425 protein-coding genes, 12 tRNA genes and 1 pseudogene (2 of these 438 only partly in view) are annotated in these 461,373 nt (G+C 57.8%); 277 read left to right on the top strand and 161 right to left on the bottom strand.

Annotated features, from left to right (window positions below; translation table 11 throughout):
- The 3 genes in view from holA to leuS are tightly spaced (at most 1 nt apart) and all read right to left on the bottom strand, a layout consistent with a single transcriptional unit that may run on beyond the window.
- A protein-coding gene (holA, locus tag MSNKSG1_RS09185; protein WP_008938977.1) for a DNA polymerase III subunit delta crosses the window boundary here: on the bottom strand, positions 1-237 show its 5' end (the start). 771 nt of this gene lie to the left of the window's left edge; the window shows 237 of its 1,008 coding nt (coding positions 1-237); its start codon is at positions 235-237; its stop codon lies off the left edge, out of view.
- On the bottom strand, positions 234-824 hold the full coding sequence (locus MSNKSG1_RS09180; protein ID WP_008938976.1) for an LPS-assembly lipoprotein LptE: 591 nt from the start codon (positions 822-824) through the stop codon (positions 234-236). The genes holA and MSNKSG1_RS09180 overlap by 4 nt, the downstream gene beginning before the upstream one ends.
- Position 825: 1 nt before the next feature.
- Complete coding sequence (leuS, locus tag MSNKSG1_RS09175) at positions 826-3,411, bottom strand: leucine--tRNA ligase (protein ID WP_008938975.1); 2,586 nt, start codon at positions 3,409-3,411, stop codon at positions 826-828.
- A gap of 152 nt (positions 3,412-3,563) precedes the next feature.
- On the opposite strand from leuS, the gene MSNKSG1_RS09170 reads away from it, so the two are divergent.
- Complete coding sequence (locus tag MSNKSG1_RS09170; protein ID WP_008938974.1) at positions 3,564-4,112, top strand: zinc ribbon-containing protein; 549 nt, start codon at positions 3,564-3,566, stop codon at positions 4,110-4,112.
- Here MSNKSG1_RS09170 and lnt read toward each other — a convergent pair.
- From lnt to miaB, 5 genes are all read right to left on the bottom strand, one after another.
- Positions 4,109-5,656 carry an apolipoprotein N-acyltransferase gene (gene lnt, locus MSNKSG1_RS09165; RefSeq protein WP_008938973.1) on the bottom strand — a complete coding sequence of 516 codons (1,548 nt, stop codon included), beginning with the start codon at positions 5,654-5,656 and terminating at the stop codon, positions 4,109-4,111. The two genes, MSNKSG1_RS09170 and lnt, sit on opposite strands and share 4 nt — an antisense overlap.
- Entirely contained in the window at positions 5,646-6,491 is an 846-nt protein-coding gene (locus tag MSNKSG1_RS09160) for an HlyC/CorC family transporter (protein WP_008938972.1), read from the bottom strand. Before MSNKSG1_RS09160 ends, lnt begins: the two co-directional genes overlap by 11 nt.
- Complete coding sequence (gene ybeY / locus MSNKSG1_RS09155; protein ID WP_008938971.1) at positions 6,488-6,961, bottom strand: rRNA maturation RNase YbeY; 474 nt, start codon at positions 6,959-6,961, stop codon at positions 6,488-6,490. Before ybeY ends, MSNKSG1_RS09160 begins: the two co-directional genes overlap by 4 nt.
- Complete coding sequence (locus tag MSNKSG1_RS09150) at positions 6,958-7,944, bottom strand: PhoH family protein (RefSeq protein ID WP_008938970.1); 987 nt, start codon at positions 7,942-7,944, stop codon at positions 6,958-6,960. The genes ybeY and MSNKSG1_RS09150 overlap by 4 nt, the downstream gene beginning before the upstream one ends.
- A 415-nt stretch (positions 7,945-8,359) precedes the next feature.
- Positions 8,360-9,706: a tRNA (N6-isopentenyl adenosine(37)-C2)-methylthiotransferase MiaB gene (gene miaB, locus MSNKSG1_RS09145; RefSeq protein WP_008938969.1), complete on the bottom strand. Its 1,347-nt coding sequence runs from the start codon at positions 9,704-9,706 to the stop codon at positions 8,360-8,362.
- 367 nt (positions 9,707-10,073) lie between these two features.
- Between miaB and trmH the strand changes: the two genes are divergently transcribed.
- Positions 10,074-10,811: a tRNA (guanosine(18)-2'-O)-methyltransferase TrmH gene (gene trmH, locus MSNKSG1_RS09140; RefSeq protein WP_008938968.1), complete on the top strand. Its 738-nt coding sequence runs from the start codon at positions 10,074-10,076 to the stop codon at positions 10,809-10,811.
- A gap of 41 nt (positions 10,812-10,852) precedes the next feature.
- Here the strand turns inward: trmH and MSNKSG1_RS09135 are convergent, their stop codons facing one another.
- From MSNKSG1_RS09135 to MSNKSG1_RS09120, 4 genes are all read right to left on the bottom strand, one after another.
- Positions 10,853-11,869 carry a nucleoid-associated protein gene (locus MSNKSG1_RS09135; RefSeq protein ID WP_008938967.1) on the bottom strand — a complete coding sequence of 339 codons (1,017 nt, stop codon included), beginning with the start codon at positions 11,867-11,869 and terminating at the stop codon, positions 10,853-10,855.
- A 163-nt stretch (positions 11,870-12,032) separates the two neighbouring features.
- The gene (gene cysN / locus MSNKSG1_RS09130) at positions 12,033-13,691 is read right to left on the bottom strand and encodes a sulfate adenylyltransferase subunit CysN (RefSeq protein WP_008938966.1); all 1,659 of its coding nucleotides are present in this window, start codon (positions 13,689-13,691) and stop codon (positions 12,033-12,035) included.
- Position 13,692: 1 nt separating this feature from the next.
- Positions 13,693-14,607, bottom strand: coding sequence for a sulfate adenylyltransferase subunit CysD (cysD, locus tag MSNKSG1_RS09125; protein WP_201764944.1), 915 nt, complete (start codon positions 14,605-14,607; stop codon positions 13,693-13,695).
- A gap of 154 nt (positions 14,608-14,761) precedes the next feature.
- Positions 14,762-15,172: a PilZ domain-containing protein gene (locus tag MSNKSG1_RS09120; RefSeq protein ID WP_008938964.1), complete on the bottom strand. Its 411-nt coding sequence runs from the start codon at positions 15,170-15,172 to the stop codon at positions 14,762-14,764.
- 298 nt (positions 15,173-15,470) lie between these two features.
- On the opposite strand from MSNKSG1_RS09120, the gene rimO reads away from it, so the two are divergent.
- Positions 15,471-16,817: a 30S ribosomal protein S12 methylthiotransferase RimO gene (rimO, locus tag MSNKSG1_RS09115; RefSeq protein ID WP_008938963.1), complete on the top strand. Its 1,347-nt coding sequence runs from the start codon at positions 15,471-15,473 to the stop codon at positions 16,815-16,817.
- A 422-nt stretch (positions 16,818-17,239) separates the two neighbouring features.
- Here the strand turns inward: rimO and gatB are convergent, their stop codons facing one another.
- From gatB to gatC, 3 genes are read right to left on the bottom strand one after another with little or no spacing between them, the layout of a single operon-like run.
- Complete coding sequence (gene gatB, locus MSNKSG1_RS09110; RefSeq protein WP_008938962.1) at positions 17,240-18,691, bottom strand: Asp-tRNA(Asn)/Glu-tRNA(Gln) amidotransferase subunit GatB; 1,452 nt, start codon at positions 18,689-18,691, stop codon at positions 17,240-17,242.
- 22 nt (positions 18,692-18,713) lie between these two features.
- Complete coding sequence (gene gatA / locus MSNKSG1_RS09105) at positions 18,714-20,171, bottom strand: Asp-tRNA(Asn)/Glu-tRNA(Gln) amidotransferase subunit GatA (RefSeq protein ID WP_008938961.1); 1,458 nt, start codon at positions 20,169-20,171, stop codon at positions 18,714-18,716.
- 56 nt (positions 20,172-20,227) lie between these two features.
- Positions 20,228-20,515: an Asp-tRNA(Asn)/Glu-tRNA(Gln) amidotransferase subunit GatC gene (gatC, locus tag MSNKSG1_RS09100; RefSeq protein ID WP_008938960.1), complete on the bottom strand. Its 288-nt coding sequence runs from the start codon at positions 20,513-20,515 to the stop codon at positions 20,228-20,230.
- A gap of 370 nt (positions 20,516-20,885) precedes the next feature.
- Here gatC and MSNKSG1_RS09095 point away from each other — a divergent pair, with 370 nt between their 5' ends.
- The 7 genes from MSNKSG1_RS09095 to MSNKSG1_RS09065 are packed head-to-tail and all read left to right on the top strand — an operon-like array spanning position 20,886 to position 30,020.
- Positions 20,886-21,929, top strand: coding sequence for a rod shape-determining protein (locus MSNKSG1_RS09095; RefSeq protein WP_008938959.1), 1,044 nt, complete (start codon positions 20,886-20,888; stop codon positions 21,927-21,929).
- A 30-nt stretch (positions 21,930-21,959) separates the two neighbouring features.
- Positions 21,960-22,826, top strand: coding sequence for a rod shape-determining protein MreC (gene mreC, locus MSNKSG1_RS09090; RefSeq protein ID WP_083871013.1), 867 nt, complete (start codon positions 21,960-21,962; stop codon positions 22,824-22,826).
- Positions 22,826-23,302, top strand: coding sequence for a rod shape-determining protein MreD (gene mreD / locus MSNKSG1_RS09085; protein WP_008938957.1), 477 nt, complete (start codon positions 22,826-22,828; stop codon positions 23,300-23,302). Before mreC ends, mreD begins: the two co-directional genes overlap by 1 nt.
- 2 nt (positions 23,303-23,304) lie before the next feature.
- Complete coding sequence (locus MSNKSG1_RS09080) at positions 23,305-23,907, top strand: Maf family protein (RefSeq protein ID WP_040886829.1); 603 nt, start codon at positions 23,305-23,307, stop codon at positions 23,905-23,907.
- Positions 23,904-25,385 (top strand): ribonuclease G, encoded by a 1,482-nt coding sequence (gene rng / locus MSNKSG1_RS09075; RefSeq protein WP_008938955.1) that lies wholly within the window; start codon positions 23,904-23,906, stop codon positions 25,383-25,385. Before MSNKSG1_RS09080 ends, rng begins: the two co-directional genes overlap by 4 nt.
- A gap of 38 nt (positions 25,386-25,423) precedes the next feature.
- Positions 25,424-29,158 (top strand): YhdP family phospholipid transporter, encoded by a 3,735-nt coding sequence (locus tag MSNKSG1_RS09070; protein WP_008938954.1) that lies wholly within the window; start codon positions 25,424-25,426, stop codon positions 29,156-29,158.
- Between the two features lie 19 nt (positions 29,159-29,177).
- Positions 29,178-30,020, top strand: a complete 843-nt coding sequence (locus MSNKSG1_RS09065) for a carbon-nitrogen hydrolase family protein (protein WP_008938953.1) — start codon at positions 29,178-29,180, stop codon at positions 30,018-30,020.
- A gap of 19 nt (positions 30,021-30,039) precedes the next feature.
- Here MSNKSG1_RS09065 and yjgA read toward each other — a convergent pair whose 3' ends face one another.
- The 12 genes from yjgA to MSNKSG1_RS09005 all read right to left on the bottom strand — a co-directional run bounded on the left by yjgA (position 30,040) and on the right by MSNKSG1_RS09005 (position 39,060).
- On the bottom strand, positions 30,040-30,561 hold the full coding sequence (yjgA, locus tag MSNKSG1_RS09060; protein WP_008938952.1) for a ribosome biogenesis factor YjgA: 522 nt from the start codon (positions 30,559-30,561) through the stop codon (positions 30,040-30,042).
- A gap of 15 nt (positions 30,562-30,576) precedes the next feature.
- Positions 30,577-31,938, bottom strand: coding sequence for a magnesium transporter (mgtE, locus tag MSNKSG1_RS09055; protein ID WP_008938951.1), 1,362 nt, complete (start codon positions 31,936-31,938; stop codon positions 30,577-30,579).
- Positions 31,935-32,204, bottom strand: a complete 270-nt coding sequence (locus MSNKSG1_RS09050; RefSeq protein ID WP_008938950.1) for an HPr family phosphocarrier protein — start codon at positions 32,202-32,204, stop codon at positions 31,935-31,937. Before MSNKSG1_RS09050 ends, mgtE begins: the two co-directional genes overlap by 4 nt.
- Positions 32,205-32,210: 6 nt before the next feature.
- Positions 32,211-33,095, bottom strand: coding sequence for an RNase adapter RapZ (rapZ, locus tag MSNKSG1_RS09045; protein ID WP_008938949.1), 885 nt, complete (start codon positions 33,093-33,095; stop codon positions 32,211-32,213).
- Between the two features lie 27 nt (positions 33,096-33,122).
- Positions 33,123-33,593 (bottom strand): PTS IIA-like nitrogen regulatory protein PtsN, encoded by a 471-nt coding sequence (gene ptsN, locus MSNKSG1_RS09040; RefSeq protein ID WP_008938948.1) that lies wholly within the window; start codon positions 33,591-33,593, stop codon positions 33,123-33,125.
- Positions 33,594-33,677: 84 nt separating this feature from the next.
- Positions 33,678-33,986 (bottom strand): ribosome hibernation promoting factor, encoded by a 309-nt coding sequence (hpf, locus tag MSNKSG1_RS09035; protein WP_008938947.1) that lies wholly within the window; start codon positions 33,984-33,986, stop codon positions 33,678-33,680.
- Between the two features lie 17 nt (positions 33,987-34,003).
- Positions 34,004-35,524 (bottom strand): RNA polymerase factor sigma-54, encoded by a 1,521-nt coding sequence (locus MSNKSG1_RS09030; protein ID WP_008938946.1) that lies wholly within the window; start codon positions 35,522-35,524, stop codon positions 34,004-34,006.
- Positions 35,525-35,673: 149 nt separating this feature from the next.
- Positions 35,674-36,399, bottom strand: a complete 726-nt coding sequence (gene lptB, locus MSNKSG1_RS09025) for an LPS export ABC transporter ATP-binding protein (protein ID WP_008938945.1) — start codon at positions 36,397-36,399, stop codon at positions 35,674-35,676.
- Complete coding sequence (gene lptA, locus MSNKSG1_RS09020; RefSeq protein WP_008938944.1) at positions 36,377-36,928, bottom strand: lipopolysaccharide transport periplasmic protein LptA; 552 nt, start codon at positions 36,926-36,928, stop codon at positions 36,377-36,379. Before lptA ends, lptB begins: the two co-directional genes overlap by 23 nt.
- On the bottom strand, positions 36,912-37,517 hold the full coding sequence (gene lptC / locus MSNKSG1_RS09015; protein WP_008938943.1) for an LPS export ABC transporter periplasmic protein LptC: 606 nt from the start codon (positions 37,515-37,517) through the stop codon (positions 36,912-36,914). The genes lptA and lptC overlap by 17 nt, the downstream gene beginning before the upstream one ends.
- Complete coding sequence (locus MSNKSG1_RS09010) at positions 37,514-38,080, bottom strand: KdsC family phosphatase (RefSeq protein ID WP_008938942.1); 567 nt, start codon at positions 38,078-38,080, stop codon at positions 37,514-37,516. The genes lptC and MSNKSG1_RS09010 overlap by 4 nt, the downstream gene beginning before the upstream one ends.
- Positions 38,080-39,060, bottom strand: coding sequence for a KpsF/GutQ family sugar-phosphate isomerase (locus tag MSNKSG1_RS09005; RefSeq protein WP_008938941.1), 981 nt, complete (start codon positions 39,058-39,060; stop codon positions 38,080-38,082). Before MSNKSG1_RS09005 ends, MSNKSG1_RS09010 begins: the two co-directional genes overlap by 1 nt.
- A gap of 201 nt (positions 39,061-39,261) precedes the next feature.
- On the opposite strand from MSNKSG1_RS09005, the gene MSNKSG1_RS09000 reads away from it, so the two are divergent.
- From MSNKSG1_RS09000 to MSNKSG1_RS08950, 11 genes are all read left to right on the top strand, one after another.
- The gene (locus MSNKSG1_RS09000; RefSeq protein WP_008938940.1) at positions 39,262-40,071 is read left to right on the top strand and encodes an ABC transporter ATP-binding protein; all 810 of its coding nucleotides are present in this window, start codon (positions 39,262-39,264) and stop codon (positions 40,069-40,071) included.
- A complete protein-coding gene (gene mlaE, locus MSNKSG1_RS08995) occupies positions 40,071-40,853 on the top strand; it encodes a lipid asymmetry maintenance ABC transporter permease subunit MlaE (protein ID WP_008938939.1) in 783 nt (260 codons plus the stop codon). Before MSNKSG1_RS09000 ends, mlaE begins: the two co-directional genes overlap by 1 nt.
- Positions 40,854-40,875: 22 nt before the next feature.
- Positions 40,876-41,325, top strand: coding sequence for an outer membrane lipid asymmetry maintenance protein MlaD (mlaD, locus tag MSNKSG1_RS08990; RefSeq protein WP_008938938.1), 450 nt, complete (start codon positions 40,876-40,878; stop codon positions 41,323-41,325).
- A 38-nt stretch (positions 41,326-41,363) separates the two neighbouring features.
- Complete coding sequence (locus tag MSNKSG1_RS08985) at positions 41,364-42,020, top strand: MlaC/ttg2D family ABC transporter substrate-binding protein (protein WP_008938937.1); 657 nt, start codon at positions 41,364-41,366, stop codon at positions 42,018-42,020.
- Positions 42,017-42,325 carry an STAS domain-containing protein gene (locus MSNKSG1_RS08980; protein WP_008938936.1) on the top strand — a complete coding sequence of 103 codons (309 nt, stop codon included), beginning with the start codon at positions 42,017-42,019 and terminating at the stop codon, positions 42,323-42,325. Before MSNKSG1_RS08985 ends, MSNKSG1_RS08980 begins: the two co-directional genes overlap by 4 nt.
- Before the next feature lie 48 nt (positions 42,326-42,373).
- On the top strand, positions 42,374-42,616 hold the full coding sequence (locus tag MSNKSG1_RS08975) for a BolA/IbaG family iron-sulfur metabolism protein (RefSeq protein WP_008938935.1): 243 nt from the start codon (positions 42,374-42,376) through the stop codon (positions 42,614-42,616).
- 28 nt (positions 42,617-42,644) lie between these two features.
- Positions 42,645-43,907: a UDP-N-acetylglucosamine 1-carboxyvinyltransferase gene (gene murA, locus MSNKSG1_RS08970; RefSeq protein ID WP_008938934.1), complete on the top strand. Its 1,263-nt coding sequence runs from the start codon at positions 42,645-42,647 to the stop codon at positions 43,905-43,907.
- Between the two features lie 29 nt (positions 43,908-43,936).
- Positions 43,937-44,584: an ATP phosphoribosyltransferase gene (gene hisG / locus MSNKSG1_RS08965; RefSeq protein WP_008938933.1), complete on the top strand. Its 648-nt coding sequence runs from the start codon at positions 43,937-43,939 to the stop codon at positions 44,582-44,584.
- A gap of 203 nt (positions 44,585-44,787) precedes the next feature.
- Positions 44,788-46,104: a histidinol dehydrogenase gene (hisD, locus tag MSNKSG1_RS08960; protein WP_008938932.1), complete on the top strand. Its 1,317-nt coding sequence runs from the start codon at positions 44,788-44,790 to the stop codon at positions 46,102-46,104.
- Positions 46,101-47,153 (top strand): histidinol-phosphate transaminase, encoded by a 1,053-nt coding sequence (hisC, locus tag MSNKSG1_RS08955; protein WP_008938931.1) that lies wholly within the window; start codon positions 46,101-46,103, stop codon positions 47,151-47,153. The genes hisD and hisC overlap by 4 nt, the downstream gene beginning before the upstream one ends.
- 165 nt (positions 47,154-47,318) lie before the next feature.
- Positions 47,319-48,062 (top strand): Nif3-like dinuclear metal center hexameric protein, encoded by a 744-nt coding sequence (locus MSNKSG1_RS08950; RefSeq protein ID WP_008938930.1) that lies wholly within the window; start codon positions 47,319-47,321, stop codon positions 48,060-48,062.
- Between the two features lie 181 nt (positions 48,063-48,243).
- On the opposite strand, the gene MSNKSG1_RS08945 is transcribed toward MSNKSG1_RS08950, so the two are convergent.
- Positions 48,244-48,687, bottom strand: a complete 444-nt coding sequence (locus MSNKSG1_RS08945) for a YhcB family protein (RefSeq protein ID WP_008938929.1) — start codon at positions 48,685-48,687, stop codon at positions 48,244-48,246.
- Between the two features lie 231 nt (positions 48,688-48,918).
- Between MSNKSG1_RS08945 and zapE the strand changes: the two genes are divergently transcribed.
- The 5 genes from zapE (at position 48,919) to MSNKSG1_RS08920 (ending at position 57,776) form a co-directional block, all read left to right on the top strand.
- The gene (gene zapE, locus MSNKSG1_RS08940; RefSeq protein ID WP_227498004.1) at positions 48,919-50,016 is read left to right on the top strand and encodes a cell division protein ZapE; all 1,098 of its coding nucleotides are present in this window, start codon (positions 48,919-48,921) and stop codon (positions 50,014-50,016) included.
- Between the two features lie 68 nt (positions 50,017-50,084).
- Positions 50,085-51,269, top strand: a complete 1,185-nt coding sequence (locus MSNKSG1_RS08935; RefSeq protein WP_008938927.1) for a thiolase family protein — start codon at positions 50,085-50,087, stop codon at positions 51,267-51,269.
- Positions 51,270-51,576: 307 nt separating this feature from the next.
- Positions 51,577-53,430 carry a DUF1302 domain-containing protein gene (locus tag MSNKSG1_RS08930; RefSeq protein WP_008938926.1) on the top strand — a complete coding sequence of 618 codons (1,854 nt, stop codon included), beginning with the start codon at positions 51,577-51,579 and terminating at the stop codon, positions 53,428-53,430.
- Between the two features lie 33 nt (positions 53,431-53,463).
- On the top strand, positions 53,464-54,825 hold the full coding sequence (locus MSNKSG1_RS08925) for a DUF1329 domain-containing protein (RefSeq protein WP_008938925.1): 1,362 nt from the start codon (positions 53,464-53,466) through the stop codon (positions 54,823-54,825).
- A gap of 248 nt (positions 54,826-55,073) precedes the next feature.
- A complete protein-coding gene (locus MSNKSG1_RS08920; RefSeq protein ID WP_040886736.1) occupies positions 55,074-57,776 on the top strand; it encodes a LuxR C-terminal-related transcriptional regulator in 2,703 nt (900 codons plus the stop codon).
- Here the strand turns inward: MSNKSG1_RS08920 and MSNKSG1_RS08915 are convergent.
- From MSNKSG1_RS08915 to pilB, 12 genes are all read right to left on the bottom strand, one after another.
- A complete protein-coding gene (locus MSNKSG1_RS08915; RefSeq protein WP_008938923.1) occupies positions 57,742-58,662 on the bottom strand; it encodes an acyltransferase in 921 nt (306 codons plus the stop codon). The genes MSNKSG1_RS08920 and MSNKSG1_RS08915 overlap by 35 nt on opposite strands.
- A gap of 39 nt (positions 58,663-58,701) precedes the next feature.
- A complete protein-coding gene (locus tag MSNKSG1_RS08910; protein WP_008938922.1) occupies positions 58,702-59,628 on the bottom strand; it encodes a glucosaminidase domain-containing protein in 927 nt (308 codons plus the stop codon).
- A gap of 87 nt (positions 59,629-59,715) precedes the next feature.
- Complete coding sequence (locus tag MSNKSG1_RS08905; protein WP_008938921.1) at positions 59,716-61,911, bottom strand: hypothetical protein; 2,196 nt, start codon at positions 61,909-61,911, stop codon at positions 59,716-59,718.
- 115 nt (positions 61,912-62,026) lie between these two features.
- On the bottom strand, positions 62,027-62,590 hold the full coding sequence (locus tag MSNKSG1_RS08900; protein ID WP_008938920.1) for a YfaZ family outer membrane protein: 564 nt from the start codon (positions 62,588-62,590) through the stop codon (positions 62,027-62,029).
- Positions 62,587-62,784: a DNA gyrase inhibitor YacG gene (yacG, locus tag MSNKSG1_RS08895; RefSeq protein ID WP_008938919.1), complete on the bottom strand. Its 198-nt coding sequence runs from the start codon at positions 62,782-62,784 to the stop codon at positions 62,587-62,589. The genes MSNKSG1_RS08900 and yacG overlap by 4 nt, the downstream gene beginning before the upstream one ends.
- Positions 62,785-62,833: 49 nt before the next feature.
- Positions 62,834-65,185 carry a response regulator gene (locus MSNKSG1_RS08890; protein WP_040886735.1) on the bottom strand — a complete coding sequence of 784 codons (2,352 nt, stop codon included), beginning with the start codon at positions 65,183-65,185 and terminating at the stop codon, positions 62,834-62,836.
- Between the two features lie 42 nt (positions 65,186-65,227).
- Complete coding sequence (gene tsaA, locus MSNKSG1_RS08885; RefSeq protein ID WP_040886734.1) at positions 65,228-65,971, bottom strand: tRNA (N6-threonylcarbamoyladenosine(37)-N6)-methyltransferase TrmO; 744 nt, start codon at positions 65,969-65,971, stop codon at positions 65,228-65,230.
- 2 nt (positions 65,972-65,973) lie between these two features.
- A complete protein-coding gene (locus MSNKSG1_RS08880) occupies positions 65,974-67,059 on the bottom strand; it encodes a hypothetical protein (protein ID WP_008938916.1) in 1,086 nt (361 codons plus the stop codon).
- Entirely contained in the window at positions 67,052-67,651 is a 600-nt protein-coding gene (gene coaE, locus MSNKSG1_RS08875; protein WP_008938915.1) for a dephospho-CoA kinase, read from the bottom strand. The genes MSNKSG1_RS08880 and coaE overlap by 8 nt, the downstream gene beginning before the upstream one ends.
- A 3-nt stretch (positions 67,652-67,654) precedes the next feature.
- Positions 67,655-68,530, bottom strand: a complete 876-nt coding sequence (locus MSNKSG1_RS08870) for a prepilin peptidase (RefSeq protein ID WP_008938914.1) — start codon at positions 68,528-68,530, stop codon at positions 67,655-67,657.
- Positions 68,530-69,750 (bottom strand): type II secretion system F family protein, encoded by a 1,221-nt coding sequence (locus tag MSNKSG1_RS08865; RefSeq protein ID WP_008938913.1) that lies wholly within the window; start codon positions 69,748-69,750, stop codon positions 68,530-68,532. The genes MSNKSG1_RS08870 and MSNKSG1_RS08865 overlap by 1 nt, the downstream gene beginning before the upstream one ends.
- 2 nt (positions 69,751-69,752) lie before the next feature.
- Positions 69,753-71,468 (bottom strand): type IV-A pilus assembly ATPase PilB, encoded by a 1,716-nt coding sequence (gene pilB / locus MSNKSG1_RS08860; RefSeq protein ID WP_008938912.1) that lies wholly within the window; start codon positions 71,466-71,468, stop codon positions 69,753-69,755.
- Between the two features lie 383 nt (positions 71,469-71,851).
- On the opposite strand from pilB, the gene MSNKSG1_RS08855 reads away from it, so the two are divergent.
- From MSNKSG1_RS08855 to MSNKSG1_RS08685, 36 genes are all read left to right on the top strand, one after another.
- Positions 71,852-72,301, top strand: a complete 450-nt coding sequence (locus MSNKSG1_RS08855) for a pilin (RefSeq protein WP_008938911.1) — start codon at positions 71,852-71,854, stop codon at positions 72,299-72,301.
- An 85-nt stretch (positions 72,302-72,386) separates the two neighbouring features.
- Positions 72,387-74,180: a PglL family O-oligosaccharyltransferase gene (locus MSNKSG1_RS08850; protein WP_008938910.1), complete on the top strand. Its 1,794-nt coding sequence runs from the start codon at positions 72,387-72,389 to the stop codon at positions 74,178-74,180.
- A gap of 90 nt (positions 74,181-74,270) precedes the next feature.
- The gene (locus tag MSNKSG1_RS18915; protein ID WP_040886733.1) at positions 74,271-74,714 is read left to right on the top strand and encodes a pilin; all 444 of its coding nucleotides are present in this window, start codon (positions 74,271-74,273) and stop codon (positions 74,712-74,714) included.
- 94 nt (positions 74,715-74,808) lie between these two features.
- Positions 74,809-76,170, top strand: a complete 1,362-nt coding sequence (locus MSNKSG1_RS08840) for an MBL fold metallo-hydrolase RNA specificity domain-containing protein (RefSeq protein ID WP_008938908.1) — start codon at positions 74,809-74,811, stop codon at positions 76,168-76,170.
- An 86-nt stretch (positions 76,171-76,256) separates the two neighbouring features.
- Positions 76,257-77,024 (top strand): 3'(2'),5'-bisphosphate nucleotidase CysQ, encoded by a 768-nt coding sequence (gene cysQ / locus MSNKSG1_RS08835; protein ID WP_008938907.1) that lies wholly within the window; start codon positions 76,257-76,259, stop codon positions 77,022-77,024.
- A gap of 5 nt (positions 77,025-77,029) precedes the next feature.
- A complete protein-coding gene (rfaH, locus tag MSNKSG1_RS08830; protein WP_008938906.1) occupies positions 77,030-77,512 on the top strand; it encodes a transcription/translation regulatory transformer protein RfaH in 483 nt (160 codons plus the stop codon).
- Positions 77,513-77,606: 94 nt separating this feature from the next.
- The gene (cysC, locus tag MSNKSG1_RS08825; RefSeq protein WP_008938905.1) at positions 77,607-78,206 is read left to right on the top strand and encodes an adenylyl-sulfate kinase; all 600 of its coding nucleotides are present in this window, start codon (positions 77,607-77,609) and stop codon (positions 78,204-78,206) included.
- On the top strand, positions 78,206-79,972 hold the full coding sequence (locus MSNKSG1_RS08820) for an SLC13 family permease (RefSeq protein ID WP_008938904.1): 1,767 nt from the start codon (positions 78,206-78,208) through the stop codon (positions 79,970-79,972). Before cysC ends, MSNKSG1_RS08820 begins: the two co-directional genes overlap by 1 nt.
- A 194-nt stretch (positions 79,973-80,166) precedes the next feature.
- Positions 80,167-81,645, top strand: coding sequence for a capsule assembly Wzi family protein (locus MSNKSG1_RS08815; RefSeq protein ID WP_040886732.1), 1,479 nt, complete (start codon positions 80,167-80,169; stop codon positions 81,643-81,645).
- A 23-nt stretch (positions 81,646-81,668) separates the two neighbouring features.
- Positions 81,669-84,215 (top strand): SLBB domain-containing protein, encoded by a 2,547-nt coding sequence (locus MSNKSG1_RS08810; RefSeq protein ID WP_008938902.1) that lies wholly within the window; start codon positions 81,669-81,671, stop codon positions 84,213-84,215.
- Positions 84,216-84,233: 18 nt separating this feature from the next.
- On the top strand, positions 84,234-85,196 hold the full coding sequence (locus MSNKSG1_RS08805; protein ID WP_008938901.1) for a Wzz/FepE/Etk N-terminal domain-containing protein: 963 nt from the start codon (positions 84,234-84,236) through the stop codon (positions 85,194-85,196).
- Between the two features lie 129 nt (positions 85,197-85,325).
- On the top strand, positions 85,326-86,084 hold the full coding sequence (locus MSNKSG1_RS08800) for a Wzz/FepE/Etk N-terminal domain-containing protein (protein ID WP_008938900.1): 759 nt from the start codon (positions 85,326-85,328) through the stop codon (positions 86,082-86,084).
- A gap of 73 nt (positions 86,085-86,157) precedes the next feature.
- Entirely contained in the window at positions 86,158-87,210 is a 1,053-nt protein-coding gene (gene rfbB / locus MSNKSG1_RS08795; RefSeq protein WP_008938899.1) for a dTDP-glucose 4,6-dehydratase, read from the top strand.
- Positions 87,211-87,298: 88 nt separating this feature from the next.
- Positions 87,299-88,330, top strand: a complete 1,032-nt coding sequence (locus MSNKSG1_RS08790) for a TDP-N-acetylfucosamine:lipid II N-acetylfucosaminyltransferase (RefSeq protein ID WP_160164270.1) — start codon at positions 87,299-87,301, stop codon at positions 88,328-88,330.
- Between the two features lies 1 nt (position 88,331).
- Entirely contained in the window at positions 88,332-88,895 is a 564-nt protein-coding gene (locus MSNKSG1_RS08785; RefSeq protein ID WP_008938897.1) for an acyltransferase, read from the top strand.
- Positions 88,892-90,022 carry a dTDP-4-amino-4,6-dideoxygalactose transaminase gene (gene rffA / locus MSNKSG1_RS08780; protein WP_008938896.1) on the top strand — a complete coding sequence of 377 codons (1,131 nt, stop codon included), beginning with the start codon at positions 88,892-88,894 and terminating at the stop codon, positions 90,020-90,022. Before MSNKSG1_RS08785 ends, rffA begins: the two co-directional genes overlap by 4 nt.
- Positions 90,023-90,079: 57 nt before the next feature.
- Positions 90,080-90,952 (top strand): glucose-1-phosphate thymidylyltransferase RfbA, encoded by an 873-nt coding sequence (rfbA, locus tag MSNKSG1_RS08775; protein ID WP_008938895.1) that lies wholly within the window; start codon positions 90,080-90,082, stop codon positions 90,950-90,952.
- A complete protein-coding gene (locus MSNKSG1_RS08770; protein WP_008938894.1) occupies positions 90,949-92,049 on the top strand; it encodes a DegT/DnrJ/EryC1/StrS family aminotransferase in 1,101 nt (366 codons plus the stop codon). Before rfbA ends, MSNKSG1_RS08770 begins: the two co-directional genes overlap by 4 nt.
- Positions 92,046-92,735 carry a WbqC family protein gene (locus MSNKSG1_RS08765; protein ID WP_008938893.1) on the top strand — a complete coding sequence of 230 codons (690 nt, stop codon included), beginning with the start codon at positions 92,046-92,048 and terminating at the stop codon, positions 92,733-92,735. The genes MSNKSG1_RS08770 and MSNKSG1_RS08765 overlap by 4 nt, the downstream gene beginning before the upstream one ends.
- Positions 92,736-92,826: 91 nt before the next feature.
- Positions 92,827-93,795 (top strand): sulfotransferase, encoded by a 969-nt coding sequence (locus MSNKSG1_RS08760; protein WP_008938892.1) that lies wholly within the window; start codon positions 92,827-92,829, stop codon positions 93,793-93,795.
- A 32-nt stretch (positions 93,796-93,827) separates the two neighbouring features.
- Entirely contained in the window at positions 93,828-94,802 is a 975-nt protein-coding gene (locus MSNKSG1_RS08755) for a sulfotransferase family protein (protein ID WP_083871011.1), read from the top strand.
- Positions 94,803-94,919: 117 nt separating this feature from the next.
- Positions 94,920-96,338, top strand: coding sequence for a lipopolysaccharide biosynthesis protein (locus MSNKSG1_RS08750; protein WP_160164269.1), 1,419 nt, complete (start codon positions 94,920-94,922; stop codon positions 96,336-96,338).
- 198 nt (positions 96,339-96,536) lie between these two features.
- Positions 96,537-97,421: a glycosyltransferase family 2 protein gene (locus tag MSNKSG1_RS18705; RefSeq protein ID WP_008938889.1), complete on the top strand. Its 885-nt coding sequence runs from the start codon at positions 96,537-96,539 to the stop codon at positions 97,419-97,421.
- On the top strand, positions 97,418-98,668 hold the full coding sequence (locus MSNKSG1_RS08740; RefSeq protein ID WP_008938888.1) for a hypothetical protein: 1,251 nt from the start codon (positions 97,418-97,420) through the stop codon (positions 98,666-98,668). The genes MSNKSG1_RS18705 and MSNKSG1_RS08740 overlap by 4 nt, the downstream gene beginning before the upstream one ends.
- A gap of 54 nt (positions 98,669-98,722) precedes the next feature.
- Positions 98,723-99,757, top strand: coding sequence for a polysaccharide biosynthesis protein (locus MSNKSG1_RS08735; protein WP_008938887.1), 1,035 nt, complete (start codon positions 98,723-98,725; stop codon positions 99,755-99,757).
- A 3-nt stretch (positions 99,758-99,760) separates the two neighbouring features.
- A complete protein-coding gene (gene wbjC, locus MSNKSG1_RS08730; RefSeq protein WP_008938886.1) occupies positions 99,761-100,879 on the top strand; it encodes a UDP-2-acetamido-2,6-beta-L-arabino-hexul-4-ose reductase in 1,119 nt (372 codons plus the stop codon).
- A gap of 17 nt (positions 100,880-100,896) precedes the next feature.
- The gene (gene wecB, locus MSNKSG1_RS08725) at positions 100,897-102,030 is read left to right on the top strand and encodes a non-hydrolyzing UDP-N-acetylglucosamine 2-epimerase (protein ID WP_008938885.1); all 1,134 of its coding nucleotides are present in this window, start codon (positions 100,897-100,899) and stop codon (positions 102,028-102,030) included.
- Positions 102,023-103,186, top strand: a complete 1,164-nt coding sequence (locus MSNKSG1_RS18910; protein WP_008938884.1) for a glycosyltransferase — start codon at positions 102,023-102,025, stop codon at positions 103,184-103,186. Before wecB ends, MSNKSG1_RS18910 begins: the two co-directional genes overlap by 8 nt.
- Before the next feature lie 5 nt (positions 103,187-103,191).
- The gene (locus MSNKSG1_RS08720) at positions 103,192-104,208 is read left to right on the top strand and encodes an NAD-dependent epimerase/dehydratase family protein (protein WP_008938883.1); all 1,017 of its coding nucleotides are present in this window, start codon (positions 103,192-103,194) and stop codon (positions 104,206-104,208) included.
- A gap of 11 nt (positions 104,209-104,219) precedes the next feature.
- Entirely contained in the window at positions 104,220-105,482 is a 1,263-nt protein-coding gene (tviB, locus tag MSNKSG1_RS08715; RefSeq protein WP_040886823.1) for a Vi polysaccharide biosynthesis UDP-N-acetylglucosamine C-6 dehydrogenase TviB, read from the top strand.
- Positions 105,479-106,603, top strand: coding sequence for a glycosyltransferase family 4 protein (locus MSNKSG1_RS08710; RefSeq protein WP_008938881.1), 1,125 nt, complete (start codon positions 105,479-105,481; stop codon positions 106,601-106,603). The genes tviB and MSNKSG1_RS08710 overlap by 4 nt, the downstream gene beginning before the upstream one ends.
- Positions 106,600-107,199 carry a sugar transferase gene (locus tag MSNKSG1_RS08705; RefSeq protein ID WP_008938880.1) on the top strand — a complete coding sequence of 200 codons (600 nt, stop codon included), beginning with the start codon at positions 106,600-106,602 and terminating at the stop codon, positions 107,197-107,199. The genes MSNKSG1_RS08710 and MSNKSG1_RS08705 overlap by 4 nt, the downstream gene beginning before the upstream one ends.
- Entirely contained in the window at positions 107,196-107,816 is a 621-nt protein-coding gene (locus tag MSNKSG1_RS08700) for an acetyltransferase (RefSeq protein ID WP_008938879.1), read from the top strand. The genes MSNKSG1_RS08705 and MSNKSG1_RS08700 overlap by 4 nt, the downstream gene beginning before the upstream one ends.
- Positions 107,817-107,841: 25 nt before the next feature.
- Positions 107,842-109,026: a DegT/DnrJ/EryC1/StrS family aminotransferase gene (locus tag MSNKSG1_RS08695; RefSeq protein ID WP_008938878.1), complete on the top strand. Its 1,185-nt coding sequence runs from the start codon at positions 107,842-107,844 to the stop codon at positions 109,024-109,026.
- Between the two features lie 10 nt (positions 109,027-109,036).
- Positions 109,037-110,971, top strand: a complete 1,935-nt coding sequence (locus tag MSNKSG1_RS08690; RefSeq protein ID WP_008938877.1) for a polysaccharide biosynthesis protein — start codon at positions 109,037-109,039, stop codon at positions 110,969-110,971.
- Positions 110,972-111,088: 117 nt separating this feature from the next.
- Positions 111,089-111,457: a histone-like nucleoid-structuring protein, MvaT/MvaU family gene (locus MSNKSG1_RS08685; RefSeq protein WP_008938876.1), complete on the top strand. Its 369-nt coding sequence runs from the start codon at positions 111,089-111,091 to the stop codon at positions 111,455-111,457.
- 66 nt (positions 111,458-111,523) lie between these two features.
- Here the strand turns inward: MSNKSG1_RS08685 and MSNKSG1_RS08680 are convergent, their stop codons facing one another.
- Both MSNKSG1_RS08680 and MSNKSG1_RS08675 read right to left on the bottom strand, forming a co-directional pair.
- Positions 111,524-112,477: a GGDEF domain-containing protein gene (locus MSNKSG1_RS08680; RefSeq protein WP_040886729.1), complete on the bottom strand. Its 954-nt coding sequence runs from the start codon at positions 112,475-112,477 to the stop codon at positions 111,524-111,526.
- 3 nt (positions 112,478-112,480) lie between these two features.
- Positions 112,481-113,509 carry a response regulator gene (locus MSNKSG1_RS08675; protein WP_008938874.1) on the bottom strand — a complete coding sequence of 343 codons (1,029 nt, stop codon included), beginning with the start codon at positions 113,507-113,509 and terminating at the stop codon, positions 112,481-112,483.
- A gap of 345 nt (positions 113,510-113,854) precedes the next feature.
- Here MSNKSG1_RS08675 and MSNKSG1_RS08670 point away from each other — a divergent pair, with 345 nt between their 5' ends.
- Positions 113,855-114,739: a hypothetical protein gene (locus MSNKSG1_RS08670; protein WP_008938873.1), complete on the top strand. Its 885-nt coding sequence runs from the start codon at positions 113,855-113,857 to the stop codon at positions 114,737-114,739.
- Between the two features lie 49 nt (positions 114,740-114,788).
- The gene (gene sbcB / locus MSNKSG1_RS08665) at positions 114,789-116,237 is read left to right on the top strand and encodes an exodeoxyribonuclease I (RefSeq protein ID WP_008938872.1); all 1,449 of its coding nucleotides are present in this window, start codon (positions 114,789-114,791) and stop codon (positions 116,235-116,237) included.
- An 18-nt stretch (positions 116,238-116,255) separates the two neighbouring features.
- Here sbcB and MSNKSG1_RS08660 read toward each other — a convergent pair whose 3' ends face one another.
- The 3 genes from MSNKSG1_RS08660 to MSNKSG1_RS19120 are packed head-to-tail and all read right to left on the bottom strand — an operon-like array spanning position 116,256 to position 120,156.
- Complete coding sequence (locus MSNKSG1_RS08660) at positions 116,256-118,256, bottom strand: tetratricopeptide repeat protein (RefSeq protein WP_008938871.1); 2,001 nt, start codon at positions 118,254-118,256, stop codon at positions 116,256-116,258.
- Positions 118,257-118,286: 30 nt separating this feature from the next.
- Positions 118,287-119,813 carry a flagellin N-terminal helical domain-containing protein gene (locus MSNKSG1_RS08655; protein ID WP_008938870.1) on the bottom strand — a complete coding sequence of 509 codons (1,527 nt, stop codon included), beginning with the start codon at positions 119,811-119,813 and terminating at the stop codon, positions 118,287-118,289.
- 46 nt (positions 119,814-119,859) lie between these two features.
- Positions 119,860-120,156: a hypothetical protein gene (locus tag MSNKSG1_RS19120; protein ID WP_152638746.1), complete on the bottom strand. Its 297-nt coding sequence runs from the start codon at positions 120,154-120,156 to the stop codon at positions 119,860-119,862.
- Between the two features lie 32 nt (positions 120,157-120,188).
- Here MSNKSG1_RS19120 and MSNKSG1_RS08650 point away from each other — a divergent pair, with 32 nt between their 5' ends.
- From MSNKSG1_RS08650 to MSNKSG1_RS08630, 5 genes are all read left to right on the top strand, one after another.
- Positions 120,189-121,673: a flagellin N-terminal helical domain-containing protein gene (locus MSNKSG1_RS08650; protein ID WP_008938869.1), complete on the top strand. Its 1,485-nt coding sequence runs from the start codon at positions 120,189-120,191 to the stop codon at positions 121,671-121,673.
- Between the two features lie 71 nt (positions 121,674-121,744).
- On the top strand, positions 121,745-122,182 hold the full coding sequence (locus MSNKSG1_RS08645; RefSeq protein ID WP_008938868.1) for a flagellar protein FlaG: 438 nt from the start codon (positions 121,745-121,747) through the stop codon (positions 122,180-122,182).
- Positions 122,183-122,440: 258 nt separating this feature from the next.
- A complete protein-coding gene (gene fliD / locus MSNKSG1_RS08640; RefSeq protein ID WP_008938867.1) occupies positions 122,441-124,414 on the top strand; it encodes a flagellar filament capping protein FliD in 1,974 nt (657 codons plus the stop codon).
- Between the two features lie 41 nt (positions 124,415-124,455).
- Complete coding sequence (fliS, locus tag MSNKSG1_RS08635) at positions 124,456-124,857, top strand: flagellar export chaperone FliS (protein WP_008938866.1); 402 nt, start codon at positions 124,456-124,458, stop codon at positions 124,855-124,857.
- A 138-nt stretch (positions 124,858-124,995) separates the two neighbouring features.
- Positions 124,996-126,207 carry an argininosuccinate synthase gene (locus MSNKSG1_RS08630; protein WP_008938865.1) on the top strand — a complete coding sequence of 404 codons (1,212 nt, stop codon included), beginning with the start codon at positions 124,996-124,998 and terminating at the stop codon, positions 126,205-126,207.
- Between the two features lie 200 nt (positions 126,208-126,407).
- Here MSNKSG1_RS08630 and MSNKSG1_RS08625 read toward each other — a convergent pair whose 3' ends face one another.
- Entirely contained in the window at positions 126,408-127,433 is a 1,026-nt protein-coding gene (locus tag MSNKSG1_RS08625) for an AraC family transcriptional regulator (RefSeq protein WP_040886728.1), read from the bottom strand.
- A 276-nt stretch (positions 127,434-127,709) separates the two neighbouring features.
- A complete protein-coding gene (locus MSNKSG1_RS08620; RefSeq protein WP_008938863.1) occupies positions 127,710-128,681 on the bottom strand; it encodes a response regulator in 972 nt (323 codons plus the stop codon).
- Positions 128,682-128,808: 127 nt separating this feature from the next.
- Between MSNKSG1_RS08620 and MSNKSG1_RS08615 the strand changes: the two genes are divergently transcribed.
- From MSNKSG1_RS08615 to MSNKSG1_RS08605, 3 genes are read left to right on the top strand one after another with little or no spacing between them, the layout of a single operon-like run.
- On the top strand, positions 128,809-129,291 hold the full coding sequence (locus MSNKSG1_RS08615; protein ID WP_008938862.1) for a YajQ family cyclic di-GMP-binding protein: 483 nt from the start codon (positions 128,809-128,811) through the stop codon (positions 129,289-129,291).
- The gene (locus tag MSNKSG1_RS08610; RefSeq protein WP_406564595.1) at positions 129,288-130,694 is read left to right on the top strand and encodes an AmpG family muropeptide MFS transporter; all 1,407 of its coding nucleotides are present in this window, start codon (positions 129,288-129,290) and stop codon (positions 130,692-130,694) included. The genes MSNKSG1_RS08615 and MSNKSG1_RS08610 overlap by 4 nt, the downstream gene beginning before the upstream one ends.
- Complete coding sequence (locus MSNKSG1_RS08605) at positions 130,691-131,002, top strand: MGMT family protein (protein ID WP_008938860.1); 312 nt, start codon at positions 130,691-130,693, stop codon at positions 131,000-131,002. The genes MSNKSG1_RS08610 and MSNKSG1_RS08605 overlap by 4 nt, the downstream gene beginning before the upstream one ends.
- 155 nt (positions 131,003-131,157) lie before the next feature.
- Here the strand turns inward: MSNKSG1_RS08605 and MSNKSG1_RS08600 are convergent, their stop codons facing one another.
- A complete protein-coding gene (locus MSNKSG1_RS08600; RefSeq protein WP_008938859.1) occupies positions 131,158-131,919 on the bottom strand; it encodes an SDR family oxidoreductase in 762 nt (253 codons plus the stop codon).
- A 91-nt stretch (positions 131,920-132,010) separates the two neighbouring features.
- Between MSNKSG1_RS08600 and MSNKSG1_RS08595 the strand changes: the two genes are divergently transcribed.
- From MSNKSG1_RS08595 to gspD, 6 genes are all read left to right on the top strand, one after another.
- On the top strand, positions 132,011-132,529 hold the full coding sequence (locus tag MSNKSG1_RS08595) for an FxsA family protein (RefSeq protein WP_008938858.1): 519 nt from the start codon (positions 132,011-132,013) through the stop codon (positions 132,527-132,529).
- A gap of 200 nt (positions 132,530-132,729) precedes the next feature.
- Positions 132,730-133,017: a co-chaperone GroES gene (gene groES, locus MSNKSG1_RS08590; RefSeq protein ID WP_008938857.1), complete on the top strand. Its 288-nt coding sequence runs from the start codon at positions 132,730-132,732 to the stop codon at positions 133,015-133,017.
- A gap of 74 nt (positions 133,018-133,091) precedes the next feature.
- Entirely contained in the window at positions 133,092-134,744 is a 1,653-nt protein-coding gene (groL, locus tag MSNKSG1_RS08585; protein WP_008938856.1) for a chaperonin GroEL, read from the top strand.
- Positions 134,745-134,912: 168 nt separating this feature from the next.
- Positions 134,913-135,704 (top strand): type II secretion system protein N, encoded by a 792-nt coding sequence (gene gspN, locus MSNKSG1_RS08580; RefSeq protein ID WP_008938855.1) that lies wholly within the window; start codon positions 134,913-134,915, stop codon positions 135,702-135,704.
- A gap of 1 nt (position 135,705) precedes the next feature.
- Entirely contained in the window at positions 135,706-136,548 is an 843-nt protein-coding gene (locus MSNKSG1_RS08575; RefSeq protein ID WP_008938854.1) for a type II secretion system protein N, read from the top strand.
- Between the two features lie 31 nt (positions 136,549-136,579).
- Complete coding sequence (gene gspD / locus MSNKSG1_RS08570; protein WP_008938853.1) at positions 136,580-138,541, top strand: type II secretion system secretin GspD; 1,962 nt, start codon at positions 136,580-136,582, stop codon at positions 138,539-138,541.
- 30 nt (positions 138,542-138,571) lie between these two features.
- On the opposite strand, the gene MSNKSG1_RS08565 is transcribed toward gspD, so the two are convergent.
- From MSNKSG1_RS08565 to purE, 6 genes are all read right to left on the bottom strand, one after another.
- A complete protein-coding gene (locus MSNKSG1_RS08565; protein WP_008938852.1) occupies positions 138,572-140,551 on the bottom strand; it encodes a M48 family metallopeptidase in 1,980 nt (659 codons plus the stop codon).
- A 10-nt stretch (positions 140,552-140,561) separates the two neighbouring features.
- Positions 140,562-141,149: a LemA family protein gene (locus MSNKSG1_RS08560; RefSeq protein ID WP_008938851.1), complete on the bottom strand. Its 588-nt coding sequence runs from the start codon at positions 141,147-141,149 to the stop codon at positions 140,562-140,564.
- Positions 141,150-141,171: 22 nt separating this feature from the next.
- A complete protein-coding gene (locus MSNKSG1_RS08555) occupies positions 141,172-143,232 on the bottom strand; it encodes a putative bifunctional diguanylate cyclase/phosphodiesterase (RefSeq protein ID WP_008938850.1) in 2,061 nt (686 codons plus the stop codon).
- A 257-nt stretch (positions 143,233-143,489) separates the two neighbouring features.
- Complete coding sequence (gene sodB / locus MSNKSG1_RS08550) at positions 143,490-144,068, bottom strand: superoxide dismutase [Fe] (protein ID WP_008938849.1); 579 nt, start codon at positions 144,066-144,068, stop codon at positions 143,490-143,492.
- A 71-nt stretch (positions 144,069-144,139) separates the two neighbouring features.
- Positions 144,140-145,258: a 5-(carboxyamino)imidazole ribonucleotide synthase gene (locus MSNKSG1_RS08545; protein WP_008938848.1), complete on the bottom strand. Its 1,119-nt coding sequence runs from the start codon at positions 145,256-145,258 to the stop codon at positions 144,140-144,142.
- 246 nt (positions 145,259-145,504) lie between these two features.
- Positions 145,505-145,996, bottom strand: a complete 492-nt coding sequence (gene purE, locus MSNKSG1_RS08540) for a 5-(carboxyamino)imidazole ribonucleotide mutase (RefSeq protein ID WP_008938847.1) — start codon at positions 145,994-145,996, stop codon at positions 145,505-145,507.
- A gap of 146 nt (positions 145,997-146,142) precedes the next feature.
- On the opposite strand from purE, the gene MSNKSG1_RS08535 reads away from it, so the two are divergent.
- The 6 genes from MSNKSG1_RS08535 (at position 146,143) to MSNKSG1_RS08510 (ending at position 148,937) form a co-directional block, all read left to right on the top strand.
- Positions 146,143-147,096, top strand: a complete 954-nt coding sequence (locus MSNKSG1_RS08535; protein ID WP_008938846.1) for a coiled-coil domain-containing protein — start codon at positions 146,143-146,145, stop codon at positions 147,094-147,096.
- A gap of 132 nt (positions 147,097-147,228) precedes the next feature.
- Positions 147,229-148,110, top strand: coding sequence for a DUF2846 domain-containing protein (locus tag MSNKSG1_RS08530; protein WP_008938845.1), 882 nt, complete (start codon positions 147,229-147,231; stop codon positions 148,108-148,110).
- Between the two features lie 102 nt (positions 148,111-148,212).
- Positions 148,213-148,464, top strand: a complete 252-nt coding sequence (locus tag MSNKSG1_RS08525) for a hypothetical protein (RefSeq protein ID WP_008938844.1) — start codon at positions 148,213-148,215, stop codon at positions 148,462-148,464.
- A 162-nt stretch (positions 148,465-148,626) separates the two neighbouring features.
- Positions 148,627-148,702, top strand: a tRNA-Val gene (locus MSNKSG1_RS08520).
- A 75-nt stretch (positions 148,703-148,777) separates the two neighbouring features.
- Positions 148,778-148,854 (top strand) — tRNA-Asp (locus MSNKSG1_RS08515).
- 7 nt (positions 148,855-148,861) lie between these two features.
- A tRNA-Val gene (locus MSNKSG1_RS08510) sits at positions 148,862-148,937 on the top strand.
- 82 nt (positions 148,938-149,019) lie between these two features.
- On the opposite strand, the gene MSNKSG1_RS08505 is transcribed toward MSNKSG1_RS08510, so the two are convergent.
- On the bottom strand, positions 149,020-150,426 hold the full coding sequence (locus tag MSNKSG1_RS08505; RefSeq protein WP_008938843.1) for a 3-oxoacyl-ACP reductase: 1,407 nt from the start codon (positions 150,424-150,426) through the stop codon (positions 149,020-149,022).
- A gap of 320 nt (positions 150,427-150,746) precedes the next feature.
- Here MSNKSG1_RS08505 and MSNKSG1_RS08500 point away from each other — a divergent pair, with 320 nt between their 5' ends.
- Positions 150,747-152,072 (top strand): acetyl-CoA C-acetyltransferase, encoded by a 1,326-nt coding sequence (locus MSNKSG1_RS08500; protein ID WP_008938842.1) that lies wholly within the window; start codon positions 150,747-150,749, stop codon positions 152,070-152,072.
- Positions 152,073-152,356: 284 nt separating this feature from the next.
- Here MSNKSG1_RS08500 and MSNKSG1_RS08490 read toward each other — a convergent pair whose 3' ends face one another.
- From MSNKSG1_RS08490 to MSNKSG1_RS08480, 3 genes are all read right to left on the bottom strand, one after another.
- Entirely contained in the window at positions 152,357-153,646 is a 1,290-nt protein-coding gene (locus MSNKSG1_RS08490) for a peptidoglycan DD-metalloendopeptidase family protein (RefSeq protein WP_227497984.1), read from the bottom strand.
- A gap of 130 nt (positions 153,647-153,776) precedes the next feature.
- Positions 153,777-155,246 (bottom strand): amidase, encoded by a 1,470-nt coding sequence (locus tag MSNKSG1_RS08485; RefSeq protein WP_008938840.1) that lies wholly within the window; start codon positions 155,244-155,246, stop codon positions 153,777-153,779.
- Positions 155,247-155,283: 37 nt separating this feature from the next.
- Complete coding sequence (locus tag MSNKSG1_RS08480) at positions 155,284-156,291, bottom strand: hypothetical protein (protein ID WP_008938839.1); 1,008 nt, start codon at positions 156,289-156,291, stop codon at positions 155,284-155,286.
- Between the two features lie 233 nt (positions 156,292-156,524).
- Between MSNKSG1_RS08480 and MSNKSG1_RS08475 the strand changes: the two genes are divergently transcribed.
- The gene (locus MSNKSG1_RS08475; RefSeq protein WP_008938838.1) at positions 156,525-158,216 is read left to right on the top strand and encodes an autotransporter assembly complex protein TamA; all 1,692 of its coding nucleotides are present in this window, start codon (positions 156,525-156,527) and stop codon (positions 158,214-158,216) included.
- Positions 158,213-161,956, top strand: a complete 3,744-nt coding sequence (locus tag MSNKSG1_RS08470; protein ID WP_008938837.1) for a translocation/assembly module TamB domain-containing protein — start codon at positions 158,213-158,215, stop codon at positions 161,954-161,956. The genes MSNKSG1_RS08475 and MSNKSG1_RS08470 overlap by 4 nt, the downstream gene beginning before the upstream one ends.
- Before the next feature lie 6 nt (positions 161,957-161,962).
- Here the strand turns inward: MSNKSG1_RS08470 and MSNKSG1_RS08465 are convergent, their stop codons facing one another.
- The 3 genes from MSNKSG1_RS08465 to MSNKSG1_RS08455 are packed head-to-tail and all read right to left on the bottom strand — an operon-like array spanning position 161,963 to position 164,397.
- Positions 161,963-162,655, bottom strand: a complete 693-nt coding sequence (locus tag MSNKSG1_RS08465; RefSeq protein ID WP_008938836.1) for an SIMPL domain-containing protein — start codon at positions 162,653-162,655, stop codon at positions 161,963-161,965.
- 13 nt (positions 162,656-162,668) lie between these two features.
- A complete protein-coding gene (locus tag MSNKSG1_RS08460; RefSeq protein ID WP_008938835.1) occupies positions 162,669-163,403 on the bottom strand; it encodes a gamma-glutamyl-gamma-aminobutyrate hydrolase family protein in 735 nt (244 codons plus the stop codon).
- Positions 163,396-164,397, bottom strand: a complete 1,002-nt coding sequence (locus tag MSNKSG1_RS08455) for an amidoligase family protein (RefSeq protein WP_008938834.1) — start codon at positions 164,395-164,397, stop codon at positions 163,396-163,398. The genes MSNKSG1_RS08460 and MSNKSG1_RS08455 overlap by 8 nt, the downstream gene beginning before the upstream one ends.
- 199 nt (positions 164,398-164,596) lie before the next feature.
- Here MSNKSG1_RS08455 and lexA point away from each other — a divergent pair, with 199 nt between their 5' ends.
- A complete protein-coding gene (gene lexA, locus MSNKSG1_RS08450; RefSeq protein ID WP_008938833.1) occupies positions 164,597-165,205 on the top strand; it encodes a transcriptional repressor LexA in 609 nt (202 codons plus the stop codon).
- A gap of 33 nt (positions 165,206-165,238) precedes the next feature.
- Complete coding sequence (locus MSNKSG1_RS08445) at positions 165,239-165,730, top strand: cell division inhibitor SulA (RefSeq protein WP_008938832.1); 492 nt, start codon at positions 165,239-165,241, stop codon at positions 165,728-165,730.
- A gap of 82 nt (positions 165,731-165,812) precedes the next feature.
- Here the strand turns inward: MSNKSG1_RS08445 and MSNKSG1_RS08440 are convergent, their stop codons facing one another.
- The gene (locus MSNKSG1_RS08440; protein WP_008938831.1) at positions 165,813-166,073 is read right to left on the bottom strand and encodes a hypothetical protein; all 261 of its coding nucleotides are present in this window, start codon (positions 166,071-166,073) and stop codon (positions 165,813-165,815) included.
- A gap of 49 nt (positions 166,074-166,122) precedes the next feature.
- A complete protein-coding gene (locus MSNKSG1_RS08435; protein ID WP_040886725.1) occupies positions 166,123-166,635 on the bottom strand; it encodes a DUF6586 family protein in 513 nt (170 codons plus the stop codon).
- 203 nt (positions 166,636-166,838) lie between these two features.
- Between MSNKSG1_RS08435 and MSNKSG1_RS08430 the strand changes: the two genes are divergently transcribed.
- The 23 genes from MSNKSG1_RS08430 to flhB all read left to right on the top strand — a co-directional run bounded on the left by MSNKSG1_RS08430 (position 166,839) and on the right by flhB (position 188,703).
- A complete protein-coding gene (locus tag MSNKSG1_RS08430) occupies positions 166,839-168,197 on the top strand; it encodes a DUF1329 domain-containing protein (RefSeq protein WP_008938830.1) in 1,359 nt (452 codons plus the stop codon).
- Positions 168,198-168,273: 76 nt separating this feature from the next.
- On the top strand, positions 168,274-168,603 hold the full coding sequence (locus tag MSNKSG1_RS08425; protein WP_008938829.1) for a hypothetical protein: 330 nt from the start codon (positions 168,274-168,276) through the stop codon (positions 168,601-168,603).
- A gap of 70 nt (positions 168,604-168,673) precedes the next feature.
- Positions 168,674-170,122, top strand: a complete 1,449-nt coding sequence (locus MSNKSG1_RS08420; RefSeq protein WP_008938828.1) for a sigma-54 dependent transcriptional regulator — start codon at positions 168,674-168,676, stop codon at positions 170,120-170,122.
- 222 nt (positions 170,123-170,344) lie between these two features.
- Positions 170,345-171,577: a sensor histidine kinase gene (locus tag MSNKSG1_RS08415; protein ID WP_008938827.1), complete on the top strand. Its 1,233-nt coding sequence runs from the start codon at positions 170,345-170,347 to the stop codon at positions 171,575-171,577.
- 18 nt (positions 171,578-171,595) lie between these two features.
- Positions 171,596-173,047, top strand: a complete 1,452-nt coding sequence (locus MSNKSG1_RS08410) for a sigma-54-dependent transcriptional regulator (protein ID WP_008938826.1) — start codon at positions 171,596-171,598, stop codon at positions 173,045-173,047.
- A gap of 250 nt (positions 173,048-173,297) precedes the next feature.
- Positions 173,298-173,666 carry a flagellar hook-basal body complex protein FliE gene (fliE, locus tag MSNKSG1_RS08405; protein WP_008938825.1) on the top strand — a complete coding sequence of 123 codons (369 nt, stop codon included), beginning with the start codon at positions 173,298-173,300 and terminating at the stop codon, positions 173,664-173,666.
- Between the two features lie 15 nt (positions 173,667-173,681).
- A complete protein-coding gene (gene fliF / locus MSNKSG1_RS08400; RefSeq protein WP_008938824.1) occupies positions 173,682-175,415 on the top strand; it encodes a flagellar basal-body MS-ring/collar protein FliF in 1,734 nt (577 codons plus the stop codon).
- Complete coding sequence (fliG, locus tag MSNKSG1_RS08395) at positions 175,408-176,448, top strand: flagellar motor switch protein FliG (protein ID WP_008938823.1); 1,041 nt, start codon at positions 175,408-175,410, stop codon at positions 176,446-176,448. The genes fliF and fliG overlap by 8 nt, the downstream gene beginning before the upstream one ends.
- On the top strand, positions 176,448-177,341 hold the full coding sequence (locus MSNKSG1_RS08390) for a flagellar assembly protein FliH (RefSeq protein ID WP_008938822.1): 894 nt from the start codon (positions 176,448-176,450) through the stop codon (positions 177,339-177,341). Before fliG ends, MSNKSG1_RS08390 begins: the two co-directional genes overlap by 1 nt.
- Positions 177,322-178,713, top strand: coding sequence for a flagellar protein export ATPase FliI (gene fliI, locus MSNKSG1_RS08385; protein WP_008938821.1), 1,392 nt, complete (start codon positions 177,322-177,324; stop codon positions 178,711-178,713). Before MSNKSG1_RS08390 ends, fliI begins: the two co-directional genes overlap by 20 nt.
- Entirely contained in the window at positions 178,713-179,156 is a 444-nt protein-coding gene (fliJ, locus tag MSNKSG1_RS08380; RefSeq protein WP_008938820.1) for a flagellar export protein FliJ, read from the top strand. Before fliI ends, fliJ begins: the two co-directional genes overlap by 1 nt.
- 132 nt (positions 179,157-179,288) lie before the next feature.
- Positions 179,289-179,594, top strand: coding sequence for an STAS domain-containing protein (locus tag MSNKSG1_RS08375; protein ID WP_008938819.1), 306 nt, complete (start codon positions 179,289-179,291; stop codon positions 179,592-179,594).
- Positions 179,591-181,357: an ATP-binding SpoIIE family protein phosphatase gene (locus MSNKSG1_RS08370; protein WP_008938818.1), complete on the top strand. Its 1,767-nt coding sequence runs from the start codon at positions 179,591-179,593 to the stop codon at positions 181,355-181,357. The genes MSNKSG1_RS08375 and MSNKSG1_RS08370 overlap by 4 nt, the downstream gene beginning before the upstream one ends.
- A gap of 16 nt (positions 181,358-181,373) precedes the next feature.
- Positions 181,374-181,721 carry an Hpt domain-containing protein gene (locus MSNKSG1_RS08365; protein ID WP_008938817.1) on the top strand — a complete coding sequence of 116 codons (348 nt, stop codon included), beginning with the start codon at positions 181,374-181,376 and terminating at the stop codon, positions 181,719-181,721.
- Between the two features lie 96 nt (positions 181,722-181,817).
- Positions 181,818-183,038, top strand: coding sequence for a flagellar hook-length control protein FliK (locus MSNKSG1_RS08360; RefSeq protein ID WP_040886724.1), 1,221 nt, complete (start codon positions 181,818-181,820; stop codon positions 183,036-183,038).
- Positions 183,039-183,223: 185 nt separating this feature from the next.
- Positions 183,224-183,724, top strand: coding sequence for a flagellar basal body-associated FliL family protein (locus MSNKSG1_RS08355; RefSeq protein ID WP_008938815.1), 501 nt, complete (start codon positions 183,224-183,226; stop codon positions 183,722-183,724).
- Positions 183,725-183,765: 41 nt separating this feature from the next.
- The gene (gene fliM / locus MSNKSG1_RS08350) at positions 183,766-184,764 is read left to right on the top strand and encodes a flagellar motor switch protein FliM (RefSeq protein ID WP_008938814.1); all 999 of its coding nucleotides are present in this window, start codon (positions 183,766-183,768) and stop codon (positions 184,762-184,764) included.
- Positions 184,757-185,263: a flagellar motor switch protein FliN gene (fliN, locus tag MSNKSG1_RS08345; RefSeq protein ID WP_008938813.1), complete on the top strand. Its 507-nt coding sequence runs from the start codon at positions 184,757-184,759 to the stop codon at positions 185,261-185,263. The genes fliM and fliN overlap by 8 nt, the downstream gene beginning before the upstream one ends.
- A gap of 1 nt (position 185,264) precedes the next feature.
- A complete protein-coding gene (fliO, locus tag MSNKSG1_RS08340; protein ID WP_008938812.1) occupies positions 185,265-185,705 on the top strand; it encodes a flagellar biosynthetic protein FliO in 441 nt (146 codons plus the stop codon).
- Between the two features lie 8 nt (positions 185,706-185,713).
- The gene (fliP, locus tag MSNKSG1_RS08335; protein WP_008938811.1) at positions 185,714-186,481 is read left to right on the top strand and encodes a flagellar type III secretion system pore protein FliP; all 768 of its coding nucleotides are present in this window, start codon (positions 185,714-185,716) and stop codon (positions 186,479-186,481) included.
- Positions 186,482-186,491: 10 nt separating this feature from the next.
- Positions 186,492-186,761 (top strand): flagellar biosynthesis protein FliQ, encoded by a 270-nt coding sequence (gene fliQ / locus MSNKSG1_RS08330; RefSeq protein ID WP_008938810.1) that lies wholly within the window; start codon positions 186,492-186,494, stop codon positions 186,759-186,761.
- Between the two features lie 3 nt (positions 186,762-186,764).
- The gene (gene fliR, locus MSNKSG1_RS08325; RefSeq protein WP_008938809.1) at positions 186,765-187,550 is read left to right on the top strand and encodes a flagellar biosynthetic protein FliR; all 786 of its coding nucleotides are present in this window, start codon (positions 186,765-186,767) and stop codon (positions 187,548-187,550) included.
- Positions 187,551-187,566: 16 nt separating this feature from the next.
- Positions 187,567-188,703, top strand: coding sequence for a flagellar biosynthesis protein FlhB (flhB, locus tag MSNKSG1_RS08320; protein ID WP_008938808.1), 1,137 nt, complete (start codon positions 187,567-187,569; stop codon positions 188,701-188,703).
- Here the strand turns inward: flhB and MSNKSG1_RS08315 are convergent.
- From MSNKSG1_RS08315 to upp, 3 genes are read right to left on the bottom strand one after another with little or no spacing between them, the layout of a single operon-like run.
- Positions 188,700-189,560, bottom strand: coding sequence for a class I SAM-dependent methyltransferase (locus tag MSNKSG1_RS08315; protein WP_008938807.1), 861 nt, complete (start codon positions 189,558-189,560; stop codon positions 188,700-188,702). The genes flhB and MSNKSG1_RS08315 overlap by 4 nt on opposite strands.
- Positions 189,541-190,797 carry a uracil-xanthine permease family protein gene (locus MSNKSG1_RS08310; protein ID WP_008938806.1) on the bottom strand — a complete coding sequence of 419 codons (1,257 nt, stop codon included), beginning with the start codon at positions 190,795-190,797 and terminating at the stop codon, positions 189,541-189,543. Before MSNKSG1_RS08310 ends, MSNKSG1_RS08315 begins: the two co-directional genes overlap by 20 nt.
- Before the next feature lie 3 nt (positions 190,798-190,800).
- Positions 190,801-191,439, bottom strand: a complete 639-nt coding sequence (gene upp / locus MSNKSG1_RS08305) for a uracil phosphoribosyltransferase (RefSeq protein ID WP_008938805.1) — start codon at positions 191,437-191,439, stop codon at positions 190,801-190,803.
- A gap of 230 nt (positions 191,440-191,669) precedes the next feature.
- Between upp and flhA the strand changes: the two genes are divergently transcribed.
- The 16 genes from flhA (at position 191,670) to MSNKSG1_RS08220 (ending at position 209,395) form a co-directional block, all read left to right on the top strand.
- Positions 191,670-193,850, top strand: coding sequence for a flagellar biosynthesis protein FlhA (gene flhA / locus MSNKSG1_RS08300; RefSeq protein ID WP_008938804.1), 2,181 nt, complete (start codon positions 191,670-191,672; stop codon positions 193,848-193,850).
- 57 nt (positions 193,851-193,907) lie between these two features.
- Entirely contained in the window at positions 193,908-195,197 is a 1,290-nt protein-coding gene (gene flhF / locus MSNKSG1_RS08295; protein WP_008938803.1) for a flagellar biosynthesis protein FlhF, read from the top strand.
- Between the two features lie 103 nt (positions 195,198-195,300).
- Positions 195,301-196,113, top strand: coding sequence for a MinD/ParA family protein (locus tag MSNKSG1_RS08285; RefSeq protein WP_008938802.1), 813 nt, complete (start codon positions 195,301-195,303; stop codon positions 196,111-196,113).
- Between the two features lie 34 nt (positions 196,114-196,147).
- Positions 196,148-196,891, top strand: a complete 744-nt coding sequence (locus MSNKSG1_RS08280) for an RNA polymerase sigma factor FliA (RefSeq protein WP_008938801.1) — start codon at positions 196,148-196,150, stop codon at positions 196,889-196,891.
- Between the two features lie 162 nt (positions 196,892-197,053).
- Positions 197,054-197,437, top strand: a complete 384-nt coding sequence (cheY, locus tag MSNKSG1_RS08275; protein WP_008938800.1) for a chemotaxis response regulator CheY — start codon at positions 197,054-197,056, stop codon at positions 197,435-197,437.
- A gap of 20 nt (positions 197,438-197,457) precedes the next feature.
- Positions 197,458-198,243 carry a protein phosphatase CheZ gene (locus MSNKSG1_RS08270; RefSeq protein ID WP_040886816.1) on the top strand — a complete coding sequence of 262 codons (786 nt, stop codon included), beginning with the start codon at positions 197,458-197,460 and terminating at the stop codon, positions 198,241-198,243.
- Positions 198,244-198,259: 16 nt separating this feature from the next.
- Positions 198,260-200,374 (top strand): chemotaxis protein CheA, encoded by a 2,115-nt coding sequence (locus MSNKSG1_RS08265; RefSeq protein ID WP_008938798.1) that lies wholly within the window; start codon positions 198,260-198,262, stop codon positions 200,372-200,374.
- A gap of 50 nt (positions 200,375-200,424) precedes the next feature.
- Positions 200,425-201,561, top strand: a complete 1,137-nt coding sequence (locus tag MSNKSG1_RS08260; RefSeq protein ID WP_008938797.1) for a protein-glutamate methylesterase/protein-glutamine glutaminase — start codon at positions 200,425-200,427, stop codon at positions 201,559-201,561.
- Positions 201,561-202,301: a flagellar motor protein gene (locus MSNKSG1_RS08255; RefSeq protein WP_008938796.1), complete on the top strand. Its 741-nt coding sequence runs from the start codon at positions 201,561-201,563 to the stop codon at positions 202,299-202,301. The genes MSNKSG1_RS08260 and MSNKSG1_RS08255 overlap by 1 nt, the downstream gene beginning before the upstream one ends.
- A 15-nt stretch (positions 202,302-202,316) precedes the next feature.
- Positions 202,317-203,099 (top strand): flagellar motor protein MotD, encoded by a 783-nt coding sequence (gene motD, locus MSNKSG1_RS08250; RefSeq protein ID WP_008938795.1) that lies wholly within the window; start codon positions 202,317-202,319, stop codon positions 203,097-203,099.
- Between the two features lie 187 nt (positions 203,100-203,286).
- Positions 203,287-204,084, top strand: a complete 798-nt coding sequence (locus tag MSNKSG1_RS08245; protein ID WP_008938794.1) for a ParA family protein — start codon at positions 203,287-203,289, stop codon at positions 204,082-204,084.
- Positions 204,077-204,898 (top strand): chemotaxis protein CheW, encoded by an 822-nt coding sequence (locus MSNKSG1_RS08240; RefSeq protein ID WP_008938793.1) that lies wholly within the window; start codon positions 204,077-204,079, stop codon positions 204,896-204,898. The genes MSNKSG1_RS08245 and MSNKSG1_RS08240 overlap by 8 nt, the downstream gene beginning before the upstream one ends.
- 135 nt (positions 204,899-205,033) lie before the next feature.
- Positions 205,034-205,522: a chemotaxis protein CheW gene (locus MSNKSG1_RS08235; RefSeq protein WP_008938792.1), complete on the top strand. Its 489-nt coding sequence runs from the start codon at positions 205,034-205,036 to the stop codon at positions 205,520-205,522.
- A gap of 65 nt (positions 205,523-205,587) precedes the next feature.
- Positions 205,588-205,980, top strand: coding sequence for a DUF2802 domain-containing protein (locus MSNKSG1_RS08230; RefSeq protein ID WP_008938791.1), 393 nt, complete (start codon positions 205,588-205,590; stop codon positions 205,978-205,980).
- Positions 205,981-206,006: 26 nt separating this feature from the next.
- The gene (locus tag MSNKSG1_RS08225; RefSeq protein ID WP_008938790.1) at positions 206,007-208,289 is read left to right on the top strand and encodes an ATPase, T2SS/T4P/T4SS family; all 2,283 of its coding nucleotides are present in this window, start codon (positions 206,007-206,009) and stop codon (positions 208,287-208,289) included.
- Positions 208,286-209,395 (top strand): ATP-binding protein, encoded by a 1,110-nt coding sequence (locus tag MSNKSG1_RS08220; protein WP_008938789.1) that lies wholly within the window; start codon positions 208,286-208,288, stop codon positions 209,393-209,395. The genes MSNKSG1_RS08225 and MSNKSG1_RS08220 overlap by 4 nt, the downstream gene beginning before the upstream one ends.
- Here the strand turns inward: MSNKSG1_RS08220 and MSNKSG1_RS08215 are convergent.
- Together MSNKSG1_RS08215 and fliK are read right to left on the bottom strand one after the other, a co-directional pair.
- Complete coding sequence (locus MSNKSG1_RS08215; RefSeq protein WP_008938788.1) at positions 209,381-209,707, bottom strand: EscU/YscU/HrcU family type III secretion system export apparatus switch protein; 327 nt, start codon at positions 209,705-209,707, stop codon at positions 209,381-209,383. The two genes, MSNKSG1_RS08220 and MSNKSG1_RS08215, sit on opposite strands and share 15 nt — an antisense overlap.
- Positions 209,704-211,035, bottom strand: coding sequence for a flagellar hook-length control protein FliK (fliK, locus tag MSNKSG1_RS08210; RefSeq protein ID WP_040886722.1), 1,332 nt, complete (start codon positions 211,033-211,035; stop codon positions 209,704-209,706). The genes MSNKSG1_RS08215 and fliK overlap by 4 nt, the downstream gene beginning before the upstream one ends.
- Before the next feature lie 160 nt (positions 211,036-211,195).
- Here fliK and ccmA point away from each other — a divergent pair, with 160 nt between their 5' ends.
- From ccmA to ccmI, 9 genes are read left to right on the top strand one after another with little or no spacing between them, the layout of a single operon-like run.
- Positions 211,196-211,834 (top strand): cytochrome c biogenesis heme-transporting ATPase CcmA, encoded by a 639-nt coding sequence (gene ccmA, locus MSNKSG1_RS08205; protein WP_008938786.1) that lies wholly within the window; start codon positions 211,196-211,198, stop codon positions 211,832-211,834.
- Complete coding sequence (gene ccmB, locus MSNKSG1_RS08200; RefSeq protein WP_008938785.1) at positions 211,824-212,546, top strand: heme exporter protein CcmB; 723 nt, start codon at positions 211,824-211,826, stop codon at positions 212,544-212,546. Before ccmA ends, ccmB begins: the two co-directional genes overlap by 11 nt.
- Positions 212,547-212,577: 31 nt before the next feature.
- Positions 212,578-213,321 (top strand): heme ABC transporter permease, encoded by a 744-nt coding sequence (locus MSNKSG1_RS08195; RefSeq protein ID WP_008938784.1) that lies wholly within the window; start codon positions 212,578-212,580, stop codon positions 213,319-213,321.
- A 3-nt stretch (positions 213,322-213,324) separates the two neighbouring features.
- On the top strand, positions 213,325-213,558 hold the full coding sequence (ccmD, locus tag MSNKSG1_RS08190) for a heme exporter protein CcmD (protein WP_008938783.1): 234 nt from the start codon (positions 213,325-213,327) through the stop codon (positions 213,556-213,558).
- A 14-nt stretch (positions 213,559-213,572) separates the two neighbouring features.
- Positions 213,573-214,043: a cytochrome c maturation protein CcmE gene (ccmE, locus tag MSNKSG1_RS08185; RefSeq protein WP_008938782.1), complete on the top strand. Its 471-nt coding sequence runs from the start codon at positions 213,573-213,575 to the stop codon at positions 214,041-214,043.
- Between the two features lie 32 nt (positions 214,044-214,075).
- Positions 214,076-216,079 carry a heme lyase CcmF/NrfE family subunit gene (locus tag MSNKSG1_RS08180; RefSeq protein WP_008938781.1) on the top strand — a complete coding sequence of 668 codons (2,004 nt, stop codon included), beginning with the start codon at positions 214,076-214,078 and terminating at the stop codon, positions 216,077-216,079.
- Positions 216,076-216,615: a DsbE family thiol:disulfide interchange protein gene (locus MSNKSG1_RS08175; RefSeq protein WP_008938780.1), complete on the top strand. Its 540-nt coding sequence runs from the start codon at positions 216,076-216,078 to the stop codon at positions 216,613-216,615. Before MSNKSG1_RS08180 ends, MSNKSG1_RS08175 begins: the two co-directional genes overlap by 4 nt.
- The gene (locus MSNKSG1_RS08170) at positions 216,612-217,100 is read left to right on the top strand and encodes a cytochrome c-type biogenesis protein (RefSeq protein ID WP_008938779.1); all 489 of its coding nucleotides are present in this window, start codon (positions 216,612-216,614) and stop codon (positions 217,098-217,100) included. Before MSNKSG1_RS08175 ends, MSNKSG1_RS08170 begins: the two co-directional genes overlap by 4 nt.
- A gap of 35 nt (positions 217,101-217,135) precedes the next feature.
- Positions 217,136-218,401 (top strand): c-type cytochrome biogenesis protein CcmI, encoded by a 1,266-nt coding sequence (ccmI, locus tag MSNKSG1_RS08165; protein WP_008938778.1) that lies wholly within the window; start codon positions 217,136-217,138, stop codon positions 218,399-218,401.
- A 12-nt stretch (positions 218,402-218,413) separates the two neighbouring features.
- On the opposite strand, the gene MSNKSG1_RS08160 is transcribed toward ccmI, so the two are convergent.
- The 6 genes from MSNKSG1_RS08160 to MSNKSG1_RS08135 are packed head-to-tail and all read right to left on the bottom strand — an operon-like array spanning position 218,414 to position 225,431.
- Positions 218,414-220,183, bottom strand: a complete 1,770-nt coding sequence (locus tag MSNKSG1_RS08160; RefSeq protein ID WP_008938777.1) for a BatD family protein — start codon at positions 220,181-220,183, stop codon at positions 218,414-218,416.
- The gene (locus MSNKSG1_RS08155; protein WP_008938776.1) at positions 220,177-222,012 is read right to left on the bottom strand and encodes a VWA domain-containing protein; all 1,836 of its coding nucleotides are present in this window, start codon (positions 222,010-222,012) and stop codon (positions 220,177-220,179) included. Before MSNKSG1_RS08155 ends, MSNKSG1_RS08160 begins: the two co-directional genes overlap by 7 nt.
- A complete protein-coding gene (locus MSNKSG1_RS08150) occupies positions 222,005-223,030 on the bottom strand; it encodes a vWA domain-containing protein (RefSeq protein WP_008938775.1) in 1,026 nt (341 codons plus the stop codon). The genes MSNKSG1_RS08155 and MSNKSG1_RS08150 overlap by 8 nt, the downstream gene beginning before the upstream one ends.
- Positions 223,024-223,494: a DUF4381 domain-containing protein gene (locus MSNKSG1_RS08145; protein WP_008938774.1), complete on the bottom strand. Its 471-nt coding sequence runs from the start codon at positions 223,492-223,494 to the stop codon at positions 223,024-223,026. Before MSNKSG1_RS08145 ends, MSNKSG1_RS08150 begins: the two co-directional genes overlap by 7 nt.
- Positions 223,491-224,438: a DUF58 domain-containing protein gene (locus MSNKSG1_RS08140; RefSeq protein WP_008938773.1), complete on the bottom strand. Its 948-nt coding sequence runs from the start codon at positions 224,436-224,438 to the stop codon at positions 223,491-223,493. Before MSNKSG1_RS08140 ends, MSNKSG1_RS08145 begins: the two co-directional genes overlap by 4 nt.
- A 30-nt stretch (positions 224,439-224,468) precedes the next feature.
- Positions 224,469-225,431, bottom strand: a complete 963-nt coding sequence (locus MSNKSG1_RS08135; RefSeq protein ID WP_008938772.1) for an AAA family ATPase — start codon at positions 225,429-225,431, stop codon at positions 224,469-224,471.
- Between the two features lie 161 nt (positions 225,432-225,592).
- On the opposite strand from MSNKSG1_RS08135, the gene MSNKSG1_RS08130 reads away from it, so the two are divergent.
- The 5 genes from MSNKSG1_RS08130 (at position 225,593) to MSNKSG1_RS08115 (ending at position 233,909) form a co-directional block, all read left to right on the top strand.
- Positions 225,593-230,461: an NAD-glutamate dehydrogenase gene (locus tag MSNKSG1_RS08130; RefSeq protein ID WP_008938771.1), complete on the top strand. Its 4,869-nt coding sequence runs from the start codon at positions 225,593-225,595 to the stop codon at positions 230,459-230,461.
- An 83-nt stretch (positions 230,462-230,544) separates the two neighbouring features.
- Entirely contained in the window at positions 230,545-231,225 is a 681-nt protein-coding gene (gene can / locus MSNKSG1_RS08125; protein ID WP_008938770.1) for a carbonate dehydratase, read from the top strand.
- 121 nt (positions 231,226-231,346) lie between these two features.
- Positions 231,347-231,520 (top strand): hypothetical protein, encoded by a 174-nt coding sequence (locus MSNKSG1_RS19270; RefSeq protein ID WP_008938769.1) that lies wholly within the window; start codon positions 231,347-231,349, stop codon positions 231,518-231,520.
- Between the two features lie 71 nt (positions 231,521-231,591).
- A complete protein-coding gene (locus MSNKSG1_RS08120) occupies positions 231,592-232,638 on the top strand; it encodes a class I SAM-dependent methyltransferase (protein ID WP_008938768.1) in 1,047 nt (348 codons plus the stop codon).
- Between the two features lie 137 nt (positions 232,639-232,775).
- Positions 232,776-233,909, top strand: a complete 1,134-nt coding sequence (locus MSNKSG1_RS08115; protein WP_040886815.1) for a class I SAM-dependent methyltransferase — start codon at positions 232,776-232,778, stop codon at positions 233,907-233,909.
- On the opposite strand, the gene MSNKSG1_RS08110 is transcribed toward MSNKSG1_RS08115, so the two are convergent.
- Positions 233,858-234,502: a riboflavin synthase gene (locus tag MSNKSG1_RS08110; RefSeq protein WP_008938766.1), complete on the bottom strand. Its 645-nt coding sequence runs from the start codon at positions 234,500-234,502 to the stop codon at positions 233,858-233,860. The two genes, MSNKSG1_RS08115 and MSNKSG1_RS08110, sit on opposite strands and share 52 nt — an antisense overlap.
- Before the next feature lie 176 nt (positions 234,503-234,678).
- Between MSNKSG1_RS08110 and MSNKSG1_RS08105 the strand changes: the two genes are divergently transcribed.
- From MSNKSG1_RS08105 to MSNKSG1_RS08085, 5 genes are read left to right on the top strand one after another with little or no spacing between them, the layout of a single operon-like run.
- Positions 234,679-235,548, top strand: coding sequence for a hypothetical protein (locus MSNKSG1_RS08105; RefSeq protein ID WP_040886814.1), 870 nt, complete (start codon positions 234,679-234,681; stop codon positions 235,546-235,548).
- 60 nt (positions 235,549-235,608) lie between these two features.
- Positions 235,609-236,286 carry a TetR/AcrR family transcriptional regulator gene (locus MSNKSG1_RS08100; RefSeq protein WP_008938764.1) on the top strand — a complete coding sequence of 226 codons (678 nt, stop codon included), beginning with the start codon at positions 235,609-235,611 and terminating at the stop codon, positions 236,284-236,286.
- A gap of 60 nt (positions 236,287-236,346) precedes the next feature.
- Entirely contained in the window at positions 236,347-236,847 is a 501-nt protein-coding gene (locus tag MSNKSG1_RS08095; protein WP_008938763.1) for a L,D-transpeptidase, read from the top strand.
- Positions 236,848-236,870: 23 nt separating this feature from the next.
- Entirely contained in the window at positions 236,871-238,064 is a 1,194-nt protein-coding gene (locus MSNKSG1_RS08090) for a mechanosensitive ion channel family protein (protein WP_008938762.1), read from the top strand.
- Positions 238,061-238,846 carry an S-methyl-5'-thioinosine phosphorylase gene (locus MSNKSG1_RS08085; RefSeq protein WP_008938761.1) on the top strand — a complete coding sequence of 262 codons (786 nt, stop codon included), beginning with the start codon at positions 238,061-238,063 and terminating at the stop codon, positions 238,844-238,846. The genes MSNKSG1_RS08090 and MSNKSG1_RS08085 overlap by 4 nt, the downstream gene beginning before the upstream one ends.
- Here MSNKSG1_RS08085 and MSNKSG1_RS08080 read toward each other — a convergent pair.
- Both MSNKSG1_RS08080 and mfd read right to left on the bottom strand, forming a co-directional pair.
- Complete coding sequence (locus tag MSNKSG1_RS08080) at positions 238,821-239,627, bottom strand: CsiV family protein (RefSeq protein ID WP_152638744.1); 807 nt, start codon at positions 239,625-239,627, stop codon at positions 238,821-238,823. The two genes, MSNKSG1_RS08085 and MSNKSG1_RS08080, sit on opposite strands and share 26 nt — an antisense overlap.
- A gap of 26 nt (positions 239,628-239,653) precedes the next feature.
- A complete protein-coding gene (mfd, locus tag MSNKSG1_RS08075; RefSeq protein WP_008938759.1) occupies positions 239,654-243,178 on the bottom strand; it encodes a transcription-repair coupling factor in 3,525 nt (1,174 codons plus the stop codon).
- 279 nt (positions 243,179-243,457) lie between these two features.
- Here mfd and MSNKSG1_RS08070 point away from each other — a divergent pair, with 279 nt between their 5' ends.
- From MSNKSG1_RS08070 to sthA, 10 genes are all read left to right on the top strand, one after another.
- Complete coding sequence (locus MSNKSG1_RS08070; protein WP_008938758.1) at positions 243,458-244,861, top strand: glyceraldehyde-3-phosphate dehydrogenase; 1,404 nt, start codon at positions 243,458-243,460, stop codon at positions 244,859-244,861.
- 349 nt (positions 244,862-245,210) lie between these two features.
- On the top strand, positions 245,211-246,557 hold the full coding sequence (locus MSNKSG1_RS08065) for a Na(+)-translocating NADH-quinone reductase subunit A (RefSeq protein ID WP_008938757.1): 1,347 nt from the start codon (positions 245,211-245,213) through the stop codon (positions 246,555-246,557).
- Between the two features lie 4 nt (positions 246,558-246,561).
- Positions 246,562-247,770, top strand: coding sequence for an NADH:ubiquinone reductase (Na(+)-transporting) subunit B (locus MSNKSG1_RS08060; RefSeq protein ID WP_008938756.1), 1,209 nt, complete (start codon positions 246,562-246,564; stop codon positions 247,768-247,770).
- Entirely contained in the window at positions 247,763-248,569 is an 807-nt protein-coding gene (locus MSNKSG1_RS08055; protein ID WP_008938755.1) for a Na(+)-translocating NADH-quinone reductase subunit C, read from the top strand. The genes MSNKSG1_RS08060 and MSNKSG1_RS08055 overlap by 8 nt, the downstream gene beginning before the upstream one ends.
- 2 nt (positions 248,570-248,571) lie before the next feature.
- Positions 248,572-249,237, top strand: coding sequence for an NADH:ubiquinone reductase (Na(+)-transporting) subunit D (locus MSNKSG1_RS08050; RefSeq protein ID WP_008938754.1), 666 nt, complete (start codon positions 248,572-248,574; stop codon positions 249,235-249,237).
- Positions 249,237-249,845 carry an NADH:ubiquinone reductase (Na(+)-transporting) subunit E gene (gene nqrE / locus MSNKSG1_RS08045; RefSeq protein WP_008938753.1) on the top strand — a complete coding sequence of 203 codons (609 nt, stop codon included), beginning with the start codon at positions 249,237-249,239 and terminating at the stop codon, positions 249,843-249,845. The genes MSNKSG1_RS08050 and nqrE overlap by 1 nt, the downstream gene beginning before the upstream one ends.
- Positions 249,846-249,882: 37 nt before the next feature.
- Entirely contained in the window at positions 249,883-251,109 is a 1,227-nt protein-coding gene (gene nqrF / locus MSNKSG1_RS08040; RefSeq protein ID WP_008938752.1) for an NADH:ubiquinone reductase (Na(+)-transporting) subunit F, read from the top strand.
- A 21-nt stretch (positions 251,110-251,130) separates the two neighbouring features.
- Positions 251,131-252,168: an FAD:protein FMN transferase gene (locus MSNKSG1_RS08035; protein WP_227497979.1), complete on the top strand. Its 1,038-nt coding sequence runs from the start codon at positions 251,131-251,133 to the stop codon at positions 252,166-252,168.
- 12 nt (positions 252,169-252,180) lie between these two features.
- Positions 252,181-252,429 carry a (Na+)-NQR maturation NqrM gene (nqrM, locus tag MSNKSG1_RS08030; protein WP_008938750.1) on the top strand — a complete coding sequence of 83 codons (249 nt, stop codon included), beginning with the start codon at positions 252,181-252,183 and terminating at the stop codon, positions 252,427-252,429.
- 59 nt (positions 252,430-252,488) lie between these two features.
- Positions 252,489-253,880: a Si-specific NAD(P)(+) transhydrogenase gene (gene sthA / locus MSNKSG1_RS08025; protein WP_008938749.1), complete on the top strand. Its 1,392-nt coding sequence runs from the start codon at positions 252,489-252,491 to the stop codon at positions 253,878-253,880.
- Positions 253,881-253,894: 14 nt separating this feature from the next.
- Here sthA and MSNKSG1_RS08020 read toward each other — a convergent pair whose 3' ends face one another.
- From MSNKSG1_RS08020 to dusA, 5 genes are all read right to left on the bottom strand, one after another.
- Positions 253,895-254,710, bottom strand: a complete 816-nt coding sequence (locus MSNKSG1_RS08020; RefSeq protein ID WP_008938748.1) for a glycerophosphodiester phosphodiesterase — start codon at positions 254,708-254,710, stop codon at positions 253,895-253,897.
- Positions 254,707-255,834: a phospho-2-dehydro-3-deoxyheptonate aldolase gene (locus MSNKSG1_RS08015; protein WP_008938747.1), complete on the bottom strand. Its 1,128-nt coding sequence runs from the start codon at positions 255,832-255,834 to the stop codon at positions 254,707-254,709. The genes MSNKSG1_RS08020 and MSNKSG1_RS08015 overlap by 4 nt, the downstream gene beginning before the upstream one ends.
- Positions 255,835-255,848: 14 nt before the next feature.
- Positions 255,849-256,295 carry a tellurite resistance TerB family protein gene (locus tag MSNKSG1_RS08010; protein WP_008938746.1) on the bottom strand — a complete coding sequence of 149 codons (447 nt, stop codon included), beginning with the start codon at positions 256,293-256,295 and terminating at the stop codon, positions 255,849-255,851.
- Between the two features lie 30 nt (positions 256,296-256,325).
- The gene (tal, locus tag MSNKSG1_RS08005) at positions 256,326-257,291 is read right to left on the bottom strand and encodes a transaldolase (RefSeq protein WP_008938745.1); all 966 of its coding nucleotides are present in this window, start codon (positions 257,289-257,291) and stop codon (positions 256,326-256,328) included.
- 117 nt (positions 257,292-257,408) lie between these two features.
- Entirely contained in the window at positions 257,409-258,443 is a 1,035-nt protein-coding gene (gene dusA, locus MSNKSG1_RS08000) for a tRNA dihydrouridine(20/20a) synthase DusA (protein ID WP_008938744.1), read from the bottom strand.
- A gap of 176 nt (positions 258,444-258,619) precedes the next feature.
- Between dusA and MSNKSG1_RS07995 the strand changes: the two genes are divergently transcribed.
- Entirely contained in the window at positions 258,620-259,528 is a 909-nt protein-coding gene (locus MSNKSG1_RS07995) for an ROK family protein (protein WP_008938743.1), read from the top strand.
- Between the two features lie 112 nt (positions 259,529-259,640).
- Complete coding sequence (locus MSNKSG1_RS07990) at positions 259,641-260,426, top strand: SDR family NAD(P)-dependent oxidoreductase (protein ID WP_008938742.1); 786 nt, start codon at positions 259,641-259,643, stop codon at positions 260,424-260,426.
- Here the strand turns inward: MSNKSG1_RS07990 and MSNKSG1_RS07985 are convergent.
- Entirely contained in the window at positions 260,389-263,532 is a 3,144-nt protein-coding gene (locus MSNKSG1_RS07985) for an EAL domain-containing protein (RefSeq protein WP_008938741.1), read from the bottom strand. The two genes, MSNKSG1_RS07990 and MSNKSG1_RS07985, sit on opposite strands and share 38 nt — an antisense overlap.
- A gap of 268 nt (positions 263,533-263,800) precedes the next feature.
- Between MSNKSG1_RS07985 and MSNKSG1_RS07980 the strand changes: the two genes are divergently transcribed.
- Complete coding sequence (locus MSNKSG1_RS07980; protein ID WP_008938740.1) at positions 263,801-264,715, top strand: AEC family transporter; 915 nt, start codon at positions 263,801-263,803, stop codon at positions 264,713-264,715.
- On the opposite strand, the gene MSNKSG1_RS07975 is transcribed toward MSNKSG1_RS07980, so the two are convergent.
- The gene (locus MSNKSG1_RS07975; RefSeq protein ID WP_008938739.1) at positions 264,692-265,636 is read right to left on the bottom strand and encodes a zinc ABC transporter substrate-binding protein; all 945 of its coding nucleotides are present in this window, start codon (positions 265,634-265,636) and stop codon (positions 264,692-264,694) included. The genes MSNKSG1_RS07980 and MSNKSG1_RS07975 overlap by 24 nt on opposite strands.
- Before the next feature lie 143 nt (positions 265,637-265,779).
- Between MSNKSG1_RS07975 and gltX the strand changes: the two genes are divergently transcribed.
- From gltX to MSNKSG1_RS07960, 3 genes are all read left to right on the top strand, one after another.
- The gene (gene gltX, locus MSNKSG1_RS07970; RefSeq protein ID WP_008938738.1) at positions 265,780-267,264 is read left to right on the top strand and encodes a glutamate--tRNA ligase; all 1,485 of its coding nucleotides are present in this window, start codon (positions 265,780-265,782) and stop codon (positions 267,262-267,264) included.
- Positions 267,265-267,377: 113 nt separating this feature from the next.
- A tRNA-Ala gene (locus tag MSNKSG1_RS07965) sits at positions 267,378-267,453 on the top strand.
- A gap of 7 nt (positions 267,454-267,460) precedes the next feature.
- Positions 267,461-267,536 (top strand) — tRNA-Glu (locus MSNKSG1_RS07960).
- 122 nt (positions 267,537-267,658) lie between these two features.
- On the opposite strand, the gene MSNKSG1_RS07955 is transcribed toward MSNKSG1_RS07960, so the two are convergent.
- The gene (locus MSNKSG1_RS07955; protein ID WP_008938737.1) at positions 267,659-268,510 is read right to left on the bottom strand and encodes a 6-carboxytetrahydropterin synthase; all 852 of its coding nucleotides are present in this window, start codon (positions 268,508-268,510) and stop codon (positions 267,659-267,661) included.
- A gap of 64 nt (positions 268,511-268,574) precedes the next feature.
- Here MSNKSG1_RS07955 and MSNKSG1_RS07950 point away from each other — a divergent pair, with 64 nt between their 5' ends.
- Positions 268,575-269,261 (top strand): nucleotidyltransferase family protein, encoded by a 687-nt coding sequence (locus MSNKSG1_RS07950; RefSeq protein ID WP_227497978.1) that lies wholly within the window; start codon positions 268,575-268,577, stop codon positions 269,259-269,261.
- On the opposite strand, the gene MSNKSG1_RS07945 is transcribed toward MSNKSG1_RS07950, so the two are convergent.
- The 3 genes from MSNKSG1_RS07945 to MSNKSG1_RS07935 all read right to left on the bottom strand — a co-directional run bounded on the left by MSNKSG1_RS07945 (position 269,221) and on the right by MSNKSG1_RS07935 (position 272,279).
- Complete coding sequence (locus MSNKSG1_RS07945; RefSeq protein WP_008938735.1) at positions 269,221-270,312, bottom strand: response regulator; 1,092 nt, start codon at positions 270,310-270,312, stop codon at positions 269,221-269,223. The genes MSNKSG1_RS07950 and MSNKSG1_RS07945 overlap by 41 nt on opposite strands.
- 50 nt (positions 270,313-270,362) lie before the next feature.
- Entirely contained in the window at positions 270,363-271,703 is a 1,341-nt protein-coding gene (locus MSNKSG1_RS07940; protein WP_008938734.1) for a PEGA domain-containing protein, read from the bottom strand.
- A 114-nt stretch (positions 271,704-271,817) separates the two neighbouring features.
- Entirely contained in the window at positions 271,818-272,279 is a 462-nt protein-coding gene (locus MSNKSG1_RS07935; RefSeq protein ID WP_008938733.1) for a hypothetical protein, read from the bottom strand.
- Between the two features lie 99 nt (positions 272,280-272,378).
- Between MSNKSG1_RS07935 and MSNKSG1_RS07930 the strand changes: the two genes are divergently transcribed.
- Complete coding sequence (locus MSNKSG1_RS07930; RefSeq protein ID WP_008938732.1) at positions 272,379-275,303, top strand: insulinase family protein; 2,925 nt, start codon at positions 272,379-272,381, stop codon at positions 275,301-275,303.
- Positions 275,304-275,369: 66 nt separating this feature from the next.
- Here MSNKSG1_RS07930 and ppsR read toward each other — a convergent pair whose 3' ends face one another.
- Positions 275,370-276,185, bottom strand: coding sequence for a posphoenolpyruvate synthetase regulatory kinase/phosphorylase PpsR (gene ppsR / locus MSNKSG1_RS07925; RefSeq protein WP_008938731.1), 816 nt, complete (start codon positions 276,183-276,185; stop codon positions 275,370-275,372).
- A gap of 179 nt (positions 276,186-276,364) precedes the next feature.
- On the opposite strand from ppsR, the gene ppsA reads away from it, so the two are divergent.
- Both ppsA and rraA read left to right on the top strand, forming a co-directional pair.
- Entirely contained in the window at positions 276,365-278,737 is a 2,373-nt protein-coding gene (gene ppsA, locus MSNKSG1_RS07920) for a phosphoenolpyruvate synthase (RefSeq protein WP_008938730.1), read from the top strand.
- Between the two features lie 15 nt (positions 278,738-278,752).
- Complete coding sequence (gene rraA / locus MSNKSG1_RS07915) at positions 278,753-279,247, top strand: ribonuclease E activity regulator RraA (RefSeq protein ID WP_008938729.1); 495 nt, start codon at positions 278,753-278,755, stop codon at positions 279,245-279,247.
- Positions 279,248-279,302: 55 nt separating this feature from the next.
- Here rraA and MSNKSG1_RS07910 read toward each other — a convergent pair whose 3' ends face one another.
- The 3 genes from MSNKSG1_RS07910 to MSNKSG1_RS07900 all read right to left on the bottom strand — a co-directional run bounded on the left by MSNKSG1_RS07910 (position 279,303) and on the right by MSNKSG1_RS07900 (position 280,683).
- Positions 279,303-279,593 (bottom strand): PilZ domain-containing protein, encoded by a 291-nt coding sequence (locus MSNKSG1_RS07910; protein ID WP_008938728.1) that lies wholly within the window; start codon positions 279,591-279,593, stop codon positions 279,303-279,305.
- 3 nt (positions 279,594-279,596) lie between these two features.
- Complete coding sequence (locus MSNKSG1_RS07905) at positions 279,597-280,265, bottom strand: TIGR04211 family SH3 domain-containing protein (RefSeq protein ID WP_008938727.1); 669 nt, start codon at positions 280,263-280,265, stop codon at positions 279,597-279,599.
- 118 nt (positions 280,266-280,383) lie between these two features.
- A complete protein-coding gene (locus tag MSNKSG1_RS07900; RefSeq protein ID WP_008938726.1) occupies positions 280,384-280,683 on the bottom strand; it encodes a YciI family protein in 300 nt (99 codons plus the stop codon).
- Between the two features lie 120 nt (positions 280,684-280,803).
- Here MSNKSG1_RS07900 and MSNKSG1_RS07895 point away from each other — a divergent pair, with 120 nt between their 5' ends.
- The gene (locus tag MSNKSG1_RS07895; protein ID WP_051067770.1) at positions 280,804-281,697 is read left to right on the top strand and encodes a PHP domain-containing protein; all 894 of its coding nucleotides are present in this window, start codon (positions 280,804-280,806) and stop codon (positions 281,695-281,697) included.
- Here the strand turns inward: MSNKSG1_RS07895 and MSNKSG1_RS07890 are convergent.
- Both MSNKSG1_RS07890 and rne read right to left on the bottom strand, forming a co-directional pair.
- Positions 281,682-282,224 carry a YecA/YgfB family protein gene (locus MSNKSG1_RS07890; RefSeq protein ID WP_008938724.1) on the bottom strand — a complete coding sequence of 181 codons (543 nt, stop codon included), beginning with the start codon at positions 282,222-282,224 and terminating at the stop codon, positions 281,682-281,684. The two genes, MSNKSG1_RS07895 and MSNKSG1_RS07890, sit on opposite strands and share 16 nt — an antisense overlap.
- A gap of 3 nt (positions 282,225-282,227) precedes the next feature.
- Complete coding sequence (gene rne / locus MSNKSG1_RS07885) at positions 282,228-285,389, bottom strand: ribonuclease E (RefSeq protein WP_040886717.1); 3,162 nt, start codon at positions 285,387-285,389, stop codon at positions 282,228-282,230.
- Positions 285,390-285,985: 596 nt separating this feature from the next.
- Between rne and rluC the strand changes: the two genes are divergently transcribed.
- From rluC to MSNKSG1_RS07870, 3 genes are read left to right on the top strand one after another with little or no spacing between them, the layout of a single operon-like run.
- Positions 285,986-287,050 (top strand): 23S rRNA pseudouridine(955/2504/2580) synthase RluC, encoded by a 1,065-nt coding sequence (rluC, locus tag MSNKSG1_RS07880; RefSeq protein WP_083871005.1) that lies wholly within the window; start codon positions 285,986-285,988, stop codon positions 287,048-287,050.
- On the top strand, positions 287,047-287,694 hold the full coding sequence (locus tag MSNKSG1_RS07875) for an HAD family hydrolase (protein WP_008938721.1): 648 nt from the start codon (positions 287,047-287,049) through the stop codon (positions 287,692-287,694). The genes rluC and MSNKSG1_RS07875 overlap by 4 nt, the downstream gene beginning before the upstream one ends.
- A 12-nt stretch (positions 287,695-287,706) precedes the next feature.
- Entirely contained in the window at positions 287,707-288,747 is a 1,041-nt protein-coding gene (locus tag MSNKSG1_RS07870) for a S49 family peptidase (protein WP_008938720.1), read from the top strand.
- A 10-nt stretch (positions 288,748-288,757) separates the two neighbouring features.
- On the opposite strand, the gene MSNKSG1_RS07865 is transcribed toward MSNKSG1_RS07870, so the two are convergent.
- On the bottom strand, positions 288,758-289,351 hold the full coding sequence (locus MSNKSG1_RS07865; RefSeq protein ID WP_008938719.1) for a Maf family protein: 594 nt from the start codon (positions 289,349-289,351) through the stop codon (positions 288,758-288,760).
- Positions 289,352-289,459: 108 nt separating this feature from the next.
- Between MSNKSG1_RS07865 and MSNKSG1_RS07860 the strand changes: the two genes are divergently transcribed.
- The 12 genes from MSNKSG1_RS07860 (at position 289,460) to putP (ending at position 300,081) form a co-directional block, all read left to right on the top strand.
- Positions 289,460-290,014, top strand: a complete 555-nt coding sequence (locus MSNKSG1_RS07860) for a YceD family protein (protein WP_008938718.1) — start codon at positions 289,460-289,462, stop codon at positions 290,012-290,014.
- Between the two features lie 82 nt (positions 290,015-290,096).
- Positions 290,097-290,276: a 50S ribosomal protein L32 gene (gene rpmF, locus MSNKSG1_RS07855; protein ID WP_008938717.1), complete on the top strand. Its 180-nt coding sequence runs from the start codon at positions 290,097-290,099 to the stop codon at positions 290,274-290,276.
- Between the two features lie 43 nt (positions 290,277-290,319).
- Positions 290,320-291,321 carry a phosphate acyltransferase PlsX gene (plsX, locus tag MSNKSG1_RS07850; protein WP_040886808.1) on the top strand — a complete coding sequence of 334 codons (1,002 nt, stop codon included), beginning with the start codon at positions 290,320-290,322 and terminating at the stop codon, positions 291,319-291,321.
- A 110-nt stretch (positions 291,322-291,431) separates the two neighbouring features.
- Positions 291,432-292,370, top strand: coding sequence for an ACP S-malonyltransferase (gene fabD / locus MSNKSG1_RS07845; RefSeq protein WP_040886716.1), 939 nt, complete (start codon positions 291,432-291,434; stop codon positions 292,368-292,370).
- A gap of 20 nt (positions 292,371-292,390) precedes the next feature.
- Positions 292,391-293,134, top strand: a complete 744-nt coding sequence (gene fabG / locus MSNKSG1_RS07840) for a 3-oxoacyl-ACP reductase FabG (RefSeq protein WP_008938714.1) — start codon at positions 292,391-292,393, stop codon at positions 293,132-293,134.
- A gap of 133 nt (positions 293,135-293,267) precedes the next feature.
- Positions 293,268-293,501 (top strand): acyl carrier protein, encoded by a 234-nt coding sequence (acpP, locus tag MSNKSG1_RS07835; RefSeq protein ID WP_008938713.1) that lies wholly within the window; start codon positions 293,268-293,270, stop codon positions 293,499-293,501.
- A 130-nt stretch (positions 293,502-293,631) separates the two neighbouring features.
- A complete protein-coding gene (fabF, locus tag MSNKSG1_RS07830; protein WP_008938712.1) occupies positions 293,632-294,879 on the top strand; it encodes a beta-ketoacyl-ACP synthase II in 1,248 nt (415 codons plus the stop codon).
- 7 nt (positions 294,880-294,886) lie between these two features.
- The gene (locus MSNKSG1_RS07825) at positions 294,887-295,705 is read left to right on the top strand and encodes an aminotransferase class IV (RefSeq protein WP_008938711.1); all 819 of its coding nucleotides are present in this window, start codon (positions 294,887-294,889) and stop codon (positions 295,703-295,705) included.
- Between the two features lie 5 nt (positions 295,706-295,710).
- Positions 295,711-296,781 carry an endolytic transglycosylase MltG gene (mltG, locus tag MSNKSG1_RS07820; protein WP_008938710.1) on the top strand — a complete coding sequence of 357 codons (1,071 nt, stop codon included), beginning with the start codon at positions 295,711-295,713 and terminating at the stop codon, positions 296,779-296,781.
- Positions 296,778-297,410, top strand: a complete 633-nt coding sequence (tmk, locus tag MSNKSG1_RS07815; protein ID WP_008938709.1) for a dTMP kinase — start codon at positions 296,778-296,780, stop codon at positions 297,408-297,410. The genes mltG and tmk overlap by 4 nt, the downstream gene beginning before the upstream one ends.
- A gap of 103 nt (positions 297,411-297,513) precedes the next feature.
- Complete coding sequence (locus MSNKSG1_RS07810; RefSeq protein WP_008938708.1) at positions 297,514-298,293, top strand: helix-turn-helix domain-containing protein; 780 nt, start codon at positions 297,514-297,516, stop codon at positions 298,291-298,293.
- Positions 298,294-298,590: 297 nt separating this feature from the next.
- Positions 298,591-300,081: a sodium/proline symporter PutP gene (putP, locus tag MSNKSG1_RS07805; protein ID WP_008938707.1), complete on the top strand. Its 1,491-nt coding sequence runs from the start codon at positions 298,591-298,593 to the stop codon at positions 300,079-300,081.
- 204 nt (positions 300,082-300,285) lie between these two features.
- Here putP and acnB read toward each other — a convergent pair whose 3' ends face one another.
- The gene (gene acnB / locus MSNKSG1_RS07800) at positions 300,286-302,880 is read right to left on the bottom strand and encodes a bifunctional aconitate hydratase 2/2-methylisocitrate dehydratase (protein WP_008938706.1); all 2,595 of its coding nucleotides are present in this window, start codon (positions 302,878-302,880) and stop codon (positions 300,286-300,288) included.
- Positions 302,881-303,138: 258 nt separating this feature from the next.
- On the opposite strand from acnB, the gene miaE reads away from it, so the two are divergent.
- Positions 303,139-303,753: a tRNA-(ms[2]io[6]A)-hydroxylase gene (gene miaE / locus MSNKSG1_RS07795; protein ID WP_008938705.1), complete on the top strand. Its 615-nt coding sequence runs from the start codon at positions 303,139-303,141 to the stop codon at positions 303,751-303,753.
- A gap of 12 nt (positions 303,754-303,765) precedes the next feature.
- On the opposite strand, the gene MSNKSG1_RS07790 is transcribed toward miaE, so the two are convergent.
- Positions 303,766-304,647, bottom strand: a complete 882-nt coding sequence (locus MSNKSG1_RS07790; protein WP_008938704.1) for a LysR substrate-binding domain-containing protein — start codon at positions 304,645-304,647, stop codon at positions 303,766-303,768.
- 139 nt (positions 304,648-304,786) lie between these two features.
- Here MSNKSG1_RS07790 and MSNKSG1_RS07785 point away from each other — a divergent pair, with 139 nt between their 5' ends.
- Together MSNKSG1_RS07785 and MSNKSG1_RS07780 are read left to right on the top strand one after the other, a co-directional pair.
- Positions 304,787-305,557, top strand: a complete 771-nt coding sequence (locus MSNKSG1_RS07785; protein ID WP_008938703.1) for a ferredoxin--NADP reductase — start codon at positions 304,787-304,789, stop codon at positions 305,555-305,557.
- A 162-nt stretch (positions 305,558-305,719) separates the two neighbouring features.
- Positions 305,720-306,988, top strand: coding sequence for an MFS transporter (locus MSNKSG1_RS07780; protein ID WP_008938702.1), 1,269 nt, complete (start codon positions 305,720-305,722; stop codon positions 306,986-306,988).
- Positions 306,989-307,003: 15 nt separating this feature from the next.
- On the opposite strand, the gene MSNKSG1_RS07775 is transcribed toward MSNKSG1_RS07780, so the two are convergent.
- On the bottom strand, positions 307,004-307,861 hold the full coding sequence (locus tag MSNKSG1_RS07775) for an ion transporter (protein WP_008938701.1): 858 nt from the start codon (positions 307,859-307,861) through the stop codon (positions 307,004-307,006).
- 141 nt (positions 307,862-308,002) lie between these two features.
- Here MSNKSG1_RS07775 and MSNKSG1_RS07770 point away from each other — a divergent pair, with 141 nt between their 5' ends.
- From MSNKSG1_RS07770 to MSNKSG1_RS07750, 5 genes are read left to right on the top strand one after another with little or no spacing between them, the layout of a single operon-like run.
- Positions 308,003-309,253 carry an efflux RND transporter periplasmic adaptor subunit gene (locus tag MSNKSG1_RS07770; protein WP_008938700.1) on the top strand — a complete coding sequence of 417 codons (1,251 nt, stop codon included), beginning with the start codon at positions 308,003-308,005 and terminating at the stop codon, positions 309,251-309,253.
- The gene (locus MSNKSG1_RS07765) at positions 309,250-309,990 is read left to right on the top strand and encodes an ABC transporter ATP-binding protein (RefSeq protein ID WP_008938699.1); all 741 of its coding nucleotides are present in this window, start codon (positions 309,250-309,252) and stop codon (positions 309,988-309,990) included. Before MSNKSG1_RS07770 ends, MSNKSG1_RS07765 begins: the two co-directional genes overlap by 4 nt.
- Positions 309,987-311,195 carry an ABC transporter permease gene (locus MSNKSG1_RS07760; RefSeq protein WP_008938698.1) on the top strand — a complete coding sequence of 403 codons (1,209 nt, stop codon included), beginning with the start codon at positions 309,987-309,989 and terminating at the stop codon, positions 311,193-311,195. Before MSNKSG1_RS07765 ends, MSNKSG1_RS07760 begins: the two co-directional genes overlap by 4 nt.
- Positions 311,196-311,250: 55 nt before the next feature.
- Positions 311,251-311,646 carry an acyl-CoA thioesterase gene (locus MSNKSG1_RS07755; RefSeq protein WP_008938697.1) on the top strand — a complete coding sequence of 132 codons (396 nt, stop codon included), beginning with the start codon at positions 311,251-311,253 and terminating at the stop codon, positions 311,644-311,646.
- A gap of 43 nt (positions 311,647-311,689) precedes the next feature.
- On the top strand, positions 311,690-312,535 hold the full coding sequence (locus MSNKSG1_RS07750; protein WP_008938696.1) for a hypothetical protein: 846 nt from the start codon (positions 311,690-311,692) through the stop codon (positions 312,533-312,535).
- Here MSNKSG1_RS07750 and MSNKSG1_RS07745 read toward each other — a convergent pair.
- Both MSNKSG1_RS07745 and MSNKSG1_RS07740 read right to left on the bottom strand, forming a co-directional pair.
- The gene (locus MSNKSG1_RS07745) at positions 312,527-313,255 is read right to left on the bottom strand and encodes a UDP-2,3-diacylglucosamine diphosphatase (protein WP_008938695.1); all 729 of its coding nucleotides are present in this window, start codon (positions 313,253-313,255) and stop codon (positions 312,527-312,529) included. The two genes, MSNKSG1_RS07750 and MSNKSG1_RS07745, sit on opposite strands and share 9 nt — an antisense overlap.
- Entirely contained in the window at positions 313,252-313,752 is a 501-nt protein-coding gene (locus tag MSNKSG1_RS07740) for a peptidylprolyl isomerase (RefSeq protein ID WP_008938694.1), read from the bottom strand. Before MSNKSG1_RS07740 ends, MSNKSG1_RS07745 begins: the two co-directional genes overlap by 4 nt.
- 136 nt (positions 313,753-313,888) lie before the next feature.
- Here MSNKSG1_RS07740 and MSNKSG1_RS07735 point away from each other — a divergent pair, with 136 nt between their 5' ends.
- The 3 genes from MSNKSG1_RS07735 to MSNKSG1_RS07725 all read left to right on the top strand — a co-directional run bounded on the left by MSNKSG1_RS07735 (position 313,889) and on the right by MSNKSG1_RS07725 (position 319,284).
- Positions 313,889-315,568, top strand: coding sequence for a glutamine--tRNA ligase/YqeY domain fusion protein (locus MSNKSG1_RS07735; RefSeq protein WP_008938693.1), 1,680 nt, complete (start codon positions 313,889-313,891; stop codon positions 315,566-315,568).
- The gene (cysS, locus tag MSNKSG1_RS07730) at positions 315,565-316,953 is read left to right on the top strand and encodes a cysteine--tRNA ligase (protein ID WP_008938692.1); all 1,389 of its coding nucleotides are present in this window, start codon (positions 315,565-315,567) and stop codon (positions 316,951-316,953) included. Before MSNKSG1_RS07735 ends, cysS begins: the two co-directional genes overlap by 4 nt.
- Positions 316,954-317,103: 150 nt before the next feature.
- Entirely contained in the window at positions 317,104-319,284 is a 2,181-nt protein-coding gene (locus MSNKSG1_RS07725) for a malate synthase G (protein WP_008938691.1), read from the top strand.
- Between the two features lie 94 nt (positions 319,285-319,378).
- On the opposite strand, the gene folD is transcribed toward MSNKSG1_RS07725, so the two are convergent.
- Positions 319,379-320,236 (bottom strand): bifunctional methylenetetrahydrofolate dehydrogenase/methenyltetrahydrofolate cyclohydrolase FolD, encoded by an 858-nt coding sequence (gene folD / locus MSNKSG1_RS07720; RefSeq protein ID WP_008938690.1) that lies wholly within the window; start codon positions 320,234-320,236, stop codon positions 319,379-319,381.
- 226 nt (positions 320,237-320,462) lie between these two features.
- Between folD and MSNKSG1_RS07715 the strand changes: the two genes are divergently transcribed.
- The 10 genes from MSNKSG1_RS07715 (at position 320,463) to MSNKSG1_RS07670 (ending at position 329,776) form a co-directional block, all read left to right on the top strand.
- Positions 320,463-320,539, top strand: a tRNA-Pro gene (locus MSNKSG1_RS07715).
- 32 nt (positions 320,540-320,571) lie between these two features.
- A tRNA-Arg gene (locus MSNKSG1_RS07710) sits at positions 320,572-320,648 on the top strand.
- 84 nt (positions 320,649-320,732) lie between these two features.
- A tRNA-His gene (locus MSNKSG1_RS07705) sits at positions 320,733-320,808 on the top strand.
- Between the two features lie 79 nt (positions 320,809-320,887).
- Positions 320,888-320,972 (top strand) — tRNA-Leu (locus tag MSNKSG1_RS07700).
- A gap of 217 nt (positions 320,973-321,189) precedes the next feature.
- The gene (tig, locus tag MSNKSG1_RS07695; RefSeq protein ID WP_008938689.1) at positions 321,190-322,494 is read left to right on the top strand and encodes a trigger factor; all 1,305 of its coding nucleotides are present in this window, start codon (positions 321,190-321,192) and stop codon (positions 322,492-322,494) included.
- A gap of 169 nt (positions 322,495-322,663) precedes the next feature.
- Complete coding sequence (gene clpP / locus MSNKSG1_RS07690; RefSeq protein ID WP_008938688.1) at positions 322,664-323,299, top strand: ATP-dependent Clp endopeptidase proteolytic subunit ClpP; 636 nt, start codon at positions 322,664-322,666, stop codon at positions 323,297-323,299.
- A gap of 76 nt (positions 323,300-323,375) precedes the next feature.
- Positions 323,376-324,659, top strand: coding sequence for an ATP-dependent Clp protease ATP-binding subunit ClpX (clpX, locus tag MSNKSG1_RS07685; RefSeq protein WP_008938687.1), 1,284 nt, complete (start codon positions 323,376-323,378; stop codon positions 324,657-324,659).
- 184 nt (positions 324,660-324,843) lie between these two features.
- Positions 324,844-327,261 carry an endopeptidase La gene (lon, locus tag MSNKSG1_RS07680; RefSeq protein ID WP_008938686.1) on the top strand — a complete coding sequence of 806 codons (2,418 nt, stop codon included), beginning with the start codon at positions 324,844-324,846 and terminating at the stop codon, positions 327,259-327,261.
- 238 nt (positions 327,262-327,499) lie between these two features.
- On the top strand, positions 327,500-327,772 hold the full coding sequence (locus MSNKSG1_RS07675) for an HU family DNA-binding protein (RefSeq protein ID WP_008174603.1): 273 nt from the start codon (positions 327,500-327,502) through the stop codon (positions 327,770-327,772).
- Between the two features lie 150 nt (positions 327,773-327,922).
- The gene (locus tag MSNKSG1_RS07670) at positions 327,923-329,776 is read left to right on the top strand and encodes a SurA N-terminal domain-containing protein (protein WP_008938685.1); all 1,854 of its coding nucleotides are present in this window, start codon (positions 327,923-327,925) and stop codon (positions 329,774-329,776) included.
- 106 nt (positions 329,777-329,882) lie between these two features.
- Here MSNKSG1_RS07670 and MSNKSG1_RS07665 read toward each other — a convergent pair whose 3' ends face one another.
- Positions 329,883-330,755 carry a MurR/RpiR family transcriptional regulator gene (locus tag MSNKSG1_RS07665; protein ID WP_008938684.1) on the bottom strand — a complete coding sequence of 291 codons (873 nt, stop codon included), beginning with the start codon at positions 330,753-330,755 and terminating at the stop codon, positions 329,883-329,885.
- A 210-nt stretch (positions 330,756-330,965) separates the two neighbouring features.
- On the opposite strand from MSNKSG1_RS07665, the gene zwf reads away from it, so the two are divergent.
- Genes zwf through MSNKSG1_RS07650 form a run of 3 tightly spaced genes read left to right on the top strand, consistent with a single transcriptional unit; the run spans position 330,966 to position 333,794 of the window.
- Positions 330,966-332,441: a glucose-6-phosphate dehydrogenase gene (zwf, locus tag MSNKSG1_RS07660; protein WP_008938683.1), complete on the top strand. Its 1,476-nt coding sequence runs from the start codon at positions 330,966-330,968 to the stop codon at positions 332,439-332,441.
- Positions 332,428-333,150 (top strand): 6-phosphogluconolactonase, encoded by a 723-nt coding sequence (pgl, locus tag MSNKSG1_RS07655; protein ID WP_008938682.1) that lies wholly within the window; start codon positions 332,428-332,430, stop codon positions 333,148-333,150. Before zwf ends, pgl begins: the two co-directional genes overlap by 14 nt.
- A complete protein-coding gene (locus MSNKSG1_RS07650; protein WP_008938681.1) occupies positions 333,147-333,794 on the top strand; it encodes a bifunctional 4-hydroxy-2-oxoglutarate aldolase/2-dehydro-3-deoxy-phosphogluconate aldolase in 648 nt (215 codons plus the stop codon). Before pgl ends, MSNKSG1_RS07650 begins: the two co-directional genes overlap by 4 nt.
- Positions 333,795-333,854: 60 nt before the next feature.
- On the opposite strand, the gene pyk is transcribed toward MSNKSG1_RS07650, so the two are convergent.
- Positions 333,855-335,303: a pyruvate kinase gene (gene pyk / locus MSNKSG1_RS07645; protein WP_008938680.1), complete on the bottom strand. Its 1,449-nt coding sequence runs from the start codon at positions 335,301-335,303 to the stop codon at positions 333,855-333,857.
- 246 nt (positions 335,304-335,549) lie between these two features.
- Between pyk and edd the strand changes: the two genes are divergently transcribed.
- Both edd and glk read left to right on the top strand, forming a co-directional pair.
- Positions 335,550-337,370, top strand: coding sequence for a phosphogluconate dehydratase (gene edd / locus MSNKSG1_RS07640; RefSeq protein WP_008938679.1), 1,821 nt, complete (start codon positions 335,550-335,552; stop codon positions 337,368-337,370).
- A complete protein-coding gene (gene glk / locus MSNKSG1_RS07635) occupies positions 337,367-338,326 on the top strand; it encodes a glucokinase (RefSeq protein ID WP_008938678.1) in 960 nt (319 codons plus the stop codon). The genes edd and glk overlap by 4 nt, the downstream gene beginning before the upstream one ends.
- Before the next feature lie 28 nt (positions 338,327-338,354).
- Here glk and MSNKSG1_RS07630 read toward each other — a convergent pair whose 3' ends face one another.
- Positions 338,355-339,089, bottom strand: coding sequence for a nitroreductase family protein (locus MSNKSG1_RS07630; RefSeq protein ID WP_008938677.1), 735 nt, complete (start codon positions 339,087-339,089; stop codon positions 338,355-338,357).
- 83 nt (positions 339,090-339,172) lie between these two features.
- Here MSNKSG1_RS07630 and MSNKSG1_RS07625 point away from each other — a divergent pair, with 83 nt between their 5' ends.
- The gene (locus MSNKSG1_RS07625) at positions 339,173-339,802 is read left to right on the top strand and encodes a uracil-DNA glycosylase family protein (RefSeq protein ID WP_008938676.1); all 630 of its coding nucleotides are present in this window, start codon (positions 339,173-339,175) and stop codon (positions 339,800-339,802) included.
- Here the strand turns inward: MSNKSG1_RS07625 and glpD are convergent.
- The 4 genes from glpD to MSNKSG1_RS07605 form a co-directional block, all read right to left on the bottom strand.
- The gene (glpD, locus tag MSNKSG1_RS07620) at positions 339,778-341,325 is read right to left on the bottom strand and encodes a glycerol-3-phosphate dehydrogenase (protein WP_008938675.1); all 1,548 of its coding nucleotides are present in this window, start codon (positions 341,323-341,325) and stop codon (positions 339,778-339,780) included. The two genes, MSNKSG1_RS07625 and glpD, sit on opposite strands and share 25 nt — an antisense overlap.
- Before the next feature lie 168 nt (positions 341,326-341,493).
- Positions 341,494-342,252, bottom strand: coding sequence for a DeoR/GlpR family transcriptional regulator (locus MSNKSG1_RS07615; RefSeq protein WP_008938674.1), 759 nt, complete (start codon positions 342,250-342,252; stop codon positions 341,494-341,496).
- Positions 342,253-342,412: 160 nt separating this feature from the next.
- Positions 342,413-343,663, bottom strand: a complete 1,251-nt coding sequence (locus tag MSNKSG1_RS07610; RefSeq protein WP_008938673.1) for an ABC transporter substrate-binding protein — start codon at positions 343,661-343,663, stop codon at positions 342,413-342,415.
- 185 nt (positions 343,664-343,848) lie between these two features.
- A complete protein-coding gene (locus MSNKSG1_RS07605; protein ID WP_008938672.1) occupies positions 343,849-344,889 on the bottom strand; it encodes a hypothetical protein in 1,041 nt (346 codons plus the stop codon).
- Between the two features lie 256 nt (positions 344,890-345,145).
- Between MSNKSG1_RS07605 and MSNKSG1_RS07600 the strand changes: the two genes are divergently transcribed.
- Complete coding sequence (locus tag MSNKSG1_RS07600) at positions 345,146-346,270, top strand: esterase/lipase family protein (protein ID WP_008938671.1); 1,125 nt, start codon at positions 345,146-345,148, stop codon at positions 346,268-346,270.
- 64 nt (positions 346,271-346,334) lie between these two features.
- Here MSNKSG1_RS07600 and MSNKSG1_RS07595 read toward each other — a convergent pair whose 3' ends face one another.
- Positions 346,335-348,083, bottom strand: a complete 1,749-nt coding sequence (locus MSNKSG1_RS07595) for a diguanylate cyclase domain-containing protein (RefSeq protein WP_227497977.1) — start codon at positions 348,081-348,083, stop codon at positions 346,335-346,337.
- A gap of 169 nt (positions 348,084-348,252) precedes the next feature.
- Here MSNKSG1_RS07595 and MSNKSG1_RS07590 point away from each other — a divergent pair, with 169 nt between their 5' ends.
- The 10 genes from MSNKSG1_RS07590 (at position 348,253) to MSNKSG1_RS07545 (ending at position 359,933) form a co-directional block, all read left to right on the top strand.
- Entirely contained in the window at positions 348,253-348,573 is a 321-nt protein-coding gene (locus MSNKSG1_RS07590; protein ID WP_008938669.1) for a TraR/DksA family transcriptional regulator, read from the top strand.
- A gap of 23 nt (positions 348,574-348,596) precedes the next feature.
- Positions 348,597-349,307, top strand: coding sequence for an ABC transporter ATP-binding protein (locus tag MSNKSG1_RS07585; protein WP_008938668.1), 711 nt, complete (start codon positions 348,597-348,599; stop codon positions 349,305-349,307).
- Positions 349,270-351,687: an ABC transporter permease gene (locus MSNKSG1_RS07580; protein ID WP_008938667.1), complete on the top strand. Its 2,418-nt coding sequence runs from the start codon at positions 349,270-349,272 to the stop codon at positions 351,685-351,687. The genes MSNKSG1_RS07585 and MSNKSG1_RS07580 overlap by 38 nt, the downstream gene beginning before the upstream one ends.
- A gap of 42 nt (positions 351,688-351,729) precedes the next feature.
- A complete protein-coding gene (locus MSNKSG1_RS07575) occupies positions 351,730-352,947 on the top strand; it encodes an efflux RND transporter periplasmic adaptor subunit (protein ID WP_008938666.1) in 1,218 nt (405 codons plus the stop codon).
- Between the two features lie 3 nt (positions 352,948-352,950).
- Entirely contained in the window at positions 352,951-353,571 is a 621-nt protein-coding gene (locus MSNKSG1_RS07570) for a DUF2238 domain-containing protein (RefSeq protein WP_008938665.1), read from the top strand.
- Between the two features lie 33 nt (positions 353,572-353,604).
- On the top strand, positions 353,605-355,077 hold the full coding sequence (locus MSNKSG1_RS07565; protein ID WP_008938664.1) for an SLC13 family permease: 1,473 nt from the start codon (positions 353,605-353,607) through the stop codon (positions 355,075-355,077).
- A 231-nt stretch (positions 355,078-355,308) separates the two neighbouring features.
- Positions 355,309-356,109 carry a C39 family peptidase gene (locus tag MSNKSG1_RS07560; RefSeq protein ID WP_008938663.1) on the top strand — a complete coding sequence of 267 codons (801 nt, stop codon included), beginning with the start codon at positions 355,309-355,311 and terminating at the stop codon, positions 356,107-356,109.
- Positions 356,110-356,170: 61 nt separating this feature from the next.
- Positions 356,171-357,181 carry a hypothetical protein gene (locus tag MSNKSG1_RS07555; protein ID WP_008938662.1) on the top strand — a complete coding sequence of 337 codons (1,011 nt, stop codon included), beginning with the start codon at positions 356,171-356,173 and terminating at the stop codon, positions 357,179-357,181.
- Positions 357,182-357,219: 38 nt separating this feature from the next.
- Positions 357,220-358,845, top strand: a complete 1,626-nt coding sequence (locus MSNKSG1_RS07550) for an OmpP1/FadL family transporter (RefSeq protein ID WP_008938661.1) — start codon at positions 357,220-357,222, stop codon at positions 358,843-358,845.
- 32 nt (positions 358,846-358,877) lie between these two features.
- Complete coding sequence (locus MSNKSG1_RS07545; RefSeq protein WP_008938660.1) at positions 358,878-359,933, top strand: MalM family protein; 1,056 nt, start codon at positions 358,878-358,880, stop codon at positions 359,931-359,933.
- A 7-nt stretch (positions 359,934-359,940) separates the two neighbouring features.
- Here the strand turns inward: MSNKSG1_RS07545 and MSNKSG1_RS07540 are convergent, their stop codons facing one another.
- From MSNKSG1_RS07540 to MSNKSG1_RS07530, 3 genes are read right to left on the bottom strand one after another with little or no spacing between them, the layout of a single operon-like run.
- A complete protein-coding gene (locus MSNKSG1_RS07540) occupies positions 359,941-360,957 on the bottom strand; it encodes a polysaccharide deacetylase family protein (RefSeq protein ID WP_008938659.1) in 1,017 nt (338 codons plus the stop codon).
- Positions 360,958-360,983: 26 nt separating this feature from the next.
- Positions 360,984-361,640, bottom strand: coding sequence for a DNA-J related domain-containing protein (locus MSNKSG1_RS07535; protein WP_008938658.1), 657 nt, complete (start codon positions 361,638-361,640; stop codon positions 360,984-360,986).
- Positions 361,641-361,667: 27 nt separating this feature from the next.
- The gene (locus MSNKSG1_RS07530) at positions 361,668-362,312 is read right to left on the bottom strand and encodes a TetR/AcrR family transcriptional regulator (protein ID WP_040886803.1); all 645 of its coding nucleotides are present in this window, start codon (positions 362,310-362,312) and stop codon (positions 361,668-361,670) included.
- A gap of 84 nt (positions 362,313-362,396) precedes the next feature.
- Here MSNKSG1_RS07530 and ttcA point away from each other — a divergent pair, with 84 nt between their 5' ends.
- Complete coding sequence (ttcA, locus tag MSNKSG1_RS07525; protein ID WP_008938656.1) at positions 362,397-363,302, top strand: tRNA 2-thiocytidine(32) synthetase TtcA; 906 nt, start codon at positions 362,397-362,399, stop codon at positions 363,300-363,302.
- Here the strand turns inward: ttcA and MSNKSG1_RS07520 are convergent.
- The 9 genes from MSNKSG1_RS07520 to ccoN all read right to left on the bottom strand — a co-directional run bounded on the left by MSNKSG1_RS07520 (position 363,299) and on the right by ccoN (position 371,955).
- Positions 363,299-363,973 (bottom strand): sulfite exporter TauE/SafE family protein, encoded by a 675-nt coding sequence (locus tag MSNKSG1_RS07520; RefSeq protein WP_008938655.1) that lies wholly within the window; start codon positions 363,971-363,973, stop codon positions 363,299-363,301. The genes ttcA and MSNKSG1_RS07520 overlap by 4 nt on opposite strands.
- A complete protein-coding gene (gene ccoS, locus MSNKSG1_RS07515) occupies positions 363,973-364,215 on the bottom strand; it encodes a cbb3-type cytochrome oxidase assembly protein CcoS (RefSeq protein WP_008938654.1) in 243 nt (80 codons plus the stop codon). Before ccoS ends, MSNKSG1_RS07520 begins: the two co-directional genes overlap by 1 nt.
- Positions 364,216-364,250: 35 nt before the next feature.
- A complete protein-coding gene (locus tag MSNKSG1_RS07510) occupies positions 364,251-366,698 on the bottom strand; it encodes a heavy metal translocating P-type ATPase (protein WP_008938653.1) in 2,448 nt (815 codons plus the stop codon).
- Positions 366,695-367,213 carry a FixH family protein gene (locus MSNKSG1_RS07505; RefSeq protein WP_008938652.1) on the bottom strand — a complete coding sequence of 173 codons (519 nt, stop codon included), beginning with the start codon at positions 367,211-367,213 and terminating at the stop codon, positions 366,695-366,697. Before MSNKSG1_RS07505 ends, MSNKSG1_RS07510 begins: the two co-directional genes overlap by 4 nt.
- A 44-nt stretch (positions 367,214-367,257) precedes the next feature.
- Positions 367,258-368,691, bottom strand: coding sequence for a cytochrome c oxidase accessory protein CcoG (gene ccoG / locus MSNKSG1_RS07500; RefSeq protein WP_008938651.1), 1,434 nt, complete (start codon positions 368,689-368,691; stop codon positions 367,258-367,260).
- Between the two features lie 132 nt (positions 368,692-368,823).
- Positions 368,824-369,714: a cytochrome-c oxidase, cbb3-type subunit III gene (gene ccoP / locus MSNKSG1_RS07495; protein ID WP_008938650.1), complete on the bottom strand. Its 891-nt coding sequence runs from the start codon at positions 369,712-369,714 to the stop codon at positions 368,824-368,826.
- Entirely contained in the window at positions 369,711-369,896 is a 186-nt protein-coding gene (locus MSNKSG1_RS07490) for a CcoQ/FixQ family Cbb3-type cytochrome c oxidase assembly chaperone (RefSeq protein WP_008938649.1), read from the bottom strand. Before MSNKSG1_RS07490 ends, ccoP begins: the two co-directional genes overlap by 4 nt.
- Positions 369,897-369,901: 5 nt before the next feature.
- Positions 369,902-370,510: a cytochrome-c oxidase, cbb3-type subunit II gene (gene ccoO / locus MSNKSG1_RS07485; RefSeq protein ID WP_008938648.1), complete on the bottom strand. Its 609-nt coding sequence runs from the start codon at positions 370,508-370,510 to the stop codon at positions 369,902-369,904.
- 14 nt (positions 370,511-370,524) lie between these two features.
- Positions 370,525-371,955: a cytochrome-c oxidase, cbb3-type subunit I gene (ccoN, locus tag MSNKSG1_RS07480; RefSeq protein WP_008938647.1), complete on the bottom strand. Its 1,431-nt coding sequence runs from the start codon at positions 371,953-371,955 to the stop codon at positions 370,525-370,527.
- Between the two features lie 205 nt (positions 371,956-372,160).
- On the opposite strand from ccoN, the gene MSNKSG1_RS07475 reads away from it, so the two are divergent.
- Positions 372,161-372,835 carry an alpha/beta family hydrolase gene (locus tag MSNKSG1_RS07475; protein ID WP_051067769.1) on the top strand — a complete coding sequence of 225 codons (675 nt, stop codon included), beginning with the start codon at positions 372,161-372,163 and terminating at the stop codon, positions 372,833-372,835.
- On the opposite strand, the gene MSNKSG1_RS07470 is transcribed toward MSNKSG1_RS07475, so the two are convergent.
- Positions 372,804-374,669: a sensor domain-containing diguanylate cyclase gene (locus MSNKSG1_RS07470; protein WP_008938645.1), complete on the bottom strand. Its 1,866-nt coding sequence runs from the start codon at positions 374,667-374,669 to the stop codon at positions 372,804-372,806. The two genes, MSNKSG1_RS07475 and MSNKSG1_RS07470, sit on opposite strands and share 32 nt — an antisense overlap.
- Before the next feature lie 109 nt (positions 374,670-374,778).
- Here MSNKSG1_RS07470 and rlmM point away from each other — a divergent pair, with 109 nt between their 5' ends.
- Positions 374,779-375,852, top strand: a complete 1,074-nt coding sequence (rlmM, locus tag MSNKSG1_RS07465; protein WP_008938644.1) for a 23S rRNA (cytidine(2498)-2'-O)-methyltransferase RlmM — start codon at positions 374,779-374,781, stop codon at positions 375,850-375,852.
- Here the strand turns inward: rlmM and MSNKSG1_RS07460 are convergent.
- A complete protein-coding gene (locus tag MSNKSG1_RS07460) occupies positions 375,849-376,139 on the bottom strand; it encodes an antibiotic biosynthesis monooxygenase family protein (RefSeq protein ID WP_008938643.1) in 291 nt (96 codons plus the stop codon). The two genes, rlmM and MSNKSG1_RS07460, sit on opposite strands and share 4 nt — an antisense overlap.
- An 87-nt stretch (positions 376,140-376,226) precedes the next feature.
- Here MSNKSG1_RS07460 and tusA point away from each other — a divergent pair, with 87 nt between their 5' ends.
- Complete coding sequence (tusA, locus tag MSNKSG1_RS07455) at positions 376,227-376,466, top strand: sulfurtransferase TusA (protein WP_008938642.1); 240 nt, start codon at positions 376,227-376,229, stop codon at positions 376,464-376,466.
- 2 nt (positions 376,467-376,468) lie between these two features.
- Here tusA and dsbD read toward each other — a convergent pair whose 3' ends face one another.
- Entirely contained in the window at positions 376,469-378,358 is a 1,890-nt protein-coding gene (gene dsbD, locus MSNKSG1_RS07450) for a protein-disulfide reductase DsbD (RefSeq protein WP_008938641.1), read from the bottom strand.
- A gap of 127 nt (positions 378,359-378,485) precedes the next feature.
- On the opposite strand from dsbD, the gene MSNKSG1_RS07445 reads away from it, so the two are divergent.
- The 3 genes from MSNKSG1_RS07445 to pdxB are packed head-to-tail and all read left to right on the top strand — an operon-like array spanning position 378,486 to position 381,533.
- Positions 378,486-379,076 carry an elongation factor P hydroxylase gene (locus MSNKSG1_RS07445; protein WP_008938640.1) on the top strand — a complete coding sequence of 197 codons (591 nt, stop codon included), beginning with the start codon at positions 378,486-378,488 and terminating at the stop codon, positions 379,074-379,076.
- The gene (locus MSNKSG1_RS07440) at positions 379,073-380,356 is read left to right on the top strand and encodes a DEAD/DEAH box helicase (protein ID WP_008938639.1); all 1,284 of its coding nucleotides are present in this window, start codon (positions 379,073-379,075) and stop codon (positions 380,354-380,356) included. The genes MSNKSG1_RS07445 and MSNKSG1_RS07440 overlap by 4 nt, the downstream gene beginning before the upstream one ends.
- 22 nt (positions 380,357-380,378) lie before the next feature.
- Positions 380,379-381,533 carry a 4-phosphoerythronate dehydrogenase PdxB gene (pdxB, locus tag MSNKSG1_RS07435; RefSeq protein ID WP_008938638.1) on the top strand — a complete coding sequence of 385 codons (1,155 nt, stop codon included), beginning with the start codon at positions 380,379-380,381 and terminating at the stop codon, positions 381,531-381,533.
- A gap of 64 nt (positions 381,534-381,597) precedes the next feature.
- Here the strand turns inward: pdxB and htpX are convergent, their stop codons facing one another.
- From htpX to MSNKSG1_RS07420, 3 genes are all read right to left on the bottom strand, one after another.
- Positions 381,598-382,479 carry a protease HtpX gene (gene htpX / locus MSNKSG1_RS07430; RefSeq protein ID WP_008938637.1) on the bottom strand — a complete coding sequence of 294 codons (882 nt, stop codon included), beginning with the start codon at positions 382,477-382,479 and terminating at the stop codon, positions 381,598-381,600.
- Between the two features lie 101 nt (positions 382,480-382,580).
- Entirely contained in the window at positions 382,581-383,039 is a 459-nt protein-coding gene (locus MSNKSG1_RS07425; protein WP_008938636.1) for a hypothetical protein, read from the bottom strand.
- An 11-nt stretch (positions 383,040-383,050) separates the two neighbouring features.
- A complete protein-coding gene (locus tag MSNKSG1_RS07420; RefSeq protein ID WP_008938635.1) occupies positions 383,051-384,265 on the bottom strand; it encodes a pyridoxal phosphate-dependent aminotransferase in 1,215 nt (404 codons plus the stop codon).
- Between the two features lie 253 nt (positions 384,266-384,518).
- Here MSNKSG1_RS07420 and MSNKSG1_RS07415 point away from each other — a divergent pair, with 253 nt between their 5' ends.
- Together MSNKSG1_RS07415 and MSNKSG1_RS18905 are read left to right on the top strand one after the other, a co-directional pair.
- A complete protein-coding gene (locus tag MSNKSG1_RS07415; RefSeq protein WP_008938634.1) occupies positions 384,519-385,004 on the top strand; it encodes a glutathione peroxidase in 486 nt (161 codons plus the stop codon).
- A complete protein-coding gene (locus MSNKSG1_RS18905) occupies positions 385,001-385,486 on the top strand; it encodes a MarR family winged helix-turn-helix transcriptional regulator (protein WP_008938633.1) in 486 nt (161 codons plus the stop codon). Before MSNKSG1_RS07415 ends, MSNKSG1_RS18905 begins: the two co-directional genes overlap by 4 nt.
- Here MSNKSG1_RS18905 and MSNKSG1_RS07410 read toward each other — a convergent pair.
- A complete protein-coding gene (locus MSNKSG1_RS07410; protein WP_008938632.1) occupies positions 385,425-387,773 on the bottom strand; it encodes a hybrid sensor histidine kinase/response regulator in 2,349 nt (782 codons plus the stop codon). The two genes, MSNKSG1_RS18905 and MSNKSG1_RS07410, sit on opposite strands and share 62 nt — an antisense overlap.
- A 54-nt stretch (positions 387,774-387,827) precedes the next feature.
- Positions 387,828-388,598, bottom strand: coding sequence for a hypothetical protein (locus MSNKSG1_RS07405; protein WP_008938631.1), 771 nt, complete (start codon positions 388,596-388,598; stop codon positions 387,828-387,830).
- 230 nt (positions 388,599-388,828) lie between these two features.
- Here MSNKSG1_RS07405 and MSNKSG1_RS07400 point away from each other — a divergent pair, with 230 nt between their 5' ends.
- Positions 388,829-389,839 carry a LysR family transcriptional regulator gene (locus MSNKSG1_RS07400; protein ID WP_008938630.1) on the top strand — a complete coding sequence of 337 codons (1,011 nt, stop codon included), beginning with the start codon at positions 388,829-388,831 and terminating at the stop codon, positions 389,837-389,839.
- Here the strand turns inward: MSNKSG1_RS07400 and MSNKSG1_RS19605 are convergent.
- The 8 genes from MSNKSG1_RS19605 to MSNKSG1_RS19640 form a co-directional block, all read right to left on the bottom strand.
- A complete protein-coding gene (locus MSNKSG1_RS19605) occupies positions 389,828-390,793 on the bottom strand; it encodes a GNAT family N-acetyltransferase (protein WP_008938629.1) in 966 nt (321 codons plus the stop codon). The genes MSNKSG1_RS07400 and MSNKSG1_RS19605 overlap by 12 nt on opposite strands.
- 7 nt (positions 390,794-390,800) lie before the next feature.
- Positions 390,801-391,952: a cupin domain-containing protein gene (locus tag MSNKSG1_RS07390; RefSeq protein ID WP_008938628.1), complete on the bottom strand. Its 1,152-nt coding sequence runs from the start codon at positions 391,950-391,952 to the stop codon at positions 390,801-390,803.
- 15 nt (positions 391,953-391,967) lie between these two features.
- A complete protein-coding gene (gene purB / locus MSNKSG1_RS07385; protein ID WP_008938627.1) occupies positions 391,968-393,335 on the bottom strand; it encodes an adenylosuccinate lyase in 1,368 nt (455 codons plus the stop codon).
- Between the two features lie 99 nt (positions 393,336-393,434).
- Positions 393,435-394,073: a high frequency lysogenization protein HflD gene (gene hflD / locus MSNKSG1_RS07380; protein ID WP_008938626.1), complete on the bottom strand. Its 639-nt coding sequence runs from the start codon at positions 394,071-394,073 to the stop codon at positions 393,435-393,437.
- Positions 394,070-395,251 (bottom strand): tRNA 2-thiouridine(34) synthase MnmA, encoded by a 1,182-nt coding sequence (gene mnmA / locus MSNKSG1_RS07375; RefSeq protein WP_008938625.1) that lies wholly within the window; start codon positions 395,249-395,251, stop codon positions 394,070-394,072. The genes hflD and mnmA overlap by 4 nt, the downstream gene beginning before the upstream one ends.
- A 48-nt stretch (positions 395,252-395,299) precedes the next feature.
- A complete protein-coding gene (locus MSNKSG1_RS07370) occupies positions 395,300-395,749 on the bottom strand; it encodes an NUDIX hydrolase (RefSeq protein WP_008938624.1) in 450 nt (149 codons plus the stop codon).
- Positions 395,746-396,372, bottom strand: coding sequence for a pseudouridine synthase (locus MSNKSG1_RS07365; RefSeq protein ID WP_008938623.1), 627 nt, complete (start codon positions 396,370-396,372; stop codon positions 395,746-395,748). The genes MSNKSG1_RS07370 and MSNKSG1_RS07365 overlap by 4 nt, the downstream gene beginning before the upstream one ends.
- A 230-nt stretch (positions 396,373-396,602) precedes the next feature.
- On the bottom strand, positions 396,603-396,911 hold the full coding sequence (locus MSNKSG1_RS19640; RefSeq protein ID WP_008938622.1) for a cold shock domain-containing protein: 309 nt from the start codon (positions 396,909-396,911) through the stop codon (positions 396,603-396,605).
- Between the two features lie 311 nt (positions 396,912-397,222).
- Between MSNKSG1_RS19640 and clpS the strand changes: the two genes are divergently transcribed.
- Both clpS and clpA read left to right on the top strand, forming a co-directional pair.
- Positions 397,223-397,582 (top strand): ATP-dependent Clp protease adapter ClpS, encoded by a 360-nt coding sequence (clpS, locus tag MSNKSG1_RS07355; RefSeq protein ID WP_008938621.1) that lies wholly within the window; start codon positions 397,223-397,225, stop codon positions 397,580-397,582.
- 18 nt (positions 397,583-397,600) lie between these two features.
- Complete coding sequence (clpA, locus tag MSNKSG1_RS07350) at positions 397,601-399,871, top strand: ATP-dependent Clp protease ATP-binding subunit ClpA (protein ID WP_008938620.1); 2,271 nt, start codon at positions 397,601-397,603, stop codon at positions 399,869-399,871.
- Positions 399,872-399,950: 79 nt separating this feature from the next.
- Here the strand turns inward: clpA and infA are convergent, their stop codons facing one another.
- The 9 genes from infA to MSNKSG1_RS07305 all read right to left on the bottom strand — a co-directional run bounded on the left by infA (position 399,951) and on the right by MSNKSG1_RS07305 (position 406,792).
- Positions 399,951-400,169: a translation initiation factor IF-1 gene (gene infA, locus MSNKSG1_RS07345; protein ID WP_008938619.1), complete on the bottom strand. Its 219-nt coding sequence runs from the start codon at positions 400,167-400,169 to the stop codon at positions 399,951-399,953.
- A gap of 81 nt (positions 400,170-400,250) precedes the next feature.
- A complete protein-coding gene (locus tag MSNKSG1_RS07340; protein WP_008938618.1) occupies positions 400,251-400,964 on the bottom strand; it encodes an arginyltransferase in 714 nt (237 codons plus the stop codon).
- Complete coding sequence (aat, locus tag MSNKSG1_RS07335) at positions 400,965-401,678, bottom strand: leucyl/phenylalanyl-tRNA--protein transferase (protein WP_008938617.1); 714 nt, start codon at positions 401,676-401,678, stop codon at positions 400,965-400,967.
- Positions 401,679-401,701: 23 nt separating this feature from the next.
- Complete coding sequence (gene trxB / locus MSNKSG1_RS07330; protein ID WP_008938616.1) at positions 401,702-402,655, bottom strand: thioredoxin-disulfide reductase; 954 nt, start codon at positions 402,653-402,655, stop codon at positions 401,702-401,704.
- Positions 402,656-402,806: 151 nt separating this feature from the next.
- Positions 402,807-403,718, bottom strand: coding sequence for an AAA family ATPase (locus tag MSNKSG1_RS07325; protein ID WP_008938615.1), 912 nt, complete (start codon positions 403,716-403,718; stop codon positions 402,807-402,809).
- 7 nt (positions 403,719-403,725) lie between these two features.
- Positions 403,726-404,640 carry a carbon-nitrogen hydrolase gene (locus MSNKSG1_RS07320; protein WP_008938614.1) on the bottom strand — a complete coding sequence of 305 codons (915 nt, stop codon included), beginning with the start codon at positions 404,638-404,640 and terminating at the stop codon, positions 403,726-403,728.
- A complete protein-coding gene (locus MSNKSG1_RS07315) occupies positions 404,637-405,689 on the bottom strand; it encodes an agmatine deiminase family protein (RefSeq protein ID WP_083871018.1) in 1,053 nt (350 codons plus the stop codon). Before MSNKSG1_RS07315 ends, MSNKSG1_RS07320 begins: the two co-directional genes overlap by 4 nt.
- Positions 405,690-405,794: 105 nt before the next feature.
- Positions 405,795-406,097, bottom strand: a complete 303-nt coding sequence (locus tag MSNKSG1_RS07310; RefSeq protein WP_008938612.1) for a hypothetical protein — start codon at positions 406,095-406,097, stop codon at positions 405,795-405,797.
- A gap of 107 nt (positions 406,098-406,204) precedes the next feature.
- Positions 406,205-406,792, bottom strand: coding sequence for a PilZ domain-containing protein (locus MSNKSG1_RS07305; RefSeq protein WP_008938611.1), 588 nt, complete (start codon positions 406,790-406,792; stop codon positions 406,205-406,207).
- A 121-nt stretch (positions 406,793-406,913) separates the two neighbouring features.
- Here MSNKSG1_RS07305 and MSNKSG1_RS07300 point away from each other — a divergent pair, with 121 nt between their 5' ends.
- Positions 406,914-408,155: a lipoprotein-releasing ABC transporter permease subunit gene (locus MSNKSG1_RS07300; protein WP_008938610.1), complete on the top strand. Its 1,242-nt coding sequence runs from the start codon at positions 406,914-406,916 to the stop codon at positions 408,153-408,155.
- Positions 408,156-408,168: 13 nt separating this feature from the next.
- Positions 408,169-408,858 carry an ABC transporter ATP-binding protein gene (locus MSNKSG1_RS07295; RefSeq protein ID WP_040886801.1) on the top strand — a complete coding sequence of 230 codons (690 nt, stop codon included), beginning with the start codon at positions 408,169-408,171 and terminating at the stop codon, positions 408,856-408,858.
- On the opposite strand, the gene MSNKSG1_RS07290 is transcribed toward MSNKSG1_RS07295, so the two are convergent.
- On the bottom strand, positions 408,846-409,391 hold the full coding sequence (locus MSNKSG1_RS07290) for a DUF2062 domain-containing protein (RefSeq protein ID WP_008938608.1): 546 nt from the start codon (positions 409,389-409,391) through the stop codon (positions 408,846-408,848). The two genes, MSNKSG1_RS07295 and MSNKSG1_RS07290, sit on opposite strands and share 13 nt — an antisense overlap.
- 58 nt (positions 409,392-409,449) lie before the next feature.
- Here MSNKSG1_RS07290 and MSNKSG1_RS07285 point away from each other — a divergent pair, with 58 nt between their 5' ends.
- The 9 genes from MSNKSG1_RS07285 to murB all read left to right on the top strand — a co-directional run bounded on the left by MSNKSG1_RS07285 (position 409,450) and on the right by murB (position 418,382).
- Positions 409,450-411,906, top strand: coding sequence for a DNA internalization-related competence protein ComEC/Rec2 (locus MSNKSG1_RS07285; protein ID WP_083871002.1), 2,457 nt, complete (start codon positions 409,450-409,452; stop codon positions 411,904-411,906).
- A 72-nt stretch (positions 411,907-411,978) separates the two neighbouring features.
- On the top strand, positions 411,979-412,605 hold the full coding sequence (locus MSNKSG1_RS07280) for a MotA/TolQ/ExbB proton channel family protein (protein WP_008938606.1): 627 nt from the start codon (positions 411,979-411,981) through the stop codon (positions 412,603-412,605).
- A 5-nt stretch (positions 412,606-412,610) separates the two neighbouring features.
- Positions 412,611-413,039 carry an ExbD/TolR family protein gene (locus tag MSNKSG1_RS07275; RefSeq protein WP_008938605.1) on the top strand — a complete coding sequence of 143 codons (429 nt, stop codon included), beginning with the start codon at positions 412,611-412,613 and terminating at the stop codon, positions 413,037-413,039.
- Positions 413,032-414,804 carry a lipid A export permease/ATP-binding protein MsbA gene (gene msbA, locus MSNKSG1_RS07270; protein ID WP_008938604.1) on the top strand — a complete coding sequence of 591 codons (1,773 nt, stop codon included), beginning with the start codon at positions 413,032-413,034 and terminating at the stop codon, positions 414,802-414,804. Before MSNKSG1_RS07275 ends, msbA begins: the two co-directional genes overlap by 8 nt.
- Complete coding sequence (lpxK, locus tag MSNKSG1_RS07265) at positions 414,801-415,859, top strand: tetraacyldisaccharide 4'-kinase (protein WP_008938603.1); 1,059 nt, start codon at positions 414,801-414,803, stop codon at positions 415,857-415,859. Before msbA ends, lpxK begins: the two co-directional genes overlap by 4 nt.
- A complete protein-coding gene (locus MSNKSG1_RS07260; protein WP_008938602.1) occupies positions 415,852-416,040 on the top strand; it encodes a Trm112 family protein in 189 nt (62 codons plus the stop codon). Before lpxK ends, MSNKSG1_RS07260 begins: the two co-directional genes overlap by 8 nt.
- A 24-nt stretch (positions 416,041-416,064) precedes the next feature.
- Positions 416,065-416,853: a 3-deoxy-manno-octulosonate cytidylyltransferase gene (gene kdsB, locus MSNKSG1_RS07255; protein ID WP_008938601.1), complete on the top strand. Its 789-nt coding sequence runs from the start codon at positions 416,065-416,067 to the stop codon at positions 416,851-416,853.
- A complete protein-coding gene (locus MSNKSG1_RS07250) occupies positions 416,854-417,333 on the top strand; it encodes a low molecular weight protein-tyrosine-phosphatase (RefSeq protein WP_008938600.1) in 480 nt (159 codons plus the stop codon). It begins immediately after the preceding gene.
- Positions 417,330-418,382, top strand: a complete 1,053-nt coding sequence (gene murB, locus MSNKSG1_RS07245; protein ID WP_008938599.1) for a UDP-N-acetylmuramate dehydrogenase — start codon at positions 417,330-417,332, stop codon at positions 418,380-418,382. Before MSNKSG1_RS07250 ends, murB begins: the two co-directional genes overlap by 4 nt.
- On the opposite strand, the gene MSNKSG1_RS07240 is transcribed toward murB, so the two are convergent.
- Complete coding sequence (locus tag MSNKSG1_RS07240) at positions 418,383-420,116, bottom strand: proline--tRNA ligase (protein WP_008938598.1); 1,734 nt, start codon at positions 420,114-420,116, stop codon at positions 418,383-418,385.
- A 127-nt stretch (positions 420,117-420,243) separates the two neighbouring features.
- Between MSNKSG1_RS07240 and MSNKSG1_RS07235 the strand changes: the two genes are divergently transcribed.
- Positions 420,244-420,858: a TetR/AcrR family transcriptional regulator gene (locus MSNKSG1_RS07235; protein WP_040886798.1), complete on the top strand. Its 615-nt coding sequence runs from the start codon at positions 420,244-420,246 to the stop codon at positions 420,856-420,858.
- A 1-nt stretch (position 420,859) separates the two neighbouring features.
- On the opposite strand, the gene MSNKSG1_RS07230 is transcribed toward MSNKSG1_RS07235, so the two are convergent.
- Positions 420,860-421,357, bottom strand: coding sequence for an Lrp/AsnC family transcriptional regulator (locus MSNKSG1_RS07230; protein WP_008938596.1), 498 nt, complete (start codon positions 421,355-421,357; stop codon positions 420,860-420,862).
- Positions 421,358-421,503: 146 nt separating this feature from the next.
- Here MSNKSG1_RS07230 and leuA point away from each other — a divergent pair, with 146 nt between their 5' ends.
- The gene (gene leuA, locus MSNKSG1_RS07225) at positions 421,504-423,198 is read left to right on the top strand and encodes a 2-isopropylmalate synthase (RefSeq protein ID WP_008938595.1); all 1,695 of its coding nucleotides are present in this window, start codon (positions 421,504-421,506) and stop codon (positions 423,196-423,198) included.
- A 90-nt stretch (positions 423,199-423,288) separates the two neighbouring features.
- On the opposite strand, the gene MSNKSG1_RS07220 is transcribed toward leuA, so the two are convergent.
- The 3 genes from MSNKSG1_RS07220 to xseA form a co-directional block, all read right to left on the bottom strand.
- On the bottom strand, positions 423,289-423,498 hold the full coding sequence (locus MSNKSG1_RS07220) for a cold-shock protein (RefSeq protein WP_008169155.1): 210 nt from the start codon (positions 423,496-423,498) through the stop codon (positions 423,289-423,291).
- 317 nt (positions 423,499-423,815) lie between these two features.
- Entirely contained in the window at positions 423,816-425,732 is a 1,917-nt protein-coding gene (locus tag MSNKSG1_RS07215; protein ID WP_227497996.1) for a propionyl-CoA synthetase, read from the bottom strand.
- A 54-nt stretch (positions 425,733-425,786) separates the two neighbouring features.
- On the bottom strand, positions 425,787-427,121 hold the full coding sequence (xseA, locus tag MSNKSG1_RS07210; RefSeq protein ID WP_040886797.1) for an exodeoxyribonuclease VII large subunit: 1,335 nt from the start codon (positions 427,119-427,121) through the stop codon (positions 425,787-425,789).
- 286 nt (positions 427,122-427,407) lie between these two features.
- Between xseA and guaB the strand changes: the two genes are divergently transcribed.
- The 7 genes from guaB to MSNKSG1_RS07175 all read left to right on the top strand — a co-directional run bounded on the left by guaB (position 427,408) and on the right by MSNKSG1_RS07175 (position 434,520).
- On the top strand, positions 427,408-428,871 hold the full coding sequence (gene guaB / locus MSNKSG1_RS07205) for an IMP dehydrogenase (protein ID WP_008938592.1): 1,464 nt from the start codon (positions 427,408-427,410) through the stop codon (positions 428,869-428,871).
- A 65-nt stretch (positions 428,872-428,936) separates the two neighbouring features.
- Positions 428,937-430,514 (top strand): glutamine-hydrolyzing GMP synthase, encoded by a 1,578-nt coding sequence (guaA, locus tag MSNKSG1_RS07200; protein WP_008938591.1) that lies wholly within the window; start codon positions 428,937-428,939, stop codon positions 430,512-430,514.
- 19 nt (positions 430,515-430,533) lie between these two features.
- Entirely contained in the window at positions 430,534-431,037 is a 504-nt protein-coding gene (tadA, locus tag MSNKSG1_RS07195) for a tRNA adenosine(34) deaminase TadA (protein ID WP_008938590.1), read from the top strand.
- Between the two features lie 8 nt (positions 431,038-431,045).
- Positions 431,046-432,041 carry a UDP-glucose 4-epimerase GalE gene (gene galE, locus MSNKSG1_RS07190; RefSeq protein WP_008938589.1) on the top strand — a complete coding sequence of 332 codons (996 nt, stop codon included), beginning with the start codon at positions 431,046-431,048 and terminating at the stop codon, positions 432,039-432,041.
- Between the two features lie 43 nt (positions 432,042-432,084).
- Positions 432,085-433,431: a UDP-glucose dehydrogenase family protein gene (locus MSNKSG1_RS07185; RefSeq protein WP_008938588.1), complete on the top strand. Its 1,347-nt coding sequence runs from the start codon at positions 432,085-432,087 to the stop codon at positions 433,429-433,431.
- Positions 433,432-433,854: an HIT domain-containing protein gene (locus tag MSNKSG1_RS07180; RefSeq protein ID WP_008938587.1), complete on the top strand. Its 423-nt coding sequence runs from the start codon at positions 433,432-433,434 to the stop codon at positions 433,852-433,854.
- Between the two features lie 144 nt (positions 433,855-433,998).
- Positions 433,999-434,520, top strand: a complete 522-nt coding sequence (locus MSNKSG1_RS07175) for a PilZ domain-containing protein (protein ID WP_008938586.1) — start codon at positions 433,999-434,001, stop codon at positions 434,518-434,520.
- 22 nt (positions 434,521-434,542) lie between these two features.
- Here the strand turns inward: MSNKSG1_RS07175 and fabR are convergent, their stop codons facing one another.
- Positions 434,543-435,157, bottom strand: a complete 615-nt coding sequence (gene fabR / locus MSNKSG1_RS07170; RefSeq protein WP_040886713.1) for an HTH-type transcriptional repressor FabR — start codon at positions 435,155-435,157, stop codon at positions 434,543-434,545.
- A 174-nt stretch (positions 435,158-435,331) separates the two neighbouring features.
- Between fabR and aspS the strand changes: the two genes are divergently transcribed.
- The 15 genes and pseudogenes from aspS (at position 435,332) to nadA (ending at position 447,327) form a co-directional block, all read left to right on the top strand.
- On the top strand, positions 435,332-437,131 hold the full coding sequence (gene aspS, locus MSNKSG1_RS07165; protein WP_008938584.1) for an aspartate--tRNA ligase: 1,800 nt from the start codon (positions 435,332-435,334) through the stop codon (positions 437,129-437,131).
- A 61-nt stretch (positions 437,132-437,192) separates the two neighbouring features.
- Entirely contained in the window at positions 437,193-437,936 is a 744-nt protein-coding gene (locus MSNKSG1_RS07160; protein ID WP_008938583.1) for a YebC/PmpR family DNA-binding transcriptional regulator, read from the top strand.
- Positions 437,937-437,954: 18 nt separating this feature from the next.
- The gene (ruvC, locus tag MSNKSG1_RS07155) at positions 437,955-438,482 is read left to right on the top strand and encodes a crossover junction endodeoxyribonuclease RuvC (RefSeq protein WP_008938582.1); all 528 of its coding nucleotides are present in this window, start codon (positions 437,955-437,957) and stop codon (positions 438,480-438,482) included.
- A gap of 30 nt (positions 438,483-438,512) precedes the next feature.
- A complete protein-coding gene (gene ruvA / locus MSNKSG1_RS07150) occupies positions 438,513-439,145 on the top strand; it encodes a Holliday junction branch migration protein RuvA (protein ID WP_008938581.1) in 633 nt (210 codons plus the stop codon).
- Positions 439,146-439,286: 141 nt separating this feature from the next.
- Positions 439,287-440,319: pseudogene (gene ruvB / locus MSNKSG1_RS07145) on the top strand (Holliday junction branch migration DNA helicase RuvB).
- The gene (gene ybgC, locus MSNKSG1_RS07140) at positions 440,312-440,773 is read left to right on the top strand and encodes a tol-pal system-associated acyl-CoA thioesterase (protein WP_008938579.1); all 462 of its coding nucleotides are present in this window, start codon (positions 440,312-440,314) and stop codon (positions 440,771-440,773) included. The pseudogene ruvB and the gene ybgC overlap by 8 nt, the downstream one beginning before the upstream one ends.
- A 3-nt stretch (positions 440,774-440,776) precedes the next feature.
- Positions 440,777-441,466: a protein TolQ gene (gene tolQ / locus MSNKSG1_RS07135; RefSeq protein ID WP_008938578.1), complete on the top strand. Its 690-nt coding sequence runs from the start codon at positions 440,777-440,779 to the stop codon at positions 441,464-441,466.
- Between the two features lie 31 nt (positions 441,467-441,497).
- Positions 441,498-441,944 carry a protein TolR gene (gene tolR / locus MSNKSG1_RS07130; protein ID WP_008938577.1) on the top strand — a complete coding sequence of 149 codons (447 nt, stop codon included), beginning with the start codon at positions 441,498-441,500 and terminating at the stop codon, positions 441,942-441,944.
- Between the two features lie 85 nt (positions 441,945-442,029).
- A complete protein-coding gene (tolA, locus tag MSNKSG1_RS07125; protein ID WP_008938576.1) occupies positions 442,030-442,989 on the top strand; it encodes a cell envelope integrity protein TolA in 960 nt (319 codons plus the stop codon).
- A gap of 73 nt (positions 442,990-443,062) precedes the next feature.
- Positions 443,063-444,319, top strand: coding sequence for a Tol-Pal system beta propeller repeat protein TolB (tolB, locus tag MSNKSG1_RS07120; protein WP_264622964.1), 1,257 nt, complete (start codon positions 443,063-443,065; stop codon positions 444,317-444,319).
- A 50-nt stretch (positions 444,320-444,369) separates the two neighbouring features.
- Positions 444,370-444,945, top strand: coding sequence for a peptidoglycan-associated lipoprotein Pal (gene pal, locus MSNKSG1_RS07115; RefSeq protein ID WP_008938574.1), 576 nt, complete (start codon positions 444,370-444,372; stop codon positions 444,943-444,945).
- 29 nt (positions 444,946-444,974) lie between these two features.
- Positions 444,975-445,748: a tol-pal system protein YbgF gene (gene ybgF, locus MSNKSG1_RS07110; protein WP_040886712.1), complete on the top strand. Its 774-nt coding sequence runs from the start codon at positions 444,975-444,977 to the stop codon at positions 445,746-445,748.
- 83 nt (positions 445,749-445,831) lie between these two features.
- Positions 445,832-445,907 (top strand) — tRNA-Lys (locus MSNKSG1_RS07105).
- Positions 445,908-445,996: 89 nt separating this feature from the next.
- A tRNA-Lys gene (locus MSNKSG1_RS07100) sits at positions 445,997-446,072 on the top strand.
- Between the two features lie 193 nt (positions 446,073-446,265).
- On the top strand, positions 446,266-447,327 hold the full coding sequence (gene nadA / locus MSNKSG1_RS07095; RefSeq protein WP_008938572.1) for a quinolinate synthase NadA: 1,062 nt from the start codon (positions 446,266-446,268) through the stop codon (positions 447,325-447,327).
- 23 nt (positions 447,328-447,350) lie between these two features.
- Here the strand turns inward: nadA and MSNKSG1_RS07090 are convergent, their stop codons facing one another.
- Complete coding sequence (locus tag MSNKSG1_RS07090) at positions 447,351-448,754, bottom strand: M48 family metalloprotease (RefSeq protein ID WP_152638742.1); 1,404 nt, start codon at positions 448,752-448,754, stop codon at positions 447,351-447,353.
- Positions 448,755-448,987: 233 nt separating this feature from the next.
- Here MSNKSG1_RS07090 and MSNKSG1_RS07085 point away from each other — a divergent pair, with 233 nt between their 5' ends.
- Entirely contained in the window at positions 448,988-449,215 is a 228-nt protein-coding gene (locus MSNKSG1_RS07085; protein WP_040886711.1) for a sulfurtransferase TusA family protein, read from the top strand.
- 16 nt (positions 449,216-449,231) lie between these two features.
- A complete protein-coding gene (locus MSNKSG1_RS07080) occupies positions 449,232-450,311 on the top strand; it encodes an AI-2E family transporter (RefSeq protein ID WP_008938569.1) in 1,080 nt (359 codons plus the stop codon).
- A gap of 7 nt (positions 450,312-450,318) precedes the next feature.
- On the opposite strand, the gene MSNKSG1_RS07075 is transcribed toward MSNKSG1_RS07080, so the two are convergent.
- Complete coding sequence (locus tag MSNKSG1_RS07075) at positions 450,319-450,786, bottom strand: peroxiredoxin (protein WP_008938568.1); 468 nt, start codon at positions 450,784-450,786, stop codon at positions 450,319-450,321.
- A gap of 74 nt (positions 450,787-450,860) precedes the next feature.
- On the opposite strand from MSNKSG1_RS07075, the gene dapA reads away from it, so the two are divergent.
- From dapA to MSNKSG1_RS07050, 5 genes are read left to right on the top strand one after another with little or no spacing between them, the layout of a single operon-like run.
- Complete coding sequence (gene dapA, locus MSNKSG1_RS07070) at positions 450,861-451,739, top strand: 4-hydroxy-tetrahydrodipicolinate synthase (RefSeq protein ID WP_008938567.1); 879 nt, start codon at positions 450,861-450,863, stop codon at positions 451,737-451,739.
- 35 nt (positions 451,740-451,774) lie between these two features.
- Entirely contained in the window at positions 451,775-452,872 is a 1,098-nt protein-coding gene (bamC, locus tag MSNKSG1_RS07065; RefSeq protein ID WP_008938566.1) for an outer membrane protein assembly factor BamC, read from the top strand.
- A gap of 38 nt (positions 452,873-452,910) precedes the next feature.
- On the top strand, positions 452,911-453,624 hold the full coding sequence (purC, locus tag MSNKSG1_RS07060; protein ID WP_008938565.1) for a phosphoribosylaminoimidazolesuccinocarboxamide synthase: 714 nt from the start codon (positions 452,911-452,913) through the stop codon (positions 453,622-453,624).
- Positions 453,625-453,663: 39 nt separating this feature from the next.
- Positions 453,664-454,401: a TIGR04219 family outer membrane beta-barrel protein gene (locus tag MSNKSG1_RS07055; RefSeq protein ID WP_040886710.1), complete on the top strand. Its 738-nt coding sequence runs from the start codon at positions 453,664-453,666 to the stop codon at positions 454,399-454,401.
- 12 nt (positions 454,402-454,413) lie between these two features.
- Positions 454,414-455,421: an NAD-dependent epimerase gene (locus tag MSNKSG1_RS07050; RefSeq protein ID WP_008938563.1), complete on the top strand. Its 1,008-nt coding sequence runs from the start codon at positions 454,414-454,416 to the stop codon at positions 455,419-455,421.
- Between the two features lie 68 nt (positions 455,422-455,489).
- Here the strand turns inward: MSNKSG1_RS07050 and MSNKSG1_RS07045 are convergent, their stop codons facing one another.
- Positions 455,490-456,320: an RluA family pseudouridine synthase gene (locus MSNKSG1_RS07045; RefSeq protein ID WP_008938562.1), complete on the bottom strand. Its 831-nt coding sequence runs from the start codon at positions 456,318-456,320 to the stop codon at positions 455,490-455,492.
- A 122-nt stretch (positions 456,321-456,442) separates the two neighbouring features.
- Between MSNKSG1_RS07045 and MSNKSG1_RS07040 the strand changes: the two genes are divergently transcribed.
- Positions 456,443-456,976, top strand: a complete 534-nt coding sequence (locus MSNKSG1_RS07040; RefSeq protein ID WP_264622960.1) for a lipocalin family protein — start codon at positions 456,443-456,445, stop codon at positions 456,974-456,976.
- On the opposite strand, the gene MSNKSG1_RS07035 is transcribed toward MSNKSG1_RS07040, so the two are convergent.
- From MSNKSG1_RS07035 to MSNKSG1_RS07015, 5 genes are all read right to left on the bottom strand, one after another.
- Complete coding sequence (locus MSNKSG1_RS07035; RefSeq protein ID WP_008938560.1) at positions 456,955-457,365, bottom strand: enoyl-CoA hydratase-related protein; 411 nt, start codon at positions 457,363-457,365, stop codon at positions 456,955-456,957. The two genes, MSNKSG1_RS07040 and MSNKSG1_RS07035, sit on opposite strands and share 22 nt — an antisense overlap.
- An 87-nt stretch (positions 457,366-457,452) precedes the next feature.
- Positions 457,453-457,529: transfer RNA gene (locus MSNKSG1_RS07030), tRNA-Val, on the bottom strand.
- 42 nt (positions 457,530-457,571) lie between these two features.
- The gene (locus MSNKSG1_RS07025; protein ID WP_008938559.1) at positions 457,572-458,531 is read right to left on the bottom strand and encodes a DMT family transporter; all 960 of its coding nucleotides are present in this window, start codon (positions 458,529-458,531) and stop codon (positions 457,572-457,574) included.
- A gap of 137 nt (positions 458,532-458,668) precedes the next feature.
- Positions 458,669-459,757 carry a hypothetical protein gene (locus MSNKSG1_RS07020; RefSeq protein ID WP_008938558.1) on the bottom strand — a complete coding sequence of 363 codons (1,089 nt, stop codon included), beginning with the start codon at positions 459,755-459,757 and terminating at the stop codon, positions 458,669-458,671.
- A gap of 123 nt (positions 459,758-459,880) precedes the next feature.
- On the bottom strand, positions 459,881-460,945 hold the full coding sequence (locus MSNKSG1_RS07015; protein ID WP_008938557.1) for a hypothetical protein: 1,065 nt from the start codon (positions 460,943-460,945) through the stop codon (positions 459,881-459,883).
- Positions 460,946-461,190: 245 nt separating this feature from the next.
- Between MSNKSG1_RS07015 and MSNKSG1_RS07010 the strand changes: the two genes are divergently transcribed.
- Positions 461,191-461,373, top strand: the start of a protein-coding gene (locus tag MSNKSG1_RS07010) for a helix-turn-helix transcriptional regulator (protein ID WP_008938556.1). The gene runs 234 nt beyond the window's last position; the window shows 183 of its 417 coding nt (coding positions 1-183); its start codon is at positions 461,191-461,193; its stop codon lies beyond the right edge, outside the window.

The following is a 461,373-nucleotide window of genomic DNA, read 5'->3' as shown; positions in this document are numbered from 1 at the left end:
AATCCGCCGTTTTTCAGCGAACAGGGACATCGCGTTGCATTCGTCGGAGACTTTGCTCCAGTCGAGATGCTGATCGGCATGAAAGGTCAGCCGATCTTCAAAGCCGGCCTGCCGGGCGGCCTGGCGAATCTGGTCGCAGCATTCCTGAACCAGTAGAGGCTCGTCTCCCGAAACCAGGTAGACCGGTGCCAGGCCTTTCTGGAGCAACTGGGGAAGCTGGGCGGGCTGAGTCTTCATTGTTCGCTGGCGTTTTGTGTTTCCGGTGTTTGAGCAGACTGGTATTCCTCCCGGAGTGAGTCAATCCGGGACGGCGTCAGCGGTGCCAGGCGGAACAGTATCTGCTGGGCGAGGCGGTCATACAGACGTTGCTCCAGCTCATCCTGCTCACGCTGTTTTGCCAGTACGTTGGTTTCATCGTACCGGTAGCTTTCGCGAACGCTCAGTGCCGTATCGGCGATCAGAGGGAGATGGTCCGGGCTGATCAGATCGATGTTCACCGTTTGCGTAAGCATGTACTCGGCGGCTCCCGCTCTTATGGTGATCGCAGAGGCTCTTCGATCCTGGCCGAAATCACTCAGGTTGAGCGTGTAGGCATCGTCGCCTTTAGCCGCGGTTTGTACGCCGCCCAGTTCCAGTTGTCGCTTCAGCGACAGGCACAGGCTGTCGGGAATCCGTGAGCTGCATTTCACCATGAGAGGCTGGACCGCCTCGGGCACCGGAGATGTCCCCCGCAGCTGAAAGCCGCAGCCACCGACGACGCTGGCGAGCGCCAGGGCGAATATCAGCCGACCGATGCGGACCTTCAAGGCAGGGGGGTGTGACATGTCAGTTGGCCACCACGTTCACAAGTTTCCCGGGAACCACGATAACCTTGCGGACGGTTTTCCCTTCGGTAAAGCGCATCACGTTTTCATTCTCCAGCGCCAGCTTTTCGAGATCATCTTTGGCAATGTCAGCCGGAACGTCCTCTTTTGCGCGGACCTTGCCGTTGACCTGGAGCACCACCTGGATCTGACTGCGGACCATGGCTTTGGCATCCGCCTCGGGCCAGGAGGCTTCGACAACCGGTGTCTCATGTCCCAGGCTTTGCCAAAGCTGGTGGCAGATGTGGGGAGCAATCGGTGAGAGCACCAGAACCGCAATATTAAGGGCTTCCTGGCGCACCGCGCGGCTCTGAGGCTCATCTCCTGTAAGCTTTCCGACGTCGTTGAGCAGCTCCATCACCGCTGCAATCGCGGTGTTGAAGGTCAATCGCCGGCTGATGTCGTCGCTGACCTTGGCTATGGTTTCGTGGGTCTTGCGCCGAAGATCCTTCTGCGGATCCGTCAGTGCGGATACGTCGAGGGTCGGTGCCGGACCGCTGGCAGCATGCTCATGAACCATGCGCCACAAGCGCTTGAGGAACCGGTGAGCCCCCTCCACACCGCTGTCAGACCACTCCAGGGACTGCTCCGGTGGAGCCGCGAACATCATGAACAGGCGAACGGTATCGGCGCCGTATTCATCAATGATCGCCTGAGGGTCGATGCCGTTGTTCTTGGACTTGGACATTTTCGTGACGCCGCCAATCTCCACCGGCTCTCCGTCGGATTTCAATACGGCGCGGATCACCTGACCCTTGCTGTCCTTCTCAGTGGTTACATCGGCGGGGTTGAACCAGGTTTTACCGCCGTTGGCATCGTTGCGGTAGTAGGTTTCAGCCAGCACCATGCCCTGACAGAGCAGGCGGTTGAACGGCTCGGAGCTGGTTACCAGCCCCACATCCCTGAGCAGTTTGTGGAAGAAACGGGCATAGAGCAGGTGCAGGATGGCGTGCTCAATGCCGCCGATGTACTGATCCACCGGGAGCCAGTAATTGGCCGCGGCCGGATCCAGCATGCCTTTGTCATAGTTGGGGCTGCAGAAGCGCGCGTAGTACCAGGAAGACTCCATGAAGGTGTCGAAGGTATCGGTCTCCAGGGTTGCCGATTGACCGTTGTATTCGGTCTTGCACCAGTCCGGATCGGCTTTGATCGGAGACTGGACGCCATCCATTTCCACGTCTTCCGGCAGGCGCACAGGCAGTCTGTCATCCGGTACCGGCATCTCGGTGCCGTCTTCCAGCGTCATCATCGGAATCGGGGCGCCCCAGTATCGTTGACGGGAGACCCCCCAGTCCCGCAACCGGTAGTTGACGGTGCGCTTGCCGATGTCGTTCGCTTCCAGATAGGCCGCGATTTCGTCGAAGGCCTCCTCGCTGGTCATTCCGTTGTACTTGCCGGAGGAGACCAGGGTGCCCTTCTCGGTGAAGGCCTTTTCCTGGACATCGATCTCACGGCCATCGCGTGCCGCGATCACCTGCTTGATGGGCAGGCGGTATTTCAGGGCAAATTCGTGGTCCCGTTCGTCATGCCCGGGCACTGCCATCAGTGCGCCGGTGCCATAGTCGGTCAGGACGAAGTTGGCGATCCAGACCGGAATTTCTTCCTGGGTAAGGGGATGGATTGCCTTGAATCCCGTATCGATACCCCGCTTCTCCATGGTGGCCAGTTCGGCCTCGGCAACCTTGCTGTTGCCGCACTCCTCGACGAACTCGGCAACGTCGCGGTGGCGTTCCGCCGCTTCCTTTGCCAGGGGATGCTCAGCCGCCACGGCCATGTAACTCACGCCCATGAGCGTATCGGGGCGGGTTGTGTAAACGGTCAGGCCGCTGTCCCGATCTTTCAGGGGGAACGTCAGTTCGGTGCCAACGGACTTGCCGATCCAGTTCCGCTGCATGGTCTTGACCTGCTCGGGCCAGTCTTCCAGCTCGTCGAGATCGTTCAGCAGCTCTTCGGCATAGTCGGTGATGCGAATGAACCACTGGGGAATCTTTTTCTGCTCCACCAGGGCGCCAGAGCGCCAGCCGCGGCCGTCCACGACCTGCTCATTGGCCAGAACGGTCTGGTCCACCGGATCCCAGTTCACGGTGGACATCTTCTTGTACACCAGGCCTTTCTCGTAGAGACGCGCAAAGAACCACTGTTCCCAGCGGTAATAATCCGGATCGCAGGTGGCCAGTTCCCGGCTCCAGTCGTAACCGAACCCGAGCTGCTTGAGCTGGCTTTTCATGTAGTCGATGTTCGAACGGGTCCACTTGGCGGGCGCGGTCTTGTTGGCAATGGCGGCGTTTTCAGCGGGCAGGCCGAAGGCATCCCAGCCCATGGGTTGCATGACGTTCTTGCCCTGCATGCGCTGGTAGCGGGAGATTACGTCGCCAATGGTGTAGTTGCGGACGTGCCCCATATGCAGTTTGCCGCTGGGGTAGGGGAACATGGACAGGCAGTAGTATTTGGGCTTGCCGGGCTCTTCCTTCACTTTGAAGGTGTCGTTCTTTTCCCAGAATTCTCGGGCGTTCCGTTCTACGTCACGGGGATTGTATTGCTCGTCCATTCCTGCCATTGCCTAAGTTACCCTGTGTTCAGAAAGATGTTCGAAAGGGCCGAACATTCTAACGCACACTGGACCTTACAGGTAGTCTGCCATTCCGGGAATACTGTGCCATGATAGTGATCAGAGCGGTGTTTTTTTCATGAGGAGCAGTTATGACCGAAAGCGAGCGCAATCACCTTTCCGGAAAGGCACTGGAAGCCTACGACAGGATGCTCGAACGGGTGCAGTCCGGGTTGCGGCAGGTGCAGCAGACCTCCCTGAAAACCCTGGATCAGGAAATTCAGGATGCGGTGGAATTCGAGTATGAACTCGAAGAGATGACCCGCGAGGAAGCTGACCTGCTTGGAGCCTACCTGAAGCGGGATCTGGAGCACCTTCTGCATTTTGTTGATGAGACCGGCGAGGGGTTAAAGGAGTGGCTGCAGCTGGACATGTCGCTGCTGGAGCATCAGCTGACCGACAGTCTGCTGTCTGTCGCGGACCAGACGCTGATTGACAACCTGGAGCTTCGACAAAAGCTCGAAAACGAAGATGCTGGCCACTACATTTCCGGCGAAGTGGCCACGGCTGGCATGTTCCGTTGTCTCAACTGCGGTCATATGCGTTGCCTGACCGCAACCAGTCACCTGGAGACCTGCGAGGCCTGTGGATCCCATTACTACGAACGGGTGACCAGCCGCTGGCCGAGGAAAGAGAGTTAACGGGCGGGCGGAATGTCCCGCTCCCGGACAAATACGACCAGAATGGCCGCCAGAATCAGAACCGGCCACGATCCGGTTTCCATGTAGGGCGTGCTGCCGCTGGCCGCATAGACCTTGCCGGTCAGTGTGGCGCGTTCGAAATGCGGGAGCCGGCCGGTGATCTGTCCCTTGTTATCGATCACCGCAGTCACCCCGTTGTTGGTTCCCCTCAACATGTAGCGCCCGGTTTCAAGGGCGCTCATCCGGGCGATCTGAAGGTGCTGTAGCGGGCCGATCGAATCGCCGAACCAGCCGTCGTTACTGATCGTCAGTAGTAAATCGCTGCCCCGGCTGTTGGAGGCCACGAAATCGGGATAGGCCACTTCGTAACAGATGAACGGGCGAACTTTGAGCCCATTGGCCTCAAGCGGCTTCTGGTAGGCTGGCCCCGGACTGAAGCTGCTCATCGGCAGATCGAAGAAACCGATCAGGCCGCGGAGCAGGCTCTCCAGCGGCACGTATTCGCCGAAAGGAACGAGCTTCTGCTTGTAGTACATACCTTCGCCGTTGCCGATGGCCATGATACTGTTTCGATAGGTGAAGCCTTCCCGTTGCTCGCTGAAGCCATACCAGGGAATACCCGTAATCAGGGTGCTGTTCTTGCCAAGTTTCTTGTTGATGTGTTCGATGATCGCGCCGGCCTGGTCCTGCGGCAGCGGGATGGCGGTTTCCGGCCAGAGAATCAGATCGGTATCCCAGTAGTCCTCGGTCATTGTCAGGTAGGTGACAATCTGCTGCTTGAGAAACTCCGGATCCCATTTGATCAGTTGCGGGATATTGCCCTGCATTGCCGCAAACTGAATGGGTTCGTCGCTCAGCTTCGTCCAGTGAATACGGTTGAGTGCGGGTGTGGCGAGCCAGGGGAGGATCGCAACCACGGCCGTGACTGCCGCCAGGGTTTTCCGCCCATGAAACAGCAGCCAGGCGACGCCGTAAGCAGCGGCGCCGGTCAATGTGATCCAGAAGGTGATGCCATGGACGCCGGTGAGCGGGGCCAGCCCGGCAAGCGGGCCATCGGTGTGCGCAGTACCCAGATAGAGCCACGGGAAACCGGTCAGTAACCAGCTTCGCAACCAGTCACCCAGTACCCAGATTGCCGGAAACAGAATCAGCCGCCGGACCGCGCTGGATTTGGCCAGCTTGCCCCAGAACCAGAAGGCAAGCCCATGGAACAATGCCAGCCCCATGACAAACAGAACGGTCAGGAGTACGGCAACCGGAATGGGAGTATTGCCGTATTTGCTGATGCTGATATAGACCCAGCTTGCACCGGTCGCAAAGAGCCCCAGTCCTGTGAGCCAGCCGGCCCTGAAAAGTTTCCGGGAGGGCAGTGGCACAGTGACCAGCAGAATGAGTGCGATGGAGACTGGCCCGAGCCACCACCAGTTGAAGGGGGAGAACGTCAGGGTTTGCAGGGCGCCGGCCACGACCAGCGTGATGGCGCCCAGCCAACGGTTCCTGCTCAGATGCGTATTCAGAGCGGAAGGTGTGGAATCATGACTCACTACGATTTACCTGCAACAGACGGATGACACGGTTATCGGCGTTGGCAATAGTAAAGCGCAAACCACCGAATTCAACCGTTTCCCCGCGTCTGGGCAGGTGACCGAATTCTTTGAGGACGACGCCACCGATGGTGTCGAATTCCTCCTCGTCGAGATCGGTCTGGAAAAATTCATTGAAGTCTTCAATCGATGTGGCCGCCTTGACCGCAAAAGTGCCGTCTCCACGAGCCTTGATATTGGTTTCCTCGTCGAAGTCGTGCTCATCCTCGATTTCACCAACAATCTGCTCAAGCACGTCTTCGATTGTAATCAGGCCGGCCGTGCCGCCGTATTCATCCACCACAATGGCCATGTGGTTGCGGTTTTCCTTGAATTCTTTCAGCAACTGGTTGAGGCGTTTGCTTTCCGGGACGAACGTGGGCGGACGCAGGATTTCCCGGATGCGGTTCCAGTTGACTTCATTGTTCAGAGCCAGGGGCAGGAGGTCTTTGGCCAGCAGGATGCCGATGACGTCGTCCTGGCTGTCGCCGATGACCGGAAACCGGCTGTGGGCAGAAGAGATGATTTCCCCGAGAAACTCCTTCGGCTCCTGAGAGGCTTTCACGGTGACCATCTGGGAGCGGGGGATCATGATTTCATCGACTCGCATGTCGATGACCTGCATGGCTCCCTCGATGATGCTCATGGCATCCGCATCGATGATGCTCTGGGACTCGGCGTCCCGCAGGATTTCCAGCACGTCCTCTACGGACTCAGGCCCGCTGGAAAAGGCCTGTGATATACGTTCCAGCCAGGACTTGTTGCCCTGGCTGCGACTCGACTGATCGTCGCTCATGAGTCTGGTTCCGTTTCCTCTGCTTCGTAAGGATTGCTGTATCCGAGCCGGTGCATCAGCTGGATCTCGAGGGCTTCCATGACCTCGGCATCCTGATCCTCAATGTGATCGTAGCTCTGGAGATGCAGCATCCCGTGCACGACCATATGTGCCCAGTGTGCCTCTTGCGTCTTGTGCTGCTCAATCGCTTCACTTTCGACAACAGGCGCACAAATAACGAGATCTCCAGCCAATGGGATCGTTATACCCGCTGGCGCTTCAAATGGGAAGGACAATACATTGGTCGGTTTGTCCTTCCCGCGATACTCGTGATTCAGTCCCTGGCTTTCCAGCGCGCCGACGATCCGGATCGTCACCTCGGCGGGGTTCTGGCCCAGCCAGGCAGACTCGGCCCATTTCTGAAAAAGGGACTCGTCAGGGACGCTTTCGCCGTCATAGACATTCTGGAAGTCAACGGTAAGGTCGCTCACTGTCCTGTCGCACTCCCGTCATCGAAGGAATCGTAGGCTTCAACAATACGCTGGACCAGCGGATGACGGACCACATCCTTCGCTTCAAACCGTGTAAATCCGATGCCGGAGACTTTGCTCAGTACGTTGGCTGCGTGAATCAGGCCGGAGTTCTGACCGCGTGGTAAATCCACCTGGGTGGTGTCGCCGGTGATTACCGCAGTAGAGCCGAAACCGATCCGCGTCAGGAACATTTTCATCTGCTCCCGGGTCGTGTTCTGGCTTTCGTCCAGGATGATGAATGAATTGTTCAGGGTCCGCCCGCGCATGAAGGCCAGCGGTGCGATCTCGATCACGCTCTTCTCAATCAGTCGGGTGACCTGATCGAAGCCCAGCATTTCATACAGGGCGTCGTAAAGCGGGCGAAGGTAGGGATCCACCTTCTGGGCCAGATCGCCGGGGAGGAAGCCCAGCTTTTCGCCTGCCTCAACCGCAGGCCTGACCAGGAGGATGCGTTTGACCTGTTCGTCTTTCAGCGCTTCGACAGCGCAGGCGACCGCGAGCCACGTTTTCCCGGTGCCGGCAGGGCCGATGCCGAAGTTGATGTCGTGGGTGCGGATGTTGTGCACATACTTCTGCTGGTTTCGCCCCCGGGGCTTGGCGGTGAGCTTCGGCGTCTTGATGACAGTCACAGCCCCTTCGTCGTAGGGGACGTCATCGGGCAGTCGCTCCAGGCCGGTTTCCCGGATGAACAGGTGCACCGTATCCGGCGGAATGTCGTCGGTGGCTTCGGTTTCGCGGTACAGATGTCGAACCACCTCAACCGCCGCCGCGACGTTCTCGGTCGATCCTTCAACACGGAAGTGGTGTCCCCGGCGCCCGATTTTCACCTCGAGACGCTTTTCGATCATCTTGAGGTTTTCATCGAACTGGCCGCAAAGGGTGGCGAGCCGGCGCTGGTCTACCGGGTGCAGGTCGAATTGTCTTGTATCGTGTGTGTTCAATCTTGCTCCGTGTCGTTTACTCCCCTGGTTTCCTGGGAGTCAGCTTTTCTGGATTTTGGAGTCAGGCCAGGGTGTGGGGCCCCTTCCACAGACACGCTACGAGCACATCCATGTGCGCTTGTTTCGGGCCGTCCCTGGCCCTCAACAGTCTGTGGAAGGGGCCCCACACCCTGGCCGATCATACTATTTGCAGGCCGGTGAGTAGAAAAACAAGTAGCTTGGGACTGTCGGCTTAAATTACCCCGGACTATATCTGTGCTGCCCGAAGGGGGCTGGCTGGAAGGGCTTCCCAAAAATGTGCGGAGCCATGGATGGCGGAGCCCAAGCGTCACAAGGACGTGCCGAAGGAGCGCTTTTTGGGAAGCCCTTCCGGCCAGCCCCCAACGCCAGACCTTGAACGGATACGTGCTCAGCCTTAATGCAGCTCCGAGTCTACAGGAACACCCCTCAGCGAATTGGGATAAGCCTCCACAATCTCCACGTCAATAAAGTTCCCGACCACCTCAGGATTCTCGTGCCGGAAGTTCACGATCCGGTTGTTCTCGGTTCGGCCGGCGTATTCGCCCGGGTCTTTCTTGGAGAGGCCTGTCACCAGAATCCGCTGGGTGGTGCCGACCATTTTCCGGCTAATGTCCATGGCCTGCTGGTTGATCCGCTGCTGCAGAATCGCCAGGCGCTCTTTCTTGACCTCCATCGGGGTATCATCCGGCAGGTCGGAGGCGGGCGTTCCAGGGCGCGCGCTGTAGACGAAGCTGAAGGAGACGTCGAAGCCGATGTCGTTGATCAGCTTCATGGTGTCCTCGAAATCCTTGTCGGTCTCACCCGGGAAACCCACGATGAAGTCGGATGAGAAGCTGATATCCGGCCGGATCTTACGCAGGCGGCGGAGTTTGGATTTGTATTCCAGGGCGGTGTGCCCGCGCTTCATCGCTGCCAGGATCCGATCGGAGCCGCTCTGGACCGGGAGGTGCAGGTGGCTGACCAGTTCCGGAACCCGCTCGTAGACGTCGATTAGGGCATCGGAGAATTCCACCGGGTGAGACGTGGTGTAACGGATCCGGTCGATCCCGTCGATGGTGGCAATCAGCTCGATCAGTTCGGCCAGGTCCATGGTGTCGCCATCGTGGGTTTCACCCCGATAGGCATTGACGTTCTGACCCAGCAGGTTGACTTCGCGCACGTTTTGACTGGCCAGGTGGGCGACTTCGGCAATGACATCGTCCACCGGCCGGCTGACTTCCTCGCCGCGGGTGTAAGGCACCACGCAGAAGGTGCAGTACTTGCTGCAGCCCTCCATAATGGAAACGAAGGCAGAGGGCCCGTCTGCGCCAGGTTCCGGCAGGTTGTCGAATTTCTCGATTTCCGGAAAGCTTACGTCGACAACTCCAACACCGTTACCCTTCGTGCGGATTTCCGTGATCATATCGGGGAGGCGGTGCAGCGTTTGCGGACCAAACACCATATCCACATAGGGGGCCCGATCAATGATCGCCTGTCCTTCCTGGCTGGCGACACAGCCGCCCACCCCGATGATGAGATCCGGCTTGCTGTTCTTGAGGGATTTCCAGCGACCAAGTTGATGAAAGACCTTTTCCTGCGCCTTCTCCCGAATCGAGCAGGTGTTCAGCAGCAGGATATCGGCTTCTTCCGGGCTGTTCGCCATTTCGACGGTTTCGCCGGTCTTGAGCAGGTCTGCCATGCGGGCAGAATCGTACTCGTTCATCTGACAGCCGTGGGTTTTGATGTACAGCTTCTTGGCCATGGGTCTCACGTAATCTGATGGATGGTGCGCCGGGATTGGCAAAGATGCCGCGGGGCGCTGGCAAAAAGGAACTGCGTATTATAACGGGGTGATTATTCTGCAACCACCTTTGTCTCGGCTTGTTGCTAGTCGGCATGTGATATTATGCCCCGTTCATTACGCTCGTCGGTGCGTGAAGCACTTGGCGGGTGGCTGTCCAAAACGCGCTCCTTCGGCACGTCCATGTGACGCTTGAGCTCCGCCATCCATGGCTCCGCACAGTTTTGGACAGCCACCCGCCAAGCGCTTCCAGGCCCCTGAGTATTCGCTGATAAAAATTGATTGGATTGAGGGGCGTTTCATAATCGCCCTTAACTCACAGAAAAATATGACCCCTGAACGCCTTGCCCGAATAAAACAAACCCTGGATACCCGACAACCGGATTTGCGTGTCCTGACCGACCAGGTTCATAAACCGCGAAACCTCTCGGCGATCATCCGCTCCTGCGACGCCTTCGGACTGGCCAACATGCATGTTGTCTGGCCAAAGGAAGGGTTCCGGGCCTTCCGGAAGACCGCCGGCGGTAGTTATAACTGGGTAACGACGCATACCCACCCGACCATGAATGAGGCCGTTGCCGATCTCAAGGCTCAGGGCCACAAGCTCTACGCGGCTCAGCTTTCTGATCGCGCCGTGGATTTCCGGGAAGTGGACTATACCGTCCCCTGCACGGTCATCATGGGCAACGAAGTGGACGGCGTCAGTTCGGGGGCCGCAGAACAGGCGGATGAACACATTGTGATACCGATGATGGGCATGGTGGAATCTCTCAACGTGTCCTCCGCCTGCGCCATCATCCTCTCGGAAGCCCAACGCCAGCGTAAGCTGGCCGGCATGTTCGACCAGCGCCGGTTACCCGATGACGAATACAACCGCCTGCTGTTCTGCTGGTGCCAGCCGACGGTCAAGCGCTACTGCGATGACCGCAATCTGCCATACCCGCCTATCGATCCGGAAACCGGTGAGCTGGTCGATGGTGTTGGCTGGATGCAGGAAGTCCGGAAACAGAGGGCCAATCGCCCAAGGTGGGATGGCGAGTTAAAGGTTCCGGCAACCGACGGCTGATTCGATAGATCCTATCTCTTAGGCCCGCCCCCAAAGCCTTATCACTCCTCGCGAGTCTCCAGATACCGCTGTAACTGCTCCCGCAACGCCTTGGGCAACCGGGTAATGGTCAACGCATCTTTGTCGCGGTCGTAGTAAACCGCCTGATTCACCAGATCGGACGAAAACGACACACTCATACCGCCGCCAGAACCGGCAATACGAACCAGCTTCTTGACCTTTCGGTGATCCGGATGCAAAACACCAGTTTCCGGTAGCTCGGCGTTCTGGCTGGCGAATTCCTTGAAACGCTGAGGCTCGTTTTCGTCCAGGTACCCTGACAGCGCCTCGATCTCCACCGGCTCACCCAGCGAATGCTGCTCCTTGCAGAATTCATAGGCACGGGAGCGAACCTCACCGGCCTTCTCCGGCTCGGAATTCTTGGCAAAGGCTTCCACTGCATCGAGAAAGGTCATGGTTTCCTTCTCGACATCCACATTGTTGGTAAAGCCGGCCAGCCGGATAAACAGATCGCCCGCCTCACCGGTGCCTCGACCATGAACCAGGGTGAGGTAGTTTTCGCTGCCGTTATCGCTCAGCCAATCATCCAGCTCGATCCTCACGGCCAGATTCAGTCGGGAAAGACTGAGCACATCCGTGGCATCCAGAACCTGATTGCCATCGAAACGCATTGCGCTGTCGGTTTCCACAATCAACAGGTACACCACATCGGCATCCGCCAGCGCCTCGTGGACAATCATCAGGTGGCCATCGAATTCCTCCTGGCAGCCCGTCAATAGCTCTTGCCATTGGTTGAAGAGGCGGTCAGTCATGGCGCCAAAGCTCTGTTTGTCTTCCAGATAATCCTTGAGCCAGCTACTGAACGGGCATTCGCCAAGGTCTTCAGAGAACCGGCCGTACTTTTTGCCCGGCTTGCTGTTGAACAGGCGTTTCATCTGTTTGTGCAGGGCTTCGTAATCGCCACCGGGTTCCTGCAGCGCTTCGCCACTGTTCAGACGGGCGGGCTGGCCCGGCTGGTACTGGCTGGCAAAGGCGGTGCGGAGGTGTTTGATGGCCATGGGTAACGTCTCCTGTTGGCAAACGCTTGGAGGTGATGATCAGGGGGAGAGATTCTGCCACAGAAGCGGCATGAGCGTCTGCCGGCATTCATCGGCAAAAAAAATTGCCCCCGCGATTGCTCGCCGGGGGCAATGATGGCCGGGTGAACTGGAATACCGGCTGTCAGATGCGCTTGCTGCGTTTCAGTTCCTGCACCAGTCCACTGACAGCGCCTGGAATGTCCTGATCGCTGTCGGCGCTCGCAGCAGCGTTGGCCACATCGGTTCCAAGATTGACCACGATAGCAATCAGGCCGTGCGCGGTCAGCACCTGTGCGGCACGACGGCGTTCGTCAGCGTCGCCGGCGCTTTCCTCGCTCAGGACGACTGCGGTCTTGCCCTGATCAAACAGTGCGCGTTCGACAGCCAGGGCCAGGGCAGGTGCCTGCTTGCCATTGCAGCCAATAATGGCAGGCTTCTGGGCCAGGCGGCGTTCCCGTTCCTCAGGCGTTACCGGGTCCAGCGACTCGCTGCCGTCGGCCAGTCCTGCGACCATGCCGGCGCCGATCGTCACATTGGTGAGCCGGTCGATCACGATGAAGCTGCCGGTCGCATGGTTGCGGGGATAGGCATCGAACGCAATCGGCTGGTTCAGGGTCAGTTCGCACAGGCCGATTTCGTTGAGCTGCAGGGAAGACGGATTGGCCTGCTGCTCCAGGGTGTTTACGTCGGTCTGGTGATGAATGCTCTTCACGGTGCCGGAGGTGAATGTCGGCCCGAGCTTGATGTCGTAGAGTCGACCTGTTTCCAGCGGGGCGTCGGTCATCCAAACGATGTTGGCGTTGAAGCGATTGCCCACTTCCGGTTCGTCTTCCGGCTTCACCAGCATGTCGCCGCGACTGATATCGATTTCATCTTCAAGCGTCAGGGTGACCGCCTGATCGATATACGCCTCGTCGATGGCGCCTTCAAAAGTGATGACTTCCTTGACCCGGCTGGTGCGCTTTGAGGGGAGGGCCATGACGGCATCGCCTGGGCGAATGACACCGGAGGCGATCGTGCCGCAGAACCCGCGGAAATCGAGGTTCGGGCGGTTGACGTATTGTACCGGGAAACGGAAATGCTCCAGGTTCTTGTCCCGGGAGACTTCGACGGTCTCCAGTATCTCCATGAGTGGCTGACCGGTGAACCAGGGCGTATTCGTGCTCTTGTTCACGACGTTGTCACCCTCAAGCGCCGAGATCGGTACAAACCGGATGTCCTTGAGACCCAGTTTGGCGGCAAAGGCCAGGTACTCGTCCTTGATTTCGTTGAATCGCTCTTCGCTGAAATCAACCAGGTCCATTTTGTTCACGGCGACCACGATGTGGCGGATGCCGAGAAGGGACGCAATGTAGGAATGCCGGCGGGTCTGGGTCAGCACACCATGGCGCGCATCGATCATCAGGATGGCCAGTTGTGCGGTGGAAGCCCCGGTAGCCATGTTGCGGGTGTACTGCTCGTGGCCGGGTGTATCTGCAATGATGAACTTGCGCTTGTCGGTGGAAAAGTAACGGTAGGCAACGTCGATAGTAATGCCCTGTTCCCTTTCCGCCTGAAGGCCATCTACCAGCAGGGCCAAGTCCAGCTTTTCGCCCGTGGTACCCATCTTGGCGCTGTCGCTCTTCAGGCTGGCCAGGTGATCTTCGTAGATCATTTTGGTGTCGTGAAGCAGGCGACCAATCAGGGTGCTTTTGCCGTCGTCTACGCTGCCGCAGGTGAGCAGGCGCAGCAGTTCCTTGTTTTCATGCTGTTTCAGGTAAGCCTGAATATCTTCTGCAATCAGATCGGACTGGTGTGACATCTTAGAAATACCCTTCCCGCTTCTTCTGTTCCATGGATCCGGCCGAGTCATGATCAATCACGCGTCCCTGGCGTTCGGAACTGGTGGCCAGCAACATTTCCTGGATGATTTCCGGCAGGGTATCCGCTTCGGATTCAATGGCGCCGGTCAGCGGATAACAGCCGAGGGTCCGGAAGCGGACGGATTTCATCATCGGCTTTTCGCCTTCTTTCAGGGGCATCCGGTCGTCGTCCACCATGATCAGGGTGCCGTCGCGCTCAACGACCGGTCGTTTCGCTGCGTAGTAAAGCGGAACGATCTCGATATTCTCGAGGTAGATGTACTGCCAGATATCGAGTTCGGTCCAGTTGGATAGCGGAAAGACGCGAATGCTTTCGCCCTTGTTGATCTTGCCGTTGTAGATGTTCCAGAGTTCAGGACGCTGGTTCTTGGGGTCCCAACGATGGTGTTCGTCCCGGAAGGAGTAGACCCGTTCTTTGGCGCGGGACTTTTCCTCGTCCCGGCGGGCGCCACCGAAGGCGGCATCGAATTTGTACTTGTTGAGCGCCTGTTTGAGGGATTGGGTCTTCATGATGTCGGTGTGCTTCGCGCTCCCGTGCGTGAAGGGGCCAACACCCTGCTTTACGCCTTCCTCATTGATGTGGACGATCAGGTCCAGACCGTATTCCTTCGCCTTGCGATCACGGAACTCAATCATCTCCCGGAACTTCCAGGTTGTGTCCACGTGCAGCAGTGGGAAAGGGATCTTGCCGGGGTAAAAGGCCTTGCGTGCCAGGTGCAGCATCACAGCGGAGTCTTTGCCGATGGAGTAGAGCATGACCGGGTTGTCAAACTCGGCTGCCACTTCACGGATAATGTGAATACTTTCCGCTTCCAGCTGTTTCAGGTGCGTGAGGTTGTATGTGGTCATGGTCATCCGTTGCCGATGATTGGGCCTTGATGGCTGGATAAATTGCGACGACAACTATACCAGATTGTCAGAGGGCATAAGAAGGTGCGGGGTTAGAGCGATGTGCTATAAAACTATAGCCCCGTGGGCGTCAGGGAATCTATGCAGCGGGCCTGTGGGCTCAGGTGAGGCTCCTGGAATCGGCGAGCAGCTGGGAGACATAGCGGTCCACGTAGTCAAAGCCGTTGTCTTCGAACTCTGCAAACTGAATGCCCAGGTGGAATTCATCCCTCGCCACACGGCGGAGGTGAACAATGTTGCCATCGGCAATAACGGAGACGGGCTGGGTTGGCAGAACCGGAACCGAGAAGCGGGTTTTTACCGAAATCCAGTGCCCCGGAGCGGGCGCCTTTTTTCCGGGAATGAGCTGTTTGACCGCTTCCATGTTGCAGGACACCATGACACCGGTTCGGGAAAGGTTCGAGACCGTACACGTCAGGCAGGCACCATCCGGTTTTTCGATGGTGATGTCGGTGGAGACGTCGACGCGCTGTTGATTGCGCAGATTGGGTTTCGCTGCGACGGTTTTCATTCGGACTCTTTTGGCTTGGTTGGTCTGAAAAGAGGCTACTTTTCCCATAAAACCCTTCCAGAAAAAACACTTACAACCTGTAAAGTGTATGTGTTTAAAATGTGATCAGCAAGAAAACTGACGTCTATTGTTGCAGTTGCGTGATTTTTTTCTGAACAAAGCGTCACAAATTATGACGTAGATCAGTTTTGTCTGTGAAGAGAGCAGGCTGCAGTTGGCTGTCCACCTGCGGTAAACTAGGCACTTCCATTCATTACGGCGGCGAAGAGCCTGCCGCTCCGGGATTCCCTCGAATACTATGACCGAAAAAACTCAGAATACAGCGCCCAGTGGCGGTAAAGTCGGCTTTATCAGCCTTGGCTGTCCCAAGGCTCTGGTGGACTCCGAAAGGATTCTCACCCAGCTTCGACTGGATGGCTATGATGTCGTCCCGACCTATGACGATGCCGATGTCGTGGTGGTGAACACCTGTGGTTTTATCGACGCGGCCAAGCAGGAATCCCTGGATGCGATCGGTGAGGCGATTGCCGAGAACGGAAAGGTCATCGTGACCGGGTGTATGGGCGTGGAGGCGGATCGCATCCGTGAAACGCACCCGGGCGTGTTGGCGGTTTCCGGTCCTCACGCCTATGAAGAGGTGGTGGGAGCGGTGCATCAGTATGTGCCGCCGAAAGAGAAACAGCACGACCCGTTCCTGGATCTGGTCCCGCCCCAGGGTATCAAACTGACGCCTCGGCACTATGCCTACCTGAAGATTTCCGAAGGCTGCAATCACCGCTGTACTTTCTGCATCATCCCTTCCATGCGGGGCGATCTGGTCAGTCGGCCGATTGGCGATGTGATGGATGAAGCCCAGCGACTGGTGGACGCCGGCGTGAAAGAGTTGCTGGTTATTTCCCAGGACACCTCCGCTTACGGTGTTGACGTCAAATACCGCACCGGCTTCTGGCAGGGGCGGCCCCTGAAGACCCGGATGCAGGCCCTGTGTGAAGCGCTGGGCGAGCTCGGTGTCTGGGTACGTTTGCACTACGTCTATCCATACCCGCACGTGGACGACATCATCCCGTTGATGGCCGAAGGCAAGATCCTGCCGTACCTGGACATCCCGTTCCAGCACGCCAGCCCGAAAGTCCTCAAGGCCATGAAGCGCCCCGCCCACGACAGCAAGACGCTGGAGCGCATCCGGAAGTGGCGGGAAATCTGCCCGGAACTCACCATTCGATCCACCTTCATTGTCGGCTTCCCGGGCGAGACTGAGGAGGACTTCCAGTACCTGCTGGACTGGCTGGACGAGGCCCAGCTCGACCGTGTTGGTGCGTTCAAGTACAGCGCCGTTGAGGGCGCCAGGGCCAACGAGCTTGAGGGGGCTGTCCCGGAAGAGGTGAAAGAGGAGCGTCTGGCCCGTTTCATGGAGAAACAGGCGCAGATCTCAGCGGCCCGTCTGCAGGCCAGGATCGGCAAGACCATCGACATTCTCATCGACGAAGTCGACGACGAGGGCGCCATCGGCCGTTCCAAGGCGGATGCCCCGGAGATTGACGGCATGGTTTACCTCAACGGCGAGACCGACCTGGCTCCTGGTCAGATCGTCCAGGCGGTTGTGGAGCATGCTGATGAGCACGATCTCTGGGGTCGGCTTGTTTGATTGGTTTTGAGTTTGGCTCCTAGCCTTTGAGCTTTGCGGGAGGGCCTTGGCAGGAAGTGCCTCCCAAAAACCGCTACGAGCACGTCCATGTGCGCTTGTTTCAGGCCATCTTTGGCCTTCAACATTTTTGGGAGGCGCTTCTTGCCAAGGCCTCGCAACTTTCAGTGATAGTCAGCACCCAAAAATGCCGTAGCGAAATTGAGCCGTTGTAGCAGGTACGATTTGCCGGACTATCACTCTGAATTTGGTAAGCGCGGGTGGGTCAGGCCTTCCAAAACTGTGCGGAGCCATGGATGGCGGAGCTCAAGCGTCACAGGGACGTGCCGAAGGAGCAGGTTTTGGAAGGCCTGACCCGCCCGTGCAATACCCCAAACCAAACAGGCTAGGGCCGCAGTAAGAAACCACGACCCAGAGCCAACGGGTTACCCCCCAAGCTTCTTGACAAGAATCTCGTTAAAGAGCTTCGGGTTCCCCTGACCTTTGGAGGCCTTCATAAGCGGCCCCATGAAGCCACCAAGCATCTTCTTGCGCTTCTTGGGATCTTCCTCGTTCTGGTACTGGGCCACCTGGTCCGGCATCCCGGCCAGAACCTCGTCCACCATAGCTTCCAGAGCCCCGGTGTCAGAGACCTGCTTCAGGCCCTTGGCATCGATGATGGCATCCACATTGTCGTTCTCGCCAGTCCACAGAGCCTCGAACACCTTCTTTGCGCCCGCGGAAGACACTGTGTTGTCGGCAATGCGCACCACCAGATCACCCAGCTGGGCGCCGGTGATCGGTGATTCGGCCACGGATTTTTCTTCGGCCTTCAGGCGGGCAGAAAACTCGCCCTGAATCCAGTTGGCTGCCAGTTTTGCGTCCTTTCCGTGTTCGGCGGCTTCCTCGAAAAACGCGGCCAATTTCGCGTCGCCGGACAGCAGACCGGCGTCGTAGTCGTTCAGGCCATACTGCTCCTTGAAGCGAGCCTTGCGGGCGTCCGGCAGTTCCGGCAGGCGGCTGCGGGCGTCTTCGATGAAGTCGTCATCGATCACGACGGGCAGCAGGTCCGGACAGGGGAAGTAGCGGTAATCGTTGGCTTCCTCCTTGGTCCGCATGGAGCGTGACTCGTCCCGGTCGCCGTTGTACAGGCGTGTTTCCTGGACGATGCGTCCGCCGTCTTCCAGGATATCCATCTGTCGCTCGACCTCGTGTGCGATGGCCTGTTCCATGAACCGGAAGGAGTTCAGGTTCTTGGTTTCCGTGCGCGTGCCGAGTTGGTCGGAACCCTTGGGTTTCAGCGATATGTTGACGTCAAAACGCATGGAGCCCTGGGACATGTCGCCATCGCAGATGCCCAGCGAGGTGACGAGGCTGTGGAGCTTCCGTGCGAAGGCGACGGCTTCTTCGGCGCTGTTCATGTCCGGCTCTGTAACCACTTCAATCAGCGGGGTGCCTGCGCGGTTCAGGTCGATGCCGGACATGCCATGGTAGTCCTCGTGAAGGGACTTGCCGGCGTCCTCCTCCAGGTGGGCGTGATGAATGCGAATTCGCTTGGTCTCGCCGTTTGCCAGGTCGACATCGACATAGCCGGGGCCCACAATCGGCTGCTCGAGCTGGGTGGTCTGGTACCCCTTGGGCAGATCCGGGTAGAAGTAGTTCTTCCGCTCGAACATGGAGCGGCGGCCGATCTCGGCGTTTACCGCCAGACCGAACATCACCGCGTAGCGGAACGCATTCTCGTTCGGTACCGGCAGGGTGCCCGGCATGGCCAGGTCAACGGCATTGGCCTGGGTGTTGGGTTCGGCGCCATAGGCGGTGCTGGAGCCGGAGAAAATCTTGGTTCTGGTGGCGAGCTGAACGTGAATTTCCAGCCCGATCACGATATCCCACTGCATATGTTCGTCTCCTCTCTCGGGCTTATTCAGGTTCACGCTGGTGCCAGTCGGTCACCTGCTGGAATTGATGAGCAGCGTTCAGGAGACGGGCCTCGGCAAAGTGATCGCCGATGATTTGCAGGCCGACCGGCAGGCCGTCCACAAAACCCGCCGGTACCGACATGGCCGGCAGCCCCGCGAGGTTGATCGCGATGGTGAAAATGTCCTCCAGGTACATGGTCACCGGGTCGTTGGTTTTCTCGCCCTGAACAAATGCCGGAGAGGGAGAGGTGGGGCTCATCAGAACATCCACTTCCTTGAAGGCATTGGCGAAATCCTGCTGGATCAGTCGGCGAACCTTTTGCGCCTTCAGGTAATAGGCGTCGTAGTAACCGTGGGAGAGGGCATAGGTACCCACCAGGATCCGGCGTTTCACCTCGGCCCCGAAGCCTTCGGCCCGGGTTCGGGTGTACATATCCATCAGGTCCTTCGGATCCTCGCAACGATAGCCATAGCGAACCCCGTCAAAGCGCGACAGGTTTGCGGACGCTTCAGCCGGAGCAATCACGTAATAGGCGGCAATGGCCAGTTTCGCATTGGGCAGGGACACTTCCTTCACCGTCGCACCCAGCTTCTCGTACTCCTTCACCGCATTGAGGACCTGCTCCTCCATTGCCGGAGACAGCTGATCGCTGAAGTACTCTTTCGGCAGGCCGATCTTCAGGCCCTTCAAAGGCTCGTTCAGGGTCGCGGTGTAATCCGGGACTGCGCGATCGATGGAGGTGGAATCTTTCGGATCGAAGCCGGCCATCACGTTCAGCATCAGCGCATTATCCTCGGCAGTGCGTGCCATGGTGCCGCCCTGGTCCAGGGATGAGGCAAAGGCGATCATGCCGTAGCGGGAAACGCGGCCGTAGGTGGGCTTCAGTCCGGTCACGCCGCAGAGCGCCGCCGGCTGGCGGATCGAACCGCCCGTATCGGTTGCGGTCGCAGCCGGTACCAGGCGAGCGGCCACGGCCGCGGCAGAGCCGCCGGAGGAGCCGCCCGGCACCCGCTTCTGGCCGGTGGACAGGCCCCAGGGATTGGTCACGGCACCAAAGTAGCTGGACTCGTTGGAAGATCCCATGGCGAACTCGTCCATGTTGGTCTTGCCGAGACACACCGCGCCGGCCTGCCGGAATTTCTCCGTCACCGTTGCATCGTAGGGTGGCACAAAGTTTTCCAGCATCTTCGAGCCACAAGTGGTACGAACGCCGTTGGTACAGAAAATGTCCTTGTGTGCAAAAGGCACCCCGGTCCAGGCGCTGGCCTTGCCGGCGGCGCGCTTCTCGTCAGCGGCTTTGGCATCCGCCAGCGCCTGCTCTTCGGTGATGGTAATAAAGCTGTTGTACTTGCCGTCTTCCTGCTTCAGACGGTCCAGGAACTGCTGGGTCAGCTCCACACTGGAAATCTTGCCGCTCTCCAGTTCCCGGGAAAGCTCTGCTACAGATTTGTTATGCATGATGAATCCTGAAATCGCTGGTATTCAGATCGTCCGGTGTTAGGTTTCCGCGGGAATCACTCAATGACCTTTGGCACGAGATAAAGCCCGTCCTCGGTCGCTGGCGCGATGGCCTGGAACGCGTCCCGCTGATTGGTCTCGGTAACCTCGTCCGGCCGCAGTCGCTGAACCGCATCCAGCGGGTGTGCCATGGGCTCGACCGAATCCGTGTCGGCGGCACTCAGCTGGTCCACCAGGTCCAGGATGTTGCCCAGATCTTTTTCCAGCGCCGAAACCTGCTCGTCGTCCACCTTGATGCGGGCGAGCACGGCAACTTTTTCAATGTCCTCGCGGGAAATGCTCACATTGCCTCCCAGATAAATGAAATCTCTTTAATAAATGCGGATTGGATAGCGAGGGCTATCCGTAGGTTTGGGGGTGCTTGGGAGTCCGCTTTCCAAAACTGTGCGGAGCCAAGGATGGCGGAGCTCAAGCGCCACAGGGACGTGCTTGAGCGTGTTTTGGAAAGCGGACTTCCAAGCGCCCCTTCACCGAAGTCAGAATCAATCGGCTATGGTAACAGATTCGAACAATCACGGGAGGGCCTGAAAGAATTCGGGAAATGTGAGAATGGTAAGCCCCGGGCCCGTATGGCGCCTTGCCTGAGTAGGTGCTCACTGCTAAAGTTGCCGCATTCTTTTCTGCAACCGCAACTCTCAGGTTGAAACGACACGAATGTTAATCAAAAGACTCCGAGGCATTTTCTCCAGCGACCTGTCCATCGACCTGGGCACCGCGAACACTCTGATCTACGTCCGCGAACGCGGCATTGTTCTCAACGAACCGTCCGTGGTCGCCATTCGCACCAATAATTCGCAGAAGATGGTTGCTGCCGTCGGTGCCGAGGCCAAGCGTATGCTGGGCCGGACACCGGGCAACATCACGGCGATCCGTCCGATGAAAGACGGCGTCATCGCGGATTTTGTGGTCACCGAAAAGATGCTTCAGCACTTTATTCACAAAGTGCACGAGAACAGCTTTATCACGCCGAGCCCTCGCGTTCTGGTCTGTGTTCCGAGTAAATCGACGCAGGTGGAGCGCAAGGCTATCCGCGAATCCGCGCTCGGTGCCGGTGCTCGTGAAGTGTTCCTGATCGAAGAACCCATGGCGGCTGCCATTGGTGCCGGTCTGCCGGTCGAGGAAGCAAGCGGCTCCATGATCGTCGACATCGGCGGCGGTACCACCGAAATCGCCATCATCTCCCTCAATGGCATTGTGTACGCCGAGTCGGTGCGCGTTGGCGGCGACAAGTTCGACGAAGCCATCGTGACCTACGTTCGCCGAAATTACGGTAGCCTGATCGGTGATTCCACGGCAGAGAGAATCAAACACGAGATCGGTTGCGCGTATGAGGGCCTTGAAGTTCGTGAGATTGACGTTCGCGGTCGGAACCTGGCCGAGGGCGTTCCCCGCGCATTCACGCTGAACAGCGAAGAAATTCTCGATGCCCTCCAGGAATCCCTTGCCCAGATCGTCCAGACCGTCAAGAGTGCTCTGGAGCAATCTCCGCCGGAGCTGGCGTCGGACATCGCGGAACGCGGTATCGTGCTGACCGGCGGTGGTGCACTGCTGCGCGGCCTGGACAAGTTGATCAGCGAAGAAACCGGCCTGCCGGTCATCATTGCCGAGGATCCTCTGACCTGTGTGGCCCGGGGAGGCGGCAAAGCGCTGGAAGTCATTGATCGCGGTGGCATCGGAATGTTCTCCCAGGAGGGGTAAGCCCCATGGGGAGGGAGAGCCATTAAAACGATCTTTGTTCAGGGGCCGGTTCCAGGCTTCCGACTGTTTCTGGTCATACTTGTATCGGCAGCGTTGATCGTTGCTGATGCTCGTTTCGACCGGGTTGCTGAAGTGCGCAGTACACTCGCGACCGGGCTCGCGCCGGTGTACTGGCTCGGCAATGCGCCCTCCCAATTCCACAACTGGTTCTCTGGCCTGTTCGTTTCCAAGGACGATCTTCAACAGGAGAACGAGGACCTGAAGGCCCGGCTACTGATTCTGGAGCGCCGGGCGCTCAAATACGCGGCGCTGGCGTCTGAAAACAACGAGCTTCGTCGCCTGATGAATTCCTCGGATGTTCTGGATGATCGGGTCATCGTCGGTGAGGTCGTGGGCGTGTCGCCCGATCCCTTCTCCCATGAGATTGTTATCAACAAAGGATCCAGCGACGGCGTCAAGCCGGGACAGGCCATACTGGATGCCCATGGTCTGATGGGGCAGGTTATCCAGACCAGCCAGGTCACGTCCCGGGTCTTGCTGGTATCGGATAGCAGTCACGCCGTTCCCGTCGAGGTTGTGCGCAACGGCCTGAGGGCGATTCTGCTGGGGACCGGAGATCCGAATACTCTCGACCTGGTGCATGTTCCGGACACCGCGGATATCCGTGAAGGTGATCTGCTGGTCAGTTCCGGGCTGGGGGGACGATTCCCCAGAGGGTACCCGGTGGCTGAGGTGGCCAGTATCTCCCAGGAACCGGGCGAGCCCTTTGTGTCGATCAAGGCTACGCCGAAGGCAGAATTGAATCAGAGCAGGCTTGTGTTGGTGGTGTTCCCTCCGGAATCGGATAATCACACGGAGCCTGCAAGCGATGGTGCTGCGACAGGGGAGGCTGGTTGATGTTATCGGTGATCAGTTATCCGGTGTTTGCGTTGTCGGTGCTCCTGGCGCTGGTTCTGAGTATTTCGCTCTTTCCGGTTGAGTGGTTCCAGTTTCGCCCGGAGTGGCTCGGCCTGATCGTGTTCTACTGGACATTCCGCGCTCCGGCCCAGTTCGGTATCCTGCTGGCCTGGTGTCTGGGGCTGCTTCTGGACGTGCTCGAATCGACGCCACTGGGTGTCAACGGAATGGCGATGGGTGTCATCGCCTTCCTCGTACTCACCATGCACCAGCGATTGAGGATGTATCCGCTGGCCCAGCAATGCCTCATGGTGTTCCTGGTGCTGGGCATCAATCAGATGCTTGTGCATTTCATCAAGCAGCTTCTCGGGGCTGAAAATTCGGGTTTCAGTTACCTTTGGCCTGCGGCCACCAGTGCCGTGATCTGGCCCATCGTCTCGGTGATTTTGGACAACCTCAATCGGAAGCTGGGGTGATCGTGGAGCGATTCATCCTGGCGTCACGTTCTCCCCGCCGCGCCGAGTTGCTCACGCAAATCGGCGTCAGTTTTGAGACCCGGCCCGCCGATGTCGACGAGACGCCGAGAGTCAATGAAGCGGCCTGCCATTACGTGGAGCGTCTCGCACAGGAGAAGGCGCTGGTTGTGGCCCGTCACAGTCCCGGGGCATGGGTCATCGGCTCGGACACGTCGGTGGTCCTGGATGGACACATACTCGGCAAGCCACGTGACAGAGCGGATGCCTGCGAAACCCTCAAGCGTCTTTCCGGACAGGTCCACCAGGTAATGACGGGTGTGGCACTGGCCAATGGATCCGACTGCCATTCCCGTCTGGTGACCACCGATGTACGTTTCCGGCGCCTCGCCGATGAGGAAATTGCAGCTTACGTAGACAGTGGAGAACCCATGGACAAGGCAGGAAGTTATGGAATTCAGGGCCTTGGTGGTATTTTTGTAGAGGAACTCCGGGGGAGTTACAGTGCGGTAGTGGGCTTGCCATTGCAGGAAACTGCGGCACTTCTGGCCGATGCCGGTTTCCCGGTCTGGAAGAACTGGCCACGCAGTCTGGAGAGCCTGAAATGAGTGAAGAAATCCTGATCAACGTGACGCCCGTGGAAACCCGGGTCGCCCTGGTCGAGAACGGCATGTTGCAGGAAGCCTACATCGAGCGGACCAGCCGTAAGGGTATCGTCGGCAATATCTACAAAGGCAAGGTCGTCAGGGTTCTGCCGGGCATGGAGGCCGCTTTCGTCGATATCGGCCTGGAGCGGGCGGCGTTCATCCACGCCTCTGACGTTGTCGTTAGCCAGCCTGGTTCAGAGGAACTGTCCGAGGGGCCCAAAACGGTCCCCGACATCCGAACGCTGCTGAGGGAAGGCCAGTCGCTGGTGGTGCAGGTCACCAAGGACCCCATTGGAACGAAAGGCGCCCGTCTTACAACACAGCTTTCCATCCCGTCGCGATACCTGGTGTTCATGCCTGGCGTCAGCCATATCGGTATCTCCCAGCGCATTGAAGACGATAATGAGCGTGAACGTCTGAAGAGTCTTCTTGAGCAGGCGTCGTCGGAACAGACCGAGGTGCAGGGCGGCTACATCATCCGGACAGCGGCAGAGGCTGCGCCGGCGGACGACCTGATCGGCGACATGAAGTACCTGCATCGCCTGAGTCAGTCCATTCAGGAAAGGATTGCCCGGGTTCAGGCGCCTGCCGTGGTTTACCAGGATCTGCCCCTGTTCATTCGCACGATCCGGGATCTGGTGCGCCCCCAGACCGAAAAGGTCAGGATCGACAGTCGCGAGAGTTATCAGCGCGTCATGGAGTTCGTTCAGGAGTTTGTGACCGAGTTTTCCGACAAGGTGGAATATTACCCGGGCGAGCGGCCGATATTCGATCTCTACTCGGTCGAGGACGAGATCCAGAAAGCGCTCAGTCGAAAGGTCCAGCTCAAGTCCGGTGGCTATGTGATCATTGACCAGACCGAAGCCATGACCACCATTGATATCAACACCGGTGCGTTTGTTGGCCATCGGAACCTTGAAGAAACCATCTTTAAGACAAACCTGGAGGCGGCGCGTGCCATCAGCCGCCAGCTGCGCCTGCGTAACCTTGGTGGCATTATCATTATCGATTTCATCGACATGGAAGACTCCGAGCATCAGCGTCAGGTGCATCGGATGCTGGAAAAAATGCTCGAACGGGATCACGCCAAAACCAAGATCACCGGCGTTTCGGAGCTGGGTCTGGTGGAAATGACACGGAAACGGACCACCGAAAGTCTCGGGCAGGTGCTGTGCGAGCCCTGTCCGATCTGTGATGGGCGCGGCTTCCTGAAGACCTCGGAGACGGTCTGCTACGAAATATTCCGGGAAATTCTCCGGGTCAATCGGGCCTACGAGGCAGAAAATTATCTCGTCATGGCATCCCAGAGCGTTGTAGACCGACTTCTGGATGAGGAGTCAGACAACGTCGCAGATCTGGAAACCTTTATCAGCAAGACGATTCGCTTCCAGGTCGAACCCTTCTACAGTCAGGAACAATACGATGTGGTTCTGCTCTGAAGCCCGCCCCGGTTTGAGGTTGGGAGCCTAGCAATCCCATGTCTTCTGACGATCACGGGCCGTCACTGCCGGATATCCCCGTCGAGTCCGGGCCGGTCAGGTGGGCCGCCCGGCTTGCCAGCCTGGTCTGGTGGCTACTTCTTGGCATACTTCTGCTGTTTGCCCTCTACGCCGGTATCGGGCGCCAGCTCACCAGCAATATCGACAGCTTTCGCGACGACCTGGCCCATCAGCTGTCCATCCGGACCGGCAAGCAGGTGACAATCGGGGCCCTGTCGGCCCGCTGGAACTGGCTGGATCCGACGTTCCTGGCGCAGGACATTTCGGTGGCCGAGCCCGATACCGGTGAGACCGTTGCACGTTTACAGCACCTCAGGATCCGGCCATCGTTTCTGGCCTCGCTGCTGCGCGCCCGTCTGGTGTTTGAGGAGTTTGAGGCTGATGGCCTGGATCTGACCCTGAACCAGGCTCCGAATGGCCGTGTCAGTGTGGAAGGTATTCGGCTGCCTGCGCCAGCCCAGACCCGCCTGCAGGATCTGCTGGGACTGGCAGGTGAATGGCTCTCCGATCCCTACGTGAAGCTGACCCGGCTGCATCTGCGCATACGTGACAATTCGGACAACGTCCGGTATCTGGATATTCCCCAGCTCGATCTGGTCTATAGCCGTGGCCTGTTCCGGGCGTCCGGTAGGGCCATGCGCGCCGGAACCACCGAACAGTTGGCGAGCTTTTCCCTGGTGGGGCGCCAGTTCTTCCGGGGCGACTTCACCGGACAGCTCTACCTTGATGTCACCTCCGGCCGGGTCTTCGATAGTTTTGCGGAGGCTTATGAATGGCGTGGAATCAGGATCGAGGGCTTTGACCTCGGCGGCAGGGCCTGGCTGACCTTTCGCGACGGTGTTCTGGAACAAGTCAGTGGATCGGTACAGACGCCTTACCTGCAGCTGGGCACCGGTCACCAGTCTTTGGCGCCCATTGAAAATATCCGGGCGCATTTCGGCTGGCGTCGGACCTCCGGCGGTCAGGGGAATCAGCCGCCCAATGCGGGAGAGTGGCACATCAGGGACCTGCAATGGCGTTGGGATAAGACCTCTGTTCCCCCCTTCAGTGTTCGGGGGATGCCGAAAAAAGGAACGGATCTGGAGCTGGTTGCAGATTCTCTGCCCCTGGAACCCCTGCGACGGCTGTTTACGGCGTTGCCCTTGCTGCCGGGTGCGGCGGACCGTGCCCTCAATCACTACAAGCCCAGCGGGGCATTGGATAAGGTACACCTCAGTCTCCCCGGAAGCGGCGGATTTGCCATGGCCGGACACCTGAAGGATGTCGCAGTCGAGGCCTATGGGGGCGCGCCCGGCGCGACCGGCCTGTACGGAAAAATTGCGCTGGATGCCTCATCCGGTTTCGTGCAGCTCGACCCGGGCCAGGGACCGGTCACCCTCGGATTTCCGATGCTTTTTGGTGATAGCTGGTCCCTTTCCGATCTGCAGGGGACGGTGGCCTGGCAGCTGTCTGATGAGACCACCCGGGTATTCTCCCACAACATCCGTATGCGTTACGGCGATCGGACCCGGCTAACGGGGGCATTCGATCTCAGGCTGGAGAAAGACGGCGAGGACAATCTGGGGCTGCGTGTCGGAGTGGAGCACGGACAGGCGTCCATGCTTGAGGACTTCGTGCCGGTCAAAGCGGTCGATCCTGGCCTGTATGAATGGCTGACCACGTCCATTACCAAAGCGGATATCACCTCCGGGGTTTACTATGGCCATGGTCCTGTCGGACGGAATGCGCCCCGAGGCGCCTTCGTCTCGTCCATGTGGTACGAATTCGACGATGCTTCGGTCCGGTATGACGAGCGTTGGCCGGCAGTGACCGGCGCCCGTGGGCGCGTCGAGGTGCATAACGGCAAGACCGACGTTCGGCTGACCGCGGGGGAAACCGGAGGACTGTCGTTATCACCAAGCCATGTCCAGGTGATTCCAGGCGAAGGCGGTTCAACGATTCAGGTGGATGCCTCGGCAGAGGTGCCGGGAGAGGCCATTGGCTTCTGGCTTGACCAGACCCCCCTGGGCCAAATGGCCGGCAGCGCTGCAAACGGTCTGGTTTATGGGGGTAGGTACGGCCTGGATCTTGGTTTGACGATCCCGCTGGCCCCTGATCGCCCCACGGAGGTTACGGCAAGGGTCCGAACGGACAACGGCTCAGTGTCCTACCCCGATGCCAACCTGAGTTGGAAGGACATCCAGGGAGACGTGACCTACCGGACCAACGGCGGTTTTTCCGGCTCCCCCATCAAGGCACAGTTTTTTGGCGAACCCGTAACCGTCAGTCTGGGATTGGCGGGCAGCAATAACCGGCTTCGCATCAGCCAGAGCGGTCGCCTGGAGGTACCGCGGGTATTCCGGCAATCCGGACTGGAAGCGCTGGACGGATTGGGTGTGACCGGCAAGCTGAACTATGTGGCAGATCTTTCAGTGGATGCCGAAACCACCTCCGGAATCCGGGTGAAGTCGTCACTGGAAGGATTGCAGGTGGATTGGCCCGAGCCCCTTGCGAAAGCGGCGTCAGAAAAAACACCGCTGACAGTGAACATTGACCCGACCGCCAAAGACGGCGTCAGGGTTCGCGGAACCTGGCAGGATCGTGCCGATTTTGACTTGCTATGGAAAAAAACGGGATTCGACCTCACCCTGGGTACTCTGCACCTAGGCCAGAGTGTCCTGAAAAATGTTGATATCAGTGCCCTGGCACTGTCCGATCGATGGGTGGTGACAACCAAGTCCGATCAAGCCACCGGTCGAGTGGTAATTCCCGGGAACGACGATCCGGTCAAGGCGGACTTTGAAGAGGTCCGTCTCGTCAGGGACGACAGTTCATCGGATAGTGAACCGGTATCCCTGACTCCGGACGAACAGATAAAGGCATTCCGGTCACTTAATATGGGTAGCTGGCCGGATGTCGATGTGACCATTGCCAAACTCCGGGTGAACGACAACACACTCGGAAGCTGGTCTTTCCATCTGCGACCGGAGCCTTATCGTCTCAAGGTCAACAGCATCCAGGGGCGGCTGGACTCCCTGACCCTGCTCGGAGACCTGACCTGGAGCATTGTCAGCGACCGACAAGTGAGCCGTTTTGACGGCTCGGTCACCGGAGGTGCGCTGGCGGATCTCCAGAAGCTGTTTGGCGCCGACATTCCGCTGACCAACAAGAAGACCGACATTGAGTTGGATGTGGATTGGCCGGGCCGGCCCGACGCGTTCTCGCTCCGAAAGCTGAGCGGATCCGTGCGGCTGCGCCTGGATGACGGCATCATTCTGCAGAAAAACAACACAGCCCAGGTTTTCCGCATTTTCAATCTGCTCAACGCTGACACGCTCTGGCGCCGACTAAAACTGGATTTTTCGGATCTATACGAACGAGGCGTGGCCTTTGACGCCATTTCCGGCAAGGCCCAGATCATCAATGGTCTCGTGACCCTCGACCCGGAACTCCAGATCGTTGGTCCTTCCGGCGCATTCAAGCTGAGCGGCACCACCGACCTAGACGCGGAAACCCTGGACATGGGGCTGGTGGTTGTTCTGCCGCTGACACAGAACCTGCCGCTGGCAGCCCTCTTGATGGGGGCCGCGGCGCCCGTGGGCGGAGCGCTTTTTGTCCTCGACAAGGTTCTGGGCGATCCTTTGAGCAAGCTGACCAGCGCTTCCTACAGTGTCACCGGATCCTGGAGTGACCCTAAGGTGGAACTGCGCAGGGTGTTCGATAATGGCAAGTAAAACCGTGCAGGAGGTATCCATGGTCGATCCTTCACAAAGCGGCGTCGCTGCGATTCAGATGGTCAGTGGTGCTTCGCTGGAATCAAATCTCTCGATGGCGGCTCAGTTGCTGAATCAGGCTGCCCGGCAGGGCGCACGGGTGGCGGTGTTGCCGGAAAATTTTGCGTTGATGTCGACCTCCGACATGGTGTCCTGTGGCGGGGTCGAGTCCGGGGAGCATCCGGTTATCCGGGATTTCCTTCGCCAGCGGGCAAAAGAACTGGGGTTATGGATCGTCGGGGGCTCGTTGCCCATGGCACGACGACCGGACGGCAGCCGGATTGAAGGGCGGGTTCGGGCGTCAGGCCTGGTGGTCGATGATAGCGGCCGGGAGGTGGCACGCTACGACAAAATCCACCTGTTCGATGCCAGCGTGGAGGATGCCCATGGCCAATACCGGGAGTCGGATACCTTCGAGGCCGGTAACCAGGTAGTGACGGTGGATACCCCGGTTGGTCGTCTGGGCATGGCGATTTGCTACGATCTGAGGTTTCCGGAGCTGTTTCGTGAGCTTCGTGAACGAGGCGCCGAGTGGATCTCCCTGCCAAGTGCCTTTACCTGGTACACCGGCAATGCCCATTGGCATGCGCTGATCCGGGCCCGGGCGATCGAGAACCAGGTCTGGGTGGTTGCGCCAGGGCAGGGTGGGTACAACAGCGATCAGCGCCGCACCTATGGCCACAGCCTGATCTGCGACCCCTGGGGTGAGGTGCGGGCGGAACTGACCGAAGATGGCGCGGGGCTTGTAATCGCCGAACTCGACCGTGAGCGACTGAAATCCGTGCGCGAGAAGATGCCCGTGTGGGCACATCGACGGCTATAGCGGTTCCCGACCCCGTCGATCATTCAATGTCGTCAATGCATTCCCGAAGGTAGCGGAACAGCTTTTTGGCCTGGCCGGTGTTCTTCTGTTTTTCGGCGTCCTTCCGGGCGTTTCTGGCCAGGTTGCGCAGATGCTGTACGTCTGCCGAGGGACAATAATCAATAAACTGGCCTACGGCTGCATCACCCTCCGTTATCATCCGGTCGCGCCAGCGCTCGGCGAGGTGGTGGCGGCGGGTATGCTCGGCGCTGCCGGCATCGAACGCGGAGAGGCCCCGTTCGATGGCCTCCGGATCGTCTTCCTGTCTGAGAACCTTGCCAATGTAGTGAAGGTGGCGGCGCCGGGCTTCGTGCTGGCGAATTCGGCGTGATTCCACGATAGCCGCCCGCAAGGTATCGCTGATCGGGAGATTGGCCATCTGCTCGTCACTCAGGTCGAGCATTCGCTTGCCCAGTGCCTGAAGCGCCTGCATCTCGCGCTTGATCTGTGATTTGCTGGGTCCCAGGTCCTCGGGATGTTCGTCTTCGTGTTGCTCGATCATGGTGTTGTCTGCTTGTCAGGAATAGAAAAATGTTGCCAGGCCCAGAAAGGCCATAAAGCCCACGACGTCGGTCACCGTTGTCAGAATAACGCTGCCCGCCAGGGCCGGGTCAATGTTTCGTGATTTGAGAAACAGGGGCAGGACGGTGCCGACAAAGGCCGCCGCAATCAGGTTGATAACCAGGGCGGCTGCGATAATCCCGCCAATCAGGAGATCCTGGAACCAGGCTGCCGCGGCGGTTGCCACCACGACCGCCCAGAAAAGTCCATTGAGGGCGCCCACCATGAATTCGCGGTTCAAAAGCCAGCTCACGTTTGCGCCGCTGATCTGCCCGACGGCCATGCCGCGGATAACCAGAGTCAGTGTCTGGCTCCCGGCGATCCCGCCCATGCTGGCGACAATCGGCATCAGCACGGCGAGTGCGACAACCTTGCTGATGGTGGCCTCGAACAGGCCGATGACCGCAGAGGCAATGAAGGCGGTCACCAGGTTGATGCCGAGCCACACCGCCCGGCGTCGGGTGGTCTTCCAGACCGGGGCAAAGGTATCCTCGTCTTCATCAAGACCCGCCATGCTCATCAACGAGTGATCGGCATCCTCCCGGATAACGTCTACCACGTCATCAATCGTGATCCGGCCGAGCAGCCGCCCCTGATCGTTGACCACCGGTGCAGAAATCAGGTCGTAGCGTTCGAACAGCGTGGCGACCTTGGTATCGGAAAGGGTCACCGGAACGGGTTCTATATCAGTGTCCATCACCTCGCGAACGGTGGCCGTCGGGCTGGATACCAGAATCCGGGTGATCGGAAGGATGCCGATGAATTCATCCCGGCGACTGACAACAATCAGGCTGTCGGTCATGGGCGGCAGACTACGATGCAGTCGCAGGTAACGGAGCACGACGTCAATGCTGATGTCCGGACGGACCGTGATGGTGTCCGTATTCATCAGGCCGCCGGCAGTATCCTCCGGGTAGGAGAGGACCTCTTCCACCCGCTGGCGGTCCTGCTCGTCCATGGTATCCAGCACTTCCTGGATAACCGTGTCCGGAAGTTGCTGCAAAAGGTCGGCGAGATCGTCGGACTCGAAGTCCTCGATGATATCCGCCAGTTCCTGGGCGTTGAGCTGACTCAGGAAATAGCCCCGGATATCGTCGCTCAGGTACTGGAGAACCTCACCTTCGAGATCTTTCTCGACCAGATTCCAGAGCAGGGCGCGCTGTCGGGGCGGCGAAGATTCCAGAAGGTGGGCAATGTCACTCGGGCTCAGACCGCCATTCAGTATTCGGGCGACCTGTTTGAGGGCGCCGCTGTCCAGCGCCTCACTGAGCGAACGAAGGCGTTGTCTGGCCTGACCCTTTTCCAGGATATCGGTCATTCACCCTCGCCAAAATAATCGTCGATCAGTTCGACCAGCGCCGCGACAGCCTCTTCTTCATCGGGGCCCTCGGCGATGAGTTCCACCTCGGTTCCCTGGCTGGCCGCCAGCATCATGACCTGCATGATGTTTTTGGCGTCTACTTCCCGATCATTGCGGGCAATCCGGAGTGATGAGTCAAAATTCGAAGCAGTGGCCACCAGCTTGGCGGTTGCGCGGGCGTGCAGACCCAGTTTGTTGATAATGGTGACTGGACGGCGGATCATATGGGCTCAGATCTCTTCTCGAGCTTGCAGGTGGGGTAATTCGGAGTGCCGAACCTGCACATTGCTGTAATGTTCCCGAAAGTACCGACCCAGTTGCTCACACACGTAGACCGACCGGTGTTGTCCGCCCGTGCACCCGATGGAGATGGTCATGTAACTGCGATTGCTGTCGGCGAATGACGGCAGCCACGTTGCCAGGAATCCGGTCAGGTCATCGACCATGGCGCGGGTGGCCGATTCTCGCTCAAGAAACTCGATGACGGGCTGGTCGGTTCCGACATATTTCCTGAGGCTGGTATCCCAGTAGGGATTCGGCAGGCAGCGGACATCAAAGACGTAATCCGAATCCAGTGGCACGCCATGCTTGTAACCAAAGGACTGGAACAACAGGGCCAGTTCCTGCCCTTTTCGGCCGACGACCCTTTGCTTGATCTGGTCACGAAGTTCGTAGATCGACATACCGGCGGTGTTGACGTAAAGATCCGCCAGTTTGGACAGGGGCTCCAGCAAATTTTTCTCGTTGCTGATGGCCTCTCTCAGAGAGGTCCGATCATCACTCAGGGGGTGTTTGCGACGGGTGGCATGAAATCGCTGGAGCAGAGATTGTTCATCGGCATCCAGGAAGATGATCTCAATCTCGACGCCGGTTTCCTGTAACTGGCTGTAGATGTCCTCGAAGTTGGCAATCTCACCCGACAGGTTGCGGGCATCGATACTGACGGCCATTCGGCCCAGCCGATCGGTCGTTGCCTTTGTGGCGGCTTCCTGGGTCAGCGGAAACAACAGACCGATGGGCAGGTTATCAATGCAGTAGAAACCCAGGTCTTCAAGCACATGCAGCGCGGTACTCTTGCCCGAGCCTGAACGACCACTGACGATGATCAGCTTCATGTCCCGTTGTCTCCTGTCCGGTGGATGTCAGCCGCTTGCGGCTGTCATGCGCTCATACAGTGTCCTGGCGTCTTCGCATTCGCGAAGCGCATTGCAAAATGAACGTTCGTTGAATTTCTCAGCCAGCTGGCTCAGCAGTTCGAGGTGTTCGCTGGTCGCTTCCTTGGGAACGATCAGGGCGAAGACCAGGTCGACTGGCTGGTTGTCAATGGCATCGAACTCGACGCTTTCTTCCAGCGTCAGCAAGACCCCGATGACCCGATCCAGACCCTCAAGTCTGCAGTGAGGGATTGCGATGCCCTGGCCTATGCCGGTACTTCCCAGCCGTTCTCTGGCAATCAGATTGTTGAATATCTGGACATCGTTCAGGGATTCGTCCTGCTCGTGGATCTGTTCAGCGATGAACTCCAGAACCCGCTTCTTGCTGGAGGCCGGCACCCGGCAAAGGGTCAGCTCAGGCGCAAGGATGGTGTCTATGGTCAGGGATGTGTCGCTCATGGATCGACTGCGTTTCCGTAAAAAAAAGGCTGCGGCACCTCAAGTGCCGCAGCGCTGTGGCATGACAGGCATGGGAACCGCCAGTTAGCGTTGGCCGTTTCCGTGCATCCGGTCTACGTTCTTCTCTTTGTGCTTGAGTATCTGGCGATCGAGCTTGTCTATCAGGCCATCAATAGCAGCGTACATATCGCTGTCTTCCGCCTTTGCGTGAATATCACCGCCAACTACGTGCAACGTTCCCTCGGCAATCTGACGCACCTTGTCGACCTCGAGGGTCACCTGACAGTTGGAAATGTGGTCAAAGTGACGCTCGAGCTTGTTGAATTTCTCGGTGACATAGTCCTTGAGGGAAGGGGTCAATTCTACGTGATGGCCTGAAATATTGAGTTGCATAGGCGTCTCTCCTGTTTTTACACCAGTCGTTTTCTTTCGTTGGAAGGCGGTATATGCATTGCCTCCCGATACTTGGCCACGGTGCGTCTTGCCACCTTGATGCCCTGTTCTCCTAGCATGGCTGCAATTTTACTGTCACTCAATGGCTTTTTGGGAGTTTCCGCCGCAATCAGTTTCTTGATCATCGCGCGGATCGCCGTTGAGGAGCATTCTCCGCCTTCGTCGGTACTGACGTGGCTGGAGAAGAAATACTTCAATTCGAAGATGCCCCTGGGGGTGTGCATGTATTTCTGGGTCGTTACCCGGGAGATGGTGGACTCGTGCATCTCTACGGCCTGGGCAATATCCGACAGAATGAGCGGTTTCATGGCCTCTTCGCCGTGGTCCAGGAATCCCTGCTGATGTTCAACGATGCGGGTCGCCACTTTCAGGAGGGTTTCGTTCCGGCTCTGGAGGCTCTTGATGAACCACTTTGCTTCCTGCAACTGATCCCTGAGGTAGGTATTGTCGGCGCTGCTGTCGGCCCGGCGGATCAGCGACGCATAGCTGGCATTGACCCGAATGCGCGGGGCAATCTCGGGGTTCAGCTCAACCCGCCAGCGTCCATGGTGTTTGCGGACGATGACGTCGGGAATGACATAATCTGGCTCACCCTGATCGAGCACGTCCCCGGGACGCGGATTGAGGCCCGTAATTAGCGCCAGTACTTCCCGAAGCTGGTCCTCCTTGAGGCGGCTGCGACGCAGCAACTGGGCGTAGTCGCGATTGCCAAGCAGGTTGATGTAGTGGGTAATGACCAGGCGCGCCTGGGGCAGCCAGGGGGTATCGGGGGGAAGCTGGTTCAACTGGATCAGCAGGCATTCCTGCAAGTCCCGGGCGAACACGCCGGGGGGATCGAAATGCTGGAGGCGGTGCAGTACCGCCTCCACTTCGTCGAGCTCCAGCGGATCCTCATCGGTTTCATCCGACAGCCCGGCGTGAATCTCCTCGAGGGAACTGGTCAGATAGCCACGGTCATCCACGGCATCCAGCAGCGCGTGGGCAACAGCCTGGTCACGTTCACTCAGCGGTGTCAGATTGAGTTGCCATTCCAGGTGATCGTGCAGTGTTTCCGCCGCGGAGTTGCGGCTCTCGAAGTCCTGTTCACCGTCCTCATCGGAACGGGAAGCCGGGGCCGGCGCTGATTGGTAGATGTCGTCCCACGCCGTATCTACGGGTAAATCGTCCGGGATATTGTCAGGCGTATCGTTTTCGGTGGACCAGTCCGGCCCGGATTCGCTGACGTCCCAGTCATCCTGTCCTTCCGAAGGCTCTTCGGCAGATGTGTCGCTGGCCGTGGGCTCGGAATCCTGGTTGTCTTCCGAAGATTCAGAATGCTCGTCCTCTTCGGACGTCTCCAGCATGGGGTTGGACTCGAGGGCCTGCTGGATTTCCTGCTGCAGATCCAGGGTGGAAAGTTGTAGAAGCCGGATAGCCTGCTGAAGCTGGGGCGTCATCGTCAGGCTTTGGCCCAGCTTTAGCTGTAAGGATGCTTTCATCACCATGATTCAGGATCCGTCACGCATTGGCGCTCTACATCATTGGAATTTATAAAAAAATGCTATGTTTGCCCGCTACTTGGGCGGGTAAGCAAGTTCTTTGCCGAGTTTACTTGTTACGTGCCGGCAAGACAATCAGCCAATGGTTGTCAGAGCCGGAATTCGTTACCGAGATACACTTCTTTTACCTGCCGGTTGGCGAGGATGTCTTCAGCGCTGCCCGACGCGATGATATGACCGCCGGAGACAATGTAGGCATTTTCGCAGATGTCCAGGGTTTCCCGCACGTTGTGATCTGTGATCAGGACGCCGATGCCTTTGTCCCGCAGGTGCCGGATAATATGTTTGATGTCGCTTACAGAAATCGGGTCAACCCCGGCGAAAGGCTCATCCAGCAGGATAAAGGCGGGTTCCATGGCCAGTGCCCGGGCAATCTCCACCCGCCGCCGTTCGCCGCCGGACAGCGCCATGCCCAAACTGTCACGGATATGGGTAATGTGGAATTCCGTGAGTAGTTCCTCAAGGCGCGCCTCGCGGTCGGCGCGGTTCAGGCCCTTCCGGGTTTCCAGGATGGCCATGATGTTGTCCCGCACGCTCAGTTTGCGGAACACCGAGGCTTCCTGGGGCAGGTATCCGATGCCTTTGCGGGCCCGCCCGTGCATCGGAAGCGGCGTGATGTCCTTGCTGTCGATGGTAATGCGGCCGTTGTCGGCGGGTACCAGTCCGACGATCATGTAAAAGCAGGTGGTTTTCCCGGCACCATTGGGCCCGAGGAGACCAACGATTTCTCCGCTCTGTATTTCGAGGGAGACGTCGATCACCACTTTTTTCTGCTTGTAGCTTTTTGCCAGGTTACTGGCTCTGAGAACTGCCATCGGATCCCTTTCTGGTAGTGCGGGGCTGAATGACCATTTCGACTCGGCCACTGCCGGATCCTGTATCCGGAGAGCCCTGGGCGGTAACCAGCCGTTGAACGGTATCGTAATGAATCAGGTCACCCCGGAAAACGTTGCCGTTCTGCTTGATGACGGCATTTTTTTCAAAGGTGAGTTGTTTGTCCTGTGCCGACCAGGTGATGTTGGTCGCCCGCGCATCGGTTTCACCGTTGCCGTCACGGGTTGGCTGGCGGTAGTGGGCCGGGTTACCGGTCGCTTCAATGCGGTTGAGGCCATCGCCATTGCGGAACAACACGACACGATCGGCATCGAGGCGGGTTTCGCCCTGGGTCAGGATGACATCGCCGGTGTAGGTTGCAACGCCTTGATTGTCGTCCAATCGGGCGTGATCGGCGTTCACTTTAATGGGAACGTCCGAATCCAGGTCAAATGCCCTTGCAGGGAGTGGCAGAAGCGATGACAAGATTGCGATCGCCACCAGGGGAATCGGATTATCGAGCAGTTTCATAGCGTCCTTCCACTTGGGAGTTGAGCTCCAGGATGCGGTCGTTGATCCAGGCTTTCATACCCTTGGAACGGGTCACGCCGACATTGTCAGTGATGGTCACTGGCGCGTCGGTATAGATGATGTTCTGGTCATTGTCGAGCGTCAGTTTGGTGGTTTCCAGCGTTGCCGTCCGCTGACCGATCTGGCGGTTAACCTTGACGTTCCCGGTCAGATACAGCAGGTTTGAATCCTGCAACAGACTGCCATGCTCCGCTTTTACCTTCCAGGGCAGGGTGTCCGGGTCTCCAAAAAGCTCCGCTTCCGGTGCTTCGATGGTGGTCAGGTTGCCCTCTTCGAACTGCTCGATCCGCGGGCTGGAAAAGCGGACATCGAGGTTTCCATCCTGGTCGTATTCGGTGTATCGGCCGTCGACAACAAAGCCGTCCGGTTCTGCCGGGCCTCTCAGTTCGGCGTTGGTCGTGTCCGTCACCGGCTGATCGCCGCTGCGCCAGAGTAACAAGGCCGTGGCGGCCAGGATAACGGCCAGGGCAAAAGTTCGGATCACCGGGCGCTCCGAGAACTGGAGCAGTGATGCCAGTGGCCGGATCATTCGCCGGCCTCCAGGTAGCGTGCGAGGGCCGCTTCAAGTTTGTTCTGTGCGGCCAGGATCAGATCGCAGGCTTCCCTGACGGCCCCACTGCCTCCGGCGGCTCTGGTGCAATAATCGGCATGCTGTTGAACGAGCCAGTAACCATTGGGGACTGTAATGCCGAGCCCGGCGAAACGAAGTGCGGGCAGGTCGGGCAGGTCATCGCCCATGTAGGCGATCTCGTCGGGCTGGATGTTCATGTCCCGAACCAGTTCGTCCAGTGCCTGCTTTTTATCTTCCCGGCCCTGCATCAAATGGGGGATGCCGAGGTCGGTCATGCGCTTCTCGGTCAGGGGAGAGCGGCGTCCGGTAATCACCGCAACCGTTATGCCCGCGGCCATAAGCTGTTTCAGGCCCAGCCCGTCCAGGATGTTGAAGCCCTTTGTTTCATCGCCGGTGGCGCTGAAGTAGAGCTTGCCATCACTCATGATACCGTCGACGTCCAGCGCAATCAGCCGGATTCGGGCGGCCTTGTCGATCAGCTCTTCTGGCCAGTCGGAGCTGAGGGGCGGTTGGACATTCATCAGATCACTCCAGCGCGAAGCAGGTCGTGCATGTTGATGGCTCCGACCAGTTCGCCGTTGTCACCGGTGACCGGTAACGCATTGATTTTCATGTCTTCCATGATGTTAAGCGCCTCGGCCGCCAGCTGATCTGCAGCGATGGTCTTGCCGTTCCGCGTCATCACCTGTTCGATGGCTGTGTTGTGGATGTCAACGGACTTGTCTAGGGTCCGGCGCAGGTCGCCGTCAGTGAACACGCCGGTGAGTCGACCCTTGGCGTCCACCACGGTGGTCATGCCCAGGCCTTTTCTGGAAATCTCAAGCAGGGCACCACTCAGGGTGGTTCCTTCGCTCACCATCGGAATCCGGTCGCCCGTGTGCATGATGTCTGAAACCCGCAACAGCAGACGTCGGCCCAGGGTGCCGCCGGGGTGGGAAAAGGCAAAATCCTCGGCGCTGAAGCCCCGGGCTTCAAGCAATGCAACGGCGAGAGCATCCCCCATCACCAGGGTGGCCGTGGTGCTGGAGGTGGGGGCCAGTCCGAGGGGGCAGGCTTCTGCTTCGACGCTCACATCCAGGTTGGCGACGGCTTCCCGTGACAATACGGAATCACGATTGCCGGTCATACTGATCAGGGGGGCGCCCATGCGCTTGATCAACGGCAGGATAGTGACGACTTCGCTGGTGTTGCCGCTGTTCGATATGGCGATGACCACATCCTGGCCGGTTATCATGCCAAGGTCCCCGTGACTGGCTTCGCCGGGGTGCACAAAGAAGGCCGGCGTACCGGTACTGGCAAGGGTTGCCGCTATCTTGTTGCCGATGTGGCCCGACTTGCCCATGCCGGTTACCACCACTCGCCCCTTGCACTGCATGATAACCTCGCAGGCTCGGATGAACGATTCGTCGATCCGGGATTCCAGGGCTTCGATCGCTTTCGTTTCAATGCGGATGGCTCGAAGGGCGGACGTTCGAAAATCCTGGTCTGTGTGTGCTGTCATCGGGCGCTGGCCTGCCTTCTGGTTGGGTGTTCCGTCGGGTCCTTGAAAACTCGGCGGAGTATAACATTTTACGCATCCAGCGCGGCCCTGTTACGTAAAGTTCAGTGAAACCACGTGCGACTATCGGTACATTTTGGGGCCAAGACGTTGAGGTTCCCGCCGCCTTCGAATAATGTACCCGCTCTTTTGTAAGGACTGACTATGGGTTCGAGCGCATATATTTCTCTGGAAAACGTCGTGTTCTCACGGTCCGGCCGACGTATTTTCGATGGTATCTCGCTGGACATTCCTCGCGGCAAGGTTACTGCCATCATGGGGCCGAGCGGCACCGGTAAAACAACGCTTCTCAAGCTGATCGGTGGCCAGCTTCGCCCGGATAGCGGCAGCATCCGCGTGGATGGCCACGAGGTGCCCAGGCTCAAGCGGACTGCCCTGTATGCCCTCCGGCAGAAAATGGGCATGCTGTTTCAGAGCGGAGCACTCTTTACCGATCTGAGCGTGTTCGAGAATGTGGCCTTTCCGATCCGCGTACACACCAATCTGCCCGAAGACATGATCCGGGACATTGTCCTGATGAAACTCGAGGCGGTCGGGCTGCGCGGTGCCCGGGATCTGATGCCTTCTGAGCTGTCAGGTGGTATGACACGTCGCGTGGCCCTGGCGCGGAGCATCGCGCTGGATCCCGAGTTGATTATGTACGATGAGCCGTTTACCGGCCAGGACCCGATCGCCATGGGGGTGCTTGTAAAGCTGATCCGGGATCTGAACAGCTCAATGGGCCTGACCAGCGTTCTGGTGTCTCACGATGTCACGGAATCCCTCAGTATCTGCCATTTCGCCTGCATCATTGCGGATGGCAAGGTGATCGGGCAGGGCACGCCGGAAGAGTTGCGCGCCCATGAGTCCGAGCGGGTCCAGCAATTCCTGCAGGGGCAGCCAGACGGTCCGGTGCCGTTCCACTACCCCGCCGAAGATGCGACAACAGACTTTGGTCTGGGGAGGAAAGCCTGATGCTGGATCGTGTAAGAGCTCTCGGTCAGACGGGCATCAATGTGATCGTCTCCTTTGGGCGCTCGGGGCAGTTCCTGTTCGGGGTCCTTCGTGGGGTTCCGAAGCCGGCCGTCGGATTTCCGCTTCTGGTGCGCCAGATCTACTCGGTGGGCGTACTGTCCCTGGCGATTGTTGTGGTGTCCGGTCTGTTCATCGGCATGGTGCTGGGACTCCAGGGCTATACCATTCTGAGCGACTACGGCTCCGAGTCGGCCATCGGCCAGATGATTGCGCTGACGCTGGTCCGGGAGCTCGGACCGGTGGTGACCGCGTTGTTGTTTGCGGGGCGTGCCGGTTCTGCCCTGACCGCCGAGATTGGATTGATGAAAGCCACCGAGCAGCTCTCGAGCATGGAAATGATGGGTGTTGATCCCCTCCGGCGAGTCATTTCACCACGGCTGTGGGCCGGCTTCTACACCATGCCGGTGCTGGCGCTGATCTTCTCCGTCGTTGGCATCTGGGGCGGTATGCTGGTGGGCGTGGAATGGCTCGGGGTATACGACGGCTCGTTCTGGGGCAACATGCAGTCTTCCGTGGAGTTTGTGGATGATGTGCTCAATGGTGTCATCAAGAGTGTCGTCTTTGGCTTTGTCTGCGCCTGGATTGCGGTTTACCAGGGGTATGACTGTGTCCCTACCTCCGCAGGCATCAGCTCGGCCACCACCAAAACGGTGGTGTATTCATCGCTTGCGGTGCTGGGCCTGGATTTTGTATTGACCGCCGTAATGTTCGGCAACTTCTGATCTGGAATAACGGGAGCCGGAAATGGCACAAAGAACCGTAGAAATCATTGTTGGCCTGTTTATGATTGCGGGCCTGGCGGCCTTGCTGTTCATGGCCTTGCAGGTCAGCGGCCTGTCTCCCAAGGCCGCGGAGAGCACCTACACGCTGTATGCGAATTTCAACGACACCGGAGGCCTTACCCCTCGGGGACGGATTTCGATGGCGGGGGTCACCATAGGAACCATCGACTCCATCACCCTGGACAAAAAGACCTTCCAGGCGCGAGTGAAGATGGCCATCCATTCGGATGTCGACAACATACCTGCCGACAGCGCAGCAGTTATACGTACATCCGGGCTGCTCGGTGAGCAGTACATTGATGTATCAGTGGGCGGCGATATGGACTCCCTGAAGCCGGGAGACACCTTCTATTCCACCCAGTCGGCGATGAATCTCGAGCGGTTGATCAGCAACTTCGCCTCGGGGCGCTGAGCCACCGGTACGATACAGGATACTTGCAGGAGAACCTGATGCTTACCCTGACAAAACGCATGGTACTGTTCATCGCTATGATGGCCTTCTTTGTTGGCCAGGTTCAGGCGGATGAGGCCGAAGACCTCCGGAATTACGTTGACTCCAATACCCAGCGCCTCGTCAAGAAGCTGAACGAGGAGAGAGGGTTGTATGAAAAGGATCCGGAAGCTTTCTACAAGAGCATGGATGAGGCCCTGAGTGATTTTGTCGATTTCCGCCGTATTGCGGCCCGGGTAATGGGGCGTTATGCGCGGCAGACTACACCGGAACAGCGGAACGAGTTTGTTGAAAAATTCAAGCGAAGCCTGTTCGACAGTTACGCCCAGGCACTGGTCAGTGCCGAAAATTTTGAGATTGTCGTGCAGGAGGCCACCATTCTTCCACAGAACGATAATCGTGCGTCAGTCCAGATGGAGGTTATCAGCGCCTCCGGCAATCGTTACCCGGTCACCTATTCCATGTATCGGAAGGAGGCCGGTGGTCAGTGGATGATGGAAAACGTAATTGTCGAGGGCGTGAACATCGGTCTTGCGTTCCGTGATCGTTTCAGCCAGGAAATGGAGCAGAACCATGGCCAGGTGCAGGCGGTTATTGACAGCTGGAGCGATGCGGTCGACTCCCTGAATCTCGATAAGGAAGTGAACAAGTCATGACAGCGACCGGGGCAAAGGCGGAGCTTACAGACGGTGTTCTTGAAATTACCGGAACCGTAGACCTGTCCTCGGTCGTAGAGCTCCGGTACCGGGGCGAGCGGCGGATCCGGGAGTCAGGCAAAGACCTGATTGTCGACCTGTCCGGGCTCGGAACCGCTCACAGTGCGGTACTTTCCATGCTTCTGTGCTGGCAGCGCCTGGCAGCCAACCTGGGGGTGGCTCTTTCTTTCCGGGGCATGAACGATCGACTGGCCTCGCTCGCGGCGCTCAGTAATCTGGACAGTCAGCTGACCCGCGCCCACTAATTGGTTACAATCTCGCCCCTCAATTTTTAAAACACCCGAGGATGCTTTATGGACGCCGCCGAAGTCACTGAACTGGTCAAAGAGGCCTTGCCCGGTTGCGAGGTTCAGGTGCAGGTTGACGGAACCCATTATCTGGTTGTCGTCGTCGGTGAGGTATTCGAAGGCTTGCCGACCATTAAGCGGCAGCAAATGATCAACAAGGCGCTGTTCCAGCACATAATGGATGGCACCATTCACGCTCTGCATCCGCGAGCCTATACTCCGGCAGAATGGGCCGAGCGCCAGGGCTGACGCGCCCGCAAGACACAGGACTTCTATTGTGGACAAACTCCTGATTCGGGGGCGCAAACCCCTCGATGGTGAAATTCGTATCTCCGGTGCCAAAAACGCCGCCCTGCCGATCCTCGCCGCCACCCTGCTGGCGGACGAGCCGGTGACCGTGGGCAATCTGCCGCACCTGCATGACATCACAACCATGATCGAGCTGCTTGGTCGTATGGGTGTGGAGTTGATGATTGATGAAAAGATGAGCGTGGAGATTCACGCCAACACCATCAAGCATTTCCATGCGCCCTACGAGCTGGTGAAGACCATGCGGGCATCCATCCTGGTTCTGGGGCCACTGGTCGCCCACTTCGGTGAAGCCGAGGTTTCGTTGCCAGGCGGTTGTGCCATTGGTAGCCGGCCGGTCAATCTCCATATCCACGGATTGGAGATGATGGGGGCGGATGTGCGGGTCGAGAATGGTTACATCAAGGCCAAAACCAACGGTCGACTGAAAGGGGCCCATATCTTCCTCGATACCGTCACCGTGACCGGCACCGAGAACCTGATGATGGCCGCGGCGCTGGCGGATGGAAAAACCATCCTCGAAAATGCCGCCCGCGAGCCGGAAGTCGTGGACCTGGCAGAGTGCCTGATTGCCATGGGCGCTGATATCAAAGGTCACGGTACGGCAACCATCGAAATCAACGGCGTAGAACGCTTGCATGGGTGTCATTACGACGTACTGCCTGACCGCATCGAGACCGGAACCTACCTTGTGGCCGCAGCAGCGACCGGGGGGCGGGTCAAGCTCAAGGATACCCGGGAGGATCTGCTCGAGGCAGTCCTGCTGAAGCTCGAAGAGGCAGGAGCACACATTACGACCGGCGACACCTGGATCGAGCTGGACATGAAAGGCAATCGACCGAAAGCGGTCAGCTTGCGGACAGCGCCTTATCCGGCGTTTCCAACCGATATGCAAGCCCAGTTCGCTGCCATGAATGCGGTGGCGGAAGGTTCTGGCACGATCGTTGAGACGGTATTCGAAAACCGGTTCATGCATCTCCAGGAGCTGGGGCGCATGGGGGCCGATATCACCCTCGAAGGCAATGCCGCCATCATCAAGGGTGTGGATCACCTGACCGGTGCACCGGTAATGGCCACAGATCTGCGCGCCTCGGCTAGCCTTGTGATCGCCGGTCTCGTCGCCGACGGAGATACGATTGTTGACCGCATCTATCACATCGACCGCGGTTACGAGTGCATTGAAGAGAAATTGCAGTTGCTGGGCGCCAGTATCCGGCGATTGCCAGCGTGACAGACACAGACGGGAAACCGGAAGGACGCATGACAGATTCCATCACCATCGCCTTGTCGAAGGGACGAATCCTCGATGAAACCCTGCCGTTGCTGGCCGAAGCTGGCATCGAGCTGGTCGACGATGTGAAAAAATCCCGCAAGCTGGTGTTTCCGACCACCGATCCGGATGTGCGCGTGCTGATCATCCGGGCCACCGATGTTCCTACCTACGTGCAGTACGGCGGGGCAGATCTGGGCGTGACCGGCAAGGATGTCCTGATGGAGCATGGGGCCGAGGGGTTGTATGAGCCTCTGGATCTGAATATCTCCCGTTGCCGCCTGATGACTGCCGGCCCCAAGGGGCAAACCCCGCCCAATGGGCGAATCAAGGTGGCCACCAAGTTCGTCAATCTGGCTCGAAGGTACTATTCCTCGCAGGGGCGTCAGGCCGATATCATCAAGCTCTACGGGGCGATGGAGCTGGCGCCGATCCTTGGGCTGGCCGACGAGATCGTGGACATTGTGGACACTGGCAATACGCTCAAGGCGAACGGGCTTGAGGCACGGGATCTGATTGAGCATATCAGCAGCCGGCTTGTGGTGAATCGCGCGTCCATGAAGATGAAACATGGGCGGATTAACCCCATAATCGAGAAGATGTCTGCGGCGGTCGAAAAACGTCGCGTTGCCGAATAAAACTCCGGGGCCAACTGGCCTCGGGGGTGGAGCCGTTCGGGGCGAACTTTCCAAAACCCGCTCGGGCACGTCCATGTGACGCTTGAGCTCCGCCATCCATGGCTCCGCACAGTTTTGGAAAGCCCGCCCCAAACGGCTCTGCAAACCCTTTAAGGCCATCATTAAAGACCGAAGTAATGTTCTCCTGAAGCAGGAAATGCGAAATGACCGACCTGACCATCAAACGATTGAACGCCTCCCAGAGTGACTTTGACGCTGCACTGGCCAAGCTGCTGGCCTGGGACGACAGCGTGGATCATCAGGTGAATGAGTCGGTTCGTCACATCCTGCACGAGGTGAAAACCCGGGGTGACCAGGCCGTCCTGGAGTTTACCGAGAAGTTTGATCGGTTGTCGGTCGGTTCTGTGGCTGAGCTGGAGATGGATAACGCGCGGCTGCAGCAGTCCCTCAAGGCCATTCCCGAGGATCAGCGCGTGGCGCTGGAGCAGGCGGCCGAGAGGGTTCGGGATTACCACGAACGTCAGAACCAGAAGTCCTGGCAGTACGAGGATGCCGACGGAACAGTGCTCGGCCAGAAGGTGACGCCGTTGGATCGGGCAGGGTTGTATGTGCCCGGTGGCAAGGCAGCGTATCCCTCGTCTGTTTTGATGAATGCCATACCGGCGAAAGTGGCAGGCGTTGGTGAAGTCATCATGGTGGTTCCCACTCCGGACGGGGTGGTGAACGATATGGTGCTGGCGGCGGCGGCGATTGCCGGTGTGGATCGAGTGTTCACCATCGGTGGAGCCCAGGCGGTCGGGGCATTGGCTTACGGCACCGACACCATTCCGTCCGTCGATAAGATCGTTGGGCCAGGCAATATTTTTGTGGCCACCGCCAAGCGGGAAGTGTTTGGTGTGGTCGGTATCGACATGATTGCCGGTCCGTCCGAGATCCTCGTGATTTCCGATGGCAAGACCGATCCCGACTGGATTGCCATGGATCTGTTTTCCCAGGCAGAGCACGATGAGCAGGCCCAGAGCATTCTGATCAGTCCGGATGGTGCCTTTCTGGATGCGGTGGAAGCGAGCATCAACAAATTGCTGCCGACCATGGAGCGGGCGGACATCATTCGCACCTCCATGGCCGATCGAGCTGCGCTTATCCAGGTTGCGGATCTGAAAGAAGCGGCTGAAGTCTCGAATCGCGTCGCCCCCGAGCACCTGGAACTGTCAGTGGAAGACCCTGAGGCGATGTTGGAAGACATACGGCACGCCGGTGCCATCTTCATGGGTCGTTACACGGCCGAAGCCCTTGGCGATTACTGCGCTGGTCCCAACCACGTGCTGCCGACCAGTGGCACGGCCCGGTTCTCTTCACCGTTGGGGGTCTACGACTTCCAGAAGCGGTCGTCGATCATCGGTTTCAGCGCTTCGGGCGCTGACCGGATGGGCCGGGTAGCCTCGGTTCTGGCGCGCGGGGAGGGTTTGACTGCGCACGCCCGTTCCGCCGAATACCGGATCAAGGGTGGTGCGTCATGAGCAGATTCTGGAGTCCGCTGGTCAACGATCTGGTTCCCTATGTTCCGGGCGAGCAGCCCAAAATGGCGAACCTGGTCAAGCTTAATACCAATGAAAACCCGTTTGGTCCCTCACCAAAAGTGATCGAAGCGATCAAAGCCGAGCTGAACGATGGGCTTCGCCTGTACCCGGATCCCGAGGGCGAGGCTCTCCGCGAGACCATCGCCAGGTATCACGGCGTTGTCCCGGAGCAGGTGTTTCTGGGAAATGGCTCGGACGAAGTGCTGGCCCACATTTTCTATGGCCTGTTCCAGCATGGTGAGCCCATCCTGTTTCCGGACGTGACCTACAGTTTCTATCCGGTTTACTGTGGCCTCTACAAGATCGAGGGCAAGCCGGTCCCGCTCACGGACAGCTTTGAAATCGATCCGGAGGACTACCGTCAGCCCAATGGTGGGGTAATTTTCCCGAACCCGAATGCACCGACCGGTCGTTATCTGCCGTTGGAGCAGGTCGAATCCATCCTACAGGCCAACCCCGACCGCGTGGTCGTGGTTGACGAAGCCTACGTGGATTTCGGTGGGGAGAGTGCGATCACGCTGGTGGATCAATACCCGAACCTGCTGGTCAGCCAGACGTTGTCCAAGGCCCGCTCATTGGCTGGTCTGCGGGTTGGTTTTGCGGTCGGCCATAGAGATCTGATTGAAGCCCTGAATCGCGTGAAAAACAGCTTCAACAGTTATCCGCTGGACCGACTGGCCCTGGCTGGTGCGAAGGCCGCGTACGAGGACGAAGCCTGGTTCCGTAAATCCTGTGACGGTGTCATTACTGAGCGTGAGCGTGTCACCAAAGCATTGGAGAACATGGGGTTTGAAGTGCTCCCGTCCAAGGCCAACTTTGTCTTTGCCCGACACAAAGAGCAATCTGGCGAGGCGCTGGCAAAAAGTCTGAGGGAACAGGGCATCATTGTCCGGCACTTCAACAAGCCCCGAATCAGCGAGTTCCTGCGAATCACAATCGGAACCGCTGAACAGAACGATGCGTTGATTCGAGGCCTGGCGTCTCTCTAGCCTTATAACCTTGTGGAGATCGCGGGCCGGGCAGACCCTTCCGGGAACCGCTACGAGCACATCCCTGTGCGCTTGTTTCGGGCCATCCTTGGCCCTCTACATTCCCGGAAGGGTCTACCCGTCCCGCTAGTCGAACTCGTGGGGCATAGTCTTTAGGAGTGAATCATGGCGAGCAGAACGACAATTCTTGAGAGAATCAACGAATGGTTGCAGCCTGAGAATTTCCAGGATTACTGCCCGAATGGCCTTCAGGTGGAAGGGAAGGAAGAGGTCAGCACCATCGTCTCCGGTGTAACCGCCTCAAAAGCCCTGATCGAAGCCGCCATCGACGTCAATGCCGATATGATCCTGGTTCACCACGGGTATTTCTGGAAGGGTGAAGACCAGCGAATCCGGGGCATGAAACGTGAGCGCCTGAAACAGCTCCTCGACAACGACATCAATCTCGTCGCCTATCATCTCCCGCTGGACGACCACCCGGATTATGGCAACAACCGGCAGCTGGCGGATGTTCTCGACATCAGAAACCCTCGTCCACTCGGCGGCCTGGTGTGGGAGGGCGAACTGCCCGAGGCCATGAGCCCCCAAAGTTTCGCACTACACCTTGCTCGAAAACTCCATCGCGAGCCCCTCTGGGTTGGCGAAGGTCCGGAGAAAATCCGCAAGATTGGCTGGTGCACCGGTGCGGCTCAAGGTTTTATTGAAACGGCACTCAACGCCGGATTGGATGCGTACATCAGCGGTGAGATTTCCGAGCCGACAACGCACACCGCGCGCGAATGTGGCATTCACTATTTTGCCGCAGGCCATCACGCGACTGAGCGCTATGGCGTGCAGGCGTTGGGGAAGGCGTTGGAAAAAGAGTTCGGAGTGAAGCACCAGTTTATCGATTGCGACAATCCGGTGTAAGGCGACTACGCCCGGAAGTCTGGATAAGCGGGTGGGGCTTTGGCTCCCAAAACTGTGCGGAGCCAGGGATGGCGGAGCTCAAGCGTCACAAGGATGTGCCGCAAGGAGCGGGTTTTGGGAGCCAAAGCCCCACGCGCGCAAACACCAAAACTATCAATCTTACAACAGAAGTAAGTCCAGCTCAGGCCTGAGAAGCCTTTTTCTCCTTATCCAACCCGAAATCCTCGGCAAGTGTGCCCTTGGCCTCTGGATCGGTTTTCGGAGCGTAATCCCGAGGCGGTTCCGCCGGTGCATCTTCCCGGACTTCCTCCAGCCGCTTCTTCGACGTCTCCTGCTGAAGCTCCTCCATCCAGTCCTCGTCGTTACACAGACGATTGGCGCCCCGCGCCATATGCTGGTTGACGTCCCTGTATGCGTCGTTGAACCGACGCAGCAGATGGGCCGACTCCATGAAGTGCTCATTCACCTGCGCCTGATAACGCGTGAATTCACTCCGCAGTTCTTCGATCTGCTGCTCTGCGCGGCGCTGTCGCAGTGTCTGGCCCTGGCCGGACCGGCCCACCAGAATCCCGATAACAATGCCAACAACCAACGCGGCAAGCGCTGCCAGAATCAGGTTCGTCATATGCTGTGTCGTCCTTTTTGCTGGAAATGAGCCAAGCTCCTAGTCGGAGTATAACGCGACGGAGCATCGGGCGCCCACGTTCCGGGGGTGCAACAATCGTCGTATTGCTCTTGTGGCGGTTCCGAATGGCCAAAAAAAGCGAAATGAGCGACAATACCGCGCCCAAATTCACGTTCAACCTCCGGGATCACCTTAATGACAGCATCGATGTCCTCTGAAACCAGCGCGAACCTGACTCCTTGGCAACGGTACCAAAAGGATCTTGAACGCCCGGATTTTCACAGGGACGCGGCGCAGGAAGATGCCGTCAAACGTCTTCAGTCACTGTACGACAAACTCGTGGACGCTGAAAGTGAACGTAACAAGGCGATGGCCAAACTTCGCCGCAAACTGAAGAAGGGCAAGGAAACACCGGTCAAGGGGCTGTATTTCTGGGGCGGCGTCGGCCGGGGAAAAACCTATCTCATGGATACGTTCTATGAGTCGCTGCCATTCGACCGAAAAATGCGGGTGCATTTTCACCGCTTCATGCAGCGGGTTCACAATGAACTGAAATCGCTGAAAGGCGAGAAGAATCCGCTGGACATCGTCTCCAGGAAGTTTGCGGACGAAGCCCGCGTGATCTGTTTCGACGAATTCTTTGTTTCCGATATCGGGGATGCCATGATCCTGGCCACGCTGATGGGCGGGCTGTTCAGTCGCGGCGTCACGCTGGTTTGCACATCGAACATTGTCCCGGATGGTCTCTACAAGGATGGCTTGCAGCGCCAGCGTTTCCTGCCCGCGATTGCCCTCGTGAAGAAGCACACCGATGTCGTCAACGTCGATGGCGGAGTCGATTACCGCCTCCGGACCCTCGAACAGGCGGAGCTTTACCATTTCCCGTTGGACGAGGAAGCGAGTCGGAGTCTCCGACAGAGCTTTGATAATCTGGCGGTTGAAGCCGCCAAACACAGCAAAACCATGGAAATCAACGGCCGGAAGATTCCGGCCCAGGCCCACGCCGACGACGTGGTCTGGTTTGATTTCAAGGATGTCTGTGACGGGCCGAGGAGTCAGAACGACTACATCGAAATCGCCCGCCAGTTCCACGCCATCATTGTCAATAACGTGCCCGTCCTCGGCGGGGACAAGGACGATCAGGCCCGTCGTTTCATCAACATGATCGATGAATTTTACGATCGGAACGTGAAAGTCATCATGTCCGCGGCCGCACCCATCACGGAGCTGTATGCCGGTGGTCGCCTGGGATTCGAGTTCGAGCGCACCGAGTCCCGGCTGCTGGAAATGCAATCCCGGGAATACCTCGAAGCGCCGCACAAACCCTGAAACCAGCGCGCCCGCCTTCCCGGCGTGCGTGGTTGGATGAGAAGAACGAAACAGTCTGGAGAGATTCTATGAGCAACGACAACGTAGTGATTGTCAGTGGCGTCCGTACGCCGATGGGCGGCTTCCAGGGCAGCCTGGCAGGCGTATCCGCGCCAGAGCTGGGCGCGATTTCCATTCAGGAAGCAGTCCGTCGCGCGGGTCTGCAGCCGACGGACATCCAGGAAGTCATCATGGGTAACGTTTTGCCGGCGGGGCTGAAACAGGGCCCGGCCAGGCAGGCCATGCGAAAGGCCGGGCTTCCGGACCATACCGGTGCGACCACCATCAACAAACTCTGTGGCTCCGGCATGAAGGCCGCCATGTTTGCCCATGACCTGATCAAGGCCGGCAGCAACGACATCATGGTCGCCGGTGGCATGGAGAGCATGTCCAACGCGCCCTACCTGTTGCTCAATGCGCGCAAGGGGTATCGGATGGGGCCCGGAGATGCCGCACAGGATCACATGTTCCTGGACGGCCTTGAGGACGCTGAAACCGGACGCTTGATGGGTGCCTTTGCCCAGGATATGGCAGACAAGAAAGGGTACACCCGCGAAGAGATGGACAACTACGCCATCAACTCACTGAAGCGCGCGCAACGGGCGATCAAGGAAGGGCTGTTGAAGGACGAAATCATCCCGGTGACCGTGAAGACCCGGAAAGGCGAAGTCGTTGTTGAGGAAGATGAGCAGCCGCTGACGGCCAATCTGGACAAGATTCCGACACTGCGCCCGGCCTTCAAGAAGGATGGCACGGTTACGGCAGCCAACGCGTCGTCCATTTCCGATGGCGCGTCCGCGCTGGTATTGATGCGTGAGTCCGAAGCCGAGAAGCGGGGCTTGACGCCGCTGGCGCGAATTGTTGGCCACAGCACGCAATCCCAGCATCCGTCTGAGTTCACGTGTGCGCCCGTGGGCGCGATGGAAACGCTGTTCGCGAAGACCGGCTGGTCGAAAGATGATGTAGACCTGTTCGAGATCAATGAAGCCTTCGCCATGGTCGCCATGATGCCGATCAAGGAGCTGGGACTGGATCCGGACAAGGTGAATGTCCATGGCGGGGCTTGCGCCCAGGGCCATCCGGTCGGGTCTACAGGGTCCCGTCTGCTGGTGACCTTGATGTATGCCCTGAAGCACTATGGCAAGAAAAAAGGCGTTGCTGCCCTCTGCATCGGTGGAGGCGAGGCAACCGCAATGGCGATCGAGATGCTCTGATCGCCCCATTATTGGGTGCCAGGCATTTCAAAGAGGGCGGCCGGATGGATCCATCCGGTCGCCCTCTTGCGTTCGGAAGCTACCGAATCTGGTTGCCGATCCATTTGTTGTCTATAGTGATTTTCAGTGCGAGAAAACCGGGCGGCTGTCGGGGATGAAAAGCAAAATCATACTTTTGACTGATCAAAGCCTCCGATTCCGTTAGCTATAGTGCCACCATCACGAGCACTGTGCATGAAGCCTCCAATACATCGTGAACACCAATAATCAGAGCAGCGACTCAGAACAACAATGGAGTAGCCTTCCAATGACAAGAAAAACTCAGCAATGGCAGCGTTGGACCAAATTGCCGCTGGCGGCGGCGATCGCGGCCACCGTATCCGGTCAGGCCTCTGCCTACTCTTTCTACATGGGAGATGTGGAAGCCCAGTTCAATACGACGCTGTCTGCGGGTGTGGGTTGGCGCGTTGAGGACAGGGACCGGCGTCTGATTGCCCAAGGTAACCTCGGTCCGGAGTATGCCAATACCACGGTTGGTGCTTCGACGAACAACTATGACGACGGCAACCTTAACTTCGATAAGTGGGATACCTATTCCAAGATTGTGAAGGGTAACAGCGAGCTGTTCCTGGATTATTCCGTGGACAGTGACATGCTCACCCGCGTTGGTGGTCTGTTGCGCGGTCGGTACTGGTATGACTTCGAACTCAAGGATGAAAGCCGGGCCGTGGACTACGTCGGTCAGCAGCGGGAATTGAATGACCAGGCCAAGGACAACGCCTCTGGCGGCGAAATCCTGGATGCCTACGTGTTTTCTGACTGGTACTTCGGAAATGTTCCTGTGAGCCTGCGTTACGGTAAGCAGGTGGTGAGCTGGGGCGAGAGTACCTTCATCCAGGGCGGTATCAACACCATCAACCCCATCGACGTTCCTGCGTTCCGCGCTCCGGGCTCCCAGCTGAAAGACGCGCTTCTGCCGGTCGAGATGTTCTACGGCTCCGCGGGGATTACCCAGAACGTTACGGTCGAGACCTTTGTGCAGACCGACTGGGAGCCGGTGCGTCCGGATGACTGCGGTACCTTCTTCTCCACCAACGACTTTGCTGCCGACGGTTGTGGACCGGTTCTTCTGGCTGGTCAACTCTCTGATTCTCAGGCATATGCTCAAGGATTTATTGCACCCCGATTAGGGGATAAAGAGGCAGATGCGAAGGATCAGTTTGGTGTTGCTTTGCGTTGGTATGTACCAGAGTTAAATGATTCGGAACTTGGCTTCTATTACATCAAATATAATAGCCGCTTGCCCTATGTCAGCGGTACCGTGCGAGACGATAGGGTCGGGGAAACGTTCCCCAGCTATTACATTGAGTATCCGGAGAACATCAATCTCTACGGTATCAGTATCAACACGACAACTCCTGGTGGCTGGTCACTCGGGGCAGAATATAGTTTCCGGGACAATCTGCCGCTTCAGTGGAATGCTTTCGAGCTGATTTACGGTGGTCTGCAGCAGGAAAATGAGGAAACCGGAGAACCCGCGAGCCTGCTTCAGCAACAGCGTGAAGCAGAGAATCCCGGTGTGGATCTGCGTGGAACGGCGGTTGACGGCTACGACCGATTCAAGGTTTCTCAGGCGCAATTCACCCTGATCAAGTTCTTCGATCAAGTGATGGGGGCCAGTCGCTTGTCGTTTATCACGGAATTTGGCGCTACGTACGTCCATGACCTGCCCGGCAAGGACGAGGCGAGATATGGCCGGTCTGGCACCTTTGGTATTGGGGAGCTTCCCGGCGGTGCATGCGACGGATCTGGCGCAAATGGTCAAAAGTTGAACCTGAACGCTTCGTATTGCACCAACGATGGCTTTACCACAGCCTTCTCCTGGGGCTACCGCGCCCGGTTTGTCTGGGATTATCCGAATGCCATCGCGGGTATCAATCTGTCTCCGCAGCTGGCCTGGAGTCACGATGTCCAGGGTTACAGCCCGCAGCCGGGTGGTGCTTTCAACGAAGGCAGCAAGGCGATTGGTCTGTCACTGCAAGCGGTCTACCAGAACAGGATTACCGGCAACATCGGGTACACGAACTTTTTCGGCGGCAAACCGTATAACGAGTTGACCGACCGCGATTTTGTAACTGCGAGCGTGTCCTACTCCTTCTGAACCGGCAAGAATTCGTTCAACGAGGTAACCTAAATGAAATTGAACAAGAAACTACTGACCACGGGTGTTCTGGCTGCCAGTCTGTGTGCCGGCCAGGCCTGGGGTGCGGTTTCTGCGGCAGAAGCGGCGAAACTGGGGGGCACCCTGACGCCGATGGGCGCCGAGAAAGCCGGTAACGGCGGTGCTATCCCGGCCTGGACGGGTGGTCTGACAACACCGCCTGCGGGTTACAAAGGCGATGGCATCTACGTCAACCCGTTCCCGGATGAGAAGCCCAAGTTCGTGATTGATCAGAGCAACGTCGACCAGTACAAAGACAAGCTGTCTCCCGGTCAGGTTGCGATGATCAAGAAGTACGACGATTACTTCATGCCGGTGTATGAGACGCACCGTACGGCTGCCTATCCTGACGACGTCATGAAGCAGACCGTAGAGAACGCCACCAAGACCGAATTGATCAAGGACGGCAATGGTCTGGGCAACTACGAGAGTGCCACGCCGTTCCCCATTCCCAAGAATGGTCTGGAAGTGATCTGGAACCACATCACCCGCTACCGGGGTGGGTCGGTTCAGCGGAATGTGGGACAGGTGACGCCGACGGTTGATGGGGATTACTCCGTTGTCCGGTTCCAGGACGAGCTGACCTGGCGGACCTACCTGACGGATTACAAGCCGGGTGACGATCCCAACGTCCTGTTCTACTTCAAGCAGGCAATCACAGCGCCGGCGCGCCTCGCCGGTAACGTACTGCTGGTCCACGAGACCATTGACCAGGTGGCTGAGCCCCGTCGTGCGTGGATCTACAACGCGGGTCAGCGTCGGGTACGTCGTGCCCCGCAGGTTGCCTATGACGGACCGGGTACCGCTGCCGACGGCATGCGTACCTCGGACAACTTCGACATGTACAACGGCGCGCCCGACAAGTACAACTGGGAACTGGTTGGCAAGCAGGAGATGTACATTCCCTACAACTCCTACAAGCTGATGGATCGCAATCTCAGCTACGACCAGATCATCAAGGCTGGCCATATCAATCAGGAATATACCCGTTACGAGTTGCATCGGGTATGGCATGTGCGTGCGACCCTGAAGAAAGGTGAGCGCCACGTGTACGCCCAGCGTGACTTCTACATCGACGAAGATTCCTGGCAGGCGTCTGTCATCGACCACTATGATGGCCGGGGCGAGCTGTGGCGTGTTGCAGAAGCTCACGCAGTGCAGTTCTACGATCAGGTGGTGCCCTGGTACGCGATCGAAGTCCTCTATGATCGTCTGTCCGGTCGTTATCTGGCGCTGGGTCTGACTAACGAAGAAGCCGATCCCTACGAGTTCGGTATCAAGCGCAGTTCGCGTGATTACACGCCAGCGGCGCTGCGCAGGGCTGGAACGCGGTAAGCGTCACCAGGCCGGCAATAGCGAAGGCGGACCATCTGGTCCGCCTTTTTTTATGCTGAGAGCTCATAATGTTAAAAAAACGGCGCTCAAACAATTTGTTACACGTCAAAGTTTTGCAGGCGTGCCCCCACTTGGTTTAACCTTCCTCTAATACTAAAGGCGTACCCGAAGCAGGACGTCAATCAAAAGTCATTGGGCATATCCAATACCGGTTGCGGTGCTTCCTGCTATCGCGGGTCGGTTTGAACATGGGGCAGTGCGTGAAACCATTCAGTGACGGTCGAGCCGCCAACGACGAATTCCAGTCTGCGAACAAGGGGCTCCAGAGAGGAGAGCTGGTCCGGGACCTTTTGCGTCAGCGGGTGAAGGTACCTGATCTTCCCTCGGATTTTATGGCCAGGCCGCATCTGAATGCTCAGCTTGCAGAGGCGATCCGGGCCGCCACCACTGTCTTCATTGAAGCGCCGAGCGGATTCGGAAAGTCCTGCTCCATCCTCAGTGCAATGAAGTCGCGCGAGAGTGGCAGTGATGTACTGCGCTGGATTTCTCTGACCAATCAGGAGAACGCGCCGGTCCGATTTCTCACGCTGCTGTCCATGGCACTCGAATTGCCGGAGGAGCTGGAGAGTGCCTTGCAGGGCGGCGCCAGTTTTTCTGACGCACTGGCTATGTTGCTGGTGGCCTGGTCGCGTCAGGCAAGGCCGGATCTCCAGGTACTCGTTCTGGATTCGTTCCAGGCGCTGACCAATCCGGCGGCAACGGCGCTGGTTCACCAGTTATGCCGGGATCTGCCGAAAAGCCTCTGCCTGTTCGTCGCTTCCCGGTGTCATCTTCCCTTTGAGACCCACCAGCTTGAGTTGGAGAATCGGTTCGTCCGGATCGGTTCGGAATCCCTGGAGTTCAGTCGCTCCGAGACTTTCGAATTTTTCAGGCAGTCACCCGACGGAGGTGGGCTGACAAGTGTCGCGATCGACCGCCTGTATGACCTGACCGAGGGTTGGCCGACGCCTCTTGCCCTGTATCGGCGGGAATTACAGCGTGGCCCTGATCGCAAACCCCTGCAGGAGTGCGCGAGTGTCGAGCGCTTCCTCAAGGACACGGTTCTGGGCCAGCTGACACCGGCGCAGAATCGTTCCATTCGGGCGGTGGCCGAACTGGAGCTGTGTTCCGACGATCTCTTTTTCATACTGCAGGAACGGTTGGCCGAGGCAACCATGCTGCCTTCCGAGATGTGCGAACGAGGGATCCCTGTTCGGCCAATGCCGGGCAGGGGCCGCTGGTATCGTCTGAATCCTTTGCTGCAGGAATGGTTGCAGACACAGGCCATGGCGGGCTACAGCGAGCGTATGGTGCTTGCCAGTCGCTGGTTCAGCCGGCAGCAGCAGTTTCCCGAGGCGCTGCGCTATGCACTGCTCGCCGGCGATGGTGACGAGGTCATCCGGATTGCGTCAGAAAGTTCCGAAGCCCTGTTGCTGGGGCAGGATACGGCATCGTTGCTGCGGCTCAGGAAGAGCCTGCCTCCCAGGCTTCTGGAGCACAGCGGCCGGCTGCGCATTGTTTACAGTTGGGTCCACGCCATCGGCGGTCAGTTCCGACAGGCCCGTGCTCTGATTGATGGCCTTGCTGGTGAGGAGCGATCCCAACACGCTGCGCGTCTCGCCGCCTTGCAGGCATTTATCCTTCGAGGTGAGGGAAAGGTTCTGCCGGCACTGGACTTCGCGGACCAGGCACTGGCGGACGAAACCCTGTCACCGCAAGGGCAGTTGGTGACCCAGATGGTCCGCTCCAGTGCCCTGTGTGCGGCAGGTCGATTCCAGGAAGCAAGGGATGCCAATCGCGCGGCCTCCCGGTTGGCCCGGGAGGCGGGCGATTCGGGTTCGGAGGCATTGGCCGTGTATTCCCATGCCCGGATCGAGTTGGGCAAGGGGGCGTTGCGGCATGCGGAGCAACTGCTGCGGACCGGCCTGGATACCGCGATTCAGGAGCTTGCACGGCCTGCAAGGATTGGTGAAACCCGTCTGCAACTGAACCTTGTGCTGGTCTTGTGGCATCAGGGGCGGTTTGACGAGGCGGATCGTCTGTTGGTGCTGTGCGGGCGTCACGCCGAGCAGACACGGGACCTGGGTTTGTTGCTGGCCATGGCCATTCGGGTTCTGATTTGCCGTGCCCAGCAGCGCCTTGACGATGCCTTCGTCTGGATTGGTCGGGCCGAACGGACGATGCATTCCTGGCAGGTGGACGAATCCCTCTTTGTGCCTGTACTCGAGGCACTCAAGGCCAGTTGCTGGCTGGCTCAGGGCCAGCCGGATAGCGCCTTTCACGCCTTACAGCGTTTGCAGCCATACCGCGATGCCGGGTGTGTGCCGGAGTTATTTCCGATGATGCCCGGCTTGCTGGACTGTCTTGAGGTTCGGATACACCTTTCCCGGGGCGATCTTGTCCGGGCGCGGGAAACCCTGCTAAAGACAGCGCGGCAATATCAGGAAAGGATTCCCTGGGGCGTGGAGCTTCATGTGAAGTTGCTGGATGCCGTGCTGCTCCACGACGAAAAGGGCCTGGCCGCTGCCCGAAAAGCGCTGGTTGCGGCGGTCGAGGAAGCGACGCCAGAGCATTTCATCAGTCCATTTGCCGAATTGCGTGGCGAGCTCCAGGGATTGATGGAAAAGTGCAGCGATCAGTTGCCAGACTCCCGGTTCAAGCAGTCACTGGCCGAGCTGTTCGGCCTGCGTTCCGAAGACGGGAACGCGGATACCCTGCAGGAACCGATCAGTGAGCGGGAGCAGGGGGTCCTTGAACTGATCGCCCAGGGACTTTCGAATCAGGAAATTGCCGACAAGCTCCACATTTCCCTGCACACGGTGAAAACCCATGCCCGGCGGATCAACGCCAAGCTGGAGGTTCGGTCCCGGACCCAGGCTATTGTCCGGGCTCGGGAGTTAGGACTGCTGTAGCTTTCAGTTCGCCGATCCGCTGGTCTTTCTCGGCCCATATTTCGCCGATCCATCGCTGGAAGTCGGTACGGATGTCCCGGTTATTCTCATAGTCCATCCCCAGAAAGCGGGCGGGAATCTCCCGCACCTGCACATCCACAATGATGTGCCGGACCCTGCCACACAGATAATCCCAGAAGCCCGTGTGATGCCCCGGATAAACGATCGTGATGTCCAGCATGGTATGGATCATGTCGCCCATCGCTCCGAGTACGAACGCGGTTCCGCCTGCACGAGGCTTCAGCAGGTGAGTGTAGGGCGATTTCTGGCGCCGGTGTTTTTCATCGGTAAAACGGGTGCCTTCCATGAAATTGAAAATGGTGACGGGCGTGTACCGGAATTTCTCACAAGCTGCCTTGGTCGCTTCGATATCCTTGCCCTTCAGCTCCGGCCGTTTCGCGATTTGTTCCTTGGTATGGCGATGCATGAAGGGAAAATCCAGTGCCCACCATGCAACCCCCAGCAACGGGACCCAGATGAGTTCCTTCTTGAGGAAAAATTTCAACAGGGGGATCCGGCTGTTCATGACGTACTGGATGGCCGGAATATCGGCCCAGCTCTGGTGATTGCAGGTGACGAAATACCAGTGCTCACGACTCAGGTTGTCAACGCCGCGCACGTCCCAGCGTACCTTGTGGAGAAGGTCCATCAGCAGATTGTTGAACCCGATCCAGATCCTGGCAATCCAGTTAAGAATCCGGGTGCAGACTCTCCGGAGTGGGTCTGCGGGGATCGCCAGTTTTACCAGGGCAACAATCAGGAGTACGGGGAGCAGGACAAGTGTGTTAAGCAGAATCAACAAGGCCGCCAAAGTTCCCTTCAGCGGCGCAGGCAGGCTATCAAGCATTCGGTTGTATCTCTGTCTGAAACTTGTTTAGGAGAGGGGTCAGCCTTCGGCGTTATCCGATAACGCGGTATTGCGGGGCAGCAGCCGGTCCTCAGAGCGGGTCGATGCCAGCTGCTGGAGGGTGGTGAGATTCCGATCCTTGACCGTTGCCCGAAAGTCATCGTCGTAGAACTCCAGGTTGTTGTAGTGGATCATACCCCGGATTTCTTTTACATATTCCTTCCCGCGTTCGGAATAGCCAAGGAGGCCTTGGGCCATTTCGATGCCTGACAAAGGACGCTTCTGCTCTCGATCCTGGACCCGGATTTCGCGAAGCGATTGATAAGTGGCGTGCCGATTCAGGTTCTGAATGTAAGCCCTGATGGAGCCGTAGGGGGATGAAAAGCTCGCCACTTCGTGGTTGGCGCCTTCAACCCGATGTCGGGGCACCAGACCGCAGCCCTTGCTGAAGCACCACTGGCCGAACAGGTTGTTGCCTTTTCTCGCGAAGCGGGACGTTCCCCAGGCGGATTCATTGGCGGCCTGGGCCATGATCAGGGACGGGGGAATCACATCCAGCCGTTTCTCAAGCAGACGCCACTGTTCCTGGCTGCCCGGCGCCGCATCGATTTTCAGGCGGTCTGCCTGGCCCTGCAGCCACTTTTTCTCCCGAGCCGTCAGGGAGGGCTTTTGCTTCAACCGCATCAGGTAATTTCGCTCAAGCAGCACCCGGGAATTGGCCAGAACGATACGTGGGTACAGGAAGGAGAAGAAGGCGGCCTTTTTCTCGGTGGTATCCCTGATCTGGCTGAAGTCCGGCAGGGGTTCCCGGGCCCAGTCGGGCAATTGGGGAAGATCTTTCAATGCCAGCGCACTGTGGGTGTTGGTGTCGAAGCCAGAATTCGGTACCGGCACATAGAAACCACCACCGATCGCAAAGGCGATAAGCGGCAGTATCAGAACCAGAGCCCGTTTCCCTGCAGACATAAAACCTCTCGTCAGAACCGATATGACAATGATTATAACAGGTTATACGGGCGAATCTCCGATTGGATCCGATCCTGCGCCAGAGACTCAGGGCAATCGCGTTGCCATCACCAGTCCGACGGCCTGTTCACCGCTGTTGGTGTCACGCAATCTCAGGAACAGTTGGGAGTGATCGTCGGAATAAAAGCCATCCAGAGTGAGGTTGCCACTGGTGAATGACACCTGGCCATTGATGGCGCCGCTCTGGGTGTAGGCAAGCGTCTGGTCGATTGACGAAGAGGCCGGCGGGACCACCTGATTGCCGGAGATGGTATTGACCACCGACAGTACATCGCCCTGCAGGGACGCGACGGTATTCGATTGTATCGTCAACACAGTGTTATCGAAGTGTCGCAGGTGGTTGGTACTGGAGGACAGGCCAAGAGCCACGCCTTGCAGGCGATAGCGTCCTGATGTTGGGGCGGCTGTGGAGGGTTGTGGCGCGGCAATAAGCAGGCCATCCCCCACCGGACTGTCATCGAGGTTGAAGGCGAGCAGCGATCCGTCAGGTGTGCTGGCGCCAACCCCCGCTTCTGGTTGATCGAAATCGCCGGAACGGCTGTTAACATCAAGATTCAGGCGCCCGATGTCTTTATCGCCTGTGCTGAGCCGGGAAGTACGGCTGCTCACCAGCCAGGGGCTGGCCAGGGTTCCACTGGCGTCCCGGGTAACCGTACCACTGTTGTCCTGGCGAACGGTCGAGAGTTGCAGGTCCTGGGTGATATTGCCGGATCCGTCAATGGACCAGGTGCCCAGACCACTCTCGAAGGCCAGCGGGGTGGATGTGCTGTTCGGGTCGTTGAAGCGGGTGGACAGGTACAGGGCGTTATAGTCCTTGTTCTGGATGACCGTTGGATCGAACGTGTCACTTCCGGTCGGGCGTAACAGGTGCAGCTCGAATATCGACTGATAGTTCTTTTCAAGCGTCTGCTTGCGGCGCAGTTGATCACCATTCACCTCCAGTTCGATCGCCTTGCCCGCGTCGAAGTAACCCGCGAGCACCCGATCGGGCCCGACGGTGCTGTCGACTGGCGTACTGGTGAAGGCATCCAGATAGTAGGGGTTTCTTGTCCAGCCGGTGATCCGGGAGCTGCCGCGCCCGGTGATGCTCTGATAGAGTGAGCGCCCCGCCAGAAGCCGGGTGTCGTCTTTCAGTGTGGCCGCGCCGGGCGAGGAAGAGTGGGTGTTTCGCTCCCAGTACTCCGAGCCCCTGAGAAAGAATTGATTCGCGTCGGCGTGGAGCAATAGTTCCCGGTCATAGGGGATGTCCGTGGCCAGGGAGGTGACCCGGATGTTAAAGGCGTCGAAACTGGTCAGGGTCAGCGCTGGATAGACGTAGCCCACCCCCGCAGTGTCCTCTAGTCTTTCCTCCTGGGCAGTTTGCACCGTCCATTGTCCGGCGCCACTGATGCTGGGTTCCGCAAAGGACTGCCCCAGCCCTACACCGAGGAAAACGGAATTGTAATCGGCGGAACTGGCACTGATCTTTCCGGAAGACGCCTCGTCGAGCAGGGCGTAGTCCGCCATCGCTGATACGTAATGGGCGAAGTCGCCCCTTTGGTGGAGAAGATCGAGGGCGGATTGCACCGTGGCTGTTTCGGGGATGTCGATTTCAAAATCCTGGATCTGGTCAGCCAGTGTGGACCATACGTATTTGTTAAGACAGAGTTGGCCGGACGCATCGTCGACACAATCCAGAATACTCGCCAGTTCCCCCGGGGTATAGCTGGCCAGGCCATAGCGCACGAGGTATTCCGAGAAAGGGTTCACCTTTATGTCGCGGTCGGAATCGGCGGCGAGGGCACGCATCCGGACATTGCCGTAAGTCGCGTCGATGACCACATTGGGCGCCAATGGCTGCCCATTCTCAAAGGCAATGATGGTGTAGCCGGCTGGATCCAGGCGCGTCGTGGTCTTGACGCTGCTTACCTTCTGAAGGGCCGTGTTGGTGAGGTAGACGCTGACGGTATCTGGCTGGACGATCCGAAGCTGACGGCGTGTCAGCTCTCCGTCGGGCGCGACACTGCCAGGAACTTCCATGGTGATACGGACCTCGTTGGACGCCAGGTCGCTATTGTTGGTGGAGTCGCCGGTGCTGCTGTTGCTGAAATCGTCGACAGGGTTCTTGACCCCGGCAAAGTCATTCGGCTCGCTTCGCGCGCCACTTATCGCCTGTTCGCCACTGCCGCAGCCTGCCAGGAGGGCAGTCGAAAGAGACAGGCAAAGTCCCAGCTTCCAATACATGTGAGGCCTTCCGTGCTAGAAATTCGGAGGTCTCAGTCTAACAGTGCAAGGGGGGAGAAATCGTGAAGAAAGGCACGAAACCGGGGCCCATGGATCCGGGCCCCGGTTTTATGGGTCAGAAATAGACTTTGATACCGGCCAGAACGCCTTCGTCCAGATTGATATCGCCACGGTAGGGGGCATCCAGATCGGTGTTGAGGTACCGATAGCCCGCGAATACCTCGGCGTTGCGAATGACCCGGTAGCTGCCGCGCAGTTCCAGGTTGGTCATGTCATCGGAATCGCCGAAGGACAGAATGCTTGGCGCATAATGCAGAGAACCGGTGAAGGACAGGCCCGGCACCCGAGGCAGGTTCACGGTTGCGTAGCCGCCGATGCCGAGGGCGCCACCATCCAGTTTGTGGTCATCCCAGGCAATGCCCTTTACGCCAATGCCGGCTGTTGTCGGCAGGTTGCCGAGGGCAGTGCGGCCCTGAGCGTGGAAGTCCAGGTTGGCAATATGGCGGCTGCCCTCGTGATAGGTGTACCCGGCGCCCAGCTGGGTATCGTTGTTGGAGCCGAAGAAATCCACTTGTCCCTTGACGGAGTTGTTGGTCAGGCTCAGGTCGACATCACCCGCATACGCGAACGGTGCCGAGGCCAGGGTAATCAGGATTACTGAAACACGGGAGACTTTCATTCTTCTACCTTCCTGTTTTCGGATTGTTGATACGCGTCGGACAGCGCGTCCTCGTCTTCGGACGGTACCCGGTATTCCTCATTTGCCCAGGCACCGAGATCGATCAGCTTGCAGCGCTCAGAGCAGAAGGGCCGGTACCGGTTATCTTCGGACCATTCTACGGATTGCTTACAGGTGGGGCATTGCACAAACATGGCGATTTTTTCAGGTTGATGACTCGAAGCCGGCAGACCGCGACTGGATTCACGATGCTGCCGATGCGGGGCAGTATTGTTCCAGTACTGCCCGCAACATTTCAATATTGACAGGCTTTGCAACGAAGGAATCCATGCCCGCACGACGGCATCGTTCTTCGTCCTCTTCCATGGCGCTGGCGGTCAGGGCCACCACTGGAACATGGCGGGTGTGGTGGCTGGCCTCCCACTCACGGAGTCTTCGGGTTGCCTCAAAACCGTCGACTTTCGGCATCACGCAATCCATGAAGATCAGATCAAAAGGATGCCATTGCCAGAGTGCGGCGGCGGCTTCGCCATCGTTGGCGGTCATGACATCGCATCCGAGCTTTTCCAGAAGCCGGCGGGTCAGTGTCCGGTTGACTGGGTTGTCTTCCACCAGAAGCACCTTCATGCGGCCGCAGGGCAGTTCACGCCGTTCGGTGGTGTCGGTGACCGCCTGCAGAGAAAAGCGGGTCAGGAACCGGCGTTCGTTGTTATGGCCGTCCGAGAACAGCTGGTTCAGAATCGGCATCAGGCAGGATTCGCGCAGCGACTTGCTGAGAAACGCATCGGCCCCCGCCTGGCGAAAGTGCTCGGCATCGCCCCGCTGTGGGTTGGACGAGAGGATCAGAAGACGCATGTTGCTCCACAGGGGATTGCCCCGGATCTGCCGACAGAGCAGATCGCTGTCCATGTCCGGCACAAAACCATCAAGGATGATCGCATCGAACGGTTCCCTGCTGTCGAACGCCTGCCGGATGGAGGTCAGGGCTTCGCCGGCGGATTTGACCGCTTCAATATGAACGTCATAGCGGGACAGCATTTCCAGTGTGATTTTCCGCGACAGTTCGTAGGAATCCACCACCAGAATCCGGCGGTCACGGACCATGCGGGTATCCGGTCGAACCCGTGCCGAGCTCTCCGGCGCAATTGGCAGGGTCAGCTCCACCCAGAAGGTGGACCCCTCGCCCGGGCGGCTTTCCAGGTCCAGCGAGCCGTCCATCAGCTGTACGAGCTGGCGACAGATGGTCAAACCCAGTCCCGCGCCCGGCAGCTGCCGCTGGAACTGTTGGCCAAGCTGTACATAGGGTTCATAGACCAGCGGAATGTCCTCCGGGTTGATGCCGACTCCGGTGTCTTCCACCGAAAGCCGGAGCCGGGCCTTGTCGTCCCGACGCCCGAGCACCTCGATGCTGATCAGCACGTGACCTGAGTCTGTGAATTTGATGGCGTTGGAGACGAGGTTCAGCAGAATCTGCCGAATGCGAACCGGATCGCCCTGCAGCGCCCAGGGGAGGTTTTCGTCGATTCGCAACTCCAGTGCCAGACCCTTCTCACGGGCGCGGCTGCCAAGCATGTGCACCAGATCGTTCAGGGTTTCCCGCAGGTCAAACGGAATCTGGTCCAGAACCAGTTTGCCCGCCTCCATGCTGGAAATGTCCAACAGGTCGTTGATGATGGCGGAGAGCGATTCCGATGCATTGAGCAGCGTGTTCACATAGTCCCTCTGTTCCTGGTCAAGCGGGGTGTCGGTGAGCAGGTTGGCGTAGCCCAGTACCGATTGCAGAGGAATACGCAGTTCGTGGCTGACGTTCGCCAGAAACTGGTTCTTGGCGTGATTGGCGCGTACGGCCTCGTCCCGCTCTCCCTGGGATTGCAGAGTGGTCTGACGCAGGGAGCGGGTGTCCTCAAGAATCTGCAGACGCATCTTGTTCAGCGCCTGTTCCAGTTCCGACAGTTCGTCCGGCCTGCGAGGCGCTTTACGCCTCAGGCGAAGGGGCTCGACCAGGGCGTCCAGATTCAGCTTCGCCGCATAGTCCGCCATGGCCTCGAGGTGACGCGACAGGGTAAACCGGACGATGAGCAGTAGCCCGAGGGTGCCGAGCATCACCACCAGGGACACGAGCAACAGTGTCAGAAGCGCAGTGCCACGGAGGTCTTTGTGGATCTGTTCGACCGAAGACACCAGCGTAAGCGTGCCGACCCGTTGTGGCTCCTGGAAGCTGGAGCGGTCGAAAATCAGGGGAAAGGTCTGGGATATGACCCGGCCACTTGGATAGGTGCCGGTGGAAAATTCCTCTCCGGTCGTTGTAGCCACCTGGGCGTACTGGATGGCAGGGACGGCCTTCATGTCATCAAGGCTGTTGGCGACCTCGCTGAAATTCATCAACCAGAGGTTGTTGCTCATGCCGCCTGACACCAGTTCAGCTGCCTTGGTCTGGGTGTTCATCAGATCGTTCTTGCGCCGGTCAAACTCGCCGATCATCTGAACGCCCGTTGCTGCCAGGGACAGGACGAGGCTGAAAAGCAGCACGTAGACGAGCAACCTGGCGGCCAGCGGTCGGACGCCCCATCGCTTTAGAAACCGGTTTGAAGGCAAGACGCAACTTCCCTGTGTCGACTACAAAATCACCAACCGATTTTAACAGACTGTCAGGACTTCGACACGTTTATCGCTCTCCTCCGTCACGAAGCGAAATCGGACGTTGAGGTCGTAGAGGTGAGCGCCATAAACACGCTCCTCGTCCCGGCCCCGGCGAAAGGAGGGCCTGGGATCGTATCCCACCACATCTTCGATCAGGGCTCTGAGATCCGGATAGGCATCTGCGGGGAGTCCGGCAAGCTGGGCCTCTGCTTCTTCCAGAAACCGCACTGGCCATCGCTCGGTAGGAGGGGCGTCGGCCCAGCCAAGACTGGCTTCGGGCAGGGCGTCGGCGAACGGAAGATAGGGTTTGATATCGAGAATCGGTGTGCCTTCGATCAGATCGTGGTCGCTGATCTTGAGGGCCAGTTTGCCCTCTTTTCTAATCAGCCCCTCATTCCGTACGACCGACAGGCCAAGGCTGTTTGGCCGGAAGGGTGAGCGACTGGCAAACACGCCCATCTTTCGGTTTCCACCCAGGCGAGGCGGACGCACAACCGGTCGCCACTCCGCGCGCACCGCCTCGTGAAACTGGAAAATCAGCCAGAGATGGCTAGCGGTTTCCAGCCCTCGAAACGCGTCTTCCCGATCAAAGGGCGCCTGGATGACCAGTTCTGCATGCGCGTGCTTCGTCAGACCCGGCTGGCGGGGCACACCGAATTTGTCCTTGAAGCACGAGTGGGTAATGGCCACTGGCGTTAATGTGAGGGCTTCGTCTGAGGGTCTGGAAGGGTGTCTGGGCATGATCAGCGTTGTTCGATGGTGCCGGAGAAATACATTTCGATTCTGAAAAGAAGCGATGCCTGGTCGGTAAAGTTTTCATCCCGCGGAAATTCCAGTCCGGGAATCAGCTCGGCATACAGCCAGTCGCTGTAAACCCGATAGCGCCAGGTCAAATCTGCGAAAACGGACGTTGTCCGCCAGGAAGGCTGGCTTTCACCCAACACCCCGATCCGGGGAATCAACCGGGAGCGGCTGTTCAACTGTTTACGGACCGCGAGGATCTGGGCTGCCTTGAATTTCCGGTCACTATGCACCCATTCCAGTTCTGACGACGAGGAGAAGTCCCAGCCATCGGCCAGGTACCGGCTTGCGCCGAACCAGGTCCGGGCACCCCATCCGCTTTGATGGTAATAGTAGACCCGTTGGCGGGTGCCAAAGGTCCAGATCGGGCCGGGTTGCCAGGATTTGCGGGCGGTCATGCGCCAGAAAGCATCCGGGGGCAACCGTAAACGACCGCCAATGTCCGTGGAAAAGTTGATGGCGTCGCCGATGAGCGTCAGATACCGCAAGGCGCCTGTGGCCTGGGTTTTGGTCCGGTCCGGCTCGGTGAGCAGACGATCCCGCTGGCGTTCCTCCAGGGGGATCTGTTCCTCGCTCTCGCTTTCAATCACCAGCCGGAGTTTGCGGCGCGTGGTTGGGATGTCGAGGCGAAAACGGGCTTCCGGTTCAAACTGCGCAGGATTGCTGTACTCGGACTTGGTGGCAAAGCCCAGACGAAGGTAGCTTTCGTTGTTCGGCAGGGACTGTGTCGAACCCGACAATGTCCGATCCGCCCAGGCGCCAAGCCTCTGTATGCGAGGTCCCTGAATACGTTCCTGGCGAATCACCCAGTCGGTAAAGCTGGTCCAGTAAGTATCCCGAGGTTCGGCCCAGTATTCATCCGGAGTGAAGGTGTAGTCGATAACCGGTGCGTTCTCAGGCGAGAGGCGTTCAGAGATTGGCTGTTCACGGATGTCGAACACCGGTTCGGCAGCAAACGCAGGCATGGCCGACAGTGACAGTAAACACGCAAAGCCGGCAGGGGCCAGCGGCCGAAATCGTTCAGTCAAAATCCACCAGGAAACGGTTGTGCAGATCAAGAACCTGGCGCTCCACGTCGTTCATCGGACGATCATTGTCGATGACATCGTCGGCCCGCTCAAGACGTTTTTCCCTGGGAATCTGGGCACCAATGATCCGTTCTACCTGATCCCGCGGATTATCATCGCGAGCCATGGTGCGCTCGATCTGAACGGAGACTGGCACATCGACAACAACAATGCGGTCAACCAGATTATGCTGGTCGGTCTCCAGCAACAACGGTGAGACGAGGAGCGTATAGGGCAGGTCATAGTCAGCAGGACGAAGTTGGCGAATCAACTCATCCCGGATGATGGGATGCAGCAACGACTCAAGCCAGGCACGTTCTGACGGATCATTGAACACGATCTGCCGGAGCCCGGCGCGATCCAGACCGCCCTCAGGCAGGAGAATCCCGGTACCGAAATGCTCGGCGATGCGCGCCAGTGCCGGGGTTCCCGGCTCCACCACCTCTCGGGCCACATCATCCGCATCCACCCAGTGGACCCCGAGGTTGCCAAACAGCCTGGCCACCGTGGATTTTCCGGATCCGATGCCTCCCGTCAGACCAACGACAACCATCAATCAGACTCCGAGGAAGGCAAACCAGAAGGTCTTGATCTGGGGGCCGAACCACAGGCACAGCAGCCCCGCAGAGGCTAGGTAAGGCCCGAACGGAATCGGAACCTCGCGACCATGCTTGCGGAAAACCATCAGGGCAATGCCAACTACGGCGCCGACGACTGACGACATCAGGATAACCGCGGGCAGCAATTGCCACCCGAGCCAGGCGCCGAGCGCGGCCAGCAATTTGAAGTCTCCGTGGCCCATGCCTTCCTTACCGGTGACCAGCTTGAACAGCCAGTACACGGACCAGAGCGACAGGTAACCGGCAACCGCACCCCAGAAGGCGTTGGTAAACTCGGTCAGACCGCCGAAATAGTTCAGGATCAAACCCAGCCACAGCAGGGGCAGGGTAATGTTGTCCGGCAGCAGCTGAGTGTCGAAATCAATCACTGTCAGAGCAATCAGGCACCAGACCAGTACCAGGGCCCAGAGAGCGGTGGTGTTCGGCCCGAGAACCGCAACCGTAACCACGGAGAAAATGGCGGTCAGCGCCTCGATGATCGGATAACGTGGAGAGATTCCGGTTTTACATGAGGCACATTTGCCACGAAGCAGCAGATAGCTCACAACGGGAATGTTTTCCCAGGCCCGAATCCGGTGACCACAGGAAGGGCAGGTTGAGGCCGGTTTCGACAGTGTTACCGGCTCATCCCGATTGCGGGCCTTTTCCGGAACCTCCAGGAACTCCTCACACTGGCACCGCCATTCCTGATGCATCATCTTCGGCAGTCTCAGAATGACAACATTCAGGAAACTGCCGATGCAGAGTGAAACCAGAGTGATTGTCAGGTACAGCAGCCAGGGTGTGGCGAAAAATACATCCAATAGCGCCATCAACCCACAACCTTACCCATCTGGAAGATCGGCAGATACATGGCGATGATCAGGCCACCTACGAGGACACCCAGTACAGCCATGATCATGGGTTCCATGAGGGCCGTGAGGTTGTCGACCATGTCGTCGACTACGCCTTCGTAATGTTCGGCGACTTTAGCAAGCATGTCGTCCAGATTGCCAGATTCTTCACCGATGGCGGTCAACTGAACGGCCATAATCGGGAAAACGTCCTGTTGGCGCATAGATGCCTGAAGTTGCGTACCACTGGATACATCGCTTTTGATTCGAGTGATTGCGTCACGGTATACCGCATTACCGGTGGCGCCCGCCACCGAATCGAGAGCATCAACCAAAGGAACGCCAGCGGCGAATGTCGTAGACAAAACGCGGCCGAACTTTGCAACAGCAGATTTGTCGAGGATCTCGCCAACGACCGGGAGCTTCAAAACGTATTTGTCTACAAGATCGGAAAATTTTTGTGATCGACGCCTTGATTCGCGAAAGACGAACAAAGTGCCGGCAATCGCGATCAAAACCACGAACCACCAGCTCTGCAGCCACTCAGAAAGATTAACAACCATTTGGGTGAATACCGGTAGCTCGGCACCAAAACCCTCAAAGAGATTTTGAAATTGTGGAACAACCTTCACCAACAATATCGCAGTCACAATAATGGCAACGACGACGACAGCGACAGGATAGGTCATTGCCTTTTTTACCTTTTTCTTCAAGAGCTCCGTCTTTTCAAGGTATGTTGCAATCCGATCCAGCATTTGCTCCAGAGCACCGGCTTTTTCACCGGAGTCCACCAAGTTGCAGTACAAATCATCGAAGTGTTTCGGGTGTTTTCTCAGAGCGCCGGCGAAGCTGGTACCAGAGGAGATATCATTGCGAATCTCTATCACCAGTTCCTGTAGCCCCTTATTTTCCAGGCCATCAGCCACAATGTCGAAGCTTTGAACCAGTGGTACCCCGGCTTTCATCATGGTGGCCAGTTGACGGGTCAGCATCGCAATGTCAAACGGGGTGATTTTTTTGCTTCCACCAAACAAGGGCTTGGGCTTTTTCTTTACCTTATCCGGAATTATGCCCTGTTTTCGGAGCTGGGCCTTGACGAGTGCCAGATTTGAGCCCGTCAGCTCCCCCTTGGTTTTGTTGCCTTTGCGATCTTTGCCTTCCCATATATAGGAATCCAGCTTCTGCGCTTTTTCTGCCATGCTTAATCCTTCGTCACGCGATTGGCTTCCTCAAGGCTGGTCACACCCTGAATCACTTTCAGGAGGGCGGACTGGCGCAAGTTCTGGAAGCCTTCTGCCTGAGCCTGCTTTGCAATTTGGATGGAGCTGGCTTCTTCCATAATCATGTTCGCCAGCTCATCGGTTATCTTGACCACCTCATAAATACCGACGCGGCCTTTGTATCCTCCATTGCATTTATCACAGCCCTTGGGGCGGTACAACGTGAAGCCTGTATCAATTTGTTCTTGTGTGAACCCCTCCTTCAAAAGCACATCGTGAGGAATGTCCGCCGCTTCCTTGCAGCTGTTGCACAGTCGGCGACCGAGCCGCTGCGCGATGATCAGGCTGACAGAGGTTGCTATGTTGAAGGCCGGGACGCCCATGTTCATCATTCGGGTCAGGGTTTCGGCGGCGCTGTTGGTGTGCAGGGTTGAGAGTACAAGGTGCCCCGTCTGGGCCGCCTTGATGGCAATATTGGCCGTCTCGAGGTCCCGGATCTCGCCCACCATGATGACATCCGGGTCCTGACGCAGGAATGCCCGTAGTGCCTCGGCGAACCCGAGCCCGACTTTGGTATTCACGTTGACCTGGTTGATGCCCTCCAGGTTGATCTCCGCCGGGTCTTCCGCCGTGGAAATGTTGCGTTCGTTGGTGTTCAGAATATTAAGGCCGGTGTAAAGGGAAACAGTCTTTCCCGAGCCGGTGGGGCCGGTTACGAGAATCATGCCCTGCGGCTGTTCCAGGGCTGCAAGATACATTTCCTTTTGCTCAGGCTCGTACCCCAGCACATCAATCCCCAGCTTGGCCTGGCTCGGGTCGAGAATCCGCAGAACGATTTTCTCCCCCCAGAGAGTGGGGAGGGTGTTCACCCGGAAATCGATGGCCTTGGTCTTGGACAGCTTCATCTTGATCCGGCCATCCTGGGGAACCCGACGCTCGGAAATATCCAACTGCGCCATAATCTTGACCCGCGCGGAAATCTTGGGAGCCAGTTTGATAGAGGGCCGGGAGACCTCCTTCAGAATGCCGTCGGTACGGTAACGAACACGGTAGATCTTTTCATAGGGTTCAAAGTGAATGTCCGATGCGCCACCCCGAATCGCATCGAGCAGCATTTTGTTGACGTATTTGACGATAGGAGCGTCATCAACCTCGCTCGCGGTAACAGCACCTTCGTCTTCCTGTTCGCCACCTTCGGTCTCGACGCCTTCAAGATCTGCGTCTTCCAGATCACCCATGGAGGTATCCTGAGACTCAAGATATCGATCAATAGCTGCCCGGAGTTTCGATTCGTCGACGAGAATTGCATCGGTACTCAGGCCCGTATTGAACTTGATCTCATCCAGCGCCTGGATATTGGTGGGGTCGGAGACGGCAATAAAGAGCCGATTCCCTCGCTTATAGAGAGGCAATGCGTTGTGTTTTCGGATCAGCTTTTCATCGACCGCCTTCTCCGGGAGCATCTCGGGTAGGAAGGCGTCGAGGTCCAGGACCGACATCCCGAACTCCATGGCTGCTGAGAAAGCCAGCTTTCCGCTGTCGGCCAGATTGTTCTGGGTGAGATAGGTGATCAGCGGAATGCGGTTCTGGGATGCCTGGATGAACGCGTCTTTCGCTGTGTCCTCATCAAGGATGCCGTCGTCTACAAAACGGCGGGCCAGGCCTGTGAGCGTAACGTTGGTTTTGTTTGTCGCCATAAATGAGATCAGAAATGCGTTGTAAGTGTCTGAAACCGGACCGGGTGAATTGATCAGAGTTTAGATGGACTGGATTGCTTTGGAAAGGCAATGAGGCTTTTTGTTGATCTGCTTCAATGGACGAGGTCAATATTTGGCGACATGACGCTAAAACAAGGGTGACCAAAAATGTCAGAGGGTGACCCTGCTTGGCGGTGTTCGCCTTAGGTGTGATGGTGTGATGGATGTCACGAAAGTCGCCAGGCTACTGAATTTGCAAGCGGATTTTTATTTTCTCGCAATTGGCACGGAGAGTGCTTTGTAATTCTCAGGCTCAAAGCCGGTCGGGGTGGAATCTTCGACCCGGGCCACGATGAATTGATCAACGACAAACGAGGTCGATAATGAAAAAGATGCAAATCAATCACGCCCAGAAGGGTTTTACCCTGATCGAATTGATGATCGTTGTTGCGATCATCGGTATTTTGGCCGCCATCGCTATTCCGCAGTACCAAGACTACATCGCTCGTACTCAAGTCAACCGTGCTTTCGGTGAGATTGCGTCTCTGAAGACCGCTGTAGAAGAGCGTCTCTCCCGTGGTATCACTACTGCGACGTTGGGTGATCTCGGCTACACAGGCTCTAACCTGACGACCGAAACCACTACCAGTAACGCAAACTTCCCTGGCGGTGTGGGTAGTCTGGTTGCAACCATGGGGCAAAACGCTGCTACTGGTATAACTGGTGCTACCATTACGCTTTCTCGCACGGCTGATGGTGTTTGGTCTTGTACTGTAGCTGCCAACGGCGCGACTGCTTGGGATTCAAGCTTCGTGCCTGCTGGATGTAACTAAGTCTTAAATCGACTTAGTTACTACAGATTAAAATGAGGGGCCTCCGTGCCCCTCATTTTTATTCTAGAAAGGAAATGGAAAGGCTATGGTAAAAAAAGTGATACACCCTCTTGTTTGGTTGTTTGTGGCTCCGGCCTTCCTGTCCTATGTTTTTCCTGTCGGCCTTTACCCCTACCAGGATATGTTCAGGGATGTCCTGATGTTCTCCTCTGGGATGTTGTTGCTATGTCATGTGCTTTGGTCGAAAAAAATAAAGTTGTCTTGGCCCAATATAGCGATTTTTTTTCCTATCTTTATCTGTTCTCTAGCTATAAATAATTTTGTATCAGATTCTTCGGCTAGTTTTTCATTTAACTGGTACCTTCTTTCCTTTCTATTTATGGCGCTGATCGCATTTTCTGTGTCGTCTTATGCAGAAACGCACTCCAGAGAAAGCGTGGTCAAATTTATGGCTGTCTTTCTGGTGGTTACGTTCACCGTAGCAGCTGTATTTGGGCTTGCGCGTTTCTATGGAATTCTGGGATACCTTGTGCCACTCGTGACTGAGGATGGTTCAAGATTAATCGGTCCAATGGGGCAGCCCAATCTGATGGCGATCCTTGGAGCGATTGCCTTGAGTGGGATGCTATTTCTCTACCGAATCGACCAATTCAGGTCGAACTACATGTTTTTTTCTCTGATTGTCCTGATTTTCTATGTCGGTTGTCTCACAGGAAGTCGTTCGTGGTATATTGCCGCCACAATTGCGCTCTGGCCGGTTCTAGGGCGGGCGTTGTCCGGTGCTATGGTGTTCTTCAGGAGAAATGCTGCCGCCCCATCCAGTAAAATGTCCATGCAAATGTCAGTGGGCATTCTTTTTTTGTTCATTAGCGTTTCTATCCTTGCGCCAAAGCTTGATGATTTGATCGCTGACCCATTGATTGATTCTGGGTTTCTCGAACGGTCAAACGCCTCTGAAATGTATGAAAGGCGACATCTCATAGCCACCAATGGGCGATTGGATGAATGGGCTGGAATCTTGTCCAATCTGGATATTATGGATCACCCATGGCTCGGTTACGGGGTTGGTCGATATGGTGTTTTCAGCAATAAAGTAGCCTTGGCGACGAATAAGGAAACAAATGGTCAAATTTGGAATAATGCTCATAACATAATTCTGAACATTTTCGTGGAGTGGGGTCTTTTCGGCTTACTGATCTTTCTAAGCTTTTCTTTCTATCTTCTTTTCCTATTATTCAGGAATACCTCCACCAATGACGGCGGGTTTCTAAAATCGCTTGTAATAATATTTATTTTTCATAATCTCGTTGAATTCTCTCTTTGGTACCTCCCATTCCTGGGTATATTCATTGCCTCAGTCGTCTTGCTTGATAATTTTCGTCCTTTTTACTTCTCAAGTTCTTGGCTGCCTCGTGCGATAGCTATTGGGTTGCTTGCCGTTTTTTTGCCGCTTGGGGGATATGTCGGAAAGGATATGGTTAAAGTAACCCAGATAATGTACAAGCAAACTCCCGATTTTCTGGATCAGTTGGCCCTTCGGGATGCAGGTCGCAGTTCTATCGTTGGTGATGGGGCCTTATCGGTTTTGATATTAAGGTTTGGGCCTCCGGTTCACAATGTTCAGGCTGAATTATCGTGGGTTGAATCCGTTGCAGAGTGGCGGCCAGAACCTCTATATCTTCTTCGGAAGGCAACCTTGCTGGCTGCGGCTGGCGAGCAAGACAAGGCGTGCCAGTCTATACAGAAATCTATCTTTCTCTATCCGGACACTGTGCAATCCATTCAGGATGAGTTGTCCTACTTGTCAACGAAAGGTGATGTTCGACCAGAACGCTACTTCAAGTGCATTGCGAGTGGTGTCGGTCATTGGGTGAATTAGCAGATATCGCGAAAAAATTGGTTGCGCAAAGAGGTATCTGGCATCTTGATTGCTCTTTCTTGAGGGGATTGGTTAATAAAGGCATTGCAAATGACTGGTCAAAATAGAGGTTTCACTCTGATCGAACTCATGATTGTCGTTGCCATCATGGGAATCCTTGCTACAGTTTCGATTCCAATGTATCAGGGTTATGTCGCAAAAAGTCAGGTAAATCGGGCCGTTGGTGAGCTTGGAGCCTATCGGTCTGCTTTTGAGGCGAATCTCCTCGCTTCCAAAGTGATTTCGAATCAATCTCTCGGCTACTCCCCCTCAGATATCACAGTAGGGAATGCCGGACTACAAATCGGAAGCCTTAATCCGGACGGGTCTGGTCACCTTCAAGTGACGCTTGGCGGCAGGGCTCATCCCAATGTGACAGGTGCAATCATCCGTTTTGAGCGCACTGTAACGGGGCGTTGGTCTTGCGTCATCGATAGATCTGCAGCGCCGCGGTGGGATACCAGTTATAACCCTGGCAATTGCTCTGTGCTTTAATTTCCGTACTTGATTGTTATATTGATTCGAATCGAACTCTTAGCTCTGATTCTGCGTTAAGCTTGCCGAAACACCTTTCACAGAAGGATTCGGTATGAAGCTTCGCTTTCTTGGCGGCACAGGCACGGTTACCGGTTCACGCTACTTGTTGTCTGATGACAAACGCCGCTTGTTAGTGGACTGTGGCATGTACCAGGGCGTGAAAACCCTTCGACGGAGGAACTGGGCAAAGTTTCCGGTCGACCCGTCTACCATTGATGCCGTGGTGCTGACCCATGCCCACATCGATCACTCGGGTTATTTGCCGGCTCTGGTAAAGAATGGCTTCAAGGGCAAAATCTATTGCACCAAGGCTACCCACGAGTTGTGCAAAGTCCTTCTGCCCGATGCCGGCTTTCTGCAGGAGGAAGATGCCAAGTACGCGTTCCGGAAAAAATTCTCTAAACATGAAAAACCGGAGCCATTGTTTACAGAGAAGGACGCCTGGGAAGCTCTGAAGCATTTTGAATCACTCCACTATCATGAGGCGTTCCAGCCGGTTAAAGGCTTTGAAGCGAGTTTTACGCCGGCCGGCCATATTCTCGGCTCCTCCTGTGTCCATGTCACTCATCGTGAGTCATCCCGTACGGTTGTCTTCAGTGGTGATGTAGGACGTCAGCATGACCTGATAATGCGTCCGCCGGAGCCTCTCCAGAAAGCCGATGTGCTGGTTTGCGAATCCACCTACGGCGATAGGGAGCACCGGGACTCGGATCCGGAAAAGGAACTGGAAGATATTGTTACCCGAACGGCGGGTCGTGGCGGTATTGTGCTGATGCCGGCATTTGCGGTTGGTCGAGCCCAGATGCTTTTGTACGTGGTGCATAAGCTGATGGGGGAGGGGCGCATTCCCAAACTACCTGTGTTCCTGAACAGTCCGATGGCTATCAAAGCCACAGAAATTTTCTGCAAGCACCATAAAGAGCATAAGCTCAATACCCGCCAGTGCGAATTGATTGACGACAAAACCGAATTCGTCAGGACCGTCGACCAGTCCATTGAGCTGGATGGGGTTCGTTATCCCTGCATTATTATTTCGGCCAGTGGTATGGCGTCCGGTGGGCGTGTGCTGCACCACCTGAAAACGCTGCTGCCCAATCCCAGGAACAGCGTCGTATTCGCCGGCTTCCAGGCGCCCGGAACGCGGGGCGACGCTCTGGTGAATGGCGCAGACACGGTGAAAATTCACGGTGAGTACTGGCCTGTAAAGGCAGAGATTCACAACCTGGACTCGCTCTCCGCGCACGGAGACTATCGGGAAATATTGGCGTGGTTGGAGCAAGGCAGCCTGAAGCCTGAAAAAGTGTATGTGACTCATGGTGAGGTGGTCGCCAGCGACACGATGCGCAAACGCATCCACGAGGCTTTCGGGTGGCAGGCCGAGGTACCGGAGCTCTACGAAGAGGTGGATATCTGAGGTTAAATTTTCGTGTCAGATGACTGCGGGAGATGGGGTGAATTTTGATACCATAGGCGCAAACCCAGAAGCAGGAAGCACCACTGATGCACTACAGCTCCATCCTCCCGGATGTCATCAAGGTGGCGGATGCCGCCAGCGAAAAAGTTCTTCATATTTACGAGTCCAATTTCAAGGTCGAGTACAAGGAAGATCAGTCTCCTATCACGGCGGCCGATATCGCCAGTCACGAAGTGATTGTCCAGGGGCTGAGAAGTATCAGTCGGGATATCCCGATCCTGTCCGAAGAGGGGAAAAGCATTCCCTGGGAAGAGCGTCGGCATTGGCATCGCTTCTGGCTTATTGATCCGATTGATGGCACCAAGGATTTCACTCAACGCACCGGTGAATTTACCGTCAATATCGCCCTGATCGAAAATGGTGAACCGGTTATGGGCGTTGTCACAGCCCCGGCCCTCAAGGAGGCCTATTGGGGTGTTGTGGGTGAGGGTGCCTACAAGCGGGATCGCACGGGAAAAGTGCACCGCGTCCGCGTTGCCGAGCCAAAGGAGGCAAAACGGGTCGTCGCCAGCAAGAACCACCTGAACGAGGAGACTCGACAGTTCATAGATACACTGGGTGATCATGAGCTGGTTCAGGCCGGAAGTTCGCTTAAGTTCTGTCGGATTGCCGAGGGGCACGCAGATATCTACCCCCGCCTGGGGCCCACCTGTGAGTGGGATACGGCAGCTGCCCATGCGGTTCTTTTGGCGGCCGGAGGACGAATCGAGACACTGGAAGGCGAACCGCTGAAATATGGCAAGGAAAATGTCCTGAATCCGTTTTTTGTGGCTGCTGGAAGCTGGTACTTCTGAATTGTATGACTTGGTACGCCTTGCAGCATAGGCCCGGTCAGGGCGATCGGGCTGTTCAGCACCTCCAGAACCAGAACGTTGCGTGCTTTTACCCAAAGGTTGAAGTGGAGCGAATTCGGGGGGGCAGGCGCAAGGTGTGTCTGGAGCCGCTGTTTCCCGGATATCTGTTTGTCAATCTGGAACAGTCGGATCCTGTATGGTCCCGGCTCCGATCTACACGTGGTGTTCTTAGAGTGGTCGGTTTCTCAAACAAGCCTGCTCCCGTCGATGATCAAGTCATTTCTCAGATCAAGGCGGGTCTTGAAGAGATAAAAGGTCTGGGTGGGATCAAGGCCGGGCAGGAAGTGGAGCTAGAGGCAGGGCCGTTCAGGGGGCTTCCGGCTGTGTTTCAGTCTTATGACGGCGAAGAGAGGGCGCTCGTTCTGATTACCTTTATGCAGAAGCAGCAACAGGTGTCTGTGCCTGCAGCATCGCTCAGAGCCCCTTAGGTGCATGTTCTCTGATCTGGCGATGCCTGGACGTACTAATTTATGCTAAATTTCCGCGATTGATAACGTTATAACTGCATGGAAGGAAAAAATTTTGGCGGAAAATATTGTCTGGCATCACCACAAGATCGGTCGCGCAGAACGGTCCCTTAACAAGCAGCAAAGGCCCTGCCTGCTCTGGTTTACGGGCTTGAGTGGTTCCGGAAAATCGACCATAGCGAATGCCCTGGATGTGGCATTGCACCAACGGGGGTATCACACGTTCCTGTTGGATGGGGATAATGTTCGACACGGGCTCTGCAGAGACCTCGGATTTTCGGACGCCGACCGGGTCGAGAACATCCGGCGTATTGGAGAAGTCAGCAAGTTGTTTGCCGATGCTGGGCTTATTGTTCTTAGCGCTTTCATTTCGCCCTTCCGAAGTGACCGACGAATGGTCCGAAACCTCTTTCCGGCTGGCGAATTTATAGAAGTATTCATGGACACGCCCCTGACGGTATGCGAAGCCCGTGACCCCAAGGGGCTTTATGAAAAGGCTCGTTCAGGTGAAATCAAGGATTTTACCGGCATTGACTCCCCGTATGAGGCCCCCGAACGCCCGGAAGTGCGCCTGGATACGTCCGAATGCTCGGTCGACGATTGTGTTGATCAATTGGTCGATTATTTGCTTCAGCAAGGTCTGATCTCGAAGTAATGGGCTGGCAGGCGGTTTTCACGCTACTAACTCTGGTTGCCGTTCTCTCGGCGCTTGCGGTCACCCGAATTTCAGCCGACCTCATCCTGATGGCGGCACTCGCATTGCTGACCATTTTCGGCATTCTGCAGCCTGCACAGGCCCTCGCCGGTTTTGGAAACCCGGGCGTCATCACCATTGCAACGTTGTATATTGTCGCCGCCGGGCTCAAGGAAACCGGAGCAGTCCAATGGATCGCCCGTCGCTTACTGGGTCACCCCCGGAACGAGAAGGGCGCTCAGTTTCGGATGATAGCGCCAACTGGGCTTCTGAGCGCTTTCATGAACAATACCGCGGTTGTGGCCATGTTTATTCCGGCTATCCAGGAGTGGGCGCAAAGGCTTGGTATCTCCGCGTCGAAGCTACTGCTACCTTTGAGTTACGCCGCCATTCTCGGGGGCACCTGTACCCTTATTGGTACCAGTACCAATCTCGTTGTGGATGGTTTGCTTCAGACTCGACTCGGGATTCATCTCGGCTTATTTGATCTGGCCTGGGTCGGCGTGCCTTTGCTGATCGTTGGTGGTTTTTATCTCGTGTTCTGGGGCTCCCGTCTGCTGCCCGATCGCGGTGGTTTCTCGGAAGAGCTGGATCAGGTGCGGGAATACGGCGTTGAGGTCGAAGTGGCCAGCCCCGGACCTTTGGTCGGGAAAACCATCGTTGAGGCGGGTCTGCGTGCACTGAAGTACGGTTATCTGGCCGAAATCGATCGGGCGGGCCGGCTGATTACAGCCGTCGAGCCTGATCGGACGCTTCAACCCGGTGACAAGCTGTATTTCGTGGGTGCTCCGGAATGTGCCAGCGAACTCCGCCGGATTCAGGGGCTCAAACCGGCCAATGGGAGTGTGCATAAGCTTGAGGTGGCCAACCATCAACGTTGCCTGGTTGAGGTGGTGCTCGGGCCGGAATTCCCGGCGCTTGGGAAAACCATTCGTGATAGCCGGTTCCGGACCCGTTTCAATGCCGTCATCCTCTCGGTCTCCCGTGAGGGTAAACGTGTTCCGGGTAAGCTGGGCGACATCACCTTTCGAATGGGGGATACGCTTCTGCTTGAGGCCAGTCATCAGTTCGTAGAGCAGTACCGTTTCCGTCGGGACTTTTTGCTGGTTAGTGCGCTTAACGATTCGACGCCGCCGGATTTCCGCAAGGCTCCGCTTGCCCTGGGTATCCTTGGCGTGATGGTATTCTTGAGCGCAACCGGTCTCTTGCAAATACTGGAAGCCGCCTTTCTCGCTGCCGGAGCAATGATCCTTTTCGGCTGTATCACGGCTAGCAGAGCGCGGCGAAGTATCGACTTACCGGTTCTGGTGATTATCGGGGCCTCGTTCGCTCTGGGAAATGCCATGACAGAAACCGGAGCCGCCCAGTGGCTGGCGGGCCTGCTATTGGGTTTCGGCCCCCTCACGCCATGGTTTTCACTGTTTGTTGTTTACTTGCTGACGGCACTCTTTACCGAAGTGATCACCAATAACGCGGCCGCTGTACTGATGTTTCCGATTGCATTGGCAATTTCCGACCAGCTTGGCGTGAGTCCCCTTCCTTTTGCCGTTGCGGTCATGTTCGCTGCTTCTGCCTCGTTCGTCACACCGTTGGGCTACCAGACCAATCTGATGGTGTATGGGCCAGGGCGTTATCAGTTTGCGGATTATGTGAAGATCGGGCTTCCACTGAGTTTTCTGGTCGGTGCGGTCGCTATTGCTCTGATTCCGTTCATCTGGTCGTTTTGATAAGTGCCTGAGCGTTTTGACAACCTTTGACTGAAAACTCTCCCTAAAGCGTTCGTAAGGCCCCTTCGTAACTTGTATGTCCATCTTGTTGACGTAAAATTGCGGCCTCACTCGAATATCTCTGATCGCCTGACAAGGATCGAGTTGGCGGTAGCTTGCCAAAGTCTCGACCTTGCCTTAACAGTTTGGAATTTATGACCTCAAAACACTGGGCCCTGGTCGGTGGGGCGGTAGCGTGTCTAGCCAGCCTCCAATCGTTTGCTTCTCCATGGCTGGGCACGAGCGATAGCCGAGCGAGGTTTGCCATTCAGAAACTGGCGGATCGTGGCCACCTGAATCGGCCGGTTACGACATGGCCGTTGATGTGGAGCGCTATAGAAAATGGTGCCCGGCGGGACATTGCGACGGACGCCTCGTCGGTTGGTGAGGCAGCGGCCTATTTGCGGTTTGAACAGTCCCAACAGGCCCAGTCCGGGTTTCGGGGCGAATTTCGCATGGGGGTAACGTCGAATGTTCCTGCGTTCCGGGGTTTTGGCGATAGTCGTTCAGAGACAGCCGTTTCTGCAGATCTGCAATGGCAGGGGGATTCCTGGACCATAGGTATCAAGCCGGCCTACGCCGCTGATCCAGACGATGATGAAAACCTGCGACTGGACGGTTCTTATGCAGCTTGGACTACAGGGAACTGGGTTCTAGGCGCCGGAGCGATCGATCGCTGGTGGGGACCTGGCTGGCAGTCCAGCCTCATCCTGTCTGATAACGCCCGCCCCATGCCGTCTGTGTGGTTGAATCGGCGGAACACGTCTGAGTCTGAAACACCCTGGTTGAGTTGGATTGGCCCCTGGCAACTGACACTTATCGCTGGTGAGTATGAGCATGCCCGAGCCGTTCCGAACGCCAAGTTGTTGGGCATGCGGTTGGCGTTAAGGCCCATCGATGGGTTGGATGTCGGCTTTTCCCGCGCCATTATGTTTGGTGGGGAGGGACGACCGGAGGGCGCCTCTACCATCTGGAATGCCCTGATTGGTCGTGATAACGGCCAGCTGGAGGAAAGCGACCCGGGCAATCAGCTTGGCAGCATAGACATACGATATGGCTTTGCGGTTGGCGAGCAATCCATGGGGTTGTATGCACAAATGATGGGGGAGGATGAGGCAGGGGCCTTCCCGGCCCGCAAGTCCTGGCTGTTTGGCGCCGATTGGACCACCCAATGGTTGAATGGCGATCAGCAGTGGTTCCTCGAATATACCAATACCCTGGCAGATGACCTGACAGGCGGCGCCATTCCGAACATAACCTATGACCACGGCCGTTATCGGACGGGCTATCGCTACTATGGCCGAAATATGGCAACGAGCTTCGACGGCGATGCGGAAGCCATAACCTTTGGCGGCTATCACTTTTTCACGGAGGGGAGTCGGTTTAACGCCAAAGTAACCTACGCAAGGCTCAATGAGGATGGTGTCAGCCGGACCGTTGTAGGAGATCAGGATGTGTTCTATACCGTTCCCTCTCGCGACCAGAACTTGGCCATCCTTGATCTTGGATATGGTACTGAGGTTCTTCAGGGATGGCTTAACCTGAGCCTCCAGGCAACGGACAAATCCATCGATTATTTGAGCGGAAAAAAGGAACAGTGGGCCCTTGGGGCTGACTGGACTTACCGTTTCTGACATTCGCACTCAGGAAATACCCAGTGACTCTGAAACATTTATTGCTTCCATTGGCGTTACTTCTGCCCGTTGTGGCATCGGCCCAATCGATAAGCCAGGCACAGATCGAACAATTCAGGCAGCTTCCGGAAGCCCAACAGAAAGCTCTGGCCCGGCAATACGGAATCGATCTCAGTAGCCTTAAATCGGATAACTCGGTTGGGAAGCGCCCGGAGACGGTGAATGTGGTTGACCCGGTCGACCAGAATGAGGACAGTAAAAACACCCGTTCGTCCGACCAGTCCGCGGAAAAGGGAGATCAATCCCGCAATAGCGACGAGCTGAAGCCATACGGCTACGATCTGTTTGCCGGAAGCCCCACAACCTTTGCACCCGTTACCGAAATCCCCGTGCCAGCACGCTATACTCTGGGACCGGGCGATGTCCTCAATATTCAACTGTGGGGTAAGGAAAACCAGTCTCTCCAGTTGCCTGTGAGCCGTGACGGCACCATCAGTTTTCCGCAATCCGGTCCGATGAGTGTGGCAGGGCTGACTTTCGATCAGGCAAGACAGAAAATCCGAAAGCAAGTGTCCGAACAATACATTGGCGTTGAAGTCAGTGTGTCCCTGGGTGAACTGCGAAGTATGCGAGTGTTCGTGCTGGGTGAAGCCCGCAATCCCGGGTCTTATACCGTCAGCTCCCTTGCCACCATGACCAATACGCTTTATGTGGCTGGGGGAATCAAGAAATCGGGCTCGTTACGGCGTGTCCAGCACAAGCGAGACGGCAAGGTAGTAGGAACGCTGGACCTTTATCAGCTGTTGTTGCATGGAGACAACTCTGGAGACGACCGCCTGCAGCCCGGCGACGTCATCTTTATCCCTCCGGTGGGGAAGCGCGTTGGCATTGAGGGTGAAGTCAACCGCCCTGCTTTGTACGAATTGAAAGGAAAGACTTCGATTGCGGACCTGATCGCGCTGGCGGGCGGACTGACTTCCCAGGCTTATCCCGGCCGAATCAATATTGAGCGCACGAACAAAGACTTCCTGAGGATTATTGCAGAAGCGGATTTTACCCGCCCGGAAGGCCGCACGGCACCCGTTCAGGCGGGTGACTTGATCCACGTACCGTCGATTGCGGACGTAACCGGCCAGTATGTGGAAGTCAAAGGTGCGGCAACGCACACGGGCAAGTTTGCGTGGGTGCCCGGGATGCGCGTTAGCTCCTTGATCCGTAATCTTGACAGCGATCTGTTGCCGATAGCCGATAAAAACTATGCGGCGATCGTGCGCACGGATCCTACCAATGACACCATCTCTGTATTGAACCTTCGTCTTCGGAAAGCCTTGGCTAATCCGGGTGGGCCCAAAGATTTGACGTTGTCGGAAAAGGATCGGCTACTCTTCTTCTCGGATGGGGGTAAGGTAGACGTTGCTTCAGAGGGCACTGACCAGGCGACTGTTACCCCCGGACGCTCCGATGAGCCGCAGGAAAATACCCTGCCGGCATATACCCGGTCTGTGCTTTTTGAACCTGTTTTACAGCGCTTGAAAGCTCAGGCAAGCCCGGGGCAACCGCAACAGATTATCAGCATCAGTGGCCCGGTTCGCTATCCTGGCGATTACCCCATGCCTGCGACCCACCGATTGGCAGATGCACTGTTCATTGCCGGTGGATTAAAGGACTCGGCTTCTCTTATGAGGGCAGAAGTTGCTCGCCATACCACGGATGAAAGCGGTGTTGAAAAAACTACCATCTTCACTGTGGACTTGGCAGATGCCATGACGGGTGACTCCGACTTGGCGTTGAGAAGCCGGGATCGCATCCTGATCAAGTCCATCCCGGACTTTGCAAAAACCCGGACGGTGGAACTGAAAGGTGAAGTCCGCTATCCCGGGGTGTATACCTTCCGGGATGGCGAAACTCTCAAAGGTGTGCTCGCGAGAGCAGGAGGGCTTACAGAGAATGCGTTTCCCAAAGGGGCTGTGTTTACCCGGGAAAAGCTCCGCCAGCGGGAAGCTCAACGTCTGCGTGAGGCAGAGCAGCGTTTGAAGGGTGATCTCCTGGGTGTGCAGCTGCGTGGAAAGGATTTCGGAAACCAGGGCCAGAATGCCCAGCAGGCACAAGATCTGCTGGAGGAGGTGCAGAGCAGTCGTCCGGTCGGTCGAATGGTGATCAACCTGCCTGCTATCGTGAATGGCAAAGCAGAGATGCCTATCCGACTCCAGGATGGCGATACGCTAACGGTTCCCAGTATTCCGCAATCCGTTTCGGTCTTTGGGGAAGTCCAGTTTCCGACCAGTCACCTCTATCAACCGGGCCTCACCGTCGACGACTACCTTGAGCGTTCTGGCGGCCCCACCCGACAGGCTGACCCCAGCCGTGTCTATGTGGTCAAAGCCGATGGTTCCGTACTCTTGCCAGAGCGTAGCCACTGGTTCGGCGGCAGCAGTCAGAGACTGGCGCCGGGTGACACCATTATCATGCCGATAGACGTCGATCGCTTGAATCAGCTGGAGCTCTGGACGAACGTGAGCCAGATTGTGTACCAGATGGCTCTTGGTGCTGCAGCCGTTGGCAACCTGTAACAATATAGGCACTTTGTTATGAATCAGGCTGTGCAGAAATTTTCTTGCGCCGAGGACGAAATTGATCTCCGGGCCCTGTTTGCCACCTTGTGGCAGGGCAAATGGCTGATTATTGTAATTACGTTTTTGTGTGCAGCTGCTGGCGTCGGGTACGCGTTGTACAAACCAAATGTTTACACCGCCTCAGCCGTGGTGGCGCCCGCGCAGGATAGCAGCGGTGGAATGCAGATCAGCGGCCAGTTAAGTGGGTTGGCCAGCTTGGCTGGTGTGAATCTCGGGAGTAGCGACACCAACAAAACGGCGATCGCAAAAGAGGTATTGCAGTCCAGGGCATTTTTGACGGACTTTATTCACCGTCATCAGTTGGCCGTGCCTATCATGGCCACTACCGGCTGGAGCGAAAAAACCAAAACCTGGCGCTATAACACAGAGGTATACAACCCCCATGCCGATAAGTGGCTCACGAATGATGAAGGCGAGAGCTTTGAGCCTACCGATTGGGATCTGGTAAAAACATTCCGCCGGCAGCTCAATGTCAGTCAGAACAGTGAAAACGGCATGCTTATTCTGAGCATCACCAGTTATTCACCGATGGCCGCCAGTAACTGGGTTAGCTGGCTGATTCAGGACATCAACGAACACATGCGAGCTCAGGATGTACAGGAATCCCAGGCGCGAATGGATTATCTCGAGAAGAAGCTTCGCGAAACAAGCAACGCTGACATGCAGCGGGTGTTCTATCAACTGATCGAAAAGGAGACCCGCATTATCATGCTCGCCAACGCACAGCCGGAATATATTTTCAGGACGATAGATCCGGCTGTTCCGCCGCAAGATAAAAGTGGTCCCAAACGGGCTCTCATGGCCGTGCTCGCGACCCTGCTTGGAGGCATGTTGGGCGTGTTCGTCGTCTTTGTTCGCGCGTTTATCAAGCGGGAAAATGGCTCTGCGAGCGACGTGGCCCTAACGCAAAGTAACTGAAACCGGCACGGTCTTTCCGTACAATCGTTCAGCTTGGCCTCAGGACATCAGATAAGGTGGATGGGGCGGTAGCGTGGTCGAATGCAAAAAAATACTTATGAAAGACTATAAAAGCAGCAGATAGAACCGATGAATAACCGTCCAATGGATTTATGCCACAACGGCAATGATGAGATCAGCCTGGTCGATCTGACCGTAACCTTCGTCCGACGGAGGCGCATTTTTTACCTTGTCATGCTTGTGTGTACCGTGGCAGGTGTGGGGTACGCCCTGATGGCCGACAACACCTATCGTTACACGAGCCTGATACAGGGTGCCATGGTGGCATCGGATCAGCCTCTCACGGCACCGCCTGCCCTTATGGCCACTCTGGAAACTCGTTGGTTGCCGGAGACGAAAGCCCGCTACGAGTCGGAAAACGGTCGGCTGCCATTCAATGTTGCATTCGAGAACCCGAAAGACACATACCTGGTCAAGATTATTACGGAAGCTGGCGAAAACCATGCTGACCTGGTAAAGCGCATTCATACAACATTGATGGATCAAGTGGCGGAAGATCAGACCAAGGATCTGGACCAGCGACGGAACCGATTGAAAAAGCAGATTGAGTCCACCAGTGACCTGGTCGCATCCCTGAAAAAAGACGGTGTCACCGGTGAGGCACTGGCATCGGCCGTGGATAGAAAATTAAACCTGCAGCTCGAATTGTCGAGCTTTCTGCCGGCGAAATCCTTGGTGATTGCCCGACAGAGTGTTGACCCGACAGGGCCGAGGCGGACGTTGATTGTTGCGTTGTCAGTCATTTTAGGAGGAATGCTTGGCGTGTTTGCTGCGTTTTTTACAGAGTTCCTCGTTGCCGTTCGAACCCAGATGGCTCAAAAAAGCTGAGTGCTCGTGGAGCGCTGCTTCCGTGGTTTTAGTAGGCCGCATCAGTTAACTCTATATTGAAACGGATTGCGTTATGAAGCTGTTAGTAACAGGAGGGGCAGGATTCATCGGTTCTGCAGTTATACGTCATATCATCAGGCACACCCATGATGAAGTGGTGAACCTGGATAAACTGACTTATGCCGGTAACCTTGAAAGCCTCGCCGAGGTTAGTAACAGCGATCGATACTGCTTTGAAAAAGTCGATATCTGCAACCGCACCGAGGTTGATCGTGTTTTAGAACAACATCGGCCAGACGCCATCATGCACCTGGCAGCGGAAAGCCACGTGGATCGGTCAATTGATGGGCCGGCAGCGTTTATCGAAACCAACATTGTGGGTACTTACACGTTGCTTGAAGCAGCCCGCCAATATTGGCAAGGGCTTAGCGAAAGCCGTCGAGCAAATTTCCGCTTTCACCATATCAGTACCGACGAGGTGTATGGGGATCTAGAGGGGCCAGAGGGGCTCTTCACAGAAGAAACCTCCTATGCTCCAAGTAGCCCCTACAGTGCCAGCAAGGCGAGTTCAGATCATCTGGTCCGGGCGTGGCAGCGTACCTATGGCCTGCCTACGCTGGTTACCAACTGCAGCAACAACTACGGTCCGTATCATTTCCCGGAAAAGCTCATTCCCCTGGTAATATTGAATGCCCTTGATGGAAAGCCGTTGCCAATCTATGGGAAGGGCGACCAGATCCGCGACTGGTTGTACGTGGAGGACCACGCAAGAGCTCTGCACAAAGTGGTCACGAATGGCGTGCCCGGTGAGACATATAATATTGGCGGGCACAACGAAAAGCAGAATATCGATGTTGTACTGATCATCTGCGATATCCTCCAGGAATTGCGACCCAGTACCATGATCTACCGGGACCTGATTACCCACGTTGAAGACCGCCCCGGCCACGATCACCGATACGCCATTGATGCCAAGAAAATCAAGGAAGAGCTTGGCTGGACACCAGAGGAAACCTTCGAGACGGGTATTCGCAAAACCATTGAGTGGTATCTTGCTAATCTTGAGTGGTGCAAGCGGGTTCAGGATGGAAGTTACCAACGAGAGCGCTTGGGAATCTCTCTATGAAAAGCTTCGACTCGCATAAAGTAGACATGAAAGCGGTTTGCTCTTCTTTCTCGCCAGGTCGTATCAATTGATTTTTCACGTCGCTAATGTGGATAAGTTTATCCCGCCCTACATTGATTTCATTTGTCGGAACTTTGACCAGTCTGAACATAAGTTCTGGTTGAGTGGTAGCGCCAGGAAAAATTACTCGATAGTACCGAACAGGAATATATATGTAGCAAATCGAAAAGGTCTTGGTTCCTTAAAGGCATATTGGCGTCTTTTGGTTGGAATGCATAAGGCCGATAAGATCATACTTCATGCGCTTTTTATGTCGCGTGTCATATTTTTCCTGTTTTGCTGCCCTTGGTTACTTCCGAAATGCTATTGGTTAATTTGGGGGAGCGATCTCTACCAATACAATAAGCGTGAAAGAGGCCTGAGCAGCCGTCGAAAAGAGTTCTATCGGCGGTTTGTAATAAATCGAATCGGCCATCTTGTGACCTACATAAACGGTGATATTGAACTTGCGAGAAAATGGTACGGTGCCAAAGGCCAGTATCATGAATGCTTGATGTACCTCAGCAACATCGTTGACCCGGAGATGATTTCTGGTAGTGGCTCCCGGAACAATGGCGGCACGCTAAAGATTCTTGTGGGCAATTCGTCAGACCCTAGCAACAATCATGAAGAGGTTTTCGAAAAGCTACTCCCATACAAAAACGATGATATCGCTATTTATGTGCCGCTTTCCTATGGAAATAAGGTGAATGCGAACAAGATTGCGGACCTCGGAAAGCGTTGGTTCGGCGATAAGTTTATCCCTATGGTTGAGTTCATGCCCTATCAGGATTATTTGGACTTTCTCCGCGATATCGATATTGCAGTTTTCAATCACAAACGGCAGCAAGCGATGGGGAATACCATTTCGCTGTTGGGGCTTGGTAAAACCGTGTTTATAAGAAGTGACGTCAGCCAGTGGCAATTCCTGACCGGCATGGGCCTTAAAGTCGGTAAGTTTGAAAATTTAAACCTTGAGCGTATGTCGGAAGCGGATTTGAGTAGAAACGCTCACATCGTCCGTTCCAATTTTTCGGAAAGCATTTTAGTCAGACAATGGTCTGCCATTTTCGGAGACTGATATGGCGTACCTTTCAAACGATATTGTAAAGTCCATGGGCTTTCGGTCTCTTGGGGAAAACGTCAGGATCAGCGACAAAGCCTGCATCTATAACGCTGACCAGATTGAAATCGGCGATAACTCCCGCATCGATGACTTTTGTGTGATCTCCGGAAGGGTGAAGATCGGTCGGTTTTGTCATATTACCCCCATGTGCCTGATTGCAGGCGGTGAGCCCGGCGTCTTCCTGTCTGATTTCTGTACCCTGGCCTACGGAGTGAAAGTCTTTTCCCAATCGGATGATTACAGTGGAGAGACGTTGACTAACTCCCTTATTCCAAAGAAGTTCAAGAACGAATATTTCGCCGAAGTCCGGCTTGGGAAACACGTTATCGTTGGCGCCGGTTCAACCGTTTTCCCGGGCGTTTCGGTTGAAGAAGGGTGTTCAGTAGGGGCGATGAGCTTAGTAACCGCAAGCACCGAGCCGTGGGGGATCTACGTTGGAGTGCCTGTCCGGAGGATAGGAGACCGAAAAAAGAATCTTCTGAAGCTGGAAAAAACTTTCCTCAGGGAACAGAGCGAATGATACCTTTTAATAAGCCTCCTCACACGGGTTTAGAGGATGCCTATGTTCGGGAAGTGCTGGCCGGCGAGAAAATGTCTGGCGATGGTCCATTTGGCCAAAAATGTCAGGAGTGGTTCGAGCAATCTCTTCCCGCCAAGAAGGCCCTTTTGACGCCATCCTGTACAGCGGCCCTCGAGATGGCCGCGTTCCTGATCGATATTCGTCCGGGCGACGAAGTGATCATGCCTAGCTATACGTTCGTCAGCACGGCTAATGCGTTTGTGGTGCGCGGCGCGAGGATTGTGTTCGTTGATATCAGGCCTGACACGCTGAATATCGACGAACAATTGATCGAAACGGCGATCACGGATAAAACCCGGGCTATCGTACCGGTCCACTATGCTGGCGTAAGTTGCGAAATGAGTTCCATCATGGACATCGCTCGGCGGCATGATCTGTTTGTAGTTGAAGATGCTGCTCAGGGGATGATGAGTTCCTACAAGGGCCAGGCACTCGGAACCATTGGTCACCTCGGTGCATTCAGCTTCCACGAGACCAAGAACTATACCAGTGGTGGAGAAGGTGGCCTGCTGATCATCAACGATGCTCGGTTCGCGGAACGCGCAGAGATCATTCGTGAAAAAGGCACTAACCGTAGTCAGTTTTTCCGGGGAATGGTCGACAAGTATCAATGGGTGGATGTAGGCAGCAGCTATTTGCCCTGTGAGCTTCAGGCAGCTTATTTGTGGGGGCAATTGGAGGCGGCTGATGATATTAATCACTCTCGCCTTGCAGCCTGGAGTTGGTACTACGAAAATCTTCTCCCCCTGGAAAAGGCGGGCAAAATTGAACTACCGTCTATCCCCGATGGGTGTGAACACAATGCGCATATGTTTTACATCAAAACGGCGGGGCTGGAAGAGCGGACTGCGCTTTTGGACCATTTGAAAGCTGACGATATTCTCGCAGTGTTTCACTATGTGCCGTTGCACACTGCGAGTGCAGGGCAGCGTTTTGCGCGTTTCGAAGGCCAGGACCTCTATACGACCCAAGAGAGTGAACGGCTTGTAAGGGTGCCGCTTTGGTACGGAATCACCCCGTCGGAGCAGTCTCGTGTCCTTGAATCGATTACCGACTTCTACAGATAGACAGACACGACAAGTCCGAATAGCAGTGAAAGATATGATCATTAAAGGATTGGCAGCATGAAAGGCATCATTCTGGCGGGTGGCTCTGGTACCCGTCTATATCCCATTACGTTGGGCACGTCTAAACAACTGCTACCCGTTTACGATAAACCGATGATCTATTACCCGCTGTCGGTATTGATGCTGGCGGGCATTCGCGAAATCCTCATCATCACTACGCCGGAAGACCAGGCGGGGTTTAAGCGTGCATTGGGAAACGGTGAACAATTTGGTGTCAATCTCAGTTATGAAGTTCAGCCAAGCCCGGACGGTTTGGCCCAAGCCTTCATCATTGGGGAAACGTTTATTGGCAATAGCAGTGTCTGTCTGGTACTGGGCGATAACATCTTCTATGGGCAGGGGTTTACGCCAAAGCTGAAGCAGGCAGCACGGCGTGCGGAAGGTGCCACAGTGTTTGGTTATCAGGTAAAGGATCCTGAACGCTTTGGAGTCGTGGAGTTCGACGAGAACAAACGAGCCGTCTCCATTGAAGAAAAACCGGAGCGGCCTAAATCGCATTATGCAGTGACGGGACTCTATTTTTACGACAACTCCGTGGTGGATATAGCAAAACGAGTCAGGCCCAGTCACCGGGGTGAACTCGAAATCACCGATGTGAACCGGGCCTATCTGGAGCAGGGGAATTTATGCGTGGAGTTGCTGGGCCGTGGTTTTGCATGGCTCGACACCGGCACACACGAAAGCCTGCTTGAGGCGGCGCAGTTCGTTGAAACGATCGAAAAGCGCCAAGGCTATAAAATCGCATGCCTCGAAGAAATCGCCTTCAACCAGGGGTGGCTTGGTAAAGACCAGCTTGCAGCACAGGCCAACAGGTTGAAAAAAAACGGCTATGGAGACTATCTTCTCGACATATTGGCAGATACCGAATGATTCCCGTCACCAAACCCTATCTCCCAAGCCGGGAAAATCTTGAAAAATATATCGATGGCATCTATGAACGCCAGTGGCTAACCAACAACGGCCAGCTGGTACAAGAGCTTACCCAGCGGTTGGAAGATTACCTGGGCGTTGAAAACCTCTTGCTCGTCGCGAACGGTACCCTTGCTCTGCAAGTTGCCTACCGAGCCCTCGGCGTGAGCGATGCAAATCCAGCCAAACGGCCGGAGGCCATCACCACTCCGTTTACCTTCATCGCCACCGCCAGCGCCCTCAAATGGGACGGAGTGCAGCCGGTATTCGCGGACATCGACCCGAACACATGGTGCCTCAACCCGGCCAATATCGAGGCGGCTATCACCCCGAATACCCGTGCCATAGTCCCGGTACACGTGTTCGGTAATGCCTGCGACGTGGAAGCCATTGATGCTGTTGCCCAGCAGCACAACCTCAAAGTCATATACGATGCCTCACACGCGTTTGGTGTGAACTATCAAGGAGAAAGCCTGCTCAAACACGGTGACGCCGCCACTCTTAGCTTTCACGCGACCAAGCTGTTCCACACTGGGGAGGGTGGGGCGATTGTGTTTAAACGCAAGCAAGATCTGCTGAGAGCTCAAAAAATGATCAGTTTCGGTATTGCGGGGCCGGAAACTATCGAAGAAGTTGGAATCAACGCAAAGATGAGTGAATTACAGGCAGCGATGGGACTGTGTGTGCTTGATGAAATGGAAGACAATCTCAAAGCACGGGCACAGGTCTGGCGCAGGTATGAACATGGACTAAATCCAAGTCTCCTTCAGCAAGCAAAGCGAGAAACACTTGTTTACAACTATGCGTATTTCCCCGTTGTGTTTCAAGCCCAAGAACAGACAGTGCGTGTGGCTGCCAGGCTCAAGGAAAATGGCATAATGGCCCGAAGGTATTTTTATCCTTCGCTGGAATCTGTGGAGTGCCTCAATGCTCCGGCGAACCAACCTGTTTCGAGCGATATCGCCAGTAGGATTTTATGCCTTCCTATCTTTGATCAGCTGGCCGAGTCAGATCAGAACAAAATCATTGATTTGATTGAGGTGGAGACCGAACAATGAAACTTGCGGTTATGCAGCCTTATCTGTTTCCATATATCGGCTACTTTCAGCTCATTCATGCCTCAGATTTATTCCTCATATATGATGACGTTGCTTATATCACACGTGGCTACATTAATAGAAACAGTATGTTATCCCGAAATGGAAAAGTACGATTCACGGTTCCTGTACCGGGTGCGTCTCAAAATAAACTCATTTGTGATTTAGAGTTTTCAGAAAATATAGTGAAGGTGCTGAAGACTGTCGAACATAGTTACGCAAAGGCGCCCTATTTTGAGGTCGTCTTCCCACTAATACGTCAAATCCTTGAGCATGACGATCGGTCTATTGCATCGATCTGCATGAAAAGCTATGAGGCAATTTTTTCTTACCTCGGACTTGAAAAACAGTTTGAGAGGACCAGCAAACTTGATTATGACAGATCTGCAGTAGCAAAAGATCGATTGATCGCCTTATGTCATAAATTTGAGGCCGACTGTTACATAAACTCTCCCGGGGGCAGAGAGCTCTATTCCAGACCTGAGTTTTCTGACAGTGGAATTGAGCTTAGATTTATTCAATCATTGCCCGTCGAATATCGCCAACAGACTGCAGGATTCGTTCCTAATCTTTCGATTATCGATATATTAATGAATTGCTCGCCGGAAAAAGTGATCCAATTATTGGATCAATATGAGTTGGACTAGGGGGGGGAGCCTATGCCTTGCTTTCAATTTTGCATCTTTGAATTTTCAATTTATGGATAATCAAGAAAATCGATCCAAGCAGTTTAGTCGAGTGTCTGACCTGGAAGTGTTACTCAAAGAGTTAAACGCTAATCTTTCCAGTGCGAATGAAAAATATCTTGAAGATTCATCGGAAAAATACTCGAAGATATTTGTAGTCGGCCCTTTACGTTCGGGCACCACGCTATTTACTCAATGGCTCGCATCAACAGGTTTGGTCGCTTACCCCACCAATCTCCTGTCTCGTTTTTTTGGGGCACCTCTGGTTGGCGCCAAAATCCAACAGTTGTTGACCGATCCACGTTACAACTTTCGTGACGAAATTCTCGACTTCAATTCCGACATTACATTCAGCTCGGATAATGGAAAAACGAAAGGCGCCGTGGCACCAAACGAATTTTGGTACTTTTGGCGCCGCTTTCTACCCTTCACGGACCTAGACTATTTGCCTGGTCCGGAGCTCCGGCAAGCAGCAAATCTCCCGAAACTTCGGGATGAACTAAACGGCTTGGCTAACATTTTTGAAAAGCCATTTGCCTTGAAGGCCATGATTATGAATCAGAATATCCCCGAACTGGCGGAACATTTTGAAAAGGCCTTATTCGTGTGGATCAGGAGGGACCCGATTTTTAATATCCAGTCAGCATTGGAGGCTCGAAAACGCCAGTATGGTGATATCCACACTTGGTATTCCTTCAAAATAAGGGAATACGAAGAGCTGAAAAAACTTGATCCGCTTGATTCGGTTGCGGGCCAGATTGCTGCGATAAACCGTTCCCTGGAGCAGAGCTTCGCTGAATTACCGGCCAGCCGGAAGCTGGTAGTTCAGTATGAAGACTTTTGTCAGCGCCCGAACCATTATTATGATGGCCTTGTCTCTCGCCTGGTTGAGCAGGATGGAATTAGCGGTTCGGGTGTGCCTGATTATCCAGGTGAAGGCAGTTTCTCCAATACGAATACTTGGAGATTGGAGGAGTATAGCTTTGATCAAGCAGTCTTAGCCTACAAACGTTTCACGTAAGTGTCTAATGCAGATCTAATAAAGGGCGGTATATGTCGTTGTTCTTTTTGATGTGTTCAGAACGATCTGGAAGTAATTTCATCGCTAAATTATTAAATGGCCACCGAAATATTTGTGGTCCTTCCACTAAACACATTATTAATCCAGTTGCTCGCAACCTTTTTAGATATGGTGATCTTTCAGATAGAGGTAATTGGGAGGAATTGTTACGGGATATTCATCGCCTGATTTCTGTTGAATTTTCTATTTGGAAGAAAGATTTCTCTTATGAAGAACTGAAGAATCTTGCGGTCCCTGGAGATATCAAGTCGCTAATCCAGAATATCTTCCTAGAAGAAGCTTTTGAAAATGGAAAACAGCATGTCTTCATCAAGGAAAATCATGTCTACGAATTTCTTCCATTTTTGATGAGCTACTTTCCGGAGTCTAAGTTTGTTTATCAAACTCGTGATCCAAGGGACATGGCTCTTTCATGGAAACGAAACTCAGGTCATCCCGGTGGTGTCGTGAGAGCCGCTCGTCAATGGAAGTTAGATCAACAACAAAGCTTGAAAAATTACCATCTGTTAGAACATCAAGGTAAGGCCCATTTTGTCCGATATGAGGACCTTACTCAAAATAGTGAAGTCGAGATTAGAAAAATTCTGGATTTCCTTGGAGTTCCCTTTGATTCTGAAATTTTTGAATTTCATAATGATGAAATGACCAAGAAAAATGCAGGTATGCAGAACGCATGGAGTAATATTTCTAAGGGAATTATTTCGAATAATAGTAAAAAGTACCTTAAAGACCTTACTGAAAGTGAAATTAAGGTGGTTGAGAAGATCTGTTGGTATGAGATGAAACATTTGGGCTATCAAACAGAGTTTTCCTATGATGCTCTTACCTCGATTTCGGAAGATTGGATGGATGAGATGGATCAGAAAGAGTATTCGGAGTTGGAGTTGGACCGCTCTGAGGGAGTCAGGGCGAATATGGCGGCAAAGTCGAGGTTTTATCAACGTTAGCTTGTCCCATACATGTCAACCTTTTCGGTTAGCCAACTGAAAATCGGTGTTTTTCATTTTAAAAAATTCATGGCTTTCTAATTAGTGCATAGAATAAACCAAAAAATCCGTAGTGGTGTGCTTTGGAACCTAGGTGGCATTTTTTTAACAAGAGGTGCCACCACCCTATTCACACTGTTTCTCGCTCGTTTATTGGCTCCGGAAGCATTCGGCCTGATCGCGATGGCAACAGTGGTGTTCGAATTTGCGAATGTATTTATAAACTCTGGGCTCGGCCAGGCGTTGATTCGCAGTAAGCGGGTCTCAGATGCGGATCTCAACACCGTTTTCTATACTAACCTCCTTCTGAGTATTGTCGCTTATACAGTTATATTTATCTGCGCGCCTTATATTGCTGATTTCTATAACCATGAACAGCTCACGGGTTTGGTTCGGGTGATGGCGCTGATTGTATTAATAAACGCAACGAAAGTGGTTCAGACGGCTGTGTTAAGCCGAAGAATGGACTTTAAATCCCAGATGCAGGCCAACAGCATCGCTGCACTGGGATCTGGTATGTTGGCAGTAGTTGCAGCACATTTGGGTTGGGCCGAATGGAGCCTCGTTGTTATGATGCTGGGCCAAGCTTTTATAGCATCATTTGTTATGTGGTTTTTAAGCAGTTGGAGGCCCGGGATAGCTTTCAGTACTGAATCATTTAATCGGCTATTTAAGTTTGGTCGAAATCTTCTTGCGGAGGGTATAATTGAAGTAGCCTTTCAAAATTCCTACGTTTTGGTCATTGGTCGGCTTTTTAGTGCGGAAATTACGGGCCTTTATTTCTTCGCAAGAAAAATCAGTTACCTGATTTCTCAGCAGCTTACCGGGGCGGTGCAGCAAGCTACTTTTCCTGCCATGGCAACGCTCCAAGATAAAAACCAAGTATTACTCCTTAAATATCGGCAAATAATGCAGCTGATGATGTTTTTGATTGCGCCAATTATGGCGCTGCTCGCTGGATTAGCATCTCCGTTATTCATATTGTTATTTGATGATCGTTGGATAGCTGCGGTACCATATTTGCAGGTGCTTTGTATAGTCGGAGCATTAATACCGTTGCATGCTTTAAATGTAAATCTGCTGAATGTAAAAGGGCGATCAGATCTGGTTTTAAAAGTCGGGATAATCAAAAAAACAGTCAATTTGAGCCTGTTATTTTTGGCAGTACCTTTTGGTGTGATTGGGATTGCTTTTAGCCAAGTCATAGGCTCGATACTAGCGCTTGTTCCCAACACCTATTTTTCAGCCCGACTGGTTGGTTACCCTTTGGGTGCACAGCTAAAAGATGTTTTAAAGCCTTTTTTGGCCGCCGGCTTGGCAGCTGGTGTAGCTTGGTTGATTGCGGGGAATTCAGTGAATGTGACTGTTGGTCGTTTTTTGGTTGCAGGGGGCGCTGGCGTTATAGTCTATCTTTCGGTAAGCATCTTTATTCGGGCTGAGGGAGCACTTTTGTGCTTACGCAAGGGGCGCAGCAAGCTCATCAAAATCCTAAACTAAAAATAATTTAAGACTATTGGTTGTCTCATTCGTGCTCTCGCTCAATCCATCAGAGGATTGAGCCTAAATATGTGATCAGCATAATGATTATCTTGAGATTATCCCCTTTAAAAACCTGTCAAAAGATCTGCCAAGGTCTTACTAAATGGCATAGGATTTCAGTGTGGAAAAGTCTGCCTAAAAATGAGATCGGGCCTTATGAGTACGTTTAAATTATCTGAGTTTCGGTCAATGATTGTTCCAGACGAGAGCGAGATAATGCGAAACTGGGATAATGAATCGGAGAGCCCTTTAGTTAGTGTGGTATGTACTACCTACAACCATGAACGCTATATCGATGATGCCATTAAGGGATTCCTGCTGCAGAAGACGACATTTCCTTTTGAGATTATCATACATGATGATTGCTCTTCTGATGGTACACTTGCGATATTATTGAGATATAAAGAAAAATTTCCAAATATTATAAAGTTAGTTGTCCAGTCTGAAAATCAGCGTTCTAAAGGCATTCGTCCTATTCCAAATGCATGCGCTACCGCGACTGGTGAGTTTATTGCCATCTGCGAAGGTGATGATTTTTGGATTGATTCAGATAAGCTGCAGCGGCAGGCTAATATTTTGATAAAGAATTCTGATGTCTCGTTGTGTGTTCATAATTGTTATAGAATGAACTCAAAAACCGGGGAGATCGAGCTATTTAATAAAGTAGATCTGCCCGAATTTATTACCTCCAGAGACATTATATTGAAGAGCTGGTTCTCCCCAACAGGGAGTTTCTTTCTCAGGCGATCTGTGATGATAAATGTCCCTCTAGATTATGCAGACGGCGCAAATGGTGATATGTTAATTTTATTTGAGGCTTCTTTGGCAGGGGCTGTTTTTTATGACTCTGCTGCAAGGTCTGTTTATCGGTATCTTTCAGTGAGTAGCCATTCATCGGTCAGTTCCTATTCGGGTTTGATTAATAAGAAAATGAATTTTTATAGATATGCAGTAAATCGTGACGGATCTCTAATTGTATGGGTTTTTCTTAAAATAATTTATTATAAAGTAATGTTGATGATTAAAGGCGGGCGTCGATGACGGCTGATCGAAACCCTTCAAATAGTTTAGGTTTCCTGTTTTGGGTAGTTTTGTTTTATGTTTTTCTGTTTCAACCTCCCGTCTTTTCAAAGATTAGTTATTTATTGGTTCAGTGTCTTTTTGTAGTGGGTTTAGTGCCTCTTTGCTCACGGAGGTATTTTAGATTTCTAGTTGCATTTAGATGGGAGTTGGCGCTTGTATTGATCGTTGTTTTTTATGCAATATTCCGGGATCTTATGACCGGCAATATTGTTTATTCAGACAGATTCCTAGGCTGGTTTTTTCAAGCGTTTGTCGTGTCGGGTTTATTGCTTGTTTTTTACGCATCGCGTTTCCAGAACGGTCGAAGCATAGAATATTTCGCAGACGAAATCTATGTTTCGGTACTTTTGGCAGCGGTACTAACGTTAATTTTATACTTTGTCCCGGAATTCGACTCTTTTTATAAATCAATTCAGCTAGATGGTTATTATGATATATATTCTGATTTTGAGAAAAGGTACAGAGCCTTTGGGGTGGCTGAAAATCTAACGTTTACATATTCCGTGGTTTTAGGTATTTGCGCAGGCTACAGTTTATTTTTAGCTAAGCGGTCTTGGTTTTATGTGATTTTGGTTCCAGTTTTTTTGTTCGGCGTTCTTGTGAACGCTAGGATTGGATTCTTAGGTTTGGTGTTTTTTGTTTTATACACTCTGGCTTTCGGAAGTAGTAAGATTAAGCTTTTTTTGTTTACATCTATATCGATATCTATGGCGTGGCTCTTAGTTTTTTCTGGCAACTTTGTTGAGGAAAACGCATGGCGGTTCGGCTTTTTTCTGGATCTCGCCGACTTTCTAGTTAACGGATTGGCTGGAAATAATATAATTGCTGCTCTTATTAATGATCACGTCATTATACCTAATAACGGCTTCGAGGTGATGTTCGGGTCAGGGACCTCTGTTTATACCGGTGGAGTCGGCCCGCATAGCGATATTGGCTATATCATTCAGCTTAACTATGGAGGCATTTGTCTCATATTCCTGCTAGGGTTGATGGTTGCATTTATGACATTGAGACTTTTTAGTGTGCTCGGTTATAGGCACTGGTACTCCTGGTTTTTTCCATTTTCGATTTTTGCATTGAATTTTAAGGGGTTTATTTTTGCGATGACTCCTGGTGGTCGGTTTCTTGTGCTCCTCTATGTTTTCTTTATATTTAGAACGTTGTTCAAAGAAAGGCAGAAAAGAATATATCGAACATATGAATGATAATTCGTTATTGGACTTATGCCTGCGAATCAATCAGCTATGCTAAGGTGAATAATGTTTAAAGGTAGAACGCTGCTATTAACTGGTGGTACTGGCTCCTTTGGCGGGGCGGTACTAAAGCGTTTTTTGAATACTGATATTGAAGAAATTCGAATTTTTAGCCGGGATGAAAAAAAGCAGGATGACATGCGAAAGAGGTATGCTAATCCAAAGCTTAAGTTCTACATTGGTGATGTCCGGGATTATAACAGCATTCTGACTGCCACCCGAGGTGTGGATTTTGTTTTTCACGCCGCTGCTTTAAAACAGGTCCCATCATGCGAATTCCACCCTTTGGAGGCGGTCAAGACCAATATTCTCGGAACAGAGAACGTGTTGGAGGCAGCCATCCAGAATGAAGTGAAACGGGTTGTTTGTCTGAGTACTGACAAAGCAGTATATCCCATCAATGCGATGGGTATTTCCAAGGCGATGATGGAAAAGGTGATGGTGGCGAAATCGCGTAATGTGGACCCGGAGAAAACCGTTATTTGCGGTACTCGGTACGGGAACGTAATGGCTTCCCGAGGGTCGGTGATTCCTTTGTTTGTGGATCAGATCCGGGCGGGGAAACCTATAACGATCACTGATCCCAACATGACCCGCTTTATGATGACGCTGGAAGATGCGGTCGATTTGGTGCTTTACGCCTTCCAGAATGGTACCAATGGGGATCTATTTGTAGAGAAAGCACCGGCAGCGACGATTGAAACTCTGGCCCGTTCATTGACAGAGTTGATGGGCCAACCCGATCACCCAATCAATGTCATTGGCACCCGCCACGGTGAAAAGCTCTTTGAAGCGCTGCTTAGCCGTGAGGAAATGGCCTGTGCGGAAGACCTTGGTGGGTATTACCGTGTGCCACCCGATCTAAGGGACCTCAACTACGGCAAATTTGTAGAGCAGGGTGAGGAGAAGATCTCCCATACTGAAGATTACAACTCCCACAATACCGAACGTCTGGACGTTGAGGGAATGCAAACGTTGTTGCGGAAACTGGACTTCATTCGTGCCCTGGAACGCGGTGAATACCTCAACCCGGAGGACTGATTCATGAAAGTACTGGTGACCGGCGCTAATGGTTTTATTGGCAAAAATCTGTTGATGCACCTGGGAGAGCGGGGTGGTTTTGACTTGGTGCCCTACACCCGCGAACACAGTGAGCAGGACCTGCCCGGTTTGCTTGACGGAGTGGATTGGGTTATCCATCTGGCCGGGATTAACCGTCCTGAGGATCCATCGGAGTTTGTTAGCGGCAATCAAGGTCTGACCGAGGCTTTGTGCGATGCTGTTGAAAACAGTGGCCGTCATATTCCGGTGATTTATACCTCTTCCACCCAGGCCGAGCGGGACAATGAATACGGCAACAGCAAACGGGCTGCCGAAGATGCATTGCTGGAATTAAACCGGAAAACCGGAAACCCGGTCCATATCTACCGGTTGCCCAATGTGTTCGGTAAGTGGGCTCGACCTAATTATAACTCCGCAGTGGCGACTTTCTGTCACAAGATTGCGCGGGATATGCCGATTCAGATCAATGATCCGAGTGCCGTCATTAATCTGGTGTACGTGGATGATGTCATCGCCAGCTTCCTTTCGTTGCTTGAGGGCCAAGGTGAGAGGGGCGCTTTTGTAGAAGTCGAACCAACCTATCAAATTACGGTGGGTGGGCTTGCCGATCAGCTCAACCGCTTTAAATCAACCAGGGATAACCTGATTACTGAGCGGGTCGGTGAAGGACTGGTTCGAGCCCTGTATTCCACCTATGTCAGCTATCTGCCACCTGACCGGTTCACCTATAAGGTGCCGCAGCACGGTGACGAACGAGGTGTGTTTGTAGAAATGCTGAAAACTCCCGATGCCGGGCAGTTCTCATTTTTTACCGCGCACCCCGGCGTCACCCGTGGGGGGCATTATCACCACTCTAAAACTGAAAAGTTTCTGGTCATAAAGGGCGAAGCCTGCTTCCGGTTCCGGCACATGCTTACTGGAGAGTTCTATGAGTTGTTCACTGCGGGCGAGACTCCGGAAATCGTGGAGACCGTACCCGGGTGGACCCACGACATCACCAATGTGGGAACCGAAGAGCTAGTGTGTATGCTCTGGGCCAATGAGATTTTTGACCGGGAAAATCCGGATACTTTCGCGTGCCCGGTGGGTACGGAAGCTTGAACAACCCTGGAAATACCATGAAAAAATTGAAAGTGATGACCGTGGTCGGCACCCGTCCGGAGATCATTCGACTGTCTCGCGTAATGGCCAAACTGGACGATTACTGCGAACACATTCTCGTTCACACGGGGCAGAACTACGACTTTGAGTTGAATGAAATCTTTTTCCAGGACCTGAAGATACGTAAACCCGACCATTTCCTGAGTGCGGCCGGTGCCAGCGGTGCGGAAACCATTGGTAACGTGATTATCGCAGTTGATAAAGTGCTGGCTGAAGTCCAGCCAGATGCCTTGCTGGTGTTGGGCGACACCAACAGTTGCATGGCCGTTATTCCTGCCAAACGTCGGAAAATCCCGACCTTTCATATGGAGGCTGGAAACCGCTGTTTCGATATGAGGGTGCCGGAGGAGATTAATCGCCGCATCGTTGACCATACCGCCGATATCAATCTGACCTACAGCACAATTGCCCGGGATTATCTGTTAAGGGAGGGCTTGCTTCCTGACCGTGTGATCAAAACTGGCAGCCCCATGTACGAAGTACTGAACCACTTCCGCGACGGAATAGACGCCTCGGATGTTCTGGAACGTTTAGGGCTAAAAGAACACGGGTTCTTTGTAGTGAGTGCTCATCGCGAGGAAAATGTGGATTCTGAGAGGAATTTCCGTGGTCTGGTGGAGACTCTCAACTCCGTTGCAGAGCAGTACGGATATCCCGTGATTGTGTCCACTCACCCACGCACTCAAAAGCGGGTGGATGCCCTGGGTGTGAAATTCCATAGCAATGTACGCCTGCTCAAGCCGCTCGGGTTCAAGGACTACAACAAGCTTCAGTTAAGTGCCAAGGCCGTGTTATCTGATAGCGGCACGATCAATGAGGAAGCGTCGATTCTCAATTTCCCGGCACTGAATATTCGGGAAGCTCATGAGAGGCCTGAGGGGATGGAAGAAACTGCTGCGATGATGGTAGGCCTGAGTAAAGAACGGGTCTTGCAAGGGTTGGCCATTCTTGAACATCAGGGCAGGGGAGAAGAGCGTTCCATGCGGCTTGTGGAGGACTACAGCATGCCGAATGTTGCCGAGAAGGTGGTCCGCATTATCCACAGTTATCGGGATTATGTAATGCAAACCGTGTGGAAGCAGTATGACTAAGCGAAGGAAGATCGTGGCCTATGTTGGGCCCTATAATTTTCCCGATGGAGGGGCGGCAGCAAGACGGATTTATGGTAATTGTCTTTCTCTGCAGCGGGCGGGTTATGATGTTATTGTTAGTTCAGGACAGCTCGCCGATTCTCAAAAACGAGAGTACAACGGCATTCCGGTAGTCTCGCTCAATGAGCGACGCTACGAACATTTGCCGACACTATTAAAGCATTTTATGTATTTTTCGGCCGGTTCGAGTACGATCCAATGGCTAGAATCCCTTCAGGAGAAACCTGACGCTGTTATTCTTTATAGTGGATACTCTCCGTATTTGCTTCGTTTGTTGCCTTGGGCACGCAAAAATAATGTTAAGCTAATTTTTGATGTAGTGGAGTGGTACGATCCCCCAAGTCTCATATCTAGAATTATGTCGCCATACTTCCTTAATATTGAACTGGCGATGAGATTTCTTATAAAAAAATGTGATGGGCTGATTGTTATAAGTGATTATTTAAAAAAATACTATATGCCGCATGTGAAGAATATAATTAAAGTTCCTCCAACAGCGAGTCTGGGATTAGAAGGTCAAGATACGTCGATTGAGGTTCGTGAATCTACAAGGTTCGTTTATGCAGGTACACCGGGTAAGAAAGATTCTCTATCATCCATTATATCGGCTGTATTGCGTGTGCGTTCCGAAGGTCAAAATATCGAGTTGCATATAGCTGGCGTTCCAAAGAGTAAAATCGTCGACTACATTACTGTGAGTGGTTACAGTCAGGCGACTATCGATAAAGCGATTATGTGTCATGGGATATTGAGCCATAAACAGACGGTTGACCTTGTAAGAGCTTCAGACTATTCGATTCTTATTCGACCAAATATTAGAAGTGTTCAAGCAGGCTTTCCCACTAAGTTCGTGGAAAGTATGGCTGTGGGAACGCCTGTGATTGCAAATATATCAAGCGATTTGCAATACTATTTGCGTGATGGAGTAAATGGATTGATCTGTCCAGATTCAAACGTTGAAAGTCTTGTTAAGGTCATTAATAGAAGCGTTGATTTATCTCACAATAGAATTATGAGGCAGAAAGCCATAGAAACGGCTGCCACTTATTTTTCTCCAAATAATTATATCCAAGAATTTTCCAATCTTATTGGTTAGGTGAAATGACTGTCTATAAGAATCTACAGGAAAACCTTAAGAACAATCCGAAAATTTTTCTTATTACCGGTGTCGCTGGGTTCATAGGCTCGAACCTTCTTGAGCAACTGTTGACACTGAATCAAAGAGTGATTGGTCTTGATAACTTCATCACAGGCTATCAACGCAATTTGGACGAAGTCCAATCTTTAGTATCTTCCGAGCAATGGGATAATTTCACCTTTATCGAAGGTGATATCCGGAATTCGGAAGATTGTGCCAAAGCTTGTGACGGAGTGGACTACGTGTTGCACCAGGCTGCACTAGGGTCGGTGCCACGCTCTATAAAAGACCCGGTCAGTACCAACGCTGCTAACATTACTGGATTCCTCAACATGTTGGTTGCTGCTAGGGATGCTGGTGTAAAGAGCTTCACTTATGCCGCTAGCAGCTCTACCTATGGGGATCATCCGGCGTTACCAAAGGTCGAAGAAAATATCGGCAAGCCTCTATCGCCCTATGCAGTTACCAAATATGTAAACGAGCTTTACGCGGACGTGTTTGCTAAAACTTACAACTTCAAGGCAATTGGGTTGAGATATTTTAATGTCTTTGGCAAGCGTCAGGACCCGAACGGTGCTTATGCGGCTGTTATCCCGAAATGGACGGCTGCGATGGTGCGCGGAGAGGACGTGTTTATTAATGGTGATGGCGAGACCAGTCGGGATTTCTGTTTTGTAGAGAACGCTGTGCAGGCTAATCTGCTTGCAGCCACGGCGGAGGATTCTGCCAAAAACGAGGTTTACAATGTGGCGGTGGGTGACCGAACGACGCTAAATGATCTTTTTAGCGCTCTAACAAGAGCACTGGCAGATAACGGCGTAACGTATGAAAAACCTCCGGTCTACCGTGATTTTCGACCGGGGGATGTTCGGCACTCTCAGGCGGATATTGGGAAGGCTGCCAGCAAACTTGGGTATCGGCCAGAGTATTGGATTCAAAAAGGGATCTCTAAGGCGATGCCATGGTATTTGGAGAATTGATGGGCTCAAGTATGAAGAAAATTGCTGTAATCGGACTTGGATATGTTGGTCTCCCGCTGGCCGTCGCTTTTGGTGAAAAACGTCCGGTTGTCGGCTTCGACATCAGTGCCAAGCGAATAGCGGAGCTGATGCAGGGGGTTGACCTGACTCGAGAGGTGCCGAGCGAGGAACTGAACGGTGCCGCTTATCTGAAATTTACTGATTCCCTTGACGATATTGCAGACTGTTCAGTATTCATCGTGACCGTTCCAACGCCGATTGATCAGTTCAAAACTCCGGATCTAAACCCCTTGATCAAGGCCAGTGAAAGCGTGGGTAAAGTGTTGAAGGCTGGCGATATCGTAATTTACGAGTCTACTGTTTACCCCGGAGCGACTGAAGAAGTTTGTGTCCCCGTATTGGAAGACGTTTCTGGTCTCACGTTTAATCAGGATTTCTATGCCGGTTACAGTCCAGAACGAATCAATCCCGGAGACAAGGATCACCGGATAACGTCTATTAAAAAGGTAACGTCTGGTTCTACATCCGACATTGCTGAACAAATAGATGCATTGTATGCGGATGTCATTACCGCCGGCACTCACAAAGCAAGCTCCATCAAAGTTGCGGAAGCTGCCAAGGTGATTGAGAACACGCAGCGGGATCTGAATATTGCTTTGATAAACGAATTGGCAATGATTTTTTCACGCCTAGGTATTGATACGAACGAGGTCTTAGCGGCCGCTGGCACCAAGTGGAACTTTTTGCCGTTCAAGCCCGGACTGGTGGGCGGTCACTGCATTGGAGTAGATCCTTATTATCTCACCCACAAGGCTCAGGCTATTGGATACCACCCAGAAATTATTTTGGCAGGACGTCGGGTTAACGACCAGATGGGCTCGTACGTAGCTTCGGAACTGGTGAAGGCCATGATAAAAGCTGGCCATACTATTGCCAAGGCCCGGGTTTTGGTGATGGGTTTTACCTTCAAGGAAAACTGTCCAGATTTGCGAAATACCAGGGTGATCGATTTGATCAAAGAGTTGCGAGAGTTCGGCTGTACGGTGGACGTAACCGATTGCTGGGCAAACAGCGGCGAGGCCGAGCAAGAATATGGAATAAGTCTTGTGGATAGGCCTGAAATGGCTGCATATAAAGGCTTGATTATGGCGGTTCCTCACCGAGAGTACGCGGCGATGGCGGTGAGTGATCTCAGAAGCTACCTCGACGACGGCGGGGTGATTTACGATTTGAAGGGCGTTTTGCCTCTTGGTGACGCGGATTTGCGGCTTTGAACACGTTTCTTCTGATTGCAAGTTTTCCAGATTCCCTGATTAGGTTTCGGGGCGCATTGCTCAGAGCATTGGTGGCGCGGAATTTAAATGTTCACGTTGCAGCGCCAGGTCTATCGGGCGCTCAGGATGTGTGTGAGGAGCTAGAGGCGATAGGTGTAGTCCCTCACGAGATCCGTCTGAATCGCACAGGCATGAACCCGATTTCGGACATCGGTGCAGTATTTGACTTATGGAGATTAGTGCGGGCGATACGACCGGATTATGTATTGGGATACACCATCAAACCGGTAATTTATGGATCAATGGCCGCGTGGCTCGCGGGTGTGCCGAACCGGTTTGCACTGATTACAGGGCTAGGCTATGCCTTTACCGGTGAGGCATCCGGAAGGCGTCGGCTGGTGCGTAAGCTTGTTCAAGGATTGTATCGGTTCGGTCTGTCTAAAGCGTGCAAAGTTTTTTTCCAGAACCCGGACGATGAAGCCTTATTCATGGAAATGGATTTGATGCCGGCGAATATTTCCTCCTGTGTAGTAAATGGCTCCGGCGTGAATATCGCAGAATATTCATTAGCGCCTTTGCCAGATAAGCCTTCGTTCCTACTGATTGCTCGTCTGTTGGGCGATAAGGGCGTTCGTGAATATGCTCAAGCAGCTAGTCTCGTAAAAGTGAAATACCCTGAAGTGAGTTTCCGATTGGTGGGCTGGATAGACGGAAATCCCGATGCCATAGGCCAAAGCGAGCTAGATGAATGGGTGAGTTCGGGCGTCATTGAATTTTTGGGAAAGCTGTCAGATGTTCGCCCAGCCATTGCTGACAGTACCGTATATGTGTTGCCGTCCTATCGTGAGGGAACTCCTCGAACTGTATTGGAAGCGATGGCCATGGGACGTCCGATTATTACCACTGACGCGCCGGGATGCCGGGAGACAGTGCAAAATGGCTACAATGGTTTTCTTGTGCCAGTGCAGGGGGTGGATGCCCTTGCAGATGCTATGGTGCAATTCTTGGACTCGCCTGATTTGGTCACAATTATGGGACGACGTTCTCGCAAGGTTGCTGAGTGGAAGTATGATGTCCAACTAGTGAACGAACTGATGTTAGTCGAGATGGGTATTTCGTGATCAAACGTGTTTTTGATGTGGTGCTCTCGTCTCTGGCGCTGCTGTTGCTTGCCCCAGTGTTGCTTGTTGTAGCCTTTTTGATTCGCTGGAACCTCGGTTCTCCGGTGTTTTTCCGGCAGGTGCGCCCAGGATTGGGAGGGGAGCCTTTTGATATGGTGAAGTTTCGTACTATGCGGGATGCCACCGACAGTAAAGGAAGCCCGCTACCAGATGAAGAACGCATGACCCAGTTTGGCAGTTTTCTGCGCACCACCAGTCTTGATGAGCTGCCGGAATTGTGGAACGTGCTCAAGGGCGATATGAGTTTGGTTGGGCCTCGGCCGCTTTTGTTAGAGTATCTGCCGCTGTATTCAAAAGAGCAGTTCAGACGGCATGAAGTACGTCCTGGTGTCAGCGGTTGGGCACAGGTAAATGGGCGGAATGCCATTTCCTGGGAAGACAAATTTAAACTCGATGTTTGGTACGTGGATAATCAGTCTTTTGCGTTGGACCTCAAGATTCTGTATCTCACTTTGAAGAAAGTTTTGGCCCGAGATGGAATTAGCGGTGAGGGGGAGGCAACAATGTCGAAATTTACCGGGAATAAAGACCGATGAGGCTGGCCATTCTTGGTGCTAGTGGTCACGGTAAAGTAGTGGCGGATGTGGCGGAGGCTTCTGGTTGGCAAGAAGTTGTATTCTTTGACGATGCTTGGCCCAATTTACTATCGAATGGGCCATGGAAAGTGCTTGGAGATACAAGAGAATTAATGACTAATCTAGCCGAGTTTGATGGGCTGGTGGTTGGTATCGGTAATAATGCCATTCGGGCAAACAAACAAGCTCTATTTGCCAACATGAATATCAACATCGTGAGTATTGTTCATCCATCTGCGACGGTTAGTGTTCACGCTGTGATCGGTGCCGGTACGGTCATTTTTGCTAATGCTGCTGTCAACACCTGTGCTGTCATTGGTGAAGGGGTAATAGTTAACACGGGGGCTGTTATTGAACACGATTGTTGGGTTGGCAATTTTTCTCACATTAGCCCCAATGCCGTCTTAGCTGGCGGTGCCAAGCTGCAAAAGAAAGCTTGGTTAGGTGCCTGTGCGTCTGTTCGGCAATTGCTTGAAATTGGAGAAGGCGCAGTAGTGGGTATGGGGGCTGTGGTTACCAAAGACGTGGCAGCAGGGACTATCGTTGCCGGCTGTCCAGCTAAGTCTTTAAGGCCCTGAAACTAGAGAATAAATAGGGTATTCAATGCTGAACGGTCCTTTTTCTCCCTGGCCCTCCTATACTGAGGAAGAGGCCGACGCAGTGCGCGATGTGCTGCTGTCCAACAAAGTCAATTACTGGACAGGTCAGGAGACCCGGGAGTTCGAGCGGGAGTTTGCTGACTTCGCGGACTCTGACTATGCGATTGCCCTGGCCAATGGAACGGTCGCACTGGATCTGGCGTTTAAGGGTTTAGGTATTGGGGAAGGTGATGAGGTGATCGTTACACCACGCACCTTCCTGGCGTCGGTATCGAGCATCGTGACCGCCGGTGCAACACCCGTATTCGCAGATGTTGATCCGGATTCCCAGAACATCACGCCGGAAACCGTCCGTCGGGTCCTGACGCCCCGCACAAAGGCGATTGTGTGTGTTCATCTGGCGGGCTGGCCTTGTGATATGGATGGCTTTCGAGCTTTGGCGGACGAGCATGGGCTTTATCTGGTCGAAGATTGCGCACAGGCTCACGGTGCCCGGTACAATGGGCGGTCGGTTGGATCAATCGGCGACGTCGGTTGCTGGTCGTTTTGCCAGGACAAGATCATGACCACGGGTGGCGAAGGCGGCATGGTGACCACCAATGACCGCGCGCTATGGTCGAAAATGTGGTCCTATAAGGATCATGGGAAAAGCTGGGAAGCCGTTTACGAACGGGAGCACCCTCCGGGATTTCGCTGGTTGCATGAAAGCTTTGGGACCAACTGGCGGATGACAGAGATGCAGGGAGTGATCGGTCGGCTCCAGCTTCGCAAAATGCCGGAATGGCGTGCGGCGCGGGCCGCTAACGCTGCGCGCATCTGGGAGACAGCCGGGGCCTTACCAGGCCTGAGAGTGCCGGTGCTTCCCAATGGCATCGAGCATGGAGCGTACAAGTGCTATGTTTTTGTCGAGCCCGACAAGCTTGCTGACGGTTGGGACAGGGACCGGATTCTCGTGGAGATCGTCGAGCAAGGCGTTCCTTGTTTCTCTGGCTCCTGCTCCGAAGTTTATCTGGAAAAGGCATTCGATGGGACTGGATGGCGGCCGGAGGTTCCTCTGCCTGTGGCGAAGGAGCTGGGAGATCGTAGCCTTATGTTTCTGGTTCACCCGACGCTAACGCAGGCAGAGGTCGACAAAACCTGCCGGGTCCTGAAGGACGTCATGACTCGGGCGTGCTCATCACACCAGTAAAGGGTTTGGAATGTTTGAGAAATTCCTGAATTTGCCAAGGATGTACAAGCGACTGATTTCCGTTTCTTCGGATATGGTCGTCTTGTTTGTGGCTATCTGGGCAGCCTTTTCGCTTCGTCTGGAGCAGGATCTGTGGATTCCGACGCGGGACCATCTTCTCGTGGCGGCCATCACGGTCGTCTTCACCATTGCGGTGTTTATCCGCCTCGGGCTTTACCGGGCAGTGATCCGGTTCCTGGGTGACAAAGCCCTTCTGACGATCATTTATGGCGTTTTTGCCTCCTCTCTCGCGCTCATTGTATTGGGATACATGCTGCAGGTGCCCGTCCCGCGGTCTGTTCCAATTATTTATGGAGCCTTGGCGTTTCTGTTTGTCAGTGGTACGCGCCTTGGCATTCGCATGCTTGTGAATCACCCCCACCAGCGGAACAAGGAGCCGGTCGCGATTGTAGGGGCAGGCGAGACCGGCATGGCCTTGGCATCGGCGTTGCGCCAGGGAACCGAGTATCGGCCAGCCGTGTTTATCACCATGGATAGGGCCAATCACAAAACCATGATCGATGACTTGCCGGTAGTGAGTATCGATCTGATGGCCAAACACATGGCCAAGCACGGTGTTCGTCGGATTCTCCTGGCCCTGGATCCGTATTCCGGCGTGGATCGCAAGCAACTATTGTCTCGCCTTGAGGCCTTGGAAATTCCGGTTCAGACCGTGCCATCTGTTACGGAACTGGTGGCGGGACAGGCTCGGATCAACGATATACGGGATCTCGAAATCGAGGATCTGCTGGGGCGGGATCCCGTTCGCCCGGATGCTGCCGTGGTCGCATCAAGCCTGTTTGGCAAATCCGTCATGGTCTCTGGTGCGGGTGGCTCCATCGGTTCGGAGTTGTGTCGACAGATTCTCCGCCACAAACCGAAATCTCTCGTTCTGTTTGAGCGAAGTGAATACTCCCTTTACAAGATTGAAAGGGAGCTTCAAAGGATCAACGAGGTTGAGAGTCTGAGTGTGGAACTGCACCCGTTGCTGGGGAGTGTGGTGCATCGGCGCCGCTGTGAGTCCGTCATGCGAACTTTTGGCGTGCAAACGGTCTACCATGCTGCGGCCTATAAACACGTGCCACTGGTAGAGCACAACGTGATTGAGGGCGTACAGAATAATGTGTTCGGCACCTACCATTTGGCAGAAGCTGCGATTGATGTGGGCGTGGAGCGGTTTGTTCTCATCTCGACGGACAAGGCTGTGCGCCCGACCAACGTGATGGGTGCCAGCAAGCGGATGGCGGAGCTGGTGCTGCAGGGTTTGGCAGAACGCCAGAGTTCGACGGTGTTCTCCATGGTGCGGTTCGGCAATGTCCTTGGATCCTCTGGATCTGTTGTGCCCCTGTTCCGTGACCAGATTCGGGATGGCGGCCCCATAACCGTGACTCATCCGGATATCATCCGTTATTTCATGACCATCCCCGAGGCCAGCCAACTGGTGCTCCAGGCAGGAAGCATGGGCGCCGGTGGCGAAGTCTTCGTTCTGGACATGGGAGAGCCGGTCAAGATTGCGGATCTGGCCAGGAAGATGATTCACCTCATGGGCTTGTCGGAGAAAACCGAAGACCGGCCCGATGGCGATATTGAAATCACTTACACGGGGCTTCGTCCCGGTGAAAAGCTCTATGAAGAGTTGTTGATTGGTGATGATCCGCAGGGCACATCTCACCCGAGAATTATGAAAGCCCGGGAAGTCTATTTGCCCTGGGAAAAATTGGAGGAGCTGTTGAGCCGACTGACCCGGGCAAGTCAGACTTTTGATTGTCGTGATGTCGTGGAAATATTGAAGGAATCCCAAACCGGCTATGCTCCAAGCAGCGATATGGCAGATCTCGTTTGGTGCAACGGTGATGGAGATTATCGGGCGAAACCCGGTTCAAATAATGTATTACGCCTCAACTGAAATATTAAAGAGCTGTATATGTTTTGATTTAGTTCGAAATGTTCATTATTATTGTTTCGGGTTTTGCTTTACTGTTTTTTATTTAATTCCTTCTTTTGAAATTAAGGTTTTAATTCCATGGCAAAGATCAACGACTACTACCAGAAAAAACAGCTTATGGAAAAGCTTGCGGCCGAGTTGGAGCAACTCGAAAAAGACCAGTCTCTGAAAAAGGAACTGGACTTTGAAAACAAGGTTCGCGACCTGATGAAGGAATACGACAAATCTCCAAAAGATGTACTGCAGATTTTGTCGGCCATTGATCCTTCAATCGCCGGTTCAAAAGCCGAAGCCGGTTCTGGTAGCCGTCCCAAGCGTCCGATGAAAACCTACAAGAACCCGCACACCGGTGAAGTTGTAAAAACCCGTGGCGGTAATCATAAAACGCTGAATGAATGGCGTGACAAATACGGAAAAGAAGCTGTCCAGAGCTGGCAGCAGGACTGATTATTGGTCTGCCGTATTTGTATTTCAATCCGATCCTCGGAGATCGGATTGAATCCTTCCCGGTCGTTAACCGATAACGACCCGATTTTTCCCCGTCTCCTTCGCACGATACAAAGCTTCATCGGCTTTTTGTAGCCACTGCATATAGTTCTCCGGATCCGAATTCAATTGGGATACGCCCATACTGACTGTATATCGGATGTCACCAGTATTTGTATTTACGATGCTCTGTTCGATCGTTTCCCGAATGCGCTCGCAAATAATCCGGGCCCCTTCCTGGTCGGTTTCAGGAAGGATGATTCCAAACTCCTCGCCCCCGTAACGCCCAGCCTTGTCCGATTGACGGATGGCGTCTTTGGTCACGTTGGCTGCGTGTCGGATAACATCATCGCCCGACAGGTGGCCGTGAGTGTCGTTAACGAGTTTGAAATTGTCGAGATCGAACATCACCAGGCTCGTGGCATGACCATATCGGCGAAAACGTTCGTATTCTGCGTCGACCAGATTTTCCCAGGTGCCGCGATTGAGAAGACCAGTCAGCCGGTCGGTCATGCTGAGTTTCTCCAGCTGCTCGTTGGCGCGTTCCAGTGCCCGCTTACTGGTGGCAATGTCGGTCACGTCGTACACCATCAAACACACCTTCTCGACCTCGCCGGTGGGGCCATTAAGCGGATTGATGGTAAGGCTCTGGAACATGTACTCCTCAATGCCGGTGATCGGACGAGTGTTCCGGAATTTGAACAGGTAAGGGCGTTGCTCCCAGGAAATAAAGGCTCGCGTGTTCAGCATGGCCACGGCGTCAACTTTGCGGGCCAGCCACGCCTGGGGGATGTCGGGGAAGACGTCAAAGAGAACCTTGTTGTGGATCTGGCTGGCGGTGATGCCGCTGTGATTTTCCATAAATCCGTTCCAGGTCTGCACCCGGAACTCCAGATCCAGGACCACCAGGCCAACTTCAATGGACTCGAGCATGTCCACGAGCCAATGGAAAGAGGTTGCTTCGAGGTCGTTCATGGGCATGTTTCAGTCCACCAGGTATTGCAGGCGTTGTTCCAGGAAGGGCAGCGACGCCTCTGTCAGAAGGACCAGCATGTCGCACTGGATGTCCCGCTTTTCCAGGGCGTAGCTGATCTCAATGCACAGGAGTTTTTCGTCCCGATCCCGATGGTGTTCCAGAAGGTCGGCAATCTGGCGGTGTTGGCCGAGCACTCTGGGATGCGACAGGCCGAGTTTGATGTCGAGCTGATCGCCGATACCTTTAAGGAAAGCGCCGAACAGGATGCTGGACATGTCCATTAGCACCTCCACGTTCACCGCATCGTCATCCGGGTTGTCGTAGTCGAGCATCTCGGCCATGTTCCGGAAACTGGCGTCGGCAAACAGAAGCAGCGCTTCGCCGGCAATACCGGCACCCGTGAAACCCTGGCACACGGCGGAATAGGTATCGCTGTCTCGCGCAGCGGAAATGGCCATGTGCAGTTCTGAGTTGGCGATGAATGCTACCCGGGGAATGGGTTGCTTTACGAACACACCCAGTAGCCTCGCCAGTAGGTCCGACGAACGCCCCATGGCGACATTCGAAATTTCCTGAAGGTAGTCATTGAGCGAGACCGAGATATCGGGAACGCGGATGTCCTGGGTGGTGAGCGATGAATCACTGAGCGCTGTGTCTTCCAGTTCGCCGGGACGGTAGAGCCCGTACTGGGTCAGCAGTTCGATCACCTGCGCCGGATCCGTCGGCTTTTTGATGAAGTCGATGGCACCGAGTTTTTGCACCCGGCTTCGTGCTTCGGGCTGGATGTCGCCGGAAACCACAATCGTCAGGACTGGCAGATCTTCTGACCTGGCGTGCTCAAGAACCTGGTAGCCATCCAGTTCCGGCATGTTCAGATCAAGGAACATCAGGTCCGCCACGCCGTCTCTGAGCTTGTCGAGGGCCTCACGACCGTTGGTCGCGAACTCCACGCTATTATGGAGCCCCTGAGGCAGTGCCCGGGCCATCTGCTTTCGGGCCAGCGAGGAATCGTCGCAGATCAGTATGCGGGTGGTCATTGATGCAGCCGTTGGAGGGTGATCAGCAGCCGACAAGTATAACATCTTCCGGTTTTATGTATATGCGCTATACAGGTTTGTAATGTGGAGAGCGCGGGCTCCAGTCGCGTCAGTATTCCATGGGTGAGAAATCGTTAACAAATGTTACAGGATGGCGGTTTGTTCATGTCTGAATGTGAACGAACGCACTCTATTGGCCGGAGTGACTCGGATATAGTGGTTCCGTGGCAAATAACCAAGAAAAGACAAGCCACCTGTGGCCACCGGAACAACAAGAAAAACCGGGGCGGCAGTAGAGCCGGGCGTCGAAACAGGCTCTAACACCAACAATCAGAGACACAGATTATGAGACAGTACGCGTACGGATGCGCTGCCCTCGCTGTAATTTGCCTGGGCGGTGCGCCCTTTGCACAGGCAGAACTCAAACCCATCTCCGACAAGGCCATGGGCGAAGTGACGGGGCAGGGATTCATGCAGGTGGAGAATATCCCTGGCGTGGATCACCAGTTTACCCGGATGACCCTGGGGATGGATGTAGAAACCCGGGTCAACATTGACGATATACAGGTTGGCCAGATCAACGGTGGCGCCGATTTTTCAGCGACGGACGTGGCTCTGGGCCATATTTCGCGGGATGGCACCGCCGTTCAATACGATGGCAACACCTACGCCGTCGGGGACACAGTGCCTTTTGAAGCCGTCCAGCCGTATATAGAGCTCGCGGAAAATCCGGTGGACGGCAAGCTGTCCGGCTTCCGGATGGGATTCAAGCAGGCCCGCGGTTCCGTCTCTTCCGTTACTTCCAGTTTCAGCGGCAACATCGGTGTGACCCTGGTTGACGGGCAGGGCGGCGAGCATGCAGCGACCCTGTTCGATTCAGCCACCACAGCCACAAATTACCGCGCCACCCACATTGGCATCGACGACGGCACGGCGGACTGTTCGACCAGCACCAACTGTGCGCCGCTGAGTCATCTTCAGTCGCTGATCGTCGGGTCTGATAACGGTGATGGCACCACCGGCTTCACCAACGACTTCTTCATTGGCTTTCAGCGGGAAGGGGTGAACTGGCAGAGTCCGGGCGGTTCCGGCACCACCATCAATGCCGGGCAGGGTGTTTTCATCAACCTGCCGAGCAGCACGAAGATCGACATGAGCCAGCTGGCCGGCCCGAACGGTGTTCCCCGCCTGCAGACGCACCAGGTCGATATGGGGACTAAACTGTTTTAAGTGGTAAACTCCTGCCAGTGTTGAAAGTCACCGGCAGGAGTCCTTCCTTTTGATCCGCTCGTTCTACTGGCACGATTACGAAACCTTCGGCGTGGACCCGATTCACGATCGACCCTCTCAATTCGCCGGCGTCCGTACCGATGCGGATCTGAACATCATTGAAGATCCGCTGGTGATCTACTGCAAACCCACCGATGATTATCTGCCCTCTCCGGAAGCCTGCCTGATAACGGGAATCACCCCGCAAAAGGCGCTTGAAGATGGCTACCCCGAGGCGGAGTTTATTGCGCAGATCAACGAGGCATTCAGCCAGCCCGGTACCTGCGTGGTGGGATACAACAGCCTGAGATTCGATGACGAAGTCACCCGCCATACCCTTTACCGTAACCTTCGTGATCCCTATGCGCGCGAATGGCAGAACGGGAATTCCCGGTGGGATATCATCGACATGGTGCGGCTGACCTATGCGCTTCGACCGGAGGGCATCAACTGGCCGAAGAAGGAAGATGGTTCCCCCAGCTTCCGGCTGGAAGAGCTGACCGTGGCCAATGGCATCGCCCATGAGAGCGCCCACGATGCAATGTCGGATGTGACGGCGACCATTGCCGTCGCCAAGCTGATCAAGGATACGCACCCGAAACTCTTCAACTTTGTGCTGGAGCACAAGCACAAGCATTCCGCCCGACAGATGCTCAATACCGGCACCATGAAACCGGTCTTCCACGTGTCGGCAAAATACCCGGCCAGTCGCGGCTGCTGTGCCCTGGTGGCGCCGGTTGCCGAACACCCGACCAACAAGAACATGGTCATCGTGTACGATCTGCGGGAAGACCCTTCCGAGCTGATCAGTGCTACGCCGGAACAGATTCGTGAGCGGGTGTTTACGTCCCAGGCGGAGTTAGGGGAAGGTGTCAGCCGTTTCCCGCTCAAGGGCGTCCAGCTGAATAAGTGCCCGGTCCTCGCGCCAGCCAATATGCTGTCCACGCTTTCAAAGGAGCGTCTGGCAGAGCTGGAGCTGGACGGCGATACCTTGCGGAACAATCTTGCCAGGCTGCGCCAGGCACCGGAGGTGGCCTCCAGGATTGCTGAGGCCTTTGACCAGTCTTTTGAAGGCTCGGACCTGACGGATCCCGACGAACAGCTTTACGCCGGCGGGTTTATCAGCAAGGGAGACCGGGAGAAACTGAACTGGGTGATCTCGCAGCCTCCGGAAACTCTGGGAGAGCTGGACGTTCGCTTTGAAGACGAACGTTTGCAGGAGCTGCTGTTCCGGTATCGGGCCAGGAATTACCCGAACACCCTGATCGGCGAAGAGATGGAGCGCTGGGAAGCCTTTCGCACGGAGCGACTGATGCACCCGAAATCCGGATGGCGATCGCTTGAGAGCTACGCCCTTGAACTTCAGAGACTGGCCGCTGATCCGGCGTTGACGCCGGAAAAGCGACACGTTCTCGAAGATCTTCACCTGTACGGTGAGTCGCTCATTCCTTACATGTAAAGAGCAGTGCCTGCCGCCTTAGCGGCGGCGCTGGAAGTACACGCTCAGGTTCTGTCCCATCAGGCTCTGGACTTCACTGCCGAGGGCCTCGGCCTGAATCTGCCGCTGCACTGGCAATGTGGCCAGGGTGTGGCCATCGGTATCCCGGGCCTTGACCAGTTTCCAGTCTACCTCGTTGCTGAGCAGTGCCAGCATTTCCTGTAGCTGGCGGGTATCCTGTGGCCGGAACCAGCGATCCCGGCAGCCGTCGAGACTGTAGAAGTCGAAGTCTGCAAGCAGTTCGGGCATGCCCTCGTCGTTGGCATGGTTCAGAACCACCCGGCGCAGTTGCCGCAACGCGGGGCGGGTTGGAGTCAGTTGATGTTGTTCGATCAGCTGCCGAATCTGCTTGTCTGCGCTGGTCTGATCGCTCACTCCGGTGTGCAGGTGAACGATCGCGCCGGAGGCGGCGGCGTCGTTGATCAGGGCCGCCAGAGATAATTCGGTCATGCTCTCCGAGGGAAGGCGGCCTACCTCCACCCAATGCACCTGGTGACCGTCGGCCACAAAGCGCTGGGCGATCGACCATGGCCAGAAGACGATGTTATCGAGACCGAGTCGTTCGGCAAGCCGGGTGGCCCGGGCGATATTGGCCAGGGACTCGTCGACGGCCACAATTTCGACATCGCTCAGGTAACGGGCCAGTTCCATTGCCCGTTGTCCGGACTGTGCGCCGCAGACGAGGATGCGTACGGTATCTGGTAAATGGCTGGTGTCCAGTCTCAGATCCTGGGTAATGATATCCCTGAGGCTGGTTTCGGTCTGATGGGCCAGTTGTGGCCAGGACGGCCAGGCTTGGGGAACATCGCTCTTTGCCAGGCACAGTTCGTCCGCTTTTTCGGCAAAGTTCTGTTTGATGGCTTCGTCGTCCGCCAGGTCGTAGTAGGCAGAAGCCAGCATGGGCTGAAGCGCCAGGGGCCAATCCCGAATGCCCCACTGGCCAAGGTTTGCCGCAAAACTCTGGTGGAATAGGGCACCGTACATGGCGCTGATCATCAGCGAGCCGATCATCGCATCCTGTTCCTCACGCACGGCGAACTGGGCTGAAATGCTCTCATTGATCGTGCTGACCAGACGTTCTTCGTCATCTTGAGACGTGAGGGCGTAGCCCGTGCGGTTGTTGTAGATGGCAATCCCGATGCACAGCGACTGCAGCTCGTCGCGAAGGGCAACCGTCTGGGCCACTTCTGAAATGATAGAGCGGCGCAGCATGGTAACCAGTTCTTCTACTGCGGGATCCGGCATCACCAGTTTCTGCAGCGCCAGAAGCAACAATTCGTCGCTGGCAGCAGCATCCAGTAATACCTCCGCGTTGGCGTTATCCAGGTCGTACTGCTGATGAATAATCGCGGCAACGAACCGGGCAATGTCCTGGTGGGGTAGACCGTCGCGCCGGAGCAGATTAATGGCATCCTGCGCCAATGAAGGATCGGAGCGATCGACGTTAAGATGCGCAGCGCAATGAAGCATCCCGGCATAGACTGAATCCCAGGCCATGCCCATCTCCAGGAGTTTCCTGTAATGCAGATAGGCGACATCGAACTGGCCTTGAAGGCGTTTGGCATGTGCCACGCCGGAGAACGCCGTTGCTGATCCACGGTCCAGCTCGAGTGCCTGGAGGAAATACTGCTCTGCCAGCGCCGGGCGTTCGGTTTTCAGGGCCCAGTAGCCCAGGTTGCTGTACTGTTGTGCCTGCTCGGGCTCAGCCTCGAGGCTGGCAAGAAAGAGGTCCCTGGCCTGATCCGGTCGGCCGTCGTCCAGCTCAATACGGCCCAGCAGTCCAAGGCCGCCTGCATGCGCCGGCTCCAGAGACAGAGCCGCTTTGAGCAGTCCCCGGCATTCCTGGCGTGCCTTGAGCCGTTGCACGTAGCTCAGCTCCGCGCTATTGGACTCTCCGTAGGCGAGGTTCGCCTCAAGAAGCAGTCGCGCGACTTCTGCCTGTGCTTCCCGAGTACTCTGGAGTTCGTATTGTGCTTGCATCGTACACCTCAACCGGAATTAATGACGCGATTAGCCTTGCAGCAGCTGAAGAACCTGCTGGGGACGGGCGTTCGCCTGGGCCAGAACAGAGAGGCCTGCCTGTTGGAGGACCTGGGTTCGAGCCAGGTTGGCCGATTCTGCAGCAAAGTCCGCATCCTGGATGCGAGAGCGCGCGGCGGTCAGGTTTTCCGAGGTGGTGCTCAGGTTGGCAATAGTGGATTCCAGCCGGTTCTGGGCTGCACCGAGGTCGGCACGGATGCCGCTGATTCTTTCGAGAGCCGCATCGACAACCGCCAGTGCATTGTTAGCCCCATCCACGGTGCTGATATCAATGCTGGCAACGTTTTCTGGTGTGCTCCCGTCCGCGGTATTGGCACCTACGTCCAGGATGCTTCCAGTGTCAGCGCCGCTCGGGACGGCTTGAGTGGCGGTTGACTCCAGTGCAAAACTGACAGAAGAGTCGAAGGTCAGTTCACCGGAGACGCGGGCACTGTCGTTGGCCGCGGCGCCACTAGTGAGTGGCTCACCTGCTGCGTCCGCGCTTCCCTGGATATCAATGGTGTCGCCGGCAGTGGCGGTGAAGTCTTCAACAACAATATCTTTCCCATCGGGGTGGGTGAGTGTGATTGTGCCGTCGTTGTTGACTTGCGCCGTGATACCGGTTTTGCCGGAAGCAGAATTGATTTCTTTGGCGAGTGGTGTGAGGTCAGAGGCATCACTCACTTGCGCTGCAATGGTTGCGGACGTCTCACCGTTCGAAACGGTCATTGTCAGAGTTTGCGGCACACTGCCAGTAAAGTTGCTCAGTGTCGCCTCTGTTCGGGCAGTTGCCTGGACGCCAGTTGTTGCGGCAACCTTGTTCACGGATTCAGCGATTGCTTCAGCTGTATCGCCTGCTGCAACAGGCACTGTCTTGGTGTCCAGGGAGCTGGAGACAGTGAGGGTTTGCTCGCCAATAGTATTCTGAGCCGGTGCAGTGGCTGCAGCTTGGCTTGATGATCCTGTCCCGGAGTATTGAGTCGAGTTGCCGGCAGTTAGTGTGTTGTTCGCAAGATCGTTGATTCGAGCGCTATCTACCGATACGGCAATCGTTTGATTCTCGTTGGCACCAGCTTGGAATTTTTGAGCCTGGAAGGTGCCATCCAAAAGATTGAGGCCGTTGAATTCGGTTGTCGTCGCGATCCGCTCAAGTTCCTCTTTAAGCTGGTTTACCTCAGACTGAAGTGCTTGCCGGTCTGATGCCGAGTTGGTCGCGTTGGCTGACTGCACGGACAATTCGCGAATACGTTGCAGAATATTGCCGGACTCGCCGAGTGCACCTTCTGCCACCTGAGCCAGAGAGATTCCGTCGTTGGCGTTCCGCATCGCTTGATTCAGCCCCTTGATCTGGGAAGTAAAGCGCTCGGAAATGGCCAGGCCGGCTGCGTCATCCTTAGCGGAGTTGATGCGAAGACCGGAAGAGAGGCGCTGGAGAGTCGTATCCGCATCTCTCTGGGACGTGTTCAGGTTCCGCTGTGCATTCAGTGAAGCAATGTTCGTATTGATAATCTGTGGCATGGTTTTTCTCCCTGCTCAGCTGAGCGGTACTCGGGCGGAAAAAGCATCAGGCACAAGCACCGGCAAAAAGTTGTTCGTTTGCCAGTGCTAACGCGAAGCCTGTGCCACAAAAATAAAAAAACAATGAAAACAGTGTGGTAAGTGGTTTTTTAGCCGGTGTCGTTCTGGTTGGCACGATCCCGCGTGCCGGTATTCCGGCAGGAATAGGGCAGCAAATTGCCGCTTTTACAATCGTTAACAAATTATTGGTAATTTTTTCTAAAGGTTGTTTGGGGAGCGCCGTTAAGCGGTGTAACAGGGCGGCGCTCCTAACCCAAAAAAACGGGCGCCAGACCTTTTCCATGAAATGACGACATCAGTCGAAGGAGAAGCATAATGGCTCTCGGTATTAACACCAACGTCGCGTCTCTGTCTGCGCAGAACCAGCTCCAGAAATCCCAGAATCTTTCGAATCAGGCGCTGGAGCGGCTCTCTTCCGGCCTGCGCATCAACTCTGCGAAAGACGATGCAGCCGGTTTGGCGATTTCCAGTCGGTTTGACTCGCAGATTCGCGGCCTGAATCAGGCAACTCGAAACGCTAACGACGGCATTTCTTTGGCTCAAACTGCAGAGGGCGCGCTTGGCTCAGCCGGCGACATTCTTCAGCGGGTGCGTGAGCTGTCGGTCCAGTCTGCTAATGCTTCAAACTCATCGTCAGACCGCCAGGCTCTGCAAGATGAAGTCAACCAGCTGGTATCTGAGCTGGACAGGATTGCGACCACAACCAACTTTAACGGTCAAAAGATCTTGGATGGCTCTTTCGGGACAGCCCAGTTCCAGGTAGGGGCGAATGCGAACGAGACTATCACAACCTCCACAGCGAATTTCCGTACGACCAACTACGGTAACAGTCAGGTGATTGCCGATGGGGTAGCCGCTGCGCAGGCCGCTGCCGGATCAAACGGCGTGACTGGTGGAACTCTGACCGTCAATGGAGCGCTTGGCTCGGCAGACATCACTGTTGCAGGTAATGAAAAAGCGAGCGATCTGGCCTCTAAGGTTAATAACGAGACTGCGAACACTGGAGTGTCGGCGACAGCGCGAAGCGAAGCGAAGGTTGCTTTTGGAGCGACTGCAGGTAGCTACACTCTCGAATTAACATCAGACAATGATACTGCTGCCAGTGTATCCTTTACTCTAGAGGGGAATACGGGCGCTTCCAACCTCTCTGCAGCGGTTGCAGCAATTAATGATCAGTCTGCGAAAACCGGCGTAACTGCACAGGTTTCGGACGACGAGAGCTATATCATCTTGTCCAACGAGAGTGGAAATGACATTCAGATTTCTGATACCACTACCGCTAACGCAGACGATGTCACGGTTACAAAGTTGTCTCGGGACGCGAACGGTGACGTTTCGCCTGTGACCGGCGATATTACTTTGACTGCTGACACAACTGCAGAAGATTCGGTCGTTAGCGGGTATCTCCAATTTGACTCTGACAAGTCCTTCTCTGTAGTGAGCGACGGAACAGAGGATGCGGTTGGAAGTGATAGCTCCAGCTTGAACTCTGTAGCAGATCTCGATATCACTTCGTTTGAATCCGCCACCCAGGCACTCAAGACTGTAGATGCTGCTCTGAGCGCGGTTAACTCCCAACGTGCAAAATTTGGTGCACTTCAGAGTCGATTTGAGACCACAATTTCAAATCTTGATTCGACTTCCACCAACCTCAGTGCTGCTCAGAGCCGAATCCTGGATGCAGATTTCGCTTCGGAGACAGCGAAGCTGGCCAAATCTCAGGTTCTTCAGCAGGCTGGTATTTCCGTCCTGGCTCAGGCAAACGCCCGTCCGCAGCAGGTTCTGTCCCTCCTGCAGTAATGGGGCATCGCGGTAACAGCCGGAACCTTCGGGTTCCGGCTTAACGCCGTTTGAGGATAGCGAGGTGAGCTATGAATGACGTTAACCTGAGCAGCCCGGATCTGAAGCTGGTTCGTACCAGTGAGCAAGCACCGGCAAGGGCTATGTCGTCATCTCAGGCCGAAGGCAGGAATGCCTCTGACCTGGCCGCTTCGTCTGCACAAAAAGCACCGTCGATGGCGGGTGTTTCTGGCGATAAGCCGGTTTCCGAGGCGCAGAAGCTTCAGAAGCAGGCGGATGCTGAAAAGGAACAGTTGGACCAGGCGGTGTCGCAACTGAACGATTATGTTCAGAATGTGCAGCGGGATCTGCAGTTTGAGGTGGACAATGAGCGCGGGCAGACCATCGTAAGGGTGGTGGACCAGCAGACTCAGGAAGTCATCCGGCAGATTCCCGACGAAGTGGCATTGAGGTTGGCAGAAAACTTGCAGCAGGAAGAACCGCTGACGTTGTTCAATATTAAGGTGTAGGTGGATAGGCGCCGACATCTAGAGTTGAACGACGGTTGTTCAGCACCGCCGCATCCGAGAGGGTCCGGCGGTGTTCTGCGTTTTGAACATGGGTTAGATGTGAAGGTGGGGTCAGAAGAAGGCGTTCTTCTGACCCCGTGTTCGGCGAGAGATAGTTACAGGTTGTTACAAATTGGCGGGAGAAAGGGGCAAAGTTTTGCCGCCTTTTGCCGATAAACTGAACAGGTATGAATTTGCTCCCTTTGAGGAGGCAGGATTATGGCAGGCATTTCATCGTTGGGTATTGGCTCCGGGGTTCTTACATCAGACCTTGTTGACCAATTGGTTGCTGCTGAGCGCAAACCAGCACAAAATCGCCTTGATGCCAGAAGTCAGAAAAATGAAGCTCTGATTTCTGCCTACGGTACTTTACGTAGTGCCATGACTGAACTCAGGCTTCCTTTACGCCAACTAAGTGCTCCCGATAACCTAAAGGCCTTCTCGGCGAGTTCTTCCAATGACTCGGTTCAGGTTTCCGTCGATAGCACCAAAGCAAGTCGCGGCAGCTATACCGTGAATGTGCTGGACCTCGCCCAGGCTCAGTCTCTGGCTTCATCTACATTTTCGGATAAAAATGCGACAGCGATTGGGACGGGTTCGATTACTATCCAGTCCGGTGATGAATCCAAGACGCTCACCATTGATGGTTCCAACAACACGCTGCAAGGTCTTGCAGACGAAATCAACGACGCTGGCATTGGGGTGACTGCCGGGGTGGTGGACACCGGTAGCGGTTATCGTCTGGTTATGTCAGCGGAAAACACAGGCACGGCCAATGCTATTACGGTAACAGTGCAGGACGATGACGGCACCAACACAAATGCCAGTGGTCTTTCGCAATTCGCGTTTGATGGTACCACTCAGAATCTCGAAGAAACGGTTGCTGCCAAAGATGCGGCGGTAGAGGTTAATGGCATTTCGATTACCCGCTCTACCAACACGATCGATAATGTTATTGCTGGGCTGAGTTTCGATGTGACGGAAGCGGGCGTGACATCGCTGGTCAAAGTTGATCAGGACTTTGGCGCAGTTGCTGATCGAGTTGGTTCTTTCGTTGACAAGTTCAACGCTCTTCAATCGACGATAAAGGGTTTGGCCGGCTATAACTCGGAATCGGGACAGGGTGGAATCCTCTCCGGCGACTCTGCCGTGCGGTCTATTCAGTCACAGTTGCGAGGAGTTCTGACTCGCGTGGTTCCGGGGCTTGAGAATTCAAGTATTCGGACTTTAGCGGATGTAGGTATTTCAACAGATTATCGAACTGGCGGGCTCTCATTTGATCGTGCCAAGTTTGAGGAAGCGCTTAAGAGTAATCCGGATGATGTAACGGCTCTCTTTGCTGAACAGGGTCGATCCACGGGTACCGACATTGAATTTTTGAGGGGGGGCAACGATACCCGCGCTGGCGAGTTCGCAGTCAATATCACGCAAGCGGCCACCCAAGGTGGTGTTATGGGTGATACTGCTTTAGCGGATGGCATTACTATTGACTCATCCAATGACGAGCTAGAGTTGGCGGTTGATGGCAGCACCAGAGTAACGATTTCCCTGACTCAGCAGACCTACCCTACGGCCCAGGACCTCGCTGACGAAATTCAAAGCCAGCTCAACGCGTCTACTGCTCTGAATGCGGCTGATCAATCTGTGAAAGTTAGCCTGGACTCAAACGGAATTCTGAATTTTGCATCGGGTTCCTATGGCAATCGCTCAAATGTAAGCGTGATGTCTGTTGAAGACGGTGCAACGCTCGGGTTGTCAGTAAAAACAGGCACCGTTGGCAAAGATGTGGCCGGTACAATCAATGGGCAGGCCGCCGAAGGTGAGGGGCAGACATTAACCGTTACAGGTGCTGGTGATGCCAAAGGCATCAGTATTAAAGTTGGTGGAACAGCTACAGGTGATCGCGGTGATATCAATTTTATTGAAGGGATAGGCGATCAGGCGGTCAACCTGGTAACCAGCATCGTCGGGCCGGATGGCGCAATTCAGGCTAAGACCGACCGGATCAGTCGCGACTCTGAGCGAATTCAGGATGAGCAGTCGAGGCTGGACGATCGCATAAAAGCCTACCGAGATCGGTTAGTGTCGCAATTTACAGCCGCGGATTCACTGATTTCCCAATTGAACAGCACCCAGGATTACGTCAGCCAGCAGCTCGCATCCCTGGCTCCACAGAACAACCAGAAGAACTGATCCGGTGAACGGACAGTTCGAGTGTCGAAAAGAGGTTTGATATGAACGGTTTGCAGGCATACCAGCGCGTAAACACCCAAACCAGCATCACCGATGCGGATCCCCACAAGTTGATCCAACTCCTGTACAACGGGGCGATCGAGCGGATCAACATGGCCAAGGCTCGCATGCAGGCGAAGGATTACGCGGGTAAGGCCCAGCTTCTGAACAAGGCCATCGAGATTATCGGGGGCCTGCGCTCTTTCCTCGATTTCGAGAAGGGCGGAGACCTGGCGGCGCGTCTTGAAGGTTTGTACGACTACATGGAACGCACGCTTCTGGAAGGCAGCGCCAAGAACGATGTCGCCAAGCTGGATGAAGTTCTGGAACTGCTTCGGTCCATCAAAGAGGGCTGGGACGGCATCCGCGAAGAAGTGGTCTCGCAGCAACAAGCTGTCGGCTGAGTTCAGGCATAAAAATGGGGTCAGATGAAAGCGTTCATCTGACCCCATACTCCCTCCCAATAGCCATTCCTGACGCTCTCCCGTACAATAGCGCCCTTATTTTCAACACATCCATTCTGTTCAGTCTGGAGCAAGGGCATGTCTGATATCAAAAAGGTGGTGCTGGCCTATTCCGGTGGCCTGGATACTTCCGTAATCGTTCGGTGGTTGCAGGATACCTATAACTGCGAGGTGGTGACCTTCACCGCTGACATCGGCCAGGGCGAGGAAGTCGAGCCGGCGCGCGCAAAGGCCGAGGCGCTGGGCGTCAAGGAAATCTACATCGAGGATCTGCGTGAGGAGTTCGTTCGCGATTACGTCTTCCCGATGTTCCGTGCAAACACCATCTACGAAGGTGAGTACCTGCTGGGTACCTCCATTGCCCGCCCGCTGATTGCCAAGCGACTGGTGGAGATTGCCAACGAAACCGGCGCGGATGCCATTTCTCACGGCGCCACCGGTAAGGGTAATGATCAGGTTCGTTTCGAGCTGGGTGCTTATGCGCTCAAGCCTGGTGTGAAGGTGATTGCGCCGTGGCGTGAATGGGATCTGAACTCCCGGGAAAAGCTGCTGGCCTACTGCGACGAGCGTGACATCCCGGTCGAGAAAAAGAAGGGCAAGTCTCCGTACTCCATGGACGCCAACCTGCTGCACATTTCCTATGAGGGCATTAACCTCGAGGATCCCTGGGCGGAAGCCGAGGAAGATATGTGGCGTTGGAGTGTCTCTCCCGAAGCGGCCCCGGATAAACCGACCTACGTTGAGCTGACTTATAAAAAGGGCGATATCGTGGCCATCGATGGCCAGGAAATGAAGCCGCACGTGGTTCTGGAAACCCTGAACAAGCTGGCGGGCGAGAACGGTATTGGTCGTCTGGACATCGTCGAGAACCGTTATGTGGGCATGAAGTCCCGTGGTTGCTACGAAACCCCGGGCGGAACCATCATGCTGCGTGCGCATCGTGCCATAGAGTCCATCACCCTGGACCGTGAGGTCGCGCACCTGAAAGACAGCATCATGCCGCGCTATGCCGAGGTGATCTACAACGGCTACTGGTGGTCACCGGAGCGGGAAGCCCTGCAGGCGCTGATCGATCAGACCCAGGAATACGTGAATGGTACGGTTCGTCTGAAGCTCTACAAGGGCAACGTAGACGTGGCGGGTCGTAAGTCTGACGATTCCCTGTTCGACGAGAAAATCGCAACCTTTGAGGAAGATCAGGGTGCCTATGACCAGAAGGATGCGGAAGGCTTCATCAAGCTGAACGCTCTGCGTCTGCGGATTGCCGCTGGTAAGGGTCGCAAGCTTTAACGAAAAGCATGGCCTGATGATCTGAGTAGACGCCAGGCAGGTACCGTTTTTCAGGACACGCTACGAGCACATCCATGTGCGCTTGACGTTGGCCATCCTTGGCCAACGACAGTCCTGAAAAACGGTACCTGCCTGGCTTTCTGATCTCTCTCGTTACGCTCCACGTTTCTGGTAGCCTCCACCGGCCTTTGTCGTTCTGGCTAGTCGTTATTTTCTGACTGCCGAAACTCCCCCGGCGTTATCCCCGTCACTGCCTTGAACTTCCGGTGAAACGACGTCGTTTCGCTGTATCCCAGTCTCAACGCAATATCCGGAATGGCCAGTTCGCTGTTTCGCAGATAATCCTCTGCCATGGTCTGCCGTACTTCGTCGAGAAGCTGCTGGTACGACACGCCCTCCTGGCTCAGTTTTCGTTGCAGGGTGCGACGTGTCATGCCCAGATCTTCTGCCACCATGTCCTGTCGGGTAATGCCCTGCATCAGTTGCTGTTGAATGCTGTGTCGTACTTTCGAAGGGAGGTCGTTGCCGGTTTCCAGGGAGGCCAGTTGACTGAGCGCATGGGCTTCCAGAGTTTTACGAAGCAGGGGGTCCGGCTGTCGGAGGCGGGTTTCAAGGAGATCCTTTTTGAGGGTGACGCTGTCCTGATCGGAGGAAAACTGTACCGGGCAGTGCCATCGTTCCTCATAGGCCCGTTCAAGATCCGGGCCCGGGGAAGGGCGCCGCAGTTTTACCAGGCTCGGTGACGCCTCCTCATTGTCGGCCAGCCACCGTGCGTAATTCACCCAGGATGCAATGACGTTGTCTACCAATTGGGGGCGCACAACGGGATCGGTGTAGTTGCAGTTCCAGGTCAGTGTCAGCTCGTCACCGTGGACGGCAAGACGGGTGCTGCCCATATCGCCCACCAGCCGTTCAAACGGCGCGATCCTCGCGACCGCTTCGCCGAGGGTAGAACAACTCATGGTGATGTATCCCAGAACGCTGTAGGAGCCCGGCTGTACGAAGTCACCGGTTTTCAGGCCGAGAATGGGGTCTTCCGTTTCCAGGCACAGCTGGTGAATGAAGGCCTGGAACTGCTCGCCTTCTATGCGGCCGTCATCCGTGTTCAGGATGTCCGGATTCAATCCGGCGCCGGTAAATAAAGCTTCTGTATCAATGCCGGCGGCTTGCGCTGCACGAACATATTGGCGCAAAGCAGCGACAGAAGTGGTTCCAAGGGGGTTCATGGTTACAGCGCTGTTGTTGGAGTCGTTATCTGCTGAGTATAACGAAACTCCTGCCCCAGAAAACAAAAAGGCCAGCTAAAAAGCTGGCCTAAAAAATTCGGAAAGAACGAAAGTGCCTGAAAAATTCGTTGATCCTGTGGAAGTCCCAGTTGGCGGCGGAGGTACTACACGGCTCCTCCGCCCTGGGGGATACTGCTTGAATCCACAATCTCAGAATAGGCGTTTCGCTCTGCCGTGTCTGTGTGTGATGTGTGTCTCAGTGTTACTGAATGTTTTTTAGACACTCTCGGTGATATTGGGCGAGGTTTCTGTGAACCGCCGTGTCTCATAGGCGTCCACCAGCCCCTGCACGGCAGCACGTTCCATGTCCGGAACGGAGGGCGTACCGTTCTGGGCATCGGCCTTGCAAAGCACCATGCCGGCCTCAACCGAGACATACCCCGCCGTGGTTTTCAGCGCCTTGTGATTGATGCCGTCAAACACCCGTCGGAAGGCTGCGGTGGTGCACAGATCGCTGTTGGGGAAATAGGCAACCATGGCGAACTGGTTGTCGCCCACCCGACACAGGGTATCGATCGGGCGAATCAGGGCACTCAGGCGGCGGGCAATACCGATGGCCAGTTCGCTCATGATGGAGGGGGGATGTTTGCGCTTGAGTTCCTGCCAGTTACGGATCCCGCAAAGAACATAGGCCGAAGCGCCGCCCCGGGCCTCCGAATGACGCAGGATTTTCTGCAGTCGTTCCCGGGCGTATTTGTTGTTACAGAGGCCGGTTTCCAGGTCGATGATGTTGGTCGATTCCAGCTCCCGATTGTTCTCGATCAGCAGCGCGTTGGCCCGGAGCAGGGTGTTCTGACGGTCGGCCATCCGGTCGGCCGCGAAAATCCGGGGGATAAGCTGTTTGGTCATGTCCGACTTGTAGATGAAGTCGTCCACGCCCCGATCGAACGCTTCCGACAGCGCCTCGACACTTTCCCTGGCGGTCAGCAGGATCACGTAGGTGTAGTGATTGTTCTGCTCATCTTGCTGCCGTACCCGGTCGGTCAGCTGGAGGCCGTCCATTTCCGGCATCAGCCAGTCGGCAATCAGTACGCTGACGGCGCGCTGTTCAATCAGTTCAAGCGCCATGGGCGCGTTATGGGCAATGCGTACGTCGCGATAACCGGCATTTTTCAGGGTGCGGCTAACCACCATACTACTGAATTTGGCGTCATCTACTACGAGAATGGGGAGGTCAAGGTTTGGCATTATTCTCTACTTCTTACCAGTCCATTGTCAGATGCGGTGAATGCCCGCACTTGGTATGATCGGCGGCACTTCCCAACACAATATGTCACGCAAGTATACCCTTGCGCATGCCCGGAGAATAACGACCATGCCATCTTTTGACATTGTTTCTGAAATCGATATGCACGAAGTCACAAACGCGGTGGACCAGGCCCGGCGTGACCTGGGTAATCGATGGGATTTCAAGAACGTGGAAGCCGACATCGAGCTGGAAGACAAACGCATCACCCTGGGTGCCGAGCAGGAGTTCCAGCTGGAACAGCTCAAGGATCTGCTTCGCATGGCCTTTGCCAAGCGGAACATCGATTCGCGGGCGCTGGCCGAAGAAGGTGATAGCAAGGCGGGAAAACTGGTCAAGCAGCATTTTGCCCTGAAGCAGGGCATCGAAACCGACATGGCGAAGAAGATCGTCAAGATGATCAAGGATCAGAAAATGAAGGTGCAGGCCAGCATCCAGGGCGACAAGGTGCGGGTGACCGGCAAGAAACGGGATGACCTCCAGGACGCGATTGCCATGCTGAAAGAGGCAGAGCTGGACATTCCGCTGCAGTTCAACAATTTCCGCGACTGACCGGGAGCAGACCTATCCAAGCCCCTAGCCGCCTTACCCTGATCCGGGAAACGCTGTACACCTACACTCGCTGGCAGGTCATCGCGCTGCTGTTTCTCGGATTCTCCGCAGGGCTTCCGTTTCTGCTGGTGTTCTCCACCCTGAACGCCCGTCTGGCGGACGTGGGTGTGGACACCGCGACCATCGGCTTTTTCAGCTGGCTAGGGATTACCTATTCCATCAAGGTGTTCTGGGCCCCGGTGGTCGACCGCCTGAAACTGCCGTTTCTCGACCGGCTCCTGGGTAAGCGGAGAAGCTGGATCCTGCTGGCACAGGCGGGTATCGCGACGGGACTTTACCTGATGGCGAACATCGACGCCGTCGCCCATCCGGAGCTGATTGCCCTGAGTGGCCTGCTGGTGGCGTTTTCCTCCGCGACACAGGACATCGGTATCGATGCCTACCGGATCGAGATCGCCGAAGAGCGACTCCAGGCCGCCCTGGCGGCAACCTATATTTTTGGCTATCGCCTCGCGTTGCTGGTGGCGGGAGCCGGCGCGCTGTATCTGGCGGAATTCTGGTCCTGGCAGGTGTCCTACCAGACCATGGCCGCGCTGGTTGGCGTCGGAGCCCTGACTGTTCTGATTGTCAAAGAGCCGGCCGTCAATCACTTTGCGGCCGCGGCCGACATCGCCCATCGCGTGCAAGAAGAAACCACCAAACGCAATCACCTGACACCTCGTATTGCGAGACTGGCAGGCTGGTTTTATGCCGCCGTGGCCGGTCCATTTGTGGACTTCTTCCAGCGCTATCGGGAGCTGGCCATCGCCATCCTGGCGCTCGTCGCGTTGTACCGGGTGGCGGATATCGCCATGGGTGTGATGGCCAACCCCTTCTATCTGGATTTCATGGGATTCTCCAAGACCCAGGTCGCTGACGTGACCAAGCTCTTCGGCTTCTTCATGACCATCGCCGGCTCCCTGGCCGGTGGCGTGCTTGTGGTCCGTTACGGTGTAAGACGCGTCCTGCTCGCCGGCGCGATACTCACGGCTGCCACCAACCTGCTGTTCGTCTGGCTGGCCCAGTACCCGCCGAACATCTACACCCTCGCGGTGGTCGTCAGCGCCGACAACCTCAGCGGCGGCATCGCCAACGTCGCCCTGATCGCGTGGCTCTCGGGCATGACCAGCGCCTCTTTCACCGCAACCCAGTACGCCCTGTTCAGCTCACTGATGACCTTGCCTGGCAAATTCCTGGGTGGATTCTCCGGCATCGTGGTCGCCGACTTCGGCTACGCCCAGTTCTTCACCGTCTCCGCTGTCATGGGCGTCCCCGCGATCCTGCTCGTCCTGTTCCTTATGCGCCACGGACGACGGCTGGACGAACTCGCGCCCGCCAAATCCGCTGAGCCCGCCCAGCCATGAACGAACCGACCAGAGAACAGAAAATCTGGCAGGTCGTTACCGCCATTCCACGAGGAAAGGTGGCCAGCTACGGCCAGGTCGCCGACATGGCCGGCCTGGGCCGGCAGGCACGGTTTGTCGGCCGAGCGTTAGGTAAGTTGCCAGCCGGACACTCCGTCCCCTGGTACCGGGTTATCCGCACCAACGGCCAGATTGCTTTTCCGGAAGGTTCACCGGCCTACATCCGCCAAACGTCATTGTTGAAAGAAGAAGGTGTAGAGGTGATCGACGGCAGGGTCCGAATGTCCCAATACCGCTGGACTCCCTAAAGAAAAATAACTCAGGTGTCCAGGAGCCGGAGGTGGGGGAGTCTTTTCTCTGCCAGAAAAGATGTCCGAGCGCAGCGAGTTCTTTTCAAAGAGAAAAGACTCCCCCGCCTTCGGCTCCTCCCCAAGCTTAGAAATCCACTAAAGCGGAAGCGAAGTCAGAGCCGCAAAGCCCCATCCACCTCAATCATCCGTCCAGACAGATAATCATTCTCGAAAATAAACGCCGCCGCATGAGCAATCTCCTCCGGCCGCCCCATGCGCCGCAACGGAATACCCGCCGTCATCTTCTCCCGCGCCTCCGGCTTCATCGACGCCGTCATCTCCGTCTCGACAAACCCCGGTGCAATCCCCGCACACCGGATCCCGTAACGGGCCAATTCTTTCGCCCACACCGGTACCAGCGCCGACACACCCGCCTTGGCTGCGGAATAATTGCTCTGCCCCATGTTGCCCGCCCGGGAAATCGAGGCGATGTTGATGATGACGCCCCGGTCGCCATTCTCGATCATGCGGGTGGCAGCCTCCCGGCCACACAGAAACACCCCGGTGAGGTTCACATCAATCACCGACTGCCACTGCGAGAGCTCCATGCGCTTCTCGACCTTGCCGTCCTTCACTTTCACCATCAGGCCATCGCGTAAAATGCCCGCGTTGTTGATCAGCCCGTTCAGATGGCCAAAGTCTTTCAGTATGGCCCCGAAAGTGCTCTCCACATCCGCCTCTTTGGCGACGTTGCAGACGTAGGTGCGTGCCTCGCCGCCGGCTTCGCGGCAGGCAACTGCGGCTTCATCCAGCTTTTCCGGCACCAGGTCAATCAGCGCCAGCTTCGCGCCCCTGGCTGCCAGAAACTCTGCCATGGCCCGGCCGAGACCCTGGCCGCCGCCGGTAATTGCAATCACGGAATCTTGAACTTTCATGGTTTGCCCTAATCAAGTTGTCAGGTGGTGTTACGTTTTCTGTGCGCCTGAAACGAACGTTTTTATTGTGCGGAAGCAATCAGGAGGCATTTTGCCCATTTTCCTATTTCTTTTCATCATCCTGCCGATTGCCGAGATGGCGGTGCTCATCCAGGTGGGCGGAATGATTGGCGTGCTCAATACCGTGGGGCTGGTTCTTCTGACCGCCGTCATCGGGGCCGCGCTACTCCGGCAGCAGGGGCTGGCGACGCTTCTCAAAGCCAACCAGCGACTCAACAGCGGCGAGCTGCCGGCCAGGGAAGTGGCGGAAGGCCTGATTCTCGCCGTTGGTGGCGCGCTTCTTCTCACGCCGGGGTTCATCACCGACACCATCGGATTCCTCTGTCTGATTCCGGTTACCCGTCATTGGCTGTCGGCTCAGGCTCTGAAACGACTGGTGGTTTCCGGGCAGAGCAGTGCCTTCGTTTTCCGTTCCGGCGGGCGCGGCCCCTTCGATCAGGGCCCCTTTGGTCGGGAGGATCCATTCGATCGGGATGCCAACGGTGACATCATCGAAGGTGACTATCAGGACCAGACCGAGCGCGACCGCGATCGCCTCGGGAAAAAGTGAAAAAAATTTTTATCGGGGGTGTTGAAAACATGCCTGATAACCCCATTAAGGTCTCACAAGTTCGCTGCGGGCTGATATCCGGTTGTCAATCAACCGGGTTCCCAGCCGGGCAATTGTGTCCGGAGCAGGGCAACCTCCCGGGCCACCTTAAACATGAACTGTCATTGCCACATTAATCTGACTATTGGAGAAGCCGAGCAATGAAAATTCGTCCGCTACACGATCGTGTTGTCGTGCGCCGTAAGGAAGAAGAAGAGAAAACTGCGGGTGGCATCGTGCTGCCGGGTAACGCCAAAGAGAAGCCTTCGCAGGGTGAAGTGATTGCCGTCGGTAACGGCCGCATCATGGACAATGGCGAAACCCGCGCCCTGGCGGTCAAGGTGGGTGACACCGTGGTCTTCGGCCAGTACGCCGGTAACACCGTCAAGGTTGACGGTGAAGAGCTGCTCATCATGAGCGAAAACGACATCTACGGCGTGCTCGAGTAATCGCTTCGCGATTGGCACGAAATTTCATTAATCCGATTGGTTGAATTTCGGTTTAACGAACAGGAATAGAAGACATGGCAGCTAAAGAAGTTAAGTTTGGTGATAGCGCTCGCAAGCGCATGGTCGCAGGTGTCAACATCCTGGCGGACGCCGTCAAGGTAACCCTGGGTCCCAAGGGCCGTAACGTGGTTCTGGAGAAGTCTTTCGGCGCTCCGAACGTGACCAAGGACGGTGTGTCCGTGGCCAAGGAAATCGAACTGAAAGACAAGTTCGAGAACATGGGCGCCCAGATGGTCAAGGAAGTTGCTTCCCAGGCCAACGAGAACGCCGGTGACGGTACCACTACCGCAACCGTTCTGGCTCAGTCCATCGTCAACGAAGGTATCAAGGCCGTGACTGCCGGCATGAACCCGATGGATCTGAAGCGCGGCATCGACAAAGCCACTACCGAAGCCGTCAAGGCGATCCGTGAAATGGCGACGCCTTGTAATGACAGCCGCAACATCGCCCAGGTTGGCACCATCTCCGCCAACGGCGACGAGACCATCGGCAAGCTGATCGCGGATGCGATGGAGCGCGTTGGTCAGGAAGGCGTCATCACCGTTGAGGAAGGCCGCAGCCTGGAAGACGAACTGGACGTGGTTGAAGGCATGCAGTTCGACCGCGGCTTCCTGAGCCCGTACTTCATCAATAACCAGGACAACATGTCTGCCGAGCTGGATGACCCGTACATCCTGCTGGTTGACAAGAAGATCTCCAACATCCGCGAGCTGCTGCCGGTGCTGGAAGCTGTAGCCAAGGCTGGCAAGCCGCTGCAGATCATTGCCGAGGACATCGAAGGCGAAGCCCTGGCCACCCTGGTTGTGAATAACATGCGTGGCATCGTGAAGGTCAACGCCGTGAAGGCGCCTGGCTTTGGTGATCGTCGCAAGGAAATGCTGCAGGATATCGCCATTCTGACCGGTGGGACTGTGATTTCCGAGGAAGTCGGTCTGACCCTGGAAAACACCACCCTGGATGACCTGGGCACCGCCAAGCGTGTCAACGTCACCAAGGAAAACACCACGATCATCGGTGGTGCCGGTGCACAGGCAGACATCGAAGCTCGCGTTGAGCAGATCCGCAAGCAGATCGAAGACAGCACCTCCGATTATGACAAGGAGAAGCTGCAGGAGCGCGTAGCCAAGCTGGCTGGCGGCGTTGCCGTCATCAAGGTAGGCGCAGGCTCCGAAGTGGAAATGAAAGAGAAGAAGGCCCGTGTTGAAGACGCACTGCACTCCACCCGCGCTGCGGTGGAAGAGGGCATTGTGGCCGGTGGTGGTGTCACCCTGATCCGCGCCATTGCGGCTCTGGACAAGGTTGACGCGATCAACGAAGAGCAGAAGGCCGGTGTCAATATCCTGCGCCGTGCCATGGAAGCTCCGCTGCGTCAGATCGTGTTCAACGCCGGTGGCGAGTCTTCCGTTGTGGTTGCCAAGGTTCGTGATGGCGAAGGTGCCTTCGGTTACAACGCCGCTACCGAGACCTACGGCGATATGCTGGAAATGGGTATCCTGGATCCTGCCAAGGTGACCCGTTCCGCGCTGCAGGCTGCTGCCTCCGTGGCATCCCTGATCATCACCACCGAGGCGATGGTTGCGGATGAGCCGCAGGAAGAAGGTGCCGGCGGCGGTATGCCGGACATGGGTGGCATGGGCGGAATGGGAGGCATGGGCGGCATGATGTAATGCACGCCCGCTCCCGGCAGGGGCTCACGCGTTGAGTCCCGGCCCGAGCAATCCTCAAAAACCCCGCGCTGGTTCACGCCAGCGCGGGGTTTTTGTTTTTTTGTCATGAACTTGCGATACGCCTTTGCTAGACTCGGTCTCCGGTCTGTTTTTGTGTGTAGTCAATTGATGAGCGACGCCGTACCAAAATCCTTTTTTCGCCCGGGCAAGCTTGTATTGCTGATTCTGCTGGGCGCTTTCGTTTATACGGCGGCGTTGGTGGTGTTTGTGCCAGCAGGCTGGGTCTGGCAAAAGGCGTCACCCCATGTTCGCCTTCCAGACCAGGTGCAGGTGCGTCAGGTCTCCGGGAAACTCTGGGATGGCGCTGCCGGTGTCGTGCTGGCGGGATACCCGGTGCGGATCGACTGGCAACTCGGCTGGCCGTCGTCCGGGCAATGGGATCTGCCTGTCAATTTTCATCTGGATACCTCCCAATCGTCGCTCCGCGGGTCGGTAAACCTTGGGTGGTCTGGTCAGGTCGACGTTGAAGCCTCTGGTCGGATCGGTGTAGCGGAATTCCGGGATCTGATTCGCCGCAGTGGCGGCGCCATGATCGAGGGTGACGTCGTGATCGACCGGTTGCGGGCAACCTGGGCGGATAATCGAGTAACGGAAGCAGACGGCCATGCCCGTTGGGCGGGTGGCCGGGTGACCTGGCCGATGGGTAATCAGACCGGCTCGGCGGATTTTCCCCCGATGGACGCCGATCTTTCCACGACCGATGGCGGCGTTGCCCTGACGGTTGCCCAGCAGGGTGGAGCGGGTCCCGCAGCAGACGCAAGCCTCCTCTGGAACGGTATGATGGAAATTCGCGTTTATAAACGAATGGTGGATCTCGCTGGTCAGCCGTGGTCGGAATCCGCCAGGCCCGGGGATGTGGTGTTCCGGGTTCGGCAACCGCTTGTGCCGGGGGGGCTATAGCATGGTGTCCTTTGCGGCCAGTGAACGCCTGTCAAGAATACTGGCAAACCTGCTCCTGGTAGCCCTGGTCCTTTATCTGGGGGTTTCACTGGCCCGGGTGACCTGGTTGCTTGCATGGAATGACAGGCCGGTTCCGGTCGCGCCCTCGCAGGCGAGTACCGGCGGCGCCGGGCCCTCCCTCGATTATCCGATGGCGAGCTACGATTTTTTTGGGCGCCCCGCCGTTAATTCGGGCGTGGCCGACGTCGTCAAGCAGTCTGCGCCGGAAACGGGCCTTCGCCTGCGGCTCGAGGGTGTCCTGGTGGGCCAACGTTCTGAGGAGTCCGGTGCTATAGTTGCAGGAAGCAACGGGGAAACGGCTTACTATCGCGTGGGAGAGGTGCTTCCGGGCAATGCAGAGTTGGTCGAAGTGGAGGCCAGTCGCATTCTGTTGCGGCGCAATGGTCGCTACGAATCGCTTACGTTTGAGGATGCCGCCGATACGGGAATGGTTGCAGAGGCAAGCCCCCAGCCGGCAGAATCGGATGCGGCATCGTTCCTTGCCGACGCCAGAGCCCAGCTCGACACTCGGGGAGCGGCAGCACTGGGCCGTTACGGGCTCAAACCTGTCGATGGGAGTGGTACCTCGGGGTATGTTTACGACGGCTCCAATGCGATGCTCAACGCCGTCAATCTCCAGGCGGGCGACGTGATTACCGCGATCAATGGTCAGCGCCTGGGAGATATCGAGCAGGACAAGTCACTGCTCGAGGATTGGAAAAACCAGTCCCAGCTGGACATCGAAATCGAACGTGACGGAAGTATTCTTACTATCAGTTATGCCATACCCGAGCAGTGGCGCTGAACGGGTTCAACGAAACAGGACAAATCGCCAGATGTATAACCACAAGACCAACTTTCTGCGAGCCATTGCTCTGCTTGTTTTGCTTCCACTGATGTCCATGGCTCACGGGCAGGAGGAAACCTGGCGGCTCAACCTGAAGGATGCCGATATCCGGGCGTTCGTGACCCAGGTGGCGGACATCACCGGGTACAGTTTTGTGGTGGATCCCCGGGTGAAGGGCAAGGTTACGGTCCTGTCCAGTGCGCCCATGACGAAGGATGAGATTTACGACCTGTTCCTTGCGGTTCTGAACGTCCATGGGTTTACCGCCATTCCCGGGGAAGAGGTGATCAAGATTGTTCAGCAGGTGGATGCCAAGCAGTCCGCCGAATCCCTGAAGCGATTCAAGAAAACGCCCTCGGAGCAGCTCATCACCCGCGTCATTCAGGTTGACAATGCCAACGCGCTTGAGCTGGTGCCGATCCTGCGTCCCCTGGTGGCCAAGTACGGGCACCTGGCAGGTGTTGCCGCCGCCAACGCGCTGATCATCAGTGACCACCGGTCCAATATCGAACGCATCGAGCAGATCGTTCGTGAACTGGACAGCCCTTCTAAGTACGAAGTGGAGGTGATTCAGCTCAAGGAGGCCTGGGTCGGCGACATGGTGACCCTCCTGAAAGAGCTGGCACCGGATGAACTGGGTAAGGCTGGTGGTGATAACGCAGCCCGAAAATACAGTGTGACAGCGGACGAGCGCAGCAATCGCCTGATCCTGCGTGGCGACGAATCGTTCCGGGAAAAAATGCGTGGGTTGATTGCCAAGCTGGATCAACCCTCTGCGACCGGCGGCACGACCAAAGTGCTCCGGCTGAAGCACGCGGATGCCAAGAATCTGACTGATATTCTGAAAGGCGTCATGGGTGAGGTTGTCAAGGAAGGCGGCGCCGGAGGTTCTTCCGGCGGCACCGCAGGCAATCCCAATAACAACTTCTCCGTGTTCGCCGACGAGGGATTGAATGCCCTGGTGGTGCGCGGTGATCCCTCGCTGATGCAGGAAGCGGAACAGATCGTTAACGAACTGGACGTTCGTCGTGCGCAAGTCATGATCGAGGCGGCCATTGTCGAGATCAGTGACGAACTGGGTCGCGACCTGGGCGTGCAAGTGGCCGTCGGTGACGAGTCCGGCGGCTCCACGCCGGTGGCCGGAACCAATTTTGGCAACGTTGGCCGCAGCCTGGGGGATGTGCTTTCGGCCATTCTGTCACAGTCTGTCATCACGCCGGCTGTGGGCGGTCTCACTGTGGGTGCGGGAGAGCGTAACGAAAACGGAGTAAGCTGGGGTGTATTGCTTCAGGCGCTGGCCACCTCCAGTGCGGCAAACCTGCTCTCCACGCCCAGCATCATTACCCTGGACAACCAGGAGTCGGAGATTACGGTCGGTCAGAACGTACCGTTCCGTACCGGGCAGTACACATCCACCGGCGACAGCGCCACCAACCCGTTCACCACCATCGAACGTCGTGATGTGGGCTTGACCCTGAAAGTGACGCCTACCATCAGCGCCGACGGGCTTGTGCGCCTGGTTGTGGAACAGACCACGGAAAGCGTGGCAGACAGCATCGAGAACGCCTCGGACATTGTTACCAACAAGCGTGAAATCAAGACCACGGTGCTGGCGGACGATGGCGAAACCATCGTGCTGGGTGGCCTGACCCGTGACGATCTTCAGGTCACCAAGAGTAAAGTGCCACTGCTGGGCGATATTCCTGTGCTGGGACGGCTGTTTTCCTCCGAGTCCCGCAACCGGGTGAAGCGCAACCTGCTGGTTTTCCTGCGTCCGACGATCATGCTTGGTAAGGGCGAGGCCCACGCAGCAACCAACCGGAAGTACAAGGCGCTCTGGGATGTGGACCTGGGCACCCGGGAGAAGCTCGGTCTTCCGAAGAGCGACAAGCAACCGGCCATCGATCGCCTGTTTGACCACTCGTCCGAAGAGCGGGCCCAGGCTCAATAGGGGTTGGGGTGGCGCCGGCCGCCCCGGGCCTCACATGGGAGGCATGGGGCAGTCGAGCTGGTCGGCCACCAGCCTCATCAACTCGTACTCGTTGATTTCGACTTTTCCATCGTGGCTGACGCAGTGGGCGCAGGCGTCAATAATCGCTGGTTTGAGCAGCGGGGAGAGGCTGTTCAGGGCGATAAGCGCCTGCTGAAGCTGCTTCATGGTGACTTTCTCCAGGCCAGGTGCCGCGTCCGCTTTCCCTATATCAACAAACCCCGCGATGGCTTGCCGATAGAGCGCCTCGGCTTCGGTCTGATCCTGAGTGCCGGCCCGGGCCATCAGGCTCAGAAGGCGCTGAATCTCCGGCAGCACCGGTTTGTACCGCTTGTAGCGGGTGGGTACGACGCGACCGGCATTCTTGCCCAGATGGCGTGACAGGAAGCTGGTCAGGGTGAGTTCGAACAGGCTGATTCGCTGATCCGCTGCCGCCAGTTTGCGCACATTGCTAATCAAACCGGCCCGCTCCTCCGGGTCCAGTTTGCGAAGGGCCGGCATCGCCAATTCCAGGGCGGGGAAGCGCACCCCGTCACCAATGATCTTCAGCGCCGGTATCAGCTTGTCGAGCAGATCCGGCTCGCAACCCAGAATGGGGTGGGCGGGAATCAGCGCCAGATGGTCTTTCTGCTGTTCCCGGGGCAAATTGGCAACCAGCAAGGCATAGCACAGCTGAACCGCCCCCGCGCGGGTGTAAAGCAGGCTCTTGAACGTGGCAGGCAATCGCTCCAGAAAACGAATCGCAAAATCCTCGCCTTCGGCGCTTACCGTACCGACCTGGTTTGACAGGTTGGCGGCGTTCACCGGCGCAGCTGCAGAGATTGAGGCCGTACGATGGCCACGCACCGGCTGAAACACTTCCTCGGCCACCTGAGCCAGACCGGCACTGTTTGCGCTGGATGCCGCCGCCCCACGGTGTATTTCTCCGCTCGGGTGGGTATCTCTCAGGCGGCTCCGTAACCGTGCAATCAGTCCTGGCTGGATCGTGTTTATACGCTCTTCGATGGGAGGGTGGGAGGCCAGCAAAGCGCTGAATTTCATGCGGGTGGCCTCACCAAAACACATGTGATTCATGTCACTGGCGTGGCCGGTCGTATCCAGATACCCGCCCTTGAGGCCGATCTTGAACAGCGCGCCGCCGATCCCCTCCGGGTTGCGGGTAAATTGCACTGAGGAAGCGTCGGCCAGGGTTTCTCTTTGTCGTGAGACCGCCGACTGGATCAGCCGGCCGAAAAATACGCCTACATAACCGATGACCAGAAGCGCCAGGCCGACCAGCCCAAGCGCTGCCTGGCCCCGGCTGTCCCGGCTGGAGCGCGAGACATAGTGGCGTCGATGAAAGGACGACTGCAGCAGGAATCCGCCGATCTGGCCAATCATCAGGATGCCGGCGAGCAGCGCAATCAGGCGGACGTTGAGCCTCATGTCCCCATTGAGGATGTGGCTGAATTCATGGCCGACCACTCCCTGGAGTTCGTCCCGTGTCAGCTGGGTAATGGCGCCATGGGTAACGACCATCACAGCTTCCCCGGGCGTGTAGCCGGCGACGAAGGCGTTGATGCCGGTTTCATTGTCCATCACGTAAAGGTCGGGGACCGGAACGCCGCTGGCTATAGCCATCTCTTCGACAATGTTCCGGAGCTTGCGTTCGTCGCGATCGGTGGTGTCCGGCGTCACGGCCCGCGCTCCCACCATTTTTGCAACCCGATCACCGCCACCCGCCAGGTCTACCCAGCGAACAAGGGTGCCTACTCCAATGAGAGTGACCACCGCGCCCGCGGTGATCAGGCCGTGAGTGGAGAGCAGCCAGTGAAGGAAGGGCTGATTGGAGGTCTCACTCCGGGTCACCAGGTACCCGACTACGCAGACCGCCAGGGTGATAAGGATCACCGCGGTACTGAACAACAGTACCAGAAGCCCTGTGTTGCGCCGGGCATGGGCCTGGCGCTGGAAAAAACCGGGGTGGGCCATGATTCAGCCCTTAGAAGGAAACTTTCGGTGCCTGGCGGGCTTCCGGAGACTCCAGTTGGAGCTGGGCGGTTTCCTTGAACGCGAACATTCCGGCAATAATGTTGTTCGGGAATTTTTCCCGGAAGATGTTGTAGTTCATCACGCCATCGTTATAAGCCTGCCGCGAGAAAGCCACCCGGTTCTCGGTACTGGACAATTCTTCCATCAGTTGCTGGATGGTCTCGTTGGCTTTCAGGTCCGGGTAGTTCTCAGCCACCGCGTAAAAATTGGCGAGTGCTTTGGTAAGAAGATTCTCGGCGCTGCCCAGGCGCTGGATGCGAGTCCCGTCTCCGGGGTCCTTGGCCGCGTCCTTTTGAGCACTGACGGCGTTGTTGCGCGCTTCCATCACCTGGGTGAGGGTGGACTTCTCATGGCTGAGATAGGCCTTGGCCGCTTCGACCAGATTCGGGATCAAATCATGCCGTCTCTGTAGCTGGACGTCGATCTGGGCAAAGCCATTCTTGAACTCATTTCGCAGCGAAACCAGTCGGTTGTAGATAAAAACAAGATAGATAACGACAACGGCGATAACTGCCAGGCCGATTACGGTCGTGCCCATGGGTGCTCCTCTGGGTAGTTAATCAGGTGTTATTTTCCACGATCTGTTGGTGGAAGCGTTGAACGAAAGTCTCAAATTCATCCGCGGGCAGGGGTTTGCTGAAGAAGTAGCCCTGGGCGAGTTTGCAGCCACGTTGTGACAGGTAGTATTCCTGTTCTTCCGTCTCCACCCCTTCGGCTACGACGGTCAGGTTGAGGCTGCGCCCCAGATCGATAATGGTGTTCGCAATCCGGGTGTCTTCCTCATTGATCAGCAGGTCCCGGATGAACTGCTTGTCGATTTTCAGGTGTTGCACCGGCATCTGCTTCAGGTACGTCAGAGAGGAGTAGCCGGTGCCGAAATCATCCACCGCAATGCTGATGCCGGCACGGTGAAGCGCGTGCAGTTTTTCGACCGCGTCGGACAGGTTGGTCATGAAGCTGGTTTCCGTCACTTCCAGTTCCAGCCGGCCGGCCGGAATATGATGGCGTTCAAGTGTATTGAGGACATCCTCGACGATGGTGTCCTGTGCCAGTTGCACCGCAGAGAGGTTCACAGCCATCCTCAGCGGCTGGCCATCTTTTGCCCAGCGGGCAACCTGCCAGCACGCCTGGTCCAGTACCCATTGTCCGATATCGACGATGGACCCGTTGGCTTCTGCCACCGGAATGAAGTCGTCCGGCGGAACCAGGCCACGCTCCGGATGTTCCCATCGAATCAGCGCCTCTGCGCCAATCACCCGTTTGTTTTCCAGGTTGATCTGCGGCTGGTAGACCAGGTGGAACTGGTGTTTGTCCAGCGCGCTGTTTAGGTCTTTTTCCAGTAGCTTGCGGTCCCTTATCTCCTGGTCAATGCTGGCTACATAGAACTGGAAGTGGTTCTGTCCATGCTGCTTGGCCAGTGTCATGGTCTGCTCGGCGCTTTGTAGCAGCCGGTCCGCCTCGGAAGCGTCGGAGGGATAGAGCGCGACACCCATGGTTGCCGTGGTGGAAATCATATGGCCATCAATCGAGACGGGCAACTGGATGCAGCTGAGGATCCTGTCGGCCGAGTCTGCTGCCTGGAAGCCGTCACTGAGCTCCTTCTCAAGCACTGCGAACTGATCGCTGCCAAGCCTGGCAAGCGCAAAACGGCCGGAGCCAAATTTACTGGTCAGTCGGTCTGCAATGGACTGGAGTACCCTGTCGCCGACCCGGAAGCCGCTTTGTTCATTCAATGATTTGAAGTCGTCGATACCGACCACGGAGAGGGCAAGTGAATAGTTTCGATGCTGGGCCTCGTCGATGTTGCGCTGCAGAACCTCCATGAATGTGTCCCGGCTCGGCAGTCCCGTGAGCTGATCGTATTTCGACAGCCGGGATACCCGGTCTTCGGCTTCTCGACGCCGCTTCTGGCTGTCCGCGATGGCGACCAGGAGATTGTTGGTGGCATTGACCCACAGGCCGAGCTCATCCTGTTTGTGGCCCTCCGGCATGGCTAGTAGCCGGTCATCCGGGTTCTCCGGGTCGACCTGCTTGACCGAGCGGACAATCCGCAGGAGAGGGCGAGTCAGAAGCAGGTGGAACACCACGTACAACAGGACGCCAAGGATGAGGGCCGTTGCGATGACCGAGCCAAATGTCACGGCGGACCGGTTGAGCCAGGTTTCGGCGGCGGGCGCCGTATCGTACTGAACATCCAGATAGCCGTAGATAGTGTCGGGTTCGCTCGGCCGTATCAGGGGTTGGCGGTACTCGCGCTCATGGCCAAAGATTGGATCGGTGAGGGGGCGAAAGCTAGCTTCGGTCAGCGGGCTGCGGCGCTCGCCAAGAGTCTGGCCGTCTGGATGGGAAATCCGGGCTCTATGAACGGCCGCCTTGGCAAACAGGCCGTCTACGACCTGTTGGGCCAGTTCAGAATCGATGCTGAAAACCGCCTGGGTGGCGGCGTCCTGAACCATCGCGATGGTCTGTCGCGCGTCGCCATCGAGTTCATCGGACACCCTTTGGACATCAAGAGCGACTTGCACGGCGCTCACCACCACGCCGGTCACCAGCGCAATAGCCAGTGTCCAGCCGAGGATGCGATATCCCAGGCGGTGTTCCGTTTCAAAGGAATGCGTCATTTCAGGCCGCTGTTCCGTCTTCAGTGATCCGTATGCGCGTATCCCGGGAGGGAGGCCGTCGGCGCGCCAGCCAGATCAGTATGGTTTATTTTTACGGTTACTGCATTGAGTATCGGAGATTTTTTCAAAGATGTCCCGGCGCGCGTGTTTCAATTTGTTCGCTTTTCGTGGCCGATAGATACAAAAAACGCCCGCGCTGGGCGGGCGTTTTGACGGCAGCCGGAAATGGCTGCCGTTGAGCGGCGATCAGGGATCGATCAGGCCAGGTTTTCGTTCACGAAATCCCAGTTGACCAGGTTCCAGAAAGCTTCCAGGTAGTTCGGACGGGAATTCCGGTAGTCGATGTAGTAGGCGTGCTCCCACACATCAACGGTCAGGACCGGCTTGTCCGCGCCAGTCAGTGGCGTTTCGGCGTTGCTGGTGTTCACGATGGCAACGCTGCCGTCGGCTTTTTTCACCAGCCACGTCCAGCCAGAGCCAAAGTTGTTGGCGGCCTTGTCGTTGAATTCCTTCTTGAAGTCCTCGAAAGATCCGAAGGCTTTCTCGATGGCTTCCTTGGCTGCGCCAGTCGGCTCACCGCCACCGTTCGGGCTCAGGCAGTGCCAGTAGAACGTGTGGTTCCACACCTGGGCGGCGTTGTTGAACAGAGGGCCGCTGGAGCTCTTGATGATGTCTTCCAGGGACTTGTTGGCGTTGTCAGTACCTTCCACCAGGCCGTTCAGCTTGGTGACGTAGGTGTTGTGGTGCTTACCGTAATGGTATTCGAGTGTTTCCTGAGAGATGTGCGGTTCCAGTGCGTTCTTTTCGTAAGGCAGTGCGGGAAGTTCAAATGCCATGAGGTCGTTCTCCCTGTCTCTCTGTTTATGTGAATGTACGACTAGGCAATATAGGGGCGATTTGAGTCAAATCAACCCCTTGCCGTTAAGGAACTCGTAAAATCCGGACAGCCCGGCAGAAACTGCGCGCAATTTCTTACCCGCCATACGAGCTCCTCGTAGCTGTCGGCCAGAATGTTGACGTGCCCGAGTTTGCGTCCCGGGCGCTCGCCCTTGTTATAGAGATGGACATGGGCGTACGGCAATTCAAGCATTCTGTCGATGTCGCCGTGTTCACCGATGATATTGATCATACAGCTTAGACCACGAGGCGCCACATTTCCCAATGGATGCCCGCTGACTGCCCGGATGTGGTTTTCAAACTGGCTGGTCATCGCGCCTTCAATGGTCCAGTGTCCCGAATTGTGGACCCTGGGCGCCATCTCATTGGCCACCAGGCCATCGTCGGTTTCGAACAGCTCGAGAGTCAATACGCCGACGTACTCCATTTCGTTCAGTAGGGCCCGGATATACCGTTCGGCATCGTCCTGAATCTCCGGTGTCATTGATGGGGCCGGAGCGATGGAGTAGCGCAGGATGCCTTCGTGGTGAGTGTTCTCCGCCATTGGGTAGAAAGCGACATCGCCGTCTTCGGCGCGCACCGCGATAATGGACACTTCCCGGCTGAAATTGACGAATTTTTCCACAATTACGCGCTGGTGGCCGATGGTCTCCCAGGCACTTGCGGCTTCTTCAGGGTCTTTCAGGACCGCCTGGCCCTTGCCGTCGTAACCTTCCGTAATGGATTTGGCGACCACCGGGCAGCCCAGTTCTTCTGCGGCGGCTTTCAGGGATTCGGCGCTGTCGGCAACTTTCCACTGAGGCGTTGGGATGCCCAGTTGCCCGAAGAGGGTTTTCTCGGCTTCCCGGTTCTGGCAAACCTGCAGGGCTCGGGGGCAGGGGTGTACCGGCTTTTCTTTCGCCAATGTCTCGGCTACCTCGACCGGGAGGTGCTCGAATTCGTAGGTCACCCGATCAACCCGGGAGAGGAAGTCGTCCAGATACTTGCCGTCCCGGTCGATCATCACTTCGCCCAGTCCTGCGCTTGGACTGCCGGACATGTCATAGAATACAAAGGTCTTGGCCAGCGGGTATCCGGCGAGGGCCAGCATGCGCCCGAGTTGGCCGGCGCCTAGTACACCAATTCTCATTTGTGTTCTCCTGCCTTTCTGTTTGGCTTCTGACATGGGGGCGGCGCGGGCCGGGCGAGGCTGCCCAAAACACGCTCCTTCGGCACGTCCTTGTGACGCTTGGGCTCCGTCATCCATGGCTCCGCACAGTTTTGGGCAGCCTCGCCCGACCCGCTCGGCATATTTCGGAGTCAGGCCTAACCAAATTTTGTCGTTAATGCTGCCATTGATGATGCTGCATCAAAGGCTCACTTCTCCGATGTATGATTATTGCTCGCTTGGGTCTGGATTATCGAGGACTGTCTGTGTCTGGGTCGAGCGAAACGCTTCTACCGCTTTTCGGATGCTGTCGTCGGACGTGCCGATAATCTGTGCCGCCAGCAGGCCGGCATTGGTGGCGCCGGCTTTTCCGATGGCCAGTGTGCCGACCGCTACGCCACCGGGCATCTGCACGATGGACAGTAGAGAATCCAGGCCGTTCAGGGCCTTTGACTGGACCGGCACGCCCAGTACAGGAACCGGTGTCTGGGATGCGATCATGCCTGGCAGATGCGCTGCGCCGCCTGCGCCCGCAATTATGACCTTCAGTCCGCGATCCGCAGCAGTTTTGGCGTAGTCGAACAGGAGGTCCGGTGTACGGTGGGCGGAGACGACTTTGGTCTCGTAGGGTACGCCAAGCTTGTCGAGCATGCTGGCGGCGTGTTCCATGGTGGGCCAGTCGGATTTCGAGCCCATGATGAGTCCTACAAGCGGCTGCATAAGCAACATCCCGAGATAATTGGAAAGCCGGCCATTGTATGTTTTGCCTACTTACCTTGCAAACCTCGGAGCCGCGTGTCCTGCATTTCATCTGTTTTATAACTGCATGTATTATCGCAGTCTGATATCCACGTCCAGGAGTAGTAATGGAACCCATCCGCCCAGACGATGATGAATTGCGAGCCGATGCGCCGATTGGTCGGCCCAGCGACAAGGTCCGGAAAGAGAAACGCCCAACCCCATCCAAACCGGGAAGGTCTGATGCACCCGGGAAAAAGCAACCCGTAGCGCGGGCGAATAAGCGCGGTGGTGGTGCAATGCTCTGGCTGGTCGTGGTGTTGCTGGCGATCGTGGGCGCAGGCGGCTGGTACCTGCAGAACCAGCGTATCCAGGCGCTGGAGTCGCAGTTGGAGGAAGCGGACTACTGGGCCCGGCAGAGCAAGTTGGCGCTGGCCCGGTTCGAGGGTGAGCTTTCCCAGACCGGTGAAAATCTACAGGAGCGGGGCGCATCGCTCTCGGAGCAGATTGCATCGAACAAGGAGTCGGTCGCCTCTGCAAACAGTGAGATTCGAAAATTGTGGGTGCTGTCCAATGAGAAGAACAAGCCCCGACTGGATGACCACGAGGAGCGTCTGAAGTCCCTCAGCTCGGAACTGGCTTCCAGTAAGAAGTCCGTCGGGCAACTGGAGGCTTCACTCAAACAGGTGCAATCCTCGCTGAAAGCCGACGTCGCTGCGCTGGAGAAGCAGACTCAGACATCGTTGGCCGCGCTGGAGGATAAGGCCGGTCAGAACAGCGCTGCGCTTGCGGATCTGAACCAGCAGATGGCGGACGTTGACCAGCGGGTGGACCAGCGTATTCGGCGTTTCGAGCAGGAGCAGAAGCTGGGAATCGACGGTATGGAGAGCCGGATTTCTGCCCTCGAAAAACAATCCAATGGTGTCGCCGAGGCGTCAACGGTGAAAGCCTTGAGGGGCGAGTTGTCTTCGCTGCAGAAGACGGTTGAATCCATTGATGCGTCGCGTTCCCAGCTGACATCCCGACTGGTGCGTCTGTCCGATGAGGTCGACCGCCTCAAGGCGCAGGTCGCCGGGAAGTAGTGGGGCGGATGCCACCGCAAGAGAAGGTATGTTTTGTAACGGTTTGTATTCATCTCTTGCGGTAGCTCTCAGTTCTGACTCCAGGCAGTTGTTATCATCGGCTCACTCGTACTGGGACGAAGAGTCAGAACAATGAGAAAGCCATTCTCCAATGCCTTGCAGCAAGGAGTTGCCCGTCTGGGATGGGCGGCAGCTCTGACGCTTGCCCTCTCGATGTCGGGGTGCACGGTTTATCAGTCAATTGGCAAGAGTACGGGGTCTTTCCTGCATCCCGTATCCGGGCACGACTTCGTGCATATCCCCAACGATCAGTGGAATCAGAATAACGCGCTCCTGTATTTCTACCGCACGGATTCCCAGTGGGCGGCAGATGAACTCGAAGCGCCCAGCGTCTACATTGACGACGTGCATTACTTCAATATCCGCAATGACAGTTATACCTGGCTGGAGGTCAGTCCCGGCGAACGACACATCACCATGAGACGGCCGCTGCTGGGGCTCGAGGGTGTGAATTCGTTCGCCCTGAGCAAGATTGCGGACGCCACTCTCAAGGTAGAGCCAGGGCACATCTATTACCTCCGCTACAATGAGCTCTCAGAGCCCGAGGAGCCGAATCCTGCTCTCGATCCGGAGGACCCGCTGGCGCAGGGCGACCTTCAGCTGGTGACCCGTGATTACGCCATGCAGGCCGACGAACTCATTTCGACGCGTTTCCTGAACAGCGACATGCTGGCACCGAACCATGCGGCGGCGTCCATTGTCGAGGTCAATGAAGATCAGGATTACGAGAAGACGCTGGAATACCTGAAAGAAGAGCGGGAGCTTGAAATCCAGCGACTTGAGGCGCAGGGCAAGTACGAACCTGCGCCCTGGTACTGGCCCTTCGGTGGCGGGCCGACGGTGCCCCTGGAAGCCGATCGTAAGATCCGCGAGCTCAAGTCGAACTACGCCCAGCTCCAGAAAGAGCGGGAGCGGCGGGAAGAGGAAGAATCCGGTGGGTGGTGGATCTTCTGATCATTGGCTCAGACGACGACTCGAGTGCGGCCTTGGCCAATTGTCGTAAAGGCAATCCCTGACTAAACTCTGCTCAGCCAAGTGGTGCAGGAAGCTGAGATAATGTCACGGAAAATCCAGTCAGAGAATCAGGGGCGGATGGAAAAGCCGAGCGAAGGCCTGATCCCCAGGATCGCAGCGCGCCTCAGTGAATGGCGCAGCCGGATCGATGAACTGAATGTGTCACTCGCCAGTCGGGCAATACCCGATGAGCGGCGCGCGAGGGTGAGTGAGCTGTCACTGCAGGAAAAAGCTGCCCGGGCGGGCCAGTTAAAGAGTGGCTCGGACCCGGATAAGGCGGGATTGTCTGATTAATAAATAGGCGGAAATGGGCCGAAAATTGTCCGATTTTTAATGGCTTGGGCATTTTTCGAGAAAATTTCTGCAAAAGGTTTGACACCGCCAACGAAATGCTTAAAATGCGCCTCTCACTTGCTTGAGAGAGCAAGGGTTTGAAAGCCTCTAGAAGGTCGGTTGGGGTGGTTAGCTCAGCTGGGAGAGCATCGCCCTTACAAGGCGAGGGTCGCAGGTTCGATCCCTGCACCACCCACCAATTCAGAGTCTTTCAGGCATCACCGGATCACCCCATCCGGTTTCAGGTTCCTGGCTTCACAGCCGGAATTGATGCGGAGCGGTAGTTCAGTTGGTTAGAATACCGGCCTGTCACGCCGGGGGTCGCGGGTTCGAGTCCCGTCCGCTCCGCCATTTTCCCGGGTGGTTAGCTCAGCTGGGAGAGCATCGCCCTTACAAGGCGAGGGTCGCAGGTTCGATCCCTGCACCACCCACCAGAATTCAGAAGAGGGCCGGTTTTTAACCGGCCCTCTTTTTTTGTGCCAGAAAAAGGGGCGGTTGCCCGCCCCGTCGTTCCGGTTATTTGCCAATCAAGGATTGTCCGCACACCCGAACCACGTTGCCGTTGACGCCGCTGGAGGCCGGGCTGCAATACCAGGCAATGGCTTCGGCCACGTCGACCGGTTGTCCACCCTGAGAGAGGCTGTTCATGCGCCGGCCCGCTTCGCGGATGGTGATTGGCATGGCGGCCGTCATCTGGGTTTCGATGAAGCCCGGTGCAATGGCGTTGATGGTAATACCGTTCTTCAGCTGTTTTGCCATGGCTTCGACATAACCGATGACACCGGCCTTGGCGGTGGAGTAATTGGTCTGCCCAAAGTTGCCGGCGATACCGCTGATGGAAGAAATGCAGACGATTCGCCCGTTCTGGCGCAGCAGCTCCCGCTTCATCAGCTCCTCATCGATGCATTCTTCCGCAGACAGGTTCACCGCGATGGCCATGTCCCAGAAGTGCTCGGGCATGTTGCCGAGTGTCTTGTCCCGTGTGATCCCGGCGTTGTGGATCACCAGGTCGATACCACCAAAATGCTCTTCGGCAAAGTCTGCGATCAGTTTGGGCGCGGTTTCATCGGTGATGTCGCAGGCCAGGGCCTTGCCCTTGATGGAATCGGTGACCTTCTGGAGATCTTCCATCGCCGGAGGAATGTCCAGACCGATAACCGTTGCACCGTCCCGCGCCAGCGTGCGTGCGATAGCTTCGCCAATGCCTCGGGAAGCACCGGTAACCAGAGCGACTTTGCCGGTGAGCGGCGCGACCGGATTCGTGGCCGGTGCCTCCGTGCTCTTGCCGATGCGGACCACCTGGCCGTCGACGTAAGCAGAACGGACCGACAGGAAGAAGCGGACGCTGGAGTCCAGTTGCTCCTCCGCACCGGGTGCCATCCGGACCAGATTTGCAGTCGCGCCCTTCTTTCCGATTTCCTTGCCCACGGCCCGCACGAAGCCCTCTAGCGCCTGCTGTGCCGCTGCCTGAGGTGCCTTGCGGCAGCTCGTCGGATCCATGCCGATTACGAGGACACGCCCGTTTACCGCAAGCTTTTTGATGGTAGGGTGGAAGAAGTCGTATACCGCCCGCAGTCCCTCCGGCGTCTTGATGCCAGTGGCGTCAAAGACCAAGGCTGAAAATTTCTGGTTAATTTCTGCGGTAATCTCCAGCGCTTTAGCCTTGTTTCCCGCTTTGGCGGAGTCGGCGAGCGTATCCAGACCTGAGGCGTGGTGCAGGGTAGCGGCACTCGCTCCGAGAGTAGCGCCGACAGTGGCGATGGCTCGGGCACCATCGGCGGCACCGACCAGGACATCACCTTCGATGAAGGGCTGGTCAGTACGCTTCAGGCGTTTCAGCGGAATCGGAGACGGCAGTCCCAGTGATTGGGCGGCGGTTTTACCCACCGGTGTATTGACGAATTTGAGATAGAGGTCAGACATGGGTTCTTCCTTGCGTTCACAATGAGTGTCAATTTGACCTACAGGGTAAAGAATCCTTTAGTTTTTGTATTGACTCAATGCCTATGGTCGATTGTCAGAGGCGCCAATGAGGGATTTCCTGCTGTCGATAGACTGGACATCATTGACTCAAGCCTAGGGGGAGGGCGATTGGGGAAGCCTTTCCAAAACACGCTCCTTGCGGCACGTCCATGTGACGCTTGGGCTCCGCCATCCATGGCTCCGCACAGTTTTGGAAAGGCTTCCCCAATCGCCCCTTGGCGCTTTCATTCACTGGTTCTCAAGCTATTCAGGTAAAAATTATGGCACAGGCTCCGAAACGCACATCGAAAAAGTCATCCGTAAAAAAGAGTGATAACGGCATCCGTCGGGTCGCCGTTCTCGGGGGGAATCGAATACCGTTCGCCAAATCGAACACCGCCTACAGCAAAATCAGTAACCAGGAACTGCTGACCTCTGCGCTGCGCGGTCTGGTGGATCGGTTCGATCTCCAGGGCAAGCGGATGGGCGAGGTCGTGGCGGGTGCGGTCATCAAGCATTCCCGGGATTTCAACCTGACCCGGGAGTCCGTGCTTAGCTGCGGGCTGGCGCCGGAGACGTCTGCGTACGACATCCAGCAGGCGTGTGGTACCGGATTGGAGGCAGCGATCCTGGTGGCCAACAAGATTGCGCTGGGCCAGATCGAGTGTGGTATTGCCGGCGGGACGGATACCACCTCCGACGCGCCCATCGGGGTTGGTGAAGGGCTCCGGGAAATTCTGCTGGACCTGAACCGGGCGAAAACCACCAAGGAGCGGCTGAAGATTCTGGGGCGCTTCCGCCCGGGGCATCTGGTTCCGGAAATTCCGGAAAATGGCGAGCCCCGGACGGGCATGTCCATGGGTGAGCATTGCCAGGTAACGGCAAAGGAATGGGATATTCCCCGTGAAGACCAGGATGTCCTGGCGTGGGAGAGTCACCAGAAGCTGGCCAGGGCCTACGAGGAGGGGTTCTTTGGTGACCTGATGACGCCGCTGGCCGGGTTGGAGAAGGACAACATTCTGCGGCCGGACACTACGCTGGAAAAGCTGGCTACCCTGAAACCGGTCTTTGACCGGGAGAATGGCACGATGACGGCCGCTAACAGCACCGCACTGACCGACGGCGCGTCCTGCGTTCTTCTCGCCAGCGAGGAGTGGGCCAGGGAGAATAATCTGGAAGTGAAAGCCTGGCTGACGTTCTCGGAAGTGGCCGCTGTCGATTTCGTCGACAAGAAAGAAGGGCTGTTGATGGCACCGGCCTATGCTGTGCCGCGGATGCTGGAGAGGGCCGGGCTTACGCTGCAGGATTTCGATTTTTATGAAATCCACGAAGCGTTCGCCGCCCAGGTGCTCTCTACCCTGAAAGCGTGGGAGGATCCGGCGTTCTGTAAAGAGCGGCTGGGGCTGGACGCGCCGCTGGGCAGCATTGATCGGGATAAGCTGAACGTCAAGGGCAGCAGTCTGGCAACCGGGCACCCCTTTGCCGCGACCGGCGGACGCATCGTGGCGACTCTGGCCAAGCTTCTGGAGGAAAAGGGGAGCGGTCGTGGGTTGATCTCGATCTGCGCCGCGGGCGGCCAGGGGGTCACTGCGATTCTGGAACGGTAAGTTTCGGTAATATCCTTTGACAGGTTGGATTCCAGCCCGTATCATTCGCGCCACGTTGATCGGGGGTTCCCCGAAAGACAACCAGTTTTGATGCGGGGTGGAGCAGTCTGGTAGCTCGTCGGGCTCATAACCTTGGTTCGAATCCAGCCCCCGCTACCACTATTGAAACAAAGCCCGCGCATGCGGGCTTTGTTGTTTTCGAGCTTCAGAAAAAAGGCAGATCAGTCGGGAACTGATCTGCCTTTTTTTGTTCCTGTGTCCGGTCCTGAAATACCTTGCCAGCCTCAGTTGGTGGCGGTATCCGAACCCTGATCGGGGCCGGTTGCGACCAGTGACGCCGGATCCGTGGCGGCACGCATGAGCGCCAGTTGTTGGTGAACCTGGGACTTGAAGGACGCGAGGTCTTTCCTCGGTACACTGGCGGCCGTGGGAATGTCCGCGGTCAGCGGATTGACGGGCCGGCCCTTGACGTGGAATTCGAAATGCAGGTGAGGGCCAGTGGTGCGCCCGGTGTTGCCGGATAGTGCGATTTTCTCGCCTCGTTTCACCCGCTCGCCCCGTTTCACCATGATCTTGCTCAGATGCAGATAGCGTGTCTCGAAAGACCCGTTGTGGTCGATGTCGATGTACTTGCCGGCATACGGATGGTTACCAATACGGGTGACAACGCCATCGCCGGTGCTCCGGACGGGCGTGCCGGTTGGAGTGGCCAGGTCAACGCCGTTATGGGGCGCCCGGCGGCCCGTGACGGGGTGCAGTCGCTTCGGGTTGAAGGGGGACGACACCCGGAAATGGCGGGTTGTCGGCCAGCGAAGGAACGCCGGCAGGATGCTTTCGCCGTTTTCGTCGTAATAATTGCCATCGTCATACAGGAAGGCGTTGTAGACATGCTTGCCCCGGGAGAGTGACACCGCCTCGATACGCGTGTGTCCGGTCGCCTGGTCCTCTTGTGTGATCTCGTGGCCGACCATGACGGCAAAGGCATCTCCTGCACGCAGGTCCCGTCGGAAATTGAGCTTGTTCTTCAGGAGGTGGCTCAGGCTGGCTACCTGGGCTTCGCTCAAGCCGGCTTTCATGCCGGAGGCGTAGAAACTGCCCCGTATTTCCCCGGTGAGAATCTGGGATTCCCAATGGGTCTTGCTCTCCACCTGCTGGTGGACGAACGAGTCGTCGTCCTGCCGGACAAAGCTGACCTTGCGGGCCGGGTCCAGTTGCAGGTCCAGTTCAGTCAGATTGTGTTGATCATCGTACCGAAAGGTAAGCACCTTGCCGGGCATCAGGGTTTCGAGCGAAAGATACTCGGAGTCTGCCTCCAGGATGTGCTGGAGCAGAGTTGCGGGGATATCCTTTTCCTCGAAGATTTCGCTCAGGGTATCGCCCTTCCGGATTTCGTAATCGACCGCAAGAGGACCTTTGGTCGTACCGTCGCTGTCGTTAGACGCCTGGTTTTGCCCGGAGGAAGAGTTGTCGGAGACCAGGCTCTGCGGGTCCAGCTTGAAGGTCGCTGGCGTAGGCACGGCGGTGGACTTGCCGGATACCCACATACCGGCGAGTAAAAAGACCAGACTTGCCACTAATGACACTTTGTGGGCTGTTGTTAAGCGACGTCGGGGTTGCATGGGCTCGAATTTCCTGCAGAAAGCGGTTTACATTCGAGCCCAAGGATAATGCTTTTTTACGGGCAGGTCATCCGGGGCCACCGGATTATGACGGTTCGGTAAAGCCGGCGAGCCCATTTTCTTCAAGCAGTTGAGCAAACCGGATCGTGGTCAGATCGGTTCCCGGTGCGCCAATGGCCTGGACATTGAACGGGAGTCCCTCGGCGGTCCGGCCGATAGGGATCGATGTTGCCGGAAGCCCCAGCAGTGTTGCCAGTGCTATCCAGCAGAACTGGTCCATGTACGCCCGTGGCTGGCCGTTGACCTGAATGCGCCGCTTGAACACAGGTTGGCTGTGATCATGGCGAATCGCCACGGTCGGTGTGATGGGGGTGAGCAGGACATCGTACTCGTCGAACAGTTCGTCGATTTCAGCCCGCATTTTCTCCCGCATCTCGTTCCACAGTGCCCACTCGTGCACTTTCTGGTTAACGCCGCGGCCATATTCCCCGATGTGAGCGGTCACCGGTCCGAAGAGGTGAAGCCAGGGCTCCAGGCGGGCGATCCACTTCATCTGGCGTCTCTGTCCCGGTTTGAGGGAGGTGCTCAGCAGTGTGCCCAGCAGGTTGAAATAGGCAGGCAGGAGGTGCTCCAAATCAAGAAGTGGGTGCCTGGCTTCCGACACCAGTGCGCCTTGCTTCTCCAGATGTTTGCCCAGTTCCCGGTAATGTTCGGTCAGCTCCTGATCCACCGGGCAATGACGGTCTTCCAGCCACAGGCCCACCCGCGTCTGCTCCAGTGAGCGGATTCTGGAGGGCTCCATGGCCAGGTTCCAGCTGCGATCGTCGGCCGGACGGGGGCCGGCAATGACATTGAGCAGTAACTCAAGGTCTGCCGCGGTCCGCGCCATGGGGCCCGCTTCGACCAGATCGGGGCGGGATTGGGTACCGGGCGGCCCGGGGATGTGTCCGCGGAAGGAGATAAGTGCCCGTGTGGGTTTGTGTCCGAACACGCCGCAGAAATGCGCCGGAGTCCGGATGGAACCCGCCAGATCGCTGCCTACCTCCAGTGGCGTAAAGCCAGCCGCCAGCGCCGCCGCGGCGCCGCCAGACGAACCACCGGGCGTCCGTTGTGCGTCGTAGGGATTACGAGTGGTACCGAACAGTTTGTTGTAACTCTGCAGGTCCGTGGCATAGAGAGGAACATTGGTTTTCCCCAGGATAATGGCCCCGGCATCTTCCAGTCGCTGAACCACGTCCGCATGTCGATCCGGGCGGTGCTGTTCGAGCACGGGAGCCCCGGCCGTACAGGTCATGCCGGCCACCTCCCAGGTATCTTTCAGCGTCAGTGGCAGGCCATGCAAGGGGCCCCGGATCTGATTGGCGCGGCGTTCCTGATCGGCCTTGCGGGCTTTTTCCAGGACAGCCTGCTCGTCGAGCGCCACCACGGCATTGATGGCCGGATTGAGTTCCCGGATACGGGCCAGTAATGAGGTGGCCAGCGTTTCACTGGTCAGCTCCCCCTGTTCCATTTGTCGGAGAAGCTGGTGCGCAGGCTGGTAGTGCAATGCATTCATCGGAGATCCTTGTTGTTGTGATTAGGGGCGTCCGTTATCAGGGCAGTTGTGCCCGCCAATGCTTGACGCGGACCTGTCCCTTGATGGCATCGATAATTTCGATAATCAGCTCGATCAAAGCCTGGTTCTGGGTGTCGTCGGCCGCCACACCCTCCGGGGTCGGCAGGAACACGTTGACGATGTCTTCAATGAAAGCATGGTTCGAGGCGGAGGCCAGATCCTCGAGAATCTGGTGAATGACATTGGCGACGATATCGCCGACCGCTCCCTCCAGCGTTTCCTGGATGGTCGAGCCCACGACCGGAAGATATTTCAGTCTGGACAGCTCCAGATTCTGTTTCAGGGCATGGTCGACGCGATTCTCCAGGTAGTGCCGCAGTGCACCCCGGTTGGGAACGTAGCCTTCCTGGGCCGCCTCGGCGACGCGGCGGGATATCCAGTCCGACAGCATGCCCCGCCTCGGATAGAGAATATCCTGCTGGATGTGGTCGAACAGGGGTGAGCCACGACGCACCTCCTCCTGCACTCCGGTCAGGACCTTCAGGACGATCCGGTCCGACAGTTCCTCCATGAAGGCTTCGTAGTAGAAGTTGAAGAACTGGTAAATGCGGGTGCTGGTAATGTCGATGATCCGGTACTGGTGAAGCCGGTAGACAATTGAAATGACCCGCAGGATGCGCAGAAAGCGCAGACTGCCAACCGGGATGCAGCCCACCACGTCGTACCAGTGGATGAACGGGTAGAAGTACCAGCGATCGTAGATGCTGGTCTTGATGGCGTATCCCCAGCGAACGAAGAACTCCGTGAGGAAGATGCTGACAAAAATCAGATCGTAAAAAATGAAGCGTTCATGGATCGGATGGTAGGCCGACTGCAACGCAGGCAGGTGCTGCTGCAACAGGTGCTGTACCGCGACAAAGCCGTAGATCGAGTCCCAGATGATAAAGGCGAGGTTCAGAATCAGCAGGCCGAGCATCAGAAAATCAATGATGAACCAGACGAGCTGATGACTGGATTTCAGGTTTTCCCGGTTAATCTGCAACATGAAACGGCCAACCAATCCTGCATGGGGTCTCTAAGTGTCTGACAGGTTAGCGTATTTGCCTACTCAGCACGACCTGTTTGCTCGCCATGGATTAACTTGACCCTGTGGCGCTAAAATTCCAGTCTTGATCCGTTCCATTCCGGTCCCGTGAGCGGAAAACGACCAAGCGGAGTCCATCTATCAACCCGATCCTGACACGCGCCTTCTTTCGACCGCTCCTGCTGCTATGGTTGATGGCTCCGGCCATTGGTCTTGCCCAGCAGGTAGACGTGCAGGTCGAAGGCGACCACCCCGAGCTGGTGTCCAACGTCGAGGCCTTCATCGGCGAGGTGGACGGACGTAGTGAGGATAACCTGAGACGGTATGCACCGACTGCGGTCGGTCAGGCCAAACAGGCGCTGAGGGCGCTCGGATATTATCGACCGACCATTACCTGGGAGGTAATTTCCGGCGATTCGGAGGCACTGGCGCGACTGGCTCTGAAGATTTCGCCGGGTGAGCCGGTCAAGATTACAGCCCGGGAAGTGACGATCAAGGGGCCTGCCGGGGACGATCCGGACTTTACGGATGCTATCCCGGAATCACCGTCGGTCGGGGACGTACTGGATCACAGTGGTTATTCCAACCTGAAAGACGCAATCCGCAGTCGCGCACGAAAACTGGGCTATTTCGACGGCCAGTTTCTGGCCCATACCCTGACGGTGAATCCCGAAGACAAGAGTGCTGAAATTCGCCTGGTATTCCAGTCCGGCCAACGGTATCAATTGGGCGATGTCACCTTTGCCGACGATCACTATTTCGAAACGTCACTGCTGGAGGACTTTGTAACCTTCGAACCGGGTACGCCCTACGATGCGGATATCATCGCCCGGTTGAGCCGAAACCTGTCCAGCAGCGGCTATTTTTCCGGTGTGGATATCGATGCTTCGCCGGACAACGCGGTTGATCGTGAGATCCCTGTGCGGGTTACCCTCACGCGCCGGGACCCGCGTTCCGTCGCTGCCGGTGTCGGCTTCTCCACCGATGTCGGCCCCCGCGTCCGCGGTAATTGGCGGGAGCACTGGATTAACCCGATGGGGCACAAGCGAGGGGTTGAGACGGAACTTTCCCAACCTCGCCAGAATCTGACGACCTGGTATGAATTGCCACTGGATCCTCCGATGACGGATTCGATTCGCCTGACCGCCGGGTACCAGCGTGAGGACATCGAAAATGTCGCCTCGGACCGCCTCACCCTGGGCCAGCAATGGCAGCATCAGCTGGATAGTGGCTGGCTGCAGGTGCTGTCGCTGAGTTGGGAAGGGGAACGCTACAATATCGATGGTGCCGATACCGGCAAAAGCAGCCTGTTGCTACCGGGTGCCAGTTACACGAAACTGCATCAGGATTCCGCCCTGGACCCGTCGCAGGGATACCGCCTGCAATTCGATGTATCCGGATCCCACCGGGCGGCGCTATCCGACGTGGATATCCTTCACGTATACACCCAGCTCAGGGGGCTGTACACGCTGGCCGGCAAACACCGGTTTCTGGCGCGTTTCCAGTTTGGTGGTGTTGCCACTAACCGGTTTGAGAACGTGCCGCCATCCCTGCGTTTCTTCGCCGGCGGTGATCAGAGTGTGCGAGGCTACGGTTACCAGACGCTGTCTCCCGAGAACGACGACGGAGTCCCGGTTGGCGGGCGTTATCTGCTGGTGGGCAGTGGCGAGTACCAATACGAGTTTGCCGATCGTTGGCGGGCAGCGGTGTTTGTGGACCATGGCAATGCGATCAACGACCTGCTAGACCCGCTCGCGACGGGAGTTGGAGTCGGTATACGCTGGATCAGCCCCGTGGGCCCCCTTCGGCTGGATTTTGCCAAGGGGCTCAATTCCGAGCTCGGGGGCGATTGGCGCATTCATTTCTCTATGGGGCCGGAGCTGTGACAGACGAGAAACCGTCGGAGCCGGAGTCCGGAACAACCGGGCGCAGACATCCCTTGCGCTGGATCGCTCTGGTGCTGGGGCTGCTTGCCCTGATTCTGGTGTTGCTGGTGGCCGGCATCCTGTTGGCCCTGCGCTCCGAGACCGGAACGGCCTGGGTGATTCAACAGGTCCCGGGGCTGTCCGTTCAGTCCGGTCGGGGGAGCTTGCTTGGAAACTGGCAGGCTCAGCATCTCCACTGGCAAGGTTACGGCATCACCCTTGACCTTGTGGCGCCCAGGATCGACTGGTCGCCCTCGTGCCTGCTGAAAAAGGAAATTTGCCTCGACTCCCTTCATGCCGACACGATCACCGTGACGACCGCCCCATCGGAAAGCGATAAGGGGCCTTCAGCAGGACCGCAGCTGCCAACGCTCGATATACCGATCTCGATCCGCCTCGCGGACGTCCGGCTGGGGCCGTTTGAATTGAATCAATCCCGCATCTGGGACCGGTTCGAGCTGGAGGGAAGTGGTTCGGGGGCGGACTGGTCGCTCGGGCGTGTGTCCTACCGGCTGGCGGATTATGCCGTGACGGCCAGTGGCCAAATCACCACGCGTGGAGACTGGCCGGTAGACCTCGATGTCCAGGCCTCTCTCCCGCCGCCGGAAGGGGACCAGTGGCTGGTGAGCCTGCAGTTGGCCGGAAGTGTGCGGTCTTTAAGGGTGAATGGAACCAGCAAGGGCTATCTCAGCGCGTCGCTGGCCGGGCAGGTCTCTCCCCTGGATCCGGCCTTGCCGGCAGAGCTTACTATCCGGTCGGACCGGTTCAGAGGACTGTCGACCCTGCCGTCCACGCTGGCGTTCTCGGATATCCGGATTGAAGCCAAAGGGTCCCTGAAGAAGGGGTTCCGGACGCAGGGACAGGCCACATTGCCCGGGACGGCCGGGCCGGTGGATCTGTCGTTATCCGGTCTGGTGACCACCTCCGGTGCCCGCGATACCACACTGAAACTCTCCAGCAGAGGAGATTCCGCCGGAACCATGCGGCTTCAGGGCAATGTGCACTGGCTGGAAGGAATCCGTGCGCAGGCGGACCTGACGATGGACCGCTTCCCCTGGTTTACGCTGATTCCGGGGATGGCCGAGCCGGCAATTGAGCTGAAGACCCTGACAGGCCAGCTGTCGCTTGAGGGTCGGGAATACCAGGCGACCTTGCATGCCAGAACGGACGGTCCCCAGGGGGCCGCCGACATCGATACCTCTTTGAACGGCGACTTTCAGGCCGTGACCGTATCGGAGCTTAAATTGTCCAGCGAAGCCGGCTCAATGACCGGCCAGGGCAAACTGGGCTTCGACGGACCGCTGACCTGGAAAGCTGCTTTGGATCTCAGTGGTTTTAACCCGGGCGCCTGGTTCCCCATGCTCGAAGCCAGCCTGGATGGGCAGGTCCGGAGCGAAGGTTCATGGCAGTCCGGCGCAGGCCCCGACCTGACGGCCAACTGGGACCTTCAGGGGACCTGGCGTACTCACGATACGCGGGCTACCGGTAGTCTTGATACCCGCAGCGGGCGGTGGTTGCTGTCCGATTTCGAACTCCTGGTCGGGGAGAATCGGGTTTCTGGCAGCGGTGCATGGGGCGATCAGATCAAGGGAGATCTCTCCCTGGACCTACCATCACCTGAGCAGTTTCTGGCTGACCTGGAAGGTCAGGTCGAGGGGCAGCTACATCTGGCCGGAACGCCGGCCGATCCGACAGGCAATCTCTCCCTCAAGGGCCGGAAACTGGCCTGGCAGGGAAAAGTGGCTTTGGAGAGCCTGGACGCAAAGGCCTCGTTGGCCCAAGGCCAGCGATTGACAGCGGAGCTGAAGGGCAAGGGGCTGGCCGCCGGCGGACAACGGATTGATACGGTGACCCTGAATGCATCGGGTACCGAAGGGGCCCACACGTTGAAGGTGGACCTGCAGCAGGACGACGCCACCGTTGCCCTTTCATTCTCCGGCGGATTTGAATCCGGGTGGTCCCAGTGGCAGGGACAGCTTGCCAGCGGTCGTATTGATATCGCCAGCCAGGATCAACAATGGCTATTGCAGTCACCAGCGTCGCTGTCATGGCAGGGCGGCAAAGAAATCCGGTTCGGCGCCCATTGCTGGGCCTGGAAACAGAGCTCGGTGTGCGCGGATGAACAGCAGCTCTGGCCACAACCGGATATCGCTTACCGGATCGAGCGTTTTCCGGCGAGTGCGCTGTCTCCGCTTCTGCCGGAGACGCTGCGATGGGAGTCGGAATTGAATGGTCAGATTGCGCTGACCCTGTCGGACACCGGGCCCAGGGGGCATATCCGTGTCGACGCGGGCAGTGGCCAGTTCGAGGTTCTGGTGGATGGCGACTGGCAGAGTCTCGGTTATCAGACCTTTGTCACCGAGCTGAAACTCGAACCGGACGTAGCCAGGCTGACGGTCAACCTCGCCGGAAAAGGCCTTGGAGACCTGAATCTGGATCTGTCTGTTGACCCGTCCAGTCCGGATCGTCAGGTTGATGGCAAGTTCAGCCTTGAGAGTCTGGATGTGGCGGTGGCAGGCGTGTTCACGCGTTTCAAGGAGGTTGCCGGCGAGGTCAATGGGCAGGGCCGACTGTCAGGCCCCCTGATGAATCCGGAAGTTACCGGTCAGCTGACATTGACCGATGGCCGCGTGATGGATCCCTCGTTGCCCATACCGATGGAAAACATCGTCATGCAGATGGATCTCAAAGGACGCTCGGCGGACATCAGTGGGCGCATCCGGAGCAACGCCCGGAGTCAAACGCTTCTCGATGGTTCCCTGGATTGGACCGACGGCTGGAAAGGTCGGGTTACGGTGAAAGGCTCCAGGGTTCCCTTGAATATTGAACCCTACGCGCATCTGGAGGTCGGGCCGGATCTGGCCATCGACTTCAGTCAGGGCAGCCTGAGTGTGTCCGGCGACGTCTCGGTCCCCCGGGGCAGTATCGAGATCCAGTCCCTGCCTGACCAGGCCGTTCAAATATCGGATGACGAGGTGGTGGTCGGTGTCGAAGCGGAAAAGCCCGCGATCCGAAGCATGAACATGAACGTGACTGTGCGGGTGGGTGAGGACGAGGTCAGCTTTGCCGCCTTCGGCATTACCGGCAATCTCGAGGGGACCCTGCGTATTGGCAACGATATGGATACCCGAGGCACCCTGCAGTTGGTGAAGGGGCATTACGAAGCCTACGGGCAGGAACTCGAGCTCCGACAGGCACGCTTGCTTTTCGTGGGTAACCTGACGCAACCCTATCTGGATGTCGAGGCCATTCGGGAGGTGGGCTCTGTGACTGCCGGGCTGCGTCTGAGTGGTCCGGTGCGCTCGCCAACGACCGAGGTGTTCTCGACGCCGGACATGCCTCAGACCGATGCCCTGTCTTACCTGATTCTCGGTCGTGCGCCCCAGAGCCAGGGTGACAGGGGACAGATGAACCGCGCGGCACTCTCCCTGGGGCTCACCCAGGCAAGCAAATTGACCGGCAAAGTCGGCGAGGAACTGGGCATCCGCAATCTGGCGCTGGAGGCGGAGGGCACGGGGGATCAGACGTCCGTTGTCGCCAGTGGTTACCTGACCGATGATCTCAGCGTGCGGTACGGGGTCGGGATCTTTCAGCCGATCACCACGGTGGCCCTTCGATACGATCTGGGCAAATACTTCTATCTCGAAGCGGCCAGTGGTCTGGCCGCTTCCCTCGACATCTTCTACACCCGGGATTTCTGAGTTGGCTTACTCAAGCTTGAAGGTGGCGCTGACCGAGGCCTTGATTTCCTGCGGCCCCACGCTGCCGACGGTGTCTTTTGCCGCCCGGGATTCCGCCATCATCAGGGGCATGGGGCGGAAGCCGCCGTTAACGGTCATGGTGACCACGTCTCCGCATTTCTGATTCAGTTGGCTCGCCACAAACTCGCACTGACGGCGGGCGTCGGCAATGGCTTTACGAAGGGCCTCCTGCTCCAGGCTGTGCGGGTTGGAGTGGAAGAACTGATTCGGGCTCAGGTGGTACTCCAGGCCGAGCGATTGTGCTTTCTCGAGAATCGGGTTCAGCAACTCCAGATCCTGAATGCTGAAGCTCACTGTCTGATTGGCAACCGCCACCTGCTTTGGCTCGTCATTGCGTTCCACTGGCGGACGGGTTCGCGTGTAAAGGCTCAGGCGTGCATCGCTGTAATCCTGGAACTGACTCCGCCACTTCTCGGTCTGTTGCCGCCATTGCGCAATGGTATTGTGGACTTGCTTGGCGGCCTCCGTGGTAGTGGCCGCCTCTGCATTGGCGGTGAACTGCAGATTGGCGCTGTCCGGTTCGTAGCGTACGGACCCTTCGCCGGTCAGGGACAATTCTCCGGCCAATGCCGATGTGGCGCCCAGGGCGAGTATCAGGCCGGCAACCAGTCCCGGGGAACTCCTTCGTTGTATCTTCATGGCGTGATCTCCTTCAGCCAGAGGGGTTTTGATCGTTCTTTTCCGGCTCGAGCCGGGTGCGCTTGAAAGCCCGGGCGGCGTCGACGAATTCCCGGAAGATGCGTCGATGGCCACCATGGTAGAGCAGGTATTCTGGATGCCACTGAACGCCCATCAGCCATTGGCGACCGGTATTTTCAAAGGCCTGCACAAAAAGATCGTTGTCCACGGCAACCACCCTGAGGTTTCGCCCCAGGCGTTTGATGGCCTGGCTGTGTATCCGGTTGGCACCGATCACTGGCGCATTCATCAGACGACTGAGCCGTGTGCCGGCCACCACCTTGACGGTTTGCAGGGGCAGCAGCAGAGGGCGATGACGGGTGTTTACCCTCAGTGGTGTGACGTTCTGGCACAGTGATCCGCCGTGAAACACATTGATGAACTGGGCGCCCCGACAAATTCCCATTACCGGGATGCCGAGCGCTTCGGCATCGCCCAGCAGTCGCCGGTCTGTTGCGTCCCGGGGTTGATCGTAACGGGCTGTCACCTGGGGTTGCTGGCCATAGTTCGACGGATGAACATGGGTTCCCCCGGACAGAATCAGGCCATCCAGCAGGCTGACATCGACGCTGGAGCCCGGCCGAATGTAGAAGGTGCCGGCTCCGTGCATCCGGACGCCGAGGCTGATCAGCCGATGGGCAAGGCCCCGGTGCGCGGGGCCGCTGATTCCGATCGTCAGCCCCGGAGTATCGGTCTCCTGCTCAGACATAGCCCTTGTTGCTCAGCCATTTGGATGTCATTTCCTGCCAGCTGTGGGTCAGATTGTAAAAATTGAATTTCTGGCTGTCGCGGAAGGCCGCGCGAAGTTCCGCCAGATCTTCGGCATGGTTGGCAACCTGTTCAACCACCACCCAGTCGTTCCAGACGTTTGAAAAGTGCCATTCGGGGTTGCCGATGTCACAGTCAGGTAATCGGTAATGGAGCGTCGGACGGCTCTTGATGCGAGGATCCTGGACGTACTGGTCCAGCAGTGGCTTGTCCAGATGGGCGAACAGGGGAAGCAGGTCAAGCGCCCGGTTTCGGGTCGGGTTTAGCTCCAGATAGTCACGCATCAGTGCTTCCCGATCCGGCGCATAGTCATCCGCCATGATCTGCTCGGAGTAGCGGCTGTGCCAGGGTTCTATGTAGGTGGTGAACTTCCGGCTGATGTCGAGTTGGTGCCTGGACTTCAGCCAGTCGTAAAGCGCGGCAAATGCCTGGAGGTATCGCACGATGGTACTGGCCTCCAGATCCGGCAACTCCGGGTTGAGTTGCAGTCCGAATGCAAAGTAGATGGCTTCCCGGCTGCCCTGGGCGCCGGCAAGGTGGAGCGAATCCACCAGTGATTCCACCTCCTGCAGGCGAGAGAGCGGGATGGCGGGTGTAACCACCTCCAGCGGGACGATACGCTCGGCTGCGGCATCGATAACGCCCATCGCCTGTCCACCGATTTCCCGGAGGGATTCCGGCAGACGCTCATCGGTCAGATCCAGCTCTTTGATCGGATCGGAATCCAGTTCGATGGCGAAGGTTCCAAGCTCGGTTGTCACCCGGGACACATACCGGGCCTCGGACTCGGCCGGGGTCTTGAGCAGTTTCGATACCAGGTCCACCAGATCCCGATATCCAAGGCCGGAGAGTTCGACCTCGACGCCCACATGGCGCTCCTCTCCGGTGTGGGTGGTCTGTACGTCCGGCAACCTGCAGGTGTCGGCGTTCGGCATAGGTTTCCTGCCCTTTGGTCCATGGTCCGGACACCATAGCATACCCGGCGAGACAGCAGCCCCCTGGCACCGCCCACAAATTTTAAGTCCCCCGACTTTACACTGGATAAAACACTGTATATAGTTCGATTACTGTATAAAAAAACAGGCTCTGTCCGGCTCGATAATGTCGGGCTCAGGGCCCACCCGGAGTTCCCGAATGAAGCTAACGGCAAGGCAATCCCAGGTACTCGACATCATCCGGCGCTACGTTGATGAAACCGGATATCCACCGACACGTGCGGAAATTGCGGCAGAGCTTGGTTTCCGCTCGGCGAATGCGGCGGAAGAGCATCTCAGGGCGCTTGCCCGCAAAGGTGCCATCGAAATGGTTCCCGGTGCCAGTCGGGGTATCCGGTTGCCCGAGGCCGAGGAAGATCTCGGTTTGCCGGTCATCGGTCAGGTCGCAGCCGGTAGCCCGATTCTCGCCCAGGAACACATTGAGGATCACTGCACACTTCAGCCGGACTTTTTCTCGCCCTCGGCGGACTATCTCCTGCGTGTCAGGGGGATGAGCATGAAGGATATAGGAATCCTGGATGGTGACCTGCTGGCGGTGCACCGCACGCAAGACGTTCACAACGGGCAGGTCGTCGTTGCCAGGGTAGGCGAGGAGGTTACGGTCAAGCGATTCCGGCGAGATGGCAGCAAGGTCTACCTGATCGCCGAGAACGAGGAGTTCGATCCGATCGAAGTCGATCTGGCCGAACAGGAGCTGTTTATCGAAGGCCTGGGTGTCGGTGTGATCCGACGTTCGGACCTGCACTGAATCAAACGCGTGAACAGTCGAAGCGGGTGAACTATGGAACAGCTGAGTTTTAATCAGAATCTGGCATACCATCAGGGGGCTCTGACCGGAACGGTTGCCGCCCCGACCGGCAGAGATCGCAGGTCCGTGCTTCGGGCACGCCGGGTCAGAGAAGCGCAGCCCGCCGAGGTTGCTGGTAACGTCACGGAAATCATTCTGCCTGAGGGCCAGGTCGAGAATTTTCAGCTCCTGCTACCAATGCTGACGCAGCTGAATCAGGAGAAGCGTTGGCTCGCATGGATTGATCCGCCACAGGCGTTGGTCAGCAAGTGGCAGAAAATGCATGGGATCGTGGCGGGCGAACTTCTAATTCTGAGGTCGACCAGCGAGTTACCTGCCCAGCGGCTTGCCGAGCGTGCTCTGAAGGCGGGCACTTGCCATGCCGTCGTTCTCTGGACGCAGAAGCTGAGCAGGGCAGGGTTTGAATCGCTTCAGCGGGCGTCGGCTGAGGGGAAAAGTCACGGAGTGGTGTTGCGCCAGCGGTAAGCAATGGCTGGGGCGAGGGTTCGGCGGCAACCCTGGCCCGAGAGCCCGGATCGTCCCGCACGGTGCCCGCCCGTCTGTCACATCAGTGCAGCGTGTACGACGGTTGCGGATCAATCGCCTCAATGTCTTCCTCTTCCCAGTCGATGTCGTGGGCAACGTTGCCGACGGCCTCGATGCCTGCGGCGATCATCGCCTTGGCCACATTCATATCACGGTCTTCCATCATTTCCCGGGCTTCCTCGGAAAAGGAAATTTTCACCAGGGGGGCGCTGTCGTCATCGACGCGACGAAGCGCATAGTCTCCATTGCTCAGTTGTACGATCTCGAAAAAAGATGGTGACATTCGGTAAACCTGTCTGTTGTTGGGGCCTGAACGTTCAGCGGTGAAGGCTCTACCACTCACTGTGCTGTTCGTTAAGGTCCTCGGCAAAGTGTCTGAGCGCCTCCAGGGTTTTCATCAACCCGGAGGGTGTTCGGTCGGGCCCCGGCTCCGCTGCCACAGCAATGATATTTTCATCGCTGACAGTTTTGCGGGTGGCTGCCGGGTGGCCCTGGCTGTGCTCAAGCTGATCCAGATGACTCCACCAACTACCGGGCTGGGCAGCCAGCTCCGTGAGGCGTTGGACGTCCTGATTTTCCGGACCGGTTAAGGCCTGCAGCTGACTCAGTGATTCGGGTTGTGCGTTGCGGTGCTGGTACAGATTCGCAATCAGAACCAGCAGTAGCCGCCGTCCCCGCAGCATCAATTCCACGGCCCCTTGAGTCGCTGCCTCGCGATTCAGTGCTTTCTCTGCCTCCGTCAAAGTCTCCCCGGTTCCGAAACGAGAACCCGGTTCAAGCTGGCCTAACAGCGTTTGGGCCAGGAACAGCTTTTGGGAAACCAGTGAATACCACTGAGAGGCCATGGACTACCTGAGGTCAAGAAGCAAAGTTGGAGAATGCAAAGCGTCAGTAAACCCGGAATCATACCATTTTCGGCCAGGAATTTCTGCACCTGACCGTAATTTCATTCGCCAGCTTCACAAGAAGATACAAACAAACGCTTGAAACGACCGTTTGAATTTGGCAAAAAGCGGGCCGTTATATCAAATCTGGAGAGGTGTCGGTCATGCGAAGTCAGATGTCGGCGGGTCTTTTGGCAGTCTTGTTGGGGTTTTCGGGTGCGGCGCTGTCTGCCGTTCAACCGTCAGAGGCTGCCAGGCTCGGGAAGGAGCTGACTCCGGTCGGAGCGGAGCGCAGCGGAAATGCGTCAGGCGTCATCCCGGAGTGGCAGGGTGGTCTCAAGCAGCCGCCCCAGGATTGGGAGCCGGGTACGGTTGAAAGGGATCCGTTTCCAGAGGACGAGCCCCTGTTCGTGATCACCCGGGACAATATGGATCTGTACAAGGGAAAGCTGACGGATGGGCACCGGCGGATGCTCGAGAAATACGGTCCTGATTTTTTTATGCCGATCTACCAGACCCGGCGAACCGCGGCGTTTCCGGACATTGTCTACAGGAAATCGATGGAGAATGCCCGGACGGCCGAGTTGCTTGAGAACGGAAATGGCGTTCGCAACACGATCATGACCAGCCCCTTTCCGATTCCTCAGAGCGGCCTTGAGGTGATCTGGAACCATATTCTGCGTTATCGGGGACAGGAAGTGGCATTCCGAAGCGCATCGGCAACGCCACAGGTCGATGGTGCCTATAACCCCGTGGTGAATGATTACGAGTACTTCTTTGCCTACAGCAAGAAGGGTGCGGAGCTCCAGGACATCGACAACAAGATTTTCTACCTCAAAACCAACACGGTCGCACCCTCAACACTGGCCGGCACCATCACGCTGGTTCACGAGACACTGGACCAGGTTCGCTCTCCCCGCCTGGCCTGGCGATACGACGCGGGCTCACGGCGGCTGCGCCGCTCCCCGAATCTGGCTTACGAGACCGATCTTCCCAACTCGTCGTCGCTGCGTTCCGTCGACCAGAAGGATATGTACAACGGCGCGCCCAACCAGTACAACTGGACGCTAAAGGGCAAGCGGGAAATCTACGTCCCGTATAACGCTTACCGGCTTCATGATCCTGACGTGCGACCGGCCGATGTTATCCGGCCCCAACACATTAACCAGGCCCTGACACGTTATGAGCTGCATCGCGTGTGGGTGGTCGAGGCGACGTTGCGCACCGGGATTAGCCATATCTACTCCCGCAGGGTCTTCTACGTCGATGAAGACAGTTGGCAGATTCTGGTGTCGGAAGAATACGACGAGGCCGGCAAGCTCTGGCGTGTGTCCGAAGCCCATAACATCAGCTATTACAGTGAACCTGTGTTCTGGACCACAATGGAAATGACCTACGATCTCAAAGCCGGTCGTTACTACATCGACGGCCTGGATGAAGGGTTTGCCCCATACGACTTCAGTCCGGGATTCCGCAGTACCGAATTCTCCGCTTCGGCGGCGCGTCGGGCGGCACGCCGTTAAGGCCGGGGCCGGGGCGCTTGTACCTCCCGCCCCGGCCTGCCATCATTCCTGATGACTGAATCAAGGAGATTGTGGCATGGCCGATTCCCCCACTCACTTCGAACATCTCGATCAGCTTCTGGCTGACCTTGGCACGGCGTTGGCCCGGGAAGACTGGGAGGAATTGGCCCGACTGAATGCCTCCGTCAAGCCGACAGTGGAACCTCTGATGGCCGCCCTGGAGGCCGGTGAAATCGAAGCAGAGCCGGTCAGACAGCGGTTGGAGGAGTTGCAACAGTTTGTTGACGCGGCGAATGAAAGTGCCACCCGGGCGCGTTCCAGAGCGGAATCCGAGCTCCGCGACGTTACCCGAAACCGCAGTGCGGCCCGTGCCTATCAGAATGTTTCGTCTGATCGCCCCAAATAGCGTCATAAAATTGACTCGCGAAGCCTGACAGTCTTAAATACCGCACAAATCCCCAAAGAGATTTCCGTGAATGTCCAAAAATAACAAAGTGCTGGTATTGAGTGCGGACGACTCAAGACGGCGCGATATGGTCACCATTCTTGAGTTCATCGGTGAGGAGGAGATTTTCTCAGGCGAAGACGCCCGGGAGCTCTTTGCTGCAGATGATGCCGAGGCGCTTGCCGACGTCGCGGTGGCCATCGTTAACGGCGAAGAGCCTGAGGGTATTCGCCACATCGCCAATCTGTGCAGTCAGGTTGAGGGTGTGCCGGTACTGATGGTGGGTGATCCGGACATCTCCGAGCTATCCGCCGATCAGGCCAGCCGAATCATTGCCCGGCTGGAATGGCCGCTGAATTACACCAAGTTTGTCGACTCGCTCTATCGCGCACAGATCTATCGGGACCAGTTTGATCGTAGCCGTGACCGCGGCCAGCAGCGAGGTGTCCAGCTGTTCCGGAGTCTGGTGGGAACCAGCCGCAAGGTGCAGCAGGTTCGTCAGCTGATGGAGCAGGTGGCCGACAAAGATGTCAGTGTTCTGATTACCGGTGAGTCCGGCACCGGGAAGGAGGTGGTCGCCCGCAACCTGCACTACCATTCGTCCCGTCGTGACAGGCCGTTCGTCCCGGTTAACTGCGGTGCCATCCCGGCAGAGTTGCTGGAAAGCGAACTGTTCGGCCATGAGAAGGGGGCGTTCACCGGCGCCATCACGGCCCGCGTCGGTCGGTTCGAAATGGCCGAGGGCGGGACACTGTTCCTTGATGAAATCGGTGATATGCCGCTGAACATGCAGGTCAAGATTCTTCGGGTGCTGCAGGAGCGGACATTTGAGCGCGTGGGCAGCAATCGTACCCAGAGTGCCGACGTCAGGGTCATTGCGGCCACGCACAAGAATCTCGAAGACATGATCGAGGCCGGGCATTTCCGGGAGGATCTCTACTACCGCCTGAATGTGTTTCCGATTGAAATGCCGTCACTCCGTGAGCGGGTGGAGGATATTCCGCTGTTGATCAACGAACTGATCTCTCGCATGGAGAAGGAGAAGCGGGGCTCCCTGCGCCTGAACTCTGCGGCAATCATGAGCCTCTGTCGGCATGACTGGCCGGGAAACGTTCGCGAGCTGGCCAACCTCGTCGAGCGTCTGGCCATCATGCATCCGTATGCCGTCATCGGCGTTCAGGAATTGCCCAAGAAGTTCCGATACGTGGACGATTACGATGAAAATCGGCCGGTAGAGGATTCCGGTATGCCGTCTGGTATACCCGGGTTGGTCGGGCTCGATGCGCCGGCCCTTCTGCCGGTAAACGGCATCGACCTCAAGGATTATCTTGCCAACCTGGAAAAACAGTTGATACAGCAGGCGTTGGACGAAGCTGGCGGGGTGGTTGCCCGCGCCGCAGAGAAGCTGCGGATCAGGCGCACCACTCTGGTTGAGAAGGTTCGCAAGTACGGTCTTCGGGAGGAAACCGAGGAGTCCTGACGGCTCCTCAGGTTCTCCGGACAAAGGCGTCAAAGGTTCGTTACCCTGGGCGCCGCGCCCCTCGAAAAGCGACGAAATACCGTCAACCCCTTCTTTTTTTAACTTCCTACCCATTGAAATATAAAGAAAAATAAAACCTGGCACGAAGCTGGCTTTAGTGCTCGCTAACGAATAAATCCGAAGACAACGTCCACGATTGGGGCGGGTCAGGAGAGCGAGCGTATGAATCATTCCCAATTTGCACTGGAATCCGATATCCGGGATTCGCATGGCAATGCCGCAGCTGACGTGAATGACAAGGTCACGGCCCTGTTTCCCGAGCAGGGCGATGAGGCGGTGGACTCCGCACTCAAGCTGTTCAACCGGATGTCCCAGCAGATTACCGATTCCTACCGCACGCTTGAGTCACGCGTGAATCAGTTGTCCGGTGAGTTGACCCAGGAATCTCTTCAGCGGCAACAGGAGCTGGAAGAGAAGGAGCGCCTGGCAGACAGGCTTTCCACGTTGTTGACAGCTCTGCCCGCAGGCGTGGTGGTGCTGGACAGCCAGGGCGTGGTCAGCCAGACCAATCCGGCGGCCGTGTCGCTGCTGGGTGAGCCTCTGGAGGGGGAGCGCTGGGTCGATGTCATTCAGCGTTGCTTTGCACCGAGACGGGATGATGGCCATGAGGTGTCATTGAAAGATGGCCGGCGCGTCAGTATCGAGATCCGGACCATGGAGAATCAGCCCGGGCAGCTGATTCTGCTCACCGACCTGACCGAAACCCGGCAGTTGCAGTCCCAGCTTGCGCACGCCCAGCGTTTGTCCGCGATGGGCAAGATGGTCGCGTCGCTGGCACACCAGATCCGGACACCGCTGTCTGCGGCGATCCTCTACGGAGGCCATCTGAGTGAACAGGAACTGGATGAAGAGATGCGGCAGCGCTGTGCGTCGCGTCTGATGTCCCGGTTGACTCACCTGGAGCAGCAGGTGCGTGACATGCTGATTTTCGCCCGGGGCGAAACCCGGTTGGCCGAAGAGCTCTCTGCAGCAACGCTCGTCACCGCGCTCAGGTCAGCTATGGAATCCCTGCGCACAGCCACGGGCGTCTCCGTGTCTCTGGACGATCGACTCGGGGGAGAGCCCCGTCTGATGTGCAACCGCGATGCGCTGGTGGGTGCGTGTACCAATCTCATCAACAACAGTCTGGAAGCGGGCGCCACACGAGTGGATGTTGAACTGGCGTCGATCGGTCGTGAGTTGAGCATTCGTGTTGCAGATAACGGTCCGGGCTTTGATGAGGCTGACGCGGAGCGTTTGATGGAGGCTTTCTACACCACCAAATCCCATGGTACGGGGCTGGGGCTGGCTGTTGTCCAGGCAGTGACGAAGGCGCATCAGGGGCGGTTTTCCATTGCTCCGGGCAAAGAGGGCGGCGCGGTTGCGACACTGTGCCTGCCACTGTTGAAGAATTAGGACTGATCGGAGGCGACCATGGCGAAGGCCCAGATTCTGATTGTTGAAGACGACCATGACTTGCGTGAGGCGCTGGTAACCACCCTTGAGCTGGCGCGCTTCCGGGTTCGCGAAGCGGCAAACGCCGAAGAGGCTCTGGCCCGGCTTGCCGAATCGCCGGTCGACATGGTCGTCAGTGATGTAAATATGCCTGGTCTGTCCGGCCACGAGTTGCTTCGGGAGGTGCAGAGGCTGTATCCCGGACTTCCGATGATGCTGATTACCGCCTATGGCCAGATCAGCCATGCGGTATCCGCCATGCAGTCGGGTGCAATCGATTATCTGGTCAAGCCGTTTGAGCCACAGGTTCTCGTGGAGGCCGTGACCCGGGTTGTCGGGGGCCAGCGGCAGAAAGCCGGCGATGAGCCGGTGGCGGAGGATCCTGTCAGCAAGCGTATGTTCCAGTTGGCAACGAAGGTGGCCCAGTCCGAATCGACGGTCATGATTTCCGGGGAAAGCGGCACCGGTAAGGAAGTGCTGGCCCGTTACATTCACCAGCAGTCACCCCGCGCCGGGCAGCCGTTTGTTGCGATTAATTGCGCAGCGATTCCTGAAAACATGTTGGAGGCCATCCTGTTTGGCCACGAGAAGGGCGCCTTTACGGGTGCGGTCGCCTCGTCCCCGGGCAAATTCGAGCAGGCTAACGGCGGTACGATCCTGCTCGACGAAATCTCTGAAATGGATCTGGGGTTGCAGTCCAAGCTGCTGCGGGTCCTGCAGGAGCGGGAAGTGGAGCGCGTCGGTGGGCGCAAGACCATTTCCCTGGATGTCCGGGTGATTGCCACCACCAACCGGGATCTTGCGGATTACGTTCGGGAAGGCAAATTTCGCGAGGACCTCTATTACCGGCTGACCGTTTTCCCGATGCACTGGCAACCGTTGCGGGAGCGTCCGCTGGACGTAATGCCGCTGGCCAATTCGCTGTTGCGCAAGCACTGTCAGAAAATGAAGCTGACCGGTATCAGCTTTGCGGCCGATGCCCGTGATGCGCTGACCCGTCATCGCTGGCCCGGGAATGTAAGGGAGCTGGATAACGCCATCCAGCGGGCGCTGGTTCTGCATCAGGGCAATGTCATTCACGCCGGGGACCTCTGTCTGGAACTTGGGATTACCGGCAGGCCGGATTTGAGCGCCAGTCCGGCAGCCATGTCTGACTATCCGTCTTCCGGGACAGCGCCTGTTGGAGACCCGCTTGAGGCCCCTGCGGAGACGATCGATGCCGATAGTGACGCGGATTTCGCCGCCGGGTCCCTGGGGGATGATCTGCGACAGCAGGAATTCCGTATCATTATCCAGACGTTGAAGAAAGAGCGTGGACGTCGTAATCGCGCGGCCGAGCAGCTGGGCATCAGCCCACGGACCCTTCGATACAAGCTGGCTCAAATGCGCGATGCCGGGATCGATCTGGATGGCGAGCTGGCTACGGCCTGACAGTCTCCAACACACTCCTTGTTGGCACCCTCTCGGGTGCCATTTTTTTATCTTCTCCTGCCTGCGCGGGCCCGGACCATGGCCGACGCCTGTCAAAACTCCGTCACGGCTTCATGTTCAGGGCCTTTTCGTTGTTTTAACTTCATGAAAATAAAGTGAAATTCTAATCTGGCCTGGTCATTGCTTTCCGTCTGGTAATTGTCCGATAAAGGAAACGGCGTTACCCACACAACGGGGCCGGGAGAGAGTTATGGTTCAACGTGCCGACATCAACAACGTTCTGTCTGAAATTCGAAACCTGCGTTCTCAGATGATGCAGAACCAGCGGGTTGAGATGGATCAGTCGGTGCGCGGTCGTATTGATCGTCCGCGCCAGGTGGACGAAACCGGTGAGGTTCCGAGTTTCAGCGATATGCTTGGCAATGCAGTCAACAACGTCAATGAGCTGCAGCAGAACGCCAGTGAACTTCGCTCGGCCTATGAAATGGGTGACCCCAACGTCGATATCACGCGAGTCATGATTGCCTCGCAGAAGTCCTCGGTTTCCTTTGAGGCCTTGACACAGGTGCGCAACCGGGTGGTCAAAGCGTACGAAGACATCATGAACATGCCGATCTGATAACGGAGCACAGACATGGCCAGCGTACCTGCAGAAACCGCCCAGACCAATGTGCCCGCATCCCGCGAGGAGGATTCGCCGGAGAGCCGCAGTGATCTTATGATGGGCTTCAACCGCCTCAACCTGCTTCGCCAGATCGGTTTGATGGTGGGGCTTGCGGCCAGTGTTGCCCTGGGCGTTGCTGTTGTTCTCTGGGCTCAGGAGCCCAATTACCAGCCGGTGGTGGGCGATCTTTCTTCCTACAATCCCCAGGACGTGACGTCGATTCTCGAAAGCAACGGGATTGACTACAAAATGGATCCCCGTAGCGGCGCGCTGCTGGTGCCGTCGGATCAGGTCTACGACGCCCGCTTGAAACTGGCGGCCGAAGGAGTCACCGACCAGAAGGCCATGGGCTACGAGTTGCTCGATCAGGAGCGGGGACTGGGTACGTCCCAGTTCATGGAGACCATCAGCTATCGCCGGGGCCTTGAGGGCGAGCTGGCCCGCACGATTGGTGCCATGCGTGGTGTTCGTGGTGCCCGGGTTCATCTTGCCATCCCCGAGCGTTCGGTCTTTATCCGGGATGCCCGGGAACCCTCTGCCTCTGTCTTCCTCGAGGTATTCGGGGGGCGTCGCCCGGGCCAGGAACAGATTGATGCCATCGTCAATCTGGTTGCCGGCAGTATCCCCATGATGAACAAGGACAATGTCACGGTGGTTGACCAGAACGGCAACCTGCTGACTGGCAAGGAAGATGGCAGCAACACCGCTCGCATGAAGGACCAGTATGAGTACACCAACAGGGTGGAAGAGCGTCTGAGCCAGCGGGTGGCGTCGCTGATCGGTCCTATTGTCGGTGACGGCCGTTTTCGTACGGAAGTCTCTGCGGACCTGGATTTTTCATCCCGGGAGCAGGCTCAGGAGCTTTATAATCCGGACCAGAAAGCCGTTCGCAGTGAACGGGAACTGACCGAGCGTCGGGCGCCCGGCAGCGGCCCCCAGGGCATCCCCGGTGCGCTCTCCAATCAGCCTCCCGGCAATGCCACAGTGCCCCAGCAGGCCAATGCCGGTAACGGCCAACAAAACCAGCAGGGTCAGCAGAATCAGCAGGGCCAACAGGCGCAGCAGCCTCTGGATGTGCGTCAGGAGGCCACCCGAAATTACGAAATGGATCGTACGGTCAGCTATCATCGCCAGGAGCAGGGTCGGATCAAACGGCTCACCGTGGCTCTCGCAGTGGATGACATGAAAGTGGTGGATCCGGACACCGGGGCGGTCAGCTACCAGCCCTGGCCGGAACAGGAACTGCAGCGCCTGAATATGCTCGTGCGTGACGCGGTGGGCTATTCCGCGGCCCGGGGCGACAGCGTGACTGTTATGAATACAGCGTTTGCACCCGAAGAGGACATCCAGGTCGAGACGCCGGCCTTCTGGCAGCAGCCCTGGTTCTGGGATCTGATGAAGCAGGTGCTGGCGGGGCTGGTGATTCTGGTGCTGGTCCTCGGCCTGCTCCGTCCGACACTGAAGTCGCTTTCCGGTGGCGGCCGCCGGGAGCGCGGGGGCGGAGACGAATCCGGCTATGGCGAACTGGACAACATCGAAGGCGGAGACGCCCTCCGGCAGGCCATGACTTCGGACGATGAACTTCTTTTGCCGGGCGCGACCGACAGCTATGATAGGCAGTTGAATGCATTGAAAGGCCTGATTGCGGAAGACCCGGCCCGGGTCGCCCAGGTCATGCGTCAATGGGTGAATGTGGATGACTGACCAAGCCAATCAGGGCGGCGACGCCCCGAGCAAACCACAGCGCAAGATCCCCCGGGTGGAACAGGCAGCCATCCTGCTGATGTCCCTGGGTGAGGCGGACGCTGCCGAAGTGCTCAAACACATGGGGCCGAAAGAGGTCCAGCGGGTCGGCGTGGCCATGGCCCAGATGAGGGACGTCAGCAAGGATGATGTGACCTTTGTCCTGAACCAGTTTGTCGATGCCGTTGGCGGACAGACCGGGCTGGGCGTCGGCAACGACGACTACATTCGCGCCATGCTGACCCAGGCACTGGGTGACGACAAGGCGGCCAGCCTCATTGACCGCATCCTGATTGGCGGGAACACCACCGGTCTGGATACGCTCAAGTGGATGGAGCCCCGTGCGGTTGGCGATATCATCCGCTACGAACATCCCCAGATCCAGGCCATCGTTATCTCATATCTGGATCCCGACCAGGCGGCAGAAATCCTTGGCACTCTGGACGAAAAGGTTCGGCTGGACGTAATGATGCGGGTTGCCTCGCTCGAAAGCATCCAGCCCCAGGCGTTGCAGGAACTGAACGACATCCTGGAGAAACAGTTCTCCGGTGGCTCGGCGGCCCAGACAAGCCGGATTGGCGGGGTCAAGCGTGCGGCGGACATCATGAACTTTATGGATCGGTCGATCGAAGGCAACCTGATGGATTCGATCAAGGACATGGATCCGGATCTGGCGTCCACCATTGAGGATCTGATGTTCGTCTTCGACAACCTCAAGGACGTGGACGACCGGGGCATCCAGGCCCTGCTGCGGGAAGTGTCGTCCGAGGTGCTGGTGGTAGCGCTCAAGGGCTCCGATGAAAGCGTCAAGGAGAAGATCTTCAAGAACATGTCCAAGCGTGCGGCAGAACTGCTTCAGGACGATCTGGAGGCGAAAGGGCCGGTCCGTGTCAGTGAGGTCGAAGCGGCCCAGAAAGACATTATTACCATTGCCCGCCGTATGGCCGAAGCCGGTGAAATCACCCTCGGCGGTGCCGGCGAAGAAATGATGTAATGAAAGGCTCCCAGAAAGACCTTCACCGTATTCCCAAGGAAAAGCTTACCGCCTATGAACGGTGGGAATTGCCCCTGCTTGATGAAAAGGGCAACGAGGTTCCTCGAGAGGAAGAACGGAACGTCAAACCGCTGACGGCTGCCGACATCAAAGAGATTCGTGAAGCCGCCCGGGAGGACGGATTCCGGGAGGGGCGTGAAACGGGCTATCGGGAAGGGCACGCCGAGGGGTTCGAACAGGGTCGGTCGGAAGGCCGCGAGACCGGTCTATCGGAGGGCCGCGAAGAGGGGCGTTCCACCGGGCTTGAAGACACCCGGAAAGAGGTGGATGCCAAGCTGGATCGTCTGGAACATCTGCTGGCCGAACTGTTGCTCCCGATTCGACGCCATGAAGATGAAATTGAGACGGCCCTTGTGAATCTGACCACAGTACTGGCCCGGGCCGTGGTATATCGCGAGCTGTCCATCGATTCTTCGCAGATTCAACAGGTCGTTCGGCGGGCACTCGATTCCTTGCCATCCACGGCCGATGCGGTTCGCATTCACATACACCCGGACGATGCGGAACTGGTTGAACAGGTTGCTGGTCGTCTGGATTCGCCGGCTTCCGTGGTTGAGGATGAATCAGTCCTGCCTGGTGGCTGCCGGGTCGAGACCCGGCACAGCCTCGTGGATTTTACCGTGGAGAAACGCTTCCAGCGGGCGGTGCAGGACATGCTGGACCAGCAACTCGGTGAGGGCGAGGCCGTCGATGCGGAAGAGCTGGATTCGCTGATGGGCGATCTGACGGACTTCCACCGGGACGTACTCAGTGGTCCGGCGGGCGGGTCCGGTCCGGATGAACCGGCGGCCGAGGAGCAGGGGGAAGGTGATAATGACGTCCCGCCTGGCTGAGCGACTGGACCGGCTGAAGGAGTTTGTCGGTTCCGAGCCCGAGCCGGAGTTGTCCGGCCGTCTGACACGTATGGTGGGCCTGACGCTGGAATGCGTCGGCTGTCCGATGGTGGTCGGAGACCGATGCGTTATCCAGGGGCAGGGTGCCGGAAGCGTTGAGGCCGAAGTGGTCGGGTTCGAGGATGACAGGGTCTACCTGATGCCGCTTACCGCCATTGATGGCCTGAAGCCCGGCGCCCGGGTGATTCCACTCTCGGCTGCCAGTCGGGTTCCGGTCGGCCCGCAAATGCTCGGTCGGGTTCTGGACGGCAGCGGTGAGCCCCTGGACGGTAAAGGTCCTCTGCACGCGGAAGCCCGCGTGCCTCTCTCGGGCGAGATCATCAATCCCCTCAATCGTGCACCGGTGCGGCAGTCCATGGATGTTGGCATTCGGGCGATCAACGCCCTGATGACCGTCGGCCAGGGGCAGCGGCTGGGCCTGTTTGCCGGTAGTGGTGTCGGTAAGAGTATGTTGCTCGGCATGATGACCCGGTTCACCGACGCCGACATCACGGTCGTCGGACTGATCGGTGAACGGGGCCGCGAGGTCAAGGAGTTCATTGAGGATATTCTCGGTGATGAGGGCCTGTCCCGCTCGGTGGTGGTGGCATCACCGGCCGATGACTCGCCCCTGATGCGTCTCCGCGCCGCCATGCTGACCACCCGCATTGCTGAATATTACCGGGACCAGGGCAAGCGGGTCCTGCTCCTGATGGATTCGCTGACCCGTTATGCCCAGGCGCAGCGGGAAATCGCTCTGGCAGTCGGTGAGCCGCCGGCCACCAAAGGCTATCCACCCTCGGTGTTCGCCAAGTTGCCGCAGTTGGTGGAACGAACCGGTAATGGTCGTCCGGGCGGCGGCTCGATCACGGCGTTCTACACGGTTCTTACCGAAGGCGACGATCAGCAGGACCCCATTGCCGACGCGGCGCGCGCAATACTCGATGGTCACATTGTGTTGTCCCGCCGGCTCGCCGAAGAGGGGCATTATCCAGCGATCGATGTGGAGGCCTCGATCAGTCGGGTGATGCCGCAGGTGACCGAAACCGAGCACTTTTCCCGAGCCCAGCGTTTCAAGCAGGTCTATTCCCGTTACCAGCAGGCCCGCGACCTGATCAGCGTGGGTGCCTATGTCAAAGGCTCGGATCCTGAAACCGACTTTGCGATCCAGCACATGCCCAATATGCGTCAGTTCCTGCAGCAGGGACTCAACGAACGGTCGCCGCTGCAGGACAGCATTGAACAGCTCCTGGCGGTGGTTCCGGAACGACGCTCCCCCGACAGACGTCGGGATGCCGTACCCAACCCTTCGGCCGGCCAGGGAACTGAATGATGCTGCGGTCCGAGCGGTTGCAGGTGGTTCTGACCGTTGAAGAGCGCAAGGAACAGGCAGCGCTTGAACGGATGGGCGAGGCTCGCAAACAGGTGGATCAGCACCAGGAACAGCTGGCGAATCTGAATCAGTATCAGGACGAGTACCGGCAGCAGATGCGTCAGAGCCAGCAGGGAGCGATAGCCGTGACCCGTCTGCAGGCGTGGCAGGCGTTCATCGCGCAGCTGGACCAGGTGATTCGGCATCAGGAGCAGCAACTTGCCCAGGCCCGGGAGCTGTTCGAGGCGCGTCGGAAAGACTGGCACGAAGCCTGGGAGCGTCGGCGGGGCATGGAGAAATACATCGAGAGCTGCCGGCAACAGGAAGCCCGTGAGCGCGACGCCCGCGAACAGAAGGCCGCTGATGAAGCTGCCGGCCGGGCGTTTGCCCGACGTAATCGCTGACTTCGCGAGCCTTCTCCGACTTGGCAAGCCAAAGCCCTCATCCTTGGCTATCCTTAAGCGAGAGACATCGGGATCGCGGCTTCGATACAATGGTCGCAGGAACCCTTCCGCTTGCTTTTGGAGGTTGTGTGAATGTCTATACAGACGCGTCTTGCAGATGATGGCGAAACGCTGGTGATCAGCATTGAAGGCCGCTTTGATTTCAGTACCCACCAGGCTTTCCGGGACGCCTATGAACACGGCGAGTCTGGCGTCCACCGCTACGTTGTCGATCTGACCGACACCACCTATCTGGACAGCTCCGCTCTCGGAATGTTGCTGCTGTTACGGGATTACGCCGGAGGCGACAGTGCCCGGATATCCATTGAGAACTGCAACAGCGACGTCCGTCGAATTCTCTCCATCTCCAATTTCGAGCAGTTGTTCGCAATCAAGTGACCGACGATTCGCTGCGAGTGCTCATTGCCGATGATAGCGGGACGGATCGACTGATCCTGAAACGCCTGCTCAAACGGATCGGGCACGAGGTGCTTGAAGCCGCTGATGGTATTGAGGCGGTGGCCATATTCCAGCGGGAACAGCCGGATATTGTCTTGCTCGATGCCCTGATGCCCCAGATGGATGGAATGGAGGCCGCCCGCCATATCAAGGCCTTGTCGGGGGGGCGGATGGTGCCCCTGATCTTTCTGACTTCACTCAGCGAAGCCGAGGATCTGGCACGTTGCCTTGAGGCCGGAGGGGATGACTTTCTCACCAAGCCCTACAACCGGGTCATCATCGAGGCCAAGATCCACGCGTTTGGTCGCATGCAGCGAATGCACGACACACTCTCCCGTCAGCGGGATATGATCCACGATCGCAATCAGCACCTTCTGGAAGAGCAGACCATTGCCAAGCGTGTGTTCGACAATGTCGCCCACACGGGCTGTCTGGATGCGCCCAACATTCGTTACCACGCTTCACCTCTCTCGATTTTCAACGGCGATGTCCTGTTTGCCTCTCCCAGGCCCGATGGCGGCATGCTGGTGTTCCTCGGTGATTTCACCGGCCATGGCCTCCCGGCTGCGATTGGTGCCATGCCGGTGGCGGAGATCTTCTACGGCATGGCCAGCAAAGGTTTCGGGGCGGCCGATATCCTGAAGGAAATCAATCGGAAGCTGGGCCGCATTCTGCCAACCGGACGGTTCTGTTGTGGGGCGATGGCGGAAGCCGATTTCAAGTTAGGACAGCTCAAGGTCTGGAACGGCGGCCTCCCGGAGCTGTGGCTGATCGGCTCACAGGGGGAACCCGTGGCATGTTCATCACGGTTTTTGCCCCTGGGTATTTTGCCGCCGGAACGTTTTGACAGCAGCATGGAAACCTTGCAGGCACGGGATGGCGATTATCTGCTGATGATGACAGACGGACTGTTAGAGCGTCAGAACGGAGAGGGTGAGCTGTTCGGTGAGGCAGGCGTCCGGCGCACCTTTCGGGAAAGACGGGAGGCCGGGCACCCGTTCGAGGCGCTGCTGGAGGGCGTTGAAGCCTTCAGCGAGGGGGCCAGGGAATCGGACGATCTGACGCTTTTCTGTTTGGAGGTGTCGGGAGATACCGGGTTGGCCGCCCTTCCCGAATCGGCTACCTCTTCTGCACTGGCTGGCCCAAGCGAGTGGCGTTGTGATTACGAAATCCGTGAGCAGACGCTGGGGGAATTCAGTCCATTGCCGCTGTTGCTGCATATCTGCATGGAGGTGCCCGGGCTACGGGCCAGGAGCGGCGAGATCTATACGCTGCTGTCGGAAATCTACAACAACGCGCTGGAGCATGGCATCCTGGCCTTGCCCTCGGAATGGAAGCACAGCCCGGACGGGTTTGAGCAATACTATGCCGAACGGCAACGTCGGCTCAAAACCGTCGGGGATCATTTCATCCGTTTCAGCCTGCATCACACCCGGAAACCCTGGGGAGGCCAGCTGCGTGTTATTTGTGAAGACAGCGGTCCCGGTTTTGATTTCAGCCGTCATCCCGTACTGGGGGGCGGTGAACGTCACGCGGACTGGCCCCGTTATGCCGGTCGCGGCCTGTTCCTCTTGAAACGGTTGACCAAAGACATCACATTCCACGGTAAGGGTAACCGGGTGGAAATCGTGTACGATTGGAAGCGACCGGTCGCTGAATCCGACGATGGAGCCGCTACGGATCCGGGCAAACAGAGGCAATGACCCAAGGGGGTTAGGAATGACCGATAAACCGCACCTCGATGAAGAAGCGCTCGCAGAACTTCAGGATGTCATGGAGGACGAGTTCGAGGTTCTGATCCAGACCTACGTCAGCGACTCTCGGGAGCGCATTGCCGCACTGAAACGCGCCCTGGAGCATGATGACGCCGACGCATTTGCCAAAACGGCCCACAGTTTCAAGGGAAGTTGCATCAACATTGGTGCTCCGCGACTCGGCGAACTCTGTCTTGTGGCCGAGCAGGCCGGCAAGTCGGAAGATCTGACCGGGGCCGATGCGATTATCCAGGGGATTGAGGAAGAATTCAGGACAGTGTCCGAAATGCTCGGGGAGCTTCTGGTTCGATAGAATTCCGCAGTAGGCCGCGATGCGGTTATTGTGGCATTGCTTTTGCAGAATACGGTCAGAAGCTGACCCAACTCTGAAAAGCGGCAAGAGGTTGCCATGCCACAAATGGTACTCCCACAAGCCCTGGGCACTGACCAGGCGCAGGATACATCACCGGCGAAAGCCGGGTCTGCGCGGAAGTCCGACGGCGGCGAAAGCCGGTTTGACTCGGTCTCTCGCGCAGAACAGCGACGCATGGATTCGAAACACTCCGAATCCCGCGAAACCTCCAATACCTCCGAAACCGACGAGCGGGCCAGGGATGATCAGGATTCCGCCGTTGACGGCAATGCCGAAAGCCGGCCTCCCGAAAAGACCGACGGAAAGGATCGAGAGACGACATCCGGCGATACCGAGGAGACCCGCACAGTTGGCACCTCTTCGAAAAAAGGGGAGACCGACACAACGAATGTGGACCAGCCCGATGCGCCCATTACCTTTGCTGACCTCCAGGCACTACTGACGTCATCTGGCAAGAAGATGGTGGATGCCGGCAAGTCTGGCACCGGCCAGGCTACTGCCGGAGTGGGGCAGACCTTTTCCGCCCTGGTAGCGCCGGGTATGTCCGCGGATGGTAACGCCGGAAATCTCACGCCCGGTGCCCTGCTCAAAGGTTCCGCGGGTTCTGCCGGGATGAGCCTCGCGGATCTCGTCGGCAGCGCATTCAAGGCTGAAAAGTCCGGCGCTTCGGATTCCGGTAACCTGGCCTCCGGTCTGCGCTTCCAGGGCGTGATGGATGTTGCCGCCCAGCAGTCCCAACACTCCCAGGCCTCACAGGGGAACAACGGGGTTCGTGTTCCCGCTGAAGCGGCGGTCCCACTTCGCAGTTATTCGACATCCGTCGATGTTCCGGTCGGGCATTCGGAGTGGGGAGATAAAGTCGTCGGTAAACTCAGTTGGCTGACGGCCAGGAATATGTCGGTGGCAGAAATACACCTGACACCGCCGGACATGGGGCCGATGGAAGTGAAGGTCCGGGTTCACCATGACCAGGCCACAATCACCGTGCATTCCGCCAATCCGGTGGTTCGTGACCAGCTGGAAATGAACTCCCACCGTCTCCGTGACATGCTGAGTGATCAGGGGCTGTCGCTGGCACAGTTTGATGTCTCCGATCAGGCTGGTCAGCAGGCCGGTGGAGAGGCATCGACAGACGGGGATCGTGAGGGTTCGGCATCGCCAGGAGGCGGGCTTCTTGACGGAGAAGCGGTGGATCCGGAGCAGAGCATTGGAACGCTGGATCTGAGCTGGAAAGGCGAAGTGGATATTTTTGCCTGAGTTGAGGATCTCTCGCGTCCGTGAGATTTCCGTTCTGCTTCAAACTCCTTTGCCCATCCTTCCCGGCAACGCTAAACTGCTGTTTCACGAGGGGAGGATGGGGTTTCTGGCCCGTCCCTTGCTTCTTGTCCTGTAAAGTGATCAAAACCGTCCGTCCATGACGGAATTCTGACAAAGCGACGATTATGGCTGAAAATACGGCGTCCGATGGCGCACCCGCCAAGAAAGGCAAGCTGAAACTGATCATTCTGATCACCCTGGTACTGATCCTCGCGATCGGGCTTTCCGTCGCCGGCACACTCTGGTTTCTGGGGGATGGTCTTCCGGCAAGCGACAGCGAGGAGTCGGCGCCTGCGGAGGAGACGTTCGTCCCCAGCTCCTACGTCGATATCGAAAAGCCGCTGGTTACGACGGTCCAGGCAGAAGGTCGGCAACGGTATGCCCAGGTATTTGTTTCACTGTCAGCAACCGACCCGGAGGCACTGGCAGCGGCGGAATTGCACATGCCGTTGATCCGCAGCCAGCTGGTGATGGTCCTGAGTAGTAGCCAGTTCATGGAGTTGCAGACGCCCGAGGGCCGTCGTGGCCTGGCGGAAAAGATGCTCGCGACGGTCAACCAGGTACTGGAACAGGAAGGAAAACCCGCCATTGACGGCGTTCTGTTCAGAAATTTTGTGGTGCAATAGGGCCCGGAACCGGGCAAGGCATTCAAGCGGCAGGAACAGTTATGCAGGACTTACTGTCACAGGACGAGATCGACGCGCTACTCCACGGTGTGGACGATGGCGATATCGATACCTACGAAGAGACCGACGATACAGGGATCAAATCCTACGATCTCTCCAGTCAGGATCGCATCGTCCGCGGTCGGATGCCCACGCTGGAGATGATCAACGAGCGATTTGCCCGTTATACCCGGATCAGCCTGTTCAACCTGTTACGCCGGAATGCGGATGTGTCGACCGGTGGCGTACAGATCATGAAGTTCGGCGAGTACATTCATACGCTGTACGTGCCGACCAGTCTTAACCTGTGCAAGGTCCGGCCCCTGCGTGGCACCTCTTTATTCGTGCTGGATGCCAAGCTGGTGTTCAAGCTCGTGGACAACTTCTTCGGTGGCGAAGGCCGGCATGCCAAGATCGAGGGCCGGGAATTCACGCCTACCGAGACGCGCATCGTGCAGATGGTGCTGGACCAGGTGTTTCACGATATGGCCGAAGCCTGGCATGCGGTGCTGAAGGTGGACTTCGAATACCTCAGCTCGGAGGTGAATCCGGCCATGGCCAACATTGTCAGCCCGAGCGAGGTGGTGGTGGTGAGCACCTTCCACATCGAATTGGATGGTGGCGGCGGTGAGCTTCACTTCGCCCTCCCATACTCCATGATCGAGCCGATCCGGGACGTTCTCGATGCGGGGGTTCAAAGTGATATCGATGATGTGGACGAGCGTTGGGTGAACGCGCTTCAGGAAGATGTCAAGGATGTGAACGTTCCGGTGAATGCGAATGTCTGTCGCCGCCGGGTTTCCCTGCGGGAGGTTGCCCGGATGAAGGAGGGTGACATCATTCCGGTGGAGATTCCCGAATACCTGACGGTGACCGCCAACGGAATTCCGATCTACACGGCAACCCTCGGAACCCGGGACGGAAAACTGGCGCTAAGGATTCAGGATAAGGCAACGAAGCCGAAGGTCAAAAAGCAATTCAAGGTGGGTCGACATGGCTGAAGACGATAAAAAAGACGGGCAGGAACTCAGCGAAGACGAAAAGTTGGCCGCCGAGTGGGAAGCGGCGATGGAAGAATCGGGCGATGGCAGTGACGACAGTGTCAGTGAGGACGACTGGGCGGCGGCCATGGCGGAAGCCGAGCCCTCAGAAGAGGGGGACGGCCAGCCGGACAATGTCCGGGCAGCGCCGATGGAAGAGTTCGACGAAGTCAGTCAACCCTCGATGGACGGACCGGCTCCGGATCTGGATGTGATTCTGGACATCCCGGTGACCATTTCGATGGAAGTGGGCAACACCCAGATCGCTATTCGTAACCTCTTGCAGCTTAACCAGGGGTCGGTCATCGAGCTGGACCGCCTTGCCGGTGAGCCTCTGGATGTGCTGGTTAATGGCACTCTGATTGCCCATGGTGAAGTGGTCATGGTCAACGAAAAGTTCGGTATCCGGCTGACTGACGTCATCAGTCCGGGCGAACGCATCAAGCGTCTCCAGAAATAACATGCGCGCACTTGTCTGGCTGTCGCTGTGCGCGCTGTCCCTGTCGGCCCGGGCCCAGGAAACCGGTGTTGATCCGGATCAGCCGGTAACCCGTGCACCGGATACCCTGGCGACGATGGTCAGTCTGGGGCTCGGGCTGGCGGCCGTGATCGCCATTATCTACGGTTGCGCCTGGCTGATTCGCCGGATGAACGGCATGACCGGCATGAACAACAACGCGATCAAGGTGGTTTCGGTCATGGCCATCGGCGCGCGGGAACGCCTGGCACTGATCGAGGTTGGCGGACAACAGATCCTGCTGGGCATCACGCCGTCAGCCATCCGGACCCTGCATGTTTTCGACGAGCCAGTGGTGGATTCTGCCAACCCTCCGTCGGGCGACTTTGCCCGCCGCCTGCAGGGTATGATCGGTAAATCCTGGAACCCGTCCCACAAGGAATAGCTGAGGCGATGACGTTTTCCCTCCTGAAACGAATGCTGCCCCTTCTGGTACCGCTACTCGGCGTGTTGTGGGCACCCCTGGCGCATGCCCAGGCGATTCCCGGTATTCCGGCGGTGACGATGACCCCGGGCGAGGGCGACGGAACCCAGGAATATTCCGTCACCCTGCAGATTCTGGCGTTGATGACGGCACTGACCTTCCTGCCGGCCATGCTGATGATGATGACGTCCTTCACCCGCATCATCGTGGTGTTTGCCATCCTGCGCCAGGCGCTCGGACTGCAGGCAACGCCCTCCAACCAGATCCTTCTGGGGCTGGCGCTGTTCCTGAGCATTTTCATCATGAAGCCGGTTCTTGAAGAGGCCAACAAGGTCGCCCTCCAGCCCTATCTTCAGGAGCAGGTGACCTCCATTGAGGCCGTGAAACTCGCCAGCGAGCCGTTCCGGAAATTCATGATGGCGCAGACCCGGGAAGACGATCTGGCCCTGTTCATGCGGATGGCCGACGTCAAATACGATACACCCGAAGACGTGTCCTTCTGGGTGCTGATGCCGGCATTTGTGACCAGCGAACTGAAAACCGCCTTCCAGATCGGGTTCATACTGTTCATTCCGTTCCTGATCATCGACATGGTGGTGGCCAGCGTCCTGATGGCCATGGGCATGATGATGCTCTCGCCGATCATCATATCGCTCCCGTTCAAGATCATGCTGTTTGTGCTGGTGGATGGCTGGGCCCTGATCATGGGCACCCTGGCCGCCAGTTACGGGCTCTAGAGGAGGTGCTATGACGCCGGAAACCGTAATCGACATTCTCCGGGAAGCACTCTGGATGATTGTGATGCTGTCATCGGTGATCATCGGTCCGGGTCTGGTGGTCGGTTTGATCGTCAGTACCTTCCAGGCCGCGACCCAGATCAACGAGCAGACGCTGAGCTTCCTGCCACGCCTGCTGGTGACCCTGATCGTAATTATCGTGGCAGGCCCCTGGATGCTCACCCAGTTGCTGGATCATGCGCACCGGCTGATTTCCAGCATTCCCTACCTGATTGGCTGACGGATGCTGCCGGCGGAGCTCAGTGCAGACCTGATCGGCCAGTGGGTAGGGCAGCACCTGTGGCCCCTGTTCCGGATCGCTTCCTTTCTGATGGTGATCCCCATCTTTGGCGCCCAGCTGGTTCCCGCCCGGGTCCGGCTGGGGCTCGCTTTGCTGATGACAATCCTTGTGGTGCCGATGATTCCCGAGGCGCCGGCGGTGGATGCGCTCAGTGCGGATGCGGTGGTCATAACCCTGCAACAGATTCTCATCGGCATTGGTCTCGGATTCGCCCTGACGGCCCTCTGGCAGCTGTTCGTTATAGCCGGCCAGATGATCGCCATGCAGATGGGGCTGGGGTTTGCGTCAATGGTGGATCCGGCCAACGGCGTCAACGTTCCGGTCCTGTCGCAGATTTACACCATCACAATCACCCTGCTGTTCCTGGCCATGAACGGACACCTGGTGGCATTGGAGGTATTCGTGGAGAGTTTCCGGACGCTGCCCATCGGAATGGAGGGGCTGGGGCAGGCCGGCGTTTGGGAGCTGGCGCACCGGATCAGCTGGATGTTTGCGTCCGCGATGCTGTTGGCCCTGCCGGCGGTGACCGCAGTTCTGATCGTCAATATTTCGTTCGGTGTGATGACCCGGGCAGCCCCCCAGATGAATATATTCTCCCTCGGCTTTCCGATTGGCCTGATTTTTGGATTGTTTGCTATCTGGGTACTGCACGCCAATTTCCTGCCGCATTTCGAGCAGTATGCCCGGGACACCTACGATTTCATGCGGCAGTTGCAGGGTGTGCCCTGACCGGTGGATATGACACATGGCTGAAGAGAACGACAACAGTCAGGAAAAGACGGAAGAAGCGACCCCCCGACGACTTGAAAAGGCCAGGGAGGAGGGGCAGACGGCGCGATCCCGGGAACTCGCCACCATGGCGGTTCTGATGGCTGGAGCGGGTGGCTTGCTCATGTTTGGGTCGCATCTCGGCGCCGCGCTTGAGGCCATCATGCGCGACAGTTTTGTGCTTGAGCGCTCTGCCATCTTCGATACCCGGCACATGAGCGTCCAGTTGATCGCATCGGCCAAGGAAGCTGCCTGGGCGTTGGCGCCGATCCTGGTGCTGGTGCTCATCGCGGCGATTGCCGGCTCAATCGGAATCGGAGGCCTGTTGTTCAGTGGCAAAGCCATCCAGCCCCAGCTGAGCCGGATGAATCCGATCAAGGGCGTGGGCAAGATGTTTTCCGCGCGCTCGCTGGTTGAGTTGGTGAAAGCGATCGCCAAGGTGGGGCTGGTACTGGTCATCGCCATCCTGATTCTCAATGTGCGTACCGAAGATCTGCTCAGTATCGCCGAGGAACCGGCAGTGCCGGCCATGAAGCACGTTTTGTGGACCCTTGGCTGGAGTTTCTTCCTGTTGTCCGCAGCCACCATTATCATCGCCGCCATTGATGTGCCCTTCCAGATTTACGACCACCAGAAAAAGCTGCGCATGACCAAGCAGGAGGTCAAGGACGAGTACAAGGACACGGAGGGCAAGCCCGAGGTGAAGGGCAAGATACGTCAGCTCCAGCGGGAGATGGCCCAGCGTCGCATGATGCAGGATGTGCCCACCGCGGACGTGGTGATCACCAACCCCACCCATTACGCCGTTGCCCTGAAATACGATCAGAAAGCCATGGCGGCGCCGGTGGTGGTGGCCAAGGGGGCGGATCAGATCGCCTTCAAGATCATGGAGATTGCCCGGGAGAACAAGGTGGAAGTTCTCCGGACACCGCCGCTGACCCGGGCTGTTTACCACAACACCGAGATTGGCGAGGAAATCCCGGACGGGCTCTACATGGCGATTGCCCAGGTTCTGGCCTACGTGTTCCAGCTCCGGCAATTCCGCAAGGGCAGGGCGCCCAAGCCGGGTATGCCGGATTTCCCGATTCCCTCCGACCTCCGGCGGGACGTCTAGGCGGGGATCCGCGCTTCGATGACGCGGACCATGGGTTCCCCCCGGCTTTCAGGGATCGGCAGGATGCCATACCAGGCCCGTGGGTCGTGAACGGTAACGTCCGGAAATCCGCAGCCTGAAAAATGTTGCCGGGCCTCCGGATCCGACCTGAAATGGAAACTGACCTGGCTTCGGGTCGCCGCGCCCAACAGATGTCCCAAGGCATTCAGCGTGCCATTCAGTAGTGGCTGACGCGGGCGATAATAACTCTCCGACAGATAGACGGATCCGGGACGCCTGCTCAGGATTGTCGCGAGTCGCCGCCAGAAATCGCTGATCACCGCCAGCGGGAAGTAGCTGGTCAGGCCCTCAGTCACGACCACCAATGGTTTGTCATTATCGAATACCCGGGCAATCACGGTTTCGAGGGTCTGCTCTCCGCGCTCTGCCAGAATATCGATGGGGGTGACCTGATGGTGGGCCCCCAGTCTGCCCGCCGCCATAAGCCGGAGCGCCTTTCTGGCTGCCATGTCGGGCAAATCCGCTTCCACCATGTGCAGCGTCGGGTGTTGCTCTCGCAGGCGGATGCCACGGGGAGACATGCCTGCGGCGATTTCGAGGACCTGGGTGATGCCCTGTTCCCGAATTGCTTTTTCGATCAGATGGTCAATGATCAGGTGACGCTGTAGCAGGAAGGTACGGATGTTGCCCCCGATCACCGCCTTGCTTGCGGCTTCGAACGGGGTCATCAGATGATAGAGGAGTTGGCCTTCCCGGGTTGTCAGTGCATCGTCGGAAAGGCCGTACCGGTGCCAGACGGCACCGGTATAGAGGGCGGTAAAGCTGATGCCCGAGCTGTCAGTCCGTCGCTTGCTCATAGATTGCCTTGCCCCAGGCTTCGCGGCGGCCTGGCAGTACCAGGTTGAGTATGATCGCAGCCACGGCACACAGGGCGATTCCCTCAAGGTGACCCAACACCATACCGCCGATCCCGAATACCAGAGTAACGCCGACGATGACCAGGTTCCGGGATTCGGACAGGTCCACCTGGTGGCGGATCAGGGTATTCAGGCCGACTACGGCAATCGAGCCGAACAGCAGACAGAGAATCCCGCCCATGACCGGCGCCGGGATGGTCTGCAATGCCGCGCCGAATTTGCCGATGAAGGCCAGCACGATGGCAACAATGGCGGCCCACCACATGACTTTGGGATTGAAGTTCCGGGTCAGCATTACGGCGCCGGTGACTTCGGAGTAGGTGGTGTTGGGAGGGCCACCGAAGAGCGCTGCGGCACTGGTGGCCAGGCCGTCCCCGAGGAGAGTGCGATGCAGTCCTGGCTTTTCCAGATAGTTCCGGCGGGTGACATTGCCAATGGCAAGGATGTCGCCGATGTGTTCGATGGCAGGCGCAATTGCCACCGGGATCATGAACAGAATGGCTCCCCAGCTGAATTCCGGCGTGACAAAGTTGGGGATGGCAAACCAGGGCGCATTCTCTATCGGCGTGGTGTCGACGATGCCCAGCAGCGCGGAAACGACGTAGCCGACCACAACCCCGAACATGATCGGAATCAGGCGGAAAATGCCCTTGGCCCAGACCGACATCACGATGGTCACGGCCAGGGAAATCATCGAGATCCAGATCGCGGTGTCGTGGGGAACCAGTTGGCTGGAACCATCACCGGTCCGGCCGGACGCCATGTGCACGGCCACCGGGGCAAGGCCAAGACCGATGGTCATGATCACAGGGGCGATGACCACCGGTGGCAGCAGCTGTCGGATAAAACCGGTGCCGCGCAGGCGGATAGCACCACTCAGAAGGACATACAGAACGCCGGCGGCCATCAGCCCGCCGAGGGTCTCTTCCAGTCCGAATTTGCCCTTGGCGGCGATAACCGGGGCAATGAACGCAAACGAGGATGCCAGGAAAATGGGGATCTGTCCGCCAGTGACGATATGAAAAATCAGCGTCCCGATGCCGGCGGTGAACAGCGCGACATTCGGGTCGAGGCCGGTGATCAATGGCATGAGCACGAGGGCGCCGAACGCCACCAGCAACATTTGTGAACCCGCGATGACCTGTTTCCAGATCGGGTCGTTCGAATGGTCCTGCATGGTTCAGACGTCCTTCTGCTTGGTGCCGAAAATCTTGTCGCCCGCGTCGCCCAGACCCGGGAGAATATAGCCCTTGTCGTTCAGGTGGTCGTCCACCGAGGCGGTGTAAATGGATACATCCGGATGTGCTTCGAGGACCCGCTCGACGCCCTCGGGGGCGGCGACGAGAACCAGCGCCCGGATTTCAGTACTGCCGGCTTTCTTGAGCAGGTCGATGGTGGAAATCATGGAACCGCCGGTAGCGAGCATCGGATCGACGATCAGGGCCATGCGCTGATCCAGTTCTCCCACCAGTTTTTCCAGATAGGTACTGGCCTCGAGGGTTTCTTCGTTGCGGATCTGGCCAACCACGCTCACCCGTGCCACCGGAATCAGACTCAGGACGCCATCCAGCATGCCCAGGCCGGCCCGGAGAATCGGCACGATGGTGACTTTCTTGCCGTGGATCTGTTCGACGGAAACCGGTCCTGCCCAGCCCTCAATGGTTTTTTCCTGAAGATTGAAGTCCTTGGTGGCTTCGTAAGTCAGCAGGGCGCCGACCTCCTGTGCCAGTTCACGAAAATTCTTGGTGCTGATGTCCGCCCGGCGCATAAGGCCGAGTTTGTGTCGGATCAGGGGGTGCTTTACCTCGTGGATTGGCATGGTGTCACCTGTGTGTCTGTCTGTGTGGGTCGTGTTCGCGACGGGCGCGAACAAATGGCGCAAGGATACCGTATCTGACAGGTTCCGTCAGGCTTGTCGCCCGGATTGCCCGGAACGATTTTGTAAGGAGTGGTACGGATCTTGCGAAGAACCCTCCAAACGACGCGCCGGCGTCAGATTTTCGACCTTGTCGTTGCCCTGGGGCGCGGCCAACCGGAGAAGTTTCGCGAATGGACAGAGCGTTAGTCCTTCACAACGTCAAATCCCTGACGCGGGGTAATCTCGGCATTCCCATCATGTTGATGGGGCTTCTGGGCATGATGATTCTGCCAATGCCGGCGTTCCTCCTGGACGTCTTTTTCACGTTCAACATTACGCTGTCCATCGTGATCCTGCTGGTGTGTGTCTACGCCTTGCGGCCCATGGAATTTGCCTCGTTCCCGACCGTGCTTCTGGTCGCGACGCTGCTTCGACTGGCGCTGAACGTTGCATCGACCCGGATCGTGCTTCTGGAAGGGCATCAGGGCGGGGATGCTGCGGGTAAGGTGATCCAGTCGTTCGGTGAGGTACTGATCGGCGGAAACTATGCCGTGGGGCTGGTGGTGTTCGCCATTCTCATGATCATCAACTTCATGGTGGTCACCAAGGGTGCCGGCCGGGTTTCGGAGGTGAGTGCACGCTTCACCCTGGATGCCATGCCCGGTAAGCAGATGGCCATTGACGCGGATCTGAACGCGGGGCTGATCAACCAGGACGAAGCCAAGCACCGTCGGTCGGAAGTGGCCCAGGAAGCCGACTTCTACGGCTCCATGGACGGTGCTTCCAAGTTCGTCAAGGGCGACGCCGTTGCCGGTTTGCTGATCCTGGCGATCAACATCGTGGGTGGCGTTGCCATCGGGATGATGCAGCACGACCTCACCTTCGGCCTGGCCATGCAGCGTTATGCGTTGCTGACCATCGGTGACGGTCTGGTGGCGCAGATTCCCTCCCTGCTGCTTTCCACCTCCGCTGCCATCATGGTCACCCGGGTAACATCCAGCCAGGAGCTGGGCGGTCAGATTATCCAGCAGATGTTCAGTGCGCCCAAGGCACTGGCCATTGCCGCGGGCATCCTGATTCTGCTGGGGCTGATTCCCGGCATGCCGCACGTGGCGTTCCTTGGTCTTGGTGCCATCGCCGGTGGTGCGGCCTGGTACATCTGGAAACAGGATCGACAGACGGTGGAAGAGGGCGGCGGCTTCCCGTCCCGGGGACCGGGGTTGTCGGGGCAGGCGCCCTCTGGTCGTGATCTGCCGCCGGGTGGCGACAGCGGCGGTGAGAGTGCGCAGCTTCCGGCTCCGGGCGGTGAAAACCGGGAGTTGGGTTGGGATGACGTCGCCACCGTGGATATTGTTGGTCTGGAGGTCGGTTACCGGCTCATTCCACTCGTTGATAAATCCCAGGGCGGTCAGCTTCTGAGTCGGATCAAGGGCGTCCGGAAAAAGCTGTCGCAGGATCTCGGCTTCCTGATGCCGTCCGTCCACATTCGCGACAACCTGGACCTCATGCCCAATGTCTATCGGGTCACGCTCATGGGGGTCACCATTGCCGAAGCGGAAATTCACCCGGACCGTGAGCTGGCAATCGATCCGGGCCAGGTGTTCGGGAAGATTGACGGCATTGAAGGCAAGGACCCGGCCTTCGGACTCGATGCGTCCTGGATTGAACCGGACAAGAAGGACCAGGCCCAGACCCTCGGATACACCGTGGTGGATGCCAGCACCGTGGTTGCTACCCATCTGAACCAGATTCTGCAGAAGCACGCCCACGAACTGATCGGGCACGAAGAAGCCCAGAAGTGGCTGGATCAGCTGGAAAAGATTTCACCCAAGCTCGCGGAAGAGCTGGTGCCGACCACCATCTCGATCAGCCTGCTTCTGAAAGTCCTGCAGAACCTGCTCAAGGAAGAGGTTCCGATCCGGGATATGCGGTCCATCGCCGAGGCAATCGTCAACGTCCACCCGCGCAGTCAGGATCCGAAGATACTGACCACCGTCGCCCGCCAGGCCCTGCGCCGAATGATCGTCCAGAGTATCTGTGGCAACGAGTCCGAGATTCCCGTGATTACGCTGGATCCGGATCTGGAACAGTTGTTGCTTAAGTCTGTTCAGCAGAGTCAACAATCCGGCGGTCAGGATGACATAGGGTTGGTGCTGGAGCCGAACATGGTTGAAAAGCTTCAGCGCTCCCTGCAGGACAGCGTGCAGCGACAGGAGATGCTCGGCAAGCCCGCCATTCTTCTGGTATCCGGGCCGCTTCGCCCGGTTCTGGCGAGGTTCGCCAGCTACGGAGTGGAGCGATTGCACGTGCTGTCTTACCAGGAAATACCGGATAACAAACAGGTCACCATCGTGGCATCCGTGGGGCAGTAAACCCGGCGGGTGTGAGTCGGCAAGCGTCAGGGACGCGATGTCGCTGGAGGAAGCATAATGAAGGTAAAACGGTTTTTCGCTCAGACAATGGCAGAAGCGCTGAAGCAGGTCAGCCACGAAATGGGGCCGGATGCCGTGATTCTCTCCAATCGCCGGGTCGATGGCGGCGTCGAAATTGTGACGGCGCTGGACTACGACGAAAATATGGCGCGCCAGCGGCTTGGTGAAAAAGCCGCGGAGGCAAGCAACGGTTCCCGGCTGGCAGAACTCCAGGCGGAACAGCATCGACGGCTGGAGGAGGAGCTGAACCGGTCCCGGGATCGAATTCGTGAAGTGCGTGAGAAGCGGGCAGCGCAGGGTCAGGGATACGAGAGTGCGTCCTTTGCCGAGTTGCAGGAAGCCGCCTCCGAGGCTTTTCAGTCCGCCGAAGCAGCTCCTGCCCCGCAAACGGGGTATTCCGACGAGCTGGCCCAGATGCGTGCCGAGATCAGTTCCCTCCGGGACATGGTTCGCGGTCAGCAGCCTGTTGTCGAAAAATCGCCAGGCAATGCGGTTCAGCAGCGGCTGGCGGAACGGCTGCAGGAATTCGGCCTCGGCGCAGAACTCGCCGGGTCACTGTCCCGGCGTCACCGGGGCGGCAAGCTTGAGGATGGCTGGAAGCAGTCGCTGAAGATGCTGGCGACAGGGGTCCGGACCGCGCGTCAGGACTGGCTGGATGAAGGCGGCGTTTATGCGCTGGTTGGCCCGACCGGTTCCGGCAAGACGACGACAATCGGCAAGCTGGCGGCTCGCTATGTGCTTCGCCACGGCGACGATTCCCTGGCTCTGGTGACTACCGATCGCTTTCGTGTGGCCGCCCATGAGCAGCTTTTTGTCTTCGGCCGCATCCTGAATGTGCCGGTTCGGGTCGTCGACGAGAGCCATTCCCTGGACGATATCCTCGACGAACTGTCCGACCGTCATCTGGTTCTGATCGATACCGCCGGCCTGACCAGCAGCGATCGCGGTTACCAGGAACAGCTGGCCGAGCTTGCCCGCAGTCATCACAACGTCCGGACCCATCTTGTGGTTTCGGCCACCAGCCAGCCCCGCATCATGAAATCCGTCTGGCATTGCTATAAGATGGCAGAACTCGCGGGCTGCGTCATGACCAAGATCGATGAAGCCCTGACCCTGGGCGAGTCCCTCGGGTTTGTGATGGAAACGGGACTTCCGGTGGCCTGGTACACAGACGGTCAGAGGATTCCCGAAGACCTCCATCACGCAGAGGCCATCCCTCTGGTGAGACTGGCCGTTGAACGGCTCAAAATGCTGCAGCGACAGCAGGCCGTCGCCGAGGGAGCCTGACCCGGGTTCCGCCGTGCCGGATGACGGTTTATCCTGCGGGGATCAAATGCGGTTAACAGAACAATGAGCGTTCGTTGAAACGTGGCAAGAGACAATAGACAGTATGAGCAAAGCACATCCGGTACAGGTGATTGCAGTTTCCGGCGGAAAAGGCGGGGTGGGGAAGAGTAACATCTCGGTTAACCTCGGGATTGCACTGGCGCAGAAAGGCCGGCGGGTAGTCCTGCTGGATGCCGATCTGGGACTTGCCAACATCGACGTCCTGCTCGGAATAACGGCCAGCCGGAACCTGCAGGATGTTCTGGCAGGGGACTGTGACCTTCGGGATGTGCTGGTCAATGGCCCTGGCGGCATCAAGATTGTGCCTGCCTCCTCGGGTACCCAGCGGATGACCCAGCTTACCCCGATGGAGCACGCCGGGCTGATCAACGCTTTCAGCGAGCTGGGCGATCAGATCGATGTGCTTATCGTGGATACCGCGGCGGGCATTTCCGAATCCGTGGTCAGTTTTCTTCGTGCGTCCCAGGAGTTGCTGCTGGTTGTCTGCGACGAACCAACGTCGATTACCGATGCCTATGCGTTGATCAAGCTGATGAATCGTGATTACGGTGTCAACCGCTTCCGGATCCTGGCCAATCAGGTCCGCAACGATCAGGAAGGCCGTCACCTCTTCGAGAAACTGACCCGGGTCACTGAGCGGTTCCTTGATGTGGCACTACAATATGTGGGTATGGTGCCTTACGACGAAGCGGTCAGGAAAGCAGTACAAAGACAGCGTGCCGTTCTTGATGCCTATCCCCGGGCCAAGGCATCCCTCGCCATCAAGGCGCTGGCAGAAAAGGTGGATAACTGGCCATTGCCTTCTTCTCCCCGGGGTCATCTGGAATTTTTTGTGGAGCGGCTCGTCGAAGTCTGAATCGGATCCTGTCAACGAAAAAAACACCGGATAGATGACATTGGCGAAACGTCTGGGAATGTACCACCAAGCTGTTGCCTCGACACCCTCCGGGCTGGTTGAGGAGCATGCACCGCTGGTCAAGAAAATCGCCCTCCACCTGATGGCCCGTCTTCCCGCTTCGGTTCAACTGGAAGATCTCATGCAGGCCGGCATGATCGGTTTGCTGGAAGCGGCACAGCGATACAGTTCCACCGGCGGCGCGACGTTTGAAACCTATGCGGGGATCCGCATCCGCGGCGCGATGGTTGATGAAATTCGCAAAGGCGACTGGGTCCCCCGGTCTGTCCACCGCAATGCCCGACGCATCTCCCAGGCTATCAAGACGGTAGAAGATCGGCTCGGCCGGGAGGCTCAGGACAGCGAAGTTGCCGAAGAGCTGGGTATGGACCTTGCGGAATACCATGCGTCGCTCAGCGACTCGAACGGCGGACGACTTTTTAGCCTCGATGAGCTCAATGAATCCGGCGAGCTGCCGATAGAACATTCAGAAACCAGTGATAATCCCTTTGAGGGGCTGTCTTCTGACGCATTCCGCCGGAGCCTGGCGCAGGCGATCGAGGAACTGCCCGAGCGGGAGAAGCTGGTTCTGAGCCTGTATTACCAGGAGGAGCTGAACCTCAAGGAGATTGGCGCGGTGATCGGTGTCAGCGAAAGCCGCGTCAGCCAGATTCACAGTCAGGCGGCGTTGCGCCTGCGGGGAAGGCTGACAGACTGGCGGGACGAACCGGGCGGCTGAAACTGCGCTCTGTGTTGCAAGTGCTTTCCGGTCTGTAGCTTTTTGGTAAACAGCGCTTTACAACCGGCGCAAACGCCCGACAATAAGCGATTGATTCAAGTGGTGCCGGGGGTTGGGCACTATGCTCAAATGAATGCCGGGAGTGACTAACTGGAGGTCCCATTGGACAAGAACATGAAAATCCTCATTGTGGACGACTTTTCTACGATGAGACGCATCATCAAGAACCTGTTGCGCGATCTCGGTTTCACCAACACGGATGAAGCGGACGATGGCAATTCCGCGCTGCCGATGTTGAAAAGCGGGAAATACGATTTTCTGGTCACCGACTGGAACATGCCAGGTATGTCCGGTTTCGATCTTCTTAAAGCGGTTCGTGCAGACGAAAACCTGAAAAATCTGCCGGTGCTTATGGTTACGGCCGAAGCCAAGCGTGACCAGATCGTGGCCGCCGCCCAGGCCGGTGTGAATGGCTACGTAGTCAAGCCGTTCACTGCCGCCGTTCTCAAGGAGAAGATTGAAAAGATCTTCGAACGAATCCAGTAACCAGAGGTCGGATGGCTCTCATGAGCGATAGCAACAAGAACCATCAGAGCCTCGATCCGGAAGTCGCGGCGAAGCTCGAAAGCCAGTCGGCGGAACTTGCCGAGAGTGTCCAGGCTGGTGATTATGCCCGGGCGATGACCCTGATCAATGAACTGAGTGACACGAGGGATCAGAGTCTGTACCGGGAAGTCGGTCGTCTTACCCGGAGCCTGCACGAGGCCATCCGGAACTTCCAGATCGATCCCCGCAATGCAGAGCAGAAAGAAGCGCTCTCCAAAATGTCTGATGCCTCGGACCGGCTCGAATATGTCGTGCATATGACGGGCCAGGCGGCCAACCGCACGATGGACCTGGTCGAAGTGTCCATGCCGATGGCCCACGCCATCCGGGACGAAGCGCGGGCGCTCAGCACGGAGTGGGCAAGACTGCGGCGCCGGGAGATGGCACCGGCGGAATTCCGGGAGCTGTACGGGCGGATTGACCGGTTTTTCTCAAGTCTTTCCACCGAGGCCGATACTATCTACAGCAACCTCTCGGAAATTCTGTTGGCCCAGGACTTCCAGGATCTGACCGGCCAGGTTATCCAGAAGGTAACCAACCTGGTCAAGGAGGTCGAGGAACATCTTCTGAGCCTGGTGGTCATGGCGAGCCATGTCGATCAGCTCACCGGCACGGTCCATCAGATCGAGGACAAACAGGTTTCGGCCGAAGAGGGCGTTGGGCCGCAGATGAACGCCGAAGAGCGTGATGACGTGGTTTCCGGACAGGACGACGTGGACGATTTGTTGTCCAGTCTCGGTTTTTGACGAAAGAGGGTAGTACATGGCGTTCGATGCTGATGAAGAGATTCTCCAGGATTTTCTGGTCGAAGCCGGAGAGATTCTCGAAAAATTGTCGGAACAGTTGGTCGATCTTGAACAGCATCCCGATGACAGCGATCTGCTCAACGCCATTTTCCGTGGCTTCCATACGGTAAAGGGCGGTGCCGGCTTCCTGCAGCTGGATGCCCTGGTCAACTGCTGTCACTCTGCGGAAAACGTCTTCGATATCCTGCGTAACCACAAACGCAAGGTTGATGCCGAGCTGATGGACGTTGTCCTGGAGGCCCTGGACAACGTCAACGCCATGTTCGAGGAAGTTCGCAACCACGAGGAGCCCACGCCGGCGCCCGATGAACTGATCGCGGCCCTTGATGCCCTGGCAAAGCCCGAGGGGACCGGGGGCAGCGCCACTGCTGACACTCCGGCGTCCGAGCCTGCGTCGACTTCGGCCGATGCCGATGGTGGTGACATCACCGACGACGAATTTGAGCAACTGCTTGATGCGCTTGAGGGCGGTGACCAGAACGATCAGTCTGCCTCCTCTGCTCCAGTGAACGACGAAAGTGCGGGCAAGGAAGGCGGTGATGACGAAATCACCGACGATGAGTTTGAAAAGCTTCTGGACGAGCTGCACGGGGAGGGCAAGTTTTCCGGAGCGCCTCCCGCAGATGCCGCGCCCGAGAAGCCTTCGACTGAAGGCGCAGATGGCAAACCCGGTTCTGGTTCTGAAGACGACCTGATTACCGACGACGAATTCGAGAAGCTGCTGGACGAGTTGCATGGCAAGGGCGGCGCCCCTACTGGAGCCGACAGCGCGGACGGAGGCCAATCACCGGCCAAATCCCAACCGAAACCGGAATCCGCATCCCGCCCCGAGCCCGAGACAGCCAGGGAGCCTGCTGCTCCGAAGGCCGCTGCGAAGCCTGCGACGCCTCCCCGGGAAGCCGCACCAGCGGGCGAGACCACGGTCCGGGTCGACACCAAACGCCTTGATGACATCATGAACATGGTGGGCGAGCTGGTGCTGGTCCGTAATCGCCTTCAGCGACTGGGTAACGCCAGCGAAGATGAGCAGATGCATAAGGCCGTGGCCAACCTCGACGTGGTCACCACCGATTTGCAGTCCGCGGTCATGCAGACCCGCATGCAGCCGATCAAGAAGGTCTTTGGCCGTTTCCCGCGCGTGGTGCGCGATCTGGCCAGAAGCCTCAAGAAAGAAGTCAGCCTGGTCATGCACGGTGAGGAAACAGACCTTGACAAGAACCTGGTGGAAGCCCTTTCGGATCCGCTGGTTCACCTGGTCCGGAACTCTGTTGACCACGGCATTGAGTCACCGGACGTCCGTGAGAAGGCCGGAAAGCCGAGAGCCGGTACTGTCACGCTGTCGGCTGAGCAGGAAGGCGACCATATCCTCCTGACCATCGAAGACGACGGTGCCGGCATGGATCCCGAGAAACTTCGCCAGAAGGCGGTTGAAAAGGGGATTTACGACCAGGACGCCGCGGATCGTCTGACCGACAACGAGTGTTTCAATCTTATCTTTGCAGCCGGCTTTTCGACCAAAGACCAGATCTCTGATGTTTCCGGTCGCGGCGTGGGCATGGATGTGGTGAAAACCAAGATCGGTCAGCTCAATGGCCAGATCAATATCGTGTCGGAACTGGGCAAGGGCACGCGCATCCTTATCAAGGTGCCCCTGACCCTCGCCATCATGCCCACCCTGATGATCATGCTGGGCGATCAGTCCTTTGCGTTGCCTCTGGTGAACGTGGTGGAGATCTTCCACCTGGATCTCACCAAGACCAACATTGTCGACGGGCGAGAGTGTATCGTTGTCCGGGACAAGGTGTTTCCGCTGTTCCACATCAAACGCTGGCTGGTTCGTGGCGAGGCCGGGCAGGCAGAGCCGGAGAATGCCCACGTGGTGATTGTCGCCATGGGCACCAAGCAGGTGGGATTTGTGGTGGACCAGTTGATTGGCCAGGAAGAAGTGGTTATCAAGCCTCTTGGCAGGGCATTGCAGGGCACTCCGGGTATGGCAGGCGCCACGATCACGGGTGATGGTCGCATCGCTTTGATTATTGATGTTCCCAGCCTTTTGCAGAATTACAGTTGATTGTTCACGTCCGGAGACCGGAAAGCCGGCGTATTGGGTAGGAGAAATGGATGACAGTTTCGGTCCTGGTCGTTGATGATTCAGGGTTTTTCCGCAAACGTCTGACGGAAATTCTGGCCGCTTCCGGCCAGATCCGGGTCGTGGGCGCAGCCTCCAACGGACGCGAAGGCGTCGAAATGGCGGAGCGTTTGCGCCCCGACGTGATCACCATGGATTACGAGATGCCTGTAATGGATGGCATCTCGGCGGTCCGTGAAATCATGCGCCGGCACCCAACGCCGGTGCTGATGTTCTCTTCCCTGACATACGAAGGCGCTCGGGTGACGCTTGACGCGCTTGAGGCGGGAGCCGTCGATTTCCTGCCCAAGAACTTCGAGGAGATCGCCCGGGACTCCAGCCAGCTCCAGAAGATCCTCATTGACCGGGTACTTGATGTAGCCAGGAGTCGCCCTGGCGGCGCATCGGCGCCCCGCGCGCGACCGGCCGAACCACAGGCACCACGCCCGACAGACAGACCCCGTGCCGAACATCGGCCCGTAACCCCGGTTCGGGAACGTGTGGAGCGACCTGTCCGGGAACCGGAACCGCCCCGAAGGTCGGCCCATCGCGCGGCGAAGCATTACAGCGTTGTCGGTATCGGTACGTCGACCGGCGGGCCGGTTGCGCTCCAGAAAGTTCTGACGGTCCTGCCTGCTTCGTTTCCGGCGCCGATTGTCCTGGTTCAGCATATGCCCGCCAGCTTCACCCCGGCCTTTGCCGAGCGGTTGAATCGGCTGTGCAAGATCGAGGTCCGCCAGGCGGCGGATGGCGATGTGCTTCGTCCCGGACTGGCACTGCTGGCCCCCGGGGGCAAACAGATGATGATCGAAAGCCGTGGTGGTCAGCCCCGCGTGCGCATTCTGCCCGGTGACGAGCGCCTCAATTACAAGCCCTGTGTGGACGTGACTTTCGGATCCCTTGCCCGTAGCTTTCCCGGCAAGACCCTGGGCGTCATCCTGACCGGCATGGGCGCGGATGGTCGGGAAGGCTGTCGGATGATGAAGCAGACCGGTTCCGATATCTGGTCTCAGGATGAAAAATCCTCCGTGATCTATGGCATGCCCATGGCGGTAGCCAAGGCCGGACTGTCAGACGAGGTCTTGTCGCTGGAAGAAATCGGAGCGCGTCTGGTCGAAGGTGTGTGCTGATGGATATTCTCAGCCTGCTTGGCATCATCCTGGCCTTCGCGGCGATTCTGGGCGGAAACCTCCTGGAAGGGGGGGCACTGGGTTCCCTGTTCAATGGCCCGGCGGCTCTGATTGTCGTTGGCGGCACCCTGGCCGCCACCATCCTGCAAACCTCCTGGCCCCTGCTGAAGCGGGCGTTTGCCCAGTCGCGCTGGGTGTTCCTGCCGCCATTTGTCAGTATGGAGGACGGGATTGGCAAGGTGATCGACTGGAGCGTCAAGGCCCGCAAGCAGGGCTTGCTCGGTCTGGAAGCGCTTGCAGAACGGGAGCCGGAACCTTTTGCCCGTAAAGGGCTCCAGCTCCTGGTTGATGGCGCTGAAACCGAGACCATCCGGGGTATCATGGAAGTAGACCTGGAGTCCCGGGAACAGAGAGATCTCGAGTCGGCCAAGGTGTTTGATGCCATGGGCGGGTATTCTCCGACTATCGGCATCATCGGTGCGGTCATGGGCCTGATTCAGGTCATGACCAACCTGGAAGATCCCCAGACCCTCGGCGGCGGCATTGCGACCGCGTTCGTGGCCACCATTTACGGGGTGGCCCTTGCCAACCTGCTGTTCTTCCCGGTTGCCAACAAGCTTCGGGGCATCGTGCGGGAGCGAACCCGTTACGAGGACATGATGATTGACGGCATCATTGCCATTGCCGAAGGCGAAAACCCCAAATCCATCGAGTTGCGACTGCGGGGATTCCTGCAGTAGGGACAGGCGGGCTCTATGCGGCGACGCAGGCGATCCACTGACGAATTGCATAACAAGGAGCGCTGGCTGATTTCCTACGCGGATTTCATCACGCTGCTGTTCGCTTTTTTTGTGGTCATGTACTCGGTGTCTTCGGTCAACGAAGGGAAGTACAAAGTCCTCTCCGAAACCCTGAACGGCGTGTTCAATGCGCCCCAGCATTCCGTGAATCCCATTACGGTGGGCGAACGTCCCCAGCGATCGGTGAACGCGCCAGCCGACAACGTTATCCCGCCTCCGGTTGCTGAAGCACCGCAAAATCCGCAAGCGGATCTCCAGGCCCGTACCAGGGCCCTGCGTGCCATGGCGGACCAGTTGACCATGGAGTTCGATGAACTGATCAACCAGGGCGTGGTCACGCTCGAAACCAGCGACAAATGGCTGGAGTTGAACCTTCCGAACAGCATGCTGTTCGGAAGTGGTGACGCGGAGCCTCACTACGATGCCTTTGACGTGGTGGAAAAGATTGCCAGCGTTCTCCGGGATCGTGACAACGCGGTTCGGGTCGAGGGATTCACCGACAACCAGCCAATCAGCACGTCGAAATTTCCGTCCAACTGGGAGCTGGCTGCCGCCCGTGCCGCTGCGGTTGTCCGAATGCTGGTCCGGGAGGGCGTCGAGCCGGAACGGTTGGCCGCCGTGGGGTATGGTCAGTACCAGCCAGTCGCACGCAACGACACTGATGCCGGACGGCGCCGAAACCGACGCGTGGTCTTGTTGATTTCCAGGGATGCCAGTATCCGCGGTGCCATGCGTTAACGCCTCTGCGGCGGATGCGTATAGGTTGATGGCATGATTTCTGTATTAATAGCTGTTCAGGGTCGGTAGGCGGCAAGGGCTTGCCGTGGCCGTCAGGTCAGGAGGAGCTCAAGTTGAGGGGACTCCGGCCGATAAACGCCAAACAGCGCCGGCTTTGCGGTGGCAGAAAGGTATTGGAGGCACAACAGTGCGAATCTGGGCAGTAGCGAATCAAAAAGGCGGGGTCGGTAAAACGACATCCGTCGTCACCCTGGGAGGGCTTCTGGCAGAGCGGGGCCACCGGGTGTTGGTGATGGACCTGGATCCCCATGGGTCTCTCACCAGCTGGTTTGGCTACGATCCAGACACGCTCAAGCACAGCGTTTTCGATCTTTTCCAGCACCAGGGCAAGGTTCCCGAAGGATTGCCGGCACAGCTCGTGACCGAGACGTCGTGCCCGGGATTGTCCCTGTTGCCTGCGAGCACCGCCCTGGCAACTCTTGAGCGGCGAATGGTGGGTGTCGAGGGTATGGGTTTGATCATCTCCCGGGCGCTCGCCCAGCTCTGGGATGACTTCGATTATGTGCTTCTCGATAATACCCCCTCCCTCGGCGTGCTTATGGTCAATGCTCTGGCCGCGGCCCAGCACCTGATCATTCCGGTACAAACCGAATTCCTGGCGATCAAGGGGCTCGAGCGCATGCTGCACACGTTGCAGATGATCATGCGGTCCCAGAAGAACGAGCTTCCCTATACCATCGTACCTACACTCTACGATCGTCGGACGCAGGCTTCGGTCAAGAGCCTGAACCTGTTACGCAAGACCTATCCGGACACACTCTGGCGATTCGCTATCCCGGTGGATACCAAGTTCCGTGATGCCAGCCAGGGTGGCATTGTGCCGTCGGCGCTGGATGCCGAAACCCATGGCGTCCGGGCCTACACACACCTTCTGGACGATCTCCTCGCCCGGGCCGGGGCGGTGAAGGAGCGTCAGCATGGCTGACGAAAAATTGACAAGGCTGGCGGATCCGGAAGCGGCCATTGCCAGTTATCTTGATGAGCTGCTTCATACCGCAACGGATGCGGCGTCGAAAGAGGAGGTTGAACTCCCCGCAGCCAGAACGACAGAACCAGAGGTTCAGGCCAGGACCGACGTCCGGACAAAAGCGGAAAGTGTCAGCAAGGCACCTCCGCGAGAGCGCGCCCGCGTTACGCCCGTTGTCAAAAGGCCGACACCGGCCCGGGTTCCAGTCCAGGACACCGCGGTTCCCGAGGCGGCCTCGGTCCCCGAGACCAATACAGAAACGGAATTGAGAGCCCAGCCCGGTCCGGAAGCCGCGCCTCCGGCGCGTCCCGATTGGTCGGAATCGCCCTTTGAATGTCTGATCTTTACCGTTGCCGGGCTTCAGCTTGCCGTGCCACTTGTCCTGTTGGGGGCGATTCACCGGATCGAAGAGGAGATTCGTCCCATTCCCGGTAGTCCCCGATGGTACATGGGCATTCGGGCGGACGCCGACCAGAATCTGAGAGTCGTCGATACGGCGGAATGGATTATGGCCGGTCGTGTGCCTGCCGGCGCCCGGGAAAACTACCGTTTCGTGATCCGTCTGGACGACAGTGACTGGGGGTTGGCGTGCGACGATGTCGCCCAGTCGTTCACGCTCAAGCCGGATGAGGTGCGCTGGCGCACGGCCCGGAGCAAGCGCCCGTGGCTGGCGGGAACAGTGATTGATCAGATGTGTGCGCTTATTGATGTCCGGACCATGGCCAATCTGTTGGTTCGGGCCGAAAGAGAGCATCATCTGGATCTGAGTTGAGTGTACACAACGGTTACGGATTGAAACCGTGCCAGGGTGGCACGGTTTGTGCCCTTAACGATAGTATTGGGCACTGATGATGGATTTTTGACGATCAGGTTGCCCGCCGGGCAGCCCACGAGGAGAAAGAGCGTTATGGCATCCCCGAGCGGACAACAGAATCAGGTCCAGGATGATCAGGTACTGCAGTACGTAACCTTCAAGCTGGATGACGAAACCTATGGCATCAATGTCATGCAGATTCAGGAAGTGTTGCGCTACACCGAGATTGCCCCGGTGCCGGGTGCCCCGGATTATGTTCTGGGCATCATCAACCTTCGGGGTAACGTGGTTACGGTGATCGACACTCGTCGCCGTTTCGGTCTGGCGGATGCCGAAGTGACCGACGCTACGCGGATCGTGGTGATGGAATCCTCGAACCAGGTGATGGGCATCCTTGTGGATTCCGTGGCCGAGGTGGTGTACCTGAAAGCCAGTGAAATCGAGACGGCACCCAACGTGGGGAACGAGGAGAGCGCCAAGTTCATCCAGGGTGTCTGCAACAAGAACGGTGAACTCATCATTCTGGTTGAGTTCGACAAGATGCTGTCAGAGGACGAGTGGGCTGAAATCGCCACTCTGTAAGGCCCGGTAGCCATACAGACGAACGACGGATGACCCTCGCCTCGGCTAAACGGGAGACGTCCGTCATGTTCGATCAAATTTCTGCCTATCTTCCCTGGACCTTTGCGGCTGCGGCGTTCGTGTTGCTGTTCGTCCAGGGTATCCTTCATCGTCGTCAGGTCGAGCGCTTGCAACGGTCCGTCAAGGAGCGTTGCGATATTCTCGGCAAGGAATTGCACGCCACCGCCAGTGGCAGCATGGGCATGGGCCAGCGCGTGGTCACCTGCGAACGCCAGCTCCATGAATTACGCTCCGTCATCGACGAGATGCGCCAGAACGATCCCCTCCGGATTTCCTACGATGAAGCATCGCGCCTGGTTGATCTTGGCGCCGATATCGACGATCTTATGAACACATGCGGCATATCCCGTCCCGAGGCCGAACTCGTGTCTGCTCTGAGGAAACGACAGGTGGCCTGACTCTTCGATGTAATGGACGTTTGTGGATGAAGAAGATCTCCCCGAGGGCCCAGACGGCCCTCCTTGCAGTTTCCCGTCATGAATTCGTCGCCGGTTCCGATCTGGCTCCTTCCATTACCGGTCACTCCATTCCCCGAGAAGAAATCGTTCAGCACCTGCTGTCCCTGATGCCGGAAATCGAGCCGGACCAGACGGTCATGCACGTCGGCGGCGGCTCTGGCTACCTGGCTGCGGTGTTGTCCGAGTTGGCGCATCGGGTCATCTATGTGGAGCGTAATCCGGTGGTGGCGGAGGCTGCCCGCGCCCGCTTTTTCCGGCTCGGCATGCACAATGTGGATGTGGTCACCTCGGACATTGCCGAGTTGCCCGCTCTTGAAGGCGACTGTGATCTGATTCTCTGTACCACCTTCGTGCCCAGGCCGGAGATTATGGCGCCTTATCTCAGGGAAGGGGGCTCGCTGATCTGTCTGGAGGGGCGGGCCGGCCCGGTGCCCAGCCTGGCGATGTTCGAGAAACGGGGTGAGGCACTGAACCGGGTCAGGACGCTTGGCTGGGTGGACTTCAACCGCAATGCGGAGCAGATCCTGATCGATCTCGGGGTCATCGATGAAAAAATGCTTGCCGAGGCCCGGACCGAGGCAGCAAAGAGCAACTCGCGAGTGCTCGACCTGATTCGTCGGAAACTCAATCTTGATGAGATCGACCTGTATCGAAAGCTTGCGCAACAACGTGGCATGACGTTCGTGGATGCCGAGGAACTGATGCCCCAGTTGCAGCCGGCCCTGTTTCGTCGTTTCTCTCGGACGTTTCTGGACCTTTCACGAATGGTTCCGGTCAGGGAGAGCGGCGGGCAGATCACGGTGATTACCGACGATCCCGATGCCCGGACCGATCAGCTTGAACGACTCACGCCCCAGTCGTCGATTCAGTGCCTGTTGGTCACGCCTACCGATTTCCGGCGTATCTGGTCATCCCTGGATCTGACGGCCAAGGGACGCCAGTTTGTGGCCGACCACTCCCAGGCGCCCGGAGAAAAGCCGGAGCCATCCCGGGCCCGTTCGGAACCGCTTGGCGATGCGGACAGTCATCACCATGTCAGCCCCTATCTGGTGTCGGTGTACGAGGCGATCCTGCTGGACGCGGTCAGCGAAAAGGCCAGTGACATCCATATCGAACAATACGGCGAGCGGGTCCGGATTCGTCTTCGGGTAGACGGGGAGTTGCATGACCTCCCGCAGTACCAGCTAACGCCCCGTGAACTGCGCGGCGTCATCAACGTGATCAAACTGCGGGCCGAGCTGAATATTGCGGAACACCGGTTACCGCAGGGTGGTCGTTCCCAGCTCAAGATGGGCGACAATTACTTTGATCTCCGGGTGCAGACACAACCCTCCCTTCACGGAGAGCATGCGGTTATCCGGTTGCTCCCCCAGACCGGCCGGGCAATGACCATCTCGGAACTGGGCATGTCCAGTGTGATTGGCGCTCGTTACCAGCGTCTGCTGGACAACCCTGCTGGCCTGGTGCTGGTGGTGGGCCCTACGGGGTCGGGTAAATCCACGACCCTGTACGCCGGTCTCCAGAACCTGGCGGATGATGGGCGCCGAAAGGTGATCACCGTCGAGGACCCCATCGAGTATTCGATCGACAACATACAGCAGACCCGGGTTCGGGCCGACATCGGTTTCAGCTTTGCCGATGCCATGCGATCCTTTGTTCGTGAGGATCCGGATGTCATTCTGGTGGGTGAGATCCGGGATCAGGAAACCGCCCTGGAGGCGATTCGCGCTTCCCAGACCGGGCATGTTGTGTTGTCCACGCTGCACTCGAACGATGCGGTGGACTCCCTGCAGCGACTTTATGATCTCGGGATTCATCCCAACTCCATCGCGGGTGAACTGCTGGCGGTCATTGCACAACGGTTGGCCAAGCGCATCTGCACGCATTGCCGGCGACCGGCAGAGCCGGAACCGATGATCCTGTCGGAGCTGTTTCCAGACGGCGCACCGGCGAATTTCCAGTGTTTTGAGGGCGAGGGCTGTGACAAGTGCAACGGTCGCGGCACCGTTGGTCGTGTCGCGATCGTCGAGTACCTTGAGGTGAACGCCGATATCCGGAACGCCATCTCCAGCCAGCCTCCCATTGGTGAGTTGCGCTGGCGCGCGCTCGATGCCGGCCTGATCACCATGCGCGACAGTGCCCTGGATCAGGTCATCGAGGGGGTTATCCCCCTGTCAGAATTACCGCGTATCCTGCCCCGGGAGCGAATGGCTCCGGAAATCCGGGGCGGCCGTAGGAGTCTCCAATGACAGACCCAACCCCCACTGATGGTCACAAGGCAGCCCAGCGTGAGCCTGCCGAAGTGGTCTATGCCGATGAACTGAAAAAGCTGGCAGAGACGGACTCGGGACCGGTCCCTCCAGGCTGGTTGATGTCGCCCCGTGCGGTGGAGAGGTTCGTTCTCGGAGATCCGGAACACGGCATTGAACGGAAATTCGTGGCCGAACGGGCCATGGTGGTCCGGATCATCATCTCGCTATGCACCACACGCGGCTGCTTGCTGGTCGGGGAACCGGGGACGGCAAAATCCTGGCTCTCCGAACTTCTGGCCGCGGCGATTTCCGGCTCGTCCACGCTGACCCTTCAGGGGGGCGCCATCAGCCAGGTGGGGCAACTGCTATACAGCTGGAACGAGGCCATTCTCAAACAGAGAGGGCCATGCCGCGAGGCATTGGTACCCAGCCCGCTGCTCCGGGGCATGATGGAAGGTCGGCTCGTCCGTTTCGAGGAGGTGGCTCGTTGCCCCCAGGCGCTGCAGGATGCGCTGCTGTCGGTGCTGTCCGACAGGGTGGTGATCATTCCGGAGCTTGAGGGTGAGGAGGGTGTTGTCCTGTCCCGGGAAGGTTTCAACGTGGTTGCCACTTCCAACAGCATTGATGAGGGCGTCCACGCCATGAGCGCCGCACTCAAGCGCCGGATGGATTTTGAGGAGATTCGTCCAATTCCGCACCTGGCCGATGAACTGGATGTGGTTCTGCGGGAAGTCCGGAAAGCGAACGTTGCGGCCGGTGTGGCTGCCGAGCCGGATGACGCGGCGCTCGAGGTTCTGGTGACCATGTTCCACGAACTCCGAAACGGTCAGACCCTGGACGGTCGGAGTACAGATCGCCTGGCCGGGGCCGCCCTGTCGACGGCTGAAGCGGTTGCAGTTGCTCACGCGGCCAGCCTGAACGCCTGGTATTACGGTGGCGGAGGACTGACGGTGGAGCATCTGATGCACCATGTGATTGGTTCGGCCCTGAAGGATCAGCCCGAGGATCGCCGTCGTCTCCGGCATTATTTCGAAACTGCGGTTTCCGGCCGCCGTGGCAAACACTGGGAACAGGTCTGGGCGATGCGATCACTGATCCGCTGAGGGTGATGGCTTGTCCTGGCCGGCATCGTCCGGTGTCCGGCCCTGGATGTGGAAGGCAAAGGCCAGAATCTCCGCGATGACGCGGTACAGCGTCTCCGGTATTTCGTCGTTCAGGGACAGTCTCGCAAGAATGGCAGCCAGTTCCGGGTTTTCGTACAGGGGCACATTGTGCTCGCGGGCGATCCGGATAATTTCATCGGCCAGCTCGTAGGTGCCGGTTGCGGTGACCGTCGGCGCCCGTTCGCCGTCGTACTTGAGGGCGACGGCGGCGCGGGATCCCTCAGTGTTTCGTTGGTCGTCGGTCTGGTTCATGCGCGGGTGTCCACCAATCTGTGTTCGAGTCGTGTCTCGGTCTGCCGGGGTTTGCCCAGGCGGGACTCCAGCTCTGTGACTTCCAGCCCGAGGTCACTCAGGCTTTTTCTCAGCGCCGGAAGTTGCTCATTCACCTGCCTGAGCGTGGCTTGCCGTTCCGCCCATACCTGCGCCCCTACGGAGGTTTGGCTGATGGCCACGTCAAAGTGCAGGGGGCCAGCCTCGTCCAGGTCGATCACCAGGTTCAGTCGCCATTCACTGACCGCCCGTTTCCTGGCCGAGTCGGCTTCGCTCCCTTCTCGACCGTTCTGTTCGATTCTCAATTGAGCCACCCTGGGCTCCTGTTGAGCGTTGAGCCAGGGCAACTCCAGCAGCATGGTGGATGTCGGTGCGCCGGTTTCGCCGCCCGCTCTGGTGGTCAGAACCTGGCTGTGCAACTGGTTGACGGTAATGCGATTGAGCATGCCTGCCAGCATTCGGAGTGTCTGGCCGACCGAAGCTGCTTCGTCTGCCTGTGCCGCGGCGGGCGGTGGCGCAGGCTGGGCAGTGGGAAACTGGAGGGGAGCCTGCAGGAGTTCCGGACTTTGCAGGGGGACAATCCGGTTGAACTCGCTGGTCGGTTGGCTGCGCTGTGCGAGAAGGGCCGAAACGACTCTCATCAGGGCGAGTTTCAGGTCTGCAGCCGGGGTGTCCGATGCACGCGTCAGCCGGCTTTCCGCAAACAGGCCACTGTCCGTGAGCCACTGGCGGATGGTCGCCGGTGCCTGTTCCGAGCGCCCCGATCCGGGTTTGAAACTCGTTGGGTCGGGCATGCGGGCCAACACCTGCTCCAGTGCTTGCCGGGCTGGTTCAGGAAGTGTCTGGGGAGTCACCATCGAGGGCAGCTGTCCGGGGCCGGGATCCGGTCGGAGACCGCTGGTCAGTGCTTTCGCCAGGGTGGCGAGCCCGGGACCCAATGATTGTTGCCAGGGCAGCCTTTGCGCCAGCGCACGGGCAATGGTCGCCTCGGGGGCTTCGGGCAATTTCCCCATCAGGCGCAATTCATTACCGGCACGCATGATCCGAAGCCAGTCACCGGGCTCGACTTTGACCTCGCGCAGCGCGGCCTCCACCAACAAAGGTTTGTTGCGGACCTCCAGCAACAGCTCCGGCGGTGCGCCTTTGCTCTGAATCACTTCCGCCACCCGCGCGAGAACAGCTTCGTTGTTTCGCAGTTGCAGCTGGTCCAGCAGTTGGCGCGCCGCCGGAAGGGGATTGGCGGAGGCAGAGCCGGATCGGGCGGATGGCTGGCCCGAGGGCTGAATGGGCAGGTTGCCGGGAAGCTTCATAATGGCCAATTTTGATGCTGAGCAAGAGTATTCCGGAGGCGCTTTCGTTATAATACGCGCCGCCGGCACCGGTTGCCGTGAGTGATGTCTGCACCCGTCGTGTCAGTCATGAATGTATGTGATGCCACTAAACCGAGCATCGCCTGAATCTGAGGCCCTGATGTCCGAGCCGTTACTACAGGCTGTCAATCTTGAGTGTGAACGGGATGAGCGGACGCTGTTCCGCAACCTTTCCTTCTCAATACTGCCCGGTACAGTGACGCGTGTCGAGGGTCCGAATGGCTCGGGTAAAACCACGCTCCTGAGGATACTCGCCGGGCTGAACGACGCCTGGACCGGAGAACTGCTCTGGTGTGGTGAGCCACGGCACCTCAGACGCGAAAGCTTTCTGAGAAATATGCTGTACCTGGGGCACCGCCCCGGCATCAAGCCCTTGCTGACGCCACTGGAAAACCTTCGGGCACTGACGGCCGGTCGTTATCCAATGGACGACGAGGTGTTGATTCGAGCCCTTTCCGGGACCGGCCTGGAGGGCTTCGAGCACGTGCCCAGCCGGAATCTGTCTGCGGGTCAGCAGCGCAGGGTTGCCCTGGCGCGTTTATTGATTGCAGACGAGCCACTCTGGTTGCTCGATGAGGTGTTCACTGCCATTGATGCCCAGGGCGTTGAGGCGATTGAGGCGTTGCTGCAACAGCGTGCAGACGAGGGGGGAGCGGTGGTTGTTACCACTCACCACGATCTGGATCTGCCGGCCATGCAACGGATTACCCTGGGCGAAGGTGACTGGGATGACAGCTAAAGCGCCGGACATACGGCCGGTGACCGCCAGTGTCGGGGTGGGTCAGGCCATGAAAAGCGTTTTCCTGAGGGATGTACGGGTCGCGTTTCGTCAGAGGCAGGATCTGCTCAACCCCCTGCTTTTCTTCGTCATGGTGGTGACCCTATTCCCCCTTGGGGTTAGTCCGGAAGTGTCATTTCTACGGGAAGCCGGAGCCGGTATCCTGTGGGTAGCGGCGCTGTTGTCGGTGTTGCTGTCGCTGGATCACCTGTTCCGTCACGATTTTGACGACGGAACACTGGAACAGCTGGTGCTCCAGCCCCAGCCGCTGTTCCTGCTGGTACTGGCCAAGACGGTGGCACACTGGATACTGACCGGTTTGCCACTGGTGGTGCTGACACCGGTTTTGGGGGTTATGGTGCAGTTGCCGGGGAACTCCATCGCTGTTCTGTGTCTAACGCTGCTGATCGGCACTCCGGTACTGAGCCTGATCGGTTCGATCGGAGCGGCCCTGACGCTGGGATTGCGGTCGGCGGGAGTGTTATTGTCCCTGCTGATCATTCCGCTGTACATTCCCGTCCTGATCTTCGGAACGGGGACGGTCGCAGCCGCCTCAGAGGGCGCGCCAGTGGGAGCGTATCTGGCGTTGATGGGCGCATTTCTGGTGCTGGCGGTGACGTTGGCACCCTTCGCGTCAGCGGCAGCTCTGAAAATAAGTTTGTCCAACAGCTAATCAAAACGGTCGGATTTACGGGTAGCAATCGATGTGGCAATTTTTTCACAAGCTGGGATCACCCAAATGGTTCTACGGGATTGCAACCCGGCTGATGCCCTGGCTGCTCGTTATTGGCACGGCCCTTTTGATGGCGGGAATTGTCTGGGGCCTTGCGTTTGCGCCGAAGGACTACCTGCAGGGTGATAGCTACCGGATTATCTTCATTCACGTTCCGACCGCGTTTCTGGCGCAGTCGGCCTATATCATGATGGCAGTTGCCGCAGTCGTGACGCTGGTCTGGCGAATGAAACTGGCCGATGTGTTCGTCAAGGCTGTCGCTCCGGTGGGGTTGGTGATCACTTTTCTCTCCCTTTTTACCGGCGCGGTATGGGGCAAGCCCACTTGGGGCACCTGGTGGATCTGGGATGCCCGCCTGACCTCCATGCTGATTCTCCTGTTCCTTTATGGCGGGGTCATTGCCCTGGATCGGGCGATCAATGATGAAAAATCCGCTGCCCGTGCGGTCGCGGTTCTGGTGTTGGTCGGCGTGGTCAATATCCCGATCATCAAATATTCGGTGGAATGGTGGAATACCCTGCATCAGCCTGCCACGTTCAAGCTCACCGAGAAGCCATCAATGCCCGCCGAGATGTGGGTGCCGCTGTTGCTCGCGGTGCTCGGGATGTATCTGATCTTTGGCTGGCTGGCCTGTGTACGGATGCAGACAGAAATTCTTGCGCGAGAGCAGAAGACCCGTTGGGTCAAAGATCTGGTAATGGCGGGGAGGCACTGATCCATGGCTTTTGATTCTTTCTCCGCGTTCCTCACAATGGGTGGGCACGGCCCTTACGTCTGGAGCAGCTACGGGGCCTTCTTCGTGCTGATGGCAGCACTGATGATCTGGTCCCTGCGCCGGCGCCGGGCCATGCTGGAAGCCTGTCGGCGGAATTTCATGCGCCAGGGCAAGGAGTCGGGCCGGGCAGAACGTCCGGCGGCCACGTTCACCCGAGTGGAAGTTTCCCAAGACTGACAGGCAGGTTCAGCATGCATCCGATCCGAAAAAAGCGGCTTACCATTGTACTTTTCCTTCTGGCCGGAATTGGTGTCGCCGTGGGGCTGACGACCTATGCCCTGCGCCAGAACATCAATCTCTTCTATGACCCCAGCCAGATTGCCGCGGGTGAGGCGCCACATGATGTCCGGATCCGGGCCGGAGGTATGGTCGAAAAGGGCTCGGTAGTGCGTGATCCGGATACCCTGAAAGTCCGGTTCCGGGTGACCGATTTCCAGTCGTCCGTGCCGGTCGAGTACACGGGCATTCTTCCTGACCTGTTTGCCGAAGGGCAGGGGGTTGTCGCCATGGGCAAACTCGATGCTGGCGGCAATTTCGTTGCCGACCAGGTGCTGGCCAAGCACGATGAGAACTACATGCCGCCGGAAGTGGCGGAGTCACTGAAGAAGACCGCTGATGGACAGCCTGTGGCCAATGGCGCCGCCCAGTCTGCATCGTACTGATTAACCACCCGAAGCATGAATAGGGGATCGTGATGTTTCCGGAACTCGGACAGATCGCACTGATACTGGCGCTGTTACTGGCAGTGCTCCTTTCCGTTGTGCCACTGGTGGGCTCTCTCACAGGACGGGAGCAGCTGCAGGCCTTTGCGCGCCCCCTGGCGTCGGGAATGTTCGTCTTCATCGCAATGGCGTTCGGGCTCCTGGTCCACGCCTTCCTGACCGATGATTTTTCCGTGGCTTATGTGGCGAATAACAGCAACAGTCTGCTGCCATGGTTTTACAAATTCAGCGCGGTCTGGGGCGGTCACGAAGGCTCTCTGCTGTTGTGGATCCTGTTGTTGAGCGCGTGGACGCTGGCGGTTGCGATTTTCAGCCGTCGGTTGCCGGCGGTCATGATCTCCCAGGTTCTGTCGGTTATGGGCATGATCTGTGTGGGTTTTCTGCTGTTTATCATCCTGACCTCCAATCCTTTCGACCGTTTGCTCCCCAACATCCCTGCGGACGGAGCCGACCTGAACCCGCTGCTTCAGGACATCGGCCTGATCATGCACCCGCCGATGCTCTACATGGGTTACGTCGGCTTTTCGGTGGCGTTCGCGTTCGCCATTGCCGCGCTGATCAACGGTCGTCTGGACGCGGCGTGGGCACGCTGGTCGCGCCCCTGGACCACCGTGGCCTGGGCGTTTCTGTCGGTCGGGATCGCCCTGGGTAGCTGGTGGGCCTACTACGAGCTCGGCTGGGGTGGCTGGTGGTTCTGGGATCCGGTGGAGAACGCGTCTCTGCTGCCCTGGCTCGCAGGTACGGCACTGATGCACTCGCTGGCGGTGACCGAAAAGCGGGGCGTGTTCAAGACATGGACTGTGTTGCTGGCCATTATCGCATTCTCCCTGAGCCTGCTCGGAACGTTCATGGTGCGCTCGGGCGTACTGACGTCGGTACACGCCTTCGCCTCCGATCCCGAGCGAGGCACGTTCCTGCTGATGCTCCTGGCGGTAACCGTCATTGCGAGTCTGACGCTCTATGCCTTCCGGGCACCGGTGGTTCATGTGCGTTCCCGCTATGGGTCGCTGGGACGGGAAATCTTCCTGTTGCTGAACAACGTGCTGCTGGTGTCTGCGACCCTGCTGGTCGGCATTGGCACGCTTTATCCGCTGGTTCTCGATTATCTGGATATGGGTAAGCTCTCCATTGGTGAACCTTTCTTCAACACCACCTTCACCCCGCTGGCGATCGCGACCGGCCTGTTGCTCGGGGCAGGGATCTTCTCCCGGTGGAAGAAAACCGACGGCGGCTGGCTGGGACGTAAACTGCTCTGGCCGCTGGCCATCAGTGTGATCGTCACCACGGCAGTGGTGATCGGATACGGCGGCTTCAAACCCTGGGCGTTTGCAGGAATCTTTACGGCCGTTTGGGTTGCGGTTGCGACTTTCTGGGATCTGAGCGACAAGTCCCGTTCGCGCAAGGGCCGTCTCAATGGTCTGAAGCGCCAGTCCCGGAGCTATTGGGGCATGGTGCTGGGGCACCTCGGACTGGCGATGACCATCGCCGGGGTGACCGTGGTTTCCAATTACGGGATCGAACGGGATGTCCGTATGAGTCCGGGGGATGTTGCCACAGTCGGAGATTACCAGTTTGCATTTCGGGCGATGGGTCAGCGTCAGGGCCAGAACTATACCTCGCAATACGGCACCTTCGATGTCATGAAAGGTGGCGAGCGGATTGCCGTGCTGCATCCGGAGAAGCGTGAATACAGCGTCGGAATGCGGATTATGACCGAAGCGGATATCGACGCCGGATTGTCCCGGGATATCTTCGTCGCCATCGGCGAACATATCGCCGACGGTGCCTGGGCCATTCGTCTGCAATACAAGCCGTTGATTCGCTGGCTTTGGCTTGGCGCGGTCGTGATGGCCATTGGTGGATTTTTCGCCATCTCCGACCGGCGCTATCGCATTCGTGACCGGGCGGAGGAGACCGCTGCCACGGGGACGAGTCCGGGTAAGCCTCTCAAAGGTAACGCGGAGGCGGTATCGTGAAGCGCATTTTGCTTTTCCTTCCCCTGATCGCTGCTGTCATTCTTGGTGTGGTCCTGTTTGCCGGTATCGGCAAGGACCCCACCAGGCTCGATTCAGCCCTGATTGGCAAGCCGGTACCCTCGTTTTCATTGCCAGCCCTTCAAAACCCTGAGCAGGTACTTGATCAGGAACTGTTCCAGGGGCAGGTCACACTGCTCAATGTATGGGCAACCTGGTGTCCCTCCTGCCGGCAGGAGCACCCCTTTCTGATGTGGCTCAGCAAAACCCAGGGCGTTCGTATCGTCGGTCTCGACTACAAGGACACCCGTTCAGATGCCCTGCAATGGTTTAAAGACCTGGGTAATCCCTACGAGGTCACCATATTCGATGCCGAGGGAAAGCTTGGCTTTGATCTGGGGGTCTATGGCGCACCGGAAACGTTCGTGATCGATCGGAGTGGTGTGGTTCGGTATCGGCATGTTGGCGTGGTCGACGAAAAAGTCTGGAAAGAAGAACTGAGTCCGCTCATCGAGAAATTGCGGAGCGATAACTCATGAATCGCCTGTTACTGATGTTACTGACCATCTTTTACCTTGGCGTGGTGCATGCCGAGGTTCCAGATATTTATGATTTCAAGGATCCCAAACAGGAAGCGCGCTATCAGGAGCTTACCGCTGAGCTGCGATGTCCAAAGTGCCAGAACCAGAATATTGCGGATTCTGATGCCCCCATCGCTGCCGATATGCGGGATGAGGTGTATCGGATGATGAAGAGCGGTGCTGGTAACGAGGAGATTGTTGATTCTCTGGTGGCACGTTTCGGCGAATTTGTGCGATTCAAACCTGCGTTCAATGCGCGAACCTTTCTGCTCTGGGCCACTCCGGCGATTGCGGTCTTGATCGGATTGCTGGCGGTTGCCGCCGTGATCATTCGCGCCCGCAGGAGAGATCGTGAGGGCGCTCCGCTGTCCGACGAAGAACGCGCTCGTGCAGCGCGTATCCTATCCGGGCAGGATGGCCGTGATCGCCGCACCGATATCTGAATGCTTCTCACCCATTTCGGACCAATGAATACCCCATGACTGATACTTTCTGGTTTGCCGCAACGGCACTGATCATTCTCGCCCTGGCATTTGTCCTGTACCCGGTGTTTTTCCATCGTTCCAAGGCCCGGGAACAGGCCGATCTTCGCAATCAGAACCTGATGGCCTACCGGTCCCGCATGCAGGAACTGGATGAAGAGTTCGCCGCCGGTCAGATCGACGAAGACAATTACCGCCAACTCCGGGAGGAGCTTGCCGGCACCATGCTGGATGATGTGCCTGAAACCGAGCAGGTCCGTCCGTCCCGGAGTGGTCGCAGGAGTGCCATGGCGGTTGGACTGATTGCGATCCTGCTGTTGCCGGCTGCGGCGTTTTTCCTGTACGAACGTTGGGGCGGCATGGACAAGGTCGAGCAGTATGTAACCATGCAGAAGATGGAGCAGGGCAGCGGGGATCGTGCGGCCCGCATGTCGGAACTGGTGGGTCAGTTACGAGAGAAGCTTGAGGCCAGTCCGGATAACCCGGATGGCTGGGCGATGCTTGGTCGCAGCTACATGCGTCTGGAACGGTATGACGATGCCGCCTGGGCATACCGGCAGCTGGCGTCGGTGGTGGATTCGGACGACCGGGCCCAGGCGGTTGCGCTGGGTCTTGCCGCCCAGGCGCTGTTCTTTGGCAGCGAAGGTAAAATGACGGACGAGGTTCGTCAGGTGATTTCGCAGGCCCGGAGCCTGAATCCCGACGAGGTGAATTCCCTCGGACTGCTGGGCATTCACGCCTTCAGCCAGAAGGATTATCGGAAGGCCATCGAGTTCTGGGAGCGTATTGAGAAGGTCGCACCCGATCATCCGCAGATTGCGGCCATTCGAGGTGGGGTCGACGAAGCTTATCGTCGATTGGGTGAGACACCACCGAAACGCGATATGGCGGCAGCGAGTGGCGCCGGAGTCACCGTGAGCCTGTCCCTGGATGATGCCTTCAAGGGACAGGTACCCGACGACACCACACTCTTTGTGTTTGCCCGCAAGGCCGGCAGCGAAGCCGGACCGCCGCTGGCGGTCGTTCGTCTCACAGCCGGCGCTTTGCCGACGACCGTTCGCCTGGATGACACCGATTCCATGTCACCGAGAATGAAGATTTCCGATGCCGACCGGGTGATGGTGACGGCGCGGCTCAGCCGTTCAGGCTCCGTGGCGGCCCAGCCAGGGGACTGGCAGGGTCGCATTGGCGAACCGGTGCCGGTTGTCGCGGATGATCAGACTCCGGTTAAACTGGTGATCGACCATCAGCTTACCGACTGACCGTCTGGTCGTTCAGCCAGACGAGAGGTTGCCGGGATAAAGGGGACGAAGGGTATCGCCCTTTTCCCGGCTGGCCTTCTGCTTTCTCAACTGTTCCAACGCCTTCGACAAAGCCCGCAAATCCGGCTCCGCGTTCTCTCTTTCCCCATCCGGCGCGAACAGACCGGCCTGGAGCCGCTCAAGCTCGATCCGCAAGGTGGCATCACCGGTGAAACGAACCACATCGTCTGTGGTCCGAAAATCGCAATCCGGAAAGCGGCGCTGCATCCACCGGGTCAGTAACCCCGGTACAGAGGGCGAGCCGTGGCGAACAGCTTCAATGAGTTGGTCAAACAGCCATTGCTCATCGGGATCCTCCTCGATGGTATCACCTCCGGCATTACCGGCGCCCCGATGGCGGGACCAGAACCATCCCAGCAGGGTGGCCAGCCAGGCCACGGCCAGGCCCAGGCTGATCCAGGGCCAATAACCCGGAGCTCCCGCGGTGGGATTGCCTTTCAACGCGTCCGGATCGGGAGTATCAGACGGGCTTTGCCCGTTTGGCGAGCCTGAGACCCCGCCGGGAGGGGCCGAGGTGGACGACTGCAGACCCGTGACTGATCCGGCATCTGCAACGTCAAGGGTTGTGGCCGGGATCACCGCGACCTTTTGGGTGTCGGTATCCGTATCCCACCATGGAATCCGAATCTCCGGCAGTGTTTTCTTGCCGGCCTGGACAGGAACCAGCGCGGTGGTCTGACTCAGGGTCGAATTGAGTCCATCCGGTGTGGTATCGGTTGAGCGTTGGGGTTGCTCCGGATAGGCCCGGATGCCCTCAGGAGCTTTGTCCGGTAGCGGTGGCAAGGTTTCCGCCGGCAGTCCCGAGGCTTTGAGTGTCAGTGTCCGGGTCAGGTTCTCACCGGTATCGACCTTGCCGGTTGTCGGCAAACCGCTTTCCTCGAGTGACAGGTCGCTGGCCGGTAGCCAGGTGTCGCCGGTGAAATCCGCCGGAATGTCCTTGACCGTCACGGCAAAGAATTCCTGGCTGTCGCGGAGGAACTTCAGCTGGCCCTCGGGCGTTCGGGCCTGTCCCTCGAACCGGATCGGGGGCAATTTCAGCTCGCCTGGCTTTTGCGGGTAAAGGGCGTAGCGTCGTTCCACCACCCGATAACGGATGCCATCGCGGTAGCGGGTGTACTCCGACTGTTTGCCCAGGGGTTCTATGATGGTATCCGGGTCCTCGGGTTCGGACAGCTCGCCCCGAATCAGGTTGCCAGTGAAAAACAGCTTTATGGTCAGGATCAGCTGTTCCTGGACATAAACCTGATCCTTGTCTGCAGACAACTCGATGAAACTGTCCCTGGCTGCTGAATTCTGCTGGTCCGGTGGCGAACCGGAAACCACTTCAATGGTGACGGGTTTGGACGTCGAATCCTTGAAGGTGAGCGCGGGGATAGTGAGCTTGCCGGTTTTCGTGGGCGCCAGCTGGTAGGTCCAGGTGATCTCTCCCACCATGTCATTATTCACCGTTCGAATGCTGTACCGCTGGTTCTGGCCCAGTATTTCGAAGTCCGGTTTGACCTTGTCGATATCCGGAGCGGGCAGCTCCGAAAGGTCGAAATTGAACAGGTTGCTCAGATTGATATCCAGTTTCATCGTGCCCTTGACCGTGACCGTCAGCACCTCACCCTCATACAGCCGGGTCCGGTCCGGTTCCACCGTCAGGCCGTCGGCATAACTCGCCGGTACCAGCGCCAGCAAGAGGCACAATCCGGTCAGCGTGGCCAGAATCCGTTTTACCATGGTGTGTCGCCCTCATCGGATGGTGTCTGACGTTCCTCGTACTGCTGCAGGAATTTGCGGCGCAGCAATCCGCCAGGGTTGTCGGGTATCCGCCGAAGCCATTGCTCTTGCCCCTGACTGAGGGGTTGTTCCGAGATTGGCGCCGGAGCCTCGGCCGTCTGTTTTTGCTGCTGTTCCGGCGATTCGTCACGTGAATCCTTTTGTGCGCCGGCGGCCTGGGAATCATCCTGCTGTTCCTGTTCGTCGCCGGGCTTCTTTTGCCGTCCGCTCTGGCTATCCCGGGACGGGTCCCGATTGCCCTGGGACGAATCCTCATCGGACCGAGACTGGCTCTGGTTATCGCTCTGGTCGGACTGCCCGTTCTGGCTGGAGGAGTCGGACGGATTGTTCTGTTTGTTGTTTTTGTCCTGTTGGTTTTGCCCTTGCTTTGAATCCTTGCCCTGCTGATTCCGGCTTTGGCTTTTCTGTTTCTCGAGCAGTTTTTTGACGATGTCCCGGTTGGTTTGGGCATCTTCCATGTCGGGAGCCTTAGCCAGCGCATCGTCGTAAGCGGCAAGCGCCTCTTTCAGCTTCCCGGCCCGGGCCAGAGCGTTTCCCCGATTATAGTCGGCGTCGGCGCCCTTCAGTTTTTTGAACAGATCCGCAGCCTGCTGGTACTGGCCTGCACGGTAAAGGGCGGACGCCTTCCACTCGGGGCTGTGCAGTTCGTCGGCGGCCTTTTGAGGATCCTCCTCAATCAGTGCCGGGCCCCGCTGATCGTCCCGTTGCCACAGGCTGTCCCAGCTGGCCGCCATCGCAGGGCGGGGCGAAAGCGGGAGGAAAATGAGAAGGGCGAGCACCGCGAATCCGCCGCGGCGCCAGCCCAGCAGGGCAAGTGGCACGAACAGCCACAACAGCCAGTAGCCGTCGTCCTGCCAGCGCTCGACTTTGAGGTCACTGTTTTCAGATTGCCAGTCTGCGTCTGCTGACGGTGTCAGTTCCAGCGCTCGGATGTCGGTATTGTCCAGGGTCAGGTGGTGATTCAGTCCGCCATTCTGCCGGGCCAGTGACGACAATGCGTCCGGGTTGGACCGGGCAATCACGATATTCCCGTTATCGCGGATAAACCCGCGCTTGGCGAGCGGAATGGGGCCGCCCTCGGGGGTTCCGACGGTGAGGGTGCTCAATGTGAAGGAGGTTCCCTCCAGCGCTTTCTCGATGCGCTGTTGGTACCGGTCCGACACGTCGTCGGTAATCAGTAGTATCCGGCCCCGTCCGGGCGCTCCCTGATCCAGGAGTTTGCGGGCCTGGTCGATGGCCAGATCCGCCCGATTGCCCTGTGCCGGCATGATCACGGGATCAAGGACGTCCAGCATTGCCTCGATGGTTCGGGCGTCGTCAGTCAGAGGCGTTACCACGTGGGCATCTGCCGCATAGACGACCAATGCGTTGAGTGCGCTCTTGCGGGCATCCAGGATGTCCCGGATTTTGCGTTTGGCGCGGGTTAAGCGGTCGGGCTTCACGTCCGTGGCGAGCATCGAGAGTGACAGATCCAGCACGACAACCAGACTGTCCCCGGGGCGTTTCAGCGGCGTGGGGGCTTCCCGCCACGCCGGACCGGCAAGTGCCAGGGCCAGGACAATCACCGCCGATGTGATCGGCCAGAGGGGGGAGCGGAGGTTCCCGGTCTTCTGCCCCCGGTGTCGGATCAGGGGTGCAAGCAAAGGCTGGGGTATCCAGCGACCCCAGCCACTGTCGCCCCGGGCAGCCGAGCGAACGACGAACGCGATCACGGGCGCCAGCAATACCAGTGCGAGCCAGATGGGGCGGAGAAAATGAAAGTCAGCCACGGCTCAGCCCTCCACTTTCCGCGTTGAACCGATCGCGCCGGAGCCGGATTAATCGCCCGAGCCACCAGAGCAGACCCAGGATGGCGGCTGCTCCGGCGGGCCAGTAGAACAGGTCGGTGACCGGTCGGTAGTATTTTCCTTCAAGCTTGATCGGTTCCAGCTGGTCGATGCTCTGATAGATCATGGACAGCTCCGGCAGGCTTCTGGCCCGGAAGTACTGGCCACCGGTCTGTTTGGCCATACGGGTCAGCAGCGCTTCGTCCAGATCCCGGGACGGATTGACCCGGCGGGAACCCAGCAAACCACGCTGGACCATGGATTCCGCGCCGATCCCGATGGTATACAGGCGGACACCGGCGGCCGCGGCAATTTCAGTAGCCTTGTCCGGACTGATTTCGCCGGCGGTATTGGCACCGTCGGTGAGCAGAACGACCACACGCTGGTCCTGGGGGCGATTGCGCAGACGCTTGACTGCAAGTCCGATGGCATCGCCGATCGCCGTGGCACGGCCTGCCATGCCCAGACCCGATTCAAGCATCAGCGTCCGGACCGTTTCGAGGTCAAACGTCAGTGGCGCCTGAACATAGGGTTCGGAACCGAAGAGGATAAGACCGAGGCGATCGCCTTTACGGCGGGTGATGAAATCGTTGAGCACGTGTTTGACCGCCTGAAGGCGATTGATGCTCCGGCCCTGGATCACCATGTCCTGCTCATCCATGGAGGGGGAAATGTCCACCACCAGCATCAGGTCCCGGCCGGTTACCGGCAGTTGCACCTGGTCTCCCACGTAATGGGGACGTGCGAGCGCGACCACGATCAGTATCCAGAGCACCATCAACAGGATTTTCTGCCACAGCGGCGTGGTATTTCCCTGGCGACTGACTCCGGGCAATCCGGAGAGCCAGTGTCCCGTGGGTAATACTGGCGCATCCACCGGTTTTCGGGCCGGTCGCCGCCAGAGGATCAACAGGGGAAGCAGTGCCAACAGCAGTATCCAGGGATAGGCGAGATTCAGCATTTCTGTCCCTCCAGCCACCGTTTGGCGAAGGCAAGGGCGTGTCCCGGATCCGCTTCTGTATGGGGGGTCCAACTGGCTTCTACCATGGCCTCAACCACCGGCCGGGAGGCAATCCGGTCTTCCGGCGCGGTGCTCAGGAGAAAATCAATCCAGGCCTGACCACTGAGCGAATCCGGCTGGGAGTTCGGATGGCACTGGCGGGCACACTGTTTCAGAAGCGTATTAAGGTGATTGAACCAGGCGGATGTGGCCTGGGCATCGTGTTCGAGTCGAATCAGCTCCTGGCGGGCCACGAGGCGCCAGCGCCTCCTTTGACGACGGCGTACCCAGAAGAGGGCCGCCAGCACGATCAGGCCGATCAGCACCAGCGCCAATAGCCACCAGCCGAGTGCCGGCGGCCAGAATCCACCGGTGGCCGGCAAGTGAATGTCCTTTAGCTGGCTGAGAGGATCCTGTGGGTTCATCCGATCCGCCCCCTCGGTCCGAGCAATGGCTTCAATGCGGTCGCCGGATCGTCACCGGTCATCAGGGTCGCAGACAAGACACCGGATTTCTGGAAGCAGGCGGAAAGGGCGGTTTCGTGGGCCTCGACCTTCTCCCGCCAGGCCGCCTGGAAGCGGGGATTGCCGGCGTTGAACCACACTGGACCGTCGGGACCGGCGATCGCGAACCGACCCTGTTCAGGCAGCGTTTGCTCCAGGGGATCAACGATGCGCAGCGCACTGACCTGATTGTGGCGTGCCAGCGCACCGAGTAGCGAGGCGGTCTCGTCCGTAAGCTGGAGAAAGTCGCTGATGACAAAAATCCGGCTTCCCGTGTGGGCCACCCGGCGCGCTTCCTGGAGTGCCTGATCGAGAGCGTTCCGGGAGGCCGTCGGGTCGATGGCAGCCTGGATGTCTTCGCCGGGTTTGTGTTGCTGCTCGGCAAGCGCGTCGAGCAGTCTCAGGACCGATTTCTTGCGCCGGGCCGGGCGCAGCACGGCCATGTGCTCGCCGTTGAACACGATGCCGCCCACCTGGTCTCCGGCCCAGAGAGCCAGCCAGGCAAGGATCGATGCCACCTGGGCGCAGCGAACCTGTTTATAGGCACCGGTGCTGGCAAAGAACAGGCTCGCGCTCAGGTCACACAACAGAAGAACCGGGCGCTCGCGCTCCTCCTCGTAGAGCTTGGTGTGAGGCGACTGGCGCCGTGCCGTTACCCGCCAGTCGATGCTGCGGATGTCATCGCCGGGCTGATACTGTCGAACTTCGGCGAATGCCATGCCACGTCCCTTCTGGGGAGATCGCTGGAGACCGGAGTGCCGGGCCCGGGACGGACGGGCCGAGGGCAGTTTCAGGGCTCTGGCATCGGCCTGAAGCCGGATCAGATCCGGCAGGTCGATATGTGTGGCGGCGTCGCGAGTGACCATGGTGAGGTTGTCTGGTGCGAGTTCTGGTGATCAGGCCGCGACCGGAACGCGGTCGATCAGTCGCTGGATAACGGTGTCCGCGGTCATGCCTTCTGCTTCGGCTTCGAAAGTCAGCAGAATCCGGTGCCGAAGAACGTCGAACGCCATGGCCCGGACATCTTCCGGTGTCACGTAATCGCGTCCATCCAGCCAGGCGGCGGCACGGGCGCAACGATCCAGGGCAATGGTGCCCCGGGGACTGGCGCCGAAGGCCGTCCAGCGCGCCAGCTCCGGATCAAGGCTGGCGGCATCCCGGGTCGCCAATACCAGGGCCAGCAAATACTGTTCGACCGATTCCGCCATATAGAGTTCGGCGACCTCCGCCCGCGCAGCGAACACCTGCTCGGCGGTAATGCGTGTTTCGGTTTTGGGCACGCCCTGACGGTAATCGTTCCGGGCCAGGTGCAGGATGGCTTTCTCTGCCTCGGGTGAGGGGTAGTCGATCATGACGTGCATCAGGAAGCGGTCAAGCTGGGCTTCCGGAAGCGGGTAGGTGCCTTCCTGTTCAATGGGGTTCTGGGTCGCCATCACCAGAAAAAGCTTGTCGAGGGGGAAAGTCTGCAGACCAACGCTGACCTGGCGTTCGCCCATCGCTTCAAGGAGCGCGGACTGCACCTTGGCGGGCGCCCGGTTGATTTCGTCGGCAAGCACCAGGTTGTGGAAGATCGGGCCTTTCTGGAATTCAAACTGTCCGGTTTCGGCCCGGTAGATTTCACTGCCGGTGACGTCTGATGGAAGGAGGTCTGGTGTGAACTGGATCCGGTGGAAATCTCCGTCGAGATGATCGGCCAGGGCCTTGATGGCCGTGGTTTTTGCCAGACCTGGAGCCCCCTCCACCAGAAGATGACCGTCGGCCAGCAAGGCGATGAGCAATCGATCCACGAGCTTTTCCTGACCAATTATCCGATTGGCTAACTGAGACCGCAGCTCACCGAACGTATGCTGTAGTGACATTGGATTCGACAACCCCCCTGTCCGATGTTCTTTCGACGAAATGTATTGTGCGTAAGTAGTTGCCGCAGTTTTGGCGTCTGACCGGCAAAAATCAAGGGTTTGACTATGCTTATGTGACGATACGTCGATTACGTTTATTTCATACAGACCAGAGGTAACACATGAACGCGCTGACTGTGGCCAGCAAGGAACAGTTTTTTGAGCACCTGGCAGAAGCCTTCGCCCAGAAGATTGCCAAAACAGAAGCGAAGAAGATCAGTGAATTTGCCAAGCAGCATTACGCGCATATTCCCCTTGAAGAATTGGTGAGTCGACGATTCCAGGACACCTACGGTGCCATCCTTGCTGCCTGGCAGTTTTTGCAGAAGCGCAGTGCCGATCAGACCCCGGTATCGGTCTTCAACCCCGATCTGGAGAGCGATGGCTGGCAGTCAACCCATACGGTCGTGTTTATCCTTCACCCGAACATGCCGTTTCTGATCGACTCCCTGCGGATCGCGATCAACCAGCGCGAAATCGGGACCCATTCGATCCAGCATTCCATTCTGCGCGTGGATCGTGACAGCGACGGCAAGCTCAAGAAGCTCTATTCCACGAAGAAGGCGGGCGCGGACGCGCAGTACGAAGCCTTCATCGTTCTGGAAATCGATCGCCACAGCGATCCGAAAGACCTGAAGGAGCTGGAAGAGGCGCTCCAGACCGTGTTGCATGAGGTGCGCATCGCGGTGTCGGATTTCGACCTCGTGATCGACAAGGTCAATGAGAGCATTGAGGAGCTGGATACCACGACCGCCGGAATCAGTGCTGAAGAAAAGGACGAGGCGAGGGCGTTTCTGAAATGGCTTGTGTCTGACCATTTCACTTTCCTGGGCTACGACGAATACGATTTTGCCAAGGACAAGAGCGGCATTATCGTCCGTCGGGTCGAAAATTCGGAATTGGGGATACTCCGGGTCAATAACGAGCGCTCGGATCGGGTACGGCTGGACGAATTGCCGCAGCGGACCCGTCATGAGATGACCCGCTCCGATGACATCTTCATTTTTGCCAAATCCGCGCAGCGTTCCCGGGTTCACCGGCCGGCCTATCCGGACTACATAGCCGTCAAGAAATTCGATGAGAAAGGCGAGGTTGTGGGCGAACGTCGCTTCCTCGGGCTATACACCGCAAGGGTCTACAACGAACGGCCGGATGAGATTCCGCTGCTACGTCGTAAGTTCGAGAGTGTGATGAAGCGGTCCGGATTTCTCCGGAATGACTACGCTGGCAAGGAGCTGGAGCAGATCCTCACTCTCTACCCCCGGGATGAGCTGTTCCAGATCAAGACAGACGAACTTCTGCGGGTTGCCAAGAGTATTCTCTATATTCAGGAACGCCGGCGTATCGAGCTGTTCATGCGCGAGGATGTGTACGGGCAGTTCGTGACCTGTCTCGCCTTCTTCCCGCGGGATATCTACAACACCGAGCTGCGCCTGAAAGTGGAACAGGTGTTGCTCGACACCCTTGAAGCGGAAGACATCGAGTTCGTCACCCATTTCTCCGAATCGGTACTGGCCCGGGTCCAGTTCACCATCCGCGTGCCTCAGGTTGAGAATCGTGAACTTCCCCTGGCCGAGATTCGCGACAAGGTCATCTCCCTGGCGCAATCCTGGCGGGACGGTCTCTACGACTCCTTGAGTGAGGCCTACGGCGAAGAGCGTGGCAATGAATATTACCGGCTCTGGGCCGGTGGCTTTCCGGCCAGCTATACCGACATGTTCTCGCCCCGTCGTGCAGCCATCGACCTGGAGCATATTTCCGCGGCTGTCGGTAACGATGACCTGGCCATGAGCTTCTATCGTGCCCTCGAAGAAGACGAGAACACGCTGCACTTCAAATTGTTCTATCCGGACGAGCCGCTGCCGTTGTCGGATGTGATGCCCATTTTCGACAATCTTGGCTTCCGGGTTTTGGGCGAGCATCCCTTCGAGGTTCTGGACCGTCACGGCAAGTCCGTGTGGATCCACGATTTCACGTTGCAGGCTCACACCGGTGATGTGGTTGATATCCACCGGATCCGGCCGATTTTCGAGGAGCTTTTCCGTCGGGTCTGGCACGGAGAGGCGGAAAACGACGCCTTCAACCGGCTCATGCTCTCGTCCTATATGAACTGGCGGGAGATTGCGCTGCTGCGCACCTATGCCCGCTATATGCGGCAGATCCGGTTTTCCAACAGCCAGACGTTCATTTCCAACACGCTGGTCAACCATGAAACGCTCACCCGCCTGTTGCTGGAATACTTCGAAGTGCGCTTCAGTCCCGAACGCTTCCAGAGTGCGGGCAAGAGCGAAGCCGTTCAGCAGAAGCTGGAAATCGAGTTCAATGCCGGACTGGATGAAGTGGATAACCTCAGTGAAGACCGGGTGCTGCGACTGTATATGGAATTGATGCAGGCCACGCTGCGCACCAACTACTATCAGTTGGACAGCGCGGAACTGCCCAAACCCTATATCAGCGTAAAATTCGATCCGTCCCGGATTCCGGATATGCCACTGCCGTTGCCCATGTTCGAAATTTTCGTTTATTCGCCCCGCGTGGAAGGTGTGCACCTGCGTGGTGGCAAGGTCGCCCGGGGTGGACTGCGCTGGTCCGACCGCTTCGAGGATTACCGGACCGAGATCCTCGGCCTGGTCAAGGCCCAGCAGGTCAAGAATGCGGTCATTGTTCCGGTGGGGGCGAAGGGCGGATTCGTTGCCAAGCGCCTGCCTGACCCCTCCGACCGGGAAGCCTTCCAGGCAGAGGGCATCGAGGCCTATAAAACCTTTATCCGGGGTCTGCTCGATATTACGGATAACCTGGTCGATTCGGGGATCCAGGCGCCTGAGCGGGTGATCCGCCACGACGAAGACGATCACTATCTGGTCGTTGCCGCTGACAAGGGCACTGCGACCTTCTCGGATATCGCCAATGGCCTGTCCGCGGAATACGGTTTCTGGATGGGCGATGCCTTTGCCTCCGGCGGCAGTAATGGGTATGACCACAAGAAGATGGGCATTACGGCGCGTGGCGCGTGGGTGTCCGTAGAGCGACACTTCCGGGAGATGGGCATCAACCCGGCCCTGGATGAGTTCACCGCCATCGGTATTGGCGACATGGGCGGGGATGTCTTCGGTAACGGCATGCTCTGTTCGGAAAAGACCCGCCTGGTGGCGGCGTTCAACCACGTTCACATCTTTATCGATCCGGCGCCGGATCCTGAAGCCAGCTTCAAGGAGCGTAAGCGCCTGTTCGAAATGCCCCGGTCAGCCTGGACCGACTACAACCCCAAACTCATTTCCAAGGGGGGGGGCGTCTTCAGTCGAAGCGCCAAGTCGATTCCGGTCAGTGCGGAAATGAAAAAGCTGCTGGGGATCAAGGCCGATCGGGTTCCGCCCAACATGCTGATCAGTCATATCCTCAAGGCCCAGGTGGATCTTCTCTGGGTGGGTGGCATCGGCACCTATGTGAAGGCCAGTTCCGAGTCCCATGGCGATGTCGGCGACAAGGCCAACGACGGTCTGCGGATCAACGGCAAGGAACTTCGCTGCAAGGTGGTCGGTGAGGGCGGCAACCTGGGGCTGACCCAGCTTGGCCGCATCGAATTCGCCCTCAACGGCGGTCGCCTGAATACGGACTTCATTGACAACTCCGGCGGTGTTGATTGCTCGGACCATGAGGTCAACATGAAGATCCTGCTCAACCGGGCCGTGGCCATGGGGGATCTGACCGGCAAGCAACGCAATGTGATGCTGGAGGAAATGACCGACGATGTGGCGAACCTGGTACTGAAGAACAACTATCGTCAGACCCAGGCAATCAGTATCGCCAGCGAGGATGCGGGCGTGCGGCTTGAGGAATATCGCCGCCTGATGAACACCTTCGAAAGTGAAGGCAAGCTCAACCGCGCCCTCGAGTTTCTGCCGGATGACGAGACGCTTTCCGAGCGGAAACTCGCCAAGAAGGGACTGACCCGTCCGGAGCTGTCTGTGCTGATCTCATACGTCAAAGGAGACCTCAAGCAGACGCTTATCAACAGTAGCCTGCCGGATGAGCCCTCGTTGGCGGGCGAGATGTACAAAGTGTTCCCCAGGGCCCTGACGCAGCAGTTTTCCAGGGAGCTGGGTGAGCATCAGCTGCGTCGCGAAATCATTGCCACGCAGATCGCCAATGACATGGTGAATCACATGGGCATCACGTTTGTGGAGCGTCTGAACCAGTCCACCGGCGCTGATGCTGCCTCCATCGCGCTGGCCTGGATCATTGCCCGTGACGTGTTCCGGATCGACAACTGGTGGGATCGCATCGAGGCCCAGGATTTCCATATCCCGGCCCAGGTACAAATGGAGTTGATGCAGGACCTGATGCGCCTGATGCGCCGGTCAGTCCGCTGGTTGTTGCGCAATCGCCGCGCCGAGCTCAACATTCAGAGTCATATGGAGCGGTTTGCCGACAATGTCTGGGCGATAACCGCCAATCTGCCGGATTACCTGGGTGAACAGGCCCGGCAGACCTGGGCGTCCCGCCATGACAGACTGGTGGAGAGCGGGCTGCCCAAAGAACTCGCGTCGGTCATGGCGGGTACTGGCCATCTTTACTCGTCGCTTGGCATTATTGAGGCGAGAGAGGCGGTCGATATGCCGCTCAAAACCGTGGCCAATCTCTACTATGAGCTGGGCGAACGGCTTGACCTGAACTGGTTTGCCGACTCGATCGCGAAGCTGCAGCCAGGCTCCCACTGGGAGGCGTTGGCCCGGGAAAGTTTCCGGGAAGATCTGGATTGGCAGCAGCGTGCGTTGACCACCGGGGTTCTCAAGCAGGCCGCCTCGCCCGACGATGTGGGCAACAGCGTCGAGCAATGGTTGCAACGACACGAGCCTATGATCGGGCGCTGGAAGTCCATGCTGTCGGAGCTCAAGAGTGCCAGAGAGCCGGAGTACGCCATGTTCTCGGTGGCCCTCCGGGAGCTGCTGGACCTGGCCCAGAGCACCATGCACCAGCAGCAGGGAGCCTGAGGCCTAATACCAAGAGGGACTTGCTTTAGAGCAATGATTTGCGTTCAATCGGTGGCTCTATATCAAGAGCGGGAGTGCAGTGAATGGGGCAGCTAGATCATCTTCTGGACAAGAATCGGGCCTGGGCCAACGGTATCAAGTCCGTTGATCCCAAGTTCTTCGACCGACTGTCCAATCAGCAGGCGCCTGAATACCTGTGGATCGGCTGTGCGGATAGTCGGGTTCCCGCAAACCAGATCACGGATCTGTTGCCCGGTGAGCTGTTTGTCCATCGCAACGTTGCCAACGTGGTGGTGCACACAGACTTCAACTGCCTCTCGGTACTCCAGTTCGCCATTGAAGTGCTCAAGGTCAAGCATGTTCTGGTGGTCGGTCACTATGGTTGTGGTGGGGTCCGGGCTGCGTTGCTCAACGAGGGCTTCGGACTGATGAGCAACTGGCTGCGTCATGTTCAGGATGTCCGGGATCGACATCAGGCGATCCTGGACGCCATTCCGACAGAGCAGGATCGGATTGATCGGCTCTGTGAGCTGAACGTGGTGGAGCAGGTAGGGCATGTGTGCCAGAACAGCATTGTTCAGGAGGCCTGGCGCCGGGAGCAGCCGCTGACGGTTCACGGTTTCGTGTACGATGTGTCGGACGGCCTTCTTCGCGATATGGGAATGTCCATCTCGAATGAGGAGGAGCGCGATACCGTTCGTCAACAGAGTGTTGAGGAGCTTGTGCGTCGTCCTGTCAGGTCGGGGCGTCAAGAAACGGTCTGACTGAAATGTAAAATAGCGTCAAAAAATCGTGATTCACGTCACTTGTTGACCGGTGGCGTCGTCACAGATGGTCACCTCACCGTTTGCTACAGTGGGAATCGTTGTAGCACGGGAGGTCACCATGAAAGAATTGATGCACAAAGCACTTAGCGCCATTGCCCAGCGTAAGCACAGTGAATCCGCTCAGCAGGGCCGCAAGACCGCAATGGCGGAGCCCGGGCGTCACCGTGAGGAAGACTGGGGCATGTCCCCGGAAGACGCACTGCGAATCGGCACGGTATCCCGCTACAAATAAACGGCCGGACTTCCGCTGTTCTTTCCTGTTAGCATATCCCGCTTGATGTTCCACGGCGGAATGTGTCTTTCATGTCTGCATTACCAAATTCCCACGAAGCACTGCTCAGAAACCAGCATCGACTGACGGGCCGGGTAGGCTTGCTGGGTGTCCGGGATGCCCGGTTGCTCTCCCATTTTGAAACGCCGGGTCTGGCCTTCACCGACCATGCTGGCGTGTACGAGTCCATGACGTCTGTCGATGGCTGGCTTGCGGCGTTTGGATACGATGACGGCGCCCTGAAGGCCGGTAGCGTCGATTCGGTGGTGGTCTTCCTGCCCAAGGCCCGGGCAGAGCTCGACCTGCGGTTGACGCTGGCGCTCTGGCTGGCAGCGCCCGGTGCCGTGCTGATGCTGATCGGGGAAAAGAAGGAAGGTATTGCCGGTGCGGTCAAACAACTCCGGGCTTTGTTGCCGTCAGCGGCCAAAGTGGATAGCGCGAGGCATTGCCAGGTCTGGTGTGCCGACGATGTGAGCCCTTCTGCGTCTTTCAACCTCTCTGACTGGCTGTCATGGAGCCGGGTCAGTCACCGTGACACGTCGGTTGATGTGGCCGGCCTTCCCGGAGTCTTCAGTCTTGGCCGGTTGGACGAGGGCACGTCGCTGTTGCTCGATTCGCTCGTGGAATTGCCCCTGAACGCCGACCGGATTCTGGATTTTGCCTGTGGTGCCGGGGTCATCGGAAGCTGGCTCCAGGTCCGTCAGCGGGATACGGGCCAGGCGATGACACCGGTGGATGGCGTTGATGTTCAGTCCCAGGCCTTGATTTGTGCCAGGGAAACCTACCGGCGGAATGGCTGTGAAGGTTCGGTCGAGCCCTCAGACGGCCTGACGGGTATCCAGGGTTCCTGGTCCGCTATTGTAACCAATCCACCGTTCCACACCGGAGTCAAAACGGATACCTCCATGACAGAGCGCTTTCTGGAAAGCGTTTCAAGCCACCTCAAGCCCGGCGGCGAACTGCGTCTGGTCGCGAACCATTTCCTGCCCTACGAAGAGCCGATGAAGCGATACCTGAAAGGCGTCGAGCGCGTGCTTGAGAGCGGCCGGTTTACCGTCTACCGTGCGTTTCGTCGCTGAACAGACAGGCAAAAAAAAGCCCCTGGGGTGTGGGGCGAAGGGTGAATTGCATGAACCCTTCAAACCTTAAGGCCAATTTCTAGAGTAATCAGCCTAGATTGGAATTTGTGTGAATCGAAACAGCCTCTATGCCTGAAATGACAAATTCACTGCTACAAACGCCTTCGGGAGCTTTGGCGCTCCGGCGACCCGGGGGCGGCGACAAATCGCTCAGGGCCTGGGATGCTGCCGACGAGCTCCTGCTTGAGGTGGCCGGTCAATGGCTCGAGACAAAACGCAATACGCGGGTTCTTGTTGTGGACGACCAGTTCGGGGCACTTGCTCTCGGGTTGCGTCGTTTCCGTCCGTGTCTGGTTGCCGACAGTGCGACCCTCGTAACCTCTCTTGATCTCAATGCGCCCGGCGAGACCGACGCTGATGAGCAGGTTCACAGCTGGCTCTCGCCCCCTGAGGGTCCTTTCGATCTGGTCGTCCTCAGAATTCCCCGGCAATCGGATTACCTGGCCTGGCTACTCCGGTGGGTGAACGGTGTGCTTGCCGACGATGGATGTCTGCTGGCGGGCGGAATGATCAAGCATCTACCGGATCGGAGCGTGGATCTGTTTGCCGAGGCTGTGATAACCGAACAGGTTTTACCGGCCCGCAAAAAAGCGAGAGTGGTGGTCTGCCGGAAAGGGGAGTCAACGCTGGGCGACGGTGCCGGGCAGTGGCGGGGCTATCGTCTCCGTGACAATCTCGAGCTGCTCGGGTTGCCCGCGGTCTTCGCACGGGACCGGCTGGATATCGGAACCCGCCTGCTGCTGCCGCGAATTGAAGAGGCCGTTGCGTCCCTTCCGCCTGGTGCTGCGGTACTGGACCTGGCCTGTGGCAATGGTGTCCTGGGGTTATCCGTGCTTGCCCGTCGTCCCGATCTGCTGGTGACCTTCACCGACGTTTCCAGTCAGGCCATCCTCAGTGCCCGCCGCAACGTGATCAGCGCGGTGCCGGATGCGCAGGCCCGGTTCTGTCACGAAGACGGCCTTCCGGCGCATCTCGGGTCGTTTGATCTGATCCTTTTGAATCCCCCGTTCCATGAAGGCGGGGTGGTGGGGGACCACGTGGCCCTGCGGCTTTTCAGGAGCGCCGCACGACATTTGTCGGCTCAGGGCCGGATGCTGATGGTGGGTAACCGGCATCTGGGCTACCACCGATCACTGAAGACAATTTTCCCGTCTGTTCGTCAGCTCGATGCCGACCCGAAATTTGTCGTGTTCGAAGCCGGGCGGTCGTAGCCAAGCCGCGCCAGGGTATCCACGATGGTCTGTGTCTGGCTGTCGATTTCAATATTGACCCGGTCGCCCACCTCGGCCTTCCCGAAAGTGGTTGCCCTGAGCGTTTCCGGAATCAGGTGGACATTGAATCGGGTGCCGGTCACCTCACCAATGGTCAGGCTGGCGCCGTTGATCGCAATGTAGCCTTTCGGGAAAACGTATCTTGCCCAGTTCTCCGGCAGGCTGAACCAGATTGTCACGTTGTTCTCCGGGCGTTCAATCTCGACAATGTCGGCCGTCGTGTGGACATGGCCCGAAAGCAGATGGCCGCCGATTTCATCACCTATCCTTGCTGCCCTTTCAAAATTCACCCGGTCGCCGACGCTGAGCGCCCCCAGCGTGGTCGCCTTCAGGGTTTCCTGCATGGCGTCGAAATAGAGAACGTTGTCCTGTTGGCGCGTGACGGTGAGGCAGGTGCCGTTGATCGCCACCGAGGCCCCGATGGTGATGCCCTGAACCCTGTCGTCGGGAAACCTGAGTGCCAACGTGCTGAGCCCGGTAACGGCGGTGACTTCCTCGACCGTGGCGATCCCCTGGACGATACCTGTGAACATAACGGACCTCGTAACTGGCTGGTAATGCATGCGTGCGGAAAGGCTGGAAGCATAGCCGGTCCGGCACCGCCTTGCCAAGAACGCCGGACCCCCGGTGTGGCAGAGAAATTCAAGGAATGACGACGGGGGCCGTTACGTTTTACAGAAAGCTTCCATTTATCGGCTCGGTCAAGGTTATGGCGGAAAATCCAGAAACCGGTCAACAGGTACCGGACACCACCAGTGAACCCGTACTGCGCACCGGGCGCGCAGCGGATCCATTGCCGGCCCGACCCGATGCCCGAGAGGCAGGGGAGCCCGACAAGCGAACACCCGCAGAACCGGCGCCGGCACCTGCGTTGGAGCAGTCGGTTGCGGAGTCCGAGGTTACAGAGGAGGGCGGCGAGCCGGATGGGTCAGAACGGTTGTTGGCCGAATCGCGTCAGCGGAAGCTGCGTCTTCTGCTCAGGCAGTGTGATCGCGTCCTGCTGATGGATTTTGACGTGCTGGCGATGAGTGGATGGCCGGACAATTACGCCATGGCTGCGGCCCGTCGTCGACGGGATATCTGGATTCTCAGCGCGGTGGTTGCCGCTGCGCTCTTTCTCAGCGGACTCAGTAGCTTCGTACCCGCCTGGCTGGCAGGTGGCGCGTTCGGCGCTTTTGTGATCATCCTGTTGCTGGGGGTCCCGGTCATCCGCCGGGTCTATTCGTCCCAGCCTTCCTTTCTGGACCTGGTACTCCTGCGCCAGCGTCTTCTTTCCGATGCCCGAAGGCACGCGGCGCATCTGGAAGGGGAGGCCGGGCTGGTCTGGCAGTGTGTCGGGATGGCCGATTTCAATCCGGCTTTGAAAAACACCCGGTTCAGTGAGCTGGTGCGCCTGTCGGAACGCCGGGCTTTGCCGCGTTACCTGAGGCGCCGGGAGCATGTTCGGCTGTACCTGATTTTCCTTCTGGAAGCGGAAAAGGCGTATGGTCGGGTCCAGCAGGCGTTCTTTGAGGGCAACCAGGTAGCCATTGATCGGGGGTGGCAGAGCGTGGCGGCAGAGCCGGAGCCGCGAACTTGACAACAGAGTGTCTCAAACGTATGTTTCAAACAGACGTTTGCTAGAGGCACTGATAACAAAATGGCGCAATCCGACACTGTTGACCGAATTCTCGATGCGGCCGAGGAGCTGTTTGCCGAGAGAGGGTTCTCTGAAACTTCGCTCCGAATGATTACCAGTAAGGCTAAAGTAAACCTCGCTGCTGTCAATTACCACTTTGGTTCAAAGAACGCGCTGATTCATGCCGTGTTTGCGCGCTTCCTGACGCCGTTTTCCGCCACCCTCGAGCAGGCGTTTGACGAGCTGGAAGAGCGTTGCGGTGACCAGCCGCCGACGCTTAATGAAACGCTCTGGGCGCTGACCGAGAGCTCGATTCGTATGCCGCAGCGCAACGAAAAGGGCATTGCCATTTTCATGAGGCTGCTGGGCCTGGCCTATACTCAGTCCCAGGGTCACTTGCGCAAGTTTCTCGAACAGGAATACAGCGAGCCGTTCAGTCGTTTCATGCGCTTGCTGAAGCAGGCGACACCGCAATTGTCTGCGGTCGATCGTTACTGGCGCATCCAGTTCATGCTCGGTGCAACGGCATTCACTATGTCGAGCTCCGATGCCTTGCGGGATATTCTCCAGAACAAAACCGGGGTCGAGACGTCGGTTCAGGAGATTGCCCTCCGTCTCGTACCGTTCCTCGCGGCCGGCATGCAGGCAGAGAATCCCATGCTGATGCCGCCCGTGGACAGCAAAATCTCGGTTGCCTGACCTCTGTTCCGTCGGTTAGGCTTCAGCTCTTGAAACGTCCAGAGCGGAGCCTGACCGGTTTTGACCTTCCCTGATCCGAACATCGCCTGCCTGTCCATTTCACTGACCGATCAGACACTGTCTGTCCTGGACCCGCAGGATCGAGTCCTGACGCGCTACGCTGTATCTACCGGGCTGAATGGGCCCGGAGAACAGGATGGTTCCGGTTGTACCCCCCGGGGGATGCATTATATCCGTGCGATGATCGGTGGTGATTTGCCCGAGAATACCGTGTTTCGTGCCCGGCGCCCCACGGGGGAGATCTACAGCCCGGCACTGGCGGAAAATCAGCCCGAACGGGACTGGATCCTGAGTCGAATCATCTGGCTGTGTGGCCTTGAACCCGGTCGTAATCGAGGCGGCAGGGTCGATACCTTCCGGCGCTTCATATACATTCATGGAACGCCGGATTCCGAACCCATGGGGGTTGCGGCATCCCATGGTTGCATTCGTATGCGCAATCGCGACGTGATCGAACTGTTTACCCGGGTCCGGCCCGGCGTCCGCGTGTCTATCCAGTAATTTGTCGGAAATCGAGGGAATCGATGGTTGAAGAGCTGTTGGGATTAGTCAATCGCTGGATTGAAGGGTTCGGCGTTCTCTCCCAGGGATGGCGCGTGGGCGTGATGATCTTCGTGATGGTTTTCGCCACGGCGTTGGTGGCTTATCTCATGAGTCATCTGATCCGCGCCATCGAGCGGAAATTCGATAAGACCCGGAATCTCTGGGATGACGCGCTGCTTCATGCGCTGCGAAAGCCTGTGGTGCTGTTTGTCTGGCTGCAGGGCGTCTACTGGGCTGCTGAAGTGGCCCATCACTATTCCAAGGCCGAGGTGTTCCGGGCCAATCGCACGGTGCTGGAGCTGGGCTTCATCTGGGTGGTGGTCTGGACCCTCTTGAGGTTGATCAAGCAGGCTGAAAAGATCCTGGTGTCGCCGCTGAAAATGAAGCGGCCCATGGACTACACCACCGTGAATGCGGTGAGCAAACTGTCCCGTGCGGTGGTCATCATCACCGCTGCACTGATTGTGCTGCAAAGCCTGGGGTACAGCATTTCCGGCGTGCTCGCATTCGGTGGCGTGGGCGGTATCGCGGTCGGTTTCGCCGCCAAGGATCTGTTGGCCAATTTTTTCGGCGGCATGATTGTGCACCTGGACCGTCCGTTCAAGGTGGGTGACTGGGTGCGGTCGCCCGACCGCAACATCGAAGGCACCGTTGAACATATTGGCTGGCGGGTGACCACCATCCGGACGTTCGATCAGCGCCCCCTGTATGTTCCGAATGCGGCCTTTACCACCATATCCGTCGAAAATCCTTCCCGAATGCACAATCGACGGATCTACGAGACCATCGGCATCCGGTACGCCGATATGTCCGAAATGGCCACGATCGTCTCCGAGATCCGGTCGATGCTGGAGAATCACGAGGAAATCGATACCGGGCAGACATTGATCGTCAACTTCGTGGCGTTTAACAACTCCTCCCTCGACATCATGGTGTATGCGTTTACCAAGACGACCCAGTGGGTTCGTTACCATGAAATCAAACAGGATGTGCTACTGAAAATCAGCGAGATCATCGAGAGCCACGACGCCGAAGTGGCATTCCCGACCAGGACCCTGCACCTGCCGGACGGCATTCAGGTGTCCTCTCCTGAGGCGAGGGAAAGTGAAGGGCGCGCTGCGCCCAGCCAAAATCAGACGGCAGAAAAGGCAGAATCCGCAGGGCAGGCAAAATGAAGGCAGAACTGAATGCGCCGGTGGGCATCATTGGCGGTACCGGACTGACCACCCTCTCCGGGCTCGAAATCGTGGGTGAGCACCCGTCCAGCACCATCTGGGGCGAGCCTTCGGCTCCCCTGGTGGAAGGGCGATTGGGGCGTCAGTCGGTGATCTTTTTGTCCCGGCATGGCAATCCACACCGGATTCCTCCGCACCAGGTGAATTACCGCGCCAATATTCAGGCCTTGCACGACGCGGGTGTCCGGACGGTTATCGGTGTCAACGCAGTGGGCGGTATACGCGAGGATATGGGCCCGGCCCGGGTTGTGATTCCCGACCAGCTCATCGACTACACCTGGGGGCGCCCCAGCACCTTCTTCGAGGGTGATCTTGATGCTGTCACCCATATCGACTTTACCTGGCCGTACGATCATGAGGGGCGTCAGGCGCTTATCCATGCGGCCGGTGGAGCCGGTGTTCCCTGTTCGGATTCGGCAGTTTATGGTGCGACTCAGGGGCCCCGTCTGGAAACTGCAGCGGAGATCCGGCGCCTGGAGCGCGACGGGTGTGACATTGTCGGAATGACCGGTATGCCGGAGGCCGTTCTCGCCGCCGAACTCGGAATGCGTTACGTGTGTCTGGGGCTGGTGGTTAACTGGGCGGCGGGAAAGTCCGACCACATCATCACCATGGCCGAAATCGAGGAGGCCATCGAGCAGGGGATGTCCGGTGTCAAACGCATCCTGACCGACTCGATGGCGGAATTGGGGCGGCTCAGTCCTTTGCCTCAACCTTCTTGAAGAAGACCAGCACGCCGATCGTAGGGGAATCCAGGAAGTGGATTTCCTCGCTCCGCATGCGGCGGGTCTCGTGAATCCAGGTCAGCAGTTGTACCGGTGTCGGGGCCATCATGGTCTCGGGCATTGGGGGTTGTTCGGTCGCCGGCGTTACTGACGCCTGGTCCGCGTCTTCTGCTGATGGTGCGGTTCCGGGCTGGTCCGGTTGAGCGGCTGTCATGCCCGGCTGCTCTTCCATGGGGGCTTCCGGGGCGAGCTGCCACTGGTTCAGGTTGACCTTGACGTGCAGGTAGCGTTTGCGGTCAATGGTGATCGTGCCCTGAATTTCCCGCTGGCGGGCTCCGTCCAGCCAATTGCCAATGCTTACCTTCAGGGGGTCGCCTTCGTAGCCCGGCGGGAATGCTTCGTACCACCCCGCTTTCATCAGCACCCGGTATTTGCCGCTGCGCTCCAGTCGCTGGGCGGCGGTGTTCAGATACAGATCGCTGTCCTTGACCAGATCCAGAGTCGTTTCGGGGGTGCCATCCTGATCGACGGCCCAGAGCACCTGGTCACTCTGCTCGGGAGGTGTGACCTCCCGGCCGGACATCTTCTCGTCGATGTCCGCGGGATCGACAATGCGTTCCAGAATGACAAACTCGGCACGGTAGTAATCGTCCGGTATCGATTGAGCGGTTCCGGTGGCGCTCTCTTGTGCCTGAGTAGCCGTCGCAAGCACGGTAAGCAGGCACAGGGCAATGATTCGGCCGGCCATGCGGCGATAACAATCTGTGATGGGTTGCAACAGTCTACTCCCGGTTTCTTCGAGCATCAGCCCTGGGGTTTGAGGTCGTCCGGTGCCAGCTCGTCCAGCATGTGTGAAATGCCGTCGAGTTTACCATCGGTCGAGACGTCGTTCAGCCTGAATCGGAAGCTGTTTGCGCCATCCAGGCGATATTGATCCGGCGCAGATTGCATCTTTTTAACCAGAATCAGCGGATCCACCGGCGTTGATGATCCGAACTCCAGGCGCGTCCATTCCTTGCCGGCGTCAATCTTGACGATGCCGAGCGCTTCGGCCTTCAGTCGCAGTTCGGTCTGGCGCATCAGGTTTTTCGTGGGCTCCGGTAACAATCCGAACCGGTCAATCATTTCAACCTGAAGTTCCTTTAATGCGTCCTTGCTGTCCACACTGGCAATTCGTTTATACAGCATCAGGCGGTTATGGACGTCGGGCAGATAGTCCTCCGGGATCAGCGCCGGAATCCGTAGGTTCATCTCGGTTCCGTGGCTGAGCGGCAGGTCGGCGTTCGGCGTTCGGCCTTCGCGGATCGCTTTGACGGCCTCATCCAGCAGTTGCATATAGAGAGTAAAGCCAATGCTTCCGATCTGTCCGCTCTGTTCTTCGCCGAGCAGTTCGCCGGCACCCCGGATTTCCAGGTCGTGGGTGGCCAGCATGAAGCCCGCGCCCAGATCCTGGGACTCGGAAATGGCATCCAGCCGCTTTTTGGCGTCTGACGTCATGGCCTTCGGAGGGGGCGTGAGCAGGTAGGCATAGGCCTGGTGGTGAGACCGGCCCACCCGGCCACGGAGCTGGTGGAGCTGGGCCAGCCCGAACTTGTCGGCGCGCTCGATGATAATGGTGTTGGCGCTCGGTATGTCGATGCCCGTTTCGATAATGGTGGTGCACACCAACACATTGAAGCGTTTGTGGTAGAAATCGGACATGATCTGTTCCAGATCACGCTCGCGCATCTGGCCGTGGGCCACCGCGACCCGGGCTTCCGGGATCAGGCGTCGAAGGTCCTCGGCGGTCTTCTCAATGGTGGCTACGTCGTTGTGCAGGAAATACACCTGGCCGCCGCGGAGAATCTCCCGGAGGATGGCTTCCTTCACCATCGGCTCGTCCCGCTGGCGGATAAAGGTCTTGACCGAGAGCCGACGGGCTGGCGGCGTCGCGATAATGGACAGGTCCCTCAGGTGGCCCATGGCCATATTCAGGGTCCTGGGAATCGGCGTTGCGGTCAGGGTCAGCATGTCGACTTCCGCCCGCAGCGCTTTCAGTTTTTCCTTCTGCTGAACGCCGAACCGGTGTTCCTCATCGATGATGACCAGTCCCAGATTCTTGAACCGGATATCTCCCTGAAGCAACTTGTGGGTACCGATGACAATGTCGGCCTTGCCGTTCTCGATGGCTTCGACGGCCTTGCTGGTCTGGCCGGCGCTGCGGAAGCGACTGAGCAGTTCCACCTGGACCGGCGTGTCCGAGAAACGATCCCGGAAGGATTCGTAGTGTTGTTGGGCCAGCAGGGTTGTGGGCACCAGAACGGCCACCTGTTTGCCGGACCAGGTGGCCATAAACGCCGCCCGCATGGCCACTTCCGTCTTCCCGAAACCCACATCCCCGCACACCAGCCGATCCATGGGTTTTTCGCTGGTCATGTCCTCGAAGACGGCCTGGATCGCCACCTCCTGATCGGGTGTTTCCTCGAAGGGGAAGCCGGCGGCAAACGCACGGTAGGCTGCTTTCGGATCCTCGAACTGGAACCCCTTCCGGGCTTCCCGGCGGGCGTATACGTCCAGCAATTCGGCGGCCGTATCCCGGATTTTTTCCAGGGCCTTCTGCTTGGCATTGCTCCAGCGTTCGGTCCCGAGCTTGTGCAGTGGCGCATGCTCGGTGTCGGCGCCGGCGTAGCGGGAAATCAGGTGCAGACTGGATACCGGCACGTACAGTTTGGAGCCGCCGGCGTATTCCAGCATCAGGAATTCATTGGATTCGCCACCGGCGGTAATGGTTTCCAGGCCCAGGTAGCGACCGACCCCATGGTCGATGTGGACAACCGGCGCCCCGATGCGAAGTTCGGAGAGGTCCCGGTATCCGCTGTCATCGACTTCGGTCGGCTTCTCCCGTCGGCGGCGTTGCAGCACCCGTTCGCCGAACAGCGCGGTTTCCGTGATCAGCGCCAGTTGGTGCTCGGGCAGGGCGAGTCCCTGTTCCATCGGTGCGATGGTGATGCCAAGAGGGCAATTCCTGTCCGAAAGGAAGTCCTGCCAGCTGTCCTGGTGCCGGGGTTTTACGCCGAGGGTCGTGAGATTGTCGATCAGTGCTTCACGGCGTCCGGACGATTCCGCGCCAATCAGTACGCGGCCGCCAAAGTCCTCAAGAAAGGCTTTAAGGCGCGCCGCCGGGTCGGCTGCCCGTCCGTCCATGCTGACGTCCGGAAGTGCTTCGGTCGGGCAGTTCACGGCACCGGCTGCGTCGGCTCGCTCCGCAGTCGTGGTGATGCGGGGGAACGCTTTCAGGTGACCGAACAGTTCGTCCTGGCGGAGAAACAGGGATTCCGGTGGCATGATCGGGCGCAGGCGATCGTGGCGACGGTCCTCGTACCGGTTGCGGGTCTCGCTGTCGAACTGGTCGACGGCTTCGTTCAGGCCCTCGGCCGTGAACACCAGGCTCTGGCCGGGCAGGTAGTCGAACAGGGTGGCCGTGCTGTCAAAAAACAGGGGCAGATAATATTCGATGCCGGGCGGGGTAATGCCATGGCTGACGTCCTGGTAGATCGGGCTGTCCCGGTCTGCGTCGGGAAACTGCTCGAACCACCGGTTGCGGAAACCGGAGCGGGCTTCCTTGTGCCAGGGAAACTCGTAGGCCGGCAGCAATTCTATGCGCTCAATCCGATCCACGGAGCGCTGGGTCTCCGGATCAAAGGTGCGCAGTGTTTCGATTTCGTCGTCGAAAAGGTCGATCCGGTAGGGTTGGTCGGCCCCCATCGGGAAGATATCGAGAATGGCGCCGCGTACCGCAAATTCGCCATGCTCATAGACATTCTCCGAATACCGGTAGCCGGCGGACTCCAGTTGCAGGCGCCAGCTGTCGATATCCAGTGTCTGTCCGACTTCCAGGAGCAGAGTGTTGCCCTGGAGATAGTTGACCGGCGGCAGGCGGTGCATGAGCGTCCGGGCCGGAACCACCAAAAGGCCCCGGTGAATGGATGGCAGTCGGTGCAGGGTACGGATTCGCCGCGAGGTAATGTCCTGGTGTGGCGAGAACAGATCGTAGGGCAGGGTCTCCCAGTCCGGCAGCGACAGCAGTTCCAGTCCTTCGTCGGTGACCGCGTGACCTTCTTCGTCCGCCGGCAGCCCCAGATAGAAACGCAGGGACTGTTCCAGGCGAATCGCATCGCTGGTGCTACGGGTAATTACCAGTGTCAGTCCGGGGTGGTTCCGGGCACTTTCACAGATGGCCAGTGCATCGCTGCTGCCATGCAGTTCGCCCCAGATTCGGTGGTCGGCCGCCCGGCTCGGGAGTTCGGGGGCAACAAGTCGCTGGTCTGATCGCTTGGGCGCCTGGCTCATGATCGGTTGGAATCTCCTGAAGCTGGTATCCGGGGAGAGAAAGCGACGTATTCTACCGTTCGCGAATGACAGTGTCATGGCGTCGCAGAAAGCCGGCATTTGAGCCAGCTCAAGGCAGACGAAGTTTGGGTAGGAACGTATTTGCCGTCCGGGGGCATAAGTTGGATAATGTGCGCCCCAAAATATTACCAGTGCGAAACAGAGGTCCCAATCGTGAGTCACGAACAGATCAATCAGCACCTGTCTAACTGGACGGAACGTGAGTCCACCGCTGAGGCGATGATCCCCCTGATCGGCCGTCTCTACCGCAAGAACAATGTGGTTACCTCGGTGTATGGCCGTGCCATCATCAATCAGTCCGTCATTGATATCATTCGGGCTCACCGTTTTGTGCGTCAGGTTGAGGACAGCGAGCTGTCTGTCTGCGATACGCTGCCGATTCTTGAAGCCATGGACAAGCTGGACCTCGGTCGCGCCCATGTCGATATCGGCAAGCTGGCGGTCAAGTTCAAGGAAGAGGGCGGAGACCTCACCGAATTCCTCAAGCGTGAAATCGGTCCGATTGTCGGTCAGTACCAGTCCCAGTCGGAAGAAGATGCGCACAAGGACACCAAAGATGTTGTTCTGTACGGCTTCGGCCGGATCGGTCGTCTGCTCGCGCGCATCCTGATCGAAAAGGCGGGTGGTGGTAACAACCTGCGCCTGCGTGCGATCGTCGTTCGCCAGGGCGGCGCCGAGAACGATCTCGAGAAGCGTGCCAGTCTGCTCCGTCGTGATTCTGTGCACGGGCCGTTCGACGGCACCATCACCGTAGATCAGGAAGAGTCGGCGCTGATCGCCAACGGTAACTACATCAAGGTTATCTATTCCGACGGTCCGGACAAGGTGGATTACACCCAGTACGACATCCACAATGCCATCGTCATCGATAACACCGGCAAGTGGCGCGACGAAGAAGGCCTGGGTCTGCACCTGAAATCCAAGGGTGTCAGCCGGGTGATCCTGACCGCACCGGGCAAGGGCGATATCAAGAACATCGTCTATGGCATCAACAACGGCTGGATCACCGACGAGGACAAGATCCTGTCGGCCGCTTCCTGTACCACCAATGCCATCACGCCGGTCCTGAAGGCCGTCAATGACGAATACGGTATCGAGGATGGCCACGTCGAGACCGTTCACTCCTACACCAATGACCAGAACCTGATCGACAACTACCACAAGGGCAGTCGTCGTGGTCGCAGTGCTGCGCTGAACATGGTAATTACCGAGACAGGTGCGGCCAAAGCGGTTGCCAAGGCTCTGCCTGAACTGAAAGGCAAGCTGAGCGGTAACGCGATCCGGGTTCCGACCCCGAACGTCTCCATGGCGATTCTGAACCTGAACCTGCGCAAGGATGTGACCGTCGAAGGCGTGAACGAGTATCTGCGGGACATGGCCCTGCATTCCGAGCTTCAGAAGCAGATCGATTTCGTGAACTCTCCGGAGGTGGTATCCACAGACTTCGTGGGTTCCCGTCACGCGGGCATCGTCGACGCGCAGGCGACCATTGCCAATGGCAAGCGTCTTATCCTGTACGTGTGGTACGACAACGAATTCGGCTACAGTGCCCAGGTGATTCGTTGCGTCAATCAGATGGCCGGTGTCACGTATCCGATTTTCCCGAAACGCACCCGTGACTGACTCCGTCGGTGACAACTAGGGTCGTCAGGACCCGAAAAGCCCCGGTTGCGCAAGCGCCGGGGCTTTTTTGTGATTGGCCGACGCGCCGGCCGGTGTTTCGTTTTTCGGCAAACCTGTTTCGCATTCTGGTGGAAATAGGATTCCTTAATCTCTATAATTGGCGCGATTTTGGGTATGTCTGGCACCCCGTTTCTCATCCTTTCCTGCGTCGGACGTTGGTCGGCAGCAATAGCACGAACGTACGACAGACAAGGTTCAGCCGTTCTGGTACAACCCGGAAGGAAACCTGGGCCGCAGGGGCCGGGCGTTACGAATCCATAAACCAGTTTCTGATGATTGGACGAGGCTAATGATCAAGATCAAGAAAGGCCTGGATCTTCCCATCAGCGGCGCTCCCGAACAGACCATTACAGACGGCAAACCTGTCCGCCACGTGGCGTTGATCGGTTTTGACTATAACGGCATGAAGCCGACGATGGCTGTTAAAGAAGGAGACCGTGTCAAGCGCGGGTCGCTGCTGTTCACGGACAAGAAGACCGAAGGCGTTCGTTATACCTCACCGGCGGCCGGTGTGGTAAAAGAAATCAATCGGGGTGAGCGTCGCGTTTTCCAGTCGATTGTCATCGAGATCGACGGTGACGACGCGGAATCCTTCGCACGTTACAGCGAGGCGGATCTGGCCGGGCTGGAACGCCAGCAGGTTGTCGACAACCTGGTCGAATCGGGCCTGTGGACGGCTTTCAAGACCCGCCCCTACAGCAAAGTGCCGGCAATCGACTCAGCGCCCCATTCCATTTTTGTATCGGTGATGGATACCAATCCGCTGGCGGCTGATCCGACGGTCATCATCGGCGACAACAGTCAGGCGTTCGAGAAGGGCCTGACGATCCTGTCCAGGCTGACCAGTGGCAAAGTGTTTGTGACCGGCAAGCCGGGCTCCAACGTGTCCGTGCCGAAATCCGACGCCATTGAAGTGGTTCAGTTCGACGGCGTCCATCCGGCCGGCAACGTGGGCACGCACATTCACTACATTGATCCCGTGTCTGCCAGCAAAACCGTCTGGTCCATCGGTTATCAGGACGTCATCGACGTTGCGCGCCTGTTCGAAACCGGTGAGCTTCCGGTTGAGCGTGTTGTAGCGATCGGTGGTCCGAAGGCGGCCAATCCGCGCCTGGTTCGTACCCGCCTGGGTGCCAGCCTCCAGGAACTTCTGGACGGTGAAACTGCCACAGACACTGAGGTCCGGGCGATCTCCGGTTCGGTCTTCGGCGGCCGGCGTGGCGAAGGACCTTGCGCCTACCTCGGGCGTTTTGCCAACCAGATCTCGCTCCTGGAAGAAGGCAACAAACGCGAGTTTCTGGGCTGGCTCTCTCCGGGTGCCAACAAATTCTCGGTGTTGAACATCTACCTGTCCAAGCTGGCCGGTGGCAAGCGGTTCAATTTCACAACCACAACCAATGGCAGTGAGCGCGCCATGGTGCCGGTCGGTTCCTACGAGCAGGTGATGCCGCTGGATATCCTTCCCACCCAGCTGCTCCGTTCACTGATCGTGGGTGACACCGAAATGGCACAGAAACTGGGTGCCCTGGAGCTGGACGAGGAAGACCTGGCGCTGTGCACCTTCGTGTGCCCCGGCAAATATGAATACGGTCCGATTCTCAGAGAGAACCTGACCCGAATCGAGATCGAGGGCTAAAACGATGGCAATCAGACAGTTTCTCGATGGCATCGAGCATCATTTTGAAAAAGGCGGCAAGTACGAGCGCTGGTACGCGCTCTACGAGGCGGTCGACACCATTTTCTATACTCCGGGCAAGGTAACCTCCACGACGGCTCATGTGCGTGACGGCGTTGACCTGAAACGCATCATGATCACGGTGTGGTTGTGTACCTTCCCCGCCATGTTCTTTGGCATGTGGAACATCGGTTTCCAGGCCAACAGTTTCCTGGCCGCAAATCCTGATGCCATGGTGGCGGGTGGCGGTCTGCGCGCCGCATTCATCCAGTCTCTGGCAGTCACCGGTGCCGGTGCGGGCATCTGGGACAATCTGGTCTACGGCGCTGCTTACTTCATTCCCGTGTATTTCGTGACTTTCGTGGTCGGCGGCTTCTGGGAAGTGTTGTTTGCAACCGTCCGTCGCCACGAGGTCAACGAAGGGTTCTTCGTGACCTCCATCCTGTTCGCACTGATCTGTCCGCCCACCGTACCTCTCTGGCAGGTTGCCCTGGGCATTACCTTCGGTGTGGTAATCGGCAAGGAAGTGTTTGGCGGAACCGGCAAGAACTTCCTGAACCCGGCGCTGACCGGTCGGGCGTTCCTGTACTTCGCCTATCCGGCGCAGATGTCCGGCGATACCGTCTGGACGGCAGTCGATGGCTTCAGTGGTGCGACTTCATTGAGTTGGGCGGCGTCCGGTGGTGTTGAGGCCCTGCAGCAACACATTGGCTGGATGAACGCGTTTATTGGCAACATCCAGGGATCCATCGGTGAAACCTCCACGCTGGCTGTCCTGATCGGCGGTCTGATCCTGCTGGTCATGAAAATTGCCTCGTACCGGATTGTCGGGGGTGTCCTGATCGGCATGATCGGCATGTCTCTCGTGTTCAACCTGGTCGGTTCCGACACCAACCCGATGTTCGCGGTTCCGCCGTACTGGCATCTGGTTATGGGCGGGTTTGCCTTCGGCATGATGTTCATGGCAACGGATCCGGTGTCTGCGTCCATGACCAATACCGGGCGCTGGTGCTTCGGTATTCTGGTCGGTGTCATGACCGTGCTGATCCGTGTGGTCAACCCGGCCTTCCCGGAAGGCATCATGCTGGCCATCCTGTTCGGCAACCTGTTTGCACCGCTGATCGACCATTTTGTGGTCCAGGCCAACATCAAACGGAGGCTTGCTCGTGGCTAAAGGTAAAGAAACTGTCTCCAGAACGGTCATTGTGGCGCTGGTTCTGAGTGTATTTTTCTCGGTGATCGTGTCCACCGCGGCGGTGTTACTCAAGCCGATGCAGGTGAAGAACCAGAACCTGAACATCAAGACCAACATCCTGGCGGCTGCGGACATGTTGCCGAGCGGCGCCAGCGCGCAGCAGATCGAGGACCTGTTCTCCCGGTTCGAGGTCAAACTGGTGAAGCTGGACACCGGCGAGTATGTGCAGCCGGACTATGTCGGCGTCCAGGATCCGATGAAATACGACATGTACAAGGCGGCTTCCAACCCCAAGTTGTCCAAGGACATTCCGCAGGATCAGGACATGGCCGGCATTGGTCGCCGTCCGGATGTTGCCAAGGTCTACGTTCTGCGTGACGACTCTGGTGCGTTGAAGAAGGTGGTTCTACCCATCCACGGGTATGGACTGTGGTCCACACTGTATGGTTTCGTTTCACTTAAGGGTGACGCAAACACCATCGAGGGCCTCGGTTTTTACCAGCAGGGCGAAACCCCGGGTCTTGGTGGCGAGGTCGATAACCCGCGCTGGAAAGCGCAGTGGCAGGGCAAGGTCGTTTATGGCAACGACATGACCCAGCCTGAAATCCGTCTGGTCAAGGGCGGTGTCAGCGAGAACACCAAGAACAAGGAGCACAAGGTCGATGCTCTGTCGGGTGCGACTCTGACCAGTCGCGGTGTCCAGAACCTGGTGAATTACTGGCTGGGTGAGCGTGGCTTCGCGGAATACCTGAAACATTTGCGGAATGGGGAGGTCTGATCATGGCAGGTGCATCAGCCAAACAGGTTCTGTTCGAACCGATTTTCAGCAATAACCCGATCGCACTCCAGATTCTGGGTATTTGCTCTGCGCTAGCGGTTACCTCCAGCCTGAGTGTGACCATCGTAATGTGTATTTCCGTCACCGCGGTGACGGCGTTCTCCAGCATGGCGGTGTCGCTGATACGTGCCCAGATCCCGGGCAGCATCCGGATCATCGTCCAGATGACCATCATCGCATCCCTGGTTATCGTGGTAGATCAGCTGCTCAAGGCCTTCGCCTACGAAATCAGTAAACAGCTGTCGGTGTTCGTGGGGCTGATCATCACCAACTGTATCGTGATGGGGCGCGCAGAAGGCTTTGCCATGCAGAATGGTCCGTGGCTGAGCTTCCTCGACGGTGTTGGTAACGGCCTTGGCTACTCGGTCCTGCTTCTGTTCGTCGGCTTCTGGCGCGAACTGTTCGGTTCCGGCTCGCTGTTCGGCTTTACCATTCTGACTCCGGTCAACGAAGGCGGCTGGTACGTCACCAATGGTCTGCTGCTGCTGCCGCCGAGCGCGTTCTTCATTATCGGTTTGACGATCTGGGCATTGCGTACCTGGAAGCCGGACCAGGTTGAAGAAGCGGACTACAAACTGTCTCGCCATAAAGTCAAGGAGGCCTTCTGATGGAACATTATCTGAGCCTTCTGGTTAAGGCTGTCTTCATCGAAAACATGGCGCTGTCGTTCTTCCTGGGGATGTGTACGTTCATCGCCATCTCCAAGAAGATTGAAGCGGCCATTGGTCTCGGCATCGCGGTCATCGTGGTTCTGACCGTTACCGTTCCGATCAACAACCTGATCTACAACGATGTATTGCGTGAAGGTGCACTGGCCTGGGCCGGGCTGCCGAACACGGATCTGAGCTTCCTCGGCCTGATCACTTACATCGGCGTTATTGCCGCGATCGTTCAGATCATGGAGATGGTGCTGGATAAGTACATCCCGGCGCTGTATGCCGCTCTGGGTGTGTTCCTCCCGCTTATCACCGTTAACTGCGCCATTCTCGGTGCGGCCCTGTTCATGGTCGAGCGTGACTATGACTTCGGTGAGAGTGTGGTGTTCGGCTTTGGTGCCGGACTGGGCTGGGCCCTGGCGATCGTGGCGCTGGCCGGTATTCGTGAAAAGCTCAAGTACAGCGATGTGCCTCCGGGGCTTCGCGGTCTGGGTATCACGTTCATTACGGTGGGGCTGATGTCTCTGGGCTTCATGTCGTTCTCCGGCATATCCCTGTAACGCATCCGGTGATTCGGTTTAACGAAAAGGCGAGATCATGAGTACACAAATCATTCTCGGCGTGGTCATGTTCACCGTGATCGTTCTGGCGCTGGTCGCGATTATCCTCGCGGCCCGTTCCAGGCTGGTCAGCACCGGTGACGTGACCATCGAAATTAACGACGACCCCGAGCATACGCTCAAAGCCAGTGCCGGCGGCAAGTTGCTGGGCACCCTGGCGAACAGCGGTATCTATCTGTCTTCTGCCTGTGGCGGCGGCGGTACCTGTGCTCAGTGCAAATGCAAGGTGTTTGACGGCGGCGGCGCCATGCTGCCGACGGAAAAGACCCACTTTACCAACCGGGAAGAGAAGGAAGGCTGGCGCCTGTCCTGTCAGGTTCCGGTAAAGCAGGACATGAAGATTGAGGTGCCCGAGGAGTTCTTCGGCGTCAAGAAGTGGGAATGCGAGGTTATCTCCAACCACAACGTCGCGACCTTCATCAAGGAACTGGTCCTGAAGCTGCCGGAAGGCGAAGAAGTGGACTTCCGTGCCGGTGGTTACGTGCAGCTCGAGTGCCCTCCGTACGAAATCGACTTCAAGGATTTCAACATCGAGGAAGAGTTCCACGAAGACTGGGACAAGCACGACATCTGGCGCTTCAAGGCTGTGAACAAGGAAGAGACCATCCGGGCCTATTCCATGGCGAACTATCCGGAAGAAAAAGGTCTGCTCAAGTTCAACATCCGTATCGCAACGCCGCCTCCGGGCACGGACTATCCGCCGGGCATCATGTCCAGCTATGTGTTCAACCTGAAGCCGGGCGACAAGGTGACCGTGATGGGACCGTTCGGGGAGTTCTTCGCCAAGAAGACCGATGCCGAGATGGTTTTCATCGGCGGTGGTGCCGGTATGGCACCGATGCGTTCCCACATCTTCGACCAGCTCAAGCGACTGGAGTCCAAGCGGAAGATCAGCTTCTGGTACGGTGCGCGTAGCGTCCGTGAGATGTTTTACGTAGAGGACTTCGACCAGCTGGCGGAGGAAAATGACAACTTCGAGTGGCATGTGGCGCTGTCGGATCCGCTTCCCAACGATGACTGGAAAGGGCCGACCGGGTTTATCCATAACGTGTTGTACGAAAACTATCTGAAGGACCACCCGGCTCCGGAAGACTGTGAGTATTACATGTGTGGGCCCCCCATCATGAACGCCTCTGTCATCAAGATGCTCAAGGATCTTGGTGTAGAAGACGAAAACATCATGCTGGACGATTTCGGGGGTTAAATCACTCACATGACATCCCGCATGATCCGACCCGTCAGGGGGGCTTTGGCCGGCGCGTTCCTCGCGCTGGCACTCGCCGCCCTGGCGGGTTGTTCGTTTAAGCCTGATAAAGAAATCTGGGAAGTGTCCGGCGGCATTTTCGGCACCACGTATCACATCAGCCTGGTCATGGAAGACGATCAGGAACGTCTGTCAAAGCTGGCTGACGGTATTGAAAAGGCGATGAAAAACGTGGACATGACCATGTCCACCTGGAAACCGGATTCCGAACTGTCCCGTTTCAACGAATTGAAGGACCAGACCGACTGGGTGCCGGTGTCCGAATCCCTGTATACCGTCCTGTCGAAGGCCCAGGAAATCTCGAAAAAGACCAACGGTGCCTTTGATATCACCATTGGTCCGGTGGTGAACCTGTGGGGCTTCGGCCCCGAGTCGCGGCCGGAGAAAGTGCCTTCCGATGAGGAACTGGCCCAGAGGTTGTCTGAAGTCGGCTATGAGAAGCTCCACCTCCGGGAAAAGCCTCGCGCGATCCGGGCGGACTCCCGCCTCTATCTTGACCTGTCCGCCATCGCCAAGGGCTATGGCGTGGATACCGTGGCGCGATATCTGGATGCGCACGGCATTGATTCGTACCTTGTAGAAATCGGTGGCGAAGTCCGGGTACGGGGAAAGAAACCCGGTGGGGAAACCTGGCGGCTGGCCATTGAGCAGCCGGTCACCGAGGGCCGGCAGGTGAACCGTGTGGTTGCGCTGACGGACCAGGCAATGGCAACCTCCGGAGACTATCGTAACTATTACGAATCTGACGGGAAGCGGTTTTCGCATACAATAAACCCTGAAACCGGACGTCCGATTACGCATCATCTGGCTTCGGTCAGCGTCATTACCGACGATTGTATGACTGCAGATGCGCTGGCAACCGGGTTTAATGTGATGGGTTGGGAACGGGCCTCCGAGCTGGCGACCCGGGAGAACATTCCGGCCTACTTCATCGTAAGGACGGACAAGGGCTTCGAAACGCATCAGACGCCCGCATTTTCGTCCTACGTGATTCAATAAGGGGAGGGCAACATGGGTACCTTTCTTCTGGTTCTGTTCATCGTAATTCTGCTGGTGGCCGCCATGTCCGTCGGCGTCATCTTCGGGCGCAAGCCGATCAGTGGTACCTGTGGCGGCATCGGTGCACTGGGGCTGGGTACATCCTGTGATATTTGTGGCGGCAATACCCAGAAGTGCAAGGAAGAGAACGAGCGCCGCGATCAGGCAGGTGTGGATGCAGAGGATCTGGCCTACGACGCGACCCGTCCCGACGGTCGCTGATTCGGTAAGACCCGACTCGAAACACACATACACGACGTAGATAAGGAGTTGCTGCGCGCATGGCAGAGCATCATTACGACGTCGTCGTTATCGGCGCCGGTCCGTCCGGCGAAGGCGCGGCGATGAATGCGACCAAACACGGGAAACGTGTCGCGATCATCGAAGACAAGCCAACGGTTGGCGGAAACTGCACCCACTGGGGAACCATTCCGTCCAAGGCATTGCGCCACTCGGTCAAGCAGATCATCACCTTTAACACCAACCAGATGTTCCGGGACATTGGAGAGCCCCGCTGGTTCTCGTTTCCCCGGGTTCTGCAGAATGCGCAGAAGGTGATTGGCAAGCAGGTCAAACTCCGCACCCAGTTCTACGCCCGGAACCGTGTCGATCTGCTCAACGGTCGCGCCTCCTTCCTCGACCGCAACCGGATCGAGATTCGCGGCAACAAGTCGGTTGAGACCCTGCATTTCAAACAGGCGATCATCGCCACCGGTTCACGGCCCTATCTGCCACCCGATGTGGATTTCCGGCACCATCGGATCTACAACTCCGATACGATTCTGAGCCTTTCCCACACGCCCAGGACGCTGGTGATCTATGGTGCCGGCGTCATCGGATCCGAATATGCCTCGATCTTTGCAGGACTGGGCGTGAAGGTGGACCTGATCAACCCGGGCAGTCGCCTGCTGACTTTCCTGGATGATGAAATTTCCGATGCCCTGAGCTATCACCTTCGTAACAACGGCGTGCTGGTGCGTCATAACGAGCAGTATGAGTCGGTCGTGGGCGACGATCATGGCGTTGTACTCTCCCTGCAATCCGGCAAGAAAATCCGGGCGGACGCCTTCCTCTGGTGCAATGGCCGGAGCGGGAACACCGACACCCTCGGACTGGAAAACGTGGGGCTGGTGCCAAACGGACGAGGGCAGCTGGCGGTAGACGACCACTACCGTACCGATGTGGAAAATATCTATGCCGTGGGCGATGTGATCGGTTGGCCGAGCCTCGCAAGCGCGGCCTATGATCAGGGTCGTTCTGCCTCCTCTGATATCGTGAAGGATGAGTATTTCCGGTTTGTGTCCGACGTGCCCACCGGCATCTACACGATTCCCGAGATCAGTTCGGTGGGCAAGACAGAGCGGGAGTTGACCGAGGCGAAAGTGCCTTACGAAGTTGGACAGGCCTTCTTCAAGGACCTGGCTCGGGCCCAGATTACCGGCGAGGCCGTCGGCATGCTGAAAATCCTGTTCCACCGGGAAAGCCGGGAAATCCTGGGAATTCACTGCTTCGGTGACCAGGCCGCCGAGATCGTGCATATCGGCCAGGCCATCATGAACCAGCCGGGCGAGGCCAATTCCCTGAATTATTTCATCAATACCACCTTCAACTACCCCACCATGGCCGAAGCCTATCGTGTGGCGGCACTAAACGGCCTGAACCGTATCTTCTGATGGAATCAGCGGTGTCAGATCGGATCCGATCTGACACCGGCTTCCGGATGCGGGAGCTCGCTGGTTTCAGGAATGTTGCCGCGGCTGGGCAGGCTCAATAGGGCCCGGGCACGATTGTCAAAGAACATGCGGCTGCTGGTGGGATAGTCCGTGATGATGCTATCCACGCCCAGCTCCTCCATCTGCAGCATGTCGTGGATCCGGTTCACCGTCCAGGTGGAGACATGCATGCCCCGGCGGTGGGCGATCTCCACCATCGTTTTGTTGAGAATCTTCCAGTTTGCGCAGAAATAAGTGCACCCCAGGCGGGTGGCAATGCTCAGCGGGCGGGGAAACTTGCGTTCGGCCACCAGACCAATGGCGATTTTCTTGTCCCGTCGGCGAATCTCCTTGAGAAACCAGGTGTCTGCCGATGTAATGGCGACCATCTGGTAGAGGTTTCGCCTCTGGATAATCTCGGTCAGGCGGTTGCAAAGCACGTTCAGACGTTGTCTGGAGTCCTTCTTGACCTCCAGTTGCAGGTGTTCCAGGTCACCGAACCGGTCCAGGAGCTGCTCAAGCCTGGGAATACCCACCTTGCGAGGCCATGAGCTGGTATTGCGCCGGGCATCCATCTCATGGAGCTCCGAGGCCGTGTAGTTACAGACGCCACCCTTGAGGCCGGTTGTGCGGTCCACGGTGAGATCGTGCACCATCACCGGAATTCCGTCTTTCGACAGCACGAGATCCAGCTCAAAATGCCGGATGCCATGCCGGTAGGCGTGCTCAAAACCGGGCAATGTGTTCTCGGGGGCTTCGCCTTTGGCTCCCCGGTGTCCGTAGACGATCATTCTGATGCGGCGTCCTTCAGGCGTTGGTGGATCTGTTGCCGTTTCTTCCAGGTGTCATGGCACAGGCGCACATCTTCCAGGAAAGCGGGCAGCTCTTCCATCAGCAGGGCCTGGGGGCCGTCCACCAGGGCTTTTTCCGGTTTCGGGTGGAAGTCCACCAGCACCATGTTGGCACCTGCCACTACCCCCTGGGCCGTAGCATGCATGACGTCCAGAATCCCGTCGGGCGACTGTTCCCGGCTACCAACGGAATGGGAGGGGTCCACGCACACCGGCATGCGGGTCAGGCGCTTGACCGCCGGCACATGGGCAAAATCCACCATATTGCGGTGCGGCTGGCCGGCTTCTGTTTTCATCCCGCGCAGGCAGAAGATGACGTTGGCGTTGCCCTCACTGGCCAGGTATTCCGCGGCGTTCAGTGATTCGTTCAGCGTGATGCCGAACCCGCGTTTCAGCAGAACCGGGTAGGTGCTCTGTCGACCAATCGACTTGAGCAGTTCGAAATTCTGGGTATTCCGGGTGCCAACCTGTAGCATCACTCCGGTCGGGCGGCCAAGCTTTTCGAGGCAGGTATCGATCTCCTCGATATGGCTCTCATGGGTGATTTCCATGGCAATCACCTTGATGCCGTGTTTGCCGGCTTTCTCGAAGACCCAGGGCAGACATCCCTTGCCATGGCCCTGGAACGAGTAGGGATTGGTGCGCGGCTTGTAGGCACCCATCCGCGTGCAGACTTCGCCGTGCTCTTCCAGCGCCTGCATCATCATTTCAACGTGCTCGGGAACGTCGACTGCGCACAGGCCGGCAAACACGTTGAGATTCTGCTGATTGAAATCCACCCCGTTATAGCTGAAGCCATTCTGCCGCCGATCATCCCGGTGACGACCCAGGATGCGGTAATCCTCGGAAATGCGAATGGCCCGTTCAACCGCCGGCAGGGCCTCGATCTCTTCCTTCTCCAGTGACTTGGTGTCGCCCAGGAGGTAGATTTCCGTCAGCCGCTGGGTGGCGCCCTGTATTTCATGGACTCTCAACGAGACGCCCGGAAGATTTTCCAGGTAGTGCATCGTTTGCCGGTAGGCCTCGCTGTCGAGGGCCGTATTGGGGTGAAGAATGGCAAGCATGTTCTCTCCTTTTATCAGCCGGCTGCTTCTGCCCTGTGCCGTGCCTGCATGTATTCCCGATGGTTAAGATGCAGCAGCTCTGCCATACGACGAATCAGGTGTTCCTCGTATTTGTCGATGCGACCGTCCGCGAAGGCCACACGCCAGATGTTTTCCAACAGAACCTGCTTGGCATCCTGGTCGAACTGGTCGTTGATCATCCCCGTGAATTCGTACAGGGATGTGGCGTCGTCCGCGTGATCCAGTGCCTCCTGAAGGATCGACTGAGCCTCTTCCCGGGTTACGTGGAGGGAGGCCACGGCGCAATCGACGATGGTTTGCAATTCCCGCTCATCCTGATCCCGGTCGATCCGTGAGAGCTGAACCATCAGTGCCGTGGCGGCAACGGCCAGCTGCTGATGGTCCGGCTTCGCCCGTTGTGGCTCGGGCGCAGAAAACAGTCGTTTCAGATGTTCAATCATGACAGGCGATTACCCCTGACAAAGTGCGAATTATGCCGCGCTGGCCAATTGACGCACCTGGTTCTCCAGGGTGATCTGATCTGCCGTGAATCGGCGAATACCATCTGCCAGTTTTTCGGTAGCCATGGCATCCTCATTGGATTCCCAGCGGAACAGCTTCTCGTCAATGTTGCCAAAGCGATCCTGCGTAGTGGCATTATCCGGTGCCAGTCGGCGAGTCAGTTCGCCGGAGTCGTCCTGGAGTTCCTGAAGTAGGGCCGGGCTGATGGTCAGCTTGTCACAGCCTGCCAGCATCTCGATTTCGCCGGTATTGCGGAAACTGGCCCCCATGACCACCGTGTCGAAACCGTTGGCCTTGTAGTACTGGTAAATGCGGGTAACCGACTGCACCCCCGGATCTTCAGCCGCCGGGAAGTGGTCACGACCACTGCTGGCCAGGTGCCAGTCGAGAATACGCCCGACGAACGGCGAGATGAGAAATGCCCCGGCCTGCGCGCATGCGGCTGCCTGGATGAACGAAAACAGAAGGGTGAGATTGCACCGGATGCCTTCCTTCTGAAGCTGCTCCGCCGCGCGAATGCCTTCCCAGGTGGCGGCCACTTTGATCAGTACCCGATTGGTGTCGACACCCTTTTGGTCGTAAAACTCGATCAGTCGTCTCGCCCGGTCCAGGGTTCCCTGGGTGTCGAATGACAGCCGCGCATCCACCTCAGTGGAGACAAGGCCGGGAATTCGTTGCAGGATTTCACGGCCGGCAAGCACGGCCAGCATGTCGGTGGCCACCGTCAGCTGTTCTGAGCTGGATCCGCCCTGGCGAAGGGCCTCGGCCACAGCCTTGTCCAGCATGGGGCGGTAGGCTTCGGAAGCCGCCGCCTTCAGCAACAGGGAGGGATTGGTGGTCGCATCTTCCGGGCGCCAGCGGGCAATGGCTTCGAGGTCACCGGTGTCCGCCACCACCGTGGTCATGGTCTTGAGTTGGTCGAGCTTGTTCGTCATTCGTCCTGTCGTCCTGATGGTCGCTGTTCTCTGGCATTCCGATCCCGAATGCCGGTCTTTTCCCTACAATAACGGGCTGTTCTGACAGGAACAAGACAACAAATGGTTAGGGTGTGTTCAGACTTCGGCCATCGTGGCCGGCTCGGGTTCGCGAACCTTCGCCAGAGCAGCCTCGATGACTTCCAGGCCGCTGCCCGGTTTGTGGGCATTCTCACTGATGTGGCGACGGAACTGGCGGCCGCCCGGCATGCCGTGGAACAACCCCATGAGGTGTCGGGAAATATGGGTGAGGTACACGCCCCGATCCAGTTCTGACTGAATGAACGGGAACATGGCTCGTAATGCCTCCTGGCGGCTGGCAATGGGGGCCGGCTCTCCGAAGAATTCCGTATCAACGCCAGCGAGCAGCCAGGGATTGTGGTACGCCTCACGCCCCAGCATCACGCCATCGGTGTGCCGAAGATGCTCGTGGCACTCATCAAACGTCTTTATGCCGCCGTTGATGATGATCTCCAGGTGGGGGAACTCCTGCTTGAGACGATAGACCCAGTCGTATTTGAGCGGAGGAATGTCCCGGTTCTCCTTGGGGCTCAATCCCTCAAGGATGGCGATGCGGGCGTGCACAATGAACGTCTTGCAGCCGGCCGCCGAGACCTTTTCGATAAACTCGCAAAGCTCCTCCCAGGACTCCCGGCCATCAATGCCGATCCGATGCTTGACCGTGACCGGCAAATCGGTCGCCGCGATCATCGCAGCCACACCTTCGGCGACTTTCTCCGGGTGGCCCATCAGACAGGCACCGATCATGTTGTTCTGAACCCGGTCGCTGGGACAGCCCACATTCAGGTTCACTTCATCGAAACCGAACTGCTCGGCCAACCGCGCACAGTGGGCAAGTTCCGCAGGATCACTGCCGCCAAGTTGCAGCGCCAGCGGATACTCGGACGGATCGTGACGCAGGAACCGTTCGGTATCCCCGTGAATCAGGGCACCGGTGGTCACCATTTCCGTATAGAGCAGGGTGCGCCGGCTGAGGAGGCGGGCGAGGTATCGGAAATGCGGGGTGGTCCAGTCCATCATCGGGGCCACGGAAAAGCGGCGTGACGGGCCGTTGGCTTTGGAGGCGGCGTCCAATGTGGGCGTTGCGGGCATTTCAATAACCTATCTGCTGAAAATACGGGTCAGTACGATGATCTGAGCGCGGTAGTTTAACAGGGTTGGTGGGATGTTTTCTGTAGGGGCTTGGCGAGAGGCACATAAAACCACCGGGTTCCCTTTCCACTAATAACACCGTATTTTCTCGAAAACCGTTGAACAAAGAGAGCGGCATGCAAACCAATTGGCTGATAGGGATTGACCTGGGTGGCACCAAAACGGAAGTCATCCTCATGGACCGGCAGAGCCGTGAGCATTTCCGCCAACGATTGCCAACGAGCGTTGGCGACTATCAGGCAACCCTGGACACGGTCCATAAACTGGTCGAGCAGGCCGAAGCCCATGCGGGCACTACCGGGATACCCGTGGGCGTGGGCATACCGGGCACCGTTTCCCGAAACACCGGCTTGATTAAAAATGCCAACTCGACCTGGCTGAATGGCCAACCTATGCAGCAACACCTGCGTGAACGCCTGCGGCGACCGGTGAGCCTCACCAACGATGCCAACTGCCTGGCCCTGTCTGAAGGCACCGACGGAGCGGGGCAAAACTGTCGTACCGTATTTGCCGCCATACTCGGTACCGGCTGCGGAGCCGGCATAAGTGTGAATGGCCAATTGCTGACCGGCCCCAATGGAGTCGCTGGCGAATGGGGCCACAACCCGCTTCCGTGGACACCGGAAGCCGAACTGCAGCAGCGCCCCTGCTTCTGTGGCCGCCACGGCTGTAACGAAACCTTTCTTTCCGGAACCGGACTTTCCCTGACCCACAAACTGCGCACCGGGCAGCAAAAGCCCGCCCACACTATTGTTGAAGACGCCGGAAACGGTGATCCGAAAGCCGCCGAAACACTGGATCAATACCTGGAACACCTGGCCCGCGGCCTTGCTGCCGTGATCAACACAGTGGACCCGGACATCCTTGTATTAGGCGGAGGCTTGAGCAACGCTGAGCAGCTCTATCGGGAACTGCCCGCCAGACTGCCCAGCTATGTGTTTGGTGGCGAGTGTGACACACCCATCGCAAAAGCCACCCACGGCGACTCCAGTGGAGTGAGGGGCGCGGCCTGGCTCGGTCTGTGACGCCCGATTGACCGTTTGGCCACATCACGCTCCGTCATTGGAGGCATAGGCTATTCAGGCATGGCTGGCTACCCTGGAAAGAACAAAAACCACAATGGAGTACCTCTCTCAAATGAGTCATTCCCCCAAACACATCTTCATCACCGGTGGCGCCAGCGGCATCGGTCTCCAACTCGCGCGGGAGTATGTGCGTTCCGGTTGCCCGGTTACCCTGTTCGATATCCAGCCGGCAGAGCAGGCGCTTGAGGCGCTCTCGGCCATTCCCGGAGGCGGCGCTGTGAGAGCCTTTCGAATGGATGTCAGCGATCCTGCCTCGGTCCGTGATGCGTTTGCCGAGGCTGTGGCAGAAGCTGCCCCGGATCTGGTCGTCAATTGTGCGGGTATTTGTCTGGCTGCTCCGTTTGAGGCCACTGACGATGAGGCTTACGCCCGGATTATTAACATCAATCTTCTGGGTTCCCGCCATGTCGCAGCGGCTGCGCTGCCTCATCTCCGGGCAGGATCCCAGCTGGTGCTGATTGCATCCATGGCCGGGCTGGTGGGGTGTTACGGGTATTCCGCGTACTGTGCGTCCAAGTACGGCGTGGTGGGCCTGGCGGAGGTGTTACGGATCGAGCTGGCACCCCGCGGTGTGGCGGTGTCGGTGGTGTGTCCCCCGGAGGTGGAAACGCCCATGATCGAGGAAGAGCGCAAGAACCGACCGAAACAGACCGCGACCATGAAGAAGATGGCCGGCACCCTCCCGGTGGACTATGCGGTTGCACGGATTCGTCGCGGTATCGAACGGCGCCGGTTCATGATCATTCCAGGGAAGCGGGCGCGCATGCTGTCGCTGACCAACCGGTTACTCCCCGGCGGTTTTACCCGTTGGCTTGCGAGCTTCCTGGCCGCCCGGTAGTGCCCTGTTCGCGAAGAAAGGCTTCGAACGCGTCGGGGGGGAGGGGGCGAGAGAACAGGTAGCCCTGGCCATAGTCACACCCGATATCCAGAAGAAGGCGGCGGTGGGTTTCGGTTTCTACCCCTTCGGCAATGACTTTCAGGCCCAGTTTGTGCGCCATGACGACAATAGCCTCCGAGAGCACCAGATCGTTCTCTGCCGTCCCCAGGTTGCGAATGAAGGACTGATCGATTTTCAGATAGTCGATATCAAACCGTTTGAGGTAGGACAGGGCCGAGTAACCCACACCAAAGTCATCAATGGCCACCTGGACACCGGCATCCCGGAAGCCGAGCAGTTTGTCGGTGACCGCCTCGCTGGCATTCATCAGCAGTCCCTCGGTAATTTCGATACTCAGGTACTTCTCGTTCAGCCCGGCGGTTTGCAGGTAGGCCCGCCAGGCCGGCACGTTGAAGGCATCGTTCTGGAACTGGATCGGAGAGGTATTGACGGAGATCTGGAGGCCGGTGTCGAACCGGTCATTCCATCGCTTTGTCCAGGTTGCGGCTTCGCGGAATACCCAGTCACCGATGTCGACGATCAGTCCGGTCTCTTCGGCCAGGGGAATGAAGTCCGCCGGGCTGATCAGACCGCGTTCTGGATGGTGCCAGCGGATCAGGGCTTCTGCCTTCACGACCCGACCGGTAACAAGATCCACGATGGGCTGGAAGTGCAGTTCGAACTGCTGTTTACCCACAGCGCTCCGCATGTCGTTGATCAGCATGAGGCGGTTCTGCGCGGAATCGTGCAATGACTTCGTGAAGTAGCGTATGCAGTTCCTTCCGGCGTGCTTGGCCGCATACATGGCCTGGTCCGCATTGCGCAGAAGCTGGCCCGCTTCTGTTGAATCCTCGGGATAAAAGGTGATCCCGATACTGGCGGACAGGTAGAGTGTCTGGCCGTTGATCACATAGGGCTCTGCCAGCGCGGTGATGATGTGCGCGCCAACCCGTTCAGCGTCCGCGGAGGATCCAAGATCCGGCAGGATCACCGTAAACTCGTCGCCTCCCATCCGTGCAACGGTGTCGGAATCCCTGAGGCATCCGGAAATCCGCTCGGCGGCGTTAATGAGGAGCTGGTCACCGGATGTGTGTCCCAGGGTGTCGTTTACATCCTTGAACCGGTCGAGATCCACGAACAGCAGCGCCAGCATGGACTTGTGCCGACGTGCTTTTCTCAGCTCCTGTTCCAGCCGGTCCTGAAACATGTGTCGGTTCGGCAGGTCGGTCAGGAAGTCGTAATTGGCCTGGCGCCAGATCAGCTCATCGGAGCGAATCTTGTTACTGATGTCGGAGCTCAGCGCGACATACCGCTGGATTTCATCCTTTTCATTGCGGACGACGTTGATGGTCAGCCAGGCGGGGAAGCTCTCCCCACTTTTTCGTCGGTTCCAGATTTCCCCTTGCCATCCGCCGTGTTGAAGAATGTCGCGCCAGATGGTGCGGTAGAAGTCTTCGTCGTGTCGGTCAGAACGAAGCAGTGAGGGATCTTTGCCGAGAACATCGTGTAATGTGTACCCGGTGATTCTGGTGAAGGCCGGGTTCAGGGCAATGATTTTATTGTCGGCGTCGGTCACCAGCACCGCTTCGGCGCTGTGGCTGTAGATGGAGGAGGCAAGATGCAGTTCCTTCTCGGCGCGTTGTCGCTCTATGGCGATGCCAATCAGATTGGCGGCGCTTTCAATCAGGGCAATTTCCTGGTCATCCGGCAGCCCTGGTACCTGTCGATAGATTCCGAAGGTACCCAGGACTTCGCCTGAGGCGGAAAGAACCGGTTCTGACCAGCAGGATGCGACGCCGGCCGCAGCCGCGAGCTCTTTGTAGTCCTTCCAGTAGGGATGGGAGGCAATGTCCCCAACAATCACTCGTTCGCGGGTGTATGCCGCCGTTCCGCAGGAACCCACTCCTTCTTCAACGGGGATGCCGTTAACGGCCTCATTGAAGAAGTCGGGCAGGTTTGGCGCGGCGCCGCTCAGCAGCTGCTCGCCCCGGTCGTCGGCAAGCAGGATGGAACATCTGGATCCGGGATAAATCGCTTCGGCTTCGTAGGCGACCTGAAGCATGATGTCTTCCAGGCTTCCGCCTCTGGCGACTCTTTCGAGAATGCGCCGCCGCATGGCCTCCCGCCGTTCCGCCTGCTTCCGGGGTGTGATGTCCTCGATGAGTGACACCGCATAGGCTAGACTGCCGTCTTCATTTCGAACGGCGCGAACAGCCAGGTGCGCATCAATCGGTTCACCCGATTTTCGGATAAACCGCTTTTCAATGACGAATTCGTTGATTTGGCCGTTTACCAGCTGAGTGAAGAGCTTATTGTTAGGCGCCAGATCCTCTGGATGGGTGAGTTCTTCCCAGGTTCTGGTGCAGAGCTCCTCAACGGAATACCCGAGCATGTCGCAAAGGGCCTGGTTGGCTTCCAGCCAGCTTCGGTCCGGCCGCGTTGCGGCCATACCGAGCATGGATCTCTCGAAATAGGCGCGAAAGTGCTGTTCCTTGGCGCGAAGAGCCTCGAGCGTGTCGCGGCGCTCTCTCTCCCGATCAAAGTTATCGAGTGCGAAGCTGATGTCCTGGGCCATCTCTTCAAGCAGGCCGATGGTCTCGCTGTCGAAGAAGTCATCTGCCTGGTGGTAGACCGATAGAACGGCATAGGGGATGCCGTTACGCTGGATGGGAAAACATCCGCTGCTGCCCCAGCCAAAACGCCGGGCCCGCTCGTGCCAGGGTTGGGTGATCGGGTTGTCGGCAAAGTGATTGACCACCACCGGATGGTTTTCCCGGTAGGCGGTGGCCGATGGGCCACGTCCCTCCGGACTGTCTTCCCGGGTGCATATGCGGAGGGTGTCGAGATAATCCGTACCCATGCCAAAGTGCTGCACCGGAAGGATCTGTTCCGATTCCGCATCGGCCACGCCAATCCAGGCCATGTTGGCGCCGCCATATTGCACCGCGATCCGGCAGACCAGCGGAAAGAGTTCCCGCTCGTCACTCATGCGAATGATTGCCTGATTGATTTCGCTGAGCGCCCGGTAAATCTGGGTTAATCGGTAAATGCGTGCGTCAGTTGGCAAGGCTGTTGGCCTGGAAGACGGCTCCGGACCGGAGCCGTTTCTGGAAACGTCGGCGTTATGAGTGTCGTTCAATGGAACTCTCGATCTGCCACGGGGATACCTGTCCAAAGTGTTGACGGTTTTCCCCGACAGTGCAAGTGCTGCTTTGGTGGGAGCTGACAGGCAGGCGCTCGGGACGGGATGATTGGCGTCTGTTATCCTGCACGACTTTCCTGAACGTTCTTCGGATCGGATCCGGTGATGCCAACTGCCGCTGGAGCTTTTTGTTATGCCGGTAATGGTTCAGGCCCTGGTGCCTGTGTTTGTCCTTATCATGTTGGGCCACGTCTTGCGTCGGCTGGATTTCCCTGGCGCCGATTTCTGGCCCCAGGCGGAACGGTTTACCTACTATGTCCTGTTCCCGGCGATGCTGGTGTTCAAGCTCGGCCAGGCGCGCCTGGCGCCATCGGCGTACGGCGATATTGCGTTTCTGATTTCGATGATGCTGCTGGCGATGACCGTCGCGCTGATGCTCGCCCAGAAGATCTGGAGCTGGAGTGGGCCGGTTTTTTCATCCGTTTTTCAGGGTGCGATCCGGTTCAATTCTTACGTGGGCCTGGCGGCGGGCGGAATGTTGCTCGGGGACGAGGGGCTGTCGTTGACCGCCATCTCCGTGGCCGTGATGGTGCCGCTGCTGAATCTGCTCTGCATTCTGATGTTCAGTCTGGTTGCGGGGCAGGACGCCATCCGTCTGAGCCAGGTATTGCGGGCCATTGCGACCAACCCGCTGATCGTGGGATCGGTCGTGGGCGTCATCTGGAGCTATTTCAAGATCGGCTTTCATCCGCTGCTGGCTGGCATCCTGGAACCGCTCAGTAATCTGGCCTTGCCGATGGGCCTGATGACCGTTGGCGCAGGGCTGAAGCTTGCGGCCCTGCGTGGGGCTTCCGGTCCTTTCCTTGTGTCGTCGGTATTGAAGCTGCTGGTTTTTCCGCTGATCACCCTTGGTTTGGCGACCCTAATGGGGCTCAGTGGATTGCTGGTGCAGGTGGCCGTTCTTCTTGCCTCTCTGCCCACGGCCACATCGGCCTACATCCTGGCCCGCCAACTCGGCGGGGACGCGCCGCTGATGGCCGGAATCATCAGTGGCCAGACATTGCTGGCCATGGTGTCCATTCCTTTAATGCTCAGCCTGCTCTGGTAGGCAGCGTAGTATGGCATCGGCAATGGATTGCTGGAATTCTAGGTAGCCTGAAGCCGACGGTTTGATGTCTGTGGCCAGGGGATCCCAGGTGCTGATGATTACATCCATTCCCTCTGTCGCTGTCTGCCACCATTGCCGATTGAACTGAGGTTCGGTGAGCACGCAGGGGTGTTTGGCCTGGCCGAGTTTGTTCCGGATCTCTGCCACATGCCGGGCGCCCGGCGACAGCTCCGGATTGAGTGTGAGCACATCCTCTATGTGCAGGCCGTAATGGTCGGCGAACCGCGTCAGCGCGGAATGGTAGGCAAAGAGTCTGATGTCGTGTGTCGGTTCCAATTGCTCCGAAATCGCCGCTTCTCTCTGTTTGACGGCGTTTTCAAAACGGGTCAGGTTCCGGTCGAGTTGCGCAACATCCTGATCGGGTAATTGGGAGAGCGCCACCACGATTTTTCTCGCCATATCGACTGCCAGAGCGGGATCGACCCAGATATGGGGGTCCTGGCCATCACCGTGTTGATGGTCGTGTCCGGCAGTTTCGTGGTGTTCGTCTTCGTGCTTTGTTTCATGCCCGGCCATGGCGTCGGGCTCCCGGCCGAGGGCAACGGTTCGGTTGCTGAAGTCCTGGCCTGTGAGCAGGCGTGTGAGGAAGGTTTCCATGTCGGGGCCCACCCAGAAGATGATGTCGGCCCTGGCCAGTTCACGGCGCTGGGAAGGGCGCATACTGTAGCTGTGGGGGCTGGCTCCCGGGGGAACGAGTGTGACGATCCGGGTGTCATCGGTCGCCACAGCCTGTACCAGAAGCGCCAGTGGTTTGATGGAGGTGACGACGACGGTCTCTGCGTTGGCCGTTGTCGGGCCAGCGACGGCAAGGGTACTGATCAGCAGAGTACAGGCGAATCGAAGCCCGGAAAAAAAGTGCATGGACATTCCTTAGCGGTCAATTTGAAATGTTATAATATAACATCAAGCTTGAGGCCGCCAGCGGATATCGTCATGCGAAAACATGGCCAGATCGTTATAATGCCGGCTTTCATCCACGGTCACTCAGTTTTCAGGAAGGTTTCATGACAGTACGCACCCGAATTGCGCCATCCCCGACCGGAGATCCTCACGTCGGTACCGCCTACGTGGCCCTGTTCAACCTCTGTTTTGCGCGCCAGCACGGCGGTCAGTTCATTCTCCGGATTGAAGACACCGATCAGGTGCGGAGTACGGCCGAGTCGGAGCGGGACATTCTCCAGGCCCTGCGCTGGCTGGGTCTCAACTGGGACGAAGGTCCGGATGTCGGTGGTCCCCATGGCCCGTATCGGCAATCGGAACGCAAGGATATGTACCGTCAGTATGCGGAAGACCTGGTCACAGCGGGTCACGCGTTCTATTGCTTCCGGACCCCGGAAGAGCTGGATGCGATCCGCGAAGAACGCAAGGCAAACGGCCTTAACCCCGGTATCAAGGGCGACCTGGAGCTGTCCGAGGAAGAGGTGAAGCGCCGTCTTGATGCTGGCGAGTCCTACGTGATCCGGATGAAGGTCCCCGACGAGGGTGTCTGTGAAATTGATGACATGCTGCGTGGCACCATTGAAATCGACTGGGGGCAGGTTGATTGTCAGATTCTCCTGAAATCGGATGGTATGCCCACTTACCATCTGGCCAATGTCGTGGATGACCATCTGATGGGCATAACCCACGTGCTGCGGGGTGAGGAGTGGATCAATTCGGCGCCCAAGCACAAGCTCCTGTACCAGTACTTCGACTGGGACATGCCGGTGCTCTGTCACCTGCCACTGCTGCGTAACCCCGACAAGAGCAAGCTGTCCAAGCGGAAGAACCCGACCAGCATCAATTTCTACGAGCGGATGGGTTTCCTGCCAGAGGCGGTGACCAATTACCTGGGGCGCATGGGTTGGTCCATGCCGGACGAGCGGGAAAAGTTCACCCTGGATGAGATGATCGAGAACTTCGACATCCAGCGCGTGTCGCTGGGTGGCCCGGTGTTCGATGTCGAAAAATTGCGCTGGCTGAACGGCCAGTGGCTGCGGGAGGAACTGAGCGACGCGCAGTTTATGGAGCGTATGCGGCAGTGGTGGTTCAACGAGGATGCATTGGCTGCTCTGGTGCCGCATATCAAGGGCAGGGCGGAGGTGTTTGCCGATGTGGCGCCCATGGCCCAGTTCATGTTCTCCGGCATGCTCAACCTGACGCCGGATGATTTCGCCCACAACAAGCTGGAAGAAGCGCAGATCAAACGAGTGCTGCAGTTCACTCTGTGGCGGCTCGAAGCCCAGCGTCACTGGAGCAAGGAAAACATCTTTGCCGACATCAAGGCGCTTGCCAAGGCGATGGACCTGAAGATGGGCGATTTCATGTTCGCCATCTTCGTGGCCATTGCCGGAACGCCGAACTCCTGGTCGGTGATGGATTCCATGGCATTGCTCGGACCGGATATGACCCGTTCCCGTTTGCGTCATGCCCTCCAGGTTCTGGGCGGTTTCTCCAAGAAAGAAACCAAAAAAGTGGAGAAGGAATACGCGGCTCTGAACGCGGAATGACCGCTTTGGCGAGGAATTGATCGATCTGGACAGGGATGTTCAGAAAACTGCAAAAAAGTCTGTTTTAAGTGTTGACGCCCCCCCGGCGGATCCTTAATATACGCAGCCGTTGAGGGGCCATAGCTCAGCTGGGAGAGCGCAACACTGGCAGTGTTGAGGTCAGCGGTTCGATCCCGCTTGGCTCCACCAATTTCTAGTCCCCTTCGTCTAGTGGCCTAGGACTCCGCCCTTTCACGGCGGCAACAGGGGTTCGAACCCCCTAGGGGACGCCAATAAGGCTTTTCGGTTAGTCCGCCGGAACGCCATCAAAAAAACCGCCTCCGGGCGGTTTTTTTTGTGCCTGAAAAAAAGAGGTTGAGCGAATCGTTCGCCCAACCTCGCCATAGCCGAACGCCTAGCGTTCGGCTATGGCGCCTTTGCCCACACCCTCGTAGGCCTTCACGCGGATCGTATCGTTGGGGAAGGTCTGTTTGAGCGTGTTGGCAATGTGGGCGGCAATAAACTCCACCGTGGTATCGGTGTCGAGCATATAAACCCTGTCTTCCGGCAGCGTCAGAGCGAATTCTCCCTGATTCGCTTCGTATTCGAAGGTAACGTAGTGGGTTCCATCCGCCGCTACTTTCCGTTGCACCACATCTTCTTCCGAACCCACGTAGATGTCCTGCCAGAGCTTTGCCCACTGTCGCTCCTGGTCATAGTCCCTGTGACCATTGCGTTCGATCCGAATGGGAGAGCGATGACCATGGGCAATCCTCTGACAGTTTCCCAGGTGCTTTTTCAGGCCGTGGACGTAATGATAGTAAGCTCCCTCGATCACCTCCTCCCGCAGATTGATGGACACGGAGGTGACGTTGGAGGGAAGGACCGCCATCAATTCCTGCTCAAGCAGGGCTGCAACCGCGGAGGGGACAACCTGCCGTGTCGGCAGCCAGACCACCGCTTCTTCTGGTGAACGGTGAACGATCCGACGGCCATCTTTCAGGGTCCAGTAGAAGGTATCCGGATGATCTTCCGAGGGGACGAAACCCTCATACTCCCTCGGCACCACCAGGCGGTGGTCTACCCGCTCGTCGATGACGCGTTTGATCGTGCGCTTGACGTTGCTGAAGTCGAACACCATGCCTTGCTCATCGAGTTCTCCGCCGAGCACGACGTCGGTAATCCAGCTTTCGCCGACAAGGCCGCGTTGGCCGTCCAGATAGGCAAAATCGATGACGGTCAGGTTGTCAACAAACAGGTGGTCCATTGGAAATCCGGCAGGGGGTGATTGATTGATGGGCGGATTCTAGCAAAAATCCGGGTATTGGGCAGTGAGCATCCCTCCTGTCTCGTTTTTCAACGCATCTGGGTGGCTGACTATCATCACTAGAGAACCCTGTATTGCCGCGATTCCGGCCCTGGTGCTCGCGGCCGGCGCCTCAAGGCGACTGGGGCGTCCCAAAGCGCTGCTCGATTTGCCAGGGGGAGACGGCACATTGCTGGAGGGGGCGGTCGCGCAGGCCCGCCTGCTGACGCCTGAGGTTCGGGTTGTCGTGGGGGCGGGGTATCCCCGGCTATGGTTTCGATCCGGGGCACAGCCTTCGCGGTGGATTGTCTGCCGGCAATGGCAGGAGGGGATGTCGGCTTCCCTCAAAGCCGGTCTGCGAAGCTTCGGGCCGCGCCCGGTGGGTGTCTATGTGCTGGTGGTGGATCAGCCCTTGCTGGATCCGGCGGCGTTGCGGGCGTTCGCCGAGCGGGTCCGGCGCAATCCGGGCCAGCCATGGGCGGCCGATTACGGCGGGAAACCCGGTGTCCCCGCGTTTATCCCCCGTTCATTGTGGGGCCGGGTTTTCGGGCTGCACGGCGACCGCGGTGCCGGGCGCCTGTTATCGGAATGGCGGGCGGGGCGCTGTGACGTGCCGGGGGTAAACGACGATGTCGATACCGAAGAAGACTGGCGTCGGATCCGGCAGCAATTTAGCCGAACAGGCCGGCTAGCCAGGCAATTCCGACGCTGAACACGCCCAGACTGATGGCAAGGCCTACGGTGTAGGCTTTTGAATTGGCCGCCCGCTGCTGGGCAACGAACTGATCAATGGTCCGTTGCGCGATGTCTTCAGCGGTTTCCCGGGAGATTTCGTGCGCCTGCTGGATCGCCTCGGACTGAAGGGTTTGCCAGAACTCGGTATCGATGGTCTGAACGCTGGTGATGTGGTCCTTGAGTTCGGCCATGTGCTCCGGGGTAAATCCGGAATTGCGTTTGAATTCCTTGGTGAGCTCCGCGAACTCGCGGGCGACATTCAGGTTCACTTCCGCCGCGACCTCGTCCCTGAGATGCCGGGTACGCTGATCCACGAGTTCCCCGAGTTCGGCCAGCCTGGTTTCGACAGCCGCCTCCTGTTTGCTCCGGGTTTCGTCCAGGGCTCTCTTGAGGTGATCGTACTGCTCGTCGAACAGGTCACTCAGCAATTCGTGCAGGCGATTGTTGATGTGGGTCTTGACCGCAGAACGGGCGATCTGCTCGATCAGATCGCTGGTCAGGGGAACCACATTCTGCCCGTTATGTCCGCTCATGGTGTCGGTCTCACTTTTCGGGGACAGCTCCACAGACGCGTCCGTGGCAAGATCGGCGGAGTCGGTATCCGGTTCTGAGGCAAGGTCGGTCATGACGCCCGTAGGAAGATTGCCTTCCTCGACGTCGCTGGCAAGCTGGTCCAGTACGAGGCTGAGGCCTTCGGTATGCGGCGGTTTGGTCAGGATGTTGTAGACCCCGAAATTTCTGGCCTCTTCCATGAATGACGACGATTTCTTCGACGTGCACATGATGATGGGGATAGCCGCAGTGTCCGGGTTGCCCTTGATGGCCTTGGTCGCTTCCACGCCGTTCATGCCGGGCATGAGGTGGTCCATGAAGATCACGTCCGGGCGATCGTGGCTGTTGAGGAAGTCCAGTGCTTCCTCTGCCGATCCCGCCATGTTGACCTCCATATCGCGCCCTTCGAGCAGTTTGCTCAGTGCAAACCGGGCAACCTTGGAATCGTCGACCAAAAGCGCATTTTTGATGGCCATGTCACTACCTCAACCTGTTACTGCAAACGCGTGGGTTACCGGGCCTGGGGTCACCAGCCCTCCAGTTTCGGGCATTGGGTCGCCCGATAGCTTTTATCCCGGTAACACACGCCGGGTTCCGTGGTGCGTGCGGTGAAGATCTCTCCCGCCGCCGTGGTCAGCCGAACCTGTCCATAGGGTTCGCCATTTTTGAAGGTCGCTTCGATGGAGCTGCCATTGGGATTGCTCAGCGTTCCCTTGCCATGGAACTTGCCCTCGATGAATTGCCCTTCGTACTTCTTGCCATCCGCGAAAATCTCGGTGCCCGTGCCATTGTAAGCGCCGTCGGAGAACTCGCCCTCATAATGGCGACCGTTGGGGTAGGTGAGCGTACCCTGGCCGTGGAAGCGGTTATTACGGAAGCCACCGACGTACAGCATGCCGTCTGCTGTGGTGAGCGATCCCTGTCCGTTCAGTTCGCCCCCTTGCCAGTGCCCTGTCAGAATGTCGCCATTGGCCCGGGTCAGCGTGCCTTTTCCGTCGAATTGGCCGGCCACGAACTCACCGGTGTATTCGGAGCCGTCCGCACCGTGCCACACGCCTTCGCCCTGCCACTGGCCCTTGACCCAGTCGCCGTCGTAGCGGGTGCCGTCCGGGTATTCGGCTTTGCCTTTACCCTCGAACTTGCCGTCGACAAAGTGCCCTTCGTAATGCAGCCCGTCGTTCCCCTGGTATTGGCCCTCACCGGTTTTGACACCACCTACCCAGGTGCCGTCCTGGTAATTGACCCGGGTGTATTTCTCCAGCTCACCGACCAGCGTGGTCTGGTCACCGGCGGAGAGCTTCACGGTTTGCTCCCACGGGCGATAGCCAGGCTTGGCAATGGCAACGTCGTAGGTACCCGGTTTCAGCTCAAGTTCCAGGCGCGTCGCCCCATAATCCTTGCCGTTGATGGTGACCTGATCGCCATAGACGTTGGATCGCAATACCAGCAGGCCTGTCGTTGGTTCGGGGTCGGCTGGTGCCGGGCTTTCTGCAGCATCGGGAAGCAGCGCGTCGGCGGATTCCGCGACGGCAAGGGCCTGGTTGTCGGCATCTGGGTCCGGGATGCTGAACGGCTCAGCGATGGGTTTTTCCGGCGCCGGTGCGGGCGCCGGTTCCGGGGCTGGCCGGATCGGTTGTTCTGCCACTTGATCCGACTGCTCCGGGGCGACGGTCTGCGTCCGGGAGACGGAACGACTGGGATCAACTTTGTGTTCTGGCTCGGGGTCAGGCTGTTGCCGTGCGATCTGATCAGAGGGGGCGGGCAGGCCGGAGGCTGCCTGTTCATCCCGCATCGACGCGAAGCCGGCGGTCACAAGAAGCATCAGCGCCAGGGCATTGATGAACAGAAGTGGTCTGAAATCGACCATGGAGGAACCCCTTGATCCTTTATTCCCGAATCGTGTGTTACCTCCTCATCTTAACCAGTGCTTGCAACCTTATGTAACAGAAAGTGACTGAAGTTTATGAGAATGCAGGCCAAATCACACTTTGTCCGGAAGCTTGTCATGATTGAGCTGTTCCCAGGATCTCATGTACACATCGGCTTCATATTCATAGGGTGACCGGAACGGTGTCAGGACGAAATCGAACACCAGGAAGAAGAAGCCAATGGACGCCCAGGCAATAGCCAGCGTACTGATAGTGGTGGCCTGGACTTCGGGATTGGCGTTCACGAAGTTTTCCAGCAGGGGGATCAGGTCGGCGGCCATGGCGACCGGGTTGAAGCTCGCCATGACAAAGGGAAGCCAGAAGGCAATGAAGACCGGGAAAAACCCGAAGGACCACAGAAGCCGTCTCAGGAGGTAGATGCCGGCTTCCCGCCAGAACCGTTGACGGACCTCCGGTACTTTGCGGATCTGCTCAAGGTAGCGGCGGCGTTCGGACCAGTAGGCGGCCACCTCCGGTGCTTCGATGTGGCGGGTCTGTGAGGTGGATTGCGTCATGGATCGGGGAACTGCCTTATCGCTTCTGGACTGTGCATGATAATCGATACTACGTGTTACCCTACAAGTCTCCATTTGTTTAATGACAGGATAGATTGAATGGCTGCAGTGATCGAGAACGCAACGCATCCGGCCTTTGAGAAGCTCCGCAGTCACCGGATCGGCACCCTGAACCTTGAGGTTGAGGAGTATCGCCATAAAAAGACAGGGGCGCGGCACCTGCATCTTGCGGCAGATAATGACGAAAACGTGTTTTTCGTGGCTCTGCGTACCTTCCCGATGGACTCCACCGGTGTGGCGCATATCCTCGAGCACACCGCTCTGTGCGGCAGTGAGAAGTTCCCGGTGCGGGACCCGTTCTTCATGATGATCCGCCGCTCGCTCAACACCTTCATGAACGCCTTTACCAGCAGTGACTGGACGGCGTACCCGTTTGCGAGCATGAACCGGAAGGATTTCGACAACCTGTTGTCCGTCTATCTTGATTCGGTCTTTTTCTCATCACTCGATCCGCTGGATTTTGCCCAGGAAGGACACCGGCTGGAATTCGAGAAACCGGAGGACCCGACGACCGATCTGGTCTATCGCGGTGTTGTCTACAACGAGATGAAAGGCGCCATGAGTTCGCCGACGTCGCAGCTCTGGCAGAACCTGAGCAGCAACCTGTTCCCGACCACCACCTACCATTACAACAGCGGTGGTGAGCCGGACCATATTGTTGATCTGTCCTATGACGATCTGGTGCGTTTCTATCGGCATCACTACCATCCCAGCAATGCCATTTTCTGTACCTACGGCAATATTCCGGCCCACGAACATCACGAACGTTTTGAAGAACTGGCGCTGAAACGGTTCGACCGGCTGGACATCGAGCTGCCTGTCCGGGACGAAAAGCGGATTTTCTCTCCGGTGCGGGTCGAGCAGGGCTATGCCGTCAATGAAGGCGAAGGAACGGAGAGCAAGACCCACATCGTGATGGGCTGGTTGCTGGGCCACAGTTTTGACCTTCTGGAAAACATGGAAGGGCAGCTCCTGTCGGCGGTATTGCTCGAGAACAGTGCCTCACCCCTGATGCGGGCGCTGGAAACCACAGATATCGGGCACGCACCTTCGCCAATGTGTGGACTGGAAGATTCCAACCGCGAGATGACGTTTGTCTGCGGCATCGAGGGCAGCGAACCGGAAAAGGTACAGGAGCTGGAAACCCTCATTGAAAGCACTCTGCAACGGGTGGCCGACGAAGGTGTCAGCGAGGAGCGGCTGGAAGCGATTCTGCATCAGCTGGAGTTGCATCAGCGTGAAATCGCCGGGGACCAGTTCCCGTACGGCCTTCAGCTGATCATGAGCGCCATCGCGCCGATGGTTCACGGAGGCGATCCGGTGGAATTGCTGGATCTGGAGCCGGTGCTGGCGACCCTGCGTGAGAAAATCAAGGACCCGGGATATGTGCCGGATCTGGTCCGCCGCAAACTACTGGACAATCCGCATCGGGTCACCCTGACCCTGCGCCCGGACGAGAAACTGGAATCCCGTCGTCAGCAGGCGATTCGGGAGGCGCTGGCGAAGCGCAAGGCGGCGCTGTCGGAGGAAGAAAGCCGGCAGATTGTGGCGCGGGCCCGGGCGCTTGAAGAACGCCAGATGCGCAAGGATGACGATTCCATCCTGCCCAAAGTCGATCTTTCCGACGTGCCGCTGCAACTGCCCGAACCCGAGAGCCGGTACGACGGTGACATTGCCGCTACTGTCTACGCCCGGGGCACGAACGGGTTGGTGTACGAGCAGGTTGTACTGCCGGTTCCTGCACTCTCCGAGGAAGAACTGCTGATTCTGCCTTACTACACGACGCTGATATCGGAAGTGGGGTGTGGCGATCTGGATTATCTCCAGATGCAGGACCGAATTTCGGCGGAATCCGGTGGTATCAGTGCCGCATTCAGCGCCAAGGGTCGAATCGACGACACCCAGGCTGTGTCCGGATACATCATCTTCAGCGGCAAGGCGCTCGCAAGGAACCGCAATCAACTGACCCGATTGCTTCATGATGTCCACACCAGCGCGCGTTTTGACGAGCACGGCCGTATACGGGAGATCATCGCCCAGATTCGTGCGCGCCGCGTCCAGGCGGTCACCGGCAGTGGTCATGCGCTGGCCATGGGGGCAGCTTCGCAGGGCCTGAGCGCTGGAGCATGGCTCGCTTACCGGCTGGGTGGCCTGGCTGGCATCCGGGGCACCAAAACGCTGGATGACGCTCTGAACGATCCCGCGGAGCTGGAAGCGTTCTGCAATAAGCTGGCGGCACTTCACGACAGGATCCGGAATCAGCAGCGGCAGTTCCTGGTTATTGGTGAGGAGGCCGAGCTGGCCCCGATGGTTGACGATCTCAAATCCTGCTGGCAGGGCGAGCAGAAGGGAAGTGAAGAAACCTGGAAGATGGATCCGGTGGACTACACGACCCGCGAAGCCTGGCTGACCTCGACTCAGGTGAACTTCTGCGCCCGGGCCTACCGGACCGTGCCGGTGGATCATCCGGATGCGGCGGCATTGACGGTGTTGGGTGGTTTCCTGCGCAACGGCTATCTGCATCGCGCGATCCGGGAAAAGGGCGGTGCCTATGGCGGTGGAGCCGGCCAGGACAGTGTGAACGGCGTGTTCCGGTTCTTCTCCTATCGGGACCCCCGACTTGCCGAGACGCTGGAGGACTTCGACAAGGCGCTCGACTGGCTGCAGGAAACCGAGCACGAGTACCAGGAGCTGGAGGAGTCCATCCTGGGCGTTATCGGCCAACTGGATCGGCCCCGTTCTCCGGCTGGGGCAGCACGGCATGCGTTTCACAACAAATTGTTCGGTCGCACACCGGAGCAGCGCGCGAGGTTCCGCGAGCGTGTTTTGTCGGTGACGCTTGACGATCTGAAGCGGGTGGCCAACACCTGGCTCAAGCCCGGGCAGGCCAGCACGGCAGTAGTGACCAGTACCGACAACCGCGCCAGAGTGGAAGCATTGGAGCTTGATATTCAGGAGCTCTAGGCCGGATGAAAAGCGGGGCCAGAGGCAATCGACCTCTGACCCCGTGTCCCGCTCAATACGCGTACCTTACCGGTGGCGTTTGAGGCCCGTGGTCACCATGATACGGGTGGATATTTCCTCGACCGAATAGGCAGTGGTGTTCAGATACGGAATCCGTTCCCGTCGGTACATCAGTTCGATTTCTTCCACTTCGTGCATACACTGCTGAATCGATGAATAACGGGAATTCGGCCGCCGCTCATTGCGGATGGTTGCGAGACGCTCCGGATCGATGGTCAGGCCAAACAGCTTTTCCCGATGGGGTCTGAGCGTGCCCGGCATCCGCTGATCGGCGAGGTCTTCCTCGGTAATGGGGTAGTTGGCGGCCTTGATACCGTACTGCAACGCAAGGTAAAGGCAGGTGGGTGTTTTGCCGCTGCGCGATGCCCCGATCAGAATCAGGTCCGCCTCGTCGTAATACCGGGTCCTGGCCCCGTCGTCGTTATCCAGTGCGAAGTTCACGGCGTTGATCCGGCGCTCATAGCTGCCGGAATGATTGATCGCATGACTCTTGCCGACACTGTAGGACGATGACGATTGCAGTTCCTGCTCCAGCGGATTCAGGAAGGTTCCGAAGATGTCCACCATGAAGCCGTCGGCGCGGGAAATAATATCCCGGATCTGGCTGTCCACGATGGTATCGAAGACCAATGGGCGATCGCCGTCGATTTCGGCGGCCTTGTTGATGCGGGTTACCATCTCCCGGGCTTTCTCTTCATCGTCGATGTAGGGCACCGTGACCCGTTCGAAATCAATCTTCTCGAATTGGGCCAGAAGGGAGTGACCGAGCGCTTCCGCGGTCAGGCCCGTGCCGTCGGATATAAAGAAGGCAGTGCGTTTCATGCTGTTGTATCCCAGTTCAAATTTTCCGGTGAGGCCGCAAGGTCCCTAGGTAATTTCCGCAGGTTAAAGTATCATACACGCCAAGTTCGAGACTCCGCAGTGGATATTGCCCGCATTTGCCGCTGAATATCGCTGGACCGGTTATGCTCTTTGCTTCACAGACTCAAGGGAGACGTGCTTTGGAAGATTACATCATCTGGTTTGACCACCTCGGAATGTCGGATGTCGACCGGGTCGGCGGAAAGAATGCCTCTCTGGGCGAAATGATCAGTAATCTCGCCAATGCCGGTGTTACCGTGCCTGGTGGTTTTGCCACGACGGCTCATGCCTATCGCGAGTTTCTGGCCACCGACGGGCTCAAGGACAAGATCGACGAGGCGCTGGACAAGCTTGATGTAAACGACGTGAACGAGCTGGCCCGGGTCGGCTCACAGATTCGTCAGTGGATTATCGACACCGATTTCCCGGAGGTTCTGGACCAGTCTCTCAAAGAGGCTTACGCCAAGCTGCAGAACGGTAACGAGCATATGGCCGTGGCCGTTCGGTCATCCGCAACCGCCGAGGATCTGCCGGATGCCTCGTTTGCCGGCCAGCAGGAGACTTTCCTGAATGTGGTCGGGCTGCAGCAGGTGCGGCGTTCGGTCAAGGAGGTATTTGCCTCACTGTTCAATGATCGCGCCATCTCCTACCGGGTGCATCACGGATTTGATCACAAGCTGGTGGCACTGTCTGCCGGTATCCAGAAGATGGTGCGCAGTGAAACTGCCGCCAGTGGCGTAATGTTCACGCTGGACACAGAATCCGGATTCCGCGACGTGGTGTTCATTACCGCTTCCTACGGGCTCGGTGAAACCGTTGTCCAGGGTGCGGTCAACCCGGACGAATTCTACGTCCACAAGCCGACTCTGGCCGCGGGCCGCCCGTCCGTTCTACGCCGCAATCTGGGCAGCAAGGCGATCAAGATGGTCTATCATTCCAATCCGGATGAAGGCGAGTTCGTCGAGACCGTGAAGGTTGCCCACGAAGATCGTGACCGTTTCTCCATTACCGATGCGGAAGTGGAAGAACTGGCCAAGCAGGCGATGATCATCGAGAAACACTATGGCCGGCCGATGGATATCGAGTGGGCGAAAGACGGTGATGACGGCCGGATCTATATCGTTCAGGCCCGTCCGGAGACGGTGAAGAGCCGTGCCTCCGCCAACGTTATGGAACGTTACCTGCTGAAAGAGACCGGTAAGGTTCTGGTTGAAGGCCGGAGTATCGGGCATAAGATCGGCAGCGGCCCGGTCAAGATCATTACCAGCATCAACGAAATGGATCGGGTGCAGCCCGGTGACGTTCTGGTGACGGACATGACCGATCCGGATTGGGAGCCGGTCATGAAGCGGGCTTCCGCGATTGTGACCGATCGTGGTGGCCGGACCTGCCACGCAGCCATTATTGCCCGTGAACTGGGTATTCCGGCGGTTGTCGGTTGCGGTGATGCGACCGAAATCCTGAAGGATGGCCAGCAGGTCACTGTGTCCTGCGCCGAGGGCGATACCGGCATGATCTACGAGGGCGCACTGGACTTCGAACTGCGTGAAAACACCGTGGATTCAATGCCGAACATCCCGTTCAAGATCATGATGAACGTGGGTAACCCGGACCGGGCGTTTGATTTCCAGGCGTTGCCGAACGAGGGCGTTGGCCTGGCCCGTCTGGAATTCATCATCAACCGGATGATTGGCGTTCACCCGAAGGCACTGCTCAATTTCGACGGGCTGCCACGGGACATCAAGCAAACCGTCGAAAAACGGATTGCCGGTTACTCATCGCCGGTCGACTTCTACGTGGACAAGCTGGTGGAGGGTATCTCCACGCTGGCCGCAGCGTTTGCGCCGAAGAAGGTCATCGTCCGTCTGTCGGACTTCAAGTCCAACGAGTACGCCAACCTGATTGGCGGTACCCTGTACGAGCCGGATGAGGAAAACCCGATGCTGGGCTTCCGCGGCGCATCCCGCTACATTTCCGACACCTTCCGCGACTGTTTCGAGCTCGAATGCCGTGCCCTCAAGAAGGTGCGTAACGACATGGGCCTCACCAACGTGGAGGTGATGGTGCCGTTCGTCCGGACCGTGGGCGAGGCCGAGCAGGTGGTGAATCTGCTGGCGGAAAACGGCCTGAAGCGGGGCGACAACGGACTTCGGGTCATCATGATGTGTGAGCTTCCGGCCAATGCGTTGCTGGCGGACCAGTTCCTTGAGCATTTCGACGGCTTCTCCATCGGCTCCAATGACCTGACCCAGCTGACCCTGGGTCTGGATCGGGATTCCGGTATCATTGCCCACCTTTTTGATGAGCGGAATGACGCGGTCAAGGCCCTGCTTTCCAATGCCATTCAGGCGTGTCGGAAGGCTGACAAGTACATCGGTATCTGTGGCCAGGGGCCGTCTGACCATCCGGATCTGGCGAAGTGGCTGATGGACCACGGGATCGATTCTGTGTCCCTGAACCCGGATTCGGTCCTCGATACCTGGTTCTTCCTGGCTGACGAGAAGATCGACTGAATTCACTTGAGGAAAATGGAGAGTAACGCAGTGACTGATATCGTAACCCCGGACCTGTGCGACGAATTTCCGGAAGTGCAGGTGGTTGAGCCCGGCTTCAACAACTATGGCGGTATCAAGGCGTTTGGCGGTGAAATCGTGACCGTCAAGTGCTTTGAAGACAACTCTGTGGTGAAGGAACAGGTGGGTCAGCCCGGAAACGGGCGGGTCATGGTGGTCGACGGTGGGGCTTCACGCCGTAACGCGCTTCTCGGTGATATGCTGGCTGAGAAGGCGGCCAGCAACGGCTGGGCAGGCCTGATCATCTACGGTTGCATCCGCGATGTGGACGAGATTGGCCAGACCGAGCTGGGCGTTCAGGCTCTGGGTACGATTCCCCGGAAGACCGAAAAGCGGGGTATCGGCGATCTGAATGTGCCGGTAACCTTCCATGGCGTTACCTTCTACCCGGGACAGTACGTCTACGCGGACAACAACGGCATCGTGGTGTCTGAAAAGCCGTTGGTGTAACCGTCTGGTCTGACGCGCTCCAACAAAAAAGGCGGCCAACTGGCCGCCTTTTTTGTTATCGGGTCACTTCGATGATATTCGTGCCCAGAAGGAATCCGTCTCCCTCCGGTTCGCAGCGAACCACCTCGCAGATCGCCTCCAGTGGTGGGAACTGATCGCTCGATGGCTTGAGAACGGTGTTCAGTTCCTCCCCGATGGCAACCTGTTGTTGCACGAAGAGTTGCATCCCGGTGGCGCTCAGGTCACGACAGGTTCCGGTAATGGTGTTCCCGGAGCTGTCCGTGATCTCGATAGAGCTGTTCACCTGCATGCGGTGGAAGTCACGCTTTTCCGAATAGTCCTTCATCGTTTATGCCCAGTTGTCGGTTTTCCTTGTCGGTTTGAGCATCGGAATGATCAGGGCCAGGAGTACGCCACCGAAAACCAGTCCGGCTCCCAGAAGCATGAAGTCAGATTCTTTACTGGCTTCAAGCCGTTCCTTTTCAGCGGTGAGCACTTCCAGATCGTTGCGAAGTTTCTGGTTTTCCTGGCTCAACTCGCGGTTCCGACGGTCCAGATTAATGGAATCCGCGGCCACTTTCTTGATCCGCGTGAGTTCCTTCTGGAGTTCCTGAGACCGATCGGACAGGTTGGATTCGGCACTTTCGAGCTTGTCCCTCTCATCCGTTACTTTGGACAGCTGTTCCTTGGCCTGGGAAAGCTCTTTTCGGGTCTGTTCAAGCTGCCGGTTGGCCTGCTTGAGGCGATCCGCTGCAATGGGCGTATTGCTCAGGTATTGGCTTGAAACCCAGCCCTCAGTGCCTTTCGGCGTGCGGACCTTGGTGTACCCGTCGCCTTCCTGGAGGACTTCGAGTGCGGTGCCACTGGGCAATGCGTTCTCGATGATCCGGTATTGGGTTCCCGCTCCGGATCGCACCGGGAGATAGAGCTTGTCGTCTACCCAGACAGTCCGGGCTTGCGCGGCTTGAATGCTGGTAATGATGAGTAACAGACCAATGAGCAGTCGAAAAGGCGTCACGGATTACGTTCCCTGCGTTTGACGATTAAAAGATGATCAGATTTTAAGGCCGCAATTTTGTCACAGATGACCGGCCAATCAAGCTGGCCACCATTACAATACGCTCATTCAACAGAGGTCACGGCAAAACCAGCTTGAACGGTTTTACGGTGACTTTCTGGTAAACCCCTGCCTCGACGTAGGGATCCTGATCCGCCCATGCCTGAGCCGACTCCAGGGAATCGAATTCGGCGACCACCAGGCTACCCGTAAAGCCGGCTTCGCCGGGATCCGGAGAGTCAATCGCAGGATGAGGGCCGGCAATCAGCAATCGCCCTTCGGCCTTGAGGGCCTCAAGTCGCTCAAGGTGTGCAGCTCGGGCCGTTTTGCGAAACGGCAGGCTGTTTTCAACATCTTCGCTGATGATAGCGTAATACATCGTATTCTCCGATCAGTGCTCGGGAGCCAGCAGAGGCTCCCGGACAATACAGATTGAGGCGAGGCTGATAGACTGCAGTGAGCTAGCGCACTGCGCCTATCAACCGATCCGGAATTTATCGTGACTATACCGCAACCCCCGTCTTTGTGCATTGATCTGCATTGCCATAGTACCGCCTCGGATGGCGCTCTCTCGCCAGGCGAGCTGGTTGCCCGGGCTGGCGAGCGCGGTGTCAGTCACCTGGCGCTGACGGATCACGATACTGTGGGCGGTCTTGAAGAGGCCAGGGCGGCCGCAGCCGAAAGGTCTGTGGTTCTGATCAATGGGATCGAGCTGTCCTGTCTCTGGAAGGGACGCACGATTCACATTGTCGGCCTGGATTTTGATGCCGATGAACGGGCGTTCCAGTCATGTGTTCATCAGCAGACCGAGAACCGTTGGGCCCGGGCGGCAATGATTGAGGAGCGCCTCAGTCGGCTCAGGGTTTCCGGCTTGCTTGACCGGGCCACAGCGAAGGCGGGGGGAGAGGTGCCCGGTCGCCCGCATTTTGCCGAGGTTCTGGTTGAGGCCGGAGTGGTGCGCAATCCCGCACAGGCGTTCAAGCGATATCTTGGTGCGGGCAAGCCAGGCGATGTACGTTCCTACTGGCCTGATCTGGAAGAGGTGGTGGAGTGGATTGTCGCGGCCGGTGGTATTGCTGTTTTGGCGCATCCGCGAAAGTACAAGCTGACAGCAACCAAGCTGCGGGACCTCACGCGGGATTTTATGGAGGCGGGTGGTCGCGGCATCGAGGTGGTAACGTCCGGCCAGTCCAGCGGTGATCTCGGTTTTCTCGCCGACCTGTGTTTCCAGAAAGGGCTGTGGGCCTCTCAGGGAAGTGATTTCCACTTTCCCGGTGCACCCTGGTGTGAGTTGGGTCATATCATGAAAATGCCAGACCGGCTGGAGCCGGTCTGGCATCATTTCAGAACACCTGTTTCTGTGGAGCCCGAACTTGATCAGTCCGGAGCGTGAAACAGGAGGTAGAGGTCGGTCACCGAGTCCGGAATGGCGTCCGCCATCTGACGTGACAGCTTCTCGCTGTTGCGGACTTTCTGGAAGTCCTCGTCATCGAACAGGCCGGAGAGGGTCAGCATCGGTACCAGCAGGTCTGCTGTCTCCTCCTCGCTGGCTGCTTCGACCCAATCCTCCTCGTGTTCAAGGAAGGTGTCGACAAAGCCGGCACACCAGTTTTCCAGTGCGTTCATCGGATCGCCGTCTTCCGGCTCGGGGAGTTCCAGTGCCTGTCCCATATCCAGAGAGTGGGCCAGCTCTTCCGCCAGTTTGGTGACGCAGCGCCCGAACACCTCCGGAATACCCTGGTCAGGCACCTGGTCGGTGCCTGTGGCCAGCCGGAAGATGGCTTGCGTATCCAGAGCGACCGGCCCGACGACGCTGGCGCAAACAACCCCGTGCAGGCCAAAGAAATCCAGGGCATCATCCCCCCAGGGCTCCGCAAACAGAATGTCTTCCAGCGCTTCGATCTCGGTATTGGACAGCATTAATTAATTACTCCCAGCCTTTTTGGCTTCTTCCGCGGCACGTTGCCGACGGCGTACCTCTCTCGGATCATTGTAGGCTCGTCCGGGCGTGACCGGCAGGTCCAGCTCGGGCTTGCCACTTTCACCCTGGATGATCCTGGGGGCCTCGGACGACTTGGGTTCCGGGGCCTTCTGCTCCTGGGTGGCTGGCGCAGTCGAGGGCTGCTGAGGCGCCGCGGCGGACTCTTCCTTCGCCGGCTTCTCGTTGGCCTTCTCTGCGTTTGCCTGTACAGACGATTGGCTGGATTCCTCGGGTTTGGAAGCCGGTTTTTTCTCAGCTTCTGTTACCTTGGCTGCCGTGTCAGCGTCGGGCGAACCAGTCTTCGCTTTCGGCTTGGGTTCACCGGCCTCAGATTCAACGGATTTCGCCTTGGCAGGTTCGTCCGTCGGCTTGCTGACGGGCTTTTCGCTGCTTTCGGATGCCTTTGCGTTCGGTTTTTCCGCGGGCTTCGGGCTTTCCTCCGCCTTCATCGGCTGGTCGGCCTTGGCATCCTTCGGCTTCTCGGACTTCGGGGCTTCGGACCGGGCTGATTCACTTTTCTCCGGTGCCTTGGCCTGTTTGGCGGTTTCAGGGCCCGCTTTTTCATCGGAGGCCGCTTGGGCCTTTTCCGACCCGGCAGGCTGCTCCTTGTTCGTTCCGGTCGCTTTATTCTCCGTGCGAGCCTTGCTCTCACCAGCTTGTGATTCCTTGCCGGGTGCCGCCGTTTCCGGGGCTTTCTGCTCCGGTTTTCCGGAATCAGGTTTGGATGAGGACGCGGCCTTCTTGGGTTCCGGTGCCTTCGAATCGGCTACGGGCGCCTTTTCCTTTTCTGTTCCTTTATCCGATGCTGTCTCAGGCTGAGTGTCCTTCTGGTGCTTTTCGCTCCGGGCGGACTTCCGTTCCGCTGGCGTGCTCGAAGGCGCGTCGGCCGGCGAACCATCGCGATTTCTCTGGCGACGGGGCTTGCGGCGCTTGTCTTCGGAGCCGTTTACTTTGCCACCCTGATCTTTCGGACCTTTGTGATCCTTCTGGTCCTTCTGATCTTTCTGGTCCTGGCCCTTCGCCTGTTGCTGGTCCCTGGTATCCTTCTGGTCCCGTGATGGCTTGTTGCGGCCCTGGCTGCGACCTTTGTTGTCCTTCCGGCTGTTGTCGCTGCTCTTGTCCTGCGACTTGTCAGCGGAACCCTGGCGGCCCTGTGCACTGCGGTTCTGGTCATCGTTCCGGTTGCGACCCCGGTTCCGGCCGCGATTGTCATCGTTGCGCGACTGCTGCTGGCCGCCCTGGCGACGATCAGCACCACTGCGCTTGTCGCCGGAGTTCTGATCTTCCCGGGCTACGCGGGATTTGCGGCGGTCCTGCCGACCCTGGTTGCGGCGATCTTCCCGGGTAGGGCGCCTGTTCTGGGTTTGCTGTTCAGTCTGATCTTCCTCGCCATTGAAGAAGCAGGCGATTTTGCGTCCGAGGCGACGGAAAAGACCTTCTTCCTGAGCGCCGTTACCAGCGTCCTCGGCTTTGGCAGCCGGTGCAGGTGCCGGAGCGCTGGGCCGAATGGCTTTCACTGCGGCCTGCTCGCGGACGGGTTTATCGGCGCTTGGCGCTTCGAAAATTTCCTCTTCGCGTACCGTGTATTCCTGGGCCACCTGATGGCTGGAGATGTGCTCCGGCGTCGCTTCATCCAGACGCATCCGGATAATCTCAAAATGCGGCGTTTCCATGTGCGGAACCGGAACCACGACCACAGAGACGTTCTGTCGGGCTTCGATGTCGGCGAGTTGCTTGCGCTTCTCGTTCAGCAGGAACGTCGCAACAGACACGGGGACAACGGCTCGAACTTCGCCGGTTTTTTCCTTGGACGATTCTTCATAGATCAGTCGCATGATGCTCAGGGCCAGCGACTCGATGCCCCGAATGGTGCCCTGGCCTTCACAGCGAGGGCAGACTTCGCTCCGGGTTTCGCCGAGGGAAGGCCGCAGACGCTGGCGCGACATTTCCAGAAGCCCGAACCGGGAGATCTTGCCGACCTGAACTCTTGCTCGATCCAGTTCCAGCGCTTCACGCATTTTCTGCTCGACTTCGCGCTGGTGCTTGGCCGGCGTCATGTCGATAAAGTCGATGACGATCAGGCCCCCCATATCCCGGAGGCGAAGCTGACGGGCAATTTCCTCGGCGGCCTCCAGGTTGGTCTGCAGCGCGGTCTCTTCGATGTCATGCCCCTTGGTGGCGCGGGAGGAGTTGATATCGATCGATACCAGCGCTTCGGTGGGGTCGATGACGATGGAACCGCCGGACGGGAGTTTGACTTCCCGTTCGAAGGCGGTCTCGATCTGGCCTTCAATCTGGTAGCGGCTGAACAGCGGGATTTCGTCCTTGTACAGCTTGATCTTGTTCTCGAATGTCGGCATGACGGCCCGGACGAAGCTGAGTACGTCTTCGTAGACGTTCTCGGCGTCGATCAGTACTTCACCGATGTCCTGCCGGAGGTAGTCCCGGACCGCGCGGATGATGACGTTGCTTTCCTGGTGAATCAGGAACGGAGCCTTGCGCTCGCTGGCTGCCTGGGTGATGGCTTCCCAGAACTGTACGAGGTAGTCCAGGTCCCACTGGAGTTCTTCGGTGGTGCGACCGATTCCTGCAGTGCGGACAATGATGCCCATCGACTTGGGTACCTGAACGTTGCTCATGGCTTCCTTGAGCTGAGCCCGTTCCTCGCCCTCAATGCGGCGTGAAATGCCACCGGCACGGGCGTTGTTTGGCATCAGCACCAGGTAGCGGCCGGCAAGGGAAATGAACGTGGTGAGGGCTGCGCCCTTGTTTCCCCGTTCTTCCTTGTCCACCTGCACGATGACTTCCTGGCCTTCGGCAACCACATCCTTGATGTTGATCTTGCCTTCGATCTGGCCGGGAGACTTCTTGAAGTATTCCTTGGAGATTTCTTTCAGCGGAAGGAAACCGTGCCTCTCGGCACCAAAATCGACAAAGGCGGCTTCCAGGCTGGGTTCAACGCGGGTGATACGGCCCTTGTAGATGTTGGCCTTTTTCTGTTCGCGGGAGCTGGATTCGATGTCCAGGTCAAACAGGCGCTGGCCGTCTACCAGGGCGACGCGCAACTCTTCGGGATGAGTTGCATTGATTAGCATTCTTTTCATGGAAAGAAAGGATTCCTGTCATTGGGTTTTGACAGAAAACCGGGGTGTTCGCATCAGCGAAGCAAAACGTGCGTGCCGCGGCCTGTTACATCGAAAGCAGCCGGCGGCCAGACCGAATCAGACCCTTATGGGGTGCGATTCCGTTGGATCGGTACCACCGCCGACGGTTCGCCTGCCTGCGGGCAGTGAAGTGTCGATTAGGGTAGGTATCTGTTGACGCATGTTGTCCAATATCTGGTTCACACAGGTGCCTGGGTCTCACGTCGTATTAGTCAGCTGGACGGCCCGGCCTTGCGTGGCATTGATTCTTCGCGATGTCGCCCGTCGGTTTTCCGTACGGTTTCTCTCTCCCGAGGCCTCAAACGGTACTCTTTCGGTCCGTTTCAGGGGATTATCGGGAGCTCTTTCGGTGCCGAAACCCCAAAAGTTGTCGGGATGCCGGCGTTCAAACTCTCTGATAGTGTCGGTATACTTCTGCCGCTCCGGCTTCTGGCTTGAACCGGCCAGGCCGTAGACAAACGACAGAGCACGCCGGAATATAACAGTATTGGGATGGCTGTTCAATCCTCCAATCATCGCTGCCGACAAGGTATCTCATGTCACGCAAGTCCGCCGAGAGGCGACAATCGTCAAACCGGTCCCGATCAGATCGTTCGGCAAAGCAGCGGCGGGACGTTCCGCCGCCTTCCGTGCCTGCAGGTTCGGTAAAGCAGGGCGTTCAGTGGGTAACCGTCGACGAAGATAACCACGACCAGCGGATCGACAACTTTCTCATGGCGCGCCTGAGAGGTGTGCCCAAGAGTATTGTTTACCGGATCATTCGCAAGGGCGAAGTGCGGGTGAACAAGGGGAGGGTACGGCCGGATACCCGTCTCCATACCGGTGATCAGGTTCGCGTCCCGCCGGTGGTTCGCAAGGAAAAGCCGGAGTCGCCCAAGCCGGGCAGTCGCGTTCAGGGGGTGGTGGAGGCGGCGGTCGTCTTCGAAGACGAGCAGGTGCTGGTGGTGAACAAGCCCTCCGGTATTGCCGTCCATGGTGGCAGTGGCCTGAGTTTCGGCTTGATCGAAGTCCTTCGGGCATCGCGCCCTGATAGCCGGTTTCTGGAGTTGGTGCACCGTCTCGATCGGGATACCTCCGGTCTGGTGATGGTGGCCAAGAAACGGTCTGCGCTGCGCTTTCTCCAGGACGAGTTGCGGCACAAGCGAATCCGCAAGTGTTACCACGCGTTGGTGTCCGGTGACTGGCCGGATGCGATCGGGAGGGTCGAGCAGCCCCTGTTGCGGTATGAGATGCCCAATGGGGAGCGGCGAGTCCGGGTGGATGCCGCCGGTAAGGCATCGTTGACCACCTTTTGTTGTCTGAGCCGGTACCAGGGGTATTCGTTGGTGGAGGCCTCTCCGGTGACCGGTCGGACCCACCAGATACGGGTCCATGCGGCCTGGGCCGGTCATCCAATTGCAGGGGATGACAAGTATATGGACGATGCCAGTATGAAGGCTTTCCGTGCGCTGGGTGGGCAGCGCCTTATGCTGCATGCCAGATCGCTGGAGTTCCGGTTGCCCGGTACAGAGCGTTCGGTCAGACTCGAGGCGGCGTACGACGAAGCGTTTGATTTTGTGCTCCGGACCCTGGAGTCGCGTAAAGCAGGACAGACAGTATGAATGTGAAAGTGGTGATTTTCGACTGGGATGGCACGCTTGTGGATTCCGTCGAGCACATTGCAGACAGCCTCCATCAGGCGGCAACGGATCTTGGGTATCCAGCCCTTGAGCGGGAAGCCTACCGGGACATTATCGGCCTGGGCATGGTCGAGGCGCTCGAGAAGCTCTATCCCGGCATTTCCCGGGAGGAGATGAAATCAATTCGCGAAGGGTACGCCGGCTACTTTTTCAGCAAGGTGACCACGCCGCAGAATGTGTTTTCCGGCATGGCCGAGGTTCTGGGAGACCTCCGGCAGTCAGGTCGCCGGTGTTCGGTCGCGACCGGCAAGAGTCGTCGGGGTCTGGAGGGTGCGCTGGAAAGCAGCGGGCTGGGCGTTCACTTTGATATCACCCGTTGTGCGGATGAAACCCGTTCCAAGCCCGATCCCCTGATGTTGCGGGAAATTCTGGATTTTTACCGGGTTGACCCGTCGGAGGCGGTGATGATTGGCGACACTCGTTATGATCTGGATATGGCGCGGCGGATCGGCATGCCCTCCATCGGTGTCGAATGGGGTGTTCACAAGCGGGATGTGCTGGGCGACTACCAGCCCCATGCGGTTGTGGAGTCGGTCGCGGAACTTCGTGATGTGTTGGGCCTGTAGCAGGGAGTTATCATGAGCGATTGGGATGAAGGCAAGCCGCCCGAGTGGGGCGATGAACCCGTGGAGCGCGAGGGAAAGGCTTCCCGTCGTGCAGGTCGGGGTCCGGCGATGCCACCCGAAAGTGGGCGGGACTGGAAGCTGATCGAAAAACTTGTCATGTCGCTGCAGGCGGAACAGCGCCGGAGCCGCCGATGGGGCATTTTTTTCAAGCTGCTGACATTCGGATATCTGTTCGCGATTTTGTTCATGATCCGCACGCCATTGATGAGTGGTCTTGAGGCCTCAGCGGGCGAGCATACTGCCGTGATCGATGTGAGCGGTCCAATCGGAGCGGAAGAAATTGCCAGTGCGGACAACCTGATTGATTCGCTGAGAACGGCCTTCGAGGACGAGGGTGCCAAGGCGGTGCTGCTCAGGATTAACAGTCCCGGTGGCAGTCCGGTTCAGTCCGGCTATGTGTATGACGAGATTCGGCGACTGCGTGAGCAATACCCGGAGAAGAAACTGTATGCCGTTATCTCCGACATTGGTGCTTCCGGTGCTTATTACATCGCATCCGCTGCTGATGAGATCTATGCCAATCGGGCCAGCCTGGTCGGTTCGATCGGCGTCATTGCCGGAGGCTTCGGGTTTACTGGTTTGATGGATAAGCTAGGCATAGAGCGACGGCTTTACACCGCGGGCAAGAACAAGGCGTTTCTAGACTCTTTCTCGCCCGAGAAGCCGGAGGAGGTCGACTTCTGGAAGTCGGTCCTTGAAAACACTCACAAGCAGTTCATTTCGGCGGTGAAGGCTGGGAGAGGTGACCGGTTGGCTGACGATCCCCGGCTGTTTACCGGCCTGGTGTGGAGTGGTGACCAGGCGAAGGATCTCGGGCTGATCGACGGGCTGGGCAGTGCCTCCTATGTGGCCCGGGAAGTGATCGGTGCCGAGAAGCTGGTCGACTACAGTCACCGGAAGTCTGCCCTGGAGGATCTGGTCGGGCAGCTTGGCGTGGCTTTCGGTGAAAGTTTTGCCGGGCAGTTGCTGGAGTCGAGGCTCCAGCTCCACTGATGTCGGCGGGCTACGTCTCCATCAGTGGGTTTCTTCCCCAGTTGCGGAGCATCTCATTCAGTGCGATGAGGGGCAGGCCGATAAGGCTGTTGGGGTCGCGCCCCTCCAGCCGGTCAAAAAGTGTGATGCCAAGTCCCTCCATCTTGAAGCTGCCGGCACAGTCATAGGGCTGTTCCCGCTTCAGGTACCGTTCGACCTCCTCCGCCGTCAATTCCCGGAAATGGGCGGTGAACGGTTCGCAGGTGATTTGCCGGGTTCCGCTTGCTGCGTCCAGCAGGCAGAGCCCGGTCAGGAAAATCACCGATTGCCCGCTGCTCTGGCGTAGCTGGCGTATTGCCGTCTCGTGATCGCCGGGCTTGTGTAGCAGTGTGCCATCCTCCAGTGAAGCGACCTGGTCGGATCCAATGATCCAGGCATCGGGATACGTTTCCACCAGCGCTGCCGCCTTGCTTTCCGCCAGGCGACGGGCAAGCTGCATCGCAGTCTCGTTGGCCTGTGGTGTCTCGTCGATGTCCGGGCTGGCTGTCTCGAAGGAAATGCCGAGTTGTTCCAGTAGTTTCCGTCGGTAAGGGGAAGACGATGCCAGTACCAGGGGGGTTGCCATTGCCACGGTCCTTTTATGGTTGAATACACTTACCTTTATGGTAACGCGACTATAAATGCCAACGAAGTCTTTGACAGAGCGGGGGCGCAGCCCTAAAATTGCGCGCCTATGTCAAAAGCGTCGAACGCCGAGTTGCCCAAGTCTGTCGATCCCTATCGGCTGGCGGAGCATAAAACCACGCTGGAGGGATTCGTTCCACTCAGCGGGCTTTCCCGTTTCCGGGAAGCGGTCCTTGGTTTCGAGGACGGTGCCGGCTGCCAGGTCAGGCTGTCATTCAGCCAGGATAGCGAGCGCCGTCGAATTGTCTCCGGCAAGCTGGACGCAACGGTGGATCTGGAATGCCAGCGTTGCATGAGCCCGATGGCGGTCAGGTTAACCTCGGATTTTGTGCTCGGACTGGTCACGACGGACGAACAGGCGCAGCAGTTGCCTCGGGATCTCGAACCCTTCCTGACGGAAGATTTCAATGCGGATCTCTGGAGTATGGTTGAGGACGAGCTGTTGCTGGTATTGCCGCCTTTTCCATTGCATGGGCTGGACGAGTGTCCGGCTCGGGAAGACCTGGAGGCGTACGAGCCCGATGGCGGTCCGGTTGAGCATGAATCACCGGCAAAAGAGAACCCGTTCAGCGTTCTGGCGGATCTCAAGAAGACAAAACATTAAGCGGTACGTGACGTTTCATTCGAAGTCAGCGTGCCAGGACGAACACACGTTTTCATTACGTTAACAGGTCAGGAGCAAAACCATGGCTGTACAGCAAAACCGAAAGACCCGTTCCAAGCGCGGTATGCGTCGCTCTCACGATGCGCTGAGCACCGCAGCTCTGTCTACCGATTCCACAACCGGTGAAGTTCATCGTCGCCATCACGTGTCTCCGGACGGCTTCTACCGCGGCAAGCAGGTAGTTGAGGCACGCGACGAGTAATTTCGTCGCAGACAGGCGCCGCCCAGTGTCGGATGGAGATACGGTGAAATCAGTCACCATTGCCATTGACGCTATGAGCGGTGACCGCGGACCTGCGATTGTAGTGTCTGCGGCACTGCGGGCGGTGCGTGAAAACGAGGCCTTGAGTATCATTCTGGTGGGAATCCGGAGTGAGCTCGAGGCTTTGTTGTCTGAAGGGCATGACCGGCTTCGCGTCGTAGAAGCCGCGGATGTGGTTCGGATGAACGAGCGTCCTTCCCATGCCCTGCGGCACAAGAAAAATTCCTCCATGGCTGTTGCGCTGGGTCTGGTGCGTGACGGCGAGGCCCAGGGTTGTGTCAGTGCTGGTAATACCGGCGCCCTGATGGCTTTCGGGCGAAGTATCATCCGGATGTATCCCGGTATCGAGCGGCCCGCCATTTCCAAGCTGATTCCGTCACTTCGAGGCCGTTGCCACGTGCTGGATCTCGGGGCCAATGTTGATTCAACCGCCGAGAATCTCTACCAGTATGCGCTGATGGGGTCGCTGATGGCCTCGGCCATTTGTGATCAGACGGAGCCGAGAGTGGCGTTGCTCAACGTGGGCGAGGAAGAGATCAAGGGCAACGAGCAGGTCCGACTGGCCTCTCATATGCTGGCCCAGTGTGAGACCATCAATTACATCGGTTACGTCGAAGGCAGTGATCTGTTTCGGGATGTGGCGGATGTCGTCGTGTGCGATGGTTTTGTCGGTAACATCGCCCTGAAAACCGGGGAGGGTGTCGCCGGCCTGCTCATTGAGTTAATGGAGCAGGCGTTTACCAGGAATCTGTATGGTCGTTTTGTCGGAATGCTTGCGCGTCCGATTATCGGCCGCCTTCTCCAGCTCATGGACCCCTCACGCCATAACGGTGCCAGCCTTCTGGGTCTGCAGGGTGTCGTCATAAAGAGCCATGGCAACGCCAACGAACGGGCGATGCTTGCGGCCATTCGTCAGGCCGTCACCGAAGTCGAGCTGGAAGTGCCGCGGCGAATTAACGAGCGCCTCGACGACCTCATGCTCTGAGCCTGAGACTAAAGTCTGTCGTCCCTCGGCCGGTTATTCGCGGATAATCGGCCAGAGTTGTACTATTGGCTAATCTCCCGCAACCCTTCAATGACGATAAGATTCGCCCTATGAAATCAGCATTTATTTTCCCCGGACAAGGGGCCCAGTCGGTGGGAATGCTCAAAGACGCCGCCGAGACCTGGCCCATCATCAACAAAACGTTCGCTGAAGCGTCGAATGTGCTGGGTTATGACCTCTGGCACCTGTGTCAGAACGGTCCAGCCGATGAACTCAATCAGACCACAGTAACCCAGCCTGCTCTGCTGACCGCCAGTGTTGCGTTGTGGCGGCAGTGGATGGTCGAAGGCGGTCGGGCACCCGATTTCGTCGCCGGCCATAGCCTGGGTGAGTACAGCGCACTGGTCGCGGCTGAAAGCCTCGATTTTATCGAGGCGGTCAAGCTGGTTCGTCTGCGCGGCGAGCTCATGCAGGATGCAGTGCCTGCCGGCGAAGGCAAGATGGCTGCGATTCTGGGCCTGGACGATTCCGATGTGATTGCCGCCTGTGAGGCTGCGGCCCAGGGCGAGGTCGTCTCCGCGGTGAATTTCAACGCCCCGGGCCAGGTGGTGATTGCCGGTGCCGCGGCTGCTGTGGATCGGGCAATCGAAGCCTGTAAGGAAGCGGGTGCGCGCAAGGCAATGCCGCTGCCGGTCAGTGTGCCGTCCCATTGCGCATTGATGAAAGGTGCCGCCGAAGAGTTGGCTGAGGCGCTGAACGAGGTGCGGTTTAACGATGCCGTCATCCCGGTGGTTCAGAATGTTCATGCCTCGGTCGAGACTTCGGCGGATACCCTCAAGGCGAATCTGCTCAAGCAGCTGTATTCACCGGTACTCTGGACGGATTCCGTCCGCACCCTCGTGTCTGAAGGCGTGGAAGTCGCTGTCGAATGCGGCACCGGCAAGGTCCTGGCGGGGCTGATCAAACGAATCGAGCGTAGTCTGACCGTCTACGGAATTGAACAACCGGATGGATTGGCGAAGGCGATCGAAGCCATTGGCCGGTCCTGAAGCGACGAAAGGAGTCTTTCATGTCATTGGAAGGTAAGGTGGCGCTGGTTACCGGTGCTACCCGTGGAATCGGAAAGGCCATCGCGTTGGCCCTTGCAGAGCAGGGCGCCGAGGTTGTGGGGACGGCGACCAGTAGCGAGGGTGCGGAGACCATTTCCCGGACACTGGCCGACGCCGGGCTGAAAGGCTATGGCATCGTCATGAATGTGGCAGATCCGGACAGTATCGAGACGGGTCTCAAAGAGCTGACGGAGAAATCCGGCGCTCCGCTGATTCTGGTGAATAATGCCGGTATTACCCGCGATAACCTGCTCATGCGGCTGAAAGAAGATGACTGGTCATCGGTCATTGAAACCAATCTCTCCAGCGTTTACCGCACCAGTAAGGCGGTATTGCGAGGCATGGCCAAGGCCAGATGGGGCCGGGTGATCAATGTCAGCTCCGTGGTTGCGGGCATGGGCAATCCCGGTCAGGGCAATTACTGCGCCGCGAAGGCGGGGGTTGAGGGTTTTACCCGGAGCCTGGCCAAGGAAATGTCCAACCGCGGAATTACGGCCAACTGCGTTGCGCCGGGATTCATTGACACGGATATGACCAAAAAACTGGACGACAAGCAACGTGAGGCTATGCTGGAAATCATACCCACGGGTCGTCTGGGCAAGCCCGAGGAAGTTGCGGCGGTGGTCGCCTTCCTGGCGTCGGATGCGGCTGGATACGTGACTGGAGAAACCATTCACGTAAACGGCGGAATGTACATGGGGTGAGCCCGATTCGGGGCTCGTGCGCAACGCCTTGTTGCGCAACATGTTTGAATGAGTCCCTGCTTGTTTGCAGGTAGGGTTTAATCTAAACTGGCAGCACTTGAGTTGCTTGGTTGACACACAAAGTGAGGACATTATGAGTACAGTTGAAGAGCGCGTGAAGAAGATCGTTTGTGAACAGTTGGGCGTTAAAGAGTCCGAAGTTCAGAACACATCTTCTTTTGTAGAGGATCTTGGCGCTGACTCACTGGACACTGTTGAGCTGGTTATGGCCCTGGAAGAGGAATTCGAAACCGAGATTCCTGACGAAGAAGCCGAAAAGCTGGGCACTGTTCAGGACGCGATCGACTACATCGTCGCGCACACCTGATACTCTGCGATTAAGTAAGCCAGGCAAAAAGCCGTCCTTGTGAAAGATCGAGGGACGGCTTTTTTATTGGCTGAATATCAGGTTCAATCGGCAAGCTATCAATACAGACAAGGATCAGGTGTAAGGGGATATGACTAAGCGACGGGTTGTCATCACAGGCATGGGCATGCTCTCACCGGTGGGTAACGACGTGCAGGCTTCCTGGGCGGCGATCAAGGCCGGACGCAGCGGAATTGGCATGATCGATCGCTTCGACGCGTCCGAGTACAACACCCGGATCGGCGGATCAGTGAAGGATCTCGACCTGAATACCTACCTTTCTCCCAAAGACGCCCGAAAACTGGACGCCTTTATTCACTACGGGTTGATTGCTGCACAGCAGGCGGTTGAAGACAGCGGGCTGGACCAGTTTGAACAGCTGGATCGGGATCGGGTCGGCGTTGCGATCGGTTCCGGGATCGGTGGGCTGGAATTCATCGAGAAGAACGTCATCCAGATGGTGAAGTCGGGTCCCCGCAAGGTCTCGCCGTTCTTTGTTCCCGCCTCGGTGATCAACATGGTCGCGGGCAATACGGCCATCCGGTTTGGCTACCGTGGGCCGAATATTTCGATTGTCACAGCCTGCACCACCGGAACGCACAACATCGGTTATGCCGCCCGAACCATCGCGTACGGTGATGCAGACGTGATGCTGGCCGGGGGTTCTGAAATGGCGACTACCCGGACCGGTGTCGCGGCCTTTTCCGCGGCACGCGCGCTGTCGACAAGAAACGACGAGCCGGAAAAGGCGAGCCGCCCGTGGGATCGGGATCGGGATGGTTTCGTGCTGAGCGATGGCGCCGGTGTACTGGTTCTCGAGGATCTCGAGCACGCCAGGAAGCGTGGAGCCACCATTTACGGTGAGGTGATCGGGTTCGGCATGAGTGACGATGCCCATCACATTACCGCACCCCCTGAGGATGGCGAAGGTGCGGCCCGGTCAATGGCGAATGCCATCCGGGACGCCGGACTGGAGCCGTCCGCAATTGATTACATTAATGCTCATGGAACCTCGACCCAGGTTGGTGATGTTGCCGAGGTCAGTGCCGTGAAGCAGGTGTTCGGTGGCCATGCCTCAAAACTGGCGATCAGCAGCACCAAATCAATGACCGGACACTTGCTGGGTGCTGCAGGTGCCGTGGAGGCGATCTTCTCCGTGTTGGCCGTTCGGGACGGCGTGTTGCCGCCGACCATTAACCTGGACAACCCGGATGAAGGCTGCGACCTGGACTTCGTCGCCAATCAGAGTCGCAACGCCGATCTCCGGGTCGCGTTATCAAACTCCTTCGGCTTTGGCGGTACCAACGGCACCCTGATTTTCAGTCGTTACGAGAGCTGAGACACTCGTGGTTCGGATTTTCTGGGCGGGTGAGGACAGCCTTCCGGCGGGCGACCGTGGCGCCGCCTATGGTGACGGGCTGTTCGAGACCATCCTGATGCGGGGGCAGCAGGGGGCGCTGGCCGCGCGCCATCTGGAGCGCATGGTCCGTGATGCCGCACGGTTGGGGATCCCCATCACTCGCAGGCAGCTTCAGGAGGCCTATTCCCAGGCAGTGAACCGCTTTGGTGATGCCTCTGCGGCCGCGCCGTGGGTGCTCAAGCTGGTTCTGACGCGGGGCGCGGGTGGTCGTGGCTATCGTCCGCAACCGGGCATGGAGCCCCATCTGCACATCCAGGCGAGCCCGGCCCCATCTGCGCCCGAATTGTCCGGTGTCGAGGCGGATTTTTCACGGGTCCCGCTGACGGTGAACCCTTTGCTGGCCGGCATCAAATCGCTGAACCGTCTCGAGCAGGTCATGGCGGCTCGGGAAATCCAGGGCGAGCTGTTCGAAGTCATCCAGTCCAATGCCCGCGGTGAGCTGGTCGAGGGCTCACGCACCAATCTCCTGTTGGCCTCGGACGACGGTTGGTTCACGCCCCCTCTGGCCGATCTGGCGGTGGCGGGTGTGATGCGGCAATGGGTGCTTGAGCAACTACGGGCCCGTGGAGAGCAGGTAACGGAATCTCCGATTTTGCCAGAGCACGTCCTGGGCAACGGCTGCCGTGGCTTTTATCTTCTCAACAGCGTGCTCGGTGTGGTGCCGGTCCGTCGGCTGGCAGAGCAGGATTTGCCTGTCGATGGCGGACTTGCGACAATCTGCGATCCGCTCCAAACACTGGAATAAGTCGTTTGTTCAAGAAGTTTTTCATCGTCGTTGTTTGCGTTGGCGTGCTTGTGGTTGCAGGCACCGCACTCTGGGCGTCCCAGGGCCTGAAAACCCTCAAGCAGCCTGTATCCCTGGACGAGCCCGTTCTGTTCGATGTGCCTGCCGGCTCGCCCTTCTCCCGGGTAGCCCGGGATCTCGAGGATCAGGGGCTGGTCGGAGACAGCCTGTGGCTGCGGCTATACGGTCGTCTGTTTCCCGAGCGTGCCCGAATCAAGGCCGGCCAATACGAGTTCACTTCCGGTATGTCGGCCCTTGATATGGTCTCAGCCATGGTGGATGGCAAGATCAAACAGTGGAGTGTCCAGTTTATCGAAGGCTGGACGTTTCAGGACATGAGGGCTGCGCTGGCCAGTACCCATCGCCTCAAGCAGAAAACCGCCGACTGGACCGATGCGCAGATCATGAAGGCGGTTGGCGCTGAGGGGGAGCACCCGGAGGGCCGGTTTTTCCCGGATACCTACCTGTTTACCAGCCACGAATCGGATCTGGATCTTCTTCAGCGAGCCTTCGATCGTATGAAGACGGTGTTGTCCGAGGAATGGTCGAATCGTGAGAAGGGGCTGCCCTACAAAACCCCCTATGAAGCACTGATTATGGCTTCCATTGTCGAGCGTGAAACCGGTGTACCGGAAGAACGCAATGATGTTGCCGGCGTGTTTGTCCGACGTCTCGAGAAGGGTATGCGTCTGCAGACGGATCCGACCGTGATCTACGGGATGGGGGAACGCTACAAGGGGCGAATCAGCTCAAAAGACCTCCGGACCTATACCCCCTATAACACATACCGAATCAACGGACTGCCTCCAACGCCCATCGCGCTGCCGGGGCGGGAAGCGATCCACGCAGCGCTGCATCCCGGCGGTGGTAAAGCGCTGTATTTCGTCGCCAGGGGCGATGGGACGCACAAATTTTCGGAGACTCTCGCGGAGCACCAGAAGGCGGTTCGTCAGTTCCAGTTGAATCGGCGTGACGACTACCGGTCGTCGCCATCAGAATCCAATAGCAGCACAGAGGCTCAGGAGCAGAACCCGTGACCCGAGGTCGGTTCATTACGTTTGAGGGTACCGAGGGGGTTGGCAAATCCACTCAGCTGGCAAATGCCGCCGAGATCCTTCGGGATTTGGGCGTGGATGTCATTGTGACCCGCGAGCCGGGTGGGACCCCGATGGCCGAAGCCATTCGCGAGCTTCTGCTGGCACCCCGGGACGAGCCGGTTCACGAGTTGACGGAACTGTTGCTGATGTTTGCCGCGCGGGCACAGCACCTCTACGGACAGATTCTGCCTGCCCTGGAACGTGGCCAATGGGTGCTTTGTGACCGTTTTACCGATGCGACGTTCGCCTATCAGGGTGGCGGTCGCGGCGTGTCCCGCGATCGGATTGCCCAGCTCGAAACGCTGGTGCAGGGAGATATTCGCCCCGATCATGTTGTGCTGCTGGACGCTCCGGTCGAGATCGGGATGGCGCGGGCCCGGCATCGTGGCGATCTCGATCGGTTCGAGCAGGAAGTCACGGCGTTTTTTGAACGCATCCGAAACACCTATCTCGAACGGGCGCTTGAAGCGCCGCACCGTTTTCACATTGTTGACGCTTCAAGGAATCTCTCTGAGGTTACCGCGGATGTTTCGCAGATTGTCCGGGCTATTGTGGCGCGTGAGCGTTGAAGCCTTTTTGGGATAATTAGGGTAGCTAACGCCCGGTTCCGTGCACTTTTCAGGCATATCTGCTTTAATTGAGTGACATTCTCAGTTAAGAACCACTGTCTCCATGCTGGATGCACGCTTACAGAAATTGCCCATTGCATCGCACCAACACCGTCATGAACACCACCAGATTGTGGTAGGCGTCCAGGGCGAAGCGGAGCTCAGTGTCGATGGCAACGGTTCCCACCTGGATACCTGGAAGGCGTGCCTGGTGCCCACAGAGGCGCCTCACGATTACTGTGGCGACAACCAGAACCACGTCATGGTCATCAATCTTGACCCTTACATTCCTGCGCTCAACAGCCCGGCCCATGCCGATTATGACCGTCTTGCGCCCTTGTTTGAAAAAACGAGGACCCTGGATATGGATAGTCGCCTCCAGGGGCTGGTCCAGTTTGCGGCTGGAGAATTCGGTCGGTCTCCGGAGAATGACGCTATGAGGCGGCATCTGGCTGCCAGCATCCTGCACTGCATGGCTGATCGTATGGCGGATCGGAGAGCCCGACTCCCGGCCCGCTACAGCGTGAATCCTGACCTTGTGCGACGTTATATTCTCCGGAACCTGCATCGAAAAATCACGGTTGAAGATATGGCACGCGAGGCCTGTCTGAGTGTCAGCCGCTTCCATGAGGTATTTCGGGAGGGTACCGGGATAACCCCCCATCAGTTTTTGCTGAAAACCCGGCTTGACAAGGCAACGCAACTGCTCACGTCTACCGCACTATCCATAGCTGAAATCAGTTACCGAACCGGTTTTTCCTCCCAGAGTGCGCTGACCAATGCGTTGCGCAAACACAACGGCACGACACCCTCCAGGCTGCAATCGGGTGCCTGTGTTGACTGAATGTCGTGTTCAGCGAGTGGTGTCGTAGGATTCTGCAAAAGAATCGTAGGATTCTGTAAGTCTGAACTCCGTATTAATACTAATTTATATCAGTTGGGGGCCCGTAGAGAGCTCTTGCTCAAAGTTCGTGTCGCAATCATTGGCTAGTCAACTATAGTCAGTTAAGAGCGAACGGCGCTTTGCTCCAATCAGGATGGAATTCGGGTAAACAAGAAAAATAGTGCAGGACACTGGCTGGGAACCGGATCTGCACTTCAAGAGCGGATGTAATCCGACTCATTAAACCGGAGGAGCCTTATGGCTATTGGTGTTTGGATTAGTCTTATTGCCTACTTTTTGCTCATGATTGCCATTGGCATTTTCGCAATGCGGCGATCGACTTCGTCTTCTGAAGATTACATGTTGGGTGGACGAGCCCTGAGTCCGAAAGTAGCGGCACTTTCGGCCGGCGCGTCGGATATGAGTGGCTGGTTGCTGCTGGGTCTTCCAGGGGCGCTTTATGTGTCTGGTCTCGCTTCTGCCTGGATTGGTATCGGGTTGTTTGTCGGCGCCTTCTTCAACTGGGTCCTTGTCGCTCCGCGGCTTCGGGAACAAACGGTTCATTACGGCAATGCGATCACCATTCCGTCTTTCCTGGCGAACCGGTTCCCAACGCGGGCCGTGGCTCTGAGAACCGTCTCTGCCGTTGTTATCGTTATTTTCTTTGCCGTTTACACAGCCTCTGGCCTGGTTGCCGGCGGTAAGCTGTTCGAGAGTGCCTTTTCCGGGATTTTCAATTTTGGCGGGCTTAGCGACTACTCGGTGGGTGTTGTCATAACGCTTGGCGTTGTTCTGGCCTACACGGTTGTTGGTGGTTTCCTGGCCGTGAGCATGACGGATTTTGTCCAGGGCTGCATCATGATGCTGGCGCTGGTGATCATCCCGCTGGTGGTGTTGTTCGGCGAAGGTGGCGGCGGTTATGCGCAGGCGTCACAGACTCTCAACCAGATTGATCCAACGTTGCTGTCCTGGACCGATGGGCTCACGTTTGTCGGTTGGCTATCGGCCGTGACCTGGGGGCTCGGGTATTTTGGCCAGCCGCATATCATTGTGCGCTTCATGGCAATCCGTTCGCTGAAAGATGTACCCATCGCCCGTAACATCGGTATGTCCTGGATGGGGATTTCACTGATTGGTGCAATCTCGCTGGGTATCTTCGGCCGTGCCTATGCTGCACGTAACGGACTCGACGTGGCCGACCCCGAGACCATTTTCATTATTCTGTCTGATCTGCTGTTCCATCCGCTGATCACCGGCTTCCTGTATGCGGCACTGCTGGCGGCGGTGATGAGTACGATCTCCAGCCAGCTGCTGGTGTCCTCATCCTCTCTGACCGAGGACTTCTATCGTCTGTTCCTGCGCAAAGAAGCGTCAGATCGTGAATGTGTGACGATCGGCCGTATTTCGGTTGTTCTGGTCGGGCTTGTTGCGGCCGTTATTGCATCAGATCCCACCTCACAGGTTCTCGGGCTGGTCAGTAACGCGTGGGCCGGTTTCGGTGCCGCCTTCGGTCCGCTGATTATCCTGTCTCTGATGTGGCCGCGTACCAATGGTGCCGGGGCGATCGCTGGGATGGTTGCCGGTGCGGTTACCGTCATCGTATGGATTTCACTGGGCTGGAACGGAGAGTTCATGGGAGGCCCAGGTGTCTACGAGATCATTCCCGGATTCATTGTTTCCTGGATTGCAATCTTTGTTGTGTCCAAGGCAACAGCGGATGCCGGTGAGTATCAGCATATCCATCGGTAAATAGCCACCGGGCGCGTCTTGCGCCCTAAGTGGCCTGGGGTTGCCCTCCAGCGGGGCAGCATCCCGTGATACAACAAACCCCCGTCATTCTGGCGGGGGTTTGTTGTTTCTGGGGTCTGGATATCCGCCACCAACTCTGACAAGGGCACAAAAAAACGCCAGCCCGGGGGCTGGCGTTTTCAGAGCTTACCGAAGAGGGCTATCTCAGGCGACAGAGGCCTCGGATGCCTTCTTGGTGTAGTTCTCCATCTGGTCGAAGTTGAGATACTTGTAGATCTCTTTCGACATGCTGTTCAGGTCCTTGGCGTACTCCATGTACTCCTCGGCGGAGGGGAGTTTGCCCAGAACCGCACCAACCGCAGCGAGTTCCGCAGAGGTCAGGTACACGTTGGCACCATCGCCCAGGCGGTTCGGGAAGTTACGGGTGGAGGTGGACAGCACGGTGCTCTTGGCAGCTACGCGAGCCTGGTTGCCCATGCACAGGGAGCAGCCCGGCATCTCGGTGCGCACACCGGCGGTGCCGTAGATGTTGAAGTAACCTTCTTCCATCAGCTGAGCCTGGTCCATCTTGGTGGGAGGGGACATCCACAGACGGGTCTTCAGGGGTTCCTTGTTCTGCGCCAGCAGTTTACCTGCGGCACGGAAGTGACCGATATTGGTCATGCAGGAACCGATGAATACTTCGTCCACTTTGTCGCCGGCCACTTCTGACAGTGTACGGGCATCATCCGGATCGTTCGGGCAGCAGACGATCGGCTCTTTGATCTCAGCCAGATCAATCTCGATCACGTGTGCGTACTCGGCGTCTTTGTCCGCACGCATCAGCTTCGGATCGGCCAGCCACTCTTCCATCTGCTTGGCACGACGCTCCAGGGTACGCGGATCGCCATAACCTTCGGCAATCATCCAGCGCAGCATGGTGATGTTGGAGCGCAGGTACTCGGCCACGGACTCTTCAGACAGGTTGATGGTACAACCGGCAGCCGAGCGCTCGGCAGAAGCATCAGACAGCTCGAATGCCTGCTCAACAGTCAGGTGCTCCAGACCCTCGATCTCCAGAATGCGACCGGAGAACTCGTTGATCTTGCCTTTCTTCTCAACGGTCAGCATGCCTTGCTTGATGCCGTAGAGCGGGATGGCGTGTACCAGATCACGCAGGGTGATGCCCGGCTGCATCTCGCCCTTGAAGCGGACCAGAACCGATTCCGGCATGTCCAGCGGCATAACACCGGTAGCGGCGGCGAAGGCCACGAGGCCGGAGCCAGCCGGGAAGGAGATGCCCATCGGGAAGCGGGTGTGAGAATCACCACCGGTACCGACGGTGTCCGGCAGCAGCATGCGGTTCAGCCAGGAGTGGATGATGCCGTCGCCCGGGCGCAGGGCAACACCGCCACGAGTCTGGATGAAGTCCGGCATGGTGTGCTGCATTTCAACGTCAACCGGCTTCGGATAAGCCGCGGTATGACAGAAGGACTGCATCACCAGGTCCGCCTGGAAGCCCAGACACGCCAGATCTTTGAGTTCGTCACGGGTCATCGGACCAGTGGTGTCCTGGGAGCCCACGGTGGTCATGTGCGGCTCGCAGTAGGTGTTCGGGCGAACGCCTTTGCCTTCTTCCAGGCCACAGGCCTTGCCGACCATCTTCTGGGCCAGAGTAAAGCCCTTGGTACCGGCTTCCGGATCTTTCGGCAGGCGGAACAGGTCAGTGGGGCCCATGCCCAGAGCGGCACGCGCCTTGGCAGTCAGGCCACGGCCGATGATCAGCGGAATACGGCCGCCGGCCTGAACTTCGTCCAGGATGACGTCGGATTTGAACTTGAACTCGGAGATGGTTTCGCCGGCTTCGTTCAGGATCTTGCCTTCGTACGGGCGGATCTCGATGACGTCGCCCATGTTCATGTCGTCGACCGGTGCCTCGAAGACCAGGGCGCCGGCATCTTCCATGGTGTTGAAGAAGATCGGGGCAACCTTGTTACCGATACAGACACCGCCGGCGCGCTTGTTCGGTACGCCGGGGATGTCTTCGCCAAAGAACCACAGTACGGAGTTGGTGGCGGATTTCCGGGAAGAACCGGTACCGACTACGTCACCCACGAAGGCAACGGGCAGGCCCTTGGACTTGATTTCGTCGATCTGGCTCATGGGGCCGGTCACACCCGGCTCTTCCGGTTTCAGGCCATCGCGCTCCATCTTGTAAGCGGCGCGGGCGTGCAGCGGGATGTCCGGACGGGACCAGGCATCCGGGGCCGGAGACAGGTCGTCGGTGTTGGTTTCGCCAGTGACCTTGAACACCACCATCTTGGTGCTCTCCGGTACCTTCTTCTTGTTGGTGAACCACTCGGCGTTGGCCCAGGATTCCACCACGGATTTGGCCACGGCATTGCCCGCGTCCATCTTTTCCTTGACGTCGTTGAAGGCATCGAACATCAGCAGGGTTTTCTTGAGCTGCTCACCGGCCAGCTCGGCCAGGTCGGAATCGTCCAGCAGCTCAACCAGAGTCGCGATGTTATAACCGCCCTGCATCATGCCCAGGAGTTCAGCCGCTTTTTGCTTGTCGAGCAGGGGAGAGCTGGCCTCGCCCTTGACGATGGCAGTCAGGAACGCAGCCTTGACGTAGGCGGCTTCGTCCACGCCCGGCGGAATGCGGTTCTCGAGAAGGTAAACCAGGGTTTCCTCTTCACCCGCCGGCGGGTTCTTCAGCAGCTCAACCAGGGCTGCAGTCTGCTCGGCGTTCAGGGGCTTGGGCGGAATACCCAGGGCTTCACGTTCGGCAACGTGTTCACGATAGGCTTCTAACACGATATGGACCCTCATCAGTTGGAATGTCCCGCTGGATGGCATCATGCCTGGCGGGAGTTTTATGGCGAAAAGGCCACGGGAGCCTCTGAATAACGCCTGAAAGCGTGGGGCGGGGTAATCAGGGTTTATTCAGAGACTCCCTAAACTGGCGCTGCATTCTATAGGAAAGCCCTTATAAAGTTAAGTTGGACAGTGGTCGGAGAAATCTGTTAGCTACGCTATACTCCCGCCTTTTCACAATTCAGCCCGTGTATTGCCATGAATGACGCCCTGAAAGAGATTCACGATTTCCTTCCCTGCCGTACGCCGCCGGAGTGGATCGACAATGCCCTGGCCAGCCAGGATGTCCTGTTGATCGATCATGCCCACTGCGAGAAAAAGGCCGCCTCGACGGCGTTGAGCCTGATGTACCGGTATGTCGATAACGTGGATCTGCTGAACAGGATGTCCCGCCTTGCGCGCGAGGAACTTCGGCATTTCGAGCAGGTATTGGCAATCATGGGAAAGCGGGACATTGCGTATACCCATCTTTCTCCGGCCCGATACGCAGCGGGGCTGCGGCAGGCGGTTCGCAGCGAGGATCCGGGCAGACTGGTGGACGTGTTGATCGTCGGCGCGATCATCGAAGCCCGGTCCTGTGAGCGATTTGCCGCACTGGCTCCACATCTGGACGAGAAACTGGCGGATTTCTACAACAGCCTGCTCAAGTCCGAGGCCCGGCACTATCAGGATTATCTAAAACTGGCGGTGCAGGCCAATGGCGGGCCGGTAGACGAGCGTGTTGACGTGTTTCTGGCGCTCGAAAAGGAACTGATCGAGACACCCGACACCGAGTTCCGTTTCCACAGCGGGCCGGTTATCCCCGCGGGGTAGCCGCGGCGGGCCTTACAGTGCCCGACACAACTCGATCCACGCATCAATGCCGGCACTCCGGTATTTCTGTTTGTGCAGGATGAAGTAGAAGTGCCGGTCGAAGTGACGGTGTGACGGCACCGAGAGGGGGACCAGGCTCCCGCGTTTGAAGGCATCCACCAGGACGACCTGTGACAGGCAGCCGATGCCGAGGTTGGCCTCGACGGCTCGCTTGATGGCTTCGGTATGCTCCAGTTCCAGGAGCACGTTAAGGTCGGGAAGCAAACCGTGCATGCCGCGCTCGAAGCTCTGGCGGGTGCCGGAACCGGGTTCCCGCATGATCCAGGTGGCGTCGCGGAGGTCATCGTCGGTCAGCGTGCCCTTTTGGGCGAGAGGGTGATCCGGTGCGCAGAACACGATCAGCTTATCGTCCCGCCAGGGAATGACCTCCAGCTCCGGAGACTGGAGTTCGCCCTCGATCAACCCGATGTCCAGCTCAAAATCCTTTACCCGCCGGGCGATGGTACTGGTATTGGCCACTTCCAGAGACACCCGGGGGTGAGTAGGGGTATTCATGTATTGGGCCATGACGCCAACGGCCAGATAGTTTCCTATGGTTAATGTCGCGCCGACCTTGAGGGCCCCGATCTCGGTATGTTTGCTGAAGGCCTGTTCCAGTTCGCTCGCCTGAGCCAGAACGGATTCGACTTTCGGCCGGTACAGTCTCCCCAGCTCGTTGAGTTGCAGGCGCTTGCCGACCCGGTCGAAAAGCTGGATATCGAACTGGTTCTCCAGCTCCTTGAGGGCGCTACTGGCGGCCGACTGGGACATGGCAAGGGATTCGGCGGCCCGGGTGATGTTCTGAAAATGGGCAGCGGCGAGGAATACTTCGAGTTGGCGGAAACTGAATTTCATAATGAATCGCTATAAATCGATTGGCCCGAATAAGGTTATGAGAATATCCCATTTCATCGATAGGTTAGTGGTGGGGTAGAATTTAGGCAATTCAATTTTAGGCTTAATCTTTTCGTATCAGAGCAGGTAAGGGGTTTACATGAGCAACCTGATGAAAGAAACCGTCACCAGTGTCCACCACTGGAACGACACCCTGTTCAGTTTCAAGACCAGCCGGGATCCCGGCTTCCGGTTCAAGAACGGCCACTTTGTGATGATCGGGCTTGAGACCGATGGCAAGCCGCTGATGCGCGCTTACAGCATTGCCAGTGCCAACTATGAAGAAGAGCTGGAGTTCTTCTCGATCAAGGTGCCCGATGGTCCGCTGACATCCCGCCTGCAGCAGATTAAGCCGGGTGACGAGATTTTGTTGAGCAAAAAGCCGACGGGCACGCTGGTTCTGGACAACCTCCTTCCGGGCAGGAACCTCTGGCTGATCAGCACCGGCACAGGACTGGCACCGTTCATGAGCATCATCAAGGACCCGGAAGTTTACGAGGCGTTCGACAGGGTGATCCTGACCCATGGTGTGCGATACATCTCTGAACTGGCTTACCAGCAGGAGATCGAGGAACTGCCTGAGAACGAATTCTTTGGTGAGATGGTGAAGGGCAAGCTGTTGTACTACCCGACCGTTACCCGGGAACCGTTCCGCAACGAGGGTCGCCTGACCGACGCCATGGAATCGGGCAAGATCACCCGTGATCTTGGGCTTCCGGATTTCAACCCGGATGAGGACCGCTTCATGATCTGTGGCAGCCCGAGCATGTTGAAGGACACGTGCGCCATTCTGGACAAGATGGGTTTCCGGGAGGCCCGTGGCGGAGATATGGGACACTATGTCATCGAAAGGGCATTTGTGGAGCAGTAATCAGGTTTCCTGTTTATACCCTCTGAAAACCCGCGGTCTGTCGCCGCGGGTTTTTTTATGGTGACTTTATACAGATCAATGTGCTGAATGGCCTCTATGCCGCAAGATGGTTCTAATGAGCGTGGTAACAATCGATCAGTAATCTCTTCAGGGGAGGCGTGAATGACCATTGGCAAGCGGAAGACCATGATCCTGGCCGGTTTTATTGGCAATGTCGTGGAGTGGTACGATTTCGCTGTCTACGGTTACATGGCCGGTATCCTGGCAGCGTTGTTCTTTCCCGGTGAGGACTCGGTGGCTTCCCTGATTGCGACCTACGGTGTGTTCGCGGCCGGTTTCATCATGCGTCCTCTGGGGTCCGGTGTTTTTGGCTGGCTGGGAGACACCATCGGCCGAAGCAGGACCATGCTGATCTCCGTCACCATGATGGTGTTACCCACGTTCCTGCTCGGTTGCCTTCCGACCTACCATCAGGCCGGCTTGCTGGCGCCGGTGCTTCTGGTGATTATCCGGATGGTTCAGGGGCTGTCGGTTGGGGGGGAATTCAGCAGTTCCGTGACCTACCTGGTTGAAACGGCGCCTGACAAAAGGCGCGGCATGGCCGGTAGCTGGGCAAATACCGGCAGTATCTTCGGAATGCTGCTGGGTGCCGCCATGGCGGCTTTGGTGACCAGCTGGATGGACAGCGGATCGGTCCACGACTGGGGCTGGCGTCTGCCTTTCCTGTTTGGGGGTGTCATCGGGCTGATCTCAATCATGCTGCGCCGCCATCTGCCTCGCTCGGAGCACTTTCAGCGGCACCACGATGAGCGATGTAATACGTCCCCACTCCTGGAAGCCTTTACCACGAACCGTCGGGAAACGCTGCTGGCGGTCATCTTTGCATCGGCCTACGGCGTTCTGTTCTATCTGCCGATCGTCTACCTCCCGGAATGGCTGCATTCTGAAACGGGCATGCCTCTGCATCTGGCCTTGCAAATCAATACCCTGGCCACTGCGATATTGTTGGTGCTGATTCCTGTCTCCGGCTGGCTCGGGGACCACCTGATTCGTCGGACCCATTTCATAGCCGGTGCGATGCTGTGTCTGGCGATTACAGGTTGGCCGCTGTATCTCTGGCTTGTCAGTGACAGCATCCTCGCAGCGGTCGTTGTGCAGTTGCTGCTGATTACCTTTATCGCGGTTCCGTTGGGCTCCGCCCCCGCAATGTTTGTTGAGCTCTTTCCGGCCAGGGACCGGCTCTCAGGTTACTCGGTGGCCTATAACCTCGGGTTGGGGGTCATCGGAGGCACAACCCCCATGATTTCAACCTGGCTGATTGATGTCACGGGTGTTTCAACCGCGCCCGCCCTCTATCTCGTAGTGATGGCAGTCATTGCTTTCGTGGCGTTGTTGTTCATTCCGGATCGCAGTCGGGAAGTGCTGCGTTAAGACCCATGATCTGCGCTACTCTCTGGCGCGTGGGTCGGTCGTTTCTTCATCCAGCCAGGTGCCACAGAACTTGCAGTAACGGGCATCCCGTTCATGGTGATGGCGGCCACAGCCTGGGCAGGCTTCGTCTGAATACCGCTCTGCACGCAGGGCCCGGATGACCTCGGCGGAAAAGACCCCGACTGGCAGGGCGATGATGGAGTAACCAGTCAGCATGATGGCGACAGAGATAAATTGCCCGAGGGGTGTGATCGGGGTGATGTCACCGTAGCCCACCGTGGTCATCGTGACGATCCCCCAATACATGGCGGTCGGAATACTTGAGAACCCGGCTTCGGCGGGTTCAATCAGGTACAGGATGGAGGAGAAGATGGTCACCAGCATCAGTACCGTGAACAGGAACAGCATGATCTGGTGGCGGCTCCGGAGCAGGGCGTCGAGCAACAGGCGCTTTTCCCCCTCGATGGTCATCATATCCAGCACACGGAACAGTCGCAGCGCTCGCAACAGGCGCACGACAATCAGCGTATGCGCGCCGGGGAACAGCAAAACCAGCCAGGTCGGCAATACCGATAACACATCGATGACGCCATAGAAGCTCCTCAGGTAAAGCAGGGGCTTGTCGAGGCAATAGATCCTCAGAGCCAACTCAATGGTAAAAATGACGGTGATAAACCACTCGATGTCAAAAAAGTAGGTGCCGTATTTTTGATGGTATTCGGCAATGCTGTTCAGCATCACGATGCCGACGCTCACAAAGATCAGGATCACCAGACCAATATCAAATGCCTTGGCGGCTGGCGTGTCGGATTCGAAGATCAGCTGGAATAACCGGGTTCTAAATCCGACTTTCGCTGGTTTCATGGATGGCATCAGAAAGGGGTCTCCAGCTTGGCAGCGAGATGCTTATTCTGACCTAGACTTTAGAGAGCGGGCTTATGCTCCGTCAACAGACTGTTGTACGCAATTCGCGTCTGGCACTCAAAAGGCTTATCTAATGCTGGAACCTGGAATATGAAAGACTCGCCGCAATCAACACAGCAGGAAATGGCGTCGGACGTAAACCGGATCCTCCGGTCCGAGCATAGCCGCAACAGGACAGGAAAACTGATAGCGGTGCTGGCGATCCCGGCGATTGTGGCGGTGTTGCTCTTCCTGTTGTGGCCGGCGGAAGCGGTGCCCGTCTGGCAGACCCGCGCCATTGATCAGGGAGACATGGTTCTGACGGCGACCGCCACCGGCAGTCTGGAACCCAAGAGCGAGGTTTCCGTGGGTGCGGAGATTTCCGGCCGGATAACCCAGGTGCTGGTGTCGGACAACGATCAGGTCAGTAAGGGCCAGACACTGGCGTTGTTTGATACCGATGAATTGAATGTGGCGCTCGATCAGGCGGAGGCACAACTGGCGTTGGCGAGGGCTTCGCTTGCCGAAGCAGAAGCGACACTCAAGGAAGCCCTGGCGGGTGAGCGACGGACCAATGAATTATGGGACCGTGGCAACGCCGCCCAGGCTGACGTGGATGCTGCTGCGGCAGTGCGGCAACGCTCAGAAGCAAAGGTTGCCTATGCCCGTGCCTCGGTCAGGCAGGCGCAGGCCTCCGTGTTGCAGGCCCGTACACGACTGGAAAAAGCCGTGATCCGGTCTCCCATCGACGGCGTTGTTCTTCAGCGCAGCATTGAACCGGGCAGTACCGTGGCGGCCAGCTTTCAGACGCCGGTGTTGTTTCTGTTGGCGGAAGACCTGAGCCAGATGGAACTGCACGTGTCGATGGATGAAGCGGATGTCGGGCTTGTCGAAGCGGGGCAGTCGGCGACCTTTACCGTCGACGCCTGGTCAGGACGGCAGTTCCAGGCCAGGGTCCTGAAGGTGTACCTGTATCCGAATATTGAGAATAACGTGGTGACCTATACGACGGTGCTGTCGGTGGATAACAGTGACGGACTGTTGAAGCCGGGTATGACCGCAACGGCGACTATTGAAACCGGGCGACGCGAAAATGTCCTGCGGTTGCCCAACGCGGCGTTCCGCTTTACGCCTCCGTCGCAGTCGGGCGATACCGGTGGACTCTTCCGGCATCCGGCCGGAGGTGCCGGCAACGGTCGGTCAGGCCCCTCGAATACCGTGTGGGTTCTGGAGGATGGAAAGCCTGAGCGCAAGGTGGTCAGTACCGGTGCCACGGATGGACTCTACACGGAGCTGACCGGCGACGACCTGTCCGCGGGCGACGAGGTCATTGTCGGTGTAAAGCAGGCGTCAGAGCGATGAACGGTGAACACGGCGTGGCTCCCGCGTTGGATGTGCCTGCGACCATTGTGGAACTGGACGATGTCTACAAGATCTATGGCAGCGGCGCGACCGAGGTGCGGGCTCTGGACGGTGTCAGCCTGGCGATTCGCGCGGGCGAATTCGTGGCGATCATGGGTCCCTCCGGTTCCGGAAAATCGACCTGCATGAACATTATTGGCTGTCTGGATAGCCCCTCTGCCGGAAAGTACGCCTTCAGCGGGGTAGACGTTGGCACACTGGGCCGTGATGAACGCGCGCTCGTGCGTCGCCATTTCATGGGATTTGTCTTCCAGAGTTACAACCTGCTGCCACGGACGAGTGCCTTGTCCAATGTCGAGTTGCCCCTGGTCTATGAAGGGGTTCGTCCCGCACTCAGACATCGCCGGGCAGTGAGTGCCCTGTCGGCCGTAGGATTGGCGGATCGACAATCGGCAACATCTGCCGAGTTGTCTGGCGGACAGCAGCAACGGGTCGCCATCGCCCGCGCGTTGGTGACGGAACCGCCGGTGCTGCTGGCGGACGAACCGACGGGTAATCTGGATACAGTAATGGCTCGGGAAGTCATGACTCAGTTGACAGATATCCGGCGGGAACGTGACGTCACCATTATTATGGTCACCCACGAACCGGACATCGCCCGCTACGCCGATCGAGTGCTTCTGTTCACCGACGGTAAACTGGTCCGGGACGGAACGCCTTCGGAGGTTCTGGCATGAGGGTGCTGGACGTTCTGTCGCTCTCGGCCCAGGCTATTGCCAGAAATAAACTCCGATCGTTTCTCACCACTCTTGGCATCATCATTGGTGTGGCCAGTGTGGTTGCCATGGTGCACCTGGGCCAGTCGGCCACCCGCAGCGTTACCGAGCGAATCGCCAGCATCGGCTCCAATCTGCTTTTCGTGATGCCGGGGACCTCCATGCGAGGGCCGGGAGCGGTGCGAACCAGTGCCGAGAACTTCGACCTGTCCGATGTGGAGGCGATTCGCCGGGAAGTGGATGGCATCGAAGTCGCTCCGGCTCTGGCCACCACCGCCAGGGTGGTGGTGGGCAATGCCAATGACACGATCCCGGTTATTGGAACCAGAAATGAGTATCTGTCAGTCCGTAACCATCCCCTGGATTACGGCCGCGTGTTCGAGCCCGGTGAATTATCGTCGGGCGCTTCCGTGTGCATTATCGGCAAGACTCTGGTGGATGAAATGTTCCTGGGCCAGGAGCCTCTGGGAGCGACCATCCGCGTCGGTCGAACCGCATGCCGGGTCATTGGCGTTCTCTCCGAAAAGGGGGAATCCATGGGCCAGGACCGGGACAAGACAATTCTGATGCCAATCAAGTCCGTCCAGCGGCGGCTGGTTGGCAAACTGGATGTCAGTGTCATTTATGTGTCTGCCCTGGTGGATGGCACGACCAAGAGGGTCCAGTCCCAGATCGAGTCCCTGCTACGGCAGCGCAGGCGAGTCGATAGTGGCGGTGTGGACGATTTCTACGTACGGGACACTCAGGAAATTGCCGAGGCGCTGGAAAGCACCACCAATACACTCACGGTTCTTCTGGGGGCGATTGCCGCTGTCAGTCTTCTTGTTGGCGGGATCGGTATCATGAACATCATGCTGGTTTCGGTGACCGAGCGTACACGGGAAATCGGTATACGGCTGGCAATCGGGGCACGCGCCCGGGATGTGCTGAACCAGTTTCTCGTGGAGTCCATTGTGCTGTCGACACTGGGCGGGATCATTGGCCTGTTGCTGGGGGTTGGGGGGACCTGGCTGCTTACCTGGAAGCTGGACATGCCGTTCGTGTTATCACCCCTGATCATGGTGGTGGGTTTTTCGTTCTCGGTAGCCATCGGCGTGGTGTTCGGATTCTTCCCTGCAAGAAAGGCCGCCAGGCTGAACCCGATAGATGCGCTTCGCCATGAGTGAATTCAGGGCGGGTTTGCGTGTATAGTCTGGCGCGTTTTGTCTCAGGAAAAATGCTATGTTTTCGATTGAACTTGATCCCCGTTTCAGTGACACCGACGCCCTTGGCCATATCAGCAATACCTCGTTGCCGGTGTGGTTCGAACAGGGCAGAACGCCTATTTTCCGAATCTTCCATCCCGATCTTGAGGTCGAGACCTGGCCGTTGATCCTGGCCCGGATGGAGATTGATCTGCTGGCCCAGAGCTACTGGCATATGCCCGTTGAAATCCGCACGGGTGTTGGCAAGATCGGAAACAGTTCCGTCCATGTGGTTCAGGAAGCCTGGCAGAATGGCAAGCAGATTGCGCGCGGTATTGCCGTGCTCATTCACTTTGATTACAACAGCGAGAAGTCGGTGCCAATCCCGCAGGAGATCAAGGACCAACTGGCTGAACATGCCATGCCGGAATGAGCCTGTTTGCGGCGCTCATCCTTGCACCGGTGAGGGGGATTGATTGATTCTGAATCGCGTCGTTCGGCTGCTGGCCGCCTTGTCCTTTCTCGTTCTGGCCGCCTGCGATTCTGGCCCCGAGAGCCGGGAGACCGAGGATATCCGGCTGACACTGACGCCGGCGCAGCTGCATTGGGTTGGTGCGCAGATTTTCCGGAATGAGTGCGCGAGCCGGAGAGAATGCCTGGTGCATTGGAATGAGGGAGAAGCCTTTCCGTCCCTGGGTATCGGGCACTTCATCTGGTATCCCAAGGGTGTCGACGGCAAATTCGTGGAGAGCTTTCCTCCGCTGATTGAGTTCATGGAGGAGCACGATGCGCCGATTCCAGAGTGGTTGGAGAGCCTTGATCCGTTCGACGCGCCCTGGCCCGATCGAGCAACCTTCCTGCAGGTGGATCCGGGGCCTCGCACCGAGCAATTGCGGGATTTTCTCAGCCAGACCCGTGGCTTGCAGGCTGCGTTCATCTTCCAGCGTACCCGACTCGCCCTGGGACGCGTCCTGCAGGCGGCGCCATCGTCAGAGCTACCCCGCCTCCGGAAGACGCTGGTTGAGCTGAGTGCCACACCGGGCGGTGCCTACGCCTTGATGGATTATGTCAATTTCAAGGGCGAGGGGCTCGCCGAGTCCGAACGGTATCATGGCGAGGGCTGGGGCTTGCTTCAGGTGCTGCTTGAAATGCGTTCGATGCCCGACGTGACGGCGCTGGATGCCTTCCGGCAGGCAGCCGGCCGGGTGCTGACGCGGCGTGCGGAGAACGCGCCCAGGGCCATCGAGCGCGAGCGATGGCTGCCGGGCTGGCTCAGGCGACTGGAAACCTACCGGGAGCCGCCTGCCTCGGGATCATCCTAGCGGTGCTTTTTTCAGCGCCGGCTCCTGACCGGGTTCTGCCTCGATCCACCAGACGTTCTGGTCCCAGTCGCCGAGCACCATCCGCTTTGCGTCCGCGCCATTGGCGTGAAGCGAATGCACCGCTGGTCGATGGGTATGTCCGTGAATCATCCGCTGGACACCGTGATGCTCCAGTTCCCGGACCACCTCTTCCGGCGTGACATCCATAATGGTTTCGGCCTTGCCCTGGTTTTTGGCCATGGAGATTTCGCGGAGTTGCCGGGCCATCTGCTGGCGGTCTTCCAGGGGGCGTGCCAGGATCATCTGCTGCCACTGGGGATTGCGCATGTTGGTCCGGAATTTCTGGTACTCCAAATCCGCCGTACAGAGGCTGTCGCCATGCATGAGCAGGGTGGGGGTGCCGTGAAGGTCGATGACGGTCGGATCTTCAAGCAGCGTAGCGCCGGCGCGGGTGCAGAAGTCCTCGCCGATCAGGAAGTCCCGGTTCCCATGCATCAAAAAGATGTCGGTTCCGCTCTCGTTGAGGTCCTTGAGTGCCGCGGCTACCTGTTCCTGAAGCGGCGTCCTTTCGTCATCGCCAATCCAGGCTTCAAAAAAATCGCCCAGGATGTAGAGTTCCGCGGCTCCCTGCGCGGTGCTGCGCAGGAAGGCGAGAAACGCATCTGTGATGTCCGGACGGGATTCTTCCAGGTGCAGATCCGAGATAAACAGCGTGGTCACGCGTCCTCCACCACCTCGGCCTTCTCGATCACAACGTCGTCAGCCGGGACGTCCTGGTGGCCGGCCCGCATGGTGGTGCGCACCGCCCGGATCCGGTTGACAGTATCCATGCCCTCAACGACCTTGCCGAACACGCAGTAACCCCAGCCTTCGGCGTTCTTGGCAGTATGGTCGAGGAAACCATTGTCCTGAACGTTGATGAAGAACTGCGCGGTGGCGGAGTGGGGGTCCATGGTGCGCGCCATGGCAATGGTGCCGGTCATGTTGCTCAGGCCATTGTCGGCTTCGTTCTGGATCGGCTCACGGGTCTTCCGTGGGGTCATGCCCGGTTCGAAGCCGCCGCCCTGAATCATGAAGTTGCTGATCACGCGGTGGAAAATCAGGCCGTCGTAAAAGCCGTCGCGGACATACTGTTCGAAATTTTTCGCCGTTTCCGGTGCCTTTTCGTGGTCCAGTTCGAGCTTGATATCGCCGAAATTGGTTTGCAACAGAATCATCAGGGTTTCCTGTTTCGGGTTAGGGAGCATTCAGGCCGCTATTGTACTCAAGAGTTTTCCGCTATGCATGAGTCCGGCAAGGATTTGTGAGTATAATAGGCGGTTTCAGATTCAACCCCTGTCCAACAGAGATTGTATGAGCGCCGAATCGAAGAAAGCCCACAACTTTATCCAGAGCCTGATTGAAGATGCGATTGCCAAGGGAGAGCACTCCGGCATCGTCGTGACCCGTTTCCCGCCAGAGCCGAATGGCTATCTGCATATTGGTCACGCCAAGTCGATCTGTCTGAATTTTGGCATCGCCGAAACCTTTGGTGGTGAATGTAATCTGCGGTTTGATGACACCAATCCGGAGAAGGAAAACCAGGAATACATCGATGCCATCAAGCAGGATGTGCAGTGGCTCGGGTACGAGTGGGCCGGCGAGGCCCGGTTCGCCTCGGATTACTTCGATGCCCTCTACGAGTTTGCGGAGGAGCTGATCCGCAACGGCAAGGCTTACGTTTGCGCGCTGACGGCCGATGAGATGGCCGAGTACCGTGGCACGCTCAAGGAGCCGGGGCGCAACAGTCCTTACCGGGATCGTCCTGTCGATGAAAACCTCCAGCTCTTCCGGGATATGCGGGATGGCAAATACGACAACGGAGAGCTGGTGCTGAGGGCGAAGATCGATATGGCATCGCCGAACATCAATCTGCGCGATCCGATCCTGTACCGTATCCGTTACGCCGATCACCACCAGACCGGCAGCAAGTGGTGCATCTACCCGATGTACGACTACACCCACCCGATCTCGGACGCTCTCGAAGGGATTACCCATTCCCTGTGTACCCTGGAGTTTGAGGATCACCGGCCGTTGTACGACTGGGTACTGGACAACATTTCCGTACCGTGTCACCCGCGCCAGATCGAATTTGCCCGGCTCAACCTGAACTACACGATTACCTCCAAGCGAAAGCTCAAGCGCCTGGTCGACGAGGGTTATGTGGATGGCTGGAACGATCCGCGTATGCCAACCATTTCCGGCATGCGCCGTCGGGGTTATACGCCGGAATCCATTCGCAATTTCTGCGACATGATCGGTGTCAACAAGGCCGGCGGTACGGTGGATGTCGGCATGCTCGAGCACGCCATCCGGGAAGACCTCAATACCCGCGCGCCGCGCGCCATGTGTGTGATGCGCCCGCTGAAAGTTACCCTGACCAATTACCCGGCGGACAAGACCGAAACCCTGACCTTGCCGGTACATCCGCAGAACCCGGATATGGGTGAGCGGGAAGTGACCTGGAGTCAGGTGCTGTACATCGATCGGGAAGATTTTGCCGAGGAGCCACCGCGCAAGTGGAAGCGCCTTGCCCCGGACCAGGCAGTACGACTGCGTGGTGGTTATGTCATGACCTGTCGCGAAATCGTGCGGGATGCCAGCGGCGAGATCGTCGAGCTGAAATGCGAGTACGATCCGAACACCCTTGGGGTCAATCCCGAAGGCTACAAGCCGAACGGCGTGGTTCACTGGGTATCGGCTCACGACAGCGTCGAAGCGGACATCAATGTCTATGACCGCCTGTTCAATCATGAGTCGCCGGACAGCGACAAGGACGGTGACTTCGTCGATCATCTCAATCCGGATTCCCTGGTCGTGCTGAAGGGCGTGCGGGCCGAGAAAGGCCTGGTGGATCCTCGCACCGATCTGCCGTATCAGTTCGAGCGGGAAGGCTACTTCTTCTGCGATCAGGAGCAGACGGCCGCCGCCGGACGCCCGGTGTTTAATCGCACGGTCACATTGCGGGATTCCTGGGGTAAGGGGGGCAAGTGATCCGAATCTACAACACGCTCACTCAGAAAAAGGAAGAGTTTCGCCCCATCGAGCCGGGCAAAGTGCGGATGTATGTCTGCGGCATGACCGTATACGACTACTGCCATCTCGGGCATGCCCGGGTTCTGGTTGCCTTTGACGTGGTCACCCGGTACCTCAGGCACCGGGGTTACGATGTGGAGTATGTCCGGAATATCACCGACATCGACGACAAGATCCTGCGCCGGGCGGATGAGAACGGCGAGGTATACACCAGTCTCACGGAACGTATGATCCAGGCCATGCATGAAGACGAGGCCCGGCTCGGCGTACTGTCGCCCGACGAAGAGCCCCGGGCGACGGCCTACATCGACGATATCATCGCAATGATCCAGCGACTGATCTCTGGTGGGCATGCCTACGCGGCCGACAATGGTGACGTCTACTTTTCAGTCGAGTCTTTCCCGGAATACGGCAAGCTCAGCAAGAAAAAACTGGACGATCTGATTGCCGGAGCCCGTGTGGATGTCCAGGAGGCCAAGCGCAGTCCGGCAGACTTTGCCTTGTGGAAGGCGGCCGGGCCCGGTGAGGTGAGCTGGCCCTCACCATGGGGCGACGGCCGTCCGGGTTGGCACATCGAGTGCTCGGCCATGTCGACCCGCTGTCTGGGGGACACCTTCGATATACACGGCGGTGGTCCCGACCTGCTGTTTCCCCATCATGAGAACGAAATCGCCCAGTCCGAATGTGCCACCGGCCATCCCTTTGTGCATACCTGGATGCATGCCGGCGCCATCCGGGTGAACAAGGAGAAAATGTCCAAATCGCTGGGTAACTTCTTCACGATCCGGGAGATCCTTGAGACCTATCCGGCCGAAGTGGTGCGGTATTTCCTTGTCTCCAGCCATTATCGGAGTCAGGTGGATTATTCCGAGGAAAACCTCGCCGAGGCGGGTCGGACGCTGACCAAGTTATATCATGCGCTGCGTGGCATTGTGCCGGCCAATAGCGGGGAAGTTCCGGAGACCGAGCATGATCGTCGGTTTGCCGAAGTCATGGATGACGACTTCAATACAGCCGGTGCCATCTCGGTATTGCATGCGGTCGCCAACGAGATCAATCAGCTCAGGCGGGATGGCGAGGAGCAGGCGGCTCAGCGAAGTGCCGCCGTGCTGGTTCGTCTCGGTTCCGTTGTGGGGCTGCTGCAGCAGGATCCGGAAGCGTTTTTCCAGGCGGATACCGGCAGCGACCTCACTGCAGAGGAGATCGAGGGAATGATCCAGGCCCGGGCCGACGCCCGCAAGGCCAGGAACTTTGCCGAGGCCGACCGCATCCGTGATGAACTTGCGGACAAGGGCATTGTTCTGGACGACAGTCGCGAGGGAACGACCTGGCGAAGGGCCTGAATTTGCGGGTGCGGCCAGTTGGTCAGACCAGTTTTGCGCGCGCAGGAATGATCTTGTAAGGATTTTCCCTTACAATGCGGCGCTCAAATTAGAATGCCCCCTCGAAGCGAAGGGGGAGTCGGGAAACGTAACCCACTGAGGCAGACAACGATGACAGAACGCGTACAAGTCGGCGGCATTCAGGTCGCAAAGAATCTGTATGACTTCGTGAACAACGAAGCGATCCCGGGCACCGGAATCGATGCCGATAAATTCTGGGCCGAATTTGACAAGATCGTGAACGAGCTTGCGCCACGTAACCGCGAGCTGCTGGCCAAGCGCGATGCGATCCAGGAAAAGATGGACAGCTGGAACCGTGACCACAAGGGTCAGAAGCTGGACATGGCCGAATACAAGGCCTTTCTGAAAGACATTGGCTACCTCGTGGAAGAGCCGGCGGAGTTCAAGATCTCCACCTCCAATGTGGATCCTGAAGTGGCCACCATGGCGGGGCCGCAGCTGGTTGTTCCGATCATGAATGCGCGCTTCGCACTGAACGCGGCCAACGCCCGTTGGGGTAGCCTGTACGATGCGCTCTACGGCACCGATGCCATTTCCGAAGAGGATGGTGCCCAGAAAGGCCCGGGCTACAATCCGGTTCGTGGCGCCAAGGTAATTGAGTGGGCCCGCAACCTGCTGGACAGCTCTGCTCCGCTGGCATCGGGCAGTCACAAAGACGCCGCCAAGTACTCGGTCGAGGGTGGCAAACTGGTCGTCAAGCTGCAGAACGGTGAGACCACTGGCCTGAAAGATGAGGCAGGCTTTGTCGGCTTTACCGGCGCTGCCGATGCCCCCACGGGCGTGCTCCTGGTCAAGAACGGCATGCATTTCGAAATCCAGATCGATGCCAGTCATCCGATCGGCAAGGACGACGGTGCCCACGTGAAAGACGTCCTGATGGAGTCAGCGCTGACCACCATCATGGATTGTGAGGACTCCGTAGCCGCGGTTGACGCGGACGACAAGGCGCTGGCCTACCGCAACTGGCTGGGTCTGATGAAGGGTGACCTGCAGGAGACCTTTGAAAAGGGCGGCCAGCAGATGACTCGCAAGATGAACGCGGATCGCACTTACACCGGTGCCGATGGCAGTGAAGTAGTGCTGAAGGGTCGCAGCCTGATGTTCATCCGTAACGTTGGTCACCTGATGACCAACCCGGCAGTCCTGCTGAAGGATGGCAACGAGATTCCGGAAGGCCTGATGGATGGTCTGATCACGTCCCTGATCGCCATTCACGACCTCAAGGGTAACGGCCAGTTCCAGAACAGCACCAAGGGTTCCATGTACATCGTGAAGCCCAAGATGCACGGCCCTGAGGAAGTGGCGTTCACCAACGAATTCTTTGGTCGTGTTGAGGATGCGCTTGGGCTTCCGCGCTTCACCCTGAAAGTGGGTATCATGGACGAGGAGCGTCGTACGACCGTTAACCTGAAGGCGTGCATCGAGGCTGCGAAAGAGCGTGCGGTATTTATCAATACCGGCTTCCTGGACCGTACCGGAGACGAAATTCACACCTCCATGGAGCTGGGTCCCTTCATTCGCAAAGGCCAGATGAAGCAGGCGACCTGGATCAATGCATACGAGCAGTGGAACGTCGACATCGGACTGGAAACCGGTTTCCGGGGCGTTGCCCAGATCGGTAAGGGCATGTGGGCCATGCCTGACCTGATGGCCGGCATGCTGGAAGCCAAGATCGGTCACCCGAAGGCCGGTGCAAATACGGCCTGGGTTCCGTCTCCGACGGCGGCGACCCTGCACGCAACCCATTACCACCAGGTCAGTGTTGCCGACGTGCAAAAGCAGCTGGAAAGCCGCGCTCGCGCCAACCTCGACGATATCCTGACCGTGCCTGTGATGGACGATCCGTCCTCCCTGGGGGCCGACGAGATCCAGCAGGAGCTGGATAACAATGCCCAGGGTATTCTGGGTTACGTAGTGCGCTGGATCGATCAGGGTGTGGGTTGCTCCAAGGTGCCCGACATCAATAACGTGGGCCTGATGGAAGATCGCGCAACCCTGCGGATTTCTTCCCAGTTGCTGGCCAACTGGCTGCACCATGGCATCTGCACGGAAGCGCAGATCGAAGAAACCATGAAGCGTATGGCTGCGGTGGTTGATCAGCAGAATGCTGGCGATCCTGCCTATCGCAACATGGCACCGAACTTCGATGATAGCGTCGCGTTCGAAGCCGCCATGGCGCTGGTCCTCAAGGGCTGTGAGCAGCCGAACGGCTATACCGAACCGCTTCTGCACGCCTACCGTCAGAAGGCCAAGGCCAAATACGGCCAGTAAGGCTTCGGTGCATAAAAAAACCCGCGGTTTACCGCGGGTTTTTTGTGTCTGTACGACCCCGGGGTTGAGCTCAGGGTTGCACCGCTCAGGAGTATCAGTCCTCGTGCAGGACGTCCGCGGCGTACAGAGTGTTCTGAAGGAGTGTTGCGATCGTCATTGGTCCAACGCCACCGGGCACGGGAGTGATGTACGCAGCCCGCTCGGCAGCGACCTCAAATTCGACGTCGCCTCTCAGTTTTCCGTCGTCGGTCCGGTTCATGCCCACGTCGATGACCGTGGATCCCGGCTTGATCCACTCGCCTTTGACCAGTCCCGGCTTACCGGCTGCGGCGATCAGGATATCGGCTTCACCAACGTATTTTCCCAGGTTATCGGTAAAACGATGGCAAACCGTGGTTGTGGCGCCTCTCAGGAGGAGTTCCATGCTCATGGGGCGGCCGACAATGTTGGAGGCGCCCACGATGACGGCATGCTGGCCCTTGTAGGGGGTGTTTATGGAGTCGAGCAGGGTAATGACGCCGGCCGGGGTACAGGGGCGTAGCGTGGGCTTGCGCTGCATCAGTCGGCCGATGTTGTATGGATGAAAGCCATCCACATCCTTGTCCGGGCGAATCTTGACGAGAATCGGGTCCGCATCGAGGTGTGAAGGCAGGGGCAGCTGGACAAGTATTCCATCTACGGCAGGGTTTTCATTGAGCTCGTCCACCAGGGCTTCAAGGGCGTCCTGGGAGGTGTCCTCCGGCAGATCGTAGGAGAGGGAGAGGATGCCGGTCTCTTCGCAGGCCTTGATCTTGTTGCCAACGTAAACGCGGGAAGCCGGGTCGTTGCCGACCAGAACCACGGCCAGGCCCGGCGCACGCAGGCCTTTCTGTTTTCTCGCTTCCACGCCGGCTGCGACCTGCTGTCGGACCTGTGCAGCAATCTCTTTTCCGTTAATAAGTTTCGCGCTCATAATTCCGTCTTGTCGGTTGGGCATCGGTAAATGAAGGCGGGGAATTGTCTCATGCTTCCGTCCGAACTCCAATTCGACGATTTTGTGCAGAGGGAACTTCTCCCGGGGTTTCGAGTCATCTGGAAAGGCGAGTGCCGACAGGATTTTCCAAATGCGTGTTGACGGCGTCCTCCGGCGCCGGTAATATGCGCGCCAACTTTGCTGAGGCACTTGTTGTTCAGGCAGACGGGGTATAGCGCAGTCTGGTAGCGCGCCTGCTTTGGGAGCAGGATGTCGGGAGTTCGAATCTCTCTACCCCGACCAATTTCTGAATGTTCAGGTGGGCGAACGGTCAGGCGCCCGTAGCTCAGCTGGATAGAGCATCCGCCTTCTAAGCGGATGGTCGCAGGTTCGAGTCCTGCCGGGCGCGCCATTAAGCCTCAGGCCTGGTTCGCGCCGGGCGCCACAGGCAGCAAAGTTGAAAAGTTGAAGGTACCGAAAGGTACGTCTTGATGTGGTGGACGTAGCTCAGTTGGTAGAGCTCAGGATTGTGACTCCTGCGGTCGAGGGTTCGAACCCCTTCGTCCACCCCACTTTTCCCCAAGCCTTGAATTTCCGCAGTGACTGGACCTCGAACGCGTTTTTTGATGTCTTCTGGTCAGCGCAGTGCATGCGAGAGTGGCGGAACTGGTAGACGCGCTGGATTTAGGTTCCAGTGGGGCAACCCGTGAGAGTTCGAGTCTCTCCTCTCGCACCACCCTTTCATTTTGTCAATTCATCCCCAATCTCTATACGCCGGTATTCCGGAGTTCTCCTGTGGCCTTTAATAGGGTCGTACAGATGATTCTCTCGGCGGTGCAAACCGTGGTAAACTACGGCCTTTTAATTTTCGCCCACTCTGCAGTTTCGCAGTAGGGGCAGGATTTATTGATAAAATTCATTCACATACCGAACCTGTAATTTGAGGATCTTCCATGCAAGTGTCTGTTGAAACGACCTCCAACATCGAGCGTCGCATGACGATTGGTGTGCCCGCCCAGGAAATCGACCAGGCGGTCCAGAAACGCCTGCAGGAAACAGCGCGCACTGTGCGTTTGAATGGTTTCCGTCCTGGCAAGGTGCCCATGAGCGTGGTCAAGCGTCGTTTCGGTGACAGCATCCGTCAGGAAGTGGTTGGCGAGGTTATGCGCGACAACTACATCAAGGCACTGCAGGAGCAGGACATCAACCCTGCGGGCTGGCCGCAGTTCGAGCCGAAGACCATGGAAGAGGGCAAGGATCTCGAGTTCGTGGCGACTTTCGAAGTACTGCCGGAAATCGAGCTCGGGGATCTCAGCAAGATTGCCATCGAAAAGCCCGCTTCCGATGTGACCGATAAAGACATCGATACCATGATCGACAACCTGCGTCGTCAGCAGGCTACGATGAAAGAAGTCAAGCGCAAGTCCAAGAACAAGGACATCGTGACCATCGACTTCAAGGGTTACATTGATGGCGAGGAGTTCGAAGGCGGCTCTGCCGAGGGGCAGCGTCTGACGCTGGGCTCCGGGCAGATGATTCCGGGATTCGAGAAGGCCATCGTTGGTGGCAAGGCCGGCGAAGACATGGAAATCGAAGTGACTTTCCCGGAGGACTACCACAATGAAGACCTCGCGGGTAAGCCGGCCAAGTTCGAGATCAAGATCCACAAGGTGGAAGAGCCTCAGTTGCCCGAGCTGAACACCGAGTTCTTCAAGAACTTCGGTATCGAAGCCGAAGATGAAGCCACTTTCCGTGAGGAAGTGAAGAAGAACATGGAGCGCGAGCTCAAGCAGGCGGTGTCCAACAAGGTCAAGAACGATGTCGTTGACGGCCTTCTGGAAACGACCGAGCTCGACGTGCCGGCCGCGCTGGTTGATCAGGAAATTGATCGCCTGCGTCAGGACGCGGTTCAGCGTTTTGGTGGCCAGGTAGATTTCCAGCAGCTGCCCAAGGAAATCTTTGAGGAGCAGGCTACTCGTCGCGTCAAGACCGGCCTGCTGTTCCAGGAAGTGGTCAAGCAGAATGATCTGAAGGCGGATCCTGCGAAGGTTGAAGAAAAGATCCAGGAAATTGCTTCAACGTATGAACAGCCAGAGGAAGTTGTTGCGCACTTCAACAACAACCCGGACCAGAAGTCCCAGATAGAGTCTTCTGTACTGGAAGACGCGGTCGTCGACCACGTACTGGCCCAGGCCAAGGTCAAAGAGAAGAAGATGAAGTACGAAGAGGCCGTTGCTGCGGGCCAGCCGCAGCGTTAAGCGACGGTGACTGGCCGGTACAGCCGGTCACGTTGGCCGAATCCGAAAACAGCCGGCATGTCCGGCTGTTTTCATCTGGGCCGACTGGTGGCACAGTATTGGATGCCAACATGTTGAAAATTCGTGGCCGAACGCCACAACCCATTGTCCACAAGGAGTTCAGGCGCACATGACGCAGAAACCAATCGATGGTCCCGCAATGGTTACCAATTCTGGCCTGGTGCCAATCGTCATCGAACAGACCGCTCGGGGCGAGCGCTCTTTCGACATCTATTCCCGTCTTCTCAAGGAACGGGTGATCTTTATGGTTGGTCCGGTCGAAGACCATATGGCGAACCTGATTGTGGCTCAGATGCTTTTCCTGGAATCCGAGAACCCTGACAAGGACATTCACCTTTATATCAACAGCCCGGGTGGCTCCGTAACTGCGGGTATGTCCATCTATGACACCATGCAGTTTATCAAGCCGGATGTGGCGACGCTCTGTATTGGTCAGGCAGCCAGCATGGGCGCATTCCTTCTCGCAGGTGGTGCAGAGGGCAAACGGGCCTGTCTGCCGCACAGCCGGGTGATGATCCACCAGCCGCTCGGCGGATATCAGGGGCAGGCGACCGATATCGAGATCCACACCCGTGAGATTCTGAAAATTCGCCACACCCTGAACTCCCTGCTGGCTCACCATACCGGGCAGGACCTGGAGACCATCGCCAGGGATACCGACCGTGACTATTTCATGGATCCGGACCAGGCCAAAGAGTACGGGTTGATTGATTCGGTACTTGATAAGCGCGCACCGAATACATAATACTGAAAGTCATCGCATCATCCTTGGCCGGCGTATCAGCCAGTAACGCCGGCTGTAAAAGAGCAGAGGTAATTCAATGGCAGATGAAAGAAACGGCAGAGGCGACGATAACGGCAAGTTGCTGTACTGCTCGTTTTGTGGAAAGAGCCAGCATGAAGTCCGGAAACTCATCGCAGGGCCCTCGGTGTTCATCTGCGACGAGTGCGTAGACCTGTGCAATGACATCATCCGCGAGGAGATCCAGGAAAACGCTGAGGAAGAAAGCAGTGATCGTCTTCCTTCACCGGCGGAAATCCGGGAGACTCTGGATGAGTACGTCATTGGCCAGGACCGAGCCAAGGTGGTGCTGTCTGTCGCTGTATACAACCACTACAAGCGGTTGCGCTACGGTGAAGGCAAGAGCGATGTCGAACTGGGCAAGAGTAACATTCTCCTGATCGGCCCGACGGGAAGCGGTAAGACGCTGCTGGCTGAAACGCTGGCGCGCATGTTGAACGTCCCGTTCACCATTGCTGATGCCACGACGCTGACCGAGGCGGGTTACGTGGGTGAGGACGTTGAGAACATCATCCAGAAACTGCTTCAGAAATGCGATTACGACGTCGACAAGGCGCAGCGGGGCATTGTCTATATTGATGAAATCGACAAGATTTCCAGAAAGTCGGACAACCCTTCCATCACTCGGGACGTCTCGGGCGAGGGTGTGCAGCAGGCGTTACTGAAACTGATCGAAGGGACAGTCGCCTCTGTGCCGCCGCAGGGTGGTAGAAAGCATCCACAGCAGGAATTCCTGCAAGTGGACACCACCAACATGCTGTTCATCTGTGGCGGTGCGTTTGCCGGCCTGGAAAAGGTGATTCAGGAGCGGTCGGATCGCAGTTCCATTGGCTTCTCGGCCACGGTCAAGAGTCAGGATGACAGCAAGGCGACCGGAGACATCATCAAGGATGTCGAAACCGAGGATCTGGTGAAGTTCGGCCTGATTCCGGAATTCGTCGGCCGGCTGCCGGTCGTGGCAACCCTGACCGAACTTGATGAAGACGCGCTCGTGCAGATTCTGACCCAGCCCAAGAACGCGCTGACCAAGCAGTATCAGAAGCTGTTCGATATGGAAGGGGTCGAGCTTGATTTCCGGGAAGACGCTCTGCGTGCCGTGGCGCGCAAGGCGATGGAGCGGAAAACCGGCGCCCGCGGTCTCCGGTCCATTATGGAAGCGACCCTGCTGGACACCATGTATCAGATTCCGTCTGAGCACGACGTCAGCAAGGTGGTGATCGACGAAAGCGTGATCAATGGCGATTCCGAGCCGTTCAAGATTTACGCCAGTTCGGATCACGCCAAGGCTGTACCCGAGGACTGATCGACGGATCTGTTCACTGAAGTCAGCCGTGAGGCATGGAAAAGGGGGCGGTTGCGCCCCCTTTTCGTATCGCCTTCCCACCGTATATGTACCCGCCCGTTTCGTTTCGTAAAAAGATTGCAATTTCCATTGGCGCCCCAATGAAGGGTGATATGCTGAAAGAAATACCGTCAGAGGAATTCCTATGACCCTGATACCCGAAGATACCGTGCAAGAATACCCGTTGCTCCCGCTGAGGGACGTCGTGGTGTTCCCGCACATGGTGGTTCCGTTGTTTGTCGGCCGTGAAAAATCCATCCAGGCGCTGGAAGCGGCCATGGAGGGCAGTAAGGAAATCCTGCTGGTGGCACAGAAAGATGCCTCCACTGATGAGCCTGGTGCCAAAGATGTGTTCGAAATGGGCACGCTGGCCACTGTCTTGCAGATGCTTCGGCTCCCGGATGGTACGGTCAAGGTGCTGGTCGAAGGCAATGCCCGGGCTTCGATCCGGGATATCAAGGAAGGCGACTACCTCACCGGTGGAGCCATAATGCTTGATGAAGAAGGATTGCCTGAGCGGGAAGAAGACGTGCTCGTCAAGACATTGATGGACGAGTTCGAGAAGTTCGTGAAACTTTCGAAGAAAGTGCCGTCAGAAGTGTCGAATGCACTGACGGGCATCGAGGAGCTTGAGCGCCTGGCTGATACCATGGCGGCCCACCTCGAGATGCGGATTCCCGAGAAGCAGGAGTTGCTGGAAGCGCTGGACGTGCGCAAGCGTGTTGATCTCTTGCTCGGCAAGCTGGATGGCGAGATCGATCTGATCGAGGTTGAGAAGCGCATTCGTGGCCGGGTCAAGAAGCAGATGGAGCGCAGCCAGCGCGAGTATTACCTCAATGAGCAGATGAAGGCCATCCAGAAGGAAATGGGCCAGCTCGGTGAGGGCAATAACGATTTCGAGGAGCTTGAGAACAAGCTCGAAGAAGCCGGCCTGCCGGAAGAAGCCCGCAAGAAAACCGAAGCGGAACTGAACAAGCTCAAGATGATGTCGCCGATGTCAGCCGAAGCGACGGTTGTTCGCGGCTACATCGACTGGATGCTGGCTATTCCCTGGAAAAAGCGCAGCCGCGTGCGGCACGACATTGAAAAAGCCCGGGAAATCCTGGATCGGGACCATTACGGGCTCGACGAGGTCAAGAAGCGCATTCTGGAGTATCTGGCGGTCCAGAGCCGGGTCAAGAAGGTGAAAGGGCCGGTCCTGTGTCTCGTGGGGCCTCCAGGGGTGGGTAAGACTTCCCTGGGGCAGTCCATTGCCAGGGCGACCAATCGGAAATACACCCGTATGGCCCTCGGCGGCGTTCGCGATGAGGCCGAGATCCGCGGGCACCGCAAAACCTATATCGGAGCCTTGCCCGGCAAGCTTCTGCAGAAGCTGTCCAAGGTGGGTGTAAAGAACCCGCTGTTCCTGTTCGACGAGATCGACAAGATGGGTATGGATCATCGGGGAGATCCGGCCTCGGCACTGCTGGAAGTGCTTGATCCGGAGCAGAATCACACCTTCAACGACCATTACCTGGAAGTGGATTACGATCTCTCGGATGTCATGTTCGTCTGTACGTCGAACTCCATGGATATTCCGCCGGCATTGCTGGACCGTATGGAGATCATTCGAATCCCGGGGTATACCGAGGACGAGAAGGTCAATATTGCGCTGCGTTACCTGTTGCCCAAGCAGATCAAGGCCAACGGTTTGCGCAAGGACGAACTGAAGATTCCGGAAGAGACCCTGCGGGACCTGATCCGCTACTACACTCGTGAAGCGGGTGTGCGCGGGCTTGAGCGGGAGATCGCCAAGATCTGCCGGAAGGTTGTCCGTGAGCACGTTGAAGCCGGCGAGAAGGCTGCGGTGACCCTGTCACCGGAGATGCTTGAGGATTACTCCGGCGTCAAGAAGTTCAAGTACGGGCTCGCTGAAGAGAGCGACCAGATTGGTCAGGTCACTGGCCTGGCGTGGACCCAGGTGGGCGGTGAGTTGCTGACCATCGAATGCGCACTGACCCCGGGCAAGGGCCGCGTGGTCAAAACGGGTTCGCTCGGCGATGTCATGCAGGAGTCTATCCAGACCGCGTTGACCGTGGTCCGGAGCCGGGCGCCCGGCCTTGGGATTGCAAACGATTTCCACGAAAAACATGACCTGCACGTTCACGTTCCGGAGGGTGCGACGCCGAAAGACGGTCCCAGTGCCGGTATTGGCATGTGTACTGCCTTGGTGTCAGCCCTGACGCGGATACCCGTTCGCGCCGACGTTGCGATGACCGGGGAGATCACCCTGAGAGGGCGTGTGTTGGCCATTGGCGGGCTCAAGGAAAAACTGCTGGCGGCCCATCGGGGCGGTATCAAGACAGTTCTGATCCCGGAAGAAAACGTCCGTGATCTCAAGGAGATACCAGAGAATATCAAAGAGTCTCTGGACATCCGGCCGGTCACCTGGATTGACGAAGTGCTGGACATTGCGCTGGCATACCCGCCCGAAGCTCACGCGGAATCTCCAGCCGGGAAAACCGGTTCCGGAAAACCGCGAGATGATGAAGGTGAAGCGGCGGAGCGCATAAATACGCATTAAAGCCATGATGAGTTGTTGACATGCCAGAGAGCCCATTGGTATAACTGTTTCGCCGTGAAGCAGCCAATACCAAGGGCTCCCGCGCAGTATGTGCCTATTCCGAACACCGGTGAACAGCCGAAAGGAATAACAAAACTGAAGAATGGAATTCTCGGACCGCTTATGCGATAGTCGAGAACGTCCGCGAAAAAATAAACCAACCTATAACATCTTCAACCTGAAATCGAAGGGGTTTAGTGTGAACAAGTCCGAACTTATCGATGCAATTGCAGAGTCCGCAGATATCTCCAAAGCCGCCGCTGGCCGTGCTCTGGATGCCATGACCAACTCAATCACCGGTGCCCTCAAGAAAGGTGATCAGGTTACCCTGATCGGCTTCGGTACCTTCTCTGTTAAAGAGCGTGCTGCCCGCACCGGTCGTAACCCGCAGACTGGTGCCGAGATCAAGATTCCGGCCTCCAAAGTGCCTGGTTTCAAAGCCGGCAAGGCCCTGAAAGACGCCGTTAAGTAACGGTTCTTTCTCCGGCGGTTTGCTCTGGTAGGCCGCCAAGAAGGATTGAAGGCGCATTCCGAACAGGGTGCGCCTTTTTACGTTCAGCACATTCCAAGTCAATACCAAACCGAAAACAACGCACGACCTTGACGGGGATTCGGGAGAAACATGCTTCAAGATATTCGGGATAATGCCCAGGGTACCATTGCCAAGATCATCATCGTGGTTCTAATCGTTTCCCTTTCCATCTGGGGAATGGACGCCATTATCGGCGGGTTTTCCGGTGAGCCGGAGGTTGCCACGGTTAACGGCCAGGATATTACCGAACGCGAGTTTCTCCGCACGGTACAGATTGAAAAGCAGCGCCGCCTTTCCCAGATGGAAACGCCCGATCCCTCCCTGCTGAATGAAGATCAGCTCCGGAAGGACGTTCTCGAGAACCTTATCCGGGAAGAGACGCTGACCCAGGATGCAGCGAGTCAGGGACTGGAACTGTCCGACTCCGATATCGATGCCCTCATCCGCCAGATGCCCCAGTTCCAGGTGGATGGCAAGTACAGCAGTGAGCGATTTGCCGCGACAGTCCGGAATATGGGGATGGGCATCGCGGAATTCCGTAATCTCCTCCGCAAGCAATATGTGGTGAACCAGATCCGTAACGGCATTGTGCAAAGTGGTCTGGCAACCGAATCCAACGCCAGTCAATTGCTGCAGATCCAGAACCAGACCCGGGATTTTCGGGCACTCACGATTCCCGCGAAGGCGGTCGCTGACCAGGTAGCCGTGAGCGATGGGGATATTCAGGACTATTACGACAGCCATACCAGCCAGTTCCGGCAGCCGGAACAGGTTGATGCCGCCTACATTGCCTTGTCTGTCGGGGCTCTGGCCGACAGCATAGATGTGAGCGATGATGAGGTGAAGGCCTATTACGATCAAAAGAAAGACGGGCTGGCCCGTGAGGAGCGCCGTGCCGCGCACATTCTGATCAATGATGGTCCGGACGCATCCGCCACTATTGCAAAGATTCAGGATCGGCTCTCAAACGGGGAATCCTTTGCTGACCTGGCGAAGGAATACTCTATCGATACGGCGACCGCCGACAAGGGGGGTGAGCTGGGATATGCCGGTCGTGGCGTCTATGATCCCGACTTCGAAAAAGCTCTGTTCGGGTTGAAGGAAGGGGAGGTGTCCGAGCCGGTTAAAACCCGCTTTGGTGTTCACCTGATCAAACTCGAAGATATTCGTCGCTCCAAGGTGCCGTCGTTTGACGAGATGAAAGACAAGCTTCGCGCCGAGCTTGCGCGCAAGAAGGCCGAGGACAAGTTTGCCGAAGTCCGCTCGAAGCTGGCTGACTCCGCGTATGCTGCAGACGATCTGGCCGGGCCGGCAAAAGAGCTCGGGCTTGAGGTTCGTGAGATTTCCGGCATTACCCGAGACGGTGGTCCCGCGCCCTTCGATCATGCCGGACTGGTTCGCCAGCTGTTTTCCGATGACGTGCTCAACGCTGGCTACAACACGGAACTGATTGATGTGGGTGACAACCTGTCTGTCGTCGCGCGTGTCCGGGCACACCGTGAGGCAAAACAGTTGGCACTGGATGCAGTAAAAGATCAGGTACGTTCTACTCTGGTCGAACAGAAGACCCTCGAGGCCCTGGCGCAGCGCGCGGATTCGATTATCGCTGATCTCAAGCAGGGTAAGAGCGCGGATGAGATCGGCGCTGGTGAGTGGGTCGATTACACGGACCAGGGCCGAAATGCATCGGGCCTTCCTGCGCCGGTGCTGCAAACGGCGTTCTCATTGCCCCGTCCGTCCGAGAATCAGCCTAGCTTTGGCAAGGTTGTTGATGCGGACCAGGCGAGCGTGATCGCGCTGGATGCGGTCAATCAGGGCAAGGTGGATAAGGACAGCGAAGAATACAAGCGTCTGTACAGCTTCCTGTCCTCCCTGGAGGGGCAGCGGGATTACACGGCTTACCAGCAGATGCTGCGTAAGCGAGCGGAGGTCGAGCGCCCATAAGGGGCTCCTTCCGTTCGCAAAACACAAAGGGCGCCATTTCGGCGCCCTTTGTGTTTTTGAGTCGTCAGACTCGGCAAATCTCTGCTAATTTGAAAGGCAGGCCGGGTCAGTTCTGTGGGAAACGGGTTGCCTTCAGGCTCTCCTTGATTTTTTTGAGGTGGCCGAGAAAGTCCTTGCCGCGCTTGAGCGTAACGCCGGTCGCGAGAATGTCGATGACAGTGAGATGGATGATCCGCGAGGACATCGGCATGTACACCTCGGTGTCTTCGGGGGCCGTGACACCCAGCACCTCGGTGCAGCACTCGGAGAGAGGCGAGTCCGGGTTGGTAATGCCGATGACGGTTGCGCCATTACTCCGGGCAAGCCTGGCAATGTCGACCGTTTCCTTGGTGCGTCCGGTGTAAGAGATGAGAACGATAACGTCACCCACCTGGGCGCCGGCGGCCACCATACGTTGCATCAAGGCGTCGTCATAGGACATGACCGGAATATTGAACCGGAAAAACTTGTGCTGGGCATCAAGGGCGACGGAGGCCGAGCCTCCCATGCCGAAGAAGTTGATCTGCTTGGCCTGTATCAGGTAGTCGATAACGCTTGCCAGGGCCTTCGGATCGAGGGATTGCCGGGCCTTGTCGAGGCTGGCGATCGTGCTCAGCATGATTTTGTCTGCGAACTCCGCGACCGTATCATCCGGTTCGACGTTCTGGCCGACGTAGGGCGTTCCGGTGGCAATGCTCTGGGCAAGCCGGATTTTGAAGTCGGGAAAACCGGTGGCGGAGAAGCCACGGCAGAAGCGGTTGACGGTCGGTTCGCTGACATCGGCCGCCCGGGCCAGGGCGGCAATGCTGTAACGAGTCGCCGCGCTGGGATCCCGCAGGATGGCTTCTGCGACCTTGCGTTCGGATTTGTTGAGGCTGTCCAGCCGAGCCTGGATGTCTTCCAGAAGATTGTCGTCACGGTGCGCGGGGGTCGCCGCCATGGAAGGATACTCCCTGCTTCGGTTGTCATGGTGATAAACAAAAAGCCGACTGTGCTGTCTTCAGCCGCATGGTCGGGTAGTAAATGTGTCATTGCCAGTGAAAAACCTTGGAATCACCGATCTGGAATGACAGTATTTGTTTAATATTACTACACATGGCCTCCGGTTGGTATGTCGGCCTGGCGAGGCAAAGGCGGGGAGAGTGAGTCGATGGTCAAAACGAGCGATACGCGCTGCGATCTCATGCTGTTTGGCGCCGTCGGTGATCTGGCCCAGCGGAAGCTGTTTCCGGCATTATACCAGCTCGAATGTGCGGGGTTGCTTGCTCCGGAAAGTCGGGTGCTTGCTCTGGCACGCCGGGACATGGAGACCACGGGGTTTCGGGATCAGCTTTTCGACAACCTCAAGCGGTACGTGAAGCCCGCCGAGTTCGATGCCGGGGTTGCCCGCGGTTTTCTGGAACGGGTGGAATACCGGCTCCTCGATTTTACGGATCCCGCCGGTTATGACGTCTTGCAGACCTGGCGCGATGCGCCGGACAACGAACTGATTGTCTATATGGCGACGCCGCCGGCCATGTACGGGGTCATCGCGAGAAACCTGAAGGCAGCTAGTTGCTGCAACGAGAATACCCGGGTGGTGGTGGAAAAGCCCATTGGCCATGACCTTGAATCTTCGAAGGTGATCAATGACGAACTGGGTGAAGTCTATAACGAGAACCAGCTTTTCCGGATCGACCATTATCTCGGCAAGGAGACGGTCCAGAATCTGATTGCCTTGCGGTTCGCCAACAACCTGTTTGCGTCCCAGTGGGATCAGAATCACATCTCTCACGTGGAAATCACGGTGGCGGAGAGTGTCGGCATCGAAGGTCGATGGGGCTATTTCGACAAGGCTGGCCAGATCCGCGATATGGTGCAGAACCACCTCCTGCAACTGCTTTGCCTGATTGCCATGGATCCGCCAGCCGATCTGTCTGCCGACAGTCTCCGCGACGAGAAGGTGAAGGTCCTGAAGGCGTTGAAAACGATCCGTCCGGACATGATGGACAGTTACGTGGTTCGGGGTCAGTACACCGCCGGCACCAGTGATGGAAAACCGGTGCCCGGATATCTCGAAGAGGAGGGCGCCAACAAGGGCAGCGAGACCGAGACCTTTGTCGCCCTGAAGGCCGAGATTGAAAACTGGCGCTGGTCCGGGGTGCCTTTCTACATTCGCACCGGCAAGCGCCTGCCTGAGAAGCTGTCCCAGATCATTATTCATTTTAAACCTGCGCCGCACTATATCTTTGACCCGGATCAGAAGCACCTGGCCAATAACAAGCTGATTATCCGCCTGCAACCCGATGAAGGTATGTCCCTGAGAATCCTGACCAAGGATCATGGCCTGGATAAAGGCATGCGACTGCGACAGGGCCCGTTGGAGCTGACCTTCTCGGAGACCTTCGAAACCGATCGTATCCCCGATGCCTATGAGCGTTTGCTGTGGGAGATCATGAAAGGCAACCAGTACCTGTTTGTCCGTCGTGACGAGGTGGAGTACGCCTGGCGATGGGTGGATCAGGTCATTCGGAACTGGCGGGACAGCGGTGAACCACCCAAGCGCTATGCTGCCGGTACCTGGGGGCCGGTGGCTTCCATTGCGATGATCACCCGGGATGGCAGGAGCTTGTATGAAGATGTCTGAGCTGTCGCTGCCGGACGGCATTGAATGCCATGTCGGTCGGACCCCTGGTGAGGTGGGCGAGCAGCTCGCGGATGCTGTCGCGGGGTTTCTCGCCGAACGGCTTTCCAGTGCCCCCAGGGCAAGCCTCGTGGTATCCGGGGGCTCGACGCCCCTGCCATTTTTCCATGCGCTCAGCGGGAAGATTCTGGAATGGAATCGGGTGGACGTCGTTCTTGCCGATGAACGCTGGGTGTCGGAGGACGATCCGGCCAGTAACACCGCGCTGGTGAAGGCGCATTTGTTGCGTGACCGTGCCGGCGAGGCGCACTTTCTGTCGCTCAAGCAGCCCGGGGCAACGCCGGAGGAGGGTCTGGCTGGGGCCCGGCGGTGCCTCGCCGGGCTGATCGAACCTCCGGATGTCGTTGTTCTTGGTATGGGCAACGACGGCCACACCGCGTCGTTGTTTCCCGATGCCCCGGAGCTCCCCACGGCGATGGATCCTGACAACAACGAAAGAGTGGTGGTTGCTACCCCTCCATCCCAGGCTCAGCGACGGATTACATTGACCTACCGTTTTCTGGTTTCCGCCCGTTTCGTGGCCCTGCACCTGCGGGGCGAGGACAAGCTCGCGACTCTTGAGGAAGCGATGGCAAATCCGGAACGCGTTATGGAAATGCCTGTTCGAGGCTTTCTCAGGCCGGGCCTGAAGATATACTGGAGTCCATCATGAGTCAGTTGTCTGATTACCACCGAGATCGCATTCAGTCTGTCCTTGGGGCGTCGCCTCTGATACCGGTTATCGCAATCCGGGATCCCGAAGACGCAATTCCACTTTGCCGGGCCCTGGTGGCCGGCGGAATCTCCGTGCTGGAGATCACGCTCAGGACCGAGCATGGGTTGCGCGCTATTGAAACCGTTCGCTCGGCCATTCCCGAAGCCTGGGTGGGGGCCGGTACCGTCACCAGTGTTGAGCAGTATCGCCAGGTTGAGTCCGCCGGCGCCCAGTTCGTGATAACGCCGGGCGTAACCGAATCACTGCTGGAGTTCGGGGTCACGTCCGCCGTGCCCCTGTTGCCCGGCATTGCCACGGTCTCCGAATTGATGATGGGCTATCAGCACGGCTACCGTGCTTTCAAGTTTTTTCCGGCCGAGGTTTCCGGGGGAGTGGCAGCATTGAAGTCGTTCGGTGGGCCTTTTCCGGAGGTGGTGTTTTGTCCCACTGGCGGGATTCGCCGTGCAACGGCAAAGGATTACCTGGCTCTCGGCAATGTCAAAGCCGTGGGTGGCTCGTGGCTGACGCCGGAGGATGTGGTGGCGCAAAAGGACTGGGCGCAGATTGAGGACATTGCGAGGGGAAGTCTGGCGGATCTCTGATCCGGTGCCAGGCCGCTCAATCGGCGTGTCGGGGTTGAGCGGCCCGGTCATTTGCAGGGACTAGCGAATGTCTGGTCCCACCCGGACAATCTTCATACTGTTGGTGCCTCCCTGGGCATTGGCATAGTCGCCCTTGGTCATAACCACCAGGTCGCCTTCCTTGACGATGTTCCGGTTCACCAGTTCCGCGACCGCCCTGGCGTTGGTTTGCTCATGGGGCACTTTGGCCGAATCAAACGGAACCGTCTGCACGCCCCGATAGAGAACCACCCTGTGCTGGGTAGAATGGTGGCGGGAAAAAGCGAAGATGGGCAGGCTCGACTTGATCCGCGACATCAGTCGCGGGGTTGCCCCGGTTTCCGTCATGCAGATGATGGCGTTGACGCCTTCCAGGTGATTGGCTGCGTACATCGCCGACAGGGCAATGGCCTCGTCTACGCGTTCCATGCTTTCGTGGATCCGGTGCTTGGACTGATGCATGGAGGGGTGCTTCTCGGCGCCGAGACAGATTCGAACCATGGCTTCCACCGCCTCCGTCGGATAATCGCCGACGGCGGTTTCGGCCGAGAGCATGACGGCGTCGGTATAGTCCATCACGGCGTTCGCCACATCCGACACTTCCGCCCGGGTTGGCATCGGATTGGTGATCATGGATTCCATCATCTGGGTGGCGGTGATGACGGCACGGTTCAGGGATCGGGCGCGGGCGATAATGTGCTTCTGAACCCCTACGAGTTCGGCATCGCCGATTTCCACCGCAAGATCGCCCCGCGCCACCATGACCGCATCGGACGCCTCGATAACCGCGTCGAGAGCGGCCTCGTCATGGGCCAGTTCCGCCCGTTCGATCTTGGCAACCAGTCCCGCCTCTGAACCGGCGTCCCGCAGAAGCCGTCGGGCTGTATGCATGTCCTCTGCAGTGCGGACGAAGGAAACGGCGACATAATCGGCGCCCAGTCTTGCCGCAGTCACAATGTCCTGCTTGTCCTTCTCCGTCAGAGCGTCGGCGGAGAGTCCGCCGCCGCGTTTGTTCAGCCCCTTGTTGTTTGAGAGCGGGCCGCCGATCAGAACTCGTGAGGTAATGCTGTGGGCGTCTACCGACTGCACTTCCATCTCGATCCGGCCATCGTCCAGTACCAGGACGTCACCGGGCGCTACGTCGTTAATCAACTGCTCATAGTCGATGCCCACGCGTTCGCGGGTGCCTTCTTCCTTGTTCATGCTGGCATCAAGTACGAAGGTCTGGCCGACTTCAAGGGTGACCTTGTTGTCAGCGAAGCGGGCGATCCGGAGCTTTGGCCCCTGCAGATCGGCGAGCAGGGCGACGAAGCGACCCTCTGCGGCGGCTGCCTGGCGAACGCGCTGGGCCCGCTCGATGTGTTCTTCGGCACTGCCGTGGGAAAAATTGAGTCGTGTAACGTCGACCCCGGCCCGGATGATGGCAGCGAGTGCCTCGGGGGAGTCGGTGGCGGGGCCTAGGGTGGCGACGATTTTGGTGCGCCTGAGCATGGTGCGTTCCTTAAGGTTGTTTGTGAAGCCTGGATCGACCAGTGGTACATTGATCGTGGGTACCCTGAACACGAGGCGATTATTTTCAGGCTGCGTCATTGGCGATGAGAGCCACGTGTTCCGATTATGTAGTAAATATATCAACAAAATGTGAATCGATGAATGATACTTTCTGTGGGGCTTTAAAAAAGAAAGTAAACTTACGGCATTGGCGACGGCTCATCGGACAAAGCAACGGAGTTCATCATGCATCCCACCATTGAAAAGGTCACTCAGCGAATCATAGAACGCAGCCGTGGCACCAGGGAAGACTATCTGGGCCGGATGGACGCGCTCAAGGCGCTCTCTCCCCATCGAAGTTCGCTGTCCTGCGGAAACCTGGCCCATGGTATTGCCGCCTGTCCCCAGTCGGACAAAGACACGCTCAAATTCATGAACAAAGCGAACGTGGCCATCGTCTCGGCGTACAACGATATGCTTTCAGCCCATCAGCCCTATCAGACGTTTCCCGATGTCATCCGGGAAGCGGCCCACGGGATGGGGTCCGTTGCGCAATTCGCAGGGGGCACTCCGGCCATGTGTGACGGGGTGACGCAGGGCCAGCCAGGCATGGAACTGAGTCTGTTTTCCCGGGATACCATCGCCATGAGCACTGCCGTGGCGATGAGCCACAATATGTTCGATGCCACTCTGCTTCTGGGTATCTGTGACAAGATTGTGCCGGGCCTGCTGATCGGTGCGCTCAGTTTTGGTTACCTTCCGACGATCCTGGTGCCCGCAGGACCGATGCCATCCGGTTTGCCCAACAAGGAAAAGCAGCGAATCCGCCAACTCTATGCGGAGGGGAAAATCGGCAAGGAGGAACTGCTCGAGGCCGAAAGCCAGTCTTACCACAGCCCGGGCACCTGCACCTTCTATGGCACGGCCAACAGCAATCAACTGTTGGTGGAGGTAATGGGGTTGCATCTGCCCGGTGCAGCATTCGTGCATCCGGGCACGGAATTGCGGGATGCACTTACAAAGGCTGCGACGGAACAGGTCATCCGGCTGTCAAAACCTCATGGAGGCACGTTGGGGCTGGGCGATATGGTGGATGAGAAGGCCATCGTCAATGCCTTGGTGGCGCTGCTGGTGACCGGCGGTTCAACCAACCATACGATCCACTGGATTGCGATTGCCAGGGCCGCAGGCATCATCATTGACTGGAACGACTACGCGGAACTGTCGTCGGTGGTCCCGTCGATGACGCGTATCTATCCGAATGGCCAGGAGGATGTGAATGCGTTTCACGAGGCCGGCGGCACGCCCTACCTGATTCGGGAACTGTTGAATGGCGGGTATCTCCATAACGATGTGGAGACGGTGATTGGCCATGGCCTGGAGCAGTATGCCCGAATGCCCGAACTGGCCGATGGAGCGCTCACCTGGAAGCCCGCTGTCTCGGAGAGTCGACGCCCGGAAGTACTGAGCAGTGCTACGGAGCCTTTTGCCCCCAACGGGGGGCTGAGGGTTCTCGACGGGAACCTGGGGCGTGGGATTATCAAGGTCTCTGCCGTTGCCCCCGAACATCGGACCGTGCGCGCCCCGGCGGTGGTGTTCAATGATCAGAACGAATTGAAAGCGGCTTTCGACGTCGGTGACCTGGATCGGGACTGTGTCGTGGTAGTCCGTTTCCAGGGGCCGAGGGCCAACGGCATGCCGGAGTTGCACAAGCTGACACCGTATCTCGGCGTTCTCCAGGATCGGGGATTCAAAGTGGGGCTCGTGACCGATGGGCGCATGTCTGGCGCTTCCGGCAAAGTGCCTGCCGCGATTCATGTCTACCCGGAGGCCCTGGATGGCGGGCCGCTGGCGCGGGTTAGGGACGGTGATATGATCCTCCTGGATGCTGAGGCCGGATCCCTGTCCGTTGATGTGGACGAGGCGGCGTTTGCCGCAAGGGAACCGGCTGGCGCAGACCTGCAGGCCAGTCATCACGGATACGGTCGGGAGTTGTTCGGTTGGCTTCGACGTGCGGCCAGCACGCCGGAGGAAGGGGCCAGCTTTTTCTGGAATCACGATGCATGACCTATAACGGCTCACTGATAGGAGACATTGGCGGCACCAACGCCCGGTTTGCGCTGGTCAAGGAGGGCGATGCAGAGCCCCGCGCGATAAGGGCGTTGTCCTGTGCCGATTTCGCGAATCTCGATCACGCGATCGAGGATTACCTTCAAAGCCAGGGTGTGGATGGGGTGAGCCGTGTCTGTCTCGCGGTTGCCTCGCCAGTGAAAGGTACCCGAGTAAAATTGACCAACAGCGACTGGCAATTCGACATTGAGGAAATGCGGGTGCGGTTTGGCTGGCGGACGTTCAAGGTTGTTAATGATTTCACCGCCATGGCACTCGGTGTGCTCCACGTGGGCCAGAAACACCTCGTGGCTGTCTGCGGTGGCCCGGGCGACCCGCGGAGGCCCATTCTGGTGATAGGGCCGGGCACAGGGCTGGGCGTTTCGGGTCTGGTGCCCACCCGGGGCGGCTGGGTACCACTGATGACCGAAGGTGGTCATGTGGATTTTGCGCCAACCAACAAGCTTGAGTTCGATGTTCTGCGGGTGCTGAAGGCAAGCTTTGGCAGGGTGTCAGTGGAGCGCCTGTTGTGCGGCGAGGGCCTGCTCAATCTCTATCGGGCCCGCGCCGAGGTGCTGGGCGTTCCGGCACCGCTGGATTCTCCCGAAAAAATCACCGTGGCGGCGGATCGTCAGGATGCGCTGGCGCGGGATACCCTGAACCATTTCTGTGAACTACTGGGGCGAACCGCCGGTAACGCAGTGCTGACGCTGGGGAGTCTGGGCGGGGTTTACCTCTGTGGCGGCATGGTGCCGAGGTTCCTCGATTTTTTCCTGGCAAGTCCGTTTCGTTCAGGCTTTGAAGACAAGGGCCGGATGCGTCCGTTGCTGGAATCCACGCCGGTTTATGTGGTGACAGACCCATACACCGGTCTGCGTGGCGCGGCAGAAGCACTGACCAACCCCGAGCTCTGACTCGGCCAGGAGGTCCCATGCACGATGGTTACCGGTATCGAATGATATCTTCGCCGGTAAAGCGGTGCTGGCGATTATAGACGCCTTTCTCACCCCGTCGGCCCGCGGCGAGCACCATGACCACCAACTCGCTGCGCTGGAGTTCGAGCAGTTTCTTCACCCGGCATTCATCAAAACCCTCCATCGGACAGGAATCAAAGCCATAGGCCCTGAGCGCCAGCATCAGATTCTCGGCGGCCAACGCGGTCGACTTGGTGGCCCAGATTTTCATCTCTGCCGGTGAGTAGGGACCTCTCGGCACGGGGCGCTTCAGGCCGGCCACGAGTCCGACAGCTTTCTTGGCAAGCCCGAAAACCCCGAATGGTCCCTGACGGTAATGCAGGGGCGCGACCTTGCGGTAATAGCGTTTCACAATGTCCGGAATGCGTTCCTCCGGCCACTCATCCAGCACACGCTGTGCGTGCTGCTTCCACGATTGAGGTCTCGCAACGATGGCAATCAGAACCGGCGCCGTGCGGGCTGCGTTCTGACCGAGGCAAGCCTCTGCCAGTTGGGCCTTCAGGTCGGGGGTTTGTACGACATGGAAAGACCACGGCTGAAGATTGCTGGAGTTCGGTGCCAGAGTGGCCAGTTCCAGGCAATCCTGAAGCACCTCCGGGGGGATGGGTTCCCCGGTAAATCGCCTCACCGAACGGCGGCTTCGGACGATCTTGCTGAATGCATCGGGGTCGGTGTCGGAAACCGGATCTGTTTTGGCATTCATGGCCTGGCCTTGTGGTCTTGAACGGATCGACCTATGGTTGCGATAAATGTCGATGGATGCAATTGCCGTAACCACCAGATCCCATGACCAATCCTCTCCAGACACTGTCGTTTGACGAACTGGTTCGACAGGTGCGGGCCTGCACCCTGTGCGCGGATGTGTTGCCATGTGAACCACGTCCCGTCGTCCAGCTCAGTGAAGCGTCCCGAATACTTGTGGTCGGACAGGCGCCCGGACGTCGTGTTCACGAGACCGGCTTGCCCTTCAACGATCCCAGCGGCGATCGCTTAAGGCAGTGGATGGGGGTGACCCGGGATACGTTCTATGACGAATCCCGAATGGCTATCCTGCCCATGGGGTTTTGCTATCCGGGCACCGGCAAGTCCGGTGATCTGCCCCCGCGACCCGAGTGTGCGGCAACCTGGCGGGACGCGCTTCTCAGTCGCCTGACGAACATCGAGCTGACCCTTGTGATAGGCCAGTACGCCCATGCCTGGCATATCGGAAAGTCCCGGGCCACGTTGACCGAGAATGTCCGGGCCTGGCGGGAGTACTGGCCCCGGCTTGTGCCCATGCCCCATCCGAGCCCCCGAAACAATCTGTGGTTGCGGCGCAATCCCTGGTTCGAGCAGGAGGTTGTTCCGGCGCTCCAGAACCGGGTTTCGGAAGTCCTGAACGATTCCTTCGATCAGAGGCCGACGCCGGAAACCTGAGGGTCGTTGGCGGTTTGCAGTGGCACCTGTGAGGGGATGGCTTCGGCCAGATACTGCTTCAGGGCGGCCACATCGGCCTCGGAGGCGTAGAGTCCCTGTTTCGTCCGGCGCCAGAGTATATCGTCACTGGTGATGGCCCACTCCTGTTCGATCAGGTAATCCACCTCGGCACGATAGAGTGTGCCGCCGAAGTGTTGCCCCAGTTCATCCATGGATTGGCGGCCCGACAGGAATTGATGGCAGGCGGTACCGTAAGTGCGTACCAGCCGACGGTTGAGGGAATCCGAAAGCCAGGGAAAGTCGGCTTTCAGCCTTGCCGCCAGCGCTTCCTGGCTGTCAAAGTCCCCACCGGGCAGGACGGCGTTCCTGGTCCAGGGTTCACCGCAGCCCGGAAAGAGCTGGCACAGCTTGTCGGTGGCCGCTTCCGCCAGTTTCCGGTAGGTGGTTATTTTGCCGCCGAAAACCGAAATCAGCGGGGCCAGTCCTTTATCTCGGTTGACCTCAAAGCTGTAGTCCCTGGAGGCCTTCTGGGCATCGCCTTCCTCGTCGTCCATCAGGGGGCGGACGCCGGAATAGGACCAGACTACATCACTCGGCGTGAGCTGGTGTTGGAAGTGATCGTTCACGATATTCAACAGATACGTGGTCTCTTCGGCTGAGATGGCAGCCTTGGACGGATCGCCCTGATAGTCCACGTCTGTGGTGCCCACCAGAGAGAAGTGATCCTCGTAGGGGATCACGAAGACAATGCGCTCATCCGCATTCTGAAGGATATAGGCTTCCTGGCCCTTGTTGAGTCGCGGTACCACGATATGGCTGCCTTTGACCATGCGGATCATTTTGGGCGCCCGCATTGACAGCGCTTCGCCAAACAGTCGGCTGACCCAGGGACCTGTGGCATTCACCACGGTCCGGGCGGTGATGTGATGTTCGGCTCCGTTGCGCATGTCCCGGAGAGTGACGTTCCAGTGGCTCGAACCCCGTTCCGCCCGGACGCATTTGGTGCGCGTACGAATGGTAGCGCCCAGTTCCCGGGCTTTCTGTGCGGTGAGCACAACAAGCCGGGCATCATCAACCCAGCCGTCGGAATACTCGAAGCCTTTCCTGATCTCCGGTTTGAGTGGATCGGAGCTGTCAAACCGAATAGATCGAGAGCCGGGAAGCAGCTCGCGCTTCGCCAGGTGGTCGTAAAGGAACAAACCGGTACGGATCATCCAGGCCGGTCTCAGGTGGGGGCGATAGGGGAGGCGGAAGCGCATGGGCCACATGATGTGGGGTGCATTCCTGAGCAGCGACTCGCGCTCAGCCAGCGCCTCGCGTACAAGCCGGAACTCATAGTGTTCCAGGTAGCGCAGACCGCCGTGGATGAGTTTGCTACTGGATGAAGAGGTGGCGGAGGCCAGATCGTCCATCTCGCACAGGAGCACCTTTAGACCGCGTCCGGCTGCATCCATGGCGATACCCACACCGTTTACCCCGCCACCGACCACTACGACGTCGAACTCCTGTTGATCCCTGCTCATCGGAATGCGCTCCTGCGAAAAAACGTTGGCTTTGCACACTGGCCGTTCGTCGATCCAGAACGTTCGAACAGCGTATATTGACAAGGTTACGGTTTTCGAAAAGGAAAATAAAGAACATAAACGAACATATTTGAGCATGAGTCGTCCTTTTGGACGAGCGGAGATCGTTCAGACGACGTGCAGTTGGATGTCGTTGTCGGCCAGCATGGCCCGAAGGGGTTTGGGAGGCGGGGCGTCGGTAAAAACGTGGTTGGCCTGGGTGATCGTGCCGAGGCGGACCATGGCTTTCCGGCCGAATTTGGTATGGTCTGCGGCAAGAAGGACCTGATCGGAGTTGGCAATGATGGCCTGAGCGACCCGGACTTCCCGATAATCGAAATCCAGCAGGGAGCCGTCCGAATGAATGCCGCTGATGCCGATGATCCCGAAGTCCATTTTGAACTGATTGATAAAATCCCGCGTGGCCTCGCCCACAATGCCTCCGTCGCGGTTCCTGACTTCCCCGCCGGCGATGATGATATGGAAATCCTCCTTGGCAGAGAGAATGGAGGCGACATGCAGGTTGTTGGTTACGACCTGGAGGTTGTTCTTCTTCAGCAGGGCCCGGGCAATGGTCTCGGTGGTGGTCCCGATATTGATAAACATGGAGGCATTGTCGGGGATCATCTCTACCAGGGCTTCGGCGATGCGCTCCTTGGCTTCCAGATCCATGATCTTGCGGGTCTGGTACTCGGTGTTCGCGGTACTGGAATCAATGCCAGCGCCTCCGTGGTGGCGTCTCAGCAGGTTCTGGCGCGCCAGCTCGTTCAGGTCCCGACGAATAGTCTGGGGAGTCACATGGAAGGTCTCGACCAGCTGTTCGGTGGTCACGAATCCGTGTTCCCGAATCATTTCCAGGATCCGGTCCTGTCTGCGGTGCTGTGCCATACAATGTCTCCGTGGCGGGCAGGGTGAGGCGGTTTTGTCGGGTCAGGACATCCCGGGAGTGTAGTGGTTTTGGGGGAGGGATGCAGCTTGCCTGGGGTGAAGCTGGCTGTTGGCAGCCAATAGGGCCTGGCTTGCAGGCCCTATTGATCAGCCGGGCCGGTCAGAGATGGGTCGGCTTGCCGGCGTCCTGACGACGCTGGTTCCACTCTTCCCGGGTCTGTGCGGCATCGTCGCCGGCCATCGAATCGATGATGTCAAAGTAGTCGGAACTGTATTCATCCGAAACGACCGTGTTCCGATCCTTGATGCGGACCACGTACACCGTTTGCACGTTCTGGTGGTCGAACGCGCGCCAGTATTGTTCGTCCTTGAGGAAGGTGTAGTGGTGGCCCTCAAGCTCGCGGATGATGGCGCTGGTTTTTGTGGTGCCGGCACGTTCAACGGCATCCTTGTACTGATAGATGATGCTGTAGGCCGAGGCGGCGGACGAGGATGGACGCATTTCATAGCGCTTGGAGAAGGCTTCGACGAAGTCCTTGCCGCGCTGGTAGCCCTTTTCGTAGGGCAGGTTCCACACCCAGGGTGCCGCGCCGACAATGCCGGACATCATCTTCGGGCCAACCTGCCGCGCCATGCCCAGCGTCAGGTTGGGAACCACCACCTGCATTTTCTTGGTCAGGCCCATCTCGTAGGCAACGTTCAGCGCACGGACCATGTCGTCACCGAAGAGCACCAGCATCAGCACCTTGGCGTCGCTGGCTTCGGCTTTCTCGAGCGCATCCCTGAAATCGCTGATCAGCGCTCTCGGGAATGGCGTCTTGACGCCCGGGTTCGCATCAGTGTCTTCGGTGCCAGAGAATTTCCGAACGGACTTTTCAACGGACCAGCCCCAGGTGTAGTCCGCCGTGATGTAGAAATACTTTTCGTTGGCGTGATTGGTTTTGAGGTACTGACTCAGGACTTTTGCCGTCATCCAGGCGTTGTAGGGCTCACGGAACATGTACTTCTGGCCTTCTTCGCCCGTGGTGGCGTTGGAGTAGGTCAGTGTTCCGAAATAGAGCGTGTCCCGGTCCCGGGCGGCTTTTCCCGAGGCAATGGCGACGGAGCTGGAGACACCGCCAAAAACCATTTTTACGCCTTCCTTGTCGATCAGCTCTGCAGTGTTTTCGGCGCCTTCGGCCGGTTCTCCGCGGGTGTTCCTGATCACCAGTTCCAAAGGCCGTCCCATGACGCCGCCGGCCTTGTTGATTTCATCGACTGCGAGAAAGGCGCCCAGGCGCTGTTGCAGTCCCTGATCCTTGTAGCGGCCGGTCTGCGGGTAGTTCAGACCGATTTTCAGGGGTTCGGCGGTGGCTGCTACGCTACCCAGCAATAACAGACACGCGCACAGCAGTGCTTTCCTTGGACTCATGGATGTTGGCCTCCGGATGCAATGCCGCCTGAAAGGCGGCTGCAGATTTCTGATTGGTTGTTTTTTGGACTCTCAAGTGTCTCCGGGGATTATTGCCACAACAATGGGACTAAGGTGGAACTTTGGGTAACAGTTTGTAGGTATTTGATAGGCGTCAAATTTTAATTGCCAGAATCAATCAGCCCCTAATTCTGACCGTAAACGCGAGGCTGTTGGAACCGGAAGTAACCGGCTGCCTCTTCGTCACGAATGACGGCACCCATGTCGTCCCCGAAATAGTCCCGGCTCAGCTTATCCAGTGCCTGGTCCCGTTCTGCTCCGGGTTGGTACTTCTCCTGAATGGCCTGGCGCTGCGCCTGATAGGCCTGTCCGACCTTCCAGCGCTCGTCCCGGGTTCGATCGAGTTCACTCCAGCGGTCCAGGGCGGCTTCTTCCATACCCATCGTCTGGCGGATTTCCCGCAACGTACCGTAGCGTTGATCCGGATCGAGTTCCTGGAGAGAGTCCTGCACTGAACTGAGGGTGATGAAACGGTCGGTTAGTTCCTGTCGCCGGTTCTCGAGCATGGCGTTTGCCTGTTCACCGTAGGTTTCGCGAATGGCGCGCGTGTAGTCCGCCGCCTTCTGGGTGGGAGAGCCGGCGCGTTTGTCGATTCCGGTCAGTGATTGGCTCAACGCGTGATTGCGCAGCTCCTCCTGCCAGATAATATCGGCGTCATCGCCAAACAGTGCCCGGCGCCGGGCCCAGACGAAGTCCCGACGCTCATCCGGCCCCATGCTGCTCAGGGTGTAACGTTCCTGTTCCATAAAATCCTGGTAGGCGATCATGGCCTGTGCTCTTTGCAGCAACTGATCCCCCTGATCCGGAAACCAGCTTTTTAGCAGCGCGGCAAGACTCTCCTTCCAGTGTTCCGGATCCATTTCCGAAAGATAACGCATCAATTCTTCCAGCAAACGCACCTGCGACTTTGGCTGGTCCAGTCGACCGGCATAGCGGTTCAACAGTCGATCCCGGAATTTGTCGAGCTCACTTTCCTCGGTGTCCGGGCTGGCCTGTGCCTTCGTTCCAGGTGCGGTCGTAACGCTTTGATCCATTGGGATGGCGGCGGATGGCTCGGCCTCAGGCATGGAAGCGGGTGCCGGGTCCGGTACGTTTGCCCATTGATAGACGGCAACCCCGGCCAACAGCGGGACAAGGACGGCAATCGTGAGAGATCTGGGTTTCATTCGGGTCACCTGACGTTGTTGTTATTGGATCCGGGACAAAGCTATCAGGCTCCTGAACTTTCGGCCGTGCGCCACTGCAAAAAATGAGTAACTGTCCGGTTATTGCCTCGTCTGTGACCCCCTGCACACACAGAAAGCGGAATATTCGGTAGAACAGAGGGGCCTGCTTATCAGGCACCCCGGTTGTCCGGATCGGCCTCGATCCGGACACGCAGTACCGCGGATTTGCTCACAACAAAAACAAGAGGCTTCAAAAATGAAAAACGAAAGTACCCTGATCCGGGTAAGCGCGGCTGTATTGCTGTTGGCCGGACTTGCCTCCGCGATGCCCGCCATGGCTCGCGATGCCAACCGAACGAAGTATCCGGTGGTGTTCGCTCACGGCATGGCCGGCTTCGACGATATCCTCGGTTACGACTACTGGGGTGACGACTACGGAACCTTTGTCCTGGATCCCTGCGACAAGTTTCTCGAAGTTAACTGCAACGGCGATATCAACGATGGCCAGCGCAGCTACGTGTCTTCCGTCACTCCGTTCCAGAGCTCGGAAGTTCGCGGCTATCAGCTGGCGAACAATATCGAGAGTTACATGGCCACATCCGGCGCCAGCCATGTGAATATCATTTCCCACTCCCAGGGCGGGATTGATGCGCGCAAGGCGGCACGACTGCTGAGAGAACGCAAAGGCTACCGTGTGGTCCAGACCCACGTCAGTGTGTCTTCGCCGCACCGCGGTTCCCCGGTGGCGAAGTACATTCTCGATCATTACGCCAACTCAATCACCGAGACCCTGGCCAACTACTACGGCAGTGTTGTCTATGGCAGTGGTAACGATGCGATCGCCGGTGCCAAGCAGCTGGTCTACAACGATTACGATCCGAACGACGGTGTCATCACTGGCATGAAGGCGTTCAACCAGAAGTATCCGTCCAGCACCAACTACGTGGCCAACTCCGTATCCCTGATGACGGCTCAGAGCGGCAGCTCGCTGAACCCTGCGCTGTGGCTTGCATCCGAATTCATCTACAACATTGATGGTGACGGCTACTGCGTTGACGACTGCAATAACGACGGTGCTGCCGGTCAGGGCGATGGTAACCCTTACGAGCGCGACGACGATGGCCTTGTCGGCATCAACAGCCAGCAGCAAGGCTACCGTATGCAGTACTACGAGTGCTGGGGATGCCTCGACTATGTCTGGGAACGTCCGGAACTGGGTTATGTCAGCGACATCAACCATCCGAACAGCACTCAGATGACGTCCTCCAGCTATGTGATCAATCAGGACCACCTGGATGTGGTGGGTGTTGGTCCTGACACTTTTGACGAGATGGAGTTCTACGCGGCGATTACGGATTACATTGCCGATCGGGGCGACTGATCCCCGAGGCCAGAGCCCGGCGTTGTATTGCCCGGGCTCTGGTTGCCATCTCCCTTAGCCTGGTTCAGGCGGATTGGGGCGTGTCTGGAGTAAACAACCGGTAAAGGTTGCGTCCATCCCGCTTGGATCGATACATCGCGGCATCCGCCCCCTGGAGGAGTTCTTCCGCGGTGCAGCCGTCCTCCGGGTAGATGCTGACACCGATGCTTGAGCCGACCTGCACAGGCTCTCCATCGATCTGGTAGGGACGCCCGTTCAGCTCGATCAATCGTTCGGCCACGATACGCACATCTTCCGGTTCTTCGATCTCCGGTAGAAGAACAATGAATTCGTCGCCCCCAAGGCGGGCGAGGGTATCGTCTTCCCGAAGGCATTCGCCGACCCGCTGGGTAAATTGCACCAGCAGTTCATCGCCGGTGGCATGGCCATGGGTGTCGTTTACGGTCTTGAAGTGATCCAGGTCCAGAAACAGGACGGCGAGGCGGCAGCTCTTGCGATGGGCGTGTCGGATCGCGTGTTCCAGGCGGTCTTCCAGCAGGCGCCGGTTTGGAACGCCGGTCAGTGCGTCGTAGTAGGCCAACTGGCGGATCTGTTCCTCGTTTTTCCGGTTCTGGGTAATGTCGGTAAACAGGCCCGCGTAGTGGGTGGTGTTTCCCTCATCGTCGGTGATGGCCGTGATGGTCAGCAGTTCCAGGTACAGTTCCCCGGTTTTCCGACGGTTCCAGATCTCCCCTCGCCAGTAGCCCTGGGTTTTCAGTGATTGCCACATGCGTTGATAGAATTCGCTGTCATGCCGACCCGAGGACAGGAGGTCAGGCCCCTTGCCGATGGCTTCTTCCGGGGGGTAACCGGTGAGATAGGTGAAGGCCGGATTGACGAACTCGATCTTTACGTTGCTGTCGGTAATCATGATGCCTTCGAAGGAAGACTCGATGACCCGCTCGGCCAGCTGCAGCGTGCGTCGGGATCGGGCCAGTGCCTCATCGCGCTGTTCCAGAGCCTGGCGAAGATCATTAAGGTACAGTTGCTCCGCGCCGGACAGCATGTCGTTGTAGCCGATCAATCCGGTGACTTCATCATCGTCGTTCACCACGGCCAGGTGGCGGATCCGGTGCTCGAGAAGAATGTCCCGTGCCTGGATGAGCGGATCGTTCTCGTTCACGGTCAGCAGTGGGCGCGTCGCGAGCAGATTTGCGTGGGTGTTGCTGGTGTGACGACCGATGAGTCGCACAATGTCCCGCTCGGTCAGAATTCCCAGTCCTTCCGGGCCACAATCGACCACCACCGCGTCGGCATGGTGCCGGTGCATGAGCCGGGCGACATCAGAGAGCGGCATCTCTCCTCTTACCACAATGGGTGGGTGTGGGATGGCGGCACGGACTTCCCGTAGGCGAAGGTAGGGCTCGAGCCCCTGGTTCAGAGCCATGTCCGTCTGGGACACAATGCCGATCGGGTGTTCGTTCTGGTCCACGACAAGAAAATGCCGTTTCCCGCTTTCCCGGAAGGCCATGGCAGCTTCACCGATATCCATATCGTAGGGCAGGGTCAGGACCGGCGAACTCATCACGTTGCTCACGGGCTGCTCAAGCCGCCCGGGTTCGGAAAAATCTACCGCCAGCGCATCGTGCTCTGTCCAGATGCCGACGATGTTGCCGCCATCGGAAACCAGAATCGAGCTCACATTGTGTTCGCTCATGCGAGCCGCGGCCTCGGCAACCGTGGTCTCCGGTCGGCACTGCAGCAGCAGGCCGGAATGCATGATTTTCGACAGCGGGAGCGACTGCCCCATAACGGTTCCTTTCGGCTCTGGCATGGTTTTTGACCGGGGTTTTGTGGCGTCTGGCGGGCAAGACACAGAACCCCGCCTATGATTGTGCCCAAAGAGGCTGTGAGCGATTTTGACAAGCATCAATCCACAAATCACCTTATGCTTTAGGGTAATCATCATTTTCCACGGGCATTCGAAAGGAGTTGTGATCGACATGAGCAGTCGTAAATCGGAACTGGAAACCCTGAGGGCAGACCTCAAAGCTCGTCTTTCCCGCTACGAGGCCCATCAGCATCGCGAGGCCGGGGCTCTGGACAAGGATTTTGAGGAGCAGGCAACACAAACCCAGAACGACGAGGTGGTGGATTCGCTGGAATCCGAAACCCGCTCGGAACTCGCGCAGATCGAACACGCGCTGGCGCGCATGGACGCAGGTCTGGGTGACCAGTGTGAGTCCTGTGGTGCCGAAATCGATCCGCGCCGACTCCAGGTTCTGCCTTACACAACCGTCTGCGTGGATTGTGCGGAAGATTGACGGTAAATCCGGAACAATCGGGTATGGATGCCAGCGCGGTTTTCCGGACCCGGGGGCTGACCAAGGTTTACCACCAGGGAGACGTTGAGGTTCACGCCCTTCGGGGGGTGGATCTGGATCTTTTCCCGGGGGAGTTGGTGGTCATGCTGGGTGCCTCCGGCTCTGGCAAATCGACCCTGCTGAACATACTGGGGGGTCTGGACGTCCCGACCTCCGGGGATGTTTTCTATCTCGATACCGATCTGAGCCATGCCAGCGAAGCGGAGCTGACGGCTTTCCGCCGCGAGCACGTGGGTTTCGTTTTTCAGTTCTATAATCTGATTCCCAGCCTGACCGCCCGGGAAAATGTCGCAGCCGTTACCGAGATTGCATCGGATCCGATGACCCCCGAAGCGGCATTGTCCATGGTTGGTCTCGAGCCCCGCATGGATCACTTTCCCGCTCAGCTGTCCGGCGGCGAACAGCAGCGGGTTGCCATCGCTCGTGCCATCGCCAAGCGGCCCCGGGTTTTGCTTTGCGACGAGCCCACTGGCGCACTCGATTCGGCGACCGGCGTACTGGTGCTGGAGGCGCTGGACAAGGCCAATAGGGAAACCGGTACCACCACCGTAATCATTACGCACAACGCAGCGATCGCGGCGATGGCTGACCGCGTGATCACCGTGTCAGACGGGCGTATCAGTGGTGAGACCCGCAATGATCAGCGCCAGGATCCGGGGACGCTGGCGTGGTGATGTCATGATCCGGTCAACCGCCTCGCTGAATACCAAAATCCGTCGGGAACTCTGGCAGATGCGGGGGCAGGTGCTGGCCATTGCGCTGGTGATTGCTGGCGGGGTGGGCGTGTGCGTCATGTCTCTCGCCAACTATTCCTCTCTGATGGTCACACGGGCGGATTACTACCAGCAATACCGGTTCGCCGATGTCTTTGCCAACCTGAAACGGGCGCCCCGATCCATGGTGGAGAAGGTGGCTGCGATTCCCGGTATCGAGCGGATCAGCGCACGGGTCGAGGGCGCAGCCAAGCTTGAAATGCCCGATTTCCCGGAGCCGGTCTCCGCTCGCCTGGTCTCACTTCCGCCGCGGGGGCAGCCGGCTGTCAATCAGTTGTACGTGCGCCAGGGCCATCTGCCAAGGCCCGGCCGTAGCCAGGAAGTGGCCATCATCGGCAGTTTTGCCAATGCGCACGATCTCCGGCCTGGAGACCGGTTTGGGGCCATTATCCACGGTCGTCGGCAGGTTCTCACGGTCACTGCCGTTGTGGAATCACCGGAATTCATCTACACCATCCCGCCCGGCGGTATGTTGCCTGACTATGAGCGCTACGGCGTGTTATGGATGAGCCGGGAATCCCTGGAGGCGGCCATGGACATGAAAGGCGCCTTCAACAGCCTGGTTCTGACGGTCGACCGTGGAGCCTCTGAAAATTCCGTGATTGAAGCCATTGATCGTTTGCTCGACCGCTATGGTGTGACCGGCGCTTTTGCCCGTTCCGATCAGTTTTCACACCGTTTCCTGGATGATGAGCTGAGTCAGCTGAAAACCATGGCCACGGTGTTTCCGGCGATCTTTATGACAGTGGCGATGTTTCTTCTGAACGTGGTTATCAACCGATTGATCAATACCCAGCGGGATATCATCGCGATTCTGAAGGCTTTCGGTTATTCCAACGGGCAGATTGGCTGGCATTACAGCAAACTGGTACTCACCATTGCGGTGATTGGCCTGTTCCTGGGGCTGCTGCTCGGCGTCTGGACAGGCCGGGCAATGGGCGAAATGTACATGGATTATTACCGGTTTCCAGGTCTGCTGTTTCGCATGGATCCTCGGTGGTTGCTCGTGCTCACGGCGGGCACGCTTGGCGTCGCCTGGCTCGGTGGGTGGCAGGCAATCCACAAGGCAGCGTCATTGCCGCCAGCCGAGGCCATGCGGCCGGAAGGGCCCACGCGATACAGGACCGGATGGGTCGAGCGTATTCTGACACCACTCCGGTTCAGCCAGCCTTCACGAATGATTGTCCGGCAGCTTATCCGGCGGCCCGGTCGTACGGTGCTGTCGGTGATGGGGGTGGCCATGGCCACGGGCATCGTTCTGGTGGGTAACTTCCAGTTCGACTCGGTCTCGTTGATGGTTCATCAGCAATTCGCGAGAGTGCAGCAGCAGGATGTCACGGCGTCGTTTATAGAGCCGCGCAATGCGTCCGCACTCTACACCCTCCAGCAGCAGCCGGGTGTCCGCTACGCGGAAGGACGTCGTGTTGTTTCCGCCCGGCTGATCCATGAACATCGCCAATGGCGAGGGTCGGTCACTGGCATGCCCGAGGATGCCCGTCTGCAATTTGTGGTGGACCAGAAGATGCGGGCGGTGCCGTTGCCCACCGAAGGTCTGTTGCTGACCGACTTTCTGGCCCGACGCCTCGGCGTGAACGTTGGAGATGACGTTCGGGTGCAGTTTCTTGAGGGCAAGCGAAAGTCCATGTCCATGCCGGTGGCCGGAATTACATCGGAGCTGGTGGGAGTCGGTGCCTATGCTCGGCTGGATGTCCTCAACCGTGCGTCCGGGGATGGACCGGTCATCAATCAGGCCCTGCTCAACCTGGATCCGGATGCCAGGGCCCGTGTCTACCGGGAACTCCGGGAGGCCCCTGGTGTGCTTGGGATCAGTATTCGTCAGGCGATGCTGGACAGCTTTTATGACACGCTCGCAAAAACCTTCCTCACGTTTACGTTCTTCAACAGCCTTCTCGGTGGGGTGATCGCGTTTGGTGTCATGTACAACACGATCCGGATTTCACTGGCGGAAAAAGGACGCGAGTTGGCGAGTTTGCGGGTGCTGGGTTATACCCACAACGAGGTTTCCCATATCCTTCTTGGAGAGATGGCGATCATCGTGGCGGTTGGCATTCCTCTGGGATGGCTGATTGGACAGGGTCTTGCCCGGCTTATCGTTGGAGCGCTCGAAACCGAACTGTACCGGGTTCCTCTGACGATCACCGGACAGACCCTGGGGGTGTCTGCGACTGTGGTCATTGTGTCCGCCCTGGTATCGGGGCTGGTGGCCTGGTGGCGGTTACGGAATCTGGATCTGATTGCGGTGCTGAAAACCCGGGAATAGAGACGAGAAGAATGCGGAGTATCGGGATGTATAGGGCGAGTGATGGATAAGGTCAGGCACGCAGTGGGTAAGTGGCTGTTTTGGATTGTCTGTGGCGTGTTGGCGGCAGGGGCGTTGTTTCTGACCTTTCGGCCTGATCCGGTCTGGGTGGATCTTGCAGTCGCCCAGAGAGGACCGTTGGAGGTGACGGTGACCGAGGAAGGCAAGACCCGGGTGAGGGATCGGTATGTCATTTCCACTCCCGTGTCCGGTTATCTCCGACGCGTGACCCTGGAGGTGGGCGATGCCATCAAGATGGGTGATGTCGTCGCCGAGATCGATCCGATGCCGACCGCGGTCCTGGATGCAAGAAGCCGTGCCGAGGCGCAAGCCAAGGTAGAGTCGGCCGCCTCGGCCCTGAAGTCCGCACGCCAGCAGGTATCGGCGGCAGAGGCTGAAGCGCGGATGGCGCGTCAGGAGTTTGCTCGCCTGCAGTCACTGACGGACAGGGGCTCCACCGGTTTTGTTTCCGGTGAACAGCTGGATCAGGCCCGGGCCAGCGCCGATCATGCCGAAGCCATGCTGCGGTCAGCGAGGTTTGAAGAAGAAGTGATGGCCCACGAACTGGCAGCGGCGAGAACCCGGCTTGATGTTTCTGCAGCCAGGATGAACGGAAACGACAGTGGCGACCGGGTCACGGTGAATTCGCCGGTCAACGGAGCGGTCCTCTCCGTGGCAAGAGAAAGTGAAGGGGTGATTCAGGCCGGCGATCCGATCCTTGAGGTGGGAGACCCCGCCGCACTGGAGGTGGTCGTGGATGTTCTGAGTTTCGATGCGGTCAAGCTCAAGCCGGGCATGCCGGTGCGTTTCGACGGTTGGGGCGGCGTCACCCTTAGGGGCGCCGTGCGCCGGGTTGAACCGGTGGGCTTCGAGGACATTTCGGCATTGGGGGTCGAAGAGCAGCGGGTACAGGTGGTGGCCGATATCCTCAGCCCGTTCGAGGACTGGCAGTCTCTGGGTGACGGTTACCGAGTGGACGCCAGCTTTATACTCTGGTCTGGCGATGACGTGCTGACGGTACCGTCATCGGCGATTTTTGATTACGCGGGCGAGTCCCATGTCTTTCTCGCCCGGGGGGATACGGTCGTTCGGACCCCGGTCCGAACCGGACGCAGCAACGGCCTGGATACACAGATTCTGGAGGGGCTGTCGGCGGGCGATCAGGTGGTTCGCCATCCCGACCGGCAGCTTGAGGATGGTACAAGCATAAGGGTGCGGTAACTCATGAGTCAGAAACGGACATCGATTGCAGTCTGGACAGTTCTTTTCCTGACGGCGTTCATCTGGTCGGGTATTGCACCGAAAGACCGGATGACGTGGGTCCTCGAAGTTCTCCCGGCCGCCGTCGGATTCGTCGTCGTTGCCTGGAGCTACCGGCGTTTCCCGCTGACACCGCTGGTCTACTGGCTGGTGCTTGTCCACTCCGTCATTCTGATGATTGGTGGCCACTATACCTATGCCGAGGTGCCCCTGTTCGATCACCTCGGAGACTGGTTTGGTTGGCAGCGCAACAACTATGACAAGTTGGGGCATTTCGCCCAGGGGTTTATCCCCGCGATGATCGCCCGGGAGGTCGTGATCCGGTTGGGCGTGTTTGCCCGTCCTCGCTGGACGGCCTTCTTTGTGGTGTGCTTCTGTCTGGCGCTCAGTGCGTTCTATGAACTCATTGAGTGGTGGGTGGCGCTCGTCAGTGAGGAGGCCGCGGATTCTTTCCTGGGAACACAGGGTTATATCTGGGATACGCAGTCGGACATGGGATGGGCGCTACTGGGCGCTGTGCTTGCTGTTCTGTTGATGCGAAACCTTCATGATCGTCAGCTGGCGAACGTGAGCTCCGCAACGTGAGGGTATTCCGCGCTTTTTCAGGGGAGACGGTTAATGGCTGACACCGATACTGGGCACACGGCCTCACAAGGCCTGGCGATCAGTCGGCTGGTCGGATTGGTCCTCGGCGTTGGATTCCTGGTCATGGTGCTGGTGCTGCCGGCGCCCGGCACTCTGGACGACGATGCCTGGGCGGCGCTGGGACTGATGCTGATGATGGCGACCTGGTGGAGTACGGAAGCCATTCCGATTCCGGCGACGGCCATGTTGCCCATCGTGCTGGTGCCCGCGCTGGGCCTGGGGTCTGTTGCCGACGCGACCCAGCCTTTTGCCCATCCGATTATCTTTCTGTTCCTCGGTGGCTTTACGCTGGGTCTCGCGATGCAGCGCTGGAATCTCCATCGCCGTATTGCCTTGCTGACGCTGAAGGCGGTAGGTGGCAATCCACGCCGGCAGATTGCCGGGTTCATGCTTGCGACCGCCTTCCTGAGCATGTGGGTGAGCAATACCGCAACGGCGATCATGATGTTACCGATTGGGGCATCCGTCATTGCTATGCTGGAGTCCGCCAGTTCGACCCGTTCCGACGGAGTTCGTCGGTATGCGACCTCGCTGCTCCTGGCGATTGCCTATTCCGCCAGTATCGGAGGAATTGCGACCCTGATTGGTACGCCACCGAACGCCCTGCTGGCAGCTTACCTGAACGAAACCGTGGGATTGTCCATCGGCTTTGCCCAGTGGATGCTGGTGGGCGTGCCGGTGTCCGCCATTATGCTTTTTCTGGCCTGGTGGTGGCTTACCCGCAAGGATTACGGGATTTCCGACGGTGGCGACAGTCGCGAGCTCATCCTGAAAGAGCTGACGTCTCTGGGGCCAATGGGCAGGGGCGAAAGGTGGGTGGCCGTCGTGTTTCTCATTACGGCTACTGCCTGGATTCTCCGGCCCCTGCTGTCGGATTCACTGATGCCCTGGCTGAATGATACGGGGATTGCGGTTTCCGCAGCGATCCTGATGTTCCTGATTCCGGTCAACGTGCGGGAAGGGCAGTTCCTGATGGACTGGGATACCGCCAAGGGATTGCCCTGGGGGGTCCTCCTTCTGTTCGGGGGCGGCCTCGCGATGGCTGGCGTAATCAGCAGTTCGGGGCCGGCGGCCTGGATTGCCGGTGCTTTGGGAACCGCCGGCATTCTCCCGACATTGGCTCTTATGGCCCTGGTCATTACCGTGATCATCTTTCTCACCGAGGTGACCAGTAATACGGCCACGGCTGCTGCCTTCCTGCCGTTGCTGGGTGCACTGGCCCAGGCCCAGGGTCTCCCGCCGGTATTGCTGACGGTACCGGCAGCCATTGCGGCCAGCTGCGCCTTCATGATGCCAGTGGCGACGCCGCCCAACGCCATCGTCTTTTCCAGTGGTGATATGGCCATAGGCGACATGATTCACGCAGGCTTTGCCCTGAACCTGATGGGGATCGTGGTGGTTACCGTGGTCAGTTACGCACTGGTCGGGCTGATCTTCGTCAGCTGACGGTGAAACCGAGGTAAGCTTCCTGATATGCTTCGGGCAGCCTCATGGTGTGTCCGGGGTCCCCCTCATAACGGCATGAACCAGTTCTCAAAACGCCCGCCGGCGGCCTCTTCTGCAGGGGCAGATTTGAGGCACAGTTATCTTTAAGGGTACCGGGATTTCGGTATCTTACCGTAACAACATGTAACCCGATGCCTATCGTGGTCAAAAGAAACAGGGACTTCGTCTGACATGCTGCTGGTGCTCGCCGGATCTATCCTAACATTCGCCATGGTGCAGGAAGCGACCAAGGTGGAGCCGTTCGATAAAAACGAGATTGTGATCGAACAGGACGTGGATTCCAGTCCGGTCAAGCTCAGGAATGATATCCGGGTGGAGCCCCTGGTGGAGCAGAAGTACCGGAACATTGTCCACCAGGCCTATGACTACAGTTGTGGCAGTGCCGCGCTGACCATCATATTGAACTACTACCTCGGACGAACCCTGTCAGAGCGTCAGGTGATGGAGGGGCTGCTGCATTACGGCGAAAGCGACCGAATCGTCCAGCGCCGGGCCTTCTCAATGCTTGACATGAAACGTCTGGTCACAGCGTTGGGGTATCCGTCCGGTGGCTTCCGGGCAACGATCGACGATCTCAAAGACCTGGATCACCCCGCCATCGTTCCGATTCACCATGCCGGCTTCAAACACTTCGTGGTGCTCCGGACGATCCGGGATGGACGGGCATTCATCGCGGATCCCTCCGTGGGCAACATCTCGTTTACGCTCCCGCAATTCGAAAACAAATGGGACGGCAACGTACTCTTCATCGTTTTTCCGGGCAGTGACAAACCGCTCGATAACCTCGAGCTCAAAGAGGAAGACCTGCGTTTTGTGGACGACCAGACAATGACCCTGTTGGCACTGGACCGTATTCCGGAATTCCACGAGGCCACCGAAAGGCGTATCCAGAATTTGCTGGAGCGACAGAAGAACAACCCGGACGGCAGTGTAGAGAATACCCGCAAACAACTGTACTACCGTCGCAACTAGTGCATTCGGGGGCAGGTCTCCCGGAACAGGAACACTACAAATACAAGATTAGGGAGTCAGGATGAATCGTTGGTTCGTGCGAGGTTTTATCCTTGTTTCCACGGCAGCTCTGTTTCCAGGCATGGTTCTGGCACAGGATGGGAACGTGGACAAAGCGCGGGAAGCGCTTGCCAAACAGGAAGGGGACGAAGATTCCTCCAAGCAGCTCGAAGAGGTGTTTCAGGCGGCAGAAAAAAACTATTCCCTCCAGAAGAAGGGAACCCATGCGCTGAACTACTCCTTTGACTATTCCTATACCGGAGACCAGCGGCTGGACCTCGCCATCACCAATGGCTCTGTCCGGAACCTCGACGTGGTGCCCTCGGCGACGCACAATTTCACCAACTCGTTTTCCTACGATTACGGCTTGCTGGATAACGTCACCATTGGTACCCGGATTCCGCTGGTCGTCAAATACGACACCGAAGATGAACTGAGCGTTTACGACGTCGGGGATGTTTCCTTCACCGGCCGTTGGCAGCCGTTTGCCTACGTACCGGGCAAGATGTCCACGACCTTTTTCGGCACGCTGACCACCAAGACCGGTGTCAGCCCCTACGAAATCGATATCAAGGAACAGCTCTCCACCGGCAGCGGTTATTATTCGCTGGGCGGCGGCGCCAGCCTGTCCAAGGTACTGGATCCCGTGGTCGTATTCGGTTCGGTCAGCGCGACCTATAATCTGCCAGCCAAGGACCTGAATCAGGTTCGTGGTGCTCGACTGCTGGTCGAAGTGGAGCCCGGATTCGGTCTTTCCGGATCTGCCGGTTTTGCGTATTCACTCTCCTACGATGTCTCCCTGAGTATCTCCGCCCAGCTGAGCTACAGCGATCAGACCATCCTGACCTTCTCCAATGGAGAGCAGGCCGTGGCACAGGATCAGATGACCGGCTTTCTGAGCATGTCCCTGGGTACCCGTGTCAGTGAGACCACCATTGTGAACACGAGTCTTGGTATTGGTCTGACGGAAGACGCGCCGGACTTTTCTGTGGGGGTCTCCCTGCCCATTAACTTCTCTGGCCTGAAAGAGTGATTGCAGAGGTCGGCGAATTTCGGCAAGGGAAGACTTTCATGGGACACAACAAGCGCAACCGGCACATACTCGCAGCCCTGATCGCATCGACGCTTTCGTGCGGGGCGCACGCCCAGTTTACCCAGAACCTGACGATCCATCCCAAGGCCCTGGCGCTGGGTAACGCGGTAACCGCAGACCCCCCGGGCATCATGGCCGTCCACTACAATCCGGCGGGCCTGACCAAGCTGGATGGTCGCCAGCTGGAAGTGAACCTGTTGAGCGTTTATCTCGACAGTGACGCGGATTTCTATGCGCCGGACGGTTACGAGATCTTCGGCATCGATGGCCTGGAGATCGATCCGAAAACGGGCAAACAGAAAGATCCCGTCGCGAACAGCCACAGCCATACCAACAACGTGGCCCTGTTCGTGCCCGGCTACGGCATATTGAGAATGCCGCCGGGGCCCGCCGTCGCCCCATCGGCGGGTATCAGTATCAATCCACCGGGGTCCAAGCTGACCTTTGCCAACGCCTTCTATCTGCCCATGGCAGCTGGTTTTTACCGAGAAAAGGACGATCCCGGCCGTTATCAGCCCCAGGCAGCGGCGTTGCAGCGGATCACTTACCTGTCGCCGACCGTTGGCTATAAAATCAATGATGCCTGGTCGGTCGGGGCGGGTATCCATCTGTCGCATCAGGGCATTGCGGCGGATCAGTACATGCGCGCTCCGAACATGCTGCTGGGCGTGGCGGAGATCCTGCAGGACGCGTTCAACTGCGAGAGTGGGGACGAACCTCTGCAGCCGTGGCTTGCACTCTGTGGGGGTAATGTCGGTCCCTGGGACGATATCGGTGCGCTCAATATCAAGGTGGAGGACAGCCTTTCTCCCACCTATCACCTGGGCGTGATGTGGGAGCCGACCGACTGGTTCACCTGGGGAGCAAACTACTCCTCGGAAGCCGACATGAACATGAAGGGCACGTTCGAGATCCAGTATACCGATGACTGGTCCGGTTTCTGGCAGAGCGTGAACAGTTCGGTTCTGGGGGCGATCACATCGGCGATCCTGAGCCTGCCCTCCGGCGCGCCGAGGGAGGCGGGTAATGTCAGCATGGATCTGGTTTATCCGCAGCACTTCCAGACGGGGATTAGCGTGGATGTGCATCCCAAGCTCACCCTTAACGCGGACATTGGCTGGACGGACTATGCCCAGTGGGATGCGTTCCTGTTCAGGTTCGATCGAAACCTGGAGTTCCTCAATGCGGCACGGATCCTGTCGCCGGACAATGCCACACCCAACACCCTCAGGTTGCCACTGGGCTTCAAGAGCCAATGGAACTGGGCCTTTGGTGCGGAGTTTCATGCATCTTCCCGCCTGGACTTGCGGGCCGGTGTAGAGATCCGGGATTCGGTGATCCCCGATGACCAGCGGCAGATCATGGCACCGTTCGGCGGGGCCAATCTCTACAGCATCGGGATGGGGTATCGCTGGGACAAGGACACGCAGATCGACATGAATCTCAGCTATCTCCAGTCGATCGAGACAATACCGGCAAACGGCAGTTGTAACGTGAACTGCGATAATATTACCAACATCATCTACAATCCCTATGCGGGGCTGGATATAAAGACATCGTTGCGGGTGGTCTCGGCCGGCTTGAGCTTCCGCACCAAATTCTGATGACTCCTGTCTCGACGACCTGGTGGTAAGCAATGTCCCAATGGCGCCTTGACCAACGCCTGTGTTTCCTGACTCTGGTGACGCTCCTCTCAACCGGCTGTCAGGTCGGCGGGTCCCCGGTCAGTGAAAAGGAAGGCTACTTCACCTGGGTCGATGAACAGGGCCAGGTCCGCTATTCACCCATTCCCGAAGGCGATGGCGATAAAGCTCCAAAAGTCGCCGCCAGCACCCGCCAGAGCAATCCCGCTGCCGATGAGGGCAGCGGGTCGCCAGACGTGCCTGCCGGTCTCCAGGAAGAAGATGAATACACGCTGGAGAACTACCCCGATGCGAACGAACTGGCGAAAAAAGGTTACATTCGCAAGGGTGAGCCCAAGCCGTATTTCACATGGAAAGACGCCGAGGGGAACATCCGTGTCAGCTATTACACGCCTGACACTCGGACCGATCAGCAGAAGGGCCGGATTCCGCCCCCGATTACGCTAACGCCTGCGACAACGCACGAGCCCGGGGAGGGCGGGCTGCCCGAACAGCCAGTGAAGGGTTACGACCCCAACGCTCTGGCCATACTTGGCGCTGACGAAGCCGGAACCTTCTTTACAACCTTTGCCAAAGCCTGCTGCCAGTCCCTCAAAACCGGTGATCGCCAGCCCTGGATCTCCGGACGGGAGTTCGAAGTGGACCTGGATGCGGAGTCGTCGACCCATAAATTTACAACGGGCGAAAGCCCCTATGCGGTCATCGAATTGCCCTGGCCCCGACAACATCCGGACTTTGTGCTCCATTTGAGATCCTACGCCAGCGACGGAGTGTTTGTGCCGTCACTGGTTTTTCTGGATGCGGATTTCCAGCCATTGCGGGTGGTGACGGATATCGCAGCCAGGTTCGTGCCTGAAAACTGGCATTCCCAGGCCTATCTGGAGTCCTGGTTGCCGGTTTTCCCGGCAATTGGCGAACGATGGATGGTCATCTTTACCCGTAACCAGGATCTGGACAATCAGACGGTAACGGAGACCCGGTACGGGCCCAAGGCGATTCCTCATGTGAAGACCGGCGAACTGGGCCTTGAGATGGCATCGGAAGACTGACCGGGACTCAGTCCTCCGGCCGGCTCAGATCAAGCCACGGTTGAGACAGCCAGAAGAAATGGCCATTACCGGCGGGATACGTACAGTTGTAGCGAAACCGTCGGCTATCGAAGGGGCGTGGCGCCTCCACATCCACCCGGCTTTGCCCTTCAATATTTACCTCGATACGCCCCATTCCGGAGGCAAAGCAGGTCAACCGTTCGGGTGACCAGGCATCGCTGAGTGTCAGATCCAGTGCGGGTGGGTTCGAGCGGATCACACTATCCGGCAACGCATTCGCCTCTGTCGGAAAGGCCAGACTGTTCAATTTACTTTTGAGGCTTCCCAATTGTCCGTAGGCATTGGCCATCGGAAACCGGGGCATTCGGGTCGGATCGGACCCGGGACCAATCGGTCCGGATTGTTGGCCATACCCGTACCACTGCCGTTCCGTCAGCTTTTTCTGGAGCCGGACGTCGAATTCCCCGTAGGGGTAGGCAAATAGCGTCGGATCACTTGCGAGGCGGTTCTGAAGGGCCTCGCTTGCCCGATCGAGGCTTTGATCGACGCGCCGGTTCCAGTCTGCGACATCCTCGTCCGGCCGTTGCACCAGGTGCCCATGGTCGGCGCTGTGATTGGCGATTGTCACTCCGGGGCGACGGGATAACGTGCGGAGCTGCTCCCAGGTCATATAACCGGTCCGCCCGACAGCATCGGTGTTGACGAAAACGGTATAGGGAAAACCGTGATCGTCCAGCAGCGGGGCCGCGGTCAGGTAAACGGAGTCGTAGGCGTCGTCAAAGGTGATGGCCACCTCTTTGCGGTCATTCCCCTCAAGCGCTTTCCTGGTGCCTTCTTTCAGCGGCACGACGGGAAGCCCCATCGTCTCAACCATCTTCATCTGTGCCCGGAACAGTGAAACGGAGGTGCTGGTGGATGGCGGGGTGCTGTCGTTGACGTGATGATACTGCAGCACGACAAGGTCTGCTCTGGCATTGAGGCTGGCGGCGGCCAACAGGGACATGAGAAGGCTGTGTTTCAGCATGTTTGCGCGTCCGGTTTGAGGAGTGATCAGGTTGAAGGCTGGAAATGGTGTTTCAGGACTGAGAACGCCTGGTTCAGGTTCTGGACTGTTTCGGTGGTACCCCCGCGATCCGGGTGGGCCTGCATGACCGCCCGGCGGAACCGTCGCTTTACCTCGGCGAACTCGGAAGGAATGAGGTCAAATCCCAGCACTCGGGCGGCCTTCTGGATGTCCTCGGGGGCGGGGCGGGCTGCTGGTCGACCCGACCAGAAATCGTCCATCATTTGGCGGATCGAGTCCTCGGACAGCAGATAATGGTTCAGGTCCAGATAGAAGTTTCTAAGCTCGTCCTGTTGGCCGGGCACACCCGTTCCACCGATCACGGATTCCCGGGACAGCTTTATGCGCAGGGGCGAAATGTCGAGGCGTTCGCCGAATTCGGTCAGTCGATCCCGCAGGCGGTACAGGACGTGAAACAGCACAAAATGCACCGGATACAGCATTTCCGGCTCGTGAAAATTTACCTGTCCCAGCAGCTGCCAGGGCGGTCGCTGCAGCGTTTTGATCAGGTTCAGCTCGTCCATGCCGTCTGGTGAGCTTCGCAATTCATGCTCAACGGCGACCAGCAGGTGTTCGATCTGCCGGTTGAGGGCGGTTTCTGCCTCGGCCGACCTGATCGTCTCTTTTAAAGGCATCTCGGTCATGAGGCTATGGTAGGGGAGAGTTCGCTCTCAGGAAAGTTTTGCCAGTTCCGGCAGTCCGCCAAGGAAAAGGACCGTGGAAAATCGTGCGGCCCGCTCGGCTTCCTGTTCCGCTGATTCGGGAGCATTGTGGGCCCTGCGAGCCACCGACAGGCTCATCTCGTAGGCCACCCCGAAAAAACTGGCGCACAGATACTCGTAGTCCACGGAAGGCAGAAGACCACGCTCCATCGCATCCCGTACATCCTCTTCCAGGGACGACATGGCCAGTTCAAGAAGATTAGAGCCGAACAGGTTTCTCAGTGCCCGGTCATTCTGGCGAGCCAGTTCATAGACCAGCGGATCCCGGGCCGTCGCCTGGTAAAGGCCGAGGTAGGCACGGTGGACAAAATCCTCCGTCGTGTGGGCGGACCGGCGATTCCGGACCAGGCCGTCATTCAGGCGAGTCAGGAAATCGGTCAGGAGTGTGGCGAAGATGTCCTGCTTGCTCGTGAAATAATTGTAGAAAGTGCCTGTGGCAAGACCGCTGCGCTGGACAATATCCCGGATCGTGGCCCGGTCGTAGCCGAGTTCCCGGAACGTGTCCCTGGCGGATGTGAGAATGGCTTTGCGATTGCGGATGCGATTGCGTTCCCGCCGGCCGATGGCAGCGGTTTCGTCCTGTAACTTATCCATGTTGCTGACCTGTCCCTGAATCCCTGTGACGCGTATAATCGCGGGTTCACTGATTTTACGAACGTGGTTGTTATGTCCGAAACGATGATCGCCCAATCTCCTGAGCCTGTTACCGCATCCGAGCGGGAACGTCGACAGAAGGTGGAAATCAACAAGCTACAGAAGCGTCTGCGCCGTGAAGTCGGTCAGGCCATCGCTGATTTCTCGATGATTGAGGCGGGCGACAAGGTTATGTGTTGCCTGTCCGGTGGCAAGGATTCCTATGCCATGCTCGACATTCTGCTGAATCTGCAGAAGAGCGCCCCGGTGTCGTTCGAACTGATTGCCGTTAATCTCGACCAGAAACAACCGGGTTTCCCGGAAGACGTACTGCCGGAATACCTCAGTTCTCTCGGGATCGAATATCACATCATCGAGAAGGACACCTACAGCATTGTCAAGGAAAAGGTCCCGGAAGGGAAGACCACGTGTGGCCTTTGTTCCCGCCTACGTCGTGGAATTCTTTACAATTTCGCCGAGGAGCACGGGGTTACCAAGATCGCGCTGGGGCATCACCGTGATGACCTGCTCGAAACGCTGTTCCTGAATATGTTCTACGGCGGCAAACTCAAATCCATGCCCCCGGTCCTGCACAGTGACGATGGTCGTAACACGGTCATACGTCCGCTGGCATACAGCCGTGAGAAGGACATTGCGCGTTATGCCTCGTTGAGGAAATTTCCGATCATTCCCTGCAATCTGTGCGGATCTCAGGAAAACCTTCAACGACAGGTGATCAAGGAGATGTTCCAGACCTGGGACAAGCAACACCCCGGTCGTCTGGAAACGATGTTCCGGGCCATGTGCAATGTGGAGCCTTCCCACCTGGCGGACCCGGATCTCTACGATTTCAGGGAAGGCCGGCGTCTTGGCGGCAAGCGCCAGTCTGTCAATACTGCCGAGCCGCAGGCGGATCAGAACTTTGGTCGCCTTGATGTGCTGAATATCTAGAACAGAGGCAGGGTCCAGAAACCGAACGCAATCAGCAATACAGCCGTCGTTTTGCGAACGAGCTGGCTCGCCTGGAAGTCCCTGAGGCGGTTGGCCGCGAATCCGGTCGCCAGCATAGAGGGCAGGGTCCCCAGGCCGAAGCAGAACATGGTCAGACCGGCCGACGTTACGGTCGGTTGGAGGGCAGCCCATCCCAGGGTGCTGTAGACCAGCCCGCAGGGAAGCCAGCCCCACAATGCCCCGAGCGCCAGGGCCTGGAGCGGGTGATGGACCGGCATCAGTTTCCGCGTCAGCGGTGCGAGTCTTGCCCAGACCGGCGCTCCGACCCGTTCAATGTGTCGAATCCCCTGCCACCACTGTCCCATGGACAACCCCATGAAAATCAGCAGAAGGCCTGCGATGGTTCTCAGGATCGTGCCGGCTGACGCCCACTGTTCCGCAGCGCCGGTACTCAGGCTGGCAATCAATACGGCGATCAGGGTGTAACTGGCGATGCGGCCGAGGTTGAAGCTGAGCAGCATCGCCGACTGCCGGATCCGGAATCCCCGACCAACGGGTAGGGTCATGGACAACGAGGCGCTGATGCCACCGCACATGCCGAGACAGTGGGTGCTTCCCAAGAGCCCGATCATGAAGGCGCTGGAGTAGCTGAGGTAGAGATCGGCCGCCATCAGGAATCGGATTTTTTGCCGTCGCTGTCCTCACCGGAGTTGGCAGATTCCTCCGGATTCTGTTTCATGTCGGGCGTCTGGGCGTCTTTCGGGATCATTTCCTTGTCGTCATCGTAGAGGATCCGATGAGCCGGGCCTTCCAGATCGTCATACTGGCCGCTTTTCACCGCCCATGAAAAAAGGCCGATTCCAACGGCAACGAGAATCAGCATCAGCGGTACAAGGTAGAGAACGCTTTCCACAATTCAGTCCTGCTTTCGGTTCTGTTTCTACATTATCAGGAGAGTGCCTCGGCACCAACATCCGTAGTGACCGGTGCCCCGGCCGATTTACCCGATCCCAGCCGGATCGCGTTCAGTACCACAATCAGTGAGCTTGCGGACATGCCAATGGCCGCGAGCCATGGAGGCACCTGTCCGGCTATGGCAAGGGGCAGTGCTCCGAGATTGTAGACCAGTGCCCAGGCGAGGTTCTGGCGGATTACCCGGCGTGTCCGCTTGCTTACTTTCAGGGCGTCCAGCAGTACCATCAACTGGCTGTTGAGTAGCACAGCGTCGGCTTTGAGCTGGGTCAGGTCCGCTGCAGTTCCCATGGCCACGGATACACCCGCGCCGGCCATTGACGGGAGGTCGTTCAGGCCGTCGCCGACCATCATGACCCGGTGGCCCTGATCCCTGAGACCCTCGAGCACGGACAGCTTCTTTTCCGGTGACGCCTGGCCTATGGCTTCGTCAATTCCCAGAAGGCCGGCAATATGCTGAACGTGGCTGGACCGATCGCCGCTGAGCAACATCGTCCGGATGCCTGCTCCCTGGAGTGCCTGAATCGCTGCCTTCGCATCCTCTCTGGGCTGGTCGTCGAGCTGGAATCTGGCCAGCCATGCATCATCGGAAACCAGCCAGACTTCCAGCCCCTGGCCCGGCTCATGATCCGGCGGTGGCGCACTGGTGTGTGCCAGGACAAAGTCGAAATGCCCGATAGCGAAGGTCTTTCCGTTACGTTGACCGGTCAATCCGCCCCCCAGATGATTCTCGACGGTTGCCATTGTGGTCGACGGAAGACCATGAAACACCCGCGCAATCGGGTGTCCGGAGTGGCCTTCCAGCCCCGAGGCCAGTGCCAGGCAGTCTTTGTCGCTGAGTTCCGCGAGCGTTTGTGTCTTGACCAGGGACAGCTCCCCGCGGGTGAGGGTACCGGTCTTGTCGAAAACCACCGTATCGATATCGTTCAGGGATTCTATGGTGTGGCCACGGGTCGGCAGGAATCCGTCGCGACGCAGCTTCATGGTGGCGGAAGTAATCGCGGTGGGGGTCGCCAGTGACAGGGCACAGGGGCAGGTGACCACCAGAACGGAGAGTGTAATGTCGAAGGCATTGTGGGCACCGGCCAGCAACCATCCGATCCACACTACGGGAGCGAGGATCAGGACCCGGGCGACGAACTTGCCGGCAATCCGGTCCGCCATATGGGCCACCGGCGGTTTCTCCGCCTGGATGCGATCCAAAATCCGGAGAATTCCGGACAGGCGGGTCTGCGCTCCGGCCTTCTCGACCCGGATGTCGAGGGCATTCTCGCCATTGACGCTGCCGGCATGGACGGTATCTCCGGGGCCTCTGGATTCGGGCAGATACTCGCCGGTCAGAGCGGCTTCGTTGAGCGTCGACTGCCCGGTCACGATTATGCCGTCCACGGGCAGCGTCTCCCCGGGGCGGACCCGGACAATGTCGCCGGCTTGAATGTCGTGGGTGGGCACCAGATCGGCATCGTCTCCGGCGACTCGGATTGCCACCGCTGGCTGGAAACCCGCCAGTGCGTTGCCGGTCAGGCCGGCCCGGTAACGGGCCATGACTTCGACGTAACGGCCAAGCAAAAGGAAGAAGGTAAACATGCAGACGGATTCAAAGTAGACCTCCTCTCCACCCACGATGGTGACCCAGGCGCTGGCGGCGTAAGCCAGGCCAATGGCGATGGCGACCGGAACGTCCATGGTGAGGTGACGGCTCCGGATATCCCGCCGTGCGTTCTGGAAAAAGGGCCGGGCGCTGTAAAAAACCACGGGTGTTGCAACCAGGAGGCTGAACCATCGGAAAAAGGTGACGAACTCCGGCGAAAGCCCATTGATCATGTTGAAATACAGCGGGAACGCCAACATCATGCTCTGGAACGACCCGATGCCGGCAATCGCCAGGCGAATCAACATGGAGCGGTGTTCCGCCTTGAGTTGCTTTTCCAGTTCATCGGCCTGGTAGGGGCGGGCCGTATAGCCGAGTTGATGAATGGCGATCAGGAGATCGCTCAGCCGGGTTTCCTCCGGAGACCAAACCAGGGTCGCCCGCTGGGTGGTGTGGTTAACATTGAAATCCAGTACGCCAGGCTGCTTTTTCAGATGGTTCTCAAGGAGCCAGATGCAGGCAGCGCAGGTGATGCCGCCAATCAGTAACTGGGCCTCCTGGCCGGCTTTGACCGGGGACACGAACGATTTCTGGACCAGAGGATGGTCCAGTTCCCGGAGTCGATTGAGTTCTGCGTCGCTGAGTTCCCGGGGTGTCGCCGCCGGTTCGGTGCGGAAACGGTAGAAGCCATCGAGGCCTTCCTGGCGAATGGTTTCGCAAACGGCCTTGCAGCCGCGGCAGCAAAAATACCGGAGCTCGCCATCAAGCTCCAGAGTAATGGGCGGGGAACCGTCTGCGGGCTCCCCGCAATGGAAGCAGGGAGTGATACTCACCCCTGAATGGGCTTGTCAGCCTGCAGTGTGAGTGTCGAACCCTCCGAGGGCAGCTGAAGCTCTCCTTTTATCTGCCAGTCATCGGCGGGATCACGCAGCATGTAGTACCAGCGCCCCTTGATGTCTTTCAGCAGCTTGCCCGAGTATAGCCCGTTGCCGTTCGAATTGAACTGGATCGTCCGGTCACGCCCGGCGAGCGTCGGGTGGTACAGGGACAGTATCAGGTACTGGTAATCGGCAGGGCCCTGATCGGATTTGAGCCTGAGGACAAGATCCCGCCCTTCAAAGGTCAGTGCCCCGACCATTCCCATGGTGTAGGCCTTCTCATCCTTCTTCAACTCCATGTTGATGGCCAGACCTTTCTTGGAATAGTCGTCTGTCACCATGGTGTCTTCCACATTGGCAGCGATGATGATCATCACGACGCCCCAGACAATGGTAATCAGGGGAAAAAACGCGATAAACCAGAACCAGGGCTGGCGATACCATGGGGCGACCGGGGCGTTAACGCTCATACTGAACTGTCTCTCGAGAGTAAATTTGGGTCACGTGTCCGAACTCAGCGCTTCTTGGGACCGACAAATCGGCTTTCAGTTTCAAGATTCAGCGAAGAATCGGTCTGTGATTTGGCAAAGAACCGGATTTTGCTGTTGGTCTCCGAGATTGCGTCCGGCGGAACGTCAACCACCGTCGGCAAAGACCGGTTCTCGCCGCTCTTCACGTTTACCTGAGTGGTTGTCAGAATACGGATGCCTTCGAGGCCACTCACGGAAATGGTAAAGGTCTGGGGCACTTCCGTCATGTTGGCTATCTTGAGGGTGTAGGAATTCTCGATCCGGCCCTCGCCATTGAAACTGTAGAGTGACCCACGATCCCTGAGTGCGTCCATCTGTCCGGGGACACGGGTAGCCAGGGTGAAAATGATGGCACCGATCATGGTCAGCAGAACCGCACCGTAACCAAAGGTCCTCGGGCGAAGTAGCTTCGATGTCTTACCTTCCAGTTCGTTCTCGGTAGTATACCGGATCAGGCCTTTCGGATAATTCATTTTATCCATGACCTCGTCGCAGGCATCAATACACAGGGCACAGCCAATGCATTCATACTGCAGGCCGTCCCGGATGTCGATGCCGGTCGGACAGACCTGGACACACTGCCCGCAATCAATGCAATCGCCCAGGCCGACCTCCGAGGGTGCCACGCCTTTCTTCCGGCTACCCCTCGGCTCACCACGATTGGGGTCGTAAGATACGACCCGGGTGTTGGGGTCGAACATGACCGACTGGAAACGCGCATACGGACACATGTACAGGCAGACCTGCTCGCGCATCCAGCCCGCATTCAAATAGGTCGCTACCATGAAAAACGCCACCCAGAAATACGCCCATCCGTTTGCCTGCAGGGTGAAAAGATCGACGATCAGCTCACGGATCGGATAGAAATAGCCGACGAACGTGAGTCCCGTTGCCAGTGCTATCAGGAGCCAGATCGCGTGTTTCGCCGATTTCTTGAGTAATTTTTCCGAGGAGGTCGGGGCCCGGTCCAGCTTCATTCGCTTGTTCCGGCTGCCTTCAATGCGCTCCTCCACCCACATGAAGATGAAGGTCCAGACCGTTTGCGGACAGGTATAGCCGCACCAGACCCGGCCAAACAGGGTGGTGATGAAGAAAAGTCCGAAGGCACAGATGATCAGCATGCCCGAAAGCAAGATGAAATCCTTGGGATAAAACGTCGCACCGTAGAGGTGGAACTCACGGGCCGGCAGGTCGAAATGGATCAACGGCTGTCCGTCGATGGTGATCCATACGAACAGAAAGTACATTCCCATGAGAGCCATGAGGCTGACGTTACGAATTCTCTGGAAGAAACCCTTCACTTCCTTCACGTAGATCTTTTTGCGACTGGCATAAAGCTCTACGGTCTCTGATTTTTTGTTTTTATTGGAGGGATCGGAGGAAGGGTCAACCTGTTTGACCGGAATCTCACTGCTCATCGTTACCTCCCGATGAAATGGTAAAGCGGGGAGCGGGCCTCGGAGGGTCTGCGGATCTGTTCAAGCCTGTGTCCGAAGAGGACGGGCACAGGGTTGAAAAGACCCGGCCAGAAAGCATCTGGCCGGCTTTTTTCAGTTGGACAGGCTGTACACGTACGCAGCCAGAATCTGGATCTGATCATCGGTCAGACGACCCTGCTGGGCAGGCATCTGGTTCTGACGACCATTCATGACCGTTTCCTTGATCCAGTCGTAGGTGGAACCATACAGCCAGGTGTTGTCCGTCAGGTTCGGCGAACCGATCCCCTGGTTACCCTTGGCATCGGCACCGTGACAGCCGGCACAGGCCTGTGCGAACACCGCTTCACCCGCCTTGGCGGCTTCTGCGTCTTTTTCACGACCGCTGAAACTGAGGACGTAGTTCACCACCTGGTCGACCTGCTGGTCGGTCATCGAAGGCATCAGGCCCTTGGCAGGCATGTTCCCCATCCGACCGTTCTTCAGGGTGTGCAGGATATTGTCCGGCGCGCCACCGTAGAGCCAGTCATCGTCAGTCAGATTGGGGAAGCCCACCTGACCGCGAGCCGCGCTGCCGTGGCATACCGCACAGTTATTGGCAAACAGGCGCTGACCAATTTTCAGGGCATCCTCGTTCTTCGCCAGTTCAGGGACTGGCGTACTGCCGTACTGGGCGTAGATTTCACCGTACTTCTCTTCGGCCGCTGCGACTTCCGCTTCCCACTGGTTGTGGGACGTCCAGCCGAGCAGGCCCTTGAAGCTGCCCAGACCCGGGTAGAGAGCCAGGTAGCCCAGACTGAAAATACAGGTAGCCAGGAAGAGGTAGAACCACCACTTGGGCAGCGGGTTGTCATACTCTTCAATGCCGTCATAGGAATGACCGGTAGTACGATCCGTTTCAACGTCGGTGGTCTGGCTCTTGCGAGTTGCAAAGAGAAGCCACATGCAGCCGAAAACAGTACCGAGCACGATCACGCTGATCCAGACGCTCCAAAAGGTACTCATTGCTTTTTCTCCGTTTTTTCCTGTTCGAGAGTACGCTTGTCTACTTCGTCGTCGCTGAACGGCAACTGGGCAGCCTCATCGTTCGCCTTTTTCCGGTGGGAACTGTAGGCCCACCAGATGATGCCGATAAAGACTGCCATGATCAGCAGTGTGTGATAGCCGCGTAACTCATTGATATCCATTGGAATCACCGCTTTTCAGAAATGACAGTGCCAAGATGCTGCAGATAGGCGACCAGGGCTTCGATCTCGAATTTGCCCTTGACCTCGCTCTCAGCATTGGCAATCTGCTCATCCGTGTAGGGCACACCGAGTGTCTGCAGGGTCTTCATCTTGTCGGCCGTCTTGGTGTAATCCACCTTGTCTTCGAACAGCCACGGGAACGCCGGCATGATGGATTCCGGCACGACACTCCGGGGATCGTAAAGGTGCTGGCGCTGCCAGGCATCGGAGTAACGACCACCGACACGTGCCAGGTCAGGCCCTGTACGTTTTGAGCCCCAGAGGAACGGCCGGTCGTAGACGAACTCGCCGGCAACGGAGTAGTGGCCGTAACGCTCGGTTTCGGAGCGGAACGGGCGGATCTGCTGTGTGTGACACACGCTGCAGCCTTCGCGGATATAGATGTCCCGTCCTTCAAGCTGGAGCGCGGTGTAGGGCTTGAGGCCCTCCACGGGTGTATTGGTTTCTTTCAGGAAGAAGAGGGGAACCACTTCCACCAGGAACCCGCCGCTGATCGTCAGTACGATCAGGAGGATCATCAAACCAAGGTGCTTTTCAATCAGTTCGTGTTTCATCTGGTCCTTCTCCCTCAGGCAGCCTGGGCTGCTGCGTTATCCTGGGCCACCGCCTGCTTCTGGCGAACGGTCATGTACACGTTGTAGGCCATGAGCAGCATGCCGCTCAGGAAGATCGCACCACCGATCATGCGTACCAGATAACCGGCGTGGGAGGCTTCGACGGATTCCACGAAGCTGTAGGTCAGGGTGCCGTCTTCGTTGACTGCACGCCACATGAGGCCCTGCATGATGCCGTTGACCCACATCGCAACGATGTAAAGCACGGTCCCGACAGTGGCCAGCCAGAAGTGGACGTTGATCAGGCGGATGCTGTACATCTCGACCATACCCCAGAGGCGTGGAATCAGGTGATACATGGCGCCGATGGAAATCATGGCAACCCAGCCGAGGGCGCCGGAATGAACGTGGCCGATAGTCCAGTCGGTGTTATGTGACAGGGCATTGACGGTCTTGATCGCCATCATGGGGCCTTCGAATGTCGACATGCCGTAGAACGACAGGGAAACCACCAGGAAGCGAAGGATCGGATCGGTGCGCAGTTTGTGCCACGCGCCGGACAGGGTCATCATGCCGTTGATCATGCCGCCCCAGGAAGGTGCCAGCAGGATCAGGGACATGATCATGCCTGCGGTCTGAGCCCAGTCTGGCAGCGCAGAGTAGTGCAGGTGGTGGCCGCCGGCCCAGACATAGGTGGCAATCAGCGCCCAGAAGTGAACAATCGACAGACGGTAGGAGTAGACCGGACGGTTGGCCTGCTTGGGAACAAAGTAGTACATCATGCCCAGGAAGCCGGCGGTCAGGAAGAAGCCAACCGCATTATGTCCCCACCACCACTGCATCATGGCGTCGGTGACGCCGGCATACGCAGAGTAGGACTTGAAAGCGCTGGCGGGCAGTTCCAGGTTATTGCCGACGTGCAGGACGGCAACGGTAATAATGAAAGCGCCGTAGAACCAGTTGGCCACATAAATGTGCTTGGTCGCACGCTTCATGATCGTGCCAAAGAAGACCAGGGCATAGGCTACCCAGACGATTGTGATGGCGATATCGATCGGCCACTCAAGCTCTGCGTATTCTTTACTGGTCGTGAAACCCATTGGAAGGGTAATGGCTGCCGATACCAGGATGGCCTGCCATCCCCAGAAGGTAAACGAGGCAAGACCGTCAGAGATCAGACGAGCCTGGCAGGTTCTCTGTACCACATAATAGGACGTGGCGAACAGAGCCGATCCGCCGAACCCGTAGATTACTGCGTTGGTATGCAACGGACGGAGTCTTCCGAAGTGACTCCAGGCAAAGTCCAGATTCATTGCGGGCCACACAAGTTGGGATGCGATCAGCACGCCCATACTCATGCCAACAATGCCCCAGACTACAGTCATGATGGCGAATTGCCTCACCACCTTGTAGTTGTACGTCAGGTTTGCATTTACTGTGCTCATAGCCTTACCAATGGGTTTAGGATGGGGAATTATGCGGAGGCAAGTATGGATAAACCATTGCATCTTTGCAATGACTCAGATCAAAGCCTGACATCCGTCAAATTCCCCGAAATCAGTGGTCTGGAGCGGATTCAGGGGGCTTTCTGCCTCGCGGTTTTTCGAAAATACCCGTAATGTTTATGTCTTCCCTGTCATGATAGCCCCGATGAACCTAAAGGTGGTCGAAGTGGAGTTGATTAAGACCAATTGCTATGTATCCGGTCCCGACGTAGTCCTTGTTCTCGCCCATGGAGCAGGTGCTCCTGCGGATTCGGACTTCATGGAGCTACTGGCTGCAGCACTCGATGAAGAAGGCGTGGCGGTTGTCAGGTTCGAATTCCCCTATATGCAGAAAAGGAGGGAAGACGGGCGTAAACGGCCTCCGGATCGCCAGCCTGTCCTGCTCGACTGTTTTTCCGGGACGCTGGCACAGGTCCGTGAAGAGGTCGGGGAGTCGGTCCCGATATGGATCGGTGGGAAATCCATGGGAGGGCGTATGGCCAGCATTCTGGCCAGTATCAGTGCGCCCGTTGATGGCGTGGTGTGCTACGGCTACCCATTCCATCCGCCCGGCAAGCCTGACAGATGGCGAGTCGACCACTTCCCCCGGATTCACTGTCCGATGCTGATCCTGCAGGGGACTCGCGATCCATTTGGAAAACCCGGCGAGCTGGAGGCGCGTCAGCCGGAATTGGGCGGATGTTCCATCACGTGGCTCGACGGTGGAAACCACGATTTCAAACCGCTCGCCCGTTCCGGGCAAAGCCAGGATGATCTGATTCGGGAGGCCGCGCGGCAGACGCGGCTCTTTATCCGGCAGGCCCGGGTGCCAGATCTGTGACCGGGGCCTCCGAGATGACCACTCGATTGCGACCTGAGGATTTTGCTTCGTAGAGAGCGTCGTCGGCTCTCCGGAAGAGGGCGTCACGGTCTTCATCCGTCCGCAGCTCGGCAATACCCGCACTGAGGGTCAGGTTGACCGGTGTTCCGTCCGGACCCTCAATGGGGACATGCCTCATGTCGTGCAGGATTTCCGAGCACACCTTTTCTGCACCCTCGCGGTCGGTTCCCGGCAGTAACAGGGCAAACTCCTCGCCGCCAAACCGGATCGCAACATCGCGGGGCCGTTTGGTGTGCCGGGTGAGAACATCGGCGATTCGACGCAGACACTCATCACCAAAACTGTGGCCCCAGGTATCGTTGACCGATTTGAATCGATCCGCATCGATCAGCGCCAGTGAGAGGGGGTTGCCGGTGCGACGCGCTTCTGCACAGAGTTCGGGCAGACAGTTGTCCAGGTGGCGTCGGTTGTACAGGCCGGTAAGTGCATCATTGAGCGACAGGTTGGACAGAGTCCGGTTTGCTTTTTCCAGCTCGCGCATGGCCTTTCTCAACTGGGCCGTCCGCTCGTGTACCTGGACCTCCAGTTCTGTACGGGCGTTGTGCTCCACGTCCAGAAGCTTCTGGTTAAGGAGGCGCCATCGCTGCACCATGGCGTAGTTGAGAAGAATCACCTGCCCACCGATCGTGATCTGCATCAGGGACTCGCTGGCCAGGAAATCCGTGAGATAGCCAAACGCCGCGAGCGCATAGATCAGGCCGCCCAGCAGCATGACCATCCAGGCCAGCAGGTACCAGATGGCCGGCTGGTATCCCTGCCGCCACCGGACCGCCGCACAAACGAACAGGCTGGCGATCACCGCGAGCGCCAGTACCGTATTCGAGAGGATGGTCTGGTGATAGGGCAGAAAGAGGGTGACCGCCACCGCAACAACACAGGCCCAGGCCTGAAACTTCAGGGTCCGATCGGCCGCAGACCCCCGGATGACTTCCAGGAAGGATCGCCCGAAGAGTGTCATGGCCAGGGCGCAAAGTCCGAGCAGCAGTGGGATGGCGGTGTTCGCGAAGTCCGGGTTATCCGGCCAGAAATACTGGTTCGCAAAGCCCCCCATTGCGAACAGGAACAGGCCCATGCTTGCCATGTAAAACGCGTTGTAGAAATAGTAGAAGGTGCCTGAGCTGAAAAACAGCAACAGGTTGAATGCGGCAAAGATCGCGACAGCGCCGTAAAAGAGTCCATGGGTCAGGGTCAGGTGATTACTGCTTTCGATCACTTCCTGAGGGGTTTCCAGGGTCAGCGGTATATTCAGCGCACCGCTGCTGTGAACCCGAACGGTGATGTCCGTGGTTTCTCCCTTGTCCAGGGTGACGGGGAGCAGGAAATATCGATAATCTATGCCGCGTGACGAGAAGGGCAGGCGGTCACCGGTAACGATGGGTCTGGAATTCCGGGCGGGGCTGGATTGCCAGAAGGTGACCTCATCCAGCAGCGGGTAATTCAGTTTGAGGTACCAGCGGAATGGTCCGCTGGATTGGTTGGTCAGATGCAGGCGGAGCCAATAGGTCGACTCGGTATGACTGAAGACCAGGTCGTGACCATTCGCCCGGGTCCATTTCATCGTATCCGGCAGTTGGTCAGGGGCTGTTGCCTCATAGGCCTGCTGTCCGGGATCGGCAATGTGGTAGCACACATACTGCATCAACCGGACCCGTGCGGATGGGTTGGAGGCATCCAGCGTGGGGCATCGGTCCTGGCGTGCCATGCTGTCAGCAAGCGACGGGCCCGCAAGGCTCAACAGCAGAACGAAAGACAGCAACCGCGTGATAAGTGCCATACGGGCATCCACAGAGAAAAACAGAGTCAGAGTGTAGCCAAGCTACACAGCTTACACTGTTAAACAGATTCAAATTTGCGGCTTGGTGTCGCAGCCGATCAGGAGCACCATGGAACAGATTCTTGCATTTTGCCGCCCGGGGTTTGAGGCAGAGGCCGGGCAGGAGCTGGTCGATTCGGCCATGTCGGCAGGACTTTATGGGTATTTTCAGCCCGAGAGGGATCGCGGGCTGGTCCGGTTTTACCTGACCGGGCCCGAGCAGGCGGAGACGATGCTGGAGCGGGTCAGTATCGACACCCTTGTCTTCGTCCGGGATTGGCTGATCGTGCTCGAGACTCTTGGTTTGCCCGGCGAGGATCGCGTCGGTGCCGTCATCGACGCCCTGAAAACGCACGCCTCGTTCAAGCCCCGTTGCGCCAGGGTCGAAGTGCGATTACTCGAGAACAATACCGACCGGGATCTCGGTAACTTTGCGCGCAAGTGGGTGGCGCCTCTGTCTCGGGGTCTTCGGGGTGCAGGTCTGATAGGCGAGTCCGATTCCGAGGCATCCGCTCGTCTGGAAATTGTTCTGCCGGATTTCGACAACGCCATCATTTGCTTCAGTCTCACGGCAAACCGTGCCCGCTATGCGGGCGGTATCGTCCGGCTCCGGCTGCCGGCCTCGGCACCGAGCCGGTCTGCACTGAAGCTGGAAGAGGCGTGGAAAGTATTCCTGCCGCCGGAACGGGAGCTCGACTACCTGGGCGGTGGCAAGAAGGCAGCCGATCTCGGCGCAGCGCCGGGGGGTTGGACCTGGCAACTGGTACGTCAGGGCATGTCTGTGTATGCGGTGGATAACGGCCCAATGAATGCGGACCTGATGGCCACCGGCCAGGTCGAGCATGTCCGGGCGGACGGCTACAGCTGGCGTCCACACCGCGGGATTGACTGGATGGTCTGCGACATCGTGGATCAGCCGCGGAAAACCGCTCATCTGGTCGTGGACTGGGTTGGCTCGGGACTCTGTCGCTATACCGTTTTCAACCTCAAGCTGCCAATGAAGAAGCGGTACGAAGAATGGCTGATCTGCCGGGATATCCTGGACGAGGGACTCAGGGCGGCTGGTATCGGATACCGGTTGCAGGCGCGCCACCTGTACCATGACCGCGAGGAAATCACCTGTTTTATTGAGCGAACCGGTTAGGCAACATACTGTTCCAGCACGGTGATGCTCTCGTCGCGATCCATCATGGGAACCAGTTCGGCCATCAGCTGCTTGCGCTCTTCCGAGTGGTACCAGCGGTCCCAGTCGGCTTCGGAGCGCCAGTTGGCCAGCGTGATCCGGTGGTCCGGGTCGTGGGCATCCAGCAGGGTTTCACCTGATATGAAGCCCGGCGCAGAGACCGCATGCTGTAGAATAATACGTGCCTGAAGCTCGTAGTTGGATTCCAGTGATTCGGCAATGTGGCGTTCGATCAGAACCCGTATCATGGTGATCCTCCTTTTTGACAACCACCCTAAACACGACTTTAGCACCGATTGTCGAAAAATCAGCCTACTCAGACGGGAGAACAGACGTTGACCACAGATCACTATGACGCTGAGCTTGATGCCCGGGGGTTGTTCTGTCCCGAGCCAGTCATGATGCTCCATAACCGGATCAACGATGTCGAGCCGGGCGGTGTGTTGCGGATCGTGGCCACGGACCCATCGACCACCCGGGACATTCCCCGTTTCTGCCAGTTTCTTGGCCACGAGCTGCTGTCCCGGAGCGAGCAGGACGACGAGTTTGTGTATCTGATACGGCGTGGCGATTAGGCCTACAGCGCCCGCGCCACGGATTTGAGATGATCAAGAAATTGGTCACGGTCCATCTCGCCGAGAACCCGCTGCTTTTTCAGCTCCTGTCCGCGGTCGTTGTAAAAAAGGATGGCCGGCGGGCCGAAGATGCCCAGCTCGTTGAGCAGCGCCTGTTGCTCAGGCGTGTTATCCGTGACGTCAATCTGCAGCAGGGTATAGGGCCGCAAGGCTTCTCCGACACGCCCGTCGCGGAACACCGTCCGTTCCATCACCTTGCATGAAATACACCAGTCGGCATAGAAGTCCAGGACGACTGGCTGAGCCTGACCGTTGGCCCGATCAAGCAGCTCCCGCAGCCGTTCCGGTGAGGCGACCCGCTGGAAGTCGGCGCCGTCCGAGGGAAGGTTGCCCGCGCTCGCCATCGATAATCCCGTAAACGGGGCCAGCGGCCTCAACGGATCGGATGCGCCGCTGAGGGCCCCGGCAAGGAGAGCGAGCCCATAGGCAAACAATACCAGCCCGAGACCTTTGCGAGTGCGTTCCCAGCCCGCCTTCGCAGCATCAAAGGCGCCAAGTTGGACACCGGTAATGCCGACAAGCAGGCCCCATAGCAGCAGCGTCAGCCACGCGGGGACCATCCGCTCCAGTAGCCAGATCGCGACCGCCAGCATCAGGACACCGTAAAAATGCTTTACGGTGGTCATCCAGCGACCATTGGCCGGAAGCATCCGGCGGCCGCCGACCGAAACGAGGATCAGTGGTACGCCCATACCAAGTCCCAGGGCAAAGAGAGCCAGCCCGCCGATGACGGCATCCTGCGTGGTAGAGATGTAGAGCAGACTGCCTGCCAGTGGCGCCGATACACAGGGAGACACAATCAGCGCCGACAGCGCACCTATTCCGAAAATGCCCGCCACCCGGGATGCGCTGAGCCGGTGGCTGGCGTTGTTGAGGGAGTCCCTCAGGAATCGGGGGAGCTGGATATCAAACAGGTCGAACATCGACAACGCGAACAGGACGAAGACGGCGGCGAACGTTCCCAGAATCCAGGGCGATTGCAGCTGCGCCTGCAGGTTAAAGCTTGCTCCGAGCAGGCCAGTGATCACGCCGGCTGCGGCGTAGGTCAGCGCCATGCCGAGCACGTAGGTCATTGACAGGAGAAGCGCATGCCCGACGGTACGGGTGTTATGACCCGAAACCAGAGTCGAGATGATTGGCACCATCGGCAGGACGCAGGGGGTGAAGGTCAGCCCAAGGCCCAGGAGAAAAAACAGACCGACAATGACCGGTGCGGAACTGCCGGCGAGGAAGCCCGCGAGGCCGGTGGCGGACTCTGTGTCCAGCGGTGTCGAGGAGCCGGCGGGCGGCGACGGGTCGCCGGTCGCCTCTGACGGCGCCGGGGCAGAGGCGCTGTCGCCGGGATAGTAGAGGACGTCACGGGTCTGGGGCGGGTAACAAAGGCCCGCTTTCGCACACCCCTGGAAGGTAACCCTGAATGTTGCTTCCGTGGTTCCCTCCGGAAGGGTAACGGGCATTCGTGCGGTTACCGGCTCATAGAACACCGTGACTTTGCCAAAGTAATCGTCCTCGGTGATTTCGCCGTCCCGGGAAAAGCTGAGAGGGCCGGTCGAAACACCGTCGGTTGATGCCTCCACCGAAATACGCCCCTTGTAAAGGTAATATCCCGGGGCCACGTCCCAGTTGAGAACGAGGGAACCGCTATCCGTGGTGTAATTGAAGGGCAGGGCCTTTTCCACCGGCAGGAAGTCGTTGTTGGTGCTGAAGAAGCCGGAGCCGGAGTTGCCGAGAGCGGAGGCGTTGGGAGCCAGCAGGAACAGTATGAGGCCCAGGGTCGCCAGGATCGCGGCTTGTGTTGACAGGTTACGGTCGGCCAGTGTTTTGGCAGTCATCTGGATTGCAAATTCCTGTTGATCGTTTTTGGGCGAACCTCATGTCGCCCGCGAATGACATCGTTCCGGTGGCAAAGTTCCCACTGGTCTGGTATTAGGCCGGGTAAAGTCGCACAATAGCCTCCCAATGAACCACAGTCCGAACGATCTTATCATGCTGTTCAATGACCTGTTCCGGGAAGATTACCGGACGATTCTGGTCAGGGGCGGCTCAGAACCCGAATACCTGCCTGCGGATCAACCGGAAGGCCTGGCGCAGGTCGTGTTTGCGCATGGATATTATGCCAGCGCGTTGCATGAAATCAGCCATTGGTGTATCGCTGGGGCCCACCGTCGTACCCTCCATGACTACGGATACTGGTACTGCCCCGATGGCAGAACACCGGAACAGCAGGAGGCCTTTGAGCTGGTAGAGGTCAAACCCCAGGCCCAGGAGTGGCTGTTTTCCCTGGCTGCAGGCATTCGATTCCACATCAGTGTGGATAATCTTTCCGGGGATGGCGCCAGAGATGAACGACGATTCCGGAACAATGTGCTGGAACAGGCCATCCGGTATCGGGAAAGGGGCCTTCCGGAGCGCGGACAACGGTTTTTCGACACACTGCAGTCATTTTACGGAACCGCACAGGATTTTGATGAATCCTGGCGGCGGGACGTTCGACGTCTGGTTCCATCCCATTCGATTTCCGACAGATCAAGGAATACAGAAGCTGTATGACATCTGACCCAAAACATACCGGTGACCTCAAGTTCAGCGACCTTAACCTGGACAACCGCTTGCAGGAGGCCATCAAGGCGATCGGCTTTGAATACTGTACGCCGATCCAGGCCGAAACGTTGCCCTGGACCCTGGCCTGCGAAGATCTGATTGGCCAGGCCCAGACCGGTACCGGTAAAACGGCTGCGTTTCTGATCACCGCCATCCAGGCACTGCTGGAGACCCCGATTCCCAAGGAGCAGCGTTTTGCCTCGGAGCCCCGGGTTCTGGCACTGGCGCCTACCCGCGAGCTGGCGTTGCAGATTGCCAAGGATGCTGAACAGTTGTGCAAGCACACCGGTCACAATGTCGTCACCGTGGTTGGAGGGATGAACTATGACAAGCAGCGGGATCAGCTTCAGAATGACGTTGTCGATATTCTGGTGGCCACGCCCGGTCGCCTGATCGATTTTCTCGGCTCGCAGGACGTCTTCCTCGATCAGATCGACATTCTGATACTGGACGAAGCAGATCGAATGCTCGACATGGGCTTCATTCCCGACGTGAAGCGGATCATTCGCAAATGCACGCCCAAGGACGACCGCCAGACGCTCCTGTTCAGCGCAACCTTTAACCAGGACGTTCTCAATCTCGCCTCCATGTGGACGCGGGATGCCGAGTTCGTGGAAATCGAGCCGGAGCAGAAAACCGCCGAGAGGGTCGAGCAGAGCGTCTACCTTGTCGGAGAGGACGACAAACTCCGCGTCCTGGTCAATTACCTGAAGCGTCCGGAAGTCGACAAGGCCATCGTGTTCGCCAACCGACGCGATCAGTGTCGTGATCTGGAGGAGGACCTCAAAAATCAGGGGGTCAAGGTGTCCTTGATGTCGGGTGAGATTGCCCAGAACAAACGCCTCCGGACCCTGGACCAGTTCAAGAAAGGCGGTATTCAGGTTCTGGTGGCCACCGATGTGGCCGGGCGCGGAATCCATGTCAACGGCGTGACCCATGTCTTTAACTACAACCTGCCGGAAAATGCTGAAGACTATGTGCACCGGATCGGCCGAACCGGCCGTGCGGGGAGTACCGGTGTTTCCGTGAGTCTGGCCGATGAGGACGACTCCTTCGCGCTGCCCGCGATCGAAAAGTACATCCAGCAAAAACTGAAGACCGAGGTGCCGAGTGAGGATCTGACGTCGCCGCTGGAGAAACCGCCGATTACGAGGAAGCGAGGCGGGCGCAGAGGTTCGGGAGGCCGGCCCCAGGGCGGACGCGGTCCCCAGAGATCGCGAAGAAACTGAGTCGGGGCGGGAAAGACGAGCGATGCTGATTGTAGCCGACGAGAACATTCCCCTGCTGGACTCCTTTTTTGGTGATATCGGCGACATACGTCGAGTCCCCGGCCGGAGCATGAATGCAGAGGACGTCCGGGATGCCGATATTCTTCTGGTCCGCTCGGTCACCCGGGTCGGCCGGGAACTACTGGAAGGCAGTCGTGTCCGGTTCGTGGGCACCGCAACCATTGGTACCGATCATGTCGACGTCGACTGGCTCAGGGAGCAGGGCATTTATTTCTCGGCGGCGCCGGGCTGCAATGCCAACAGCGTGGCGGAGTACGTTTTGTCCACACTCTCGCTCTATGCCGAACGGAAAGGTCTCGCGGACTGGTGCGATCTGAGCGTCGGTATCGTCGGCGTTGGCAATGTGGGCGGCCAGCTGGCATCGATGCTGGGCCGGCTGGGTTTCGAGGTTCGTCTGTGCGACCCGCCCCGGGAGGCGCAGGAAGCGGGCCAGTCTGGCGAGTTTGTGAGTCTGGCCGAGGCCCTGGAGTGCGATGTTGTGACGCTGCACACACCGCTGACGCGTTCATCAGAGCACGCAACCTACCACATGATTGGCGCATCGGCGCTGGCGGCGCTCACCTCGGACCAGTTGCTGATCAATTCGGGCCGGGGCGAGGTTGTCGATGGTGCCGCACTGAAGCAGCGACTGTCGGCCGGCGATGCTCCGCTGGTGGCTCTGGATGTCTGGGAGAGGGAGCCCCGGATAGAACCGGATCTGGTTGACCTTGTCTGGCAGGCAACACCGCATATCGCAGGCTACAGCCTTGAAGGCAAGGTGCAGGGCACCGAAATGGTTTACCGGGCGCTCAGTCAGTTTCTCGGGTTGCCTGTCCGCAAAAAGGCCGGGCAGTTTCTGCCGGAGCCGCCCCTGAACAAGGTGTCGTTCACAGGGTCTGTGGAGGAAGGACAGGCCATTCGTATTGCCCTGAGATCCTGCTACGACCCTCGCCAGGACGACGCCCGACTGCGGTTGGCGATGAAGGGGAGCCTGGAAGAGCGAGCCGAGGCTTTTGATCGCCTTCGCCGTGATTACCCGGTTCGTCGGGAGTGCTCCAGCCTCAAGGTTCAGTTGAAGGGATCCAGCCGGTCGCTGCAGGATAAGTTCAGGGCGATCGGCTTCAAGCTCAAAATCTGATCGTTCGATCTGTCTTTCGCGGCCAGGGGCCGGTGCCCCGGGGCATCCCTGCCCCCTGGCTGACTTACAGTTTGGCGTTCTGAAGGGCTGCGATCCGTTCTTCCAGGGGAGGGTGGGTCATAAACAGGGCCCCGAGTCCGCCACGAGCCCCCCGGTTGATACCGAATGCCTGCAGGCTATCCGGCATTTGATCCGGTACCTCGCTTTCCTGCTTGAGGCGCTGGAGCGCGTGGATCATGGAAGCGCGACCCGCCAACTGGGCGCCGGCAATATCCGCCCGGTACTCCCGGCGACGCGAGAACCAGAATACGATGGTGCTGGCGAGAATTCCGAGGACCAGTTCCGCCGCTATGCTTACCACAAGAAAGACGAGGCCGTGCCCCTGCTCATTGCGGAAGACGACCCGGTCGACAAAAGATCCGATCACCCGCGATGCGAAAATCACGAAGGTGTTCACCACGCCCTGAATCAGGGTGAGTGTCACCATGTCGCCGTTCGCCACGTGGCCGAGCTCGTGACCCAGCACCGCACGAATCTCATCCTTGTTGAATCGCTCCAGCAGCCCCTGACTCACCGCCACCAGAGCGTCGTTCCGGTTCCAGCCGGTGGCGAAGGCATTGGACTGCGAGGCGGGAAAAATGGCCACCTCGGGCATCTTGATGCCGGCCTTGCCGGAAAGGTCCGCGACCGTCTCCATCAGCCAGCGCTCTGCCGGCGTCCGGGGGGATTCAATCACCTGCGCACGCGTGCTCCATTTCGCCATCGGTTTGGAAATGAGAAGCGATATGAAGGCACCGGCAAAGCCGAAGACAGCTGCAAACGCCAGCAGAGAGCCGTAGTCGATCCCATTTTGCGCCAGGTAACTGTCCACACCCAGCAATCGCAAAGTAAAGCTCGCAACCAGAATGACCGCGAGGTTGGTCGCCAGAAACAGCAGTATTCGCATGTTAATTCCCTGATCTTCCAGTCAAAGAAATAATTCACCCATCTGACCGCTATATGCGGCCCGGGTTCAGGCGTTCAACAGCATTACAGCGATTTAATGAATCAGGCGTCGGCAAAGAAGGTTGCCTGGACAATCTGGCTGATCCGGGCGGAGTGCCCCGATCTGAGGGATTCCCGGATCAGGTGGATATAGGTGGACAGATCGCGGCGGACAGATTGGGGCAATGCCTGATCCTCACCACGCCCGACACCGGCGGCATCAACCAGGGCCGTTGGTGCCGGGGCACTCAGGCGGATAAAGGCCTGGCGGGTCAGGACGGCCTGGTCGAGCGCTTCCTGACGGATCGTGTCGACATAGCGAATCAGGCCCTCTTCCTCCAGCCATAGCAAGGCACCGAAGCAGGCCATATGGCGCTTGCTGTGCAGTCCGAATTCGTCCGGTTCGTCGGGGCCCGCGATGTCCTCCACAAACAGATTGATCCGGCGGGGGAAAACGCTGTAGAGCTGGGCCAGTGCGATTGCAGCGTCCCGGTAGAATTCTTCTATGTGAATGTCTGCCATGATGCTCCCGGTTACTGCTGGTATTTTTCCAGGAAATTCCCCAACCGGCCCATTGCGTCGCGCAGGGTGTCGGCCCGGGGCAGGAAAACCACCCGTAGATGCTGTTTGTCATCAATGTTGAAGGCGGATCCCTGGACGAGCAGGATTTTTTCCTGCAGGAGCAGGTCGAGGACCAGCTTTTCGTCATTCACGATGGGGAAATGTTTCGGGTCCAGTTTCGGAAACAGGTAGAGGGCGCCTTTGGGTTTGACGCAACTCACTCCGGGAATATCGTTCAGCATCCGCCAGGCCGTTTCCCTTTGTTCGAACAGACGTCCTTCAGGGGCGACCAGGTCGTTGATTGACTGATAGCCGCCCAGGGCCGTCTGGATGGCCAGTTGGGCCGGGACATTGGCGCACAGCCGCATGTTGGACAGCATTTCAATGCCTTCGATAAAGTCCGTAGCCCGATGCTTGGCGCCGCTGATGATCATCCAGCCCGACCGGTAACCCGCAGCGCGGTAATTCTTCGACAGCCCGTTGTAGGTCAGGAACAGGACGTCATCGGCCAGTGAGGCGGTGGATACGTGCTCGGTGCCGTCGTACAGGATCTTGTCGTAGATTTCGTCGGACAGGACGATGAGGTTGTGCTGACGCGCCAGCTCAATGACCTGTTCCAGCAATTCGGTCGAATACACCGCCCCCGTCGGATTGTTGGGGTTGATCAGGACAATCGCTTTTGTCCGGCGGGTGATTTTCTTGCGGATATCGTCAATGTCCGGAAACCAGTCCTGCTCCTCATCGCAGCGGTAATGCACCGGCTTGCCACTGGAAAGGGTAACCGCCGCGGTCCACAGGGGGTAATCCGGGGCCGGGATGAGAACTTCATCGCCAGTATTCAACAGGGCCTGCATGGACATGACGATGAGTTCACTGACGCCGTTACCGAGGTAGATGTCATCGATATCGACCTTGTCGATGCCGCGTTGCTGGCAATAGTGCATCACTGCCTTTCGGGCCGAGAAAAGCCCTTTGGACTCCACGTAGCCCTGGGCCTGGTGCATGTTGTAGATGACGTCCTGCTGAATCTCTTCCGGAACATCCAGTTCGAACGCCGCCGGGTTGCCGATGTTGAGTTTCAGGACCCGATGGCCTTCTTCCTCCAGACGACGCGCCTCACGCAGAACCACCCCCCGAATTTCATAGCAGACGTTATCGAGCTTGGCGGACTTGTAGTAGTTCTGCATGGGACTGGATTTCCTTCGGTCTCTGACGGATGAATGCCTTTGTGGTAAGGGCTGTCGTTATTCTAGCGGAGCAGGGTGGTGCTTCAACAGGGGAATTGTGATGAATTATGGCGGTAAATGGATACCTTAGCGCAGTAAATTCACGCCGATTGTCCGAGATGTGACCGAGTGGCCTGTTGAGCGCTGTCTTTTTCATTCGTTATGTGCAAAATTATATTGTGCACAAGATAAATGCGAGACAGGAGCCTATCGAATGACGAAGCCGAGTATTTATGACTTTTCCGCCCGGGATATCCAGGGCAATGAACGGAGTCTGTCCGAGTTCCGGGGCAAGGTGCTCCTGATAGTGAACACGGCCAGCAAATGTGGCTTTACGCCGCAGTTCGAGGGTTTGCAATCGCTGTATGAATCGCTTCGGGACCGGGGGCTGGAGGTGCTGGGATTTCCCTGCAACCAGTTCATGAATCAGGATCCCGAAGATGAGTCGGCCATCAGCCAGTTTTGCAGCCTCAACTACGGCGTCGACTTCCCGATGTTTGCCAAGATCGAGGTCAATGGCGATAACGCTCACCCCCTGTATCAGTTCCTGAAACACGAGGCCAAGGGCTTAATGGGGTCTGAACAGGTAAAATGGAACTTTACGAAATTCCTGGTTGGCCCGGATGGCAACGTCGTCCGTCGTTATCCGCCGACGACCAAGCCAGAGGCAATCCGGAAGGATATCGAAGCGCTGCTATGAATGAGCCAGACTCTTCCGGGATACTGAACCTGGACAACCAGATCTGCTTTGCTCTGTATGCGGCGAATCGAGCGGTGACTGCCCGGTATCGGCCAATTCTGGACCAGCTTGGAATTACCTACCCCCAGTATCTGGTGATGCTGGTCCTTTGGGAGCACGCCAGGCAAGGTCAGGTCACGCACGTGTCCGATCTCGGGCGCCGTTTACGACTCGACTCAGGTACTCTGACGCCGCTTCTGAAGCGATTATCTGAGCGTGGGTTATTGTCCCGTTCCCGGGACCCCGGCGACGAACGCAGCGTCATCATATCGCTGACGGATGCAGGCCTGGCCCTTGAGGATCAGGCCAGGGATGTTCCGGCCAGGTTGCTGTGCGACCTGAATCTGCCACCCGAGCGTCTGGGTGCGCTCAGGGATGAGCTCAGGGCTGTTCTGGAGATGCTGGAGGCGGGTTCGGCGCCCAACGCTCGATCATCGCTCTGAGCTGTTCCCGGTTATAGGGCTTGGTGATGTAATCGTTCATGCCAGCGGCAATGCAGCTTTCCCTGTCGCCCTGCATGACGTTGGCGGTAACGGCAATGATGGGAAGCCCGTCATAGGCCGGGTTCTGACGAATCCGGCGTGTGGTCTCGTAACCGTCCATGACCGGCATCTGACAGTCCATTAGAACCAGGTCGTAGCGGTGGCTTTCCAGGGCGTCCAGGGCGCGTTCGCCGTTCTCGGCCTGATCAACCCGGTGGCCCAGCTTTTTCAGCAGACTGGTGGCGACCATCTGGTTTACCTCGTTGTCTTCCACCAGCAGGATGGACAGGGGCCGGACGGGCTGAAGTGGCGGAGTGTCCGCCTGGTGTCCGGGGGATTCCCCAATCTCGATCCCGGCTGCCTGGCAGAGCCGTTGGAAGAGCTCGTCACGGCGCATGGGCAGCGACAATAACGGGTATCGGGTATGTCGGGACACCTGGTTGATCTGGGTGCCGGCAATGACCACACCGGTTCCGGACCAGTTGTCCGCATAGGCGAGCGATTCAGCATCATCGCCATCAATGGCAATCAGGAGGATCCCTTCCGGGTGGCGGCTCGCGCCCCGCACCGGGATATGCCAGGCGCGCAGTTGGCTTTCAAGTGCGGGTCGGTGGGGGTAGCTGGTCGGAATGGCCAGGGCGACTCCGATGTCCCGTAAAGCCTCCATCGCGTTGTCGGAGAGGATGCTGGCTTCTTCGGTTTCGTGGATCGGGAAGGGCAGCGTCACCGTAAAGTGCGTGCCGGTCCCTTCGCTTGAATCCACCAGTATCTGACCGTGCATCCGTTCCACGAGCTGACGGCACAACGTCAGGCCCAGACCGGTTCCGCCGTAGCGCCGGGTGGTGTCGGAATCGGCCTGGGAAAACGCTGAGAAGATCCGGTGAAGCCCCTGTTTCGACATCCCGATACCGGTATCGATCACTTCAAGCCGGAAACTGCCCGCGGAATAGCTTGCCTTGACCCGCACGAGACCCTTATCGGTAAATTTTATTGCGTTGCTGATCAGGTTGTTGAGGATCTGTCGCGTTCGCGTCGGGTCTCCCAGGAACTGTTCCGGCAAATCCGGATCGACCTCGGTGACCAGATCGATCCCCTTTCGCCGGGCCTGCTGTGCATGGAGGGTGGCGCACTCCTCGATGAGATGACGCAGGCTGAAGGGAATGTTCTCGAGGTCCAGCTTGCCCGCTTCGACCTTGGATATGTCGAGTATGTCGTTGAGCAGGTTCATCAGGCTTTCGCCGGCATTGAGCGCGATCTCTATGCGATTGCGTTGTACCGGGTCGAGCTCGCCCTCGACGGCCAGACCGAGCATGCCCAGCAGGCCATTGAGCGGTGTGCGGATTTCGTGGCTCATGCTGGCCAGGAAGTTGGCACGACCTTTGGCCCGGCGAACCGCGTCCTCCTTGGCCCGGACAAGGGCGTTGTTGCCCCGTTGCAGTGCGGAGTTCTTCTCGGAAATTTCTCGGGTTCGATCCGCAACTTCCTGCTCCAGCTGGCTGGAATAATTCTTCATGGCGCTTTCGGCAGAGCGCAGTTGAACGAGGCTGGAGTCAATCGCCTCCAGGTGTTGATTGATGATGCCCACCATGGTCCCGATCTCATCCTCCCCGTGTCCCGCTGGTACCGGAGGCCGGATTTTCTCGGGGGAATTGGCCGTCACACGGCTGAGAGCTCCGATAACGTTCAGCATCGGGCGGGTCAGAACTACGTAGAAGATCGCAAGCAGGGCAGCCGACAGAGCCAGACTTTTCAGCAGCCCGCTGACCAGGGTGTAAAGGCTTCGTTCCAGGAACTGGAGCCCGTAATGGTAGGTATCAATGGTGACAACGAGGCGCCCGAGGGGCAGATCCTGAAGCTGTTTCACGTGGAGTTCGGACGAAAAGGTCAGGCTCTCACCAAACAGCAGATCGCTCAGCCAGCGATAGGGCGATGACAGGCTGCTCTGGCTGGCGGCCGCCATGGTCAGGCCTTCGCTGTCTATAATGCGGGCGTCGATCGTGGCCGGGTGGCGCAAAAGCCCGTCAAGCAGCTCTTCTGCGAGTCGTACGTCTATGTTGTAGGCGATCTGGGACGCGGGGCTCTGGCTGATTTCCATCAACGCGTGAACTTCGGACTCCATCGATTCGCGGGCACTGAAGTAGTCGAGGGTGATCTGGATCAGGTTCAGCACCAGGCCGACCGCCATGGCGACCAGAACGGTGTCCCGGGTCAGTCGGTAAGAGAGTCTTTTCCGGAACCAGTTACTCACTGCTTTCTGACTTCCCTGTTGCTGTCTGAAGGCAGTGCCTGCACCGCCGGACGCTCAATCGTCGTAGTCCGCTTTCTTCTTCCACTCGGTGTCGTGAAGGAAGTTGTCCCATTCCCGATCCAGCTTGGAGTGGGACTCTGCGCTGCTGTCCACACCATCTGCACTCATTGCCTCAAGCTCCTTGATCCGCGTGCGGAAGCTCTTGACGGCTTTCATGGCGAGAGGGTTGTCCTTGGACTTGCCCATTTCCGTGCTGGCGAGATGATAAGCGTGGATCGCCTTGCGGATCTGGTTCTGGCGCACAAAATCGCGGGCCTGGAAAACGTGGAGGTCCGCATGGGTCTTGTGGACGAGGAACAGCACGTATTTGAGATTTTTCTTGGCGGTAGACGTATTGATGTTGCCGCTTTTGTGCATCCCTTCAATCATCTTGAAGAGGTTCTGGAGGAGTTCTTTGACGTAATTGGACTTGTCCGGAGAGTCAATCTTGACCGGGGGGCGGGAATCCTTGTTCTCCATAACGGCTTTCTTGGTCTGGAGTACGCCATTGCGCCATTGCTGGACCGGGAGGTTGGATTTCAGCGATGCCAGCTCGTTGCAGGCTTCCTCCATGCGCTTGAGAATGAGCAGCTTGAGGTCCGGGGTGAGGTACTGGCCCGGGATTTCGGTGAGCAGACGGTTGGCCCGATTGTAGGCGTCTTCCTGGGCCGTGATTTTCCTGGCACGCTCTATTCGGGCCTTTTCACGCATCTGGCTCAGAACGATGATCGCTATCGAGACGGTCACAATGCCCGCCAGTAAAAGAACGACTGTTATGGTATTCATGATGTCAGCGTGGACTCCGGCTTCGGGAACTGTCGGTGACTGGCGTGAAGAACCGGCCACAACTTGCCGATATTATTCAACAATCAGACTAGCAGAAATAGCCATTCGAATCCGTTTTGAAATGTGAAAGTTCGCTTCATTCATTTCGTGAATCTTTAAAATGGCGTATATTGGTTTGGTGAATGTAACGTTTTGGCAGTCTGATTGCCACTATCTTCAGGGAGGCAGCTGTGGATCTTTCCCGAGTCGATCTCAATCTTCTGGTTTACCTGGATGTTCTGCTCCGGGAGCGCAATGTCACCAAGGCGGCCAACCATCTCGGGATTACCCAGCCTGCCATGAGTAATGGCCTTCGGCGGCTTCGGGATCTGTTCGCCGATCCCCTGCTGGTCAGAACCAGTGAGGGGATGACCGCCACCGAACGTGCCCGGGAGTTACAGCCGATGGTACGGGGGATTCTGTCGGATATCGAACAGACGGTTCAGGAGAAAACGCCCTTTTCAGCCATGGAGAGCCATCGGGTTTTCCGGATCATGGCCAGTGATTATGCCGAATCCTGCCTGATGCCCCGGGTGCTTCGCCGGATTCGTCAGGAAGCTCCGAATGTCACGCTGGATGTACTCACCCCCAGTGACGTGAGTTTCCTGGATGTGGAGCAGGGCCGGCTGGATATGGCCATCAACCGGTTTGACAAGATTCCCCAGTCGTTCCATCAGAAAACCCTCTGGGCCGAATACTTTGCCTGCCTGATGAACGTCCGGAATCCGATTCTCAAAGAGCCTTTCACACTGGATACCTACCTGGACGCCAGCCATATCTGGGTCAGTAAAACCGGCTTTGGGGTTGGCGTCGGGGTCAATCCGAAGGATGTCCAGAGACTGGGCTGGGTCGACGAGGCGCTGTCCAGGATGGGGCGGAAGCGGCAGATTTCCGTGTTTACCCGTCATTATCAGGTGGCGATGCTGCTCGCCGAGCAGCACGACCTGATTGCAACGCTGCCGTCACGGGCGGCATGGCTGCAGAAAGATAACCCCAACCTGGTGGTCAAGGTGCCACCGTTTGAAATTCCGCCCTTCGAGCTGAAAATGGCCTGGAGCCCGTTACTCCAGCACAACACCGATCACCAGTGGTTGCGGAAACTGATCGCGGAAGTTGCGGAAGAGGTGGATGCGGAGTTTGCGGATTTCGGGGCCCGTTTTGAAGCATCGGACCTGCCTCAGGTCCGTTCCTCAGAGCGGTAATTCCCGCAGTTCCAGTGAGCTCCGGCCGGCGTCCCACATCCTCTGGAAGCTTTCAGAAAGCAGTTTGACCCTGCCGCCGTCGGCAAATTTGCCAAACCCTTCCGGCTTGTAGAAATCGTGCCGATACAGCACGCCTTCGCGATCGACCAGCATGAACGGCTGGTCTTCCAGCGGATAGTCATCGTTGGTCAGGCGCAGCTCGATACGGCTCGGCAGTCGACGCATCAGTTCCACCAGTTTGTGGCGACGCTTGACCAGGGGTTTGTCATCGTGAATCAACAGCCGCACTTCGCTGAGTCTGTGACCGCGTGCCAGCGCAGAGATCAGTTCCCGGAAGCGGCTTCGGTCGTAAAGATCGTGTTCCAGGAGCCGATCGTAAAGCCATAACCGTTGCCTGGCCTGGCCTGCGAGTGCATCCATCAGGGCGAGCATGCGCCCTTCGGTATCGAACAGCCAGCTGGTCTGGTCTACCCCAAGGATGGCGGGATATGCGTTATCGGGCAGCGCCTCCATGGCCAGCCTGGGGCCCAGGCAGCGCATGTCGTAGTGGGGAATGCCTGCGTCATCGTAGACATCCGAACAGACGTGAAAGCCCGACCGGCGATAGAAGGGGACGGCGTGTTCCTGGGCTGAAAGACGCAATTCGCCAAACTGGGGTGCGGCCTCCGCCATCAGGTGCCGAAGCAGCGCCTCGCCAAACCCTTTGCCCCGGTGTTCCGGCAGGATGGCCATGCGGCCGATATGGCCGGTTTCATCCAGGGCCGGGAAAAGGCGCGCGACGCCGATCGGCGTGTTGTCCGGTAGCACTGCCAGGTAATGATCCGCGATCTCGTCGGTGTCGTCCCACTCCAGCTCCGGGGGTACGTTCTGTTCGTCGATAAAAACCTTCTGACGAATGTCCCGGAGCTGACCGGGCGCCAGCTGCCAGCTGTACTTTCGGAACCGGATGGTCATAGCACTCCTATTCGAAATAGACGGATCCCTGATTGTAGAGCCTGGTGAGAAGTCCGAGCAGGGCGGGATCCTCTGTCAGAGGTCTCAACGCGCCCATGTCGATTCGTGCGCCGGCACAAAGGAGGGGGGCAATCGGGCGCGCATCTCCCCGGAGAAGATATTGTTCGCCGTCCACGAAAAGTGCGGTTTCTTCCCCCAGCTCATGGTAGGCAAAGCGTGACCCCTCGTTCCACCGGAGTGATTCGCCGGCCCGGATGGCTTCAGCGAGATCTTCTTCGGCCGCAGGTTCTTCTGCCGATACGACAATGTCCAGGCTCTTGGGTGCCGTTGCATATTGCCCGAACCAGAGCGCCAGCTGCCTCCGGTCTTCCAGTTTTGCGCGAAGGACCCGGTCGAGCCGATCAATCACGTCCGGGGCAATCGTGCCCGGATTGGCCTGAACCTGCAGGTCCGGGTCGTTCAGGTGATCATCCGCATCGGACTTGCTGCACAGAAAATCCGTGAAACCGGTCAACAGGTCGTCGACGGTCGGTGCCCGAAAGCCCACCGACAGGGTAATGCAGTCGTCCTGCGCTATGCCGTGGTGTCCGATGCCGGGGGGGAGATACAGCATGTCTCCGGGAGCCAGGGTGACCGTTTCCTCGCCGTCCCAGCCGCTGAGAATACGCAGGGGCGTTCCCTCAATCCGTGCGGAGGTATGGTCGCAATGACCACCAAAGGTCCACTCGCGATGGCCTTCGGCCTGGAGCAGAAAGACGTCGTACTGGTCGTAATGGGGGCCAACGCTGCCGCCCCGGGGGGCATAGCTCGCCATGATGTCGTCGAGGCGCCAGTTCGGAATGAACCGGAAATGCTCAAGCAGATCGGCAATCTCCGGAACCCAGTGATCCAGCCCCTGGATCAGGAGCGTCCAGTCCTGTTCGGGCAGGGCCTCGAAACGGTCGGCGGTGAATGGCCCATTGTGAAGCTGCCATGGTTTGCCGTTATCGTTCTCGATTACAATCCGGGACTCGACGCCCTCTTCGCAGGCCAGTCCGGCGAGCTCATCGGCGCTGACGGGGCACTTGAAGCCGGGAAAGGCCTGACGGATGACCAAAGGCTTTTTCTGCCAGTAGTCCCGCAGAAACTCGGAGGGTGTCAGTCCGCCCAGCATGTCCATGGTGTGCTCCTGTCTTCAGATGTTGCGCGCCTGCCCGGCGGCATTACCGATGTAGCTGCCCGGTGTGAGGGCCATCAGTTCCGCCTTGGCTGCGTCCGGGATGTCGAGTGTCTCGACAAAATTCTTGATGACTTCCGGCGTCATTGCCTTGCCACGGGTCAACGCTTTGAGTTTTTCATAGGGCTTTTCGATGTTGTAGCGGCGCATCACGGTCTGGATCGGTTCTGCCAGGACTTCCCAGGCATGGTCCAGATCCTCGTTCAGGCGGGCCGGATTGAGTTCCAGCTTGCTCAGTCCTTTCAGGGTCGCCTCATAGGCGATCAGGCTGTGCGCGAAGCCTACGCCCAGATTGCGGAGGACGGTGGAGTCGGTCAGGTCGCGCTGCCAACGGGAAATGGGCAATTTGGCGGCCAGGTGATCGAACAGTGCATTGGCAATGCCCAGATTGCCCTCGGAGTTTTCGAAATCGATGGGGTTGACCTTGTGCGGCATGGTCGACGAGCCGACTTCGCCTTCGACGGTCTTCTGCTTGAAATAGCCGAGGGAAATGTAGCCCCACACGTCCCGGTCCAGATCGATCAGGATGGTGTTGAAACGGGCGATGGTGTCGTAGAGCTCGGCGATGTAGTCATGCGGCTCGATCTGGGTGGTATACGGGTTCCAGTTCAGGCCCAGGCTTTCGATGAACGACCGGGCATTCTCAGCCCAGTCCACATTTGGATACGCAGAGAGATGAGCATTGTAGTTGCCCACTGCACCGTTGATCTTGCCCAGCAGTTCGATCTGGCGAATCTGCTCGAGCTGGCGACGCAGACGGAAGACGACATTGGCGAATTCCTTGCCGACTGTGGTCGGAGAGGCGGTCTGCCCATGGGTGCGGGACAGCATGGGCTGATCGGCATGCTCCCGGGCCAGTTCGGCCAGTTTGTCGATGACGCGCTCCATGGCCGGCAGCAGGCCGTGATCCAGTCCTTCCCGAAGCATGAGTGCGTGGGAGAGGTTGTTGATATCTTCGGACGTGCACGCAAAGTGGACAAACTCGGTGACGGCGTGCAGCTCGGGCATGCCGGCAATCTTCTCCTTGATGAAGTACTCCACTGCCTTGACGTCGTGATTCGTGGTCCGTTCGATTTCCTTGATGCGTTCGGCATCGCTCAGGCTGAACTCACTGACCATCGTGTCGAGGAATTGATTGGCTTCTTCGGAAAAAGACGGCACTTCGGCAATCCCGGGGTGGGCGGCCAGTTTCTGGAGCCACCGGATTTCGACGGTCACGCGGTTACGGATAAGGCCGTATTCACTGAAAATGCTGCGGAATACACTGACTTTGCTGCCATAGCGTCCGTCGACGGGGGAAATAGCCGTCAGGGCGGTGAGTTCCATCGAAAACCTCTCAAGTGATCAAAGAATCGAAACAAACGGAAATTAGGCCGCCCATGATACACCAGGCCGGGACGGGAATCAGCGTTAAACCGGGCAGGATTAAGGCAACTGGCGTGACTGCTCGGCCAGTTCCCGGGCGTGCTGTATGATTTTTCGGCGTACGAACAGCAGTTGCCAGCGACGGCCCCCACTCTGATGCCACAGGACGGCGGAACGAATCCCCGCAAGCAGGAGTGCACGCACTTTGGCAGCGTTCTCTTCCCGTTGGAGCACGGTCGGATTGCCGGTTACCTGAATCCTTTGGCGGAAGGTACTGATGGTATCGGTATAGACGGACGCCAGGTTACTGATGAGGTTGGGGTGGGTATAACCGAAATGACTGGCGGTATGACGGGCCTGATCGATACGGCTGCCGATGACGTCCAGCATGTCCCGATGGCGCCGGAGCTTGGCCTCCAGGTGGACGAGGTTAAGCGTGTACCGGAGAATTTCCACATCTTCCGGCTTGCTCTGCTGGCCCATGATGGCCGCCAGCGTCTCGAGGCCCTCCCGTATGTCCGTCAGTTCGCCACCGAATACGTCGAGCGTGCTATCCGGATTGGTTGCGAACAGCGAACGGATCGAGGTTTCAAGACTGGCTTCGCTGCACTGACCCCGATGGGCAATCTGTTGCACCAGCGCAGCGGCCTGGAACAGGCCGGCCAGGGCCAGGGTCTGATCGTGAAGGGATCGACTCATGCGCTCATTCCATGGCGTGCCGATGTGTCAGCCCGCTCGGGCACTGCTTGGTCGTCTCTCCAGGTCTCCTCGATGACGCCCCCGCCAAGGCAGACTTCGCCGTCGTAGAAAACCACCGACTGGCCCGGTGTCACGGCCCTTTGTGGGTCGTCGAAAATCACCTTGACGCCCCCGTCGGCCAGGAGTGTCACCTCGCAGTCCTGATCGGGTTGGCGATAACGGGTTTTGGCCTTGCACCGGAAATGACGGGCGGGCGCCTCTCCGGCAACCCAGTCGATCGCGGCGGAGATCAGTCCGCGGGCAAACAGCAGCGGATGCTGTTTGCCCTGGACGGCAATCAGGACGTTCCGATGAAGATCTTTCTCTGCGACATACCACGGTTCATCACCGAATTCGCTCAGGCCGCCAATGCCCAGGCCCTGACGCTGCCCGATGGTGTGGTACATCAGGCCCTGGTGCCGACCGATCACCTGACCCTCGGGCGTTTCGATGTCGCCCGGTTGCGCGGGCAGATACTGCTTCAGGAAGTCGCGGAACTTGCGTTCGCCGATAAAGCAGATGCCGGTGGAGTCTTTCTTGTCGTGAGTGACAAAGCCCTGTTGTTCAGCGATGCGCCGGACCTCCGGCTTTTCCAGTTCGCCGACCGGAAACAGGGTTCTGGCAATCCGTTCACCGGATACGGCATGCAGAAAATAGCTCTGGTCCTTGTTGGGATCGCGGCCTTTGAGCAACTGGGCCCTGCCGGAACCGTCGGCCAGCGGGCGCTGGCGGGCATAGTGTCCGGTGGCGATGAAATCGGCGCCAAGGGTGATGGCGTAATCGAGAAACGCCCGGAATTTTACTTCTTTATTGCACAGAATGTCCGGGTTGGGGGTTCGTCCGGCGCTGTATTCGGACAAGAAGTGTTCGAACACCCGGTCCCAGTATTCCGCCGCGAAACTGGCGGTGTGGAGCTTGATGCCAATGGCATCTGCCACGGCCTGAGCGTCGGCAAGGTCGGTCATGGCCGTACAGTACTCGGTGCCGTCGTCCTCGTCCCAGTTCTTCATGAACAGGCCTTCAACCTGGTAGCCCTGATCCTTCAGAAGCCAGGCAGCCACGGAAGAGTCGACACCACCGGACATGCCAACGATCACCCGGGTGGATTCCGGCGAGATGACTTCAGGCTTGTTGCTCATTTCAGCCCCATGTTGAATAAAAGCCGCGAGTCTAGCATTTCTGGCCCGTTACGTCTGCGCTTCGACCACCACGTCCAGCGGGTAACGGCGGCCATTTCGGTAATCTTCTATGCACTGCAGAACCAGCGGGCTGCGCAACTGATCGCCGAGTGCCCGGATGTCATCCAGCGTCAGCCAATGGGCGGCAAGGATGCCATCGTCAAGCTCGTCAGACCTGTGGTTCACCGCATCGGCGACATAGCAGAAGCGGTGGTAGGTGACACCGTTGGCCGGAGCCTTGTAGGTGTACATGCCAAGGAAGTATCGGGGTTCTATGTCCCATCCGGTCTCCTCCAGCGCCTCTCGGCGAACCGCATCCAGAATGGGCTCGTCTTCCTCGATATGGCCGGCTGGCTGGTTGAAGACGATACGGCCTGCACTGACCTCCTCAACCATGAGAAAGCGGCCTTCCGTGTCTTCGACAATGACAGCGACGGTGGCGTGTGGTGTCCAGGTCATGGGCGGGATGGCCTCCTTGAAGCGGGCTTTCTGCGACGTTTTGCCGGCGGTTTGCCGGCCGGTAAGTGAACGGTGACCGTGCGATACTGGCCTGGCGAGAGTCCGTCAAGGGTCCAGTCCCCAATACGATAGCGGATCAAACGGAGTGTGGGGAACCCGACGGCAGCGGTCATCCTGCGAACCTGTCGGTTCCGGCCCTCGGTAATGGTCAGTTCGATCCAGCTTGTGGGTACGGATTCCCGGTGCCGGACCGGTGGCGTTCGGGGCCAGACATCGGGCTCGGCCAGTCGGCGTGCATTGGCAGGCCGGGTCAGGCCGTCCTTCAGCGTGACGCCCGCCGCCAATGTTTCCAGCGCGGTGTCGGTGATGTCACCGTCAACCTGCACCCAGTAGGTCTTTGGCATCTTGTTCGTGGGAGAGGCAATGCGATGTTGCAAGGCCCCGTCGCCCGTGAGCAGGAGCAGACCTTCGGAGTCATAATCCAGCCGGCCAGCTGGGTAAATGCCGGGTACCCGGATCCAGTCTGCCAGGGTTTTTCTGGCACCACGATGACCGCCATCGGTCTGATCGGTGAACTGGCTTAGAACATGGAAGGGCTTGTTGAACAGCACGAGTTCGGACATACGGGGAATCCGGAATCCTGTGTCGCTGGCGGGTTTGAGCGCAAAGGGTACGGGATTTTCCGGAATTGGCAAGCGTTGTCGATGGTAATGAAACACCGTCGAGTCCGCTGATTTGCGGCCCCGTCAGTTGGTCTGTTGCCCGATTCCGCCGGCGGGCTTGATTCAGGCGTTTCGCCAGACGTCTCGCGCCGGGTTTGAGCGCCCGGCGACGGATAACGCAAATGAGCTCGTCAGGCGTTGACCGCTCGCTGGGACAGGTCGTCGCCGCCCCGATCCCTGGAATCGGACTTCTTCTCGCCGGTGCCGGCTCGGCCTTCGGCGGACCGTGAGGGCATCTCGTCAGGGACGATGTTGACCGCGTGAATTCCCTTATCGCTGGGCTTTTTTTCAAAAGTCACGGTCTGGCCGGCTTTAAGAGTCTTGTAGCCGTCCATCTGAACCGAAGAAAAGTGGGCAAACAGGTCGTCACTGCAGCCATCCTCGATGATGAATCCGTAACCTTTGGCATTGTTGAACCACTTAACTTTGCCTCTTGGCATGATGAACTCCCCTGTTCCTTTGCTGTCAGTTCTTATTATTCGGGTAAGTCTGCAACCCGGAGCTCCGCCAGGTCGTCGTGTTACACAGGCATTGTACATCTTTACAATATTTAACAATGCACATTAACTGTCGACCAATCGACGCTTTGAGTCAATAGTTTCTATCGACGTAATGTGTGGTTTAACGCGGTCTGGAAACGGTATCATGCCGGTATTGATAATTCTCTCACGCTATGTCGTACCTCTGGCTTGAAAACGGTGCGGCGGACAACCACATTAAACGGGGACACCGAGTAAACCGGTAAAGAAACATGCGGACTATCGACAATTCTCTACTAATATTGAATCAGGGGGAGGACAACCAGCCTGGTCGTCAGGATGACGTCAGTGTGGCGCCTGAGAAACCAGCTCTGAAACGCCCGGCAAGGTACCGGGTGGTGCTTCTGAATGATGATTACACCCCCATGGATTTCGTGGTGGATGTACTGATGAAATTCTTCGCAATGAACGAAGAAAAGGCGACGCAGGTGATGCTGCTCGTCCATACGCAAGGAAAAGCCGTATGTGGGGTATATACCCGAGACATCGCGGAAACAAAGGCAGCACAGGTGAACCAGTATTCCTCGGAATGCGAACATCCGCTCCTTTGCGAGATTGAACGTGCGGACTGAAAGACGTTGGGGTGGCCCATGCTGAGCAAAGATCTTGAAATTACGCTGAATACGGCCTTCAAAAATGCCCGTGACAAGCGTCATGAATTCATGACGGTCGAGCATTTGTTGCTGGCTCTGTTGGACAATGAATCGGCGGTGGGCGTCCTCAAAGCCTGTGGTGCGGATCTGAAGCGCCTCGAAGAGGAACTGGTAGAGTTCGTGGATTCCACCACGCCTCTGATTCCAAGCAATGACAGTGAGCGTGAAACCCAGCCCACTCTGGGCTTCCAGCGGGTTTTGCAGCGGGCGGTATTCCACGTCCAGTCTTCCGGCAAGAAAGAGGTCACAGGCGCCAATGTTCTGGTGGCCATCTTCAGTGAGCAGGAAAGCCAGGCCGTCTATGTTCTGAAGAAGCAGAGCATTGCACGGATCGATGTGGTGAATTTCGTGTCCCACGGAATCTCCCGCGTCCAGGGCGCAGAAGAAGATGAAGGGCACGACCAGGCTTCCCATGAGGAGGTCGGAGAGGAAGGTAGTCAGTCCAAGCCGCTTGAAAGCTATGCGACCAACCTGAATGAGCAGGCCCGGCAGGGGCGTATCGACCCGCTGATCGGGCGCGAGCACGAGGTCGAGCGGGTCGTTCAGATTCTGGCCCGTCGCCGCAAGAACAACCCGTTGCTGGTGGGTGAGGCCGGTGTCGGCAAAACCGCCATCGCAGAAGGGCTGGCCAAACGCATCGTGGATGGCCAGGTGCCTGACATTATCTCCGACGCTGTCGTGTACTCGCTGGATATGGGCGCGCTGCTGGCGGGCACCAAGTACCGGGGTGATTTCGAGAAACGGCTGAAGGGCCTTCTGAGTGAACTGAAGAAGCAGAACCACGCCATTCTGTTCATTGATGAGATTCACACCATCATTGGCGCAGGTTCTGCGTCAGGCGGTGTCATGGATGCGTCGAATCTGCTCAAACCCATGTTGAGCTCGGGTGAGATTCGCTGTATTGGTTCGACGACCTTCCAGGAATTCCGGGGTATTTTCGAGAAGGACAGTGCTCTGGCGCGTCGTTTCCAGAAGATTGATGTCAACGAGCCCAGTGTCGAGGATACCTATCAGATTCTTAAGGGGCTCAAACCCAACTTCGAGAAACATCACGATCTGAAATACACCGACAAGGCGCTGCGTGTGGCCGCGGAACTGGCGGATCGCTACATCACCGATCGCCATCTGCCGGACAAGGCCATTGATGTGATCGATGAGGCGGGTGCGCGTCAGCGCATGCTGCCGGAAAACCAGCGTCGGCAAACCGTGGACGTGTCTGAAATCGAAGACGTGGTTGCCAATATTGCCAGGATTCCGCCGAAGAACGTCTCGACCAGCGACAAGGAACTGCTGCGCAACGTCGAGCGGGATCTCAAGATGGTGGTGTTTGGCCAGGATCCGGCGATCGAGTCACTCTCGACGGCCATCAAGCTGGCCCGTGCCGGCCTGAAGGCTCCCGAAAAGCCGGAAGGTGCGTTCCTGTTTGCCGGTCCGACCGGCGTCGGCAAGACCGAGGTGACCCGGCAGCTGGCGAAGGTTCTGGGGATCGAGCTGGTCCGGTTCGACATGTCCGAGTACATGGAACGGCACACCGTGTCACGGCTGATTGGCGCGCCCCCGGGCTATGTGGGATACGATCAGGGTGGGCTGCTCACCGAAGCTGTGAACAAGCACCCGCACTGCGTGTTGTTGCTGGATGAGATCGAGAAGGCGCATCCGGAGGTCTTCAACCTGTTGCTGCAGGTGATGGATCACGGGACGCTGACGGACAACAATGGCCGGAAGGCCGATTTCCGCCACGTGATCCTCGTGATGACCACCAACGCGGGCGCAGAGAGCATGGCTCGTCGGTCCATCGGTTTCAGCGAGCAGGATCACAGCACCGATGGCATGGAGATCATTACCAAAACCTTCACTCCGGAGTTCCGCAACCGGCTTGATGGCATCATCCAGTTCGCCGATCTCCAGAAGGACACCATCACCCATGTGGTGGACAAGTTCCTGACGGAGCTCCAGGCCCAGCTGGACGAGAAGCACGTTGTGCTTCATGTCGATGACGATGCGAAAGCCTGGTTGGCCGAGAAGGGCTACGACGCCACCATGGGCGCCCGCCCGATGTCGCGTCTGATCCAGGACCGGATCAAGCGGCCGCTTGCCGAGCAGATTCTGTTCGGACGGCTCTCGGAACATGGCGGCGACGTGTACGTCCACCTGAAGGGCGACGACCTGGAGTTCGAATACGAAGACGAACCCGCCGAGGCCGTCTGACGGTCCGGCGGCCAGTTCGCCCGGAAACGCACTAAAAAACCCCGCCTCGGCGGGGTTTTTCAGATGTCACTGGCGAAAATCAACGGGCGCGGTAAACGATCCGGCCTTTGCTCAGGTCGTACGGCGTGAGCTCAACCTTGACCTTGTCGCCGGTCAGGATGCGGATGTAGTTTTTGCGCATCTTGCCGGAAATGTGAGCGGTAACAACGTGGCCGTTGCTCAGCTCAACGCGGAACATGGTATTTGGAAGTGTGTCGACAATGACACCTTCCATTTCAATGACATCTGATTTCGCCATTCAGTAGAAACCTCGTGTTTACTATGGTTCTGGTGATTTTAAATTGCGCAATTCTGCCTGATTTGTCGCCATTTGGCAAAGTCAGGGCTTCTGCATAACCCGCCAATGCCCGTCTATGAGAGACTCTATCGGTTGAAAACGGGTTTTATAGTTCATTTTTCGACATTCCCGGATCCAGTAACCGAGGTACAGGTGAGGTAGTTCCCGACGTTTCGCCTCCTCGATCTGCCACAGGATCGCAAAGGTTCCCAGGCTTCTGTGTTCGAGTTCCGGAGCAAAGATGGTATAGATGGCCGACAGGCCATCATCAAGTGCGTCCATCGCCGCCAGTCCGACCAGCTGGCCATCCAGGCGCATCTCGATAAACCACGAGTCGGTTGCCCCTTCCACAAGAAACGAGACAAATTGCTCCCGGGAAGGCGGATACATATCGCCATCACTGTGACGCTCCTCGATGTAATGAGCGTAAAGAGCGTAATAGGCATCGCTGTAGCTGGCCGGGACCACTCTGCATTCGATGTCGTCGTTCTTGCGAAGCACCCGCCGCTGTCCCCGATCCGGTTCGAAATCATTGACCTTGAGCCGAACCGGTATGCAGGCGTTGCAATGTTCACAATGAGGCCGGTAATAATGGGATCCGCTCCGGCGGAAACCCAGTGCTGTCAATTGACTGTACAGCTTCTTGTCGACGTTTGCCCGCGGGTCCACAAACATTGTGGTGGCCTCCCGATCGGGCAGGTAGCTGCAATCGTGAGGCGGAGTGGCGAAGAAAACCAGCGTTCTGAGATTGCTCATTCAGACCTCCGGCCCGCTCCATTCCCAGCTGAATTGCCATCCCGGCATCTCGGGCTCCTGATCAACACATGACCTGAGTATAGATAAAAACTCACGTCTTGGAATGCTCCTCGCGCCCATCGTCAGAAGGTGAGGGCTTTCGACCTGACAGTCCATCAGCTGATAGCCCCAAAGGCGAAGCTGGTTTGCCAGGTACACCATCAGGACCTTGGAGGCGTTGGTTTCCAGCGAGAACATGGACTCACCGAAAAAGCAGCGGCCAATGGCGACACCGTACATACCGCCCGCCAGCTCACCTTTCCGGTTCCAGATTTCGATGGAGTGGGCGATCCCCTGTTGATGAAGCTCGGTATAGGCCGTCACCATGTCGTCGGTGATCCAGGTGCCCTCGGCCCGGGTCGCGCCGCATAGACGGATGATGCGGTTGAAGACGCGGTCGGCCGTGACATGGAACCGGTGCTGGTTAAGGGTTCGCCGAAGGCTCCTCGATACATGGATTTCTTCGGGGAACAGCACGCATCTTGGGTCCGGTGACCACCAGAGTATGGGTTGATCGTCGCTGTACCACGGGAAGATACCGCTTCGGTACGCGAGAATCAGCCGTTCCGGAGACAGGTCGCCGCCGAGTGCCAGGAGTCCGTCCGGATCGTCAAGGGCATCCTCGGCGGGCGGGAACCACACGTAGTCGGGATCGAGCCAGGGTAGGGAGGTCATCCTTCTCCAGTGACTACCGGTTGTCAGACGGGTTGGTCCAGGAATTTTTCCGCATCCAGCGCCGCCATACAGCCGAAGCCGGCGGAGGTGACGGCCTGGCGGTAGACGTGATCAGCCACGTCGCCGGCAGCGAAGACGCCCGGAACACTGGTTTGCGTCGCCATCCCGTCCAGACCGGAGCGAATCCGGATGTATCCGTTGTCCATGTCCAGTTGGCCTTCGAACAGCGAGGTGTTCGGCTTGTGGCCGATGGCAATGAACACGCCTGCCAGTTCCACGTCGCGGGTGCTGTCGTCTTTGGTGCTCCTGATGCGCATGCCGGTAACGCCGGTGCCATCGCCGAGCACTTCATCAAGCGTGTGGTCCCAGACGATATTGACGTTGCCATTCTCGGCCTTCTCGAACAGCTTGTCCTGGAGAATCTTTTCCGCCCGCAGGCTGTCACGTCGATGCACCAGTGTCACTTCATCGGCAATGTTCGACAGGTACAGGGCTTCCTCAACCGCGGTGTTACCGCCGCCGATCACCGCGACTTTCTGTTTGCGATAGAAAAAACCGTCACAGGTGGCGCAGGCGGAAACGCCCTGGCCTTTGAACTTTTCCTCGGATTCCAGCCCGAGGTACATGGCGGAGGCACCCGTTGCGATGATCAGCGCGTCGCAAGTGTATTCGCCACTGTCACCTTTCAGGCGAAACGGGCGATTCCGGAGATCGACCTCATTGATGGTGTCGTAGACGATGCTGGTTTCGAAACGCTCGGCATGTTTTTGCATCCGCTGCATCAATTCCGGGCCCTGGACGCCATCGTTGTCACCGGGCCAGTTATCGACATCGGTTGTGGTGGTCAGTTGCCCGCCGACCTCAATGCCGGTGATCAGCGTGGGATTGAGGTTAGCCCGTGCGGCATAGACAGCGGCTGTGTAGCCCGCCGGACCAGAACCGAGAATGATCAGTCTGGAGTGTTTGCTATCGCTCATGAGTGTCTCTCACTGATGTTTGAAAATTGGGTTTGCCTGAGGTGGCAAGAGGTCCCTTTCCGGAATGGCAAAAGGCTAACATGAAATAACCTGGCGACCATTCATTTCGGACAATGCCGGTTATAGAACCTTGCTATGTCCTCAGGGCGTTTTAATCAAGTACCGAAACGTTGGCCAGCAGCTGCCGGATACGCTCCTCGCTTTTCCCGGATTCGCCCTGTTCCAGGCGGTGTTCCGCAACTGCGGGAAAGACCGCCTGAATATCGTCGGGCAGAACGTGATGACGGCCTTCCATGAGTGCCCAGGCCTTGGCCGCCCGGAGCAGTCCCAGTCCGGCCCTGGGGGACAGGCCGTAAAGCAGTCCCGGCATGTTCCGGCTTTGCTCAAGCAGGCGTTGGATATAGTCCAGCAGGGCCGGGCTTGCCGTCACCCGGTTGACACCCTGTTGCAGCATTTGCAGCTTGTCTCCGGACAGTATTGGCTCAAGACGGTCGGTGAGTGCCCGGCGGTCTTCTCCCTCGAGCAGCTCACGTTCGGCTCTTGGGTCCGGATAGCCGAGCCTGAGGCGCATCAGGAACCGGTCGAGCTGGGATTCCGGCAACGGGAAGGTGCCACCCTGCTCGATTGGGTTCTGGGTGGCGATCACGAAGAAGGGTTCCGGGAGAGGGCGGGTTTCGCCCTCAATCGAGACTTGGCGTTCCTCCATGGCCTCGAGCAACGCACTCTGTGTGCGTGGTGATGCCCGATTGATCTCATCGGCCAGCACCACCTGAGCAAAAATGGGGCCCGGATGGAAAACCAGCCTGCCGGCCTGTTTGTCATACATCGAGTACCCAAGCACATCGGCGGGCAGCAGGTCGTTGGTGAACTGGATGCGTTGATAACTGAGGCCCATGATCCGGGCCAGGGCGTGGGACAGCGTGGTTTTCCCCATGCCCGGGATATCCTCGATCAGCAGGTGGCCCCGGGCAAGCAGCCCGCATAGTGCCAGGCGAACCTGGCGTTCCTTGCCAAGCAGGATGCCATTGAGTTCCCGGACGACCTGATCTACCAGTGCCTTCATCCCGATTTCAGTCCCTGACCCGCTTGACGATATCACCATAGGCGTCGATGCGGCGGTCCCGGAGATAGGGCCAGATCCGGCGAACCGCCTCGGTGCGCGAACGTTCAAGTCGGACCATCAGGATCTCTTCAGCAGCGTCATCGGCCCGGGCCAGGAATTCGCCCTGAGGACCGCAGATGAAACTGTTTCCCCAGAAACGGATGCCATCGGTCTGGCCTGAAGGATCCGGCTCGATACCGACCCGGTTGGGTGCGACCACCGGCAGGTTGTTGGCGACGGCATGACCGCGCTGAACGGTGACCCACGCTTCCAGCTGACGTGCCTGTTCATCCGGGTCGTCAGTGACATCCCAGCCGATGGCGGTGGGATATATCAGGATCTCGGCGCCAGCAAGGGCCATCAGGCGGGCGGCCTCCGGATACCATTGATCCCAGCAGACCAGAACCCCCAGGCGGCCGACCGATGTCTGAATCGGCGTGAAGCCGCTCCGACCGTCATTGAAAACGGCATCGCCGGGTGTGAAATAGAACTTTTCGTAAAACCCGGGATCATCCGGAATGTGCATTTTCCGGTAGATGCCGGCAATCGAACCGTCTTTCTCGAAAACCACCGCCGTGTTGTGGTAAACGCCGTTCATGCGTCGTTCGAAGACAGAGCCCACCAGAACAATGCCCAGTTCTTTCGCCAGAGCGGACAACCGGTCAGTGGTAGGGCCGGGAATCGGCTCTGCCAGTTCGAAGACGGATGTGTCTTCCGTCTGGCAAAAATACAGCGTGGCATGCAGCTCCTGCAGGATGACCAGGTCCGCCCCATCGGTGGCCGCTGACCGGACCAGCCGCTCGGTAGTGGCGAGGCTTTCGGCCTTGTCCGCGTTGCAGGCCTGCTGGATGGCAGCAACGGAAAGAATGCTGTTGTTACTCATGGGTTCACCACCCCTGCCGGAATCTGCATGGTGACGCAGTGCAGGCTGCCGTGCTGTTCGATCAGGGGACGGCAATCGATCGGCACAATGTCACGATCCGGGAACAGTTCCTGTAGCACGTTGATGGCCTCCTCATCCTGTGGGACGCCGTAGACGGGCGCGAGAACGGCGCCATTGATAATCAGGAAGTTCGCGTAGGTGGCGGGCAGGCGCTCACCATCATCCGAGTAAATGGCATCTGGCCACGGCAGGGCCGTGAGCTTATAGGGCTCGCCGTTAGCCTGGCGAAACTCCTGCAACTCTTCCTCCATGGCGGCCAATGCACTGTAGTGCTCGTCGGCGACGTCGGGGCAGGTGACATAGCAGATATGGTCCGTTGCGCAGAAACGGGCCAGGGTGTCGATGTGGCTGTCTGTATCGTCGCCCGCCAGGTAGCCGTGGTTAAGCCACAGGATTCGGCGGACCCCCAGCAATTCGGACAGTAACTGCTCGATATCGGCGCGGTCATGGGTCGGATTTCGAGTGGGTGTCAGGAGGCATTCGCTGGTGGTAAGCAGCGTCCCCTGTCCATCGGATTCGATGGAACCACCTTCGAGGACGAAGTCGACCTCGCTGAGTGGCGTTGATCCGAAGACGCCTGCGTTCGACAGGTGCCGGTTCAGGGCATCGTCTTTCTCCCACGGAAACTTCCCGCCCCAGGCGTTAAACCGGAAATCCAGAAGTGTCGGCCCATCCTCGGTTTCAACCGTGATCGGACCATGGTCCCGTGCCCAGGTATCGTTAGCTGGTGCCGGAACTGCAAGCACCCGACCGGGAAGGCCGGACTCCTCGGCATAGCGGTTGAGAGATTGCTGAAGCTCCTGAAGCCGGAAAACGTGTTCGCAACTGATCACCAGGTGTTCGAAGTGCAGCACCGCCCGGGCGATGGCTTCGAAGACCGGCTCGACCGCCTCAAGGTGTGATGCCCAGTCCGTACCCGGGTGCGGCCAGGTCAGCATTACGGCACTTTGTGGGGCCCACTCGGCGGGCAGGACGCGTCTGGAAGTCACTCTCTGAAACACCTTCACTCGCAAAAGCCGCCATTCTACCCAAGCTCCCGGACAACGTCAGGAGGAGGTAGGTGAAAATACGCCGGTCCGGACTGACCGGTTCTTCTAGTGTTCGGGTTTGAGCACTGTATGGATCACGCGATTGCCCTCGAAATAGACGATGAAATCGGGGTAGATCCACTGTGTGATGGGGGGCTCGCCGACCGGTCCGCGAACGTCGTCGGGTTCGCCCCACTTGGCCCGAACGGACGCCTGGGAAAGGCCGGAAGCGGGAAAATGTCCCTGGTCCCGGGCAGCCTGGCTGCCAACCGGAATCTTGATTTCCTCGGCCAGGGCACCGCTGGCCGGTGCAAACGACAGGGTGGCCATCACGGCCATTACACCGAACAGGGTTCTGTTTTTCTTCATTGATGGATCTCCAGTCATGCTTGGGTCCGCTCAGGGTACCGCGTATCGATATGGATAAAACGTAATATCCGAAAAAGGCTAACAAAAGTCACCCGGTTTTCCCCAGTTTATCCTTTTTGTCGCTGTCGAATTTGCCAACGCATCACATGACGGGCGATTTGCTGCCGGTCACCATCACTGAGTTGGACGAATTCCGTGTGAACCCTTGTGCTGTCAGCGGATTCGGGATGGATCTCGAGGATTTCCGTCACCGCCTCAGCCTGCGCCAGATCGGGGGGAAGTGTCATGCGAACCGCAAGGCGGTCGCCCTTTTTCAGGGCGCCACTGGCACTGGTAAACGACAGCCCGCCCTCACTGAGCGTCACCTCCTGCCAGTCTTCCGGTTGCAAGGGATTTTGCTCAAAGGCCATAATGCGCGCCAGCGTGTCGAGCTTGCCATTGAGAGACTTGAGTGCGGCGGTCAGCGTCCGGTCCCGCTCTGCCAGAATGGCCAGTTGATTCCTGAAATCCTGGTCGTGCCGTCGGAGTTCCGTTTTCAGCATGGCCAGGTGGTCAGTATCGAACATCTGTTCGTCGATGGCCGCATCGGGAGCGAGCTTGCGGATTTCCAGGCCGATCCGGTCTTCAATACGGAAAAAATCCCGGCGTTCGGGCGTTCCATCCCGGGATTCTCCGGCGGTGTCGTGTGTCTCCATCTCGGCTCCGGATATCAGAATTATTATTGGTAAATAAGAGTTTAGCAGTTTCCTGCCCGGCAGGCACCGGTGCGGGATCAACACACCTTCAAGAGCTGATGGTAGCGACAGGCGTTCCTCCATGTTCAGACCTTTATCGTTCTATATAGGCTTGCGGTATACCGCGGCCAAGCGCCGGAACCACTTTATTTCCTTCATATCGCTGACCTCGATGATCGGGCTGATGCTCGGCGTTGCGGTTCTGATCATCGTGCTGTCTGTCATGAATGGCTTTGATCGGGAGCTCAAGCAACGCATCCTGGGCATGGTGCCCCATGCGGTGATTCAGGGCGACGGTCCACTGGATGACTGGCGGTCTGTGGAAAAGATTGTAAAGCAACACCCCAGGGTACTGGAGGCTGCGCCCTTCATTCACGCCCAGGGCATGCTGACCAGAGGGGGCGATGTCCGGGGCATTATGCTCAACGGCATTCTTCCGGAGCAGGAAAAGAAAGTCTCGATCATTGAGGATCATATGGTCGAGGGGTCCATTGATGACCTGAAGTCCGGAGAATTCGGCATTATCATCGGCCGGATCGCTGCATCCAGTCTGGGCCTGAAGATAGGGGACCGGGTCACCGTTGTGCTTCCGGAAGCCTCCCTGACGCCCGCGGGTGTGCTGCCCCGGCTCAAACGGTTCACCGTAAAAGGCATCTTCAGCGTCGGTGCCGAGCTGGATGGCAATTACACGCTGGTTCACATGGATGACGCCGCGAAACTGATGCGGACCGGTGGTAAGGCCCAGGGCATCCGTTTGCTGGTGGACGATCTCTTTGCTGCCCCGAAAGTGGCGCGGGAGGCCGCGAGAATGCTTGACGGGCGCTATTACATCTCGGACTGGACGCGTACCCACGGCAATCTGTTCCAGGCCATCCGCATGGAGAAGACCATGATTGGCCTGCTCCTGATGTTCATTGTCGCGGTGGCGGCGTTCAATATTGTCTCCACTCTCGTCATGGTGGTGACTGACAAGACGGCAGACATCGCCATTCTACGGACCATGGGCGCGACACCTGGCAGAATTCTGCGGATCTTCATTGTTCAGGGCGCGGTGATAGGCGTCGTCGGCACGCTCATCGGCACAGCGCTGGGGATCCTGGGTGCACTTAACGTCAGTGATGCCATTGCCTGGCTGGAATCGGTCACCGGCCACCACTTCCTCAGTGCTGACGTCTATTTCATCAGTTACCTGCCGTCTCAGCTGCAGTGGGAAGATGTGCTGATCATCAGTGGTGCCGGCCTGGCAATGAGTCTGCTGGCAACCATCTATCCGGCCTGGCGCGCTTCCCGTATCGATCCGGCGGAGGCTCTGAGGTATGAATGAGGCGAGCGCATCCATGAAAGACAATAGGCCAGTTATCGACTGCCGTGAGGTCACAAGGACCTACAATGAAGGTCCCGAGAAGCTGACGATTTTTTCGGGCATCTCGCTGACCGTGGCCACGGGGGAGACCGTCGCCATTGTGGGCAGCAGTGGTGCTGGCAAGACGACGTTATTGAACCTGCTGGGAGGCCTGGACAAGCCTTCCTCGGGAACCATCCACATCTGTGGTGAAAACATCCAGACGCTGTCCGAAGGTGGGCGTGCCCGCTTCCGGAATCGCCATCTCGGGTTCGTCTATCAGTTTCATCACCTCCTGCCGGAGTTTACGGCACTTGAGAACGTGATGATGCCCTGCGCACTGGGTGGCGTCCCGGTAAAGGTTGCCAGGGAAAAGGCGACAGCAATCCTGGAAAAAGTGGGACTTGGCGCCAGGCTTGCCCACAAGCCCGGAGAGTTGTCCGGAGGCGAGCGTCAGCGGGTGGCGATTGCCCGTGCCCTCGTCAACGAACCGGCGTGCGTGCTGATGGACGAGCCCACCGGTAATCTGGATGAACAGACCGGGGAGGGCGTTCAGGCTTTGATCGAGTCGCTCAGGGATCAGTTCGGGATCGCCTTCGTGATGGTGACCCACGACATGCGCATGGCCCGGAGCCTCGGGCGTGTCCTGCGGCTGGAGCAGGGGCGACTGGTTCAGGAGAGCTGATTGCTCCTGCGTTTACCCTGGATCCGGGTGCCCCGTCTTGCTCGCCAGTCGGAGCGGATTTTTCGGCGCCACAGGAACTGGATGACCAGGTAGGACACACAGGCGAAGACCGTGGCGCAGATGATTGAGCCGAGATAGAGCGGAATCCCGATGTCCACGATGCGTTCGCTGATCCAGGCCCAGGACAGGTGGAAGTCAAACGTTAACACCGGGCGACTTAACACCCACGCGCCGACCTTGTAATTGAAATAAAACAGTGGGGGCATGGTTAACGGATTGCTGATCCAGACCAGCACCACCGACAGAGGCAGGTTGGCGTTGAACCAGATCGCGAATATCGCGGCGGCAACCATCTGGAATGGCATTGGAATAAAGCAGAACCAGACGCCGACCAGGAACGCCCGCGCAACGCTATGTCGGTTGATATGCCAGAGGTTCGGTTCATGAAGTATATCGCCCAGAAAGTGCAGTGATTGCATCGACTGCACTTTCTCGGGCGTTGGCAGATAGCGTTTCATGAACTTCTTTGGCATCGGAAGTTCTGCCTGTTGATTGTGGTAACCCCGGCGACAAGGATGTCGTCGGAGATGAATGAAAAATGGAGGACACGGATTGTCCGAACATGTCAGGGGCACGGGACCGAATTTCCCGAGGCCCGGGTTCTTTGTCGGTGGCCCCGGCGCATTCGCGTTCGCGTGCGGCGATATCTTACTGTATCGCTTGTCGATCTTGCCAGCATCGTGGATGTTGCTGATCATCTTTATGACAGCATTTTGCAGTGTCCGCATTGTCTCCTCACGCTGGCTTCATCGTTTTTTATGGCTTGTGGTCTGTCTGGTTGGCGGGCTGGCATGGGGATGCTGGCATTCGTCCGAGCGGCTGTCACAACGTCTTCCGGCACGGCTTGAAGGTGTTCCCGTGGTGGTGAGCGGTTACGTCTGTGATCTGCCATCCCGGGGGAGCTTTCGAAGCCTCCGGTTCAGTTTTTGCGTCACCGGATGGCCGGGGCGGGCTCACCCCAATCTTCCCGACAAGCTCCGCCTGACCTGGTATCACGGGGATCCCTCCGTCCTCGAGGCACATCGGCTGACGCTCACGGTGACGCTCAAACGCCCCCATGGCACCCTGAACCCGGCCGGGTTCCGCTATGAAGACTGGCTGTTCCGGCAGGGTTTCCGGGCCACCGGTACCGTGCAGTCCGCGTCGCCGGCGTCTTCGCTGGTGTGTGGTTGGCACTGCCGATATACCCGATGGCATCAGGCGCTGGCTCGATGGGTGGAGAGCCAGTTCGGTGGGGCACGACATTACCCGTTGATTGCGTCGCTGATGATTGGCAACCGTGGATCGGTCACGGATTCTCAATGGGAGGTACTGAAGGCGACCGGCACCGTCCATCTGGTTGCCATCTCGGGGTTGCACCTCGGTCTGATTGCATTCGCTGTGGGCATAGCGGTTCGTCAGTTGCTTTTGTCGGTCCCGGCGAGTCGACTTTCGGCATCCGGGGCCCGTCGCTGTGTCTTGCTGGTGGTCGGCCTGTGTTGTCTGGTGTATGCGTTGGCGGCTGGATTTACCGTTCCCACCCGCCGCGCGTTGGTGATGGCTGTTTTGGCGATGATGGCGGCCATGAGCGGAAGCTATGGATCGCCCTGGCGGACGTTGGTCATCGCACTCGTTCTGGTGCTCCTGCTGGACCCGTTTGCGCCGCTCGATCAGGGCTTCTGGCTGTCTTTCTCGGCCGTCGCTATTCTGGTGCTGATTTTCTCGAATCGGTTGGGGCGGCCTGGCTGGCTTCGGGGCCTCCTTCTTGCGCAGGCTGGCGTGTTCGTAGGGTTGGCGCCGGTGTTGGCTCAGTTTGGCCAGAGTCAGCCAGTGGCCGGTCTGTTGGCCAACGTGTTTGCGATTCCCTGGGTTTCCTTTGTCGTGATGCCCGTCATCGTCCTGGGTGGTCTTGTCGTTGCTGCGCTTCCGGATCTTTCCTCCATGGCGCTGCCTTTGATGGATGGCGTTCTGGATGCGCTCTGGTGGGTACTGGTCTGGCTTTCAAAGCAGTCGTGGCCAGCGACATCCGCCGCTACCGGAACTCTTGTGTTCGTTGCTGTGCTCGGGCTGGTTGCCATCCGGCTTCCGTTACCCTGGAGTCGGCCTGCGACCATCCTTGCTGTGACGCTCTGGCTGCTTGCAGGCGCCGACACTCGATCCGCAGGCGCCGGTGCAATACCGACAAGCACACGGATCCAGGTGTTTGATGTGGGGCAGGGGCTGTCGGTTCTGCTCACGCGGGGAAACCGGGCTTTGCTCTATGATACCGGGCCGGCGGTCCCCGGGGTTTTCTCGGCGGTGGAATCGACCATCGTGCCCAACCTGAAGGCGCTCGGGATCGAACGGATCGATACCCTGGTGGTCAGTCACAATGATCGGGATCATGCCGGGGGGCTGAAGGCGCTCTTCAGCCGCCTGCCTGTGAATCACCTTGTCACTGGAGAGCCGACCCCCATTGCCCGGAGGCTGGCCGGTATGGATGTGCCGGTTGTTGATGACTGCGCCTCCCGCCAGTTCAGGTTTTCCGGCCTGGAACTCTCGTTCTGGCGGGATCCGCTTGCCCGCTCCGGCAACGACGCCTCCTGCGTTCTGACGATCCGGGACCGGGAAGCGGATATCGAATGGATTCTTCCCGGGGACATCACCACCGGTACGGAGGCTCGGTTTCTCGACGCCAGGAGCGGAAAGCGGGCTTCGGATCCCTCGGTTCGGATCGTGCTGGCTCCGCATCACGGGAGCAGGAGTTCCTCGTCGGCCCGGTGGGTTCGGGCGTTGGCTCCCGATTATGTGATCTACAGCGCCGGCTATCACCATCATTTTGGCCACCCCCATCCCTCGGTGGTGCGGCGTTATCGGGAGGTTGGGGCCGTTGCGCTGAACACGGCCTGCTCGGGCGCCATTACGATGACCGGCGGTCCCCGGGGGCTGATTATCGGCGAGGCCGTCGATGAGTCTCCCTTCTGGATAGGCGGTGCCGGTCTCGCCCGTGACCAATGTAAAATACCGTGACATAACGGGTGTGGCCTGAAACGGCAGCTATGCTAAAGTAGCGCGGCTTGTAACTAATCAGGGAGACCAAGCGTGTTCGAGTTGTTGAAAGCTGGCGGCATTATGATGGTGCCCATCGTTGCCTGTTCCGTACTGGCCCTCGCCATCATTCTGGAACGTTTCTGGACCCTGCGGGCGTCACGGGTTGCTCCGCCCCAGACCATCAATGAGCTCTGGCGCTGGATCAAGAAAAAGGATCTCAATGGCCGGAAGCTCAAGGCTCTCCAGGCTTCTTCACCGCTGGGGCGCATTCTGGCTGGCGGTCTGCTGAATGCCAAGCACGGCCGCGATATCATGAAGGAAAGCATCGAACACGAGGCCAGCCAGGTCATCCACGATCTTGAGCGGTTCCTGAATCCCCTCGGAACGGTCGCAACGATTTCGCCGCTGCTCGGTCTTCTGGGCACCGTTATCGGTATGATCAAGGTGTTCGCCGAAATCCAGCTGGCGGGTGTCGGCAATGCGGGAAATCTGGCCGGTGGTATCTCCGAGGCGCTGATTACCACGGCTGCGGGTCTCAGTGTTGCGATTCCGGCCCTGATCTGCCATCGCTACTTCATTCGTCGAGTGGATGAATTGGTGGTCAATATGGAACAGGAAGCGGTCAAGCTCGTTGAGGTTGTCCACGGAGACCGCGAAATCGACGTGGAAGGAGCCTGAACGCCGTGAAGTTCAAGCGCCAGAGAAGTCAGGAGGTCGGGGTCGACCTGACGCCACTGATTGACGTGGTTTTCCTGCTGCTGATTTTCTTTATGGTTTCGACGACGTTTACCCGGGAAAGCCACCTTGAGGTGGAACTGCCCGAGGCAAGCGGCGAACCGGCGAAACCGGCGGAAACCCAACAGATCGATGTGGTTATCAACGCCCAGGGCCAATACACCCTCAACGACCGGGTTCTCGTAAACAATCGCCGCGAGACGCTCGAGCGGGGCGTTCGCGAGCTGGCCAAAGGCGATCATACCCTGCCGTTCATCATCACTGCCGATGCGCGCACGCCCCACGAATACGTGGTCCGTGCGATGGATGTCGCTGGCCGCCTTGGTTTTGCCAAACTGAGCATCACCACGGAGCGGGAGGCGGATTCGGGTGAGTGACCTGGAAACACCTGCGCCGGTTCCCAAAGACCGGGGCAGCTGGGAAACCTATAAACGTCTGTTGTCCTATGCGAAGCCCTTCTGGCTCGCATTCCTTCTCGCCGTCATTGGCAACATGATCTATGCCGGTGCCTCCACGGGCATGGCGGCGGCGATGGAGTACGTCATTGCCGCCATCGAGAATCCCACCGATCAGAATCGACTGCAGCTCACCCTGCTGATTGTCGGTGTTTTCGGTGCCCGGGGACTCGGCACCTACATGAGCACCTACTTCATCAATTACGTTGGTCGTCATGTCATCAACGCCTTGCGGGCTGATCTGTTCAACCGCCTCATGGCCCTGCCTTCCCGGTATTTCGACGACAACGCCTCGGGCCGGCTGGTGTCGAAGCTGACCTTCAACGTGGAGCAGGTCGCCGAAGCTACCACCAATGCGGTGACCACAGCCTTGAGGGAGGGCCTGACGGTTCTGGGGCTTCTGGGCTTCATGTTGTACACCAACTGGAAGCTGACGCTGCTGTTCCTCACCGTCGGCCCGATCATTGGTGCGGTCGTCAGTTACGCCAGCAAGCGTTTCCGTCGTATCAGTCGTCGCATTCAGGGATCCATGGGGGACATCACTCACGTTGCGTCCGAATCCATCAGTGGCTATCGGGTGGTCCGCACCTTCGGCGGCGAGCCCTATGAACGGGAGCGGTTCCGCGAGGTGAACGACCGGAACCTGACCCAGAGCCTGAAAATGGCGGCCACCCAGGCCACCAGCGTTCCTGTGATCCAGGTGCTCGTGGCCATTGCCATCGCGGGTCTCGTCTGGATGATGCTGGCTCCGGAGATCCGTGGGGAGATGACGACGGGGCAGCTGGTCGCGTTTCTGACGGCTGCGACCACCATGGCCAAACCGATCCGACAGGTAACCAACATACACGCCAAGATCCAGAAAGGTGTGGCTGCGGCATACGACGTTTTTGAAACCATTGACGAGAAGCCGGAAGAAGATCCGGGAACCTATGCGCCGGATCGGGTGTCGGGCGATATCGACTTCGACGATGTGTCGTTCCGTTACCGGGATCAGCTCGATAACGTGCTGGATGGCATCTCGATTTCCATTCCGGCGGGCCAGAGTGTGGCGCTGGTCGGTCGTTCGGGCAGTGGCAAGTCCACCCTGGTAAGCCTCCTGCCTCGCTTTTATGACCATACCGGTGGCGACATCCGGATTGATGGGCATTCGCTCCGTGAGTATTCCCTGAAATCGCTCAGGGCCCAGATTGCGCTGGTGACTCAGAGCGTCGTACTGTTCAACGATACCATCGCGGCAAACATTGCCTATGGTGTGCTCCGGGACTGCAGTCGGGAGGAGATTCGTGCGGCCGCTGAACAGGCCCATGCGCTGGAATTCATCGACCGTATGCCGCAGGGGCTGGATACCATGATCGGTGACAACGGTGTGATGCTGTCCGGCGGTCAGAGACAGCGGCTGGCAATTGCCCGGGCGCTGCTCAAGGATGCACCGATCCTGATTCTGGACGAGGCGACCTCGGCGCTGGACACCGAGTCTGAGCGTCATATCCAGGAAGCACTGGAAACCGTGATGCAGGGGCGTACAACCCTGGTGATCGCCCACAGACTGTCAACGATTGAAAAGGCCGACCGGATACTGGTGATGGATCAGGGCCAGATTGTCGAGTCTGGCCGGCACGAGGATCTGTTGGCCCAGGGTGGTGCCTACGCCCAGTTGCATCAGATGCAGTTCAGCGAGCACGCATGAGTTCCCTGGTGGACCGGCTCTGGTACGGTGAGGGCCGTCCTCTGCGGTGGCTGGCACCGCTGGCTTGGCTTTACCGGGCCGTCGCCGAATCACGTCGACGCAAGGCCTGGGATCGACGCAATGCCTCTCTTCCGGTTCCGGTTGTGGTGGTTGGCAACATCACCGCAGGCGGAACCGGCAAATCGCCGCTCACGGCGCGACTCGTGCGTGAGATGCGTGTGGCTGGCTGGCAGCCGGTTATTCTGAGTCGCGGTTACGGAGGCAAATCCGATCATTACCCCCTGGTGGTGGATGGCGATACCTCCCCCTCTCTGGCCGGAGACGAGCCGGTGATGCTGGCACAGGCCACCGGTGTTCCCGTCGTGGTGGATCCACAAAGACTGCGGGGCGCCGAGTTCGCGCTGTCCCAATCCCTTGGTGATGTTCTGATCTGTGACGACGGATTGCAGCATTACGCGTTGCCACGGGATATCGAACTGGCTGTTTTTGACGGGGCGAGAGGCATCGGTAACGGTGCGTTGATACCGGTGGGTCCGTTGCGTGAACCGGTTTCGCGACTGACCGGCGTTGATTTTGTCCTGGTCAATGGTGACGGGCAGACGGATGGAGAAAACCGGCTCGACAGTTTTGCGGGAGTCGACCACCCGGAGTTGTTTGCGATGCGTCTTGTACCGTCTTCCCTGATCAATCTCGCTACTTCTGAACAACGGTCTCCGGATGCTCTGTGCGGAAAAAAGGTTCGAGCTGTAGCCGGCATCGGCAACCCGAATCGGTTTTTTGAAACACTCCGGGCACTCGGTGCAACCGTCCGCGAAGCACCGTTCCCGGACCATCACGACTTCAAGCCGGGTGATCTTTCGGCCGGCCCGGATGAGTGGCTGGTTATGACGGCGAAAGACGCCGTAAAATGTCGGCAATTTGCGTCTGAACAGGCATGGTATTTGTCGGTGGAAGCCGAACTGCCGGAGGCGTTTCTCCAGGGCTTCCTCGAGCGACTTCGGGAGTGTGCCGAACAACTGATGGATTCAAACCCTATGAGAGTGGATCATGGATAAAAAACTGATAGCACTGCTGGCGTGCCCCGTCTGCAAGGGCGACCTCAAACTGAACCGGGAAAAGACCGAGCTGATCTGTTATCAGGACGGGATGGCATTCCCGATTCGGGAAGGCATTCCAGTGATGCTGGCCAACGAAGCGAGGACGCTGACGTCCGATGAGCGTCTCGATAAGCACTGATACAGAGTAGGGAAGCGAACCGCCATGTCTTTTACCGTCGTCATTCCGGCCCGTTATGCGTCCAGTCGGCTACCTGGCAAGCCGCTTGCCGATATTGCCGGCAAGCCTATGATTCAGCATGTCTGCGAACGCGCCCGGGAGAGCGAGGCAGCCCGCGTGGTGGTGGCCACAGACGACGAGCGTATCCGCGATGCCTGCACCGCGTTTGGTGCAGAGGTGGTTATGACCTCACCGGATCATGCCAGCGGCACCGATCGCCTGGAGGAGGTGGTGCGCGAACTCGATCTGGACAATGACCACCGGATCATCAATGTGCAGGGTGACGAGCCCCTGATTCCCCCGGTCCTGATCAACCAGGTGGCCGAGAATCTGGACCGCTATCCCGAAGCGGCAATTGCGACCCTGTGTGAACGACTCCATGACATCGACTCCGTTTTCAATCCGAACGTGGTCAAAGTGGTTTTTGACGAACAGGGTATGGCGCACTATTTCAGCCGTGCGCCGATTCCCTGGGCCCGTGACCAGTGGCCCGCCGGAATCCGGCCCGAAAGGGGCGACGTTTCTCTCCCGGAGGGTATTGGTTATTTCCGTCACATCGGGATCTATGGCTATCGGGCAAGTGTGCTTCGAGACTTTGTGGCCTGGCCGGTGGCGCCCACAGAACGCGCGGAGTCGCTGGAACAGTTGCGGGCGCTCTACCACGGTGCCCGGATTCATGTCGACATTGCGTCAGTAAAACCGCCGGCCGGTGTGGATACCGAGACCGATCTTGATCGGGTTCGCGCGTGGCTGGCTTCGACTCGGGAGGAATAAATGAGTGAGCCGGTGAAGGTTCTGTTCGTGTGTCTGGGAAATATCTGTCGGTCTCCGAGTGCGGAGGGCGTGTTCCGGCACCTGGTTGGGCAGGCAGGCCTGGCAGACCGTATTCACATAGATTCCTGTGGCACAGGCAACTGGCATGTCGGCAAGTCACCCGATGCCCGGGCACTGGCAGCAGCTCGTCAACGGGGCATCGATATCAGTGACCTTCGGGCGCGTCAGATCACCGAGCAGGATCTTGATTGCCACGACTACATACTGGTCATGGACCGGCAGAACCTGGCCGATGTAAAAGATCTCTGGCATCAGAACGGCGGAACCGAGCCGGCGCTGTTTCTGAGCTTCGGGACCAGTTCCCACAAGGAAGTCCCCGATCCCTATTACGGGGGAGAGGAAGGATTCGAGCAGGTGCTGGATCTGATTCAGGACGCCGGAGAGGGTTTGCTGAACGACATCCGGGAGCGGATCGGTTGAACCACCCGTTATCGATACGCGAGTGCGTCGATCTTCAGGCCTTCAACACCCTGGACGTTGACGCAAACGCCCGCTATTTCCTCGATCTGGAACATGAAGAGCAGGTGCCAGTTGCCCTGGATTGGGCAATGGATCGCGATCTGGAGGTGCTGGTCCTCGGAGGCGGCAGTAACCTGCTGTTCGCTGGCGAATTCCCCGGCCTGGTCATTCACATGGCCAATCGTGGCAGGCATTGGGAGCGGGTGGATGGCGACGAAGCGACGCTGGTGCTGGCGGCCGGCGAGAACTGGCATGAATCCGTGCTCTATGCCGCAAGCTCGGGCTATCGCGGTATTGAGAACCTCGCGCTCATTCCCGGAACAGCCGGTGCAGCGCCGGTCCAGAATATCGGCGCCTACGGTGTCGAGCTGTGCAATACTTTGGAATCCGTCACTGCTTATGACCGTAAATCCCGGCAGTGGTGTTGCCTGGATACCGGAGACTGTCGGTTTGACTACCGTGACAGCCTGTTCAAACATGAGCCCGGCCGCTATCTGATCACGGCAATCCGACTGCGTCTGTCTCGTGCTCGTCCGCTCCAGCTGGGCTATCGGGATCTCGAGGAATACCTTGCCAACCTGCCTCAGAAGAACCTGGATCCACTGGCGGTGGCAGAGGCTGTGATGGCGATTCGGCGCCGAAAACTGCCGGATCCCTGTCAATTGCCGAATGCTGGCAGTTTTTTCAAGAACCCGGTGATCACGGATGCTGCGTATGAAGCTCTGAAGGCTACCTATCCGGACATGCCGGCCTATCCCCAGCGCAGGGGCGTGAAAGTGGCGGCTGCGTGGCTTATTGATCAATGTGGCTGGAAAGGCTACCGGAACGAGCGTGTCGGCGTCCATAACCACCAGGCACTGGTATTGATCAATCATTCCGGAGGAAGTGGTGGAGACATCCTGGCGCTGGCGGCGAGGATCCGGGCCTCGGTGAAGGAACGATTCGGTATTGTGCTTGAAATGGAGCCCGGCGTTGTGGGTGGCGACGGGCTCCCTTCAGTCAGCGGTTGATCAGAGGCCTTTGCGCGGTGACGCGTTGATCAGGAAGGGCAGGGCTTCAGCAACCGGAATGTCCTGCTTGTCCTCGTCACGGCGCCCCTTGTATTCCAGTGTTCCCGCGGCGAGCCCGCGATCTGACACGACAAATCGGTGAGGGATCCCGATCAGTTCCATGTCTGCAAACTTCACCCCGGGGCGTTCGTTACGATCATCGATCAGCACGTCGAAACCGGCCTGGCGAAGCTGCTCGTAAAGTTTTTCACCTGCCTCCGCGACGGTCGGCGACTTGTGCGCATTGAGGGTGACGATGGCCACTTCGAACGGTGCGATGGCGTCCGGCCAGATGATGCCTTTATCGTCGTGGTTCTGCTCAATGGACGCGGCAACGATGCGGGACACACCGACACCGTAGCAACCCATTTCCATGACGACGCTCTTGCCATTTTCGTCGAGTACGGTGGCATTCATTGCCTTGCTGTATTTGTTGCCCAGCTTGAAGATATGGCCGACCTCAATACCGCGGCGAATCTCGAGCGTTCCCTTGCCATCCGGGCTCGGATCTCCCTCGACCACATTACGCAGGTCTTCAACGCGTCCCAGCGCCGCATCGCGATCCCAGTTTACGCCGGTCAGGTGGTAATCGTCGCGATTTGCACCGCAGACAAAATCGGCCAGATGTGCGGCACTGCGATCCACAATGCAAGGAACCGGCAGGTTTACCGGGCCGATGGAGCCGGGCTCGCAGCCGATCACGCGCTTGATTTCCTCGTCGGTGGCCATGGTGAGGGGCTCGGCGACGCCGGGCAGGTTTTCGGCCTTGATTTCGTTCAGGGTGTGATCGCCCCGAAGAATCAGCGCCACCAGGCCAGACTTGCCGTTTTCGTCCTCTTCCGCCTTGACCAGCAGTGTTTTGACCGTTCTTGTGGCATCGATATCAAGGAAGGCCGCAATAGCGTCGATGGTGCGTTGGCCCGGGGTCGCGACCTCTTTCATCTGCTCGGCCGGACTGGGGCGTTCGCCAGCCGGAGCAACCGCTTCCGCTTTTTCAATGTTGGCGGCATAGTCGCTCTCGGTACTGAATACGATATCGTCCTCACCCGAGGAGGCGAGAACGTGGAATTCGTGCGATGCGCTACCGCCAATGGCGCCGGAGTCGGCCTGTACCGGACGGTAGTCCAGCCCCAGGCGGTCGAAGATGCTGCAATAGGTCCGATGCATCACCTGGTAGGTCTCATTCAGTGATTCCGCATCCAGATGGAAGGAGTAGGCGTCCTTCATGATGAACTCACGGGCGCGCATCACACCGAAGCGGGGGCGGCGTTCATCCCGGAATTTGGTCTGGATCTGATAGAAGTTCGCGGGAAGCTCCTTGTAGCTTTTCACTTCGTTGCGGATCAGGTCAGTGATGACCTCTTCATGGGTCGGGCCAAAACAGAACTCACGACCGTGGCGATCGTTCATCCGCAGCAGTTCACCCCCATACTGGGTCCAGCGCCCGGATTCCTGCCAGAGTTCCGCGGGCTGTACCGCGGGCATCAGGACCTCCTGAGCGCCGCTCTTGTCCATTTCTTCACGAACAATACGTTCAACCTTCCGCAGGGTACGCAACCCCATTGGTAGCCAGGTGTAGAGCCCCGCCGCCAGCTTGCGGATCATGCCGGCACGAAGCATCAGCTGATGGCTGATGATCTCGGCGTCTGCAGGGGTCTCTTTCTGGGTAGCTATCAGGTAACGGCTTGCTCGCATTGTCTCTTCCGTTTGATGTGGATCAGGGGTTGTTAGACTAATGGACAGGCGGGTGACCGCCGCCCTTGTCCCGATTTGTCGTAAAGTGGTCATTATTGTACGGAGCAAGCCTGACAAGGTACAGATGATGACCGATGAAACTGTCGATGTTGCCCCGCGCCGCCGGCCGGTGCAGGCACGGAGCCGCGAACGGGTCGATACCATTCTCAGAAACGCCGCCGGGATCTTTGACGAGATCGGCGTTGACGCAGCCAGTATGTCCGCCATTGCCCGCAGATCCGGAATGTCCCTGGCGTCGTTGTATCGTTACTTCCCCAACAAGGCCGCTGTAGTCCATGCCATCGCAGAACTGCATGTCGAGAAGATGGAAAAAGCGTTGAGGCAGCGACTGCCCGAGCTGGCGTTGACGGACGCGGTGGATGTGCTGATCGATCAGTTCTACGAATTCTACCGGACCGAGCCTGCGTACTCGGCGATCTGGAGTGGTGTGGAGGCCATGCCGGAACTCCGCGACCTGGACCTGCGCGAGCTCTACAGCAACGCCGAAGAACTGGATGCCCGGTTGCGGGTTGAGTGCCCGCAGATCCCGGCGGCCCGCCGCTGGACCGCGAGCCTGCTTTTGCCCAGGTCGGCGGGCAACATCCTTCGGCTGGCGGTCACGCTCCCCGAGGAACAGGGCCGGCAGCTGGTGGAAGAACTCAAGTGCATGGCCGGCGCCTATGTCCGCGAGCTGATCCGCTGACTCAGGACAGATAGCCCAGTGGCAGCGCCGTACTGTCGATGACACGGCGCAGAACAAAGCTGGAATGCACACCACTGACGCCCTGGATCCGGGTGATGTGGTTGAGCAGAAAGTGGTGGTAATGGTCCATGTCCGGCACCACGACTTTCAGCATGTAGTCGGCATCCTGACCGGTAATGAGATAGCATTCCTGCACTTCCGGGTAGCCCGCCACCTTTTCCTCAAATGCTGCAAACCGCTCCGGCGTGTGCCGGTCCATGCCGATCAGAATAATGGCCGTCAGGGAAAGCCCCAGCTTCTTGTGATCCAGCACCGTGGCCCGCCGCACAATGACACCGGACTCTTCCAGGGCCCGGACCCGTCTCAGGCAGGGTGACGGCGACAGGCCGACTTTCTCGGCAAGTTCCTGGTTGGTCAGTGATCCGTCTTGTTGAAGCTCTTCGAGAATCCGGCGGTCGGTTCGGTCGATCTTTACGAGTTCCCTGGACGCAGGAAGCATAAAATAGCCCTTATCAGTTATAAACAGATATTTAATGCTAAAAATAACGTCAGATGCCATTAAATAGCAATCAAATATCCCGCCATCCGCGTTAGCATGGTCTCTGAATCGAGACATTCTGCCGTCACTTTCAAGGATTTCGTTCCATGGCTTTTGATCATCGCAAATACGTGGCATTCGAACCCATACGGAAAACCGACCGTCGTTGGCCGGACCGAGTTATCGAGCGGGCACCGGATTGGTGTGCTGTCGATCTTCGGGACGGTAACCAGGCACTGGTGAAGCCGATGTCGGTCGCTCAGAAACAGCGGTTGTTTGATTTGCTGGTCAAGCTGGGGTTCAAGGAAATCGAAATCGGCTTTCCGGCGGCCAGCCAGCCTGACTTCGACTTCTGCCGGAAGTTGATTGAAGAGAACCGTATCCCGGATGACGTGCAGATTCAGGTTCTGACCCAGGCCCGGCCGGAGCTCATTGAGCGCACTTACGAAGCTCTGCAGGGAGCGAAGCGCGCGATTGTCCATGTCTACAACTCCACCTCGACGGTACAGCGCGAACAGGTCTTTGGCATGGATCGCGAGGGCATTCGAGACATCGCCATCAACGGTGCCCGCGTGGTTCGGGACATCGCGACCCGGTATCCGGATACCGAGTGGACGTTCCAGTATTCGCCGGAGAGCTTTACCGGTACAGAGCTGGATTTCGCGGCTGAAGTGATCGATGCAGTGACCGAAGTGTGGCGCCCGGACCAGGGGCAGCCGGTTATCATCAATCTTCCGGCGACCGTTGAAATGGCTACGCCGAATGTCTTTGCTGATCAGATCGAATGGATTTGCGACAGGATCCAGCGTCGCGAACACATCCGCATCAGCGTGCATACCCACAATGATCGGGGCTGCGCGGTAGCGGCCGCTGAACTGGCGGTTATGGCCGGTGCCGATCGGGTTGAGGGAACCTTGATGGGCAATGGCGAGCGGACCGGGAACATGGATCTGGTGACCATGGCCATGAATCTTTATTCCCAGGGAATCGATCCAACGCTGGATCTGTCAGGGATGGCGGAAATCACCGAAGTGGTTGAAGCCTGCACCGAAATCTCTACTCATCCCCGCCACCCCTATGCCGGTGAACTGGTATTCACGGCCTTCTCCGGAAGTCACCAGGATGCGATCCGGAAGTGCCTGTCCCGTCGCCGGGAAGGGGATGTATGGAACGTCGCCTACCTGCCGATTGATCCATTCGATGTGGGGCGTCGCTACGAAGAGGTGGTCCGGATTAACAGTCAGTCCGGCAAGGGCGGCGTTGCCTACGTGTTGGAGCGCGATTACAACATCAGCCTTCCTCGTTGGCTGCAGATCGAATTCAGCAAGGTCGTTCAGCGTGAGGCAGAAACGGACGGTGGTGAAATCGACTCCCATACCATCCACCGCCTGTTCGAAGAACGTTATCTGCGGATCCTGCCGGACTGGACCCTGCGATCCTACGATTTGCACCGGGACGACAACGGGGTTCGGGCTGACGTGACCATCGGTGACCCCGTGGCGCCGGTTCGGCTGGACGGTCGGGGGCTGGGCGCCGTCGAAGCGGTATCGGCAGCCCTGGAAAGCCGGTTTGGCGTTGCCATTGCCGTTGAGGCCTACGACGAGTTTGCGCTCGGCGAAGGTACCAATGCCAATGCACTGGCCTGCATTCGGCTGACGGTAGATGGTCAACATTGCAGCGCAGCGGCGCTGGCGGAAGATACCACCTCGGCAACCCTGCAGGCGCTGTTTTCCGCGGTGGCCCAGGCTGTGGGCGAAAGGGTGCCGGACGCGAGGCCCGAACTCGAGACAACGGACGCCTGACCAATCGCTCAGGCACAAAAAAGCCGGCAGTGCGCCGGCTTTTACGTTTCCTCTGCCCGTGAGGGGCAAGGGACGGTCAACGCAACCGGTTTACACCGGTGTTACGTTTTCCGCCTGGGGACCTTTCGGGCCCTGCGTCACGGTGAACTGCACCTGCTGACCTTCGGTCAGGGTACGGAACCCGGAAGCGTTGATTGCACTGTAGTGAACGAAAACGTCACTGCCACCATCCTGAGCGATGAAGCCAAAGCCCTTGGACTCGTTGAACCACTTCACGTGGCCGGTTTTGGTATCGGACATTGATCTTTCCTGTCTTTCAAAAATTTGCCCTCACGGGACCTTCATATTCCATGACGGAATCCTGCTGAGAAATCCAGAGAGTACTGAGGAAGGGGCAACGAAGAGCACTTCGGCAGGACGTTGTAACGCACATTCACCAAATACCGCTGTATTTTCACAGCAATTTCAGTATAGACCGACTTCGGGAGCCGTCAACGCTTTTTTTGATGGCTTCAATTGGTTGAAAATTCAGGCTTTGTCGGGTGTTTCCGCCGCACAGCAACAAAGAAAACGGAGCCTCGCGAAGGAGGCCCCGTTTCAGCTCTGTGAGGTACGTTCTAGCGGCGGAACTGTTCGCTGATTTCCTCCAGGATAGAGGGGTCATCGATCGTGCTGGGTACCGTGTACTCCTCGCCGTCGGCGATCTGCCGGATGACTCGCCGGAGAATCTTGCCTGACCGGGTCTTGGGCAATCGCTCGACCACCATGGCTCGACGGAAGCAGGCGATCGCGCCGATCTTGTCGCGGACCATCTCGACGAGTTCCTCTTCCAGCTCGTCATGATCGATGGTGGCGCCATCCTTGATCAGTACCAGTCCGATTGGAATCTGCCCCCGCATCTCGTCGTGGGCGCCGACCACGCAACACTCGGCGATGGCCGGGTGGGAGGCGACGACTTCTTCCATCTCGCCGGTGGACAGACGGTGGCCTGCAACGTTAATGACGTCGTCGGTCCGGCCCATCACAAAGACGTAACCGTCGTCGTCGATATAGCCGCCATCACCGGAGCTGTAGTAGCCGGGGATCGGGTCCAGATAGGTCCGGCGGAACCGATCGTCGTCACCCCAGACCGTCTGCATGCAGCCCGGAGGCAGCGGAAGCTTGACGGCAATCTGGCCCTGGGAACCGGCAGGCACCTGGCTGCCGTCCATTTCGACGATCTGGACGTTGTACCCCGGCGACGGCACGGTGGCCGAACCCGGTTTGGTTTCCATCATTTCGATGCCCACCGGATTGCAACAGATGGCCCAGCCGGTCTCTGTCTGCCACCAGTGGTCGAGAATCGGCAGGCCAGTGTGTTCACGGAGCCACTCATAGGTGGGCGGATCCAGACGCTCACCGGCCAGGAAGATGCGCTTGAGCGACCGGACATCGTATTTTTCGAGCTGATCCGCTTCGGGATCTTCTTTGCGGACTGCCCGGAAGGCCGTTGGCGCGGTGAACAGAAGGTTGACGCCGTGGTCCTGTACGACGCGCCAGAAGGCTCCGGCATCGGGCGTTTTCACCGGTTTGCCCTCGTAAAGAATGGTTGTGCAGCCGGCGAAGAGAGGTCCATAGACGATATAGCTGTGGCCGACGACCCAGCCCACATCGGAGGCCGCCCAGTAGACGTCACCGGGATTGGCGTCATAGACCAGTTTCATGCTGTATTTCAGGGCAACCGCATGACCGCCGTTGTCCCGAACCACGCCTTTCGGTTTTCCGGTAGTGCCGGAAGTGTAAAGAATATAGAGGGGATCTGTGGCTTTTACCGGAACCGGATCGGCGGGCTCGGCGCTCGCCATGATGTCATTCCAGTCCAGGTCCCGACCAGTTTGCATGTCAGCCCGGGCCTGGGGACGCTGGAAAACGACGCAGGTGTCCGGCTTGTGGCTTGATTGCTCGATGGCCTTGTCGACCAGGGGTTTGTACTCGATGACGCGAGTCACTTCGATCCCGCAGGAGGCGGTAATCAGCGCTTTCGGTTGGGCATCCTCTATGCGCACTGCCAGTTCGTGGGCGGCAAAACCACCGAACACCACAGAGTGAATGGCTCCGATCCGAGCGCAGGCGAGCATGGCAATGGCCGCCTGGGGAATCATCGGCATGTAGATGATGACCCGGTCGCCCTTGCCGATGCCTCGGGCCTTGAGGGCGCCGGCAAACCGGGCAACTTCTTCCGTTAACTCGTTGTAGGTGTAGGAATGCTGGCTGTTGGTGACGGGGGAGTCGTAGATAAGCGCCTTCTGGTCGCCCCGGCCGGCCCGGATGTTCGCATCCAGTGCTACGTCGCAGGTATTGAGGACGCCATCCGGGAACCAGTCACCGTGGCCGTTATCCTTTGCCTGCCAGACGGTCTCCGGCGCTTTGATCCAGTCAATCTGGCGGGCCTGCTCGCTCCAGAATTCGTCACGCTGGTCAATCGAACGCCGGAACTCGGAGTTGTAATCCATCGATGCCACCTCACTGTGCCTGTTGTTATTTTGCTGTGTAATGCAAACACTTTAGGCCGTTTCAGCGTGTGGACTAGTAGACCATTGGCTTAGTTCTCAGTGCCTTTCGGGCATTTTTCCGTCGTCGTTGACAGAGATCACTTCGGCATCGATGTCGCCGTGGGCCACCCGGGCAGAAATGCGGTCCCCGGGCGACAGTCCGGAGGCTTCCCGTACAATGCTGCCGTCGGGTGCCCGAACGATGGCGTAACCCCGCCCCAGAGTGGCCAGAGGACTGACAACGTTGAGGGTCTGGGCCAGGTGCTCCATCGCATTGCGTCGATTTGCCAGAATTGCCTGGATGGCGGTGCTCAATCCGCGTTCGATGGTTGTGACCTTTTCGCTGTTGGCCGCGAGCAGCTTGCGGGGGGACTGCATATTCAGACGCTGAGCGAGGTGACTGCTGCGCACCTCCAGTCGCTCCAGCCGCTGTGTCATGGCCTTGCCGAGCCGGATTTCCAGCTCGTCCATGCGCTGGGCCTTTTCCTGGAGATCCCGTCTCGGATCCCGAAGCCGCGTCCGCAGGTGTTCCAGTTGCACCGAAAAGCGTTTGAGGGCCGCCCTTGCGGCATTGCCCAGGCGTAGCTCCTGTTCTGCAAGCTGGCGCAGCCAGTGCCCGAGGTCCGGGGAAATCTTTTCTGCGGCCGCGGACGGTGTGGGTGCCCGCAAGTCGGCGACGAAGTCGGCGATGGTGACATCCACTTCGTGCCCGACAGCGCTGACCGTCGGCAGGGTGCAAGCGGCAATCGCACGGGCCACCGCTTCCTCGTTGAAACACCAGAGATCTTCCAGTGATCCGCCCCCGCGACCAATGATGAGTACGTCGGCAACCCCATGGGACTGGGCGTTCCCGATGGCCCGGACAATATCCTGGGTTGCTGCCTGACCCTGGACCGCCGTGGGGTAAAGTGTGACCGGAATGGCGGGGCACCGCCGAGCCAACACCGTGAGGATGTCATGAATGGCCGCCCCGGTCGGTGAGGTGACAACCCCGATGTGTCGTGGCATCGACGGAATCGGCTTCTTTCTGGCGGGGTCGAACAGCCCCTCTCCATGGAGCTTCCGTTTGAGCGCCTCGAAGGCCTGCTGCAGCGCCCCCAGGCCAGCGGGTTCGATATGCTCGACAATGATCTGGAAATCGCCACGATTTTCGTAGAGCGTCACCTTGCCCCGGATGCGGACCTGGTCACCTTCCTTGGGTATGGATCTGATGCGCTGATTGGCGCCACGGAACATTGCACAACGAACCTGGCACTTCTTGTCCTTGAGTGAGAAATACCAGTGACCGGAAGACGGACGGGACAGGCTGGACAATTCGCCCTCCACCCAGACCTGCATGAAGCTGGATTCCAGCAGGTGCCGGACCTGGTGGTTGAGTTCGCTGACACTCAGTGCGCGCGCGGCCTGAAGAGTGCTGTTTTCCCCCTGTCCTGAGGGCGGGGAACCGGGAAAGGAAGGCGTCAAAGCCGAGCTCCGTCGTTGGTTATACGCAATAGCCGAAAAAGAGAGAGTAAAAATATCGAAAATTCAGCAAGATGCAACCGAAGCTTAAAAATGGCGCGGTTTACTGTCACCGACCACCACTTTATAATAGATCGATTAAGGATTTTGCTTTGCGGCGCCGCTCAGGGCGCCGTACAGGATTTCCAAACTTAGCACGTTCAAAAGGCGGATCCCAATGCTGCGAATTGCTGAAGAAGCCCTCACATTTGATGATGTTCTGCTTGTTCCCGGATATTCGGAAGTTCTTCCCCATCAGGTCAATCTGCAAACCCAGTTGACCCGCAATATCACCCTGAACATTCCGCTGGTATCTTCTGCCATGGATACCGTCACCGAAGCCGAGCTGGCCATTGCCATGGCCCAGGAGGGCGGTATCGGGATCATGCACAAGAACATGACAGTGGAACAGCAGGCGGCCGCAGTTCGCAAGGTGAAGAAATTCGAAAGCGGTGTGGTCAAGGACCCGATCACCGTATCGCCGGACACTACCGTGCGTGAGTTGGTCGATATCACCTTCGCCAACAACATTTCCGGATTGCCGGTAGTGGATGGCAACGATCTGGTCGGGATTGTGACTGGCCGGGATATCCGTTTCGAAAGCCGGATGGATACTCTGGTCCGGGATATCATGACGCCAAAGGAGAAGCTGGTCACCGTGAAAGAGGGTGCCAGCCTCGAGGACGTCAAGGAACTGCTGCACCGGAACCGTATCGAGAAGGTTCTGGTGGTCAATGACAACTTTGAGCTTCGCGGCCTGATCACGGTGAAGGATATTCAGAAAGCGAAGGACTACCCACTGGCCTGTAAGGATGAGCAGGGTCGGCTCCGGGTCGGTGCAGCGGTCAGCACCGGTGGTGACACCGAAGCCCGTATCTCGGCGCTGGCTGAAGCTGGCGTGGATGTGATCGTTGTTGATACCGCCCATGGCCATTCCAAAGGCGTTGTCGACCGGGTTCGCTGGGTGAAGCAGAATTTCCCGGAAGTTCAGGTGATTGGCGGCAATATCGCGACCTCGGATGCGGCCATTGCCCTGGCGGATGCCGGCGCGGACGCCGTGAAGGTCGGCATTGGTCCCGGGTCCATCTGTACTACCCGTATTGTTGCGGGCATCGGCGTGCCCCAGATTTCGGCAGTATCCAATGTTGCGGCTGCGCTCAAGGATCGCGGTGTTCCGCTGATCGCCGACGGTGGCGTGCGGTTCTCCGGTGATATTGCCAAGGCGATTGCCGCTGGCGCCCACAGTGTCATGATTGGCAGCCTGCTCGCGGGCACAGACGAAGCACCGGGCGAAGTTGAGCTGTACCAGGGCCGGAGCTACAAAGCCTACCGCGGTATGGGCTCCCTGGGTGCCATGGGGCAGGGGTCCAGTGACCGCTACTTCCAGGATGCCAGCAAAGGCATCGAAAAGCTGGTGCCGGAAGGTATCGAAGGCCGTGTTGCCTGCAAGGGCCCGATGCGCAACATCGTTCACCAGTTGATGGGCGGTCTCCGGGCATCCATGGGTTACACCGGTAGCGCCACCATGGAAGAAATGCGCACCAAGCCCGAATTTGTCCGCATTACCAACGCGGGTATGCGTGAGAGTCACGTCCACGATGTGACGATCACCAAGGAAGCCCCCAACTATCGCATCGGTTAATCAACGTACCTGACTGAACGCGGCTCCCATCGAGCCGCGTTGTTTCTTCCTGATCCGAGGATTTCATGGCCCAGAACATTCATGACCACCGCATCCTGATTCTTGATTTCGGTTCCCAGTACACCCAGCTCATTGCCCGGCGTGTCCGGGAGATCGGCGTCTATTGTGAGATCAAGGCGTTCGACATTACCGATGAAGAGCTGGAGGCATTTCGCCCCAAGGGCATTGTGCTTGCCGGTGGCCCGGAGTCAGTCACGCAGTTGGGCGGCCCGCGGGCGCCGGAAGGGCTGTTCGAACGCGGTATCCCGGTTCTGGGAATATGCTACGGCATGCAGACCATGGCCGAGCAGCTCGGCGGCCGGGTGGCCAGTTCCGACAAGCGTGAGTTTGGCTACGCGCAGGTCAAGGTCCGTGCCAAGGGGCCTCTGCTTCAGGACATAACGGATCACCTGACCGCCACAGGCGAGTCCCTCCTGGACGTCTGGATGAGCCATGGCGATAAAGTGGTAGGTCTGCCCGAAGGTTTTGAGCTGCTGGCCTCCACAGAGAGCGCGCCGATTGCGGCAATGCAGGATCTGAGTCGAAACCTTTACGGTGTTCAGTTCCATCCGGAAGTGACTCACACCCTGCAGGGTAAGCGTATTCTCGAGCACTTTGTGCTGGACATCTGCGGGTGCGAGGCGCTCTGGACCCCGGCGAAGATCGTCGATGATGCAGTCAGACAGATTCGGGAGCAGGTCGGTAACGACAAGGTCCTGTTGGGTCTGTCCGGGGGCGTGGACTCATCCGTGACCGCCGCGCTGCTTCACAAGGCGATCGGTGATCAGCTGACCTGTGTGTTCGTGGATAACGGCCTTCTTCGTCTGCACGAAGGCGACCAGGTTATGGACATGTTCGCCAGCAACATGGGTGTGAAGGTTATCCGTGTGGATGCCGAGGACCTGTTCCTGTCCAAGCTCAAGGGCGTGGATGATCCGGAGCAGAAGCGGAAAATCATCGGGAATACGTTCATCGATGTTTTCGACGACGAAGCGGCGAACATCAAGGACGTCAACTGGCTGGCTCAGGGAACCATCTATCCCGATGTCATCGAGTCGGCAGCATCCAAGACCGGCAAGGCCCATGTGATCAAGTCTCACCACAACGTTGGTGGCCTGCCGGAAACCATGAAGATGAAGCTCGTGGAACCGCTCCGGGAGCTGTTCAAGGACGAGGTTCGTCGCATTGGCCTGGAGCTCGGGCTCCCCTACGACATGGTGTATCGTCACCCATTCCCGGGTCCCGGACTGGGGGTCCGCATCCTGGGCGAAGTCCGTAAGGAATATGCGGATATCCTGCGCCGGGCGGATGCCATCTTCCTGGAGGAGCTGCATCGGGCGGATCTTTACCACAAGACCAGCCAGGCGTTTGCCGTGTTCCTGCCGGTGAAATCGGTAGGGGTGGTGGGCGACCAGCGCCGGTATGAATACGTGGTGGCTCTCCGCGCCGTCGAAACCGTGGATTTCATGACGGCGCGTTGGGCACATTTGCCGTATGACCTGCTTGAGAAAGTGTCCAACCGGATCATCAATGAGATCACCGGCGTGTCTCGTGTGACTTACGACATTTCATCCAAGCCACCGGCAACCATCGAGTGGGAATGATTCGTCGCTGATCCGGGACATGGCAGACACTCTCAGTGAAGACGAACAATGGATGGCGCGGGCGCTCGAGCTCGCCGGCCATGCGCGGCGCCAGGACGAGGTGCCGGTGGGTGCCGTTGTTGTTCTTGACGGCCGTGAAATAGGAGCAGGCTACAATGCTCCGATCAGTAGCTGCGATCCGACCGCTCACGCCGAGATACGGGCATTGCGGGATGCTGCGGCTCGGGTGGGAAATTACCGCCTTGCCGGGGCGACGCTTTACGTAACGCTGGAGCCTTGTACGATGTGCGTAGGCGCCATTGTCCATGGCCGGATCAGCCGGTTGGTCTATGGTGCCGTTGAGCCAAAGGCGGGAGCCGTCGAGTCGGCCCGTCGCACGCTCGAGGAACCTCACCTCAACTGGTCGGTGGTGGCCACGGGCGGTGTACTTGGCGAACGCTGCGGTAACATGATCAGCGATTTTTTCAGTCGACGTCGCGAAGATATCCGGCGCAGACGCCAGTCATCTTCAGGGAAGGAGTAATCGGTACCATGAAAGTCCTTGTTACAGGTGGAGCCGGCTATATCGGCAGTCATGTGGTTCGTCAACTGGATCGGGCGGGCCACGATATTGTGGTGTTTGATAACCTCTCGACAGGTTACCGTTGGGCGGTCACGGCCGGAGAGCTGGTCGTGGGGGACCTGGCGGATGAGGGCGCCATTGATGCGCTGTTCTCGGCCCACGACTTCGACGCCGTCCTGCATTTCGCGGCCCATATTGTGGTGCCGGAATCGGTATCCAATCCTCTGAAGTATTACAGCAACAACACCCGGAATACCCTGAACCTTCTGAAAGCAGTGGAAAAGCACCGGGTTCCCTACATGGTGTTTTCGTCCACTGCGGCAGTATACGGGATGCCGGATCAGCAGGTGCTGACCGAAGACCTTCCACTGGCGCCGATCAACCCGTACGGCGCGTCCAAGATGATGAGTGAGCGGATGATCATGGATCTGTCCGCCGCCTCCTCTCTGAAACACGTGATCCTCCGCTATTTCAACGTTGCTGGCGCCAATCCAGACGGCTTGCTGGGCCAGGCCACGCCGGATGCCACTCACCTCATCAAGGTGGCCTGTGAATGCGTCACCGGGCAGAGAGAGGGGATGAGTGTATTCGGTACCGACTACGACACCCGGGATGGCACCTGCGTTCGTGACTACATCCACGTGGAGGACCTGGCGAAGGCACACGTGATGGCGCTCGACTACATGGCCGCCGGCGGCGACTCGAAAGTGCTCAACTGCGGCTATGGCCGGGGCTTTACCGTCCGTGAGGTGATTGATGTCGTCAAGCGGCTCTCGGGCAAGGATTTTCCGGTTGCAGAAACGGGCCGGCGGGCAGGGGATCCCGAGGCGTTGATGGCGGACAATACCCGCATTCGCGAGGTACTTGGCTGGGTGCCGGATTACGACGACCTCGAGACGATTGTTCGCACCGCACTGGACTGGGAAGCCGTTTGGCAGAAGAAAAAGGCCGCCGGCTCTGACTGAATTTCAATCATTGACCATTTAACGGATAACGGGATAGCAATCCATGAAAATCACGATTTTTGGTACTGGGTATGTTGGACTGGTCACCGGGGCATGCCTGGCGGATGTTGGTCACGACGTGCTCTGTATGGACGTGGACCAGAACAAGATTGAAAAGCTCAAGAACGGACACATCCCGATCTATGAGCCGGGGCTTGAGGATATCGTCAAGCACACGGTCGAGGCCGGCCGTCTCGCATTCACGACCGATACCGAAGAAGCGGTCAGGCACGGTGCGCTGCAGTTCATCGCGGTTGGGACGCCTCCGGATGAAGACGGCTCTGCCGATCTCCAGTATGTGCTGGCGGTTGCCAAGTCCATTGGCCAGTACATGGAGGAATACAAGGTCATCGTCGACAAGTCCACGGTGCCTGTCGGTACCGGTGACAAGGTCAAGGCTGCCGTGCAGGCACAACTTGATCACCGGAATCTGGAACTCGACTTCGACGTCGTTTCCAACCCCGAGTTTCTGAAAGAAGGCGCCGCCATCAACGACTTCATGAAGCCGGACCGGATCGTTGTCGGCACTGACAGCGAAAAGGCAACGGAGGTTCTGAGGGAAGTCTATTATCCGTTTAACCGCAACCACGACCGGATGATCTTCATGGACATCCGCTCGGCGGAGCTGACCAAGTACGCTGCCAACTCCCTGTTGGCCACCAAGATCAGTTTCATGAACGAAATTGCCAACCTGGCAGAGCGGCTGGGCGCGGATATCGAGGCGGTCCGTCGCGGCATCGGCTCCGATCCGCGTATTGGCTACCACTTCATCTACCCGGGATGCGGTTACGGTGGCTCCTGCTTCCCCAAAGACGTCCAGGCCCTTGCCCGCACGGCCCGGGACTGTGATTACGAGGCCCGGCTGCTGAACGCGGTCGAAGCCGTCAACTACGCCCAGAAGCACGTGCTGTTCGACAAGGTGAGCCACTATTTCGAGGGCAAGCTTGAGGGCAAGGTTGTGGCACTTTGGGGGCTGGCGTTCAAGCCCAACACCGACGATATGCGCGAAGCGTCTTCCCGCACCCTGATGGAAGATCTCTGGAAGGCCGGCGCCTCGGTCCAGGCCTTTGATCCGGAAGCCATGGAGGAAACCCAGCGAATCTATGGTGACCAGGCCGGCCTGACCCTTTGCGGAACCAAGGAGCAGGCACTGAAAGGCGCCGATGTCCTGGTGATCTGCACGGAGTGGAAAGAATTCCGTTCTCCGGATTTTGCGGCTGTGTCAGCGGCCCTGAAAGAGCCGGTGGTTTTCGATGGCCGCAACCTCTACGAACCCGAGATGCTCGAACGCCATGGGCTGATCTACTATGCCATTGGCCGCGGTCGCAACCAGTTTCATTCCGCGGTCTGAATGATGGGAGAAGGGTTCGTCATTCATGAACGGCTGGCCGCGGATACGATACTCCTCGGCCACAGCCGTCTGTGTGAGGTCCGGTTGATGAATGAATCGACCTGGCCCTGGGTTCTTCTGGTGCCCGCAAGCCCGGACATTCGCGAGATCTATGAGTTGTCCGAGGAGCAGCAGCTTCGATTGATGATGGAGTCTTCACGGCTCAGCCGCGGGATGATGGATGCATTCTCCGGTGACAAAATGAACGTCGCCGCTCTCGGCAACATGGTGCCTCAACTCCATATCCATCATATCGTTCGCTACTGCTCTGACCCTGCGTGGCCCGGGCCTGTCTGGGGTACCCGGGCGCCGACGCCTTACACTCCTGACGAGCTCGACCGGTTTCGGGCCCGGATGTCTCCGATCCTGAAAACGCTCGCCTAAATCCGTCCTTCCGGACGGATTTATCCTTGTGGGCCAAAAAAACATGAACGTCAGTTCAGCAAATTGAACCCTCAACGAATTCAGTACGATAACTCTCGAGTGTGACGTACGTCACAAAAACACGCTAACAAGAAGAGTGATCGTATGAACTCAAAAGTGAGGGTAGAGGCCTTTTCCGAGAACCTATCCAAAGTGCCTGAGGGAACGGTATTTCCGGAATCCGATCATGGTCTGGTGCGTTATCGGTATTTTTCCCTGGGAATGCTTGGGGCAACCATTCGGACGGAAGACGGCGAAGATGCCTTCTGTCGGGGTGAAGTCCTGGACTTCGACCGGGACGGTGCCGCGCTGGTTATGGCGGATTCTGCTGTTGGTGTGGACGATCGAATCCGGGTTTGCGTGGAGCCGCTGGACGAACCGGAGGGCGGCACAGAGATTGACTCGCTGAACGCTGTGCTGGCACGGGTGTGTTACGTCACCGCCCTGGAGAAGGCTTTCCGGGTCGGAATTGAATTTCTTTACCCCCGGCAACCGGAGCAGGCCTGGGATATGCTCGGTAAAGCCAGAGCGATTGAGGCGTTGCTGGCGGATAAGGAATCCGGGTTGATTGCCAGGCGAGGCGCGCCGGAAAACTATGTCACCGGCGGTCGCATCCGGTTCGACTGAACGTCTGGTTTTCCCGCTCGGGTTACGCCCGAGCAGCAAGGGCCTGTGAGCCCACCAGAATCATTCTGAGTTCGGTCTTGAGCTTGGCTTTGAGCTCCTCCCGTTCCCGGGCAGTGGCGTCGAGTGCTTCGGCGCCCTGGTTGAACACCAGGGTGACCATGGCTTCGGCCACGACCCTCGCGTCCGAGAGGGGCTTGTTCTGTTCGTCGGCGAATCGGCGCAGGTCGTCGGCGAGTTCAGTGACAAAGTGATCGATCTCTGCCTTGACCGCCGTCCGGAACGGTTTCGACACCCCGGTCCGTTCCCTGAGCATCAGGCGGAAAAGGTTCGCGTTGTTGCCCAGGTATTCCATGAACGTATCCACGGAGGTCGAGATAGCGCTGCCATCCCGGGCAATGCGTTTTCTCGCCTGGCGCATCAGTTGGCGCAGAGCCACGCCCCCCTCATCGACCAGGGCCAGACCCAGCTCATCCAGTTCTGCAAAATGTCGGTAGAACGACGTGGGGGCAATGCCTGCCTCCCGGGCGACTTCCCTCAGGCTAAGGCTGCCGAACCCTCGATCGGCACTGAGTTGGGCCAGGGCGGCGTCCATCAGCGCACGTCGTGTTCGCAGTTTCTGTTCTGCTCTGGTTGACAAAGTCCGGCTCCGTATACTGCTGAAAGCCCGCATTCTAGCCCCCCGCCAGGACAGAGTCACCCGAACGCGGGAAATGCGAGGAAACACGCCTGATTTTCAAGGCCATTGTGTTTATAATGGGCGGCTTTTCGAACACGCATCTTATTGCACATTTCAGAAACTACGGGAACCGGTATGCGCAGTCATTATTGCGGTGGGATCAACGAATCCCACATCGATCAGGAAGTCACGCTTTGCGGGTGGGTCCACCGTCGTCGTGACCATGGTGGGGTTATTTTCCTGGATCTGCGGGATCGGGACGGTATGTCACAGGTGGTGGTGGATCCCGACACCCCCGAGAGTTTTTCGCTGGCGGAAAAGGTTCGCAGCGAATTCGTGATCAAGGTTACCGGCAGGGTCCGTCGTCGTCCCGCCGGAACCGAGAACAACAACATGCCCACGGGTCAGGTCGAACTGCTTGGCAAGCAGCTGGAGATCCTGAACGCGGCCGCTACGCCGCCGTTCCCGCTGGACGAGCATGTTGATGTCGGCGAGGACGTTCGACTCCGTTACCGGTTTGTGGACCTGCGACGTCCTGAAATGATCAACCGCCTGCGGTTCCGTTCGCGGGTGACCAGCTATATCCGCAACTTCCTGGACAGCAACGGCTTCATGGATGTGGAGACGCCGATCCTGACGCGTGCCACGCCGGAAGGCGCCCGGGATTACCTGGTGCCGAGCCGAACCCATGAAGGATCGTTCTTTGCGCTGCCGCAATCACCGCAATTGTTCAAGCAGCTGCTGATGGTGTCCGGCGTCGACCGGTATTACCAGATTGCCAAGTGTTTCCGGGACGAGGATCTGCGCGCGGATCGCCAGCCGGAATTCACCCAGGTGGATATCGAGGCCTCCTTCGTCGACGAAGAGATCCTGATGTCACTGAACGAGAACATGGTGCGATCCCTGTTCAAGGATGTGCTCGATGTGGAGCTGCCGGAATTCCCGCGTATGCCGCATTCCGAGGCCATGCAGCGTTTCGGCAGTGACAAGCCGGACCTCCGTATCCCCCTGGAACTGGTGGATGTTAACGACCTGGTTGCCGATGTGGACTTCAAGGTTTTCGCCGGCCCGGCGAAAGACCCGAAAGGTCGTGTTGCCGCTCTGCGGGTACCGAAAGGTGGCGAGCTGACCCGGAAGCAGATCGATGACTATACGAAGTTCGTAGGCATCTATGGCGCAAAAGGTCTGGCCTACATCAAGGTCAATGAATTGGCCAAAGGGGTCGAGGGGCTCCAGTCTCCGATCATCAAGTTCCTCGGCGACGACGTGGCACAGGCCATCATGGAGCGCGTGGGCGCGGAAGACGGCGACATCGTTTTCTTTGGTGCCGACAAGACCACTGTGGTGAACGAAGCCCTTGGCGCACTTCGTGTGAAACTGGGGCACGACCTGAACATGCTGACGTCGGAGTGGGCGCCGCTGTGGGTTGTGGATTTCCCGATGTTCGAAGAAACACCGGATGGTGGCCTGACCGCTATCCATCACCCGTTCACGGCTCCCTCATGCACGCCGGAAGAGCTGGCTGCAGATCCCGCCAACGCACTGTCCCGCGCCTATGACATGGTACTCAATGGTACCGAGCTGGGCGGTGGGTCGATCCGTATCCATGATGAGAACATGCAGCAGGCGGTGTTCCGCATTCTGGGTATTGGCGAGGAAGAGGCCCGGGCCAAGTTCGGCTTCCTGCTGGATGCCCTGAAGTTCGGTTGTCCTCCGCACGGCGGCCTGGCCTTTGGTCTGGACCGCCTGGTCATGCTGATGACTGGTGCCTCCTCCATTCGGGATGTCATCGCCTTCCCGAAAACCCAGAGTGCCACCTGTCTGATGACCCAGGCGCCGGGAGAGGTAGACGAGAAGCAGTTGCGTGAACTGCACATTCGTCTGCGTCGTTCTGCAAAGCCGGTTGAGGGCAACAAGGCCGAGGGTAGCGAGTAAATTCTGACAAGTCGGGGGCGGGCCTTTGGCCCGCTCTCCGGACGATGGACGGAGGATTGGTATGGCTGGTCATAGTAAATGGGCCAACATCAAGCATCGCAAGGCGGCACAGGACGCCAAGCGCGGCAAGATCTTCACCAAAATCATCCGGGAGCTGACCGTTGCCGCCCGCCTGGGCGGTGGTGATCCCAACGACAATCCCCGGTTGCGGGCGGTTGTCGACAAGGCTCTGACGGCCAACATGAAAAAGGACACCATTGAGCGGGCCATTGAGCGCGGCGCCGGTGGTGGCGATGACAGCAACTACGAGGAGCTCACCTACGAGGGATATGGCCCGGGCGGTGTGGCTATCTTCGTGGAAGTGATGACAGACAACAAGAACCGGACGGTGGCTGAGGTCCGTCACGCATTCAACAAGTTCGGTGGCAATCTCGGGACCGACGGGTCGGTGGCCTACCTGTTTACCAAACAGGGGATCATCAGCTACAGCCCGGAGGTCGATGGCGACCGGTTGATGGAAGCGGCACTGGAGGCCGGGGCAGAGGATCTGCAGGAGCAAAGCGACGGTTCCTATGAAATCGTCACCACGCCGGAAGAATACCTGGATGTGAAAGAGTCCCTGGTCGGGACAGGTCTGACACCGGACAATTCCGAGGTCACCATGGTGCCTGCCACCCGGGTTGAACTCGATCGTGACGGGGCCGAGACCATCCTCAAGCTGATCGACATGCTGGAGGATCTGGACGACGTCCAGAATGTCTACCACAACGCGGACATTTCCGCTGAGATCATGGAATCCCTCTGATGACCGGGGCCCGCTGACGTGGCGATCATTCTCGGAGTGGATCCCGGATCCCGGATAACCGGTTACGGGATCATTCGCGCCGAAGGCCGACACATCGAATACATCGACAGTGGCTGCATCCGCGTGGGCGACAAGCCCATGGCCCAGCGACTTCAGTCCATCTTCCACAGCCTTGCCACCCTGATCGGAGAGTACCGACCGGAGGAATTCGCCATTGAACAGGTTTTCATGGCGCGCAATCCGGATTCGGCTCTCAAGCTCGGTCAGGCCCGCGGCGCGGCGATTGTCAGTGCCGCCAACAGTGGCCTTGCCGTTCACGAATACTCCGCGCGCCAGGTCAAGCAGGCGGTGGTGGGAAAGGGCAGTGCCGACAAATCCCAGGTCCAGCACATGGTTCAGGCCCTGCTGTCGTTGTCCCGTAAACCCCAGGCCGATGCGGCCGACGCACTCGCCATTGCCCTGTGTCACGCGCACATGAGCCAGAGTGTACTCAAGGTTGCGGCCTCCGGTGGGAAGGTCCGCAGTGGCCGGGTCCGACAACAATGACCGGCTCGCCGGAGCCAACAGGAGAATCCGTTGATTGGTCGAATTAGAGGCAGTCTGATTGAAAAGAGCCCGGGCCACGCCCTGGTGGAGTGTGGCGGACTGGGTTACGAAATCGACATCCCCTACACCGCTTTTTTCCACCTGCCGGAAACTGGCCAGGAAGTTACCCTGCATACCCATTTTGCCGTGCGGGAAGATGCCCAGAGCCTCTATGGCTTTGCCTCGCGCCTTGATCGGGATCTTTTCCGGTTGTTAATCAAGGTCAATGGCGTTGGGCCAAAACTCGCCGTGGGTATCCTGTCCGGCCTGGATGCCCAGCAGTTCATTCGCTGTGTGGAGGCCAGGGACGTCAATGCGTTGGTAAAACTTCCGGGCGTGGGCAAGAAGACCGCCGAGCGGCTACTGATTGAAATGGCCGACCGGATCGGGCAACTTGAAGGTCAGTTCACGCCCTCGACGGCAGCGATCACTGTGCCCGGCGACGCTGCCGCGGCACAGGCCGCAGTTGGGCCCGATCCCAGGGACGAGGCCGAAGAAGCCCTGATTGCGCTGGGGTACAAACCTCAGGAGGCTGCAAAGGCGGTCAGTAAGGTTGCGGAAGAGGGAATGAACAGCCAGACCCTGATCCGTCTGGCTCTCCGGAGCATGATCCCCACTCCCTGAGAGGGGCGTGGTGTGTGTCGGCGATGGCAACCTGTAGATAGCGTAACGTGACAGTGAATAGTCCGTTTGTACAATTGGCCCAACACGCGAGAAGGCCCGTCGTGCAGACAGGAAGTTGAATCCCACAATTCGGGTGATGAGATGATTGAGTCCGACCGACTGATTTCAGGCAAGGCCGGAGAGTACGAAGAAGTCCAGGACCGGGCGATCAGGCCGACGCTGCTGACTGAGTATGTCGGCCAACCGTCCGTCCGGGAGCAGATGGAGATTTTTTATCTCTGCGGCGCGGGGTCGGCAGGAAGCGCTGGATCATGTGCTCATTTTCGGTCCTCCCGGTCTCGGCAAGACGACACTTGCCAATATCATCGCCAACGAAATGGGGGTGGCGATCAAGACCACTTCCGGCCCGGTGTTGGAAAAGGCCGGAGACCTGGCTGCGATGCTGACCAATCTGGAAGAGGGCGACGTCCTTTTCATTGATGAGATCCATCGCCTGAGTGCCGCTGTCGAAGAAGTCCTCTATCCGGCGATGGAAGACTATCAGCTGGATATCATGATCGGTGAAGGCCCTGCGGCACGCTCGATCAAACTGGACCTGCCGCCGTTCACTCTGGTCGGCGCCACGACCCGAGCGGGTCTGCTGACATCTCCACTGCGGGATCGTTTCGGGATTGTCCAGCGTCTGGAGTTTTACAACACACGGGATCTGACCGATATCATCGTCCGCTCCGCACGGCTGTCCTCCGTGGCCGTGGATCAGGAAGGTGCGTTCGAGATTGCCCGTCGTTCCCGCGGTACGCCGCGGATTGCCAATCGCCTGCTTCGGCGGGTCCGGGATTTCGCCGAGGTCCGGTCCAATGGCCACATCAGCGCGGAAATTGCCGATCAGGCGTTGAACATGCTCAAGGTCGACAACCTGGGGTTCGATCATATGGATCGACGGTTGTTGCTCGCGATGATTGAAAAATTTGATGGCGGCCCGGTCGGCGTTGAGAGCCTGGCGGCGGCCATCAGCGAAGAGCGGGGCACCATCGAGGATGTTCTGGAACCGTTCCTCATACAGCAGGGTTTCATGATCCGGACACCTCGCGGACGTATGGTGACCTCCAATGCGTATCAGCACTTTGGCGTGGTCCCGCCAAAATCGGAAACCGAGGGAGATCTTTTTGACTGAGGTAACCGGTACGAACCGTTTCGAACTGCCCGTCCGGGTCTATATCGAGGATACCGACGCCGGAGGGATCGTTTTCCATGCCCGTTACCTGCACTATATGGAGCGGGCAAGGACAGAATGGGTTCGAAGCTGCGGTGTTGGACTGAGGGCCGGGCTGGCGGACAACATCAGCTACGTGGTGCAGAAACTGACGATTCACTACGCGGCCCCCGCAAAACTGGACGATCAGCTGACGGTGACGGCCGAGCCCGTAGCGTTCGGGCGGGTGTGGATGGATTTCAGGCAACGTGTCTGGCGTAAGGGTGAGCGCAAACCTCTTTGTGAAGCCGAGGTTCGTGTTGCGTGTGTTGCGCTTGATTCGGGACGCCCGAGACGGTTACCCGACAATATGCAGGATCTGTTGAGACGGAATGTCCCGGATCCGGACCCAATCAATAAAAGTATCCAGGAGTAAAAGGTGGATTCAGAAGTAACAGTCTGGAGTCTCGTTACAAACGCCGGTGCACTGGTTCAGCTGGTGATGCTGTTGCTGCTATCGGCCTCGGTGATTTCCTGGGCCTTGATTTTCCAGCGCCTGAAGGTCTTCAAGAAAGCGCGCCAGGCCCAGTTGGCGTTTGAGGAGCGTTTCTGGTCTGGTATGGATCTGGGGCAACTCTACCGGGAGGTCAATGCGGATCCGACGCCGTTTTCCGGCCTGGAATCGGTATTCCGGGCAGGTTTCAAGGAGTTCTCGCGGCTGCGGCAGCAGAGTCGGGATGCGGATGCGGTGATGGACGGCACCCAGCGAGCCATGAGAGTGGCGTTTTCCCGCGAGCAGGAACGGCTGGAAATGCACCTGCCGTTCCTGGCAACGGTGGGGTCCACCAGTCCTTATGTCGGTCTGTTCGGGACCGTCTGGGGCATCATGAATTCCTTCATGGGGCTGGCCCAGGTGCAGCAGGCGACGCTCGCCACCGTGGCGCCGGGTATTTCCGAGGCACTGATTGCAACCGCTATGGGTCTGTTTGCTGCGATCCCGGCGGTGATTGCCTATAACCGGTTTGCCGCCAAGTCCGATGCGCTGCTGAAAAACTATGAAACCTTTGCGGAAGAGTTTTCCAGCATTCTGCATCGTCGGGTGCACAGCAGCGAGCAGGGCACTGCGTGATGCCGGTTGATCACCAAGGGAGTCTGCCGTCATGAAAGGCATGGGAATGATGCCGCAGCAGCGGCGTAAGCCAATGTCAGAAATCAATGTCGTTCCGTACATCGACGTCATGTTGGTGCTGTTGGTGATTTTTATGGTCACGGCGCCCATGCTGACTCAGGGCGTTAAAGTGGATCTGCCAGAGACCGCTTCGCATCCGATCCAGCCTGACAAGGATGTGGAATCCATCGTCGTATCGGTCGATTCCAACGGAGCCTATTATCTCGACGTGGGAGACAAAAGCAGCGACCCGATGGGGTTGCCGGAACTGCGCCAGCAGGTGTCCAAGATTCTCTCTCAAAGAAGCAGCAGCGAGATTCTGGTTCGCGGTGATGAGCACGTTGAATACGGGACGGTCGTGCGGTTGATGGCGGAGCTTCAGAACGCCGGTGCTGCCAGCATTGGCCTGATCACCGAAACGCCTTCGGACAAGAAATGAGCGTGACGCGGGTGAGGCTGTTGTGACGAATCGGGAGCCAAGAGTAAGCAGTACCGGTACGCCGCCCTGGAAGTCACCCGTTGTGATGTCGGTGGCGCTGCACCTGGTGATCATCGTGATCGCGATTGTCGGCTGGTCCTGGATGGATTCACCGCCGGAGCCGCCGCCCCGGAGTATTTCGGCCCGGCTGATTGCGCCTCAGCCCGAGCCCAGTCCAGTGGTGGAACCGCAGGATCAGGCAGAACGTGAAAAGCAGAAGCGCCTGGAGGACGAAAAGCGTAAGCAGGCAGAGCAGGCGCGTAAGCAGGAAGAAGCACGGAAGATAGCCGAGCAGAAGGCGCGTGAGGAGAAGGCTCGCCAGCAGGCGGAGGCCGAGCGAAAGAAACAGGAAGCGCTGGCCCGCGAAAAGGCGGCGAAGGCCAAAGAGGCGGCCCGCCAAAAGGCAGAAGCAGAGGCGAAAGCCCGGGCGCAGGCCAAGGCAGAAGAAGAGCGGAAGCGCCAGGAAGAGGCCAGGCGTAAGGCGGAAGAAGAGAAGCGGCGCCTGGAGGCGCAGCGCAAGAAAGAAGAGGCGGAACGCAAGAAGCGGGAGGAAGAGGCCCGGAAAGCAGCCGAGCAGAAACGGCTGGAAGCGGAGCGTCGCCTGAGAGAGCAGCAATTGGAGGCCCTGGCTGACGAGGCGCGGAAGGCGAAAGAGGCGGAAGCGCTGAAACAGCAACAGGCAGCTGCGGCCAAGGCGCGCGAAGCCCAGATGTTGTCGGAGAGTGAGAAGTATCAGGCGTTGATCCGGGAACGCCTCAGTCAGGCCTGGTATCCACCTTCGTCCGCCACCGAGGAAATGACCGCCAGGCTTCAGATTACCTTGTTGCCCACCGGTGAGCTTGCGAGCGTTAAACTGGTGAGCAGTAGCGGCAACACCGCGTTTGATAACTCCGCGCTGAGTGCCGTTCGGTCCTTGAACCGGTATCCCATTCCGGATGACCGTGACACGTTTGAACGGTATTTCAGGCAGTTCACAATCGAATTCAACCCCCGCAGGTTGAAATGAGGAAGCAGGAACTATCATGAGACAGCGGACCCGGACCACGTCGCGACACGCCTTTCTGGCGGTCGTGATCGCCATGACGGCATTGGTGAACAGTGCCCATGCGGAATTGCTGATCCGAATCACAGAGGGCGCCGATTCGGCCGTCCCCATTGCAGTAGTGCCATTCTCCGAGAGCGGCACCATGCCCGCCGGGGACAAGGTCAGTCGTATCGTGCAGGACGATCTCACCATGAGTGGCGAGTTCCGCCCGCTGCCGCCGGAAAAAATGTTGAGCCTCCCGTCCAGAAGGGAGGATGTGTATTTCCGGGACTGGCGCATGCTGGGTCAGCGGTATGTTCTGGTGGGCGAGCTGAAGCGCAGTGCCGATCGCGTATCCGCCCGTTATGAATTGTTCGATGTGAATCGACAGGAGCGAATCCTGGGTGAAACCGCGAGTGCGTCGGTCAACAGCCTGAGGACACTGGGCCATCACATCAGTGACAAGGTGTATGAGGCGATCACGGGCGTGAAAGGGGCGTTTTCGACCCGGCTCGCCTATATCACCCGTGATACCTTCAAGGGCAAGCCCCGTTACCGGCTACAGGTCAGTGATGTGGACGGCAAGCGTGCCCGTATCCGCCTGGAGAGCCAGGAGCCGATCCTGTCGCCGGCCTGGTCCCCGGATGGCAAGAAACTCGCCTATGTCTCGTTCGAGACCGGCAAGCCAGTGATTTTTGTTCATGAGCTGGCAACCGGAAAGCGTACCAAAGTGGCGGATTTCCCGGGCCTCAATTCGGCCCCCGCCTGGTCCGATGACGGGCGCTCTTTGCTGATGACCCTTTCCAAGGATGGTAACGCCGAAATTTACCGGATGGATCTGGCAAGCGGGAAGCTGACCAAATTGACTGACCACTGGGCGATTGATACCGAGGCAGTGTACGACCATACCGGTCAGGGCATTTTCTTTACGTCTGACCGTTCCGGCGGACCCCAGATCTATCACATGGACAGCCTCAACGCCGAACCCCGTCGGATTACCTTCGGCAGCCGTTACAACGCTCGTCCGAGGCCGGATAATGAGGGGCGATTCGTGTATTACGTGCACCAGCGAAACAGCGCGTTTCATATTGCACGCACAAACCTGAAAACCGGGGAGGAAACCATTCTGACCCGTACATCGTCTGATGAGTCACCAAGCATTTCGCCCAACGGTCGGATGCTGATCTATGCGACCAAGCAGGGAGACAACAGTGTGTTGACTGTTATCTCTGCCGATGGCGGCGCGGCATACAGTCTGCCGGCCTCCGAGGGCGATGTTCGTGAACCGGCCTGGGGTCCCATTGTGAACTGATGGGCCTCAGGCATGACCGTTTTATCCCAAACCAACGTAAGGAAATGATCATGAATCTTTCGACACAAACCAAGGCGTTCGCACTGCTTCTGTCCGTAGGACTGTTTGCCGGTTGTAGCACCACGGGCGAAACCATGGACGAGGGTGGAGCCGGCACCGGATCCGACGTCTCCGCCATCGACCAGGAAGGTGGCTCCACCGTCTACGGTGGTGGTGACGAGGGCGGTGTTTCTTCTTCCGGCCTTACCGATGAAGAGAAGCAGGCCGCGGAAGAGCAGGCCAAGCAGGCGGCCCTGCGTGAAATCACCACCTTCTACTTCGATTTTGATACCTCCGAGATCAAGCCCGAGGCCCGTGAAGTGCTGGTTGCCCATGCCAAGTACCTGGCGTCGCACCCGCAGCAGGACGTGCGCCTGGAAGGTCATGCTGATGAGCGTGGCACCAAGGAGTACAACCTGGCCCTGGGCGAGCGTCGTGCCAATGCCGTCAAGCGCTTCCTGATTGTGAACGGCGCTTCACGTGGCCAGATTGAAACCGTAAGCTATGGTGAGGAAAAGCCGGCGGTGATGGGTTCCAATGAAAGTGCCTGGGCCCAGAACCGTCGGGTTGAACTGGTATTCAAATAAGACCTTCTGACCCAACATCAGGTGTGCCCATGAGAAACCGACTCATGGCGCCTCTGCTGATGTCGCTTGCCTTTTGGCAAGCGGCACCGGCTCTGGCGCAGTCCTCGACCCCGGCGTTCCAGACCAACGCCTCTGAAGCCCAGCGAAAGGCGTCGAACAACCAGGCCTCGGCCGAGCTGTTCTATATGATTCAGCAGCTGCAGGATGACGTTCGCCGGTTGCAAGGCAAAGTCGAGGAGCAGCAGCATTTGATCGAACGCCTCCAGAAGCAGGGTCGGGATCGTTACATCGATCTGGATCAGCGCATTCTGGACCTTTCCAAAAAGACGGAAAGCGCATCGCAGCCGGCGGCCACTGGAGCGTCCGGTGAAACCGAAGGCGGTGGCGGGGCGATTGAGACCCGTCAGTATCGGCAGCCAGGCGATGAGGAACAGAAAGCCTACAACGAGATTCTGGACCTCATCCGGAATCAGAAGAAGTACGATCAGGCGATCAACCGGTTGTACGAATTTATCGACAAGTACCCCGAGGGTGACCTGACGGTTAACGCCTATTACTGGTTGGGCGAGGTGTATCTGGTGAAGCCTCAGCTCGAGCAGGCCAAACAGGCGTTCACCATTGTCGCAACCCGATATCCGGATCACCGCAAGGCGCCTGATGCCGTCTATAAGCTGGGCGTGACGCTGGACCGGATGGGAGATTCCGAAGCCGCCAAGCGTCGCATGCAAAGCGTCCTTGATAATTATCCCAAGAGTAGTGCTGCCGATCTCGCCCGGAAGTTCCTGTCCTCTGCAAGCGGTTAAAACGGCGGGAGAAAAAAATCCGATGAATCCCCAGAAAAGGGGTTGATCACGGAAAAAATATCAGTACTATATGCGCCTCGCTTGGGTCGTTAGCTCAGTTGGTAGAGCAGTTGGCTTTTAACCAATTGGTCGAAGGTTCGAATCCTTCACGACCCACCAGATTCCGGCTACTGCCTTGTTGAGCGAAGACGGTAGCCATCAGGAAGCGTTAACGCCGTCAGGCCAAAGCGCACCTGAAAACCAGTCATGGGTCGTTAGCTCAGTTGGTAGAGCAGTTGGCTTTTAACCAATTGGTCGAAGGTTCGAATCCTTCACGACCCACCAAACTGACAGGACGTTTTTCGTCCTGGAAAAAAAGAGCCTTCGGGCTCTTTTTTTTTGCCTGTCCGCCCCAAACCTATGCACTGTGATGGACGTTTTCTCGTAACACCGTGTTGTGACGTTGCGATTGCAAATCCATGAAAACGTTGACTGAAGTGATATACTTCGGGGACTAACCCAACGCAGAGATACAGGAATGACACGAGCTGAAGACCGTATCCTTGTTCAGGAGCATCTCGCCCATGAGGCGGAGCCCAAGGCTCTGAGTGCCGGTGAGAAGGCTGAACTTGAATCCCGGATCAAAGAAGCACTTGAGGCCAGGGATGCCGTGCTCGTCGCTCACTACTACACGGATCCGGAAATCCAGCGACTGGCGGAAGAGACGGGTGGCTGCGTCGCCGACTCTCTCGAGATGGCCCGCTTTGGCAATCAGCATCCCGCCTCGACGGTTGTGGTGGCCGGTGTCCGCTTTATGGGAGAAACGGCTAAAATCCTCAACCCTGAGAAGCGCGTCCTCATGCCCACGCTTGAGGCGACCTGTTCTCTCGATGTCGGCTGTCCGGCCGATGAGTTCGCGGCTTTTTGCGACGAGCACCCGGACCGGACTGTTGTGGTGTATGCCAATACCTCTGCGGCGGTCAAGGCGCGGGCGGACTGGGTCGTTACCTCAAGCTGTGCCCAGGCCATCGTAGAGGACCTGGATGCCCGGGGAGAGAAAATCCTCTGGGCGCCGGACAAGCATCTGGGTCACTATGTCCAGAAAACGACCGGCGCGGATATGTTGCTCTGGGACGGCTCCTGTATCGTCCACGAGGAATTCAAATACCGTGGTCTGGAGGATCTCAAGGCCCTGTACCCGGACGCGGCCATTCTGGTGCACCCTGAATCTCCGGATGCAGTTGTTGAGATGGCTGATGTGGTGGGCTCCACCTCCCAGCTGATTCACGCGGTCCAGACCTTGCCCAATCAGGAATTGATCGTGGCCACGGATAACGGCATCTTCTACAAGATGCAGCAGCTGGCCCCCAACAAGACGTTGATCGAGGCACCCACTGCCGGCAATGGTGCGACCTGTCGAAGCTGTGCACATTGCCCGTGGATGGCGATGAATGGCCTTGAAAATCTGCTTCAGGCCATCGAAACGGGCAGGGACGAGGTTCAGGTCGACCCGGCCCTCCGTGAAAGGGCCCTGAAACCTCTTCAGCGAATGCTGGACTTCACTGCCAATATGAATCTCAAGGCGGCAGGAAACGCCTGATACCGGCGTTCAGCAGGCTCTCGTCAGCTCTCAGTATCGGAGTGCAGCTGGCGAGAGATTTCCGCCAGTCTTTCAGTCACTGCCTGACGCTGGGGTGAGCCCGCCGGAAGCTTCTCCTGCGCTTGGCGCAGTTGTCTTTGAGCGCTCTCAAGATCACCCATCAGTGCATCGTATTCGGCTCTCGCCCGGTGGACGCCCACAATGTTCCTGGCCATTCCCTCTGCTTCTGCGAGCCGCAGCCAGATCTGCTCCTGTTGGGGGAACCGCCTGCTGAGGTCCTTCAGCAAGTCGGCGGCAGCGGCGCCGTTGTCTTCTGCAAGGTTGGTGTTGGCCAGGGTAACGGAGATTGGGTAGTTTCCCGGATTCCGGAATAGGGCCTCTTTGAGCAGCGCTTTTGCCTGGTCGTGTTTTCCTTCATCGTTCAGGACCTGCGCAAGCGACACCTGAAAGGTGATGCGTCCCGGATTCTTGTCGAGGAGATCCCGCAAGATGGTTTCGGCCTTTTCCGGCTGATTGTTGGCCTGGTAGGCGACAGCCAGGCCGTATCGGATGGCGTGATATTTCCGGGCTTCGGGATGATCCAGGTAGGCCTTGAACGTTTCCACCGCAACTTCGGGGGAAGAGGCATAGTGCACCTGCATACGGCTTCGCATCAGGTGGTATTCCTGCCCCTCTTTTACATCCAGGTCGGGGTACTGCTCAGCCCGGTTACGGGTGTCAGCCACACGATTCTGCGTCAGTGGGTGAGTGGAGAGGTATTCCGGCACCTGATTTCCCTGGAGGCGATTCTGCTTCATCATGATTTCGAACATCTGGGGCATGCCGCGGGGATCCATACCGGCTGATGCCAGAATGTCCATGCCGATCCGGTCCGCCTCTTTCTCGTTAGCCCGGCTATAGGCAAGCATATTCTGTGCTGACAGGGCCTGGGTGCCGGCGATGGCGGCCAGGCCGACATCGGACTGGGTCACGGCAGACAGCACTATCCCGGCGATCATGCCCGCAATTGTCAGTGGCGCGCTGGTTTCCTGTTGTTCCATCCTCCGTGCGAAGTGGCGCTGGCTCAGGTGCGCCAGCTCGTGTGCAAGCACGGAGGCGAACTGTTGCTCGGTCACCGCGTTCAGGAACAGCCCGCCGTTCACGCCGACGATGCCACCGGGTACGGCAAAGGCGTTTATCTCGGGGCTGTCGATCAGCGCGAGCGTCAGATCGCGGTTCTGCAGCGGCGCCGAGGGAACGAGGCGGTACAGGATGGCGTTGAGATAATCGAACACCAGGGGGTCATTGATACGTGGGGCAGAGCGGCGGATCGATACCAGAACCTGTCGGCCGATGTCCGCTTCCTGTTGACCGGATAGCAGGCCGCCACCGGCACCTCCAATGCTCGGCAGGTCCGTTTCCTGGGCCAGCGCCGGGGTGCCTGCCATAAACAGTCCGAGGACCAGGGCGGTGCCTTTGAAGAATGACCTGCCAAAAGGCCTTCGGCCAACGATGTGTCTCATGTAATACGATCTGCCTCTGATTGCCGTTGACGCTTGGACCCTGTTTTACCACTAAAAGTTCTGTGGGTGGGAGTCTCTGAGCCGAGGTGCAAAGCAAACGTTGTCACGGCATAATGCCCGTTTGTCAAATTTGCCAATTGCGATGGTACCCCCTGCTCATGGCTGAACGAACCCTGGATGCATCGGGACTGCGTTGCCCGATGCCTTTGCTGAAAACCAAACTTGAACTCAACGGCATGGCCCCGGGAGACCGGTTGGAAGTCATTGCCACCGATGCCGGTTCGGCGCGGGATATCCCCGCATTTCTGGCGTTATCCAGTCACACCCTTGTCAGCAGCACCGAAGCCGATGGCGAGTATCGGTTTGTGATACAGTGCGGCGGCTAATCCACTGGAGACGTCAATGGTAAGAATTCTACGCGGTCTCGCACACAAATACTTTTCAGATGACGAAGCCGTCATTCTTTCTCTGATTCTGGTCACCGGTACCGTCTTCGTCATTCTTTTCGGCGCCATGCTGGCCCCGGCGATTGCGTCGTTGATCGTTGCGTTTATCCTTCAGGGGCTGGTCACCAAGCTGAACCGGCTGGGTGTGCCGGAAACCGTCTCCATTATCGGCGTGTTCCTCGTGTTCCTTGGTGTGCTGGTGGGCTTTTTGTTCGGCCTTCTCCCGCTTGTCTGGACCCAGGTCACCAATCTGGCCGGCGAGGCCCCGCGAATCATCCGCGAAACCCAGTCCTATCTGGAGCTGTTGCCGGATCAGTATCCACAGCTGATTTCCGCGGAAGCGGTTGATAGCGTCTACCGACAGGTATCGACCGAAGTGGGCAACATGACCCAGTGGCTGGTGTCGTTTTCCCTGTCCAGCATTCCGGACCTGGTGGCGTTGCTGATCTATGTTGTCCTGGTGCCCATCATGGTGTTCTTCTTTCTGAAGGATAAGACCCTGCTGCTCGGCTCCATTGCCAAACTGCTGCCGCCCCAACGCCCGTTGATGCTTAAAATCTGGCATGAGGTCAATCTGCAGTGTGCCAACTATGTGCGGGGTAAGGCGGTTGAGATCCTGATTGTCGGCGGTGCGACCTACATTGCCTTCAAATTTCTGGGGATGCCCTATGCTGCGTTGCTCTCGCTGCTGGTGGGGCTGAGTGTGGTGATTCCCTATATCGGGGCTGCGGTGGTGACCATTCCGGTGGCCATGATTGGTCTGTTTGCCTTCGGCTGGGGAACCCACTTCATCTGGGTGATGGTGGTGTACGGAATCATCCAGGGCCTGGACGGCAATGTACTCGTGCCCCTTCTATTTTCCGAGGTGAATAACCTGCATCCTGTGGCAATCATCATCGCAGTGCTGTTCTTCGGCGGGATCTGGGGACTCTGGGGTGTCTTTTTTGCCATCCCGCTGGCAACGCTGCTCAAGGCGGTTTTCTCAGCCTGGCCGGTGAAGGAAACGCCGCCTCCACCAGCACAGGAAGTTTCCTGAGGCAATATCAGAGGGCCTTGACCGCTTCCAGAACCTCATTGGCGTGGCCTTTGACCTTGACCCCTCGCCATTCCTTGCGCAGCACGCCTTCCTTGTCGATCAGGAAAGTGCTGCGCTCGATTCCCAGATGCTCCTTGCCGTAAAGCTTTTTCAGTTTGATGACGTCAAACAGCTTGCAGAGATCCTCGTCCTTGTCGGAAATCAGGTGAAACGGGAATTCGTGCTTGGCTCGAAAATTTTCGTGGGCCTTGAGCCCATCCCGGGATACGCCGAAAATTTCCGTGTCCAGTTCGACGAAGTCTTTCATTCTGTCCCGGAATTCCTGACCTTCGGTGGTGCAGCCGGGCGTGTTGTCCTTCGGATAGAAGTAGATGACAACATTCTTGCCACGCAGATCGGCCAGGCGAACCTGTTGATCTCCGGTGGCTGCAGCTTCAAAGTCCGGAACGGGTTTGTTCAATTCGACGGATGACATGACATCTCCTTTAATTCCCTTGTGTCAGTTCGAGCCCAACATTACCATATCGGTTTTATTCGGACGGAGTGTTTATGATTACGGGTAGCCTTGTCGCACTGGTCACGCCCATGCACCCCAATGGCGATATCCACTGGGAAGAACTGGATCGGCTGGTAGACTTTCATATTGAAAACGGCACGCACGGCATCGTTGCCGTGGGCACTACCGGTGAGTCCGCAACCCTGGACCCGGAAGAGCACTGCGAGACCATCGGCCGTATCATCAAACGCGTGGACGGTCGTATTCCTGTCATCGCCGGAACGGGCGGTAACAGCACCCGCGAAGCGATCGAACTCACCACCGAAGCCCATAAACTCGGGGCGGATGCCTGTCTGTTGGTGGTGCCATACTACAACAAGCCGACCCAGGAAGGTCTGTACCAGCACTTCAAGGCCATTGCCGAGGCCGTGCCCGGCATGAACCAGATGCTGTACAACGTCCCCGGTCGGACTGCCTGCGACATGCTGAACGAGACCGTTCTTCGGCTCGCCGACATTCCGAACATTGTTGGTATCAAAGATGCCACCGGCAACATTCCCCGCGGAGCGGAACTGATCGAGGCACTCAATGGTCGCCTTGCTGTGTACTCCGGGGACGATGCCACGGCAGCGGAACTGATGCTCGCCGGCGCCAAGGGTAACGTTTCAGTGACCGCCAACGTGGCGCCCAAATCGATGGCCCAGCTGTGCGAAGCGGCAGTTGCCGGTAACCGGGAAGAGACTGATCGCCTCAACGAGCTGCTGATGCCGCTGAACCGCAAGCTGTTCCTCGAAGCCAATCCGATCCCGGTGAAATGGGCGTTGCATCGTATGGGGCTGATCAGCGAGGGTATTCGCCTTCCCTTGACGCCGCTGAGTGAAAAATTCCACGCCGAGGTGGAAGAAGCCCTGAAAGCCTCGGGTGTTCTCTGAGGTTGTCGATCCCGTTTCTGAACCGGAGTAGCCGAATGCAGGTTCTTTCTGGAACCCGTCCTGTCCGTCTGTATAAATCGATCGCCCTGGCATCGGGACTGCTGTTTTTGACAGCAGTCTCCGGATGCAGCCTGCTGGAAGACCGCTCCGAGCGGTATGTGGATGCCCCGGAAGGTACGCCGCTTCAGTTGCCGGAGGGTGCTGACGGCTCCCGTCTGCATCAGGTGATGCCGATACGCGATATCAATACCGCCGAATCCGGAAAGCTGTATCCCTCGGCTATTCCCAATCCTCCGGATATGACCTCCGAGATTCTGGACGAAAACTACGTCATCGAAGAACTGGACGGCCAGACTTGGCTGTTGGTCAATGAAGTGCCGGGCCGTCTGTGGCCTCAGGCGGTCGCCTACATGAATGAGCGCGGCCTCGGTGTCGCTGAGGACAGTCCGAAACTGGGGCTGATGCAGAGCGAGCTGGCCAACTTCAGCAAACGAGCCCGGGAGATCGCGGGCCTCTCGGAATCGCCTTCCCGGCAGGAGCCGATGACGGTGATCCAGTTGAAGATGGCTCCGGGTGTCCGTCGAAAGACCACCGAGATTCAGATCCGGCGCCTGCAGATGGACGATCGTCCCGAAGGCCTGCAGCCCTGGCCGGACACGGTTCAGCCGTCGGCAGAAGATCTGGCGTTCGAGAAAAAGCTCCTGTCGGATCTGGGTGATTTCCTGAAGGGGCGTGAGGAAAGCAAATCCTTCTCCCGTGCTGCCTCGGGAATGTCGAGTGAGCCCCTGGTCAAACTGGTCACTGAGAATGACGATCCAAGGGCCATCCGCATGAGCCTGGACTACGGCCGATCCTGGGCAGAGGTCAAGCGCGCACTGGAAGCGTCGGACATGGCCATCGTCGATCTGAATCGCAGCGAGGGCTGGTTCTACGTTGATTTCCGCACCGCGGACGAGAAGGATCCCGGCTGGTTCTCCTGGTTTACCGACAAGGAAAAGCCCGTACACACGCACACGGTGCAGCTCCGCAGGCAGGATGATGGCGTCATGATCACCGCGACCAAACGCCCGGACTACACCGGTGAGCATTCGGCAGCGGATCTGCTGAGCAAACTGTTCGATTCCCTATATTGATCGGAGGGCGTGTGGGCGCCCCCGTTTCGGAGACATCAATGGAAAAGCGCGAAGAACTCTACGCAGGCAAAGCCAAATCCGTCTATCGCACCGACGATCCGAACCGGTTTGTTATGGTGTTCCGGGACGATACGTCGGCGTTTGATGGCCAGAAGAAAGAGCAACTGAACCGCAAGGGCATGGTGAACAACAAATTCAACGCGTTCATCATGGAAAAACTGGAGGCCGCCGGTGTGCCCACTCACTTTGAGGGTCTGCTTTCCGGTACCGAATCTCTGGTCAAGAAACTCGACATGATTCCGGTGGAGTGCGTGGTTCGCAACATCTCCGCGGGCAGTCTCTGCCGTAGACTGGGAGTCGAAGAGGGCAAGGAACTCAACCCGCCGACGTTCGAGCTGTTCCTGAAGAACGACGAACTGCACGATCCCATGGTGAACGATTCCCTCGCTGTGAGTTTTGGCTGGGCCAGCGCTGAGGAACTTGCGCGCATGAAGGAACTCACCTATCAGGTGAATGATGTCCTCAAGAAGCTGTTCGACGATGCCGGCATGCTGCTGGTGGATTACAAGCTGGAATTCGGCCGCAGCGACGGCCAGATTGTTCTGGGTGATGAATTCAGTCCGGATGGCTGTCGTATCTGGGACAAGGAAACCCGGAAGAAGATGGACAAGGATCGTTTTCGCCAGGGACTGGGAGAGGTGATCGAAACCTACGAGGAAGTCGGTCGCAGGCTCGGCATTCAGTTTGACTGAAAAGCCCACCTACAAAACAGATAACGTAACGGGTGTTCTATGCGTAAAACGATGATGGCAATGGGCGGTGCTCTGGTTCTGACGGCTCCGTTGGCTCACGCCGATGTGGTCGGCCTGGGTGCCTCGGTAAGCTACTGGGATTCCAGCCTGTCTGGGAAATCGGTGAACAAGGGCGATGCGGTCGATGTCGACAACGATCTGAACCTCGACAGCGATTCGACCACCAATGCCACGCTTTACCTTGAGCACCCGGTCCCCGTTCTGCCAAACGTTCGGCTGAACTACACCCTGGTCCAGCAGAGTGGTCTCGGCCGCCTTGGCGTCTCGGGATTCGATGGTATTCCATCGGGCACCGACGTACGCTCGGATCTGGACCTTGAGCAACTGGATTTGACGCTGTATTACGAGGTCCTGGATAACTGGGTGAACCTTGATCTAGGTTTGACAGCCCGGGATCTGTCGGGTGATCTGACGGTTCGGGATGTGACCGGCACCGCGCCTGTCAGCAAGACCTCCGTGGATGGCGTTATCCCGATGGGGTATGTCGCGGCTCGCTTTGACCTCCCTCTGACGGGCGTCTCCGTTGGAGGGGAGGGTAACTTCATCGGGTACAGCGGCAACTCTCTCCGGGACTTCAATGTATACGCGCAATACGCGGTGTCAGTGGTTCAGTTCCGGGCTGGTTATCGCCAGATGGCTATCGACTATGAAGACAGTGACGAACGTTTCGACGTGAAAACCGATGGCCCGTTCATCAGCGCTGGCGTATCGTTCTAGGGAGAGAGCAAGTTGAAGATCCTGGTTACCGGAACAGCCGGTTTTATAGGCTACCACTTGGCGAACCGTCTCCTCGAACGGGGTGACGAAGTCATTGGCGTGGACAACCTGAATGACTACTACGACGTCAGCCTCAAGGAGGCCAGGCTCGCCGGGTTGACCAGCCAGCCTGGTTTCACGGAAATCCGCGAGGACATCTCCGACCGGAAAGTCATGGAAACCCTGTTCCGGGATCACAAGCCGGAAAGGGTCGTGCATCTTGCCGCCCAGGCTGGTGTCCGGTATTCACTGGAAAATCCCAACGCCTACGTGGATGCCAACCTGGTCGGGTTCATGAACATCCTGGAGGGATGTCGGCACAACGACGTTGAGCACCTGGTCTACGCCTCAAGCAGTTCGGTCTATGGTGCCAACGAATCCATGCCATTCTCCGTACACGACAACGTGGACCATCCACTGAGTCTGTATGCGGCCTCAAAGAAGGCCAATGAGCTGATGGCGCACACCTACAGTCACCTGTACAACCTGCCTACCACGGGGCTGCGGTTTTTCACGGTGTACGGTCCCTGGGGCAGGCCGGATATGGCGATGTTCCTGTTCACCCGCAAGATTCTTGCGGGTGAACCGATCGACGTGTTCAACCACGGTCATCACAAGCGGGACTTCACCTACATCGACGACATTGTTGAAGGCGTGGTCCGTACTCTGGACCATATTGCCGAGCCCAATCCCGACTGGAGCGGACAGGCGCCGGATCCGGGAACAAGCAAGGCGCCTTATCGCCTCTACAACATCGGGAGCAACAACCCGGTCGAGCTGTCACGCTTTATCGAGATCATCGAAGAGCGAACCGGTAAAAAAGCCCAGAAGAACCTGCTGCCCATGCAGCCCGGCGATGTCCCGGCCACTTACGCCAATGTCGATGACCTGATTCAGGACGTGGGGTACAAACCCCAGACTTCCGTGGAGGACGGCATTGCCAGATTTGTGGATTGGTATCGGGATTTCTATAAAGTCTGACCAACCGACGCGTTCCTCCGGAACTCGACGTAAAGGCCGACCATGGAGTCGGCCTTTTCTGTTTCTGGTCAGTCGGAATCGCTGGTGAGCAGCGTAATCAGGCGTTTCGGAAGTTCAAATTTGACCTGTTGCTGGCTGAGCGGGCAGGTGAACGCCAATTGCCAGGCCAGCAACTGCAGGGGCACCGCAGCGGCAGCGCTGTAGAGCCTGTCGCCGACAATCGGGTGTCCCAGCGATGCGAGATGGCGGCGGATCTGGTGTTTGCGGCCGGTTTCAATCGCCACCCGAACCTGGGTCATTCCGGCAGAGGGCGGCGGCGCTTCCAGGGTCGTCACGCGACTGAGGGCGGGCTTTCCATCCACCGGCGAATCAATCTGTTGATTATCTGCCTGGAGCTCGCCGGTCGCCGTCGCCAGGTAGACCTTGGTCATTGTCCTGCCCGAAAAGCATTGGGAAAGGGCGCCTGCGGCCTTCGAATCATGGGCAACAAGCATCAAACCGGCTGCATCGGCGTCCAGGCGGTGGATCAGGTAGCAGGGCTTTCCGAGCTGAAGTTCGGCCAGGCGCAACAGGCTGCAATGGTCGCCCCACTGCGAGCCCTGCGACAGCAGACCGTGGGGCTTGAACCACACCGAATAGCGCCCCCGGTCCTCCAGGCATTCCGGAGGTTCGGGTTTCCTGGACAACACGGCACTGTCATAGAAAAGTTGCACGCGAGTACCGGGCGTGAGTGCCTGCTTTGCCCGGCGCAGGCGGACTTGCTTGCCTTTGCGGGTCCACCAGCAGGCACCTTTGGTCATGGCGTCCTTGATCCGCTGCTTGGGAAGGCCCGAGGCGACGCTCAGGGCATCAACAGCCGTTTGCGGCTGATCAATGGTAATCTCGGTGGTGGTTCTCATCGGAAATATCGGCTTGGCTGCTACACGGGCCCAGTATAAAGGAAACCGAGTAGGCTCAGAGCAAACTCCTGACTTTTATCGAGCGTAAGAGAGCACTGTAAGTCTTAAGGCATGGAGACCGCATGATGCGCAGATTTTTACTTCTTCTACTGCTGCTATTTTCGGTGACGGGCTGCACCGGAATCCCGACCGGCGTGCAGCCGGTGACGGGTTTCGAGCAGGAACGGTACCTGGGCACCTGGTATGAAATCGCCCGACTGGATCATTCCTTCGAGGAAGGTCTCAGCCAGGTCACCGCCAACTATTCCATGAACGCCGATGGCAGTATCCGGGTGATCAACCGGGGCTATGATGCGGACGCCGGAGAATGGAAAGAGGCCGAAGGCCGAGCCGTCTTTACCGGTGATCCCGGTGTGGCGCACCTCAAGGTGTCCTTTTTTGGCCCGTTCTACTCATCCTATGTGGTGTTTGGCCTGGACAAGTCCGACTACTCGTATGCTTACGTGAGCGGCTTCGACCATGACTACCTGTGGTTCCTCTCAAGAACGCCGACGGTCAGCGATCAGGCGATGGAGCGGTTCAGATCCCGGGCGGAAGCGGCCGGCTTCGACCTGGACGAGCTGATCGTCGTGGATCAGTCCTCGAACCGCCCGTGACGTCCGGCACCGCTGGCGAAGCGCCCGGCACCCGCGATCGCCTCTTCGAAAACAACCGGGTATCCCTCCAGGCCTTCCTCTTTCAGAGCCTGCGCCTGTGGTAGGTCCCACTGGCGTCGGGCCATGGGCCCCGGGCCATCGCCCCTGGGGTCGATCTCATTGCGGGCATCCGGATCAGCCATCGCGGTCAGATCGGCACCGGAACAGAATGTCCCATGATCGCCCCAGAGAACGGCAACCCGTAAATTCTCATCCGACTCGAATTGCTCAAACGCTTCCCGGAGGGCATTGGCTGTGGCTCGGTCAACGGCATTTTTCTTTTCAGGGCGATCCAGGATGATGGTACAGACAGGGCCGTCGATTTCGGTCCGAACGTTTGAGGCAGGCACAGGTATTTCTCCCAGTTGTAGTGATACAACAAGGATACGAATCTCGGGAGAACACGCAAAGGATTTGAACGGGAGGGGCGGCAGGATTGGTAGGACCACCCAGATTCGAACTGGGGACCTCTACCATGTCAAGGTAGCGCTCTAACCAACTGAGCTATGGTCCTATCCTGCAACGGGGACGCAGTATACGGATTTTGATGGGGTGGTCAACAGTTTTTGGCAGATTTCCTTTTCCGCATCGCTTCCTTCAGGGCTTTGCTCAAGGCGTTCCAGCGGTTCACGATCAGCGCGGCCAGAATCAGGCCGCAGCCTGCCAGTTGCAGCGGGGCCATGGCTTCACCGAACCAGAGCGCCGCGAACACGGCCACCCACACCGGTTCCAGCACCATAATAACCACACCATGGCTGTGCGCTGACAAGCTCTGGGCGTAGGTCTGGACGAAGAAGCGGCCGGCGGTACCAATCAGGGCACTGGCAACCACCCACCAGATGAGGATGTCCGGTGCATTGGTCAGCGTGGGGGCCCAGGGTTCCAGAAATGCCGATTCGACCAGCGTTACGAGGCCTACGGTCATCAGCGCCAATGATGTCAGGGGCAGGGCCGGAACCTTGTGCTTTTCGATGGTTTCGCCCCGGCGGTTGACGACGGTTCGCTGGTTCGCCGCTCGCGTGTTGAGGGTGAAATACAGCGCGAAAATACACGCTGCGACGACAAAGAAAATCTGGCCGGGTTCCGGTTGGAAGCCGTTTTTCAGGGAGAGCAGGGCAAGGCCGCCGATGGCGATGGGAATGGCCAGCCAGGTACTGGCAGGCTGCTCTTCGCCAAACACCAGTCGGGCGATAATGGGCACAATCACCACGCCCAGGCTGGTCAGGAATGCACCTTCGCCCATGCTCTTGATGTTGATAAGTCCCATGATCCAGAAACTCATGGCAATGCCGAATACTAGGCCCACGCCAATGCTTCGGCGCACCTGGTCGAAGCTCAGGCGTCTCAGGGACCGGTGAGCTGCGATGGCCAGAACCAGGCCAGCCGCCAGGAAGCGAAAGGCCATGAACATCAGGGGCGGCATGAGCAGGACCGCTTCTTTCGAAAATATCCAACTGACGGCGGCCAGCAGCGTGACAACGACGAGAAGGAGGTCGGATTTCTGGGCGTTTTGCATGGAGGTTCGCAACCGGTATTCGGGACGGAAAGCCGGTCAATGTATAGTTTGCGAACTAAAAAGGGAAGTAGAAGATGGTCGCATCCGGAAGGCTCGTCCCTGAGCCTGAAAACTCCCTGTAAGGTGTTCTCCCGGTATCAGTTGTTCAGCGTGGTGTAGATCAGGCTGGACATGTACGTCTGGTCGGAACCCGGAACCTCAACATACTTGTCGCCTTTGCCCCACAGTTGCCACCAGGCGCGCTGGTAGTAGGTGCGACTGGCGAAATCCACTTGCAGTCCATTGACGCTGACGTTGTTGATCACCGGCACGGCAGTATTGCCTGTCTCGGTGGTGATCTGACCACCATGCGACAAACCTTCACTCATCAACACTGGGTAGTTGTTGTAGTAGAGGCCGTCCGGACCATTCGTGCTAGTCACCTTGCCGCCCAGGGTAATGCTGTTGGAGCAAGAGTCGATGCCTTCCGAAGTGGTGGCACCGCAAGCGGAGTGGGTTGGTACCACGCCGTCATCGGTTCCGGCAATGAACGGTTTGGTAATGCCGCCATAGGATGAGCCGCCACCGACAAAGCGGAGCCGCGGGATGCTGTTGGGGCTGACCGCCAGGTTACGGGCAACGTTGGTCTGAAGGTCGTTTACCACGCCCAATTTTCCGGGCTGAGGATCAATGCCGGTGAATGCCTTGACCGCTTGCTTGACCGGCCAGTTGTACCAGCTGTCGTTGTAGGCGATGCTCATGGCCAGGTCAGCCAGCTCAGTCCCGCCGCCTGCGCCCGCAAGGTCGATGCTGGTCAGGATTTTCAGCGGAGGCAGCCCTTCGGCCTGAAGCCAGCGCGCCTGATTTTCCAGGACATAGCGGGTGACCAGATCGCCCGTGGAGTGGGTCACCAGGATGCAATAGTTGTTGCACAACCCCTGCTGACTGATCTGCCGGATCTGCTGATAGGCCTGTTGAGCGATCTTGCCCTCAACGCGGCCATCGCTGGCCCAGTCGATACGTGCCTCGGCACGGCTCAACCAGAATGCTCGCCAGTTATCCGCCCCGGCTTGCTGCACTTCTTCGAAGCTTTGTGGTGGGTTGGAGAGGTCGTCCATCATGAAACCGTGGACGAGGATGACATTGTGGCCGCCCAGCTGGGCCTGAGCCGAACCCGCAAACAGGGATCCGGCTACAGCGACCGCCAGCGCAGCTTTACAGGCACTTCCATTTTTCCTTGTTTTCATAATTGCTCCGTCTTTACTGAGTTATTGTTGTCAAAAGACGTTTTATCCAGCGTCCCGTCGCATGCCGCGACAGGCGCTGGTACAGCCCCGGCGTCAGCCGGTACCGGGCAGGTCCCCGGTGGATCAGAACTTGTCGGCCAGCTGTTTGAGCAGAACCGCGCGTTGTTCTGATTCGGGATTCGCCGCCGGCGTGTCGGTCAGTTGATCCAGGTCCGGTGGCGAAAATCGATACCCCTTGTCCGGCCCGAACGCGTAATGGGTTCGGTCACCGGGTTTGTCAGGGAGGTGGCGGAGTTGGATGTGGCGCAACTGGAGCTGTCCGGACAACGACTGGTTGGCCAGGACGGTACCGTGCGCCCGAAGTTTGAACGTATGAGTCCCGGTGCCCATCTGTTGTTCTTCCTGGAGTTGGGCGATCGGGTTGTCACCGTTATAGAGCTGCGCAGACAGCGCGTAGTAACCCGTGTGATCCGGGGCAAAGCTCAGCGGTATCACCAGATTATTGTTGCTGACATAGGGTGTGCCAAGCCCCTTGAAGTCGCCCAGGTCCGGCTCGATGGTCAGTGTGCTGGCGTGACGCACAGGCTTGCCATCGATGTGGGCTTCGACGATCAGGTGGTACTCTCCGGGCGAGTGGTCCGAATCGACGGTGCCCTCGAAATAGCCGCTGCCCGTTCGATCCAGCGCAGCGGTTGCAACCTCCTTCCGGTCGGGCTGGGCCTCAAGGGTGGCTGTCACCTTATCCGATATCACCTGGGGCCCTTCAATCGACGCCGCAACCAGTATGGGGTCGCCTCTTGTAAAGCGGTATTGGTCCAGGATAACGGTAAAGCTACCGTTGTCGCCCAGAGGCAGGGATACCGGCTCGTAGCGGTTTCCCTGATAGGCATCGGCCTGTGCCGGCGTCAGCGGAACCGACCACGGCGGATATTTGACCGTCTGTTCGTACTGCTCAGCCGCGTTTGCGAGCGCGAAGCCAAGAGGTGACGGGGCTGGCTGCTGTTTAACGGCGGAGGAGGGATGAGCCGCACTCTGATTGCTTGCCTGGTGGATGACGGTCGCTGACGTGCCTCCGGATTCAGGGGTTGTCCAGTCAAAAGCGCCCTCATTATCCGACGCGAGAAAAATTGAAGTCGCCGCGACGGACGAGGCGACCGCCGCAAGGACCACAAGCACTTTACCGGTCATGCTACCGATCCTTGTTATTGTTGTGTCTTCTGATTGAGTGTCCTTCACAAAACATAACGCTTAATCACGTCGACCGGCAAAGTCATGGTCGGACAATGTAACAAAATGTGTTCAGGATGTGGGCTGGTTCACGTTATATCGTCGTTGTGTGCGTCGTTGCTTGTACGATACATTTCAGCAACGGTTAACTTTGACAGTCTTCGGAAGTAAGTGATCCGCCCGGGTAAGGAACGAGAGGACAAACTATGCGGTACCTGCAATCGTTTCACCGTCGCCTCAGGCAGCTACGAGAGGCGGGGCGCCTTTCCTGTGAAGATGTTGCGCAGATGTGTGGCGTGGATGAACAGCGGGTGCGCAGCTGGGAAGCCGATGAAGTGCGCCATCGAAGCTACCCGGGCGTGACGGAGCTGTTGGATCTCTGCCTGAAA

Source organism: Marinobacter santoriniensis NKSG1 (genome assembly GCF_000347775.1).
In the GTDB taxonomy this organism is placed as follows: Bacteria; Pseudomonadota; Gammaproteobacteria; order Pseudomonadales; family Oleiphilaceae; genus Marinobacter; species Marinobacter santoriniensis.
The sequence above is the reverse complement of the archived record's forward strand: the minus strand, read 5'-3'. Positions and strand labels throughout refer to the sequence as shown.

Coding starts and splice junctions, on each gene's coding strand:
- MSNKSG1_RS07940 (WP_008938734.1), bottom strand. CDS start 271,703: ATGGTCGATTTCAGACCACTTCTGTTCATCAATGCCCTGGCGCTGATG.
- MSNKSG1_RS08870 (WP_008938914.1), bottom strand. CDS start 68,530: ATGGCGCTATTGGATGTATTTTTCGCCACACCCTGGCTGCTGTACCTG.
- guaB (WP_008938592.1), top strand. CDS start 427,408: ATGCTGCGAATTGCTGAAGAAGCCCTCACATTTGATGATGTTCTGCTT.
- MSNKSG1_RS08770 (WP_008938894.1), top strand. CDS start 90,949: ATGATTCCCGTCACCAAACCCTATCTCCCAAGCCGGGAAAATCTTGAA.
- MSNKSG1_RS07530 (WP_040886803.1), bottom strand. CDS start 362,312: ATGGATAAGTTACAGGACGAAACCGCTGCCATCGGCCGGCGGGAACGC.
- tolR (WP_008938577.1), top strand. CDS start 441,498: ATGAAAGGCATGGGAATGATGCCGCAGCAGCGGCGTAAGCCAATGTCA.
- MSNKSG1_RS08475 (WP_008938838.1), top strand. CDS start 156,525: ATGGCTCCGGCCATTGGTCTTGCCCAGCAGGTAGACGTGCAGGTCGAA.
- MSNKSG1_RS08670 (WP_008938873.1), top strand. CDS start 113,855: ATGAGACAGTACGCGTACGGATGCGCTGCCCTCGCTGTAATTTGCCTG.
- MSNKSG1_RS08485 (WP_008938840.1), bottom strand. CDS start 155,246: ATGAATGCATTGCACTACCAGCCTGCGCACCAGCTTCTCCGACAAATG.
- MSNKSG1_RS08285 (WP_008938802.1), top strand. CDS start 195,301: ATGAGCAAAGCACATCCGGTACAGGTGATTGCAGTTTCCGGCGGAAAA.
- ccoG (WP_008938651.1), bottom strand. CDS start 368,691: ATGAGCAGTGAGATTCCGGTCAAACAGGTTGACCCTTCCTCCGATCCC.
- MSNKSG1_RS07605 (WP_008938672.1), bottom strand. CDS start 344,889: ATGAAACCCAGATCTCTCACGATTGCCGTCCTTGTCCCGCTGTTGGCC.
- MSNKSG1_RS08650 (WP_008938869.1), top strand. CDS start 120,189: ATGGCTCTCGGTATTAACACCAACGTCGCGTCTCTGTCTGCGCAGAAC.
- MSNKSG1_RS07295 (WP_040886801.1), top strand. CDS start 408,169: ATGAAAGACAATAGGCCAGTTATCGACTGCCGTGAGGTCACAAGGACC.
- MSNKSG1_RS07490 (WP_008938649.1), bottom strand. CDS start 369,896: ATGGATATCAATGAGTTACGCGGCTATCACACACTGCTGATCATGGCA.
- MSNKSG1_RS08680 (WP_040886729.1), bottom strand. CDS start 112,477: ATGCCCATGAACGACCTCGAAGCAACCTCTTTCCATTGGCTCGTGGAC.
- MSNKSG1_RS07785 (WP_008938703.1), top strand. CDS start 304,787: ATGAGCAACCTGATGAAAGAAACCGTCACCAGTGTCCACCACTGGAAC.
- purE (WP_008938847.1), bottom strand. CDS start 145,996: ATGCAGCCGCTTGTAGGACTCATCATGGGCTCGAAATCCGACTGGCCC.
- MSNKSG1_RS07230 (WP_008938596.1), bottom strand. CDS start 421,357: ATGCTTCCTGCGTCCAGGGAACTCGTAAAGATCGACCGAACCGACCGC.
- MSNKSG1_RS08985 (WP_008938937.1), top strand. CDS start 41,364: ATGCTTACCCTGACAAAACGCATGGTACTGTTCATCGCTATGATGGCC.
- MSNKSG1_RS08215 (WP_008938788.1), bottom strand. CDS start 209,707: ATGAACCAGACCGACGACCAACGAAACACTGAGGGATCCCGCGCCGCC.
- rapZ (WP_008938949.1), bottom strand. CDS start 33,095: ATGAAGCTGATCATCGTCAGTGGTCGTTCAGGCTCGGGCAAGAGTACC.
- tadA (WP_008938590.1), top strand. CDS start 430,534: ATGGCAGACACTCTCAGTGAAGACGAACAATGGATGGCGCGGGCGCTC.
- edd (WP_008938679.1), top strand. CDS start 335,550: ATGCATCCCACCATTGAAAAGGTCACTCAGCGAATCATAGAACGCAGC.
- wecB (WP_008938885.1), top strand. CDS start 100,897: ATGAAAAAATTGAAAGTGATGACCGTGGTCGGCACCCGTCCGGAGATC.
- MSNKSG1_RS08765 (WP_008938893.1), top strand. CDS start 92,046: ATGAAACTTGCGGTTATGCAGCCTTATCTGTTTCCATATATCGGCTAC.
- MSNKSG1_RS07990 (WP_008938742.1), top strand. CDS start 259,641: ATGAGTCATTCCCCCAAACACATCTTCATCACCGGTGGCGCCAGCGGC.
- MSNKSG1_RS07935 (WP_008938733.1), bottom strand. CDS start 272,279: ATGACGCAATCCACCTCACAGACCCGCCACATCGAAGCACCGGAGGTG.
- MSNKSG1_RS08065 (WP_008938757.1), top strand. CDS start 245,211: ATGATCAAGATCAAGAAAGGCCTGGATCTTCCCATCAGCGGCGCTCCC.
- aspS (WP_008938584.1), top strand. CDS start 435,332: ATGCGCAGTCATTATTGCGGTGGGATCAACGAATCCCACATCGATCAG.
- MSNKSG1_RS07090 (WP_152638742.1), bottom strand. CDS start 448,754: ATGGCAGGCACCCCGGCGCTGGCCCAGGAAACGGACCTGCCGAGCATT.
- MSNKSG1_RS09050 (WP_008938950.1), bottom strand. CDS start 32,204: ATGATCCGCCGTCCAGTCACCATTATCAACAAACTGGGTCTGCACGCC.
- flhF (WP_008938803.1), top strand. CDS start 193,908: ATGAAGGTAAAACGGTTTTTCGCTCAGACAATGGCAGAAGCGCTGAAG.
- MSNKSG1_RS08150 (WP_008938775.1), bottom strand. CDS start 223,030: ATGCTGAATCTCGCCTATCCCTGGATACTGCTGTTGGCACTGCTTCCC.
- MSNKSG1_RS08545 (WP_008938848.1), bottom strand. CDS start 145,258: ATGAGAATTGGTGTACTAGGCGCCGGCCAACTCGGGCGCATGCTGGCC.
- MSNKSG1_RS07040 (WP_264622960.1), top strand. CDS start 456,443: ATGATGCGCAGATTTTTACTTCTTCTACTGCTGCTATTTTCGGTGACG.
- MSNKSG1_RS07325 (WP_008938615.1), bottom strand. CDS start 403,718: ATGAAGGCACTGGTAGATCAGGTCGTCCGGGAACTCAATGGCATCCTG.
- MSNKSG1_RS08505 (WP_008938843.1), bottom strand. CDS start 150,426: ATGTCTGACCTCTATCTCAAATTCGTCAATACACCGGTGGGTAAAACC.
- fabF (WP_008938712.1), top strand. CDS start 293,632: ATGACTAAGCGACGGGTTGTCATCACAGGCATGGGCATGCTCTCACCG.
- leuS (WP_008938975.1), bottom strand. CDS start 3,411: ATGGACGAGCAATACAATCCCCGTGACGTAGAACGGAACGCCCGAGAA.
- nqrF (WP_008938752.1), top strand. CDS start 249,883: ATGAGTACACAAATCATTCTCGGCGTGGTCATGTTCACCGTGATCGTT.
- rluC (WP_083871005.1), top strand. CDS start 285,986: ATGTCACGCAAGTCCGCCGAGAGGCGACAATCGTCAAACCGGTCCCGA.
- MSNKSG1_RS08415 (WP_008938827.1), top strand. CDS start 170,345: ATGAATCATTCCCAATTTGCACTGGAATCCGATATCCGGGATTCGCAT.
- MSNKSG1_RS18905 (WP_008938633.1), top strand. CDS start 385,001: ATGAATGAGCCAGACTCTTCCGGGATACTGAACCTGGACAACCAGATC.
- MSNKSG1_RS08525 (WP_008938844.1), top strand. CDS start 148,213: ATGTCACGGAAAATCCAGTCAGAGAATCAGGGGCGGATGGAAAAGCCG.
- MSNKSG1_RS08105 (WP_040886814.1), top strand. CDS start 234,679: ATGGCGGAAAATCCAGAAACCGGTCAACAGGTACCGGACACCACCAGT.
- MSNKSG1_RS07995 (WP_008938743.1), top strand. CDS start 258,620: ATGCAAACCAATTGGCTGATAGGGATTGACCTGGGTGGCACCAAAACG.
- MSNKSG1_RS08315 (WP_008938807.1), bottom strand. CDS start 189,560: ATGAGCAAGCGACGGACTGACAGCTCGGGCATCAGCTTTACCGCCCTC.
- MSNKSG1_RS07865 (WP_008938719.1), bottom strand. CDS start 289,351: ATGGCAACCCCCCTGGTACTGGCATCGTCTTCCCCTTACCGACGGAAA.
- MSNKSG1_RS08755 (WP_083871011.1), top strand. CDS start 93,828: ATGTCGTTGTTCTTTTTGATGTGTTCAGAACGATCTGGAAGTAATTTC.
- MSNKSG1_RS08420 (WP_008938828.1), top strand. CDS start 168,674: ATGTCCAAAAATAACAAAGTGCTGGTATTGAGTGCGGACGACTCAAGA.
- MSNKSG1_RS08070 (WP_008938758.1), top strand. CDS start 243,458: ATGATCCCCCTGATCGGCCGTCTCTACCGCAAGAACAATGTGGTTACC.
- glpD (WP_008938675.1), bottom strand. CDS start 341,325: ATGAGCAGGGATCAACAGGAGTTCGACGTCGTAGTGGTCGGTGGCGGG.
- cysD (WP_201764944.1), bottom strand. CDS start 14,607: ATGACCATGACCACATACAACCTCACGCACCTGAAACAGCTGGAAGCG.
- MSNKSG1_RS19640 (WP_008938622.1), bottom strand. CDS start 396,911: ATGCCAAGAGGCAAAGTTAAGTGGTTCAACAATGCCAAAGGTTACGGA.
- gspN (WP_008938855.1), top strand. CDS start 134,913: ATGAGCGACGCCGTACCAAAATCCTTTTTTCGCCCGGGCAAGCTTGTA.
- flhA (WP_008938804.1), top strand. CDS start 191,670: ATGGACAGAGCGTTAGTCCTTCACAACGTCAAATCCCTGACGCGGGGT.
- fliD (WP_008938867.1), top strand. CDS start 122,441: ATGGCAGGCATTTCATCGTTGGGTATTGGCTCCGGGGTTCTTACATCA.
- fabD (WP_040886716.1), top strand. CDS start 291,432: ATGAAATCAGCATTTATTTTCCCCGGACAAGGGGCCCAGTCGGTGGGA.
- ybgF (WP_040886712.1), top strand. CDS start 444,975: ATGAGAAACCGACTCATGGCGCCTCTGCTGATGTCGCTTGCCTTTTGG.
- MSNKSG1_RS19605 (WP_008938629.1), bottom strand. CDS start 390,793: ATGACCATCCGGTTCCGAAAGTACAGCTGGCAGCTGGCGCCCGGTCAG.
- dapA (WP_008938567.1), top strand. CDS start 450,861: ATGATTACGGGTAGCCTTGTCGCACTGGTCACGCCCATGCACCCCAAT.
- MSNKSG1_RS08145 (WP_008938774.1), bottom strand. CDS start 223,494: ATGAACCCACAGGATCCTCTCAGCCAGCTAAAGGACATTCACTTGCCG.
- gspD (WP_008938853.1), top strand. CDS start 136,580: ATGTATAACCACAAGACCAACTTTCTGCGAGCCATTGCTCTGCTTGTT.
- MSNKSG1_RS08255 (WP_008938796.1), top strand. CDS start 201,561: ATGGATATTCTCAGCCTGCTTGGCATCATCCTGGCCTTCGCGGCGATT.
- rraA (WP_008938729.1), top strand. CDS start 278,753: ATGGAGAGTAACGCAGTGACTGATATCGTAACCCCGGACCTGTGCGAC.
- MSNKSG1_RS09030 (WP_008938946.1), bottom strand. CDS start 35,524: ATGAAAGCATCCTTACAGCTAAAGCTGGGCCAAAGCCTGACGATGACG.
- tolA (WP_008938576.1), top strand. CDS start 442,030: ATGTCGGTGGCGCTGCACCTGGTGATCATCGTGATCGCGATTGTCGGC.
- MSNKSG1_RS08740 (WP_008938888.1), top strand. CDS start 97,418: ATGACGGCTGATCGAAACCCTTCAAATAGTTTAGGTTTCCTGTTTTGG.
- infA (WP_008938619.1), bottom strand. CDS start 400,169: ATGGCGAAATCAGATGTCATTGAAATGGAAGGTGTCATTGTCGACACA.
- MSNKSG1_RS08015 (WP_008938747.1), bottom strand. CDS start 255,834: ATGCTTGCCATTCTTCACCCCAATACGGCCCTCGACAGCGAGGCCTAC.
- MSNKSG1_RS07580 (WP_008938667.1), top strand. CDS start 349,270: ATGATCAGCGCCAGGATCCGGGGACGCTGGCGTGGTGATGTCATGATC.
- miaE (WP_008938705.1), top strand. CDS start 303,139: ATGAATGACGCCCTGAAAGAGATTCACGATTTCCTTCCCTGCCGTACG.
- lptC (WP_008938943.1), bottom strand. CDS start 37,517: ATGATCCGGCCACTGGCATCACTGCTCCAGTTCTCGGAGCGCCCGGTG.
- MSNKSG1_RS07670 (WP_008938685.1), top strand. CDS start 327,923: ATGCTTCAAGATATTCGGGATAATGCCCAGGGTACCATTGCCAAGATC.
- miaB (WP_008938969.1), bottom strand. CDS start 9,706: ATGGCCAAGAAGCTGTACATCAAAACCCACGGCTGTCAGATGAACGAG.
- MSNKSG1_RS07555 (WP_008938662.1), top strand. CDS start 356,171: ATGAATCGTTGGTTCGTGCGAGGTTTTATCCTTGTTTCCACGGCAGCT.
- MSNKSG1_RS07015 (WP_008938557.1), bottom strand. CDS start 460,945: ATGACCGGTAAAGTGCTTGTGGTCCTTGCGGCGGTCGCCTCGTCCGTC.
- leuA (WP_008938595.1), top strand. CDS start 421,504: ATGGCTTTTGATCATCGCAAATACGTGGCATTCGAACCCATACGGAAA.
- MSNKSG1_RS08020 (WP_008938748.1), bottom strand. CDS start 254,710: ATGATCGTCTACGGACACCGGGGAGCCAAAGGCGAAGCCCCCGAGAAC.
- fliE (WP_008938825.1), top strand. CDS start 173,298: ATGGTTCAACGTGCCGACATCAACAACGTTCTGTCTGAAATTCGAAAC.
- ccoO (WP_008938648.1), bottom strand. CDS start 370,510: ATGAAACACGAACTGATTGAAAAGCACCTTGGTTTGATGATCCTCCTG.
- MSNKSG1_RS08160 (WP_008938777.1), bottom strand. CDS start 220,183: ATGGTAAAACGGATTCTGGCCACGCTGACCGGATTGTGCCTCTTGCTG.
- MSNKSG1_RS07415 (WP_008938634.1), top strand. CDS start 384,519: ATGACGAAGCCGAGTATTTATGACTTTTCCGCCCGGGATATCCAGGGC.
- fliP (WP_008938811.1), top strand. CDS start 185,714: ATGACGTTTTCCCTCCTGAAACGAATGCTGCCCCTTCTGGTACCGCTA.
- rng (WP_008938955.1), top strand. CDS start 23,904: ATGAGTGAAGAAATCCTGATCAACGTGACGCCCGTGGAAACCCGGGTC.
- MSNKSG1_RS07045 (WP_008938562.1), bottom strand. CDS start 456,320: ATGAGAACCACCACCGAGATTACCATTGATCAGCCGCAAACGGCTGTT.
- MSNKSG1_RS08090 (WP_008938762.1), top strand. CDS start 236,871: ATGGTTGAAGAGCTGTTGGGATTAGTCAATCGCTGGATTGAAGGGTTC.
- fliR (WP_008938809.1), top strand. CDS start 186,765: ATGCTGCCGGCGGAGCTCAGTGCAGACCTGATCGGCCAGTGGGTAGGG.
- MSNKSG1_RS08365 (WP_008938817.1), top strand. CDS start 181,374: ATGACCGATAAACCGCACCTCGATGAAGAAGCGCTCGCAGAACTTCAG.
- MSNKSG1_RS07560 (WP_008938663.1), top strand. CDS start 355,309: ATGCTGCTGGTGCTCGCCGGATCTATCCTAACATTCGCCATGGTGCAG.
- MSNKSG1_RS08170 (WP_008938779.1), top strand. CDS start 216,612: ATGAATCGCCTGTTACTGATGTTACTGACCATCTTTTACCTTGGCGTG.
- MSNKSG1_RS08555 (WP_008938850.1), bottom strand. CDS start 143,232: ATGACGCATTCCTTTGAAACGGAACACCGCCTGGGATATCGCATCCTC.
- MSNKSG1_RS08735 (WP_008938887.1), top strand. CDS start 98,723: ATGTTTAAAGGTAGAACGCTGCTATTAACTGGTGGTACTGGCTCCTTT.
- trxB (WP_008938616.1), bottom strand. CDS start 402,655: ATGAGCGATAGCAAACACTCCAGACTGATCATTCTCGGTTCTGGTCCG.
- yacG (WP_008938919.1), bottom strand. CDS start 62,784: ATGTTTGTGCAATGCCCCACCTGTAAGCAATCCGTAGAATGGTCCGAA.
- ccmE (WP_008938782.1), top strand. CDS start 213,573: ATGCATCCGATCCGAAAAAAGCGGCTTACCATTGTACTTTTCCTTCTG.
- fliO (WP_008938812.1), top strand. CDS start 185,265: ATGCGCGCACTTGTCTGGCTGTCGCTGTGCGCGCTGTCCCTGTCGGCC.
- MSNKSG1_RS07760 (WP_008938698.1), top strand. CDS start 309,987: ATGAGGGTGCTGGACGTTCTGTCGCTCTCGGCCCAGGCTATTGCCAGA.
- MSNKSG1_RS08425 (WP_008938829.1), top strand. CDS start 168,274: ATGGCCGATTCCCCCACTCACTTCGAACATCTCGATCAGCTTCTGGCT.
- MSNKSG1_RS07725 (WP_008938691.1), top strand. CDS start 317,104: ATGACAGAACGCGTACAAGTCGGCGGCATTCAGGTCGCAAAGAATCTG.
- MSNKSG1_RS07505 (WP_008938652.1), bottom strand. CDS start 367,213: ATGAGCGTTAACGCCCCGGTCGCCCCATGGTATCGCCAGCCCTGGTTC.
- MSNKSG1_RS08920 (WP_040886736.1), top strand. CDS start 55,074: ATGGGGCAGTGCGTGAAACCATTCAGTGACGGTCGAGCCGCCAACGAC.
- MSNKSG1_RS07875 (WP_008938721.1), top strand. CDS start 287,047: ATGAATGTGAAAGTGGTGATTTTCGACTGGGATGGCACGCTTGTGGAT.
- trmH (WP_008938968.1), top strand. CDS start 10,074: ATGACCCCTGAACGCCTTGCCCGAATAAAACAAACCCTGGATACCCGA.
- kdsB (WP_008938601.1), top strand. CDS start 416,065: ATGTCTTTTACCGTCGTCATTCCGGCCCGTTATGCGTCCAGTCGGCTA.
- MSNKSG1_RS07755 (WP_008938697.1), top strand. CDS start 311,251: ATGTTTTCGATTGAACTTGATCCCCGTTTCAGTGACACCGACGCCCTT.
- cysN (WP_008938966.1), bottom strand. CDS start 13,691: ATGTCACACCAGTCCGATCTGATTGCAGAAGATATTCAGGCTTACCTG.
- MSNKSG1_RS07570 (WP_008938665.1), top strand. CDS start 352,951: ATGAGTCAGAAACGGACATCGATTGCAGTCTGGACAGTTCTTTTCCTG.
- MSNKSG1_RS07020 (WP_008938558.1), bottom strand. CDS start 459,757: ATGAAAACAAGGAAAAATGGAAGTGCCTGTAAAGCTGCGCTGGCGGTC.
- can (WP_008938770.1), top strand. CDS start 230,545: ATGGGGCAGCTAGATCATCTTCTGGACAAGAATCGGGCCTGGGCCAAC.
- MSNKSG1_RS07575 (WP_008938666.1), top strand. CDS start 351,730: ATGGATAAGGTCAGGCACGCAGTGGGTAAGTGGCTGTTTTGGATTGTC.
- mreD (WP_008938957.1), top strand. CDS start 22,826: ATGTTATCGGTGATCAGTTATCCGGTGTTTGCGTTGTCGGTGCTCCTG.
- MSNKSG1_RS08235 (WP_008938792.1), top strand. CDS start 205,034: ATGGCATCCCCGAGCGGACAACAGAATCAGGTCCAGGATGATCAGGTA.
- MSNKSG1_RS08135 (WP_008938772.1), bottom strand. CDS start 225,431: ATGTCACTACAGCATACGTTCGGTGAGCTGCGGTCTCAGTTAGCCAAT.
- MSNKSG1_RS08925 (WP_008938925.1), top strand. CDS start 53,464: ATGAAATTGAACAAGAAACTACTGACCACGGGTGTTCTGGCTGCCAGT.
- hpf (WP_008938947.1), bottom strand. CDS start 33,986: ATGCAACTCAATATTTCAGGCCATCACGTAGAATTGACCCCTTCCCTC.
- MSNKSG1_RS08500 (WP_008938842.1), top strand. CDS start 150,747: ATGGCACAGGCTCCGAAACGCACATCGAAAAAGTCATCCGTAAAAAAG.
- MSNKSG1_RS08685 (WP_008938876.1), top strand. CDS start 111,089: ATGGCAAAGATCAACGACTACTACCAGAAAAAACAGCTTATGGAAAAG.
- coaE (WP_008938915.1), bottom strand. CDS start 67,651: ATGGTTGTCGTTGGTCTGACGGGAGGCATCGGATCCGGAAAATCCACG.
- MSNKSG1_RS07900 (WP_008938726.1), bottom strand. CDS start 280,683: ATGTATTACGCTATCATCAGCGAAGATGTTGAAAACAGCCTGCCGTTT.
- MSNKSG1_RS08840 (WP_008938908.1), top strand. CDS start 74,809: ATGAAGCTTCGCTTTCTTGGCGGCACAGGCACGGTTACCGGTTCACGC.
- pdxB (WP_008938638.1), top strand. CDS start 380,379: ATGCTGATTGTAGCCGACGAGAACATTCCCCTGCTGGACTCCTTTTTT.
- MSNKSG1_RS09160 (WP_008938972.1), bottom strand. CDS start 6,491: ATGAGCGACGATCAGTCGAGTCGCAGCCAGGGCAACAAGTCCTGGCTG.
- MSNKSG1_RS07475 (WP_051067769.1), top strand. CDS start 372,161: ATGAACCTAAAGGTGGTCGAAGTGGAGTTGATTAAGACCAATTGCTAT.
- putP (WP_008938707.1), top strand. CDS start 298,591: ATGGCTATTGGTGTTTGGATTAGTCTTATTGCCTACTTTTTGCTCATG.
- cysQ (WP_008938907.1), top strand. CDS start 76,257: ATGCACTACAGCTCCATCCTCCCGGATGTCATCAAGGTGGCGGATGCC.
- MSNKSG1_RS08375 (WP_008938819.1), top strand. CDS start 179,289: ATGTCTATACAGACGCGTCTTGCAGATGATGGCGAAACGCTGGTGATC.
- galE (WP_008938589.1), top strand. CDS start 431,046: ATGAAAGTCCTTGTTACAGGTGGAGCCGGCTATATCGGCAGTCATGTG.
- MSNKSG1_RS07440 (WP_008938639.1), top strand. CDS start 379,073: ATGACATCTGACCCAAAACATACCGGTGACCTCAAGTTCAGCGACCTT.
- mlaE (WP_008938939.1), top strand. CDS start 40,071: ATGCTGGATCGTGTAAGAGCTCTCGGTCAGACGGGCATCAATGTGATC.
- MSNKSG1_RS08915 (WP_008938923.1), bottom strand. CDS start 58,662: ATGCTTGATAGCCTGCCTGCGCCGCTGAAGGGAACTTTGGCGGCCTTG.
- MSNKSG1_RS08690 (WP_008938877.1), top strand. CDS start 109,037: ATGTTTGAGAAATTCCTGAATTTGCCAAGGATGTACAAGCGACTGATT.
- MSNKSG1_RS08410 (WP_008938826.1), top strand. CDS start 171,596: ATGGCGAAGGCCCAGATTCTGATTGTTGAAGACGACCATGACTTGCGT.
- MSNKSG1_RS08720 (WP_008938883.1), top strand. CDS start 103,192: ATGACTGTCTATAAGAATCTACAGGAAAACCTTAAGAACAATCCGAAA.
- guaA (WP_008938591.1), top strand. CDS start 428,937: ATGGCCCAGAACATTCATGACCACCGCATCCTGATTCTTGATTTCGGT.
- clpS (WP_008938621.1), top strand. CDS start 397,223: ATGCGGACTATCGACAATTCTCTACTAATATTGAATCAGGGGGAGGAC.
- MSNKSG1_RS07535 (WP_008938658.1), bottom strand. CDS start 361,640: ATGACCGAGATGCCTTTAAAAGAGACGATCAGGTCGGCCGAGGCAGAA.
- MSNKSG1_RS08900 (WP_008938920.1), bottom strand. CDS start 62,590: ATGAAAGTCTCCCGTGTTTCAGTAATCCTGATTACCCTGGCCTCGGCA.
- hisG (WP_008938933.1), top strand. CDS start 43,937: ATGACAGATTCCATCACCATCGCCTTGTCGAAGGGACGAATCCTCGAT.
- MSNKSG1_RS07630 (WP_008938677.1), bottom strand. CDS start 339,089: ATGAATGCCAAAACAGATCCGGTTTCCGACACCGACCCCGATGCATTC.
- MSNKSG1_RS08850 (WP_008938910.1), top strand. CDS start 72,387: ATGGTAAAAAAAGTGATACACCCTCTTGTTTGGTTGTTTGTGGCTCCG.
- clpP (WP_008938688.1), top strand. CDS start 322,664: ATGACGCAGAAACCAATCGATGGTCCCGCAATGGTTACCAATTCTGGC.
- glk (WP_008938678.1), top strand. CDS start 337,367: ATGACCTATAACGGCTCACTGATAGGAGACATTGGCGGCACCAACGCC.
- purC (WP_008938565.1), top strand. CDS start 452,911: ATGGAAAAGCGCGAAGAACTCTACGCAGGCAAAGCCAAATCCGTCTAT.
- MSNKSG1_RS07650 (WP_008938681.1), top strand. CDS start 333,147: ATGAGTCAGTTGTCTGATTACCACCGAGATCGCATTCAGTCTGTCCTT.
- MSNKSG1_RS08240 (WP_008938793.1), top strand. CDS start 204,077: ATGGCTGACGAAAAATTGACAAGGCTGGCGGATCCGGAAGCGGCCATT.
- MSNKSG1_RS07610 (WP_008938673.1), bottom strand. CDS start 343,663: ATGAGTCCAAGGAAAGCACTGCTGTGCGCGTGTCTGTTATTGCTGGGT.
- MSNKSG1_RS07365 (WP_008938623.1), bottom strand. CDS start 396,372: ATGTCCGAACTCGTGCTGTTCAACAAGCCCTTCCATGTTCTAAGCCAG.
- MSNKSG1_RS08430 (WP_008938830.1), top strand. CDS start 166,839: ATGCGAAGTCAGATGTCGGCGGGTCTTTTGGCAGTCTTGTTGGGGTTT.
- hisC (WP_008938931.1), top strand. CDS start 46,101: ATGAGCAGATTCTGGAGTCCGCTGGTCAACGATCTGGTTCCCTATGTT.
- MSNKSG1_RS08085 (WP_008938761.1), top strand. CDS start 238,061: ATGAAGGCAGAACTGAATGCGCCGGTGGGCATCATTGGCGGTACCGGA.
- hisD (WP_008938932.1), top strand. CDS start 44,788: ATGACCGACCTGACCATCAAACGATTGAACGCCTCCCAGAGTGACTTT.
- mnmA (WP_008938625.1), bottom strand. CDS start 395,251: ATGAGCAACAAGCCTGAAGTCATCTCGCCGGAATCCACCCGGGTGATC.
- MSNKSG1_RS08575 (WP_008938854.1), top strand. CDS start 135,706: ATGGTGTCCTTTGCGGCCAGTGAACGCCTGTCAAGAATACTGGCAAAC.
- MSNKSG1_RS08930 (WP_008938926.1), top strand. CDS start 51,577: ATGACAAGAAAAACTCAGCAATGGCAGCGTTGGACCAAATTGCCGCTG.
- MSNKSG1_RS07055 (WP_040886710.1), top strand. CDS start 453,664: ATGCGTAAAACGATGATGGCAATGGGCGGTGCTCTGGTTCTGACGGCT.
- MSNKSG1_RS07740 (WP_008938694.1), bottom strand. CDS start 313,752: ATGATTCTGTTGCAAACCAATTTCGGCGATATCAAGCTCGAACTGGAC.
- MSNKSG1_RS07240 (WP_008938598.1), bottom strand. CDS start 420,116: ATGCGAGCAAGCCGTTACCTGATAGCTACCCAGAAAGAGACCCCTGCA.
- rfaH (WP_008938906.1), top strand. CDS start 77,030: ATGACTTGGTACGCCTTGCAGCATAGGCCCGGTCAGGGCGATCGGGCT.
- MSNKSG1_RS07945 (WP_008938735.1), bottom strand. CDS start 270,312: ATGGCCATCAAAAATGCGCTTTTGGTCGACGATTCCAAGGTTGCCCGG.
- MSNKSG1_RS08260 (WP_008938797.1), top strand. CDS start 200,425: ATGACAGTTTCGGTCCTGGTCGTTGATGATTCAGGGTTTTTCCGCAAA.
- MSNKSG1_RS08220 (WP_008938789.1), top strand. CDS start 208,286: ATGACAGACCCAACCCCCACTGATGGTCACAAGGCAGCCCAGCGTGAG.
- MSNKSG1_RS08785 (WP_008938897.1), top strand. CDS start 88,332: ATGGCGTACCTTTCAAACGATATTGTAAAGTCCATGGGCTTTCGGTCT.
- groL (WP_008938856.1), top strand. CDS start 133,092: ATGGCAGCTAAAGAAGTTAAGTTTGGTGATAGCGCTCGCAAGCGCATG.
- MSNKSG1_RS08695 (WP_008938878.1), top strand. CDS start 107,842: ATGCTGAACGGTCCTTTTTCTCCCTGGCCCTCCTATACTGAGGAAGAG.
- MSNKSG1_RS07615 (WP_008938674.1), bottom strand. CDS start 342,252: ATGGCACAGCACCGCAGACAGGACCGGATCCTGGAAATGATTCGGGAA.
- dsbD (WP_008938641.1), bottom strand. CDS start 378,358: ATGACTGCCAAAACACTGGCCGACCGTAACCTGTCAACACAAGCCGCG.
- ccmI (WP_008938778.1), top strand. CDS start 217,136: ATGACTGATACTTTCTGGTTTGCCGCAACGGCACTGATCATTCTCGCC.
- MSNKSG1_RS09065 (WP_008938953.1), top strand. CDS start 29,178: ATGGTCGATCCTTCACAAAGCGGCGTCGCTGCGATTCAGATGGTCAGT.
- MSNKSG1_RS08530 (WP_008938845.1), top strand. CDS start 147,229: ATGAGAAAGCCATTCTCCAATGCCTTGCAGCAAGGAGTTGCCCGTCTG.
- fliQ (WP_008938810.1), top strand. CDS start 186,492: ATGACGCCGGAAACCGTAATCGACATTCTCCGGGAAGCACTCTGGATG.
- fabG (WP_008938714.1), top strand. CDS start 292,391: ATGTCATTGGAAGGTAAGGTGGCGCTGGTTACCGGTGCTACCCGTGGA.
- rlmM (WP_008938644.1), top strand. CDS start 374,779: ATGGAACAGATTCTTGCATTTTGCCGCCCGGGGTTTGAGGCAGAGGCC.
- MSNKSG1_RS07075 (WP_008938568.1), bottom strand. CDS start 450,786: ATGTCATCCGTCGAATTGAACAAACCCGTTCCGGACTTTGAAGCTGCA.
- MSNKSG1_RS08130 (WP_008938771.1), top strand. CDS start 225,593: ATGAACGCGCTGACTGTGGCCAGCAAGGAACAGTTTTTTGAGCACCTG.
- fliI (WP_008938821.1), top strand. CDS start 177,322: ATGACGTCCCGCCTGGCTGAGCGACTGGACCGGCTGAAGGAGTTTGTC.
- MSNKSG1_RS08360 (WP_040886724.1), top strand. CDS start 181,818: ATGCCACAAATGGTACTCCCACAAGCCCTGGGCACTGACCAGGCGCAG.
- MSNKSG1_RS08355 (WP_008938815.1), top strand. CDS start 183,224: ATGGCTGAAAATACGGCGTCCGATGGCGCACCCGCCAAGAAAGGCAAG.
- rffA (WP_008938896.1), top strand. CDS start 88,892: ATGATACCTTTTAATAAGCCTCCTCACACGGGTTTAGAGGATGCCTAT.
- htpX (WP_008938637.1), bottom strand. CDS start 382,479: ATGCGAATACTGCTGTTTCTGGCGACCAACCTCGCGGTCATTCTGGTT.
- fliF (WP_008938824.1), top strand. CDS start 173,682: ATGGCCAGCGTACCTGCAGAAACCGCCCAGACCAATGTGCCCGCATCC.
- MSNKSG1_RS07550 (WP_008938661.1), top strand. CDS start 357,220: ATGGGACACAACAAGCGCAACCGGCACATACTCGCAGCCCTGATCGCA.
- MSNKSG1_RS08310 (WP_008938806.1), bottom strand. CDS start 190,797: ATGCAGGACCATTCGAACGACCCGATCTGGAAACAGGTCATCGCGGGT.
- MSNKSG1_RS08945 (WP_008938929.1), bottom strand. CDS start 48,687: ATGACGAACCTGATTCTGGCAGCGCTTGCCGCGTTGGTTGTTGGCATT.
- MSNKSG1_RS07625 (WP_008938676.1), top strand. CDS start 339,173: ATGACCAATCCTCTCCAGACACTGTCGTTTGACGAACTGGTTCGACAG.
- motD (WP_008938795.1), top strand. CDS start 202,317: ATGCGGCGACGCAGGCGATCCACTGACGAATTGCATAACAAGGAGCGC.
- rne (WP_040886717.1), bottom strand. CDS start 285,389: ATGAAAAGAATGCTAATCAATGCAACTCATCCCGAAGAGTTGCGCGTC.
- pal (WP_008938574.1), top strand. CDS start 444,370: ATGAATCTTTCGACACAAACCAAGGCGTTCGCACTGCTTCTGTCCGTA.
- MSNKSG1_RS08110 (WP_008938766.1), bottom strand. CDS start 234,502: ATGTTCACAGGTATCGTCCAGGGGATCGCCACGGTCGAGGAAGTCACC.
- MSNKSG1_RS08265 (WP_008938798.1), top strand. CDS start 198,260: ATGGCGTTCGATGCTGATGAAGAGATTCTCCAGGATTTTCTGGTCGAA.
- fliG (WP_008938823.1), top strand. CDS start 175,408: ATGACTGACCAAGCCAATCAGGGCGGCGACGCCCCGAGCAAACCACAG.
- MSNKSG1_RS18705 (WP_008938889.1), top strand. CDS start 96,537: ATGAGTACGTTTAAATTATCTGAGTTTCGGTCAATGATTGTTCCAGAC.
- MSNKSG1_RS08100 (WP_008938764.1), top strand. CDS start 235,609: ATGGCGCAATCCGACACTGTTGACCGAATTCTCGATGCGGCCGAGGAG.
- MSNKSG1_RS08225 (WP_008938790.1), top strand. CDS start 206,007: ATGAAGAAGATCTCCCCGAGGGCCCAGACGGCCCTCCTTGCAGTTTCC.
- tal (WP_008938745.1), bottom strand. CDS start 257,291: ATGACGAACAAGCTCGACCAACTCAAGACCATGACCACGGTGGTGGCG.
- MSNKSG1_RS07305 (WP_008938611.1), bottom strand. CDS start 406,792: ATGGAGACACACGACACCGCCGGAGAATCCCGGGATGGAACGCCCGAA.
- MSNKSG1_RS07790 (WP_008938704.1), bottom strand. CDS start 304,647: ATGAAATTCAGTTTCCGCCAACTCGAAGTATTCCTCGCCGCTGCCCAT.
- MSNKSG1_RS07735 (WP_008938693.1), top strand. CDS start 313,889: ATGAGCGCCGAATCGAAGAAAGCCCACAACTTTATCCAGAGCCTGATT.
- MSNKSG1_RS07175 (WP_008938586.1), top strand. CDS start 433,999: ATGAACTCAAAAGTGAGGGTAGAGGCCTTTTCCGAGAACCTATCCAAA.
- MSNKSG1_RS08700 (WP_008938879.1), top strand. CDS start 107,196: ATGAGGCTGGCCATTCTTGGTGCTAGTGGTCACGGTAAAGTAGTGGCG.
- MSNKSG1_RS08660 (WP_008938871.1), bottom strand. CDS start 118,256: ATGCAAGCACAATACGAACTCCAGAGTACTCGGGAAGCACAGGCAGAA.
- acpP (WP_008938713.1), top strand. CDS start 293,268: ATGAGTACAGTTGAAGAGCGCGTGAAGAAGATCGTTTGTGAACAGTTG.
- MSNKSG1_RS08050 (WP_008938754.1), top strand. CDS start 248,572: ATGGCAGGTGCATCAGCCAAACAGGTTCTGTTCGAACCGATTTTCAGC.
- MSNKSG1_RS08460 (WP_008938835.1), bottom strand. CDS start 163,403: ATGTCTGAGCAGGAGACCGATACTCCGGGGCTGACGATCGGAATCAGC.
- MSNKSG1_RS09005 (WP_008938941.1), bottom strand. CDS start 39,060: ATGACAGCACACACAGACCAGGATTTTCGAACGTCCGCCCTTCGAGCC.
- mgtE (WP_008938951.1), bottom strand. CDS start 31,938: ATGACCGATATCCTGGAAAAGGGTCAGGCCAGACAACGCCTTCGTTCG.
- MSNKSG1_RS07445 (WP_008938640.1), top strand. CDS start 378,486: ATGAACCACAGTCCGAACGATCTTATCATGCTGTTCAATGACCTGTTC.
- MSNKSG1_RS08950 (WP_008938930.1), top strand. CDS start 47,319: ATGGCGAGCAGAACGACAATTCTTGAGAGAATCAACGAATGGTTGCAG.
- MSNKSG1_RS07160 (WP_008938583.1), top strand. CDS start 437,193: ATGGCTGGTCATAGTAAATGGGCCAACATCAAGCATCGCAAGGCGGCA.
- MSNKSG1_RS08010 (WP_008938746.1), bottom strand. CDS start 256,295: ATGATTGAACATCTGAAACGACTGTTTTCTGCGCCCGAGCCACAACGG.
- ccmB (WP_008938785.1), top strand. CDS start 211,824: ATGACAGCTAAAGCGCCGGACATACGGCCGGTGACCGCCAGTGTCGGG.
- bamC (WP_008938566.1), top strand. CDS start 451,775: ATGCAGGTTCTTTCTGGAACCCGTCCTGTCCGTCTGTATAAATCGATC.
- dusA (WP_008938744.1), bottom strand. CDS start 258,443: ATGCCCGCAACGCCCACATTGGACGCCGCCTCCAAAGCCAACGGCCCG.
- MSNKSG1_RS08455 (WP_008938834.1), bottom strand. CDS start 164,397: ATGCCGAACGCCGACACCTGCAGGTTGCCGGACGTACAGACCACCCAC.
- clpA (WP_008938620.1), top strand. CDS start 397,601: ATGCTGAGCAAAGATCTTGAAATTACGCTGAATACGGCCTTCAAAAAT.
- ccoN (WP_008938647.1), bottom strand. CDS start 371,955: ATGAGCACAGTAAATGCAAACCTGACGTACAACTACAAGGTGGTGAGG.
- MSNKSG1_RS07765 (WP_008938699.1), top strand. CDS start 309,250: ATGAACGGTGAACACGGCGTGGCTCCCGCGTTGGATGTGCCTGCGACC.
- gatA (WP_008938961.1), bottom strand. CDS start 20,171: ATGCATAACAAATCTGTAGCAGAGCTTTCCCGGGAACTGGAGAGCGGC.
- MSNKSG1_RS08440 (WP_008938831.1), bottom strand. CDS start 166,073: ATGTCACCATCTTTTTTCGAGATCGTACAACTGAGCAATGGAGACTAT.
- ptsN (WP_008938948.1), bottom strand. CDS start 33,593: ATGAGCGACACATCCCTGACCATAGACACCATCCTTGCGCCTGAGCTG.
- MSNKSG1_RS07260 (WP_008938602.1), top strand. CDS start 415,852: ATGGATAAAAAACTGATAGCACTGCTGGCGTGCCCCGTCTGCAAGGGC.
- MSNKSG1_RS08865 (WP_008938913.1), bottom strand. CDS start 69,750: ATGGCAGAAAAAGCGCAGAAGCTGGATTCCTATATATGGGAAGGCAAA.
- MSNKSG1_RS07300 (WP_008938610.1), top strand. CDS start 406,914: ATGTTCAGACCTTTATCGTTCTATATAGGCTTGCGGTATACCGCGGCC.
- MSNKSG1_RS07085 (WP_040886711.1), top strand. CDS start 448,988: ATGGCTGAACGAACCCTGGATGCATCGGGACTGCGTTGCCCGATGCCT.
- rfbB (WP_008938899.1), top strand. CDS start 86,158: ATGAAGCTGTTAGTAACAGGAGGGGCAGGATTCATCGGTTCTGCAGTT.
- MSNKSG1_RS19120 (WP_152638746.1), bottom strand. CDS start 120,156: ATGGAAAAGGTCTGGCGCCCGTTTTTTTGGGTTAGGAGCGCCGCCCTG.
- MSNKSG1_RS07250 (WP_008938600.1), top strand. CDS start 416,854: ATGAGTGAGCCGGTGAAGGTTCTGTTCGTGTGTCTGGGAAATATCTGT.
- aat (WP_008938617.1), bottom strand. CDS start 401,678: ATGACCTCCCTACCCTGGCTCGATCCCGACTACGTGTGGTTCCCGCCC.
- MSNKSG1_RS08465 (WP_008938836.1), bottom strand. CDS start 162,655: ATGAAGATACAACGAAGGAGTTCCCCGGGACTGGTTGCCGGCCTGATA.
- MSNKSG1_RS18915 (WP_040886733.1), top strand. CDS start 74,271: ATGACTGGTCAAAATAGAGGTTTCACTCTGATCGAACTCATGATTGTC.
- MSNKSG1_RS07180 (WP_008938587.1), top strand. CDS start 433,432: ATGATGGGAGAAGGGTTCGTCATTCATGAACGGCTGGCCGCGGATACG.
- gltX (WP_008938738.1), top strand. CDS start 265,780: ATGACAGTACGCACCCGAATTGCGCCATCCCCGACCGGAGATCCTCAC.
- MSNKSG1_RS09000 (WP_008938940.1), top strand. CDS start 39,262: ATGGGTTCGAGCGCATATATTTCTCTGGAAAACGTCGTGTTCTCACGG.
- MSNKSG1_RS08630 (WP_008938865.1), top strand. CDS start 124,996: ATGTCTGATATCAAAAAGGTGGTGCTGGCCTATTCCGGTGGCCTGGAT.
- fliN (WP_008938813.1), top strand. CDS start 184,757: ATGGCTGAAGACGATAAAAAAGACGGGCAGGAACTCAGCGAAGACGAA.
- MSNKSG1_RS07545 (WP_008938660.1), top strand. CDS start 358,878: ATGTCCCAATGGCGCCTTGACCAACGCCTGTGTTTCCTGACTCTGGTG.
- MSNKSG1_RS07310 (WP_008938612.1), bottom strand. CDS start 406,097: ATGAAGAAAAACAGAACCCTGTTCGGTGTAATGGCCGTGATGGCCACC.
- MSNKSG1_RS08180 (WP_008938781.1), top strand. CDS start 214,076: ATGTTTCCGGAACTCGGACAGATCGCACTGATACTGGCGCTGTTACTG.
- MSNKSG1_RS07600 (WP_008938671.1), top strand. CDS start 345,146: ATGAAAAACGAAAGTACCCTGATCCGGGTAAGCGCGGCTGTATTGCTG.
- MSNKSG1_RS07890 (WP_008938724.1), bottom strand. CDS start 282,224: ATGCTGTCCAATACCGAGATCGAAGCGCTGGAAGACATTCTGTTTGCG.
- MSNKSG1_RS08565 (WP_008938852.1), bottom strand. CDS start 140,551: ATGGCCCACCCCGGTTTTTTCCAGCGCCAGGCCCATGCCCGGCGCAAC.
- lexA (WP_008938833.1), top strand. CDS start 164,597: ATGAAGCTAACGGCAAGGCAATCCCAGGTACTCGACATCATCCGGCGC.
- MSNKSG1_RS08445 (WP_008938832.1), top strand. CDS start 165,239: ATGGAACAGCTGAGTTTTAATCAGAATCTGGCATACCATCAGGGGGCT.
- MSNKSG1_RS07540 (WP_008938659.1), bottom strand. CDS start 360,957: ATGCTGAAACACAGCCTTCTCATGTCCCTGTTGGCCGCCGCCAGCCTC.
- MSNKSG1_RS08805 (WP_008938901.1), top strand. CDS start 84,234: ATGAATCAGGCTGTGCAGAAATTTTCTTGCGCCGAGGACGAAATTGAT.
- MSNKSG1_RS18910 (WP_008938884.1), top strand. CDS start 102,023: ATGACTAAGCGAAGGAAGATCGTGGCCTATGTTGGGCCCTATAATTTT.
- MSNKSG1_RS08935 (WP_008938927.1), top strand. CDS start 50,085: ATGAGCAACGACAACGTAGTGATTGTCAGTGGCGTCCGTACGCCGATG.
- zwf (WP_008938683.1), top strand. CDS start 330,966: ATGGTCAAAACGAGCGATACGCGCTGCGATCTCATGCTGTTTGGCGCC.
- ccmA (WP_008938786.1), top strand. CDS start 211,196: ATGTCCGAGCCGTTACTACAGGCTGTCAATCTTGAGTGTGAACGGGAT.
- MSNKSG1_RS07290 (WP_008938608.1), bottom strand. CDS start 409,391: ATGCCAAAGAAGTTCATGAAACGCTATCTGCCAACGCCCGAGAAAGTG.
- MSNKSG1_RS07235 (WP_040886798.1), top strand. CDS start 420,244: ATGACCGATGAAACTGTCGATGTTGCCCCGCGCCGCCGGCCGGTGCAG.
- MSNKSG1_RS08975 (WP_008938935.1), top strand. CDS start 42,374: ATGGACGCCGCCGAAGTCACTGAACTGGTCAAAGAGGCCTTGCCCGGT.
- tig (WP_008938689.1), top strand. CDS start 321,190: ATGCAAGTGTCTGTTGAAACGACCTCCAACATCGAGCGTCGCATGACG.
- MSNKSG1_RS07425 (WP_008938636.1), bottom strand. CDS start 383,039: ATGGCAGACATTCACATAGAAGAATTCTACCGGGACGCTGCAATCGCA.
- gatB (WP_008938962.1), bottom strand. CDS start 18,691: ATGCAGTGGGATATCGTGATCGGGCTGGAAATTCACGTTCAGCTCGCC.
- fliJ (WP_008938820.1), top strand. CDS start 178,713: ATGCTGCGGTCCGAGCGGTTGCAGGTGGTTCTGACCGTTGAAGAGCGC.
- rpmF (WP_008938717.1), top strand. CDS start 290,097: ATGGCTGTACAGCAAAACCGAAAGACCCGTTCCAAGCGCGGTATGCGT.
- MSNKSG1_RS09070 (WP_008938954.1), top strand. CDS start 25,424: ATGTCTTCTGACGATCACGGGCCGTCACTGCCGGATATCCCCGTCGAG.
- MSNKSG1_RS07975 (WP_008938739.1), bottom strand. CDS start 265,636: ATGCACTTTTTTTCCGGGCTTCGATTCGCCTGTACTCTGCTGATCAGT.
- tsaA (WP_040886734.1), bottom strand. CDS start 65,971: ATGCCCAGACACCCTTCCAGACCCTCAGACGAAGCCCTCACATTAACG.
- MSNKSG1_RS08905 (WP_008938921.1), bottom strand. CDS start 61,911: ATGTATTGGAAGCTGGGACTTTGCCTGTCTCTTTCGACTGCCCTCCTG.
- MSNKSG1_RS07025 (WP_008938559.1), bottom strand. CDS start 458,531: ATGCAAAACGCCCAGAAATCCGACCTCCTTCTCGTCGTTGTCACGCTG.
- folD (WP_008938690.1), bottom strand. CDS start 320,236: ATGAGCGCGAAACTTATTAACGGAAAAGAGATTGCTGCACAGGTCCGA.
- nqrM (WP_008938750.1), top strand. CDS start 252,181: ATGGGTACCTTTCTTCTGGTTCTGTTCATCGTAATTCTGCTGGTGGCC.
- MSNKSG1_RS07340 (WP_008938618.1), bottom strand. CDS start 400,964: ATGAGCAATCTCAGAACGCTGGTTTTCTTCGCCACTCCGCCTCACGAT.
- MSNKSG1_RS08800 (WP_008938900.1), top strand. CDS start 85,326: ATGAATAACCGTCCAATGGATTTATGCCACAACGGCAATGATGAGATC.
- MSNKSG1_RS07460 (WP_008938643.1), bottom strand. CDS start 376,139: ATGATACGGGTTCTGATCGAACGCCACATTGCCGAATCACTGGAATCC.
- MSNKSG1_RS08060 (WP_008938756.1), top strand. CDS start 246,562: ATGGCAATCAGACAGTTTCTCGATGGCATCGAGCATCATTTTGAAAAA.
- MSNKSG1_RS08855 (WP_008938911.1), top strand. CDS start 71,852: ATGAAAAAGATGCAAATCAATCACGCCCAGAAGGGTTTTACCCTGATC.
- MSNKSG1_RS07285 (WP_083871002.1), top strand. CDS start 409,450: ATGAAAAATGGAGGACACGGATTGTCCGAACATGTCAGGGGCACGGGA.
- MSNKSG1_RS09095 (WP_008938959.1), top strand. CDS start 20,886: ATGTTAATCAAAAGACTCCGAGGCATTTTCTCCAGCGACCTGTCCATC.
- upp (WP_008938805.1), bottom strand. CDS start 191,439: ATGCCAATCCACGAGGTAAAGCACCCCCTGATCCGACACAAACTCGGC.
- MSNKSG1_RS08815 (WP_040886732.1), top strand. CDS start 80,167: ATGACCTCAAAACACTGGGCCCTGGTCGGTGGGGCGGTAGCGTGTCTA.
- MSNKSG1_RS08615 (WP_008938862.1), top strand. CDS start 128,809: ATGCCATCTTTTGACATTGTTTCTGAAATCGATATGCACGAAGTCACA.
- MSNKSG1_RS07405 (WP_008938631.1), bottom strand. CDS start 388,598: ATGAATACCATAACAGTCGTTCTTTTACTGGCGGGCATTGTGACCGTC.
- lon (WP_008938686.1), top strand. CDS start 324,844: ATGACCCTGATACCCGAAGATACCGTGCAAGAATACCCGTTGCTCCCG.
- MSNKSG1_RS07930 (WP_008938732.1), top strand. CDS start 272,379: ATGGCTGCAGTGATCGAGAACGCAACGCATCCGGCCTTTGAGAAGCTC.
- purB (WP_008938627.1), bottom strand. CDS start 393,335: ATGGAACTCACCGCCCTGACGGCTATTTCCCCCGTCGACGGACGCTAT.
- MSNKSG1_RS09180 (WP_008938976.1), bottom strand. CDS start 824: ATGTCACACCCCCCTGCCTTGAAGGTCCGCATCGGTCGGCTGATATTC.
- MSNKSG1_RS07770 (WP_008938700.1), top strand. CDS start 308,003: ATGAAAGACTCGCCGCAATCAACACAGCAGGAAATGGCGTCGGACGTA.
- MSNKSG1_RS08435 (WP_040886725.1), bottom strand. CDS start 166,635: ATGGCCTCTCAGTGGTATTCACTGGTTTCCCAAAAGCTGTTCCTGGCC.
- sodB (WP_008938849.1), bottom strand. CDS start 144,068: ATGGCATTTGAACTTCCCGCACTGCCTTACGAAAAGAACGCACTGGAA.
- MSNKSG1_RS08675 (WP_008938874.1), bottom strand. CDS start 113,509: ATGACCACCCGCATACTGATCTGCGACGATTCCTCGCTGGCCCGAAAG.
- MSNKSG1_RS08655 (WP_008938870.1), bottom strand. CDS start 119,813: ATGCCACAGATTATCAATACGAACATTGCTTCACTGAATGCACAGCGG.
- groES (WP_008938857.1), top strand. CDS start 132,730: ATGAAAATTCGTCCGCTACACGATCGTGTTGTCGTGCGCCGTAAGGAA.
- fliK (WP_040886722.1), bottom strand. CDS start 211,035: ATGAAGCTTCCCGGCAACCTGCCCATTCAGCCCTCGGGCCAGCCATCC.
- MSNKSG1_RS07955 (WP_008938737.1), bottom strand. CDS start 268,510: ATGGACCACCTGTTTGTTGACAACCTGACCGTCATCGATTTTGCCTAT.
- MSNKSG1_RS08560 (WP_008938851.1), bottom strand. CDS start 141,149: ATGGGCACGACCGTAATCGGCCTGGCAGTTATCGCCGTTGTCGTTATC.
- MSNKSG1_RS09010 (WP_008938942.1), bottom strand. CDS start 38,080: ATGAATGTCCAACCGCCCCTCAGCTCCGACTGGCCAGAAGAGCTGATC.
- yjgA (WP_008938952.1), bottom strand. CDS start 30,561: ATGATCGAGCAACACGAAGACGAACATCCCGAGGACCTGGGACCCAGC.
- wbjC (WP_008938886.1), top strand. CDS start 99,761: ATGAAAGTACTGGTGACCGGCGCTAATGGTTTTATTGGCAAAAATCTG.
- MSNKSG1_RS08980 (WP_008938936.1), top strand. CDS start 42,017: ATGACAGCGACCGGGGCAAAGGCGGAGCTTACAGACGGTGTTCTTGAA.
- rimO (WP_008938963.1), top strand. CDS start 15,471: ATGACCGAAAAAACTCAGAATACAGCGCCCAGTGGCGGTAAAGTCGGC.
- pyk (WP_008938680.1), bottom strand. CDS start 335,303: ATGCTCAGGCGCACCAAAATCGTCGCCACCCTAGGCCCCGCCACCGAC.
- pgl (WP_008938682.1), top strand. CDS start 332,428: ATGAAGATGTCTGAGCTGTCGCTGCCGGACGGCATTGAATGCCATGTC.
- MSNKSG1_RS07080 (WP_008938569.1), top strand. CDS start 449,232: ATGGTAAGAATTCTACGCGGTCTCGCACACAAATACTTTTCAGATGAC.
- MSNKSG1_RS09120 (WP_008938964.1), bottom strand. CDS start 15,172: ATGAAAACCGTCGCAGCGAAACCCAATCTGCGCAATCAACAGCGCGTC.
- fliS (WP_008938866.1), top strand. CDS start 124,456: ATGAACGGTTTGCAGGCATACCAGCGCGTAAACACCCAAACCAGCATC.
- sthA (WP_008938749.1), top strand. CDS start 252,489: ATGGCAGAGCATCATTACGACGTCGTCGTTATCGGCGCCGGTCCGTCC.
- MSNKSG1_RS08390 (WP_008938822.1), top strand. CDS start 176,448: ATGAAAGGCTCCCAGAAAGACCTTCACCGTATTCCCAAGGAAAAGCTT.
- MSNKSG1_RS08600 (WP_008938859.1), bottom strand. CDS start 131,919: ATGAAAGTTCAAGATTCCGTGATTGCAATTACCGGCGGCGGCCAGGGT.
- clpX (WP_008938687.1), top strand. CDS start 323,376: ATGGCAGATGAAAGAAACGGCAGAGGCGACGATAACGGCAAGTTGCTG.
- MSNKSG1_RS07470 (WP_008938645.1), bottom strand. CDS start 374,669: ATGGCACTTATCACGCGGTTGCTGTCTTTCGTTCTGCTGTTGAGCCTT.
- MSNKSG1_RS08820 (WP_008938904.1), top strand. CDS start 78,206: ATGGGCTGGCAGGCGGTTTTCACGCTACTAACTCTGGTTGCCGTTCTC.
- tolB (WP_264622964.1), top strand. CDS start 443,063: ATGACGGCATTGGTGAACAGTGCCCATGCGGAATTGCTGATCCGAATC.
- MSNKSG1_RS07420 (WP_008938635.1), bottom strand. CDS start 384,265: ATGCAGAACTACTACAAGTCCGCCAAGCTCGATAACGTCTGCTATGAA.
- ppsR (WP_008938731.1), bottom strand. CDS start 276,185: ATGAAACGCACTGCCTTCTTTATATCCGACGGCACGGGCCTGACCGCG.
- MSNKSG1_RS08480 (WP_008938839.1), bottom strand. CDS start 156,291: ATGTTGCAGATTAACCGGGAAAACCTGAAATCCAGTCATCAGCTCGTC.
- MSNKSG1_RS08195 (WP_008938784.1), top strand. CDS start 212,578: ATGTGGCAATTTTTTCACAAGCTGGGATCACCCAAATGGTTCTACGGG.
- MSNKSG1_RS07185 (WP_008938588.1), top strand. CDS start 432,085: ATGAAAATCACGATTTTTGGTACTGGGTATGTTGGACTGGTCACCGGG.
- MSNKSG1_RS08910 (WP_008938922.1), bottom strand. CDS start 59,628: ATGTCTGCAGGGAAACGGGCTCTGGTTCTGATACTGCCGCTTATCGCC.
- MSNKSG1_RS07860 (WP_008938718.1), top strand. CDS start 289,460: ATGTCAAAAGCGTCGAACGCCGAGTTGCCCAAGTCTGTCGATCCCTAT.
- MSNKSG1_RS08115 (WP_040886815.1), top strand. CDS start 232,776: ATGACAAATTCACTGCTACAAACGCCTTCGGGAGCTTTGGCGCTCCGG.
- flhB (WP_008938808.1), top strand. CDS start 187,567: ATGGCTGAAGAGAACGACAACAGTCAGGAAAAGACGGAAGAAGCGACC.
- MSNKSG1_RS08280 (WP_008938801.1), top strand. CDS start 196,148: ATGACATTGGCGAAACGTCTGGGAATGTACCACCAAGCTGTTGCCTCG.
- MSNKSG1_RS07585 (WP_008938668.1), top strand. CDS start 348,597: ATGGATGCCAGCGCGGTTTTCCGGACCCGGGGGCTGACCAAGGTTTAC.
- MSNKSG1_RS07220 (WP_008169155.1), bottom strand. CDS start 423,498: ATGTCCGATACCAAAACCGGCCACGTGAAGTGGTTCAACGAGTCCAAG.
- nadA (WP_008938572.1), top strand. CDS start 446,266: ATGACACGAGCTGAAGACCGTATCCTTGTTCAGGAGCATCTCGCCCAT.
- MSNKSG1_RS08270 (WP_040886816.1), top strand. CDS start 197,458: ATGAGCGATAGCAACAAGAACCATCAGAGCCTCGATCCGGAAGTCGCG.
- MSNKSG1_RS08535 (WP_008938846.1), top strand. CDS start 146,143: ATGGAACCCATCCGCCCAGACGATGATGAATTGCGAGCCGATGCGCCG.
- hflD (WP_008938626.1), bottom strand. CDS start 394,073: ATGAGTCGATCCCTTCACGATCAGACCCTGGCCCTGGCCGGCCTGTTC.
- MSNKSG1_RS07870 (WP_008938720.1), top strand. CDS start 287,707: ATGAGCGATTGGGATGAAGGCAAGCCGCCCGAGTGGGGCGATGAACCC.
- MSNKSG1_RS08120 (WP_008938768.1), top strand. CDS start 231,592: ATGTCTGCATTACCAAATTCCCACGAAGCACTGCTCAGAAACCAGCAT.
- MSNKSG1_RS07590 (WP_008938669.1), top strand. CDS start 348,253: ATGAGCAGTCGTAAATCGGAACTGGAAACCCTGAGGGCAGACCTCAAA.
- MSNKSG1_RS09135 (WP_008938967.1), bottom strand. CDS start 11,869: ATGGCCATCAAACACCTCCGCACCGCCTTTGCCAGCCAGTACCAGCCG.
- MSNKSG1_RS08620 (WP_008938863.1), bottom strand. CDS start 128,681: ATGCCAAACCTTGACCTCCCCATTCTCGTAGTAGATGACGCCAAATTC.
- MSNKSG1_RS08645 (WP_008938868.1), top strand. CDS start 121,745: ATGAATGACGTTAACCTGAGCAGCCCGGATCTGAAGCTGGTTCGTACC.
- MSNKSG1_RS08035 (WP_227497979.1), top strand. CDS start 251,131: ATGATCCGACCCGTCAGGGGGGCTTTGGCCGGCGCGTTCCTCGCGCTG.
- MSNKSG1_RS19270 (WP_008938769.1), top strand. CDS start 231,347: ATGAAAGAATTGATGCACAAAGCACTTAGCGCCATTGCCCAGCGTAAG.
- MSNKSG1_RS08625 (WP_040886728.1), bottom strand. CDS start 127,433: ATGAACCCCCTTGGAACCACTTCTGTCGCTGCTTTGCGCCAATATGTT.
- mfd (WP_008938759.1), bottom strand. CDS start 243,178: ATGAGCCAGGCGCCCAAGCGATCAGACCAGCGACTTGTTGCCCCCGAA.
- MSNKSG1_RS07980 (WP_008938740.1), top strand. CDS start 263,801: ATGCCGGTAATGGTTCAGGCCCTGGTGCCTGTGTTTGTCCTTATCATG.
- tviB (WP_040886823.1), top strand. CDS start 104,220: ATGAAGAAAATTGCTGTAATCGGACTTGGATATGTTGGTCTCCCGCTG.
- lptB (WP_008938945.1), bottom strand. CDS start 36,399: ATGGCAGTTCTCAGAGCCAGTAACCTGGCAAAAAGCTACAAGCAGAAA.
- MSNKSG1_RS07320 (WP_008938614.1), bottom strand. CDS start 404,640: ATGAGTAACAACAGCATTCTTTCCGTTGCTGCCATCCAGCAGGCCTGC.
- fliM (WP_008938814.1), top strand. CDS start 183,766: ATGCAGGACTTACTGTCACAGGACGAGATCGACGCGCTACTCCACGGT.
- nqrE (WP_008938753.1), top strand. CDS start 249,237: ATGGAACATTATCTGAGCCTTCTGGTTAAGGCTGTCTTCATCGAAAAC.
- ccmD (WP_008938783.1), top strand. CDS start 213,325: ATGGCTTTTGATTCTTTCTCCGCGTTCCTCACAATGGGTGGGCACGGC.
- MSNKSG1_RS08140 (WP_008938773.1), bottom strand. CDS start 224,438: ATGGTCACTCGCGACGCCGCCACACATATCGACCTGCCGGATCTGATC.
- MSNKSG1_RS07665 (WP_008938684.1), bottom strand. CDS start 330,755: ATGGCGGCGACCCCCGCGCACCGTGACGACAATCTTCTGGAAGACATC.
- MSNKSG1_RS07775 (WP_008938701.1), bottom strand. CDS start 307,861: ATGCCATCCATGAAACCAGCGAAAGTCGGATTTAGAACCCGGTTATTC.
- MSNKSG1_RS08230 (WP_008938791.1), top strand. CDS start 205,588: ATGTTCGATCAAATTTCTGCCTATCTTCCCTGGACCTTTGCGGCTGCG.
- MSNKSG1_RS07910 (WP_008938728.1), bottom strand. CDS start 279,593: ATGAAGGACTATTCGGAAAAGCGTGACTTCCACCGCATGCAGGTGAAC.
- MSNKSG1_RS08605 (WP_008938860.1), top strand. CDS start 130,691: ATGAACGAACCGACCAGAGAACAGAAAATCTGGCAGGTCGTTACCGCC.
- pilB (WP_008938912.1), bottom strand. CDS start 71,468: ATGGCGACAAACAAAACCAACGTTACGCTCACAGGCCTGGCCCGCCGT.
- MSNKSG1_RS07370 (WP_008938624.1), bottom strand. CDS start 395,749: ATGACCTGGACACCACACGCCACCGTCGCTGTCATTGTCGAAGACACG.
- rfbA (WP_008938895.1), top strand. CDS start 90,080: ATGAAAGGCATCATTCTGGCGGGTGGCTCTGGTACCCGTCTATATCCC.
- MSNKSG1_RS07520 (WP_008938655.1), bottom strand. CDS start 363,973: ATGGCGGCCGATCTCTACCTCAGCTACTCCAGCGCCTTCATGATCGGG.
- MSNKSG1_RS07810 (WP_008938708.1), top strand. CDS start 297,514: ATGCTGGATGCACGCTTACAGAAATTGCCCATTGCATCGCACCAACAC.
- ttcA (WP_008938656.1), top strand. CDS start 362,397: ATGATCGCCCAATCTCCTGAGCCTGTTACCGCATCCGAGCGGGAACGT.
- ccoP (WP_008938650.1), bottom strand. CDS start 369,714: ATGAGTACCTTTTGGAGCGTCTGGATCAGCGTGATCGTGCTCGGTACT.
- MSNKSG1_RS07565 (WP_008938664.1), top strand. CDS start 353,605: ATGGCTGACACCGATACTGGGCACACGGCCTCACAAGGCCTGGCGATC.
- mlaD (WP_008938938.1), top strand. CDS start 40,876: ATGGCACAAAGAACCGTAGAAATCATTGTTGGCCTGTTTATGATTGCG.
- MSNKSG1_RS07780 (WP_008938702.1), top strand. CDS start 305,720: ATGACCATTGGCAAGCGGAAGACCATGATCCTGGCCGGTTTTATTGGC.
- lptA (WP_008938944.1), bottom strand. CDS start 36,928: ATGAAACTGCTCGATAATCCGATTCCCCTGGTGGCGATCGCAATCTTG.
- MSNKSG1_RS07390 (WP_008938628.1), bottom strand. CDS start 391,952: ATGGACATGCTGGGCGGACTGACACCCTCCGAGTTTCTGCGGGACTAC.
- MSNKSG1_RS07595 (WP_227497977.1), bottom strand. CDS start 348,083: ATGCCAGAGCCGAAAGGAACCGTTATGGGGCAGTCGCTCCCGCTGTCG.
- MSNKSG1_RS09170 (WP_008938974.1), top strand. CDS start 3,564: ATGACCGAAAGCGAGCGCAATCACCTTTCCGGAAAGGCACTGGAAGCC.
- lpxK (WP_008938603.1), top strand. CDS start 414,801: ATGAGTTCCCTGGTGGACCGGCTCTGGTACGGTGAGGGCCGTCCTCTG.